This is a genomic window from Mycolicibacterium confluentis (assembly GCF_010729895.1).
GTDB lineage: Bacteria > Actinomycetota > Actinomycetes > Mycobacteriales > Mycobacteriaceae > Mycobacterium > Mycobacterium confluentis.
Genome location: NZ_AP022612.1, coordinates 1,714,934 through 2,174,437 on the forward strand (window position 1 = coordinate 1,714,934; position 459,504 = coordinate 2,174,437).

Consider the following 459,504-nt stretch of genomic DNA (forward strand, 5'->3'; position numbering starts at 1 on the left):
GGACGTTCCGGACCTGTTGCGGGCGTTCATTCCATACGCCCACGCGCAGAGCGGGATTCACGACGAATTCACCTCACAGGCAATCGCCGCCATCGACGAGCTTAGGTTGGGCTACCGGCGGAAGGTGTTGAGGCAGGCGAACAATTGGGAGTTCGGCGATGCGGTCTAGCGGCAGGCCGCCCAGCCCCGCGCCCACATCGTCGGCGGCTGCCCGTCCTGCGGCGCTGTGCACCCCGTCAGCCGCCGTGAGTGCAATGACCAACGACGTGTCCGCCCGAACCTCGCAACGATTCCCACCGCCGAACGCGCCGCAGAGCGGACTCGGCAGTGCCGATTGGCTGCATCGACGCGATTGGCGCACGCGCTCGGTGCATGCGTAGCCGACTGCCTGACGTCGAACCCGGGCTGTGCAGCGGTTCTGAGGTCAGTGGGGAGGCGAAGCAACGACGTCGATGCACTCGACTTGGCCTGCTGTCACGTAATTCTCCGGCTGAATCCGACTCTCACCGGACCAGCGGTAAGCCATCAGCTCTCCGCCCTTGACCGCGCTGAAGTCGACACATGCCGTGTATTCGGTCCAGTCATGTTGGTGCTCAGGCGTTCCCTGCCGCCAGTAGTGGCCGTAGAACACCGGAACGTCGCCGGTGTAGACGTAGGACTGCGTGTCGTGAGGCAGTTCCAGGTCGGGCAACGGCGGATAGGGCTCACCTGTGGCGGTGGTGAAACGACCACCCATTTCGGCGATGTCGCGCAGGGTGCGGCCGGTGCTGTTCCACCAGCGCATGCGGGCGCTGTCGCGAGGGTGGCCGTCCTTGTCGTGATAGGGGAGTTCGCCGTGGTCGACCAGGCTGATCTCGGGTCCCTTCAGCAGTGTCTCGACGGCCCGGAAGAGTGGATCGTGCTTCGTGCTGGCCGCCACCAGATGCTTGACGTCGGCGAACGGTGTGGCTGAATCGCACCGTGTTTCGACCGCGGCGATCGACTCGTCATGCCAGCACGCGTGCACCACGCGAAGGTTGTCGAGGTCCAGCCACAGCGGAATCGTCGTGAACCACTCGAGGTACCGCTGACGATCAGCGCCGGTGACCTGTGTGAGGAACGCCGAGTGCTGATCGGTGTTCTTCTCCGATCGGTCATCGTCCGGATCGTCGTGTGGGCGCAGGAACTTCCCACTGCCGCCCGGCCACTCGGTGTGATAGGCGAGGGCGTTGAATTCGTGGTTGCCCATGACGATTTGGGCGCTGCCGGCATCGACCATTGCCTTGACGATCTCCAGCACGCGAAGCTGTTCCGGCCCCCGGTCGATCAGGTCGCCGACGAAGATCGCCTGCCGGCGAGGGTGCCGGAAAACGCTGGACCCGTCGACCTGGTAGTCCAGCGCGGTCAGCAGCGCTTCGAGCTTGGTGGCGCATCCGTGGACATCGCCGATGATGTCGTACCCCTGTACCGCGTTGTTCAATGTGGCTTACCCCCTGGCCATTCTGCCCGTCCCTCTCTGTGGAACGGTCCTCCAGTTAGATGATCCCAGCAGCCACCGACAGCCGTCCGGCATGCGAGCGTCGCTCGGGGCGGCGCAGGACGGCCGCTCCGGGTGCCTGTCGGCGCGAATCCAGCCTCTCCAGTGCCGTGGCGGGCCGTCAGGCGAGCTCTTTGCCCCCGCCGCCGTAAGTCCCGTCGTGCCGGCGGCCCGCAGCGGGTGCACACTCGCAGAGCCCCCCGCGTAATACGCTCACACAAGCTGGTGAGCGCACCGGTCAGAGACAACGAGATGGCTGCGAAACCGGGAGCCTCCAGTGGATGCGCCTGGGCGCGACGACGACGGGGGAGAGACGCAGTGGACTCCGGTGATGGGGGGAGCGTGGTGGCGGGTGCGTTGACCCACAGGGAATCGATGCTCATCAACTTCGCCAACGGCAGCTATCAATGGGTGAGCGTCAAACTGTTCGACTTGCCCGCCGGCCTCGGCGATGAGGCGGCGTTGGCGGCGCTGCTGGCCGACGTGCACTACCGCGACAGCTACGACAGCCGGGAGGAACGCGACTCGGTGACGGTGCACGGCCCGTATCTGCTGGAGGGCATCAGCGTGGCATCGTTCACGCCGATCGCCGCGGCCGATGCGATCACCGAGTTGCGGGTGTGGGCCGGCTATTACGTGCAACCGGGTGCGGAGTTGGCCGCCGAGTTGGAGCGCGAGGTGTTCGCGCGGATCACCGTGGCCGATGCCCGCTACCGGCTGGCCGATCTGCGGGAGAGCGCGCCAGCGCCGTTCTCCCCGGTGGGCACCGAGAGTGGGGTCGTGGAGTTGGTGCTGCTGGATCGCGGCGCGGGCGAGCTGGCGCTGGTGGTGGCCAGCGACGACTGACCGTGCCGGTGGGTCAGTCCTGGCCCAGGGCGGCGACGAATCCGGCCTGCAGATCGTCGGCCAGCGCGGTCAACTCACCGACGTACAACTCGCGGCGGTCGGTCGCGGCGAACAGACCCTGCACGATGAGCCGACCGGCATGTGGTTCATCGGCGGCGGCCAGGTAGAAGCTGTGCTGAGCCCACACCGGCGTGCCGTCAGTGGCCACCACGCCGGTCGCGCGCACCGCGACCACGCCAGGGCGCGCCGGGGTGGTCAGCACGCGGCTGGAGATCTGCTGGGCCTGCGCGACGCGCAGCGCACGGTCGGCATGGAACCGCACCGCGTCGTAGGTCGGCAGATCGGTGAAGCCGTACACCTCGAGGGCGGCCGACGCGTCGAAGCCCCCGTCGCGGCGGGGACCGCGCACCGCCGCCCGTACCGATTCGCCCGCGTTGACCGCGCTCCAGCCTGCCGGCAACGCCACGGCGGTGAGCCATTCCGGGAACCGCGCAATGGGCAGCGTGGTGAAGTCGTCGGTCTCGGCCGCGACCGCGGCGGGCATCGAGTCGTAGAGCATCATCAGGGCGCCCCGGGGTCAGGAGACCACTCGCCAACTGATTCCCCCATGCCGACAGGCTAGCCACATAAGCTCTGCCGCACACTTCATCCCGCCGCCCGGGGACCTACAGGATGCCCGGCGGCTTCTGCAGGTGACGCGCCAACCCATCCCAGTTGTCGCGTTCGATGTAGCGCATGTACTCGGCGCCCTCGACGCCGTAGATGCCGCGCGAGTCGCCGTCGAGCACCCAGGCGTGCTGCTTATCGGCTTGGGCGATCAGGCGCGCCTGCTGGTGACGGCGCCGTTTCTCAGCCTCCTGGCTGCGCCGGACCGACTCTCGAACGATCACACTTCCGAGCCAGCAGGCGGCGACGATCGCCAGCACCCCGACGATCCACCAGAAGTACTTGATGATCAGCCCGATGATGATCAGCAGGCCAAACGCCGCGAAACCACCACCGCCGGAAGAACTTCCCCGACCACTCATGCCACCCTCCCGTCATCCCCACGAACATGGTCTCAGCAGCCACCGACATCGGGCGGCGGCGAGACGAGTTCAGCGCACTTCGCCGTCGGACTTCTCGTGCTCCCACGCCGCCAACAGAGGTGCGTGCCCACTTCGGTCGAACCACTGACATCCCAGGCATGCCGCGTACGCCATGACGGGCACCGCATCGAGCACCACCCCAGGATGCTGTGACGGCCACCGAGAAGCATCGGCTCCGTACACCGATTCATAGGTACGGCGCAGATGTTCGCGTTGATCCCATAGTCGCCGGGCGACGTTGACGCCGGTGGAACCGCGCTTCCAATCAACCCAATTCGTCACCAGCGCAGGCGGAAACAACGCATCCCAATACGCTCCCCACGTCCTGCCGCGCCCGCCGACCACAGCGTCGACGCCTTCGGCTCGCTCACCGCGCTTCCTCAGCCGCGTGCAGCCGCCGCAGCGCCGCCCGGAAGTCCGGATTCGGCTCTGCCAGGGGCAACACCGCGCACACCTCGCGCAGCGCCTGATCGATCGACAACCCCTGACGTCGAGCCCCATACAGCGCTGCTACCGTCGGCGTGCGGCTCTGTGCCGCAGCACAATGCACAAACACGGTGCGCCCCTCGGCGCGCAGCAGCTCGATGGCCCGCACCGTGTCAAGAAGGACGAAATCAAGATTCGCGTTCTCACCGACCTGGTCGATCAGCCGCACGTCGAGGTGGGTCGCCTCCGCCGGGACGTGCCCGTCGGCGACTCGGCACAGCGACACCACCGCGTCGACAGTGGCGTCGAGGCTGTGCAGTGAATGCGCAGCGCCGATCCACACCTTGTCGTCGTGCGGATGGGGAACCGGCATCGGCGTTCCACGCCCCACCGCGTAGGTGTGGTCGAACCGATCCGGCTCACCGTTGTTCACGATGCGGTCGGCCAACTGCGCCAGACCGCGGGTCCGCAGTCCGGGCCAGCCGTGCAGCATCAGTCGCCACTGCGACGGGACCGCCGACGCTCCGTGGACGGCACCGAGCAGGGCGCCCGCGATCGCGGCCACGGTGTCGGTGTCCCCGCCACCACGCACCGCGGCCTCCAATGCCAGGCGAAGATGATCCGCGCGGAAATTCCCCGCGCCGGGATCGTCCTCGGGCACCGGTGTGGTGCTGATCGCCGACCAGGCGCCCTGCAGGGCCGCGACGACCCAGCCGTTGTTGCCGGTGAACGCCGACGGGTGCGAGTTCTCAGCCTCGGCCAGGCGGGCCTCCCACAGCCGTCGCCGATCAGAGTCGATGTGCCCCAACCCGATCCGGACATCGATCTCGCCGGTCAGAACGGCGTGGCGGATCGCCGTGCACCACAGCACGCAGGCGTCACCGGCATCCGGGTCGAAATGGGTCAACTCGCTGACCGTGCGGGCGGCGTCTACGAGCCCGGATTCGTCGTCGAGGTAGGCCAACGCCACCGGAGCGGTCCGCATCAACGATCCGTTGCCAGCGGCGCGACCGGTCTGAAGGTGTCGCGCCTCTGACGCCTCGCGGGCGGTCTGCGCGCAGATGCCCCGTGCGGCCGCCGTGGACAGCACCGACCGGGTCTGCACCCCGACATCGGGCGCGGTGCGCGACCACCTTTCCCAGCGTTCGACCACATAATCGAGTGACTTCTCGACCCGCAGGTCAGCGCCGGTGGCGGCGATCTCGGCGATGGCGATCGCCATCGACGTGTCGTCGGTCCACTCACCGGGAGCAAACGGGCCGAGTCCGCCGCCGATCATGCCCACCGGATGATCGGCGGCAAGCGGACGGCCGAACTCATATCCCGCTCCGAGGGCATCGCCGGCAGCGGTGCCAAGCAACACGCCCACAGCTCGGTCACGCTGCGTTGCAGTCAGATCCATCAGAAACCTCCCGGTCCATCCGGGCCTCCACACGGAGGCGCTCTTACCGGCACCGGCTGGTGCGGGTCACTTCGTCATCCGAGCCACCCACGAGCGTGGGGTTGGCGCGCCATCCAGTCGGAGCTTGTCGACGGCGTCTCGTGAAGCTCAGTCAGGGTAACCCACGAGGCGGACAAGCGCCGGTTCTCCTCACACCGGACCGGTGTAGCCGATATCCCGCACCCACCCGACAACTTCGGGCTTGACGTCCAGGCACACGTTGTTCACCGCCGACAACAACACGATGCCCGCCTCGCCTGGTGCGAAGCCGGTGTTGACCAATTTGCCGACCACCAGCCCCGGCGAAACACCATGCCGCAGTTTATGACACAGCTCCTTGCCGATGTCGATCATGTCGATCACCGACTCGTACCACACGCCTGCGTTGTCTAGGTCGGAGATGAAGTCGTACTGGTCTGCCGCCGCCGGACCGGCCAACACCATCGACCCGCACGCCGCCGAAACAGCAGCCACCAGAACACGTCCGCGCATGATTCCCCCCTTGGATCGCGCTTACGTGTCAGAGGTTAGAACACGCCACCGACAAGAACTGCCCGGTCGGCAGCTACGTGCCAGCTGTCCCTCCGCGCTGCTGACGTTTGGTTGCACCGTGCCGCTTCGCCGGTCGGCCCACCTTCTTCTGTGTTCTCGCACTCTTCTTGACAGCTTTGGGCTCAGGCGTGCGGCGTGGCGGTGGCGCAGGCGATCGGCGTGCTACGCCGACGAGCTGCAGAGGAAGTTCCCTGCTGTGCACAACTACGAGCTCTTTGTTCGGCCGCGTCAGTGCCGTGTACAAAAGTCCATGCCGTCGGTGATCGTTCACGGGGAACTCGTCCGGTTCCACCACGATGACTGCGTCGAACTCCAGTCCCCGGGCATGGTTCGGAACGAGGACAACGACATTGGGGCGCGGGGTTCCCTCACGCAGCTGGGCGACGATAGGGCCGGGCAAGGTGGTGATGACCGCAACGCTGCCCCCGGGATGTGCTGTGATGAGCCGGTCAATCTGCCGGAACACGGTGGCCACGACATGCTCGCGGATTGGCCGAACGAACACAGGTTCGGGCCCATCTGCGCGCAGAGCCACCGGAGCGTCCGCGTCCTTGGGAAGCAGCCTGCTGGCGAACTCCAGGATCGGTGTGGTGGATCGGTATCCACGCTCCAGCAGTCGACGCGGGGTGTCGGGGGACAATCCCGTAGCGCGCAACACCGTGGTCCAGCTCTGTGGGGTCTTATCCGCTCTGCGCTGATGGAGATCGCCGAGGATCGTCCAACTCCCGCCATTGTTGATCTGGCGCAGCCAGAGCCACTGCTCAATCGTGACGTCCTGCGCCTCATCGACGATGACGTGACCGTATGTTCGGAGCGGGGTGGTCGGTTTGACGTCTGGGCTGGTGAGGTGCTTCTCGATAGCTCCACGCAATGTGGCGTGGCTGCCGTCAGACAACGCCGCCTGATAGGGCGGGAGCCCGGCGAGAAAGCTGATCCAGGCCCGTTCGTCAGTGAGGACTCGCCATCTGGTGCCGTTGCCACGCAGGTACTCGTAGACCTGCGCCATTGTCAGTCTGGTGTCACGACCGTTGGTCAATCGCGTGCACGTCTCGTGGATCAACTCATCAAGTGATGTCCTACTGTGCTTGACGCTCGCGAACGGATGATAGGCGACAACGGGATCCGGTACTTGGGGCGAAGGCATCCCCTTCCCGTCGAGGGCGATGACCTCTACCCGCGGCGAGTCCCCGGTCAGTTCCGCGATGACTCCGCTGATGTACTCGGTATATCTCGCGGTGGGGCCGACCACCAATACATCGCCGGTGAATCCGCGCGGGGCGTCTGCGCCGACAAAATAGGCCGCACGGTGTGAAGCGATGATCGACTTACCGGTGCCGGGTCCGCCTTCGATGATCATGCTTGCATGGAAAGGGGCCGTGATCATTCGGTACTGTTCCGGCTGCAGTGTAGATAGCACGGGCGCAAGCTTTTTCGGACGCGGTGCCTGCAGCTGGGCTCGTAGCAGCGGTTCAGCGCGCACATAGGTTTTCGGTGGCGGCACGACAGGGTCGTTCCGAGGGCTGCCGGGCTCGGGGTTGTGGGTCGCGGGCCTGGTGGAGGCAGCTCGGTCCTGAGGTCGCTGGGGCACGGGAGGCCTTGGCTTCGGATGAGGTCGCGCGGCGGCTTTCGGTCGACCGAACACCGGACTGGGCGGGGCGTCGCAGAGAAGGTTGTCGAAAAAGTCGGCGATGACACCCTTCTCACGATCGAATGTTCGCACTGCGGCGACGTTCGCGACCTCGCTGTTGCCCCGGCTAGTGGTGTGCTCGTTCGCTGTCGGATCGGGAGGTCCGCTGTCAAAGAAGAGACGAGCCAGTGGCGTTTTCCAGCTGAACACCTCTGCGTCGCCGATCTGGGCGTACTTGCGACCGATGTAGAACTCGGTGATCCCGCCCAAGTCGGGATCCGATTCACGCAGCGCGACTCTGCCCTCCAACTGGACGAACGGCACGGGCTTGGGCGTACGCACCCGGCTACCAGTCCAGTGTCCGTTGCGCGCCCCATCCGGTTGGATCAGACGGGCCGCGTCGTTGCGCACCTGCTGGCGGTACCGAGACTCCATGTCCCGCTCCTTCGCGACCTCGTCACGATGCGATGTCGTGTCTTCGCGTGCTGCAACACTCGCCCGGGTGTTGCCTCCCCGATCTACCATCGGGCCGATTCTAGAAGTGGCCACCGACACATGTGTGATCAGCACAACACCGCGGGCAGGCAACGTCCAACACCTACCCCGTCACCGCCTCCGCCAACGCCGCCAGCTTCTCATCCAACGCGGTCGCCGCCTCCAACAACGCCGGGTTGTCCGAAACCACCATCAAGGACGACGGCAGCACGTACGTCAGCGCACTGCCGGAAGCCTCGGACGTCAACAGCAGCTCCACCGGCGCGAACAAACCGGCCGTCACATCGTGGCGCAGCATCGTGATGGCGATCAGCGGGTTACCGATCACCACCCGCAGTACCTGCCGGTCGATCCCGGCCTTGTCGATCCACGCGCCGTGGTCGAACTCGGTGAACAACATGAATCCGTACGGTCCCACGTAGCGCCCGACGGAGCGCTCGAAGGCGTCCCAGTCGGAAGACCGAACGGCGATCTCACCGACCGGCGCGGGCTCGGACCCCACCGCGTCGTACAACGCCGACACCAGCGCCTCGAAACTCTTCGAGCTGCCGTACCGCAGCCGCACGCCAGAAAACTCCACAACGTTCATGGCCCCGCCCTCCACTCGGTGTTATCCCAAAGAGCGACGCAACCGCGAGGCTTATTCCTGGGTAAAGGAGACGAAACTCAGCCCGCGGCCCACTCCGCCGCCCGCCCCAGCTCGGCGAGACCGAAGATCGCGAACTCACCCGGCACCATCCAGGCCATCACGTGCAGCGTGTGCTTGATCCAGTCCGCGTCGGTCACCACGGCGATCCGCTTGAACGCCGAATGGTGTTTGAACAGCAGACCGAAGCCCAGCTTCATGTCCTCGGCCAGCCCGCCCGGCCCGAAGCCCGCATAGTCCGGGTCGATCACCTCGACGAACCTGATCTCACCCGTCCCCAACAGATCGTGCATCTGCGGTTCGAACGCCCGCAGATCGTCACCGCTGAGCCGACCGGAGACCCGGATCCCCGTCACACCCTCCGGCAGATCGGTCAGCACCTCGATCATGACCCCACCCCCAACCTTCGAGGTCCACGGTAGTGCCGGTTAGCCCGCAACGGTCATGGGTACGCGCCACTGATGGATGTTTCCACCCTGGCTTTCGAATGGACGGACACCAACCGGTACTGGCTGATCGAAGTTCCCATCAGAGTCGGTGCGTACGTCCTGGTGGTCCTACTCGCACGCTACGTGCTGCACCGCATGATCGACCGGGCCACCACCCGACGTGCCCGCACAACCGATGACGACGCGCAGACCGTGGAGAAGAAACCGGCGCTGCTGCGCAATCTGCGCGACCGAGTGCCTTCGCCGACGAGCGCCCTCCGTACCGCCGAGCGCCGTCAGCAACGCGCCCAGACCATCGGGTCGGTGCTCAAGTCGACGGTGTCGATCGTGCTGCTGGTCTGGTTCGTGCTGACCGTCCTCAACGTGCTGGGCGTCAACATCGCGCCGTTCATCGCCTCGGCGGGCGTGGTCGGCCTGGCCATCGGCTTCGGCGCGCAGAACCTGGTCCGCGACTTCGTCACGGGCGTGTTCATGCTGCTCGAGGATCAGTACGGGGTGGGCGACAACGTCGATCTGGGGGACGCGGTGGGCACGGTGGAGAGCGTCGGCCTGCGCATCACCACCGTGCGCGACATCGACGGCACGCTCTGGTACGTCCGCAACGGTGAGATCGCCCGCGTCGGGAACATGAGCCAGGACTACGCCGTCGCCCGCATCGAACTGCCGGTCTCGCTGACCGCCGACCTGAACCGGGCCGAAACGGTCGCTCTTGAGGCGGCGCAGCACGCCGTCAAGGATCCCGCGGTGGCGGAGAAGGTGCTGGGCGAGCCGGAAATGCTTGGCGTGCAGGACTTATCGCCCGACCGGGTGACCCTGCGGATGACGCTCAAGACCAAACCCAACGCGCAGTGGTCGGTGCAGCGCCGGCTTCGGCGCGACATTCTGGGCGCCTACGACGAACACGGCATCGACTTGCCGTACCCACTGCCGCGGCCGCCCGCCAACCTCAACGCCGAGTAGCCGGGTCCCGCCGGCAGCTGGCTCCCCCAGTCAGCTGCCGGCGGCTCTGTGGCCTGCTCGGCGGGCTCGGCCGATATGGGCCATCACGCGATCGAGCAGTGCCTCATAGACCGACCCGTTGTGATGATCAACGCTCGTGAGACGACGAATGCGGCGCAGATAGGCGTCCAGGCGACGCTCGATCGGCCAACCGGCGTAGGTCGGTTCGGCGAACTCGGAACCGAGAAACCCCACCGCTATCACGTCGAGTTCACCGACCACTTCGTCGGTACCCCCTGGTGCCATCATCAACAACCGTCCTCCCCGTGTCAGAACACCCCCACATGGTTTCCCGGGGCGAGAAGTCGCGACTAGGGAAGAAAGTCCCCACCTTGGTCACGCGCCCCAGCTCGGAGCTGCTGCTGACCAAATACCCTTGTGCTCGCCGCGCGCGGGCTCGACCATCGAACGATGAGTCCACCGGGGGGCGACGAGGCATCCGTGCTCGACCGCGCAGGCCTGCGCGGACTCGTCGCCGCACTCAAAGACCGCGGGTACCGCGTGGTCGGACCGGTCCGGCGCGACAACGCGATTGTGCTGGCTGAACTGGACTCCGCCGACGACCTGCCCTACGGCTGGGGCGTCGACACCGCGCCCGGCCACTACCGGCTGCGGGAGCGCGACGACAACGCGTGCTTCGGCCACTCGGCGGGGCCGCAGTCCTGGAAGCAGTTTCTGCACCCACCCCGGCAGCGCCTCTGGTCGGGCGCCCCGGACGGCACCCCCGACACCATCGACGGCGAACCCCTCGAGCCGGCCTACGCCTTCCTGGGAGTGCGGGGCTGCGACCTCGCCGCAATCGCCACCCTCGACCGGGTGCTGGGCGGGGCCGCGCACCCCGACACCTCGTTCCAGAACCGGCACCGGCGGGTGTTCGTCGTCGCCGTCAACTGCACCGAACCCGGCGGGCTGTGCTTCTGCGCCTCCATGGGCACCGGGCCCAGTGCGGGCCCCGGATACGACCTGGCGCTCACCGAACGCGTCGACGGCGCCGACTGCCACTACCTGGTCGACGTCGGCACCCCGGCCGGTGCCGACGTGCTGGCCGACGTGCCGCACCGGACAGCGCAGCCCACCGAAATCGAGTATGCCAGAGCCGAAGTCGACGCCGCCGCGCAGAAGATGGGGCGGCAGATGCCGGAGCGGGACCTGCGCAACCTGCTGGTGGAGTCCCGCGAATCCCCGCACTGGGAGGAGGTCGCCAGCCGCTGCCTGACGTGTGGGAACTGCACCATGGTCTGCCCGACGTGCTTCTGCACCAGCACCGAGGATGTCACCGACCTGACCGGGCAGCACGCCGAACGCTGGCTGAACTGGGCGTCCTGCTTCGAACTCGACTTCTCGCTGCTGCACGAGGGACCCGTGCGCCAGAGCGGAGCGGCGCGCTACCGCCAGTGGCTGACCCACAAACTGGGCACCTGGCACGACCAGTTCGGCACCTCGGGCTGCGTCGGCTGCGGCCGCTGCATTGCGTGGTGTCCCACCGGCATCGACATCACCGAGGAGATGGCCACTTTGGCCACTTTGGCCACTTTGGCCGACCTGGCCCCGGCTGACGAGACGCCGGACGGCCATGACTGACACCGTGACAATCCCCACTGCGGCAGCCACTTCCGCGATGGCCCCTGTCCCGCACCGGGTCGTCTCCAGGGTGCAGGAGAACCACGACACCGCGACGCTGGAACTCACCCCAGTGGGGGAACCGATCGCACCCCCGCAACCCGGACAGTTCATGATGCTCTACGCCTTCGGCGTCGGCGAGGTGGCGATCTCGGTCAGCGACTACCTGTCGAAGCCCGACGGGACCATCACCCACACCATCCGCGACGTGGGGGCTGTCAGCCACGCACTGCACGACGCCACCCCAGGCGACATCGTCGGTGTCCGCGGCCCGTTCGGGACCTCGTGGAATCTGCACCGCGGCTGCGGTGGTGACGTCGTCATCGTGGCGGGCGGTGTCGGCTTGGCGCCACTGCGGCCGGTGGTGCTGGAAGTGCTGGCCGACCGGGAGGGGTACGGACACGTCGTGCTGATCGCCGGCGCACGCGCCCGCAACGACTTCCTGTTCGCCGCCGAACTCGACGACTGGGCCAAGGCAGCCTCGATCGAGGTGGACCTGACCGTCGACGTGCCCGTGCAGGGCTGGGCGGGGGAGACCGGGCTGGTGACCCAGCCGCTGCGGCGATTGACGCTCGACCCGCAGCGGACCACCGCCTTCGTGTGCGGCCCAGAGCTGATGATGCGCAACAGCGCCCAGGTCCTGATCGACAAGGGAGTGGCGCCGAACGCCATCCGACTCTCGCTCGAACGCAACATGCAGTGCGGCGTCGGCTGGTGCGGACACTGCCAACTGGGCCCGCTGCTGCTGTGCCGCGACGGCCCGGTCGTGGGCTGGGACGTCGCCGCTCCGCTGCTGAGCGTGAGGGAGCTGTAGATGGGGAACCCGACCTTGGCCGTGTGGAAGTTCGCTTCCTGCGACGGCTGCCAGCTGACCCTGCTGGACTGCGAGGACGAGCTGCTGACGCTCGCCGGGCAGGTCGACATCGCCACGTTCGCTGAGGCGTCGAGCGCGATGGTCGGCGGGCCCTATGACGTGTCACTGGTGGAGGGGTCGGTCACCACCGCCGCCGACCAACGCCGCATCCACGAAATCCGCGACCAGTCAAAGACTCTGGTGGCCATCGGCGCCTGCGCGACCGCGGGCGGCATCCAGGCCCTGAGGAACTTCGCCGACGTCGCGGAGTTCGCCTCCATCGTCTATGCCCGGCCGGACTACATCGACACCCTGGCCACCTCCACACCGGCCTCGGCGCACGTCACCGTCGACTACCAACTGCAGGGCTGTCCCATCGACCGCCGGCAACTGCTCGACACCCTGGCCGCATTGCTGATCGGCCGCAAACCGCGACTGCCGGCCGCGACGGTGTGCACCGAATGCAAACGCCGCGGCCTGACGTGTGTGACTGTGGCGGAGGGCATTCCGTGCCTGGGGCCCGTCACCCACGCGGGCTGCGGCGCGCTGTGCCCGTCGGTGCACCGCGGCTGCTACGGATGCTTCGGCCCCACCGCGACGCCCAACATGCCCGCCTTCATCCCGTTGCTGCGCCGCGACGGCATGTCCGAGGCCGACGTCGACCGCACCTTCGCCACGTTCAATGTCACCCAGTTCGGCGTCACCCAGTTCGACGCCGAACGGACGGCCCAATGACACGCCGGAACCGCACACTGACCGTCAGCGCGCTCACCCGCGTCGAAGGCGAAGGTGCGCTGCACGTCCGGTTCGACGGGGCCGCCGTCGAGCGGGTCGAACTCAACATCTACGAACCGCCCCGGTTCTTCGAGGCCATGCTGCGCGGACGCGCCCACACCGAACCGCCGGACATCACCGCCCGGATCTGCGGCATCTGCCCAGTCGCCTACCAGGTCAGCGCCTGCAACGCCCTCGAAGACGCGTGCGGTGTCACGATCGATCCGCGCCTGCGGCAGCTGCGCCGGCTGCTCTACTGCGGGGAGTGGATCCACAGCCACGTGCTGCACATCTGCCTGCTGCACGCCCCGGACTTTCTCGGCCACCCCGACGTGATCAGCGTGGCCCGCGAACACCCGAAGGCCGTCGAACGCGGCCTGGCCCTGAAGAAGACGGGCAACCGGCTCATGGAACAGCTCGGGGGACGCGCCATCCACCCGGTCAACGTGCGGTTGGGCGGTTTCTACGCCGTGCCCGAGCGGGCCGACCTGTGGCCGCTGCGCGAACAGCTGGTCCGTGCCCTCGACGACGCGCTGGCCACGGTGCAGTGGGTGTCCGGATTCGACTTCCCCGCTCTGGAGGTCGACCACGAGTTCCTGGCGCTGAGCCACCCGGATCACTACGCGATCGAACAGGGGGTCATCGCCCGCAGTGCCGGAACCCCGTTCGCAGTGGCCGATTTCACCGAACACGTCGTCGAGGCGCAGGTGCCGCACTCGACCGCGCTGCAGGCCACTCTCGACGGCGGCCGTCATCTGACCGGACCGTTGGCCCGCTACTCACTGAACTCGGGCCTGTTGTCCCCGCTGGCCCGCCAGGCCGCCGCCGATGCCGGGCTCGGCACGACATGCCGAAACCCGTTCCGCAGTATCGTCGTTCGTGCGGTCGAGGTGGTGTACGCGGTCGAAGAGGCGATCCGCATCATCGACGACTACCAGCGACCCGCACGCCCGTTCCACGACGTGCCACCGCGGGCCGCGGTGGGGCATGGCGTCAGCGAGGCGCCCCGCGGGCTGCTCTACCACCGTTACGAGATCGGCGCCGACGGCCTGATCCGCACCGCCCAGATCATCCCGCCGACCTCGCAGAACCAGGCCGCGATCGAAGACGATCTGCGGCGGCTGATCGAAGGCAACATGGACCTCGACGACACGGCGTTGACGGCGTTGTGCGAGCGCGGTATCCGCAACCATGACCCGTGCATCTCGTGCGCGGCGCATTTCCTGACCCTCACGGTCGACCGCCGATGACCCCTCGTGTGGTGGTGATCGGCCTGGGCAACGCCTACCGCCGCGACGACGGCGTCGGACTCGCGGTCGCCGACGAGGTCGCCAGAACGGCACCCCCGGACGTCGGCGTCCACGCGGGAGTGCGGGATTCGTCGCAGCTGCTGGACCTGTGGGTGGGGGCCGAGGCGGCCATCCTCGTCGACGCGACTGTCGGCCCGTTGGGGGAGCCGGGCCGGATCCGGCGCATCACCCCCGACGCCGTCGCGACCACACGGACGACGAGTTCGCACGGACTCGACGTCGCCGCGGCCCTGGCACTGGGAGAGACGCTGCGCCGCAACCCCTCCCGCGTGGTGCTCTACACGGTGGACGTCGCGGACTGCGGGTACGGCATCGGACTGACCTCGGACGTGGCGGCGACGGTGCCCGCGGTGGCCGCCGCCGTCATCGCCGAGGCGCGGGCGGCCACGGCCGCCCCGTGCGGTACAGCGCGGCACCCGCGGTGACACCGGCACCCGCGGCGATCAGCAGCACGGGCCCGCCGACCACCAGCCGGTCGGACGCCTCGCGCAGCGCGGCCACCAGCGCCGCGGTGTGCATCCGCTGGTCGGCCGCGACCGTGACCCGCTCCTGGGTGACCCCCAACCGTGACGCGAGCGCGGCGCGGTAGCCGGTTCGCGCGGGCGCCGCGATGATCGCGTCGACGTCGGCCACGGTGAGTCCGGCGTCCCACAGGCAACGGTTGGCCACCTCGGCGCCGGCGTCGGCGTACCGGTCGTCCATCGCGGCCGCCGCGTCGAACCGAAGCATGTTGCGGTTGTCGTCGAGCCCCACTGTCGCGCAGAAGCTCTCGCCATCGTCGGGCAGGTTCACCCAGTGCACCGGGCCGAGTCCGGAGTCGTCGTCGCTCCACCCGCACAGCAGGGCCGCGCCGGCGGGGGAGAAGGGGAACTGCTCGCTGCTTCTGTGCCCCGGGTCGGCGTCGCTGGAGACCACGAGGGCGCAGTCGATGGTGTGGGACTTGAGGAATCCGTCGACGATCTGCAGCGCGGTGAGCACTCCGCAGGACCCGTTGGCCACGTCGAAGGAGAACGTGCCGTGACCGCCGTCGTGCGGATCCTCCGGGTTGGACCCGAGATCCTCCTGGATCAGCGCCGCGAGAGCGGGTTCGGCCAGGTTGTGGTCGCGGTAGATGCCGGCGTTGACCAGAAGATCCACGTCGTCGGGGTCCCGTCCGGCCTGTTGCAGGCAGTTGCGGGCCGACGCGACGGCCAGGTGCAGTGCACTGTGCCGGTTGCGCCACCCGCCTTCGGTGACGTCGAGGCGGTCAATCACGGTGCCCATAACGGCTCACCATCTCCTCGTCGAGGGTCAACAGGACGACACCGATCTCCAAGCCGGAGGCCAACGCGACGAGCGCGACGGTCTCACCGGGCCGAATGCGGCCCGCCTCAAGCTCTTCGACCAGCGCCACGGTGTGCGTCGTCGACGCGGTGTTGCCGTACCGGTCGACGGTGATCACCGCGTCGTGGGCGGGGCGGTCCCCGAAGGATTCGGTGAGTGCGGCCATACCCTTGCGGATGGCGCGGGCCGAGGTCTGATGGGTGATCACATGGTCGATGTCATGAATTGAAATGCCTGCGGTGTCGAGGATTTCGTGCAGAAGATAGGGGGTCGCGGCGATCGCCGCACGCTGGATGCCCCGTGAGTCGGTGAACATCCGGGCGCCCGGGTCGTGGCCCTTCGGGTAGGCCAGGCACAGCCGGCTGTGGTCGGCCACGGTGGTGAACCCGGCGATGCTGATCCCGGCGGAGTCCACCGGGGCGCGTTCGAGCAGCAGCGCCGCACCCGCATCACCGAGCGTCAGGCAGGCGAGTTCCTTACTCATGATGGTGCGGATGTGCCGCGCCGCGTTCTGCCCCAACTGCGAGATGTACTCGCCACTGACCACCAGCCCGCGCTGCACGGTGCCCTGCCGAATCCAGTTGTTGAGCACCGTGACTCCGGTCAGCATCCCCGCGCACGCATTGGACAGGTCGAAGGTCATCGCGCGCTCGGCCCCGATGGCTCGGGCGACGGCACCGCTCATCGTCGGCTCCACCCACTGCGTCAGGCCGTCGCGGAACTTCGTGATGCTGCAGTTGATCACCACATCCAGCGCTGCGGGGTCCTGGTCCGCCCTGCTCAGGCAGTCCCGCGCGGCCGCGATGGCCAGGCTGTAGGAGTCCTCGTCACCGGTGGACACCCGACGCTCGCGGATACCGGTCAGCCGCTCGAGGTCGATGTGCGTGCGGTGGCGGGTGGTCGCCATCAGGTCGTCGGTGCTCAGATGTGTTGGTGGCAGGTGCCGGCCCGCGCCAGCCAGCCGCGCGCGATACGGCGCCGGAGGTCCGGCACCGTCCGTCATCAGCCAGTGCGTGCGCATCCTCACAGCGTGAGCCGGTGGCGCGACGGTCAACAGAGCACTTTGGCCCTGTCTTCAGGCATGCCGCCGTCGATAGATTCGAATCCAGGAGGGCACATGAGCGACTTCATGCGCAGCAGCGACGCGTTCACCTGGGCGATGGAGACCGATCCACGCCTGCGGTCGACCGTGGTCACTGTTCTCGTACTCGACAAGTCGCCGAACTGGGACCGCGTGCGCGACAGGATGGATCTGATCAGCCGCAGGCTGCCGATGTTTCGGCAACGGGTGGTGGAGTCACCCCTTCCGGGGACCCCGCGGTGGGAGGACGCCCCGGACTTCGACCTCGACTTCCACATCAGGCACGTGGCGTCGCCGGACCCGGGCACCCTCGACGGGGTGCTGGAGCTGGCGCGGGTCGCCGCGATGGAGGACTTCGACCGGGCCCGCCCGCTGTGGGAGGTGACGTTGTTCGACGGTCTCGACGACGGCGGGGCGGCGGTGGTGTGCAAGTTTCACCATGCCCTCACCGACGGCGTGGGTGGTGTGCAGATCGGGATGATCCTGTTCGACCTCTCCGAGCAGCCCGCAGATGCCGAACCGATGCCGCCCGCGCAGCTGGTGCGTGCGTACCCGTGGTGGGGGGAGTACCGCAGCGTGCTCGGTCACGACGCGAAACTCGCCGCGACGACGGTGACCGGCGCGCTGACCGCGGCCCCGGGACTGGTGTTCAACAGTGTCCGCCGACCGAGGGCAACCCTCGAATCCGCAGTGGCCACGGCCGCGTCGATCTACCGCACCGTCCGCCCGGTGACCCGGACCGGATCACCCCTGATGACGGGCCGCACCCTGACCCGCCGACTCGGGGTGCACCAGGTGCCCAAAGACGGGCTCCGGGAGGCGGCGCACCGCAGCGGCGGCGCGCTCAACGACGCGTTCATCGCCGGACTGGCCGGCGGACTGCGGCTCTACCACGACAAGCACGGCGTCGAGGTGGGCGACCTGCACCTGACCATGCCGATCAGCCTGCGCGCCGAAGACGACGAGATGGGCGGCAACCGAATCACCCTGATGCGCTTCGACGTTCCGGTCGGGATAGCGGACCCGGCCGAGCGCATCGCGGCCATCCACAAGCGGACCGCGAGAATGCGCCATGAGAGGTCACTGCCCTACACCGAGTGGATCGCGGGCGCGCTGAACCTGATGCCGCGCTGGTACATCGGGTCGATCCTGCGCAACGTCGACTTCCTGGCCAGCGACGTTCCCGGCATTCCGGTGCCGGTGTTCCTCGGCGGCGCCAAGCTGGTGATGCAGTACGCGTTCGGTCCGACCATCGGCGCGGCTGTCAACGTCACGCTGCTCAGCTACGTCGACACATGCTCCCTGGGCATCGACGTCGACACCGGCGCGATCCCGGATTTCGAGGTTTTCCGCGAATGCCTCGTCGCGGGCTTCGATGAAGTGCTGGCCCTGGCGGCCTGACGGGTCACCACGGCCCGAAGTCGGCGCTGTTGGCCTGCCGCAGGGCAGTGACGTAACCGCTGCGCTCATGGGCGACCTCGTCGGTGCCGAACGGCACCGCGAGCAGCCCACGCACGTCGTCGATCGAGGTGTATCCCTTGGCCGTCATCCACTGCCGTAACCCGTCCAGCAGGTCGGCGGCGTAGGCCGGGCCGTGGCGCAGCAACGCCGACGCGGTCATCACCACATCCGCACCGGCCAGCAGAAACTTGACCACTTCCGTCGAGTCCACGACACCGCTCGTCGCGGCCAACGATGCACCAATCCGGCCGCGCAGCAGCGCGATCCACGTCAGCGGCAGCCGAGCGTCGGCTGCTCTCGACAGCGAAGCCCCGGGCGACACGGCCAGCGCCTCGATGTCAATGTCGGGCTGAAGGAAGCGGTTGAACAACACCAGGCCGTCCGCGCCGGCCAGATCGAGGCGCCGGGCCATATCCGCGGTCGCGCTGAAGTAGGGGCTGAGTTTGACGGCCACCGGGACGCTCACCGCGGCCTTGACCCGAGCCAGGATGTCGAGGTGGCGTTCTTCGACGTCGCGGCCCGAGATGTGGGAATCACCGGGCAGCGAATAGATGTTCAGCTCGATCGCCGCGGCACCGCAGTTCTGCATCGATCGGGCGTATCCGGCCCAACTGCCGGGTGCGCCGGCGTTGATGCTGCCGATCACCGGCACCGAGACGGCTTCGGCGGCGCGTTCGAGAATGCTCAGGTAGCGGCTGGGCCCATGATCGTCGGCGGCGTCCGGGAAATACGACAGCGACTCGGCGAAGCTCTCAGCACCTGCCGCGCGCAGCCCCGCATCCTCGTCGGCTTCGCGGCGCAGCTGTTCTTCGAACAGCGAGTACATCACCACCGCACCGACTCCGGCGTCGGCCAGGCGCCGGACGCCGTCGACGGTCTTCGACAGTGGCGACGCCGACGCGACCAGCGGGTTGGACAACTCCAGGCCCAGGTAGCGGGTTTTCAGTTCCATCAGCGATCCCTGCGAGCGTCGGGGTGGAAGTGCGCGGCGGTTCGGGCCGCCATCTCTTCGTAGACGGCCCAACGCTGATCGATCGCCTGCTCGGCCAACTCCAGCAGGCGTTCGCCCTCCACCGGATCGGTCTTTGCCAACGTACGGTAACGCAGCTCCCGGTAGGAGTAGTCGGCCAGTGGGATGCGCGGCCGGTGCGAATCGAGCAGGAACGGATTGGCCCCGGCGGCTCGCAGCACCGGGTCATACCGCAGCAGCGGCCAATGTCCGCTGGCCACGGCGCGGTACTGCTGATCCATCCCGAGGCGCATGTCGATGCCGTGGGCGATGCAGTGGCTGTACGCGATCACCATGGAGGGCCCGTCGTATGCCTCCGCCTCGCGGAAGGCCTGCAGGGTCTGCTGCGGGTCGGCCCCCATGGCGACCTTCGCGACGTAGACGTTGCCGTACGCGATCGCCTGCAGGGCAAGGTCCTTCTTCGGCACGGTCTTTCCCGCCGCGGCGAATTTGGCGACCGCACCCAGCGGCGTCGATTTGGACATCTGGCCCCCGGTGTTCGAGTACACCTCGGTGTCGAGCACCAGCACGTTGACATTGCGCCCGCTGGCGAGCACATGGTCGAGCCCACCGGAGCCGATGTCGTACGCCCAGCCGTCACCGCCGACGATCCACACGCTGCGCCGAACCAGCTGATCGGCCACGCTGAGCAGGTCGGCGGTTCGGGCGGGGTCGAGTTCGGCAAGGCGGGCCCGCAGCTGGGCCACCCGCTGCCGCTGGGCCGCGAGCTCCGACTCCCGGAGCTGCGGCGCCGTCAGGATCTCGTCCACCAGCTCCGCCCCGACGGTGTCGCGCAGCTCGGTCAGCCGCTGCCGGGCCAGCTGGACGTGGGTGTCGGCGGCCAATCGCATGCCGAGCCCGAACTCCGCGTTGTCCTCGAACAGCGAGTTCGACCAGGCCGGCCCTCGCCCGTCGGCGTCGGTGGTCCACGGCGTGGTGGGCAGATTGCCGCCATAGATCGACGAGCAGCCCGTGGCGTTGGCGATCATCAGCCGATCCCCGAACAACTGGGACAGCAGTCGCAGGTACGGCGTCTCGCCGCATCCCGCGCAGGCGCCCGAGAATTCGAACAGCGGATCGAGGAACTGGGTTCCGCGCACCGTGCCGAAGTCGACCTTGGACCGGTCATTGGTCGGAAGCGACTCGAAGAACTCGATATTCGTCCGCTCGGTGTGCACCCGCGGCTCGGCTGGGCCGAGGTTGATCGCCTTGGCCCTGTCCGGGCCGGGGATGACGACCGGGCAGGCCTCGACGCACAGGCCGCATCCGGTGCAGTCCTCGACGTATACCTGTAGCGAGAACCGGGCGTTGGGCAGGCCGACGGCGTTCAACGGTGCGGAGGCGAAATCCGCTGGTGTTCCGTCCAGTTCGGACTGATCGTAGAACTTGGACCGGATCACGCTGTGCGGGCAGACGAAACCACAGTTGCCGCATTGGATGCAGGTGTCCGGATCCCACACCGCGACGAGATCGGAGATGTTGCGCTTCTCGTAGGCCGTGGTGCCGCTCGGGTAGGTGCCGTCGACGGGAAGCGCGCTGACCGGCAACGCATCTCCGCGACCGGCCATCATTTCAGCGGTGACGGTGCGGACGAACTCCGGCGCCGACTCGGGCACCGGCGGTGCCGGTGCCCACAGCGAGGTGACCGACGCGGGCACCGCGATCTTCTGCAACCCGGCCACGGCGCCGTCGACGGCGGCCATTTCCTTGGCCAGCACCTCGGCGCCCCGGTTGCCGTAGGTGTGCTGCACCGACTCCTTGATCCGGGCGATGGCCAGGTCCCGGGGCAACACGTCGGAGATCGCGAAGAAGCAGGTCTGCAGGACGATGTTGATCCGTCCGGCCAGTCCGGCCTCGCGGGCGATCCGGTCGGCGTCGACGGTGTAGAGCGTGATCCGCTTGTCCAGGATCTGCTCCTGGACAGGGCGGGGCAGCGCGTCCCACACCTTGTCGGCGGCCAGTCGGCAATTCAACAGCAGCGTCGCGCCGGTGCCGGCCCGGCCGAGGACGTCGACCTGGTCGAGGAAGTGGAACTGATGGCAGCCAATGAAATTCGCACCGGTCACCAGGTAGGGCGCCCTGATGGGATGCGGCCCGAAGCGCAGGTGCGACTCGGTCCGTGAACCCGACTTCTTCGAGTCGTAGACGAAGTAGGCCTGGGCGTGCAGACCCGGCTCGGCTCCGAGGATCTTGATGGTGTTCTTGTTCGCGCCGACGGTCCCGTCCGAACCGAGGCCGAAGAACACCGCCCGGACCGTGTCGGGCGATTCGATGTCAAATGACGGGTCGTAGTCCACGCTGGTGAAGGAGACGTCGTCGTCGATGCCGATGGTGAACCGCCGGCGCGGGTGCTCGCGCGCCAGTTCGGCGAACACCCCGGCCACCATGGCGGGGGTGAACTCCTTCGACGACAACCCGTAGCGTCCCCCGGTGACGCGTGGCAGGACCAGACGTTGGCCGTCGGCGTGCGCCTCGGTCAGCGCCGCGACGACATCGAGGTGCAGCGGTTCGCCGACCGAACCGGGCTCCTTGGTGCGGTCCAGCACGCCGACCGTGCGCACCGTCGGTGGCAGCGCCGCCAACAGTGCCTCCGTGGGAAAGGGCCGGTACAGCCGGACCTGCACCACACCGACCCGCTCCCCGCGTTCGACGAGCGCAGCCACGGTCTGCGCCACGGTCTCGGCGCCGGAACCCATCAGCACCAGCACGCGCTCGGCCTGCGGGTGCCCGTGGTATTCCACGATGTGCATCGTGCGGCCGGTGCGCACACCGAGGCGGGCCATCAGGTCCTCGACGACCCCGGGGACCCGCACGTAGAACGGGTTGACCGTCTCGCGGGCCTGGAAGTACACGTCGGGGTTCTGCGCGGTGCCGCGGATGAACGGCCGCTCGGGGGACAGTGCGCGTTCGCGATGCGCCCAGATCGACTCCTCGGGCACCAGGTCCCGCAGGTCGTCGTTCGACAGCGTGTCAATGGTGTTGATCTCGTGGGAGGTTCGGAATCCGTCGAAGAAATGCACGAACGGTATCCGGGTCGCGAGAGTGGCCGCCTGTGCGACGAGCGCCAGGTCGTGGGCCTCCTGGACCGAGGCGGACCCGAGCAGGGCGAATCCGGTCTGCCGCGTGGCCATCACGTCGGAATGATCGCCGAAGATCGACAATCCTTGGGCGGCAATCGATCTGGCAGCAACATTGATGACGGCGGAGGTGAGTTCGCCAGCGATCTTGTACATGTTCGGGATCATCAGCAGCAGGCCCTGCGACGAGGTGAACGTCGTGGTCAGCGCGCCGCTCTGCAGGGCGCCGTGCAGGGCGCCCGCCGCGCCGCCCTCGCTCTGCATCTCCACCACCGTGGGTACGGTGCCCCACGCATTGGGGCGGTGCGCGCTGGACCAGGCGTCGGCCAGTTCGGCCATCGGGGACGACGGCGTGATCGGGTAGATGCAGCACACCTCGTTGAGCCGGTAGGCAACCGAGACCGCGGCCTCATTGCCGTCCATCGTGGCGCGAGTCATGTCGGCTCCGGGAACATTTCGATGGCGTGCACCGGGCACTGGTCGGCGCAGACAGCGCAGCCCGTGCACCTGTCGTAGTCGAACCGGTACCGGTGTCCGACACCGAGTTTGATCACCGCGTCCTCCGGGCACGCCCCCAGGCAACCGTCGCATTCGAAGCAGTTGCCGCAGGACAGACAACGTCGCGCCTCGTAGACCGCCTCATCGCTGGACAACCCGCCGACGACCTCCTCGAAACCCCGGACTCTCGTGGCCGGTTCGAGTTCGGGCTGCCGACGTTGTGCGGTGTCACCGAAATACCAGGGGTTCAGCGCGGTGAAGGTGGCGGTCGGGTGTTTGGGGGGCCGCTCGGACGCCGCCCCGCGCAGCCAGGCGTCGATGTGGCGGGCCGCCTTCTTACCGTGCCCGACACCGACGGTGACCGTGCGCTCCCCGGGCACCATGTCACCGCCAGCGAAAACCCCCGGACAGCCGGTCATCAGCGAATCCGAGACCCTTACGTTGCCGTCGGCGTCGACTTCCACTCCCGGCAGGGTGCGCATGAACGCCGATTCGGTCTCCTGTCCGAGCGCCATGATGAGAGTGTCCGCGGCCAGCGACTCGAAGAGTCCGGTGGGTTGGGGACGCCCGTCCGCATCGAGTTCCATGACCTCCACCTGCAGCTCGGGTCCGTCGAACGCGGTGACCGTGCGCAGCCAGTTGATCCGCACACCCTCGCGCTCGGCGTCCTCGGCCTCCTCGGCATGGGCGGGCATCTGATCGCGGGTGCGGCGGTAGACGATGACCGCGTCCTCGGCGCCCAGGCGGCGGGCCACGCGGGCCGCATCCATGGCGGTGTTGCCGCCGCCGTAGACGGCGACGCGCCGCCCGATCGCCGGCTTCTCGCCGGAGGCGACGCTGCGCAGGAACGACACCGCGTCCACCATCGTGCTGGCGTCGCGGGCCGGGATGTCGACCCGCTTCGCCAGGTGCGCGCCGACCGCGACGAACACCGCGTCGAAGTCGCCGTCGTCCCGCTCGGCCGCGAGGTCGTGCACTCGATGACCGATTGTCAGCCGCACACCCAGGGCCGCGATCCGGCCGAGTTCGTCATCGAGCACATCCCGGGGGAGTCGGTAGCTGGGGATGCCGTACCGCATCATTCCACCGGGTATCGCGCCCGCGTCGCGGATCTCGACCTCATGCCCCAGCCGTGCCAGCTGGTAGGCGGCCGACAGGCCGCTGGGTCCGGCCCCGACGATCAGCACCCGCTTGCCGGTCCGGGCGGGCGGTGCCTCGAACCTCCACCCGCGCTCCCGCGCGAGGTCGCCGAGAAACCGCTCCACCGAATGGATGGACACCGCGGTGTCCAGATATGCCCGATTGCAGACGGTTTCGCACGGGTGATAGCACACCCGACCGTGTATCGCGGCGAAGGGGTTGTCCGCGACGAGCTGACGCCACGCGGCTTCGAACCGGCCGGCGGTGGCGTGCGCGAGCCAGGCCTGGATGTTCTCCCCGGCCGGGCAACCGGCATTGCACGGTGGCAGAAGATCGACGTAGACGGGTCGGCGCCGCCGGACCGGGCCAGCCCGGGAGCGCCCGTGGGCCAGGTCCGCGAGCGGCGTGAGGTCGTCGAAACCTGTCACCCGGGAGTCAGACGTCCTTGAAGGCGCACACACAGCACGGGCATGCTCATGACCTGTCCTCCCTCAGCTCCCGACGAACGCCAGCCTCCCATGCCGGGTGGCCAGCCACACAGGGTCGAAGGTCATTTGATGAGCCGCCGGATCCGGTGCAGAGGGCCGCCAGGCGCATCCGTCGGTGGGCGGCGGTCGGCGTACGGCCAGGGCTGGTTGCGTTCGGGCACAGCCGACGCCCGCACCTGCTTGAGCTGCATCCGAAGGTGCTGACGCAGTTCATGAAGTTCCGCGTCGGGCCAACGATTGTGGGCCTCGATGGGGTCCGCCGTCAGGTCGTAGAGCTCCCACTGGTCATCGATGGGGTCGCTGCGGTACGCCTCGCCACCCAGACCGTCGGCCGCCAGATGTCGCACGCCGGGTTCGGTCCACGTCGCCGGATCGTCGAAGGTGCGCACCAGCTTCCACAGATGCCCGCCGCCGCCTGGGGCATCGGCGTCATCGACGCGCAGCACGAGTCCCTCGAAGTTGGCGGCGACGTGGGCGGGCACCTTGATCCGCAGCGGCGCAGGGGGATTGGCGTCCCGGCCGAGCTTGCGCGCCGCACCCGAGGCTCCGGTGTCACCTTCGAGCACGTTGTCGCGGGTCATCAGATAGATCGGCCGGTCGTGGTCGGCGGGCGCGCCGTCGACCACCGGCATCAGATCGCGGCCCGGCAGCGGATGCACCTCGCTGAACGATTCGGCCAGTGTCTCGGCCGTCGCGTCGACGTCGATTCCGGCGGCCCCCAGCAGCGTGGGCACCAGATCGACATGCGACGTCGGCGCCACGACCTGCCGCGCGCTGGTCGCCTGGGAACCGATGCGGGCGACGACGAACGGCACCCGGGTGGCCTCGTCGTAGAGGTTGAACCACTTCTGGTGCAGGCCGCCGTGCGCGCCGAGCAGGTCACCGTGATCGGAGGTGCGCACCAGCACCGCGTTCTCCGACCCGCCGTCGGTGACCGCGCGCCGCACCCGGTCCAAAGGCCCGTCGACCTCGGCGTGCAGTCGGTAGTAGAAGTCGCGGTACTGCTGGGCCTTGCTGCGGTAGGTGCGTTCGATGACCGGCGCCGGCCCGTAGCCCGAGTAGTAGGCCTCACGGAAGGCGATCTGCGCGGCCGGTTTACCGCGCAGGTCCTCGGCGGCGGTCGGGGCCTCCGGGACGTGCGGCGGGTCGAGTTCAGGTGAAGGTGTCAGCGGCATGCGGCGCACCCACGCCGGAAACAGCACGATGTCATGGGGATTGACGAAACTGGCCACCAACAGGAACGGCCGCAACGCGGCAGCGTCACCGGCGCGGCGTCGCGCGTATCGGTCCTTGAGCCAGGCGACGATCCGGTCGGCGAACAGCGGGTCGCGCCGAAAACCGCTGTTGGACATGGCCGCTCCGTGCGGCTCGGGACCCACCCAGCCGGAGAAGCCGAACGGCCCCAGGGGGTCGGCGTCCAGGTAGGCCTGCACCGCGACGGGGTCGACGACACCGTCGTCGTCATTGGTGGCCAACGGCTCACCAGTCCGAGGGTCCTCGAGGTCGGCGTGCGAGATGTGCCATTTGCCGTCGTAGTGGGTGTCATAGCCGGCGGCGCGGAACCAGTTGCCCAGCGTCGGCACCTCACCGCGGCGCAGCCACCGCAGCCGCGAGTCGTCGTAGCGCTTACCGATCCCGTCGGTCTGGGTGACGCCGTGCAGATCCGGGTACTGGCCGGTGAACAGCGTCGGGCGACTCGGCACGCACGCCAGCGAGCCCGTGTAGTGCCGGGTGAAGCTGACGCCGTGCTCGTCGAACCAGCGCCGGCCACTCAGCACGCGCTGCCGCCACGCCAGCACGTCATCCGACTCATACGGCGGGATGGCCCGCTCCTCGTCGGTCATCAGGATGATGATGTCGGGTCGATCCGTCATGTCGCTTCTCCCATCGCCCGGGCCAGGCCGTTCAGCATGGCATCGGATTGCTTGGCCATGACGCGGGCGATGACCCGCTCCGCAAGCGCGGCCACCGGCCCGGACCCGATGTCGACGCTGCTGGTGAGTGTCACGTGCGTCCCGTCGCCGACCGCCTGCAGGGTCCACCGGTTGGACAGGGCGCCCATCCGGCGCGGGAGGCCTTCGATGGCGTACGCGAGGGCGTCGGGCGGCGAGAACTCGGTGATGCGCTCGACCACGGTGTTGCGGCCCATCTGAATTCGGCGGGTGGTGCCGAGGACGTCGGGGCGGGCATTGAGTACGCAGGAGTGGTCGACGCCGTCGGCCCAGGCACTGATCGCCCCGAAGTCGGCCAGCACGTCCCAGATGGCCTGCGGCTTCGCGGGTATCGACCGGCTGCGGCTTGCATGTGACACACGGCCATCCAACACGATGGGCGACGCCGAGGCGACGAATCAGGCCCGCTGAGGTGGGCGTGTCCGTAGGCTGACCGCGGTGTTCTCGGTGAACGAGACGTGGGCGGGGGATTCGAACTGCGCAACTCCATGCGCAATTGACCTGCGTCCGATCAGGTCAGCACGTCACGAATCGCATCATCCAGGAATTCCGCGAACGCGGCATCATTGCCCGGGCTGGCCACGCAGTGCCCGAACGGCGAGTCATACGGCCGGAGTTCGGCGTTGGGCATCTGAGCGACTTCCAGCTCGTTGTCCTCGGGCGGAAAGTACAGGTCCTGGGTACAGGGGATGACGACTGCGCGGGCCGTTATCGCCCCGAGTGCCGCGTGAAAATCGCCGCCGTAGAGCGGGTTTGCGCTGATGTCGCCCTGCTGCCAGCTCCAGATCTTGGCCAGCAGGTCGTGGGCGTTCCAGTTGTCGACGTGGTCGTTCTCCCAGTCGACCAGCAGATCCTCGATCGAGTCGTAGCCGAGCGAGCGGTAGTGCCCGTCACGAAAGAACGTCTGCGAGTAGGCCCACCCCGCGTACACCCGCGCGAATGCCTTGAGTCCCCGAACCGGTGACCCGGCCTCCCAGAGGGGATCGGCCTGCAGGGCCGCTTTGACCCCCTCGAGGAACACGAAGTTGTGCGGTGACGTCTTGGCCGACGCGCAGAACGGGACGATCGCATCGACGACGTCGGGATACAGCGCACCCCAGTGATACGCCTGACAGCCCGCCATGGACCAGCCGGCCACCAGCGCGATCCGCTGCACGCCGAGCTTCTCGAACAGCAGCCGATGCTGGCACCGCACGTTGTCGTAGAGGGTCACCCTCGGGAACTTCGCACCCCGCTGAAGGGGTGCGGCGTTGCTCGGAGACGTGGACAACCCGTTGCCGAACATGTTGACCGACACCACGAAGTGATGTTCGGGGTCGATGGCCCGCCCGGGGCCGAAGAAGCCCTCGTTGCGGACATGGGTTCCGGTGTAGAACGTCGGCAGGACGACGACGTTGTCGCCTGCCGCGTTCAACCGACCGTAGGTTCTGTACGCCAACACCGCATTCGACAGCGTCTCGCCGCCGAGCAGGGGCACGTCACCGAGGTCGAAACTCTCCATGGTCAGTAGAGCCGCAGGTACTCTTCGACCTCCCAGTCGGTGACGGCCTGGTGATACCGCTCCCACTCGTCGAGCTTGTACGCGACATACGACTTGAGCATGGTCGGCCCCAACACCTCTGCGACCAACGCGTCGTTCTGCAGATGACCGACGGCGTCCAGCAGGTTGCGGGGGAGCCGGCGGATGCCCAGGGCCTCGGCCTCCTCGGGCGTCATGGAGTACAGGTCGCGGTCGGTGGGCGCACCCGGGTCGGTCTTGGCCGCGATGCCCTCCACGCTGGCCGCGAGCGTGCACGCCAGCGCGAGGTAGATGTTCATGCACATGTCCGCGGCGCGGTTCTCGATGCAGTAGCGACTCTGCGGCAGGCGGAACTGGGCGGCGCGGTTGTTGTGGCCATACGTGATGTTGGTGGGCGCCCACGTGACGGTGCCGCCCTCCAGTCCACCCACTCGCGGCACAAGTCCGTTGTAGGAGTTGACCGTTGGGCAGGCGATGGCGGTGATCGCCTCGGAGTGAGCGAGCAGGCCGCCGACGGCGTAGCGGGACTCATCGCTCCATCCGCCGTCGGGGTCTTCGAAGAGGTTCTCATTCGGTGCATCCAGGGAGCGCAGCGAGAAGTTGATGTGCGCACCCGAACGCCAGTCGCCCGTCGTGGGTTTCGGCATGAACGTGACGAACATGCCGTGCCGCTTGGCGACCTCCTTGAGCGCGAGGCGCAGGAAGACCAGCCGGTCGGCCATCTCCAGCAGATTCGTGTAGTGGAAGTCGAGTTCGAACTGGGAGTAGGCGCCCTCGGCGACGACGTCGTGCAGGTTCCAGCCCAGGCCCTCCAGCATGTCCATCATGTCCTTGAGGAAGGGCATGGCGTCCAGGGAGTGCTCGACGTCGTAGCCGTAGGCCTGCCGGCGCGGACGCAGGCCGCCGACCTGCTGGGGATCGCTGTCGAAGGCCTTCACCGGCTGGCCGTTCTCGTCCCAGCGCATCACGATGAACTCGGGCTCGATGCCGGCGTATCCGGCGTAACCCTGTTGCGCCGCTTCATGAATGGTGCGTTTGAGGGCCTGCCGCGGGCACACGTTGTACGGCTTGTCCTCCCAGAACGGGTCGGCGAAGATGATGGCCGTGCTGGTGTCCCACGGGCAGATGTACACCGCGTCGAGATCGGGGACGGGGATCTGATCGGAGTCGGCGGCGGTCAGTTCCGGGACGAAGGACACCGAGTGCACGGCGAACTGCGGGCCCTTGCCCTTGCACAGCGCCTCAAAGTCGCTCATCGGCACGGGCTTGGTCTTCGGAACGCCGAACAGGTCGATCCAGCACGACAACAGGTACTTGACACCGGCGGCCTCCAGCTCGGCGCGCACGGCGGCGATCTTCGCGTCGTCGGGCAATGCCTCGGCAAGGGTTTCGGCGTAGCGGGGCGCGGTGCTGGTGTCGGGGTCGAGCGTGCTGGTCATAGCTCTCTTTCCGTGCGGGGTTTCGTGACGAGAGGCAGAGTATCTCCACATGAAACACTCCGCATCTCGAAACGACACTCGACGGTGTGGTCACCGCTTGCCGGTCAGCCCCAATCGCCAACTCTGCGAACAGTGTTCGCAGCTCCAACGTTCGTCCATGACCACGCAACCCGCCAGCCCGATCCACGGCGGGATGTCGTCGAAACGGACGGACACGCCGTACATGAGTGCGCGACTGCGCCGCGCCCCGCAGCGCGGGCACGCGGCACCGTTCTCACCGCCCTGGACAGCTCTCGCTGCCCTTGCGCACCACACCGAACGTGACTGCGGTGCTCTCGGTGAACGTCGCCCCGGGCGCCGGAGTGGAACTGCACACCACCCACGCGCGATCGTTGATCTGCATCCGGTCCTGACCGGTCAGGTCGACCGAGTCGCTGAACCACACCTGGTCGTCGGTCAGCGACTGGATGGCGTCCTGCGCCCCCTGCAGATCCGAGCCGATCAGATTCGGCATGGTCCACGAATCGGCCGCCGCGACCGGCGCCAACGCAATCGCACCCCCGAAAGTCACCGCAGCGACAACGGCCATCGACAGAGCTCTCATGATTCCCCTCCACGTACCTGCGGGCCCCTTCGGCCCACGCGACGCATGATGGCACGACGCACCGACAAGCCCACGCGAATATTGTCGCCCCCATCAGTTAGCCTCCCCGGAAGCAGATCCGCTCACGGGGGAGCACACATGACCATCACGCCGATCGAACCGCCGCGCCTGGCCAACGCCGCCGAACGACGCACCTGGCAGGCGCTCGTCGACCAGCTTGAGCCCAACGACCTCGTCGTTCCCTCGAAGCGCGTGACCGACCACCTCAAGGATCACGAGGTCGACTTCGTCGTCGGGATCGAGGGTGCCGGCATCATCTGCCTGGAGGTCAAGGGTGGGGAGGTGTGGCACGACGGGGACGGCTGGCGGCAGATGCGCGGCGGGCGCCAGCACACCATTGAGCCGGTCCGCCAGGCCCGGGAAGCCTGCTACGCGCTGAGGGATTTCGTCGAGAAGGACCCGCGCTGGACGCAGGGCCGGCTGCGCTGGGATCACGTCGTCGTGCTGCCCAACACCGAGCTGCCCGACGACTTCGGCCTGCCCGAGTGCCCCCGCTGGAAGATCATCGACCGCAACGATCTGCCGACACTGGTCGACAAGCTGCGTGAGCTCATCGTCAAGCAGGAACTCGACCGGCCACTGCTGACCCGTGACGGCATCGACCAGCTCGGGACAGCGCTGAGCGGCCGGGGCCTGCCGCAACGCGACGTCGTCGCGCGCGCCCTGGCCAACGAGGATGCCGCCGATGCGCTCACCGAACATCAGGCCGTCATCCTCAACGCGGCGCGACTGCTCACCCGGATCGAAGTGCGCGGCGGCGCGGGCAGCGGCAAGACCTTCCTCGCGATGGAGCAGGCCCGCCGGCTGGCGCAGCGTGGCGAGCGCGTCGCGCTGGTCTGCTACTCGCACGGGCTGGCGTCCTACCTGGAACGCATCACCGCGACCTGGCCCCGCCGCCAACAGCCCGCCTACGTCGGAGAGTTCCACGCGCTCGGCGTGCAGTGGGGCGCACCGGAAGGCCCTGATGAGGCGCTGCGCAACGAGCAGACCGTCCAGTTCTGGGAGCATGATCTGCCCAGCCAGATGGCCGATCTGGCAGCGCAACTCGAGCCCGGACAGCGCTTCGACTCCGTCGTCGTCGATGAGGCTCAGGACTTCGCCGACGCGTGGTGGGATCCGCTGCTCGGCGCGCTGCGGGATCCCCTCGAGGGTGGGTTGTACGTGTTCAGCGATGAGGGGCAGCGGGTGTTCAACCGGCACGGCTCACCGCCGGTGCCGCTGGTGCCGCTGATCCTTGACCACAACCTGCGCAACACCCGCCAGATCGCCAACGCGTTCCAACCGCTCGTCGATCACCCGATGCGTTTCCTGGGTGGCGAGGGGCCCGCGGTGACGTTCGTCGAGTGCAGCCGGGACGCAGCGCTGGGTGTCGGCGACGATCAGGTGGAGTTGTTGTTCGACGAGGGTTGGCGGCCCGAGGACATCGCGCTGCTGACCACCGGCAGCCGCCACCCCGAACAGGCCGAACGCCAACGTGACGGCAACAAGGCCTACTGGGACACCTTCTGGGACACCGACCAGGTGTTCTACGGTCACGTGCTGGGATTCAAAGGGCTCGAACGGCGCTGCGTGGTGCTGGTGGTCAACGAGCAGAACCGATTCGACCGCTCCCGGGAACGGCTCTACGTCGGATTGTCCCGTGCCCGTGACCAACTCGTGGTCTGCGGCGATCCCGAGTTCATCCGTGAAGTCGGGGGAGCGGACCTGGCCCGCCGCCTCGGCATCGGGAGCTGAATGGTGGCCGCGGACGACGGAGGCACGCGCCCCCAGAGGCAGGCCGATCTGATCTTGGTCACCTGCGTGAAGTCGAAGTTGTCGCGCCCCTCACCGGCCAAGGATCTCTACACGTCATCGCTGTTCAAGAAGCAGCGCGCCTACGCTGAGCATTGCGGCATGCCGTGGTTCATCCTGTCCGCTGAGCACGGTCTGGTGGATCCTGACGAATGGCTGGCGCCCTACGAGCGCTACCTGCCAGACATGACGGTGGAGTACCGGGTTGCGTGGGGAGCGTGGGTGGCCGCCCGGCTAGAATTGCTCGCTGGTCCGTTGCGAGGTAAAGCGGTCGAGGTGCACGCCAGTTCCACGTACCTCAAAGCCGTTCGTCCGCACCTCGAAGACCTCGGCGCACTGGTACTCGATCCACTCCGTGGGCTGCCTATGGGACACCGTCTAGCGTGGTATCCGACGACGGCCCCCGCGGCCGCGACCGTAGCTGACCCGCACGAGGTCGCAGTGGAGTTCGTGACCGCCCTGCGCGATAGCGACCGTTCGGTGTCGCCGGCGGAGTTCCTCGCCCGCGGACGAAACGCCGCCGACGAGGCGGGCCTGTACAGCTGGTGGGTGGATGTCGTTGGTGCCGAGCAACTCAGCCGTGGCCTGGGATTTTCGATCGCGCCGGGGCTGATCTATGCCGGGTTGGCAGGTGCCACCCGCTGGCCCAGCGGCGGGCGGTCGAACAACACGCTATGGCTGCGCATTACAACCATGCACCTCGGCGGCAACCACGAGTTCTCGACGTTCCGCCGCACTCTCGGCTCGATTCTGGTCAGTGCCACTGGCGTCCGCACCATCGACGAGAGCGTGCTGACGGAGTGGATGCACCATCACCTACGCGTGGTAATCGTTCCCTTTCAAGACCGTGACACGTTGGGGCGACTGGAGAAGGATGTACTCGCCACCCTCGACCCACCGCTGAATCTCCAAGGCGTGGCAGGTACACCGCTGAGGCGCCGGATCAAGGAGCTCCGTCGTGCCGTGACCACGGCGGACGGCTCGGCCTAGTCCAGCTGGATGATCGTCACCGTCCCGCCGGCCGGGTTCGTCACTGCCAGTTGTCCATACGACAGGGACGTCACGTGACCGGGCCCGGTGTGGATGGTTTCCAGGACTTCCATGCCGTAGTAGTACCCCTGGATCTCGATGATGCTCATGGTGCCGGTCAGATCATCAACGACGAAGGCGCGGCTGCCGTCCTCGTTGATCGCCAAGCTGCTCACGGACCCGCTCAGTTCGACCTCGCTGGCGTACTCGAGCCCCCCGTAATAGTTGGTGTCGTACTTGATCAGCCGGGTGACGCTGTTCTCGGTGACCGTCACGTAGATCGAATCCCCGTGGGTGGCAAGCTTTCCGACTACACCATCACCGAAGTCGACGGTATCGACAACCTCCACACTGAAGTTCGACTGCGCTGCGTCGCTGCTCGCCGCTCGACCGCCAAGGTTGAAACTGACCATCAGACGTGACATGGCGTGCTTACTCGTCGTGACCACATTGCCGTTGTTCCCGATGATCTTGACCTCACCGAAGGTCATATCTTCGTCGCCAAAGAGTTCCATGCCACCGACCACCAGCGGCGTCTGCCCGGCGCCGTACACGCCCAGTTGGCTGCCGGATGATACGACCAATTGCCCGCTGACAGTCGAGCTGCCATTGACGACCACCATGCTGGTCGGTACCTGGCTCAGCACGATGTCGGTGGTGTTGATGACTAGGCCTGCACCGCTGATCGTCCCGACGTCGATCGTGAGGTTCGGGTTGACCACCACCACCTCGTTGGACCCTTGGATCGGCTGGTGCACAACGGTGCCGGGTGCCAGCTCGATCGTCTCAACGGTCAACGTGGTCGGGTTCGGGATGTAGAGGTTGTTGTTCCAGTTCACCACGATCTGACCGCTCGTGTCGATCACGGTGATGGGTGTGATCGTGATCGGGATGACGGTCGGAGGCAGATGAATCACGGTCGTGTCGACGACAATCCACGACTGCGCGGGGATCGTCACTTCCACCGACTCCGTAGTGGTGTTCTGGCCGTCATGGGCGGTGAGGGTGAACTCCACCGTCCTCTCCTCCTGTGAGGTGCCTGCCGGCGTCAAGGTCCACTCCCAGGTGTCGGCGCCGGTTTGGGCCACGGTGACGACACCCTGACCCACGGGGGGTTGGGTGACACTGACGACCACTGGGCCGTCGCCGTCATCGGTGACGCGGATGGTGCCGACCACGACGCCACTGTTGGAGGTTACGGTCGAGATCCGCTCGATCACAGGTGCTTCGTTGACGGGAGTGGCATCCAGGCTGACGGTCGCGACGGTCGCGTGTCCGCCGAAGGGTTTGAAGAATCCCAACAGCCCGTGCAGGTGGAATCCCCTGTCGATCACCGCGACTCGGAACGTGTCTGGTCCGCCCAGGGTTCCGTCGGCTTGGACGGTTGCGGTGTAGGTGAAGGTGCCGTCGGGGTGCAGTTCGACGGTTCCGTTGGCGGGTTGGGTGATCACCCGGTATTCGAGTCGGTCGCCGTCCTTGTCTTGCCCGACGACCTGCCCGGTGACGACACCGGTCGCCGACGGCTCCTCCAGCGTGACCGTGACGGTGGGTGTGGAGTTGAAGAAGAAACTGTTGACTCGGCGCAACGCCACCCAGGCGAGTTCGACCAGTTTGGTCACCGGCGAGACCGGTGCCCCCGGCGCGGCGCTGGGGGCCAGGCCAACCAACGCCAGCAGGCCGCCGACGATGCGAGCCGGCACCGCGATGAGCGCACCGATCGGCGACAGCGAGGGGCGGCTTGTCACGGTGATCGGATCGGGGGCGACCGGAATCTGGGCCGCTGTCAGCGGTTCCGCCGAAAGGACGGTCGGTGCGACGGTGTTCACCGTCAGGGTTGAGAACCGCTCGGCCAGCGTCCGAGTCGTGATGCCTGGATCGGTTCGTGTCACTCGGATGAGCTCGGCGCCTTGTGCCGTCAGGCTCGGCGACGTGACGATCGATCGGACAGCAGAGTCATCGATCTCAATCACTCTGCCAGGTGCAGAATCCGGACCGGAAGTGTCGATGAGCGCATCCGCGGGCCTAGAGGTGGGAACCTCGAGTTCGGGATCGGGCGTCGAGACCTCGGGCGACGGGGGATTCGCGCCACCGGCGTCACCGACCGGAGTCGTTGTGTCCGAGCGGGTGTCAGCGGCAGCCTGAGTGGGTTGCGCATCGACGGACACGGTCGCGCCGGTGCGCGCCTGGCGGAGGTCGTCCCGAAGTTTGAGTCTCCGCGGTGACAGTTCCCGAGGTGAAGGTCGTGTCGACTCGGTCGACTCCGCGGTGTCGGCATCGCGAGTGCGGATGCGGCTCTTGACGCGTCGCGTGGGTTCGTCGGCCTGCGTCGCGCGTGTCGGAGTTGATGATTCGGTGTCCGATGGCCGTGAGGATGCCGTCGGACCCGGCGATCCGGTATCGGTGGAGTCAGCGTCGGCGTGCGCCACGCCCTGTCCGCTTGACACCGCGATGCCCAGTCCGACAGCCAGCGTCAGACCGCCCAACCGCGATGCGTTCTTTGCACCTTCCATGAGCACATCTCCAGGTGGAGTAGGGGGACACTCCTGCGTCCGAAGGTCGACCCGGCCTTCGATCTGGAATATGTCAGATTCGTCAATATCTGACATGAGTTTGCTGGAACTGGTCCGCAAGTATGCCTGGGGAGTTACTGTGAATCGTCTGTGCGAGGTGAACCAATAGTTTGGGTATCTAATTCTCGACGACGGAGGTGCACGTCAGGACGGTCGATGGTCGACGACTCTATGCATCCTGGGGCGGATTCGCCGCCGATGGGGTGGCGTGAAGTCACGGCCGGGAGGCCGTTGGAGCGTCGGCGGACACCCGGCGCGGCGTTAGCCCGATAAGGGGGGATCGAGGCAGGCGGCACCGCGCACGAGGCCTTGACCTGTTCCCTCGTGTGGTGGGTCGGCCCCGGTTCGCACGGACTGCCCCGCGATGGCCGTATCGGAGTTGTCTGGTCCCAAAACCTTTGTGGGCACAGGAATTGTGTCGGACCCTGACCATAAAATGGTGTTGTTCAATCACACCGGGGGGTTGCTTGTCAGCATCACTGATCCAATGGCCGGTCTGCGGTAGGTGCCACGAGGTGGCCCACTTCCCGTGGATGGGCGGTCCGCATGACTGCGACGGAGCCGAGGACACCGCGAGGTGCGCGGTCACCTTTGTCGAGCCGGAGCCGGAGGGACGCTTCATCAGCGACGTGCTGATGGAGATCACCATTGGCGGCTGGGAGCTTGCACACCTGGAACGTTTCATGGAGCGGGTTCGTGACGACGATGAGGTGAACAGCATCGAGGTCCTCGTGCGTACCGGCGGAACCTTGGAATTCTTCGGTGGCCTGTGCATGTACAGCGCCGAGATCGGCCGCTACAGCTCCGGCTGGGACGACGAAGACTGAGCCGTGAGACGGCCACCCCTGCTTGACTGGGGTGATGGCAGAGCGGAACAGGCTGCGTATGCCGTTCACGGAACACCCCGGACGGCGGCTGCTGGTGGCCGCAGCGCTCGGGATTGCCGCCACCGCCGGTGCTGCGGCGCGGGCGTGGCACTGGTCCGTGATCCTGCTGGGCTGGGATGTTCTCGCGGTGACGTACATGGTGTTGACCTGGGGCTCGCTCTGGAGGATGACCCCAGAGGAGACCGCCGAGCACGCGGGTGGTGAGGAACCGCCCGTCGACCTGGTGTTCGCACTTGTCGCGACCGGAGCGGTGGCCAGCCTCGCCGGTGTCGGTCTGCTGCTGGCGAATTCCGGGCACGGGCACGCCAGGACCGCAGCGGAATGGGTGGCAGTGGCCAGCGTGGTGATCTCCTGGTTCGCCGTCCACACGCTGTATGCACTCACCTACGCCAAGATGTATTTCAACGGCGAGCCGGGCGGCATCGACTTCAACAGCGACACCAAACCCGACCGGCCGCAGTACAGCGACTTCGCTTACGTCGCTTACGCGGTGGGCATGAGCTTCGCCATCTCCGACACCGACCTGACCACCGCCGCGATGCGTAAGGCCGCGTTGACGCACGCCCTGCTGTCATACCTGTTCGGCGCGGTGATCATCGGCTCGGTGGTCAACTTGATCGTCTCGGGCTGAAGCCAGGTGGCCCCGACCAAAGTCGCTCGAAGGCGGGCAAATAGAACACCCCTCAGGCCGCCGGTCGCGCCGAGAAGAGTCTGCCGAACACAAAGTCCCAGGTGGGCTGTTCACGAGCCTCTTCTGAGCGCAGGAGAACTCGGGCGCAGGAGAACTTAGGCGCAGGAGAACTAGGGCGCAGGCGGGGGCGGTGCATCCGGTGCGGGCGGTGGCTCCGGGGGCGGTGGCGGCGGCAGGGCCGGCAGCGTGATCGGCGGCAGTCCAGGGATATTGATGACATTCGGTGGCGGCACCGGCGGCCCCGCATCCGGAGGCGGCGGCGGCGCGTCCGGCGGAGGCACATACACGGGCGCCGGCGCCACACCGCTGCTGGTGTAGATCGTGACGATCGACCCCGGGATGGTCTTGCCCTTCGGCGTGGTCCCCACCACCGAACCCTTGGACTCGTAGCTGTTGATCGGCGTGGGCTCATCCGCGACGCGGAACCCGGCCTCCTCCAGCTTCTTTCGCGCCGCATCCAGCTTCAGCCCGGTCACCGACGGCACCTCACCGCCCGGCCCACCCTCGACGTAGCGCGGGTCGGTGGGCGGCATCTTGATCTCGCCGAAGTCCTCGGCGATCGGCTTCATCGCCAGATACCACGTCTGGGCGGGCCCCTGACCGCCGAACAGGGTGCCCGAATCGCACTTTCGCAGCGGGTACGAGCACAGCCCTGAGGGCGCGGAGGAGTCGTCGAAGATGTAGTTGGCCGCCGCGTACTGGTTGGTGAACCCCAGGAACGCCGAGGATCGGTGCGACTCGGTGGTGCCGGTCTTACCCGACATCGGCAGGTTCCAGCCGACCGACCCCGCCGCAGCGGTCGCTGTGCCGATGGTGTGGTCCTTGCCCAGCGCGTTGGCCAGGGTGTTGGCCAACCCTTCGGGCACGGCCTGCTCGCACTTCGGCGTCTCCAACGTGACTTCGCGGCCGTTGCGGTCGAAAACCTTGTCGATCGGCGTCGGTGGGCACCACACGCCACCGGAGGCCAGCGTCGCCGCCACATTAGACAACTCGAGCGCGTTGAGCTCCAGCGGACCCAGCGTGAAGGAGCCGAGGTTCTGCTTCTTCGCGTAGTCGGCGATGCTGTCGTTGCTGTCGGGTTCGTAGGAGCGCGCGGTGCCCGGTTCGGCGTAGGACCGCAGCCCCAACCGCACCGCCATGTCCACCGCACGCGGCACCCCGACCTGCGCGATCAGATTCGCGAACGCCGTGTTGGGGGACTTCGCCAGCGCGTCGGTGACGTTCATCTTGCCGGCGAACCCAGCGCCCGCGTTCCTCACACACCACGTCGCAGGCGGGCAGCCGTCGCTGTCGCTGCTGCCCAGCCCCTTGCCGCGGAACGTCTGCGGCACGTCGAGTTGGGTGTTGATGCCCATGCCCATCTCCAGGGCAGCCGCGGTGGTGAAGATCTTGAAGATCGACCCGGCGCCGTCGCCGACGAGGGAGAACGGCTGCGGCTGCACGGTCTGGGAGGCGTCGAGGTCGAGGCCGAAGGTGCGGTTGTCGCCCATCGCGACGACGCGGTGCGCGTCCTTGCCGGGCGTGATGACACTCATGACGCTCGCGACGCCTTCCGCGGTCGGGTCGGCGACGGTGTCGATCGCCTCCTTCACACTGTCCTGCACCTTGGGGTCGAGCGTGGTGCGGATCAGGTAGCCGTTGCGGGCGACGTCCTCCTTGGACAGCCCGGCGCGTGCCAGGTACTGCAGCGCGTACTCGCAGAAAAACGCACGATCACCCGCGGCGATGCAGCCCTGCGGCAGCGGCTTGGCCCTGGGCAGCACCCCCAACGGCTGCTCCTTGGCAGCACGCAGCTCGTCGGCCTTCTCCGGAAGGTTCTCGATCAACGTGTCCAGGACGACGTTGCGTCGCGCCAGGGCGCCCTCGGGGTTGGTGTACGGATCGAGCGCACTGGTCGACTGCACGATGCCGGCCAGCAGCGCCGACTGCTGCCAGTTCAGGTCGGCGGCGTTGATCGCGAAGTACGTCTTGGCCGCGTCCTGCACGCCGAACGCGCCGTTGCCGAACGCCACCAGGTTCAGGTAGCGCGTCAGGATCTCGGGTTTGGACAACTCCTTGTCCAGCGTCAGGGCCATCCGGATCTCGCGCAGCTTGCGTGCCGGGCTGACCTCGATGGCCGCACGCCGTTCACCGTCGTTCTGCGCGGTGACCAGCAGGTTGTAGTTCTTGATGTACTGCTGCTCGATGGTCGAGCCGCCGCGGGTCTCGCGATTGCCCTTCAGGTAGCCGAACAGGCCGGTCAACGTCCCCTGCACGTCGACGCCGCTGTGTTCGGTGAACCGTTTGTCCTCGATGGACACGATCGCCAGCTTCATGGTGTCGGCGATCCGGTCGCCGGGCACCACCCAGCGGCGCTGCGCGTACAGCCATGCGATGGGCTTGCCGGAGGCGTCGACCATGGTTGTGACGATCGGCGCATCACCCTTGAGCAGCTGCGTCGCGTCATCCTCGGTGGTGTCGGAGACCCGCATGATGAGGACACCGGCCGCGCCCGCCGCGGGAAACATCAACGCTGCCGTGAGCACCCCGGCCAGCACGCAGTACAAGGCTAGTCTAGCTAACCTCACTCGTGTGCTCGGCGGCTCTTCGGCCATGCCCCTCAGCCTAGGGCCCTCGGATACGCCTTCGGCAGGGATCCCCCGTGATACGTTCGGGGCGTTGATATCTCGGGCGCGTGTGCGGTGGCCGACCTGCACAGACGCGGATTCGCAACAGGATCAGTCGGCTTATTGTCGCGCCGTGCGCGGCGAATGCCTGCGAGCCTCCTCCGCTGCCCGTCGCTCCCGCACGAGCGCCGCAACGCGCTCAGCGGCCAGGAGCGGGTCTTCGTGCTCCCACACCCGCACCACGGTCCAGCCCGCGGCGTCCATGAGCTCATCGGTGTTTCGGTCCCGCGCCCGGTTCCCCTCGACCTTGTTGCGCCAGAACTCGGAGTTTGCCCGGGGGGCGGTGTAGTGCTCGGGGCAGCCGTGCCAGAAGCAGCCGTCGACGTAGACCGCGATGCGCAGTGGCCGGAAGACGATGTCGGCGGTCCGGCGCAGACCCGGGATCGGCCGAGCCGCCACCCGGAAGCGCAGACCGCTGGCGTGCAGCGCCGAGCGCAGCGCCTTCTCCGGGCCGGTGTCACGGCTGCGGTTGGCGCGCATGGTCTCGCGCGCGATGTGCGACGAGGCCCACGACTCGCCCGTGCTCATAGAAGTCACGGTATCGGTCGGGTGCTCGCAGCGGCTCCGTGCTTCCGCTATGCGGCGAGCCTGCGGGCCAGGAAGTCATCGATCAATCCGGCCACCTCGTCGGCCGCGGTCTCCAGTAGGAAATGCCCGCCGTCGAGCAGATGCACTTCGGCGTCCTTCGCGTCGTCGGCGAATGCGCGAGCACCGTCGGGACCGAAGATGGGATCGTGTCGGCCCCACACCGCGAGCACTGGGACGCCACTCTCGCGCAGGTATTCGTGTAGAGCCGGGTAGAGCGGCGGGTTGGTCGCGTAATCGCGGAACAACGCGAGCTGGACCTCGTCGTTGCCGGGGCGTCCGAGTGCCGCGGCGTCGAGTGTCCAGGTGTCGGGGTTGACCAGGCTCTCGTCGGGAGCACCGGTGAGGTACTGCCATTTGATGGACTCCAGATCCAGTGCGCCGCGGATCGCCGCCTCGGTCTCCGGCGTCTCCTCGCGGTGGAACTCCCACACCGTCTTCCAGAAGTCCTCGAGAAAGCCGGCCTCGTAACCGTTGCCGTTCTGGGTGACGATCGCCGTGATGGCCTTTGGATGCCGCAGCGCCAGACGCCAGCCGATCGGGGCGCCGTAATCCTGCACGTAGATCGCGTAGTCGGTGATGCCGAGGTGGTTGATCAGCCCCTCGGTGAGATCGGTGAGTGCGTCGAAGGTATAGGCGAACTCTCGCGCCGACGGCGCATCGGACTGCCCGAAGCCCAGATGGTCGGGGGCGACGACGTGGTAGCGGCCAGCCAGCTGGGGGATCAGGTCCCGGAACATGAACGAGCTGGTGGGGTAGCCGTGCAGGAGCAGCAGCGTGGGCGAGGTCGGATCCCCGGCCTCGCGGTAGAAGAGCCGCTGGCCGTCGACGGTGGCGAAGCGGTGGTGAGTGCGGATGGCCATAGCTAACCTCTTTATTGCAGTTTATCGGTTAGTTACCAGTGAAACATCGCGGGTGTAACCTGTCAAGTATCGTTAGGAGGTTAGTCATGGACGTGCGTGCCGCTGGCTCTGCCGACGAGGAACTGCTGCTGGACCTGCTCAACACCACGCCTGTCATCGATGGCGTGCCCCATGACGGCCTCTCGGAGCTGAAGGTGGCCAATGCGTGGATGCGCGCGCGGGGTATCGAGCCTTCCGAGCGGGAGCGTGCGGCGCTGGTGTCGGCGCGCGAGGCGCTCCAGGCCGTGGTGCGCGGTGTGGCGGCGCCGAGTTCGCTGGCAGCTTTCGTCGGCGGTGTTGCCTTGCGCCCCGTCGCCACCGACGACGGTCTTGACTGGCACGTTGAGGTCGCGGGGCCTGTCGACGGTGCGGTGCGCGCGGTGCTGGCCTGGGACGCCCTGCGCATCACCAGCCCGGGTCGGCTGCGCCCCTGCGCGAACACCGAGTGTCAGCTGTTCCTCATCGACCGCAGCAAGCCCAACACCGCACGGTGGTGTTCGATGGCGATTTGCGGGAACCGGATGAAGGCGCGGCGGCATTATCGGCGCACGCACGCGTCTGAGTGAGTGTGTGCGCGGGGTGCCGGGAGTTCAGGGGGCACCCTTTGAAATGCCCGCCTATGAGCGAAATCTGCCGGGTGGCCGCGCCCAGCGCGCGCGTAGGTGCAGAGTTCGGCGCTGGAACTGTACGTAGTGGCGAGCTGGGCGGATCTGCGCTTTGCGCCCGTGGTTGCACGCCGCGCGGGTGGGGAGTTAGTTGCGCTGGCGCGTAGGGGGAAGTTCCACGCCGGCGGAAGGGGGGTAGCTGCGCGCCACGGGTGGGGAGTTAGTTGTGCGCCAGTGGGTGGGGGAGTTGCGGGCCGGCGGGTGCCTCTGCAGTTGCGGGCCGGTCGATGCCTCCGTCGTTGCGCGCACGTGGGTGGCCAGCGCAGATACCCGCCCGCGGCGGCCGAGCGTCCGCCGTTGTACGCAGATCGCGGCGTGTCGGCGTGCAGACACGGACGCTCGCGGCAATGAGAGGGCAGTTTTCATTCACCGCGATCCGTTACCTTCCAGCCAGAGGCCCGCGTCCGTACTGTGGATGTCCGATGCCCCGCAAGGCCCCTTCCGATTGGAATGTGCTGAGCGGCACAGCTTTCCGTTAGAAGCGGCAAGTGCGCATGAATTGGAGGCGGCCGGCTTGAGCGCGTTGAAGTTCCACTGGTTCCTACCGACCAACGGCGGCGACAGCCGCAACATCGTCGGCACTGGCCAGGGTGTCATGGATCCCGGCGTGACGGAGCGCCCGTCCAGCGTCGCCTACCTCGGACAGATCGCCCGCAGCGCCGAACAGCTTGGGTTCGAGGCCGCGCTGACGCCCACGGGCCAGGACTGCCCGGACGCGTGGGTGACCACCGCGATGATCAGCTCGGTCTCGGAGCGGCTGAAGTTCCTGGTGGCGTTCCGCCCAGGCCTGCTCTCACCGTTCCTGGCCGCGCAGATGGCCGCCACTTTCCAGAACCACTCGGGCGGGCGGTTGCTGCTCAACGTCGTCACCGGGGGAGAGGACGACGAACAGCGCAGGTTCGGCGATTTCACCACCAAAGAGGAGCGCTACGCGCGCACCGACGAGTTCCTCGAGATCGTCCGGCTGCTGTGGTCCGGCGAGACCATCAACTACCGCGGCGAGCATCTGTCTGTTGAGGATGCGACGCTGCGTCAGCTGCCGAACCCGGTGCCGCAGATCTACTTCGGCGGGTCGTCGGCGCCCGCGATTCAGGTCGCGGCCAAACGGGCCGATGTCTACCTGACCTGGGGTGAACCGCCCGAGCAGGTGGCCGAGAAGATCGACCGGGTGCGCGCCGTGGCGGCCGAGGTCGGCCGCACGCTGAGGTTCGGGGTCCGGTTGCACACCATCGCCCGCGACTCCTCGGCCGCCGCGTGGGCCGAGGCGCACAGGCTGCTGGACAGCATCAGCGACGAGCGGATCGCACAGAACCAGGCCGCGATGAAACGTTCGGCGTCCGAGGGGCAGCGTCGCATGCTGGCGCTGAACAACGGCTCCCGCGTCGACCTGGAGATCTACCCCAACCTGTGGGCCGGAATCGGTCTGGTGCGCGGCGGAGCGGGCACGGCGATGGTCGGATCCTTCAGCGAGATCGCCGACCTTGTTGAGGCCTACCAGGCCGTCGGTGTTGAGGAGTTCGTGCTCTCGGGGTATCCGCACCTCGAGGAGGCCTACTGGTTCGGCGAGGGCGTGCTGCCGGAACTGGCGCGCCGGGGGCTGTGGTCGCCGCCGTTCGCTGCGGGTCCGGTGTCGCCGTCGGCCGTGCGAATCGGGGTGCCGACGGCCGCGTCGTAGCCGGCCACCCTCATCCTGGGAATCGAACGGTGGTACCCGGCATCAGCTGGACCACCTCGCCGCGACACTCGACTTCCACCCCGGCCGCGTCGCGGGGGTCCACGCTGATGATCACGCCCTTGCCGCTGACGCGCAGGTGCAGGTGCAGGCCACGGTAGTGAATCGGGATCGCGAGAACGCCGAGTGATTCCGGCCAGTGCGGCGAGAGGATGAGTCGGCCCGATCGGGTCTCCAACCCGGTGAAGCAGCGCTGCATGAGGTCGACGGTCCCGGTCATTGCGGCCAGGTGGACACCCTCGGACGTGGTGCCGCCCTGGATGTCGGCGACGTCGGATTTCAGTGCCTGCTGGAAGAATTCCAGGGCGTGCTCGCGGTTCGCCCTGGCCAACACCCAGGTGTGCACCACACCGCTGAGCGTGGACCCGTGCGAGGTACGGGCCAGGTAGTAGTCGACCATCAGCGGGACCTGTTCGGGAAGGAAGCGGTACCCGAGACGGTCGAGCAGCTCCCGCAGTTCGGTGGCCGACATCAGGTAGAGCAGCATGAGCGCGTCCGCCTGTTTGGAGGCCTTGTAGCGGTTGACGTCGTCGTCCTCGGCTTCCAGGATGCGGTCCAGGCGTTGGATGTTGCCGTACTGCCGACGAAGACGGTCCCAATCCAGCTCTGCCAGGTCGCCATAACCTTCGAACTGGCTCATGACCCCGTCATGGAACGGGACGAACATCCGCCTGCTGACCTCATCCCAGTGCGTCAGTTCGGCGCTGCGCAGTCCGAGTGACTCCAGCAGGTCCAGGCGGTTGGGCAGCGGCAGCAGGCTCAGGGCGTCCAGCGCACGCATGATCACCCAGACCGCCATGACGTTGGTGTAGGCGTTGTTGTCGATACCGTCATACGGCGCATCCGGATAGCCGGAATGGAATTCGTCGGGTCCGATGACACCCTTGATTTCGAAGCGTCCGCGTTCGTCGTCATAGGTGGCCAGGCTGACGAAGAATCGGGCGACCTCGACGATGATCTCTGCACCGCAGTCGATCAGGTAGGCCAGATCGCCGGTCGACTGGTAGAACTTCCAGGCGCTGTACGCGACCGCGATCCCGATGTGGTGGGCGCGGGCGCTCGCATCCGGATTCCACCGCCCGCTGCGCGGGTTGAGGTGCAGACGCTGACTCTCCTCGCGGCCGTCACTTCCGGACTGCCACGGGAACATCGCGCCCGCGTAACCGGCCGCGCGCGCGGCCTCCCGCGCCTCGTCCAGGCGCCGGTAGCGGTAGCCCAGCAGGGACCGGGTGATCATCGGGAACCGCAGGTTCAGGACGGGGTAGATGAACAGTTCGTCCCAGAAGATGTGGCCGCGATACGCCTCACCGTGCAACCCGCGTGCGGGCACCCCGACGTCAAGGTCGATGGTGTTCGGCGACACCGTCTGCAACAGGTGCAGCAGATGCAGACGCAGGATCCGCACCTCGTCGGTGAAATCGTCGAATTCGATGGACATCCGTTCCCACAGATGCGTCCACTCGGTGAGGTGCCCGTCGAGCAGTTCCTCGAAGCGCCCGAGCCGGCCGATCAGGCGTTGCGCCGCCGTGCCGGGTTCTGACATGGCACTGTCGCGGCCCGTGTAGACCGTGACCAGCTTCTCGACAGTCGCCGTGTCACCGGCTGACAGCCGCACGGAGATGTCGTGACCGATCTCGGCGTCCTGCTCGAACAGGGCAAAGGCTGCGGCAACCGGCGCGTCGTTGCGCCACAACCTGTTCCGCGCGGCCATCGCGACGGGAATTCCGGACTGCGTGGTGCGCACGGTGAGCAGCACCGCATCGTCGGCGACCTCGCGCGTGCACACCGACCCGAGGTGTTCGCTGCCCAGATCCCGGTAGCGCTCGACCAGCGAATTCGTCACGTTGCCGTCCAGCGTCGAGCGGAATTCGATTGTCCCCGACCAGTCCTCGGCGCTGACCGTGGTCTCCAATGAGCCGACGTGTGGCAGATGCATCGACACGAACCGTCGTTGCCGCAGCGAACTCGTCCGTCCCGCACCGTCGCGGAATCGGACCTCGCGGGTAAGCACCGCGCCGCGCAGATCGAGGTTCTGCCGGTACGACAAGATGCTGACCTCATCGATGTCGAACCAGTCGCCGCCGTCGATGCGGAAGGTCAGTGCAAGCCAGTTGGGCAGATTGACCAGGCTCTCGTTGTCGATCTCGACTCCAGACACATTGTCGACGAGGCGGTTGTACACCCCGGCCGCGTAGGTGCCCGGATAGTGCACCTGCCCGGCCTTCGCCTCGGGTGCGGCACCGCGGGTGGCGAAGTAGCCGTTGCCGACTGTGCACAACGCCTCCCGCAGCTTCTCCTCGCGCGGGTCATACCCGCTGAAGGTGTAATCCCATGCCGTGCTGGCCATCTCCTGCTTGTATGCCAGCCAGTCGGACCCGCGCCGAATGAACTCACAGACGTGGTCTGGGCTCTGCAGGCGGAAGCGGGCCGCGGTCCTGCGGTCGCCGTCCTCCTCGTGCTCGACCACGATCCCGACGCCGCCGTACGCGATCGCATCGAAGGCGTCTTCGTCGGTGAGGTCGTCACCGATGTGGATCGGCAGCATCTGACCGGCGGGATCGATCCGGTCGCGGATCCAGTCCAGCGTGGTGCCCTTGTCCCAGTCGAGGTCGGGGCGCAGTTCGACCAGCATTCGCCCGCCGGTCACGCGCAGTCCGCGTTGCCCACCGAGATGATGGGTGACCGACACGGCCTCAGCGACGCGCGCAGGATCGGCGCCACGGTAGTGCACCGCGACGGCGAACCGCTTGTGCTCCACGTGCACTCCCGGAATCGCCGACAGGGCTTCGCGTAGCGCGGCGGCGGCCTCCGCGAGTACCGGGATGAACGCCGCAGCAGCGTCGTTCTGGTGATGGGTGCCGTCCGGGCCGCTCAGTTCGAAACCGTGGCTGCCCGCATACCAGAGGCCGGGGATACCGACCCGGCTGGTGATGTCGGCGAGGTCCCGTCCGCTCAGGATCGCCACCGGGCACACCTCGGAGACGAGTTTCAATGCCTCGGCGGCGCCGTCGACGAGCCTGGCGGCGTCGGGTTCGGAGACGATGGGGGACAGGGTGCCGTCATAGTCCAGGAACAGAATCGACTCACGGGCACTGGTGATTCCGACCCACTGCCCGTACGCCGTCAGCGCGTTGGGCAGTTCCGAGATTCGCTTGTCGCCGAGGCGCACGGCGATGTCGGCGAAATCGTCGAGGACGACGTCTGCGCCGTGGCGGATCAACTCGTCGGCACCCCCAGTACCGTCGATGCCGATGACGAGAGCGAACCCGGCGTCGCGGCCGGCGGCCACGCCGGCCGGGGAGTTCTCCACCACGACGCATCGCTGTGGCCGCACTCCGAGTTTCCGGGTGGCTTCGAGTAGGGCTGTGGGAGCGGGGTTCTCGACGGTTCCGCGCCCGCCTCGAGCGCCGTCGATGAAGACTTCAAACAGGCCGTCGATTCCGGCGGACCGGAGGGCCTGTCGATACTGCGGGTTCGACGAGTAGGCGGCCGCTGCGACCCCGGCGCTCTGCAGCTTGCGGGCCAATTCGACGGTGGCGTCGAAAGCTGTTGCGCCGACGGCCAACGCGCCATCGAGGTCGACCAGCACCGCGTCGTGACGACGGGGGTCGATCGTCACCGGAAGCTTCATGCCGGGGCCGGCGTCAGCTGTCGTTCGACTTCGAGCACCTGGCGGGTGGTCTTCACGGCGGTGTCGGGGTTGAGGCTCATCGAGTCGATGCCGACGCGGACCAGGAACTCGGCCATGTCCGGGTAGTCCGACGGCGCCTGACCACAGAGCCCCGAGTGAATTCCGTTGCGGCGACAGCCTTCGACGGCCAGCCGGATCATCTCCTTTACCCCGTCGTCGCGCTCGTCGTAGTCGAACGCGACGATCTCGCTGTCGCGATCGACGCCCAGGGTCAGCTGGGTCAGGTCGTTGGAGCCGATGGAGAAGCCGTCGAAGCGCTTGGCGAACTGGTCGATCAGGATCACGTTGTTCGGGATCTCGCACATCGCGTAGACCTTCAGCCCGTTCTCGCCCCGCCTCAGACCGAGGTCAGCCATGGTCTGCAGGACAAGGTCGGCCTCCTCCACCCGGCGGACGAACGGGAGCATCAGGATGACGTTCGTCAGGCCCATGTCGTCGCGCACGCGTCGCATGGCCCGGCATTCCAGCGCGAAACCCTCGGCGTAGGCGGGGTGCGCATAGCGCGAGGCCCCGCGGAAGCCGATCATCGGGTTGCTCTCGGCCGGCTCGAATCCAGCGCCGCCGAGCAGGCTGGCGTACTCGTTGGTCTTGAAGTCCGACATCCGCACGACGACGGGCTTGGGCCAGAAGGCTGCGGCAATGGTGCCGATCCCCTCAGAGAGTCGCTGCACGAAGTACTCGCCGCCGTCCGCATGGTCGCCGATGATTCCTTCGATGGTCCTGCGCGCCTCGGGGTCGTCGACCCGATCCGGATGCAGCAGGGCCAGTGGGTGGACCTTGATGTACTCGCTGATGATGAACTCCATCCGCGCGAGTCCGACTCCGTCGTTGGGCAGGAAGGAAGTCTTGAACGCGAGGTCGGGGTTACCCAGGTTGAGCATGATCTGCGTGCGTGGACGGGCCAAGTCGCCGACCTCGGTGCGATCCACGTGGAAAGCCACCGCGCCCTGGTACACCCGGCCGGTGTCGCCCTCGGCGCACGACACCGTCACTTCCGTGCCGTTGGGCACGCTGACGGTCGCGTCACCGGTGCCGACCACAGCGGGGATGCCGAGTTCACGCGCGATGATCGATGCGTGGCAGGTGCGTCCGCCGCGGTTGGTGACGATCGCCGCGGCGGTCTTCATGACCGGCTCCCAGTCGGGCGTGGTGGTGTCGGAGACCAGCACCTCACCCGGTTTGAAATCCGAGAGCTGCGTGAGGTTTTCGATCCGTCGCACGGTGCCGGAGGCGATCCGTTCACCGACCGCGCGACCCTCGGCCAGTGTCTCGCCGCGCCCCTCGAGCACATAGGACTCCAGTGCGGTCACGCTCTGCTGGGAGGCTACGGTCTCCGGGCGAGCCTGCACGATGTAGAGCTTGCCGTCGAGACCGTCCTTGGCCCACTCCATGTCCATCGGCCGCCCGTAGTGCGCCTCGATGGCGCACGCGTAGCCGGCGAGTTCCAGCACGTCGGAATCGGTGAGGCAGAAGCGCGCGCGGTCGGGCTTCGGGGTGGGGATGTTGCGCGTGGTGTTCTTCGTCTCGCCCTCGACCAGGATCATCTTGACGGCCTTGTCGCCGAGCCGGCGGCGCAGCACCGCCCGATGACCGGCCAGGTAGGTCGGCTTGTGCACATAGAACTCGTCGGGGTCGACCGCACCCTGCACGACATTCTCGCCCAGGCCGTAGGCGCCCGTGATGAAGACGGCGTCGCGGAAGCCCGATTCGGTGTCAATGGAGAACATCACGCCGGATGAGGCGATGTCCGAGCGCACCATCTTCATCACGCCGATCGACAGCGAGACCTTAAACTGGTCGAAGCCCTGGTCGATGCGGTAGTGGATGGCACGATCGGTGAACAGGCTGGCGAAACAGCGCTGGCAGGTGTCCAGCAGGCTCTCGTCGCCCTTGATGTTCAGGTACGAATCCTGCTGGCCGGCAAAGCTGGCGGTCGGCAGGTCCTCGGCGGTGGCCGAACTGCGGACCGCGAGGCTGACCTCCTCGCCGTATTCCTGCTGCAGCGCGCGGTAGCCCGCCAGGATCTCGGCGGACAGATCTGCCGGCAGTCCGGCACCGTAGACGATCTCCCTGGCGCGCTTGGCCTTGCGCGCCAGCGCGGCGACATCGGCGGGGTCGAGGTCGTCGAGTTCGGCGTGCAGGCGCTCCCAGGCGTCAGCCTCGTCGAGCATGTGCCGATAGGCGGCCGCGGTGATGGCGAACCCGTGCGGCACGCGCACACCATGCGCGGCGAGCTTCTGGAACATCTCGCCCAGCGAGGCGTTCTTACCGCCGACCAGAGCAACGTCGTCGATACCGAAGTCTTCGAAGAAGCGAACATAACTCGGTCGGCTCATGGCCTGTCCCCTCTCAGTGCCTCACCAGCGTCAACTTCCCACATTCGGCGAGCCGCCAGCCAGGGCCGAAGGTCCTCTCGGCGCCATTCGGGTGCGGCGCGGCGGCCTGCAGTAAGTGACTTGCGGCCCTGTTGCCGAGCCGCCAGCGGGTCCATCGTTTGACTATGGAGCATCTGTCGCCGCTGGACGCCGGTTTCCTGGAGGCCGAGGACTCCGACCCCCATATCAGCTTGGCGGTCGGCGTGGTGTCCATCATCGCGGGACCGGTTCCGGAGTTCTCCGAAATGCTCGCGGCACTCACCGACCGCGCGCAGGACATCCCTCGCTTCACCCAGCGGCTGCACACCCATCCGCTCGACATCGAATCACCCGAGTGGGTGCCGGATCCGCACTTCGACATCTCGCATCACGTCCACCGCGCCGCGCTGCCCGAACCGGGAGGCGACGCCGAGCTCTTCGCACTGGTCGCGGGCCTCATGGAGGGTCGGCTGGACCGAGAGCGACCGCTGTGGCAGAGCTGGGTCATCGAGGGCCTGTCCGACGACCGGTGGGCGGTGCTGGTCAAGGTTCACCACTGCATCGCCGACGGCATCGCCACCTCGGAGACGCTGGGCCGGCTCTTCGACGACGGCGGCCCGCACACGTCATTCGCCAGCGATATCCGCGCGTCCAAGGAACCCGATGCGCCGATGATGCCGAGGTTTCCTCGCCCGAGCCTCAACCCGCTGAAGTGGGCGGGCGAGTTGTGGCACGTGACCACTTCGGCTGCGGATGCCCTCGAACGCGCGGTGGTGGGGGCCGCCGAGTTGACCGTCGGTGTCCTCGCGGGCGCACCCAATTCCTCCCTCGTCGGCCCGGTCTCCCGGATGCGACGGTTCAGCGCGGCCAGGGTGGAGATCGCCGACCTCGAGAAGGTGTGCGGCGCTTACGGCGTGACGCTCAATGACGTGGCGCTCGCGGCCATCACCGGCAGCTACCGTTCGATGCTGCTCGATCGGGGGGAGGCGCCGAGCGCCGGCGCGTTGCGGACGCTGGTCCCGGTGTCGGTGCGGGCCATGGATGACCTCGGGGTGACCGACAACCGGGTGTCGGCCATGCTGCCGCTGCTGCCCGTCGACGAGCCCGACCCGGTCGCACGGTTGACCGTCGTGCACGAGCGGCTGGCGAGGGTGAAGGCCAGCGGCCAGCGGGAGGGGGCGAGCGCCTTGCTGGTGGCGGCACAGAGAATTCCGTTTGCGTTGTCGGCGTGGACGATTCGACTGCTGACCATGTTCCCTCAGCGTTCCGTCACCGCGTTGGCGACCAATGTCCCCGGCCCCCGCGAACGACAACGCGTGATGGGTCGCGAGGTGCTGGAGATCATCCCCGTCCCGCCGATCGCGCTGCAACTTCGCACGGGCATCGCGATGTTCAGCTACGCCGACCGGTTTTTCTTCGGCATCATCGCCGACTACGACAGCGCCCCCGACGTCGACGCGCTGGCGGCGGGAATCGAGTCCGAGGTGGCCACGCTCGCGGACCTGAGTGGCGGGCGTACGAAACGACGCGAGCGATCCGGCCACCCGCCGGCGAGTGCCAGTTGAGGACTGCGCCGCAGCCCTCCCTCAGAAGGAGTGACCGTCATGTCTGTCTCGACCGAACACGTTGTCCTCGTCGGTGTCGACGGCTCACCGTCGTCGAACGCGGCGGTCGAATGGGCCGCCAGAGATGCGGGTCTGCGCGGCGTTCCGCTGGTGCTGGTTCATGTCACCCCGGAACCTCGAGTGACGTTGGGCGTGGAGATCATCCGATCGGCCGAGGTGTGGCGCAGGCTCGAAGACGACGCACGGCAAATCCTGGCGCAGAGCCGTGCCATCGCCGAGCGGATTTCGGCGTCCGCCGAGCCGATTCGGATCGACGAGCTCGCGGTGTCCGACGGCGTGGTGTCGGGCTTGGTGGCACTGTCCGAGGACGCCGACATGCTCGTGGTCGGCTGTCGCGGCCTGGGTTCGATCAGTGGACGGCTGCTGGGTTCGGTCAGCTCCGGCCTGGTCCATCACGCCCTGTGCCCCGTCACGATCGTCCACGATGAGCGGCGGGGTTCGGCCGAGGATATGGCCAGGCTGCCGGTGGTGCTGGGCGTGGACGGCTCGCCGGCTTCGACGTCCGCCACGGCTGTGGCGTTCGACGAGGCGTCACGGCGCGGCGTCGAACTGATAGCCCTGCACGCGTGGGCCGACAACGTCAGTATCGAATTCGCCGGAACAGATTGGGATCTGCTGCATGAGCGGGCCGCGGCGGCCCTGGCCGAGCGGTTGGCCGGATGGCGCGAGCGGTATCCCGACGTCACGGTGCGTCGCATCGTGGTCCCGGACCGGGCGGCGCGTCACCTCATCACGCATTCCCATGACGCACAGCTGGTCGTCGTCGGCAGCCGCGGCCGTGGTGGCTTCGCCGGGATGCTGCTGGGATCTGTCAGCTCCGCCGTCGTGGAGGCGGCACACTCTCCGGTGATCGTGGTCCGACCCTCCTGACTGAGGGATCGGGTTCGACCGGCTCCGCGATTCCTGCGAACAGTCGTTGGACGTCGGCGGTTTCACACATCGCGGTGCCGGGGGTCAGCAGCATGGCGGCCCCGGCAGCGACACCCAGGCGTACCGCCTGGTCCAGCGGCCAACCACGGGCCAACCCGACCGTGACCCCGGCGACCATGGCGTCGCCCGCGCCGACTCCGCTGCCGCGGCCGATGTCCGGCGCTTCGAACCGCAGACTGCGTTCAGCTGAGGCGAGCATCGCTCCTCGGGCGCCCAGCGACACCAGGACGTGGCGGGCGACCCCGCAGTTGATGAGCTGATGGGCCGCCTCCCATCGCTCGGCTTCGCTCGACAGGTCGTGGTCCATGTACGCACGGAGTTCGCTGATGCTGGGCTTGAGCAGAAACACCCCGGAGCGGACGCGGCGCAAGCCGGCGCCCGAACCGTCCAGGATCAGCAGCGCGCCCAGATCACGGCACAGGTCAGCGACGCGCTGGTAGAAGTCGGGCGAGGCGCCGGGTGGCAGGCTGCCGCTGGCGACGACGAACCGGGCGCCTGTGGCCGCTGCGCGCAACCGGGTCAGGCACCGCTGTTGTTCGGCTTCGGACAGCACTGGTCCGGGCAGCACGAACCGGTACTGCAGGCCTGTCTCCTGTTCGTCCACGGTGAAGCTCTCGCGGGTCGATGCGGTGATCGGGATCTGGTCGTGGGGCACCCCGGTCGCGGTGAGGAGGTCGCCGATCAGCGCCCCGGTGGCACCGCCGGCGGGGAACACGGCGGTGGCTTCGGCCCCGAGCACGGTCGCGACCCGAGCCACGTTGATGCCACCGCCGCCGGGGTCATGGCGGGCGGCGCCGCAACGCAGCTTGTGGGTGGGGCGAACGCGTCCGATGCCGGTGGTGATGTCCAGCGCGGGATTCATCGTCAGTGTGACGATGCGGTCGTCGGCATCCGCCGCCGCCGCGTTCACGTAGTGACCGTCAGGACGTCAGCCAGGGGGCGCCGCCGTGTCTGTGGAGGTGGCTCCTCACCCGCGGGTGCGGAGCCGATCCGAACCAGGACCTGCGGGTATTCCCGGTCGGTCAGCTGCGAGACGATGTGGCGACCCGTGGCCATCTCGGTCAGGTGGGTCAGCGGGCAGCTGGCCAGCCCGGCGAGGGTCGCTTCCAGCAGCACTGTCGACAGGGCCGACCCGCACTCAAGGATGTCGCGCCGGGTGTCTTCGTGCGCCGAGAGCACCACGATGGCGGAGCGATCCTCGGGGATCTGCGCACGACGGTTCGAATGGGGCGCCACGGGGAACGTGCGTCCCACCCCGACACGGTCGTCCTCGGCGGCGGAGACGAGCGCGCTGTAGGGGATGCCCTCGTCCGCTTCATACGGCGTGGTCCACCACTGCAGCGTGCGGAAGTACTGCGAGTCGTACAGGCGCAGCGCATCGACGAATTCCGTTGCGGCAACGAGCTGAGGACGATCGGCGTCGCTGATGACGTCGAGCAGTGCGAACGAGGTGTCGATCCGACTGCGAAGCCGTTCCTCAAACCGTTCCCAGTCCGGCACCGGGCCGAACGGGAGCCGATCGGTGCGGCGACGGCTGATGGCCTCCGCAAGACGCCGGTGGCCGTCGGTGACCGCGACCAGTTCGGTGAATCCGAGCGTCGCGAGGTGATCGAGATTGTTGGGGTTGGGCAGCAGTTCGACATGGGCCTGCCAGCCCTGCGCGGCCATCGCGACCTGCACATGGTCCAGTGCCGCACCGCAACTGAGCAGCGCCTGACGCCCGCTGTGGTCGTTGGCGACCACATGGCTCCGGTCCAGGAACAACTGCAGCTTCGCACCGTCCGCAACCCAGCGCCATGGCTGGCTGTTGTGATACGAGGGTGCGCGACAGGCCAGGCCCACCGCGTCGCGCAGTACGTCAGCGGTCAGTGTCATCGCAGCCATGGTGCAGTCCTCCGCTCTCCCCGGAGGGTTCGTCAACGAACGATGCCGCACCGGCTGGCAGCAGGCCAGGGACCTTGGTCCCCAATCGCTGGCGGCAAGGGCTTTAGACCCTGAGCTAGAGGACTTCTGCGGTCAGAATGGGGTCTGCCGACCGGCTGTGTGAAACGTCCCGGTGGACCACTATGAAGGGACACGAGCGCGTGAATGGTGACGCTCCGTTGACTTCGGGAGTGAGATGTCCGACCGCACACGCCCCATCGTGGTGGGAATCGACGGCAGTGAGGGCGGTCTGGCTGCCGCGCGGTGGGCAGCAGCACTGGCCACGCGCATGGACGCACCGCTGAGGCTTCTGCACGCTCGGCCCGACACCGGTCACGCCTTGACCGACGCCGCCGCCGCACTGCGCGCGGCAGTGGGGAACTACCACGAGGAGCAGGTCGAGCGGTCTCTTGCTGAAGCTGCCGAGGCGGCCCAAGCAGAATCTCCCGGGTTGAGCATCACCACCGCGGCGCTTGAGTGTCCGGCCGCCGAAGGCCTGATCGACGCCAGTTGGTATGCCCGATTCGTGGTGCTGGGCACCAAGCCCGTCACACCTCTGGCGGCGCTGCTGTTGGGGTCGACCACCCTGGCAGTGGCCACGGGCGCAGGTTGTCCGGTGATCATCGTGCGTGGCGCCGACACCGCCGCGACGGACGCCCCCGTTGTGGTGGGCGTCGACTACTCCGAGACCGGGGGTGTCGCGCTTGAGCGCGCCTTCGAGATGGCCGACCGTCTGGGTGTGGGCCTGACGGCAGTGCATGCCTGGTCACATCTGGTGCCGGCGGGGGTGATGGCCCTGCCCCGCCTGACCGATTGGGCGGCACTGGAATCCGCCGAACTGGTCCAGTTGACTGAGGTCGTCGACGAGGTTGCGCAACGTTTTCCCAACGTCAAGGCGAAGTGCTTCCTGGAGTCCGACCGGCCCGCCGAGGCCTTGATCCAGCACAGTGACGGCGCGCGGATGGTGGTGGTCGGGTCCAGAGGGCGGGGTGCGCTGACCGGTGCGGTGTTTGGGTCAACCGGATTGAACATGCTGCAGCACTGCCGGATACCACTGATGATCTGCCACGAGGGGCACACCGTCCCCTGACCGACGACGCCAACGGGGAGACCACGTTTCTGGGTCTCGATGCGACTGCGGAGGTGGTGCGCGGGTAGGCTGGCGGGCACTTGCTTGTTGTCGACCGCAGGGACGTATTTATGGCCATCACTGACGTCCCGATGTACGCGCATCTGAGTCGTACTGACATTGACTCGCTCGGCGCTGAGCTCGACGGCATTCGCCAGGAGATCGAGGACTCGCTCGGCGTCCGCGATGCCGCCTACATCCGTCGGGTCATCCGATTCCAGCGGATTCTCGACGTGGCGTCGCGACTCGTGATCGTCGGCACCCGCTCAAGGCTCGGGTGGCTGGTGGGCACCGCGGGCCTGGCTGCCGCGAAGAGCGTCGAGAACATGGAACTCGGCCACAACATCGGCCACGGCCAATGGGATTGGATAAACGATCCCGAGATCCATTCGAACACCTGGGAATGGGATATGGCCGGGTTGTCCTCGCAGTGGCGGTATTCGCACAACTACCGGCACCACGTGTTCACCAACGTGCTCGGAGTCGACGACGACATCGGTTTCGGTGTCATGCGGGTGACCCGCGATGAGCCTTGGGAACGTAAACATCTGGTCCAGCCGCTGCGCAATCTGCTGCTGGCGGCGGTCTTCGAATGGGGCATTGCCCTGCACGGCCTGCATTCCGCACATGAGCGCGCCCGCGATGATCAGGAAAGATCCGTTCAGTCACAGGCTTTGGTCGCCAAGATCAAGCGACAGGTGCTCAAGGACTACGTGGTGACACCCGCACTCGGCGGTCGGAGATGGCGCCGCGTGCTGGCGGCGAATGCGGTCGCCAACCTTGCGCGCAACCTGTGGGCCTACGCGGTGATCTTCTGCGGACACTTTCCCGACGGCGCCGAGAAGTTCACAGAGGAGGCCCTGGCGGGCGAGACCAGATCCGACTGGTACCTGCGCCAGATGCTGGGGACGGCGAACTTCAAGGCTGGGCCCGTGCTGGCCTTCGCGAGCGGCAACCTGTGCTACCAGATCGAACACCACCTGTTCCCCGACCTGCCCAGCAACCGCTACGCGCAGATCGCCGAACGCGTGCACGCCCTGTGCGACAAATACGACCTGCCCTACACCACCGGATCACTGGCGCGGCAGTTCCTGTTGTCACAGCGCACGATCCTCAAGCTGGCTCTGCCCGACCGTTTCCTCACGGCCACCGCCGACGATGCCCCCGAAACCGCATCGGAACGGAAGTTCCTGGGCCGCGGTGTGGCGATCGCCAAACCTGTCTCCGGTTGATGTGGCCATCCGTGACCTTCTTCTCGAGGCCATCGACGGACGGCGCGCGGCGGTTGATGTCCGACCGCGGCGGCCCCCCACGCGCCGGTGGCCGAGTTGACCGCCTTGGCTGCGCAGGACCGCTGAACCGGTTCACCGGCGACGGGCACGGGCCCGCCGGACCGACTCCTCGACCAGGCGTTCGGCGACGACGGCGAGCCTGGTGTTCTCGCCCTGGCTGAGGCGGACCAGGCGTTGGAACGCCCCCGCGGCGTCCTCACCGGTGCGGCTGCGAATGATTCCGACCGCCTGATCGATCACCGCGCGGCTTTGCAGTGCGCGCTGCAGTTGCTGCGTGCGCTCATGCGCCTGGTCCAACAGGCGCGCATTGTGGACCGCCACCGCCGCGGCCTTGGAGAACCGCGATCCCGTCTGGACGGCGTGATCGCCGAACGCGTCGCGGGTGCGGGCGTACGCATTGATCGCGCCGACCACGTCATCGTGCACCAGCAGCGGGAGTGCCAGCACGGAATGCACGCCCATCCGTGCGACCCTGCCACCGAACCGCGGCCACCGGGCGTCGTTGCCCATCGATCCGCTCACGGTCGGTCGGTGTGACTCTATGCAGGTCAGGCACGGTCCCTCGCCGAACTGGTCGTACTGCACGGCGTCGATGTCGCGGACGAAGTCAGTGGTCACCGCCCAGGTTTCGACGCGGTGCTGCCCACCTGCCTGGAGCAGCGTGACTCCGGCACCGTCTACTCCAGGTATCGCCAGGACCGCGAATTCCGCTATCTCACTGAGGATTTCGTCTACTCGTCGGGTCCCCGCGACAATGCTGGCCACACCCGCCAGGCCCGCGTACAGGTCCAGCTCGTGGGCTTCGAGCTGGACTGGCGACGGTTGAGGTGCCGCGTCCGGTGCACGCCCGGGTTGGGCGTCGTAGTCAGCCATCTTCTCCGAATTTACTCCGGGAGCGAAGCTCGCGACATGTCGAACAGAGTCAGCCCACCAGTGACAGCGCGTGTGAACGGCGTAGCTTTCCCGATGGTGTCTTCGGGATGGCACCCGGTTCGAGCACCGTCACGTGGCGGGGTCGCACATCGACTTCGGCCACCACTTCGTGAGCGACCTGATGCTGGATGCGGCACACCTCGTCGTGATCGTTGTGGCACTTCGACTCGACCGCGACAGCGAACGCCTCGCGCGACAATCCGGCGTCCAACCGCACCGCCACCGCACAGCCGGGCCGCACACCGTCGACCCGGGCGGCGGCGCGTTCGATGTCGCTGGGATAGATGTTGCGGCCGCCCATGATGATGACGTCCTTGATCCGCCCGCACACGACCACTGCGCCGGTCTCGGTGAGATAGCCGAGGTCTCCGGTGTCATACCACCCCAGCGCGTTCTGCGCGGCGAGGAAACCAGCCGCCGTGGTGTAGCCGGCGGTGACCGGCGCGCCGCGAACCTCGATGATGCCGACGCCGCGCGGACCCAACACGACGCCGTCCTCGTCGACGATGCGGACGTCGAGTCCGGGAAGCGGCTTGCCGAGCGTGACCAGGCGGCGGGTGCGCCCCCTGGTGGCCGGAACCGCCAAATGCAGCGCGGCCAGCATGTCGGCGTCCACCTCGTCGACGACCATGCCGCCACCGCACTCGGAGAACGACACCGCCACCGTCGTTTCGGCCATGCCGTACGCCGGGATGATGGCCTCGGGCCGCAGGCCGAACGGCGCCCCGGCGGCGCAGAGCGCCTCGACATCGACAGGGTCGACCTGTTCGGATCCCGACAGCGCCCACCGCAGCGACGACAGATCGAAGTCGCCGGGATTGGCCTGGCGGCGAAGCCTGTTGGCGAACATGTTGTACGCGAAATTCGGGGCGGCCGTCATGGTGCCCTTGTACTTGTCGATCAGCTTGGCCCACAACAACGTATCGCGAAGAAAATCCATCGGCGTGATCTTGACCAGCTCGGCGCCGAAGTACATCGGCACCGTCAGATAGCCCGTCATCCCCATATCGTGGAAGCACGGCAGCCAGCTCACGATCACATCGGTGTCGACGTCGAAACTGCAGCCCACGATCATCGCCTCGGCGTTGGCGACGACGTTGGCGTGCGTGATCTGGACGGCCTTGGGGGACCCGGTGGAGCCAGAGGTCAACTGCAGCAACGCCAGGTCGTCATCGTCGGTGGGCAGCGGGTCCGTCGGCGGGCTGCGCAACAGGTCCGCGATGAACGACACCCGCATGTCCATCTGCTCCAGGATCGGCGCGGCGGGCAGGAACGGATCGGCGATGGCGATGACCTTGGCGTCGATCATCTTCACCACCGCCAAGCTCTCCTCGGCCCAGCGCGTCAAGTCGGTGCGCGGGGTGGGCTGGTGCAGCATCGTCAGGCTGGCTCCGCGCATCCAGATCGCCTGGGCGGTCGGCGCGATATCGACTGGGGCACCGGCCAATACGGCGACGGCATCGCCAGGCCCCACCCCGGCGGACGCCAACCCGCCTGCAATGCGGCGGGCGCGCTCGTGCACCTCACGCCAGCTGTGGCGCACCGGTGCCTCGGGTTCGCCGGTGTTGAAACCCCGGGAACTGCTGTGGGCGTTGGCGTACATGGTCTCGGTGAATCTGCTCATCAGCAGGTGCCCTTCTGGATCCGTGCACGGGATGTCGAAATATCGGCACAGCAACGTGAACGGGCCGGCACGGTCGGAGTCCTGAACTCCATCGGCAGGGCGAGACAGCGCGCCGCCGCAACCTATCCGGAAGGGCTGTGAGGTCAACCGCGTCCCACGGTACCGGGTGAATGCAGACATGGGCGGTATTCGCGGACCCATGGGGTGTTATGTGGATTGCTGGCCTTGCAGTGACTTCTGCGTCCTATCATCGGCGTATGGCCCGCTCAGTCCTGGTCTTGTCGGTGGCCTTCGTCGCGGCGCTCGCCGGTCTTTCCGCCGGCACCGCGCACGCCGGGCCGCCACCGCCGTGCACGTTCACGCTGTCGGCGCCGCAGGTGGTGCCGGACGGAAGTGGTTCGGTGGTCACCGCGACGGTCTCGCCCGATGCCTGTGGGCCGCCGGCTGAGCCGGCGATGAGCGTGGCGTGCCTGGAGGCGGGCGGCATGACCACGTGCGCACCCCACCGCGGACCAGGAGAGGCACACATCAGCACGCCGTACGTGGCGGGTTCCACCTACGTGGCGACGGGGCGGGGCTGTGGCGCGTGGATTGGACAGCTGGTGGCGCCGGACTGCCAACTGCTGGGCCCGCTGTCGCTCACGCCGTAGTCAGCGCCCGATCTTCTCCCGCACCTTGCCGACGAGCGTCTGTACCGCCGACACCGGCCGAAACGCCCGTGCGGCTGCGGTCAGGGATGCCTGAGCCTCCGGGGTCAGCTCGATATCGGCTGCGGCGACGTTGAATTCGAGCTGCTCGACACTGGACGCCCCGGGAATGGCGACCACGCCGGGCAGCGTGAGCAGCCATGCCAACGCGACCTGCGCCGGTTTGGCGCCGACGGTGGTCGCGACATCGCGCAGCACGTTCAGCAGCGGTTCGATGCGTCGCAGGTTCTCGGTGCCGAACAGCGGGTTGGCGGCGCGCACCCCGCCGGGCCGGTTGTGTACGCCGTACTTACCGCCGAGCAGGCCCTGCGCCAGCGGACTGTAGGCGATGACGATCCGCTTCTGCTGCTCGGCGAACGGCACCAGATCGTCGAGTGCCCGCGGCCGCGCCAGCGAGAACTCCACCTGATTGCTGATCACCGGTCGGCCCAGTGCGGCGTCGGCCTTGCGCCACCGCTCCAACGAGTAGTTCGACACGCCAGCCGCGCCGATCCGGCCGCTGTCGAGCAGGTCCCGCATGCCCGGCATGATCACCGAATCCGGCACCACCGGGTTGGGCTGATGGATCTGATACAGCGGAATGCGGTCGACACCCAAACGCTTCGCGCTGGCCTGCGCGCGCTGCTTGACCACGGCCGGGAACGGCGCGACGGGGAACACCTTGCTGGCCAGCACCACGTCCGCACGTTCGTCGCCGAGTGCTTCGCCGAGGATGCGCTCGCTCTTGCCGAGCCCGTAGACCTCCGCGGTGTCGAACAGTGTGACACCGAGTTCGCGGGCGCGTTTGACGATGTCACCCGCCGCGCCCGAAGCGTAGCTGTCGCCGTAGCCCCATTCCCGGGATCCGAACTGCCACGTGCCGAGGCCGATGCGGCTGACCTCACCCAATCCATCCACGTTGAGGAACTTCATCCTTCCCACCGTACGCGCGTCAGCCGCCTGCGAGTTCGGTGTGAACCAGATCGACTGCCCGGGAGGCACTTTGGGCCGCGCCCTCCATGGTGGTCGGCCAGTCGTTGTGGGTCCAGTCGCCGGCGAGCACCAGATTGGGCAGTGCGGTCCGGTTGCCGGGTCGAATGGTGGACATGCCCACGCGCGACGAGAACGTCGCCTTGGGCCAGGGCACCACCGTGAGGTCGACGACCTTCGCCTCGCGGGCCGCGGGGTAACTGGCGCGCAGGGCCGCGAGCAGGCGCTCGCCCGCCTCGGCGTTGCCGAGCGTCATCAGGTCATAGCTGGCGCACGTGGTCAGCGCGTACAGGTGATTGCCGTCGTCACGGGGTCCGTGCATCTGATCGCGATCGAACACCCATCCGATATCGCTGTCCAGCAACGACTCCCACGGGGCGGCCGTGCCGAGCGGGCGGTCCAGCAGCACGTAGGCGTTCATGATGGGGATCGGCTCCAGCTGCTTGGCGGCCAGGCGGGCGTCCTCGGATCCGGGGACATCGTCGAGCAGGGAGCGCAGGTTCCACGACGGCACCGCGAGCACCACGGCGTCGGCGTCGATCGTCGTCCCATCGGACAGTTCGATGCCCGACGCGCGGCCGTCGGTGACCGCGACCCGCGCGGCCCGGGTGCGCAGTCGCACGTCGACACCGCGCTCGGTCATGACGCGACGGGCACCCTCGAGGTAGAGCGCCTCGAGATCGACCGTGGGGTAGCCGATCCGCACCGCGGATGGCCCGTGCCGGCGTGCCCGGTCGGCGCCGGTGCGTAGCAGGGCGGCGAAGGCATGCGCGGAGGCCAGATGAGGCAGCTCGTTGAGCAGGCCGATCACCATGGAGTTCAGCAGGATTCGCCGGACCGGGGCGGGGAAGCCGAGGCGGTCGAACCACTCGTCGACGGTGATGTCGTCGAGCCTGTCGTCGAACCGGATGACGTCGCGGGCCAGGCGCGCCCACGCCGGTGCGGCCCGCAACTGCGTCGCGATGCTCAGACCCTCCACGCGGCCCGTGGCCATCTTGACCAGGTTGCGGGGATGCAGGCCGAAGGTCTCGACGTGGCCGCCGGGGTAGCGGACCCCAAACTGGTCGGGGAAGGACAGCAGATGGCGGGTGCCGATCGAGTCCAGGAACCGGAAGATGTTCTCGTAGGACCCGGCGAACACGTGCTGCCCGTTCTCGACGGCGTCGCCGTGTTTGGTGGTCAGGCCGATGGTGCGACCGCCGAGGGTGCCGTTGCTCTCCAGCAGTGTGACCCGGTAGCCCAGTTCGGCGAGCCAGACGGTGGCCGCCAGGCCCGCCAGTCCGCCGCCGACCACTGCCACGTGCTGTGCTTCACCCATGCAGGCGATGTTAACCGGGATTCCCGGGTGGGTCAGTAGCTGATGGTGCCGAGGCTCCGAGCTGTGCCGCGCAGCGACGCGTGCACACCGCCGTAGGCGCTGGCGGCGGGCAGCAGGCGCTTGTCGATCTTGGTGACGGCGCTGTAGTTGACGTCGACGACGTTGGCGATCGGATTCTGCGAGATCTGCGTCAGCAGCTGATAGGCGTCGAGCCGGTCGAGGCCGTACAACTCGCCGAGCCACGTGATCATCTCGACCTGGCCGGCGCGCCAGGCCTCCTCCAGCGGACGGCCCGAGCCGACCGCCATCAGGTGCGTGTCGGTCTCCAGTCGCGGCCAGGCGGGCCCGCCGCCCTTGATGAGTTCCACGATGGCGGTGACGTTCATGGCACCCTCGACCGCGGTGCCGCACGACTCGCCCTCGCCCTGCCGGTAATGGCCGTCGCCGAGGGAGAACAGCGCGCCCTCGACGTTGACACGCAGATAGCAGGTAGCACCGGCAGCCATCTCCGGGGTGTCCATGTTGCCGCCGAAGGAGTCCGGCACCAGCGATGTGCGCACCTCGCGGCGCGCGGGCGCCACACCGACGGTGCCGAGCATCGGGTTGGCCGGCAACGCGACCTCGAAGTCGCTGCCGCGCGCCGAGAAGCCGAGTGTGCGTGCCGCGGAGTCATACTCGTAGATCCAGGTGCGCTCCGGCAGTGGATCCTGCAGTGTGGGGCTGGCCGGGAAACTGGTCAGGCCGCCGAAGAACGGGATTAACGACGACGCACCCCAACTGCGGGCCGGTGTGAGATCCACCAGATGGATGGCCAGTGTGTCGCCGGGTTGTGCGCCCTCGATCCAGAACGGCCCGGTCTGCGGGTTGAGGTCCTCGGTGTCGAGCGCGCTGCTCGCGACGTCGTCGGTGCTGGTGATGCGCCCGCCGAAAGCGTCCTCGGCCCACAACGTCAACACTGTGCCCGGCTTGATCCGCATGACGGGGTCGGCGCCGCCGAAGGTGAACGCCATCTGCTCGACGGTGGGGATGAAGGTGATGTGGTCCATGTGGCCATCCTGGGTGGGGTTCGGCCCGCGGAAGTGGAGTCCTTCCGGGGCTGCGTTGGTCGGGAGGTGTGTTCGACATGCCCGACTCTGAGCGACTTTCGCCCCCATGGACGTAGGGGCGGTGCCGCCGAGAGGGGATAGTCGCTCATAGCCGGGCGATCGGAAGGATGTCCCCGCTCGGCGCGGGGCCCGAACCAACGCTCAGCCCTACGGTTTCAGGAAGCGGGACAGGCTGTCGTCCATCTCCTCCCACCACGGGGTGTGCGGTGCGGGCCCGACGGTTCCGGTACACGGGGAGGAGAACGACCGGTTGCGATAGCCGGTGATGCTCTCGTCCTTGTCGTGTTCCCAGGTGACGAAGTGCTGGCGCACCAGGTCCAGATCGAAGCTCGCATAGTCCGTGAGCGTCAACAGGTCCCGCACGTAATCAGTCTGGAAGTCGATCTGCTCCATCACCCCCGACACGGCGTCGAGCTTGGACCGCCACGCGGCGATGTCGGCGGCCATCTGGTCGGCATCCGGTAAAGCGGTGCGGCCCAACACGACGTCTCGGGCATAGAACGCCTGCGGATCGAACATGTTGAACGTGTAGTACTGGTCCTGCATACCCAGGTACAGCAGCTTCGGGTTGGCCGCCCACACCACTCCCTTGTAGAGGCCGTCCGGATACAGGTTGTTGCCGGTGGTCAGGCGCAGGTAAGGGTCGATGAAGGGGAAGTGATGCTGATATCCCGTGCACAGGATCACGGCGTCGATGTCGCGGGATGTGCCGTCGGCGAACACCGCGGTGCGGCCGTCGAGGTGTGTGAGGGCGGGCACCTCGGTGATGCCCTCGGGCCACCCGAACCCCATCGGGGCATGGCGGTAGGCGATGGTGACCGATTTCGCCCCGTACTTGAAGGTCTGCAGTGCGATGTCCTCGGCGGAATAGCTGCTGCCCAGGATCAGCAGGTCCTTACCGGCGAACTCCGCGGCGTCCCGGAAGTCGTGCGAATGCAGGATCCGGCCCGGAAATGACTGGAATCCAGGGTATTCCGGCATGTGGGGAGTGGAGAAGTGTCCGGACGCCACCACCACGTGATCGAAGGTGTCAGTGGACAGGCACCGATTCTCGAGGGACTCCGTCGTGACGGCGAAGGTCGCGCTCTCGGCGTCGAAGGTCACGCCACGCACTGCGGTGTCGAACCGGATCGACTCACGCACGCCGCTCTTCTTGGCGCGTCCGACGATGTAGTCGTAGAGGACTTCACGCGGCGGGAACGACGGGATCGGCGTGCCGAAGTGCTCGTCGAAGGTGTAGTCGGCGAACTCCAGGCACTCCTTGGGCCCGTTTGACCACAGATAGCGGTACATGCTGCCGTGCACCGGATCGCCATGGGCGTCGAGGCCTGTGCGCCAGGTGTAGTTCCACAGCCCACCCCAGTCGCTCTGTTTCTCGAAGCAGACCACCTCGCCGACGTCGATTCCGTCGAGACGAGCCTGTTCGAATGCGTGCAGAAGGGCGAGGCCGCACGGGCCGGCGCCGACGATCGCGGTACGGGGCATAGATTCCTCCTCAGGAACGCGGGCGGGTCTTCTCCGGGTCGTAGAACGGAATGGGGACGACGACGGCGGGCAGTCTCTTGCGGTGACCGTCGAGCTTGCCCACCTCGACGCCGGTCCCTATCGCACTGTGTTGAACAGCGATGCGGCACAACGCAATGCTGGCGCCGAGGATGGGGGAGCGCACCCCGCTGGTGATCACCCCGACCTGGGAGCGGCCGATGTGCACACAGTCGCCGTGGCCCGCCACGTCGTTGCCGTCGAGGCGCAGTCCGACCAGAACGCGTTGGGGATGTGCCTTCCGGTCGACGAGTGCCGCGCGTCCGACGAAGTCGTCGGGTTTGGTCTTCAGCGGCACCGTGAATCCGATGCCCGCCTCGAAGGGATCGGTCTGTTCATCGAATTCGTGTCCGGCCGCCACCAGTGCGGATTCGACACGCAGCATCTCAAGAGCTTCGAGCCCAAGCGGCGCCAGGCCGTAAGGCTCGCCGGCCGTCCACACCGCATCCCACAGGGTTTCCGCGTCAGCGGGATGCACCCATACCTCGTAGCCCAGTTCACCCGAATACCCTGTGCGCGACACCAGCAGTGGCGGCCCGTCCGGCCCGCCGAGGCGCCCGATCAGGAAGCGGAACCAGCCCAGCTCGCGCAACGCCGGCTGGCCCGCCGGCGACCAGATGAGTTCATCGAGCAGGTCGCGGCTGGACGGACCCTGCACGGCGATGTTGTGCAACTGGTCGGAGGAGTCCTTGATCCACACCTTCCCGAGTCCGAGTCGCTCGGCGTGGGCGCGCAGGTGCTCACCGTCATACGGATCACCGCCGATGAAGCGGAAGTTGTTGTCCCCGAGCCGGAACACCGTGCAGTCGTCGATCACGCCGCCGGTGTCGGTGCACATGGCGGTGTAGACCACCTGCCCGCGCGCCAGCCTGCGGATGTCGCGGGTCACGGTGGACTGGAGCAGGGCCTCGGCATCGGGTCCGAGCACCTCGAACTTCCGCAGTGCCGACAGGTCCATCACCGCCACGCGTTCTCGGCAGGCCCAGTACTCCTGGTGTGGACCGTAGTTGTCGAAGCTGGTGGGCAGCCAGTAGCCCTGGTACTCGGCAAAATTGCGAGTGAGTGCCGAGGTGCGCCCGGCGAACCCGGTCTGTTTGGTCAACACCGGTTCGGCGTCGGGAGTGAGCCGGTGTCCCACCGCCACGGAGAACCTCCTGGTCGAGTCATACACGCGCACATGGATATCGGTCGGTACCCAGCCGTTGGCCGGGTCGATGTCATCGGGACATGCCGACGAGGCACACACCAGGTCCGCCGCGGCCCGCAGCAGCACGTAGTCGCCTGGTCGGGACCAGGGCTCATCGGAGATCAGCTGGTGGTCGGCGTCGAAAGCGGTGTTGTAGAAGAGATTCAGCGCAGGCCAACCCACCCTCGGTGCGACGCCGTACTGATCGAACGCAGCATTGAAGTTGTCGGTGCAGTTCACGTGCCCGGGATAACCCATGTCGGCGTAGTACTTCGCGGTGCAGGCCAGCGCGAAGGTGTCGTGGCGGCCCACGGTGTCGCGCACCACCTCCAGCAGGGGGCGAGCCCGGCTGTCGTAGAACTTGCCCGTCAACCCTGGACGCGGGGTTGCGGCACCGATCAGGGTGCGCGTCATGGTTGCGTCCAGTCCGAACTCCTGGCCGTCGCCGAGGGCTCGGGCGTCGAACGCCAGCAGGTCCGAGCACTGCCGCCCCGCCACGTCGAGGATCTGGATGAACTGCCCGGCGCGCACCTCGTAGGAGGCTGCGGTGGAGGCGTCGATTCGCGCCTCCCACAGGGGTTCCGCCAACGGACTTGGCAGTTCGAGCTGCTCCCGCGGGGTGTTGGCGCCCCGCTCGACCTCGACGAACAGGTCTGATGGCGGGTTCTGGTGCACGGTGTGCACGAGCATCGGCGCCGCGGGCGCGGCGACCAGGACGACCGCGTCGGCGACGACGGTGAAACTCTCCCGCGCGCCGGCGGGGGAGTCGTCGCCGAACAGGCGGGCCGCCGTCGCCTCGTCCTGCCGCACCCCGTGCTCGGACAGCACGGCAAGGATCCGGGCGGCGGAGTACCCGTCCTCGTCCTTGCCGCCGACGAGTCCGCGCAACACGGTTGCCGCGGCGTCGGGTCGGGTATCGGCCACCGCTCGCGGATCCTCGGCCAGCACCGTGAGTTCGGCACCCTGGCGGCCGAAGTGGTCGATGACGTCGAAGCGATCACCACCGAACACCTTCACCGCGGTGACCCCGCCCGGGCGGACTCGGTAGCGTTCGACGTTGTCGCGCACCGGCATTATGGCGCGAACGACCGGTATCCGACGTAGAACGCCAGTGCATAGTCCGGTGTCGAGAACAGGATGCGGGAACCCTTCGGGAAGAAGATCGCATCCTTGGCGCGGGCGATCTCGACCTGTCCGGTGTCGACGTTCTCCAACCGGAACTCGCCTTCGAGCACGACCTTCATCTCGTCGTAGTCGTAGTAGTAGTCCAGGGGCGCTTCGGTGTTCTTCAACTCGAAGTAACCGGAACACATCGGCACCTGGTACGGATTGGCGTAGACGTCGTCGATGTAACCCTGCGTGCCCGGATACCTGTCCAGCGGCATCTGCGGAAGTCCCTGCCAGAAGCCGGAAGTCACCAAGAACGGGGGAACCGAAACTGTCGTCATTCAACCTCCACGGAAGACTCTTAAGGTGAAACAGAGTCTGCCGTGGGGAAACGGTCCGTGGGTTTCCTGGAGATTAATCTCGGTAGCGAGCAGGTATCAGAATGCGCGCCGGAGCGCGGAGCGGGGCGGCACTGAGGTGAGGCGCCTGGGCGAGGCGGCTGAGGTGACGCGATGCGGTGAGGCACTGAGGCGAGGGGAGTCAGGTGTGTGTCTCAAATGCCCGGCTACGAGCGACTAATCGGGCTGGATCCGCGGGGGTCGGTGGGCTGAGTGTGGAAAGTCGCTCCTAGCCGGGCATTTGAGAGGGGGTCGGCCCGCGGCTATGAGGGCCGGGGCCCTAGACCGAGTCGCGTTCCAGCACGCGGGCCACCACGCCCTGTGCCGGACGCTGGCGCACGAACTGCGGCCACCAGAACCACCGGCCCATCAGCGCGGCGATCGACGGCGTCATGAACGACCGGATGACCAGGGTGTCGAACAATAGACCAAGGCCGATCGTCGTACCGATCTGTGCCACCACGGTCATCTCACTGACCGCCATCGACATCATCGTGAACGCGAACACCAGGCCCGCGGCCGTCACCACCGATCCGGTGCCGCCCATCGCCCGGATGATGCCGGTGTTGATGCCGGCATGAACCTCTTCGCGGAGTCGCGCCACCAGCAGCAGGTTGTAGTCCGCGCCGACCGCCAGCAGGACGATCACCGCCATCGCCATCACCATGAAGTGCAGTTCGACGCCGATCAGGTGCTGCCACACCAACACTGAGAGCCCGAATGACGCGCCGAGTGACACCACGACGGTGCCGACGATCACCGCCGCGGCCACCAGGGCGCGGGTGATCAGCAGCATGATGATGAAGATCAGGCACAGCGCAGATATGCCGGCGATCAGGAGGTCCCAGTTGTTGCCCTCCTGCATGTCCTTGAACGCGGCCGCGGTGCCGGCCATGTAGATCCTCGAACCCTCCAGCGGAGTGCCCTTCATGGCCTCCTTGGCCGCGAGCTTGATCTGGTCGATCAGCTTGATGCCGTCGGGCGTCAGCGGGTCTCCGGCATGGGAGATGATGAACCGCACGGCCTTTCCGTCCGGCGAGATGAAGCTGTCCATGCCGCGCTTGAAGTCTTTGTTGTTGAAGATCTCCGGCGGCAGGTAGAACGTGTCGTCGTTCTTGGCGTCGTTGAACGCCTCGCCCATGGCGGTCTGACCGTCCTGCATCTCGGCCATTTGGTCGTAGAGACCCTTCTGGCTCTGATACATCGTCAGCATCATGGTGCGCATGTTCTGCATGGTTTCGATCTGACTGGGCAGCAGCGCGGCCATCTGCGGCATCAGTTCAGCGAGCCGATCCATGTCCGGCAGCACCTGCTGGAACTGGTCGGTCATGGTGTCGAGGCCGTCGAGGCTGTCGAAGATCGACCGCATCGACGAGCACATCGGGATGTTGTAGCAGTGCGGTTCCCAGTAGAGGTAGTTGCGCAGCGGACGCACGAAGTCGTCGAAGTTGGCGATGTGATCCCGCAACTCGACGATGTCGTCGGCCATCTGGTGGGTCTTGCCCACCATGCTCTGGGTGACGTCCGTCATCTCCGTCATCAACTCGACCATGCGGGTCATGGTGTTGATGGTCTTCTCCATGTCCGCCGACTGCTTGAGCATGTCGTCAGTGCGGTCCATGAGGTACTTGCGGTTCATCGTCTGCATGGTGCCGCTCATGCTCATCTGCGCGGGGATGGTGCTGAACTCCAGCGGCTCACCCTGCGGGCGGGTGATGGCCTGCACCTCGCCGACACCGGGCACGCGGAACACGGTCTTGGCGATCTTCTCGATGACCAGGAAGTCCGCCGAGTTCCGCAGATCCCGATCGGTCTCGATGAGCAGCAGTTCGGGGTTCATCCGGGCCGCGGAGAAGTGCCGTTCGGCCGCCGCGAACCCCTCCATCGCGGGAAGATCCGGTGGCAGGTAGTTGCGGTCGTTGTAGTTGGTCCGGTACCCGGGCAGGGTCAGCAGGCCGACCAGCGACAGCGCAATCGTCGCCAACAGCACCGGTCCGGGCCATCGCACGATGACCGTCCCGATCCGGCGCCAGCCCCGAATGCGCATGGCGCGTTTGGGTTCGAGGAGGTTGCGGTAGCGGCTCGCGATCGTGATGATCGCCGGCCCCAACGTCAGGGCCGTCAGGACCACCACAGTCATGCCGAACGCCATCGGGATGCCGAGTGTCTGGAAGTACGGCAACCGGGTGAAGTGCAGGCACAGCATGGCGCCGGCGATCGTCATGCCGGAGCCGAGCACGACGTGCGCGGTGCCGGCGAACATCGAGTAGTAGGCGGTCTCGCGGTCCTCGCCGAGAGTGCGGGCCTCCTGATATCGCCCGATCAGGAAGATCGCGTAGTCGGTCGCCGACGCCACCGCCAGCGTCACCAGAAGCTGTGTGGCGAAGGTCGAGAGACCGATCAGGTCGTGATAGCCGAGGAACGCGACGATCCCGCGCGCCGACGACAGCGAGAACACCACCATGACCAGCACGAGGATGGTGGTGATGATCGACCGGTACACGAGCAGCAGCATCGTGATGATGACGGCGAAGATGACGCCCTCGATCACCCGCACACTGCGATCACCGGCGATCTGCTGATCGGCCGCCAGAGCCGACAGGCCCGTCACATAGACCTTCAGGCCCGGTGGCGGGGTCAGGCCTTCGACCAGCGTCTGGACCGCCTCGACGGACTCGTTGGCCAGTGACTCGCCCATGTTGCCTGCGAGGTACACCTGCACATAGGTGGCCCGACCGTCCGGACTCTCGGCGCCGGCCTCGGTCAGAGGATCGCCCCAGAAGTCCTGAACATGCTCGACGTGCTGCTTGTCAGCCTCGAGCTTGTCGATCATGTCGTTGTAGAAGTAGTGCGCGGCGTCGTCGAGCGGTTCGTCGCTCTCGAGCACGATCATCGCCGAGGAGTCCGACTTGAATTCGTCGAAGACTTCGCCGACCCGTTTCATCGCGATCACCGACGGGGCGTCGCTGGGACTCATCGAGACCGACCGCATCGCGCCGACCTCTTCGAGTGGCGGCACGGTCGTGCTCGCCAGGCCGATGATCGCGATCCAGCCCAGGATCACCAGCCATGCGAACTTACGAATGAACCTCGCGATGAGACTGCGTTCGGGGGCGTGGGTGTTCGTCATACTCGATCCGCCCAGGTCGCAGCCGTGAACACGGCGCCGTCGGTCGGTCGGAAAAGCGCGTGGCGCGAGTCCGGCACTACTGCGACACCTCCCAGCTACTACGTGACGTCGTGATCAGTGAACCAGACGCTCGTGCCATTTGGGGACCCACGTCGGCGATTCGGTGTCAGGGCGTCTCGTCGGAGGAGTCCGGCTGGTGCGTCGAACGCCAGCTTCGGACACCGTGGCGGGCGACGAACACCCCGACGATCGCCGTCACGCACCACACGGCGATCGCGGTGTAGGCCAGCGGTGCCGACAGGTCACCGATCGAGGCGCCCAGAGCCGTGTAGACGAACGCGCGTGGCACCGACCCGATGAACGCGCCGACGGCCATCTGCCACAGCGGAACGCCGAACGCGCCGAAGGCGTAGGACGCCATGGCGTCGGAGATGCCCGGCACGAAGCGTTGGCCGACGACGGCCCACAGTCCGCCGCGCTCGATCAGGATGTCGAGGCGGTCGGCGCGCTGGGCGCCGAGCAGCGCGCGGGCGCTGTCGCGTCCCGCACGGCGCCCGGCGAGGCTCGCGACGACCGCGGTGCCGACCGTCGCCCCGAGGGTGACGAACGTGCCCAGCACGGGGCCGAACAGCAGACCGCTGCCCGCGGCCAGGATCGGTCCGGGTACGAACAGCGAGCCGAGGATCGCCGACACCACGATGTAGACCAGTGGTGCGGCCGGTCCGGTGGCCCGGATCGCGTCGCGCACGGGTTCCACGTCGATCACCCTGGCGATGGCCACCAGATAGAACATCAGCAGCAGGAACCCGACGAACAGCGCGAGGCGCAGGACGTGCGGGCGTCGAGAAGGTGCGGGGTCGGTCTCGTCGTCGGTCATGTTGAAGCCATACTGCCGAACTGCCAGCGACCCTCGCCGAGCAGTTCGAGATGTTTGCCGTGGTGGCGGTTGACCGTGCTGCGGTGCGTCACACTGACGAAGATCGTGTCGGGCAGTTCGCGCCGGACCAGTTGGTAGATCATGAACTCCAGTGGTTCGTCGAGCGCTGAGGTGGCCTCGTCGAGGAACACAGCCTTCGGTTTGGTGAGCAGCACGCGGGCGAATGCGATGCGCTGCTGCTCACCGGGGGAGAGCACCTTGGCCCAGTCTGCGACCTCGTCGAGACGGTCGGCGTACTTGGGCAGTGCCACTGAGACCAGCGCGTCCTGCAGTGTGTCGTCGGGGATCGCGCCGGGTGCGTGCGGATAGGACACCACCGCCCGCAGGTCTCCGAGCGGGACGTAGGGCAGCTGTGACAGGAACAGCGTTTCGTGCTCGCCCTGCGGAGAGCGCATGGTGCCGGAGGTGTAGGGCCACAGTTCGGCGAGGCTGCGCAGCAGCGTGGACTTGCCGGTGCCCGACTTGCCCGTGATGATCATCGCGTCACCCGGTCGCAGTTCCAGGTTGAGCGCGTCGATGAGCTGCTCGCCAGCCGGGCTGCGAACCTCGATGTCGTCGAAAACCACTCCGTCGGAGAAGGATTCGATGTCGAGCTTGGGCAGTTGGCGGCTCTGTTCGTTGGCGGCCACCAGACCGTGCAGACGGATGATCGACGCACGGTAACCGGCGAACCTGTCGTAGGCGTTGCGGAAGAACGACAGTGCCTCCTGGATCGCGCCGAACGCCGCGGCCGTCTGCGTGACCGCCCCGAGTTGGATCTGTCCGGCGAACATCCGCGGCGCCTGCAACAACCACGGCAGCGGGATGATGACGTGATTCATCGAGTAGTTCCAGCCGGTAAAAATCATGGTCTTGTTGATGAAGCGCCGGTAGTTGGACACCACGGGCGCGAATCGCTCGCGCAGGTGCAGGCGTTCGGGTTTCTCACCGCGGTAGAGCGCGACGGCTTCGGCCGCGTCGCGCAGGCGGACCAGGCCGTAGCGGAACGCGGCGTTGAACTTCTCGTTGTCGAACGACAACCGGATCAGTGGACGGCCCAGCCAGAACGCGACGACCGTCGCGAACGCGACATAGAGGAACACCGCCCAGAGCATCGCGTGGGGGATGGTCACTCCCAACACCGTCAGGTCGCCGGAGAGGGCCCACAGGATCTGGGTGAACGAGATGACGGTGATGATCGACGAGATGGCCCCGAACGGCAGTGTGCCGTTGCTGGTCTGGTGCGGGGTGTTGGGCTGCGGCCCCGACAGCGCGGTGAACACGTCGATGTCGGACTGGATGCGCTGATCGGGGTTGTCGATGGTGTCATCGATGAACCGGCCCCGGTAGTAGGCGCGGCCGTCCAGCCAGTCACCCGTGAGCCGGTCGGTCAGCCACTCGCGCCACCGCAGCATGAACCGCTGCGTGATGAACAGGTCCACCATGACGCGGGTGACCAGGAGCGCGGCCAGCACCGCGAACAGCACCAGCGACAGCCAGAACCCCCGGATGCCGGAGTCCTGGATCGCGTCGTCGCCCAGCGCCAGGCCCTGAACCGCCACTTGAGCCGAGGAGTACAGGTCGTTGCCCTGGTAGGTGAAGAGCACACTCAACCGCACACCGATGATCACCGACAGCAGCATCGTGCCCAGCGACAGCCACGGCCGGACGCTGTTCCTTCCGGTGAAGTAGACGCCTGTGACCTGCCAGAACTGGCGGCCCCACGTGGTGTAGCGCGCGATGATCGTCAGGACCAGCATGGTCACCGCGGCGGCGATGGCCCAGGTTCGGCCGACCCACAGCAACGAGTCGATGAGTGCCGTGTCCCAGTCGATCGACGGCTGGAACGGCTTGAGATCGTTCACCTGGTGAAATTACCGCAGGGCGGTGCGCGGCCCTGCGGAATACGTCGGCGCGGGGGAGCGGTTGTGCGCAGCATGCCGACAATGACGTCCGACGAGCGACAGCAGTTCCTGGCCGACGTGCACGTGGGGGTGATCGCCGTCGAGCGACCCGACCGTGCGCCGCTGACCGTGCCGATCTGGTACGGCTACGAACCCGGTGGCGAAGTGCTGCTGTGGACCGAGGCCTCCTCGATCAAGCACACGCTGATCAGGGCGGCGGGGCGGTTCGCGATCAGCGTGCAGCACGAGCAGCCGCCGTACAAGTACGTGACGGCCGAGGGTGACGTGGTGGGTGTCGACCCCGCGACCGACGACGTGGTGCGCGCGATCGCGGTGCGCTATCTCGGTGAGGAGGCCGGCAATCAGTTCACCGACGAGAACCTCACGTCGTCGTCCGTGGTGATCCGCATGAAGCCCAAGCGGTGGTTGAGCACGGACTACTCCAAGGAGGGGTAGGGGCTGCCGCGCTCGTCCGCCGGTGCGAGGGCGAGGCCCCTACTGGTGCTCGATGTCCAGCACCGGCGTGGGCCGGCGGAACCCGCGGGTCACGCTGAGCAGCCAGATGAAGCCGATGGCCAGCCAGCACAGCCCGATCACCAGGGTCAGCCCCGACAGGCTGGTCCACAGCCAGACCGTGAGCAGGAACCCGATCAACGGCAGCACCAGGTTCAACAGCACGTTGGAGCGCTCACGCAGGTCGAGGTAGAAGTGCTTGATCACCGTCAGGTTGACCACCGAGAAGGCCACCAGCGCACCGAAACTGATCAGCGACGCGAGAGTGGCCAGGTCGATCACGATCGCCAGCAGCGACACCACGCTGACCACGCCGATCGCGTACACCGGCGTGCTGAACCGCGGCGACACGTACCCGAACACCCGACGCGGCAGGACGCCGTCGCGGCCCATCGCGAACAGGATGCGGGCCACTGAGGCCTGCGAGGTCAGCGCCGAACCCAACGCGCCGGCGACATAGGCCGCGGTGAAGAAGTTGTTCAGGAACTGCCCTCCCGCGGCCACCATGACGTCCAGTGATCCGGAGTCCACGTCGTCGAAGTTGTTCGACGGGAACACCAGCTGCGACACGTAGGACAGCAGGATGAAGATCAGCCCGGAAACGATGGTCGCGATCATGATCGCCCGCGGCACACCACGCTTGGGGTCCTTGGCTTCCTCCGCCAGCGTCGACACGGCGTCGAAGCCCAGGAACGACAGGCACAGGATGGCCGCACCGGCCAGGACCGGATTCAGTCCGCCCGCAGACCCGTCGCCGCTGAACGGGGCCGCGAGATTGACATCACCACCGCCGAAGATCTTGCCGGCCGCGAGCACGATGAACACCACGATGAAGATCGTCTGCACCGCGATGATCAGGAAGTTGGTCCGCGCCACCGACACGATCCCGACGATGTTGAGCACGGTCACCACCGCGATCGCGATCACCACGACGGCCCACTGGGGCAGTGCGGGCACGGCGGCGTTGAGGTAGATGCCGATGACGAGGTAGTTGATCATCGGCAGGAACAGGTAGTCCAGCAGCAGTGACCACCCGGCCAGGAAACCCGTTGGGGCGCCGAACGTCTTCTGGGTGTATGTGTATGCCGAACCGGCGACGGGGAACGCGGCCGACATCCGCGCGTAGGACAGCGCGGTGAACACCATCGCGACGAGCGTCACGATGTAGGCCAACGGCAGGCGACCGCCCGAGGTCTCGGTGACGATGCCGTACGTGGTGAAGACCGTCAGCGGCACCATGTACACCAGGCCGAACAGCACGAGCGACGGAACGCCCAGCGCGCGTTTCAGATGGCCTTCATGCGGAGAGGTCTGCACAGTCAAGGGTCAGCCTTTCAGTTGTCGGCCTGGTGGGCGGTGGCACCGCCGAGGTAGGTGGCGCGCACCGTCACCTTCGGCAGCAGATCCGGGGCAGTGGTGCGGGGGTCGCGGTCGAGCCAGACCAGATCGGCGCTGGCACCGGCAACGGCACGTCCCCAATTGTGCTCGGCGAAAGCCTGATTCGCGACCCCGGAGGTGTAGGCGGTCAGGGCTGCGTCGATGGGCAGGATCTCGTGCGGGGTCCAGCCGCCCGCGGGTTCGCCGTCGACCGTGCAGCGCGACACCGCGACGGCGATCCCGTCCAGCGGTGCGCCGGAGGACACCGGCCAGTCCGATCCGAATCCCAATGGCGCACCGGATTTCTCGAGGGTGCGGATGGGGTACTGCTTGCCGGCGCGCTCGGCGCCCAGGCGAGGAATGGTCAGCACCGTCATCAGCGCGTCCATCTGCGCCCACAGCGGCTGCATGTTGGGGATGACGCCCAGGTCGGCGAACCGGCCCAGGTCGGCGTCGTCGATCAGTTGGCAGTGCGCGATCACCGGCCGCCGGTCCCGCGGCGGATTCACCCTTGTCACGTACTCGATGGCGTCGAGCGCCTGACGCACCGCGGCGTCGCCGATCGCGTGGATGTGGATCTGCAGGCCCAGTTCGTCGACGCGGCGGGCGGCCTCGGCCAGCGACTGGCCCTCCCAGTTCTGCTGGCCGTGGCTGTGCAGGCCCGTGCAGTAGGGCGCCAGCAGCGCACCGGTCTCGTTCTCCACGACTCCGTCGGCGAAGAACTTCACGGTGTTCGCGGTCAGCATCGGCGAACCGATCTCGTCGACGGCGCGGCGCTGGGCCGCGAACCGCTCGACCTGCGCGTCGAAGTGGCGCGGATCGGCATACAACGCGAGGTTGAACCGCATGCGCAGCACGCCGCGGCGAGCCGCCTCGATGTAGGTCGCGACGTCGGCGGGTTCCACCCAGGCGTCCTGCACCCACGTCACGCCGCGGGCCAGGTAGTAGTCGGCGGCGGTGCCGAGCGCGTCGATGCGCTCCTGCTCTTCGCGGGGCGGCATCACGTTCATCACCAGATCCGTTGCGCCCCACTCTCGCAGCGTGCCCAGCACGGAGCCGTCGGGGCGGTGCGGGATCTCGCCGAGCACGGGATCCGGGGTGTCGGGCGTGATCCCGGCGCGTTCGAGTGCCACCGAGTTGACCCACAGGGTGTGGTAGTCCCACGCGCGCAGCACGACGGGCCGATCCGGCACGGCGGCGTCGAGCCAGCGGGCGTCGAACAGTCCGCCCGGTGCGAGGCTGCCGTCATAGGAGGCCCCGACGATCCACTCCTGCTCGGGGTGCTCGTCGGCGTACTTTTTGACCGCGGCGACGATCTCGTCGACCGACTCGCAGGCGCGCACGGGCGGCCCGACGGCCTCGAGGCCGCCGTAGAGGGGGTGCGCGTGGCCGTCGCCGAAGGAGGCCATGAGGAACCCGCCGCCGAGGTCGACGCGCTCGGCCTCGGCGCCTCGGGCGCGGGCCTCGTCGCCGAGTGCGGCGATCACGCCGTCGACGACGAGCAGCGCGTCAGCGTCCTCGGTGCCCGTCCAGATGACGCCGTTGGTGAACAGGGTGGCGCTCATTTGACCACCGCCGTCGCAGCGTGTCCGACACCGTAAGGCCGTTGTGGATCAACGGGTTCGGTCAACCGCCGGTATGTGTCGGGGCGGCGGGTGAGCAGGAACGGGAACAGCTCGAGCCAGTCGCGGCGCTGGTCGAGGTCGAGATCGGCCACCAGCACAGCCTCCTCGTCGCGCGGGGCCTGCACCAGCACCCGGCCGTACGGGTCGGAGATGAACGACGACCCGTAGAAGCTCACGCTGCCCTCGTCGCCGACGCGGTTGGGCACCACCATGAACAGACCGCTGTTGATGCCGTTGGCCACGATGACCTGCTGCCACAGCGGGCGGGTGTCGAAGTCGGGGAACACCGGTTCGGAGCCGATCGCCGTCGGATAGACGAGGATCTCTGCACCGCCGAGCGAGTACTCGCGCGCGACCTCGGGAAACCACTCGTCCCAGCAGGTCGGCATCCCGATGCGCGCGTCCAGACCCTCGGGTTCATAGACGGGGTAGGGGTCGGTGGCCGGGCCGGGGCGGAAGTAGGTGTCCTCGTAGTAGCCGGCCGAGATGGGGATGTGCAGTTTGCGGGTGCGGCCCACCAGTTCACCGTCCGGGGACACCAGGATCGCGGTGTTGAACCCCAGTCCGTCATCGCCTGGTGCGCGCTCGTACAGCGAGGCGTGCACGAAGATGCCGTGCTCACGGGCCGCGGTGGCGGCCAGGGCGAACGTCGGGCCGCCCGTCAGATCCTCGGCCAGGGCCGCGGCGTCTGCGCCACCCGGCTGATCTGCGGGGTAGCGCAGCAGCGTGATCTCGGGCAGGAACACCGCCTGAGCGCCCTCTGCGGCCGCCGTGGCGATGCCTGAGCGCAGGGCCGTGACCAGCTCGTCGGCGTCGGGTCGCCACCGGTGCTGCACCAGCGCGACCCGCAGCGGCGGTCGCGTCGACGCGGTGGACCGTGCGGGTGGGGGCGCCGGGGGTGCGGTCAGGATGATCATCGAGCTCCTAAAACGAATGAAGTTCGTTTATTGTGTGGGCACACACTGGAGCGCGCAAGGGGAACGTTGAAAAATGGGTCGTCCGCGCACGCCGCTGCTGTCCGCCGAGCGCATCGCGGAGGCGGCACTGAGCCTCGTGCAGTCCACGGGCGGCTTCACCATGCCGGGGGTCGCGCAGAAGCTCAAGGTGCGGCCGTCTTCGCTGTACAACCACGTCAGCAGCCGCGACGAGATCGTCGAACTGCTGCGTGAGCGGGCCATGTCCGAGGTCGAACTGCCCGCCGACGATCCGGAGCGCCCGTGGCGCGAGGTGGTGGCCGACATCATGCGGTCCTACCGCCGCAGCTTCGCCCGCTACCCGCAGTTGATCCCGTTGTTGACCGAGCACGCCGTCAACAGCACGCACGCGATCACCATGTACAACGCGCTGGCCGTCACCCTGGCGCGCGCGGGCTTCGACGCGGCCGACACCCTGCGGGCGATCACTCTGATGGACTCGTTCGTGCTGGGCGCGGCGCTGGATGTGGCCGCTCCCGACGAGCCGTGGCAGTCCAGTGCGCAGGTGGGTCCGGAACTCGCGGCAGCGCTGGCCACCGGGGCGCCCAAACCCCAGCGCGCCGACGATGCGTTCGAATTCGGCCTCGCGGTACTGCTGCGGGGGTTGCGACCCGCGCTATGACCGCGCTTGCGCGGAGAACTCGACCGTGACGATGTCGGCGACCTTCATCGCGCCCATCGCCATCGAATACGGCTTGACCTTGAACGCTTTGTGCGACACCTCAACCCGGGTCCCGAGCTGCCAGACGCCGTCGACGTCGACCACGTCGACATCCACGTCGACGGTGTTGGTGACCCCATGGATGCTCAGCGGCCCGCGCAGGCGGTATCCGGCCGTGGCGGTGGTGATCTCCTCGGCGTGGAACTCGATGGTCGGAAAACGCTTGGCATTGAGGGCCTTGCACGCATTGGCGCGCACGATGGCCTTCTCAGGACCGGTCAACGGCGTGAGGCCGCCCTCGCCGCTGCGCACCCGCAGTGAGTCGACGTCGACGGTCAGGTGCGCCGAGACCGGTTGACCGTCGGATTCCTCGACACTGATCCGCCAGGACTCCATCGCGATGGTCAGTCGATGCCCCATCCGTGCCGCGGCCCCCGTCACGCCGGTCAGCAGGGTCAGGGTGCCGTCGGACTGATCGAGGTTCACGGGCTTCACTGTAAGGGGACGTCAGAAGTACACCACCATCAACTGTGCCAGGAACACCTTGATGATCATGGACATCGGGAACAGCACCGCGTACCCCAGGGCGACCCGCTGATCCGGCATCCGGGTCATGGCGTAGGCATACGGCGCCGGGTTGAGCTGAGATCCGGTGAGCCCGCCCAAGGCTCGCGCGGTGCCGTAGCGCAGCACGGTGCGCAGGCCGAGCACACAGATCACCGCGTGGACCGCCGAGATCGCCACGCCCAGCACCACGAGTTGCACGCCGTTCGCCGACAGTGCGGGCACCAGGTCGCCGCCGGCGCCTGTTCCCACGGCGACGAGAAACACCAACAGCGAGAACTGATTCAGGGTGTTGGCGACGTTGCCGGGAAGCGTCCACACCACCGGACCGGTGCGGCCCACCGCGCCCAGGATGACACCGACCACCAGGGGTGCGGTCGCCGTGCCGAGCACCAGTGTGCCGCCGCCGGGCAGCGGAATCTCGAGAAACGCCAATACCAGGCCCAGCGCCAGTCCCAGACCGAGTCCGATGGCGTTGATGTCACCGGCTGTGCGCTCGGAATCGCCGAGGGCCGTGGTGATCTCACCCAGCCTGTCCCGGGGCGCGGTCACGCGGAGCCGATCACCGCTCTGCAGCACGAGGTCCGGGCTGGCGATGATGTCGATGTCACCGCGGCGGACCCGGCTGACCACGGCGTCGAACCGCTCGTCCAGGCGCAGATCCTGCAACTGCCGACCCACGAACTCGGGGTTGGACAGCGTGATGCGGCGAAAGTCGATGGTGGAGCGGTCCATCCACGGCTCCTGGGTGGCGGGCCGGCCCAGGTCGGTGATCATGCGCGCGACCTCGTCCTCCCGCGCGGTGATCGTCAGCAGGTCCCCGGCGATCAGGCGTTCGGCGTCGTGGGCGACGACGGTGTGCCCGCCGCGGGTCAGCCGTGACACCACCGCTTCGTATCGGCTCTCCAGGCCGTGCACACTCAGGTTGGGATCGCCGACGAGTTCCAGGGTGCGCACCACGATCGGGGCAGGCTGCTCGCGGTCCTCCGCGGTGGGCCTGCGGCGTCCCGCGTTCACGAGGTACGCGCACGCGAGGATCGTCAGGAAGACCGTGATCGGATAGGCGACGGCGTAGCCGATGGCCGGTTCGGGCGGAATCGCGCCGCCCTCGGCGAGCTGCTGCTGCACCGCGCCCAGCGCCGCGGTGGCCGTGCCCGCACCGGAGAACGCCCCGGCGACGGTGCCGGTGTCGAGGCCGAACACGGCGCCCACGCCGAGGGCGGCGGCGGCCATGCCCACGATCGCGACAATGGAGACGACGACGGGCTGCCAACTGGTGCGCAGCGCGGTCACGAACGACGGCCCGGCGGCGATGCCGACGACGTAGCAGAACACGCACAGCGACAGGCTCGTCACGATCGGCGGCAGGCCGACCTCCGGTTCGACGGCCGCCAGGGCCAACGCGACGAACAGCGCGCCAGCCGGGCCAAAGGACACCGGGCCGAAGCGGATGCGGCCGAACATGCTGCCGACGCCGACGCAGAAGAACAGCGTCAGCAGGGGACTGTCGACAAACCACTGCATGTCGGCTCCTCGCGAAGCTGGGCGACATGTCGATCAGACCATAAATGGCGCGCGGCGATGCCGAAGTCCGGCAACTCACTGAAACTATCGTCGCCCGAGGTCAATAATTCGGGTCATGGCGACGCAGAAACTGTTGAGTTCCCTGAGTGAGGCCGATTTCGTGTTGGTGCGAGAGACCGCGCCCGAGGAGTTGGGCGGCCTCGACGAGGACGCCCTGCTCGACCTCCACGCCCGAGTCCGGCGCGCCCGTAACAAGCATGTCGGGGTGTACCGGCGCGATGCCGCGGTGCGCGTCTCGGCGAAAGGCGCTCGTGGTCAGGCCCGCCCGGCCAACGCGCGCAATGCAGCCCGCGCAGAGATCTTCGAGGAGTCCCTGGCCCGGGTGAGTCGGCAGGTGGCCGCCGCCGCGCGGCAGAGCGCCAAGGAACTCAAGGAGGAACGCCTGGCCCAGGCCCGACAGGAGGCGGCGCCGGCCGCGTCCGCGGCGAAACCGCCTCGGACCTCGGGCGTCAAGCCCCGAGTGCTGACGGACAAGACTCGTCAGTCACCCGGGCGCAAGAAACGCGAAGCCGGTTCGATCGCCGCAGGCGCGCGCCGGCAGGCCAAGCGCGACAGCCGCTGAACTACAACTCCACCGACATCGGCCCCACGTTCCAGATCTCGTCGCAGTACTCCGCGATCGCACGATCGGAGGAGAACTTGCCACTGCGCGCGGTGTTGAGGATCGACATGTGGCTCCACTTGTCGGGTTTGAGCCACGCGGCGTCGACCCGGGCCTGCGTGTCGACATAGGAGCGGTAGTCGGCCAGCGCGAGGAACGTGTCGTGGTGGATCAGGTTGTCCACCACCGGGCGCAGCACTTCGGTGTCACCGTGGGTGAACGTGCCGTCGGCGATCAGTTCCAGCACCGCTGCCAGTTCGGCGTCGCGCTCGATGAAGGTCGCAGGGGAGTAGCCGTCACGTTTGGCGGCCTCCACCTGATCCTCGGTCAGGCCGAACAGGAAGAAGTTCTCCGGGCCCGCCTCCTCGCGGATCTCGACGTTGGCGCCATCGAGCGTGCCGATGGTCAGGGCGCCGTTGATCATGAACTTCATGTTCCCGGTGCCCGAGGCCTCCTTGCCCGCGGTGGAGATCTGCTCGGACAGGTTGGCCGCCGGGTAGACCAGGTGCGCGTTCTTGACGTTGAAGTTGGGCAGGAACACGACCTTGAGGAAGCGGTTGACCTGGGGGTCGCTGTTCACGGTCTCGCCGACGGCGTTGATCAGCTTGATGATTCGCTTGGCCATGAAGTAGCCGGGCGCGGCCTTGCCGCCGAAGATGAACACCCGCGGTGGAATCGTCAGGCTGGGGTTCAGCTTCAGCCTGCGGTACAGCGCGATGATGTGCAGCACCATCAGGTGTTGGCGCTTGTACTCGTGGATGCGCTTGACCTGGACGTCGAACATCCACGACGGGTCGAGTTCGATCCCGGTCGTGGCGTGCACGTATTCGGCGAGCCGGGCCTTGTTGGCGCGCTTGACTTCTCGCCAGCGCTCGCGGAACGCGGGATCCTCGGCATAGGGTTCGAGCCCGCGGAGCATGCTCAGGTCGGTCAGCCATCCGTCGCCGATGGTCTCGTCCAACAGGCCGCGCAGGCCCGGGTTGGACAGCGCGAGGAACCGGCGCGGCGTCACACCGTTGGTGACGTTGCCGAAGCGCTCGGGCCACAGCTCATAGAAGTCCTTGAGCACACTGGCTTTCAGCAGTTCGGAGTGCAGGGCTGCGACGCCGTTGACGGCGTGGCTGCCGACCGTGGCCAGGTGCGCCATCCGCACGCACTTGCCGCCGTCCTCACCGATCAGCGACATCCGCCGAACCCGGTCCTCGTCGTCGGGGAAGCGGTCCCGGACCTCGTCGAGGAAGCGTTCGTTGATCTCGTAGATGATCTCGAGGTGACGCGGCAGCGCCTCACCGAACATCCCCAGCGGCCAGGTCTCCAGCGCCTCGGGCAGCAGGGTGTGGTTGGTGTAACCGAACGTCCGCACGGTGATGGACCACGCGTCGTCCCAACTCAACTGGTGCTCGTCGATCAGCAGACGCATCAATTCGGCGACCGCGATCGACGGATGGGTGTCGTTGAGCTGGATCGCCCACTTCTCGGGCAGGGCCTCCAACGGCAGCAGCACGCGGTTCAGGTGGATGCTCAGGATGTCCTGCAGCGAGCACGTGACGAAAAAGTACTGCTGCAGCAGGCGGAGTCGCTTGCCGGCCTCGGGTTCGTCGTTGGGGTAGAGGACCTTCGACACCGTCTCGGAGACGACCTCCTCGTCGACGGCCTTGTAGAAGTCACCGGTGTTGAAGGCCTCGAGCGCGAACGATTCGACGGCACGGGCGCTCCACAGCGTCAGGGTGTTACAGGTGTTGACGCCGTAGCCCTGCACCGGGGTGTCGTACGACGTGCCCTTGAGGACGCGGTGCGGCACCCAGCGCACCCGGAACTTGCCGGTGACGTCCTCGTACTCCTCGGTGTGCCCGCCCCAGTTGACGAAGTAGCTGGCGTCCGGTTTCTCGATCTCCCAAGGGTTTCCGTGGGCCAGCCAGTTGTCGGTCTTCTCGACCTGCCAGCCGTCCGCGATCTCCTGCTTGAAGATTCCGAACTCGTACCGGATGCCGTAGCCGATCGACGGGCGCTCCAGCGTGGCCAGCGAGTCCAGATAACAGGCCGCCAGGCGACCCAGGCCGCCGTTGCCCAGCCCGGGCTCCTCCTCGCACGCCAGGATCTCGTCGAGGTTCTGGCCCAGCGCCGCCAGCGCGTCGCGGGCCTGCTGTTCGATCTGCAGGTTGATCAGGTTGTTGCCCAACTGCGGGCCCATCAGGAACTCCGCGGACAGGTAGCAGGTGACCTTGTTCGACAGGTCCAGCCAGTCCTGAGTGGTGGACATCCAGCGCTTCTGCATGCGGTCGCGCACGGCCAGCGACAGCGCGCGGTAGTAGTGGTCCGGCGTCAGCGCGACGGACGGGCGAGCGATCGAGTACAGCAGGTGATCCGACACCGCCGCGCACAGGGCCTCAGCCGTCATCCCAGAACGGGTCTGCCCGGTCGGGGCGGGCGTCTGGGGCAGGCCGTCGTCGAGGTCCGCGGGTTCATCGATCGGTTGCCGACTCTGCACTTCGGTCACTGGCCCTCCGTAATTCAGCTGGGAAAGACGGGTTAGTTTGGCACTCCTGTGTTACGGGAGCCGCACGTGGGCGCAGGCGTATGTGAACTCCGCTTTACGGTAGTGCGGTTTGGGTGCAGGGGTCGGGCGCTCAGATGCCGAGCACGGAGTCGATCCAGCCCCGCGCGAAGAACAGCGCGAAACCGACCGCGACGATCCACAGCAGCGGGCTGATCTCGCGGGCCTTGCCGGACGCGGCGCGGATCACCACCCAGGAGATGAAGCCGACGCCGATGCCGTTGGCGATCGAGTAGCTCAGCGGCATCACGGCCACGGTCAGCACCACGGGCAGCGCGATCGAGAAGTCGGTGAAGTCGATCTCCCGCAGGTGCGAGGCCATCATCGCGCCGACGATCACCAGCGCGGCCGCCGCGACCTCCGACGGCACGATGGCTGCCAGGGGCGTCAGGAACATCGCCGCCAGGAACAGCGTGCCGGTGACGAGGCTGGCCAGGCCGGTCCGCGCACCCTCACCGATGCCCGCCCCGGACTCGATGAACACCGTGTTCGACGAGGCCGACGCGGCGCCACCGACCACGGCGCCGGCGCCCTCGACCACCAGCGCCGAGCGCAGGCGCGGGAAGTTGCCGTCGGCGTCGGCCAGACCGGCCTGCCGCGACAGGCCCGTGAAGGTGCCCATGGCGTCGAAGAAGTTGGTGAACACCAGCGTGAACACCCACATCACCGCGGCGAGGAGGCCGATGCGGGTGAAGCTGTTGAGGCTGAATTCGCCGACCAGGGACAGATCCGGGATCGCGAACGGGGACCCGGACAGCGTCGGCACCGACAGGCCCCAGCCACCGGGATTGTCCTGCGCCGAACCCAGATGCCAGATCGCCTCGATCGCCACCGCGACGACCGTGCCCGCAACGAGCCCGATCAGGATCGCGCCGCGCACCTTGCGGGCGACCAGGATGCCCGTCACCAGCAGCGTCAGCACGAACACCACGGTCGGCACGCTGTCGATGGAGCCGGCGCCGTCACGGCCCAGCCCCACCGGTGGGGACGGGAAACCCGTCGAGCCGATGAATCCCGCGTCGACCATGCCGATGAACAGGATGAACAGCCCGATACCGGCGGTGATGGCCAGCTTCAACTGCATGGGCACGGCGTCGAAGATCAGCTTGCGCAGACCGGTGACCGCCAGCGCCACGATGATTAGACCGTTGATCACCACCAGGCCCATGGCTTCGGGCCAGGTCAGCGAGCCGACCACCGAAGATGCCAGGAACGAGTTGATGCCCAGACCCGCTGCGAATGCGAACGGCAGGCGGGCGATCACACCGAACACGATGGTCATCACGCCCGCGGCCAGCGACGTCACCGCCGAGACCTGCGTGAACCCCAGCTCGTTGCCCGCGACGTCGGCCGTCCCTGACAGGATGATCGGGTTCAGCACGATGATGTAGGCCATCGCGATGAACGTGACGACACCGCCACGTAGTTCGGCGGCCACGGTCGATCCGCGTTCGGAGATCTCGAAGAACGAGTCCAGTCTGGTCACGGGACGACCTTAGGGGGCGCGGTCGTTGTCGGCCAGGGATGTCACGCCGACTGCTGGGCGAGCAGCGCCTGAACCTCCGCGTGCGTCATCTTCTCCGCGGTGATCTCGGGCTCACCGAGGGTCGGGTCGACGTCCTGGAACCGGATCGACAGCGTGCCCTGGTTCAGGCCGCCGGTGGACACCCAGTTGGCCACGCCGGGGTCGGTCGGGGAGATCACGACGAGGTAGGTGCCGTCCCCGTCCGGGTCCACCGCGTGCGCGCTGTTGAGGCTCGCGCCGGGGTCGTTGTCAGTGATGGTCCAGACGTTGGTGACCGGCACGTTGAAGTAACCGGCGCCGTTGGGTGTGACCCTGACGACCAGCGCCTCGTCATCGGCCAACTGGAAGTAGCCGGTGCTTTGGCGCTGCGTGGCCAGGAACTGCGCGTTGTGCGCGGGTGCCGACAGCGTATTCGGTTGGCGCAGTTGGCCGGTCGCGGGATCGCGGGTGGCCACCGCGATGTACTCATCCTGTTTGGTGATGCCGAGGATCAGCATCAGCAGGGACGTCTCGACGGCCTGCAGCACCAACGGGGGACGGGGCAGCGGCGGGATGAGCGAGACCAGCTTCACCAGCGTCGGGTTCTTGGTGATCGCCGGCCCGATACCGGGGATCAGGAACCCGCCGATCTGAGCGAACAGGCTGTTGGGCGGTCCGCTGGTCCGGGTGATCGTCAACCCCATGGCTTCTTCGGCGGCCTTGTCGGACAAGGTGTTCCGGGTGGTGATCAGCGTTGCTTGGGGCGTCAGGTAAAGGTAGTTGGGGTCGTCTTTGCGGGTCGGGTCGGACCCGACGTAGATCTTGAAGGTGCCGGTGATCTCATCCTTCTCGATCTCGTCCCAGCTTCGATTCACCGCGGTCTCACCGTTGAGTCCGGTGAGCACGCTGAAATTGGTGTCGACCGGCACGGCATCGGGGTTGTAGGTGCCCTCGATGACGTAGGTCGAGGCCGCGTTGACCCCGACGAACCGGTAGACGGTGTCGGGGTTGTCGTACCAGATTCGGGTGCCGCCCACCGACTGACCGCCCCAGGTGTGTGGGGGCATCACCTGCTGAATCAGTCGGGGTCTGTTCGGGTTGAGGAGTTGCACCTCCATGGCGGCCTGGTTGACGTACTCGTCGAGCGAGCGATCGAGCTGCGCCAGATTCTCCCGGTCCACCCCGCCGACCAGCGCGAAGTTCCGCTGTGCCGAGAGATACCAGCCGACCTTCAACACCAGCTTGGTCAACTGGACGATAGGCCGTTTGGCGATCTGGGCGGCGCGGCGTTCGGCCGCCAACTGATCCTCGGTGGCCAGGGGATCGGTGGCGGTGACGGTGGTCTGTTCGGTGGTCGGGCGTGCCAGACCGACGTTGCTCAGCAGTTCCACACTGCGCAATGGTGCCCGCGGGGCCCGGGGCAGCGGCCGATCCAATTGCCGGGCAGAGGGATTCGCCGAAGCGGAAAGCCTGTCGCCGGGGTCGCGCAGGGTGCGGGCCGGGCGGCGGGACTCTATCCGTTCCACGGCGCGGGTCACGCTGCGCTCGACGCGGTCCGTCAGTGTCTTCGCGCGGGCCTCGCGTTTCGGCGTGGTATCCGTCGACGAGGCCGACGGACCGCTGGGGCCCTCGGTCTCCGCGCCCGCTTCGGCGGCGCCCTGGGCGATCGCCACCCCGATTCCCATGGCGACGGCAAGGCCGCCGACGCGGCCGATATAACGCGCATATTCAGGGGATGTCGACGTCATTCGGGTGACAGTAGCGGGCGCGGCGTCGGCGCGACCGGGGTTTGGGCGACCGGTTCACTCGGTGACCGGCGCGAAGATCTGCACGGGCGTGGTCTTGCCCTTGAGGATGAGACCCGGGCGTTCCACGAATGCGCTGCGCTCGGCGTGCGCACCGGTGAGCAGTTCGCGGGTCTGGTCAGTCAGCAGCACCACGTCGCCGGTCTGGCGCGTCGCGGATTCGACGCGGGCCGCGATGTTGACGGCGTCGCCGATGACGGAGAATTCCAACCGCCCCGCGCCGCCGACGTTGCCCGCGATCACGGGCCCGGAGTTGAGCCCGACTCCCACCGACAGTTCACCGTCGAACTCATCGCGCACCGCGTCGGCGATCAGCAGTGCGGCCGCCAATGCCCGGTCCGCATGATCGTCGTGGCGGCGCGGGGCACCGAACACCGCCAGCAGGCCGTCACCGGCGTACTTGTCCACGTGGCCGCCATGTCGATGCACCAGCGGGACGATCCGTTCGAAGAGTCGATTCAGCACGGTGACCACGGCGACGGGATGCAGGTTTTCGGCGAACCCGGTGAACCCGCGCACGTCGACGAACATCAGCGTGACGTCGACCTCCAAGCCGTCGACTCCGTCGTCGGCGCCGAGGATGTGGTCGGCGACGTCCCGGTCGACGTAGGTGCCGAACGTGTCCCGGATCCGTTCACGCTCGGCCAAACCCGCCGCCATGGTGTTGAATCCGGCCTGCAGTCTGCCGATCTCGCTCGCGTCGTCGACGAGGACCTGGGCCGTGAAGTCGCCCGCCTGGACGCGGGCCAGAGCGCTGCGCAGCGCACTCACCCGGCCCGTGATCGAACGGACGGCGACCACCAGAGTGAACAGGCCGACCACCAGTGCAATGCCGACGAGCACCAGGATGGCTGCCAGCGTGCGTGGGGCTCGGAAGTCGTCGCTGGCCAGGTAACCGATGGTCAGCGTCGCAACGCCGAGCAGGGGCACACAGGTGGCGACCGTCCAGGCCATGACCAGACGTCGTTCGATGGTGGGCCCGTAGGACCGGTCCGGGGACTCGCCGTCGAGGGCGCGCGCCGCGATGGGGCGCATCACCCATTCGACCACCAGGTACCACACCGCGGTGGTGCTGACGCCGCCGAAGGCGACCGTGCCGAAGATGTAGAGCGCCGCGGGCACCGTCTCCAGCCCGCCGAGCAGTGCGAACGCCAGCGCGCAGGCGCCCCAGGTCGCGGCCGACACCCGGACCGCCTCCCGGGGCGCGGCCAGCGTCTGCTGTCGCTCTTGTTCGGTGGGCGACCGGAATTCGCGCAGCCACGCGGTACTCGTCGCGAAGCGCCGGCGGCGCAACCGCAGCAGGATGGGCACGCCGATCGCGACGAACACCAGAATGGTCGCGGTGCTGCGGATCAGAAGCCGGTGAGTCTCGTTGGGGGTCAGCAGGATCGGTGCGGCGAACGCCAGAAATGCGAAGACTATGCCGCCGCCTGCGACGCTGACCGCGACCGCGCCGAGGATCCAGCGGCGGAACACCTCTGCGCGCAGGGGGTCGACGGCACGCCGGGCCGCCCGCGGTTCCCTGGCCGGAACCCGGGCGCGCGGGGTCGTCGACTGCGCCGTGTGCACCCGTCCACTGTGCGGGTGCGCCGCGATGGTGACGCGGGTAGTGCGCTACCTGTCAGGGCAGGGCGGCCACGGGTGCCGTCGCAGCGGCGGGAACCGGAGCGGCAGCGGGAACCGGGGCGACGCCGCGCGCCGCGGGCGCGAGCGCGAGCGCAGGCACCGCAACTGGCGCGGGCACCCCTGCGGGCACGGGCACCGTGCCGGGCGCCACGGCGGCCGGGGCCGGCACCAGGCCCGGAAGCAGCGGCACCTGAGGCACCGGCGGCAGTGCGGGCGTGGTCAGGATGCGCACCAGGTCGGGCTTCATGGCCTGCAGCTGCGAACCCCAGTACCCCCAACTGTGCGTGCCGTTGACGGGGAAGTTGAAGACCGCATTGCGCCCGCCCGCGGCCAGGTAGCGCCGCTGGAACTCCTTGTTGGTGCTCGCGGTGATGTTCTCCAGGTACTGGGCGCTGAAGTTGGTGCCGAAGTCGGTGCCGCCGTCGGCGTCGGACGGGATGCCGTTGCCGCAGTAGATCCACAGCGCGGTCCGGTTGGCGACCAGGCGGTTGATGTTGACCATCGGATCGTTGCGCTTCCACGCGATGTCACTGGCCGGGCCCCACATGTTGACCGAGTTGTAGCCGCCGGCGTCCTTCATGGCCAACCCGATGAGCGTCGGCCACAGTCCCTGCGACGGGTTGAGGAACCCGGAGAGCGCACCGGCGAAGATGAACTGCTGCGGATGCCAGATCGCCAGCGTCAGCGCCGCGCCTCCGGCCATCGAAAGTCCCACGACCGCGTTGCCGTTGGGGTCCTGACCGCGATTGGCGGCCAGCCACGCCGGCAGCTCCTGGGTCAGGAAGGTCTCCCACTTGTAGGTCGTGGTGCCCGCGGTGCCCGTCGCGGGCTGATACCAGTCGGTGTAGAAGCTGGACTGCCCGCCGACGGGCATCACCACCGAGACCCCCGAGCCGTTGAACCAGTCGAAGGCCGCGGTGTTGATGTCCCAGCCGTTGAAGTCGTCCTGGGCGCGCAACCCGTCGAGCAGGTACACCGAATGCGGGCCGCCGCCCATGAAGGACACCCGGATGTTGCGGCCCATCGAGGGCGACGGGACGTCGAGTTGTTCGACGGGCGCGGTCGTGGAAAAGGCCGCGGCGCGAGGCGGTTGGCCCATAAGGGGCAGCATCGCGAGGACCAGCGCCGCCAGCAGCGCGGCGACGACCGTGCGGGTTTGCAGCAGGTGGGTGTCCGTCACATCGGCAAGTTAGCCGGGTTGCCGTGCCGCACCCGACACGCGGGGCCGCGTGTGATCGCGTTGTTATGAAGCCCTTTGGAGGTTGTGACCTTGGGGCGTCACTGCACGCCGGGCAGCTTGAGCACCAGGCGCGCTCCGCCGAGCGGGCTGTCCTCGAGCGTCGCGGTCCCGCCGTGCACCTGCGCCTGCTGGGCCACCAGCGCCAGACCCAGACCTGAACCCGACCGCGAGGCCGTCGACCCGCGGGAGAACCGCTCGAAGACCTCGATACGTTCGGCGTCGGGCACACCGGACCCGTTGTCGTCCACCGAGATCTGCACGCCCTCGGCCGAACTGACGGCGTCGAGGAGGACCTTGGTGGCCCCGCCGTGTTTCACCGCGTTGGCGATCGCGTTGTCCACCACCAGACGCAGCCCCGCGGGCAGGCCCACCATGAGCACCGATGTGGTCGCCGCGAGGCCCACCTCGAGGTCGGGATAGATGCGTTCGGCGTCGTGGGCAGCGCGGTCGAGGACCTCGGTGATGTCGACCGGCACGAAGTCGTCGGCCGTGGTCAGCTGGCCCTGCGCGAGCCGTTCGAGCGCCCACAGCGTGGTCTCGATGCGGGTCTGGGTGCGCATCACGTCGCCGATGAGTTCCTGACGAGACTCCGCGGGCATGTCGAGGGTGGCCAGCACCTCGAGGTTGGTGCGCATCGCCGTCATCGGGGTGCGCAGTTCATGCGAGGCCGCGGCGGCGAAGTCACGCGCCGATTCGAGGGCGGCTTTGGTGCGTTCCTGCTCCTTGCCGATCCGGTCGAGCATGCCCTCGACGGCCTCGCCGATCTCGACGGCCTCCCACACCCCGCGGACTTGGACCTCTTCGGGTTTGGACTGGGCGTTGATGACGCGGGCCTGCTGGGCCAGCAGGCGGAACGGCGTGATCATGACCAGCGAGATCACCCAGCCGACGACGATCGTCGTGACGATCAGGCTGCCGCAGATGATCAGTACGCGGGTGTGCAGCGCGTCGATGCGGCGCTGGGTCTCCTCGAGGGTGGACCCGAGTGCGATCGAGGCGGGTCCGGCCTGGAAGGTGCGGACGCGGTAGTCCACCCCGTCGATCGTGGTGGTGGTGTAGCCGTCTTCGAACTTCGGCAGCACGATATCGCTGGGCGTGGAGATCGTGACGGAACCGACGCGCGCGGTGCGGACCAGGCCGCTGTCGTCGTTTGTGTTGCCCGTGCCCGCTGGCGGCGCGTTGAGGATGCTGCTGAAATCGCCGAGGCTGCTGACCGAGTCCAGCCTGCGGTCCAGCTGGTTGTACTGGTCGTTGGTGATGCCGATCCACACCCAGGCGCCGATGACGAGGATCGTGCTGATCACCCCGACCATGCCGACGATGACGATCGTGCGCAGCGACAGGATGCGCCGAGGCAGTCGGAAGAGCCAGGCCAGGATGCCGTTCATGGGTTCATCTTGCCCGTCAGGGCGCGTGCTGCCAGAGGCAGGGGCCGCTGAGGGTGGCGCTGAACAGCGTGTCGGACGCGGTGAACGTGACCACCTCGCCGGGTGCTGCGGCGTGCTCGTCGACGGGCCCCAGTTGACCGGCATCGACGACGTCGACGAGGTCCGCGCTGCACTGCGCGTCGGCGGCCTGCGGTGTGCCGGTCCAGGCTCCGGCCCGGACCTCGGGATTGCGCCGGCCCTGGCCGTGCACGACGAGTGGATCCGTGCCCCACGACAGCCATCGATCACTGGCCGCGTACGGATCGGTGCTCAGATGCCACTGGCCGGCCGAACACTGCCACGTCACACCCGTCAGGCGGGTCAGCGCGCCGTCGAGGTGCGCCGAGCACGCCGCGTCGGGGGCCGGGTCGGCGGCGGCGGGACCGGCGGTGCTCAGCGCGGCCGCCGTCAGGGCGACCGCGAGCAGAGCTGCGCGGGTCATCTCAGACCGTGATGGTGTCGGTCGTGGCGTACTGCGCCTTCACGCCACTGAGGTCGGTCTGCATGAGGCTGACGTTGTAGGGGCCCCAGTAGGAGAGGTTGTAGTACAGGTTGCTGTCATCGGCCGTGCCGTCGGTGTTCTTGAGCTTGCCGGTGCCGGACCACGGATGGATCATCGGCCCGTACATCCCGGTGTTCGCCTGGCCGGTGCCCGCGTTCTTCTTGGTGGGGTTGTTGGCCACCAGGACCGCGGCGTCCGACCACGTGCCCTGCGGCGAGTCGCTGACCCGCATCACGACGTTGTTGCCGCCGTCGGTGTAGAGCACCACGTATTTGCCGAGGTACTCGTTGTACTGCACCGACATCTCGCTGACGTTGCCGCCCTCGTAGCCGCCGACGATGATGCCGCCGAGGAAGTTGTTGATGGCCTTGGTGATCCAGCCGATGAACCCGCCCGGACGTGACGAGCTGACCTTGCCGATCACCGGAACCGCGGCCGACGGGTCGTTGGCGACCCAGCTGCCCTGGCCGTCGACCTCACCGGCCCAGTACTCGTACTTCTTCAGGTTGGTGATCTCATCCTTGGGCACCCGGGCCAGGTACGCCGAGCCCTGCCGGCCCGACGGCGTGCCGTAGACGTAGACGTAGGGGTCGGATTCGTCGGGCGAGGTCACGAGGGCGTTCTGCTGAAAGTGGTTGTTGCCCGGGACATATGGCGTGCTGGAACGCAGCCACCCCGAGGAGCGCACGGTGTCGGGGTCGACGGTCCAGGTCTTGCCGTCGTCGTGGGACACCGCGATGGCCGACCAGTTGGTGGTCCAACTGCCGGGGTTGTCCCACGTGCGCACCGACATCACGGTCGCGTACTGCACACCGTCGACCTCGATCGCCGACGTCGGGATGATGGTCGTGGTCGAGCCGAACAGACCGTTGAAGCCGGGGTTGCGGATGGCCTGGGTGGCGCCCCACAGGTTCGACCAGTTGTTGGTGGTGGGGCCGTAGACGCCGCCGTCGCTGTACAGGCCGTCCTTGATGGTGAGCTTGCCGTCCGAGAGGACGTAGTCGGTGCTGCGCAGCAGAACGTTGTTGCGCCACACGCCCTTCATACCCGGCTGGTCGAAGGTGTCCCCGAACAGCATCATGACGTTGCCGTTGCCGTCGTCCCACATGATGCCGAGGTCGGTGCCGGCGATGCCGTAGCCGTTCGGCGTCGGTGCGTTGGGAGAGGCGGGCTCCACGTCTGTGAGGTTGCCGCCGGTGACCCATTCCATGCCGATCGTGTCGCCGGGGGTGAGGATCGGGGTGGCGGGCTTGGGGGTGAGTCCGGCGTTCGGGTCGACGACGGCCGCGGCGACCGGTTGCGCGTCGGCCACCGAAACGACCTTGCCCTGCGGGGTGAGCGTGCGTTCGTACTCCCGGCGCGCCCAGGCCACCAGCGCCCACAGGCCCGGGGTCTGCGCCGGTGCGGTCGGTGACCCACCGGCCAGCGGCGCCAGGCCCGCGGCCGCCAGGAACCCGGACACCAGGTTGGTCAGCTTCGGCGCGGTGTCGGTCACCGGAGTCTCCAGCGATGTCGCCGTCGACACCTCGACGGTGCGGGCGGCCACCCGGTCCGGGATCTGCGTGAGGGCCGCAATCGTGGCTGCGGGCGCGGCGGTCAGGCGCGGGGCAGGCGACGTGACGGCATCCGACAGGCTGACCGTCCGCGTCGTCGTCGGCGTGCGCCGCAACGGTGACGGGGCGGCAGTCCCGTCGGGGGTGGCCCGGGCCGGCTTCCGAGTGGACCCGGTGGGCGCAGTGGCCCCGGTGGGCGCGGGTGCCTCGGGTGCTGTGACACCCGGGACGGTGGCGGAGGCGTCCAGGTCACGAGGCTGCCGTTGCGGCAGCTTGACCTTGGTGGTCTTGGCGCTGTCCTCGAGGTTCTTCTGAGCCTTGGCGGCGCCGTCTTCGATGCCCTTACGGATCCGGTCGCCGGTGTCCTCGACGCTGCGGCGGACGCGGTCGGCAATCCTGGTCAGCCGGTCCGCCGGGGTGGACCGAGTTGTCGTGGAGTCGCCGGAACCACCGGGGGACGTCCCGGCCTGCGACGACTTGTCGCCGCCGGTCTCCGGGCCGTCGGCCCAGGCCACACCTGTGCCCGTGGTGACCGCGGCGCCGATGCCGAACGCCACAGCAAGGGCGCCGACGCGGCCGACATATCTCGATGAATCCATGACGCTCCGTATGTTCGCCGACCCCGACTGCAAAAGCAGTGTGCCGGGCGTGATCCGTGGGTGACCTCAAATCACGACATCGTCACACCTGCGTCCCGATGTTACAGCTCACCAGCAACATCAATCCCTTTATTCACTATCGTCACAGCAACGTTTCTTGGGGTCGGGGCTGCATCGGGGGCTCGCTCTGCAATGTCTGTGTCAGCGCGACTGCTGGCGGTGACGGCTGCCTGCGTCTCAGTCGCCGGCCTGATCGCGCCGCACGTCGTGCTGCGCACCGCCGACCAACCGCAGGGACCGTGGGGACTGCCCAAGACCCTGGTGACCACGGCTGCGATGCCGGGCGGCATCGACGGGTCCTACATCCATCCGTGGTCGAAGGGGCCGGACCTGTACTTCACGCTGTCACGCTGGTCGGACTACAGCGTCGCGCTGATGAAGACGACGTTGACCAAATAGGTCTCAGGCGTGCACGTTGCGCTGGCCGACGGCGTTGCGCAGGCCCGAGCAGTTGTAGCAGCCGACACACCCCACGCAGTCGACGCAGCGGGCGCATCCCAGGCACGCGAAACACCGCGCACACGCGAAGCACCCGATACATCCGATGCAGTGCACGATCGCGAAAGACAGTGCGGTGGCCACACTTCCGCCGACCGCGGCGCTGCTCGCGGTGCCCAGCGAACCCGCCACACCGGCACTGCTGACGGTGGCGATCGACCCGGCTACGCCAGCACTGGCGGCCGTGGCGATAGACCCCGCCACACCGGCACTGCCCGTAGTGGAGATGGAATTGACTATCCCGCGTGATTCCGCCATGGCCCGAGCGTACTGAGAGCGGTTCGCTCAGCCAGCACCTTTGCCGTTGTCGACGCGATACACCGCACCGTGAATCGCGACCGCGTCGTCGCTGGCCAGGAATGCGATCGTCTTGGCGACGTCCACGGGTTCCATGAACCCGCGTGGCGCGGCGATGCGCATGATGAGGTTCCAGTCGGCGTTCTCGGGTGCCGCGAACTCGGTGACCTGCGGGGTGCTCATGCCGCCCGGGCACACGACGTTGACCCGCACGCGTTCGGCGCTGTACTCCACGGCCAGGGCCTTGGTGAGGCCGACGATGCCGTGCTTGGCGGCGCAGTAGCCCGACGAGTACACCTCACCCTCGAGGCCCGCCACCGAGGACACGTTGACGATGTTGCCGCCGACGTCCAGCAGGTGCGGCAGCGCCGCGCGGCACAGGTGGAACGGCCCGGTCAGGTTGACCGCGAGGTCCTGGTCCCACTCGTCGTCGGTCATGGTCGCGGTGTGCCGCATCTGATGAAATCCCGCCGCGTTGACCAGTACGTCGAGACGCCCGAACTTCTCGACGCACGCCGCCACGGCGTCCCGGCATGCCTGCGGGCTCGCGATGTCCACCGACTTGTACGCCCCACCGGGCACATCGGCGAACACCGCGGCCATCCTGTCGGTGTCGCGGGCGATGCCGAAGACGGTCGCGCCGCGCTCGGCGAAGAGCTTGGCGGTGGCCGCCCCCAGTCCCGACGACGCTCCGGTCACCAGGGCCACTTTTCCGGTCAGATCAGTCATAGGGGCACCCTCTCACGGGCGCCGTCACACCCAGCTTCGAGGGCGCTCCGGCGGCACCGCCGCCAGCAGTTCGCGCGTGTAGTCCTGTTCGGGGGAGGCGAACAACTCGGCGGCGGGCCGGAACTCGACGGCCCGGCCAGCCTGCATGACCAGCACGTCGTGGCTCACGCGCTGCACCACCGCGAGGTCATGCGCGATGAACAGGAAGGTCAGCTTCAGTTCCTGCTGCAGGCGCGCCAGCAGATCCAGCACCCGGTCCTGCACCGAGACGTCCAGCGACGCCGTCGACTCGTCGAGGATCAGCAGTTCGGGTTCGACGGCCAGGGCGCGCGCGATGCACACCCGCTGACGCTGCCCGCCCGAGAGTTCGTGTGGATAACGCTTGGCGAAATCCGGTGTGAGGCCGACCAGTTCGAGCAGTTCGGCGACCCGCGCCGCGCGCGCGGCCCGGCCGTCGGCCAGGCGGTGCGTGCGCAGGGGTTCGGCGATGGCTGTCGCTACCGACAGGCGAGGATTGAGCGCGGAGAACGGATCCTGGAAGACCATGCTGATGCGGCGGCGCATCGACGCGTCCCCAACGGGTGTCCCGTCCAGAGTCGCCGTTCCCGCCGCGGGGCGCAGTTGGCCGGTCAGTGCCGCCGCCACGGTCGACTTGCCCGATCCCGACTCGCCGACCAGGCCGAGGGTGGTGCCGCGGCGGATGGTGAATGAAAGGTCCTGCACCGCGTGCACACTGGTGCGGCCGCCGGGAGTGTCGACGGAGAACGTCACGTCCAGTCCGGACACGTCGAGCAGCACGGGGGCGTCGGGGGCCGGTGGGGGACCGGCGTCGCCGAGGCGCGGGCGCGCCGCGAGAAGCTCACGTGTGTAGGGCTGCTGAGGGTTGTCGAACACGTCGGTGACCGCGGCCTGTTCGACGACGGCGCCGTCCCGCAGCACTGTCACGTCATCGGCGACCTGGCCGATGACCCCGAGGTCATGGCTGATCCACACCACGGCGGCACCGAAATCGCGCTGCAGATCCCGCACCAGTTCGATGATCTGCGCCTGCGTGGTGACGTCGAGTGCGGTCGTGGGTTCGTCGGCGATGAGCAGTTCGGGATCACAGGCCAGCGCGATCGCGATCATCACGCGCTGACGTTGGCCGCCCGACAACTGATGCGGGTAGGACCGCAACCGGGCCTCCGGGTCGGGCAGACCGACCGCTTCGAGGAGTTCCAGCGCGCGGGTCCTCGCTTCCCGCCGCGTCGAATGCCGATGGGCCTCCACTGATTCGGTGATCTGACGCTCAAGCGTGAGCAGCGGATTCAGGGATGTGCCCGGGTCCTGGAATACGAACCCGATCCGCCCGCCGTGCACGGCCCGCAGCGTGCGCGGCGAGGCGCCCACCAACTGCCGCACGGGTGCGCCCGCCAGGGTGCTGCTGCCGGTGACCACGGCGCCCGGCGCGTCGAGCAGGCCCGTGGCGGCCAGCACCGTCATCGACTTGCCGGAACCGGATTCGCCGACGATGCCGTGCGTCTGCTCGCGGGCCACCTCGAAGCCGATGCCGCTGACGATGTTTCGGTCGCCGATGCGCACCCCGAGGTCGGCCACCGTCAGGACCGGCGCGCTCATCGCTGTACCGCCGTCCGGCGGGCCTCGATCATGGTGCGCTGCTTGGGGTCCAGCACGTCCCGCAATCCGTCGCCAAACAGGTTGAATGCCAGCACGATCACGAAGATCGCGGCGCCGGGGAACACCGCCATCCACCACGCCAGCGTGACGAAGCCCTGCGAGTCGAAGATCATCCGCCCCAGGGACGGTTGCGGGGGCTGAATGCCCAGGCCGAGGAACGACAACGCGGCCTCCGACAGCGTCGCGAACGCCAGCGACAGCGAGGTCTGCACGATCAGCGGGCCCGAGATATTGGGCAGCACATGCCGGCTCAGGATGTACGCGTCGCCGGTGCCCATGGTCTTCGACACCGCCACATAGGGTTCGGTGCGCACGCTCAGTGTGCTCGCGCGGGCGACGCGGGCGAAGATCGGGGTGTAGACGATGCCGATGGCCAATGTCGTGGTCGTGACGCCGGGACCCAGGACGGCGACCACCGCCAGCGCGAGCAGCAGCACCGGGAACGCGAACATCACGTCCACGATGCGCATCAGCACGGTGTCGAGCCAACCCCCGCGGTAGCCCGCGAGCACGCCGACGGTGACGCCGACGGCCGCGGCGAACGCGACGCTGACCACCGCGACCCGCATCGAGGCTCCGATGGCGACCAGCACCCGGGAGGCCACGTCGCGGCCGAGTTCGTCGGTGCCGAACCAGTGTGCGCCACTGGGGGACTGCAGTGCATTGGGCACGTCGATGTCGTTGACGCCGTACGGGGCCAGCCACTGGGCGCCGACCGCGATGACGGCGACCGCGACCAGCACGGCCGCACTGATCACGGTGACGGGATTGCCGGCCAGCAGACGCCAGGACGAGACACGGTCGGTCATGACAGCCGAATCCTCGGGTCGACGATCGCGTACAGCACGTCCACGATCAGGTTGATCAGCAGGAACAGCGCGGCGATCAACAGCACCGCACCCTGGATCAGCGGATAGTCGCGGGCGGCAACGGCATTGAACACCAGTCGGCCCAGGCCGGGCCACGCGAACACCACCTCGACGACGATGACACCGCCGAGGATGGTCGCCAACTGGATGCCGGTGATGGTCAGGATGGGCACCAGTGCGTTGCGCATGATGTGCCGCGAGGTCACGGTGGTCGGTGCCAGGCCCTTCGACCGCGCCGTGCGCACGTAGCCCATCGACGCGACGTCGAGCACCGCCGACCGCACGTAGCGGGTCATGATCGCGCCGGCCACCAGGCCGACGGTCAGGCCGGGAAGCACGATGTGCCGCAGCCATCCCGTCGGGTCCTCGAACAGCGGGCGGTACCCGGACGTGGGCAGCCATCCCAGTGTCGTGGAGAACAGTCCGATGAGCAGGATGCCCATCCAGAAGTCGGGCACCGAGACACCGAATTGGCTGGTGACGCGGATGATTCCGTCGGACAGGCGGCCCTCGTGCAGGGCCGACCACAGCCCGGCGGGGATCGCGATGAGCAGCGCGATCACGATGCCCACCAGCGCGAGGGACATGGTCGCGGGCAGGCGTTCCATCAGGGTCAGCGTGACGGGTTCGCCGTTGCGGAAACTGACGCCGAGGTCGCCGCGCAACGCCGAGCCCAGATAGCCGAAGAACTGCTGCAGCAGTGGACGATCCAGTCCGCTGGCCGAACGCAGCGCGTCGTAGGCCTCCGGGGTGTACCGGGTGCCCAACGCGATGCGGACGGGGTCGCCGGGCACCACCTGCACCAGTGCGAACACCAGGATCAGGACGCCGAACATGACGATCAGCGAGTACAGCAGTCGCCGCAGCAGGAACCGGAGCAGTGGGCTCATGCGGCCCCGTCCTGGTCCACGTGCGCGTCGCGGAATCGGATGGCGCCGTCGCGACGGGCCTCGTAACCCTGCAGGGCGGGGTTCCAGGCCTGGATGACCGACGGGTTGTACAGGTAGATGTAGCTGACCTCGTCGGCGATCCGGGTCGCGGCCTGCGCGTAATCGCCTGCCCGGCGGGGGGTGTCGACCTCGACGCGCCCGGCGTCGAGCAGTCGGTCCACCTGTGGGTCGGAGAACTTCTGCGCGTTGCTCGAACCGTCGGTGTGGTGTTGGGCGTAGTAGAAGTCGTCGGGGTCGATGTTGCCCAGCCAGCCCATCATGAGCATGTCGAAGTTGCCGGAGTTCTGTTCGTCGAGCCAGGTGGCGAAGTCGACGGTGCGGATGTGGACCGTGATACCCAGCGGTGCAAGGTTGTCGGCGATGATCTGCGCAGCGGTCACCGTCTCGGGGTATTCGGTGGTGACCAGCATGTCGAGATCGCGTGGTGCCGCGCCCGCTTCGCGCAGCAGTTCACGGGCTCGATCGATGTCGAACCGGTACCGGTCATACGGCATGTACCACGGGTTGCCCACGGGGATCGCGAGTTGGTTGACGGTGGCGGTGCCGTAACTGGTGGCCGCGACGATGGCGTCCCGGTCGATGCCGTAGGCGATGGCCTGCCGGACCCGCACGTCGTCCCACGGTGGGCGGGCCTGATTCAGCGCCAGATACCAGTAGTCGTTGCTCGCGGTGACCTGCAGACGGATCGAGTCGTCGTCCTTCAGCTGCGTGACGCGTTGTGTGGGAACCGAATCCGTCCAGTCGATCTCACCGGCCTGCAGCGCCGACAGCGCCGTCGACGGTTCGGAGATGAACCGGTAGGTGACCCCGGAAATGCGCGGCGGGCCGCCCCAGAAGTCGGGATTGGCGCGCAGCGTGATCGAATCGCCGCTCGTCGCTTTCACGAACGCGAACGGCCCGGTGCCGACCGGATGCGTGGCGATCGCACCGCTCTCGACGTTCTCGCGCTGCACGATGGCCATGCCCTTGAAACCGCCGAGGTTGGTCAGCAGGTTCGGCGTGGGACGGCTCAACGTGAGGACGACGGTGCCCGGGTCCGGTGCGGTGACCGCGGTGACGGCGCTGAACTTGTCGGAGTTGGCCAGCTTCTCATCGATGATGCGGCGATAGGAGAAGACCACGTCCTCGGCGGTCAGGGGGCGCCCGTCGTGAAACGTCACGTCGGGGCGCAGGCGGAAGGTCCAGGTCAGCTGATCGGGACTGGTCTCCCAGGACTGCGCCAAAGCCGGGCGCATGTTCAGGTCGGCGTCCGGTTCGACGAGGGTGTCGAAGACGTTCTCGAGCACCTCGAACGAGAAGTAGGCGGTGGAGCGCTGCGGGTCGAGTTGGTCGGGCTCACCGGAGATCGCGGCGATCAGGTTGTCTGACGAGCCGTCGCCGAGATCAACCCGACTTCCCGGCGAGCAGGCCGTGAGCAGCAGCATGAGGGCGGCAGTCAACGCGGCGAATCGTCGCGCCATCCCCATCATCACCCGGCCTCATCGGGTCGAAGTCCACGTATGCCGTGAGGGCCTGTACCCGCTTTGGGCGCGGATTAATCCTGGGCGGAGGAGGTGGCCTCAGCCTTGGGCTTGGGCTTGGCTGCCTTGGGCGTCAGCGATTTGAGCGCGGTGCGGATCGCGGTGCCGGGATGCTCGGGCCTGCTGCGCGGGGAGGCATCCTTGTCAGCGAGGCTCTTGTCGGCGGCGTGCCTGGCGGCCTGCCGGGCGCTGATGCGTTCGCGCAGTTCGAGTCTGGACTGCTTGACGTCGGGCAACGTCAGTTTCGGCAGCGTGGGCGTGGCCACGGTGCGGGTCGGTGCCCCGTCGACGTCCGCGCCGCCGGCGCCCTGGGCGGACTGCTCCTTGAGTTCCTGCGCAACGCTCTTCGCGGTGGGGTCGGACAGGTCCTTGTCCAGTGTGAACGGCTTGAGCTTGGGGAACAGCTGGGCACCCGTGGGCTTGCTGTAATCGCTTCTGTCGTAACCAGCTTCGATGATCACTCGCAGCGGCTTGTCGACGGCGTTGAGGATGTTCTCCGGCACGATGCCGGTGAACGGCATCAGGATCGGCAGGCGATCGGTGGGGATCAGGTAGTACTCGGTGTTGCCGTGCTGCTGGTAGTAATCCCGGTTGTCCTTGTCAATGTTCGCGAGTTCGGCTTCGAGGTCTTCGAGGCGCTGCGTGCGGCCGTGCAGGTAGTAGATGCCCGCGATCGAGTTCACGGTGGCCAGCAGATTCAGCGGATACGTCGGGAAATCCGACCATCCGGAGTACTGCCGCGCGATGTCAATCGTCTTGTCGCCGTTGTCAGGGGTCGCGCCGCTGAAGGTGATGTCGAGGATCGGGATGGTGAGGCCCTTGAAGCGCTGCATCACACCGCCGTTGGGGCGGCTGGGATTTTCTACCAGGATGTAGGTGACACCGAGGTTGGGGTTCTCGGCCTTGAACTTCGACGCCGCGACCGCGCCCTGCGAGAACGCGAAGACCACATCGCCTGCACCCGGGTTCTTGTCGCCGAGGTTGTCCACGCCCTGCTGCACCGACGCGTTCCACTTCAGGTCGTCGAAACCGTTGCGGGAGAAGGGCCACAGGCCGGCGTTGTACTCAACCTTCTGGGTGACTGCCGGTTGGGTGGTGTCGGTGCCGTCGAAGACTCGGTCCATGAACTCGACGAACTGCTTGTCCGTCGGTTCGTCACCGATGTTGGTGCCACGCAGATACCAGGTGGTGCCCGCCAACTCGGGAGTGGCCGACAGCGTCGGCGTCATCCCCAGGACGGCGGCGACGCCAACGGCGACGCCCGCCACGCCGACCGCCCCCACCGCCGGTGCCTTCTTCGACTGTGTTCGCTGCGCGCGATGCCGCCCCTGCGATGTGCCCACCGATGTCCCGCCCTCTGCCAGTGCATCCAACCGGCCGAATCCTACGGCATGTCTTTGCTGGGCGGCGCCTGGTTCAGACGATCGCGGGAACCCCGCCGGGCACCGGAAGCACGGCCGCGGACCCCTGCCCGCAGGAGTTCTGATCGGAACACTCCGAAGGCGAGCACTCTGTGCTGACTGCGCCTTGTTGGCTGCAGGTTGGGGTGGGGGAGGCCGGCGCGGGGCCGGCCAGCAGGATGCCGAGCGAGATCACGGCCGCTGCGAAGAGCGTCGAACCGAACGCGGATCTGCGCATCTGATTTCTCCTGGCGTTGTAGCTATCTTACGGCGATAACCAGCCACGACGGCGATTTCTTCCGATGTCGGCCGCCAGCACGCCCACCGCCCTAGGGTGTGGGACGTCCACACGGCAGGAAGGCGGTCGATGAAGCTGAAGAGGATCGTGATCTGGGGGACCGGGTTCGTCGGGAAGATGGTGATCGCCGAGGTGGTCTCGCACCCGAACTTCGAACTGGTGGGTGTCGGGGTCAGCGACCCGCAGAAGGTGGGCCGCGACGTCGCCGACATCTGCGGTCTGCCCGCACCGACCGGCGTGATCGCGACCGACGACGTCGACGCGCTCATCGCACTGCAACCCGACGCGCTCGTCCACTACGGGCCCACCGCGGCGCACGCCGAGGACAACATCCGCCTGATCACCAGGTTCTTGAGGGCAGGCATCGACGTGTGCTCCACCGCGATGACGCCGTGGGTGTGGCCCGCCATGAAGAGCAACCCGCCGAACTGGATCAGGCCCGTCGAGGAGGCGTGCGCCGAAGGTGGTGCCTCGTGCTTCACCACGGGCATCGACCCGGGATTCGCCAACGACCTGTTCCCGATGACGCTGATGGGGCTGTGTTCGCAGGTCAAACGCGTGCGAGCCTCGGAACTGCTGGACTACACCAACTACGAGGGCGACTACGAGTTCGAGATGGGCATCGGCCGCGAACCCGAGTTTCGCCCGCTGTTGGAGAACCCGGAGATCCTGATCTTCGCGTGGGGTGCGACCGTGCCGATGATCGCGCACGCGGCCGGCATCGAGCTCGACGAGATCACCACGACCTGGGAAAAGTGGGTCACTCCGACCGAGCGCACGTCGGCCAAGGGTGTGATCCCGGCCGGGCATGTCGCGGCCGTCCGATTCACGATCAACGGCATCTACCGCGGTGAGACGCGGATCCAGTTGGAGCATGTCAACCGGATCGGCCGTGACGCCGCACCGGACTGGCCGTCGGGCAACGACGACGACGTCTACCGCGTCGACGTCGAGGGCACGCCCAGCATCTTCCAGGAGACCGCGTTCCGCTTCACCGACGGATCGGGTCGCGATGCGGCCGCCGCGGGCTGTCTGGCCACCGGCATGCGAGCGCTCAACGCCGTCCCGGCCGTCAACGATCTGCCGCCCGGGTGGGTCACCCCGCTGGACCTTCCACTGATAGCCGGGGCCGGCACGATCCGCTGACCGGATGTTCGCTGTCATCGCGAGGGCGTAACGAATCGCGCCGCTGTGCCGAGATTCCGGGTAGAGGACTCGGGGTGAGCACATGAGGGGCGGTACTTTGCGCGCGGTTGGACTGTCGGTCGGCACCACCACGCTGGCCGCCGTCACCTCGGACAATGCTGTGCGCAGACCCCCGTCGGTGACGGTGGCCGGGCGCCCCATCACCGATTTCGTCGACCGGGTCGGCGACCCCGTGGGCATCCTGGCCGCCGACGGATCCAGCCACCGCGCCGAACGCCTGCTCGCCGAAGCCCTGCGGGCTGCGGCCTACGACGCGACACGCGGCGCGCCCCTGCCCGACGTCGTCGCCGTCTCGACCCCCGCGCACTGGCGGCAGGCCTCGGTGGACGCCTTGACCCGTGCGTTGGCGCGGGTTCCGGAGTGGTCACGACGCCCACCCATGGTGCTGTCCGACGTCGACGCGGCGGCGACGGCCATGCAGACCGATCCCGGGTTGCCTCTGCGCGGCGTGCTGGCGGTGTGCGATTTCGGGGGCAGCGGGACAAGTCTGACGCTCGTCGACGCGGCCCACAGCGCTGCGCGCATCGGCGCGACCGTGCGCCACCCCGACCTGGCCGGCGACACCGTGGACCAGGCACTGCTGACCCACGTGATCGGCGAGTTGGCCGGCGCGGGGTCGGTGGACCTCAACAGCACCTCGGCGATCGGCTCGCTGTGGAATCTGCGGGCCCAATGCCGGGCGGCCAAGGAGCGTCTGTCGGCGAGCGCGGTGACCGCGCTGCCCGTCGAGCTGCCCGAGTTCCGTGGCGACATCCGCATCACCCGCGCCGAACTCGACGCGTTGGTGCGCGAACCCCTCGACGACTTCCTGCGCCTGCTCGATGACACGTTGCGCCGCAACGGCATCCACCCCGCAGACCTCAGCGCGGTGGTCACAGTCGGCGGCGGTGCGGCGATGTCCACCATCACCACGACGCTGTCGGAACATCTGCGCGTGCCCGTCATCACCAGGCCACGGCCCGATCTCGTCGCGGCCACTGGTGCGGCGCTGCGTGCCCTGCGCGGACCCGCCGACACGACCGCGACCGCGCTGGCCACGGCGGTGCCCGCCGCCGCGGCGCCGTCCGCGGCTGTGGCAGCTGCCGCGCCCGTCGTCCCGCCCTCGGCGGCATCGACGTCGGCGCAGTCACTGGCGTGGTCCGAGGTGCCCGCCGCCCCGGATGACGCCCTCGACCTCGACCTTGAGGACGACGCGGCACCGTTCACGGGCCTGACGGGTGCGCGGCCGATGATTGAGTTCGACACCCCTGACGAGGAACCCGGGCCCCAGGGGATCCGTTGGTATCGCCGTCCGACCACCGTGATGGTCGCCGCCGCCGCGGTGTTGATCGCGGCCGTCAGCGCCACCGCGGTGGTGTTGGTGAACGACGCCGGGGTGGTGCATCAGGTGTCCGATCCGACGCCCAGCATCAGCACGACCCCGCCCGCGCCCGCCCCGGTGGTCGCCGCGCCCCCAGCGCAGGCACCCGCGCCCGAGGCCGTCGCACCGCCGCCGCGCACCGTCGTCGTCGCACCGGCGCCGGTCACGCACCAGGTGCAGAACGCCCCGGCGCCCGCACCCGTCGAGGCGCCCCCACCGGCGCCCGCACCCGTCGAGGCGCCCCCACCGGCGCCCGAGCCCGAACCTGCTGCGCCCGTGACCTCGACCGTCACCGAGACGGTGACTCCCAGTCCGACGCCCACGCCGCCGCCGAGTCCTGAGCCCAAACCCGAGCCTGAGCCTGAGCCCGAACCCAGCTCACCGGCCCCGCAGCCCAGCGCGGATCCACCCGTCCAACAGTGGATTCCGACCATCCCGCCGATCCCGACCATTCCGGGACTGCCGCCGGCCCTGCAGCCGCCGGGCACGCAGCGCTGACGGACCTACTTCGGCCGGGTGTGCTTGAGCAGCACCAGCTTCACCATCGGCATGTGCATCTCCTGCGGCGCGGCCGCCATCTGCTCGGCGACGCTGCGTTCGAGGCGGTCGCTCAACTCTCCGGCCCGAGGGTCGGCACGGCCACCCTCCAGGCCCGCGATCAGGCAGCTGAACGTCGCTGCCCGGATGAACGAACCCCATTGTCTGCCAAAGGCTCGCGCGTCCTTGTCGGCCCGGAACTGCTGGAAGTACCGGTCTTGGCCGTCGAAGGTCTCCAGGTGCTCGATCGACAGCCCCTCGAACCGGTCCTTGGGTGCGAACGGCGCCACGAAGTCCTTCTCGCTGCGACCGACGATCGGAATGATCATGCCGTGCAGTTCCTGCGCGCTGATCAAGCCCGAACTCCACAGCTCCCGCAGGCCCGTGTACAGGCTGTCGACCAGAGGCTTCAGGCCCAGCTGACCGTCCTCGTCGAGACCCATCGTCAACACCACAAGTCGGCCGTGATGGGTCAGCTCGCGGCCCCGGAATGCGATGAACTCATGCCAGTCGTGGGCGGCCTGGCGCTCGCAGGCGGCCCGCACCTGCTCGTCGCGGCTGTAGGCGGGCAGCACATGGTCGGGGATGGCGGTCGGGATGCGGGACAACCAGTGGATCGCCCACGACGACCAGCCCAGCGAGACGCTGTACGACGGCAGGATCTGTTGGTAGAACGACCGCCCGATGGCCGAGGCGTACACCGCCCCGTCGCGGGTCAGGTAACTGTCCGGATCGTTCTCCAGCGTGTCGAACAGCGTGGAGAAGTCGTTGTCGAAGGCGTCGGTGTGCGCGACCAGCACGGGCTGTTCACGCGGTGTCCGGTCCCGCAGGGCCTGGATCGCGCGGGAGATCGGAAGCAGCGCATTGTGTCCCGTCCCCGCGCCGTAATCCGCGAGGAGAAGCGGCGTGGGGGGCTGCGGCAGGGGAACGGTCTTGGCGGCGTCGACGAACAGATCGACCGCGGGCAGCAGACCGGAGGCCTGCAGCCGCGAGGCCGCGGTGTAGGTCGGGCTGTCCGTGGGCTCCGGCCGAACGACGATGCTGGACTCGGGCATGGTCAACTCCGTCGACGGCGACGCAGCAGAAGACCGACCAGAATGCCGACCACGAGCAGGACCGTGAAGAACAGCCACATGGGCGCGGACACCGTGATCCAGAGAATGTGGATGCCCACCGGATCGCGGTTCTGCGCGATGAACACCGCCGCCAGGACCAGCAGGATGAGCGCCACCCAATAGCGCAGCGCGAACCGGCGAACTCGACCGCCGGTGGGCGCGTTCGGATCCGTGCTCTGCGAGGCCACTGCCGTCTCCTCACCTGGGTTGTTGTTCTGATCGCCACGGTAGTCGCCGGGGCGCGGCCGTGACACACTTCGGGCGTGAATCGCCGTGCTCCACGGGGCCTGTTGATTGCCGCGGTCGTGTCGATCGTGGTGTCGGTCATCGGGTTCGTCGCATCGCTGCTGCTGAACGCGTTCGTCTTCGACGACTACGACGCCTACGGGCAGGTGCCGATACCCGGCAGTGCCGAGCTGCACCTGCCCGCGGGGGACGTCACCATCTCATTCCACACCGTGACGATCGGCAGTCCGTCGGGCGCGCTGCCGATTCCCGATCTGCGGATGAACCTCAGCGGTCCGGGCGGCCGGGACCCCGAGGTCACCGAGAGCATCGGAACGACCACCACGGTCAACAACGACATGCGGCGTCGCGTGTGGGTGGCGCACATCCCCGCCGAAGGGGTCTACACGGTCGAGACCGACGGCGAGGTGGGCGCGTTCGTCCGCCCGACGTTGACGTTCGGCCGCGACGGCGGCCGCGCGTGGCTGCCGTGGGTGTTCGTCGCGATCTTCGCCAACGGCCTCATCGACCTGGTGGTCGGGGGAGTGTGGCTGTCCCGGATCAGGCGCCGCGAGCAGCAACCGGTGTTCGACGCGTCACCGATGCCGCCGATGTCGGTGACGCCTGCGCAGTCCTATACGCCCACCGACGACGGAGTCCGCATCGAGGCACTCAGAACCCTGTCGGCACTGCGTGATTCGGGTGCGCTGACCGAGGACGAGTTCCAGGCAGAGAAACGGCGCGTACTCGACGGAATGTGAGCCCGGGAGTCAGTGGCCCTGCTGATTGGCCACTTCCTCCTCACCGCTCGTCCGGGCAGTCGGGCCACCTCCTCCGCCCCGCTCGTTCCTCGCGGCGCTGCGTCGGTGCCCGGCTGGCGCATCGTCAGTGGCCCTGCTGATTGGCCACTTCCTCCTCACCGCTCGTTCCTCGCGGTGCATCGTCAGTGGCCGCGAGCCACCCACTCGTCGTAGTTCACGATCTCGTCGCCGATTCGGGTGGTGTCACCGTGCCCGGTGTAGACCACCGTGTCGGCGGGCAGCGCACCCAGCTTGTCCTTGATCGAGTCGAGGATGGTCGGGAAGTCGGAGAAGGACCGTCCGGTAGCGCCGGGTCCGCCCTGGAACAGGGTGTCGCCCGAGAACACCGCACCCAGGTCGGGCGCGTACCAGCACACCGACCCGGGCGAGTGACCCGGCGTGTGGATGGCGTGCAGTTCAACCCCGCCGGCCTGCAGCCGGACTCCGTCGTCCACGGTGTGGAAGTCCTTGTCCGGATGCGTCATTCGCCACAGCATGTCGTCGGCAGGGTGCAGCAGGATGGGCGCGTCCAGTGCGGTGGACAGTTCGGGGGCGACGGTGATGTGGTCGTTGTGGCCGTGGGTGCAGATGACGGCGACGACGTTGCGGCCGGCGACGGCCTCGATGATGGGGTCGGCGGTGTGGGCGGCGTCGAAGACGATGACGTCGTTGTCGTCACCGACGATCCAGATGTTGTTGTCGACGTCCCAGGTGCCGCCGTCGAGGCTGAAGGTGCCGCTGGTGACCACGCGGGTGATGCTCATTTGAGCACCACCACCGAGCGCAGCACCTCACCGGCGTGCATCTTGTGGAACGCGTCCTCGATGGCGTCCAGGCCGATGCGTTCGGAGACGAACTTCTCCAACGGAAGCCGGCCCTGCAGGTAGAGCGAGATCAGGGTGGGGAAGTCGCGTTCGGGCAGGCAGTCGCCGTACCAGGAGGACTTCAGCGAGCCGCCGCGGGAGAAGAAGTCCACCAGCGGCATCTCGAGCGTCATATCGGGGGTGGGCACGCCGACGAGCACCACGGTGCCGGCCAGGTCGCGCGCGTAGAAGGCCTGCTTCCAGGTCTCCGGTCGGCCGACGGCGTCGATGACCACGTCAGCACCGAACCCGTCGGTCAGGTCCTGGATGGTCGCGACCGGGTCGAGTTCCTTGGCGTTGATGGTGTGGGTGGCGCCGAACTCGCGGGCCCAGTGCAGTTTCCTGTTGTCGGTGTCGACGGCGATGATCTTCTTGGCGCCGACCAGGGCGGCGCCGGCGATCGCGGCATCACCCACACCGCCGCAGCCGATCACGGCCACCGTGTCATCGCGGGTCACCGCGCCGGTGTTGATCGCCGCGCCGATGCCGGCCATCACACCGCAGCCCAGCAGGCCCGCGACCGCCGGATCGGCGTCGGAATCGACCTTGGTGCACTGTCCTTCATGCACCAGGGTCTTGTCGGCGAACGCCCCGATCCCCAACGCAGGGGTCAGCTCGGTGCCGTCGGTCAGCGTCATCTTCTGGGTGGCGTTGAACGTGTCGAAGCACAGGTGCGGGCGGCCACGCTTACAGGCCCGGCACTGCCCACACACCGCACGCCAGTTCAAGATCACGAAGTCGCCCGGCTCGACGTTGGTCACGCCCTCACCGACCGACTCCACCGTGCCCGCGGCCTCATGACCAAGAAGGAACGGGTACTCGTCGTTGATCCCACCCTCGCGGTAGGTCAGATCGGTATGACACACCCCGCACGCGAGAATGTCGACGACCACCTCACCGGGACCCGGATCCGGGATCACGATGTCGACCAACTCCACGGGCTGCTTCTTGGACCGGGAAATCACCCCACGCACTGTCTGACTCATGGATGACAACCTAATGCCTGGTTCCTGAGCGGGGGTGGCGGAGCGGACGCTCGGTAGTGTCTGCGCCATGAGCGCGCTCGACGTCCTCGCCGACTGGCCCGTGCCCACCGCCGCTGCGGCCGTCGTGAGCACCTCGGGTGTGATGGCCACGTTCGGCGAGACGACCGCGCGGTTTCGGCTGGCGTCGGTGACCAAGCCACTGGTTGCCCGCGCGGTCCAGGTGGCGATCGAGGAGGGGGCGCTCGAACTCGACACGCCCGCCGGCCCCGAGGGGTCGACGGTGCGGCATCTGCTGGCGCACGCCTCCGGTCTGGCCATGCTCGACGATGCGGTGCTGGCCAAGCCCGGCACCCGACGCATCTACTCGAACTCCGGCTTCCGCGTGCTGGCCGAGACGCTTGAGGCGGCCACCGAGATGTCCTTCGGCGACTACCTGACCGAGGCGATCTTCCAACCTCTGGCGATGTCGGATTCGGCGCTGCCCGGCGGGGCCGCGGAGGCCGGGTTCGGCGCGGTGTCCACGGTCGCCGACCTCGCGTCGTTCGCTGGTGACCTGCTGGCGCCCGCGACCGTGTCCCCGCAGATGCACGCCGAAGCGGTGACCGTGCAGTTTCCAGGCCTGGGCGGCGTGCTGCCCGGGTACGGGTCACAACGCCCCAACGACTGGGGGCTGGGTTTCGAGCTTCGCGACGGCAAGAGCCCGCACTGGACGGGCGCGGACAACTCAGCGTCGACGTTCGGCCATTTCGGCCAGTCAGGCACCTTCATCTGGGCCGATCCGGACGCGGGACTGGCGGCCGTGGTGCTGACGGACCGGGACTTCGGGGAGTGGGCGCACACCCTGTGGCCATCAATTTCTGACGGCATTCTGAGAGAATTCGGCGCACACTAGCGCAACAGGCGCCTCACAGGGCACAATAGACACGCGCGACACACAATTTGTGATGCTGGTCAGTAGACCGAGGCCGTTGGGGAAGACGTCCCTCGTCTAACTGAAGGAGCAGCCAATGCGTGCGTCGAACCAATTTGCCGACGCGACTACAGGTGTGGTCTACATTCATGCCTCACCCGCGGCGGTGTGCCCACATGTGGAGTGGGCGCTTTCTTCGACCCTGAACGCCAGGGCGAAGCTGACCTGGACGCCCCAGCCGGCGATGCCAGGGCAGCTGCGCGCCGTCACCAACTGGGTGGGCCCGGTGGGCACCGGCGCGCAGTTGGCGAACGCGCTGCGGTCGTGGACGGTGCTGCGCTTCGAGGTCACCGAGGACCCGAGCGAGGGCGTCGACGGGCAGCGGTTCTGCCACACCCCGCAACTGGGCCTGTGGAGCGGAACGATGAGCGCCAACGGCGACACCATGGTGGGCGAGATGCGACTGCGTGCCCTGATGGCCGCCGGCGCCGACACCCTGGCCGCCGAACTGGACTCCGTGCTTGGCATCGCCTGGGACGACGCATTGGAGCCCTACCGCAACGGCGGTGACGGGGCCGAGGTTGCGTGGCTGAATCGGGGCGTCGGCTAACCGGCCTTCAGCTCACGCGGACCCAGCACCGGTTGGGCCACGCCGCCGCCGTCGAATCCCGGACCCCATGGCCACCGGCCACGGTCGTCGGCCCACACCACCTGCCGCGCGCGGATCATCGGGCCCTCGATTGCGACGGCGAAGTTCAGGTGTGCGTCCGGGTGCGGGATGTCGACGAACTCGACCTTGGTGCCCGACGGCAGCCGCAGTTGCACGCCGGCCTCGGGGATTCCCTGCATGCGAGCCTGCCGGGCCAGCCGGTTCAACAGCCAACCGGCCCGCTGCGGATCCAGCCCGCTGACCAACAGTTCCGGAAGGCCGAACGCGTCGAGTCCGACCGTGTACGCGTACGGCGCACGGTCACTTTCGATGTACTGGATCGCCCAACCGTGGACGCTGATCCTCATACGCACCTCGTCGAGGACGTCCTCGTTGCTGGCGTCGGGGTGGTCGCACATTCCACACATGGCAGCTGACCTTTCTGTCGTGGTTGCTGCCAGCATGCGCTTGGGGTCCGACAAGTCAGACAGGCACCAGAATCCGCAGTGCGTCGGGCACCGCCGTGATCTGAGCGGGCAGCGCACAGGCGTAGTCGCCGTCGGCATAGGCGTTGATGCCGGGGCACTCGACCCTGACGGTGGTCGCGCGCCGGGTCGTGACCGTGTCGAGATTGACGTGGGTGCCCTTGAACACGGTGGGGAACAACCGAATCAGCCGGGAGCGCGACGCCGAGGCGATCATCGTGACGTCGAGCAGACCGTCGGTCGGGTCCGCGCCGGGGCAGATCAACATGCCGCCGCCGTAACTGCGGGTGTTGCCGATCGCGGCCATCGTCAGCCGCATGTCGACGGGTTCGCCGTCGTCGAAGGTCATCCGAAACGGCAGCAGGCGCAGCTTCGACAGTTCCGCGACCATCGCGAGGTTGTATCGCATTCGGCCGTGCGGCCACCGCATGCGGTTGGCGCGATCGCTGACCAGCGAGTCGAATCCCGTCGCGGCCACGGTGCCGAACCACTTCCGGGTGCCGTCGGCCCCGTCGATGCGGCCGAGGTCGACGGTGCGCACATGTCCGTCGGCGACGACGTCGGCGGCCGCGACCGGATCCCCGGTGGGGATGCCGTACTCGCGGGCGTGGTCATTGCCGGTGCCCGCCGGGACGATGCCCAGCGGCACGTTGGTGCCCGCCAACTCCTGCAGCGCCAGGCCGATCACGCCGTCGCCGCCGACCACCGCCAGGGCGTCCGTGCCGCGGTTAAGTTGGTCACGGACAAGCTCACTGGCGTGGGCGGCGTCGCGGCCGACGATCGCGCAGACGTCGACGCCGCGATCCTGCAGACGGGTGATCGCGCGTTCGGCGGCATGCGGGGCGTTGCCGTGCCCCGATGCGGGGTTGGTCAGCACCGTGACATGCCCGACGGTCATGGAATCAGCTTGCCCGGGTTGAGGATTCCGGCAGGATCCAGCGACGCCTTGACCGCGCGCAGCACCTGCACACCGAGCTCACCGACCTCGTCGGTCATCCACGGCCGATGGTCGGCACCGACCGCGTGGTGGTGCGTGATGGTGCCGCCGGTGCGCACCATGGCTTCCGAGGCGGCCGTCTTCGCGGCACGCCACTGGTCGATCGGGTTGCCCCGCTGGCCGGCGACCACCGTGAAGTACAGCGAGGCACCGGTGGGATACACGTGCGAAATGTGGCACAGAACCAATGCCGGCGTGCCGGATTCGGCCAGTGATGAGGTCAGGGCCTCGGTGACGGCGGCCTTCAGAGTCTGCAGGTTGGACCATGAGGTGGCTGTCTCCAGCGTCTCGCACAGCGCACCGGCGGCCAGCAGCGAGTCACGCAGGTAGGGCGCTCCGTACCGGCCGTGCTCCCAGGCGCGTGCGGGTTCCTCGCCCAACGACACCCCTCCGTGCGCCTCAATCAGCGCGCGGGTCTCGGCGTGCCGGCTCTCGGTGTGAGCCGCCGTCCCCTCGAACAGCGTGATGCCCAGACATCCACCGGTGATCTGCTGCTCACCGATCTGCTCGGTGGTGGCCAGGTTGACGCCGGTCTCGGCCTCATCGGACAGTCGCAGCACGGTCGGGCCGGTGCCGGTCTGCACCACGGCGCGCAGTGCCGAAGCGCCCGTGGCGAAGTCGGGGAACGACCATGCCTCGTAGCGGGTGGTCTCCGGCGCGGGATGCACCCGCAGTCGGACGCGGGTGATGATCCCGAACACGCCCTCGGAGCCGATGATGAGCTGACGCAGATCGGGCCCGGCGGCCGAGGCGGGGGCGCGGCCGAGGTCGAGGACGCCGGCCGGGGTGACGGCGGTGAGGCCGCGGATCATGTCGTCGAACCGTCCGTAACCGCTCGAGTCCTGGCCCGACGACCGGGTGGCGGCGAATCCGCCGATGGTGGCGAACTGGAAGCTCTGCGGGAAGTGTCCGAGCGAGAAGCCCTGCGCGCCAAGCAGTCTCTCGGCGTCGGGTCCGGTGACGCCCGCGCCGAGTTCGGCCTCACCGGAGATCGGATCGAGACTCAGCAGTTGGTCGAACCGGCGCAGGTCGAGCGTGACGGCGCTGGTGAACGGTCCGCGGATGGGGTCGAGGCCGCCGACCACGCTGGTGCCTCCGCCGAAGGGCACGACCGCGATGCCGTGTTCGGCGCAGTGCCGCAGGATGGCCGCGATCTCGTCCTCGGTGCCCGGGGTCAGCACCGCATCCGGTGCGTCCTGTTCGCCGCGGTCGGCGCGACGCAGCAGGTCCAGTGTGGACTTGCCGCCGGCGTGCAACAGGCGCAGATGATCGTCGACCGTGAAGTTCTCGGTGCCGACGATGGCCGACAGTGCCCCGCGGTCGGCGTCCGACAGGGCGCAGGGGCGAACCCGAACCTCGTCGGGCGTCAACTCCGGGACGGCCTGTTCCGCGACGCCCAGGGCCTGGGTCAACAGCGCGCGGATCCCGGCGGAGAGGGGTTTGGCCGCCGCCGGGTCTCCCCAGGCGTTCCATTTCATCGGAGGCTCAAGCATGCGTTACAGTATTACAGATGCTGTCAATCAGTAACGAGCAGGATGTCGGCGACCGGATCCTCGCCGCGGCCGCCACCTGCGTGCGTGACTACGGGATCGACCGCGTGACGCTGGCCGAGATCGCCCGCCGCGCCAAGGTCAGCCGGCCCACGATCTATCGGCGCTGGCCCGATACGCAGGCGATTCTGGCGGCGCTGCTGACGCGCCGGATCACCGAAGCGGCCCGTGAGGTGCCCCTGGCGGGGCCGGGTCGCACCGCGATCGTCGACCGGATCGTGGCGGTGGCCGCGCGTCTGCGCCATGACGACCTGCTCTCGGCCGTCCTGCACTCCGCGCCCGAGTTCGCGATGGTCTACATCGCCGAACGCCTCGGCACCAGCCAGCGACTGCTGATCGACGTGCTGGCCGACGACCTCAGGGCCGCGCAGGCCGACGGGAGCGTGCGCGCGGGTGATCCGCGCAGGCTGGCCACGATGGTGCTGCTGGTCGTGCAGTCCACCATTCAGTCCGCGCAGATCGTCGAACCGATCCTGCCGCCTGAGGAACTGGCCACCGAACTCACGCACGCGTTGAACGGATACCTCGCCCATGGCTGATTCCAGTGCCCTCAATGCCACGCGTCGCAGCGTCGAACTCGCCGCCCTCGCCGACGGGGACGTGCCCGACGTCCTGGTCATCGGCGGCGGCATCACCGGAGTGGGCATCGCCCTGGACGCCGCGGCCCGCGGCCTCAACGTCGTGCTCGTCGAACGCCACGATCTGGCGTTCGGGACCAGCCGATGGAGTTCCAAACTGGTCCACGGCGGGCTGCGCTACCTGGCCACCGGCAACATCGGCATCGCGCGGCGCAGCGCCGCCGAACGCGGAATCCTGATGACCCGCAACGCTCCTCACCTGGTGCGCGCCATGCCGCAGTTGGTCCCGCTGCTCCCCGCCATGGGGCGCGCCGAACGGGCCCTGGTCCGGGTCGGATTCCTGGCCGGCGACGGCCTGCGCCGCATGGCCGGAACCCCCGCCTCCACGCTGCCACGCTCACGCCGTATCGACGCTGGCCGTGCGGCCGAGTTGGCGCCGACCGTGCGCCGCGACGGTCTCGAGGGCGCCCTGCTGGCCTATGACGGTCAGCTCATCGACGACGCCCGCCTGGTGGTGGCCGTGGCCCGCACCGCCGCCCAGCACGGCGCGCGGATCCTGACCCGCGTCTCGGCCGTCGAGGTCACCGGCACCTCCGCCCGGCTCAGCGATGAACTCACCGGCGAAACCCTGGAAGTGACGGCCCGCGCGGTCATCAACGCCACCGGGGTGTGGGCTGGCGAGCTGGACTCGTCGCTGAAGTTGCGGCCCAGTCGCGGCACTCACCTGGTGTTCGACGCCGAAACCTTCGGCAATCCTGTTGCCGCGTTGACCATTCCGATCCCCGGGGAGCTCAACCGGTTCGTGTTCGCGATGCCCGAACAGCTCGGCCGGGTGTACCTCGGATTGACCGACGAGGACGCCCCAGGACCCATTCCCGATGTGCCGCAGCCGACTCCGGCCGAGGTGGCGTTCCTGCTCGACACCGTCAACACCGCGCTGGGCGTGGCGGTGACGACCGACGACGTCATCGGCTCCTACGCCGGTCTGCGTCCGCTGATCGACGCGGGGGAGGGCCGCACGGCCGACATCTCCCGGGACCACGCCGTCATCGAGGCGCCCTCGGGGGCGGTGAACATCGTCGGCGGTAAGCTCACCGAGTACCGCCACATGGCCGAGGACGTGCTCGACCGCACCATCGCGTTGCGCGGCCTGACCGCCGGGCCGTGCCGCACCCGCAACCTGCCTCTGATCGGTGCTCCGGCGAATCCGGTCTCCACGCTGAGATCCGACCACGACCTGCCGTCCTCGCTCGTGGCCCGCTTCGGCGCCGAAGCGCCCAACGTGATCGCGCGCGCCACATGCGAGCGCCCCACCGACCAGGTCGCCGAGGGCATCGACGTGATCCGCGCCGAATTCGAGTACGCCGTCACGCATGAGGGCGCGTTGGACGCCGACGACATCCTGGACCGGCGCACCCGCATCGGCCTGGTGGCCGCGGATCGAGACCGTGCCGCCGCGGCGGCTGAGGAGTTCCTGGCGGCAACCTAGCCGCGCGGGCTGAACGCCCAGTGCCCGCAAGCCGGGGCCCCAACAAAATCGCCCGAATTCGAAGGAATTCGGGCGATTCTGTGTCTGCTCGCGATGAGAAGACGAGCGGTTACAGCGGGATGTTCTTGTGCCGGCCACGACGCGCGGGCGCCTCGGCCAGCGCCTGGGTCAGCACGCTGCGGGTCTGCGACGGATCGATCTTGGCGTCGACGACACCGATCTCGATCGCGCTGTCCACACCGCCGGCGATCCGCTCGTGCTCGAGCGCGAGTTCCTCGTGCAGGGCGTCGCGCTCGTCATCGGGGGCGGCGGCAAGCTTCTTCTTGTGCAGGATGCCGACGGCGGCCTTGGCGCCCATGACGGCGACCTCGGCCTCGGGCCAGGCGAACACCTTGGTGGCGTTCAGCGACCGCGAGTTCATCGCGATGTAGGCGCCGCCGTAGATCTTGCGGGTCACCAGCGTGACGCGGGGGACCGAGGACTCACCGAACGCGTGCAGCAGCTTCGCGCCGCGGCGCACGACGCCGCCCCATTCCTGGTCGACGCCGGGCAGGTAGCCGGGCACGTCCACGATGACCACCAGCGGGATGCCGAACGCGTCGCACAGGCGGACGAAACGTGCTGACTTCTCGGCACTTTCGGAGTTCAGGCAGCCGCCCAGGCGCAGTGGGTTGTTGGCGATCACACCGACGGTGCGCCCGGCGAGGCGGCCCAGGCCGACCACGATGGACGGGGCCCAGCGGGACTGGAACTCCTCGAACGGCACGCCCTCGTCGAGCAGAGCCTCGACCAGCGGGTGCACGTCGTAGGCGCGTCGCGCCGACGCGGGCAGCAGCGCCTTGAGGTCGGTGTCGCCGGCCTCGGCCTTGGAACGGTCGAAATGACCCTGCTGGCAGAACAGTCCGACCAGGCGACGGCCGCGCTCATAGGCGTCGAGTTCGTCGTTGGCGACGATGTGGCAGACACCGGACTTCTTGTGGTGCGCCTCAGGGCCGCCCAGCGACACCATGTCGACGTCCTCGCCGGTGACGCTGCGCACGACGTCGGGGCCCGTGACGAAGACCTTGCTCTCGGGGGCCATCACGATGACGTCGGTCAGCGCGGGCCCGTAGGCCGCGCCGCCGGCTGCGAAGCCGACGACCACCGAGATCTGCGGGATGTAGCCCGAGGCACGGATCATGGCCTCGAAGACCAGGCCCACGGCGTGCAGCGCCTTGACGCCTTCGGCCAGCCGCGCGCCGCCGGAGTGCCAGATACCGACGATGGGGCTCTGGTCCTCGATGGCGGTGTCGTAGGCGTCGACGATGTGCTTGCAGCCGTCGACACCCATGGCGCCGCCCATGACGGTGCCGTCGGTGCAGAACGCGACGGTGCGGACCCCGTTGACGGTGCCGGCGGCCGCCAGGACGCCGGAGCGATCCCGCTCGTGCAGCAGCTCGACGCTGCCGTCATCGAAGAACGTCGACAGCCGCAGCAGCGGGTCGCGGGGATCCAATGATTCATTCACCGATTCAGGGGCCATCGTCGTCATACCGTCTCCTACCGTTTCGCGTCTCTTAGTACTTACCGAAGGCGAGTGCGACGTTATGCCCGCCGAATCCGAACGAATTGTTGACCGCGTACCGGAAATCACCGGTGCGCGGAGTGCCCGCAACCACATCCAGATCGATCTCGGGGTCGAGATTCTCCAGATTCAGTGTGGGCGGGATGACACCGTCACGCAGCGCGAACACGGTGAGGATGGACTCCACGGCCCCCACGGCGCCGACGGAGTGACCCAGCGCCGACTTCGGCGCGTAGATCGCGGGGCGGTGGCTGCCCATGGCGTTGTTGATGGCCTTGCCCTCGGCCACGTCACCGACGCTGGTGCCCGTGGCGTGGGCGTTGATGTGGTCGATGTCGGACGGCTGCAGGCCGGCCAGCTCGACGGCCCGCGAGATGGCGTGACCGGCACGCTCTCCGTCGGGGTCGGGGGCGACCATGTGGAAGCCGTCGGATGTCACCGATGCGCCCATGATGCGCGCCAGGATGTTCGCACCGCGGGCCTTGGCGTGCTCCTCGGTCTCGATGACGAGCAGTGCGCCACCCTCGCCGAACACGAAGCCGTTGCGGTCGCGGTCGAACGGGCGGCAGGCGCCGGCCGGGTTGTCATTGGTGTTGGACAGCACGATGCGCATCTGGGCGAAGCCTGCGATCGGAACCGCTTCGATCTTGGTCTCGACACCGCCGCAGATGGCGATGTCGGCCTCGCCGTAGACGATGTTCCGCCAGGCGTTCGCGATGGCCTCCGAACCCGACGCGCAGGCCGAGATCGAGGTGCTGACCCCGGCCTTGGCGCCACGGTCGAGGCCGACCACTGCTGCGGCGCCGTTGGGCATGAACATCTGAACGACCAAGGGGGACACCGCCCTCAGTCCGCGCTCGCGCATGCCGTCATAGGCGAACACGAGTTCTTCCGCGGAACCGAGGCCGGTGCCGATCGAGACCATGAGGCGGCGAGTGTCGACCTCCGGGGAACCGGCGTTCTGCCAGGCCCGGCGGCCGATCACTGTCGCCATCTTCTGCAGATAGGACATCCGGCGGTTCTCGACCTTGGTCAGCTCACCTTCGAATTCCTCCAACAGGTGGCCGCCGATACGCACCGGCAGGTCGTACTGCTCGATGAACGGATCCTCAAGCTTGCGGATCCCAGACTGTCCGTCAAGCAGGTTCTTCCAGGTGTTCTCGGCGTCGGTGGCCAACGCGGTCGTCATGGCTACGCCAGTGACGACCACGTTGGGCAGACCGTTGCCAGTTGTCAGCGGTGCCATTTCTGCAGTTATCCTTCCCCCCGGACTCAGTACTTGCCAAACGCCAACGCCACGTTGTGTCCGCCGAAGCCGAACGAGTTGTTGATGGCGTATTGGTAATCCCCATAACGCGGTTCCCCTGCGACCACGTCCAAGTCGATCTCCGGATCCGGCGTCTCGTAGTTGAGCGTCGGCGGGATGACGCCGTCGCGCAGTGCGAGAACCGTCAGGATCGACTCCAGAGCACCCACGGCTCCGATCGAGTGGCCCAGCGCCGACTTCGGCGCGTAGACCGCGGCTTCACCCACACCGGCCACACGCAGCGCGTTGGCCTCGGCGGTGTCACCGATCGGAGTCGCGGTGGCGTGTGCGTTGACGTGGCTGATGTCCTTGGCGGACAGGCCCGCCGTCTCCATCGCCCGCAGCATCGCCTTGCCGGCACGCTGGCCGTCCGGCGCCGGCGCCACCATGTGGTAGGCGTCCGACGTGATGCCCGCACCCATGAGCCGGGCCAACGGCTTGGCGCCGCGAGCCAACGCATGCTCTTCGGTCTCGATGATCATCATCGCCCCGGCCTCACCGAACACGAAGCCGTCGCGGTCCTTGTCGAACGGACGCGAGGCACCGGTCGGGTCGTCGTTGCGGGTCGACATGGCGCGCATCATCGAGAACGCCGCGATGGGCAGTGCCTCGATGCCGCCTTCCACACCGCCGCAGACGGCGAAATCGGCGTCACCCATGACGATCTGGCGCCACGCGTGGGCGATGGCCTCCGAACCCGACGAACAGGCCGACACCGGGGTGATGACCCCGGCGCGCGCACCCAGTTCGAGGCCGGCGACCGCGGCAGCACCGTTGGGCATGATCATCTGAACAGCCAGCGGAGACACCTTGCGGGGCCCGCCCTCGTTCATCAGGTCATAGGTCTCGACGATCTTCTCGCCGCCACCGAGGCCGGTGCCGACGACCACCGCGAACCGGTCCGGATCGACCTCGGGCTTACCCGCGTTCTCCCAGAGCCGACCGGCGACCAGCTTCGACATGCGCTGCACGTAGGACATGCGACGCATGTCGATGCGGGTCATGTGGTCGTCGATGTCATCGACGAGATGACCACCGATACGCACCGGAAGGTCCCACTTGGTGACGAAGTCGTCCTCGAGGACGCGGATGCCGCTTTCGCCGGCCAGCAGGCCCTTCCACGTGCTCTCGATGTCCGCGGCGAGCGCGGTGGTGGCCTCGACGGCCGTCACCACGACGTTCGGGAATCCGCCGTTAGCAGTGGAAGGTCTGGTCATTCCGAGCCAAACTTCTCGCGCAGGGCGGCGGCAGCCTCGGGGTTCTCTTCTTCGAGCTTCTGGATGTAGGAGACGACGTCGCCGACGGTGCGCAGACCGGCGAGGTCCTCGTCGGGGATCTTCACGCCGTACTTGTCCTCGGTCTGCACGGCGATCTCAACCATCGACAGCGAGTCGATGTCGAGGTCGTCGACGAAGGACTTCTCGGGGGTGACCTCGGACGGCTCGATGCCGGTCACTTCTTCGATGATCTCGGCGAGACCGGCGATGATTTCCTGCTGGCTGGCGGCCACGGTGTGGCTCCCTTCATTTCTGCTGGCCCGAAAGCGTGTGCGATCCGGGGTCGTACTGTCTATGCGGTTGTGCTTTGGAGACGGACCGGAGCTCAGAGCTCGGCGAGTCCGTCCAGGTCAGCGGGCGCCTTGACCGCGTAGGTCGGCGTGCCCTTGAGCTCGCGCTTGGCGATGCCGACCAGGGTTCCCGCGGGCGGGAACTCGACGACGGCCTTGACCTGGGCGTCCCGCATCGAAGCGGTGCACAGATCCCATCGGACCGGACGGGTGAGCTGAGCGACCAGCTTCTCCATCGCGTCGGCCGCTGAGGTGACAGCCTGGCCGTCGGCGTTGGACAGCAGGGTCGCGGTCGGCTCACTCGTGGTGACGGCGTCTGCCGCGGCGGAGTAGCCGTCGGTGGCCGAGGCCATGAAGTGCGTGTGGAAGGCGCCCGCGGTGGCGAGTTGGCGCACCCGCGCCTTGGCCGGCGGGTTCTCGGCGAGCTTGGCCAGCGCGTCGAGGCGGCCCGCGGCCACAATCTGACCGGCGGCGTTGCGGTTGGCGGGCACCAGGTCGAGGTCGGACAGCGCCGACAGGACCTCAGCCTCGTCACCACCGAGCACGGCCGACATTCCGGTGGCCTCGACGTTGCACGCCTTGGCCATCTCAGCACCGCGTGTGGCGGCCAGCTTGACCGCGTCGTCGGCGCTGATGACGCCCGCGATCGCGTAGGCCGCGATCTCACCGACCGAGTGTCCGGCGACCATGAGGTTGGCGGACTGCAGCAGACCGCGCTTGGCGAGCTCCTGGTGGGCCAGCAGCGTCGCCGCGACCACGAGGGGCTGCGTCACCGCGGTGTCGGTGATCTCCTCCGCCGTGGCGGTGGTGCCCAGCGTGACGAGATCGAGGCCGCTGATCTGCGACCAGGTCGCGAGCTGATCGGCGGCGCCGGGGAGTTCCAGCCACGGGGACAACATCCCCGGGGTCTGAGAACCCTGCCCGGGAGCGAGCAGCGCAATCACAGGTGTCGGTTCAGGCACTCTTTAAGAGAACATTGTGAGAGCGGTTTTGAGGGGTGTAAGAGATTATGAACCTCGTCTTAGGTTTTTGTGGAGAGCCTACAAAAGCGCCTGTCATGCGACGCCATCGATACGCAAGTGCAACCTGTTACTTTTCGTGAACTATGTCGACCGGCCCGGACATGGGCCCGGTGAGGTACTTCACAGTGCCGTTTGACGTGCGGGGACGCTGCGCCTGATAGGGGAGTCGGCCCACTGTGGAGGCCACCCGAAGCACGTATGCGTCGCGCGGCAGGGTCGGATCGCGGCCCGTGAAATCGGCGATGCGCTTGAGTCGGTAGCGGACCGTATTTGGATGAACGAACAATGTGCGTGCGCATGCCTCAATTGCTCCGCCGGAGTCGAGGTACGCGTCGAGGGTCTCGGTCAGGGCGGGTCCGGCGTCAGCGAGGGGTCGCATGACATCGGAGTGCAGTGCCGCGATGGCCGACGGATCGCCCATCAGCGCCCGCTCGGGAAGAAGCTCGCGCGCCGACACCGGTCGCGGGGCGCCGGTCCAGCCCGCGACGGCGTTCATGCCGGAAATCGCTTCGCTGGCACTGTGATACGCGGCCGCCAGTGACGGCGCAGTCGGCCCGACGACCACCGGTCCGGCCGAGAATGCGCCCAGAAGTTCGGTGAGGAACTTGTCAGTCGGTGACAGCTGGCCCGACACGATCGCGACGAGCCAGGTGCCGTGCACGTCGACCAGGGCCGCGCGGCCGTGGCGGTTTGCGGCGTCCCGGACATCGTCGGCGGCCAGGTGCGCACGGTCGGTCGGAGGGGTGCCGACGACGACGGTCGCCGGGGCCGTGGTGTCCCAGTTGAGCGCCGCCGACCGCGACAGCAGTTCCGGGCCGGTGTCGCCGCGGACGACCGCGTCGACGACGGTGGCCTCCATGCGGGTGTCCCAGGCGCCGCGCGCCTCGGCGGCGTCGGCGTAGGCCTTGGCTGCGGCGAAGGCCAGGTTGCGGCTGTACCGCAGAATGCCGACCGTCAATGCGGTCATCTGCTCGTCGTTGCGGGCCAGCAGGGGCATCACCTGCTCGAAGTGCTCCATGGCCACCTGCACCATGTCGACCGTCTGGCGCAGCGCGATCCTGCGGGCCAGGTCCTGGGGCACCAGCGCGAAGGCCTCGGCGGTGTAACCGACGTCGCTGTCCGGGTCGTTGAGCCACTCGGCGAAGTTCACGACCGCGGTCTGCACCACCAACTGGACGCTGGCGCGCTGCGAGGCCTCGAGCTCAGTGAAGAACGGCAGGCGCTCCTGCATCACCTGGACCGCGTCGGTCGCCATCCGGCCCGAATACTGTTTGACGCGTCGGCGCAGCGACTCGGGGACGTTGTCGAGCACCTCAAGAGGAGCACGCGACATCTCGAACGGATTGTCGGGCATCCCTAAAACCTACGCGATTTTTCTGGCAGAAGCCCACAGTTCCCGCGTCGCGGGGCCGTCGGAATGCCCGCGAGACTGCGGTGAGTGCGAGAAATCCCGGGTCCGGGGCGCACTCACCGCAGTCGCGGCAAGACGAGGTGGACGCTAGGCGCTGCCGGTGTCCTTGAAGGACACGCCCGCGGCGTACACGTCGTCGATCTTGTACTCCTTGGCGGCCGCGACGGCCACCGACGGATCGATCTCGCCATCCCGCGCGAGCGCCTCGAGCACCGCAACCACCACCGACTCGGCGTCGGTGTTGAAGTAGCGGCGCGCCGCGGGGCGGGTGTCGGAGAAGCCGAACCCGTCGGTGCCCAGCGTGACATAGGTGTTGGGCACCCACGGCCGGATCTGCTCCGGGACCGCGCGCATCCAGTCGGACACGGCCACGGCCGGGCCGCGGGTGTCGCTGAGCACCTTGGTGACATACGCCTCGCCGGCGGGGCGGTCGGGGTGGCGCAGTCGTTCCTTCTCCAGCGCCACGCCGTCGCGGTTGAGTTCGCCCCAACTGGTCACCGACCAGACGTCGGCGGCCACATCCCAGCTCTGCTCGAGCAGGTCGGCGGCGCGCAGCGCCTCCGGCATGGCCACCCCGGACGCCAGGATCTGCGCGGTGTTGGTGCGCTTCTCCGTCGCCGTGCGGAATCGGTAGATGCCGCGCAGCAGGCCCTCGGGGTCGAAGTTCTCGGGCTCGGCCGGCTGGATGTAGGGCTCGTTGTAGATCGTCATGTAGAAGAAGACGTTCTCCGGATCCTCGCCGTACATCCGCTGCAGACCGCTCTCGACGATGTAGGCGATCTCGTAGGCGAACGCCGGGTCGTAGGCCACCACAGCCGGATTGGTCGAGGCCAGCAGCAGCGAATGCCCGTCGGCGTGCTGGAGGCCCTCGCCCGTCAGGGTGGTGCGGCCGGCGGTGGCGCCGAGCACGAAACCGCGGGCCATCTGATCGGCCGCGGCCCAGAACCCGTCGCCGGTGCGCTGGAACCCGAACATCGAATAGAAGATGTAGATCGGGATCATCGGCTCGTTGTGGGTGGCGTACGACGTTCCGACCGCGGTGAACGACGACGTCGACCCGGCCTCGTTGATGCCCTCGTGCAGGATCTGGCCGATTTCGCTCTCCTTGTAGGCGAGCATCAGTTCGGCGTCGACAGCGGTGTACAGCTGCCCGTTGCGGTTGTAGATCTTCAGGCTGGGGAACCACGAGTCCATGCCGAACGTGCGGGCCTCGTCGGGGATGATCGGCACCAGGCGGGGGCCGATGTTCTTGTCCCGCAACAGTTCCTTGAACGTGCGCACGGTCGCCATGGTGGTGGCGACCTCCTGGTTGCCGGACCCCTTCTTCAGCGGCTTGTAGACATCGCGGGGTGGCAGTGCCAGCGCCGTGGACTTGGTGCGGCGCTCCGGCAGGAATCCGCCGAGGGAATGCCGCCGGTCCAGCATGTAGCTGATCTCAGGGGCGTCCTGGCCGGGGTGGTAGTACGGCGGCAGGTACGGGTTCTCTTCGAGCTGCGCGTCGCTGATCGGGATCCGCTGGGCGTCGCGGAAGTCCTTGAGGTCTTGCAGCGCAAGCTTTTTCATCTGGTGCGTGGCGTTGCGGCCCTCGAAGTGCTTGCCCAGGGTGTAGCCCTTGATGGTCTTGGCCAGGATCACCGTGGGCTGTCCCTTGTGCTCCATGGCGGCCCGGTAGGCGGCGTACACCTTGCGGTAGTCGTGGCCGCCGCGCTTGAGGTTCCAGATCTCGGCGTCGGTCATGTTCTGCACGAGCGCCTTGGTGCGCGGGTCGCGGCCGAAGAAGTGGTCGCGGACGTAGGCGCCGTCGTTGGCCTTGTACGTCTGGTAGTCGCCGTCGGGCGTCGAGTTCATCAGGTTGACCAGGGCGCCGTCGCGGTCGGCGTGCAGCAGCGCATCCCATTCGCGGCCCCACACCACCTTGATGACGTTCCAGCCCGCGCCGCGGAAGAAGGACTCCAGTTCCTGGATGATCTTGCCGTTGCCGCGCACGGGGCCGTCGAGGCGCTGCAGGTTGCAGTTGACGACAAAGGTCAGGTTGTCCAGGCCCTCGTTGGCCGCGACCTGGATCAGGCCGCGCGACTCCGGTTCGTCCATCTCGCCGTCGCCCAGGAACGCCCACACGTGCTGATCGGAGGTGTCCTTGAGGCCGCGGTCATGCATGTAGTGGTTGAACCGGGCCTGGTAGATGGCGTTCATGGGCCCCAGGCCCATCGACACCGTCGGGAACTCCCAGAAGTCCGGCATCAGGCGTGGATGCGGGTAGGACGGAATCCCGCCACCCGGATGGCTGTGCTCCTGGCGGAAGCCGTCGAGTTGTTCGGCCGTCAGGCGGCCCTCGAGGAATGCGCGGGCGTAGATGCCGGGGGAGGCGTGGCCCTGGATGAAGATCTGGTCGCCGCCGCCGGAGTGGCCCTTGCCGCGGAAGAAGTGGTTGAACCCGACCTCGTAGAGCGCGGCCGACGACGCATAGGTCGAGATGTGGCCGCCGACGCCCACGCCGGGGCGCTGCGCCCGGTGGACCATGATCGCGGCGTTCCAGCGGATCCACGCGCGGTAGCGGCGTTCGACCTCCTCGTCACCGGGGAACCACGGTTCGAGTTCGGTGGGGATGGTGTTGACGTAGTCGGTGGACGTCAGCGACGGGATGGCCACCCGCTGCTCACCGGCGCGCTCCAAAAGGCGCAGCATCAGGTAGCGGGCCCGGGCCGGACCCGACCGTGCCAGCAGATCATCGAAGGACTCCAGCCATTCACCCGTCTCGTCGGGGTCGATATCCGGCAGATAGGACGCCACGCCCTCTCGGATCACACGTACCCGGTCAGGTTCTGCTGCGGTGCCTGAGTTTTGGGCCAGGTCATGGCGCACGAACTCGGTAGTCAACGCACTACTCCTTGATTGGTGTGGCGGGGATTTCCCGCGCTCAGTGCCTATCCTGCCTCGTCTGAGGCGTTCGCGGTGATCGGATCCCCCTGGTCCCCTCGAAGCGGTGTCCGGACCGGTAACGTCTTCGGCTGTGCTGACCCGAATCAGGCGTACGGCGCCGCTCGCGGCGGGGCTGGTCGCCGCCGTCGCGTTGGGAGTCGTCGGGTGCACCGCGCTGACCGCGGGGGACGCCACAGTCGACGCAGGCGACGTGCCTCAGTACCGGACCTCGGTGTCGGTGTCGCGCTCGGCGGCTTCGGTGACCTCGAGCGAGAAGGAGGCCGCGCGGCAGGCGTCGTTGACCACTCAGGCCGCGCACTCTGTGTGCGAGACGATGAGCACCAGCAGTGCGGAGGCCATCCAGACCGTCAACGCCTACGTCGCGGCGGTGAACACCGGGCGAGACATCGAAGGCACGCTGGGCCCGGCCCGCGACGCCTTGATCGGCAGCGCCGATCAGGTGTCGGCGCAGGTCAGCGACACTCTGCCGGTCGAACTGCGGGACGCGCTGACCGCCTGGGTGGACGCCTCACGCGCAGCAGGCGCCGTGCTGGCCGCCAACGGTCCGGCCTCGGAGTTCAACGCCGAGGTGGATAGGGTCAACACCGCCCGCGGGCGGGCGTTGGACCTGTGCGACTCGACCTACTGATCGGGACGATTTGCGAGATCCTGACGCGTTGGTCGTGAACAGCCGATTCCCCTGTGCGACGATAAGTGCAATCAGTCATCCATCCAGTTCATCTTCAGGAGGTCACACGGTGGTCGCGGCGGACGGCGCCTCGAACTACGCCCGAAAGCTGGGCATACAACGAGATCAGTCTGTGCAGGAGTTGGGCTGGGATGAGGACACCGACGACGACCTTCGTGCCGACGTCGAAGAGGCCTGTGGCGGTGAACTTCTCGACGAGGACGCCGACGAGGTCATCGACGTGGTCCTGCTGTGGTGGCGCGACGACGACGGCGATCTTGTCGACGCGTTGATGGACGCCATCACCCCATTGGCCGACGACGGCGTGGTGTGGGTGCTGACGCCCAAGACGGGCCGGACCGGCCACGTGGCGCCGGCCGACATCGCGGAGGCCGCGCCGACAGCGGGGTTGATGCAGACCTCGTCGGCCAATCTCGGTGACTGGACCGGCAGCCGCCTGGTGCAGCCCAAGTCGAAGGCCGCGGGACGGCACAGCTGATGCTCGCGGTCGGCGCCAAGGCGCCAGACTTCACCCTTAAGGATCAGAACGGGCAGCCGGTTTCACGTTCCAGCTACGAGGGTTCCAAGAACCTGCTGATCGTGTTCTTCCCGCTTGCCTTCACCGGCATCTGTCAGGGCGAACTCGACGAGATCCGCGACAACCTGCCGCGCTATGAGAGCGACGACGTCGCGACCGTGGCCGTTTCGGTCGGGCCGCCGCCCACGCACAAGGTGTGGGCCACGCAGAACGGATTCCTGTTCCCGGTGCTGTCCGACTTCTGGCCGCACGGTGCCGTCGCGCAGTCCTACGGCGTGTTCAACGACGTCGCCGGCGTGGCCAACCGCGGGACGTTTCTGGTCGACAAGACCGGTGTGATCCGGTTCGCCGAGTGCAAGCAGCCCGGCGAGGCGCGGGATCAGTCGGTGTGGACCGAGGCGCTGGCGGCGCTCTAGGCATCTGATCGCCGCTGGAATTGGCTTCCTTGCGAGAGTATTGGGTAGCCTGCCACGGCACGGGCGTGTAGCTCAGTGGTAGAGCTCTGGTTTTACACACCAGCGGTCGGGGGTTCGAAACCCTCCGCGCCCACTCATCAAGGTCCACGAATCAGTGGATGGCCGATCCATGTTCGGCCGGATAGGCGTGGATCAGGGCCGTCGCCAGCTTGGGCACCGCGTGCGTGAGGTCGTGCTCGGCTTCATGGGCGATGCGGTGAGCCTCAGCGAGGTTGAGGCCGGGATCGATGTCCAGCTCGGCATCGGCGTGCAGACGGTGGCCGATCCAGCGCATCCGCACGCTGCGAACCGCCTGCACGTCTGGCCGTGCGGACAGGGACTTCTCGGCGGCATCGACGAACTCCGGATCGACTCCGTCCAGCAGTCGGCGGAATACATCACGTGCCGCAGTTCGCAACACCGCCAGGATCGCCACCGTGATGACCAAGCCGATGACTGGGTCGGCCAGGGGATAGCCGAGTGCCGTCCCGCCTGCTGCGAGCAACACGGCCAGCGAGGTGAAACCGTCCGTGCGGGCGTGTAGACCGTCGGCGATCAGTGCGGCGGAGCCGATTCGGCGGCCGACGCGGATCCGATAGAGCGCAACCCACTCGTTGCCCACGAACCCGAGAAGGCCCGCCAGGGCGACCCAACCCAGCTGTTCGACGGGTTGGGGATGAATCAGGCGCATGACGGCCTCATAGCCGGCGACGATGGCCGACAGGGTGATCATGGCGACGACGAAGAGCCCTGCGAGGTCTTCGGCCCTTCCGAATCCGTAGGTGTACCGGCGGGTTGCCGCCTTGGTGCCCATCGCGAAGGCAATCCACAACGGCACTGCTGTCAGGGCGTCGGAGAAGTTGTGAATGGTGTCGGCCGCCAGCGCCACCGAGCCTGAGACGGCCACGATGGCGATCTGCGCGATCGCGGTGACGCCGAGCACCACCAGACTGATCTTGACTGCCCTGATGCCGGCGGCGCTTGACTCCAACGCGCTGTCGACGCTGTGCGCGGCGTCATGCGAGTGCGGCGCGAAGATCTCCTTGATCGTGGCCCCGATCCCCTTCGGGTGGGTGTGGCTGTGATCGTGGGAGTGGCCGTGTTCGATCGGCTCGTGGGAGCGGTGGGTCATCGGTGGCGGCCATTCGCCTGAGTCGGGATCACTTCGCCTGCGCGGGTTCGGGATGAAGCGCGGCGAGTTCGGCAGCGTTGCGATGATGGGCTGGCACACCGGGTCCGGCATGCTCGGCGTTGAAAACTGCGTCAAGGACAAGTTGCCCGACATGGTCGTTGTCCAGGCTGTAGAAGATTGTCGTGCCCTCGCGGCGAGTGTGGACAAGCCGCGCCATGCGCAGCTTCGCCAGATGCTGTGACACCGACGGTGCAGGTTTTCCGATGTGTGCAGCCAGGTCGTTCACCGACATCTCCCGCGCCTGCAGGGCCCACAGGATCTGCACGCGGGTCGCGTCGGCCAGCATCCGGAACACCTCGACCACCAAAGCCACCTGGTCGTCGGGGAGTCGTCGCGTGCATGCCCCGTTATCTGCATTCATATGCAGATAATAGCTCAGTGATCGATGCCGTCCGGCGACATGTCTGCGGCAACCGCTATGCGCGCGGGCGTCTGTCCAAACTGTGCAACCAACAGTTCGATGCGCGCCTCGGCGAGGTTTGGCCGGAGCCGCCCGCCGCGGCCGAGGGTGACGAGGCCGTGCAGTGCGGCCCAGAACACCTCGGTACGGGTGTCGGCCTCCGCTTCGCCTGACACTGCGGCGACAGCGTTCCGCAACTGGGCGAACGCTGCCTTGAGCGGGGCGGGCGTGTCCTCGGAGGCGAATCGCAACCCGGTGGCGCGCAGGAACATCGCGTCGTAGAGGGCCGGGTTGTCACCTGCGAACGACAGGTAGGCGTGCGCCGTCGGGATCAACGGATTCTCGCCGGCACCGGTGCGTGCGGCCCGCAGCACTTCGGCCAACTCGCCGAATCCGTCGACGGCAAGTGCCTCGGCGATGGCCTCCATGCCGGCGAAGTGCTTGTAGATCACGGGCTGGCTGTACTCGATCTCCGCGGCGAGGCGGCGCGTGGTGACCGCGTCCCAACCCTCCGACTCCGCCAGCGTGCGGGCGGTGTCGAGGATCAACCGGTGGCGTGCGGCACGGTCCCTGGCGCGGCGGTCTTCGAGGGCCATGGCTCGAGTATATCAACGCTAGAAAAACTAGCAATGCTATTGCCGCGGACGCGGCCAAGGGTTAGCGTTGCTAGCACCCGTCCGATTGGAGTTGGTGGACATGGGCACAGCGGCCAACCTGGCCTTCGTCATCGCGCTGCTGGGGGCGGCGGTGGTCTACGGGACCGACGTCTTCTGTGCCCTGGTGCTGCGGCCGGCCCTGGCCGCGGTCGATGACCGCGCCTTGGTGGCGGTGTCCGGCAACGTGCATCGCTACGGCGACCGGCGAATGCCCCTGCCCGGCGTCATCGGGATCGTGGCCGCCGTCCTGGGAGCCGTCCTGGCCGTGATCGCGGGACGGTGGTCCGCGGCCATCGCGGCGGCCATCGCCGTCGCGCTGCTGCTGATCTGGCTCGTCCTCTACCTGCGGATCAGCGCGCCGATCAACCGGCAACTCACCGCGGCCGCCGGCGCCGGTGACACGCCCGCGAACGCGCGTGAGCTTCAACGTCAGTGGGACCGAATCATCAGCGCCCGGGCCGTGATTCAGGGTGTGGCAGTCACCGCACTGTGCGTGGCGCTGGTGCTCTGAGCGAAGGAACTGGAAATGAACAACAACGCTGTCGTCCGACGGATCATGCAGGCCGCGCCGCTGTTCAACGCACCGGTCACGGCACTGTCGAACTCCCGGCTCTTCGGCCGGATCATCGGCCGCAACGTCGCCGTCATCACCTACACGGGACGTCGGTCCGGTCGCACGTTCAGCACGCCGGTGGCCTACCGCCGCACCGGCGACGGCCTGCAGATCGCGGCTAACCTGCCCGACGCCAAGACCTGGTGGCGCAACTTCCTCGACGACGGTGCGCCGATCTCCGTGAAGCTCGACGGAGTCGACCGCGCTGGACACGCTGTGGCGCACCGCGACGGGAGTGGACGCGTCACGGTCGACGTCCGTCTCGACGCGGATTAATCCAAGCCGGCGAGAGCCTTTCGGGCGGCCTCAAGTTCGGCTTCCAGCGCCGCGACTTTGGCGGCCTGCTGGGAGCGTGCCTCTTCGATGATCGCGTCGATCGGGGTGGAGAGGTCCTCATGCAGTTCCCTGGCCGCGCGCGAGACGGCGGCGGCCGCGACGGCGACGTCGCGGGCCAGGAAGGTGCTGCCCTGCTTGAGTTCGGCGCGCCATTCACCGTCGGCGGTACCGATGACGGTCAGGGTCAGTTCGAGCGTCTTGGCCTTCCGGCCGGCCGCCTTCTTCGCGGGGGCCTTCTGGGGCTGCACCTCCGCGGAGGGGGTGATGAACTCGGTGGACGGAGCTTCCGGTGCCAGGGTGTCTGCAGTCATCGTCACGTGGGTCAGTAGAACACACGTTCGACTGCGGGTAAAGTCAGGCCGAGAGCGTGTCGATGGCCGCGCGCAGTTTGGCCGCGGCCTCGTCGGCGACCTCACGCAGGCTCGGCTGATCGGACACCTGAACCATGATCTGGGGGTCCATCGCGTCGACGATCACGCCGTCGCCCTCCGGGTCGGCGCGGACGGCGACATTGCAGGGCAGCAGCAGTCCGATCTGACGGTCGGCGTTGACCGCGCGGTATGCCAGGGGCGGATTGCAGGCCCCGAGGATCAGGTAGTCCTCCATGTCCTCACCCAGCTTGGCCTTGAGCGTAGCCTTCATGTCGATCTCGGTGAGAATCCCGAAACCCTGATCCGCCAGGGCGTTTCGTGTCTTCTTCACCGCATCCTCGAACGTGGTGTGCAACGTCGTGGACAGTGCGTAGCTCATGACTTCTCCGATGTCTCGGCGGTCCGTTCTGGCGGCATCTGGCGGATCTCCCGGTCGGCCTTCGTGATGCGGTCTCTGATGCTCTGCATCGCGGTACGCACCTTGTCGGCGCGTGCCGCGGCGCGCTCCTGCCGGCGTTCCCTGGCCTGGGCGGTCTTGTCGGCCAACCGCTTCTGCCACGTCGATCGCGGGACATCCTGCAACACAGCAGCTTTGGCTTCTGTCTTGGCCCCAGACTGTCCGCCGAGCTTGGCCGTATTCGGCTCGGTGGGCGGCGTCGGATAGGGAATCGACACCGGGCGGTTGTAGGCCTTCTCGACGATCGGGCGCAGCGCGTTGTCGAGAGCCGGAGCGAACGGCCCGGTCCACGCAATCAAGGGCAGCGTGTCCGTGGGCACCCACACATAACGGACCTGCGCGCCGGACTCGTAGGTGTCGGTGTGGGTTGGGTAGCCGCCGTTGACGACTTTGGCGTAGTCGACGTCGCGGTAGTTGCTGTGCAGCGAGTGCTTGCCCATTTCGGCGTTCAGCACGGCCAACAGGTTGGACCGGTCGTCGGGGGCATCCGCCCAACCGTCGTACTGCCGGATCACCTCGTACCCGGAATAGCCCGGATCCTCCGGCAGGCCCTGACCGTTGGTGTAGCCGACGCCGCCCTGCCGTCCGCCGTAGCGGTTCTCCGGGTTGCCGAAGCTGAACCAGGTGACCCGGGAGGCCGGACTGGGAGCGACCTGTGCGCCGGTCGACCAGTCGCGGAGGGCCGAGTAGATGACCTGACCGCCCTGGCTGTGGCCCAGCAGGACCACGTCGCCGGAGGCGGGGATGGCGGCGGTCAGCATCCGCCCGCCCTCCTGCGTGTAGGTGCCCAACGGAATCGACGTGTACGGCACGCCCTGGCAGGTGCTGGGCGCGGCGCACAGCGCGCCACCCATGATCTGGTGGCTCGAGCGGTCACTGCCGGAGAACGCGCCTTCGAATGTCAACACCGAAGCGGCCGATGCGGTGCCGCCGCCAGCGCACAGTGCCGCCACCAACACTGGCGGGCCCAGCCACGTCGCAGTCCTGCGCATACGCATCCCCTCGCAAACCAGAACTGCAGACTATCGGGGGGCGCGTAGACCCCGATGACGAATCGTCAGACCGGTACCGCGACCTCGTTACGGCGGCGCCACGGGATGGTCCAGGGCGGATCGTAGAACCACGACACCGCCTCGCCGGTCGGCTTGATCCCCTTGTCCCGCAGGACGTCCAACAACTCTTCCACCCGTTCGGCGACCGCCGCCGGACTGCGGTCGCCGGTGAACCGCAGCACCGCGAACTTCTCGGCGGGCACCTCGACCAGGCGCACCTGGTCATCGTCGGGTGTCGGCAGCGTCTGCAGAGACCATTTGGCCGGCATGAAGAACCTGATCACCGATCCGCCCTGCGGGTCGCGGGCCTGGGCCACCGGCGCCGTCATGGCGATCTTCTCGCTCGACTGCGCCACCGGGGCGGTCATCGCGATCGAGGTCTGCCTGCTGTTGCCGCCGAAGATGTACCCGGCCAGTCGGCGGAAGCCGGTGTTGCGGGCCCGGTCCTCGTCCTCGAGCACCGTCGTCTCCGCCGCGATCCGGGGCCCGTACCGGCGGATCTCCACGCCGGACCCCAGGGGTTCGGCCACATACAGCGGTTCTTCGGTGCCGATCCGGATCCCGACGATGCCGCCGAGTCCTTCGGCGAATTGGACGGCGCCAGAAATGATGCGAGACAACATGGCAGCGGGGATACCCGAAGTGGCCGTCAGCAACACCCACCGGCGTGCTCGCGTTGCGCCAAGTGCGCGTGCTCGGTGTTGTCCGCGCCGTCGATCGCGGCCAGGAACTCCGCCAGATCGACCCGCCGCCCGCCGACCCAGGTGCCCAGCACCGCGACCTCATCGATCAGACGCTGCGGGTCGACGGTCCACGGGTCGGCGCTCAACTCCACGAAGTCGGCGAGCTTGCCCACGCTGATCGACCCCACCAGATGCTCGCGGCGCAGTGTGCGGGCGGCGTTGATCGTCTGCGCACGCCAGGCCTGATCCAGCGAGATGGCCTGCTCGGGGCCGTACACACCGCCCGCGCGGGTCCGGCGGGTGACGGCGGTGGCGATGTTGTCGACGGGCGTCGGCGGTGACACCGACCCGTCGTTATGCAGCGACACACACGCCCCCGAGGCGACGGCGTCGGCGAACGCGCCCCACTGCGCCCCGTGCGCCTCGTCGAACATCTGCCCCGCCAGCAGATCGCCCCAGTAGTAGTACTGGAACGGCGCCATCGAGACGTGGACGCCCAGGCGCGCGGCGCGGTCGAAGTGTGCGCGGGTGCCCGCGCCGGCGTGCTCGAGGCGCCACCGATGGTCGGCGCCGAGCAGGCCGTGCCGTGTCAGGGCGTCCTCGTAGGCGTCCAACGCCAGGTCCAGCGCGAGGTCACCGTTGGCGTGGAAGGACATCTGCCATCCAGCCGGGACCGCGCGGTCGAGGATGGCGTCGAGTTGCTCGCGGCTGTAGTTCATCGAGTCGACGCCACCGGAGGTCGCCGGGTCGATGCCCGCGGTCCGGGTGGCGGGGGTGTCGAGGTACGGGAACGAGATTGCGATGTTGCCGACCCAGGGCGAGCCGTCGGTCCACAGCTTGACCCCGGACTTGGTCAGCATCTCCTCGCCTGCGGCGAAACTGATGGGGTCGGCGTAGGTGTCGGTGACCGACATCTCCCACATGCTGACCCGCAGCGGGCACGACGGTGCCGCGGCCAACGCCTCGTAGCCGGCCGCGAACTTCGGGTCGAAGGTCATGTCTGAGGCCGATGTGTATCCGCCCCGGGACATCAGCGCGTAGTAGAGCGCGCCCGAGGTCAGCGGATCGCCCATCTCGGCCAGCAGTGGGCCCGTCACTGCGGTCAGGACCGGCAGTTCGAAACCCTGCCCGTTGAGGCTGCCGTCGGCGTTGCGGCCGAAGTGTGAGGCCACCGGATCCTCCGGCGGAGTGGTGTCCCACCCATAGCGGCGCATCAGCGCGGTGTTGAAATACACGCCGTGCCCGGAGTTGTCGGTCACGACAGCCACCCGGTCACCGAAGATGCCGTCCAACTCCTCGGCCTTGGGTGAGGGATGACCGTGCAGCAGCGCGTCATACCCGGCGAACCACAGCGGGGCGTCGGGGTCGGCGGTGGCCAGTGCGTCGGCGAAGACCGCCTGCACATCAGCCCATGTCGGACAGTCCCACGGTGCAATCGAGCGGGCCGGGGCCTGCGTCGCGACGCCACTGATCAATGGATGGCTGTGTGGCTCAACGAATCCCGGCGCCAGGGCGGCTGCGCCGGTGTCGACCACCTCGGCGTCGGGCAGTGCGGCCCGGCACTGCGCCAGCGTCCCGACGGCCACGATGCGGCCGTCCGACACCGCGACGGCCTCGGCCCGAGGAGTGTCGTCGTCCATGGTGATGACCGTTGCCGCGGTGAGTATTGAGTCGCCCATCGCGACAGTGTGTCATCCGGGTGGTGCGAAAAGCTCCAACGCAATGCCGTCGGGGTCACGGAAGCTCAGGCCGGATCCGTAGTGCGCGTCGACGATGCCGCCGTGGGAGACGCCCATGTTGTCGAGTCGTGTCGCCCACTCCTGCAGTTCGGCACGGCCGGTGACGGCGAAGCCGACGTGGTCGAGGCCGGTGCGGAACTCGCTGAACGTCTCCTGCGCCGGCGCCGCGGGGTGCTCGTGGATGCCGAACAGGGTGCCGTCCTTCAGCACCCACACGACATGGTGGAAACCGGCGTCGGCGTCCTCGTCGAGCACCGCGTCATACCCGAACAGTGCGCGATACCAGGGGGTGCTGACGCTCAGATCGCGGACGGTGACGGCGATGTGGCCCAGTCCGGGAAAGGTCATGGCTCCTCCAGGAGGCTCAGACGATGCGCCGACCACGGCGCGCGCGGGACCGCATGTCCCACAGGTACAGCTGATAGCCCAGCACCCACGTCTGGTGCGGGATGAGCCGGTCGGCCAACCGCAGGGCCGCCAGCAGCCATTCGAACCGCTGCTGCTGCGCGCTGCTCCACGGCAGTCGCATCTTGCTGCGGAACTCCTCGGGCAGGAACCCCGTCGTCGCGAACAGGTTGAACCGCCCCAGCGTCGCCGAGACGGGCTTGGGCAGGAACACCATGGTCGCCACACCCTTGAGGTGCTCACGGACCGGCGGGTCGATGTTCAGGTCCTCCAGCGAGCGCTTCCAATAGTCCTCGAACGCGACTCGGTCGGCGGGCCACATGTCCTCGCGCACCTGCAGGGTGGTGCCGAGCTTGCGGGCATCGCGATACACCGCGTCGGCGGCCGCGTCGTCGAGCGGGCCGTACAGGAACTCGTGCTGGTCGACGTAATAGCGGTACAGGCAGGCCGCCACCCACAACTGCAGCTTGGGGTCGAACGCGTTGTAGCGCACCGGACTTGACTTCGTGGAACGCACCTGGGCGTGTGCGGTGTCGACCGCGGTGCGGATCAGGGCGCGGTCGGATTCGGTGCCGATGGTCGCGGCCGCCAGGTAGGTGCCGGTGGTGCGGGCCCGTTTGAACGGATGCTTGTAGACATTGCCGGAGTCGACCGGACTCTCCAGGACGCCGTACCCCACGCCAGGCAGGGCGAGCTGCATGATGACGTTGGCGGCGGGCAGCAGCGTCGCGGCCGGATTCAGCAGGTCGGCGACCCGCGTCGGTTGCTTCACAGGTGCCATAAGGGGCAGTAGACCACTTGTGAGACGCTGCTGGTGATGATTCCGGCCAGAACCGCCCCACGCGCTGCGGGGGTGCTCATGGGTTACCTGACCGACGTCGCGCTCGGCGACCCACAACGTGGCCACCCGGTCGCGGGTTTCGGGAGTGTGGCGGCCCGTTGGGAACAGGTGGTCTACCGCGACGACCGCGTCGCTGGAGCGCTGCACGCCGCCGCGCTGCTCGGTGCGCTGGGCGGCGCCGCGACGCTGGTGTCCCGGGCGGCAGGCAGGCGCGCGGGCGCCCCAGGGACGGTCGCGACGGTGGCCGCCGCGACGTGGGCATGCCTGGGTGGTACGACGCTGGCGCGCACCGGAACCGCAATGGCCGACCTGCTGGACGCGGGCGACCTCGACGGGGCGCGTGAGCTGCTGCCGTCGCTGTGTGGCCGCGATCCCGCATACCTCGACGCCGACGGCCTGGCGCGCGCGGCACTCGAGTCGATCGCCGAGAACACCTCCGACGCGCAGGTGGCCCCGCTGGTGTGGGCCGCGGCCGGGGGAGCGCCCGCAGTGCTGGTGTACCGCGGAATCAACACGCTCGACGCCATGGTGGGCCACCGGTCACCGCGGTACGCGCGATTCGGGTGGGCCGCCGCGCGCATCGACGACGTCGCCAACTATCTGGGTGCGCGTCTGGCCGGCGCGCTGGTGGTGCTGTGCGCACCGCTGGTCGGCGGGTCGTCAGCGGCCGCGCTGCGCGCCTGGCGCCGCGATGCCGGCCGCCACCCGAGCCCCAACGCGGGCGTCGTCGAGGCGTCCTTCGCGGGAGCCCTCGGAGTCCGCCTGGGTGGGCCCACGCAGTACCACCACGAACTGCAGATCAGGCCGACGCTCGGCGACGGTCACGCGCCCACGGCCGCCGACCTGCGCCGGGCCGTGACGCTGTCGCGCTGCGTGCAGGGGGCGGCGGCCGTCGCGACGTGCCTGGGGGCGGTGGCGCTGGGCCGGATTCAGCGCCGACGGCCGTAACGGTCGGCCAGTTTCTGCTCGACGGTCTTCGGTTGGGTGCCGTCCTGGGCCTCGGCCTCCTCGCGTTCCCGGCGGCGGGCCTTGACCTCGGTGTAGACGAAATACCCCAACCCCACCGGGGCGAGGATGCCGAACGCGATCCACTGAATGCCGTAGGACAGGAATGGCCCGGCGTCCAGATGGGGCAGGCCTATCTCGCCGAGGCCACCCGGTTGGTTTCCGGTCAACTGCAGGTAGGAGCCCGCCAACGGCACGTCGAACAGTTCGGCCAACTGGCGGGTGTCGATCGCGTAGACCTGCGGGCTGCCGTTCTCGATGATCGGCGCCTTGTCCGGCGGGGCGGTCTCACTGTCGCGCAGGCGAGCGGTGATGGTCACCTCGCCGGTGGGTGCCGGTTCGATCGGCGGCATCTGCGTGCCCTGTTCGGGACGGACGTAACCGCGGTCGACCAGGACGATCGGCCCGTCCTGCACCGCGAACGGGGTGAGCACCTCGAACGCGGGCTCACCGTCGACGATCCGCAGCCGGGCCAGGATCTGCTTGTCGGCCAGGTAGCGCCCGGTGGCGGTGACGCGGTGCCACTGCTCATCGGGGGCGAACGAATCCTGGTGCGGCAGAACGCTGGTCAACGGCACCGGGTCCGCGGACAGGGACGCGGCGATCTGGTCATTCTCCCGTGAGGTCTTGGTGTTCTTGCCCAGCTGCCACGGCGCGAGCACCGTGAAGCACAGATAGGCGAACGCCGCGGCCACCACGGCCAACGCGAGCCACCCGGGTTTGAACCACTTCATGACACCTGCGCCTGTCCGTCGAGTTGGGAGTCGACCCAGTCGTGCAGACCGGGCAGCGCCGCGGCGATCACGGTGAACACGTCCTCGAAGTCGGCCAGGTCGCCGTAGTACGGGTCCTCGACGTCGAGCGCGTGGGCTCCGGAGCGCGGGTCGAAGGAGCGCAGCATCCGGACGCGGTCCGGTTCTACGCCGAGCTGGGTGAGAATGCGGACGTGGTTGCGGCCCAGCGCGATCACCAGGTCGGCCGACAGGTGGTCGTCGTCGACCTGCGCCGCGATGTGCTCATGGGGATAGCCGTGCGCGGCCAGCACCCGATTGGCGCGGTGATCGGCGCCGTCCCCGGCGTGCCAGCCGCCCGTCCCGGCGCTCGTGACGCGGACGTGCTCGGCCAGGCCGCGCTCGGCGATCTGATGGGCGAACATCTTCTCCGCCATCGGGGACCGGCAGATGTTGCCCGAGCACACGAACGTCACGTGCAACCGATCAGACACCCAGCACCTCCCGCAGGGCGGCCACGTCGGCGACGTGGGTGGGCGCCGGGGCGTCGTCGGTGACGTCACGGAAGTCGTCGCGGCCGTAACCCCACGCGACCACCACGGTGTCGATGCCGTGCGCGGCGGCGCCCTCGACGTCGTGGCGGCGGTCACCGACCATCAGGACGCGTTCGGGCAGGGGTTGCAGTTGTGCGAGCGCGTGCGCCACCACGTCGGCTTTGGCCGCGCGGGTGCCGTCGGGGCTGGCGCCGGCGATGACGTCGAAGTGGTCGGCCATCCCGAAATGCTCGAGGATGCGACGGGCCGTGGGTTCGGCCTTGGAGGTGGCCACCGCCAGGCGCACGCCGGAGGCCCGCAGATCGTTCAGCAGATCCTCGATCCCGTCGAACGGTGTGTTCATGGCCCACCCGCGGGTGGTGTAGTCGGCGCGATAGGCCGCAATCGCCTCGTCGACACGCTCACCGAGCCCCATCAGGGCCAGCGTGTGGTGAATGGGCGGCCCGACAATCCGTCCCACCAGGTCGCCCTCGGGGATTTCCGCTCCGACCTGGCCCAATGCGTGCCGGAAGCTGGCCACGATGCCCTCCGCGGAGTCCGTCAGGGTCCCGTCGAGGTCGAACAGGACGAGCTGCGGCGCGGCGGTGGGCGAGAGGATCGGGGACAGTTCGGTCACGCAGCCATTGTCCCTGATGATTCGGCCACTACTGTTTGCAGGCGTGAGTGTGCGCCTGGCCGACGTGATCGACGTCCTCGACGCCGCCTACCCGCCCCGGCTCGCGCAGTCGTGGGACTCGGTGGGCCTGGTGTGCGGCGATCCCGACGAGCGGATCGAGTCGGTGACGGTCGCCGTCGACGCGACCGCGGCCGTCGTCGACGAGGTCGGTGAACGCGGCCTGCTGCTGGCCCACCACCCGCTGCTGCTGCGCGGCGTGGACACCGTGGCCGCCAGCACCCCCAAGGGCGCGCTGCTGCACCGGCTGATCCGCAGGGGCGCGGCGCTGTTCACGGCCCACACCAACGCCGACGCGGCCGCGCCCGGGGTCTCGGACGCGTTGGCGTCAAGGCTCGGGTTGACCGTCGAGGACGTGCTCGAGCCGGGACGCGGCGGACCGGACTATGACAAGTGGGTGATCTTCGTCCCACCGGAGTTCGCCGAGGCCGTGCGCACCGCGGTGTTCGACGCGGGCGCCGGTTCGCTCGGCGACTACTCGTGCTGCAGTTGGTCGGTCACGGGCACCGGCCAGTTCCTGCCGCACGAGGGCGCGACTCCGGCCATCGGCACGGTGGGGACCGTGGAACGGCTGCCCGAGGACCGCGTCGAGGCGATCGCGCCTGCGTCCGCGCGGGCTCGGGTGCTGGCCGCGATGCGGGCCGCGCACCCGTACGAGGAACCGGCCTTCGACGTGCTGCCGCTGGCGCCGCTGCCGTCGGGCGTGGGCGTCGGGCGGATCGCGGCCCTGGCCGAGCCCGTGACCTTGCGCGAGTTCGTGGCGCGGGTGGGGGAGCGGCTGCCCGCCACGGTCTGGGGAGTGCGGGCCACCGGCGATCCCGACCGTGTGGTGTCACGGGTCGCGTTGTGCGGCGGCGCTGGGGACTCACTGCTTGACCGCGTCGCCCGCGCCGGGGTCGACGCCTACGTGACCGCGGACCTGCGGCACCATCCCGCTGACGAGCATCGACGTGCCAGTGACGTCGCGCTGATCGACGTCGCGCACTGGGCCAGTGAGCACCCCTGGTGCGCGCAGGCCGCCGGTGTGTTGCGGGCACAGTTCGGCGACGAGTTGCCGGTGCGGGTCAGCGAGACCCGCACCGATCCATGGAACCTGGGAGTGAATTGATGAAAGCCGACCTCTGGCAACAACGTTCGTTGCTCGAGATCTCCGCGCTGGACGCCGAGCTGAGCCGAATCGCGCACCGCGCGAAGAATCTCGCCGAGCAGCAGCGTGTGGATGAGTTGACCACCGAGCATCAGGCCGCGGTCGATCGGCTTGCGGTTCTGCGCATCGCCGCCGATGACATCGACGAGCAGGTGTCGCGGCTGGAGTCCGAGATCGACGGCGTCCGCCAGCGCGAGGATCGGGACCGGGCCCTGCTGGACTCCGCGACCACAAATGCCAAACAGCTCACCGAACTGCAGCACGAACTCGAGACGCTGCAGCGTCGCCAGTCCTCGCTGGAGGATACGCTGCTGGAGATCATGGAACGGCGTGAGGAGTTGGCGACGCAGCAGGCCGAGATCACCGCCGACATCGAGCGACTCGACGCGGACCGCGACGCGGCGGGGCGCGACCGCGACGCCGCACTGGCCGAGATCGAAGACCTCCGGACGCAGAAGAATGAACGTCGCGAAACGCTCACCGCCAGCATCGATTCCGAGCTTCTGGCGCTCTACGAACGGCAGCGCGCGACCGGCGGCATCGGTGCCGGAGCGCTGCAGGGCCGTCGGTGCGGCGCGTGCCGCATCGAGATCGACCGCGGCGAGTTGGCCCGCATCGCGGCAGCCGCGGACGACGCCGTGCTGCGCTGCCCGGAATGCGGGGCGATTCTGCTACGGGTGACTGTATGAGAGTTCTGGTCGAGGCCGACGGCGGTTCGCGCGGCAATCCCGGACCGGCCGGGTACGGCGCGGTGGTGTGGTCGTCCGACCGCGCCGCGGTGCTCGCCGAACGCAAGGAGGCCATCGGCTTCGCGACCAACAACGTCGCGGAGTACCACGGGCTGATCGCGGGACTGTCGGCGGCGGTGGACCTCGGTGCGGCCGAGGTGTCGGTGGCGTTGGACTCCAAGCTCGTCGTCGAACAGATGTCGGGGCGCTGGAAGGTCAAGCATCCCGACCTGCTCGGCCTCAACCGGCAGGCCAAACAGTTGGCCGCGCAGTTCGACCGGATCGACTACCGCTGGATTCCGCGCGCGCAGAACAGTCACGCCGACCGGTTGGCGAATGAGGCGATGGACGCGGCCGCGGCGGTGACCACGCCGGAGACGCCCGTCGAGGCCCCGGCGGCGGTCGAGAAGCCGTCGGCACCCGGGTGGACCGGCGCGCAAGGCGCCCCGACCCGGTTCCTGCTGCTGCGGCACGGACAGACCGAGCTGTCGGTCGAGCGCCGCTACTCCGGTCGCGGCAACCCCGAACTGACCGACCTCGGACGCCGGCAGGCTGAGGCCGCTGCGGCGTATCTGGCGGCGCGTGGCGGTATTTCAGCCGTGATCTCGTCGCCGCTGCAGCGGGCCTACGACACCGCCGCGGCCGCCGCGAAGGCGCTCGGTCTCGAGGTCGCCGTCGACGACGACCTCATCGAGACCGACTTCGGCAGCTGGGAGGGCAAGACCTTCTCCGAGGCGCACGAGGCCGATCCCGACGTGCACACCCGCTGGCTGCGCGACACCAGCGTCACCCCGCCGGGCGGGGAGAGCTTCGACGACGTGCACACCCGGGTGCGTCGCGCCCGGAACCGGATCATCGCCGAGCACGGCGAATCCACGGTGCTGGTGGTCTCCCACGTGACGCCGATCAAGACGCTGCTGCGGATGGCGCTCGATGCCGGTCCGGGCATCCTGTACCGGCTGCACCTGGACCTGGCGTCGCTGTCGATCGCCGAGTTCTACTCCGACGGCCTGGCGTCGGTGCGCCTAGTGAACGACACGTCGTATCACTGAGGAACAACGGATATCTACTGGTGTCCCTGGGGTGCCTACTGGTCCTGCAGGTGCATGCGCTCGCCGTGCGGGCCCAGGATCACCAGCGCCTCAACGGGTCCGTCGACCACGCCGAACCAGTGAGGGGTCCAGGTGCTGAACTCGACCGCCTCGCCGGGGTCGATGGTGAAGTCCCGGTCGCCGAGGATCAGGCGCATCCGCCCGGACAGCACGTAGAGCCAGTCGTGCCCGTCGTGCACGCGGAACTCGGCCGGCGGGGTGTTGCGCTCCGCACTGATCCGGATCTTGTACGCGTGCAGGCCCGCGGCGGGGCCGTGCCGGGTCAGCGGCCAGAAGGTGATCCCGTGCGCGGTGTGGGAGGCGCCGCGCACCCGAGGATCGGCCTGCTCGTCCTCCCGCAGGAGGTCGTCGGTGCTCACCCCGAGCGCGGTGGCCAGGCGCGGCAGATGATCCAGGGCCAGGCGGCGCTTGCCGGATTCGAGGCGACTCAGCGTCGAGACGTCGATTTGCGCGCGGGTCGCCACGTCCTCCAGCGTCATGTTCTGCCGCGTGCGCAGTTCGCGCAGGCGTCGGCGCACCCGCAGATCGACGTCGTCTTTTGCCGTCATGGCAAACCAGGTTGCCATTCCTGGCGCGCTGTCGGCAAGCTTGTGGCATGGAGCAATTGGACGCAAAGCAGCGCTGGGAAGAGCGCTACGCCGAATCGGACCGCATCTGGAGTGGTCGCCCCAACGCCCGCCTCGTGGAGGTGGCGCCGGGCCTGACGCCCGGGCGCGCACTGGATCTGGGATGCGGCGAGGGCGGAGACACGGTGTGGCTGGCCGAGCACGACTGGCATGTCGTGGCCGTCGACATCGCCGACGCGGCACTGGCGCGGGCCGCGGAACTGGCCGCGTCACGCAATGTGCTGGACCGCATCGAGTTTCAGCAGCACAACCTGACCGAGACGTTCCCGCAGGGGAGCTTCGACCTGGTGTCGGCGCACTTCCTGCATTCCCCGTGGGACTGGGACCGAGACGCGCTGCTGCGCCGTGCCGCGGACGCGGTGGCCCCCGGTGGCACGCTGCTGATCGTCGACCACGGTGAGGCGCCGCCGTGGGCGCAGGGCGTGCACGATCACCGGTTTCCCAGCGTCACTGAGGTTCTCGACGGGCTGGCGCTCGACGCCGCGCAGTGGGAGCGCGTGCGGGTCGAGCAGTCCGAGCGGGAGGCGCAGGGCCCCGACGGTCAGTCCGGCACCCTCATCGACAATGTGATCGTCCTGCGGCGTCGCTGACCGGTTCCAGCGCGGACAGGCTCTGCGGCAGCGGATCCCGGTGCAGCACACCCAGGCGTTGGGTGGCGCGGGTCAGGGCGACATAGAGTTCGGCGGCCCCGCGGGGACCGTCTGCCAGGATGCGCTCGGGTTCGACGACGAGCACCGCGTCGAACTCCAGACCCTTGGTCTCCGAGGCCGGCACCACACCGGGTACGCCCGGCGGGCCGATCACCACGCTGGTGCCCTCACGCTCGGCCTCGTCGGCGACGAAATCCGCGATGGCGGAACTGATCTCGTCCGAGGTGACCTGGCGGGACCAGGGGGCGACACCGCATGAGCGCACCGACTCGGGCGGCTGCACGTGGGGCGCGAACTCGGCCAGCACGCCCGCCGCGACGGCCATGATCTCGGCCGGCGTGCGGTAGTTCACCGACAGCGACCGGTAGACCCAGCGGCCCGGGACATACGGGTCGAGCATCTCGGCCCACGAGATGGCGCCGGCCATGGAACGGCGCTGAGCCAGGTCGCCGACGATGGTGAACGACTTGCCCGGGCAGCGTCGCATCAACACGCGCCAGTCCATCGCCGACAGTTCCTGCGCCTCGTCGACGACGACGTGACGGTACGTCCAGTCCCGGTCTGCTGCAGCCCGTTCGGCGAGTTCGCGGTTGTCGCGTTCGATGAACCGGTCCGCCAGATCCTCGGCGTAGAGCAGGTCCTGGGCGATGAGGTGATCCTCGTCGTCCATCAGATCCTCGCGGCTGATGAGGCCCTCGAGCACCTCGGCGGCGTAGTCGGCCTCGGCCTGGCGTTGCCGTTCGGCGGCGAGTTCGGCCTCGGTGTTGACCCCGCCGAGCAGGTCGACCAGTTCGTCGAGCAGGGCGACGTCCGACACGGTCCAGGCCTGGCCGTCTTCGCGTGCGAGCATCGGGTCCGCCCCGGCTGCGCGCAACCGCTTCGGCGAGGAATAGAGCTGGGCGAGAAGGTCTTCCGGAGTGAGCTTGGGCCACAGCTGGTCAAGCGCGGCCTTGAAGGCGTCGTTGTCGGCGAGCTCTTCGATGAGGTTGGTGCGCAGCTGTTCCCAGGCGTCCTTGTCGTCACGGGTCAGCCAGCCCCGACCGATGCGGGCGATGGCCCGTTCGGTGAGTACGTAGGTCACGATGTCGGTGAACACCGCTCGGGCCTCGTTGTGTGGGTGTCCGCTGGAGCGGGCCTCCTCGCGGGCCCACTGTGCGGTCTCGGCGTCGATGCGCACCGCGACGTCGGACAGTTCGATGAGCAACGGCTCGTCGGGGAGGGTCTGGCGGTCGGCGACGGCCGCCGCGAGGACGTCGAGCATCTGCAGGGACCCCTTGAGCCGGGCCACCTCCGGGGCGTCCTCGGCGGCCACGTGCAGGCCCGGCACCAGATCACCCGGAGTCATGAACACCACGTTGGATTCACCCAACGACGGCAGCACCCGGCCGATGTGGTCGAGGAACGCGGCGTTGGGTCCCACCACCAGGACGCCGTGGCTCTCCACGCGCTCGCGCTGCGTGTAGAGCAGGTAGGCGACGCGGTGCAGGGCGACGACGGTCTTGCCGGTGCCGGGTCCGCCTTCGATCACGAGTACGCCGGGGTGGTCGTGGCGGATGATCTCGTCCTGCTCGGACTGGATGGTGGCGACGATGTCGCGCATCCCTTCCCCGCGGGGAGCGTTGACCGCCGCGAGCAGTGCCTGGTCGGCCGACACGGCGCTGCTGTCGTCGCTGTCGGCCTCCGGGCGGCCGAGCACCTCGTCGGTGAACTCGCGCAGGGTGCGGCCTCGGCTGTGGAACTGGCGGCGGCGGCGCATGCCCTCGGGATGCGCCGCGGTGGCGGTGTAGAACGCCCGGGCCGCGGGGGCCCGCCAGTCCAGCAGTAGCGGCTCGTAGTCGTCGTCCTCGTCGAACACGCCGATGCGGCCGATGTAGCTGGGCTCACCGGTCACGGAATCCAGGCGCCCGAAGCACAGGCCGTTGTCGGCCACGTCGAGGCGGGCCGCCTGTTTGGCCAGAGCGCGCACCTCGGCGTCGCGGTCGACGAGTTCGCGGTCCTTGTCCCGCATTGCCGCGCGGTAGCGGTCCCGTACCCGGGCGCGTTCGGCGTCCAGGCGCGTGTAGAGGCCGTCGACGTAGTCCTGTTCGGACTGCAGTTCTTCTTCGTATCCGCGCACGTATGTATCCCTGATTCCCTACTTCGACATCCTCGGCCAGCGATTGTCCGGCATGACCCCCGCCTTGCCGCAAGTCCGGGATGGCGCGGTATGTTGGAGGAGGAAGGACCGCTGAGCGGGGCCTTCCATTTTTTGTCGGTGGCCCGGCCTAGGGTCGAAAGTATGTTCGAACTGCCGGTGGTGGGGCCCGACGCCGATGAGGCGGCGTTGGTGGCGCACATCGGTGCGTTGGAGACACTGAAGGCACAGGCAGCGGCGGCGCAGGCCCGGGCGACGGCGCAGTTGGTGCAGTCACGGCATGCCGCTGAAGCCGCGCGTGGAGTGTCTGCGACGCGGCGGGGTCGAGGGTTGGCCACCGAGGTCGCGCTGGCCCGGCGTGACGCACCTGCCCGCGGTGGCCGTCATGTCGGGTTCGCCACCGCGCTGGTGCAGGAGATGCCGCACACCCTGGCCGCGCTGGAGTCCGGGGTGCTGACGGAGTGGCGGGCAACCTTGATCGTGCGGGAGTCGGCCTGCCTGAGTGTCGAAGATCGCCGCGCCCTGGACGCCGAACTGTGCGCCGACCAGGGTGAGCTTGCGGGCTGGGGCGACGGGCGGGTGGCCGCCGAGGCCAAGTCGATCGCCTACCGCCTGGATCCGCACGCCGTCGTCGACCGAGCCGCGAATGCCCAGCAGGACCGGCGCGTGACCATCCGGCCCGCCCCAGACACCATGACGATTGTGACCGCGCTGCTGCCGGTGGATCAGGGCGTGTCGGTCTACGCTGCCCTCAAACGAGAAGCCGACACCACCGGTGATGGCCGGTCCCGAGGCCAGATCATGGCCGACACCCTCGTTGAACGCGTCACCGGAGGCTCGGCGGCCGCCCCGACTCCCATCGCCGTCAACCTGGTGTTGCCCGAGGATGCGCTCATCGGCGGAAACACGCCGGCGGTGATCTCCGACTACGGGCCGGTTCCGTCGGAGATCGCGTGCCGGTTGATCGACGCCGCGGCCGGCGACGCGGAGTCCACCGCGACGTTGCGGCGGTTGTACGCCAGCCCCGCCTCGGGCGCGCTGGTCGCCATGGAGTCACGCGCCCGGATCTTCCCCAAGGGCCTGGCCCGACTCATCCGGTTGCGGGACCAACGCTGCCGCACGCCCTTCTGCGATGCGCCCATCCGGCACATCGACCACGCCGAGGGGGCCTCGAGCACGGGCGCGACCTCGGCCCTCAACGGCGAGGGGCTGTGCGAGGCCTGCAACTACGCCAAACAGGCCGACGGCTGGCAGGTGCACACCTGGTTGGACCGCTGCGGGACGCACACGGCGGAGTTCGTCACGCCGACCGGCGCGCGCTACCGGTCGACGGCGCCCCCGGTCGTGCCCACGCCGCGGCCGGGCCGGGTCAGCATGGTCGAGGAACGACTTCGGTCAGAGCTCTACCCGCGGCATGCGGCCTGAGCTCAGGGGACCGGCAGTTCGGCCAGTTGGGTGAGTCGGATGCTGTTTCCGGACGGGTCCCGGAACCCGGCGTCGATGCCATACGGCGCATCGAACGGCGCCTCGGTGAACTCCACACCGCGGGCCGAGAGTTCGGCGTAGGACTTGTGGCAGTCATCGGTGGTCAGAAAGACCGTGCCGGCGAATCCCATGGCCACCAGGTCGAGAACCTGCCGCTGCACGCTGTCGTCCATCATGGGCGGGCCGGGCAGGGCCATCAGGACGATGCTCACGTCGTCCTGGCCAGGCGGGCCGACGGTCAGCCATCGGAAGCCCTCCATGTCGGGAAGTGAGATGTCTTGGCGCACTTCGAAACCGATCTTCTCGGTCCAGAACCTGCATGCGATTTCCTGGTCGTGCACCCACAGGGCGGCACTGGCGATTTTCATCATGGTGGTGAACCTACGACGCGCTCGCGCGCCTCGTCTTCTCCTGATGTGCTGTGTTTGGCCGGGTGTGCAGGCGCAGAACGCAGTTGGGGACGCGGGCATACATCGATGCCGGCGGCATGCTGGCCCGGTAGGCCGCCGGCGGTTTCCCGTACACCCGCGCGAAGGTGCTCGTGAAGGACCCGACGCTGGAGAACCCGACCATGGTGCAAATGTCGGCCACGGAACGGTCGGTGTAGCGCAGAAGTGCCGAGGCGCGCTCGAGGCGCCGGGACTGCAGATAGGCGCTGGGGGACTCGCCGAAGGTACGGGTGAACATGCGGCTGAAATGCGCCCGGGACAACCCGGCCGCGGCGGCGAGGTCGGTCACGGTGATGGGCTCGCTGTAGCGCGCGTCGACGAAGTCCTTGGCGCGCATCAGGTAGCGCGCTGGCGGCAGCATGCAGCAATTATGGCCTGGCGGGGGGTGACAGGGTAGCTTTAATCCTCGCGAACGAGTTGGCTGGGCGGCCGCGGAGAAATTCGAGGAAAGTCCGGACTTCACAGAGCAGGGTGATTGCTAACGGCAATCCGAGGTGACTCGCGGGAAAGTGCCACAGAGAACAGACCGCCAGAAATGGTAAGGGTGAAACGGTGCGGTAAGAGCGCACCAGCATTCCGGGTGACCGGAGTGGCTAGGTAAACCCCACCCGAAGCAAGGCCAAGAGGTCGTGCCCAGCACGACTGCGCAGGCGCTCGAGGGCTGCTCGCCCGAGCCTGCGGGTAGGCCGCTTGAGGTACCCGGCGACGGTGTGCCCAGATGGATGGTCGCCGCTGATGCTCTTCCGCAACGGAGAGCTCAGGACAGAATCCGGCTTACAGGCCAACTCGTTCGCCCCTACTTCATCGCCTTCCGCAGCGCCTTCAGCGCGGAGTCGAGTTGGTCGCGGCAGCGCTGCGCGAGTTCCTCCTCGCGCTGGTGCAGCACGCCGTAGGTGAAGGTGTCCTCGTCCGCGAGGTGCGCGGCCTCGGCCTGGGCCAGCAGGTGGGTGCGGCTCACGGTGGCGTCCTGGTGGTCGCCGAGCAGGCTCTGGATGGTCTTGGCGGCCTCCGACACCTTGCGCTCCCCGGTGGCGGCGGCGGTGTACCGCAACCGCTTGGCGCCCTTGCGGATCCGGTGCAGGGCCTCATCGCGATCGGGGGAGTCCGCCTGGGCCTTGGCGGTTTTGGCGGCCTTGCGTACGCGTTTGTACGCCGAGTCCAGGCTCGCGGCCTCGCCCCCGGACGGCGGTGTGGTGACGACCTGTTCCAGCGCGTCGAGAAGCCGGAAGTAGCGCGGTGTGCGCATCGCCGCAATGGCGCGTCGCAGCCCGGTCTCGTAGCGTTTCCGGGCACCGTCGACGAGGCGCTCCCGGACCGGGCCCCGGACGAGGTCGGCAGGCAGGTCGTTGAGCGCGTCGTCGTACTTCTGGGCGAGCACCTCGGCGTCGCGGGCCACCCCGAGAAGTGCGGCGAGCTGACGCAGTTCGTCGAGAATCCACTCGTCGGGGTCCGAGTCCTCCTTGAGCAGGCTGCGCAGTTTGCGCGTGGTGACCCGCATCTGGTGGACGGCGTCGTCGGTGTCCGAGCGCACCGCGCGATCCCAGGTGATCAGCTCACCGATCAGCTCGGTCACCGCGCGGTGGATGGGATCGTCGGACTCGACGGGCTCTGGTGGGGGACTGGCCGCGTCGAGCACCCGAGCCAGTTTCGAGCCGTGACCAGCCGGTGTCGCGCCCGCGTCGAGAAGCCGTCGGCTGAGCCGGTCCAGCAGTTCGCGGTCGTCGGACTCGACCAGTTCCAGCTCCCACTCCCGCCACCGCTGCTCGACGTCGCCGGCGGTCGCCACCACCTGGTCGTCGCAGAACTCCGCGAGCACCGCGCCGTCGGCGCTGCGGAGCAGTTGGACGCCGCGCGTGGTCGCGATCCGTGCAACCGGTCCCAGGGGCCGATCGCGGACCACCGCGAGCACCACATCGCGCAACTGCTCGGGCACCTCGGCCGACTCGTCGCCCAGTGGCAGACGCACCTCGGTGCGCGCGTCCGGTCCGGCGGGCAGCTTGAGGTGCCAGCCCGCGTCCTCGCCGCCGGTGCGCCTGCGCAACGTGATGCGGTGCCGCGCGAGGTCGTGGTCGGCGGTGTCGAAGTACACCGCGTCGAGGTGCTGCGTCGGCGCGAACTCCACATGGGTGACCGAACTCAACCCGTCGAAGGACGGTGCGACTTCGGCGTTCTCGGCGTCGAACTTGAGCTCGACCTCGATGTGCCTGGTGGGTTCCGACTTCCGCTTAGCCACGTCCCCAGCCTGCCACAGCTAGCTTGCCCGCTGTCCTCGGAACTCTCCCGCCTGCGCCCAGGCCTGCCGTTCGGCGTTGAACGCCGCGGCCTGGTGCGAGCCGAAGGCCGCGATCGATTCGGCGTTGTCGGCGAGGAACTGTTGATACTGCGCCAGCGAGAACTCCCCGTCCGTCATCTCGACCCGACCCCGCCCGGCGGCCATGTCGGCGCGCAGGTCGAGCAGTTCCTCGGCGCTGACGGGGTGAAAGCTGATCCGGTCGAAACAGCGCAGCAGCCACGGCGTGCCCGGTTCGAACGAGTCCGACGAGTGCGGATGGCGGTGGTTCCACACCTGTGTGGTGCGGCCGACGAACTGGTAGCCGCCGGGGCCCTCCATGCCGTAGATGCACAGGTAGGCGCCGCCGATGCCGACGGCGTTCTCGGGTGTCCAGGTCCGCGCCGGGTTGTACTTGGTGGTGACCAGGCGGTGGCGCGGATCCAGGGGAGTGGCCACCGGCGCGCCCAGGTACACATCGCCCAGGCCGAGCACCAGGTACTGCGCCGCGAACACCGTGTCGTAGACCTCGCCGGTGTCGGCCAGACCGTTGACGCGCCTGATGAACTCGATGTTGTCGGGGCACCACGGGGCATCGGCGCGCACGCCGTGCACGTAGCGCTGGATGGCCTCGTGCGTGGCGGGATCGTCCCACGACAGCGGCAATCGGACGGTGCGACTGGGGACGACGAGTTCCTCCGAGGGCGGCAGGTCCGCGTCGAGGCGGGCGACCACCTCCGTCACCTCGACGGCCGACACGGTCGCGGGGTCGAACTGCACCTGCAGGGATCGGACACCGGGCGTCCGCTCGGTGACCCCGGGCGCCCCCAGCGCGCTCAACCGCTCGTCGAGAACGTGCACGCGGGCCCGCATCGCCAGATCCAGTGCCATGGGCCCATATTCGACCAGCACAGCCGCATCACCACTGCGTCGCAGCGTGACCTCGGTGCCGTCAGCGGAGGTGAACCTTTCGAGCACACCGTCGTCGTTGTCCCCGGAACTCGACAGCACCAGAGGGAACGACGCCCGTCTGCCGACATCCAGGGTGCGCAGCGACGGGGCCCGCTCGGCGCGTACCGCGACGAACCGCACCGTGTCGCCCGGCGCCATCTGGCCCAGCTTCCACCGGTCGCCGCTGACGACGGTGACGGGGCAGACGAAACCGCCCAGGCTAGGCCCGTCGGGACCGAGCAGGATTGGGGTGTCGCCGGTGAAGTCCAGTGCGCCAACGCAGTAGGCGTTGTCGTGAATGTTCGACGGATGCAGGCCTGCTTCACCGCCGTCGGTGCGGGCCCACTGCGGGCTGGGGCCCTCGAGGCGGATCCCGGTGCGGTCGGAGTTGAAGTGCACGCGGTAGTCGGTGCCGAACAGTGTGTCGATGTCGGTTCGGGTGAAGAACTCGGGCGCACCGTGCGGGCCCTCGGTGACCGCCAGTTCCCAGCGATGGCCGATGCTGGGCTGCTCCTCGATCGCCGCGCGGGCCTCACGTCCGGGGCGCTCGATGTGTGGGCCCGGATCGGCGCCGGCAGTCAGCACATCTCCCGGCGCCAGCGCGCGGCCGTCATGACCACCGAAGGCGCCCAACGTGAATGTGGCTGTGCTGCCCAGGTACTCGGGCTCGACGAGCCCTCCGGCGATCAGCACATAGCAGCGCATGCCCGGACCGGACACCAGGCCGACCCGCAGGACGCCGCCGGCCGGCACGGTGACCGAACGCCACTGCGGGGTGGGAACGTCGTCGACGGTGACGGGCACCGGTGCGCCCGCGACGCAGACCCGGCCGCCGGTGGGGAAGCCCACGGCCAGGCCGCCTTTGGTGCATTCCAGGCCCGCGGCGCCCTCCGGATTGCCGAGCACCCGGTTGCCGATGCGGAAGGAGAGATCATCCATCGGCCCCGACGGGGGGACGCCGACGTGCCAGTACCCCGTGCGGCCCGGCCAGTCCTGGACCGTGGTGAGCAGTCCGGGCGCCACGATCTCGACCGTGGTCATGATTCTGTGATCACCATCTGCACCGGCGTGGGGTCAAAGCCGTTGCACGGGTTGTTGATCTGCGGGCAGTTGGAGACCAGCACGAGCGTGTCGATCTCGGCCTGCAGGGTGAGCGATTTGCCGGGTGCGGACAACCCGTCGACGATGCCGAGGGTGCCGTCGGGTTCGACCGGGACGTTCATGAAGAAGTTGACGTTGGACACCAGGTCCCGCTTGCTCATGCCCCACCGGATCGCCTCGGCCAGGAAGTTCTCGGCGCAGGCGTGCTGGTGCACGGTGTGGTGGCCGTACCGCAGCGTGTTGGACTCCTTGGAACACGCGCCCGCGATGGTGTCGTGATTGCCGACCTCGTCGGCCACGATGCGCACCAACGCCGTCCCGTCGCCCGCGCGCAGCACAGATCCGGTGGTCAGAAAGATGTTGCGCTGCGCGGCGACAGTGGCCTGAGCGCAGTACCTCAGCGCTGAATCGGGACGGTCACCCGCGCCGATGCCGTAGAACAGCGTGTCGACGGCCTGGTTGCCGTGCAGGTCGATGATCTGCAGGCGCTGTCCGGCCCGCAGGATCGCTGACCACGGCGCCCGTGCCGCCACGGTCTGGTCGAGTACGACGGTCATCATGCCCCCTCGATGGTGTTCTGGGCCGCGGCCCAGGTGCTTTCGGAGTTGAACAGCGCGCGAAGGTATTCGGGGTCGGTGCTGCTGGGCACCGAGAGTTCCTCGTCGGCGCGCCAGGCCAGGACGTCGAGCGCGGTCGGCGCGGGGGCGGGGTCCAGTGGGTGCGTGGTGTTGACGACAGCCACCACGACCGGCAGGTGGATCAGCAGTTCGACCGCCCCGCCGGGCCCGGACGATCCGGTGAAGTTCAGCGCGCCGTCGTCGTCCACCCGGACACCCTTGAAGAACGACACCGACGGCGCGAGGTCGCGGATGTCCAGGCCGTGCTTGTGTGCGGCCAGCAGCATCGCGTCGCGACCTTCGACGGTCATCCCGCACAGCGCGTCGTGATGGGCGGAGGTGTCGGACACGATGGTGGCCAACACGCGGCCCTGATCGGACAGCAGAGGGTGACCGGTGCTCAGGTACGCCTGCCACGGCACCTTCAGGGTGTCGGCGACGTTGAGCCGCTCCCACGGGGCGTCGCTGCGGAACAGCAGCAGGTGGGCGCAGGCGCCGCCGTCGGGGTCGGCCAGGCGTAACCGGGTGCCGCGGCCCACAACACGCGACGCGTAGGAGCCTGCGGGGATGGACTCGGCCCATCGCACGGCGGTGTCGGCGACACCGTCGGGCAGGGTGGGAATCGGCAGGTGGGCGTGGGCGGCTTGGGCCCGGGCGTGGGTCCGGGCGCCGTCGGTGGAGGCGGTGCTCATGTGGCATTCCTATCACCCGACAGGTAAACCTGCAGTGCGAGCGAGGCCCGGGGTGCAACAATGACGCCATGTCCGACGACGGCAGAGGGCGCCCACGGCTGGCGCCGTCCCGTCGCCCCGGCAAAACCGCACGTGAGGAGATCCTCGACGCGGCCGCCGAACTGTTCACCAACCGCGGCTACGCGGCCACCTCGACGCGTGCCGTCGCCGCTGCCGTGGGGATGCGTCAGGCCTCGCTGTATCACCACTTCTCGACCAAGGACGACATCCTCGACGCCCTGTTGGCCGGCACCATCGACGAACCGCTGAGATTCGCCGAGGAGCTGCTGTCCGATCCAGGCCCGGCGCCGCAGCGCCTGCACACCCTGACATTCGGCGACGCACGCCAACTGTCCACCAGCAGATGGAATCTGGGCGCACTGTACCTGCTGCCCGAACTGCGGGTCGAGCGGTTCGAGGAGTTCCGTGCTCGCCGCGAACGGCTGCGGGACGCCTATCGGCGCCTGGCCGGACTCGTCATCGCCGAATGGGACGGCCCTCCCGACGCCGCCGAATTGCCGTTCCGGCTGGTGGAATCCGTCATCAACCGACGCTCCGATGACGGCGAGTGCTCGCCTGAGGCGCCATGGGTGATCGCCGACGGCGCACTGCGCTGTGTGGGGTTCCAGGGCGATCTCGCTGCCCTGCGCAGGGGGACCACTGCGAGGTTGCGCATCGGTGACGATAACGTCACCGTATGACTTACGAGACCCTCCAGTTCGAGCAGTCCGGCCCCATCGCCCGCATCACGCTGAACCGGCCTGAGGCGGCCAACGGGATGAACGATGTCATGACGCGCGAACTCGCGCAGGTGGCCGCCGAGGTCGATGCACCCGGCACCAAGGTCGTCGTGCTGAGTGGCGCCGGTCGATTCTTCTGCGCCGGAGGGGATCTCAAGGCGATGGCGGCCTCGGCGCTGGGGCCGGGCCGCTTCGTCAGGGGCATCGCCAACGACCTGCACCGCGCGATCGCGACGTTCGCTCGCATGGACGCGGTGCTGATCACCGCGGTCAACGGCACCGCCGCGGGCGCCGGGTTCTCGCTGGGCATCAGCGGTGATCTGGTGGTGGCCGCGAAGTCGGCCTCGTTCACCATGGCCTACACCAAGGCCGGACTGAGCCCCGACGGCTCGGCGTCCTACTACCTGCCACGGCTTGTCGGCGCACGACGGGCGGCCGATCTGATGCTCACCAACCGGCGACTGTCGGCCGACGAGGCCCAGGATTGGGGACTGGTGAACTACGTGGTCGACGACGCCGACCTCGCCGCGCGGGTCGACGCCCTGGCCGGCGACATCGCCTCGGGCTCAGCGCAGTCGGCGGCTGCGGTCAAGAAACTGCTTGCGGTGTCGTTCGACAACGGCATCGAATCGCAGATGGAACTCGAGAGCCGGTTCATCGCGGCCAATGCCGAGGGTCCCGGTGGACGCGAAGGCATCGACGCGTTCCTGAACAAGCGCGCGCCGCAGTTCGACTGAGTCCGGCTAGAACGAGTGCTCGTCGGCGGGGAACACCCCGCTGGCGACCTCGTCGGCGTACTGCTTTGCCGCGCGGCCCAATTCAGCACCGACATCGCCGAATCGCTTGACGAACTTGGCGGTCCGGCCCGCCGTCATGCCGGCCATGTCCTGCCACACCAGAACCTGGGCGTCGCAGTTGGGGCCCGCGCCGATGCCGACGGTCGGGATCGTGAGCTTTCCGGTGATCTGGGTCGCGAGTTCGGCGGGCACCATCTCCAGCACGACGGCCACGGCACCGGCCTCGGCGACCGCGATGGCGTCGTGGATGGTCTGCTCACCGGAGTCGCCGCGGCCCTGGACCCGGAACCCGCCCAGGCCGTTGACGCTCTGCGGGGTGAATCCGATGTGCGCGATGACCGGGATGCCGGCCTGGGTCAGCGTGGCGATCTGATCGGCCACGCGTTCGCCGCCCTCGAGCTTGACCGCGTGCGCACCGGTCTCCTTGAGGAAACGGGTCGCGGTGGCGAGCGCCTGCGCGGGGCCGGCCTCGTAGCTGCCGAACGGGAGGTCGGCGATGACGAGGGCGTGCGGTGCGCCTCGGACCACGCCGCGGACGAGCGGGATCAATTCGTCGATCGAGATCGGGACGGTGGTGTCATAGCCGTAGACCACGTTGGCGGCCGAGTCGCCGACCAGAAGGACCGGGATCTCCGCGTCGTCGAAGACGCGGGCCGTCGAGTAGTCGTACGCGGTGAGCATGGCCCACTTGTGGCCTTCGCTCTTCCATTGCTGCAGGTGGTGGGTGCGCACCTTGGTGCGGGGCCTGCTGGATTCCTGGGCAGCGCCGTAGACAGACATCTTTGTCCTTAGATGTTGTTGTCGGGTCGATCCTCGAGGCCCATCCGGGTCCCCGGGTCGTCTGACCAACCCAGTCTGCCACTGCGGCGGCGCCAGGTGAAGCGGCAGTTGAGTGGACTTCCTCACAATGCCGGGACAACCGGCCTACCATCGGCTTCCATGCCGGGATACCAGAGGCTGAGCGGCCTCGATGCAAGCTTTCTGTACCTGGAGACGGCGAGTCAGCCGCTTCACGTGTGCTCACTGCTCGAACTCGACACGTCCTCCATCCCGGGCGGTTACACATTCGACCGGCTCAAGGACGCACTCGCGCTGCGGGTCACAGCCATGCCGGAGTTCCGGGAGAAGCTGACCGACTCGTTCCTCAACCTCGACCACCCAGTGTGGGTGGAGGACAAGGACTTCGACGTCGACCGTCATCTGCATCGAATCGGTCTGCCGTCGCCGGGCGGGCGGACCGAGCTGTCGCAGATCTGCGGTCACATCGCGTCGCTGCAGTTGGACCGCAGCCGTCCGCTGTGGGAGATGTGGGTCATCGAGAACATCGCCGGCACCGACGCGCACGATGGCGGGCGCCTGGCGGTGTTCACCAAGGTGCACCACGCCGCGGTCGACGGCGTGACCGGCGCCAACCTGATGTCGCAGTTGTGCACCACCGAACCCGACGCACCTCCGCCGGTTCCCGTCGAGGCCCCCGGAGGTGCCGGGCAGTTGGAGATCGCAGTGCGCGGCCTGGCACGTTTCGCCACAAGGCCGGTGAACCTGGCCACGCGGGTGGTGCCGAACACCGTCAGCACGGTCGTCGACACCGTCCGCCGCGCGGCCAAAGGTTCGGCCATGGCCAGCCCGTTCCGAGCCCCGCAGACGGCGTTCAACACCACCATCACCGGGCACCGCAACATCGCCTACGCGCAACTCGACCTCGAGGACGTCAAGAAGGTCAAGAACCACTTCAACGTCAAGGTCAACGACGTCGTGATGGCGCTGGTGTCAGGCGTGCTGCGGCAGTTCCTGACCGACCGCGGTGAGCTGCCCGAGAACTCGCTGGTGGCAATGGTTCCGGTGTCGGTGCACGGCCGATCCGACCGGCCCGGCCGCAACAAGGTGTCGGGCATGTTCGCGAGCCTGCACACCGAGATCGCCGACCCGGCCGAACGAATCAAGGCCATCGCGGAGGCGACTTCGGTTGCCAAGGAACACAGTTCGGCGATCGCAGCCACGCTGCTGCAGGACTGGACGCAGTTCGCCGCGCCCGCGGTGTTCGGCGTCGCGATGCGCGTGTATGCCGGCACGCGGCTGACCGAGGCCAGACCAGTGCACAACGTGGTGCTGTCCAACGTTCCGGGACCGCAGGAACCGCTCTACTTCCTGGGCGCCGAAGTCAAGGCGATGTACCCGCTGGGCCCGATCTTCCACGGGTCGGGGTTGAACATCACCGTGATGTCGTTGAGCGGCAAGCTCGACATCGGACTGATCTCGTGCCCAGAGCTTCTGCCGGACCTGTGGGACATGGCCGACGATTTCGCTGTGAGCATGGAGGAGCTGCTCGCGGCGGCGCGCTAACAGGAGTTGCGCGGGCTTCATGGCAGCATGGACTTCCATGAGCCTGATTCGCCATGTTTCGATCCCGCGTGGCCGTATGCTGCGCGCCGCAGCGATCGTGACGGCGGTGACGGCAGTCGCACTCGGTGGCGTCGGCTGCGCCCGGGTGGTGGACGGGCAGGCCGCCATGGCCGAACCCCGCATCGGCGAGCCCGTGCGGTGGGAGGAGTGCAAGTTCACCGGTGGCGACGTGAAGCTGCCGCCGGGTGCCGAATGCGGTCGGATCGCCGTGCCGGTGGACTACGCCAAGAAGGACGACCCCGACGCGCCGATCGCACAGTTGGCCATGATCCGGTTCCCCGCCACGGGGGAGAAGATCGGCTCGCTGGTGGTCAACCCGGGCGGGCCCGGTGAGTCCGGCATCGAGGCCGCGATCGGCATGGTCGAACTGCTGCCGCCCGCGGTGCGGGGGAAGTTCGACTTCGTGGGCTTCGACCCGCGCGGTGTCGCGTCGTCGACCCCGGCGCTGTGGTGCAACTCCGACGAGGACAACGACCGCCTGCGCGCCGAGCCTCAGGTGGAGTACACCCCCGAGGGTGTGGCCTGGCTCGAGGACGAGACCAAGCAGTTCATCCAGCGCTGCGTCGACAAGATGGGTGAGGAGTTCCTCGCCAACGTCGGCACCGACAACGTCGCCAAGGACCTCGACCAGATTCGGGAGGCGCTCGGCGACGACAAGCTGACCTACCTGGGCTACTCCTACGGCACGCGCATCGGGTCGGCCTACGCCGAGCAGTTCCCGCAGAACGTGCGCGCCATGATCCTCGACGGCGCCGTCGACCCCAACGCCGATCCGATCCAGGCGGACATCGACCAGGCCGCGGCGTTCCAGGAGGCGTTCAACGACTACGCGGCCGACTGCGCGAAGGACCCGACCTGCCCGTTGGGCACCGACCCGGCCAAGGCCGTCGACATCTACCGCGACATGGTCGGGGCGCTGGGCACCAAGTCGGCACCGACCAAGGATCCGCGCGGGCTGTCGTACAGCGACGCCGTGGTCGGCACCATCATGTCGCTCTACTCGCCGTCGCTGTGGCGGCACCTGACCCAGGGTCTGACCGAACTGCGTAACGGCAGGGGAGACACGCTGCTGGTGCTGTCGGACATGTACATGCGCCGCGACCGCGACGGGCATTACACCAACGCGACCGATGCGCGCATCGCGATCAACTGCGTCGATCAGCCCGCCATCATGGACCGCGACGTCGTGATCGAGCAGGACCGCAAAATGCGTGAGGTCGCGCCGTTCATGAACTACGGCGAGTTCACCGGCGATGCGCCCATGTCGACCTGCTCGTTCTGGCCGGTGCCCCCGACCAGTGAGCCGCACGAGGTGTCGGTGCCCGATCTGGCGCCCACCCTCATCGTGTCCACCACGGGTGATCCGGCCACGCCGTACCAGGCCGGTGTCGACCTGGCCAAGCAGCTTCGCGGGGGTCTGATCACGTACGAGGGCACGCAGCACACCGTGGTGTTCCAGGGCGAGTCCTGCGTCGACGACATGGCCGCGGCCTACCTGATCGACGGGACCATGCCGCCGCCCGACGCCAAGTGCTGACGCAGCAGTTCCGAGAGTTTGTCCGTACCGAGACCGGAGCGTGACCACCCGCGGTCCGCACCGTCGGCACCGGCATGCAACGATGGGCGGCATGCAGCGTTCAAGACGATGGGGCTGTGCGCTGCTCACCACCGTGCTCTGGTTTTCCGTGCCTGCTTCGGTGGCCACGGCAGAGCCGGAAATACCTGTGCCGCAAGCCAACTGGGGATCATGCGACCAGTTCTTCGGTGGTGATGTCGGCCTGCCTACAGCGCAGTGCACCATGCTCGGAGTTCCGCGAAGTTATGACGATCCCGGCGGCCCCCCGGTGGATCTCGCGGTCATCCGCGTGCCCGCCTCGGGCCAGCGGATCGGCGCGCTGTTCGTCAACCCCGGCGGACCCGGAGCGTCAGCGGTGGACACCGTCGCCGGCATGGCCGCTGCGTTGGTGGGCTCGCCGATCAACGAGCACTTCGACTTCGTCGGCTTCGATCCGCGCGGCGTCGGCTACTCGACCCCGGAACTGCGCTGCCGCACCGACGCGGAGTTCGACGCCTGGCGCCGCGAACCGATGGTCGACTTCAGTCCTGCGGGCGTGGCGCGCATCGAATCGCTGTACCAGCGGTTCGCCCAGCAGTGCGCCAACCGGATGGGCACCGACTTCCTCTCCGCGATGGGCACCCGGGAAGCCGCGCACGACATGGAGACCATCCGCCGGGTGCTCGGCGACGAGCAGATCAACTATCTGGGCTTCTCGTACGGCACGGAGATCGGCACGGCCTACGTGTCGCGGTACGGCCAGCACGTCCGCGCCATGGTCCTCGACGGCGCCATCGACCCCAGCATCGACCCCGTCACCAAGAGCATCAACCAGATGGGTGCGTTCCAGCGGGCGTTCACCGACTACGCCGCCGACTGCGCGCAGGCCGCGGGATGCCCGCTGGGCCAGGACCCGTCGCAGTGGGTCGACCGCTACCACCAACTGATCAATCCGCTGGTGGCCCGGCCCGCGCAGACGTCGGATCCTCGCGGTCTGAGCTACGCCGACGCCATCACCGGGACGTTCAACGCGCTCTACACCAAGCACCTCTGGAAGTACCTGACCAGCGGGCTATTGGGTCTGGCGCACGGCACCGGCCCGGACGATCTGCTGCTGCTGGCCGACGAATACCAGGGCCGCGACGGCAGCGGGCACTACCGCAACGTGCAGGACACGTTCCATGCGGTGCGCTGCGTGGACGCACCCGCGCCGACGGACCCGGCCGTGTGGGCCGCGGCCGACCAGCGGATCCGCGAGGTCGCCCCGTTCGCGGCCTACGGCGAGTTCACCGGTTACGCCCCGCGGGACATCTGCGCGTTCTGGCCGGTCCCCGCAACGTCCGTCCCGCACGAAGCCCCGCCCGCCCCGCCGGGGTCGGTCGTGGTGGTGTCGACGACGCACGACCCCGCCACTCCGTATGAGGCGGGCGTGGGTCTGGCGCGCCAACTGCAGGCACCGCTGATCTCGTTCGAGGGCACCCAGCACACCGTGGTGTTCAACGGCTTCGAATGCATCGACAGCGCGATCGTGGACTACCTCGTCGACGGTGTGGTGCCGGGCAACCTGCAGTGCGCCGCGTGATCATCGCCGATAGGCGACCATCTCCCGCGACAGCAGCCTGCGCTGTCGGTGTTCACGACTGCACGCCACGGCCAGAACCGTCAGCAGCAGCCAACTGACCAGCGCGCTGGCAAGCACCAGAATGAACGCGGCCCACGCCCCACCGGCGAGGTGCTGGGACGCAGTCTGCCGCGACCACAGGCGCCAGTAGATCATCAGGTTGACGGCGAGCCCGACGCCGTAGGACACCGCGAAGGACAACAGGTACGGCTTCCACGTGCCGTCCTTCAGGCGCGCCGAGATCGGTTCGTGCCGAAGCGGATACAGCACCGACAGCACGTTGCCCACACCCAGCCAGATGAACACCATGGTGAGCAGCTGGTCGACCATCGCGATCGCGTTGCCGTCACCGGCGACGGTGAGCAGGGCGATGACCGGCAGGCCCGCGAGCAGTACCAGGGCGGCCATCGCCAGGTTCTTCGACACCAGGATCCGCCACAGCGATTCCCCCGACGTCAGCGCATCACGCACCCGTTGCGCCTCGAAGCACAGTGCGTTGGTGCACACGACACTGCCGATCACCGCCGAGAACAGGTACAGCGTCAACCGGCCCGCGTCGTACCGCGTGAAGCCCGTGAGGTGGTAGAAGGCCACCAGGGACAGGGCGATGCCGAGGGTGATCACGATGCGCATCGCGATCGCACGGGGCCGGTCGGCGACGATGTGGCGCAGTTCGCCGACCACAAGCCGGCCCAGGCGGTTCAGCAGCGCGGGGAAGGCCCGTGCGGCCTGACGGCGCGCGGCGGTCTCGGGTTCGGCCTCGCCGAGCGCGACACCCTGGGCCTGGGCCGTGGTCCTGACGGCTTCGGCGACCGCCGCGCGGGCCAGCGCGACCGCGACGACGGCGTTGGCGGCGGCCTCCTGCGGTGTGGCGGTCAGGGTCCGCGCCGCGTCCGACGAGCGGACCAGCTCCTCGAGGCGAGCCCGCCACAGCGGCGAGGCAACGGAGGCCGCGATGTCGTCGGTCTGGCGCAGCGTCGCCAGGTCGGCGTCGGCCTGCGCGGCGAGCGTGGAGAGCTGTTCGTCGTCATCCCACTCGGCGGCCGCCGCGGCGGCGTCGACGGTCCGCACCGCATCGGCCAGGGTGCGCAGTTCCTGCACGGCGGCCAAGGACAGCGGCGCGCCTGTTGTGGCGTTGTGCGCGGGTCGGGACGGTGGCTCGGACTTCGGGATCACGGACACACTTCATACTCACAGGCTTCCGCCGCCAACGGCGACACGCCTGTAACACAGATTTAACAGCCGATGCATACGCTCGCGGACATGGATCGCCAGAAGGAGTTCGTGCTCCGCACGCTGGAAGAACGGGACATCCGCTTCGTCCGGCTGTGGTTCACCGATGTGCTTGGTTTCCTCAAGAGCGTGGCGATCGCGCCCGCCGAACTCGAGGGGGCCTTCGAGGAGGGGATCGGCTTCGACGGCTCTTCGATCGAGGGCTTCGCGCGCGTGTCGGAATCGGACACCGTCGCTCGACCCGATCCGTCCACCTTCCAGATCCTGCCGTGGACCACCAGTGGCGGAGACCATCACTCGGCCCGGATGTTCTGCGACATCACCATGCCCGACGGTTCGCCGTCGTGGGCCGACTCCCGGCACGTGCTGCGTCGCCAACTGGCCAAGGCGGGCGACCTCGGCTTCTCCTGCTACGTGCACCCCGAGATCGAGTTCTTCCTGCTCGAGCCCGGACCGTATGACGGCAGCGTGCCCGTGCCCGCCGACAACGGCGGCTACTTCGACCAGGCCGTGCACGATTCGGCGCCCAACTTCCGTCGGCACGCCATCGACGCGCTTGAGTCGATGGGCATCTCCGTCGAGTTCAGCCATCACGAGGGCGCCCCGGGCCAGCAGGAGATCGACCTCCGTTACGCCGATGCGCTGTCGATGGCCGACAACGTCATGACGTTCCGGTACGTGGTCAAAGAGGTCGCACTCGGCGAGGGCGTCCGCGCGTCGTTCATGCCCAAGCCGTACAGCGAGTACCCCGGTTCGGCCATGCACACCCACATGAGCCTGTTCGAGGGTGAGACCAACGCCTTCCACAGCCCCGACGATCCGCTGCAGCTCTCCGACGTCGGCAAGTCCTTCATTGCCGGCATCCTCGAACACGCCAGCGAGATCAGCGCCGTCACCAACCAGTGGGTGAACTCCTACAAGCGCCTGGTGCACGGTGGCGAGGCCCCGACGGCGGCGTCCTGGGGTGCGGCCAACCGGTCGGCCCTGGTCCGCGTCCCGATGTACACGCCGAACAAGTCTTCGTCGCGTCGCGTCGAGGTGCGCAGCCCCGATTCGGCATGCAACCCGTACCTGACCTTCGCGGTGCTGCTGGCCGCCGGCCTGCGCGGCGTCGAGAAGGGATACGTGCTGGGCCCCCAGGCCGAGGACGACGTCTGGAGCCTGACCAGCGAAGAGCGTCGGGCGATGGGCTACCGCGAGCTGCCCACCAGCCTCGGCAACGCGCTGGCCGCCATGGAGAACTCCGAACTGGTTGCGGAAGCGTTGGGGGAGCACGTCTTCGACTTCTTCCTGCGCAACAAGCGCGCCGAATGGGAGACCTACCGCAGCAGCGTCACCCCCTACGAGCTCAAGCAGTATCTGTCGCTTTAGCGGGGATTGCCGCTTGACGGCAGGGTTGCGTTACCGTTGCGTCCGTGTCCAGACCCGTGACGCAGCGTCCCAGGATCCCCGGTGTGGGCAGGCTGGGGCTCGTCGAGCGCACCGCCTCCGCTGATCTCGCGCGTCTGGGTTGGGACAACGAGGACCACATCGAACTGCTGTGGTCGCTGTCGCGGGCCGCCGACGCCGACGCCGCGCTGCGGGCCATGGTCCGACTCGCCGACGCACTGGAGTCCAGCTGGGGTGAACTGTCCGCCGCACTGATCAAGGACAAAGCCCTGCGCGGTCGGCTGTTCGGGGTGCTGGGCGCCTCGCTGGCGCTCGGTGACCACCTTGTCGCCAATCCGCAGTCCTGGCGGCTGCTCGAGGGTGCGCTGACTCTGCCCCCGGTCGACGAACTGAAGGCCGCCTTCAGTCAGGTCGTGACCGAGAACCCCGGCGCCACAGCTGTTCCCGCGCTGCGTGTGTTCTACCGGGACCGGCTCCTGGTCCTCGCGGCGCTTGATCTCGCGCCCACGGTCGAGAACGAGCCCGTGCTGGCCTTCACCACAGTCGGCGCGCACCTGTCCGATCTCGCCGACGCGGCGCTGGCCGCCTCGCTGCAGTACGCCGTGGGCACGGTGTGCCGAGAGGGCATTGAGCCACCCACCCTCGCGGTCATCGCGATGGGCAAGTGCGGCGCGCGGGAACTGAACTACGTCAGCGACGTCGACGTCATCTTCGTCGGCGCCAAAGCCGACTCCACCGAGACCCGGGTGGCCGGCGAGATGATGCGGATGGCCTCGGAGACGTTCTTCGAAGTCGACGCCGCGCTGCGACCCGAGGGCAAACGCGGACAGTTGGTGCGGACGCTGGATTCGCACATCGCCTACTACCAGCGGTGGGCCAAGACGTGGGAGTTCCAGGCGCTGCTCAAGGCGCGTCCCGCCGCCGGTGACGCCGAACTCGGCAGACAGTACGTCGAGGCGTTGATGCCGATGGTGTGGACGGCCAGCGAGCGCGAGGACTTCGTGGTCGACGTGCAGGCCATGCGCCGGCGGGTCGAGGAACTCGTCCCCGCCGACGTTCGCGGCCGGGAGCTCAAGCTCGGCACCGGCGGCCTGCGCGACGTCGAATTCGCCGTGCAACTGCTGCAGTTGGTGCACGGCCGCAACGATGAGGCGTTGCACGTGGCCTCCACCGTGGACGCGCTGGCGGCGCTCGGGACGGCCGGTTACATCGGTCGCGACGACGCGGCCAACATGACCGCGTCGTATGAGTTCCTGCGTCTGCTCGAACACCGGCTGCAGTTGCAGCGGCTCAAGCGCACCCACATGCTGCCCCCTCCCGACGACGACGAGGCGCTGCGCTGGCTGGCTCGCGCTGCCCACATCCGGCCCGACGGTCAGCACGACGCGCTCGGCGTGCTCCGCGAGGAGCTCAAGCGTCAGAGCGTGCGGGTGTCCCGCCTGCACGCGAAGCTCTTCTACCAACCGCTGCTGGAGTCCACCGGGGTGTCGGTCGACATCGGCGACGGCATGAGCGCCGCGGCCGCCGAACGTCAGCTCGCCGCGCTGGGCTACCAGTCACCGGGCAGTGCGCTGACTCACCTTGCCGCACTCGCGAATTCGAACACTCGGCGCGGCCGCGTGCAGTCAGTGCTGCTGCCGACGCTGTTGGACTGGCTCTCGGACACGCCCGATCCGGACGCGGGCCTGCTGCAGTACCGCAGGCTCTCGGAGGCCTTGGCCGAACAGCGCTGGTATCTGGGCACCCTGCGCGACGAGAGCGCGGTGGCCAAACGCCTGATGCATGTGCTGGGCACCTCGGCCTACGTGCCGGATCTGCTGATGCGCGCGCCCGAGGTGATCCAGGCCTACGCCGACGGTCCCACCGGACCCAAACTGCTCGACGTCGACCCGGACGGGGTGGCCCGCGCACTCGTGGCCGCCGCCGGTCGGCAGTCCGATCCCGTCAAGGCCATCGCGTCGGCGCGCACCCTGCGCCGCCGGGAACTGGCCCGCATCGCGTCGGCCGACCTGCTCGGCATGCTGGAGGTGCGCGACGTCTGCCACGCGCTCACCTCGGTGTGGGTCGCGGTGCTGCAGGCCGCGCTGGACGCCGTGATCCGGGCCAACACCCCCAAGGGCGGCGCCGCGCCTGCGTCGATCGCCGTGATCGGGATGGGTCGCCTTGGCGGCGGTGAACTCGGCTATGGCTCCGACGCCGACGTGATGTTCGTGTGCGACCCGGTGTCCGGGGTCGAGGAGGCCAAGGCCGTCAAGTGGGCGATGCTGGTGGCCGAGCAGGTCCGTGCTCTGCTCGGGACGCCCAGCGCTGATCCGCCACTGGAAGTGGATGCGAACCTGCGGCCCGAAGGGCGCAACGGCCCGCTGGTGCGGACCCTGGCCTCCTATGAGGCGTACTACCGGCAGTGGGCGCAGCCCTGGGAGATCCAGGCGCTGCTGCGCGCACACCGCGTGGCCGGCGACCTGGAACTGGGTCACCGGTTCCTGCTGATGGTCGACGAGACGCGGTACCCGCCCGGTGGGGTGTCCGCCGAGGCGGTGCAGGAGATCCGTCGGGTCAAGGCCCGCGTCGACGCCGAGCGACTGCCCCGAGGTGCTGATCCCAACACGCACACCAAGCTCGGCCGCGGCGGGCTGGCCGATGTCGAGTGGACCGTGCAACTGCTTCAGTTGCGGTTCGCGCACAAGATTCCCGCGCTGCACAACACCTCGACGCTCGAGAGCCTCGACGTGATCGGCGCCGCCGAACTCATCGCCGAGAGCGATGTCGAGCTGCTGCGTGAGGCCTGGCTGACCGCGACGCGGGCCCGCAATGCGCTGGTGCTGGTCAGGGGCAAGCCCACCGATCAGCTGCCCGGGCCCGGACGGCTGCTCAACGCGGTGGCCGTCGCCGCCGGGTGGCCCGAGGATGACGGCGGGGCGTTCCTGGACAACTACCTGCGGGTGACGCGCCGGGCGAAGGCAGTGGTGCGCAAAGTTTTCGGAGGCTGACTCTGCTATCAAGATTGGGTGCAGTTCAACTATGACCCGGTCGACGCCGACGAGGCCAACCGACAGCGGGCGATCTACGAGCCGTTCACCCACGCTGTCCGAGAACTGCTGGACGCCACGATCCGCACCCAGGCCGGGCCCGAGGACATCGCCGAGGCGACGCGCCTGATCGAGGCCGTGACGGCGGGTCTGCGGACCTCGCAGATCGACGGGCCGTTCGGGGTGCGGTTCACCACCGAGGGCGAGGGCATGTCGTGGGGCAACCCCGTGATCGGCGTGCGCAACCCGATGGCGCCGCCACTGGAGATCAAACGCGGCGAGGGGCGCTGCTGGACGGACTTCGATCTGGGTGCGGCCTATGAGGGGCCGCCCCGCCACGTGCACGGCGGCATCTCGGCGCTGATCCTCGACCACATCCTGGGGGAGGCGGCCAGCGACGGCGGGGACCGACCGCTGTTCACCGGCACGATCACGCTGAAGTACCTGCGCGGCACCCCATTGGGCGCATTGCGTTCCGAAGCCTGGGTCGAACGGGTGGAGGGCGTCAAAACCTATGCGCGCGGCTTCATCTCGGACGCCGACGGCCCGACGGTGGAGGCCGAGGGCGTGTTCATCACGCCCGCGTGGGCGCGGGACCCGCAGTGAAGTTCTATGTCAGCACTGCGTTCCTGGACACCCGCGAGGCTGTCGAGATCGCCAAGGCTGCCGATGATCTCGGCTACGACGGGATCGCGATACCTGACCACGTCGTCAACCTCGAGACGCTGGCAACGCCGTACCCCTACACCAAGGACGGCCGACGCCGGTGGGAGTCGTTCACCGACTGGCCCGACCCCTGGGTGATGATCGGCGCGATCGCGCTCGCCACGTCGAGGCTGCAGTTCGTCACCACGGTGTACCTGCCCGCGATGCGCGATCCGTACTCGGCCGCGAAAGCGATCGGCACCGCGGCGTATCTGGCCGAGGGCCGGTTGCAGCTGGGCGTCGGGGTGGGTTGGTGCCGCGAGGAGTTCGAACTGCTGGGGCAGCAGTTCGCACGCCGCGGCCGGCGCACCGACGAGATGCTGGAACTGATGAAGGCCCTGTGGGCGCCGGGCTGGACCGAGTTCTCGGGGGAGTTCTACACCGCGCCCAAGCTTGAGATGGAGCCCAGCCCACCGCCTATCCCGATTTATGTGGGCGGGCTGTCCGACATCGCACTGCGCCGCGCGGCCCGCCATGACGGGTGGATCGGCGACCTGATCAGCACCGACCAGGCTCTGGAGCGCGTCGCCAGGCTGCGGGAACTGCGGGCCGAGGAGGGCCTGGGCATGGACGACTTCGCCGTGTTGACACCGCTGACCGACGCCTTCACCCCCGAGCACTACGCCCGCGCCGAGGCCGGCGGGATCACCGGCATCGTCACGCAGCCGTGGATGTTCTTCGCGGGGCCGCGGGCGACCACCGCGGAGAAGATCGACGGTATGCGCCGATTCAGAGCGAACGCGCGATGATCTCCTTCATCACCTCGTTCGCACCGGCATAGATGCGCTGAACGCGGGCGTCCTCGTACATCCGGGCGATCAGGTACTCACGCATGTAGCCGTAGCCGCCGTGCAACTGCACGCAGCGGTCCACCACCTCGCACTGCTTGTCGGTGAGCCAGTACTTGGCCATCGCGGCCTCGGTGCCGTCGAGCCTGCCCTGCAGGTGCGATTCGATGCAGTGGTCCAGGAACACCCGGGAGGTGCGCGCGATGGTCATGCACTCGGCGAGCTCGAATGCCGTGTTCTGGAACTTGAACAGGCTGTGGCCGAAGGCTTCCCGGTCCTTGGTGTAGGCGACCGTGTCGTCGACCGCTCGCTCCATACCGCCCTGCGCCTGCGCGCTGACGATGAGGCGCTCCTGCGGCAGCTGGGCGATCATCTGCCCGAATCCCGCACCCTCGTCCGCGCCCAGCAGGTTGGTGACGGGGACGCGCACATTGGTGAACGAGATCTCGGCGGTGTCGGCGCCGTGCATGCCGACCTTGTCCAGCACCCTTGTGACCTGATAGCCGGGAGCGTCGCGCACGTCGACCAGGATCAGCGAGATACCGCGGGCGCCTGCCTTGGGGTCAGTCTTGGCCGCCAGCAGCACCAGGTCGGCGGAACTGCCGTTGGTGATGAACGTCTTGGAACCGTTGAGCACGTATTCGTCGCCGTCGCGGACCGCGGTGGCGCGGATGGCCTTGAGGTCGGATCCGGCGCCCGGTTCGGTCATGGCGATGGCGGCCAGCACCTCGCCGGTGGCCATGGGCGGCAACCAGGTCTTCTTCTGCTCCTCGCTGCCGTAGGCCAGGATGTAGTGCGGCACGATGCCGCTGTGCACACCGATGCCCAGCGAGAGGTCGCCGGAGTAGCCCTGGGCGTCGAACACCGCCAGGTCATGGGCGAATGTTCCACCGCCGCCGCCGTATTCGGTGGGGATCGAGCACAACAGCAGGCCCAGCTTGCCGGCCTCAAGCCACACCGAACGGTCGATTCGGCGTTGGCTGTCCCATTTCTCCACGTGTGCGACGACTTCACGTTCGAAGAAGCCCTTGGCCAGATCGAAGAGCGCGGAGACCTCATCGTCGTACCAGGACGGAACATGCTTGGTGACCATGCAGGTGAGGGTATTACCTGCGTGACACCGCCAACGATCCGGGACCGGTGAACACCAGCAGCAGCAGGGCGAAGCAGAACAGCACCGCGGGTTCACCGCCGTTGTTGATCGGCCAGAAGTCATCCGGGAAGTGCTGCCAGAAGTACGCCACGGCCATGTGGCCCGACCCGATGAACGCGGCCTCGCGGGTGAACAGGCCGATCGTGACGAGCACGCCGACCACCAGTTCGATGAGCCCCGCCCACCAGTACGGCCAGCTCAACACCTCCACCGAAGGCCCACCGGGCCAGCCGAACAGCTTGGAGGTGCCGTGGCACACGAGGAGCAGCCCGATCACGATTCGGAAGATGCTCAACATGGTCGCGGAGTAGGTCGTGACGCGATCAGCCAGGTTTGTCGCCATGCACTGAAGGTAGGCGGCCGCGGTGGAGTTCACGGGCACGGTCTGGTCACAATTCGAGCATCAGGGTCACCGGCCCATCGTTGACCAGTGCGACCTCCATGTGGGATCCGAAGCTGCCGGTCGCGACCTCGGCGCCCAACTGCCGCAGCGCATCCGCGAATGCGTCCACCAGCGGTTCGGCCACCGGCCTCGGTGCCGCGGCGTTCCACGATGGGCGGCGCCCCTTGACGGTGTTGGCGTACAGCGTGAACTGGCTGACCACCAGGACTGGCGCACCGATGTCGGCGGCGCTGCGTTCGTCGTCGAGAATGCGCAACTGCCAGAGCTTTTCGGCCATCCTGGCGGCCTTGGCGGCGTCGTCGTCATGTGTGACGCCGACCAGGGCCAGCAGACCCTGTGTGGCGGGCCGGATTTCGCCGATGACGACCCCGTCCACCGTCACGCTCGCCGACGTCACCCGCTGCACCAGAACCCGCATGGATGGCAGGATATCCGGCGCCAGATCGACATGAGGGTTGTGATCTGCGGGCCTGGGCAGCCCTGGTGTCGATTTCGGGGGCCGTGGAAAGGGCCGTGGCACACGAAAGGGCCGTGGCACACGAAAAAGCCGGGCGGCGCAGTGCGCCACCCGGCTTTCTCGTGGACAGACGATTTACACGTCGTAGTACAGCGCGAACTCGTACGGGTGAGGACGGATCTGGATCGGCATGATCTCGTTCTCCCGCTTGTAGGAGATCCACGTCTCGATCAGGTCCTCGGTGAACACGCCACCCTCGGTGAGGTACTCGTGGTCCTCTTCGAGGCGGTCGATCACCGCGGCCAGCGAGGTGGGCGCCTGCGGGATGTCGGCGGCCTCGTCCGGCGGCAGCTCGTAGAGGTCCTTGTCGACCGGGGCCAACGGCTCGATCTTGTTCTTGATGCCGTCGATGCCCGCCATCAACATGGCCGCGAAGGCCAGGTACGGGTTGCCCGAGCTGTCCGGGCAGCGGAACTCGAGGCGCTTGGCCTTCGGGTTGTTGCCGGTGATCGGGATGCGGACACAGGCCGAGCGGTTGCGCTGGCTGTAGACCAGGTTGATCGGCGCCTCGTAGCCCGGCACCAGACGCTTGTAGGAGTTCACCGTCGGGTTGGTGAACGCCAGCAGCGACGGCGCGTGGTGCAGGATGCCGCCGATGTAGTGGCGCGCGAGGTCCGACAGGCCGGCGTAGCCCGACTCGTCGTGGAACAGCGGCTTGCCGTCCTTCCACAGCGACTGGTGGGCGTGCATACCCGAACCGTTGTCACCGAACAGCGGCTTGGGCATGAAGGTGACGGTCTTGCCGTTGGCCCAGGCGGTGTTCTTGATGATGTATTTGAACAGCAGCACATCGTCGGCCGCGTGCAGCAGCGTGTTGAACTTGTAGTTGATCTCGGCCTGGCCGGCGGTGCCCACCTCGTGGTGGCCACGCTCGAGCGTGAAGCCCGCGTTGGTCAGGTTGGTCGACATCTCGTCGCGCAGGTCGACGTAGTGGTCGTACGGGGCGACGGGGAAGTACCCGCCCTTGGGACGCACCTTGTAACCGCGGTTGGCGCTGCCGTCGGCCTCGAAGGGCTCACCGGTGTTCCACCAGCCCGACTCGGAGTCGACCTCGTAGAAGGTGCCGTTGATCTTCGAGTCGAAGGCGACCGAGTCGAAGATGTAGAACTCGGCCTCGGCGCCGAAGAAGCAGGTGTCGGCGATGCCGGTGCTGGCCAGGTAGTTCTCGGCCTTGCGGGCCACGTTGCGCGGGTCGCGCGAGTAGGCCTCACGGGTGAACGGGTCGTGGACGAAGAAGTTCATGTTCAGCGTCTTGGCGGCGCGGAACGGGTCGATCCGGGCGGTCGCGGGATCCGGCAGCAGCATCATGTCGGATTCGTGAATCGACTGGAACCCGCGCACCGACGATCCGTCGAATGCCAGACCGTCCTCGAAGACGCTCTCGTCGAATGCCGACGCCGGAATCGAGAAGTGCTGGACCACACCCGGGAGATCGCAGAAACGGATGTCGACGTACTCGACGTTCTCGTCCTTGATCAGTTTGAAGATGTCGTCTTGGTTCGTTTCTGCCACTAGTACTCCTTCAGGCGCATGTCTGGGCACGGAGTTCCCGTCCCGGGTTAACCCGCGCTTGACGCTAAGGAGCCGATGTTGCGGGCCAGTCAACCAAATGTTGCGCCGACGTTACGCAATGGCGCAAACCCTATGCTGAATGTCATGGCGAGCGAGATCTCCTCCTGGTTGTCCAGTCCAGCGTCCGACTCCGGCGACGAGTATCCCGGCCAGCGCCTCGGGTTTCCCGAGGAGGGGCCCGGATCCATCGCGCGGTTCGGACGACGCCTCGGCGCGCTGCTCGTGGACTGGTTGATCAGCTACGGGCTCGCCGCGCTGGCCATGTCGTTCGGCCTCATCCCGCTGTCGGCGCTGTCGACCGCGGTGCTGGTCGTCTGGCTGATCCTGGGTGTGGTGTCAGTCCGGTTGTTCGGGTTCACCCCGGGCCAACTGGTCCTCGGACTCAAGGTCGTCTCGGTCGACGGCCGTGTCGGTGTCGGTGTCGGCCGCGCCCTGGGCCGCGGTGTGCTGGTCGCGCTGGTCATCCCGGCGTTGTTCACCGACTCCGACGTGCGCGGCCTGCAGGACCTGGCGACAAAGACCGCCGTGGTGCGCCGCTGAGGTGACTCAGGCCTCGTGCCGGACCTGACCGTTCATCATGGTCATGGTCACGGTCGTCGAATGGATGTCATGCGGGTCGATCGTGAAGATGTTGCGATCCAGGACGATGAGGTCGGCGCGCTTGCCCACCTCGACTGAGCCCACCTGGTCATCCAGCCGGAGCTGATAGGCCGCGCCCAGGGTGTTGGCGTGCACGGCCTCCTCGACGGACAAGCGCTGATCGGCTGGGGCCAGAACCGGGGCGGCGGGATCGCCGATGAGTTGGCGAGTCGCGCCGATCTGAATGGAATCCAGCGGTTTGTAGGTGGAGAAGTAACCGGCGGCGGGCCAGTCGGTGCCCAGCGAGATGCGTCCGCCGGACTTCAGCACCTCCTGCGGCCGGAAGAACATTTCCTTACGCGGGGATCCATAGCGGGCCGCCATGTTCTCCACGGTGTCAGGATCGGCCGACATCCAGTTGGCGGAGAACTGGGCCACGACCCCGAGCTCACCGAAGCGCGCACTGTCGGGATCTTCGACGTAGACGAGGTGTGCGACGGTGTGTCGACGTTCACGCGGCGGATTCTTGGCGATCGCCTGCTCGATGGAATCGAGCCCGACGCGTGCGGTGCGCTCTCCGCAGGCGTGGATGTGCACGTCGTATCCCGCGGCGTCCACCTGCTCGACGAGTTGGTGCCACTGTTCTTCGGTGAACGGCGACGCACCGATCGAGTCGGGCTTGTCCGCATAGGGCTCCAACAGCCAGGCGGTGTAGCCCTCCTGGGTGCCGTCGCCGATGATCTTCACCGCCCCGACCTGCACCAGATCGGTGGAGATCTGGTTGCGCAGTTGGGTCAGCTTCTGCACCGCGTCGTCCACCGGCGCCGACTTCACGCTGTAGGACGCGACCACCCGGAACGGCAACGCCCCCCGCTGCTCGATCTCGGTGTACTTGGCGATCAATGCGCCCTGATCGCTGCCTACGGGCGGAACACCGGCATCGAACACCGACGTGATGCCGGCTTCGGACGCTTTCGGCAACCACGCCTCCAGCAGCGTGGCCATTGTGTCGGCGGAGATCGGCTCGACGGCATTGACGACGCCGAGCAGCGCATCGACCTCGAGCACGTAACCGGTGGGGTCACCGTTCTCGTCGCGCATGTAATAGCTGAACCCCGGAATCGGGTCCGGGGTGTCCCGATGGACGCCGGCCATCTCCAGCGCCTTGCTGTTGGCCCACAGGCTGTGGCCGTCGATGGCGAAGAAGAATGCCGGCCGGTCCGGCAAGATGCGGTCGAGGTCGCCGCGGGTGGGCCCCTGGGGTCCGAACATGTCGACCCGCCAGCCGAATCCCCGGACCGGTCCGGTCGGGTTGTCCCTCGCGTAGCGAGCGATCGCGTCCAGTGCGTCGGCTCCCGTCGGCACCTGAAGGTCGACGCCCGTGCTGAGGAAACCGCCGAGGAAGGGATGGATGTGGCCCTCGACGAATCCCGGCATGAGGAGTTGGCCGTTGAGATCGATCACCCGGGTGCGAGGCCCGGCGAGTTCCATCGCGCCCGCCTCGTCGCCGACGTAGGTGATCGTGTTGCCCGTGACGGCGACCGCCTGGGCCCACGGGGTGTCGGGGGACACCGTGTAGACCTTGCCGTTGTGGAAGACGAAGTCAGCGTCGCCGCCGCCGTCTGAGGTGGGGGACACGTCGGTGCCCGAACCCGACGAACACGCACTGGCCACCATCGCGGCCGTCGTCACTGCGGCCGTCGTCACGGCGGTGCGCAGCACCGTCCGGCGCGTCACCTGATTGCGTCGTCCGAACGCCGCAAAGTGTGGTGCCCACTCGCACGCAGTGCACATCTGGCCTCCTCATGTCACGGCCAGTGGGTGCACCGATGTTGTCAACGCCTCCGAACGGTGCGGCCCACGCCGCGCATCTTGGCCTGCGCGGGCAGCGGACCCTTGGGCAGTGCGCCCGGGCCGACTTTGGTGCCCAACGCGACAAGCTTGGACTCCAGGGAGTCCATCTGCTTGACCGAGATGTTGGCGGGAAGCTTGTTCAGGTGCCGTTCCAGCTTGGACAGCGGCACTTCACCCTCACCGTTGCCGATCACAATGTCATAGATCGGAACATCGCCGACGAGGCGCGCCGTACGCTTCTTCTCCTGTGCCAGCAGCGGTTTGACCCGGTTCGGCGCTCCCTCGCCGACGAAGATCACACCGGGGCGGCCGATCACGCGGTGCACCGCGTCGAAGTTTCCGGTGGCTGCGACAGCCGGGGTGACCCGCCACTTGCCGCGCAGGTTGTCCAGCGCCCAGGCGGCCGCACCGGTCTGGCCCTCGGCCTTCTTGTACACCGACTTCTGCGCGCGCCGCCCGAAGATGATGAAGGCGACGAGCGCGCCCAGCACCACACCCAGCGGAATCAGCAGGTACATGGTGAATCCGCCGACCGCGACGCCGAAGGCCACCGACAGGCCCACGATCAGCACAAACGCCAAGATCATGTAGGGCAGAAGGCGCTTGTCCTCTTTGCGCTGCATCTGAAACGCCTGCCACAACTGAGTGCGGCGCTGCTTGGATGCAGCCTTACGGGCGGCCTTCGCCTCGGCCTTCAGGGCCTTGGTTTGGGCAGGGGTCCGGGATTTCGCCATGCAGTAAGGATAGGCGTCCCGCGCAGTGCTGCGACTACGACCCTGCGCCGGTGCGCGCCTGGATCGCCTGGGCGTACAACCGTCCGGCCCGATACGAGGACCGCACGAGCGGGCCTGCCAGCACGCCGGCGAAGCCGATGCCCTCGGCAAAGTCCTGGTGCTCGACGAACTCCTCGGGCTTGACCCAGCGCTCCACCGGATGGTGCCGGGCCGACGGCCGCAGGTACTGCGTGATGGTGACCAGGTCGCAGCCCGCGTCGTGCAGATCCTGCAGCGCGGTGCGGACCTCCTCGCCTGTCTCACCGAGTCCGAGAATCAGGTTGGACTTGGTCACGAGGCCGTAGTTGCGGGCGGCGGTGATCACGTCGAGGCTGCGCTGGTAGCGGAACGCGGGGCGGATCCGCTTGAAGATGCGCGGCACGGTCTCGACGTTGTGTGCGAACACCTCTGGCCGGGATTCGAAGACCTGCTCGAGCAGATCGGGGTCGCCGTTGAAGTCCGGGGCGAGCAGTTCGACACCTGTGCCGGGGTTCAGTCGCTTGATGTAGCGCACGGTCTCGGCGTAGAGCCACGCGCCGCCGTCGGGCAGATCGTCGCGGGCCACGCCCGTCACGGTGGAGTAGCGCAGGCCCATCGCCTGCACGCTCTCGGCCACCCGTCGCGGTTCGTCACGGTCGAGGTCGGCGGGCTTGCCGGTGTCGATCTGGCAGAAGTCGCAGCGCCGGGTGCACTGCTCGCCGCCGATCAGGAACGTGGCCTCGCGGTCTTCCCAGCATTCGTAGATGTTGGGGCACCCGGCCTCCTCGCACACCGTGTGCAGGCCTTCGCGCTTCACCAGCGACTTGAGTTCGGTGTACTCCGGGCCCATCTTGGCTCGGGTCTTGATCCACGGCGGCTTGCGCTCGATGGGGGTCTGCGCGTTGCGGACCTCCAGGCGCAGCAGCTTCCGGTTGCCGGGGTCGACGGTCACACCGACGATGTTACGTGAGCCGAGACGGGCAGGCGGCCATCGAGCGCGTCACACACCGCGTCGGCCACACGGTCCCGGACCTCGGCGACGGTGACGCGGCGACCGAGTTCGGCTGTCAGCGACGTCACCCCCGCATCGGAGATACCGCACGGCACGATCGCGCCGAATGCGTTCAGATCGCAGTCACAGTTGATTGCGAACCCATGCAGCGTCACCGCACGGGACACCCGGATGCCGATGGCCGCGATCTTGCGTGCCGGACGCAGGCCGTCGGCGGGCAGCCAGACGCCGGAGCGCCCATCGACGCGGCCCGCCTCCAGGCCCAGCGACGAGCACACGCTGATCAACGACTCCTCAAGGCGTCGAACGAAGTTCACCACATCCAGCGGTTCAGTCAGGCCGATGATGGGGTAGCCGACCAGCTGACCGGGGCCGTGCCAGGTGATCTTGCCGCCGCGGTCGGTGTCGATCACGGGCGTGCCGTCGACGGGGCGTTCGTGCGGTTCGGTGCGCTTGCCCGCGGTGTAGACGGCGGGATGCTGCAGCAGCAGCAGCGTGTCGGGTCCGCCTGCCACGCGCGCGTCGACGAGGTCACGCTGCATCTGCCAGGCGGCCCGATAGTCGAAGCTGCCCAGATCCCGGACTTCGATCGGGGTGTCGGCTGACCGGATCGACGGCGTCATGGGTCCGACGCTACTCGGTGCCACGCTGGTTCAGCGCATAGGCGATGGCCTCGCCGATGGTGCGATGCCGGAAGTCGAACCCGGCGCCCTCGAGCACCGCGGGGATGGCTCGTTGCCCGGCCAGTAGACCCTCGTCGGCGAAGTCGCCGAGTGCGATCCGGGCCGCGAACCCCGGTACCAGCAGGGGAGTGGGACGATGCAGCGCACGCCCGAGTGCGGTGGTGAACTCCGCGTTGGTGACGGGCGCCGGTCCGGTCAGGTTGACCGGGCCCGACACGTCGCCGGTAAGCGTGAAGAGCAGCGCGCGCACCTCGTCCTCGAGGGTGATCCACGGCATGTACTGCCGCCCGTTGCCCAGGCGCGCACCCAGCCCGAGCGAGAACACGGGCCGCAGCTTGGCCAACAGGCCGCCCTCCGGCGCGAGCACCAGGCCCGTACGCGCGAGCACCACCCGCGCACCCGCGTCGGCCGCGGGCACTGTGGCAGCCTCCCAGTCCACGCACAGTCGAGCCAGGAAACCTGCACCGGCAGAGGCGGTTTCATCCACCGTCTGGCTGTGGGTGTCGCCGTAGAAGCCGACCGCGCTGGCATTGATCAGCACCGGCACCCCGCTTGTGGCGACCGCGGTGGCCAGCACCTCGGTGGGCTCGATGCGGCTGTCGCGCAGGCTCTGCTTGAACGCCCCAGACCAGCGACCCCCGCCGACGTTCACGCCGCACAGGTTGACCACCGCGTCGACGCCCTCGAGGTCGGCGGGGTTCAGGTCGCCGGTCTCGGGGTTCCAGCGCCGCTCGTCGGGACTCGACGGCACGCGTCGGACCAGACGCCGCACCTGGTGGCCGGCCGCCCGCAGCGCCGCCGTGAGCGCCGAGCCGATCAGGCCCGATGATCCGGCGATGGCAACGGTGGTCACGTCGCCGTCAGCCACCGGGTCACAGTCCCAGGTCGGCCTCGAACGCACCCTCTTCGAGTCGCTTCTTGACTGTCGTGAGGAAGCGACCGGCGTCGGCGCCGTCGATGAGGCGGTGGTCGTAGGTCAGCGGCAGGTAGCAGATCGACCGGACGCCGATCGACTCGTTGCCGGTGTCGTCGACAACCACGCGGGGACGCTTCACGATGGCGCCGGTGCCCAGCATGGCCGCCTGCGGCGGGACCAGGATCGGGGTGTCGAACAGTGCGCCCTGGCTGCCGATGTTGGTGATCGTGAAGGTGCCGCCGGACAGTTCGTCGGGCTTGAGGTTGCCCGTTCGGGCGCGATCGGCGATGTCGTGGATCGCACGCGCCAACCCGGCCAGAGACAGGTCGCCGGCGTTGTGCACGACGGGGGACAGCAGGCCCTGCTCGGTGTCGACGGCGAACCCGAGGTGCTCGGCGTCGTAGTAGGTGATCTCCTTGCTCTCCTCGTTGTAGCTCGCGTTGATGTTCGGATGCGCTTTGAGGGCATCGATCACCGCGCGGGCGATGAAGGGCAGGTAGGTCAGGTTGACGCCCTCGCGCTCGGCGAAGCTGGCCTTGGCTCTGGCCCGCAGTGCGACGATCCGGGTCATGTCGACCTCGTGCGTCTGCGTCAGCTGAGCGGTGGCCTGCAACGACTCTCGCGTCTTCTTGGCCGTGATCTGCCGAATCCGGTTGGCCTTCTGCGTGGTTCCGCGCAGGTGCGCCAGCGGGCTCTCGGTGGGGGCTGAAGATGTCGCGGATGCCGCGGGGGTGCTCGCTGCCGCAGCGGGGGCCGCCGGTGCGGGCGCCTTCTTGGCCTCGGCCGCCGCCAGCACGTCCTGCTTGCGGATGCGGCCGCCGACGCCCGTGCCCTTCACCGACGCCAGGTCGACGTTGTTCTCGGTGGCGAGCTTGCGCACCAGCGGCGTGACGTATGGGCTTGCGTCCGAGCCGGACTCGGCCGCGGGGGCGGACGCAGGTTCGGGCGTGGGCTCCGGCTTGGGTTCCGGTTTCGGTTCCGGCTTGGGCTCGGGCTTGGACTCCGCGGCCGGCTTGGGTTCGGGCTTCGGCTCGGGCTTGGGTTCGGGCTTCGGCTCGGGCTCGGGCTTGGGCTCGGGCTTGGATTCGGCCGCCGCGCCGGCGTCACCGATCCTGGCCAGTTCGCCACCGACGGCGACGGTGTCGTCCTCTTCGGCGGTGATCGCCAGCAGCGTGCCCGCGACCGGAGACGGGATCTCGGTGTCGACCTTGTCGGTGGAGACCTCCACGAGCGGTTCGTCGACCTCGACGGACTCGCCGACCTTCTTGAGCCAGCGCGTCACAGTGCCCTCGGTGACCGACTCACCCAGTTCGGGCATCACGACCGAGGTGGCCTCGCCGCCACCTGAGGACTGCGCGGGCGCCGACTCGGGCTCGGGCTCAGACTCCTGCTCGGAGGCGGGCTCCGGTTCGGGCTCGGGTTCCGGCTCGGCCTCCGGTTCGGGCTGGGCGTCGGACGAGTCGGCCTCGCCGGCCTCGCCGATCACCGCGAGTTCGCCGCCGACCTCGACCGTGTCGTCCTCCTGCGCGACGATCTTGGTCAGGACACCCGCAGCCGGGGACGGGATCTCGGTGTCGACCTTGTCGGTCGACACCTCAAGCAGAGGCTCGTCGACTTCGACCGTGTCGCCTTCCTGCTTGAGCCAGCGGGTCACCGTTCCCTCGGTGACGCTCTCACCGAGTGCAGGCATCTGTACGGACACGGCCATGTCAGTTGACTCCTCGAAGATCATTCGTACGGGTCGAACTCTGGCTTACCACAGCCTTATGAGCCGAGGCGGCAAGCCAGATGCATTGTTCGCACAATCATCCTTTCACTGCGCGGCCTTCGCCACGAATCCGGGTGAGTCGTGACCTCTGGCACTATCGACGTCATGGGCTGGTTCGACAGATTCCGCGGCGGCGACCGGGGGTCCGCGGGAGACCTGAGGTACATGCGGGACTGGGTCGCGCAGCACGTCGGCGTCGAGGCCTTCGTGGAGCCCAAGACGACCGTCACCGACCTCACGGTGGTCCTGGTGGCGCACGACGGCGAGTGGACGCGGCGGAGGGTCGGCGGAGAGGCGGGCGCGCGCCGGCTGTCCTCCCAGCTGCAGATTCCGGTGTACGACGTGCAGAAGGTCGGGTATCCGCAGCGCATGCGGGATTTCGATGCACGCAGGCGCATCGAACGCAAGAGGGCTCTGCGGGAGGAACTCGAAGGATGACCACGCCGGGTCTTGACAACCCGGTACCGCCGGTATGAGGTACCTGCATGGGTGATGTGCGGTGGGTCGAGACCGGCGACGGAGTCCGGATCGCGACGTACCAGGAGGGCAACCCCGACGGGCCGCCCCTGGTGCTCGCGCACGGTTGGCCCGATTCGCACGTGCTCTGGGACGGCGCCGTGCCCCTGCTCGCCGAGCGGTTCCGCATCATCCGCTATGACAACCGCGGCGCGGGCGCCTCCAGCGTGCCCAAGCCGGTGCGGGCCTACGCCATGGAACGCTTCGCCGACGACTTCGCGGCCGTCGTCGCCGAACTGAGCCCCGACGAACCCGTGCACGTGCTGGCGCACGACTGGGGTTCGGTCGCCATCTGGGAATACCTGAGCCGACCGGGCGCCTGCGACCGCATCGCGTCGTTCACCTCGGTGTCGGGACCGAGCACCGACCACTACGGCGGGTTCATCCGCTCCGAACTGGCACGGCCGTACCGGCCGCTGCGGTTCGCAAGGGCCGTCGGTCTGTGCGCGCGGATGACGTACTGGTATCCGTTCTCGATCCCGGTGCTCACCCCGCTTGCCATGCGACGCGGCCTGGCCCGCCGGATGCAGAACCGGGACACCCCCGACGGCACCAGGTTTCGCGGTGAGACCTTTGACGCCGACGCGGCCAACTCGTTGAAGATCTACCGGGCCATCGCCTTCCGCAACCCCGCGAAGGTGCGCAGGGATCACTACGTGACCGTCCCGGTGCAGGTGGTCTGCGGCGACCACGACCCCGTGGTGCGCGCCTACGGTTTCCGCGAGCAGGCCAAGTGGTCGCCACGACTGTGGCACCGCAACCTCAAGGCCGGGCACTGGTCGCCCTTCTCGCATCCGCACGCGCTGGCGCAGATGGTGCACGAACTCGTCGACCATCTCGAGGGAAAGCCCGCCGCCCGCGCCCTGCTGCGCGCCGAAATCGGCCGTCCGCGCGACGACTTCGCATACACCCTGGTGTCGATCACGGGTGCGGGCAGTGGCATCGGCCGGGCCACCGCGCTGGCGTTCGCCGCCGCGGGGGCTGAGGTCGTGGTCAGCGACATCGACGAGGCCGCCGCCAAGCGGACCGCCGAGACCATCGCGACTCGGGGTGGCACCGCGCACCCGTACGCACTCGATGTCGCCGACGTCGAGGCGGTCCGGCGATTCGCCGACGACGTCTGCGCGGCCCACGGGGTGCCCGACGTCGTCGTCAACAACGCGGGCGTCGGCCAGGCCGGAGCGTTCCTGGACACCCCGCGCGACGAATGGGACCGCGTGCTCGACATCAACCTGGGGGGCGTGGTCAACGGATGTCGAGCCTTCGCGGCCAAGATGGCCGAGCGTGGCACCGGCGGGCACATCGTCAACGTCGCATCGATGGCCGCCTACATGCCACTGCAGTCGATGAACGCCTACTGCACGTCCAAAGCCGCGGTGTACATGTTCTCCGACTGCCTGCGTGCCGAACTGAGCGCCGCGGGCATCGGCGTCACCACGATCTGTCCCGGCGTGATCGACACCGACATCGTGCGCACCACGCGGTTCCATGTGGCGCCCGACGTCGCCGAACGCGCCCGGACCCAGGCCCAGCGCGCGTTCCGGCAGCGTCGGTACGGACCCGAGAAGGTCGCGTCGGCGATCCTGGCCGCGGTCAAGGGAGACAAGGCGATTCGCCCCGTCACACCCGAATCTTATGCGGTGTACGGAGTTTCCCGGGTGCTGCCGTCAGCGCTGCGCAGGGCCGCGCGCACCGACCCCTTCTAGCCCTTGTCGGCGATGTCCTCCAGGACAGCGAACATGGTGCGGGTCGGAACCCCAGTGCCGCCCTTGGGTGTGTAGCCCCACGGACCGCCGGTGTTGTAGGCCGGGCCCGCGACGTCGAGGTGCACCCACTGCACGCCGTCGGCGACGAACTCGCGCAGGTACACCCCGGCCACCAGCATCCCCGCGAACCGCTGGGCGCTGACGTTGGCCAGGTCCGCGACCGAAGACTTCAGGTCGTCCTTGAGCTCGTCGGGCAGCGGCATGGGCCAGCCGTTCTCGCCGACGGACTGCGACAGTGCCGCGACCCGGTCGCGGAACTCGTCGCTGCCCATCACGCCGGGGATGCGTGCGCCCAGCGCCACGGTCTGCGCGCCGGTCAGCGTCGAGGTCTCGATCAGGTAGTCCGGGTTGTCCTCGCAGGCCCGCACGATCGCGTCGGCCAGCACCAACCGGCCCTCGGCGTCGGTGTTGAGCACCTCGACCGTGGTGCCGCCGTACTGAGTCAGCACGTCACCGGGACGCTGAGCGGTGGCCGACGGCATGTTCTCGGCCATCGGCACCGTGGCGATGACGTTGATCGGCAGCTCAAGCTGCGCGGCCAGCACGACCGTCGCGATGACCGCTGCCGCACCGCCCATGTCGGAGGTCATGTGGTGCATCGACGCGGCCGGCTTGATCGAGATGCCGCCGGTGTCGAACGTGATGCCCTTGCCCACGAGGGCGACGGTCTTGGCGTCCTTGCGCCCCGATCGGTGGACGAGTCGCACCAGGCGCGGGGGACGCGACGAGCCCTTCCCGACGCCGACGATGCCGCCGTAGCCGGCCTCCTCGAGCGCCTTGCGGTTGAGCACCTCGACCTCGAGTCCGACCGAGGAGCCCAGCGCCTTGGCGCGCTTGGCGAACTCCGCGGGATACAGGTGGCTCGGCGGGGTGTTGACGAAATCACGCGCGGTGGCGACCGCCGTGGCCACGGCCGTGGCCCGCTGGGCGCGCTTCTTGGCGTCCTTGCCCGAGGCCAGCACCGTGATGGAGCTCAGGCCCTTGTCCTTGGGGGCGGTCTTGGCGCTGCGGTAGTCGACGAAGCGGTAGGAGCCCAGGATCAGGCCTTCGACCGTCGCCTCGAGGTCGACCTCGGACAGCGTGGTGAGCACGGCCTCGGTGCCGTTGAGCGAGCGCGCCGCGACCCCGGCGGCCTTGCGGATGACGTCGGCGGGCCACTCGTCGCGCGGCTTGCCCAACCCGACGGCCAGCACGCTGCCGACCCCGAGCGACGGTGCCACCAGGCGCGTGACCTGCTCGGCGCCGCCCTTGGCGCCCAGCGCCACGAGCGCCTTCTCGATCTCGGCGACGGCCTCGGCGGACAGGAACTCGGAGCCCAGCACCGTAGGCGTGGCCTCGGGGGAGTCCGGGTCCCCACTGACCACGCCGACGATCAGCACCGTGGAGTCCAGGCCGCTTTGGGGCAGCGTGGTCGCGATGGTGACGGCGGGGGACTGGTAGGCAGGTTCGGTGCTCACGGTGATCACCCTAATCACTAGGCTGGACACCCGTGACTGACGATCTGCTGCACGGACCTCTTGAAGACCGCCACCGTGAACTGGGCGCCAGCTTCGCCGAGTTCGGCGGATGGCTGATGCCGGTCTCGTACGCCGGCACCGTCTCCGAGCACAACGCCACCCGCAACGCGGTCGGTCTGTTCGACGTCAGCCACCTCGGGAAGGCGCTGGTCAAGGGTCCGGGTGCCGCCGAGTTCGTCAACTCCGCCTTCACCAACGACCTGACCCGCATCGCCCCGGGCAAGGCGCAGTACACGCTGTGCTGCACCGAATCCGGCGGTGTGATCGACGACCTGATCGCCTACTACGTCGCCGACGACGAGATTTTCCTGGTGCCCAACGCCGCCAACACCGCGGCCGTCATCGCCGCTTTGAAAGAGGTTGCGCCCGAGGGCATCACGGTCACCGACGAGCACCGCTCCCACGCCGTGCTCGCGGTCCAGGGGCCCAAGTCGGCCGAGGTGCTGACCGCGCTGGGCTTGCCCACCGAGATGGACTACATGGGCTTTGAGGATGGTGAGGTCGACGGCATTCCGGTGCGCGTGTGTCGCACCGGCTACACCGGCGAGCACGGCTACGAGCTGCTGCCGCCGTGGGATCAGGCCGGCGTGGTGTTCGATGCGCTGGTGGCCGCGGTGTCCGAGGCCGGGGGCGAACTCGCGGGCCTGGGCGCGCGCGACACCCTGCGGACCGAGATGGGCTACCCGCTGCACGGGCATGAGCTGTCGCTGGACATCTCACCGCTGCAGGCCCGCGCCGGGTGGGCGATCGGCTGGCGCAAGGACCTGTTCTGGGGCCGGGACGCGCTGCTGGCCGAGAAACAGGACGGACCGCGCAGGCTGCTGCGCGGCCTGCGCGCGACGGGACGCGGGGTGCTGCGACCCGACCTGCGCGTGCTCGCCGGTGACAACGAGGTCGGGGTGACCACCTCCGGCACGTTCTCGCCGACCCTGAAGGTCGGCATCGCGCTGGCGCTGATCGACACCGACGCGGGTATCGATGACGGTGCCGTCGTCACGGTCGACGTGCGGGGGCGCGCACTGGAATGTGAAGTGGTCAAGCCGCCGTTCGTCGACGTCCGCACGCGCTGAGTGCGCCGGAGAATTCGCTGGCGCACGGTTATACAATTCCCCTATGACTGAAGGCCCTCTTTCGTTCTCGCTTGCCCGCAATCCGCAACCGGCAAGCGACGACGTAAGGGCTTCGATCCTGCGTGACCCGGGCTTCGGCCGCTATCACACCGACCACATGGTGTCGATCACCTACAGCGACGGGGCCTGGCACGACGCCGAGGTCGTCCCCTACGGCCCGATCGAGCTGGATCCGTCGGCGGTCGTGCTGCACTACGCGCAGGAGATCTTCGAGGGGCTCAAGGCCTACCGGTGGGCCGACGGCTCGATCGTGTCGTTCCGGCCGGAGGCCAACGCCGCGCGTCTGCGCGCGTCGGCGCGCCGCATCGCGATCCCCGAACTGCCCGAGGACGTGTTCATCGAGTCGCTGCGGCAGCTCATCGCGGTGGACCACGACTGGGTGCCGCCCGCCGGCGGCGAGGAGTCGCTGTATCTGCGACCCTTCGTGTTCGCGACCGAACCGGGCCTGGGTGTGCGCCCAGCCACCGACTACCGCTACATGGTGATCGGCTCCCCGGCGGGCGCCTACTTCAAGGGCGGCGTCAAACCGGTCTCCGTGTGGCTGTCCACCGAATACGTCCGGGCCAGTCCGGGCGGCACGGGTGCGGCCAAGTTCGGCGGCAACTATGCGGCCTCGCTGCTCGCGCAGGCCCAGGCCGCCGAGCACGGCTGCGATCAGGTCGTGTGGCTCGACGCCATCGAACGCCGCTACATCGAGGAGATGGGCGGCATGAACCTGTTCTTCGTGTTCGGCAGCGGTGGCTCGGCGCGCCTGGTGACCCCGGAGCTGTCCGGCTCGCTGCTGCCCGGTATCACGCGGGATTCGTTGCTGCAGTTGGCCACTGACGCCGGCTTCGCGGTGGAGGAGCGCAAGATCGACGTCGAGGAATTGCGCAAGAGCGCGACCACCGGCGAGATCACCGAGGTGTTCGCCTGCGGGACCGCGGCCGTGATCACCCCGGTGTCGGTGGTCAAGAGCGCCGACGGCGAATTCACCATCGCCGACGGCGAACCCGGTGAGGTCACCATGGCACTGCGCGACACGCTGACCGGCATCCAGCGCGGCACGTTCGCCGACACGCACGGTTGGATGGCCCGACTCGGCTGACGCCTCGGCGTCCCCCTTCGCCCATTGTGTCGCTCGTCACACGAGGCGGATAATGAATGGTTCTCGAAACCGAGAACTTTCACCAAGGGGGAGCATCGTGGCGCAGATCAAGGGGTTCGATCCGGCCGTCAGTAATCAGCGGCCAGAAGACACCGGGGGCAATGTCGTTCCCGTCGGCGTGTGGGGTGACTCCGACGTCGGCGGCGGCGTGTTCGGCTCAAGCGGAAATCTGCCGCAGGGCAACGTGATTCCGATCGACCCACCCGCGGGCGTGGAGGGCCACGGAGTGGATGGGCCCGGAGTCGTGGGCCGCAGTCTCAACGACACCGGCACGGTCGGAGAGGCGCTGCAGTCACCCGGCGTGATGGGTCGCAGCACGTCGGCCTCGGGTGTGCTCGGTGTGACCTTCAGCCCCGACGACGGCGCGCACGGTGTATTCGGTTCGTCGACAACCGGCGGAAACGGGGTGACCGGATTCGTCGGCGGCGCAACGGGAACCATCGGCAGCAGCATCCGCGGCATCGGGGTGCGGGGCACCACGGGAACCGGCGCGGCCGGTGTGCTCGGCCAGAGCTTCGGCGGATCCTCTGGTGGCGCTGCGGGTCCGGCGGTGCGTGGCACCAGCGATGTGGCCGTGGGTGTCAGCGGGGTCAGTGGAGCCACCGACGCCACCCAGGCACTGTGCTTCGGGTCCGGGTATGGCCACTTCTCGCTGCACTTCTCCGCCGAACCCGGCGGGGGTGTGCTGGGTGTCAGCGTGCTCGGCAGCGGAGTGGAGGGCTCCACGTTCGCGTCGGTCCGCAACAACCCGGACGTCGCGGCCGTGCGGGGGCAGAGCGCCAACGGATGGGCCGGGCTGTTCGTGGGCCGGGTTCGCGTCACCGGCGCGCTGCAGAAGGCCGGCGGGGGATTCATCATCGACCATCCGACCGATCCCGAAAACCGGTATCTGTCGCACTCATTCGTCGAATCACCCGAGATGCTCAACGTGTACAGCGGGACCGTCACCACCAACCGCGACGGTCTGGCCACGGTCAAGCTTCCGGCGTACTTCGAATCGCTCAACACCGACTTCCGCTACCAGCTCACCGTGGTCGGCCAACTGGCGACGGCGGCCGTGGTCGAGGAGGTCAAGGACAACGCGTTCACCATCCAGACCGAGCCCGGGCGGGTCAAGGTCTGCTGGCAGGTCACAGGTGTGCGTGCCGACCGCTGGGCGCAGGCCAACCGGATTCCTGTTGAGGAGAGCAAGCCGCGCGCCGAACGCGGCACCTACCTGCATCCGGAACTGTTCGGCCGCAAGGCGTCCGCCAGTCACCCGGCACCGGCCGTGCGCACCCCCGACGGGTTGCCGCGTGACCTGCGCCGCGATGTTGCCAGCGGGCTCAGCGCCGCGGGCCGGGACGCCACAGTGCGCGATGTGCGCAAGCTGCTGACGCAGGCCCGCAAGAACTTCGATGCCGACACCGCGCGGGAGCGGACCCGGTTCGACGCGGAATGGGCTGCGGTGCAGGAGGCCATCGCCGCGGTCGCCGCCGCAGCGCCTAGCCGATCGCGAGGCCGAGGGCGGTCAAAGTCGTCGACACCTCCACGGCAGCGCCGAGCACGTCGCCGGTGACACCACCGAACCGCCGCACGCAGTGCGCCACCAACGCGACCACCACGGCCGCGACGACTAGCACCACCACAGGCCCCTGCCAGGGTCTGGGAGTGACGAACACCGCAGCGACGGCCAGGGCGACCACCCACGCACCGGCCACCCACCACGTCTGAGTTCCTGCCGCCAGCGCACCCAGGGTGCTGCCCTCGGCGGCAGGCACACCGCGGCGGCATGCCAGCACCACCGCGACCCGCCCCGCGGTGACCGCAACGACGATTCCGGCCGGGGTCAGGTCGGCGAAGGCCAGGCCGGTCAGCCCGATCGCCAGCACCACGGCCGCCACCCCGAACGGTCCCGCGGTGCCGTCGCGCATGACGGCCAGGGCCCGCTCGGGCGGGCCGTAACAGCCCAGGCCGTCGGTGGTGTCCGACAGTCCGTCGATGTGCAGACCGCGCGTGGTCAGCAGCAGCACCGCGACGGCCAGCAGACCCGACAGCGCGCTGCCTGCGCCGAACATCTCACCCGCACCCCAGGCCACCGCGGCCGCGAGCGCACCCAGCGCCACGCCCACCACCGGCAGGGCCGTCACCGCACCCCGGCCGAACGGTGTGTCCGACCGCAGCGGCAGGACTGTGAAGAACGTGAAAGCGGTTGTCAGCGAGCCGATCACGAGTCGGAGCGGCCGGACACGCCAGCCGAGTCGAAGGTGGCCATCTGCGCCAGCGTGGCGATCGCGGCCCGGACGACGGGCAGTGCGACCACCGCGCCGGAGCCCTCACCCAGGCGCATCCCGAGGTCGACGATGGGTTCGAGTTCCAACTGGGCCAACGCCAGGGTGTGGGCGGGTTCGGTGGACCGGTGCCCAGCCTGCCACCACGCGCGCGCCCCGGGGGCCAGGCGTTCCGCGACCAGGGCCGCCGAGGTGACCACCATGCCGTCGAGCAGCACCGGGGTCCGGCGCAGCGCGGCCTGCGCGAGGAATCCGGCCATCGCGGCCAGGTCCGCGCCGCCGCCGACCCGCAGCACGGCCACCGGGTCCGAGCGCACCGGATGCACCCGGTAGAGCGCATCCCGGACCGCCGCGGTCTTTCGGATCCAGCCCGCGTCGTCGATTCCGGTGCCGCGTCCGATCGCCGCCACCGGTTCGGTGTTGGTCAGTGCGCACACCAGAACCGTTGCCGCGGTGGTGTTTCCGATACCCATATCGCCGGCGATCAGCAGGTCGGCACCCGAATCCACCTCCTCGTCGGCGATGTCGCGGCCCGCGGCGACGGCCGCGGCGACCTCGTCCTCCGACAGCGCGTCGGCGACGGCGATGTTCTCGCTGGACCTGCGGACCTTGTGGGTGCCGGGCGCATCGGTGTCGACCGCGACGTCCACCAAGCGCACACCGGCACCCGCGAGTTCGGCGAGCACGTTGATCGCCGCGCCGCCGGCGTCGATGTTGGCCACCATCTGCGCGGTCACCTCGGGCGGGTACGCCGACACTCCCGCTCGCGCCACTCCATGGTCGGCCGCGAACACCACGACGCGGGCCCGCTCGAACTGCTTGGGCGGACACACCCCCTGACATGAGGACACCCACACCGAAAGGTCTTCGAGGCGGCCAAGTGCGCCGCGGGGTTTGGTCAGATTGTCCTGCCGGGCGCGGGCCGCCGCCGCGACCTCCGCATCGGGGGTCGGCACAGTGTCGAACGTGGGTGCCGTCATCACTGCCCCGCCGGTTTCACGGTCAGAGGAAGGCCGGCCACCACCAGCACCACGCGATCACACACCGCAGCCAGGCGTTGATTGAGCGTGCCCAGGGCGTCGGTGAACAGGCGGCCGGCCGGTGTCGCGGGCACGACCGTCAGCCCGACCTCGGGGCTGACCAGCACGAGGGGTTGGGTGAACTGTGCGACCGCGTCGACGAGGTCCTCGACGTCGGCGACCACAGATCCGCCCTGCCACGCCTCGCGCTGATCCATGGCCGTCGTCAGCCAGTTGCCCACGTCGTCGACCAGGGTGGGGGCGGGGGAGCGGCGCAGCACCTCGGCCACATCGGCGCTCTCCACGGTGCGCCACGCCGCCGGCCTGCGCTCACGATGGCCGGCGATGCGTGCCGCGAATTCGGGGTCCTCGCGCACCGGGGCGGTGGCGACATAGGTCACCGTGGAGGGCGCTTCCGCGGCGGCCTGGATCGCCTGCTCGGCCCAGCGGGACTTCCCAGACCGGATGCCGCCGAGCACCAGTGTGCGCATCGCGGCCGTCAGTCGATCTTGTCGCCGCGGTTCACGTTCGGCCGGGGCGCCCGCAGGCGTCGCATCTGCGAGGCCCGTCCGGCGGCGTAAAGACCCAGCCGCCAACGGCTTTCGGTGTTGTCCGGGAACTTCACGTCCACCTTGTTGTTGACCTTGCGGGCCAGCAGGATGGCGTCGACGGCCATCATCGCCATCAGGATCAGCATGCCGGGGGAGATGTAGTACTGGACCTGCGGCACCGCCAGCATGATGAAGATCAGCGCCAGCGCCAACGGCATGAACATGCCGAGCAGGTTGTAGCGCGAGTCGACCACGTCGCGGACGTAGCGGCGGATCGGGCCCTGGTCGCGGGGCAGCAGGTAGGCCTCTTCGCCGGCCATCATCTTCGCGCGGCGCTCGTTCATCCGGCTGCGGCGTTCGGCGCGCTCGGCCTTGCGCTCCTCCTTGCTGAGCTTGGGCCCGGCGATGGCTTTGCGGCGTGCGCGGGCCTCGGCGGTGGTCATCGGCGCGGGCGCCACCGGGCCGCGACGACGACCGTCGTCGCGCTTCGGTGTCGGGCGGCCCTTGGGCGCCGTGACCTTGGCCTGTGCGGCCTTCTGCTCGGCGGCGGTTGCAGCGGCGGCCGAGTCGGCTCCGTCATCGGCCGGATCGGCACCACCCTCTGACGCGCCACCATTCTTACGACCCAGCAGTTTCACGCCTGCCAGATTACTGCGGTGAGCGTCGCACCTCGTCATGCACCCACCGAAGACCCGTTCTACGCTGGCGCAATGATTGCGCAGGAGACCTCGGCCCTGCGGGTGCTCATCGCGCCGGACTGCTTCGGCGACACTCTGTCCGCGGTCCAGGCCGCCGAGGCGATCGCCGAAGGGTGGCGACGCAGTCGTCCCGGCGACCAGTTGCGGTTGGCCCCGCAGTCCGACGGCGGCCCAGGCTTCGTCGACGTGCTGGCCAGTCGGTTCGGCGGACTGCGCCAGAGTCGGGTGTCCGGCCCGCTCCAGGAGGAGGTCGACGCCGCGTGGGTGTTCGATGAGGCCCACGCCACCGCCTACATCGAATGCGCCGCGGCCTGCGGGCTGGCGCTGCTGGGCGGACCACCCACCGTGGAGAGTGCGCTCGCCGCGCACACCACCGGGGTGGGACAACTGGTCGACGCCGCGGTGGCGGCTGGGGCGCGCCGCATCGTCGTGGGCCTGGGCGGCAGCGGCAGCACCGACGGCGGGCGGGGACTGATCGACGCGCTCGGCGGTCTGGCCGCCGCCCGGGACAGGCTGGCCGGGCTCGAACTGATCGTCGCCTCCGACGTCGAGCACCCCCTGCTGGGCCCGATGGGCGCGGCCCGCGTCTTCGGCCCGCAGAAGGGCGCCGACCCCGCGACCGTCGAACTGCTCGAAGAGCGGCTGACGGAGTGGGCGCGGTGCCTCGATGGGTTCGCTGGGAGCGCCGTCAGTGAACAATCGGGAGCGGGCGCTGCGGGCGGACTCGGCGCGGCGCTTCTGGCAGTCGGTGGCCGGCGCGAGTCCGGGGCGGCGATCATCGCCGAGCACACCGGCCTGGCCGACGACATCGCCGCGGCTGGGCTGATCATCACCGGTGAGGGCCGGTTCGACGATCAGTCACTGCACGGCAAGGTGGTCAGCGCACTGGCCGACGGCGCCCGCGCCGCTGGCATCCCGGTGCTCGTCCTGGCTGGTCAGGTGGTGCTGGGCCGCGATGTGCTGGACGTGACCGGAATCACTGCCGCGTACGCGATCGCCGACTATGCGGGCTCTGTGCAGCGCGCGATCGACGACGCCGCCGCCCAGTTGACCGGCCTGGCTGCGAAGACGGCCGCAGAACTACGGGAATAGGCGCTGGCCTTGGTACCGTTGAAGGCGTGGGCGCACGGTTCGTGCAGCCCCGACACAGGCAACTCGGCAGGGAGAACGCAATGACTGTTCAGGACGAATCCGCCACCACCACCCATGGCGCGATCCTGACCGACGCCGCGGCCGCCAAGGCGAAGTCGCTGCTCGACCAGGAGGGCCGGGATGACCTGGCGCTTCGGATCGCCGTTCAGCCGGGGGGCTGCGCCGGTCTGCGGTACAACCTCTACTTCGACGACCGTTCCCTCGACGGCGACCTGACCACCGACTTCAACGGCGTCAAGCTGACGGTCGACCGGATGAGCGCGCCGTACATCCAGGGCGCTCAGATCGACTTCGTCGACACCATCGAGAAGCAGGGCTTCACGATCGACAACCCCAACGCCACGGGTTCGTGCGCGTGCGGAGACTCCTTCAACTGAGTCAGAACGCGCCCGCCGTGCGCATCACGTAGGAGCACACCAGGATCTGGTTGTTGTGCGTGAGGAGTTGCGCGACGCCCTGACGCTCCTCGGGACCACGCGTTCCGCGCGCGGCGGTGACGCGCATCGAGAACAGCACCTGCGCGCTGGCGGGCGACGCGAACACGATGGTGTCCACCGACGTCACCTCGGCACTGCTGAACTGCTTGTTGAACGCATCCGAGGACAGCTTGGCGAGCGCGTCGTCGGAGCGCCTGTCCCGCACACCGTCGTACAACCCGCACAGCGCGTTGCGTGAGATCGTCTGCAGATCCTTGTTCGACAGCGCGTCCAGGTAGTTCTGGATCGCGGTCTTGGCACTGCCCTCATTGATGACGCCGGTCGCCGTCGTCGCCGCGTCGTCGCGCGCCGCCCACACCACCGCGGCCACCAGGCCCACCACGGCGGCCAGCACGACCACCCAGGTGAGAAGCCTTCGCCCGCGGCGCGGCGCCGGATACGGGACCGGCGGAGGCAGCGGCCCGGGGTAGGCATTGGGCGGTCCGGGGTACCCCGGTCCATAGCCGGGGGGTACGGAGTGCGTCGAGGTGACGTCGGTACCCTGAGGCGGCGGATACGGGCCGGCCATGCTGTCTCTCCCAGATATCCGGTGATGCCATCGCGGCAGCTCGATCGGCGAACTGTGGCTCTGGTACGCAGGTTAGCGCACGTCGACAGTGGTGATCCGGCGTGTGACGGCCGCTAGGCTTCTCCTGACCGATTGAATTGAAGGGCGGACAAGTTCGTGACGATTGCTGTGACCGGATCCATCGCAACTGATCATCTGATGCGGTTTCCGGGCCGATTCTCCGAACAACTGCTCGCCGAACATCTGCAGAAGGTCTCGCTGAGCTTCCTGGTCGACGATCTCGTGGTGCGCCGCGGCGGCGTCGCGGGCAACATGGCCTACGCGATCGGTGTGCTGGGCGGCGACGCCGCGCTGATCGGCGCGGCCGGCCTGGACTTCGCCGAGTACCGCGCCTGGCTCGAGAACGCCGGCGTGAACTGCGACCACGTCCTGCAGTCGACCACGGCCCACACCGCCCGGTTCGTGTGCACCACCGACCAGGACATGGCTCAGATCGCGTCGTTCTACCCGGGCGCGATGTCGGAGGCCCGTGACATCTCCCTCGCCGACTACGTGAATGCCGACGGCGCACCGGAATTGGTGATCGTGGGCGCCAACGACCCGGAGGCGATGTTCATCCACACCGAGGAGTGCCGCAAGCTCGGCATCCCGTTCGCGGCCGACCCGTCGCAGCAGTTGGCGCGCCTGTCCGGCGATGAGATCCGCCGCCTGATCGACGGCGCGGAGATCCTGTTCACCAATGACTACGAGTGGGACCTGCTGCTGAGCAAGTCCGGCTGGACCGCCGACGAGGTGATGGCGCAGATCGGTCTGCGGATCACCACGCTGGGCGCCAAGGGCGTCGACATCGTGCACCCCGACGGGACGACGCTGCACGTCGACGTCGTGCCCGAAACTCACCAGTCCGACCCCACGGGCGTCGGCGATGCGTTCCGCGCCGGCTTCCTCACGGCCCGCAGCGCGGGTCTGGATCTTGAGCGCGCGGCGCAGCTGGGTTCCCTGGTCGCGGTCCTGGTGCTGGAGACCGAGGGCACCCAGGAGTGGACCTGGAACCGCGACGCGGGCCTGGCCAGGCTCAAGGACGCCTACGGCGCCGAGTCCGCCAGCGCCATCGCCGCCGCGCTGGTCTAGAACCCTCCGAACGGGGCTACAGCTCGACCGGGTAGGTCGGCTCGCTGATGGCCGGGGTGATCGAACCCTCGACGAAGATCGCGTGCCAGAGCATGAAAATCAGCACGGTCCAGAGCCGTCGGCTGTGATCGCTGGCTCCGGCCTGGTGCTCGTCGAGCATGCGGCGCACGCCGGCGCGATCGACCAGGTGGTCGGTCTGCGACTGCGCGACCATCTCATACGACCAGTCCAGCAGCTCACCCGAACGCAGCCAGTGTCGGATCGGCACGGGGAAACCCAGCTTCGCGCGGTGCAGCACATGCGCGGGCACGATCGGTTCCAGCGCGCGCCGCAGCGCGTACTTCGTGGTGGTTCGGGTGATCTTCTGCTCCAGCGGCAGCCGCGAGGCCACCTCGAACACCTCCGGGTCCAGGAAGGGCACCCGCAGTTCGAGCGAATTGGCCATCGTCATCTTGTCGGCCTTGACCAGGATGTCGCCGCGCAGCCACGTGAACAGGTCGATGTGCTGCATGCGGGCCACCGGGTCGGCGCCCTCGGACAGCGCATAGATGGGCGCCGTGACATCGGTGTGGGTCCACTCCGGCCGGAAGTCCGGCAGCACCGACCGCAACTGCGCGTCGTTGAAGCTGCGCGCGTTGCCGTAGTAGCGCTCCTGCAGGGTCAGCGAACCCCGGTGCAGCAGGCTCTTGCCGCGCATGCCCTCCGGAAGCGGCCGTGACATCCGACCGACCGACCGGCGCAGCGCGGCGGGCAGGTAGTCGAACGCCTTCAGGGACAGCGGTTCGCGGTAGATCGTGTACCCGCCGAACAGTTCGTCGGCGCCCTCGCCCGACAGCACAACCTTGACGTGCTTGCGGGCCTCGCGGGCGATGAAGAACAGCGGCACCAGTGCCGGATCGGCCACCGGTTCGTCGAGGTACCAGACGATCTCGGGCAGCGCCGCGACGAACTCGGCCTGCGAGACGACCTTGGCGAAGTGCCGCGCCCCGATGGCCTCGGCGGAGGCGACGGCGACGTCGATCTCCGAGAAGCCCTCGCGCTCGAACCCGGTGGTGAAGGTGATCAGGCGCGGGTTGTGCCGCATGGCCAGCGCGGCGATCGCCGTCGAGTCGATGCCGCCGGACAGGAAGGCGCCCACCGTGACGTCGGCGCGCATGTGCTTGGCCACCGAGTCCTCGAGGACCGCGGTGATCTCGTTGTAGCGGGCCTGCTCGCTGCCCGGGGTGAACTTCACGGCGTTGAACTGGGGCACGAAGTAGCGACTGACCTCGGGGGCCTGGCCCGGACGGATCCGCGCGTAGCAGCCCGACTCCAGGCGGCGCACCCCGCGGTGCAGCGTCTCCGGTTCGGGGACGTACTGCAGCACTGTGTAGTGCTGGACGGCCCGCGTGTCGATCTCGGTGTCCACACCGAGATCGTCGGCCAGATCGAGCAGGCACTTCTTCTCGCTGCCGACGACCGTGCCACCGGAACCGGTGGCCATGAACAGGGGCTTGATGCCGAACGGATCCCGGGCGCAGAACAGTTCGCCGGCCACCGTGTCCCAGAGCGCGAACGCGAACATCCCGCGCAGTCGCTTGAGCGCGTCCGGACCCCAATGGTGGTAGGCCGCGACGATCGCCTCGCCGTCGCCCTCAGTGGCGAAGACCACACCGTGCTGGTCGCGCAACTGCTCGCGGAGTTCGAGGTAGTTGTAGATCTCGCCGTTGAAGACCAGCACGTAGCGGCCGGGACTCTCCGGAGGTCCCCAGCGTAGGGGCTGGTGGCTGTGGGCGATGTCGATGATCGACAGTCGGTTGAAGCCCAGCACAGACCGGTCGTCAGACCAAGTGCCTGGTTCGTCCGGTCCGCGGTGTCGCATCAGATGCGACGCGCCCGCTACCGCTTCCACGATCTCGCTGGTGACGGACCGGGCTGGGTCGCGTACCAGGGCTAGCAGTCCGCACATCGGGAGCCAGTATGCCCCACGACCTGCGATGTGACGAAGCGGCGGGAAGGGTGAGAGACACGCACGGGCTCTGATGGGTAGGTGTGTTGAGCCTGTCGCGGGGGCGTGGTCTACGCTGCGTAGTATTCGATTCGCGCCGCTTCAGGCGTGCTTTGGGATGGACGAAAACTCATACAGGAGGCGCCGACGTGAAAACCCGCGGGCAGGCCTTGTCACAGGGCCGATCTCGGCGGTTCCGCATGCTAGGCCTGGCGCTGACGCTGGGGGCGGCTGCCGTCGTACTCAGCGGCTGCACGTGGCAGGACGTCATCGGACTGGGCTGGCCGAAGGGCATCACCCCGCAGGCGCATGCCAACTATGACTTGTGGATCGGTTCCGTGATCTCGGCGTTCGTCGTCGGCGGCATCGTTTACTTCCTGCTGTTCTGGACCTCGGTCTTCCACCGCAAGAAGGACTCCGACACGGAGTTCCCACGCCAGTTCGGCTACAACATGCCGCTCGAGCTGGTGCTGACGGTCATCCCGTTCCTCATCATCTCGGTGCTCTTCTACTTCACCGTCGTGGTGCAGGAGAAGATGATGGAGGTCACCGACGATCCTGAGGTCGTCATCGACGTCACCGCGTTCCAGTGGAACTGGAAGTTCGGCTACCAGAAGGTCGACTACGCCGACGGCACCTTCAGCTACGACGGCGCCGATCCGGAGCGTAAGGCCGCGATGGTCTCCAAGCCCGAGAGCCACGGCGACGAGGGCGGCCACGGCGGTCAGTACGGCGCGATCCGGGGGTTCCACCCCGAGGACAAGAGCTACCTGAACTTCGACAAGGTTGAGACCCTGGGCTCGAGCACCGAGATCCCGATCCTGGTGCTGCCCAAGGGGAAGCGCATCGAGTTCGAGATCGCCTCGGCCGACGTGATCCACGCGTTCTGGGTTCCGGAATTCCTCTTCAAGCGGGACGTCATGCCGAACCCCAAGGAGAACAACTCGCTGAACGTCTTCCAGGTCAGCGAGATCACCGAGACCGGTGCGTTCGTCGGCCGTTGCGCGGAGATGTGCGGCACGTACCACTCGATGATGAACTTCGAGGTCAGAGTCGTTGAGCCCAACGACTTCAAGGCGTACATGCAGCAGCGCATCGCCGGTAAGGGCAACGCTGAGGCATTGCAGGCGATCAACCTGCCGCCGACGTCCGTGACGACTAAGCCGTTCGACTCTCGCCGTGGCGAGCAGGTCGGCGCGACCAACTAATCAGAGGGCGCAGCATGCATATCGAGTCCAGGCTGTTCGAGATCCTCACGGCGTTCTTCGCGCTGGCAACCGTGGTGTACGCGGTGCTGACGTCGATGTTCGCCACGGGCGGCGTCGAATGGGCCGGCACCACCGCGTTGGCGTTGACCACGGGTCTCTCGCTGATCATCGGAACCTTCTTCCGGTTCGTCGCTCGTCGACTGGACACTCGTCCCGAGGACTATGAGGACGCCGAGATCAGCGACGGCGCAGGCGAACTCGGCTTCTTCAGCCCGCACAGCTGGTGGCCCATCGCGATCGCGCTCTCCGGTTCGGTGACCGCGGTCGGCATGGCGCTGTGGCTGCCCTGGCTGATCTTCGCCGGCGTCTGCTTCATCCTGACCACCGTGGCCGGTCTGGTCTTCGAGTACTACCTCGGTCCTGAGAAGCACTGAGTAGAGCCCGCACGCGCGGTTGGGGTCGGCTGAAGGTCACAATCACGGTGCGACTCGGCGCGCCACGAATCCGTCAGACTCGTTTGGCCCCCTTGGTTGGGTAGTGTTGCCGGGGCGCAACTAGTCGAGAAGGACAGGCGAAGATGAGCGGGCCGAATTCTCCGGAACCGGAGTCTGCGGACGAGCCGGGTGGCAAAGCCGGCGAGGACCAGCCGACAGCGGTTGATCGCATCGACGATGTCGGGGCTGGCGAATTCCCTTCGCAGGCGTATTCGGCCCCGGAGTCCGAGCAGTTCATGAGCGGGCCGTATGTGCCGGCCGATGCCAATCTGTACGACTACGACGGCTACGACGGCTATGACGGTGCGGTCGAACCGGGCGTCGGTGAACGCCCGCCGCGCTGGCCGTGGGTCGTCGGCGTCACCGCGATCATCGCGGCCATCGCGCTCGTCGTGTCGGTGTCACTGCTGGTGACCGACACCGACACGAACACCCTCGCGACACCGGCGACCTCGACGACGACGGCGCCCCCGGTTCAGGACGAGATCACCACGACCGAACCGCCGCCGCCTCCACCCCCGCCGCCGACCAGCGAGCCGCCGCCGCCGCCTCCGCCGCCACCTCCGCCGGAGACTGTCACGGTGACGCCCGAGGCGCCTCCGCCACCGGCGCCGGAACCGACCCAGGCGCCGCCGCCGGAGACCACGGAGGCACCGGCGCCGACGACCACCACGACGCCCACCGGGCCGCGTCAGGTGACCTACTCGGTGACCGGGACCAAGGCGCCGGGGGACATCATCTCGGTGACCTATGTGGACGCCTCGGGGCGTCGGCGCACGCAGCGCAACGTCTACATTCCGTGGTCGCTGACCGTCACGCCGATCTCGCAGTCGGAGGTCGGTTCAGTGCAGGCCTCCAGCCTGTTCCTGGTCAGCAAATTGAACTGTTCGATCACTACGAGCGATGGGACCGTGTTGTCGTCAAACAGCAGCAACGCAGCCCAGACGAGCTGCTGATGGTCAGCATCAGGGAACGCGCAAACGGGTGGTCACCCGAGGTGATCGACCGCGCCTTGATCGTCGCCTGCGCGGTGGCGTGGTTGCTGGCGCTGGGCTTCGCGGTGGCCGCGGGTGTCGCGCTCGCCGACCTCGGCGGGGGACGGACCAGCGGCACGCCGGACGACGGGGACAGTCCGTGGCTGTTGTACACCGTGATCGGGGTGTCGGCGTTGGTGATCGCGCTGGCCGTGCCACTTCTGCTGCGGGCCCGGAATGCGGCACCGAGCAGTGCGACTGCGGCTGCCCCGGCAGAGCCCGGCAGGGCCCGCGTCGCCGCCTCGCGTATCCATGCCGGTTACCCCGCGTCGACGGCGCGTTCGGCGACATCGCGGGTCTCCTCGGCCGCGGTGGATCGGCTGCTGCTGCGCTGTGGCCTCGGGATCCTCACTGCGATGGGCGCGGCCTATATCGCCGTCGCGATCGCCACGCATCTGATGGCCGTCGACTCCGACGGCGCGGCGTGGGCGTTGTACGCCGTGGCGGGCGTGCTGACGCTCGGCATGGTGGCGATTCCGGTGCTGTTGCTGCGGCAGTTGCCGTCGCAGCAGGCTGACTGACCCTCCCGCGCGACCGATCGGCGGGTGTATGACGCGCCCACCGGGATGCACGTGAGTGGCCGCTCGCCCGCCGAACATCGGATGCGTGAGTACGGTTTGTTCGGTGCAGCTCGGGGTCCTGGGCCCTCTGCGTTTCCGGCAGTTCGGGCTTCCGGTCGCGATCCCTTTCGCCAAGCCGCGTTCCATCCTGACGATGCCCGGGTTGTACGGCGGCGCCGTCGTTCCCGGTGACACACTCATCGATCCGCTGTGGGGCCGCGTATGCTCCGCGCACCGCTGCCAAGCCGCTCCAGACCCACGTCTCGCCCCTGCGACGCGCACTCGGCGACGGGGGTTCGTTCTTACGCACGGCACTGGCTGGACCCTCACCGACGCGGAGATCGACGCCGACTGCCGCCCGGGTGACCTGCGCCGGCCTGGTTTTGTGCGGAATTGCATGCTTCTGGCCGAAATCTGCTGCAATTCCGCACAAATGAGAGCCGCGTGAGCCACAGCGGGGGAGGGGAGTGCCACCAGCTCAACGCAGAAAGCGATCGGGCTCAATGCAGAAAGCGATCGGGGCCGCCACCTCAAAGGTGACGGCCCCGATCGCGTTCGGTGCTGAGTCGGCTAGTGCCCGTGCCCGTTTCCGTGCCCGTTGCCCGTGCCGTGCTCGTTGTCCTGGTATTCCTTCAGGGCCGTGAGCGCCTTGTGCTCGGCCGCGTGTGCGGCGTCGGTCAGCGCCCGGTCCTCGGAGACAGGATCGGCGAACAGGAAGCTGCCGGAACCCGGTGCACCACCGGAGCCGAGCTTGTTCATCTTCTTCGGCAGTGCCGCGCCCTGGTACTCGAGCGGAATCGGATGACCATGGTCATCGACCGGGCCGATCGGCTGATGCAGCTCGATGTAGGCACCGTGCGGCAGCCGCTTGATGATGCCCGTCTCGATGCCGTGCTCAAGCACATCGCGGTCGCTGCGCTGCAGCGCGATGGCCCAGCGGTAGGCGATGAAGTACACCAGCGGCGGGACGACCACCATGCCGATGCGGCCGATCCACGTGGTCGCGTTCAGCGAGATGTGGAACTTCAGCGCGATGACGTCGTTCATCGCGGAGAGGGTCAACACCATGTAGAGCGCGATGGCCATGGCGCCGATCGCCGTGCGGACCGGTGCATCACGCGGACGCTGCAGCAGGTTGTGGTGGGCGTAGTCGCCAGTGAACTTCTTCTCCAGGAACGGCCACGCGATCAGCAGGCCGAACACCAGACCCATGAGCAGCGCCACCCACGTCGAGGCGGGGATGGTGTGGCCGAACGGGTAGAGCTCCCACGGCGGGAAGATACGCGCCAGGCCTTCCGTCCACATCATGTAGAAGTCAGGCTGCGAACCCGCGGACACCTGCGAGGGCCGGTAGGGGCCCAGGTCCCAGATCGGGTTGATCTGGAGCAGACCGCCCATGAGGCCGAGGATGCCGGTGACCATCGCGAAGAACGCGCCGGACTTGACGGCGAACACCGGCATGACACGCACGCCGACGACGTTGGTCTCCGTGCGGCCGGGGCCGGGGAACTGCGTGTGCTTCTGGAACCACACCAGCGCCATGTGCGCACCGATCAGCGCCAGGATGATGCCCGGGATGATCAGGATGTGCAGCGCGTACATACGCGGGATGAAGATGCCGATCGAGCAGTCGTTGCCGACGCCGCCACAGGGGAAGTCGCCGCCGAACAGTGCCCAGTGCAACCAGGTGCCGATGACCGGCATGCCCAGGCTGATCGAGCTCATCGCGGCGCGCAGGCCGATGCCGGACAGCAGGTCGTCGGGCAGCGAGTAGCCGAAGTAACCCTCGAACATCGCCAGGATCAGCAGCAGCGAGCCGATGACCCAGTTGGCCTCACGCGGTCGGCGGAATGCGCCGGTGAAGAAGATGCGCGCGAGGTGCACCATGATCGACGCCGCGAACAGCAGGGCCGCCCAGTGGTGGATCTGCCGGACGAACAGACCGCCGCGGACTTCGAAGCTGATGTCCAGGGCCGAGGCGTAGGCCCGCGACATCTCGATGCCGCGCAGGGGCTGGTACACGCCCTGGTAGGTGACCTCAGCCATCGACGGGTCGAAGAACAGCGTCAGGTAGACGCCGGTGATCAACAGGACGATGAAGCTGTAGAGGGCGATCTCACCCAGCAGGAAGGACCAGTGGGTGGGGAAGACCTTGTTGAGCTGTCGCCGGACCGCCGCGGACGGGTGATACCGCGAGTCCATCGCGTCACCCTGCTTGGCCAGCCGCTCACCGATTGCCGAACTCATGATTTGCGCTCCCAGAAGGCCGGGCCGACAGGTTCGATGAAGTCACCGTTGGCCACCAGGTAGCCCTCGGTGTTGATCGTGATGGGCAGCTGTGCCAGGGCACGGGCCGCGGGTCCGAACGTGGGCTTTGCGAAATGAAGCGCGTCGAACTGCGACTGGTGGCACGGGCACAGGATGCGGTAGGTCTGCTGCTCGTACAGCGACGAGGGGCAGCCCAGGTGCGAGCACACCTTGGTGTAGGCGAAGAACTCACCGAAGTTGAAGCTCTCCTGACCCTGCCGCCGGACGACCTTGTGCATGTCCTGCGGCTTGATGCGGATGAGCATCACGGGGTTGCGCACGCCCATCTGGATCTTGGCCAGATTGTGGTGCGATTCGGGAGTGGTGCCGTCACCGTCGGCCTCACGCCACGGGAACACGGTCTCCATGCCGCCGGCGTCGAGGTCCTCCGGGCGCATCTTGACGAACGGGGCGTGGCCGTCACCGGTCGCGCGGGCGAGGTAGATGGTCTCGCCTGCGTAGCGCGGGGTCCACCCCGAGGTCCACAGCACGGCCTTCTTGCCCTCGGCGGTCGGCACGACGGGCTTCCACGGGTTCTTGATCAGACCGCCGGCGAACGCCACCAGGGTGCCGAGGCCGAACGCTCCGAGTCCGAGCCCGAGCGAAGCGCCGATCATCTTGCGACGCTTGATGGTTGAGCCCTCGAGCGCGTCGGAGAGGTTGGCCACCACGGTCTTGCGGTCGAACTCGCTCGACGCACCGTCATGGCGGTCCTGGACGGTGATCTCCTCAGGAATGAACTTCTTCTGGTAGAGCACCGCGCCGATGCCGATCGACAGGATCGACAGGCCGAAGGTCAGGCCGTACATCGGGGTCGCGAGGTTGTACCAGATGCTGTTCGGGTCCCACTGCCACGGCCAGAACAGGAAGACCACCAGCAGTGCGAGGCCGCTGAGGCCACCCAGGAGGAGCCAACCGGCGACGCTGCGCTCGGCGCGCTTCTCGGCGCGGGTGCCCTCGACGGGCCAGCGCTCCTCTTTGTAGATGATGTCCACGCCGTCCTTCTGGCCGCCCAGGGCCAGAAGTTCCTCGCGTGACATCGATGCCAACTGCTCGTCAGTCGGCTGCTGCGCGCCAGTCGCGTCGCTCATGCTCGTGCCCCGATCCACATCGCCACACCGATCATCGCCACCATGCCGACGATCCAGATCACCATTCCCTCAGAGGTGGGGCCCAAGGCGCCCAACCCGTAGCCACCGGGGCTGGGGGTCTCGGCGGCGTTCCGGACGTAGCTGACGATGTCCTTCTTCTCCTCCGGGCTCAGCTGCCGGTCGGAGAACTTGGGCATGTTCTGCGGGCCCGTGAGCATCGCGGTGTAGATCACCTGCGGGTTGGCCTGCCCAAGGGCCGGGGCGTACTTGCCCGAGGACAGGGCGCCGCCCTGACCGGTGAAGTTATGGCACGAGGCACAGTTCAGGCGGAACAGGTCGCCACCTCGGGCGAGGTTTCCGCCGGTCAGCGACTCCTGTGCGATCTGGCCGTTCTCATCACGAACCACCAGCGGTCCGCCGCCGTTGGCCTGGATGTAGGCACCCAACGCGTCGATCTGGTTCTCATCGAAGTTCGCCGGCTTCGACGGGGCCTGAGCGTTGAGGCTCATCGCGGGCATGCGGCCCGTCGACACCTGGAACCAGACTGCGGCTTCGCCGACGCCGATCAGGCTGGGGCCGCGATCGGCGACACCCTGCAGATTGGCGCCGTGGCAGCTGATGCACGACGTGTCGTACAGCTGCTTGCCGTTGCGGAGCAGAGCCGACTGCGATTCGTCGGCGACTGCAACCTGTGGCTTGGGGGTCAGCACTGCGGCCATTCCGCCGGCCAGACCCAGGGCCACCAGCAGCAGCATTCCGGCCGTCAACCGGCGGCGCAATCGCCGCCGGGACCGGTCACCGCTGGTCGATCCGATCAAACGCGAGATCATCAACCGAGCACTCCTGTTCATCACAGCGCTTGACTAACGGACGAAATAGATGACGGCGAACAGCGCGATCCACACGATGTCGACGAAGTGCCAGTAGTACGACACCACGATCGCAGCAGTGGCCTGCGCAGGCGTGAACTTGCTCATCCTCGTGCGTGCCAGCAGCAGCACGAAGGCGATGAGACCGCCGATGACGTGCAGGCCGTGGAAGCCGGTGGCCAGGTAGAACACCGTGCCGTACGCACTGCCCGGGATCGTCGTTCCGTGCTGCACGAGGTGGACGTACTCATACGCCTGGCCGAGCACGAAGAACGTGCCCATCGCCAGGGTGATGGTGTACCACCGGCGCAACCCGAAGACGTCGCCGCGCTCAGCGGCGAACACACCCATCTGGCAGGTGAACGACGACGCGATCAGCACCAGGGTCACCGGTACAGCCAGCGCGAGGTTCAACTCCGTGGGGGGTGGTGGCCAGTCGCCACCGGCTTGTGCGCGCGCAGTGAAGTACATCGCGAAGAGGCCGGCGAAGAACATGAGTTCACTCGAAAGCCACACGATGGTGCCGACAGAAACCATATTCGGCCTGTTCAGCGAATGTACGCGCGACGTGATTGCAGTCCCTGAGGTACCCACAGCGGTCGTCACACCAAGAAGTATGACGCTTTGTAGTTGTCGATCTCCACCCGGGGATGGTTTTAGCGATGAGTGTCGTGTTCGGGGGGCGCCTCCCGCTTGCCGCATGCGGGTCCCGACGTGGGAATATCGGTTCGTGACTGATACCGAAACCCGACCGGATCCCGCCGCCCCGACATGGCGCGGCATCCTGAGCCGCCTCACAGAACTGCAGCCGCTGGCGCCGGGTGAGGCAGCCTGGGCGATGGATCAGATCATGACCGGGGCGGCAACCCCGGCACAGATCGCTGCGTTCGGAGTCTCGATGAAGATGAAGCGTCCGACGCCGGCCGAAGTCAGCGAGCTCGCCGACACGATGTTGTCGCATGCGCGGAAGGTGCCCACCGATCGGATCGGCACCGAGACCGTGGACATCGTCGGCACCGGCGGTGACGGGGCCAACACCGTCAACCTGTCCACCATGGCGGCCATCGTGGTGGCCGCGGCCGGCGTGCCGGTGATCAAGCACGGTAACCGCGCCGCGTCGTCGCTGTCCGGTGGCGCCGACACCCTCGAAGCGCTCGGTGTGCGCATCGACCTCGGACCCGACGATGTCGCCCGCTGTGTCGAGGAGGTGGGTATCGGCTTCTGCTTCGCGCCGCAGTTCCATCCCTCGTTGCGGCACGCGAGTGCGGCGCGACGCGAGATCGCGGTGCCGACGGTCTTCAATCTGCTTGGGCCGCTCACGAACCCGGCGAGCCCGCGGGCGGGCCTGATCGGCTGTGCGTTCGCGGACTTGGCCGAGGTGATGGCCGGGGTGTTCGCCGCGCGGCGTTGCAGCGTGCTGGTCGTCCACGGTGACGACGGACTCGATGAATTGACCACCACCACGACGTCGACGATCTGGCGTGTGCAGGCTGGCACGATCGACCGGCTGACCTTCGACCCGGCCGGCTTCGGCTTCCCGCGCGCCCAGCTGTCGGAACTGCTCGGCGGTGACGCCGAGAGCAATGCGGCCGAGGCGCGGTCGGTGTTCTCCGGCGCGAAGGGCCCGGTGCGCGACGCCGTGGTGCTCAACGCGGCCGGGGCGATGGTGGCCCATGCGGGCCTGACCAGTTCCGCCGAATGGCTGCCGTCGTGGGAGTCGGGCCTGCAGCGCGCGGCCGACGCGATCGACTCCGGCGCCGCCGGTCAGCTTCTCGCGAAGTGGGTGAAGTTCACCCAACGGCTGTGATCGGCGTCCGTGCAACGGTTTTCGGCACGGGCGTGATCTCGGCGGCCGGTTCGACGTACTGCTCGGCGGCGAGCCGGGCCGAACGTGCCGCCGCCGCCCAGCGGGACCAGCGGCCTGCGCCGCCCGCGGGCGACGTCCAGCCCTGACTGCTGTGCACGATCCTGGTGCCGGGCGTGGTCAGCCAGCGCGCGACCAGTCCCACCTCCTCGACCAGCGCACCGCCCAGCGGGGCCGGTTCGGCCAGGATCGTCTGTGCCCCCGCGCACAACGCCTCGACCACGGGCATCGGGGGGACACCGCGTGGTGCTCTGCCCGCGGCGGCCAGTTGGCCGCGTCGGACCACCGCCAACTGCCAGCCGCCGGCCCCGTCGGGCGCCGCGGCGACAAGCTCGTCGACCGCCGTCAGCGCCGCCAGGCGTTGCCCGCGGACCGAGGTGTCGATCGCGGTCGCGGCCTGATCGCGTAACCGCGCCGCGCTTTCGTAGAGTCCGCGCTCGGCGAGCGCGTCGACGTGCGCGACGGCCGCGGCCAGCGGGGTGTCGTCGATGCCGGTGAGCACCGCGACGGCACGGCTGACCGCGGGCGCGTACTCCTGCGCGCTGACGTCTCGGGGTGCCGGGCACGCCGCCACCTCCCGTTCGGGGCAGGACGGACCGTGCCGGGCTGAGCGGCCGAGACGGTTGGTGCACGTGCGGACGCCGGTGAACCGCGCCAGCAGCGCCGCCGTCGCGGCGGCGTCGGCGCGGGCCCGGAAGGGGCCGAGGGTGTGGCGTTCGCCCGGTGTGCGGACGACGGTGAAGCGCGGAAATGCCTCGTCGGACAACGTGATCCACCACCATCGGTGCGGAAACTTGGAGCGCCGGTTGTAGGGCGGAGCATGTGCGGCGAGCAGGCGCAGTTCCCGCACGCCAGCCTCGAGACCGTGCGCGCATTCGACATGATCGACCGCCTCGGCCAGGGCCACCATCTCGCGCATCCGGCCGCGGGGATCCGAGCCGTTGAAGTATTGGGTGACGCGACGACGCAGGTCGACGGCCGTCCCGACGTAGAGCACTTCGCCCGAGGGGCCGCGGAACAGATAGACCCCGGGACGATTGGGCAGGGTGGACGCGAGACCGCGTTTGCGCCGTTGCGCGGGCGTGACGTCGGGGAGGAAGGCACGCAGATCGGGATAGGTGTGCACGCCCTGGTTGCCGACCCTGTCAATCAGGCCGTGCAGCACGTCGACGGTGGCCCGCGCATCGTCGAGGGCGCGGTGAGTGGGGGTCGTGCTGGTGCGGAACAGTCGCGCGAGTTCCCCTAGGCGGACGCTGGGCGCCTCCTCTCGGGTGAGCACTCTGCGGGCCAACCGCACCGTGCACAGGACCGGCGGCCGCGGCCACGGCAGCTCGCACTGCGCGGCGGCGGCCCGCAGGAAGCCCATGTCGAAGCCGGCGTTGTGGGCCACCAGCACCGCGCCGCGGCAGAACTCGAGGAACATCGGCAGCACGGCGTCGATGGTCGGTGCGTCCCGCACCATTGCGGTGGTGATGCCGGTCAGATGGACGATCTGCGGTGGAATCGCGCGCCCGGGATCGACAAGTGTGGCAAATTCTCCGAGCACCTCACCGCCACACACCTTGACCGCGCCGATCTCGGTGATGGCATCGCAGTGACCGCCCGGATCTTTGGCGGTGGCGCGCCCCCCGGTGGTCTCGAGGTCCACCACGACGAACGTGATGGCGCGCAGCGGCAGATCCGCCGCGGGGTCGAGGTCGGCGAAGCTCAGCTGTGCCGACTTGTCCGAACTCACGTTCGATCACGTTAGAGGCTGGGGGCGACAGAATCCGGGAGAACCGAAGTCGAGCGGGGCTCGTGTCGCGGATCCGGGCGGCTGTGGGCGGATAAGAATGTGACGGATGTTGTCGGTGCCCTCGGTTAGCGTGCGAAACGCAGCAGACCAACGGAGGAAGTGGGACAACACCAATGCGACAAAACGAGAACTCCTGGGGCCGTGACGATGCGCCCGAACCCGTCGTCATCGACTGTGACGACTGTGCTGTGCGCGGCCTCGGATGCCGAGAATGTGTGGTCAGCGTGCTTCTTGGAGTGCCTGAGACATTGCTGGCCGATGAGCGTGCGGCGCTCGAAGTGCTTGCCGAGGCCGGCCTCGCGCCCCGCTTGCGCCTGGTTCCGATCCACCGCGGCCAGCAGCCCGGCGTCGCGTGATTCACAGCAGGTGTTCAGCCGGGGCCGGGCGCGGCAGCGCGATTTCTGGCACTGAGTGCTGTTAAATTTAGGTCTCCTGATGGACAACGCCGATGCCGTTTCGTAACCTATTCGAGACCTAAGGCGTTTCGGCGGCGGTGCGGTTGGGCGAGATCCACGCATCGCTCACGCACTCAAAGGCAGTTTAAGGACGCAAATCTTGAGGTTTGACGGCAGGCGATGGGGCGATCGGAACATCAGGCGACCCCTCAAGAAAACCGCCATCGGCACACTCGCCGCACTCACCGTCCTCAGCGGAGCACTCGCCTCCAGCGCGCACGCTGACCCGCAAGACGATGCGCTGGCAAAGTTGAACGAACTTTCGCGGCAGGCCGAGCAGACCACCGAGGCGATGCACAGCGCCCAACTCGACCTGAACGCCAAACTCGAGGCCCAGGGCGCCGCGGACCGCAGACTCGCCGCCGACCGCGCCTCGATGGCCGCTGCGCAGACCGAGCTTGCGATCTTCCAGTCCGGCGTCAACAAGTTCGCCGCCGCCATGTACATGGGCGGGCGCACGTCGGGCTTCAACGCCATCCTCACCGCCGAGTCTCCGCAGGGCCTGATCGACAAGCTGTCCGTGCAGCGGGTCATGGCCGCCGAGGTCGGGGCACAGATGGGGAACTACCGCCGGGTCAGCGAGCAGGCCGTCGCCGCCGAGGCGGCCTCCGCCAAGTCCGCTGCCGAGGCCAAGACCGCGGCCGAGCAGGCCGCCGCAGTGCGCGCCGACCTGCAGTCGAAGCAGAGCGAACTGCAGTTGAAGATCGCGGTCGTCCGATCGCAGTACGAGGCGCTGACCCCCGAGCAGCGGGTTGCTCTCGCCGAGCCCGGTCCGGTCCCGCCGGCCCCCGAGGCACCGCCAGGGCCCGATGTGCTGGCCCAGGCACCCGAGGGTGTCCCGCCAGGTGATTTGGCGCCGGATGCGGCGCTGCCGGCGATGCCCGGTAACGGCCAGGGTGTGGTGGCCGTGCAGGCCGCGCTCACCCGCGTGGGATCGCCGTATTCGTGGGGCGGTTCGGGTCCCGGCGCATTTGACTGCTCGGGCCTGGTGATGTGGGCGTTCCAGCAGGCCGGTATCGCGCTGCCGCACTCCAGCCAGGCGCTGGCCCGCGGTGGTCAACCCGTCTCCCGTGGGGAACTGCAACCCGGCGACGTCGTGAACTTCTACTCGGATGCCTCCCACACCGGCATCTACGTCGGTGACGGAATGGTGGTCCACGCCTCCACCTACGGCGTCCCGGTCAAGGTGGTGCCGCTGGATGGTGCCGGACCGTTCTACAACGCCCGCCGCTACTGATCGTCTCCGGCGCCGATGGCCCGTGGCCGTCGGTGCCGTGGTGGCCGTTGTCGCCGCGCTGGCCCTTCTCCTGCTGACTCGAGCACCGCACGACACCGCACCGACACCCGTATCCGTGCCGTCGGCGCAGAAGGTGACCGTCGGGGATGGCCGCACCGTCACTTCGCTGAGCCTTGGTGGGGAGGCGACAGACGCCGTGCTGCGCCGCGCCGAAGCCGACCTCGTCCTGAGCGCCCCACGCGTGGAACGCTTCTGGGGCACCGACTGGTCCGATGAGATCGTCGTGGTTGCGACGGGCACCGACGCCGAGTTCGCAGCCGCGGCGCCGGGTGCGCCCTCCGGAATGGCCGCGGTCGCGGTGGCAGACGCCGTCGATCCCCTCCGGCGGACGGCCGAAGGTCAACGCATCGTCTTAAGCCCCGGTGCCGGCCGGATGACCGATGAGGCCCTGCGATTGGTCCTGACCCACGAGCTGTTCCACTACGCGGCCCGAACCGACACCGCGACCGACGCGCCGCGGTGGATCACCGAGGGCGTCGCGGACTACGTCGCCCGAACCGGTCCCGTTCCGCATCTGCCCCCGCCGACCCGGCTGCCGTCGGACGCCGACTTCGCCGCGCAGGGCCCGCAGCTTTCTGAGGCCTACGACCGCGCCTGGCTGTTCGCGCGCTTCATCGCCGACCGGTACGGCGAGCCCGCCCTGCGGGATCTCTACACCGCGGCCGCCGGTCAAGGCCACCGCGACACCGACACCGCGCTGCGCCAGGTCACCGGCACCGACCCCACAGGCCTGCTCGATCAGTGGCGTGGCTGGCTGGCCGCTGCTGCCGGGCCCCGTTAACATCGGCAGGCATATGACCCGAGTCCTGCTGGTGACCAACGACTTTCCACCGCGGCGCGGGGGCATTCAGTCCTATCTCGAAGAACTCGTGGTGCGGTTGGCCGCCACGGGTGAGCACGACCTGACGGTCTACGCGCCGCGCTGGAAGGACGCACCGGAGTTCGACGAACGGGCCGAAGCCGCGGGATACCGGGTGGTGCGGCATCCCGGGACGCTGATGCTCCCGGTTCCCACGGTCGAGTCCCGGATGAGTGATCTGATCGAACGCCACGAGGTCGAGACGGTGTGGTTCGGGGCCGCGGCGCCGCTGGCCCTGCTCGCCCCGCGGGCCCGCCGCGCGGGCGCGAGCACGGTCATCGCGAGCACACACGGCCACGAAGTGGGCTGGTCGATGCTTCCCGTCGCGCGCTCGGCGCTGCGCCGCATCGGAGACGGCGCCGACGTCATCACCTACGTCAGCAGGTACACGCGCGGGCGCTTCGCCTCGGCGTTCGGCGCGCACGCGGCCATGGAACACCTTCCGCCCGGCGTCGACGCGCAGCGGTTCGCCCCCGATCCGGCGGCGCGCGCTGAACTGCGCGCCCGCTACGGCCTCGGGGATCGCCCGACCGTGGTGTGCGTATCGCGCCTGGTGCCGCGGAAGGGGCAGGACATGCTGATTCGCGCGCTGCCGCGGATCCGGCAGCGCATCGACGGCGCGGTCCTGGTGATCGTGGGCGGCGGCCCCTACCGCGAAACGCTCGAGAAACTGGCCCACGAACACGGCGTGGCCGAGCACGTGGTGTTCACCGCGGGCGTGCCGTCGCGCGAACTGGCCGGGCACTATGCGCTGGGTGATGTCTTCGCGATGCCGTGCCGGACCAGGGGAGCGGGCCTGGACGTCGAGGGCCTGGGCATCGTGTTCCTGGAGGCGTCGGCGACCGGAGTGCCCGTCGTCGCGGGCACCTCGGGTGGTGCGCCGGAGACCGTGCTCGACGGCCAGACCGGGACCGTCGTCGACGGCCATTCCTTGGACGGGATCGTCGACGCGGTCGCCGACCTGCTGGCCGACCCCGACCGCGCCGCCGCGATGGGCGCGCGCGGTCGCGAGTGGGTGCTGGCCGAGTGGCAGTGGGACACCATGGCGGCCCGGATGTCGGGCCTGCTGGATCAGTCCTTGCGGTAGATCGCCTCGATCTCCTCGGCGAACTTCTCCGCCACCACCTTGCGCTTGACCTTCATGGTCGGGGTGAGCTCGCCGGTGTCCTCGGTGAAGTCGACCCGCAGGATCCGGAACTTGCGGATGGCCTCGGCCGCGGACACCGCCTGGTTGGCCTCCTTGACCGCGCGGTCCACCTCGGCGGTCAGATCCGGATCGTTCGCGAGGTCGGCCACCGACGCGGCGGGGTCCTTGCGGTGGTGATTCTTCCAGCCCACAAAGGCATCGGTATCGATCGTGATGAGCGCCGCGATGAACGGCTGGGCGTCGCCCACAGCCATCGCCTGGCTGATCAGCGGATGCGCCCGAAGCTGGTCCTCGAGCACGGCCGGTGCGACGTTCTTGCCGCCTGCGGTGACGATGATCTCCTTCTTGCGTCCGACGATCTTCAGGAAGCCGTCGGAGTCGACCTCACCGAGGTCGCCGGTGCGGAACCAACCGTCGACGATCGCCTCGGCCGTGGCCTCCTCGTTGCGCCAGTAGCCGTTGAACACCACACCGCCGGAGACCAGCAGCTCACCATCCTCGGCGAGCCGCATGCTGTTGCCGGGCAACAGCTTTCCGACGGTGCCGACTTTCATGTCGCCGACTCGGTTGACGGTGATCGCGGCGCTGGTCTCGGTCAGCCCGTAGCCCTCGTAGATGGTCAGGCCCACGCCGCGGTAGAAGTGGCACAGGCGGGCACCCAGCGGGGCGCCGCCGGAGATCGAGGCTCTGCAGTCGCCGCCGAGGGCGGCCTTGAGCTTGCCGTACACCAGTTTGTCGAACACCGCGTGCTTGAGCTTGAGCAGCAGCCCGGGCCCGCCCGGGGTGTCCAGTGCCTCGCTGTAGTCGATCGCGGTCTGCGCGGCGATCGCGAAGATCTTGCCCTTGCCGTCGTTGGTCGCGTTCTGCTCGGCGGTGTTGTACACCTTCTCGAACACCCGCGGCACCGACACGACGATGGTCGGCTTGAACACGCCGAACATCGGCACCAGGTTCTTGATGTCACTGGTGAAGCCGACGGTCACCTTGTTGTGGAACGCACCGATGGTGATGGCACGAGCCAGCACGTGGGCCAGTGGCAGGAACACCAGCAGGCGCTGCCCCTTCGCCAGCAGGTCAGGCAGGCTGTCCTTGGAGCCGCGGATCTCGTAGATCAGGTTGGAGTGCGTCAACTGGCAGCCCTTGGGCCTGCCGGTGGTGCCCGAGGTGTAGATCAGGGTCGCCGGATCGGTGGCGCGAATGTTCGCGATGCGGGCCGTGACCTCGGCCGGATCCACCTGGGCGCCCGCGGCGATGAGTTCGTCGAGGCCGCCACCGTCGAGGTGGAACACGCGGCGCAGGTCCGGCAGTTCGTCGATCAGTGCAGCAGCCGTCGCCGCGTGCGCGTCGGACTCGGCGAACAGCACCACCGCACCGGAGTCAGAGAGAACCCAGCGCACCTGCTCGGCCGAGGAGGTCTCGTAGATGGGCACCGTCAACGCGCCGACGGACAGAATGGCGAAATCGAGGATCGCCCATTCGAAACGGGTGGCCGACAGGATGGCCACCCGATCGCCGGGCACCACACCCTGGGCGATCAGGCCCTGGGCCGCGGACCGCACCAGGGCGGCCGCCTCGGCGGCGGTGACGTCACGCCACTCGCCATCGATGAGCCGCTGGTAGATCACATGGTCGGGGTCGTCACGCTCGTGCTCGAAAACGGCGCTGACGATGTTGTCGTGCTCGCCGACTTCGAACGACGCGGGAACACTTAACTCACGCAATGGTCGAGGCCTCTCCGGTTGACCGATATTTCGTTCAGCCTAGTCTGCGGCCCTCGGCCAGATGTGACAGTCCTCACCGTGACCTGCGGCCCCGGGGGGTGTCGTGGACCGGGCTGGGGCGTGTGTGAAGCTAGGGCCATGAACAGCATCCAGGTGGCCGACGAGACCTTCGTCGCGGCATCGCCACAGCGGGTGGGCAAGGTCATCGCCGATCCTGCGCAGTGGCGCCGCTGGTGGCCGGATCTGCAGTTGCAGGTGATCGAGGAACGCGGTGACGCCGGCATCCGCTGGACCGTGGCGGGCCCGCTGACCGGGTCGATGGAGATCTGGCTCGAACCTGTGCTCGACGGGGTGCTCCTGCACTATTTCCTTCACGCAGAACCCGCGGGCGCCTCGGCGCGCGATCTGGCCAGGCTGAACCTGCCCAAACTCGTCCATCGGCGCAGGGTGGCGGGTAAGAAGATGGCGTTCGAGATCAAGTCCAGGCTTGAAGCGGGACGACCTGTGGGAGCGGCGCCGCAGGCCGGTTGAGGGGCCGAGTCGGCGAGGGGCGGGGTACCGTTTTACCTCAAAGGCGGGGAAGTGCAGGGGACGAGGTTAGGCAGTTCACGTGGCGGACAAGACGACGCAGACCATCTACATCGACGCGGATCCCGGCACGGTGATGAACGCGATCGCCGACATCGCCACCTATCCCGAGTGGGTCAAGGAGTACAAGGAGACCGAAGTCCTCGAGGCTGACGACGAGGGGTATCCGAAGACGGCCCGCCTGGTGCTCGACGCCGCGGTGCTTCGCGACACCATGGTGCTGTCCTACGACTGGCCCGCCGACAAGAAGTCGGTCCGCTGGTCGCTGGTGTCCAGCACGCTCCTGAAAGCCCTCGACGGTGCATATCGGTTGGAACCCAAGGGTTCTGGAACGGATGTCACCTACGAACTCTCGGTGGATCTGCAGATCCCGATGATCGGACTGCTCAAACGCAAGGCCGAACGCAGGCTCACCGACACCGCCCTGAAGGACCTGAAGAAAAGAGTCGAGGGCTGAGCGAAGTCGCCGAGTCCGCAGTCGCTGGCCGCGCCCGGATCAGCCTGTTCGTCGGCAAGGGTGGGGTCGGTAAGTCGACGCTGGCCTGCGCCACCGCGGTGCGTGACGCGCGCGCCGGGGAGAGGGTGCTCGCGATCTCCACCGATCAGGCGCATTCGCTCGGCGACGTCCTCGGTGTGGCCGTGCCGCCCACAGGTGCGCGCAACCCGGTCCGGGTGTTCACCGACGATCTCGACGCAGGCGGCGGCCTGCTCGACGCGCTGGCGCTGGACACGTTGGCGCTGCTCGAGTCTCGGTGGCGTGAGATCGCCACCCCGCTGGCCGCCCAGTTCCCCGAATCGGAACTGGGTGACGTTGCACCCGAAGAGCTTTCGGCGTTGCCGGGCATCCAGGAGGTGCTCGGGCTCGCCGAGGTCGCCGAGCTGGCCGACTCCGGGCAGTGGGATCACCTCGTCGTCGACTGCGCGTCGACCGCGGATGCACTGCGCATGCTGACCCTGCCGTCGACCTTCGGGCTGTACGTCGAGCGGGCCTGGCCGCGGCACCGCAGGCTCTCCGTCGTCGGCGACGGTGGGGCCGCCGGCGCGGTCGTGTCGCTGCTGGAACGGATCAGCGCCGCCGTCGAGCGGCTGTCCTCGCTGTTGACGGACGAGTCGGCAGTCGGCGCGCATCTGGTGCTCACGCCCGAGCGCGTGGTGGCCGCCGAAGCCGCCCGCACCCTGGGGTCGTTGACGCTCATGGGCGTGCGGGTGTCCACGCTGATCGTCAATCAGGTTCTGCTGCAAGATGATTCCTACGAGTACCGCAACCTGCCCGACCACCCGGCGTTCGACTGGTATTCCGAGCGCATCGCCGAGCAGCAGGCCGTCCTCGACGAGCTGTCGACCACCATCGGTGCTTCTGCGCTGGTCCTGGCACCGCATCTGCCCGGCGAGCCCATCGGGCCGAAGGCCCTCGGTGATCTTCTCGACTCCGTGCGCCGACGCGACGGGTCCGCGCCGCCGGGACCGCTGCGTCCGGTCGTGGACCTGGAGTCGGGAACGGGACTCGGCTCGGTCTACCGCATGCGATTAGAGTTGCCTCACGTGGACTCGGGATCCCTGAGTTTGGGCCGAGTCGACGACGATCTGATCATCGGTGTGGGTGGTATGCGCCGGCGTGTGAAGCTGGCGTCGGTGCTTCGGCGTTGCATTGTGATTGGCGCTCAGCTCAAAGGAACCGAACTGACTGTGCGGTTCAGACCCAACCCGGAGGTGTGGCCTCAGTGAGCGGTGAGCACTCCGATCTCGGGCCGGAGCTGCGCCAACTGGCGCAGGCGATCCTCGACCGCATCGATCCCGCGGTGCGCAGTGCCGCGCTGCTGGCCGCGGCCCGCGCGGGCGCGGGACCGGGCCGGTGCCAGCAGGTGTGGTGCCCGGTGTGTGCGCTGGCGGCCCTGGTGACCGGCGAGGAGCATCCGCTGATCAGCGTCATCGCCGAGCACAGCGTCGGGCTGCTGGCCGTCATCCGCGCGCTCGTCGACCAGGCTGGGGACACCGCGCCGGAACCGCCCAGCCCGCCAGAACCCCCGTCCGGGTCCGGCCCGTCGCGCGGACGCTACGAACCGATCCCGGTCACGGTCGAGGAGTAGGTCCCTCGCGTTCACGCCCTGTGGTCGCATCAGGGTGCGATGGGTAGAGTTGGCGCGAAGCAGGGCCGGTGTGCGCCCGACCGGTGTGCGTCCGAAAATCAGCGGGAGGGTTCGAGTTCCATGTGGTACTGGCTGTTCAAGTACATCCTGCTGGGCCCCCTGCTCGCCCTGATCGGGCGCCCCAAAGTCGAAGGACTGGAGCACCTTCCGGCCGACGGCCCGGCGATCCTGGCGAGCAATCACCTGGCCGTGATGGACAGCTTCTATCTGCCGCTGGTCGTGCGTCGACGGATCACCTTCCTGGCCAAGCAGGAGTACTTCACGGGCACCGGCATCAAGGGTCGCGTCCTGGCATGGTTCTACACCGTCGTCGGCCAGGTTCCGATCGATCGCACCGACGCCGACTCGGCTCAAGCCGCTCTGGACACCGCGGCGCGCATCCTGGGCGAGCGCAAGCTGCTGGGCATGTACCCCGAGGGCACCCGCTCCCCGGACGGCCGGCTGTACAAGGGCAAGACCGGCTTGGCGCGCCTCGCGCTGCAGACCGGCGTCCCGGTGATTCCCGTGGCCATGATCGGCACCAATGTCGTCAACCCGCCGGGAAAGAAGGGCCTGCGGTTCGGCCAGGTGACCGTCCGGTTCGGTAAGCCGATGGACTTCAGCCGGTTCGAGGGCATGGCTGGAAATCGCTTCATCGAGCGCGCCGTGATCGACGAGGTCATCTACGAACTGATGGAGCTTTCGGGCCAGGAGTACGTCGACCTCTACGCGGCCAGCCTCAAGAACGCGGCAGGGCCTGCTCAGAATGGTCAGGCGACGGCGTCGTCGCGTCTTCCGGAGTCGGCCGCGGGCTGACCCGCGTCGTCACGGTCAGACCGACGACGAGGATGACCGCCAGCGCCCACCACACGTAGGAACCGCCCACGAGTTGGCGCCACCATGCGGCCGCGGCCTCCTGGTGTTCGGGCAGCAGGTCGATCGGCGTCCAGATCATCAGCGCGCAGCCGACGGCAGTCACCACGGCCAGCGCGGCGCTGCGGTGACGCCACGCCGCCACGGCGCACACGACGAGCGTCGGCAGCACCCACACCCAGTGGTGCGACCACGACACCGGCGAGACCACCAGCCCGAACATCGCCACACAGATCAGCGCCAGCACGGGTTCGTCGGCGACGAGCACGCGCCTGCCTGCCCACACCGTGAGCCCGAGCACCGCGAAGCACGCCAGCGTCCACAACACGAACCGGAAGTCCTCAGCCAGCCCCAGCCTGGCCAGTGCGCCCGAGATGTTCTGGTTGGTGTTCAGCGTCGCGGTGCCGATCCGGTCCGTGTTGCGCACGGTCCTGGTCCAGTACTCGATCGAGTCCTGCCAGGCCAGCACGAAACCGATCACGGTGGCACCCGCGAAGGACGCGAACGCCACAAGCACGGCCCGCACGTCGCGGCGCAGCACGAAGTACACCAGGAACACCGCCGGGGTGAGCTTGAGCGCGATCGCCAGGCCCAGCAGTAGTCCGCGCGGCCACGGCGTCCGCCGTGGCACGCAGTCCGCGATCACCAGCGTCATCAGCACGACGTTGATCTGGCCGAAGTCGAAGTTGGACCGCACCGGTTCCAGCCAGAGCGCGGCCGGCGCGACGAGCGCCATCGCCAGCACGATCACCTGCCAGCGCCGTCCCGGGTGGTCATCAACCCGCAGTCGGGTCAACACGATCGCCGTCGACACCACCAGAAGGATCAGCGTCGTCGCGGTGATCGCGACGCTGGCACCCGGCAGCGACAGCCATGCGAAGGGACTGAAGGAGATGGCCGCGAGCGGGGGATAGGTGAACGGCAGATCGATGCCGCCCACGGTGTGGAACACCGCGCCGTCGCTGTAGAGCGCGCGGTCATCCAGCCACGCCCGCCCGCCCATGCGGTAAACGTCGATGTCGATGCGGTAGGGCACGTCGCGGAACAGTCGCCACGCCGCATAGCCGAACGCTGCCAGCGCCGCGAGCGTGAACACCTGCCACGCGCCGCGTCGCCCGCGGGTGGACTGAACGCCCACACCGGGCCAGCGCCTGTTACTCATGTCTCGAACAGCCTATCGGGGGCCGACCGCCGACACGGACACCCACGCGGGGTGTGCACCGCGAACGGGGCTTCCGACGCGTAAGTTTCCGGGCGTGCCTGAGACGTTCCTGGACATCCAGTTCGCGTTCATCGCGCCCGGGCGTGAACCACTGGTCTGGTGCCTGATCTCGTTCATCATCACGTTCTTCATTACCCGGTGCATCGTGCGATATATCCGGGCGACCGCCGACAGCGACAAACCGAAGCGCTGGTGGCAGCCGAGGAATATGTCGGTCGGTGACGGCGGCGGGGGGTTTCACCTGCATCACGTCGTGATCGGCGTCGTGTTGGTGCTGGTCTCGGGCGTGACGATGGTGACGCTGGCGGTCGACGGCGGAACTCGGGAGTTCACCGCGGCCGCGGTGGTGTTCGGGATCGGCGCCGCGCTGGTGCTCGACGAGTTCGCGCTCATCCTGCACCTGCAGGACGTGTACTGGTCGGAGGACGGCCGGACCTCGGTCGATGCGGTGTTCGTGGCGATCGCGGTGGCGGGTCTGCTGGTCATGGGGTTCAACCCGCTGGCGTTCTTCGACGTCGACGTCTGGCGTGCCGACACGTCGTGGTGGGTTCGTGCGGTGGTGGTGGCCTGGGCCGTGGGCAGCCTCGCGCTCGCCGTCGTGGTGCTCTCCAAGGGCAAGGTGTGGACGGGCCTGGTCGGCATGGGTATTCCGCCGCTTCTCGTGGTGGGCGCGCTGCGCCTGTCACGTCCGCACGCGCCCTGGGCGCGGTGGCGCTACACCGACCATCCGCGCAAGATGCGGCGCGCGCTGGAGCGTGAGCGTCGACTCCGGCGGCCCGTCGTGCAGGCCAACCTGTGGCTGCAGAGCGTGATCGCCGGGATGCCGCGATTCCCCGACGACGACGCGGTCGACGCGCAGTTGGATCTCCAGATCCATGCGGCCGCGCCACCGCCGCAGGTTGTGGCTGGATAGGGTTTCACGACGTGCGGTTCTTCTACGACACCGAGTTCATCGACAACGGGCGCACCATCGAGCTGATCTCGATCGGGGTGGTGGCCGAGGACGGTCGTGAATATTACGGCGTGTCAAACGAATTCCCGGCTGAGCAGGCCGGGAAATGGGTCAAGACCAACGTGCTGCCGAAGCTGCCGCCGCCGTCGTCGCAGCTGTGGCGTTCGCGGCGCCGGATTCGGGAGGACCTCGAGGACTTCCTGGGCATCGACGGCGACGAGCCCATCGAGCTGTGGGCGTGGGTAGCGGCCTACGACCACGTCGCGCTGTGTCAGCTGTGGGGGCCGATGACCCATCTGCCGCCGCAGATTCCGCGGTTCACCCGCGAGTTGCGTCAAGTGTGGGAGGACCTCGGTTCGCCGCGGATGCCCCCGCGTCCTCATGACACGCACGACGCCCTGGTCGATGCGCGCCACAACCTGCGTCGATACCAGATCATGGCCGAACTCGAGGGTGGGTTTCAGCGCAGGTCGGGCTGGTAAGGACCGCTGTGCGGCCCGGTTACCATGGTCGGGTGAACTGGACCGTCGACGTACCCATCGACCAGTTGCCGTCGTTGCCGCCGCTGTCGGATGACCTGCGCAAACGACTGGACTCGGCGCTGGCGAAGCCCGCACTGCAGCAGCCGAGCTGGGACGCAGGCCAGGCCGCGGCCATGCGCACGGTGCTTGAGAGCGTGCCGCCGATCACGGTCCCGCGCGAGGTTCAGAAGCTGCAGGAGCAGCTGGGCGCCGTCGCCCGCGGTGAGGCCTTCCTGCTGCAGGGCGGCGACTGCGCCGAGACCTTCGCCGACAACACCGAACCCCACATCCGGGCCAACATCCGCGCGCTGCTGCAGATGGCCGTGGTGCTGACCTACGGCTCGAGCATGCCGGTGGTGAAGGTGGCCCGTATCGCGGGTCAGTACGCCAAGCCGCGATCCTCGGACACCGACGCGCTGGGGCTGAAGTCCTACCGCGGTGACATGGTCAACGGCTTCGCGCCCGACGCCGCGGTGCGCGAACACGATCCGTCGCGACTCGTGCGTGCCTACGCCAACGCCAGCGCCGCGATGAACCTGGTGCGCGCGCTCACCGCGTCGGGCCTGGCCTCGCTGAACCTGGTGCACGACTGGAACCGCGAGTTCGTCCGCACCTCGCCGGCCGGCGCGCGGTACGAGGCGCTGGCGGGGGAGATTGATCGCGCGCTGCGGTTCATGAGCGCCTGCGGCGTCAACGATCGCAACCTCGACACCGCCGAGATCTACGCGAGCCACGAGGCCCTGGTGCTCGACTACGAACGCGCCATGCTGCGCCTGGCCGACGATGCCGACGAGGGCGCGGTGGAGGGTGAGCCGGCCAAGTTGTTCGACCTGTCGGCCCACTACCTGTGGATCGGCGAGCGCACGCGGCAACTCGACGGCGCCCACATCGCCTTCGCCGAGGTCATCGCCAACCCGATCGGCGTGAAGATCGGCCCGACCACGACGCCGGAGTTGGCGCTCGAGTACGTCGAGCGACTCGACCCGCACAACGTGCCGGGCAGGCTCACGCTGATCAGCCGGATGGGCAACCACAAGGTGCGCGACGTGCTCCCGGCGATCATCGAGAAGGTGCAGACCTCGGGGCATCAGGTGATCTGGCAGTGCGATCCCATGCACGGCAACACCCATGAGGCGTCCACCGGATACAAGACTCGGCACTTCGACCGCATCGTCGACGAGGTGCAGGGCTTCTTCGAGGTGCACCGCGCCCTGGGAACCCACCCGGGCGGCATCCACGTCGAGATCACCGGGGAGAACGTCACCGAGTGCCTCGGCGGGGCCCAGGACATCTCCGACGCCGATCTGGCCGGTCGTTACGAGACGGCCTGCGACCCGCGCCTCAACACCCAGCAGAGCCTGGAGTTGGCGTTCCTGGTCGCGGAGATGCTGCGGGACTAGTTCCCCAGCAGCGTCGTCAGGTTGCTGCCCAGGGCCCACGCGCCCGCGGCGACCGACCCTGTCAGCACCAGCACGATCACCAACCAGATCGCGGTGTTGCGGCGGGCCCGTTGGCGCGCCCAGGCGAACTCATCCAGGCCGATGCCCGCGAACTGCTCGGCCGGGGCCGCGGCCAGCGGCTCATTCCAGTCGTCGGGTCCGCGGGTGAGCTCCCGAGTGGGGTTGCGCACCGGCAGGATTGGGGGATTGGCCGCCGGGCGGGGCTGTTTCGCGGTGGTTTGCGCGACCGACGCGTGCTGCGCGGAGTTGCGCGGCGATGGCACCTTGAACACCGGCAGGTGGAGGTCGGCCGCGATCGCGTCCAGGTGCGCGGCCATCGCCGCGGCGTCCGGATAGCGGTCGTCGGCCGTGCGGGCGGTCGCCCGCAGCACCAGTTCGTCGAACTCGGGTGGGACGCCCTCGATCTGGGAACTGGGCGCGGGGACGTCGTGGTCCATCCGCTGGTACGCCACGGCCAGCGCCGAGTCACCCGTGAATGGTGTTGCGCCGGTGAGTAGTTCGTAGGCCAGCACGCCGACGGAGTAGACGTCGCTGCGGGGGTCGGAGTTCCCGCTGGCGACCTGCTCGGGGGACAGGTAGGCCGCGGTGCCGAGAATCACGCTGGTTGAGGTGATTCCGGCCTCGGCCACGGCGCGGACCAGTCCGAAGTCGACGAGTTTGACGTCCCCGTCGTCAGAGATCAGCACGTTCTCGGGTTTGACGTCGCGATGCACCAGGCCAGCCTGATGGGCTGCCGCCAGTCCGCCCAGAACTGGCCGCAGCACCGCGGCGGCGGCGTGCGGTGGCATCGGTCCGCGCTCGCGCAGCAGTTCCCGAAGCGTGCCGCCCTCGACCAGTTCCATCACCAGGAACGGATGCCTGCCGTCGATGCCCTGGTCGTAGATGGCGACCAGACCGGGATCCTTGAGGCGCGCGACCGTGCGGGCCTCCCGCTGGAAGCGGGTGAGGAACTGCTGATCGCCCGCGTATCGGGGGTCCATGACCTTGCAGGCGACGGGCCGGTCCAGTCGGGTGTCCACCCCGCGGTACACGGTGGACATGCCACCTGAGGCGATCCTGGTCTCGACCAGATACCGGCCGTCCAACAGTGCGCCCTCGAGCGGGTCGTCAGAAGCGTTCGGCATCACTGGGTCATCGTAGGTGGACAGTGGAACCTGGCAGAAACCTTCTGGCGCACATGCCTACACTTGTGACCCGTGAGCACCATTCCGGCCGGCGACGACGTGCTCGACCCGGACGAACCTGTATTTGCCCTCAACCACGTCGCTGACATGCTCGGCGTCACGGTGACCAAGGTGCACCAGCAACTGCGCGACGGGCACCTGGTGGCGCTGCGTCGCAACGGCGCGGTGGTGATCCCGAAGGTGTTCTTCAGCGATTCGGGGCACGTGGTCAAGTTTCTGCCCGGTCTCCTGGCCGTGTTGCGCGACGGCGGTTACCGCGAAACCGAGATCCTGCGGTGGTTGTTCACCCCGGATCCGTCGCTGACGCTGACGTTCAACGGGTCCAAGGAGGTGCGGGAGAACGCCCGCCCTGTCGACGCCTTGCACTCCCATCAGGCGCGCGAAGTGCTGCGGCGCGCCCAAGCGCTCGCTTACTGAGCCGGCTGGGGCCTCACTGAGCCTGGTCCTGCTCGGCCCGCAGCCCCTGCCACCGGGCCAGTGAGTACCACGCGGCGACACCGCATGCCGTGGCCAGCAGCACGTGCACCCAGGAGTACATGCCGTGGGAGCCGTCGGGTTTGAAGATCACCATGATCCACGTCGAGAATCCGGCGATCGCCGCGATCCACGCCCGTGACTGCGTCAGCGCCGCCATCACCGCCAGCGGCCACGTGTAGTACCACGGCAGTGCCGCGGGCACGAACAGCACCACTACGCCCATGACCCAGGCGATCCCGGTCAGCGCTTCGCGGTCGGTGTGCCGGAATCGCCACCACAGCACCGGAAGTGACACCGCGATGATCGCGATGCCGATGATCCGGGTGACCTCGAGCACCGCGTAGAAGTTCACGTTGAAGACCAGACCGACCACGGCGTTCGACAGGTTGGCGATGGCCGTGGGCACGGTCAGCCAGTTGATGATCTTCACCGACCCGGCCAGCGCGGTCAGCCAGCCCAGACCAACGCCCGCCAGCCAGGACGTCACCGCGAACACCGCGACGAAGATTCCCACGGATCCGGCACCCGCGGCCACGAAGGCCGGAACGGGACGGCGCAGCGCGCCCGTCGGGCGTTCGCGCAGTTGCCGCATCCACACCCAGACCAGGAACGGCAGCGCCAATCCCGCGGTGGCCTTGACCGCGACGGCCCCGGCGGCCAGTGTGATGCCCGTGACCGGATGGCGGGCGAAGGTCAGTGCGATTCCGGCCATCATCAGCCCGACCATCAGCATCTCGTTGTGCACGCCGCCCATCAGATGGATGATCACCAGCGGATTGAGCACGCAGATCCACAGCGCCACCGCCGGATCGGCCTTCAGGTGCCGGGCGATGCGCGGCGTCGCCCAGATGAGCAGGGCCAGGCCGGGCAGCATGCACAGGCGCAACACCATGGTTCCGGCGATGACGTTGTCGCCGACGAGCATCGTGACGAACTTGGCGATCAGGATGAACGCTGGACCGTAGGGCGCGGTCGTGGTGGTCCAGATCGGACTCACGTTGTCCAACAGGGCATTCGGATTCTCGATCGGCCCCACCGCGTAGGGGTCCAGGCCATCGCGGAGCAGGGCGCCCTGCGCGAGATAGGAGTAGGTGTCGCGGCTGAACAGCGGCACCGACAGCAGCAGTGGCGCCAGCCAGAACCCCGTGGTGGCCACCATCGTGTAGACGGTCGTACCGCCTTCGCTGACCCGGCGTCCGAGCCACAGCCAGGCCACGAGCATGAGCGCGACGCCCGACCACAGCAGCAGCGACGACACCACCAGGCCGTGCCCGAACCGCAGCCACGACAGGTGCAGGCTCTCCAGGACGGGATCGTGCAGGCGGGTGCTGCCCGCGCCGAGGCCTCCCGCGGTGATCATCATGGCCCCGAGCAGGCCCAACAGAGCGGGCCGAGCCTCTTCTGCGGTGCTGAACTCGCGCAGTCGTGCGAATGCTGCGCTGCGGCCGTTGGGGGGCGCAGTCGGTGCGTCTGCCATGTCAGGCGGACCGGTTGGCGGCCAGTCTGGCGAGTTCGGAAAGGCCGACCTTGGCGGAGGAGTTGATCGCCGCGGCGTCGAGGGCGGTCAGCGCGCGCGCCGTGAGTTCCTCGATGCGGGTCTCGACCGCGGCCAGCGCGCCGACGGCCTCGATGATGCCGCACAGTTCGCGGACCTGGTCGTCGGACAGTTGGCTTCCGATCGACGTGCGCAGTTTCTTGGCGGCCAACGGATCGTGGGACTCCGCGCGGTCGACGGCCTCGGCCCACAGGACCGTGCGCTTGCCCGACCGCAGGTCGTCCCCGGACGGCTTGCCGGTGACGTCGGGGTCGCCGAACACGCCGAGCACGTCGTCGCGCAGTTGGAACGCGATGCCCAGATCGGTGCCGACGTCGTGGAAGACGGTTTGGATGTCGGGTCGGTCGGCGCCGGCCGCGGCACCCAACTGCAGCGGTCGGGTCACGGTGTAGCTCGCGGTCTTGTACGTGTTGACCGCCATCGCGGAGTCGATCGAGTCGGCCCCGCTGGATTCGGCGACGATGTCGAGGAACTGACCGCCGAGGACCTCGGTGCGGATGTCGGACCAGACGCGGCGCACCCGTCTGCGGGTGTGGTCGTCGACGTCCGCGGTGGCGATGATGTCGTCGGCCCACACCAGCGAGAGGTCGCCCGCCAGAATCGCCGACGAGATGCCGAACTGCTCGGGGGACCCGTGCCAGCCGCGACTGCGATGCTCGTCGGCGAAGTGCCGGTGCACGGTCGGCATGCCGCGCCGGGTGGCCGAGGCGTCGATGACGTCGTCGTGGATCAGGGCGCAGGCGTGCAGCAGTTCGAGCGCGCCGAACACCAGCAGCATGTCGTCGCTGACCTGATCCGCCTCGGGCGCCACGGCCCGCCATCCCCAATATGCGAAGGCCGGTCGCACGCGCTTTCCGCCGCGCAGCACGAAGTGCTCGAGTTCGGCGATCAGTTCGTTGTAGGCGGGCCCGATGTACTCGGCACCCTGGCGGCGCTCGCGCAGGTGAAGCCGCAGTTGCTCGGTGACGGCGTCAGCTACATCGACGGCCGACGGTGCCGCAGGTTTGACGCTCAGCGCGGGGCCCCTTTCTTGATGATCCACCCCAACTGACCAGAGTAGAGCCTACGGCCTGGTTTGCGCTTCCGACGGGTGCGGCGTGACCGCCTCGGCGGTTACTCCGAACCGACCGTGGGGGAGCGGTCCCGGGTCGACCAGGCCAGCGCTGCCACGGCCGCGGACGCCAGCAGCGCCGCGATGCCGAGCCACATGGCGCCGCCGGTGAACGAGCGGGTGCTGGGGTCGGTGTAGCGGGCCTGGGCACTCATGGTGTTGACGATGCCGGGTTTGAGCGTCCACTCGACGACATCGGTGTCGATGCGGTCGCCGTTGGTTGAGGTCACCTCGCCGGGGAACGACACGGTCAGTTCGACCTCGGACTCGGTGTCGGACAGGCTGGTCAGGTCGACGCGGCCCTCGAGGAGCACGAGGTTGCCCGCGCGGCGCAGGGCCAGGTCGACACCTGCCGCGTCGGCGTTGAGGTTCGCCAACTGGGGCAGCTCACCGAAGGTCAGGTTGGAGAACACGGCTTCGGATCCGACGTAACCGTCGGCCTCGTAGTCGGAGACGGCGACCTTCGGGGCGAACGGCAGGTCGTTGTCGAACTGCGGACCCTTGTCGTCGGAATTGCGGGGCTTGGCGGCGGCGATGATGTGGCCGGACACCGTGTCGTCGGGAGAGACGGTGATCGACGCGCGGACCCGCACACAGCCCACGGCAAGCGGGGCGACGACGAGCATCAGCACCACGAGAGCCAGCAGGCGGGTTCGGCGCCGACCGGGGCTTTTTTGGACACGCAGCACTGCGTCATCGTGCCAGACGTCCGTCCGATGTGGTTGCTGGATCAGTCAGAGCGGCAGTTGCCTGCCGAGGATCGCGAACGGTCGCGGGTCGCCGGCGAAGTGGTAGCCGCGGATCACATCGCTGAACCCGAGACGCCGGTACAGCCGCCAGGCGCGGTTGTCCTCACCGTTGATCTCCGGCGTCGACAGCAGCACGCTGCGCTCGGGCCGCCCGTGCAACAGCCTGCGGGCCAGCGCCTCGCCCAGGCCGTTGCCCTGCGCGCGGGGATGAATGTGGAGTTCGGTGAGTTCGAAGTAGTCGGAGACGAGGTGGTCGATCGCGTCTCCGGGCATGCCGGTGCGGCGCAGCCCCTGCAGCACCTGCTGCTGCCACCACTGGTCGGGCGACCCGCAGTAGCCGTAGGCCACGCCGAGCAGGGGAGCGTCTGTCAGGGCCGCGGTCGCGGGTGTGGCACCGCCTGGGACGTCGTCGAACTGCACTGCTGCCACTGCTTTCCACCCGTCGCGGCGCATGTGTTCGAGCCACATCGAAGCGCGCTGCTCCTCCGTGCCGCGCGGGTAGCGCATCGCGTCGACGTAGACGTGCAGGGCGTCGGAGAGTCGACGCTGCATATCGCTGGGCGACAGGTCGATGAGGTAGGTGGCCAAGGCCGGTCAGTCCTCCCGGAGGCGATGACGAGCGAGCAGGGAACGTGCGCGTGCGGTCTGCAGCCATTATGTCGGTGCGGGGGGTGAGCCAGTCACCGCCGTCGAGGGCATAGAATCAGGGGTGCGAACTAGGTGGTACCACGCACATACACCTCGTATCATCGAAGTTGGCAGTCCAGCACTGGACTCACACGACCCGATCGGTATTCCGATCCACACGACCGCCGCGGGCGCCGGCAAGGAGGGACTAATGCCACTCTCCGAGCATGAGCAGCGCATGCTTGACCAGATCGAGAGCGCGCTTTACGCCGAGGATCCGAAGTTTGCGTCGAGCGTGCGTGGAGGCACTCTGCGTGCCCCGTCGGCCCGCCGCCGCTTCTACGGAGCCGGGTTGTTCATCGTCGGTATCGCGTTGCTTGTCTCCGGCGTGGCCATCAAGGCCACGATGATCGGCGGCTTCCCCGTGCTGTCGGTCCTCGGATTCATCGTGATGTTCGCGGGCGTTGTGTTCGCGGTGACGGGTCCGCGCGGCATCGCCAAGGATGGGAAGGTCGGCGACGCCGGGGCGGCGCACCCGAAGAAGGCCAAGGGTTCGGGCGGATCGTTCTCCAGTCGCATGGAGGATCGCTTCCGTCGTCGCTTCGACGAGTGACAACCTGATTTCTGAGCACCGGGCCGGCCCTCACGAGGGGCCGGCCCTTTTGTTGAGTTGACGCCCCCCACAGGTGCCCACCGCGCCCATCTGCCCCCACTCGTCCCCACCCCGCGCCCCCTGGTACGCACATGCGCGTGACCAGGGATTTTTCGTGCGCACTCCGCGCTGTGAGCCCGGCCTAGATTCCCAGATGCTGCCCAAACGGGGCCGAAGTGGGGCCGACGCGACCTTCTGGGGGACAAAGTTGGAGAAAAGTGGGGGAGAGTGGGGTATGGTGGCGGAGTACGGAGCGAGGGGGTCCGGACAGGTAAGGCCCAAGGGCTGGGAGTGCGGAGGTGACGAGTGTTTCTCGGCACCTACACGCCCAAGCTCGACGACAAGGGGCGGCTCACGTTGCCCGCAAAGTTCCGCGACGCGCTGGCAGGAGGGTTGATGGTCACCAAAGGCCAAGATCACAGCCTCGCCGTGTATCCGCGGGCGGAGTTCGAGGAGCGTGCGCGCAAGGCTGTCGCCGACGCCAAGGCCAACCCGGACAAGCGGGCTGACCTTCGAGTGTTCGCGGCGGCCGCCGACGAGCAGCACCCCGACAGTCAGGGCCGGATCACCCTGTCCGGCGACCACCGGCGTTATGCGGGGCTGTCCAAGGAGTGCGTGGTCATCGGTTCGGTCGATTACCTCGAGATCTGGGACGCCCAAGCCTGGCAGACCTACCAGCAGACCCACGAAGAGAATTTCTCCGCAGCCGGCGATGAAGCACTTCCCGACAGCTTGTGAACCGGCAAGTGAACCGGCCCGTGCATCGTGGCCTCTGTCCGAATCGGCCCTGGCGTACTTCCCCAACGCCAGGTCCGCATCGGACAGGGACCTCGATGTGCGGGCGGCAAACCACCTGAGGGGCGGTGTCGCGGTGGCAGAAGATCAAGGCCCATATGGTCACCTGCCGGTCCTGCTGGAACGCTGCGTCAATCTGCTTGCGCCCGCGTTGACCAAGAATGGCCCGGACGGCGCGCAGGCCGTGCTCGTCGATGCGACGCTCGGCGCCGGCGGGCACTCGGAACAATTCCTCGAGCAGTTCCCAGCCCTGCGCGTGATCGGTCTCGACCGCGACCCGAGCGCGCTGCAGATCGCCGGCGACCGCCTGGCCCGATTCGGTGATCGTTTCACCGCGGTGCGCACGCGGTACGACGGCATCCCCGACGCGCTGGCCGAATGCGGTTTGAGCGCAACCCGATCCATCGACGGCGTGCTGTTCGACCTCGGGGTGTCCTCGATGCAGCTCGACCGCACCGAGCGCGGGTTCTCCTACTCGGCGGACGCGCCCCTGGACATGCGGATGGATCCGGACCTGCCGTTGAGCGCGGCCGACATCCTCAACACCTACGACAAGCGTGAACTCACGGCGATCCTGCGCGAGTACGGCGAAGAGCGCTTCGCCTCCCGGATCGCCGCCCAGGTGGTCCGGCGCAGGCAGGTCAAGCCGTTCAGCACGACGGCGGAACTGGTTGAACTGCTCTACGAGGCCATTCCGGCGCCCGCGCGGCGCACCGGTGGACATCCGGCCAAGCGCACCTTCCAGGCCCTGCGGGTCGCGGTCAACGCCGAACTGGACTCGCTGCGGGCCGCGCTGCCCGCGGCCCTCGACGCGGTGTCGGTGGGTGGGCGAGTGGTCGTCATGGCCTACCAGTCGCTGGAGGACCGCATCGTCAAGTCGGAGTTCGCCGAGGCCACCGCGAGCCGGACGCCGCCGGGCCTGCCCATCGAACTGCCGGGCCATGAACCGGAATTCGTGTCGGTGACCCGGGGCGCCGAACGGGCCGACGCCGACGAGATCGAACAGAACCCGCGCGCAGCGGCAGTGCGACTGCGGGCAGTGCAACGAGCGACAGAACGGGGTGGACTGTGAGAGGCAAGCGTGTCGCGACGCCGAAGGCGCCAAACGTGAAGGCCGCCGACTCGGCTCGGCGCCGCCCCGCCCCGACGGCCGTCAAGGGCGCCCGCCGGGAGGAGTCGCGCGAACGTCGTCGTCGCCCGGACACCGAAGCACGCAGGACCGCGCGTCGTCCCGTTGAACCGCCGCGGGACGGCCGGGGCCGGGGTCGCGACGCCCGCGCGCCCCAGCATGGCCCGGCCACCGCGCCGTCACGCCGCCCGGTTCGACCGAAGAGTGCGACGCAGGCGAAGGCCCGGGCCAAGGCCCGTAAGGCCAAGGCGCCCAAGGCTGTCCGCATACCGCTGCGGGAGCGGATGCTCACTCGCATTGCCAGCATCGACCTGAATCCCCGCACCCTGGCTGCACGGGTGCCCTTCGTGGTGCTCGTGATCGGTGCCCTCGGGGTGGGACTCGGTGTCACGCTGTGGCTTTCGACCGACGCCGCCGAGCGGTCTTATGAGTTGGGCAGTGCCCGCCAGGCCAATCGCGTACTCCTGCAGCAGAAGGAGGCGCTCGAGCGCGATGTGCTCGAGGCCCAGGCCGCCCCCGCGCTCGCCGAGGCGGCCCGCAACCTCGGGATGATCCCGTCCCGCGACACCGCGCATCTGGTGAAGGACCCGGCGGGCAACTGGATTGTGGTGGGCAACCCCAAGCCCGCCGAGGGCGTGCCGCCGCCACCGCTGAACACCCGGCTTCCCGACGAGCGCTCCGCGCCGCCGCCACCGCCGGCCAACCCCGAGCGTGCCGTGCGCCTTCCGGCGCCGCCCGTCGCTGAATCGGTCGTTCCGCCTGTGCAACCCCTGGTCGCCGCACCCGTCCCCGCAGGCCCCGAGGTGCTGGTCCGCCCGTCGGCGCCCGTGGCGCCGCTCGACCACGCACCGGCGGCGTCGCCGGCGGCACCGCTGCCGGGTCCGGCACCGGGCCCGCTTGAGGGACCCCCGCCCGTCGCCGTCGTGCCCGCACCCGTCGCCGTCGTGCCCGCACCCGGGGCGCCGGCATGAGTCGCAAGCCCGACGCGAGCGCACCAGGGCACTCGGCGCGCTCGCGGCGTACCCGTGAGATCGCTGAAACCGATTCCGGCACCGCGTCCTTCGCGTTCCGTCACCGGGTCGGAACGACGGCGATCTTCCTGGTGCTGATCGTCGTGTCGGCACAGCTGTTCAGCCTGCAGGTTCCGCGTGCGCCGGAACTGCGTGCGCAGGCGGCGGGCCAGCTGAAGGTCACCGACATCGAACAGGCCGTACGCGGAAGCATCGTCGACCGCAACTTCGACAAGCTCGCGTTCACGATCGAGGCCCGCGCGCTGACGTTCCAGCCGGTGCGGATCCGCGAGCAGCTGGCCGAGGCTCGGGAGAAGTCGGAGAAGGCGCCCGAACCCAAGCAGCGCCTGCGCGACATCGCGCGCGGGGTCGCCGAGAAACTCGACAACCGTCCCGACATGGCCACTCTGCTGCGCAAGCTCAACAGCAACGACACGTTCGTCTACCTGGCGCGCGCGGTGGATCCCGCCGTCGCCAGCGCCATCTCCGAGGACTTCCCCGAGGTCGGTTCCGAGCGCCAGGACCTGCGGCAGTACCCCGGAGGTGCACTGGCCGCCAACATCGTCGGTGGCATCGACTGGGACGGTCACGGCCTACTGGGCCTTGAGGATTCGCTGGATGCGGTGCTGGCGGGCACGGACGGTTCGATCACCTACGATCGCGGTTCCGACGGCGTCGTCATCCCGGGCAGCTACCGCAACCGGCACAGCGCGGTCGACGGTTCGACGGTGCAGTTGACCATCGACGACGACATCCAGTTCCATGTGCAGCAGCAGGTGCAGATGGCCAAGGACGCCTCGGGTGCGGCCAACGTCTCGGCCGTCGTCCTCGACGCCAAGACCGGTGAAGTGCTGGCGATGTCGAATGACAACACCTTCGACCCCTCGCAGGACATCGGCAGGCAGAGCGACCGACAGATGGGCAACCTGGCGGTGTCGTCGCCGTTCGAGCCCGGGTCGGTCAACAAGATCGTCACCGCGGCCGCCGCGATCGAGTACGGCCTGACCAATCCCGATGAGGTGCTGCAGGTTCCGGGCTCGATCGACATGGGTGGCGTCACGGTCGGTGACGCGTGGAAGCACGGCGTCATGCCGTACACCACCACCGGCGTGTTCGGGAAGTCCTCCAACGTCGGGACGCTGATGCTGGCGCAGCGCATCGGCGAGGAGCGTTGGTTCGAGATGCTGCGCAAGTTCGGCCTCGGGCAGCGCGCGAACGTCGGCCTGCCGGGCGAGAGCGCGGGCCTGGTGCCGCCCATGGCCCAGTGGTCGGGCAGCACCTTCGCCAACCTGCCCATCGGACAGGGTCTTTCGATGACCCTGCTGCAGATGGCCGGCATGTACCAGGCGATCGCCAACGACGGGATCCGGATTCCGCCGCGCATCATCAAGGCGACGATCGCGGCCGACGGCACCCGCACCGAGGAACCGCGCCCCGAAGGTGTCCGGGTGGTCTCGGCGCAGACCGCGCAGACCGTGCGCAACATGTTCCGCGCGGTCGTGCAGCGCGACCCGATGGGCTACCAGCAGGGCACCGGCCCGCAGGCCGCTGTCGAGGGCTACCAGGTCGCGGGCAAGACCGGCACCGCGCAGCAGATCAACCCGGCCTGCGGGTGCTACTACAGCGATGTCTACTGGATCACCTTCGCCGGCATGGCGACCGTGGACGACCCGCGGTACGTCATCGGCGTGATGATGGACGCACCGCACCGGGCCGCCGACGGCAGCCCCGGTTCGTCTGCCGCACCGCTGTTCCACAGCATCGCCGCGTGGCTCATGCAGCGGGAGAATGTGCCGCTCTCGCCCGATCCCGGCCCGCCGCTGACGCTTCAGGCCACCTGACGCGCAGGATCGTCGCCGCGCGCTCGGTAGGGTGTCAGGCTGGTCGGAACACCCGACGATGGCTGGGCGGACGGAGGTGCTGGAGTGTCGACCCTGCGTCCTGAGGGCGTTTCCGGGGTGTCGCTGGACCAGTTGGCCGCGGCCGTCGGCGCGACGCTGACCGGGCCGGCCGACCTGGTCGTGACGGGCGTGACCCTGCGCGGTCAGGAGGCCCGCCCGGGGGACCTGTTCGCGGCGCTGCCCGGGGCCTCGGCTCACGGCGCGGCCTACGCCGAGGACGCGCTGACCCGCGGCGCCGTCGCGGTGCTCACCGACGCCGCCGGTGCGGCCGAGCTGGCCCAGGCCGTGCCCGCGGCGCCTGTTCTGGTGCACGACGATCCGCGGTCGGTTCTGGGCAGGGCCGCCGCGCAGGTCTACGGCTGGCCGTCGGAGCACATGACCGTCGTAGGCGTCACCGGCACCTCCGGTAAGACCACCACGACCTACCTCATCGAGGCCGGTCTGCGCGCCGCAGGCCGCCGCCCGGGTCTGATCGGCACGGTCGGTGTCCGGATCGACGGCCAGGACGTCCCGAGCACGCTGACCACACCCGAGGCGCCCGCCCTGCAGGGCCTGCTGGCGGCCATGGCCCAGCGCGGCGTCGACACCGCCGTCATGGAGGTCTCCAGCCACGCGCTGTCCCTGGGCCGCGTCGATGGCATCGGGTTCGCCGTCGGCGGGTTCACCAACCTCTCGCGCGACCACCTGGACTTCCACCCGACCATGGCCGACTACTTCGAGGCCAAGGCCCGGTTGCTCGCCGCGGATTCGCCCGTGCACGCGCGCCTCGCCGTGATCTGCGTCGACGACGCCGCCGGACGCGCCATGGCCGACCGGGCCGAGCATGCGGTGACCGTCAGCACCACCGGGGCCGCCGACTGGACCGTGGAGGACGTCGTGGTGACCGGCGACGGCGCCCAGGAGTTCACGGCCGTCGACCCGGCCGGTGTGCATCACAGGATCGGGATCAGGCTGCCGGGCGGCTACAACATCGCCAACTGCCTTGTGGCGCTGGCGATCCTCGACGCCGTCGGTGTCGCCCCGGAACACGCCGCGCCGGGTCTGATGGCCGCGACCGTGCCGGGGCGGCTCGAACCGATCGAGCGCGGTCAGGACTTCCTGGCGCTGGTGGACTACGCGCACAAGCCGGGTGCGCTGCGCGCGGTGCTCGAGACGCTGCGCCGGCAGGGCAACGTCGGCCGGATCGCGGTGGTGTTCGGCGCCGGCGGCAACCGCGATGCGGGCAAGCGTGCGCCGATGGGCGCGGCTGCGGCCGAACTCGCCGACCTCGTGGTCGTCACCGACGACAACCCGCGCGACGAGGATCCGGCCGCGATCCGCGCCGAGGTCGTCACCGGCGCCGCAGCGGCGGCCGAGATCGTCGAGATCGGTGATCGGCGCGCCGCGATCGCGCATGCCGTCGCGTGGGCCCGCGCCGGGGACGTGGTGTTGATCGCGGGCAAGGGGCATGAGACTGGACAGACCGCGGGCGGCACGACGGTGCCGTTCGACGACCGCGTCGAATTGGCGGCGGCGCTCGACGCACGACAGGCGGCACGATGATCGAACTGACTCTCGCCGAGATCGCCGACATCGTCGGCGGCCGACTCGCCGACATCAGCGAGCAGGACGCCGCCCGCACGGTGGTCACCGGAACCGTCGAATTCGACTCCCGCGCGCTGCGACCCGGCGGGCTGTTCCTGGCGCTGCCCGGCGCGCGCGCCGACGGACATGACTTCGCGCCGGCCGCCATCGAGGCGGGTGCGGTCGCGGTGCTGGCCGCCCGTCCGGTGGGCGTGCCCGCGATCGTGGTCCCGCCCGTGGACCCCGATGACAGCGGCGCGAGCGTGCTCGAGCATGACCGCGACGGCGCGGGGGCCGCGGTGCTGGCCGCACTGGCCAGACTCGCGGGTGCGGTGGCGCGCCGCCTGGCCGCCGACGGACTGACCATCATCGGTGTCACCGGGTCGTCGGGGAAGACCTCGACCAAGGACCTCCTGGCCGCGGTGCTGGCCCCGCTGGGACAGGTCGTCGCCCCGCCCGGGTCGTTCAACAACGAACTCGGCCATCCGTGGACCGTGCTGCGCGCCACCCGCGACACCGACTTCCTGGTGCTCGAGATGTCGGCGCGGCACCGCGGCAACATCGCCGAACTGGCCGAGATCGCGCCGCCGCGCATCGCCGTGGTGCTCAACGTGGGCACGGCGCACCTGGGCGAATTCGGCTCTCGGCAGGCCATCGCAGATACGAAAGCCGAACTGGCACAGGCAGTCCCCGCCGACGGCGTGGTGGTGCTCAACGCCGACGACACCGCCGTCGCAGCGATGGCCGCCGTCACCGACGCCAAGGTGGTGCGGGTCAGTCGCAGCGCCTCCTCAGACAAAGCCGAGGTCTGGGCCGATCAGGTGTCCCTCGATGACCTCGCGCGTCCGCGTTTCGATCTGCACTGGGGGGATCAGCACGTTCCGGTGGCGCTCGCGGTGCACGGCGATCACCAGGTGTCCAACGCGCTGTGTGCCGCGGCCGTGGCGCTTGAGTGCGGCGCCACCGGAGAGCAGATCGCGGCCGCGCTGGCCACCGCCGGGCCCGCGTCGCCGCACCGCATGGCGGTGACGACCCGCGCCGACGGCGTCACCGTCGTCAACGACGCCTACAACGCCAATCCGGACTCCATGCGCGCTGGTCTGCAGGCACTGGCGTGGATGGCGCGCTCGGCTGCCGGAGCGGGAGGACCTCGGCGCAGTTTCGCGGTGTTGGGGGAGATGGCCGAACTCGGTGAGGACACGATTTCCGAGCACGACCGCGTCGGCCGTCTCGCGGTGCGCTTAGATGTGTCACGGTTGATCGTCGTGGGAACCGGGAGGGCAGTGGGCGCCATGCACCAGGGTGCGGTCATGGAGGGGTCGTGGGGATCCGAGGCGATTCGCGTCGACGATGTCGACGCGGCGCTGGCACTGCTGCGCGCCGAACTGGCGCCCGGCGACGTCGTGCTGGTCAAGGCGTCGAACTCGGTCGGCCTGGCCATGCTGGCGCAGACGCTCGTCGAGGACCCTGAGGGCGGCGCATGAGACTGATCCTGGTCGCCGTCGGCCTGGCGCTGGCGGTGTCGATCCTGCTGACCCCCGTGCTGATCAGGCTCTTCACCAAGCAGGGCTTCGGGCACGAGATCCGCGAGGACGGCCCACCGAGCCACAAGACCAAGCGCGGCACCCCGTCGATGGGCGGCGTCGCGATCCTGGCCGGCATCTGGGCCGGCTACCTGGGCACGCATCTGATCGGGCTCGCGCTCAACGGCACCGGACCATCGGCCACCGGGATGCTGGTGCTGGGACTGGCCACGGCGCTGGGCATCGTCGGGTTCCTCGACGACCTGATCAAGATCCGCAGGTCCCGAAACCTGGGCCTGAACAAGACCGCCAAGACCGTTGGCCAGGTGCTGGCGGCCGTGCTGTTCGGTGTGCTCGTGCTGCAGTTCCGCAACGCCGACGGACTGACCCCCGCCAGCACCGAACTGTCCTACGTGCGCGAGATCGCCACCATCACGCTGCCACCGCTGCTGTTCGTGCTGTTCGTCGTGCTCATCGTGTCGGCCTGGTCCAACGCGGTGAACTTCACCGACGGCCTCGACGGCCTGGCCGCGGGAAGCATGGGCATGGTCAGCGCGGCGTATGTGCTGATCACGTTCTGGCAGTACCGCAACGCGTGCGCGACGGCGCCGGGCCTGGGCTGCTACAACGTGCGCGATCCGCTGGACCTGGCGCTGATCGCCGCCGCGACCGCGGGCGCCTGTATCGGCTTCCTGTGGTGGAACGCGGCGCCGGCCAAGATCTTCATGGGTGACACGGGGTCGCTGGCGCTGGGTGGCGTCATCGCGGGCCTCTCGGTCACCAGCCGCACCGAGGTGCTCGCGGTCGTACTCGGCGCGCTGTTCGTCGCCGAGATCGTGTCGGTGGTCGTGCAGATCCTGGCGTTCCGCACCACGGGCCGACGGGTGTTTCGAATGGCGCCGTTCCATCATCATTTCGAACTCGTGGGCTGGGCCGAGACCACGGTCATCATTCGGTTCTGGTTGCTCACCGCCATCGCCTGCGGCCTGGGGGTGGCGTTGTTCTACGGCGAGTGGCTGACCGCGATCGGCGCCTGAGGTGACCGCACCGCTGGTTCCCGGCGCCCGCGTCCTGGTCGTGGGTGCGGGGGTGACGGGCCGGGCGCTGCTGGCGGCGCTGACGCCACTCGGTGTCCTGGCCGACCTGACCGACAACAATCCGATGGCGTTGGAGCCGTTCGCGTTCCAGGGTGTGCGGGTGATCGACGGCGACGCCGCAGTGGAGCGGGTGCGCGACTACGAGCTCGTGGCCGTCAGCCCGGGCCTGCCGCCCACATCGCCCATCGCGACGGCCGCGGCCGCCGCCGGGATTCCGGTGATCGGCGACGTCGAGCTGGCGTGGCGCCTCGATCAGGCAGGCACCTTCGGGCCCGCTCGGCGCTGGCTCGTGGTCACCGGCACCAACGGCAAGACCACGACGACCTCGATGCTGCACGCGATGCTCACCACGGCAGGGCGGGCCAGCCTGCTGTGCGGCAACATCGGCGACCCGGTGCTCGATGTGCTCTCTTCTCCGTCGGAGTTCCTGGCGGTCGAGTTGTCGAGTTTCCAGCTGCACTGGTCGTCCTCGCTGCGACCGGAGGCGGGCGCGGTGCTCAACATCGCCGAGGATCACCTGGACTGGCACGGCTCGCTCGAGCACTATGCGGGCGCCAAGGCGAAGGTGCTCGAAGGGCGGGTGGCCGTCGTCGGGCTCGACGACGAACTCGCGGCGGGTCTGCTGGACTCCGCGTCGGCCCCGGTGCGGGTCGGCTTCCGGCTGGGCCCGCCCGGGCCCGGGGAACTCGGCGTGCGCGACGGCATGCTCGTCGACCGCGCCTACGCGGACGGCGACGGCGTGGTGCTGGCGCCGGTCGACTCCATTCCGGTGGCCGGGCCCGTGGGCGTGCTCGATGCGCTGGCCGCGGCGGCCCTGGCCCGCGCGGTCGACGTGTCACCCGAGGCGATCGCCGAGGCCCTGGCGACGTTCCAGGTCGGACGGCACCGCGCCGAGGTGGTGGGGGAGGTCGACGGTGTCTCGTATGTCGACGACTCGAAGGCCACCAACCCGCACGCCGCCGAGGCCTCGATCAACGCCTTCCCACGTGTGGTGTGGATTGCCGGCGGGCTGCTCAAAGGTGCATCCGTCGATGACATGGTCGCGAGGTCGGCCGATCGCCTGGTTGCTGTGGTGCTGATCGGCCGCGACCGGGCGGTGATTGCCGACGCGTTATCGCGACACGCACCCGATGTCCCCGTCGTTCAGTTGGTGGCAGGGGAGGATGTTGGGGTGCTTGGGACAGATGAGTCAGTTGTGACTCGTGTGATTGACATCGCGCAGGGTGCGTTGGGGGACGCGGTGATGGCCCAGGCCGTCGGAACAGCGCGCGAATTCGCCGCCCCCGGCGACACCGTGCTGCTGGCTCCCGCGGGCGCCTCCTTCGATCAGTTCAGCGGCTACTCCGACCGTGGCGATCGATTCGCCGCCGCGGTACGCGCCCTGACCGTCACCGGCCGGTAGGAGCCCGGGGCGATGGGGGTTGACATCGTGAGCCGCTGGTGGGCCCGGGTCCGCCCGGGCGGAGCCGAACCGAAGGCGGCCCCGCAGGCCGCTCCGGCGAAGGCCGCGGGCGCGGGCGCGCCGCGCACCCGGTTCGGCACATGGCTGGGCAAGCCGATGACGTCGTTCCATCTGATCGTCGCGATCGCCGCTCTGCTGGTGACGCTCGGACTCATCATGGTGCTGTCGGCCTCGGGCGTGCACTCCTACGACGAGGACGGCTCGCCGTGGACGATCTTCGCCAAGCAGGTGCTGTGGACCGTGATCGGCCTCGTGGCGTTCTACATCGCGCTGCGCACCCCGGTCTCGATGATGCGCCGGCTCGCGTTCCCAGGCTTCGCGCTGACCATCGTGCTGTTGGTGCTGGTGCTCATCCCCGGCATCGGCACCATCGCCAACGGTTCCCGGGGTTGGTTCGTCGTCGCGGGATTCTCCATGCAGCCCTCGGAACTGGCCAAGATCGCGTTCGCGATCTGGGGTGCCCAGCTGCTGGCGGCCCGCCGCATGGAACGCGCATCCCTGCGCGAGATGCTCGTCCCGCTGGTACCCGCGGCTCTCGTCGCTCTCCTGCTGATCGTGCTGCAGCCCGACCTGGGGCAGACGGTGTCGCTGGGCATCATCCTGCTGGCGCTGCTGTGGTACGCGGGTCTGCCGCTGAAGGTGTTTCTGACCTCGGTGCTCGGCATCTTCGTGGCCGGCGCCATTCTCGCCGTGTCCGAGGGCTACCGGTCGGCACGCGTGCAGTCCTGGCTGGATCCGTCCGCGGACGCGCAGGGCTCGGGGTATCAGGCCCGTCAGGCCAAGTTCGCGCTCGCCAACGGCGGAATCTTCGGCGACGGCCTGGGCCAGGGCACCGCGAAGTACAACTATCTGCCCAACGCCCACAACGACTTCATCTTCGCGATCATCGGCGAGGAACTCGGCTTCATCGGCGCGGTCGGCCTGCTGTGCCTGTTCGCGCTGTTCACCTACACCGGCATGCGTATCGCGCGACGCTCGGCCGACCCCTTCCTGCGCCTGCTCACCGCGACCACCACGATGTGGATTTTGGGCCAGGTCTTCATCAATGTCGGCTACGTCGTGGGTCTGCTGCCCGTGACCGGACTGCAGCTGCCGCTCATCTCGGCGGGTGGAACGTCGACGGCCACCACACTTTTCATGATCGGCGTGATGGCGAATGCGGCCCGGCATGAACCGGACGCGGTGGCGGCGTTGCGTGCAGGCGCCGACGACCGGATGAACCGACTGCTGCGCCTCCCGTTGCCGGAACCGTATGTGCCCTCGCGTGTCGAAATGCTGCGTGATCGGATGCGCACGAAGCCCAAGGCGAAGTCCGCCAAACCGGCCAAGGCGAAGTCCGCCAAACCGGCCATGGCGAAGTCCGCCAAACCGGCCATGGCGAAGTCCGCCAAACCGGTCAAGGCCGCCCGGCCCGCCCCGCGGCGAACCGCCAAGTCCCATGCTGATGATGGTCGTGCGCGGCGGTCAGGGCATCATGGAGACGGCCAGCGGGGCCAGGATGCCCCGCGAGGTCGTAGACAACCGGCTGCTGCCAGCGGGAGAAACTCCCGGTCACGCGGCGCCAGAGCAGTGGAAGGTCAGCGTTACGGGTGAACGACTCGGTCCAGGTGCCCGCCGGCGGGCAGGAGCACAGCGACTCGGGACGCCAGCGCCATGACGACGTGTTCTCCGTGGTCCTCGCAGGGGGCGGGACGGCCGGGCATGTCGAGCCCGCGATGGCCGTCGCCGACGCTCTGACAGCTCTCGATCCGCGTGTGCGGATCACCGCGCTGGGCACCGCACGTGGTCTGGAGACCCGACTGGTGCCCGAGCGCGGGTACCACCTCGAACTCATCACGCCGGTTCCGCTGCCGCGGAAGCCGAGTGCGGATCTGCTGCGCCTGCCCGCGCGCGTGCGCACCGCGGTGCGCGAGGTCCGCGATGTGTTCGACGACGTGCACGCCGACGTCGTGATCGGGTTCGGCGGTTACGTCGCGCTGCCGGCCTACCTGGCCGCGCGCGGTGGGCTGACGGGACGTCACCGCGTGCCGGTGGTGATCCATGAGGCCAACGCCAGCGCGGGCATCGCCAACAAGGTCGGCGCCCGGTCGGCGGCCCGGGTGCTCGCCGCGGTGCCCGATTCCGGTCTGAAGAACGCCGAGGTCGTCGGCATCCCGGTGCGTTCGACGATCACCGGACTCGATCGTGCGGCCCTGCGTGCGCAGGCCCGTGCGCATTTCGGCTTCGCCGAGGACGCCCGGGTGCTGTTGGTGTTCGGCGGTTCGCAGGGCGCGGCCTCGATCAACCGCGCGGTGTCGGGGGCGGCCGACGCACTGGCCGCCGAGGGGATCGCGGTGCTGCACGCGCACGGCCCCAAGAACACCCTGGATCTGCGCACACCCGCGCCGGGTGATCCGCCGTACGTCGCGGTGCCCTATCTGGACCGGATGGACCTGGCGTACGCGGCCGCGGACCTCGCGATCTGCCGTTCGGGTGCCATGACGGTGGCCGAGGTGTCGGCCGTCGGGCTTCCCGCGGTGTATGTGCCGTTGCCGATCGGCAACGGTGAGCAGCGCCTCAACGCACTCCCGGTCGTCGAGGCCGGTGGCGGCCTCCTGGTCGACGACGCCGATCTGTCGCCCCAGTTCGTGGCCGACGTGGTTGCAGGCCTGCTGCGTGATGACGCCCGGCTCGCGGCAATGGGCACCGCGACCGCGCAGGTCGGTCACCGCGACGCGGCGCAGAAGGTGGCCGCCGTCGCGATGGAGGTCGCGCGCGCGGCCCGGACCGGGGGACGACGATGAGCGCACCCCTTCCCGAGGAACTGCGGCGCGTGCACATGGTCGGCATCGGTGGGGCGGGCATGTCCGGCATCGCCCGGATCCTGCTGGACCGCGGTGCACTCGTGAGCGGTTCGGACGCCAAGGAGTCACGCGGCGTGGTGGCGTTGCGGGCCCGCGGCGCACTGATCAACATCGGACATGACGCTGCCGCGTTGGATCTGCTGCCGGGTGGCCCGACCGCGGTCATCACGACCCACGCCGCGATCCCCAAGACCAATCCCGAACTCGTCGAGGCGCGCCGCCGGGCCATCCCTGTGGTGCTGCGGCCCGCGGTGCTGGCCAAGCTGATGGCCGGGCACACGACGTTGTTGGTCACCGGGACGCACGGCAAGACCACGACCACCTCGATGTTGATCGTGGCGCTGCAGCATGCGGGCATGGACCCGTCCTTCGCGGTGGGCGGGGACCTCGGCGAGGCGGGCACCAATGCGCACCACGGCAGCGGCGGATGCTTTGTCGCCGAAGCCGACGAGAGCGACGGGTCCCTGCTGGAGTACACGCCGAATGTGGCGGTGGTGACCAACATTGAGGCCGATCACCTCGACTTCTTCGGCAGCGCCGAGGCCTACAGCGAGGTCTTCGACAAGTTCGTCGACCGGTTGGCGCCAGGCGGTGCCCTGGTGGTGTGTGCCGACGATCCGGGTGCGGCCGCGCTGGCCGACCGCGCGACCGCGCAGGGCATGCGGGTTCTCGCCTACGGAACGGCGGGGGAGCGACCGCTGGCGGGCACGCTGCTGTCCTGGCAGCAACAGGGCACCGGCGCGGTGGCCGAGGTCGCGCTGGCCGGCGAACCCCATCCGCGTGCGATGCGGTTGTCGGTGCCGGGCAGGCACATGGCGCTCAACGCACTGGCCGCCCTGCTGGCCGCCGTCGAGGCCGGGGCGCCGGTGGACATGGTGTTGGACGGGCTGAGCGGGTTCGAGGGAGTGCGACGCCGTTTCGAGTTGGTCGGGGTGGCCAACGGTGTGCGGATCTTCGACGATTACGCACATCACCCGACCGAGGTCCGCGCGGTGCTCTCGGCGCTGCGCACCGTGGCCGAGCAGAGCGGCGGCGGCCGCACGCTCGCGGTGTTCCAGCCGCATCTGTATTCGCGCACAAAGACTTTCGCCGCCGACTTTGCGGACGCGCTGAGCGCCGCGGACCGGGTGTTCGTGCTCGACGTCTATGCCGCGCGCGAGCAGCCGCTCGCGGGGATCAGTGGCGCGACCATCGCGGAGAAGGTCTCGGTGCCGGTGCGCTACCTGCCGGACTTCTCGTCGGTGGCCCAGACCGTGGCCGAGATCGCGCGTCCCGGTGACGTCGTGGTCACGATGGGCGCCGGCGACGTGACGATGCTGGGCCCCGAGATCGTGACGGCAGTTCAGGTGCAGGCCAACCGCAGTGCGCCGGGGCGACCCGGAGTCGACTGGTGACCGAGTCGGACGATCCCGCCCCGCAGGCGGCCGACGCAGAACCCGAACCGCCGCACGCTGGAGCGCCTCAGACCGACGCGCCCGCGGAGGAGCCGGAGGATTTCGAGGGGCCGCGGCGGCGCGCGCGGCGCGAACGCGAGGAGCGCCGGGCCGCCCAGCAGCGGGCCATCGCGATCGAAGAGGCTCGTCGCGAGGCCAAGCGCAAGGCCCGCTCCGATGCCCTGGCTTCGGCCAAACCCGTTGCGCGCGGGTCGGTCCGGGGGCTGCGGGCGGTCGCGATGGGTGTGCTCGTCGCGGTGCTGGCGGTGGCCCTGGGACTGATCGTGTACTTCACGCCGCTGATGTCGGCGCGAGATGTCGTGGTGATGGGGACCGGCGAGGTGACGGCCGAGGAGGTGCTCGGTGCCGCGCAGGTGCGGATCGGCACACCGCTCCTGCAGATCAACACCAGTGACGTGGCCGACCGAGTCGCGACCATCCGCCGGGTCGCGAGTGCGCGCGTGCAGCGCGAGTACCCCTCGACGCTGCGGATCACGATCGTGGAACGGGTTCCGGTGGCGGTCAAGGACTATCCCGACGGACCGCATCTGTTCGACCGCGACGGCGTGGACTTCGCGACCGCGCCGCCGCCGCCCTCGCTGCCGTACCTCGACGTCGAGGCGCCGGGCCCCAACGACCCGACGACCGAGGCGGCCCTGGCGGTGTTGACCACGCTGGCACCCGACGTCGCGGGTCAGGTCGGCCGCGTCGCCGCACCGTCGGTGGCCTCGATCACGCTGACGCTGTCCGACGGCAGGGAAGTGGTGTGGGGCACCAACGAACGCACCGCGGAGAAGGCCGAGAAACTCGCGGCGCTGCTGACCCAACCCGGGCGGGTCTATGACGTCTCCAGCCCGGACCTGCCGACTGTGAAGTGAATCCGCGCAAAATTGCCCGCGGGTTTCGGCGCGCCTGCACGTCTGAACGCGGTAGCGGCCATACCGTCTGTGTTACACAGAACTACTTGACATAACTCTAAGCCTATGGTTGAGGTTGAGGGTTTGCCGGTCAGGAGTTCGGTGTACGACAGACAACCGATCTTGGGAGGAAGGCGACCCCATGACCCCCCCGCACAACTACCTGGCCGTCATCAAGGTGGTCGGCATCGGCGGCGGCGGCGTCAATGCCGTCAACCGAATGATCGAACAGGGCCTCAAGGGCGTTGAGTTCATCGCCATCAACACCGACGCCCAGGCGCTGTTGATGAGCGATGCCGACGTCAAACTCGATGTCGGGCGTGACTCGACGCGCGGCCTCGGCGCCGGCGCCGATCCCGAGGTGGGCCGCAAGGCGGCCGACGACGCCAAGGACGAGATCGAAGAACTCCTGCGCGGCGCCGACATGGTGTTCGTCACCGCAGGTGAGGGCGGCGGCACCGGAACCGGTGGCGCTCCCGTCGTGGCCACCATCGCGCGCAAGCTCGGTGCGCTGACCGTCGGCGTGGTCACCCGGCCGTTCTCGTTCGAGGGCAAGCGTCGGTCGAACCAGGCCGAGGCCGGTATCACCTCGCTGCGCGAAAGCTGCGACACGCTGATCGTGATCCCCAACGACCGACTTCTGCAGATGGGTGACGCCGCGGTGTCGCTCATGGACGCGTTCCGCAGCGCCGACGAGGTGCTGCTCAACGGCGTGCAGGGCATCACCGACCTGATCACCACCCCCGGCCTGATCAACGTCGACTTCGCGGACGTCAAGGGCGTCATGAGCGGAGCGGGTACGGCCCTGATGGGCATCGGCGCCGCCCGAGGCGACGGTCGCGCGCTCAAGGCCGCCGAGATCGCGATCAACTCGCCGCTGCTCGAAGCGTCGATGGACGGTGCGCAGGGCGTGCTGCTGTCGGTCGCGGGTGGCAGTGACCTGGGCCTGTTCGAGATCAACGAGGCCGCCTCGCTGGTGCAGGACGCGGCGCACCCCGAGGCCAACATCATCTTCGGCACCGTGATCGACGATTCGCTCGGCGACGAGGTCCGTGTCACGGTGATCGCGGCGGGCTTCGAGGCCGGCTCCGCCGGTCGCAAGCCCGTGGTGGCCGCCTCCGGAACCGGTCAAGCCGTTGCGCCGGGCCGTGCTGGCACCGTCACCACCTCACTGTTCGAACCGGCCGATCCGGCTTCCGTGCCCGCCCACACCAACGGGGCCACGGTGCGCGTCGGCGGTGGCGACGACGACGGCATCGCTGACGATGACGTCGACGTGCCGCCCTTCATGCGCCACTGACGGTGACCTACCGGGTCCGGCGCGTCACCACCACGCGCGCTGGCGGCGTCTCCGCGCCGCCGTACGACACCTTCAACCTGGGTGATCACGTCGGTGATGACCCCAAGGCCGTCGCGGCCAACCGGCGTCGGCTCGCCGAGGCCACCGGCCTCGGTGCCGACCGCGTCGTCTGGATGAACCAGGTGCACAGCGCACACGTCGAGGTCGTCGACGGTCCGCGCAGCAAGGCGTTCGACAAGACCGACGCCCTGGTCACCGCCCAGCCCCGGTTGGCGCTGGCGGTCGTGACCGCCGACTGCGTTCCGGTGCTGATGGCCGACGCCCGCGCCGGCGTTGTCGGGGCCGCGCACGCGGGTCGGGTGGGCGCGCAGAATGGGATCGTGCTGCGCACGCTCGAGGCCATGCTTGAGCTCGGCGCCCGGGCGGCCGACATCTCGGTGCTGCTCGGTCCGGCCGTGAGCGGGCGCAACTATGAGGTGCCCCGCGAGATGGCCGCCGACGTCGAGGTCGCGCTGCCGGGCAGTGTCACCGTGACCGCGAAGGGCACCCCGGGTCTGGACCTGCGGGCCGGAATCGCGCGCCAGCTCAAGGAATTCGGTGTCCGCGCGATCGACATCGATCCGCGCTGCACGGTCGACGACGCGGCCCTGTTCAGTCATCGCCGCGGCGCGCCGACGGGACGCCTGGCCTCACTGATCTGGCTGGAGCCCCAGCGATGAGCCGCCACGACGACCTGGCCCGTGCGTGGGCTGGCCTGCGCACCCGCCTGGCGGATGCCGCGGCGGCGGCCGGGCGCAGCGCCGAGGAGATCGAACTGCTGCCCGTCACCAAGTTCTTCCCCGCCTCGGACGTGCAGATTCTGGTCGACCTCGGCTGCCGCTCGTTTGGGGAGTCGCGCGATCAGGAGGCGCGCGACAAGATCGCGTCCCTGGCCCAGAGTCCGGATTTTCCGGATGACGTGAGCTGGCACATGATCGGCCAGATCCAGCGCAACAAGGCACGTTCGATCGCCGGGTGGGCCACCGCCGTGCATTCAGTGAGCAGCGTGAAGGTGGCGGCCGCGCTCGACCGGGGATCGGTGGACGCGCGCGCCGAGGGTCGGCGGCAGTCACCCGTCGGCGTCTACATCCAGATCAGCCTCGACGGCGACGTCAGCAGGGGTGGCGTCGACATCAACGATCCGGCCGCGGTCGACGCCTTGTGCGCGCAGGTGGATGCCGCGCAGGGACTCGAATTCGTTGGGCTGATGGCCATCCCGCCCGTCGGCGCCGACGCGGACCGCGCGTTCGCCGCGTTAGCGGCTGAACGGGACCGGGTACAGGCCGATTATCAGCAGTGCCTCGGTCTGTCCGCGGGGATGACGGGTGACCTCGAGGCGGCGGTCAAACATGGATCCACCTGTGTGCGTGTCGGAACCGCGCTTATGGGCCCTCGACCGCTAACGTCACCGTGAGTAGTCACTCCAGTCACATCTTCATCACAAGCACCATCGAGAGGGTCACGCGATGAGCGCACTGCACAAGGTCAAGGCCTACTTCGGGATGGCACCGTTGGAGGACTACGACGACGAGTATTACGACGACGACGACCGTGGCGCCGCGCGCGGCGGATACCCGCGCCGCGAGCGTTTTGAGGGCGCCGGATTCGACGGCGGCTACGAGCGTGGCGGCCGCTACCCGGAGCGCGAGTACGAGGAGGAGCCCGAGTACGCCGGCGCCTACCGTGGCGGCTACGCCGAGGATCCCCGCGACACCCGCTTCCGTCCGCGCGAGTTCGACCGCCCGGCAGCCGCGGCGCCGCGCCTGGGTGCCCTGCGGGGTTCGACCCGCGGCGCGCTGGCGATGGATCCGCGGCGCATGCAGATGCTGTTCGACGAGGGCAGCCCGCTGTCGAAGATCACGACGCTGCGCCCCAAGGACTACAGCGAGGCCCGCACCATCGGTGAGCGCTTCCGTGACGGCACGCCCGTGATCATGGACCTGGTGTCGATGGACAACGCGGACGCCAAGCGGCTCGTCGACTTCGCCGCCGGTCTGGCGTTCGCCCTTCGCGGGTCCTTCGACAAGGTGGCCACCAAGGTGTTCCTGCTGTCCCCGGCGGACGTCGAGGTCACTCCCGAGGAGCGTCGCCGGATGGCCGAGGCCGGGTTCTACGCCTACCAGTAAGCCCGCCGTTCACCACCGGTAGGCTGACGAGGGCCGATCACTCGTATCGGCGTCGTCACAACCTCGTCAGTAAGGTCGCTCAAGGTTGAAGATCTTCTTCGAAATCCTGGGTTTCGCGCTGTTTTTGTTCTGGGTGCTGCTCATCGCCCGGGTCGTCGTGGAGTTCATCCGGTCATTCAGCCGGGACTGGCATCCGCGCGGCCTGACCGTCGTGATCCTGGAAGCCATCATGACTGTCACCGATCCGCCGGTGAAGCTTCTGCGGCGGCTCATTCCCCAGTTGACCATCGGTGCGGTCCGGTTGGACCTGTCCATCATGGTGCTGCTGCTGCTGACGTTCATCGGCATGCGTCTGGCGTTTGCGGCCTCTATATAGGTCGCTCGGGTGGGCTGGCAAATCGCTCGCCTGAGATTGAAATTCGTTCTTAATTATCGCCCCCCAGGGCTACCGGCGGTTCTGGTGTGACAGGATGGACGCCAGTTACAGTCCGGCTACCAACTTGGTGGTCCGATCTAAACTTGTCAGACCGGTTCGACCGAACAGACCTCGAGGGGGCAGAGAATGCCGCTTACACCAGCCGACGTCCACAACGTCGCGTTCAGCAAGCCGCCGATTGGCAAACGCGGATACAACGAGGACGAAGTCGACGCCTTCCTCGACTTGGTCGAGAACGAGCTCACGCGCCTCATCGAAGAGAACGCCGACCTGCGCCAGCGGGTCAGCGAGCTCGATCAGGAACTGGCCAGCGCGCGGGCGGGCGGCGGCGTGCAGTCCGCGCAGGCCATCCCGCTGTACGAGCCTGAGCCCGAGCCCGCGCCGCAGCCCGTCTACGAGGCTCCGGCCCCGGCGGCGCCGCCCAGCGAGGAAGCCCACATCAAGGCCGCCAAGGTGCTGGCCCTGGCGCAGGACACCGCGGACCGCTTGACCGGCACGGCCAAGGCCGAGGCCGACAAGCTGCTCTACGACGCCCGCACCAACGCCGAGGCCATGGTCAGCGAGGCCAAGCGCACCGCTGAGACCACCGTGTCGGAGGCCAAGGCGCGCGCAGACGCGCTGCTCGCCGATGCGCAGACGCGCTCGGAGACCCAGCTGCGTCAGGCGCAGGAGAAGGCGGACGCCCTGCAGGCCGACGCCGAGCGCAAGCACTCCGAGATCATGGGCACCATCAACCAGCAGCGCACGGTGCTGGAGGGCCGGCTCGAGCAGCTGCGCACCTTCGAGCGCGAGTACCGCACCCGGCTCAAGACCTACCTGGAATCGCAGCTGGAGGAGCTCGGTCAGCGCGGGTCTGCGGCTCCGGTCGACTCGAGCGCCGGCGACGGCGGGTTCAACCAGTTCAATCGCGGAACCAACTAACTAGCGCCGGGGAGGCGTTGCGATGCTGATCGTTGCCCTGGTGCTGGCCGTCATCGGCCTGATCGCCCTCGTCACAGCAGTGGTGACGAGCAATGAGATTGTGGCGTGGGTGTGTATCGCGGCCAGCGTGGTGGGCGTGATCCTGCTCATCGTGGACGCCATCCGCGAACGCCAGCGTGTCGGCGTGGCCGCCGACGTGTCCGAGGACGGCGAGGATTCGGTTCTGCCACAGGACGACTCGACCGAGGCGACCTACCAGAACTTCGACGCCGATTACCCCGAGGAGTCCTCGGCCGCGGCGCCGTCGGACCTCGACACTGCCGAAGAGCCCAGGGGAAACCAGCCCTAGGCAAGCAGCGCGCGCACCTCGTCGTCGCCGGTCTGATCGAAGTCGTCGTAGGACATCCCGACCGCGGTGAACGGTCGTGGCGTGTGCGGGCAGAGGAACTCGTCGGCGACGTCGGCGAAGGCGTCGGCCGCCGAATCCGGCGCTGTCGGCACCGCGATCACGACGCGGCGGGCGCCCTGTGCTCGCGCGTCCAGTGCGACCGCCCGCATGCTCGCGCCGGTCGCGATGCCGTCGTCGACCAGGATCACGGTGCGATCGGTGAGGGGATGGGGATCTCGACCACCCCGGTAGGCCGACTCGCGGCGGATGAGCTCGCGACGCTCGCGGGCCACCACGTCGTCGATGTCCTTCTGCGACACCCCCAATGAGCGGATGAGCTTGTCGTTGAGCACGATCCGCTCACGAGTGATCGCGCCGAGCGCCAACTCCTCGTGGCCGGGCACACCAAGCTTGCGCACGACGGCGACGTCGAGGACCGCCCCGAGCCGACGGGCCACCTCGGCGGCCACCGGGACCCCGCCGCGGGCCAAGCCGAGCACGACGATCTGCGACGGGTCTTCGTCCCTAGCTGTGCTGTCGTCGGCCACGACCGCCGACAGCGCACGACCCGCCGCGGCGCGGTTGCGGTAGCGATGCATCGGTGTACTCCTGTGCGTCCCAGTCTGGCCAAACGGGTACCCGCGCCGCGTGAGTATCGAATTTTCGAGTGTGCTCGGCCATCCCCGTCCCACGGTGTACGCGTGGCACACCCGGCCCGGAGCGCTGCAGCGGTTGCTTCCACCGTGGCAGCCGCTCACCCCGGTGCGGGAGGCGCCGTCGCTGGCCGACGGCCACGCAGTGCTCGGTCTGCCGGGTGGCCTGCGCTGGGTGGCCCGGCACGACCCGACCGGATTCCGCCCGCCGCAGCAGTTCGTCGACACATGGGCGTTCGGCGCCCTGCAACCCTGGCGGCACGTGCACGAGTTCCTCGAGCACGACGGCGACACCACGCTGATGCGGGACCGGGTCACCGCACCCGTGCCGGCCGCACTGCTGCGGCCGATGTTCACCTATCGGCATCGCCAACTCGCCGACGACCTCGCGATCCACCGCGACGCCGCGCAGCGACTCGAACGTCCGCTGACGATCGCCGTGACCGGATCCTCGGGGCTGGTCGGGACCGCCCTATGTGCCCTGCTCAGCACGGGCGGACACCGTGTCGTGCGACTGATCCGCGGCGGCGAACCCGGCGCCGACGAACGCATCTGGGATCCCGACGATCCCAGCCCCGACCTGCTCGACGGCGTCGACGGCCTCGTGCACCTTGCCGGCGCCTCGATCGCGGGGCGGTTCACCGAAGCACACAAGGCCGCGATCCGCGACAGCCGGATCGGCCCCACACGTCGGTTGGCCGAGGTCGCGGCCCGCGCGTCGGATGGGCCCTCGGTGTTCGTGAGCGCCTCGGCCGTCGGGTTCTACGGGGCCGACCGCGGTGACGAGGTCCTGACGGAGGACAGCGCCGCGGGTTCGGGATTCCTGGCCGAGGTGGTGCGGGACTGGGAGGCCGCGACGGGTCCGGCCGCCGACGCAGGGGTGCGGGTGGTGCGCGTGCGCACCGGGATCGTGCAGGCCGCGCGGGGCGGCACCCTGCGTCTGCTGCGCCCGTTGTTCAGTGCGGGTCTGGGGGGACGCCTCGGCGACGGCGAGCAGTGGTTGTCGTGGATCGGCATCGACGACCTGACCGACATCCACTACCGTGCGCTGTTCGACGACCGGCTCAGTGGTCCGGTGAATGCCGTTGCGCCGCAACCGGTCCGCAACTCCGACTACACCGCCGCGCTGGCCCGCACGCTGCATCGGCCGGCCGTCCTGCCGGTGCCGTCGTTCGGCCCGCGGACACTTCTGGGCGCCGAGGGCGTCACGGAGTTGGCCGAGGCCTCACAACGGGTGCAGCCCACCGCGCTGTCGAACCTCGGGCACCGGTTCCGGCACCCCACGATCGCCGCGGCGCTCGCGCATCAACTCGGTCGGGCGTGAGCGACCGGTTGCCCGACCCGGTCCAGGAATCCGGAAACCAGCGTGCGCACCCGATCCGCCGTCGCGTCGCGCTGTGCCGCGGTGTCCGCGCGGAGCTTCTCCACGTCAGCGCCCGCGCGTTCGACCTCGTTGTCGCGGTCCTCTTCGATCCACAGTTCGAGCAGCGCGGCGTTGAGTTCGGGATGGAACTGCAGGGCCAGGGTGCGGCCCATGGTGAACGCCTGAGAGGCCGCGCTGCTGCGGGCCACCTCGACCGCGCCCGGGGGCACTGTCCACCGGTCGAAGTGCCACTCGAACCACGGTCCGCTGGAGATGAAATCCGGTGTGGTGCTGGATACTTCGTACCAGCCGACTTCCGGGGAGGGGGAGCGGGACACCGATCCGCCCAACGCCTGCGCGATCAACTGCCCGCCGAAGCACACGCCGAGCACCCCGACCCCGGCGGCCTGCGCGTCGCGAAGGAACTGCATCTCGGCACCCACCCACGTCGACAGCAGCGCCTCGTCGTGCACCGACCAGCGTGAACCGAGTGGCACCACGACGTCGTAGTCGGTCGGGTCGGGGAACACGACGTCGACCGCCGGATCATCCAACCGGTCCGCAGGGACCACGTTGAGGATGTCGATGTCGAACCCCTGCTCGGTGAACACCTCGCCGAGCAGGGCCTCGGGAGCCGACGGGTCGTTGTAGATGAAGAGAAGACGACGTGCCACGGGGGAGAACTTTACTGGCGCCTCCGTCACCGCGTGGGGTGGGTGGGTGGCGCGTGCTCGGGTGCGACGGCCGCGCCGATCCTGCGGAACAGCGTGTCGGCGGCGTTGGAGTAGTTCCCCTCGGGGTCGAAGGCTCGCTCATCGAAGGTGGCTGCCGTGGCGATCGAGATCCGGCGTTGAGGCAGGTAGGCCCCTACTGCGGCATACCCGAAGAACATCGGGTTCTGCAGCAGCCAGTCACCGGAGAGCACGATGCCCAGGCCGTACGTGTACTGCTCGGTCTGCGGGGCGCAGGTCGGGCATCCGGGCGCGCTGTGAGTCCTGCCACGCAGATCCTTCGACGCGAAGATTCGGTAGCTGTCGGCCGAAAGGAGTTCGCCCGATCCGATGCCGGCCGACGAGGTCGCGAGGTCTTCGATGGTCGTGGTCTGGATCGCGCCGTGTGTGATGGTCCACGACGGATTCCAGTAGGTGGAATCCTCCAAAAACGGCACCGTCGCCGGGATGTCCAGGGCGGCCCGCCGTTCGGCGGTGAACGCGTGCAGGGCGGGTTCGGGAATGGCTGGGGTGAAGGAGTTGGCGGTGTTCCGCAGCCCCAGCGGATCAAGGACCTTCTCCGACAACAGTTTCGGCATGGGCTCACCTGTCGCCCGCTCCAGCGCCAGGCCCAGCAGCACATAGTTGGTGTGGGCGTAGCTCCAGTTGGTGCCCGGTTCGTACTGCAGCGGCTTGGTGACCGCGAACTGCAGCAGCTCCTCAGGCGTCCACTGCCGGAAGGGATTCTCGTAGAGCTCGTCGCCGAAGGCGTCGTTGCCCAGGACGTAATCGTGGTAGCCCGAAGTCATCTGGGCCAACTGGCGCAGCGTGACGCGGTCGGCGTGAGCGATGTCGGGCAGGTAGTCGGACAGTGGGTCGTCGAGGCCGACCCTGTTCTCCTCGGCCAGGATCAGCAGAAGCGTGGACACATACGAGATCGCCACGGCGCCGTTGCGGAAGTGCATGTCCGTGCTGGCGGGCACGCCGGTCATGGACTCACCGAACGCCTCGCTGATGACCTCCTTGCCGTCGATCGTGACCCGCACCAGCGCGGACTCCAGGTGTTCGGAGGCCATCACATTGGTCACGATGGCCCGGATGTCGTCGGCCTGCGCGGTGCGCGTGGTGGGCGCGACTGTCGGCGGATTCTCGGGTGACACGCACCCGGTCAGGCATAGCGCGGCGACGAGCACGGCGGCACTTCTTCGGATCATGGTGCGAGCTTGCCTCCTCGGCGCTCCGTTTGGGGTTCCAGGTGGACGCGACGCGCCGTGCGGGCTCCCGGGCCGCGCGTAACATCGGGTGATCGAGGTCGTCGCGACAGCACTTGTGATCGGCACGGTTGCCGTACATTTCGCGTTCATCGGTTATCTGGTGATCGGCGGTTTCCTCGCGCTGCGATGGCGGCGCACTCTGGCCCTGCACATCCTGGTGGTCGCGTGGGGGATCGGCAGCACGGTGTGTGCGCTGCCGTGCCCGCTGACGTCGGTGGAGCGGTGGGCGCGCGCCCATGCGGGCATGGCGCCACTGCCCCCGGACGGGTTCATCGCCCACTACCTCACGGGTGTGCTCTATCCCGAGAACGCGGTCGGTGTGGTCCGCGCCCTGGTGGTCGGTGTGGTGCTGCTGTCCTGGCTACTGGTCCACAGGCACGAGTTCCGCGCCACACGTACATCGGTATGAACCGCCGCCGTCGGGGCAGTGACATTCGGACTCGATGCGTACACGACACCCGCAGCCCTCGTGCGAACACGTGAGCAGGGTTCCCTGTTCGTTTCCCATCCTTCGATGGTGCCCCTCACGCGGCCTCGGCGTGGGCGAACTCGACCGGCAGACTGGTCGGTCCCGTGATCCCGCTCAGGGGCTTCCAGGGATGACGCGCGATCACCCGCGGTTCGGGGATCCGCGCGGTGATCGTGACCAGTGCCTCTGACAGTTCGAGCTTGGCCAGATGAACACCCAGGCAGTAGTGGATTCCGCTGCCGAATGTCAGGATCGGCGCGGCGCCCTCGCGCGTGATGTCGAGGTGGTCTGGATCGTCGTGGACGGCCGGGTCGCGGTTGGCCGATGCGGTGTTGGCCAGCACCGTGGTGCCCGCCGGGACCCGGTGGCCGGCGAGCTCGACGTCCTCGGTCGTCACTCGCAGCGTGGAGAACACGATCGGGCGGTGCCGGATCAACTCCTCAACGGCGCGGGGTGCCAGTTCGGGGTTCTCGTGCAGCAGGCGCCACTGGTCCGGGTGGTCGCACAGGTCCTCGATCGCCGCGCCCAACTGGTTCCGGGTGGTGTCGGTCCCAGCCATCAGGAGCCCACCGGCCAACATCAGCAGTTCGTCGTGACTCAGTCGGTCCCCGCCGTCCTCGCAGCGGATCAGGTCGGAGAGCAGATCGTCGGTCAGGTGCTCCCGGCGGTCGGCGATCATTCCGTCGACGTGCGCGTCCAACTCGCTCCATGCGGTGAGGATGGCGTCCTGGTTCGCCGCGGCATCCCAGCTGAACAGGCGCAGCACGTCTTCGGCCCAGGCGGAGAAGCGCTGCCAGTCCTGACGCGGTGCCCCGAGCAGGGCGCAGATGATCGGCACCGGATACGGGCGGGCGATGTCGGTGACCATGTCGCAGGCCCCGGGCTGATCGTCCAGGAGTCCCGAGATGACGTCGATGCACGCGGCGCGCATCCGGGCCGCCGACTTCGGGGTGAACGCCTGGGCGACCAGCCTGCGCAGCCGGTGGTGTTCGGCGCCGTCCAGGCACAGCAGGCTGTTGGCCGCGCGGTCCCACAGCGGCCCTGAGGTGACGCCCTGCGGCGCCAGGGCGAAGCCCTTGGGCACCATGAACCGGTCATCGCGCATCACCGCGCGCACCAGGTCGTGGCTCAGCACCTCCAAACCATGCGGTCCCATCGCGATCGGACCGCGTTCCCGGGCCGTGCGGATCTCCCGGTGCGCGGCCTCGGGGTCGTCGAGGTGGTCGTAGGCCAGATCGGAAATCGCTGCAGTGCTCATGAGGCGATCGTCGGCGCGCAGGCGCCCGCGGGGGAGAGTAGTCGGCTACCTGTTTGCGCAGCACTGACACGGGTCACTCTGCACCTGTGACAGCACTGGGACGGCGCCTCGCCGGCGTGGTGGCCTTGCTCATCTGTGCGGCCCTGCTGGTGACGTCCTGCGGCGTGACCCGCGGCGATGACCCCGCTGGAATGCATCGTCTGCGGATGATGGTCCCGAACAGTCCGGGCGGCGGCTACGACCTGACCGCGCGCACCGCCGTGAAGATCCTGGAGGACGAGGACATCACGGGCCGGATCGAGGTCTTCAACGTCATCGGTGCGGGCGGCACGGTGGCGATGGCCCGGTTGATGAACGAACGCGGCAACGGCGATCTGATGATGATGATGGGCCTCGGCGTGGTCGGCGCGACGTTCACCAACGGGTCGAAGGCCAGGGCCTCGGAGGCCACGGCACTGGCCCGCGTGGTCGAGGAACAGGAGGGCATCCTGGTGCCCGCCGACTCACCGTTTAGGACGGTGCAGGACTTCGTCGCGGCGTGGAAGGCCGATCCGGCGAAGGTCACCATCGGCGGTGGGTCCAATCCCGGCGGGCCGGACCATCTGTTCCCGATGGAGACCGCCAAGGCAGTCGGCGTGGATCCGACGAGGGTCAACTTCGTCTCCTATGACGGCGGCGGAGATCTTCTGACGGCCCTATTGGGCAACAAGATCGCCGCGGGCACATCGGGTCTGGGGGAGTATGTCGATCAGATCGAGGCCGGGCAGGTTCGGGTGCTCGCGGTCTCGGGCGAGAAACGGGTCGAAGGCATCGACGCTCCCACACTGCAGGAGTCGGGTATCGACCTGACGTTCACCAACTGGCGCGGCGTGATCGCCCCGCCCGGGATCGCCGCCGAGGACCGGGCCTCGATGGTGCGGGTGCTCGAGGACCTGCACAAGACCCAGGCGTGGAAGGACGCGCTGGTCAAGAACGGCTGGAGTGACGCGTTCCTGACCGGTCCGGCGTTCGAGCAGTTCCTGCGGGACCAGGACAACCGCGTCGAGTCGACGCTGACAGATCTGGGGTTGGTATGAGCAGTCCCGAACAACGGGAGAAGGCTCCCCCGGACCGGGCGCAGTACATCGTCTGCGTCGTCCTGGTGGCGGTCGGCGGATTCCTGATTTATGACGCCGTGACGATGGCGGGTGGCTTCGCGGAGGTGGATCCCGTTGGGCCGCGGTTGTTTCCGCTCGCAATCGGGGTGGGCCTGCTGCTGCTGGCGGCCGTGCTGGCCGTAGCGATCCCACGGGGATACCGCGGTGAGGCGGATGCCGGTGAGGACGTCGACCCGGACATGCCCAGTGACTGGCGCACCGTCGCTCTGCTGATCGGGCTGTTCGTCGGACTGATCGTGCTGGTGGAGCCGCTGGGGTGGGCAGTCGCCGGTGCGCTGTTCTTCGCCGGATGCGCCACGGTGCTGGGCAGTCGGCACTACATCCGCAACCTCGTCATCGGTGCGGTACTGGCGGTGGGAACGTTCTACGCATTCTACTCGGGGCTCGGAATCCCGCTTCCCGCAGGCATTTTGGACGGGATTCTGTAGATGGAGAACTTCGACTGGCTGCTGCAGGGGTTCGCCGAGGCCGCGACCCCGATGAATCTGCTGTACGCCGTGATCGGCGTGCTTCTCGGTACCGCGGTAGGCGTGCTTCCCGGCATCGGGCCGGCCATGACGGTGGCTCTGCTGCTGCCGGTCACCTACAACGTCAGCCCGAGTGCGGCGTTCATCATGTTCGCCGGAATCTTCTACGGCGGCATGTACGGCGGATCCACCACGTCGATCCTGCTGAACACGCCGGGGGAGTCGTCTTCGGTGATCACCGCGATCGAGGGCAATCGGATGGCCAAGACGGGACGAGCCGCCCAGGCGCTGGCGACCGCGGCCATCGGATCGTTCGTCGCGGGGGCGATCGGCACCGCTCTGCTGGCGGGTTTCGCGCCCGCGGTGTCGCGGTTCGCGGTCACCCTGGGCGCGCCGTCGTACCTGGCGATCATGCTGTTCGCGCTGGTCGCGGTCACCGCGGTGCTCGGCTCGTCGAAGATGCGCGGCCTGATTTCGCTGCTGCTGGGGTTGGCCATCGGTGTGGTCGGCATCGACTCGCTCACGGGTCAGCCCAGGGCCACCTTCGGGATTCCACTGCTGTCCGACGGCATCGACATCGTGGTGATCGCCGTCGCGGTCTTCGCGGTCGGGGAGGCGCTGTGGGTGGCCGCGCACCTGAGACGCCGACCGGCAGAGGTGATTCCGGTCGGCCGGCCGTGGATGGGACGGCAGGACTGGGCGCGGTCGTGGAAGCCCTGGTTGCGTGGCACCGCTTACGGTTTCCCGTTCGGCGCGCTGCCAGCGGGCGGGGCAGAGTTGCCGACGTTCCTGTCGTACATCACCGAGAAGAGGCTGTCCAAGCACCCCGAGGAGTTCGGCAAGGGCGCCATCGAGGGTGTGGCGGGGCCGGAGGCGGCCAACAACGCCTCGGCCGCGGGCACGCTGGTCCCGATGCTGTCGCTGGGCTTGCCGACAAACGCGACCGCGGCCGTGATGCTGACGGCATTCGTCTCCTACGGCATCCAACCGGGGCCCACGCTGTTCGAGAAGGAGCCGTTGCTGATCTGGACTTTGATTGCCAGCCTCTTCATCGGCAATCTTCTACTGCTCGTGATCAACCTCCCGTTGGCCCCGCTGTGGGCGAAACTGCTCCGCACGCCGCGGCCGTACCTGTATGCCGGAATCCTGTTCTTCGCGGCACTGGGTGCCTTCGCGGTCAACCTGCAGCCCCTCGATTTGGTGCTGCTGTTGGTGTTCGGGCTGATGGGGCTGATGATGCGACGGTTCGGATTGCCGGTGCTGCCCTTGATCATTGGGGTCATCCTCGGTCCGCGCATCGAGCGCCAGCTTCGGCAGAGCCTGCAACTCGGCGGCGGCGAGTGGAACAGCCTGTTCACCGAACCGGTCGCGATCGTGACCTATGTGCTGATCGTCCTGCTGCTGGCGGCGCCGTTGGTGCTGCGCCTGATGCACCGCAGCGAGGAGACCCTGCTGATCGTCGAGGACGACGAGGACCAGAAAGCGAAGGCCAGGCACACATGATCGTGATCGGATACAGCGCCGACCGATACGGCGCCGCTGCCCTCGAGGCCGGCATCGCCGAGGCCCGCTGGCGCCAGACCGCGATTCGGGTCATCAACGCGACGTCGGGCCAGGCGTACGTGGACCCGCGGTTCGCGCGGTCCGGTCAGATCGTCGACCTCGCGACCCACCTGGCCGAGACGGGTGTGCCGTTCGAAGTGCATCAACCAGTGGGAGTCGACGTCGTCGAGGAACTGCTCGAAGCCATGGACCATCCGGGCGCCGAACTGCTGGTGATTGGCATCCGGCACCGCAACCCAGTCGGAAAACTGCTGATGGGAAGCGCCGCGCAGCAGCTCATCCTGGAGTGTCCCAAGCCGGTGTTGGCGGTGAAACCCGACGAGGACTGAGGCAGGTCAACCCGCTGTGGCGACGCGGCGGTGGCTCAGGGCCAGGCGCTCGAGGCGGGCCGAGGCGCTGTCGATGTCGGCACACATCGGCAGTTCGTGCGAGGTGTCGCAGATCCGAAGCATGCGCCGTACCGGTGGTCCGCCGACGAGCATCCAGTCGACGTCGCGGCGGGTGCAGTGCACGCTGATGTAGTAGAGCGCCGTGAAGCCAGCCGTGCCGAAGAAGTCGACGGCTCGGAGGTCGAGGACCATCTGCCGCGAGGTGCCGGTGTGGCGCTCGACGTACTGACCGAGCGAACGTCCGTTGACGGCGTCGACGTCACCGCACACCGCGATGTGAATGCGGGTCGAGGTCGCGGGGTACACCGAGTACGTGGCTCGGCCGTATCGCTTCGACTCGGTCAGGGTGGTGGGGTCTGGCCGATAAAGTCTGATGGTGCCGGTGGAAGCGTGCATCGCACTCCCTACACAACGTTGTGGATTTGGAGGGCCCCACAACGGGGGCGCGGCTGGAAGCTCAACCTGGTTGCAGACTTTACTACGGAATTCGTCGTGTGGGACCTGTTCAGCGGATTTGCCGAAAGTTACCCGCGTTTGACCAGGTACGGGAGGTCGAAAATTGCCGCTTGGAAACCGGAATCTTATTTTCAACACGAAATCAGTTGTTTGAGGTGGCTCAAACCACTCATACCGTGATCTGGATGTCTCCGTCGACCTCGGTCGCCGGGTAGCAGCGCACCGACAGCCCACTGCCGGACACCTCGGCGCCGGAGCACATTTCAAAGGAGTAGCTGTGCAGCGGACACACCACCACATCGTCGTCGGCGAGTCCGTCCGCCAAGGGCCCGCCGCGGTGTGGGCAGACGGCGTCCAGAGCGCGCAGTGAACCGTCCCGCAGGCGATACACCGCGATCTGCTCTGCGCCGACGGCGAAGCTGCGTCCCTCACCGACGGGGATCTCCTCGACGCGACCCACTCTGACCTCGCTCATCGGACCGGCACCTGCGGCAACGGCAGCAACGGCAGCGCCGTGCGGAACTGCCCCTCGGCCACCGGATCGCGCCCCTGAAGCCACGGATCACGATAGGCGGCAACGGATTTGGCCATCCTCCTGTCGAGTCCGGTGACCACGTCCTCGGTGCCGTCCACTACGACGGCGCGGATGTGCTCGATCCCGCGCCGCGGCACCCACGCATACGTGCGCTCCAGCCAGTTGGCATCCTCGCGGTAATACTGCAGGAACCGTCCGGTCAGCGTGATCACCTCCTCGGGGGTGTCCACCGTGGCCAGCAGGTCGCCCTTGCGGATGTGCGCGCCCGCGGCGCCGCCCACGTAGATCTCCCAGCGACCCCCGTCGACGGCGACCACACCGAGGTCCTTGCACAGCGCCTCGGCGCAGTTGCGGGGGCATCCGGTGACGGCGAGCTTCATCTTGGCCGGGCTGGCCAACCCCTGATAACGCTCCTCGATCGCGATGCCCAGGGCGGTCGAGTCGCCCAGTCCGAATCGACAGAAGTCACTTCCCACACAGGTTTTCACGGTGCGGAAGCTCTTGCCGTAGGCGTACCCCGAGGGCATATCCAGGTCGGCCCACACCGCGGGCAGGTCCTCTTTGCGCACGCCCAGCAGGTCGATGCGCTGTCCGCCGGTGCACTTGATCATCGGGATGTCGTACTTCTCGGCCACGTCGGCGATGCGGCGCAGTTGGCCCGGTGTGGTGACGCCGCCCTTCATCTGCGGGACGACCGAGAACGTGCCGTCGCGCTGGATGTTGGCGTGCACGCGGTCGTTGATGAACCGAGCCGAGGTGTCATCGACGAACTCGTCGGCCCACATCATCTCCAACAGGGACGACAACGCCATTTTGGAGTTGGCATCCGGCTTGCCGTCGGGGGCCAGTGCCGCGAACACCGAAGAGACGGAATGCAGTTCGAACTCGCGGATCATCCGCATGAGCGTCGGCTTGTCGTACGGGATGCTCGGGACGTACCACGACGCGGAGGGGTCCTCGGTGGCCGCGCCGCCCGCGGCCCACTCGACGACCTGGGTCACCAGTTGGCGGCACGCGCCACAACCCTTACCGGCTTTGGTCTTCGCCATGACGCCGGGCACCGACGTGGTGCCCTGGGCCACGCAGTCCACGATCGCGCACTTGGGCACGCCGTTGCAGTTGCAGATCTGCGCGTCGTCGGCCAGTTCGGCCACCCCGACCTCGACGTCGGGCGTGCCGAGGTCGAACATCAGCGACACCCGTTCGTCGGGCAGGGGCAGGCCATTGTCGAACGCCTGGGTCAGGAACGACACCTTGCTGACGTCTCCCACCAGGGTCGCGCCGACCAGCTTGCCGTCGCGGATCACCACGGTCTTGTAGACGCCGTGCCGCGGTTCGCTGTACTGGACGAACTCGTCGTCGGGGTGTTCGGGGTGTTTGAGGCCCATCGCGGCGACGTCCACGCCGGCGACCTTGAGCTTGGTGGCCACCCGCGAACCGTGATACGCGGCGCTGCGGTCGGTTTCGGTGATGTGGTCGGCAAGCACCTTGGCCTGCTCCCACAGTGGCGCGACCAGGCCGTAGACCTGTCCACGGTGTTGGGCGCACTCGCCGACGACGTAGACGTCGTCGTCGTCGACCGAACGCATGTGGTCGTCGGTGACGATCGCACGCTCGACGGTCAGGCCCGCGCGCTGCGCCAGGCCGACGTTGGGTCGGATCCCCGCGGCGATCACGAGCATGTCGCAGTCCAGCATCCCGCCGTCGGCGAACCGAACGCCGGTCAGGACCCCGTCTTCGACGACGACCTCGGTGGTGCGCTTGTCGACATGCACACCGATGCCGAGATCCTCGACGGACCTGCGCAGGATCGCACCCGCGGCATCGTCGAGTTGGGCGTTCATCAGCGTCGAGCCCGCGTGCACCACATCGACTGTCAGGCCGCGGTTCTGCAGGCCGCGGGCTGCCTCCAGACCCAGCAGGCCGCCGCCGATCACCACCGCCCCGCTGTGGTCGGCCGCCGCGGCGATCATCGCCGAGGTGTCATCCAGGGTGCGGAATCCGAAGACACCGTCGACCAGGTTCTTGTCGTCGGCCCACAGCCCGGCCATCGGCGGGAAGAACGAGCGGCTCCCGGTGGCCAGGATCAGCTTGTCGTAGCGCATCCGGGTGCCGTCGTCGGCGTGCACCATATGCGCGAAGGTGTCCAGGCGCACCACGCGCACCCCGGCCCGCAGGGCGATGCCGTTGTCGCGGTACCAGTCCAGGCCGTTGAGGTAGATCTCATCCGGATCATCCTTGCCGGCAAGGACATTCGACAGCAGGATGCGATTGTAGTTTCCGTAGGGTTCGTCGCCGAAGACCGTGATGTCGAACGCCGCACCACCGCCGCGGCTCAGGATCTCCTCGATGGCCCGGATACCGGCCATCCCGTTGCCCACGACCACCAATTGTGGCCTGCGCCCGCTCATCAGACCTCCACCAGACCCAGGTCGACGACGACGCTTCCCGACACACCCCTTGGCGCACTGACATACAACTCCAGCACGGTGTCGGCCAGCAGATCCTCGACCACGCGCAGCGCGACGTGGGTGGCGCCCTTGGCGGCAATGGGGAACCAGCGCATGGGTTTTCCGTCGCGGAACAACACCACGCTGACCATCTGCTTGGTCGAGTTCCCCCCGCGGAAGTACACCGGTTGGCTCACGGTGCCCGCGGGCACCACGTAGCGCAGTGACTCATCGAGCAGGACTGGATCGGAGTACCCGTTGCCCTCGAACTCGAAGGCGCCCTGCAGAAAGTGTGGTGTGCTGCCGTCCGACATGGGTCGAAGCTAGGTCCGATGTGTTTCCATCGGGTTGCGCAGGTGAGTCACCGACGAATACCCCTGCGCACCGCGCCCGAGTGCTCACCGTGAGGCCGAAAGCCCTGTGAGCCGCAATTGACCTTTCGGTCATGAACGTGCAACGGATGCGGAATCCGCAGGCCGTAGACCTGGAGACGACGCGAGAACCACCCCTGCATTCACGATCTTCGAAAGGCTGCCGATGCCCACCCTGTCCGCCACGGTCCCGGCCCGATGGAAACGCTCCCGTGACATCGAGCATTGGGACGCCGAAGATGTCGTGGCCTGGGAGAATGGCAACTCCAAGATCGCCAGGCGCAACCTGATCTGGTCGATCGTCGCCGAGCACGTCGGCTTCTCAATCTGGTCGATCTGGTCGGTCATGGTGCTGTTCATGCCGCAGGACGTCTACCACATCGACGCGGCGGGCAAGTTCTTCCTGGTCGCGATGCCCACCCTGGTGGGCGCGTTCATGCGGATTCCGTACACCATCGCCCCGGCGAGGTTCGGCGGCCGCAACTGGACCGTCGTCAGCGCCCTGCTGCTTCTCATCCCCACCGTGCTGACCTGGTATGTCATGAGCAACCCGGGCACGTCCTACACGACGTTCATGATCGTCGCGGCGGTCGCGGGTTTCGGCGGCGGCAACTTCGCGTCGTCGATGACCAACATCAACGCGTTCTACCCCCAGCGACTCAAGGGCTGGGCGCTGGGCCTCAACGCCGGCGGCGGCAACATCGGCGTCCCGGTGATCCAACTGATCGGCCTGTTGGTGATCGCCACGGTCTCCAACACCGCGCCGCACGTGGTCTGTGCCATCTACCTGGTGCTCATCGCGTTGGCCGCCCTGGGCGCCGCGCTGTTCATGGACAACCTGCGCAATCAGCGCTCCAATCTGGGCGCGCTGGCCGAGGCCCTGCGATTCCGGCACTCCTGGGTCATGAGCTTCCTGTACATCGGCACGTTCGGATCCTTCATCGGCTTCTCGTTCGCGTTCGGCCAGGTGCTGCAGATCAACTTCCTCGCCGGCGGGGACACCGCGGCGCAGGCGTCGCTGCACGCGGCACAGATCTCGTTCGTCGGCCCGCTGCTGGGCTCGATCTCGCGCCCCTTCGGCGGCCGTCTGGCCGACCGCATCGGAGGCGGGCGGATCACGCTCTACACGTTCGTGGCGATGATGTTCGCCGCGGGCATCCTCGTGGTCAGCGGCGTGCTCGACGACGCCATGGCGGGCGCGCCGACCAGTGCGCAGATGGTCGCCTACGTCGTCGGGTTCATCCTGCTGTTCATCCTTTCGGGCATCGGTAACGGGTCGACCTACAAGATGATCCCGTCGATCTTCGAGGCCAAGGCGCAGGGTCACGATGAGTGGAGTCCGTCCGAGAAAGCCGCGTGGTCGCGCGCGATGTCGGGGGCGCTGATCGGCTTCGCCGGTGCCGTCGGTGCGTTGGGCGGCGTGTTCATCAACATCGTGCTGCGTGCGTCCTACGTCAGCGACGCCAAGTCCGCCACCAACGCGTTCTGGGTGTTCCTCGGCTTCTACGTGGTGTGCGCGATCGTGACGTGGTTCGTGTTCCTGCGGATGAAGTCCGCGGCACCCACCGGCGAGCGCCTGCGCTCCTCGGTGTCGGCACCCGTGGCGGCCGGATGATCCGAAGCGCCCAGGCGACAAGAACAGCCTGCTCGTACTGCGGGGTGGGGTGCGGGATCTCAGTCGAGACCCGGCCCGACCCCGACACGGGCGCGCCGGTGATCGCTCGGGTCAGTGGTGACAAGCTGCACCCGGCCAACCACGGCCGGTTGTGCACCAAGGGCGCCACACACGCCGAGTTGATGGCCGCGGCCGACGGACGGTTGACGACGGCACTGCTGAGGCTCGACCGTGGTGCGGACCCCGTCGCGGTGCCGGTCGACGATGCCGTGGCCGAGGCCGCGGCCAGGCTGCGGGCCCTCATCGACGAGCACGGACCCGACGCCGTCGCGCTGTACGTGTCCGGGCAGATGTCCATCGAGGCCCAATATCTGGCGACCAAGCTGGCCAAGGGTTTTCTGCGGACCGTGCACATCGAGTCCAACTCGCGCCTCTGCATGGCCAGCGCCGGAACGGGATTCAAACAATCGCTGGGCGCCGACGGCCCGCCGGGCTCCTACGCCGACTTCGACCGCGCCGACCTGTTCTTCGTGATCGGCTCGAACATGGCCGACTGCCACCCGATCCTGTATCTGCGGATGGCCGAGCGCCTGAAAGCCGGCGCGACGTTGATCGTCGTGGACCCACGGCGCACCACCACCGCCGAGAAGGCCGATCTGTTCCTGCAGATCAGCCCGGGCACCGACCTCGCACTGCTGAACGGAATCCTGCACCTGCTGGTGGAGAACGGCGACATCGACCACGATTTCATCGCCGAACACACCGAGGGCTGGGCGGGCATGCCCGAGTTCCTGGCCGACTACTCGCCGGACCGGGTGGCCGAGATCACCGGACTCTCCGAGGCCGACATCCGCGAAGCGGCCGCAATGATCGCTGCGGCCGGGGACTGGATGTCGTGCTGGACCATGGGGCTCAACCAGAGCACGCACGGCACGTGGAACACCAACGCGATCTGCAACCTGCACCTGGCGACCGGCGCGATCTGTCGTGAGGGCAGCGGGCCGATGTCGCTGACCGGTCAGCCCAACGCCATGGGCGGCCGCGAAATGGGTTACATGGGAGCGGGTCTGCCCGGCCAGCGCAGTGTCCTGGTCGACGACGACCGGACGTTCGTCGAGGCGCTGTGGGACCTCGAGCCGGGCACCATCCGCCGCGACGTCGGGCCCGGCACCGTCGCGATGTTCGAGCAGATGGCGGCCGGCGAGGTCAAGGCCTGCTGGATCATCTGCACCAATCCCGTTGCGTCGGTGGCCAACCGGGCGACTGTGATCGAGGGACTGCGCAAGGCCGACCTGGTGATCACGCAGGACGCGTACAGCGACACCGCGACCAACGCCTATGCCGACATCGTGCTGCCCGCGGCGCTGTGGGCCGAATCCGACGCCGTGATGGTCAACTCCGAACGAAACCTGACGCTGCTGCAGCAGTCCATCCCGGCCGTGGGGGAGGCGCGGCCGGACTGGGAACTGATCTGCGATGTCGCCCAACACCTCGGTTTCGGTGAGCATTTCGCGTTCAAGTCCAGCGAGCAGGTGTTCGACGAGATCCGGCGATTCCACAACCCCCAGACCGGTTACGACCTGCGTGGTGCCAGTTATGAGCGGCTGCGCCGCACCCCGCTGCAGTGGCCGTGCCCGCCCGAGGACGCCCCGGGAGGCGGCGATGACCGGCATCCGGTCCGCTACCTCAACGACGGCGTGAGCCAGTACCTGTTCGTCGACGCCGACGGTCGTCAACCCCGCCTGGCGTTCGCCACCCCGTCGCGGCGCGCGAAGTTCTACGCCCGGCCCCACCTGAATCCGGCCGAGATGCCTGATGAGGCGTATCCGTTGACGCTCAACACCGGCCGCCTCCAGCATCAGTGGCACACCATGACCAAGACCGGTCGCGTCGAGAAGCTCAACCGACTCAACCCTGCGCCGTTCGTTGAAGTCCATCCCGACGATGCCGCCGCGCACCTCATCGCCGACGGCCAACCGGTGGAGTTGACGACGCGGCGGGGCCGGGCCGTCCTGCCCGCCGTCGTCACCGACCGCGTGCGCCGGGGCAGCATCTGGGCGCCGTTCCACTGGAACGACACCCACGGCGCCGACCTGACCGTCAACGCCCTGACCAACGACGCCGTCGACCCCGATTCACTGCAGCCGGAGTTCAAGGTCTGCGCCGTGCACGTGCGCCCAGTGGCGGCCGACCACCCGCTGATCGCAGCGTTCGGCCTGCAACATCAGCAGCCGCCCGTCCTGACCGAGGACGAGAAGATTTATCTGGCAGCGCTTCTGGGTGCCGTCGCGGCCGGGTCCCCGGGAGTCCCGGTGCTGCCCGAGACGGCGCCGGTGCGCGCGCAGGTCCGCCTGTGGGTCAACGGCCGACTCGCCGGTGCGCATTCGCGCCTGACTCCTGAGATGGCCGCACCGGAGGAGGCCGCGGTCTCGGGTCCGTTGGTGGTGTGGGCCTCCCAGACCGGCACCGCCGAGGAGTTCGCGGCCCGGGTCGCCCAGCAGTTGGGCGCCGGCGCGCGCCTGGTGGCCATGAACGACTGCACCGTGGCGGACCTGGTCGCGGCGCGCGAGGTTGTCGTGGTCACCTCGACATTCGGCGATGGCGGACCGCCCGACAACGCCGCCGACTTCTGGGACCGCCTGCGCGCACCCGATGCGCCCACCCTGACCGGACTGCGGTACGCCGTGCTTGGTGTCGGCGACCGCGCCTATGACGAGTTCTGCGGCTACGCCAAGGCCCTCGATGCGCGGCTGTCCGACCTGGGCGCAACCAGGATGTTCGAGCGCGCCGAGTGCGAGGCCTACGACGACGACCCCATGACGGCCTGGGCCGAGCAGGTCACCTCTGCACTCGCCCGGACCCCGTCGACCGCGCGCCCCAAGGCCGCCGCCGAACCGTTCACCCGCGCGTGGCCGTTGCCCGCACCCCTGGTCCGTAACGTGCGGCTCACCCCGGGCGGCGCGGCAAAAGAGGTGCGCCAGTTCGGATTCGACATCTCCGCACACGTCGCCGAGCACGGCGTCGGTTACGCCGCGGGCGACTCGCTCGGCGTGTTCGCCGTCAACAGTGACTACGCGGTGAACGCCTGGCTGTCCGCGACCGGGATGTCCGGCACCGAGGTCGTGGTGGTCGACGGAGCGGAGACCAGCCTGCGTGAGGCGCTCACCACGTCCTATGACATCTGCCGCGTCACTCCCGGGCTGCTGAGCTTCGTCGCCGAACAGTGCGGAGACAAGTCGGCCGCCAAGACGCTGCGTAAGGGCGGTTGGTTGTCCAACCGCAATGCGCTGGACGTGCTGCGTGAGATGCCCGTGCGCGCCGATCCCGAACGCTGGCAGGAGGTGCTGGTGCGCCTCACGCCGCGGCAGTACTCGATCTCGTCGAGTCCGTTGGTGAGCCCGCACGAGATCCAGTTGACGGTGTCGGTGGTGCGCTACCGCGGCAGTGACGGCGGTGCGCGGGGCGGGGTCGCGTCCACGTTCCTGGCCGATCGGGCCGACGGTGCGGGCGTGCCGGTCTTCCTGCAGAGGTCCCCGCACTTCCGTCCGCCCGCCGACGCGCAGACCCCGATGATCATGGTGGGGCCCGGCACCGGGGTCGCGCCCTTCCGGGCGTTCCTGCAGGAGCGCCGCGCGCTCGGCCATCCCGGGCGCAACTGGCTGTTCTTCGGAGACCAGCACCGGGCCGAGAACTTCTACTACCGCAGTGATCTCGAGGACATGGTGGCCGACGGCCTGCTGAGTCAGTTGGACCTGGCGTTCTCGCGCGATCAGAAGAAGCGCGTGTACGTACAGCACCGGATGCGTGAGGCCGGCGAGCAGTTGTGGCGCTGGCTCGAGGACGGCGCGCACTTCTACGTGTGCGGGGACGCGACGCGGATGGCCAAGGACGTCGACGACACCCTGACCGAGATCATCAGGGCACACAGTGGGATGTCGAATGAGGCTGCGCACGAATACAAGCGGATGCTGATCGCCGACAAGCGTTACGTGCGCGACGTCTACTGAGCCGCCACCGACCTGAGTTCGGCGAGTGACTCGCGGCCGATTCGGACGCCACGACGGCGCAGCCGGCTGGGCTGGCGGCCACAACACCCGACGCTGCTCGACGACCTCAAGGCCGGGCACGACTTCGAGCAGTGAGTTACTCGGGCACCTCGCGCACCGCACCCTTGTCGGCCGACAACGCCATCGCGGCGTAGGCGCGCAGGGCCGGCGACACGACACGCTCGCGGTTCTTGGGCCGGTAGCCGCCGGAGGCCAGCAGTGCCGCGCGGCGGCGTTCGAGTTCGGCGTCGTCGACGTCCACCACGATGGTGCGGTCCGGGATGTCGATCGTGATGAGGTCGCCGTCCTGCACCAGGGCGATGGTGCCGCCGGCGGCCGCCTCGGGGGAGACGTGCCCGATCGACAGGCCCGACGTGCCACCTGAGAACCGGCCGTCGGTGATCAGGGCGCACTGCGCGCCGAGTCCGCGACCCTTCAAGAACGCTGTGGGATAGAGCATCTCCTGCATGCCGGGGCCGCCCTTGGGGCCCTCGTACCGGACCACGACCACATCGCCGGCCTTCACGCGCTTCGACAGGATCGCGTCCACGGCGTCCTCCTGGGACTCGACCACGACGGCCGGCCCCGAGAACTTCCAGATGGACTCGTCCACACCGGCGGTCTTGACGATGCACCCGTCGACCGACAGGTTGCCGCGCAGCACGGCCAGGCCGCCGTCCTCGGAGTAGGCGTGCTTGACGTCGCGGATGCAACCCTGCTCGGCGTCGGTGTCGAGGGTGTCCCAGCGCTCGGACTGTGAGAACGCCGATGCCGACCGCACGCAGCCCGGGGCGGCGTGGAACAGTTCGACGGCTTCGGCGCTCGGGGAGCCGCTGCGAATGTCCCACTCGCGCAGCCACTGCGCCATCGACCCGGAGTGCACGGTGTGCACGGTCTCGTGCAGGTGGCCACCCCGCCACAGCTCACCGAGGATCGCGGGGATGCCGCCGGCGCGGTGCACGTCCTCCATCAGGTAGTGCCCGTTGGGCGCCACCTTGCACAGGCACGGGATCACCCGACTGCGCTTCTCGATGTCCTCGAGCGTGTAGTCCAGTTCGGCTTCGCGCGCGGCGGCCAGCAGGTGCAGCACGGTGTTGGTGCTTCCACCCATCGCGATGTCCAGCGCCATGGCGTTGTCGAAGGCGTCCCGGGTCGCGATGGCGCGCGGCAGGACGCTTGCGTCGTCCTGCTCGTAGTAGCGGCGGCACAGGTCCATCACGGTGCTGCCCGCGTTCTCGTAGAGCGCGCGCCGTGCGGTGTGCGTGGCCAGCGTGGATCCGTTGCCCGGCAACGCCAGCCCCAGCGCCTCGGTCAGGCAGTTCATCGAGTTCGCGGTGAACATGCCCGAACACGACCCGCAGGTCGGGCACGCCGCCTCCTCGATGCGGCTGATGTCGTCGTCGGACACCTCGGAGTTGACCGCGTCGGCGATCGCCGTCACCAGGTTCAGGCGCGTGCGCACCGTGCCGTCGACCAGCACGGCCGTGCCGCCCTCCATGGGCCCGCCGGAGACGAACACCGTCGGGATGTTGAGCCGCAGCGCGGCCATCAGCATGCCGGGCGTGATCTTGTCGCAGTTGGAGATGCACACCATGGCGTCAGCGCAGTGCGCGTTGACCATGTACTCGACCGAGTCGGCGATCAGTTCGCGGCTGGGCAGCGAGTAGAGCATGCCGCCGTGGCCCATCGCGATGCCGTCGTCGACGGCGATGGTGTTGAACTCGCGGGGGACACCGCCGGCGGCCGTGATCGCCTCGGAGACGATCCGGCCGACGGGCTGCAGATGCGTGTGGCCCGGCACGAATTCGGTGAAGCTGTTGGCCACCGCGATGATCGGCTTGCCGATGTCGGCGTTGGCCACACCCGCCGCGCGCAGCAGAGACCGCGCTCCCGCCATGTTCCGACCGTGCGTGACCGTACGCGACCTCAATTCAGGCATGACGACTACTCTCTCAGGTGCTGCCCGCCATCCGGAAGTCGGCGCTGATGCTAGTAGTGGCAGTAATACCCTTAAGCGGTTATGGACAAGCGGACGCAGCAGCGAGTGGTGCTCGGGGAGTTCCTCCGCGTGCGCCGCGAGGCCGCGCCGCGCGCGGAGCTCGGGATGCCGGAGGTTCCGCGCCGCCGCACCAGTGGGCTGCGCCGCGAAGAGGTCGCCGTCCTGTCCGGAGTGAGCGTGACCTGGTACACCTGGCTCGAACAGGGCCGTGACATCAACCCGTCCAAGCAAGTGCTCGACGCGGTGGCCCGCGCGCTGCGACTCTCACCCGCCGAACACGACTACGTGCTGGCCCTCGGCGGCCACCGCGGGGAGGGGGCGAGTCACGCGGGTCAGGCCGGCGGACCGCCGCCGCCACACATCCAGCGCTTCCTGGACGCCCTGCACGGTTACCCCGCCTTCGCGCTCGGGCCGGACTGGAGCATCGCGGCCTGGAACACCGCGTACGCCGCGCTGTACCCCAACATCGAGATCACCGCACCGGCCGACCGCAACCTGCTCTGGCTGGTGTTCATGGATCCGGCGATCCGGGACCTGTTGCCCGACTGGGACATCGACAGCGGCCGCTTCCTCGCCGAGTTCCGCGCCGAAGCCGGGCCACGGGTCGGTGAGCGGTCCTACACCGAACTCATCGACCGACTGCTGTCGTCCAGTGCGCATTTCCGGGCCGGCTGGGAAGCGGGCAGTGTGGAGCGCTTTGTATCGCGGGAGCGCCGGTTTTTCCACGAGGCCGTCGGGGAACTCCTGCTTGAGCACCATCAACTCGAACCCGCCGACGTACCGGAGATTCAGATCGTGGCCTACCTCCCCGTGCCCGGCAGCGGCGCCGCCGAACGCCTCGCGGAGTTGATCGCGCGCGCCCGAAGCGACTCCGGATGACCGAGGCGCACGAGGAGATCGACGCGCACGTCCGCGTTTACGGCTCGCGGGTGCACAACCTGCGAGGTGTCGACGTCTCGGCGCCGCGCAACGCGTTCGTGGTGTTCACCGGGGTGTCGGGGTCGGGGAAGTCCTCGCTGGCGTTCGGCACCATCTACGCCGAAGCCCAGCGGCGCTACTTCGAGTCCGTCGCGCCGTACGCCCGCAGGCTGCTGCTGCCCGACGACGCGCCCAAGGTCGACGACATCACGGGCCTGCCGCCCGCCGTCGCGCTGCAGCAACGCCGCGGCACCGCGACGTCGCGGTCCACGGTCGGCACCGTCACCACGCTGTCGAACCTGCTGCGGATGCTGTTCTCGCGCGCAGGCACCTATCCGGCCGGCGCGACCGTGCGCCTGGACTCCGACGCGTTCTCGTCGAACACCAGCGTCGGCGCGTGCCCAGAATGTCACGGGCTGGGCCGCATCCACCGGGTCACCGAGGACACCCTGGTGCCAGATCCGTCGCTGACCATCCGGGAGGGGGCCGTCGCGGCCTGGCCCGGCGCGTGGCAGGGGCAGAACCTGCGCGACATCCTCATCACGCTGGGCTACGACATCGACAAGCCGTGGCACAAAATGCCCAAGCGGCAGAGGAATTGGATCCTGTTCACCGACGAGCAGCCCACCGTCGAGATCGACCCGTCCCAGCACCCGGTGACCGCCGACTACTACTACAACGGCACGTTCTCCAGCGCCGAACGTCACGTCCGGCACACGCTGGCCAACTCGCAGAGCGCGACGATGCGCCGCCGGGTCCTGCAGTACGTCGACAGCGTCGACTGCCCCGAATGCCGCGGTTCCGGATTGCGACCGGAGGCGCTCGCGGTCACCTTCGCGGGCCACACGATCGCCGACATGGTCGCCATGCCGCTGACGGAACTGTCCGAGACCCTGGGCCCGGCGGCCACCCGCACCGAGTTCGAGGCCGCCTACGAGTCCCTGGAGTCCGGTGAGCACACCGAGGTGGCCACCATGATCGCGGCCGACCTGGTGGCCCGGATCGGCGTGCTGATCGACCTGGGCCTGGGCTACCTGAGCCTGCACCGGCGCACGCCGACGGTGTCCCCGGGTGAACTGCAGCGGCTTCGGCTCGCTACCCAGTTGCGGGCCGGGCTGTTCGGCGTCCTCTACGTGCTCGACGAGCCCTCGGCGGGGCTGCACCCGGCCGACGCCGAACCGCTGCTGGCGGTCCTGGACAAGCTGCGCGGCGCCGGCAACTCGCTGTTCGTGGTCGAACACGACATGGACGTCGTGCGCCGCGCCGACTGGGTGGTCGACGTCGGGCCCGGTGCCGGCGAACTCGGCGGTGAGGTGCTCTACAGCGGGCCCGTGGCCGGGCTCGCCGGTGTTGAGGCGTCCATCACCCGCCGGCATCTGTTCGCCGACGGCGCGGCTGCCACCCGGTCCCCGCGGGCATCGACCGAAATGCTTCGGCTGCAGCACATCTCATTCCACAATCTGCGCGATGTCAGCGTCGAGCTGCCGTTGGGGACGTTCATCGCGGTCACCGGCGTCTCAGGTTCGGGGAAGTCGACGCTGGTCTGCAAGGTGCTCGGTGACGTGGTGGCCCGGCACCTCGGTGGCCGCGCCGCCGACACCGCCGATGCCGACGCCGAACCCGACGGCGAACTGCTCGACATCGACGCTGACGCCAGCGTGGGTGTGACGGTCGAGGGCGTCGAGACCATCAGCCGCCTGGTGATCGTGGATCAGAAACCGATCGGCCGCACCCCGCGGTCGAACCTGGCGACCTACACGGGCCTGTTCGACGCGGTGCGCAAGGCGTTCGCCGACACCCCCGCGGCGCGTCGACGCGGTTGGAGCGCAGGACGATTCTCGTTCAACGTCGCCGAGGGCCGCTGTGAGACCTGTGCGGGTGAAGGCTTCGTGGCCGTCGAGTTGTTGTTCCTGCCCGGCACCTACGCGACTTGTCCGACCTGCGCCGGCGCCCGGTACTCCGAGGAGACGCTGAAGGTGCGCTATCGCGACCACACGATCGCCGACGTGCTGGCGATGACGGTCGAGGAGGCCCACGGCTTTCTGGCTGACATCCCCAGCGCGGCACGGAGTCTGACGACGCTGCGGGAGGTGGGCCTGGGGTATCTGCGTCTCGGGCAGCCCGCCACCGAACTGTCCGGTGGAGAAGCGCAGCGCATCAAACTGGCCACCGAACTGCAGCGAGCCCGGCGGGGGCACACCCTCTACGTGCTCGACGAACCGACCACCGGACTGCACCCGGCCGATGTCGAGCAGTTGGAACGACAGCTGCACCGCCTGGTCGACGCCGGAAACACCGTCGTGGTGGCCGAACACGATATGGGTGTGGTGGCTGGGGCTGATCTCGTGATCGATCTCGGCCCGGGAGGCGGAGATGCCGGCGGCCGGGTGGTGGCCACCGGCACGCCGGGGGAGGTGGCCGCAGCCAAGGGGAGCCGCACTGCGCCCTACTTGGCTGCGTGCCTGGGACATCAGGCCTCACGCCATCAGGCGTAACCCAGCGCGGTGTTCTCGGCGCGGATCCGGATGTTGAGCACCAGGGCATTGCCGATCGTGAAGACGATCGCGGTCAGCCATGCCGAGTGCACCAACGGCAGTGCGATCACCTCCGCGGTGACGGCGGTGTAGTTGGGATGGTGCAGCCAGCGGTACGGACCGCGTTGCACCAGTTGCGCATTCGGGATCACGATGAGCCGCGGATTCCAGTGCTTGCCCAGCGTGGCCACACACCACCAGCGCAGGACCGTGCTCGCCGCGACCACGGCCAGCATCGGCCAACCCAGCCACGGGACGAAGGGGCGGTGCAGCACCGCGACCTCCAGCACGCAGGCCACCAGCAGCAGGGTGTGCATGGCCACCATCACCGGATAGTGGCCCTGCCCGAACTCCCGGCCGCCGTGGTCGAACGACCAACGGCTGTTGCGCCGCGAGACCGCGAGTTCGACCAGTCGTTCGGCTCCGACGGCCAGGATGAACAGGTAGTAGAACATGTCGCCCCCTACCAGCTCAGCAGCAGCAGTTCGAAGCTGAACCCGGGCCCCATCGCCAGCATCACGCCGAGGCTGCCCGGGGGCGGCGGATCGGCGATGGTCCGGCGCAGCACGTCGAGCACCGAGGCCGACGAGATGTTGCCGTTCTCCCGCATGGACTCCGTGCTGTGCGCCAGGGCGTCCAGCGGGAGACCGACCGCCGAGGCGATCGAGTCGATCACCTTCGGGCCGCCGGGATGACACACCCACGTCGCGATGTCGTCGGTGGTCAGCCCGTGCTCGGCCAGGAAGCTGTCAACCTCGTCGCCGAGGAACTTGTCGGCCATCTTCGGGACGTCGCGCGTCATCACGAGCTGGAATCCGGACGAACTGACGTTCCAACCCATGACGTCGACGGTGTCGGGGAACAGCCGGCTTCGCGTGGCCAGCACGCGCGGATCGGCCTGCACACCAGGGTGCGACGGCACGCGGTCGGCGCCGGTGGCGACCACCGCGGCGGCGCCGTCACCGAACAGGCACACCCCGATGAGCGCGGGGATCGAGGTGTCGTCGCGCTGCAGCGTCAGCGAGCACAGCTCCACCGACAGCAGCAGGGCCACGTGGTTGGGGTAACCGCGCAGGTAGTCGTGCATGCGCGACATCCCGGCCGCGCCGGCGACACAGCCGAGCCCGAACAGCGGGATGCGCTTGACGTCCGGTCGCAGCCCGACCCGGGACGCGACCCTCGCGTCGATGGTCGGGACGGCCACGCCGGTGCTCGACACCGTGATGATGGCGTCGACTTCGTCGGCCCCGAGGTGGGCGGCGTCCAGGGCCCTGCGGATGGCCTGTTCACCGAGGTCGGTGGCGACTTCGAGGTAGGCGGTGTTGGCCTCGGTGAACCCGGACAGCTTGGGATAGCGGCTCAGCGGCAGCGCCAGACTGCGGGTGTCGACCCCGGCGGTCTGGGCGAAGCGCATGAATTCCGGGCCACCCATGGTGGTGAGTTCTTGGGCGACCTCGTCCTGCTTGTAGCGGTGCGACGTGAAGGCCACCGCGGTGCCCGCGATGCGGGGTGCGCCACTGCGGTGGTGGGCGATTGGATCGGTCAGCGGGAAATGCGTTGTATCGGTCATAGCGCTCAAACGTACGGAGTAAATACGCCATTTCAAGTGCTGGAATGGGTGACAAACTCCATTGTGAAAAAGTGCATTCGCCGGAATAAACAGACATTCTGTGAATCTGTGAATCGCCTGTTCAGGATGCCTAAATAAGTCCAGTTCGAGGTGCGCTAAACGCATAAATACTGTGGCCGTTCCCGGGAACTTCCTGTGCAGGCGCTGTGCAATAATCGCCGCGTTTAAACGGCGCGATTGTACGATCGGAAAAAGTCTGAGACTGGGAATTCGATCCCGACTGCCTGCCGATCGGCTGGCAACCGGCGGTGAAGAGAATGAGGTGAAGAGAGTGTCCGAGGGGGGACTTGAACCCCCACGCCCGTTAATAGGGCACTAGCACCTCAAGCTAGCGCGTCTGCCATTCCGCCACTCGGACCTGCTCGCCCTGCCGCGTCTCCGCGGTGGGGCGCCTAAGGCTAACGGATCATGCCTCGTTGGCCCAAACCCGACCCCCGGGGGTGCGACGCACGCTGGTAGTAATGGGAACTGTGACCCACTCCGTGCGCGCCGTCGACGAGGTGGTCGGCCTCGTCAGCAGCCTGATCCGGTTCGACACCTCCAACACCGGGGAACTCGAAACCACCAAGGGGGAGGCCGATTGCGCGCGGTGGGTGATGGCCCAGCTTGAAGAGGTCGGGTACTCCTGCGAGTACGTCGAATCGGGCGCACCGGGGCGGGCCAACGTGTTCGCCCGCCTTGCGGGCGCCGATCGCGACCGTGGCGCACTGCTGGTGCACGGACACCTCGATGTCGTGCCGGCCGAGGCCGCCGACTGGAGCGTGCACCCGTTCTCGGGCGCGGTCGAAGGCGGCTACGTGTGGGGCCGCGGCGCGATCGACATGAAGAACATGGTCGGAATGATGATCGCGGTCGCCCGGCAGTTCAAACGAGCCGGAATCGTGCCATCCCGAGACATCGTGTTCGCCTTCGTCGCCGACGAGGAGGCGGGCGGCAAGTACGGCTGCCGGTGGCTGGTGGAACACCGGCCCGACCTCTTCGAGGGCGTCACCGAGGCGATCGGGGAGGTCGGCGGTTACTCGCTGACCGTCCCGCGGCGCGACGGCGGCGAGCGCAGGCTGTACCTCATCGAGACCGCCGAGAAGGGCATGATGTGGATGCGGCTGACCGCGCGGGCCCGGGCCGGGCACGGCTCGATGGTGCACCAGGACAACGCCGTCACCGTTCTGGCCGAGGCCGTGGCGAAGCTCGGGCGGCACCGCTTCCCGATCGTCCTGAGCCCCGCCGTCGAGGAGTTCCTGACCGCGGTCGCTGAGGAGACCGGATACACCTTCGATCCCGATTCACCCGACATCGACGGCGCCATCGCCAAACTCGGGTCGATCTCCCGGATCATCGGCGCCACCCTGCGGGACACGGCCAACCCGACCATGCTCAAGGCCGGCTACAAGGCCAACGTCATCCCTGCCACCGCCGAGGCCGTGTTCGACTGCCGGGTGCTGCCGGGCAGGCAGGCGGCGTTCGAGCGTGAGGTCGACGAGATCATCGGGCCCGACGTCACGCGCGAGTGGATCACCGAGTTGCCCTCGTATGAGACCAGTTTCGACGGTGACCTGGTGGACGCCATGAACGCCGCGCTGTTGGCCGTCGACCCCGAGGCGCGCACCGTGCCCTACATGCTGTCGGCGGGCACCGACGCAAAGCACTTTGCGCGCTTGGGAATTCGCTGCTTCGGTTTCATCCCGCTGCGGTTGCCGCCCGAACTCGACTTCACCGCGCTTTTCCATGGCGTCGACGAGCGGGTCCCCGTCGAGGCCCTGGAGTTCGGCGCGCAAGTTCTCGAGCACTTCCTGACCCACTGCTAGACCGATCGCACCTCCCCCGAAAGGAACACCAGCATGGCCTTCGACTACAACCCCTACGACTTCCTGCCGAAGCTGCCCAGCTTCACCCTCACCTCGACGTCGTTCTCCGACGGGCAGCCCTGGGGCAACGACCAGGTCAGCGGTCTGATGGGGGCCGGGGGATCCGACGTCTCCCCGCAGCTCAGCTGGTCGGGCTTCCCCGAGGAGACCCGCAGCTTCGCCGTCACGGTCTACGACCCGGACGCCCCGACCGGATCGGGCTTCTGGCACTGGGCGGTGGCCAACCTGCCCGGGACGGTCACCGAACTTCCGGCCGGCATCGGCGACGGCAGCGAACTGCCCGGCGATGCCCTGACCCTGGCCAACGACGCGGGCCTGCGGCGCTTCGTGGGTGCGGCCCCGCCGGCCGGCCACGGATTCCACCGCTACTTCGTCGCGGTGCACGCGCTGCAGGTCGAGAAGCTCGAGATCGACGGGACGGCGACGCCGGCCTACCTCGGCTTCAACCTGTTCATGAACGCGATCGCGCGCGCCGTCATCCACGGCACCTACGAACAGCACTGATTTCTCGCGAGCGCCCTGGGGTCCCCCGCGTGCAGGGGCGTCTGTACGCGACCCGCCGAGGTTCTGCGTACAAACCCGGGCGCTCGCCGTCTCCTGGCACCGCTGAAGGACAGGTGTGCCGTGGCGACGAGCTGCGCGCAGTGCGCGACTGCCCTGCGCATAGCCACGCGGTTCTGCGACAAGCCCGCGTGACACCGTAGGGCTACGCCGGACACATCGCGCAGGCGCGACCGATGGGGTGACGCGGGCGTCAAATCAACGTCGGCCCAGTGTGTTCCGTTCACACCATGACCACTGGGGCGCATGACCAGGACACCGAGCGGCCGCCTTCGTACGTCCGGCGGCGGCGTGTTTTGTACAAACACGGGCGGTCGCCGGGATGGGGCGATACCGTAGCCGGGATGGTCGATGAGGTCTTGCGGGAACGGCGGCTGGCGGTGATTCGCGAGCACATGGAGACCGAGGTCACCAAGGAGTTCGACCGCACGCTGGCGACCTTCAACGGCCACCCGCGCTACGAGATCATGGCCACCGGGCAGGTCTTCGACGGCGACGACGAGGTCATGGGCTACTACCTGACCACCCGCACCGCGTTCCCCGACCAGCGCCACGAGAACGCGCGCTTCCACGTCGCCGACGACGCCGTGATCGTCGAATTCGACCTGCTGGGCACCAACCTGGGCGAGTTCTACGGTTTGCCCCCGACAGGGAAGTCGTTTCGGGTGCCGATCATCGCGGTGTTCTTCTTCGAGGGGGAGGGAATCATCAACGAGCGCATCTACTTCGACTCGGCGAGCCTGGTCTCCCAGATCGGCCGCGCCGAACTGCTGTCCTCCGCGGCGGGGGACTCCGGGGGATGAAGGTCCACCACCTCAACTGCGGCACCATGCACGCCCCCGGAAGTATGTTCGTGTGTCATGTGCTCCTGATCGAAGCCGGCACCGGCCTGGTTCTGGTCGACACCGGGTACGGCCTGCTCGACTGCGCCGATCCGCGCCGCATCGGCCCACTGCGGCACCTGCTTCGCCCGGCGCTGCGCGTCGAGGAGACCGCGGCCCACCAGATCGAACAGCTGGGTTTCCACCGCGAGGACGTGCGGCACATCGTCACAACGCATTTCGACTTCGACCACATCGGCGGGCTCGCGGACTTCCCGCACGCGCAGGTGCATGTGACGGCGGCCGAAGTGCAGGGCGCCGTGTCGGCGCCCACGCGGTCCGAAAGGTTCCGGTATCGCAGCTGCCAGTGGGCGCACGACCCGAAGCTCGTCGAATACTCACCCGACGGCGTAGCCTGGCGTGGATTCACCGCGGCCCGCGAACTGACCGACATCGCACCCGGCATCGTGTTGATCTCATTGCCCGGTCACACCCGCGGGCACGCGGGCATCGCGGTCGATGCGGGGGAGCGCTGGATCCTGCACTGCGGCGACGCTTTCTACCTGCGCGGCGCCGTCGACGGGCGGACCCCCGTGCCCACTAGCGTGACCGCCTCGGCGATGGTGAGCGCATTCAATTACCGGCAGATGCGGGCCAACCGGGAACGCCTGGCCGAACTGCATCAGCGCGGTGAACCCGACCTGCTGATGGTCAGCGCACACGATCCGGTGCTGCTGACCCGTGCGCAGCGTGGCCAGGCAACCGACAGCTAGGACCGGGAGGCCGAACCCACGGCGTCGCTCAGCGAGGCGAACCCGCCATCACGCAACCGCGCTGCGATGCCGTCGTGAATGTGCTTGGCCCACATGCCGCCGCCGTAGATGAAGCCGGTGTAGCCCTGCAGAAGCGTCGCACCCGCCGTGATGCGCTCCCAGGCGTCGTCGGCCGTCTCGATGCCGCCGACACTGATCAGCACCAGCTTGTCGCCCACCCGGCCATACAGTCGGCGCAGGATCTCCAAAGACCGTTGCGCGACAGGTGGGCCCGAGACTCCGCCCGCACCCAACGCGGTGACGTCGGGGGTGCGCAGACCCTCGCGGGAGATCGTGGTGTTGGTCGCCACGATGCCGGCCAACCCCAATTCGACCGCCAGATCCGCGATGTCGTCGACGTCGGAGTCCGAGAGGTCCGGTGCGATCTTGACCAGGACGGGCGTGGTGGTCTCGTCGAGCACCGCGGCCAGGATGGGACGTAGCGATTCGACGGCCTGCAGATCACGCAGCCCCGGCGTGTTGGGCGAACTGACGTTCACCACCACGTAGCTGGCCAGCGGCCCCAGAAGCCGTGCGCTGGTGCGGTAGTCGTCGGCCGCTCGTTCGGGGGGCGTGACCTTGGTCTTGCCGATGTTCACGCCGATCGGGACGTCCGCTTGATGCCGGGCCAACTGCAGCGCGAGTTCACCGGCGCCGTGGTTGTTGAAGCCCATGCGGTTGAGCAGGCCCCGGTCCTGCGGCAGCCGGAACAGTCGCGGCGCAGGGTTGCCCGGTTGAGCCTGCGCGGTGACGGTGCCCACCTCGGCGTAGCCGAATCCCAGCGCGCCCCAGGCGTTCAGCCCGTGCCCGTCCTTGTCGAAGCCGGCGGCCAATCCCAGCGGGCCGGGAAATCGCACGCCGAAGACCGTGCTGGCCAGGATCGGGTCGCTGGGGGCCAGCAGTCGGCGAAGTCGGCGGCGGGCCGGGCCCGCGGCCGTCGCGGCGCGCAGGGCCGCGAACGCGACGGTGTGGATGCGCTCGGCGGGAATGAGGAACAGTCCGCGGCGCAGCGTGTTGTACATCACAGCTCCGGTAGGTCGCCCGCATACGGATTCAGTACACGGGATTTCTTGCGTCGCAGCAGCACTCGCCGCGACCCGTCGGTGTAGAGCCGCACCTTGGTCAGCTCCCAGCCCCGGTACTCCGCCTCGATGGACAGCCGGGTGGACGCCGTCAGCCGCGTGACATCGGGGGGCAGCCGCAGCGGAATCCATTCGTACTCGTCGGCCAGGTCATGGTCCCAACCGAGAGGCATACGGCTGCGCGAGGCCCGCGCACCGCCTGCCGCACTCATCGGGTGCCTGACGCCCGCGCGATGATCTGCACCCCGGCACCGGAACCCGACACCACGTACAGGGTGTCGGTGTCGGCGTCGTAGCCGAGGTTGTTCGGTTGCTGCACGGTGGGGTGACGCACCTTCTCCACGGGGATTCCAGTCGACAGATCGTAACCAATCACCGTGTTGGACGCGGTCTGTGACACCCAGGCGAGCCCGTCGGACCCCGCGAGGCCGTACGGCGCCGCCGACACCGGGAACCGCTGACGCATGATCAGCGGGTCGGCGCTGAACACGAGCAGTTCGTCGCCGCGCGTGTCGGTCACCAGCACCCGCCCCGCGTCGTCGACGACGATCGTCGTGGCACCCTCACCGGCGCGCAGCGACTGGGCGGCGTTGCCCTCGGCATCCATCGCGGTGACAGAGGTCTGCCCGCGATCCAGGACCACCGTCGTATTGTCTTTGCTGACAAGGGAATCCACGCGCGCAAAAATCTTCGACCGGTGGCTCACGGTGGCAGGACTGTTCGCGGCATCGGCGTCGGCCAGAATGACCACCGCGCCGTCGGCCGTCCCCAGCACGATCCGCCCGTCGCCGCGCCGCGTGATCGCGGTGAAATCGGTGTCCGCCTCGTCGCTCACTTCGACCCGCGTCGTGTTGCCCGAGTCGATCTCGACGACCAGGTACCCGCCCCGGGTCGACAGGTACGCCAAACCCGCGCCGTCGGTCGTCAACGCGGTGGCCGGTGCCGGCAGGCCCATGGTGCGCGGGGCACCGCCGCCTGCGGGCACCACCACGAGGCTTGCGGCGTCCTCGGGTCGCGGGCCCGGGACCAACACCAGCAGCGCCGCCGACGCGGTGTCGAACGTCGCCGCGGTCGGGGTGCCTGCGAGGGGACGGATCACGCCGGCCGGGGCGGTCACCGCGGGCGGCGACTGGGCGGGCGTGGCGGCCGGGATGGTCGGCGGTGTCGAGTCGATGACGTCCGAGGAGCACGCCGTGCCGCTGACAAGCAGCAGCGCGGCGCTCGCGGTGGCCAGCGTGTGGCGCACCCATCGGGGGGACTGGAGAGCATTCACTGCCTGAGACTGTATCGGGAAGTGCAGCCCGGCCTGCCGAGCCTGGCGGTATCTTCGCCCCCATGGCACTGGCCGACAATCGCAACGCCGCGGAGGCCGAACTGGTCTTCGAGGACATCTCGACCGGAATCCATGCCAGTGGATTCGGTTCGCTGCCGGGCGGACGGACCTTCGCGTTCGGCGTCGTCGACCGTCAACACCTGGTCATCGAGGTGTATCGGCGGTCCATGGTGGGCCCGGTCCCGGACGCCGACGACGTCGTGGCCACCGCGGTCCGCAGCTGCCGCGGCATCGACCTCGCCGACGAACGCAGCCTCACCGCCACGGTGCGTGACGCGATCGCCACCGCCGCGCCCGGCACGCGCCTGCCCACCGTGGGGTGAGGAGGCAAACACAGGTACGGTCATCGGCGTGGATGTGGCGGCGATGTCCTGGCTGCAGGTCGTGGTGCTGTCCGTGGTGCAGGGGCTGACGGAGTTTCTCCCGATCTCCTCGTCGGGTCATCTGGCGATCACCTCGCGACTGTTCTTCTCCGAGGATGCCGGAGCGTCGTTCACTGCGGTGTCGCAGTTGGGCACCGAGGCGGCTGTTCTGGTGTTCTTCGCCAAGGACATCGTGCGGATCGTGCGTGCATGGTTCGCGGGCCTGTTCGACCGCGAACGCCGCGACGTCGACTACCGCATGGGGTGGTTCGTGATCATCGGCACGATCCCCATCTGCGTGCTGGGCCTGCTGTTCAAGGACGTGATCCGCTCGGGCGCCCGCAATCTGTGGATCGTCGCGACCGCGTTGATCGTGTTCGCGCTGGTGATCGCCGCGGCCGAGTACTTCGGCAGGCAGACCCGGCATGCCGAGCAGTTGACGTTCCGCGACGCCGTCATCGTCGGTTTCGCGCAGTGCCTGGCCCTGATCCCGGGGGTGTCCCGGTCCGGGGCGACCATCAGCGCGGGCCTGTTCCTGGGCATCGACCGTGAACTGGCGGCCCGGTTCGGGTTCCTGCTGGCGATTCCGGCCGTGCTCGCCTCGGGACTGTTCTCACTGCCGGATGCGTTCGAACCGGTCAAAGAGGGTATGAGCGCCACCGGCCCGCAGCTGCTGGTGTCGGTCGTGATCGCGTTCGCCGTCGGGCTGGCCGCGATCGCATGGCTGCTGCGATTCCTGGTCAGCCACAGCATGTACTGGTTCGTCGGGTACCGCATCGCGCTCGGTGTGATCGTGATGATCCTGTTGGGGACTGGAGTGATGAGCGCAACATGACGGTGATCCTGGTCCGGCACGGCCGGTCCACCTCCAACACCGCCCACACCCTGGCGGGTCGGTCCGCGGGCGTCGACCTCGACGACAAGGGCCGCGCACAGGCCCAAGAACTCGTCGACAGGCTGGCCGGGCTGCCGATCAAGGCCCTGGTGCGCTCACCGCTGCTGCGCTGCGAACGCACCCTGGAACCGTTGGCCGCCGCGCTCGGCCTGACACCGGTGGTGGACGAGCGCATCGTCGAGGTCGACTACGGAGCCTGGACCGGGCGGCCGCTGGGCGAACTGTTCAAGGAACCGCTGTGGTCGGTGGTGCAGCAGCAGCCCAGCGCGGCGATCTTCCCGGACGGCGAGGGGCTGGCCGACGTGCAGGCCCGTGCGGTCGCCGCGGTGCGCGAACACGATCGCAGGCTGGCCGAACAGAACGACGGCGCCGACGTGCTGTGGGTCGCGTGCAGCCACGGAGACGTGATCAAGGCCATCGTGGCCGATGCGCTGGGCCTGCACCTCGACGGATTCCAGCGCATCACCGCCGATCCCGCCTCGTGCAGCGTGATCAAGTACACCGCGATGCGGCCCTTTGTCGTCCACGTCAACCACACCGGTCCCGCGCTGGCCAGTGCACTGAGCGCGCCACCCACCCCCGACCACGACGGGTCCGCGCCATCGGCCGGTGACGCCGTCGTCGGCGGTTCGACGGACTGAAACCACCGGCGGCTCGGCAGCCGTCCGGGGTTTCCCGGTATTTTGGAGGGGCCATGGCCCGCGCAATTCATGTCTTCCGCACGCCCGACCGCTTCGTGGCCGGGACTGTCGGCCAGCCCGGAAACCGAACCTTCTATCTGCAGGCCGTGCACGACTCGCGCGTGGTGTCGGTGGTGTTGGAGAAGCAGCAGGTGGCCGTGCTCGCCGAGCGCATCGGCGCACTCCTGGTCGAGGTGAACCGCAGATTCGGCACCCCGCTGCCGCCCGAGACCACCGACGTCGAGGATCTCAGCCCGTTGATCACGCCGGTCGACGCCGAGTTCCGGGTCGGCACCATGGGCCTGGGCTGGGACTCCGAGGCGCAGACCGTGGTGGTCGAACTGCTCGCGGTGTCCGAAACCGAGTTCGACGCGTCGGTCGTGCTCGATGACGCCGAGGACGGCCCCGACGCGGTGCGGGTGTTCCTGACTCCGGAGTCGGCCCGGCAGTTCGCCAACCGGTCGAACCGCGTCATCTCGGCGGGGCGTCCGCCGTGCCCGCTGTGCGAGGAGCCCCTGGATCCCGAGGGGCACATCTGTGTGCGCACCAACGGTTACCTGCGTACCGAGGTGTTCGGTTCCGACGATGACGCGGCGGAATGACGCCGTGCGCTGACGCCGCCGCGGCAGAACAGGTCCTGCGCAGCGGTGAGCTGACGGTGCTGGGTCGGATTCGCTCGGCGAGCAACGCCACGTTCCTGTGTGAGGCCGAACTCGACTCCGTCACCGTGCACTGCGTGTACAAACCGGTGGCGGGGGAGCAGCCGCTGTGGGACTTCCCGGACGGCACCCTGGCCGGCCGCGAGTACGCCACCCACCTGATCTCGGCGGCATTGGGATGGGACATCGTGCCGCACACCATCATTCGCGAGGGCCCCGCCGGGTCCGGCATGGTGCAGCGCTGGATCGACCAGCCCGACCCCGACGCCGCGCTGGGGCCGGATCTGGTCGACCTGTGCCCGGCCGGCACCGTGCCCGGCGGTTATCTGCCCGTGCTGCGCGCCTACGACTACGCCGGCGACGAGGTCATGCTCATCCACGCCGACGATCCGCGGCTGGTCCGAATGGCGGTCTTCGACATCCTGGTGAACAACGCCGACCGCAAGGGCGGGCACATCCTGCACGGTGTCGACGGCCGTGTCTACGGGGTGGATCACGGGCTGTGCCTGCACCGCGAGGACAAGCTGCGCACAGTGCTGTGGGGCTGGGCGGGTAAACCCGTCGACGACGAACTGCTCGGCGCCGTGGGGGTCCTGCTCGACGCGCTGGACGGTGAACTCGGTGACCAGCTCGCCGAACACGTGACGCGCGGCGAGGTCCGCGCACTCTCCGAGCGGGTCCAGGGGATGCTCGACGATCCGGTGATGCCCAGCCCCGATCGGCGCCGGCCGATTCCCTGGCCGGCGTTCTAGGGAGCCGGCTTCCAGGTCAGGATGCCGCCGTCGGCCTTGAGTGACAGGTGCAGGCGGTCGTCCTGGAACAGATACCCCGCGACATTCGAGAGGGCCGTGGCGACCTCCTGGTCCAGCGAGGGCTGCGGACACAGCATCATCGTGGTGGCGATGGGACCGAAGCTGACCGACCCGGAGCCGTCCGCGCTGGGCTCGACCGTGTAGCCGCCGTTGCCGCGGTTGCAGTCGAGCTGGAAGAAGGCCTTGTCGTCGGTGCCGAATTCGACCGTGAACTTGGTGGGGTCCGGCACCGCGGTGCTGCCCTGTTCGTCGTCGGAGGATTCGATCGTCACGAGCTGCCAGGAAGTGCCGGCCAGGGTGCGCTCCTCATGGGCCGACGAACAACCCGCCAGAATCGCGGCCAAAGAAAGGAAGACTGCGGCGCCGCGGCGCGTTGTACGCATGTGCCGAATTTAGCGTCAGCCGCGCGTCTCTCTCAGCCCCACCCGCTGCCGACCGAGCCCATCGCGGATACTGGCACAGTGAGTGCGGCCGCCGACAGCATGGAACAGACTGATGCCGCACTGGCCGCTGACCTGGCTGTCGAGGCCGGAAAGCTGCTCGTGGCGATGCGCGACGAGGTCGGCTACGACTACCCCTGGATGCTCGGCGACGAGGGGGATGCGCGGGCCAATCGGCTGCTGTTGCAGCGCCTGGCCACCCACCGTCCCGACGACGCGGTGCTCTCCGAGGAGTCACCCGACAACCTGGCGCGGCTGAAGTCGGACCGGGTCTGGATCATCGACCCCGTCGACGGCACGCATGAGTACGCGACGCCGTACCGCAAGGACTGGGCCGTGCACATCGCGCTGTGGCAGCGCGTCGGAGGACCCGACGGCCGGATCACCGACGCCGCGGTGTCGCTGCCAGCCCACGGTGAGGTGTACCGCTCCGACACCGTGGTGGCGGGGTCCCGCCGCGACCCGAACGCGCCCATCCGCATCACCGCGAGCTCCAACCGGCCGCCGCGGGTCCTGTACCGCATGGCCGAGACGCTCGACTTCGAACTCGTGCGGATCGGCTCGGCAGGTGCCAAGGCGATGGCTGTGGTGCGCGGTGACGTCGACGCCTACATCCACGCCGGAGGGCAGTGGGAATGGGACTCTGCCGCACCCGCGGGTGTGGTGCTGGCGGCCGGCATGCACGCCTCCCGGCTGGACGGGTCCCCGATGATCTACAACCGTCCGGATCCCTATCTGCCGGACCTGCTGATGTGTCGCCCGGAACTCGCCGACGTACTGCTCGAGGCGATCAGGTCGGCCAGTTGATGACGCACAACTCGCCCCGCCTAGAGTCTTCCTCCATGCAGTCGTGGAGTGCCGCAGCCGTTCCGGAGTTGCCCGGGCGGTCCCCGCAGTTGCGTCTGTACGACAGCGCCGATCGACAGGTGCGTCCGGTCGCGGCGGGAGACGTCGCCAAGATGTACGTGTGCGGCATCACACCCTATGACGCAACCCATCTCGGCCATGCCGCCACCTATCTGACGTTCGATCTGGTCTACCGGGTGTGGCTGGATTCCGGTCATCAGGTGCACTACGTGCAGAACATCACCGACGTCGACGACCCGCTGTTCGAACGCGCGGCGCGCGACGGCGTGGACTGGCGCGACCTGGGGGCGCGCGAGATCCAGCTGTTCCGTGAGGATATGAGCGCGCTGCGGGTGCTGCCGCCGCACGACTACGTGGCCGCCACCGACGCCATCGGCGAGGTCATCGAACTCGTGGAGAAGATGCTGGTCTCCGGCGCGGCCTACGTCGTCGACGATCCGCAGTATCCGGACGTCTATTTCCGGGCTGACGCCACAACCCAATTCGGCTACGAGTCGGGCTATGACCACAACCTGATGCGGGAACTGTTCGCCGAGCGCGGGGGAGACCCCGACCGCCCCGGCAAGGCCGATCCGCTGGATGCGCTGGTCTGGCGCGCCGAACGCCCGGACGAGCCGAGTTGGCCGTCGCCGTTCGGCCCGGGCCGGCCCGGTTGGCACGTGGAGTGCGCCGCGATCGCGCTGACCCGCCTGGGCATGGGGCTCGACGTGCAGGGCGGCGGCAGCGACCTGATCTTCCCGCACCACGAGTTCTCCGCGGCGCACGCCGAATCCGTCACCGCGCAACGCCGTTTTGCCCGGCACTACGTGCACGCCGGAATGATCGGCTGGGACGGCCACAAGATGTCCAAGAGTCGCGGCAATCTGGTGCTGGTGTCCAAGCTGCGTGCCGAGGGCGTCGAACCCGCCGCGATCCGCCTCGGTCTGTTCGCCGGGCACTACCGCAGTGACCGGCATTGGAGCCCGCAGGTGCTCGCCGACGCGCAGGCGCGGTTGGAGCGCTGGCGCGCCGCGACGTCGCTGGCCGCCGCGCCCGATGCCACCGATCTGCTTGCGCGGGCGCGCGCTTACCTGGCCGACGATCTGGACACTCCGAAAGTCCTTGCGGCCCTTGATGGATGGTCGGCGGATGCCCTCGAGTACGGCGGTCACGACGAGGATGCGCCCGCCCTGGTGCGCACTGCCGTCGACGCGTTGTTGGGGGTCGCACTCTGACCTTCGCGTAGGTTCGGGTCATGAGGAGACTCGCCGTCGCGTTGGTCGCGTTGTTGCTCACGTCCTGTGCCACGACCGACAGGCCCACTGAGACCTCGAGCGCGCCGCCGCCCCCTGCCGAGGCCTCGGTCAGCCCGGAGCAGGCGCGTGAGATCGCCAAGGACGCCTACGTCTACGGCTTTCCGATGGTGGACAACTACCGCGTCCAGTACGCGTACTTCGTCGACAAGGACAACCCGGAGTACAAGGGCGGCTGGAACCAGATCCACAACGCCGCCCGGGTCTACACGCCCGAGGACACCGCGATTCAGACCCCCAACTCCGATACGCCGTATTCGATGCTCGGGGCGGACTTGCGCACCGAACCGCTGGTGCTGACCGTGCCGCCGATCGATCAGGACCGGTACTACTCCCTGCAGTTCATCGACGGCTACACCTACAACTTCGCCTACGTCGGAAGCCGCACCACGGGCAACGGCGGTGGCCGGTACCTGCTCGTGGGGCCCAACTGGCAGGGCGAGAAACCGGACGGCATCAACGAGATCATCCGCAGCGACACCGAGTTGGCCTTCGTGCTGTACCGCACTCAGCTGTTCGGGCCCGACGATCTGGACAACGTCAAGCGGATCCAGGCCGGCTACCAGGTGACACCGCTGTCGGTGCACCTCAACCAGCCGTCACCGCCCGCCGCGCCGCCCATCGACTTCGTCCCGCCGCTGTCGCGCGAGCAGCAGCGCACCTCGCCGCAGTTCTTCGACATCCTCAACTTCACAATGAAATTCGCTCCGACGCTGCCCGACGAGGCCGCGGTGCGGGAGCGGTTCGAGGACATCGGGGTGGGCGCCGGTCGCACCTTCGACGCCGAATCGCTGAGCCCCGAGACACGGACGGCGATCGAGGCGGGGATGGCCGACGCGTGGGCCGAACTCGACGCGCTGAAGAAGGACAAGATCGACACCGGGGAAGTCGGGTCGGCGGACTTCTTCGGCACGCGGAAAGACCTCAAGGACAATTACCTGTATCGCATGGCGGGCGCGGCGCTGGGCATCTACGGCAACACCGCGGCCGAGGCCGTCTATCCGAACTTCGCCAACGACTCCACGGGCGCGCCGCTGACCGGGGCCAACAAGTACGTCTACCGGTTCGCGCCGGGGCAGCTGCCGCCGGTCAACGCGTTCTGGTCGCTGACCCTCTACGAGATGCCGCAGAGCCTGCTCTCGGACAACCCGATCGACCGCTACTTGATCAACTCGGCGATGCTGCCCGACCTGGTCAAGGACCCCGACGGGGGCTACACGCTGTACGTGCAGCACGACCCGCCCGGGCAGGACAGGATGGCCAACTGGCTGCCCGCGCCGGAGGGGCCGTTCGCGCTGGTCATGAGGCTGTACTGGCCTAAGCCGGACGCTCTCGACGGACAGTGGCAGGCGCCCCAACCAGAGAAGGTCTAGCCATGGCACCGACCACGCGCGCGGACCTCGTGCTCTCCGGGGGTGGGGTCAAGGGAATTGGGCTGGTCGGTGCCGTCGCGGCACTTGTGGACGGCGGTCACCTGCCGCAACGCATCTCCGGCACGTCGGCTGGCGCCCTCGTCGGTGCGGTGCTGGCCGCCGCGGTGCACGCCAAACGGGTCGACGCGGACGAACTCAAGAGCATCGCGATGCGGATCGACTACCGCGCACTGCTCGACCCCGGGTTGGTGGAGCGGATCCCCATCCTGGGTCCGGTCTGGGGTGTTGCCTCGGGCGGCGGGGTCTACCGGGGTGAGGCCCTGCGTGACTGGGTCGCCGAGCAACTGGCCGACTATCGCGTGACGACCTTCGCCGATCTGCGGATCGCCGACCGCAGCCTGCCGCCCGAGCAGCGGTACCGGTTGGTCGTCACGGTCGCCGATGTGACGCTGGGCCAGTTGGTCCGGCTGCCATGGGACTACCAGCGGGTCTACGGGCTGGACCCCGATCGTCAGTTGGTGGCCGACGCCGTCCGCGCCTCGACGGCCATCCCGTTCTTCTATCGGCCGGTGACGCTGACGCACGCCGACGGGACGACGTCGACCCTGGTCGACGGCGGATTGTTGTCGAACTTCCCGATCGACTCGCTGGATCGGGTCGACGGGAAGGTGCCGCGCTGGCCGACGTTCGGGGTGACGCTGCTGCCGAACCTGCCCGCCGAGAATGCCCAGGTCATCCCCGCACTTCGGCCACTGCGCGCCCTCGGTGCGCCGACGCTGCTGGAGCAGGTGGTGACCACGATGCTCGTCGGGCGTGATCAGGCGCATCTCAACCAGCCGTGGGTGAGTGCGCGGACCATCCGGGTCGACACCACCGACGTCGGCGTCCTCGACTTCGATCTGTCCGACGCCGACAAGCTCGCGCTGTACGACAAGGGTGTCGCCGCGGGCCGCGACTTCCTGGCGACGTGGGATTTCGACGCCTACACCAGCAGGTTCCGTCAGCCCCTGAACCCAGGCCCGCGGCGGCGCAGGTAGCGCTCGAACTCCGCGGCCAGCGCGTCACCGTCGATCTTGCCCAGCGCCTCGTTCATGTCGACCTCGGCGTCGCCGCGCTGCTCCAGGGACGCCACGTACTCGGCGATCTCCTCGTCGTCGGCCGTCATCTCGGTGACCGCCTGCTCCCACTCCTCGGCCTGCAGGGGCAGGTCGGCCAGCGGCACCTCGATGTCGAGGACGTCCTCCACGCGGCGCAGCAGCGCCACGGTGGCCTTCGGGTTGGGCGGCTGGGACACGTAGTGCGGGACGGCGGCCCAGAACGTCACCGCGGGGATGCCCGCGGCCACACAGGCGTCCTGGAAGACGCCCGCGATGCCGGTCGGCCCCTCGTAACGGGTCTCCTCGAGGCCGAAGTACTTGGCTGAATCCGACGAATAGGCGGCCCCGGACACCGGCACGGGGCGGGTGTGCGGCGTGTCGGCCAGCAGCGCACCGAGGATCACCACGGTGTCGACGTCGAGTTTCTCGGCGATCGACAGCAGTTCGGCGCAGAAACTGCGCCACCGCATGTTGGGTTCCACCCCGTGCATCAGCACGATGTCGCGGTCGCCGCCGGGCGGACGGCAGTGCGAGATCCGCATGGACGGCCACACCAGTTCGCGGGTGACACCGTCAACCTGCCGGATCACCGGCCGATTCACCTGGTAGTCGTAGTAGCTCTCATCATCGATCTCGACGATCGTCGAGGCCTCCCAGATGGCATCCAGGTGCTCCAACGCGTCACTGGCCGCATCACCGGCGTCGTTCCAGCCCTCGAACGCGGCCACGATGATCGTGTTGTGGAGTTCGGGCAGATCTGCTCTGCGGGAATCCGACGGGGTCACTGATCCAGCGTACGGCCTGTCCGGCGCGGAAGTGGCAACGGGCGCAACGGAGAGAATTGCGTCGTGTGACTACCCTGAATGTGGTCGATCGTGGTGACCGGTTGGGCGTCCATGCGTCGATGCGTGACAACGTAGACTCGCGGGGTCGAGAGGCGTTGCAACGGATCCCGGATTCTGCCGGTTCCGCCACGCTCGGCGAAGTCAAGGACGCCTTCCGTTATGGAAGGAGTGCTCGTGCAGGACACTTTCGCGCCCAACATCCGCCCCGACTGCACTGACGAATTGTCGGCTGCACTGCGCGAGCGGATCCTGGTGATCGACGGCGCGATGGGCACGGCGATCCAGCGAGACCGGCCGGACGAGGCGGGCTACCGCGGCGAGCGGTTCAAGGACTGGGCGAGCCCCCTTCAGGGCAACAACGACCTGCTGACCCTCACGCAGCCGCACATCATCTCCGGCATCCACCGCGAGTACCTCGCGGCCGGCGCCGACATCCTCGAGACCAACACGTTCAATGCGAACGCCGTCTCGCTCTCCGACTACGACATGGCGGAGCTGAGCTACGAGCTGAACTACGCCGGAGCCGCTCTGGCCCGCACAGCCTGCGACGAGTTCAGCACCCCCGACAAGCCCCGCTACGTCGCCGGCGCGCTGGGGCCGACGACGCGGACCGCGTCGATCTCGCCGGACGTCAACGATCCCGGCGCCCGCAACGTCTCGTACGACCAGCTGGTCGCCGCCTACAGCGACGCCGCCCGCGGCCTGGTCGACGGGGGTGCCGACCTCCTCATCGTCGAGACGATCTTCGACACGCTGAACGCCAAGGCCGCGGTGTTCGCCATCGAGACGCTGTTCGAGGAGCGCGGACGCCGCTGGCCGGTGATCATCTCGGGCACCATCACCGACGCGTCCGGGCGGACCCTGTCCGGTCAGGTCACCGAGGCGTTCTGGAACTCGATCCGGCACGCCAGGCCGCTGGCGGTCGGCCTCAACTGCGCCCTGGGCGCGCCCGAGATGAGGCCGTACCTCGCCGAGATGTCGCGGATCGCCGACACCTTCGTCTCCTGCTACCCGAATGCGGGCCTGCCCAACGCGTTCGGCGAGTACGACGAGTCCCCGAAGCGTCAGGCGGGCTACGTCGCGGACTTCGTCGAGGCCGGACTGGTCAACATGGTCGGCGGCTGCTGCGGAACGGCGCCGGCGCACATCGCCGAGATCGCCAAGGTCGTCGAGGGCAAGCCGCCGCGTGAGGTGCCCAAGATTCCGGTGGCCACCCGGCTGGCCGGCCTGGAGCCACTGAACATCACCGACGAGTCCCTGTTCGTCAACATCGGTGAGCGCACCAACATCACCGGCTCGGCCCGGTTCCGCAACCTGATCAAGGCCGAGGACTACGACACCGCCCTGTCAGTGGCCCTGCAGCAGGTCGAGGTCGGTGCGCAGGTCATCGACATCAACATGGACGAGGGCATGATCGACGGCGTCGCCGCGATGGACCGGTTCACCAAGCTGATCGCGGCCGAACCGGACATCAGCCGCGTCCCGGTGATGATCGACTCCTCCAAGTGGGAGGTCATCGAGGCGGGCCTGAAGAACGTGCAGGGCAAGCCGATCGTGAACTCGATCTCGCTGAAAGAGGGCGAGGAGAAGTTCGTCCGCGAAGCCCGGCTGTGCCGCAAGTACGGCGCCGCCGTCGTGGTGATGGCCTTCGACGAGCAGGGGCAGGCCGACAACCTGGAGCGCCGCAAGGAGATCTGCGGGCGCGCGTACCGGATCCTGACCGAAGAGGTCGGCTTCCCGGCCGAGGACATCATCTTCGACCCGAACTGCTTCGCGTTGGCCACCGGCATCGAGGAGCATGCGACCTACGGCATCGACTTCATCAACGCCTGCGCGTGGATCAAGGCGAACCTGCCGGGCGTGCACATCTCCGGCGGCATCTCCAACGTGTCGTTCTCGTTCCGGGGTAACAACCCGGTCCGCGAGGCCATCCACGCGGTGTTCCTTTTCCACGCCATCAGGGCCGGCCTGGACATGGGCATCGTGAATGCCGGTGCGCTGGTGCCCTACGACTCGATCGATCCCGAACTGCGGGACCGCATCGAGGACGTCGTGCTGAACCGGCGCGAGGATGCCGCCGAGCGTCTCCTGGAGATCGCCGAACGCTTCAACAAGACGGAGAAGGGCGAGGATCCCGCCGCGGCTGAATGGCGCAGCCTTCCGGTCCGCGAGCGGATCACGCACGCGCTGGTGAAGGGGATGGACGCCCACGTCGACGCCGACACCGAGGAACTGCGAGCCGAGATCGCCGCCGCCGGAGGGCGGCCGATCGAGGTGATCGAGGGCCCGCTGATGGACGGCATGAACGTCGTCGGCGACCTGTTCGGCGCGGGCAAGATGTTCCTGCCGCAGGTGGTGAAGTCGGCCCGCGTGATGAAGAAGGCCGTGGCCTACCTGCTGCCGTTCATCGAGGCGGAGAAGGAAGCCTCCGGTGTCGCGGCGACCAAGGACACCAACGGCACGATCATCATGGCGACTGTCAAGGGCGACGTCCATGACATCGGCAAGAACATCGTCGGAGTCGTTCTGCAGTGCAACAACTTCGAGGTCATCGACCTCGGTGTGATGGTGCCTGCGCAGAAGATCCTGGACGCGGTCAAGGAGCACAACGCCGACATCGTCGGCCTGTCCGGCCTGATCACCCCGTCGCTGGACGAGATGGTCAACTTCGCCGTCGAGATGGAACGCCAGGGGCTCGAGATCCCGCTGCTGATCGGTGGCGCGACCACGTCGCGCGCCCACACGGCGGTGAAGGTGGCGCCGCGTCGCAGCGGTCCCGTGGTCTGGGTCAAAGATGCCTCGCGTTCCGTTCCCGTGGCCGCGGCGCTGCTGGACGACCGGCAGCGGCCGGCCCTGCTGGAGGCGACGGAGAAGGACTACGCATCCCTGCGGGAACGGCATGCCGAGAAGAACGAGCGGCCGATGCTCACGCTGGAGAAGGCCCGGGCGAACCGGACGCCGGTCGAGTGGGAGGGCTACACGCCCCCGGTGCCCGCGGTCGGCACGGGAGTCCGGGAGTTTCTGGACTACGACCTCGCCGAACTGCGCGAGTACATCGACTGGCAGCCGTTCTTCAACGCCTGGGAGATGAAGGGCCGCTTCCCGGACATCCTCAACAACCCGGCCTCGGGTGAGGCGGCGCGCAAGCTCTACGACGACGCGCAGGAGATGCTCGACACCGCGATCAAGGAGAAATGGCTGACGGCCAACGGGGTGATCGGATTCTTCTGTGCCAACGCCGTCGGCGACGACATCGAGGTCTACACCGACGAGACCCGGTCCGAGGTGCTGACGACGCTGCACAACCTGCGCCAGCAGGGCGAGCACCGCGACGGCATTCCGAACCGCTCGCTGGGTGACTTCATCGCGCCCAAGGAGACCGGCCTGGCCGACTACGTGGGCGCGTTCGCCGTCACCGCGGGGCTCGGCAGCCAGGACAAGATCATGGAGTTCAAGGCGGCGCACGACGACTACAGCGCGATCCTGCTGGAGTCGCTTGCCGACCGGTTGGCCGAGGCGTTCGCCGAACGGATGCATCAGCGGGTGCGCCAGGAGTTCTGGGGATACCAGCCCGAGGAGCAGCTGGACAACGAGGAACTCATCAGGGAGCGCTACGTCGGGATCCGCCCGGCCCCCGGCTATCCGGCCTGCCCGGAGCACACCGAGAAGGCGACGCTGTTCGACCTGTTGGACGTGACGAAACGGACCGGTATCGAGCTGACCGAGTCGATGGCGATGTGGCCGGGGGCCGCCGTCAGCGGCTGGTACTTCTCGCACCCGCAGTCGCAGTACTTCGTCGTCGGCCGGCTGGCACAGGACCAGGTCGCCGACTACGCACGGCGCAAGGGCTGGACCCTGCAGGAGGCCGAGCGTTGGCTGGCGCCGAACCTGGGCTACAACCCCGAGGACTGAGACTTCGCGAGCTGCTGTGGCGCCCGTTGCCGCGGCGTGAGAAGTGACCCAGGCCACAGGATTTCGGCTCAGTCCCAGATTTTGAGAGAATGGCACCATGCGTGCGGTGTTGTGGGACATGGATGGCACGCTCGTCGACTCCGAAAAGCTGTGGGATCTCGGCATTCAGGAGCTCTACCGGCGCCATGACCGCGAGTTGCCTGCCGAGGTTCGCACCGCGACCGTCGGCGGGTCTGCGGAGACGGTCATGGACATCGTCTACGCCGACCTCGGGTTGAACCCCGACCCGGACCACATGGCCCAGACCGCCGACTGGCTGCACGAGTACGTCGGTGAGCTGTTCGCGACCGGCCTGCCGTGGTGCGCGGGGGCCAAGGAGATGCTGGACCAGTTGCTGGCGGCGGACATCCCGATGGGGTTGGTGACCAACACCCGCCGCGACCTCACCGAGAAGGCGCTCGACAGCATTGGCCGCCACTACTTTTCGGTGTCGGTGTGCGCCGACGAGGTGCCCAGCGGCAAGCCCGCCCCCGACCCGTACCTGCGCGCCGCCCAACTGCTCGGGCTGAACCCAGCCGACTGCCTGGCCATCGAGGACTCGCTGATCGGGTCCGAGGCGGCCGTGCTCGCGGGCTGCGCAGTCCTGGTCATCCCCAACGACATCGAGGTGCCGACGAGCGCGCGGCGCCGTCGTGTCGACACACTGGATCAGCTCACACCCGCAGACCTGCGCGCGGTGCACACCGAGATCGGCGACCTGACCGAGCGCAGCGCCTGACCGCCGTCAAGATCAAGCTGAGTTTTTCCCTCGTCTAGACGGGCGCTGTCTTCGTACTGTTGCCCGTCGTGACCGGAGAATCCCCGCTGACTCGCCCACTGACTCGGCGACGCGCCCTGCAACTGCTCGGCCTCGCGGGCGGCGCGGCCGCGCTCGCACCTGCGCTCGCCGCCTGCGGATCGTCAGGCAGCGCCAACACATTGGCCGCCGACGCCCCAGTGGCGGGCAGATTCGAGGGCGTCACCCTCAAACTGCTCGTCAACCAGCCCCACGTGACATCGTTCCGCGACATCCTCGCGCCCGCCTGGAACAAGGAGACCGGCGGCACCCTCGAGGTCACCGCCGCACCCTACGATCAGCTCACCAGCAAGCAGATCCTCGATGTCCAAAGCGGCACAGGTGAATTCGACGTCTTCGACTACTTCTACTTCGGCCTCGGCGATCTCGTGGACGCTGGCGCGCTGGTCGACGTCACCGATTGGATCGACACCAACACATCCGCGATCGGCGTCGACGGCTACCTGCCGTCGATCTACGACCCGTACACGCTGCTGGACGGCAAGCGCTGGGGACTGCCGTACGACGGCGACATCCACATCCTGTTCTACAACGCCGAACTGCTGGAACGGCACCGCCTCCAACCGCCCACCACATGGGACGAGTACGACGAGATCGCGGCCAAGATCACCAAGGACTCGCGCGGGGCGGCCTACGGGGCGATCGTCTCCGGACAGCAGGTGCCGATGATCCTGGGCTGCTCGTACATCAACCGGCTGACCGGTTACGGAGGCAACCTCGTGGACGCGAACGGCAGGCCGGAGTTGACGTCGGACGCCTCGATTGCTGCCCTGCGCCACCTCGTGGACGTCGCGCCGGTGGCTCTGCCCACACCGCTGCAGATCGGCTTCGACCAGGCCAACCAGTCGTTCCTGAGCGGTCAGGGGGCACTGCTGGACACGTGGACCGATATGGCCCTGCGTGCCGAGGACCCGACGGCGTCGAAGATCGCCGGACGGTGGGGCGCGGTGTCGCTGCCGGTCGGGGGCACCAACAAGACGCCACGCACCGCGTTGGATGCGGGCTTCGGCCTGGGCATCTCGACGGCATCGAAGAACACCGAGGCCGCCGCGGCGTTCCTGAACTGGGCCACGGCCGCACCGCAGAACCTGGCTGTGTCGTCGACCGCGGGCGCCGGCATCGACCCCGTGCGCGGTGAGGTGCTGGACTCCGACGGTTACGCCAAGGTCGTCACCTTGGCCATCGAGCCCATTCGCGAAGGCCTGCACGGTGATCCGCTGGTGTGGCCCAAGGCCAACGGCGCGCCGAAGCTGCTGCAGGATCTGGTCGATCAGCTCGCGCTGGCGATCGCCGGGAGTCAGACTGTCGAACAGTCGCTCGAGAATGCGCAGACCAGCTGGGAGAACGCCGCGACATGACGCGTCGCGTCCCGCTGTGGCTGGCTCTGCCCGCCGTCGCAGGACTGGTGCTGTTTCTGGTCTATCCCACCGGTTACCTGGTGGCGTTGGCACTGACCGACTCATCGCTGGCCCACCCCCTGCGTGCGTTCAGCGGCGGGGACAACTTCCAGACCGCGTTCGCCGCGCCCGCCTTCGTGCCGTCGCTGTGGCGGTCGACGCTGTTCGCCGTGGTCGCCGCGGCGGCCACCACGGGCCTCGGCCTGACCCTGGCCCTGCTGCTGCGGGCCCGCGGGGCCCGATTCGGCGCCGTGGGGGCACTGCTGCTGTTGCCGCTGGTCACCGCGCCCGTGCTCATTGGGGTCGCGTGGAAACTGCTGCTGGCGCCGGTCGGCGGCGGGTTGGCCGATGTGTTCTCGGCGGTGGGCCTGCCCGGCTTCAACCCGTTGGGTTCGGGCGTCGGCGCGTTCGCGGGGGTGCTGCTCATCCACATCTGGCAATGGACGCCGTTCGCGACGCTGATCCTGTTCGCGGCCCTGGGTGTGGTGCGGCCCGAACTGCAGGAGTCGGCACGCATCGACGGTGCGGGACCGTGGCGCACGTTCACCACGGTGACCTGGCCTGCGATCGCGCCGACCGCGTGGGCGGTCCTGGTGCTGGAACTGGTGATTGGGTTCAAGGTGTTCGACCTGATCGTCGTGATCACCTCGGGCGGACCGGGATTCGCAACGACGCTGTCGCCGTACCTGATCTATCAGACCGGTCTGCGGGGCAGCTTCGACATGGGCGCTGCCGCCGCGCAGACCCTGGTGTTCGCCCTGGTGGTCGGGGCGGTCGCCACGGTGCTCACCGCGGCGCGGGCGCGGTCGGTCAAGGGGGAGCGGTCATGACGCGCCGCAGTCTGATCCGCGTCACGTTGGCGGCTGTCGTGCTGATCGTGCTGCTGCCGATCGGCTACCTGGTGTCGCTGTCGGTGCGTCCGCCCGGCGACGTGCTCAATTCGAGCCTGTGGCCGCAGGAGTGGACCACGTCGAACTTCACCTCGGTGTTCGACACCATCGCGCTGGGCACGATGCTGCGGAACTCGTGGGTGTCGGCGGTGGGGGCCGCGCTGCTCGCGGTCGCGATCGCGACGCCCGCAGCGTATTTCACCGCACGCCGATTCAACGGCGAACGGTTGTTGACCGCGCTGCTGGCCAGTTACTGCGCCCCGCCCATCGTGGCGATCATCCCGCTGTTCTTCCTGTTGCGAAACCTGGGACTGACCAACAACGTCGGGGGTCTGATCCTGGTCAACGGCATCGCCAGCGTCCCCGTCGCGGCGTGGCTGCTCGACGGTTTCGTCCGCCGCATCCCCGTCGAGATCGATGAGGCCGCCGTGATCGACGGCCTGTCGGTGGCCGCGGCGTTCCGGCGGGCCGTGCTGCCGTTGCTGTGGCCCGGCATCGTGGCCGCGCTGCTGGTGGTGTTCTTCCTGTCCTACAACGATTTCCTGTTCGCCGTGTACCTCGCCGTGACGAAAGAGAGCCAGACCTTGACCGTCGGACTGTCGCTGTTCCAGGGCGACCGCAATGTGCAGTTCGGTCAGCAGGCCGCCGCCGGACTGCTCGGCATCCTGCCGGTCTACGTGCTGGCGCTTGCGGCGCAACGCTTCCTGGTGGGCGGACTGACCACGGGGGCCACGAAGTGACCGCGGTCGAACTCGAGGGAATCAGCAAGAGTTTCGGCGGTGCGCCGGTGGTCGACGATCTGAGCCTGACGCTGCCGGACGGTTCGCTGACCGTGCTCGTCGGCCCGTCTGGCTGCGGAAAGTCCACCACGCTTCGGATTCTCGCGGGCCTCGAGGATGCCGACGCGGGAACGGTGCGCATCGGGGACCGCGATGTCACCCGTGCGACCCCGCGTGAGCGCGACATCGCGATGGTCTTTCAGAACTACGCGCTGTACCCACATCTGAGCGTCCAGCGCAACATCGAGTTCCCGCTGCGTAACGCGGGCGTGGGACGGTCCGACGCCGCCGAACGGGCCCGTAGAGCGGCCGAACGGGTCGGCATCACCGCACTGCTCGACCGCAAGCCCCGCCAACTTTCGGGCGGGCAGCAGCAGCGCGTCGCCATCGCCCGCGCGCTGGTGCGCACACCGTCGGTGTTCCTGTTCGACGAGCCCCTGAGCAACCTCGACGCCAAACTGCGGGTCGAACTGCGTTCCGAGATTCGGCGCCTGCAGCAGGAATTGGGCATCACCGCTCTGTACGTCACGCACGATCAGGAGGAGGCGATGACGATCGCCGACCAACTCGTGGTGCTCGACGCCGGCCGGATCGCGCAACGCGGCACCCCGGAGGAGTTGTACCGGCGCCCCTCGAATACGTTCGTCGCGGGCTTCATCGGGTCACCGAGCGCCAACCTGATCGAGGGACAGGTGCGCGCCGGCCGGTTCGCTGCCGACGGGCTGGACTGGCCGGTCGCCGCACAGGACGGCACCGTGACATTCGGTGTGCGCCCCGAAGATCTGGTGATCGAACCCGCCGAGGACGGCAACGGCCGGATCGAACTCGTCGAACTGCTCGGGCCGCGTTATGTCGTGATCGTCGAGATCGGGCCCCGGCGGCTGACCGCGGTGGTGGAGGCCGCGGTGGTGGCGGGGTGGAGCGCCCCGGCCGAACCGGGGACTTCCGTCCGGGTCACGGTACGCCCCAGCCGTGAGCACCTGTTCGACACCGCGGGCGAACGGCTCACCACCCCATGACGATTGAAGAGGAGAGACCGATGACACGCACCCCATGGACTACGCTGCCCGCACCCGACGAGCACCTGCACTGGGACGGGGTCGCCGCCGAGGTGGGTGCCGCGCTCGAGCGCGATGCCCTGGCCCGCGACCGGGCCAACCTGCAGCCTGACGCGGAACTGAAGCTGCTCAAGGAGTCCGGCCTGGCCACCCTGCTGATCCCCGCGCAGTACGGGGGCGGCGGTGGACAGTGGTCGAGTGCGCTGCGCGCTGTGCGCATCCTGGCCCGCTCCGACGCTTCGATCGCCCAGATCCTGAGCTACCACTACTGCAACCACGCCAGCATCGTGTTCTTCGGCGCCGGCGCGCAGTGGGAGCGATGGTTCACCGCGTCAGCGGAAGGCCGTTGGCTGTGGGGCGATTCCGTCAACCCAGTCGATCCCGATCTGGAACTCACCGCCGACGGCACCGGCTATCGACTCAACGGTCTCAAGCGGTTCTCCACGGGAGCATCCACCGGTGACGTCACGCTCGTGATGGCCGCCGAACAGGGCGCCGACCGGGTGCTGGCGGCGGTGGTTGAGCACGACCGCGCCGGCGTGGTCTTCCTCGACGACTGGGACGCCCTCGGGCAACGCCTGTCGGCCAGTGGCAGCGTGCGTTTCGACGATGTGGCGATCGCGGCAGGCGACGTGCTCGGCGAGGTCGCCGACGAACCGTACTCGACCCTGGTGACTCCCGGCGTGCAGCTCGGCTTCGCCAACCTGTACCTGGGCATCGCGGAGGGCGCGCTTGTCCGCGCACGGGAGCTGACCCTGGGCCGGCGCGGCGCATGGCTGCTCAGCGATGTCGAGCACTACTCGCGGGACCCGTTCGTGCAGAGGGTCTTCGGTGAACTGCTGGCCCGCACGGCCGCCGCCGAAGCGATCACGGATCGGTGGAATGCCGAGTTCGACCGCGCGATCGCCCGCGGCGCGGACGTCACCGCGGCCGACCGCGCCGACGTCGAGATCGGCATCGCGAAGGCCAAAATCGTCACGACCGAAACCGCGCTGGAGGTGGCGCACCGGGTGTTCGAGGTGACCGGATCCAGTTCCGCGCGCACCGAGGTGGGGCTGGACCTGTTCTGGCGCAACATCCGCACCCACACCCTGCACGACCCGGTCGACTACAAGAAGCTCGAGGTCGGTGCCAACTACCTGACGGGCGACGTCCAGCCGATCACGCTCTACACCTGAGCGTCAGCGACCGGAGACGGGCTGGCTCGCCACCGATGCCGACGACGACGGCGCGGTGGTGGGCCGCTCGATGATCGTCGAGTTCGGCCCGCCCACGCGGTAGCTCGCGCCACGGTGCTCAGCGGGCAGCCGGTCACCCTTCTCGAACAGCTTGTTGCGCAACGTGCCCGGGGTGTACTCGCCCTGGTGCGCGCCACGTGCGGTCAGCACCGGCACCACATGCTCGATGAAGTCGGCGAACGATCCCGGGGTGATGGCGTAGGCCAGGTTGAAGCCGTCGACGTCGGTCTCTTCGACCCACTCCTGCAGGGTGTCTGCGACGGACTCACCCGAGCCCACGACCAGCGGGCCCATGCCGCCGATCTTGCCCCACTTGGCGATGTCGGCCACGGCCCATTCGCCGCCGTCGGGGTCGGCCGACTGGAACGCCTTGACCGCGGAGAGGATCGCGTTGGAGTCGACGTTGCCGATCGGTTCGTCCAACCCGAACCGCGACAGGTCCACGCCCATCCATCCGGACATGAACGTCAGTGCGCCCTCGGAGTCGCCGTAGGACAGGTACTCGGCGTACTTGGCCGCTGCCTGCTCGTCGGTGGCCGCGGTGATGACGGTCGACAGGTTGTAGATGCGCGCAGAGTACGGATCCCGGCCGGCGAGTTCGAGTTCGCGACGGATGGTGCTGACGGTTTCGGCCAGCAGCGCCTTGGTCGGGGCCGCGGTGAAGATCGCCTCGGCGTTCTCGGCGGCGAACCGGACGCCGCGCGGCGACGAACCGGCCTGGAAGATCACCGGGGTGCGCTGCGGCGAAGGCTCCGACAGGTGGATGCCGGGCACGCTGAAATGCGTCCCCTGATGCCCGATGTGGTGCACCTTGTCGGGATTGGTGAAGACGCCGCCCTCGGCGTCACGGATCACCGCGTCGTCCTCCCAGGAGCCCTCCCACAGCTTGTAGAGCACCTCGAGGTACTCGTCGGCGTGGTCGTAGCGCGCGTCGTGGGCGGGTTGATCGGTCTGCCCCATGTTGCGCGCCGCGGCGGGCAGATACCCCGTGACGATGTTCCACCCGACGCGGCCATTGGTCAGGTGGTCCAGCGTCGAGATCCGGCGGGCGAACGGATAGGGGTGTTCGAAACCCGTTCCGGTGGTGACACCGAAGCCGAGGTGCTCGGTGACCAGCGCCATCGCCGACACCAGCAGCAGCGGATCGTTGACCGGGATCTGCGCGGCCTGGCGGATGGCGGCCTCGTCGCTGGCGCCGTAGATGTCATAGGTGCCCAGGACGTCGGCGATGAACAGCCCGTCGAACCGACCCCGCTCGAGCAGTTTCGCCAACTCGGTCCAGTACGTCAGGTCCTTGTAGCGGGCCGACTGGTCCTCGGGGTGGCGCCACAGTCCGGGGGACTGGTGGGCGACACAGTTCATGTCGAAGGCGTTGAAGCGGATCGTCCGGGTCACTGTGGGGATGGTTGTCCATGTATTTGGCCCGGTCACCGGTTTGGGTCCTCACGATTCGAAATCAATGTGATCGGGTGCACTGGTGTGCCAAGGTGGAACGTGACTCACCTCACGTCGCGCGGTGGAAAGGACGGCTGATGTCCCACGGTCCGATAGGCGGCTCCAGCGATCACGATCCGTTCGTCGGCGCGGAGCAGTACTCGTCCGGCCGCAGCGCCGTGCGCATCGCCTCGGCCGCCGCGTTGGGCGGCCTGTTGTTCGGCTACGACAGTGCGGTGATCAACGGTGCGGTGTCGGCGATCCAGAAGCATTTCGACATCAGCAACTTCATGCTCGGGGTGGCAGTCGCCTCGGCCCTGCTCGGCGCCGCGGCCGGTGCGCTCACCGCGGGCCGGTTGGCCGACCGGATCGGCCGCCTCGCGGTGATGAAGTTGGCCGCGGTGCTGTTCCTGCTCAGCGCGATCGGTGCAGGGTTGGCGGTCAACGTCTGGCTGATCATCCTGTTCCGCGTCATCGGTGGCATCGGTGTCGGCGTGGCGTCGGTGATCGCGCCGACCTACATCGCCGAGACCTCACCCGCCCACATTCGCGGCAGGCTGGGTTCACTGCAGCAGTTGGCGATCGTGTCGGGCATCTTCATCTCGCTGGCCATCGACTGGCTGCTGGCCCACTTGGCGGGTGGGTCCGACAAAGAACTGTGGCTGGGCCTGGAGGCCTGGCGGTGGATGTTCCTGGTGATGGCCGTACCCGCGATCGTCTACGGCCTGCTGTCCTTCACCATTCCCGAATCGCCGCGTTATCTCGTTGCCACACACCGTGTTCCGGAAGCCAGGCGCGTGCTGACCATGCTGCTCGGAGAGAAGAACCTCGAGATCACCATCAACCGCATCCAGCAGACGCTGCAGTCGGAGAAACCCCCGTCGTGGCGTGATCTCGGGAGACCGGGTGGCGGTCTCTACGGGATCGTCTGGGTCGGCCTCGGGTTGTCGATCTTCCAGCAGTTCGTCGGCATCAACGTGATCTTCTACTACAGCAACGTGTTGTGGGAGGCCGTCGGCTTCGACGAGAGTTCGTCGTTCACGATCACGGTGATCACGTCGGTGGTCAACATCGCCACGACGCTGATCGCGATCGCGCTGATCGACAAGGTCGGTCGCAGGCCCCTGCTGCTGGTCGGTTCGGCCGGCATGGCCGTGACCCTGGCGACGATGGCGATCATCTTCGGCACGGCTCCCCAGGTGGACGGTCAGCCGCAGCTCGACGGGGCCGCCGGACCCATCGCGCTGGTCGCCGCGAACCTGTTCGTCGTCGCCTTCGGCATGTCGTGGGGCCCGGTGGTGTGGGTGCTGCTGGGTGAGATGTTCCCGAACCGGATCCGCGCGGCGGCGCTCGGCCTGGCGGCCGCCGGCCAGTGGGTGGCGAACTTCCTGATCACCGTCACCTTCCCGGGTCTGCGCGAAGTGCTCGGCGTCGCGTACGGCTTCTACGCGCTGTGCGCCATCCTGTCGCTGGTGTTCGTGTGGCGTTTCGTGCGTGAGACCAAGGGGGTCGCGCTGGAGGACATGCACGCCGAACTGCTGCACGACGACGGCCACGACACGAGCCGGGAGGAGCCCACCGTCACCTGACGCGGGCCTGATCGACGGGCATGAAAGAATGAACGCCCGTGAAGACCTTCGAGGAGCTGTTTGCCGAACTGGGCGAACGCGCCCGCACCCGGCCCGCAGGCAGTGGCACCGTGGCCGCGCTGGACGCCGGGGTGCACACGATCGGCAAGAAGATCCTCGAGGAGGCCGGCGAAGTCTGGCTGGCCGCCGAGCACGAGTCCGACGACGCGTTGGCCGAGGAGGTCAGCCAGCTGCTGTACTGGGCACAGGTGCTGCTGCTGGCGCGTGGTCTGACCCTCGATGATGTGTACCGGAAGCTGTGAGCGACATGTTGCGCGTTGCCGTCCCGAACAAGGGCGCCCTGAGTGAGTCGGCCGCCGAGATCCTGGCCGAGGCCGGATACCGGCGTCGGACCGACCCCAAGGACCTGACGGTCATCGACCCGGTCAACCAGGTTGAGTTCTTCTTCCTGCGGCCCAAGGACATCGCGATCTACGTGGGGTCGGGTCAGCTCGACTGCGGAATCACGGGCCGGGATCTGGCCGCGGAGTCCAACGCCCCGGTGTCGGAGCGCTTGGCTCTCGGCTTCGGCTCGTCGACGTTCCGGTACGCCGCCCCGGCGGGGCGCGAGTGGACTGTCGCCGACCTGGCGGGCAAGCGGATCGCCACGGCCTATCCGAACCTGGTGCGGAAGGATCTCGCGGCCAAAGGCATCGAGGCGGCGGTCATCCGGTTGGACGGCGCGGTCGAGATCTCGATCCAGCTCGGCGTCGCGGACGCCATCGCCGACGTCGTCGGTTCGGGACGCACTCTGCGCCAGCATGATCTGGTGGCCTTCGGTGAAGTCCTGTGCGACTCCGAGGCCGTGCTGATCGAGGCCGAGGGCAGGCCCGCGGACCCGGCCCGGGATCAACTGGCCGCCCGCGTGCAGGGCGTGGTCTTCGGGCAGCAGTACCTGATGCTCGACTATGACTGTCCGCGTTCGGTTCTGGATCGCGCCACCGAGGTGACCCCGGGCCTGGAGTCTCCGACGATCGCGCCGCTGGCCGATCCGGACTGGGTTGCGGTGCGCGCGCTGGTGCCGCGCAAGTCCGTCAACGCCATCATGGACGAGCTCGCCGCGATTGGCGCCAAGGCGATTTTGGCCTCTGACATCAGGTTTTGCCGCTTCTGACGTGTTAGCGTCCGGATGTGACGCACTTCCTGGTACTGCTGCTGGCCCTGCTCATCGGCGTGGTCGCCGGTCTGAGGGCGTTCAGCGCTCCGGCCGCCATCGCATGGGCCGCAGCGCTGCAATGGATCAACCTGGACGGCACCTGGGCCTCGTGGATGGGCAACTGGTTCGTCGTCATCCTGCTGACCGTGCTCGCGGTCGTCGAACTCGTCACCGACCAGCTTCCCAAGACCCCGAGTCGCAAGACCCCCGTGCAGTTCGGTGCGCGTCTGGTCACCGGTGGCTTGGCCGGTGCCGCGCTCGGCACGGCGTGGGGCTACACATTCGGCGGTCTGGGCGCCGGAATGGTGGGTGCGGTGATCGGCACCCTCGTCGGCTACGAACTGCGGCGCAAGCTGTCTGACAAGGTGGGCGTCGACCTTCCCGTCGCGCTGACCGAGGATGCGATCGCGGTCCTCGGCGCATTCGGCATCGCCGCGTTGTCAGCAGTGCTGTGACACAACGCTTCGACGCCATCGTCGTCGGTGCCGGTCAGGCCGGGCCGCCCCTTGCGGGCCGGCTCACCGCGGCCGGTCGGACCGTCGCGGTCGTCGAACGCAGTCTCGTCGGGGGCACGTGCGTGAACTACGGGTGCATCCCGACCAAGACCCTGGTCGCCAGTGCGCACGCCGCGCACGTCGCCCGGCGCGGCGCCGAGTACGGCGTCGGGACCGCCGACGTCACCGTCGACATGGCAAAGGTCAAGGCGCGCAAGGACCGAATCATGCTGGGCGACCGGCACAGCGTCGAGGACTGGATCAACGGGATGCCGGGCTGCACGCTGATCCGGGGCCACGCCCGGTTCGTCGGTCCGAAGACGCTGCGTATCGACGACGACCAGACCATCGAGGCCGAGGAGATCTTCCTCAACGTGGGCGGCCGCGCCGTGGTGCCCGACATCCCGGGGTTAGCCGACGTAGACTTTCTGACCAATGTCGGGATCCTCGAACTCGACACCGTCCCTGAGCATCTCGTGATCATCGGCGGCTCCTATATCGCGCTTGAGTTCGCCCAGATGTACCGGCGCTTCGGCGCTGCGGTCACCGTCGTCGAGAAGGGGCACCGCCTGACCTCGCGTGAAGACGAGGACGTCTCGGCGGCCATCAAGGACATCCTCGAAGGCGAGGGCATCACCGTCGTGCTCGGCGCCGACGCGATGCGAATCACCCGCACAGACAGCGGTTTCGCGCTGACGCCGCGCGAGGGGGCCACGCCGATCGCGGGCAGCCACCTGCTGGTGGCCACCGGACGCCGGCCCAACACCGACGACCTGGGCCTGGCCGCCGCGGGGGTGCAGACCGACGAGCGAGGGCACGTCCTGGTTGACGACCAACTGCGCACCACCGTCGAGGGCATCTGGGCGATGGGGGACTGCAACGGCCGGGGCGCCTTCACCCACACGTCGTACAACGACTTCGAAATCGTGGCCGCCAACCTGCTCGACAACGAACCCCGCAGGGTCAGCGACCGCATCCCGACGTATGCGCTGTACATCGACCCGCCGCTCGGGCGCGCAGGGCTGACGGAGGCGCAGGTGCGGGAGTCGGGGCGAAAAGCCCTGGTGGGCAAGCGTCCCATGACCCGCGTCGGGCGGGCCGTGGAGAAGGGCGAGACGCAGGGGTTCATGAAAGTGGTCGTCGACGCCGAGACCGAGGAGATCCTCGGCGCGGCGATACTCGGAGTCGGCGGCGACGAGGTGATCCACGGCATCCTCGACACCATGTCGGCCCGGGCTCCGTACACGACGCTGACCCACACGGTGCACATCCACCCGACGGTCAGTGAGTTGGTGCCGACGATGCTCGAGGAGCTCACGCCGCTTCAGTGACCGCCCGCCCGGCGCGCAGTTGCGCGGTCACCTCCGCGACCCGGGTGCCCAGGTGCCGGCACGTGTCGAGGTCTGCTGGGTGGACGTCGGCGGCGCCGCGGTCCACGTCGGTGGCCGCACCCGCACCCAGCCAGAAGCCCAGCCGATTGAGGTCGTTCTCGCTGCCCCTGCTGCTGTTCCAGCCCGGCGGCAGTCCCAGGTTCACCCAATGCATGTGGTGCTGCGCGGCGAACACCGCCAGGCTGATCAGGGTCGACTGCTTGTCGCCGGCCTTGGCGCCGGAGTTGGTGAAGCCCGCGGCCACCTTGTCGCGCCAGGTTCCCTCGATGCAGCGGCGTCCGGTCTGCTCGGCGAACGCCTGGAACGCCGCCGCGACATTGCCCATGTAGGTGGCGCTGCCGAAGATGATCGCGTCGGCGGCGTCGAGGGCCTGCCACTCGTCGTCGGTGATGGTCTCGACGGGGATGGTCTGTATGTGCGCGCCCGTCGAGCGTGCACCCGCCGCCGCCGCGTCGGCCAGGCGGGCGGTGTGCCCGAACCCGGAGTGCACGGCGATGCAGATCTTCAGGGGATGGTCGGACATGGTTACTCCTCAGTGTGTGACTCGGCGACGATCGATTCGGCGACCTCGCGGTAACGAATGTCCCAGTCGGGCAGGGGTTCTCCGCCCAGGTGTGCCTCGAGGCGGTCCAGATAGGCGTGGGTGCCGGGCCGGAATCCTCCTGCGTTGCGGACGCCGAGGCCGCGGTGGCTGAAGGTCAGTCGGGTGCCGCCGTTTTCCGGACGCAGTTCGTAGCGCACGACGCCGGGTTCGACGACGCGCTGATTCCATTCGTGTTCGAACACATGCGGCGGATCCCACACCGTGATTCGACCGGTCACATGTTTGGCGTCGGCCGGGATGTCGGGTGAGGACGGGTCGATCTCGATGCGGCCACCAGGGCGTGCGTCGACCGTGGTGTGCCCGAACCACTGTGCGCGTTCGGCCGGGTCGGTGATCGCCGTCCACACCTTGGTCACGGGGTGGGGGAGCCACCGGTCGAACGTCAGGACCGCGCGGTCGCCCTCGATGGTCAGTCGTCCGTCACGCGGGCTCATCGCTGTCCTTCGCTTTCGCGTCAAGATGGCGTTCCAAGGCATCCAGGTGTGCGGTCCAGAAGCGGCGGTACTGCGCGATCCAGTCGTCGATCTCCACCAGACCGTCGGCGCGGAGGGCGTAGATGCGGCGCTGGGCGTCGGCGCGCACCTCCACCAGCCCCACCTCCCGCAGCACCCGCAGGTGCCGCGACACCGTCGGCTGCGTCAGGGCCGGCAGGGTGGCGACGAGTTCGCCCGCGGTGCGCTCCCCGGCGGCCAGTGCGTCCAGCAGGGCCCGCCGATTCGGTTCGGCGACGGCTTCAAAGACATCCACAACGCCAGTATGCACAATCATCTATATAGACGCAAGAGAATATATGGAGCACGTGTAGAACGCAACGATCGACTGGTCGGCAGTGCTCATGCCTGTGCGTCGACGGCACAGCCGGAACAGCCTGTTTGACTGTCCGTAATGGTTTGGATGTCAGAGCGTTTCGCAGCTCTGCCTTCCTCACAGCAGCCCGCCCCACGGGCACGCTGCCGGCCAGGCCTGAACCGCGTCAGCGCTTCTGCACCAGCAACGTCTGGGCAGACGTACCCACAAACCCCGTGCGGTCGAAGATCTCCGCGGTGGTCACGCCGATGCCGTCCGGGCCGATGGATCCGCGGGCCCGCACCGCGAACTCGTCACCTGTGGGCAGCCTGTGCAGGTGCAGGGCCGTGTCAGTGTTCATGAAGATGTACTCGTCGGGATTCAGTGCCGAGCCGATGCCGTTGGCCGAGTCCACCACCATGGTGAGGCGCTGCAGGCCCGTCGTCGGCTCGTCGTCCACCAGCCCGACCCGCGGACGCAGCCAGAACACCCGGGCCCCGGCGTCGTCCTGTTGGCGGCGCCAGTCGACCGACTCGAGGTATCCCGGCGCGTTCCACCAGTAGTCCGGGAGCGGTTCGTCGTCGGTGTCGGCCAGCGGCGGGAAGCGGTCACTGGCACCGGCTGCGGTGTCGCTGGTGGCCAGGGCCCACGCCGTGACCCGCGCCACCGGTCGATCCGGGGCGTCCAGCGTCGCCATCTCGGCGGCCACCAGGGCGATGCGCTTGCCGGGCCGGGGCACCGACGTCTGCACCCGCACCGGTGCCACCGGAATGGCACCCAGGATGTCGAGGGTCAACCGACCGACGCGCAGCCCGGAGCCGTCGAGGTGTTCCTCGATCGATTTGGTCAACAGCGCCAGCGGGGGAGACCCATGCTGGATCTCGGGTGTCCAGTTGCTGCGCGTGAAATCGGTTGACTCGTAGGTGTTCTCCGAGGTGCGCCGGAAATAGCACTCACTCACGCTGCAGACGCCTCCTGTGGCCAACCCGGGTATGGGGGCGGTGTTCCGCCGAACGCCGGGCAGTGCGCCTGATGTGCGCACCACCCGCACAACCGCGACGGATTGGGACGGAAATCCCCAGTGGCCCCGGCTGATTGGATGGCCCGCCAGATCGCGATCAGGGTCTTCTCGAAGCGCTCCAGCTCCTCGAGGTCGGGCGTGTAGTCCAGCACCTGCCCGTCGGCCAGGTACACCAACCGCAGCCGGGCCGGCAGCACGCCGCGCGAGCGCAGCAGCGCCACGGCGTAGAACTTCATCTGGAACATGGCCTTGGCCTCGGCGAAGCCACGGGCCTCGGGCGGCGCCTTGCCGGTCTTGTAGTCGACCACCCGGAGCTCTCCGGTGCCCGCGACGTCGATGCGGTCGATGAACCCGCGCAGCAGCGTGCCGTCTTCGAGTTCGACCTCGATGCGCTGTTCGCAGCTCTCCGGATCGAAGCGGGTCGGGTCCTCGAGCCGGTAGTAGCCCGACAGCAGTGCCTGTGCCTCGGCCAGCAGCCGGTCCCGCTGCTCTGGGGTGAAGGCCTCCGCAAACTCGGGTTCCTCGGCGGTCAGCAGGTCCCACGCCGGTGCGACGAGGCTCAGCGCGGTCTCGGGGCCCCGCTCGGCTGCGGGCAGCGCGTACAGGTGCTCGAGCGCCGCGTGCACTACGGAGCCGCGGACCTGCGCGGGCGAGGGCGGCTCCGGCAGCCGGTCGATGGCCCGGAACCGGTAGAGCAGCGGACACTGTTTGAAGTCGGCGGCCCGCGACGGCGACAGAGCGGGACGGTGCATACGTCGAGCCTATGCGGGGCCTCCGACAGAGCATGAGAGGCTGTTGTGCTGTGTCGCAAACCGGACCTTTCACCATCGGCGATCGTGTACAACTGACCGACGCCAAGGGCAGGCACTACACGATGGTGCTGAAGCCGGGCGACGAGTTCCACACGCATCGCGGCGCGATCGCGCATGACAACGTCATCGGCCAGCCCGAGGGCAGTGTCGTGAAGTCGACCAACGGCGATCAGTTCCTGGTGCTGCGGCCCCTGCTGATCGACTACGTGCTGTCGATGCCGCGCGGCGCCCAGGTCATCTACCCCAAGGACGCCGCCCAGATCGTGCACGACGGCGACATCTTCCCCGGCGCCCGCGTGCTCGAGGCCGGGGCCGGTTCGGGTGCCCTGACCTGCTCACTGCTGCGTGCCGTCGGCCCCACCGGCCAGGTCATCTCCTACGAGGTGCGCGAAGACCACGCGGTGCACGCGGAACGCAACGTCGAGACGTTCTTCGGAGAGCGGCCGGCCAACTGGGACTTGGTGATCGCCGACCTCGCCGACTACGACGGCCCGCAGGTCGACCGCGCGGTGCTGGACATGCTGGCGCCCTGGGATGTGCTCGACGCGGTGTCGCGGGCGCTGGTGCCCGGCGGTGTGCTGATCGTGTACGTCGCGACCGTCACCCAGTTGTCCAAGACCGTCGAGGCGCTGCGCGAGCAGCAGTGCTGGACCGAACCGCGCGCCTGGGAGACCCTGCAACGCGCCTGGGACGCCGTCGGCCTGGCCGTGCGGCCACAGCACAACATGCGCGGCCACACCGCGTTCCTGATCTCGGCCCGCAGGCTGGCCGAGGGCACCGTCACTCCGACACCGCTGCGTCGCAAACGGCTCACCTGAGCGGTCGGCCCTCAGTCGTCGCTGTGCACCAGGCCGCGCCGCGCGGACAGCAGCATGATCTCCGGGCGCGCCGCCACAAGGCGCTCGGCCGCGTCGAGCACCTCGACGACGTGGGCGCGGTCACCTGAGACCACCGACATGCCGATTCCCGCTCTGCGATGCAGGTCCCGCGACCCCGTCTCAGCGGCGGACACCGTGAACCGGCGCTGCAGTTCGGCCACGAGGGGTCGCACCACCGACCGCTTCTCCTTGAGCGAGTGCACGTCACCCAGCAGGACGTCGAACTCCAGCCAGCCGATCCACATGGCGGCGGGGCTCAGCGCGGTCCGTCACCGAGGGCCAGCAGCAGGTCGGCCGTCGTGCGGGACAGCTGCCAGCCGGTCGGGATCTGCTTGAACTCCATGGGGTAGCTGAACGGCGCGGTGTTCGGCTTACTCGTGGTCAACGTCACGGTCGCCTGAACCGTGCCCGGCGCGGACCCCGACCATGCCAGTTCGGTAGCGGTGAACGTCATGGGCAGCATGTGGTTGTCGGTCAGTGCCTGGGCGAAGTTGTCCAGGGTCGTGGCGTCGGCTGGTGTGGCCCCCTCGATCAGGGGCAGCTTGTCCTTTCCGGGCACCGCCGGATCTGTGAGCTTCATCACCACATCGGTCAGTGCCGCCGGGTCCGGCAGTGGTGCGGACGGCACGGTGGGGGCGACGGTGCTCGACGTGGGCGCCGGCGGCGGGGCCGGCTCGCGGGCCTCCGAACCGCACCCAGACAGCCCGAACGCCGCCACGAATATCGTGGCGGCGCTCAGTGCTGTGGTCAGGTGACGGTTCAACTCACGACGAGAAGAGCGAGAGCACCTGGGATGCGGAACCGCGGGAGAGCTTCCAGCCGCCCTGGTTCACGAACGTGATGGTCTGCGTGGTGGGTGCCATACCCGGTCCGGAGGCGGTCACGTTGGCGCTGGCCACGCCCGGTCCGTTCGGGGCGATGTCGGCCACCGAGAAGTTCAGCGGCAGCAGACCCTTGGCGACGGCGTTCTTCATCAGTCGGTCGGCGGTCTTGCCTTCGAAGATGCCGATGCCGTTCTCGACCAGATAGCTCTTGCTGGCGAAGGGGACTCCAGGGTTGGCCAGGCCGTTCAGCACGCCGTAGAGATCCTCAGCCGTGGGCACGTCGGCCACCGGGTTCAGGGGCATCGGGGTGCCGAACACCGCGAGCTGCGCCTGCGGCTGGGCCGGGGCGGCTGCAATGGAAGTCACACCTGCCGCTGCCGCGCCCGCGATCACCGCGGCACCGGCAATGGCTGCCACACCTGTGGCTAGGAATTTCATGTTCAAGGCGTCCTTTCGTTGGGCCGTCTCGCGTTCGAGGCTAACAGTGTCGCTGGTGTGTCGAATTCCTACAGCGCACACAATGACTGAATCGCCGGTAGCGTTGAAGGTGTTACTGCACCAATCTTTCGGTGCGGGAGAGGAGCGCAACATGAGTGAGTCGGAGCGTTCTGGAGCCTACTCAGATGGCTTCAACCCCTCGATGTCCAGCGAGGATGCTGCCGAGTTGGAGCAGCTACGACGTGAGGCGGCGGCACTGCGTGAGCAGATCGCCGAGATCGCCGCGGACGCCGAAGGGGGCCCCGGAGGTGCCTCAAATGCCCGCGAGGTGCATCAACTCGAGGCCCGGATCGACTCCCTTGCCGCGCGAAACGCCAAGCTGATGGACACGCTCAAAGAGGCGCGCCAGCAACTTCTCGCCCTGCGGGAGGAGGTCGACCGCCTCGGTCAGCCGCCCAGCGGGTACGGAGTGCTACTTGGCGTTGCCGACGACGACACCGTCGACGTGTTCACCTCCGGTCGCAAGATGCGCCTGACCGTCTCGCCCAACATCGACGTCAAGGTCCTCCGGAAGGGCCAGACGGTCCGCCTCAACGAGGCCCTGACCGTCGTCGAGGCGGGCACCTTCGAAGCTGTCGGCGAGATCAGCACGCTGCGCGAGATCCTGGCCGACGGCCAGCGCGCCCTTGTGGTCGGTCACGCCGACGAGGAGCGCATCGTGTGGCTGGCCGAACCTCTGGTCTCGGCCACCGACCTGCCGCCGGAGATCGCCGCGACCCTGACCGCCGACGAGTTGGAGCAGCGGCCCCGCAAGCTGCGGCCCGGTGACTCGCTGCTGGTCGACACCAAGGCCGGCTACGCCTTCGAGCGCGTGCCCAAGGCCGAGGTGGAGGACCTGGTCCTCGAAGAGGTTCCCGACGTCAGCTACCACGACATCGGCGGCCTGACTCGTCAGATCGAGCAGATCCGCGACGCCGTGGAGCTGCCGTTCCTGCACAAGGATCTCTACAAGGAGTACGCGCTGCGCCCGCCCAAGGGTGTGCTGCTGTACGGCCCTCCGGGCTGCGGTAAGACGCTGATCGCCAAGGCCGTCGCCAATTCGCTGGCCAAGAAGATGGCCGAGCTCCGCGGTGAGGAGTCACGCGAGGCCAAGTCGTACTTCCTGAACATCAAGGGCCCCGAACTGCTCAACAAGTTCGTCGGCGAGACCGAGCGGCACATCCGCCTGATCTTCCAGCGGGCCCGCGAGAAGGCCTCCGAGGGCACCCCGGTGATCGTGTTCTTCGACGAGATGGACTCGATCTTCCGCACCCGTGGCACGGGTGTGAGCTCGGACGTCGAGACCACGGTCGTGCCCCAGCTGCTCAGCGAGATCGACGGCGTCGAGGGGCTGGAGAACGTCATCGTCATCGGTGCCTCCAACCGCGAGGACATGATCGACCCGGCGATCCTGCGGCCCGGCCGCCTGGACGTCAAGATCAAGATCGAGCGGCCCGACGCCGAGTCGGCTCAGGACATCTTCAGCAAGTACCTGACCGAGAAACTGCCGGTGCACGCCGACGACCTCGCCGAGTTCGGCGGCGACCGCTCGCTGTGCATCAAGGCGATGATCGAGAAGGTCGTCGACCGGATGTACGCCGAGATCGACGACAACCGGTTCCTGGAGGTCACCTACGCCAACGGTGACAAGGAAGTCATGTACTTCAAGGACTTCAACTCCGGCGCCATGATCCAGAACGTCGTGGACCGCGCGAAGAAGAACGCGATCAAGTCGGTGCTCGAGACGGGTCAGCCGGGTCTGCGGATCCAGCACCTGCTCGACTCGATCGTCGACGAGTTCGCCGAGAACGAGGACCTGCCCAACACCACCAATCCCGATGACTGGGCGCGGATCTCGGGCAAGAAGGGCGAGCGGATCGTGTACATCCGCACGCTGGTCACGGGCAAGAGTTCGTCGGCCAGCAGGGCCATCGACACCGAGAGCAACCTGGGGCAGTACCTCTAGGTCGCCTCCGGCAGGTCTCTTCCGGGTCCGCGATTCCGTGGTCGCGCCGAGTCAACTCGGCGCACCATGGAGTCATGCCGTCGCTCTCCTGGGATGTGGTGCCCGTCGACAAGCCCGAGGACGTCAACGTCGTCATCGGACAGTCGCACTTCATCAAGACCGTCGAGGATCTGCACGAGGCGCTGGTCGGCGTCGGCGGGCCACTGCGGTTCGGGCTGGCGTTCTGCGAGGCGTCCGGCCCGCGCCTCGTACGGCGAAGCGGCAACGATCCTGAGCTGACCGATCTGGCGACCAGCGCCGCGCTGGCGATCGGTGCCGGGCACGGCTTCGTGATCTTCCTGCGCGACGGATTTCCGGTCAGCGTCCTCAACCAGATCAAGGTCGTTCCTGAGGTCTGCACGGTGTTCTGTGCCACCGCCAACCCAGTCGACGTTCTGGTGGCGGTCACCGAGCGTGGTCGCGGCATCGTCGGGGTGATCGACGGCGAACCGCCACTGGGTGTCGAGACCGACGACGACGTGGCCGCGCGCCGCGAGCTGCTGCGTGTGATCGGCTACAAGCTCTGAGTTTCTACCACTCCAGCGAGTAGCTGTTGGCGAAGTTGTCCTGGGTGACGTGGGCCTCGCGGGTGGTGGTGTCCACGCTCAACCGTTCGGTGAGCGTGCGGGTTTCGTAGCTCCAGCCCTCGGGCAGGGTCAGCCGTGACGCCAGTCGCGTCAGGCCGTCCAGATTCATCTCGGCATCCACAGCCTGGCTGTAGGTCTGCATGACCCAGCGTTGGCCCTGCGGGTCGATGAGTTCGAAGATCGGTCGGCCGGCATCGAAGTGGAACACCGTCCTCCGGTCCACTCGGTTGACGCTGTAGGGCGCGGGGTTCATCGACGACAGCTTCACTCGTGCTTGGCGGGCCATGGCGATTCCACCGAATGCCCTGGTGTCGGGGGCGGTGTCGCGCACCTTCTCGATGCTGCTCATCAACCAATGCCGTGGGCCGTTGAGCAGGGCCGCCACCGCGCCGTACTCCTTGGCGATCGCCTCCGCATCGAGCCTGTCCCACAGGTGCGCGGGGCAGTCATTGAGCGGAAAGCTGCAGTACACAGTGGCTTCCGGACCGTCTTCGCCAGCCGTGATGAGCAGCACCTCGCCGTAGCGCTTGTCGAACACGTCATCGTTGACCATGTCGTCGTTGAACACGTCACTGTCGGCCATGGCCGTCCTCCATCTCAAGGTAGGCGTCGCGGCCCGCCAGGCTGACCGCGACGTCGGCGATCAGCGGTTCGAAGAAGCGCTGCCGATACAGCGGGTCGACGCTGGTGCTGACGGTGAAGTACAGGCCGGACAGCACCGCGACGAACAGCGACGTGTGCACCACGGTCTGCGGGATCGGGATGTGAATACCGAACCACGTTCCCGCACAGGGCGGCTCGCCCGTCGTGCAGGTCTGCTCGGATGACCACAGCACCGTGACGTCGTCGGGGATCGCGATGATCCCGAGCGCCAGGAAGAACGCGAACAGGCCCGTGGTGAACAGCACCACCTGGATGGCCTGCGAAACCACCATTACCGCAACCACATTGGCCTGCTCGCCGAGTGACAGGGGGGTGCGGGTCGGCTGCTTCCCGGGCGCCAGAGCCAGGGGTGTGGCCCGCAGCAGCGAGGCCGGATCGGACTGGCCCGAGCGATCGTCGCGCAGCGCCAGCACCTCGTCGCGGATCGTGGCGATCATGAACACCAGCGCCACGAGCGCCAGGAATCCGATGGTCTGCCAGAGGCGTTCGCGGGTCATCCGGGCCGCCAGTTGCCACAGTTCACCGGTGAAGTAGACGACCACCGTGAGCATCAGCAGCGGCAGCGCCCGGCTCATCAGCGTGCCGAGCGCACCCAACTGGATCCACGCGAACCGGAACGCCCACAACAGGATCGAGCCGAACCCCAGATAGGTGAACCAGATGGTCAGCAGTGACACCAGGAGGAAGATCGGCACTTCGGCCAGGGCCGCCGAAGACCACCCCGACACTGCCACAGGCATGATCAGCACAAAGATCGCCATCACCAGCAGCGCCGCGGTGCGCCGGCCCGCCTCGGATGCCGTGGTGCCCGTGCGATGCAGCATGTGCAGCGCGAACGGTGCCGCGATGAGGACGGCTGCGAGCACCACCAACCGCGCGATGTAGCCGTAATCCGGTGCGTCGCCGGTCCAGTCCGCGAGCAGCATCGTGACCGCGGTCAGTGCGCCGACACTCGCGACGGCGGGCGCTGACCGGGGGATCAGCGCGCGTGAACGCACCCTCCGGGTGAGCACCAGGGGGAGACCACGGGCCAGGAACCAGTCGTGCACTCGGCGCCTCTCGGCGTGCGTGAGGGCCACGTCACTCGCCGACGGTCGCGGTGCGATAGCGGTCGCGGGCCACCAGGGTCAACCGCAGGTCGTCGATCACCGGATCCAGGAAACGGGTCGAGTACTCCTTGTCGGTGACGGCCCGGGCCGCCAGGTACATGAACGTCAGAGCCCCGAGGAACAGCGTGATCTGGATCAGGGCCTGCGGCACCGGGAAAGTCATGCCCAGGATCTGGCCGTCGCTCGGGCCGCCGCGGGTCCAGGCGTCCAGCACCTCGGGACTCAGCAGGATCAAGCCGAGCACGAAGAAGATCGCGGCCGTCACAATCGCCACGGTCAGCACCTGCAGGAGCTGTGAAACCCCAAGCACGAAGGCGACATTGGCCTGCTCTATCCGAGACAGCGGCTTGCGCACGGGCCGGTCGGGCAGATGCTCGAACGGAGTGCCGGCGAGGCGGGCATCGTCGTCGGGGGACTTGTCCGTCGAACGCAGCATGGGCCTGACTCGGTCCAGTGTGCTGGACAACAGGAACGCGGCGGCGATCAGGAACAGGAATCCCAGTGCGAGCCACAGTCGGGATCTGGTGATCAGGCTGACCATCGTCCACACCGCGGCGTTGAAGAACACCAGGACCGTCAACAGCACCACCGGCAGCGCCCGCACGAAGAGATCGCCGATCGAGGCGAGGTTGGCCACCGTGGTGCGCGCGCTCCAGCCCATGATGGAGCCGATTCCGCATGCCGTGCAGCCGAATATGACCGCCACGACCACCAGCTCGATGAGCAGGTCGACGACATGGAAGGGTGTCGGGCCGCCGAAGATCCCGCCGAGAGCGGCCACCACCAGAGCCACGCCCGACGCGACGGAGCGGGACGCCATGGACAGCCGGGACACCAGCCAGCCGACGAGTGCGCCCACCGGAAGGCCGAATACGAAGACCGCCAACACGAACCACTCGTTGCGGGTGGGGGTGCCGTCGATGTCGATGGTGTGTTTGCCGGTCAGCGCGACGATCAGGATGGACCCCGCCATCAGCACCGCGAACGCCGCCAGTGCCGGTGCGGATCTGGGCCACACCCGTCGCACCAATGCGCCAGGACGCAGCACCGCGGGCAATCCGTGTGCCAGGAACCAGGATTCGGCGGCAATGCGCTCAGGGGACTGCGAAGCCGCCACGATTGGATACCGTAGCGCCTTCTTTGACCACCAGCAGGATGTTTGCGGGTTCGCCGACTGAGTCGATGTCGGTCAGGGGATTACCGCGGACGACCACCAGATCGGCGATCTTGCCCACTTCAACGCTGCCCAGGCGATCGTCGACCCCGCACAACTGCGCCGACGTCAGCGTCCCCGCCACGATCGCCTGCATGGGGGTGAGGCCACCGAAGCGCACCAGCAGGCCCAGTTCGGCCAGGTTGGTGCCGTGGTCGGGGGACAGGCCAGCGTCGGTGCCGACGGCGATCTTGATGCCCGCTGCGGCTGAGGCCGCGATCGATTCGTGCGCCAACTCGTGCCAGTGCGCGCTCTTGCGTGCCCCCGCGGCCGACGCCGTCACCGGGCTCATGGTCTCCAGAAGTGTGGGCACCAGGAAGGTGCCCTGCTCGACCATCTGGGCGCGCAGGTCCTCGTCGAGGTCGTAGCCGTGTTCGACGCTGTGCACCCCGGCATCCACCGCGGCACGGATGCCCGCGCGGCCGATGGCGTGCGCGGCCACCGGTCGGCCGCCGTAGGCCTGACCCTCTTCGACCATCGCGGCGATCATCTCGGTGCGCATGCCCAGCCACGTCGGGTCGTCGTTGGGCGACGAGACCCCGCCACTGGAGGCCACCTTGATGACGTCGGCTCCGGCCGCGATCAGTTCCCGGGTACGCCGGCGCGCGTCGTCGACGGTGTCCACGAGTGCGCCGCCGACGTACGGCGTCAGATCGATCCCGGACGGCAGGTGGAAGTCGGCGTGCCCGGCGGTCTGGCTGAGCATGTTGATGGCGACCAGCAGGCGCGGACCGGGGATCAGGCCGTCGGCGACGGCGTCGCGCACGCCCGGGTCGATGCCCATCAGGTCACGGGCTGTGGTGACGCCGTTGTGCAGCGTGACGCGCAGGCGTTCGAGCAGTTCGAAGTAGAGGTAGGACGCGGGACGCATGGCGCGTTCCAGTGGGGTGCCCTTCTTGCCGGGCAGGCTGAAGTGCACGTGGCAGTCGAAGAACCCCGGGCAGACGCTGTTTCCCCCGAGGTCGACGCGCGTGGCGTCGGGGGTGTCAGGGGCGTCAGCGGACGGCCCGGCCCAGGTGATCCGGTCCTTGTCGACGATGACGGTGGCGTCGGGCACCGGGTCGCCGCCCGTGCCGTCGATGAGGGTCGCATTGTGCAGCAGCAGAGTTGTCATGGCGCCGCCCACTTCACCAAGCGGGCACGGCATACGCAAGCATCGACACGGCCCCTGGGCACTTGCCCTGCTTTGACCTCTAGGCTGGGCGCATGCAACGGATCATCGGTACCGAGGTCGAGTACGGCATCTCGTCACCGTCTGACCCGACCGCAAATCCGATCCTGACCTCCACTCAGGCGGTGCTCGCCTACGCGGCGGCGGCTGGGATTCAGCGGGCCAAGCGGACACGCTGGGACTACGAGGTCGAATCACCGCTGCGGGATGCGCGCGGCTTTGACCTCAGCCGGTCCTCGGGGCCGCCCCCGATCGTCGACGCCGACGAGGTCGGTGCGGCCAACATGATCCTGACCAATGGGGCCCGCCTCTACGTCGACCATGCCCATCCCGAGTACTCCGCGCCCGAGGTCACCGACCCGATGGACGCCGTGATCTGGGACAAGGCCGGCGAACGTGTCATGGAGGCCGCGGCGCGCCACGTCGCGTCGGTGCCGGGTGCGGTCAAGCTGCAGCTGTACAAGAACAACGTCGACGGCAAGGGCGCGTCGTACGGGACGCACGAGAACTACCTGATGAGCCGGCAGACGCCGTTCTCCGCGGTGATCTCGGGACTCACGCCGTTCCTGGTGTCGCGGCAGGTGGTCAGCGGATCCGGGCGCGTAGGCATCGGACCCTCGGGCGACGAACCGGGGTTCCAGCTGTCCCAGCGCGCCGACTACATCGAGGTCGAGGTCGGCCTGGAGACCACGCTCAAGCGCGGCATCATCAACACCCGCGACGAACCGCATGCCGACGCCGACAAATACCGGCGCCTGCACGTGATCATCGGTGACGCGAACCTGGCTGAGACGTCGACCTACCTCAAGGTGGGCACGATGTCGCTGGTGCTCGACCTGATCGAGGAGGGGCCGCAGCACGGCCTCGACCTGTCCGATCTGGCGCTGGCCCGCCCCGTACACGCCGTGCACGTGATCAGCCGTGACCCGTCGCTGCGGGCCACTGTGGCGCTGGCCGACGGTCGCGAACTGACCGCCCTTGCGCTGCAACGCATCTACCTCGACCGGGTGGCCAAGCTCGTCGACGCACGTGATCCTGACCCGCGCGCATCGCACGTCGTGGAGACCTGGGCGCACGTGTTGGATCTGCTCGAGCGCGATCCCATGGAGTGCGCCGAGATCCTGGACTGGCCCGCCAAACTGCGTCTGCTCGAAGGGTTCCGCAATCGGGAGAACTTGAGCTGGTCGGCGCCGCGACTGCATCTGGTGGACCTGCAGTACTCCGATGTGCGGCTCGACAAGGGCCTGTACAACCGGTTGGTGGCGCGCGGTTCGATGAAGCGACTGGTGACCGAGCAGCAGGTGCTCGACGCGGTCGACAATCCGCCCACCGACACCCGGGCCTACTTCCGCGGTGAATGCCTGCGCCGGTTCGGCGCCGACATCGCCGCCGCGAGCTGGGATTCGGTGATCTTCGACCTCGGCGGCGACTCGCTGGTGCGGATTCCGACCCTTGAGCCGCTGCGTGGCAGCAAAGCCCATGTCGGGGCGCTGCTGGACTCTGTCGACAGCGCCGTCGAACTGGTCGAGCAGCTCACGAACTGACGCTATGCCCGGCAATCCGGGCTCCGAACGGTAATGTGGAGTCACCGAGTACACAGGAGGCAGCGATGGCTCAGGAGCAGACCAAGCGCGGTGGTGGCGGCGGCGAAGACGACGATGTCACCCCCAGCACGGCCGCCGGCCAGGAGCGTCGCGAGAAGCTCGCCGAAGACACCGACGATCTGCTGGACGAGATCGATGACGTCCTCGAAGAGAACGCTGAGGACTTTGTGCGCGCGTACGTCCAAAAGGGCGGACAGTGACCTGGCCGAACGATCGTCTGCCCGGCCCTTCCTTCAACTCCCTCTCCGACCTCTCGTCGTTCTCCGACTTTCTGCGGCGGCAGGCTCCTGACCTGCTGCCCAACGTGCGGGACGGCGTCGGATCGGGCGCGGATCTGCCGCACGGCACCACGATCGTCGCCCTGAAGTACCCCGGCGGCGTCCTCATTGCGGGGGACCGGCGCTCGACCCAGGGCAACATGATCGCCGGGCGCGACGTGCAGAAGGTCTACATCACTGATGACTACACCGCGACGGGCATCGCGGGCACGGCCGCCATCGCGGTCGAGTTCGCCCGGTTGTATGCCGTGGAACTCGAGCATTACGAGAAGCTCGAAGGTGTCGCGCTGACGTTCCCGGGCAAGGTCAATCGCCTGGCGACCATGGTGCGCGGCAACCTCGGTGCGGCCCTGCAGGGGTTCATCGCGCTGCCGCTGCTGGTGGGATACGACCTCGATGATCCGAACCCCCAGGGCGCGGGCCGCATCGTGTCGTTCGACGCCGCGGGTGGTTGGCACATCGAGGTCGAGGGTTTCCAGTCGGTGGGCTCCGGTTCACTGTTTGCGAAGTCGTCGATGAAGAAGATGTATTCGCGCGTCCGCGATGCTGATTCGGCGCTCGCCGTGGCGATTGAGGCGCTGTACGACGCTGCCGACGACGACTCGGCCACCGGTGGCCCGGATCTGGTGCGCGGCATCTTTCCGACCGCCGTGACCATCGGCGCCGAGGGAGCCGAGGACGTGCCTGAGGACCGGATCGAGCAGTTGGCCCGTGAGGTGATCGCAGGCCGGTCGCGGGCCGACACGTTCGGTCCGGACGACAGCTCCAACATCAACGCAGCGCCGCGGGGTGACGCATGAGCTTTCCGTATTTCATTTCGCCCGAACAGGCGATGCGGGAGCGCAGCGAACTCGCCCGTAAGGGCATCGCCCGTGGCCGCAGCGTGGTGGTACTGGTCTATGACCAGGGTGTGCTGTTCGTCGCGGAGAACCCGTCGCGGTCCCTGCAGAAGGTCAGCGAGTTGTACGACCGCATCGGTTTCGCCGCGGTCGGCCGATTCAACGAGTTCGACAACCTGCGCCGCGGTGGCATCCAGTTCGCCGACACCAAGGGTTACGCCTACGACCGACGTGACGTCACGGGCCGGCAGTTGGCCAACGTGTACGCGAACACCCTCGGCTCGATCTTCACCGAGCAGGCCAAGCCCTACGAGGTCGAACTCTGCGTGGCCGAGGTGGCGCACCACGGCGAGACCCGGGCGCCCGAGCTGTACCGGATCACCTACGACGGGTCCATCGCCGATGAACCGCAGTTCGTCGTGATGGGTGGCACCACCGAGCCGATCGCCGTCGCGCTCAAGGACACCTACACCGAGAACCCGACGCTGGCCGACGCCGTGACCATCGCGGTCAACGCCCTGCAGTCCGCGGGCAACGGCGAGCCACGCGTGTTGGGCCCGGCCACTCTGGAGGTGGCGGTCCTCGACGCGAATCGGCCTCGTCGCGCGTTCCGCCGGATCACCGGTGCGGCGCTGGAGGAACTCCTGCCCGTGGCGGAACCGCCGGCAGAGTCCAAAGAGTGACCGCAACGGCCATTCGGCCCGCTCGCCGTAAAGACGCGGAGTAGTTTCACCGCTACGTTCTGACGTTCGGGGGCCCAGATGACATCGGCGGTCGACAGCTCAGGATCCGCCGACGCCGCCGATGCGGGTCATGAGGTGCCACGGCAGCCGGCCGGGCAACGGGCGGGCTGGCAGCCGCGGGTGCCCCTCTCGACGGTGACCCTCAAGCTGGTGATGGCGTTCACCGGGATCGTCTTCGCGCTGTTCGTGCTGGTGCACATGATCGGCAACCTCAAGGCGTACACCGGTGCCGCGCACTTCGACGATTACGCGCACTGGCTGCGCACCCTGGGGGAGCCGCTGCTGCCGTACGAGGGTGCGCTGTGGATCTTCCGGGTGGTGCTGCTGGCCTGCCTGCTCGCCCACGTCGGTGCCGCGGTGGTGCTCACCGTGCGGGGACGTCGGGCCCGCGGTGCGTTCCGGCGCACCGGGATGCGGTCGCTGCGGTCGTTCACCGGCCGCACGATGCTGGTGGGCGGCGTCGTGCTGCTGCTGTTCATCGTCTTTCACATCCTCGATCTGACGGTGGGTGCCGCGCCCGCGGCCTCCGGTTCCTTCGCCTCGGGGCAGGCCTACGACAATCTCGTCGCGAGCTTCGACCGCCCCGCGGTCGCTCTGTTCTATTTCCTGGCGATGGCCGTCCTCGGCGCCCACTTGGCGCACGGACTGTGGACGGTTGTCAACGATCTGGGTGTCACCGGGCGCCGCACCCGGCAGGTCGGTGTGGCGGTGGGAGGTCTGCTGGCGCTGGCGGTCATGGTGGGGAATATGACCATTCCGGTGGCCGTGCAGTTGGGCGCGGTGCGATGACCTCGCTCGAGTCGCGGTGGGGGGTGGGTGCCCCCTTGGCCGGCGGGGTTCCCCCGGGTGATCCGGCCACGGCCTGGGAACGACGCCTCCTGGACTACCGCCTTGTGAGTCCGTTGAACCGGCGGAAGTTCACGGTCATCGTGGTGGGTACCGGGCTGGCGGGTGCGGGGTGTGCGGCCGCGCTCGGTGAACTCGGCTATCACGTCGAATGCTTCACGTTCCACGACGCTCCGCGGCGCGCGCACAGTGTCGCAGCGCAGGGCGGCATCAACGCGGCACGTGGACGCAAGGTCGACAACGACAGCGTCGGGCGGTTCGTGAAGGACACCGTCAAGGGTGGCGACTTCCGCGGTCGCGAAGCCGACTGCTTCCGGTTGGCCCAGGAGTCGGCGCGCGTCATCGACCACATGAATGCGATCGGTGCGCCGTTCGCCCGCGAGTACGGTGGCAGCCTGTCCACCCGCTCGTTCGGTGGCGTCCAGGTGTCACGGACTTACTACACCCGAGGCCAGACTGGACAGCAGCTCCAGATCGCCGCGAGTCAGGCGCTGCTGCGCCAGGTGCATGCGGGCAGCGTGAACCTGCACACGCGCACCGAGATGCTCGATCTGATCGTCGATCACGGGGTGGCACGCGGAATCGTCACGCGCCACCTGGTGACCGGTGAGGTGCGCGCCTGGACCGGCCATGCCGTGGTGCTGGCCACCGGCGGCTACGGCAACGTCTTCTATCGCTCGACGCTGGCCAAGAACTCCAATGCCAGCGCGACCTGGCGGGCCCACCTGCGTGGTGCGGTGTTCGCGTCACCGGCGTTCATCCAGTTCCATCCCACGGCGTTGCCGGTGAACTCGGAGTGGCAGTCGAAGACCATTCTGATGAGCGAGTCGCTGCGCAACGACGGCCGGATCTGGGTGCCGAAGAAGGCGGGGGATGAGCGGGCGCCCAACGACATTCCCGAGTCCGACCGGGACTACTACCTGGAACGGATGTATCCGTCCTACGGAAATCTGTCCCCGCGTGATGTGTCCTCGCGGGCCGCGCGCACGCAGATTGAGGCCGGCCGTGGGGTGGGCCTCTTGAAGAACAGCGTCTACCTCGACTTCCGGGATGCGTTGGCGCGGTTGGGTCGAGACAAGATCGCGGAACGTTACGGCAACCTGTTCTCGATGTATCGCGATGCGACCGGCGAGGACCCGTATTCGGTGCCCATGCGGATCGCCCCGGGAGCGCACTTCGCGATGGGTGGGTTGTGGACAGACTTCGACCAGATGTCCTCGGTACCTGGTCTTTTCGTGGCGGGGGAGGCCAGCTGGGCCTATCACGGCGCGAACCGGCTCGGCGCCAACTCGCTCCTGTCGGCGTGTGTCGACGGATGGTTCACACTGCCGTACTCGATTCCGAACTACCTTGCCGGGCAGTTGGGGACCGCACCGCTGGCCCTCGACGCCCCGGCCGTGACGGCGGCGCTCACCGAAACGACCGTGCGGGTGCAGACGCTGCTGGACATCGGCGGCAGCCAGGGCCCGGACCGTTTCCACCGCAGGCTCGGGGAGATCCTCTACCGCGGATGTGGGGTGTCCCGGTCGGCCGCCGGGCTGACGGCGGCGATCGCTGAGATCGATGACCTGACTGCGGACTTCTGGGCCGACCTGCGGGTCGCCGGAACCGGTGCACAGTTCAACCAGGAACTCGAAAAGGCGGGCCGGGTGGCCGATTACCTCGGACTGGCGCGCTTGATGTGCATCGACGCCTTGGATCGCGACGAGTCGTGCGGTGCGCACTTCCGGGTGGAGCATCAGACCTCCGACGGGGAGGCACAGCGAGACGACGAGCACTGGTGTTTCGTCTCGGGGTGGCAGCACAGTGCCGACGGGCCGGTTCGTCGTGCTGAACCGCTGACGTTCTCGGCAGTGCCGCTGCAGACGAGGAATTACGCATGAGGTTGACGCTGGAGATCTGGCGACAGGCCGACGCCTCGTCTGCCGGCCGCTACGAGTCGTACACGGTCGACGACGCGACTCCGGAGATGTCGCTGCTCGAACTGCTCGACCGACTCAACGATGCCCTGGTGGCCGACGGCCGGGATCCGGTGGCCTTCGATTCCGACTGCCGCGAAGGAGTGTGCGGATCCTGCGGGATCACGGTCGATGGTCGCCCGCATGGGCCACTCCTCAACACGCCGTCGTGCCGTCAGCACGTTCGATCCTTTTCCGATGGCGCTCGAGTCCGGCTCGAGCCCTTCCGCTCGGCGGCCTATCCGGTAATCCGTGACCTGGTGGTCGACCGTTCGGCGTTGGATCGCATGATCACCAGTGGCGGCTATGTGGCGGTGGACGCCGGCACTGCCGGGGATGCCGACGCCGAACCCCTGCCCCACGAGGACGCCGAGTACGCGTTGGACTTCGCGGCGTGTATCGGGTGCGGCGCCTGCGTCGCGGCATGCCCGAACGGGGCCGCCCATCTGTACGCGGGTGCCAAGCTCCTGCACTTGGGGACGGTGACACGCGGTCGTCAGGAGCGCGGACGTCGCGCGGCAGCGCTGATCGCCCAGATGGACCAGGATTTCGGCCCCTGTTCCAGCTACGGCGAATGCTCCGCGGTGTGCCCGGAGAGCATTCCGTTGACCGCGGTGGCTGCGGTGAACCGTGAGGTTGTTCGGGCGCGCCTCCGAGGCAAACCCGACTGAGGCATGGGGCGGGGGATGTGAACAGGCCGTGGCTGCCGTACCTGTGGAAGGCCGGCGTGCCCATCGCGGTCGCGGTCCTGGTCTACGTCCTCCCGGTGCCCGACGGCGTGGAACCCACGGGCATGCGCATGCTCGGCATCTTCCTGGGCACGATCTTGGCGCTGATCCTGCAGCCCCTGCCGACCGGTTCGGTGGCGTTGATCGGCATGGCTGTGGCGATGCTGACGAAGACCGAGTCCGCGGCCAAAGCCTTGGCGGGCTTCGCCAATACAACGGTGTGGCTGATCGTCGCCGCGTTCTTCATCGCGGAGGGGTTTCTGCTGACTGGGCTGGGCCGGCGGATCGCGCTGCTGTTCGTGACGCGCCTGGGGCGATCGACACTGGGGTTGTCGTACGGCATGGCGCTGACTGATCTGATCCTGGCACCGGCGACTCCGTCGAACACCGCGCGGTGCGGGGGTGTGGTGTTTCCCGTCGTGGCCTCGCTGAGCCAGCTCGAGGACTCCCATCCCGAGCCGGAGGAGTCGCGTAAACGGCTGGGAGCGTTTCTCACCCTGACCGCGCTGCAGGTCAACGTCGTCACCTCGGCGATGTTCCTGACCGCGATGGCGGGAAATCCGGTGGCCCAGGAGGCGGCCCGGAAGCTGGGCGTCGAGATTTCCTGGGGGAGATGGGCATTGGCCGCGATCGTGCCCGGCATCGTCAGTCTGGTGGCGGTGCCGTGGGTGATGTCGAAGATCTATCCGCCGACGATCAAGAAGACGCCCGATGCACCGCAGCAGGCGCGTGATCAGTTGCGGGAAGCGGGGCCGATGTCCCGCGGGGAATGGATCATGGCCGGGACGTTCGTACTGCTGCTGATCCTCTGGTGCCTGGGCAGCGTGGTGAAGATAGACGCCACGACGGCCGCTTTCGTCGGGATCGCGATCCTGTTGATCACCGGGGTGCTCAGCTGGAAGAACCTCGCGGACAACGCCTCGGCCTGGAGCACACTGGTGTTCTTCGGCGTACTGGTCGGAATGGCTTCAGAACTCAACGATTTGGGTGTCATCGACTGGATTGGCAACTCGGTGGCCGGATCGGTCGACGCACTGCCGTGGCTGGTCGCATTCGCGATCCTGACGCTGGTCTATTTCTATTCGCACTATCTGTTCGCCTCCAACACCGCACACATCGTCGCGATGTACGCGGTGTTTGTCGGTGCCGCTATCGCGACCGGTGCTCCGCCGTTGTTTTCGGCGTTAGTGTTCGGATTCATCGGCAACCTCTTCGGTGGGTTGGCCCACTACTCCTCCGGCCCGGCGGGTGTGGTCTACGGCTCCGGGTACGTGAAGACCGCCGAGCTGTTCCGCATCGGTTTCGCCATCAGCATCGTCAACATCCTGATCTGGACGTTGATCGGCGGCGGCTGGATGAAGCTGATCGGAATTTGGTGATCGGCTCGTATCCTGTTGCGCGCGTGCGCGTCTCATGAGCGCGGCCTCTTCGGAGGTGCGCGTGCGCTTCCGTGTCGGCATCTGCAGACCCCGGTTGCCCACGGGTGCGGGTGTCTGCGTCGGCTGGACCGCTTCGGGCAGGGTTGCGGTGGTGGTGTCCCAGTGTGGGAACACGATGCGGCTGCCGGGGTGGGTGGTGTAGGTGTGGCCGGTCGGTGCAGTCCAGACGATGGTGCCGTCGGGATGCTGAACGTCCGACCAGCCCTGCTCATCGGTCCAGAATGTCTTGAGCAGGTGGTTCTTTCGGCACAGGCAGCGAAGGTTCGACGGGTGTGTCGGACCGGTTGGGTAGGCGATCGCATGGTCGATGTCGCAGAACTGCGCCGGGGTGGTGCAGCCGGGAAATCGGCAGAACATGTCCCGGTTGCGGACGAACGCCGCCAACGCCGCTGAGGGGCGGTAGCCGGGTTCGGGGTCTGTGGGTGGGGGTCTCATCGGTTTGACGGGGGCACCGTTGATCAACAGCTCTTCCAGTAACGGCTGGGGCACGATGCCGCCGCCCTGCAACACCGCCGCAGGCCGCCGGGACGGCGCGGACGGCGCTATGGGGATTTCGGGTGGTGCCGGCGGCGTTGCGGAGGTGTCGGCTGCCGGGGAACCAGCCTGGCCGCCGGCTGGTGACTCGACCTCGGTGCCGGCAGTCGAGCCTGTGGGCGTCTTGGTGGCCGTCTTGGCCGCGGCAATGTTGTTGCGGGCAGCGGTGATCGCCCGTTCATCGGCCAGCACATAAATCACCGCCGCACTGCGGCTCGGCGTCACCTTGGCGCCGACGCACTCCGGATTGCCGCAGCGGCACGTCAGGGGTCCGGACTCGGCAGCTATCGCCCCTATGGCATCGGAACGGCGTTCGCCGGCGTTTCGCGGGTCATCGGCACACAGGTGGCGGGTGAGCTCGGCGAAACGTTTCTTGATCAGCGCAGCGTCGGTCTTGAGGAGCCGTCCCCACATCGAGCAGGTCCCGGTTTCGTCCTCGGGCTTGCCGAACTGCACATCCCGACCCCGGGCGGCGGCTTCGAAGGCGTCCAGGGCATCGGGATCGTATTCGGCGAGCACTTTGTCGATCGCCTGATCCAACTGGGCATCCGACATCACGCCCCACCGCCTGGCCGCAAGGGCGAGCTCACCGTCGATGGCCGCCATCGGTTCGTCGTCGATCACCATGCGGGTGCGCCAGCAGATGGTCGAGGCGGTGCGCGCGGTGATCGTCCCGGCCTGCAGCAGCGTGAAGACCCGAGGCAGGCGGGTGTGCAGGGCTTGGGCCATGTGCATCTGACCGGAGGCTTTGCGGCCGCTGATGTTCAACGCGGCGCCGATTTCGGCCGCGCAGGCATCCCAGGTGTCACAAGCCCACAGGGCGCGCTCGTCCTCATCAGCGACCCGCAACTCCATCAACGCATGGATCGCAGCCAACCGACCCGCCGCGGCAGTCGCCTCCGCCCGTGCGAAACCACTGATCGCGGAGACGACAGCCACATCGTCCTCCGCATCAAACATCAGTTCGCACATACGTTCGATTGTTGTCGTTCGGCAACCCCGCCGCCACGCCGATCACCCCGCCTGTGGATGAAGTCGCAACTGTGAATAACTTCCGCCGGGACACCCCCGCGAGATGCCCGAAGATCAAAGGATGGACATCGCCAAGCGGGCCAACATCTACGCGGCCGTGGCGCTCGTGGTTCTCCTGAGCGCGGCGGCACTGCTGTACCCGTGGCCAGCAGCAGTGTGTTGACGGCAAATCTGATGGATGGGCAGTACCCCTCGGGGGCTGACGCGGTCATGCCGCAGACACTGATCGTCGTCAGCATCGTGGCCGCTCTCCTCGGCTGCGTGACCCTGGGCAAAGCGGCGGCCACACAGAGGACCGGGCTTGTGCTGGCGGCGACTGCGCTGGCGATGTGCCTGCTTCTGTTCTACGGCCCGGCGGCGGTGTTCCTGTGCGTCGTCGCCTTCGGATGACGGACGCGAACCGCAGCGCGAGACGCCTACGGCAGCGCGACAGCCCTGCAGTCCCACGGCGCTAGCCTGGAAAAGGGTCGGTCTGGGAGGTCGACAATGTCGCAGATTGCCATCAGCGGGGCCGGCGTCGCGGGGGCGACACTTGCGCACTGGCTGCACAGGACGGGCCATCACGTCACGCTGATCGAACAGGCGCCCGCCTTCCGCACCGGCGGGTACATGACCGATTTCTGGGGTGTCGGGTACCGCGTGGCCAAACGGATGGGTATCGAGGCGCAGATCCGATCCGCCGGTTACGACGTTCGGTACGTCCGGACAGTCGGAACACGCGGTGGCGCACAAGCAGAATTGAACGTCGACGTCATTCGTCGCATGATCGGGGAGGACTTCACGAGTCTGCCGCGCGGCGATCTCGCGTCCGCCATCTACTCCGACATCGCCCAGCAGGTCGACACCATCTTCGGCGATAGCATCGTGACGATCGACGAGCACCCCGACGGAGTCGGCGTCACCTTCGAGAACTCGGCTCCCCAACAGTTCGATCTGGTCGTCGGCGCGGACGGACTCCATTCCAATGTGCGTCGCCTGGTCTTCGGTCCGGAACAGAATTTCGAGCGTTACCTGGGCTGCAAGGTGGCGGCCTGCGTGGTGGACGGCTACCGCCCGCGTGACGATCTCGTCTATGTCACCTTCGCCGTGCCGGGCGGGCAGGTCGCCCGGTTCGCCCTGCGTGACGACCGCACGATGTTTCTGTTCGTGTTCCGCGATGCGCACGGTAGCGCGGGGCTTTCCCCAAAAGGCCAGCTGTGGAACATGTTCGGTGACGCCGGGTGGGAATGCCCCCAGATCCTGACAGCGCTCAACGAGGTCGACGATCTCTACTTCGATGTGGTCAGTCAGATCCAGATGGACCACTGGTCGCAGGGACGAGTGGCTTTGATCGGCGACGCGGCCGGTTGCATATCGCTGCTCGGCGGTGAGGGCACCGGGCTGGCGATGACCGCGGCCTACATCCTGGCGGGCGAGATCGAGCGCGCCGGCGACGACTATCGCCGAGCCTTCGAAGCCTATGAAGGGCTCATGCATCCGTTCATCGAGGGCAAGCAGGCCGGTGCCGAACGGATGATCGGTTTCTTCGCCACCCGGACGAAATTCGGGCTGTGGCTGCGCAACATGGCCATTCGCGTGATGAACTTCCGGCCACTGGCCCGGCTGTTGGCCGGCAGACAGCTCGACGATATCGAGTTGCCTGACTACCGGATCTAGTACGGCGCATTGTCAACGCGCGGTGCGGTTCTTCTGGTGCCCTCGGTGAGACTCGAACTCACACTGGACGGGTTTTGAATCCGTTTCCTCTGCCAATTGGGATACGAGGGCGTGCACCGGTCGGTGCGAGTACCCACCATAGTCGATGCCGATTCGGGCTCCCGCGCTCGCCCATTCGCGCGCCTCACGCGACAATGGTTCCCATGACGGGAACCACCGACGAGGTCAAACCCCATCGCGTGCTGATCGCCGAGGACGAGGCGCTCATTCGCTTGGACTTGGCAGAGATGCTGCGCGAGGAGGGATATGAGGTCGTCGGCGAGGCCGGCGACGGGCAGGAGGCGGTGGAACTCGCCGAGAAGCTCACGCCCGATCTGGTGATCATGGACGTCAAGATGCCGCGTCGCGACGGCATCGACGCGGCCGCTGAGATCGCCAGCAAGCGCATCGCCCCCATCGTGGTGCTGACCGCGTTCAGCCAGCGGGATCTGGTCGAACGGGCCCGTGACGCCGGGGCCATGGCCTACCTGGTGAAGCCGTTCTCGATCACCGACCTCATCCCGGCCATCGAACTCGCGGTGAGCAGGTTCAGTGAGGTCAGCGCGCTCGAGAACGAAGTCGCGACGCTGTCGGACCGCCTGGAGACGCGAAAACTCGTCGAACGCGCGAAGGGTTTGCTGCAGGCCAAGCAGGGGATGAGCGAACCCGAGGCGTTCAAATGGATCCAGCGCGCCGCAATGGACCGGCGCACGACCATGAAGCGCGTCGCCGAAGTGGTGTTGGAGACGCTCGACACGCCGCAGACCGAGCCTCCCACCGCCTGAATTCCGACCGCCACGCGTAAACAATGCGTTTCCTGACGTGCGGTTCTGCCTCGGGGGACGGCGCTGACCGTTCGGTTTAGGTGCGCATATCGAACGCCGGGCAGCACGCGTTCATCAACCACCACGCGATTCCGCGGTGTGACCGCTATGTTCTTTCGGAAGCGTTGATGGTCTTGGCCACACCCGGCCGGATCGCCAAAGCCGTCATCAACATCGACCCGGAGGTGAAACGTGCGCGGTCGTGCGACACGCAGTGCATTCGCTCTTGGCTCGGCCGCCCTGCTCGTATTCGGGGTCGCCGGCTGTAACCAGTCGAGTCCGGAGGAGGGGCAGTCCCAAACGAGCCTGAAGATCGTCGAGCAGATCCAGATCGACGAGAACGGCACCGAGGTCACCGCGGACGCCAGCCAGGCCCCGGCCGATCCTCGCGGCGACGGCAACGCGGCATGCTCGCCCCTGAGCCTCGCGATGGCCGGTGCGCTCACCGGCCCTGACGCGGCCCTGGGCATCAACATCCGCAACGGCGTGCAGTTGGCCGTCGACCAGCACAACGAGGCGAACCCGGGTTGCCAGGTCCAGTTGAAGACCTTCGACACCGAGGGTGACCCGCAGAAGGCGACCCAGGTCGCACCGCAGATCGTCTCCGACGCCTACACCATCGGGCTGATCGGCCCCGCGTTCTCGGGTGAGACCAAGGCCACCGGTCAGGTCTTCGACCAGGCGGGTCTGGTGGCGACGACGGCGTCGGCCACCAACGTCACGCTGTCGGAGAACGGCTGGAAGACGTTCTTCCGCGGTCTGGCCAACGACGGTGTGCAGGGTCCCTCGGTGGCGAACTACCTGAAGAACAACCTCGGTAACACCAAGGTCTGCGTCGTCGACGACAGCACCGACTACGGACTGGGTCTGGCCCAGGCCGTGCGCGACACCCTCGGCCCCGTCGCCGACGGCGCCTGCAACATCTCGGTCAAGAAGGGCGACAAGGACTTCTCGGCCGCGGTGAACCAGATCAAGGGCGTCGCGCCGGAATCGGTGTTCTTCAGCGGCTACTACGCCGAGGCTGCGCCGTTCGTGCAGCAGTTGCGTGACGGAGGCGTGACGGCCAACTTCGTCAGCGCCGACGGCAGCAAGGATCCCGAGTTCGTCAAGCAGGCCGGAGAGGCGTCCAAGGACGCGATCCTGTCCTGCCCCTGCGGTCCGGCCACCGGCAAGTTCGCCGAGGAGTACACGGCGAAATGGAACATGGAGCCCGGCACCTACAGCACTGAGGGCTATGACCTCGGCACGATCCTGCTCAAGGGCATCGACGCCGGAAAGCACACACGTGCCGAACTGCTGGACTTCGTGCGGACCTACAGCGGCCAGGGTGTGGCTCGCAAGTACGAGTGGACCCCGACCGGCGAGCTCACCAACACCTTGATCTGGGTGTACAAGGTGCAGTAGTTGTGACGACGGGACGCGTCCGAGACCGCAAGGCTCGGGCGCGTCCCGCTTTACAGCGCAGACGTTCCTCACCGCGTTAGGAGCCCGCCCCCGGATGATCCAGGACTGCCTCGACCGGCACGCGTGCTTGGCTGCCAACATCAACTTCAACGTGAGCGGCCTGCTGGACAGCTTCTGGCAGTTGACGATCGACGGGTTGTCCTGGGGTGCGATCTACGCCCTCGTCGCGGTTGGCTACACGCTGGTCTTCGGTGTGCTTCGGCTGATCAACTTCGCGCACTCCGAGATCTTCATGTTCGGAATGTTCGGCGCCTACTTCTGCCTGGACATGATCCTGGGCTTCACTCCCAGCGGCAACGCCTACAACAAGGGCGTCGCGCTGACCATCCTCTATCTGGGCATCGCCATGCTGTTCGCGATGCTGGTGTCGGGCAGCGCGGCCGTGGGTCTGGAGTTCGTGGCGTACCGTCCGCTGCGAAAACGCAATGCACGACCGTTGACCTTCCTGATCACTGCCATCGGAATGTCCTTCGTGCTACAGGAATTCGTGCATTTCATCCTGCCGAAGATCATCAAGGGATACGGCGGCAACAACGCTCAACAGCCGATCGTGCTGGTGCAGCCCAAAGTCCAGTTCACGATCTTCGGTGCGACGGTCACCAACGTCACGCTGGTGATCATCGGTGCGGCACTGGTGTTCGCGCTGATCACCGACATCGTGATCAATCGGACCAAGTTCGGCCGCGGTATCCGGGCGGTGGCCCAGGACCCGACCACCGCGACCCTGATGGGTGTCTCTCGCGAGCGGGTCATCATGACCACCTTCCTGATCGGTGGCCTGCTGGCCGGTGCGGCGGCGCTGCTCTACACGCTCAAGGTGCCGCAGGGGATCATCTACTCGGGCGGATTCCTGTTGGGCATCAAGGCATTCTCGGCTGCCGTGCTCGGCGGAATCGGCAACCTGCGCGGCGCCCTTCTCGGCGGTCTGCTCCTCGGCGTCATGGAGAACTACGGGCAGATCCTGTTCGGCACGCAGTGGCGGGACGTCGTCGCCTTCGTGCTGCTGGTTCTGGTGCTGCTGATCCGGCCCACGGGCATACTCGGGGAGAGCCTCGGAAAGGCGCGGGTATGACGGACTCCAAGCACTCGCTCGCGCGCACCGTCGGCGCACCGGGGGACCGGTTGCGCGACTGGTGGGCGGGTTTGGGACGTCCGCAGAAGTGGATCTTCGGTGCGGCAGGGTTTGCAGTCATGGCACTGCTGCCGATCTGGACGCCGGGCTTCCTCGACACCCCTGGTGTGAGTTTCGACGGGGTCATGGCCCAGTTCGCGATGATCGCCCTGGTGGCCATCGGGCTCAACGTGGTGGTCGGACAGGCTGGCCTGCTGGATCTGGGCTACGTGGGCTTCTACGCGGTTGGTGCCTACACAGTGGCACTGCTGACCAGCCCGGAGAGCCCGTGGAATCAGATGGGCCTCAGCGGGTTCTTCAGCTCCGACTGGGCGTGGTTGTCGGCGGTGCCATTGGCCATCGCGTTCACCGCGCTGGCCGGGCTGATCCTGGGTTTCCCGACGCTGCGCCTGCGCGGCGACTACCTGGCGATCGTCACCCTCGGGTTCGGCGAGATCATCCGACTGCTGGCCGACAACCTCAACGACATCACCAACGGTTCCCGTGGCCTGCACGGGATCGCTTTTCCGCGGATCGGTGAGGACAGCGTTCCCGGCGGATACTTCTCGGGCGCGAACGCGATGGACGAGGCCACCAATGGAACCTGGTGGTACTGGCTCGGTCTGGTGCTCGTCGCGATCGTTCTTCTGATCGTCGGCAACCTGGAACGCAGCCGCGTGGGCCGTGCCTGGGTGGCCATCCGCGAGGACGAGGACGCCGCGGAGGTCATGGGTGTCAACGCCTTCAAGTTCAAGCTGTGGGCCTTCACGCTCGGCGCCGCGATCGGCGGTCTGTCGGGCGCGCTGTACGCCGGCCAGGTGCAGTACGTCGCGCCCACGAACTTCAACATCATCAACTCGATGCTGTTCCTGGCCGCGGTGGTTCTGGGCGGGCAGGGCAACAAGCTGGGCGTGATCTTCGGCGCCTTCGTCATCGTCTACCTGCCGAACCGGCTGCTCGGCGTGCACCTGTTCGGCATCAACCTCGGTGACCTGAAGTACCTGTTCTTCGGTCTGGCGCTCGTGCTGCTGATGATCTTCCGGCCGCAGGGCCTGTTCCCGGTACGGCAACAGCTGCTGACGTACGGCAAGCGCGCGAAGGAACTTCTGCGCAGCGCTGACGAATCGAAGGCGGCCGCATGACCGAACCCGAGCCCTTGATCGACGAGGAGCTGGCCGCACTCCACCGGGAGGTTCATGCGGCCGAGGGCGAGACCCTCTTGGAGACTGTCGATCTGACCGTGAAATTCGGCGGTCTGACCGCATTGGATGCCGTCAACTTCCGGATCAAGCGCGGCGAGATCCTCGGCCTGATCGGTCCCAACGGTGCCGGCAAGACGACCTGCTTCAACGCCATGACGGGGGTGTACCGCCCCACGTCGGGCACCGTGATCTTCGACGGTGAACCGTTGGGTCGCATCAAACGTCACCAGATCACCCGCCGCGGCATCGCCCGCACATTCCAGAACATCCGGCTCTGGGGTGAGATGACGGCGCTGGAGAACGTGGTGGTGGCGACCGACGCCCGACATCGAACCTCGGTGCCCGGCGCCATCTTCCGCACTCCGCGCCACCGCCGCGAGGAGAACACCGCGATCGAGAAGGCCGCGGCGCTGCTGCAGTTCGTCGGCATCGCGCAGCGGGGTGAGGAGAAGGCCAAGAACCTCTCCTACGGCGACCAGCGGCGACTCGAGATCGCCCGCGCGCTGGCCACCGAGCCCAAGCTGCTGTGCCTCGACGAACCCGCGGCGGGCTTCAACCCGAGCGAGAAGGCCGCGCTGATCGACCTGATCCACGCGATCCGCGAGGACGGCTACACCGTGCTGCTGATCGAACACGACATGCGACTGGTCATGGGCGTCACCGACCGGATCGTGGTGCTCGAGTTCGGCCGAAAGATCGCCGACGGTCTGCCTGCCGAGATCCGAGAGGATCCGAAGGTGATCGCCGCCTACCTGGGAGTGCCCGATGACGAACTCGAGTGACCGTCCGGTGCTCCTGGAGGTGCGCGACGCCGTCGTGCACTACGGCAGGATCGAAGCGCTGCACGGTGTTTCGCTTGTCGTGCACGAAGGCGAGCTGGTCACGCTGCTGGGTGCCAACGGTGCGGGCAAGACGACCATGATGCGGGCGATCTCGGGTCTGCGACCGTTGACGTCGGGGTCGGTGTGGTTCGACGGCGTGGACGTCTCGAACGTCAAGGCGCACAAGCGAGTGATCGATGGGCTCATCCAGTCTCCCGAGGGCCGTGGTGTGTTCCCGGGCATGACGGTCGTGGAGAACCTCGAAATGGGCTGCTACGGGCGCAAGTTCCCGACCCGCGAGGAGCACAGGGAACGCCTGGACTGGATCTTCGAGACGTTCCCGCGGTTGGCCGAGCGCCGCGATCAGGTGGGTGGCACGCTGTCCGGCGGGGAGCAGCAGATGCTGGCCATCGGACGCGCGCTGATGGCCCGGCCCAAGGTGCTGCTGCTCGACGAACCGTCGATGGGCCTGGCGCCCATGGTGATCTCGCAGATTTTCAAGATCATCTCCGAGATCAACCGGCAGGGCACCACGGTGCTGCTGGTCGAGCAGAACGCGCAGCAGGCGCTGAGTCGCTCTGATCGTGCCTACATTCTCGAGACCGGCACCATCACGCGCGAAGGTGTCGCGCGGGAGTTGTTGGCCGACGATAGTATTCGCGCGGCCTACCTCGGGGTCGCCTGACCGTCGCCTGAGCGCCTAGTTCTCGATCCGGAATCGCTTGAGGCGGGACGCGGGACCCGACACCAGTTCCACCCGGCTGGGTGCGACATCGAAATGTGCGGCGAGCAGTCGGATCACGGCCGCGTTGGCCTTGCCGTCGACGGCACGCTCGCGCACGTAGACGATCAGCTCGCCCTCGGGTCCGGACTCGATCAGCGGACCCTTTCGGCTGCCCGGCTTCACGCGGGCGACGACGAACTCCGGCATGACTCAGGGTGATCCGGCGGCGGGAATTTCGACACGGGCCTGCATGATCCAACCCCGCGACACGCCTTTCAGCAGAGCGGCATGATCGGTGTCGTCGATCACGAGGTAGAGCGTGCGTCCGTCAGGCCCGCCGAGGGCGGGTGCCACGGCCCATCCCTCGTCGAGGGGGATGCGATGGGTCACGGTGCCCCCGGCTGTGACTCGGAGGAACTCGGCGGTGTCGTAGCAACCGACCCACACCCCGCCCTCGACGTCGACGCACAACCCGTCGGGGTGCCGGTCGGGGCCCAGGTCGGCGAAGACCTCAGCCTCGCCCAGGGTGCCGTCGGGTTCGACGGGATAGGAGAGAATTCGCGAACCTCTGGTCTCGCTGACGACCAGGGACGAACCGCCGGGCAGGAATCCCAGTCCATTGGGCAGGGCGAGGCCAGTGGCGACGATCTGTACGGCGCGGTCGGAGTCGAGCAGCGCGATATCGCCCACGAGGCCGTCATCGGTGACCCGGTAGAGGTCGACATAGGTTCTGCCGTCGGTCGTCACCACCATGTCGTTGGTCGACCAGGCGAGGTCACCCATGTCGGAGACGGTCACCGATCCGTCCGGGTCGACATAGTGCAGTGACGGCTCGAAAAGGGTTGACACCACCAGTGTTCGGTCCGGGAGCCAACCCAGCCCGGATGCGCGCGGAATCGTCGCTTCCACCACCACATCGCCGGCCACACCCGCCGAGCACACCTGGCCGGCGAGCCCGTCGGTGAACCACAGGCGGCCGTCGTGCCACCGTGGTCCCTCGCCGTAGACGAGTCCGTCGATGAACGGAGCCGGCGCGATGGAACCCACGCCGATAAGGCTAGCGGGCGACGATCACCGAGGAGCCGTGTCCGAACAAACCCTGGTTGGCGGTGACGCCCACCTTGGCGCCCTCGACCTGGCGTCCGGTGGCCTGACCCTTGAGCTGCCAGGTCAACTCGCAGACCTGGGCGATCGCCTGGGCGGGGATGGCTTCACCGAAGCACGCGAGGCCGCCCGACGGGTTGACCGGGACGCGTCCGCCCAAAGTGGTGGCGCCGCTGCGCAACAGCGCTTCGGCTTCACCCTTGGCGCACAGGCCGAGGTGCTCATACCAGTCCAGTTCCAAGGCGGTGGACAGGTCGTAGACCTCGGCGACGCTGACGTCTTCCGGCCCGATCCCCGCCTCGGCGTAGGCGGCGTCGAGGATCTGATCCTTGAACGCCCGCTCCGGCGCGGGCACCACGGCGGTGGAATCCGTTGCGATATCCGGCAATTCGGGGAGGTGCTGTGGGTAGCGCGGGGTGACGGTGCTGACGGCGCGCACCGACGGCACACCCTCGACCGATCCCAGGTGCTTCTCGGCGAACGACTTGCTGGCCACGATCAACGCGGCCGCACCGTCCGAGGTGGCGCAGATGTCGAGCAGGCGAAGGGGATCGGCCACGACGGGGCTCGCCAGGACGTCCTCGACGGTGGACTCCTTGCGGAATCGGGCGTTGGGGTTGTTCAGACCATGCCGGGAGTTCTTGACCTTGACCTGCGCGAAGTCCTCCAGGGTGGCGCCGTAGAGGTCCATCCGGCGGCGCGCGAGAAGCGCAAAGTAGACGGGGTTGGTGGCGCCGATGAGGTGGAACCGCTGCCAGTCGGGGTCGTTGCGGCGTTCGCCGCCGACGGGGGCGAAGAAGCCCTTGGGCGTGGTGTCGGCGCCGATCACGAGTGCGACGTCGCAGAAGCCGGCCAGAATGTGGGCGCGCGCGCTCTGCAGCGCCTGTGATCCGCTGGCGCAGGCCGCATAGCTCGACGACACCGGGACGCCGTTCCAGCCGAGCTTCTGGGCGAAGGTCGAACCGGCGATGAAGCCGGGGTAGCCGTTGCGAATGGTGTCCGCACCGGCGACCAGTTGGATTTGGCGCCAGTCGATTCCGGCCTCGGCCAGGGCCGCGCGGGCGGCCACCACGCCGTACTCGGTGAAGTCGTGGCCCCACTTGCCCCACGGGTGCATGCCGGCACCCAGGATGTACACCGGATCGGCACTCACGGGATCCTCCAGGCGTAGGTGAGGCGCTCGATGCCCTCGTCGTCGGTGTACAGGACTTCGGTGCTCAGTTCGACTTCCATGCCGACCTTGAGGTCGGTGGCCAGGGTGCCCTCGACGACCTTGCCGAGCACGATCAAGCCCTCGTCGGCCAATTCGACCGCGGCGACAGCGAACGGTTCGAACGGGTCAGGGGACGGGTACGGCGGCGGCGGTGCGTAACGGTTCTCGGTGTAGCTCCACACCTTCCCGCGGCGTGACAACGCGACGGCCTCCAGTGCGTCACTGTCACACGCCGGATTGGGGCAGTTGTTGGCGCGCGGCGGGAACACGTACGTTCCGCATTCCGTGCACTTCCCACCGATGAGGTGCGGTGATCCGGTCTCGTCGTGTGACCACCATCCGTCGATCGCGGGCTGGCTGGCGGCGTCCGTAGCTCCTGGCACCGACTCAGCGTAACGGAGCGCAGCAGCTGAACTGAAACGTGTTGCAGTTTTGTCCTACCCAGTGGGAGGCCGCGACATGGCCCGCGTCGTGCCCGCTGTCGGAGTGGGTGCCTAGAGTTGACCGCGTGAGTCCCGCCAAGACAGCAGAGTCCAAGAAGGCCTCCGAGCAGGCCGATGCCAAACCCACACTGATGCTGCTGGACGGCAACTCGTTGGCGTTCCGCGCGTTCTACGCGTTGCCTGCCGAGAACTTCAAGACCCAGGGTGGGCTGACCACCAACGCGGTCTACGGCTTCACGGCCATGCTGATCAACCTGCTGCGCGACGAGGGGCCCACGCACATCGCCGCCGCGTTCGACGTCTCGCGGCAGACGTTCCGATCGGAGCGGTACCCGGAGTACAAGGCCAACCGCGCCTCGACGCCGGATGAGTTCCGCGGTCAGATCGACATCACCAAGGAGGTGCTCGGCGCGCTGGGCATCACGGTGTTGGCCGAGGCCGGCTTCGAGGCCGACGACATCATCGCGACCCTGGCCACCCAGGCCGAGAACGAGGGCTACCGGGTTCTGGTGGTCACGGGTGACCGCGACTCGCTGCAGTTGGTCAGTGACGACGTGACGGTGCTCTACCCGCGCAAGGGCGTCAGCGAGCTCACTCGCTTCACTCCCGAGGCGGTCGTCGAGAAGTACGGGCTGACCCCGACGCAGTACCCCGATTTCGCGGCGCTGCGTGGTGACCCGAGCGACAACCTGCCCGGCATCCCCGGCGTCGGGGAGAAGACCGCCACCAAGTGGATCGCCGAATACGGTTCGCTGCAGGCCCTGGTGGACAACGTCGACGCCGTGAAGGGCAAGGTGGGCGACTCGCTGCGGGCCAACCTCGCGTCGGTGGTGCTCAACCGGGAACTGACCGACCTGGTCAAGGACGTGCCGCTGGCGCAGACCCCGGACACGCTGCGTATGCAGCCCTGGGACCGCGACCACATCCACCGGCTTTTCGACGACCTGGAGTTCCGCGTCCTGCGCGACCGGCTGTTCGACACCTTGGCCTCGGCCGATCCCGAGGTCGAGGAGGGGTTCGACGTCCGCGGTGACGCGCTGGCCCCGGGCGCTGTTGGGGCGTGGCTGGCCGAGCATGTCAGCGACGGGCGGCGCGCCGGCATCGCCGTGGTCGGCACGCACCTGGCCTTCGATGCCGACGCGACGGCGCTGGCGATCGCCGCGGCCGACGGCGAGGGCTGCTACATCGACACCGCGACGCTCACCCCAGAAGACGACGCCGCCCTCGGGCAGTGGCTGGCCGACCCGGCGCACCCCAAGGCCCTGCACGAGGCCAAGTTGGCGATCCATGATCTCGAGGGCCGCGGCTGGTCGCTGGCCGGCGTCACCTCGGACACCGCGCTGGCCGCCTACCTGGTGCGGCCGGGCCAGCGCAGCTTCACCCTCGACGATCTCTCGCTGCGGTACCTGCGGCGCGAGCTGCGCGCGGACACCCCTGAGCAGCAGCAGCTTTCGCTTCTCGACGACGACGAGGGCGTCGACACTCAGGCCGTGCAGACCCTGATTCTGCGGGCCCGGGCCGTCATCGACCTCGCCGACGCGTTGGACGCCGAACTGGCGCGGATCGACTCCTCGGCGCTGCTGGGCGACATGGAACTGCCCGTCCAGACGGCTCTGGCCGCCATGGAGTCCCGCGGCATCGCCGTCGACCTGGACCGGCTGACTCAGCTGCAGAGCACGTTCGGCGACCAGATCCGCGACGCGGCCGAGGCCGCCTACGGAGTGATCGGCAAGCAGATCAACCTCGGGTCGCCCAAGCAGTTGCAGGTCGTGCTGTTCGACGAACTGGAGATGCCCAAGACCAAGCGCACCAAGACCGGCTACACCACAGACGCCGACGCGCTGCAGTCCCTGTTCGACAAGACCGGCCATCCGTTCCTGCAGCACCTGCTGACTCACCGCGACGTCACGCGGCTCAAGGTCACGGTCGACGGTCTGCTGAACTCGGTGGCCTCGGACGGCCGGATCCACACGACGTTCAACCAGACCATCGCCGCGACCGGGCGCCTGTCGTCCACCGAACCCAACCTGCAGAACATCCCGATCCGGACCGACGCGGGCCGCGAGATCCGTGACGCATTCGTCGTCGGCGACGGCTATGCGGAGTTGATGACGGCGGACTACAGCCAGATCGAGATGCGCATCATGGCCCACCTCTCGGGCGACGAGGGGCTGATCGAGGCGTTCAACACGGGGGAGGACCTGCACTCGTTCGTCGCCTCGCGCGCGTTCGGCGTCGACATCGCCGACGTCACCCCGGAACTGCGCCGCCGTGTCAAGGCCATGTCGTACGGCTTGGCCTACGGGCTCTCGGCGTACGGGTTGGCCTCGCAGCTCAAGATCTCCACCGAAGAGGCCAAGGGCCAGATGGACCAGTACTTCGCCCGGTTCGGCGGGGTCCGTGACTACCTGCAGTCGGTGGTCGAGCAGGCCCGCAAGGACGGCTACACCTCGACGGTGTTGGGCCGGCGCCGCTACCTGCCCGAACTGGACAGCAGCAACCGGCAGGTCCGCGAGGCCGCCGAACGCGCCGCGCTCAACGCCCCGATCCAGGGCAGTGCGGCCGACATCATCAAGGTCGCAATGATCGAGGTGGAGAAGGCGCTGACGGAGGCGAACCTCACGTCGCGCATGCTGCTTCAGGTTCACGACGAACTGCTGCTCGAGGTCGCCGACGGCGAGCGCGAGCAGGTCGAGGCGCTGGTGCGCGACAAGATGGGCAGCGCCTATCCGCTGGACGTGCCGCTCGAGGTGTCGGTGGGATTCGGCCGCAGCTGGGACGCCGCGGCGCACTGATCTACCGCGGCGCGCGGTAGTTCGCCAGCCAACTCAGCGTCGGCGCGGCGTACGCGCGTGCGGCGTAGAGACGGTAGGTCTCATCGTTGCGGTAGGCCACCACGCGTTCGTCGCCGAAGCCGCGGTCGATCCGGTCCTGCGCGAAGGCCAACTCGACGACCTGCGCGGCGAAGTGCCGGACGCCTCGCGCTGCGGGTCGTCCGCCGTGGTTGGCCACGGCCGCGATCGCGGCCCTGCGGTCGCGCAGCGAACCCAGCCACGTCGCTTCGTTGGGGCTGAGAAGCCCGGCTGCGACCATGCCGGGCAGTTTCGCGGCGACGATGGTCTGTTCGCGACGGCGACTGCGGACGGCCAGCACGATCGCCAGGGTGAACACCGGCACCATCCACAGCAGGTAGACGCCGAAGTAGGCGCCCGGACCCAGCAGTGCCGATCCGTTCCACAGGCCGTGCAGGGCCACCGCGCCGAGGTAACCGGCCAGGATGTAGGCAACCTGCACAACGCGATGCCGGTGCTGCAGGGCGAAGTACACGCCGATCGCCGTCAGGGTCGTGAACAGCGAGTGTGCGAACGGCGCCATGACCAGGCGCAGCGCCGCGGTGGCCAGCGATGCGCCCAGCGTCTCGCCGCTGGCGATGTAGAAGATGTCCTCGATCCAGGCGAATCCCGCGCCGACCAGGCCCGCGAAGACCAGGCAGTCGGTCAGCGAGTTGAGCTCATGCCTGCGGCGTCCCGTCATCATCAGCAGCAGGAACAGCCCCTTGGCCGCCTCCTCGATGAGGGGCGCGCCGATCGCCACGGTGAAGAAGCTGGTGTGGGACTCGGTGGTGGACTCGGGATTCACCGCGGCCTCGAACACCACCTCGAGAACGATCGACAGCACGATCGCGATCGATGCGCCCCACAGGAAAGCCAGGATCAGGAGCCGGGGCGGTTCGGGTTCCCAGCGGTCCAGCCACAGGTAGGCGCCCACCACGACCGTCATCGCGATGCTGGTCAGGATCAGTCCGATCACCGCGCCTGCGGGGTTCGTCGCGGTGATCAGGATGAGGATCAACGCCACGAGCGTGCCGAGCGCGATGATCACGGCCAGAGGCGCCCCGACCTTGCGCACCTTCGTGGGCAGGGCGGGGGACAGCGGGGGTGGCGGCTGCGCGGGCTTCGCAGGATAGTGCACGCCAAGCAGATTAGAGGAGGTCAGCGGTAGAATCCGCTGAAACAGGCGGGGCGCACTGGCATTGTTGTGGCCCGAGTTTGTCCAGCGTGTGCCCAGTCGCGTAGTCTCATGTAGTACTCGTGTGCGATTTATCACCCGAGTTCGACGTGGGGGTTCGACACCGAATCAGTTCGACATCGAACCCGTGCGTCACAAGCCAAGAGAACTGTCCCTACGATTAAACCTGTCCGGAGCAACCCACCACATGCCAAGTCCCTCCATCACCTCGCCGCAAGTAGCCATCAACGACATCGGCTCGGCTGAGGATTTTCTCGCAGCGATCGACAAGACCATCAAGTACTTCAACGATGGCGACATCGTTGAGGGGACCATCGTCAAGGTCGACCGCGACGAGGTTCTGCTCGATATCGGTTACAAGACCGAAGGCGTCATCCCCTCCCGCGAACTCTCCATCAAGCACGATGTCGACCCCAATGAGGTCGTTTCCGTGGGCGATGAGGTCGAGGCCCTCGTTCTCACCAAGGAGGACAAGGAAGGCCGCCTGATCCTGTCCAAGAAGCGCGCTCAGTACGAGCGGGCCTGGGGCACCATCGAAGAGCTCAAGGAAAAGGACGAGGCCGTCAAGGGCACCGTCATCGAGGTCGTCAAGGGCGGCCTGATCCTCGACATCGGCCTGCGCGGCTTCCTGCCGGCGTCGCTGGTGGAGATGCGTCGCGTCCGCGATCTGCAGCCGTACATCGGCAAGGAGATCGAGGCCAAGATCATCGAGCTCGACAAGAACCGCAACAACGTTGTGCTCTCGCGTCGTGCCTGGCTGGAGCAGACCCAGTCCGAGGTCCGCAGCGAGTTCCTCAACCAGCTCACCAAGGGTGCCGTCCGCAAGGGCGTCGTGTCCTCGATCGTCAACTTCGGCGCCTTCGTCGATCTCGGCGGCGTCGACGGCCTGGTGCACGTCTCCGAGCTGTCCTGGAAGCACATCGACCATCCGTCCGAGGTTGTCCAGGTGGGCGACGAGGTCACCGTCGAGGTGCTCGACGTCGACATGGACCGCGAGCGGGTTTCGCTGTCGCTCAAGGCCACTCAGGAAGATCCGTGGCGCCACTTCGCCCGCACGCATGCCATCGGGCAGATCGTTCCGGGCAAGGTCACCAAGCTCGTTCCGTTCGGCGCGTTCGTCCGCGTCGAGGAGGGCATCGAGGGCCTGGTGCACATCTCCGAGCTGGCTGAGCGCCATGTCGAGGTCCCGGACCAGGTTGTCGCCGTCGGCGACGACGCCATGGTCAAGGTCATCGACATCGACCTCGAGCGTCGCCGGATCTCGCTGAGCCTCAAGCAGGCCAACGAGGACTACACCGACGAGTTCGACCCGTCGAAGTACGGCATGGCCGACAGCTACGACGAGCAGGGGAACTACATCTTCCCCGAGGGCTTCGACGCCGAGACCAACGAATGGCTCGAAGGCTTCGACGCGCAGCGCAACGAGTGGGAGGCCCGCTACGCCGAGGCCGAGCGCCGGCACAAGATGCACACCGCGCAGATGGAGAAGTTCGCCGCCGCCGAGGCCGAAGAGGCCGCGCGTCCGTCGAGCAGTTCATCTCGCTCGGAGGAGTCGACCGGTGGATCGCTCGCCAGCGATGCACAGTTGGCTGCTCTGCGGGAGAAGCTCGCGGGCAACGCCTAGAGCTTTCAGCGCCAACAGAACTCCCCGGTCCGTCAGGGCCGGGGAGTTCTGCGTTTGACCAGCCTGCAAGACTGTCGAAATGTTTCGTATCGGGTTGTCGGGCGGCATCGGCGCCGGAAAGTCCACGGTTTCGGCGACTTTCAGCAAGTGCGGGGGCATCGTCGTCGACGGTGACGTGATCGCCCGCGAAGTCGTCGAACCGGGCACCGAGGGACTGGCCAAACTCGTCGACGCGTTCGGGCACGACATCCTCCACGACAGCGGCCCTTTGGCCGGCGCGCTGAACCGGCCCGCCCTGGCGGCGATCGCCTTCAGCGACGAGGAGAAGCGGGCCACCCTCAACGGCATCGTCCATCCGTTGGTGGGCCGGCGACGGTCGGAACTCATCGCCGCGGCCGCCGATGACGCTGTCATCGTCGAGGACATCCCGCTGTTGGTGGAATCGCAGATGGCGCCGATGTTCCCGTTGGTGGTGATCGTGCACGCCGACGAGGAGACCCGGGTCAAGCGGCTCATCGAGCACCGCGGATTCAGCGAGGCCGACGCGCGTGCCCGCATCGCCGCACAGGCCACCGAGGAACAGCGCCGCGCGGTGGCCGATGTGTGGCTGGACAACTCGGGGTCGGCCGGGGATCTGACCGAACGCGCCCGAGGCCTCTGGTACGAGCGCATCCTGCCCTTCGCGCACAACGTCGCGATGCGGCGGGCCGCCGACGAATCGACCCAACTGGTGCCGTACGACGACACCTGGCCCGACCAGGCGAAGCGGATCCTGGCGCGGTTGAAGACCGCGTGCGGTCACCGCGCCGTCCGCATCGACCACATCGGGTCGACCGCAGTTCCCGGAACCGACGCCAAGGACGTCATCGACGTCCAGATCACCGTCGACTCGTTGGCGACCGCCGACGACCTGACGGGTGCGCTGCTCGACGCGGGATACCCGCGCGTCGACACCGTCACCTCCGACGTCCCGAAGGTCAACGGCCGCAGTACCGTCGGCGAGTTCGACGGCACCCGCAGCGGCGAACTGTGGCACAAGCGGTACTTCACATCCGCGGACCCCGGGCGCCCCACCCACGTCCACGTCCGCGTCGACGGGTGGCCCAATCAGCAGTTCGCGCTGCTGTTCACCGACTGGCTCGCGGCCAATCCCGGCGCACGCGACGACTATGTGGTGGCCAAACGTGCCGCGGCGACGGTCGGCGCCCACAGTCGCGGCGCGTACGCCGAGGCCAAGGAGCCCTGGTTCCTCGACGCCTACCGGCGCGCCTGGGAGTGGGCCGACAGCACCGGTTGGCGTCCGCGCTGATGGCGGCCGATCTGGCCTGGTTCGCCGCCGGTCTGGGCGCGTTGATCATTGGGTCGGAATGGCTGGTCAAGGGCGGCGCCCGACTGGCCGCGATGCTGGGCATCCCACCGATCCTGGTGGGCCTGACCGTGGTGTCGATCGGCACCAGCATGCCCGAACTCGCGGTCGGGATCCGGGCCGCCTCCGAAGGCAACGCCTCGCTGGCCGTGGGCAACATCGCCGGCACCAACATCGTCAACCTGCTGCTGATCCTCGGGTTGTCGGCTCTGATCGCACCGATCGTCCTGGAGATGCGGACGCTGCGGTTGGACCTGCCCATGATGACCGCCGCCGCGGTCCTGCTGTGGGCACTGGCCGCCAACGGCACGCTGTCGCCCATCGAGGGCGTCGTGCTGGTGCTGGGCGCCGTCGTCTACACGCTCATCCTGATCTTCAGTGCACGCCGGGAGAGCAGTGCGATCCAGGATGAGTTCGCGGGCGAATTCGCCGTGCCCAAGGATGAACCTCCCGGGGCGACGCGGCGGGACCTCATCGGGAACCTGGGACTGCTGATCGTCGGCATCCTCGTCGTGGTCATCGGCGCCGACTGGCTGGTCAACGGTGCCGTCGGCGTCGCGAAGGCGTTCGGGGTGTCCGATGCGTTCATCGGACTGACGATCGTGGCCATCGGCACGTCGGCCCCCGAACTCGTCACGACTGTGGTCTCCACGATCCGCGGCGAACGGGACATCGCGATCGGCAACCTGTTGGGCAGCAGCGTCTACAACATCCTGCTGATCCTCGGTGTCGCGGTGGTGGCCACCGGGCACGCCCTCGAACTCGAACCCGATCTGGTGCGCATCGACATCCCGGTGATGGCGCTGGTGGCGCTGGCGTGCATCCCGATCTTCGTCTCGGGCCGCCGGGTGGGCCGCGGAGAGGGTGGCGGCATGGTGGTCGCCTACCTGGCGTACCTGACGTTCCTGGTGCTCACGCAGACGTGAGGCTCAGGTCGCGGGCGGCGCCTCGGGTGCGGGCTCCGCGGCCGGATCCGGGGCTGGGGCGTCGCCCGTGCCGAAGTCGGTGGGGCTGACGAGCGGCGCGCCGCAGATGAGCTTGCCGTAGTCAGGATCATCGTTGGCGGGCGTGAGCCGCGGTTTGATCCACTGGTCGGCCTGCGCGACGATCTGGTCGTCGACCAGGATCTCGCAGTGCAGGTTGGCCGAATACGGCCACTGGATCGAGATCTGCATGCCCGCGAGGTTCGCGTCGGACAGCACGGTCTGGGCCTCGAACACGCGACCCGGCACCATCGTCGGGTCGACGCTCTGCACCTGGGTGTCGTTGATCTTGTAGGTGATGAGCGCGCCGCGCGAGACGCCGTCGACACGGGCGCGATACGTCACGTTGCGCAATGAATCCTCGGGCGTCGTCTGTCCGACGGGCACAGGCTCAGTGGTGGGTTCCGATCCGGGATCTGCCCACGCCGCCGGTGCCAGAGCTGCGCACACTAAACCCGCCGCCACAGTGGCGGCGACTCCTGCGGTGAACTTCACAGTTAGCCACACTACGCGTTATCGCCAGGACAGCTCCATGCCGTTACTGCCGAGCCAGGCGTGCAGGTCATGGCCGTGCCGCGCAAGCCCGTCGATGGCCGACACCGCGGTGTGCAGTGCCCGTTCGGCGGTCTCCGGCGACAGCAGGCCGATCCGATAGGCCTCGAGCAGTTCATCGACGTCGACGAGCTCCGTGCGGTCGCCGGTGTGCACCACCATGTCGAGGTAGTGGTCTTCGGTGCGCCACGTGTCACCGTGCACCGCGATGGATGCGACGTCGAGGTAGAAGTCCTGCTCACGCTCGTGGCCGGGATTCCAGTGGAACACCGTCGCCCGCAGGCTGAGGCTCGGCAACAGCCAGGACTCGAGGTAGTGGAACTGAGGCCGGCCAGGCGCAGGTCGGGCCATGTACAGGCCGCCCCACGGAGCCAGGGTGTAGACGTCCACCGTGCGGACGATGCCTTTTGGATCGGTGTTGGTCCGCGCGGCCAGATCGAATGTCTCGTTCTTGGGAGGGTGGATGCCGCTCAGTCTAGGACCCGAACTTCCGCGATATGCGCCGCAGATCGATGGTGCGTGGGGCCCTCCCGGCGGGACGCGTGGCGATCCGCAGCACCGCGCCCAACACCAGGGACAGCCAGACGCCGGTCCACAGCAGATCAGCCGCATCGAGCCATGAGCACTGGTACGTCGAACCGTGGCGATCGTTCGCGCACGTCTGCCCGAGGGCTTCGGCGACTCTGGTCGGGCCGGGGTAGAAGATGAGCACAAGGCAGGTCAGGCTGAGCACCAGCAGCGCAAGACCGAGCACCCGGAGTGCGGTGCGCGCGGGTTCGGGCACCGCGTCAGCCTAGTGCGCGCGAGGACATCCGGTGAACTTGTCGGCACCCCCGCCTACGCTGGACTTCATGGCTTTCGCTACCGAACATCCCGTACTTGCGCATTCGGAGTACCGCGCGGTCGAGGACGTCGTGCGCGTCGGCGGTCAGTTCGAGGTCGTCAGCGAGTACCAGCCCGCGGGTGACCAACCCGCGGCGATCGAGGACCTTGAGCGGCGCATCAGGGCGGGGGAGCGCGACGTCGTGCTGTTGGGTGCCACCGGCACCGGCAAGTCGGCCACCACGGCGTGGCTCATCGAACGACTGCAGCGTCCCACCCTGGTCATGGCGCCCAACAAGACCTTGGCGGCTCAGCTGGCCAACGAGCTGCGAGAGATGCTGCCGCACAACGCCGTCGAATACTTCGTCTCGTACTACGACTACTACCAGCCTGAGGCGTACATCGCGCAGACCGACACCTACATCGAGAAGGACAGCTCGATCAACGACGACGTCGAACGCCTGCGGCATTCGGCCACGTCCAGCCTGCTGTCGCGCCGCGACGTCGTCGTGGTGGCCTCGGTGTCGTGCATCTACGGCCTGGGCACGCCGCAGTCCTACCTGGATCGATCGGTGGAACTCAACGTCGGCGACGAGGTGCCCCGCGACGGTCTGCTGCGCCTGCTGGTCGACGTGCAGTACACCCGCAACGACATGTCCTTCACCCGCGGGACGTTCCGGGTCCGCGGCGACACCGTCGAGATCATCCCGTCATACGAGGAACTCGCGGTGCGCATCGAGTACTTCGGCGACGAGATCGAGGCGCTGTACTACATGCACCCGCTGACCGGCGACGTGATCCGTCAGGTGGACTCACTGCGGGTCTTCCCGGCCACGCACTATGTCGCCGGACCCGAGCGCATGGCGCAGGCCATCTCGACCATCGAGGCCGAACTCGAGGCGCGGTTGGCCGAGCTTGAGGGGCAGGGCAAGCTGCTGGAGGCGCAGCGGTTGCGGATGCGCACCAACTACGACCTCGAGATGATGAAACAGGTCGGGTTCTGCTCCGGCATCGAGAACTACTCGCGGCACATCGACGGCAGGCCCGCCGGTTCTGCACCCGCGACGCTGCTGGACTACTTCCCCGAGGACTTCCTGCTCGTCATCGACGAGTCGCACGTGACCGTGCCCCAGATCGGCGGCATGTACGAGGGGGATATGTCGCGTAAGCGCAACCTCGTCGACTTCGGCTTCCGGTTGCCCTCAGCCGTGGACAACCGCCCGCTGACGTGGGAGGAGTTCGCCGACCGCATTGGGCAGACGGTGTATCTGTCGGCCACGCCGGGCAACTACGAGCTCAGCCAGACCGGCGGTGAGTTCGTCGAACAGGTCATTCGGCCCACCGGCCTGGTGGATCCGCTGGTGGTGGTGAAACCGACCAAGGGGCAGATCGACGACCTGATCGGCGAGATCCGGTTGCGTGCCGAGCGCGACGAGCGGGTCCTGGTCACCACGTTGACGAAGAAGATGGCCGAGGACCTGACCGACTATCTGCTCGAGATGGGCATCCGAGTGCGCTATCTGCACTCCGAGGTCGACACCCTGCGCCGCGTCGAACTGCTGCGTCAACTGCGTCTCGGTGAATACGACGTGCTGATCGGCATCAACCTGCTTCGCGAGGGCCTGGACCTGCCCGAGGTGTCACTGGTGGCGATCCTCGACGCCGACAAAGAGGGCTTCCTGCGGTCGCCGCGAAGCCTGATCCAGACCATCGGCCGTGCGGCGCGCAACGTGTCCGGCGAGGTCCACATGTACGCCGACAAGATCACCGACTCGATGAAGGAGGCCATCGACGAGACCGATCGGCGCCGCGCCAAGCAGGTCGCCTACAACGAAGAACACGGCATCGACCCGCAGCCTCTGCGCAAGAAGATCGCCGACATCCTCGATCAGGTGTACCGCGAGGCTGACGACTCCGAGACCGTCGAGGTCGGCGGTTCGGGCCGCAACCGGTCGCGTGGGCGCCGGGCCCAGGGCGAACCGGGCCGCGCCGTCAGCGCCGGAATCGTCGAGGGCCGCGACACCAAGAGCATGCCGAGGGCCGAACTGGCGGACCTGATCAAGGACCTGACCGAGCAGATGATGACCGCCGCCAGGGATCTGCAGTTCGAGTTGGCGGCACGTTTCCGCGACGAGATCGCCGACTTGAAGAAGGAACTGCGCGGCATGGACGCCGCGGGATTGAAGTGATTCGTTGAGCGAGTCCGCGACCGTCCGCGTCGGTCGGTGGCGTGACCTCCTGGGACCGCGCCACCTCGGTGCCTCGGTGGTGATGGCCGGCGGGGTCGGCCTGTACGCGATCAACGAGTTCCTGACCATCAGCCTGCTGCCCAGTGCGGTGGCCGACATCGGTGGGCAGCGGTTCTACGCGTGGGTGACGGCGGTCTACCTGGTGGCCTCGGTCGCGGCGGCCACGACCGTCAGCGCGTTGGTGGCGCGGTTCGGGCCCCGGTGGACGTACCTGCCGGCGTTGGCGGTGTTCGGTCTGGGCAGCGTGGTGTGCGCGCTGGCGCCCAGCATGGAACTGCTGTTGGTGGGACGCGTGGTCCAGGGTGCGGCCGGTGGTCTGTTGGCCGGTCTCGGTTATGCGATGATCAATGCCCTACTGCCGCAATGGTTGTGGACCAGGGCGTCGGCACTGGTGTCGGTGATGTGGGGAGTCGGCACCATCGTGGGCCCGGCCGCAGGCGGGCTGTTCGCGCAGTTCGGGTTGTGGCGGTGGGCATTCGGTGCGCTGGCCATCATCACCGTGCTGATGGCCGTCCTGGTTCCCGTCGTGCTGCCCGGCCGGTCCGCCGAGAGCAGGCCGACCGCGTGGAACATTCCCGTGTGGTCGCTGCTGCTGCTGGGAGCCGCGGCGCTGCTGGTCAGCGTCGCGGGCATACCGCGGAACATCGCCGTCACCGCGGCACTGCTCGCCGCGAGCGTTGCCCTGGTCACGGTGTTTCTGCTGGTCGATCGGCGTTGTGCGGCAAGCGTTCTGCCGGCAACCGCGTTCCGGCCTGGGCCGTTGAAGTGGATCTACCTCACGTTGGGTCTGATGATGGCCGCGACCATGGCCGACATGTATGTGCCGCTGTTCGGGCAGCGGCTCGCGGGCCTGGTCCCGGTCGCCGCCGGCTTTCTCGGTGTGGCGCTGTCGGTGGGCTGGTCGGTCAGCGAGATTGTGTCGGCCTCGGTGAACCGCACCCGCGTCATCGCGCGGATCGTCGTCGTGGCGCCCATGGTGATGACCGCGGGTCTGGTGGTCGCGGCGCTCACCCAGCGCGACGGGGCGTCCCTCTGGGTGGTGGCGGCGTGGGTCTGCGCGCTGACGGCGACGGGCGTCGGCATCGGCATGGCGTGGCCACACCTGTCCGCCTGGGCCATGGGCGGTGTTGCCGACGCGGCCGAGGGCGGCACCGCGGCCGCGGCCATCAACACCGTGCAGTTGATGTGTGGCGCGTTCGGGGCCGGCGTGGCCGGAGTCGTGGTGAACCAGTCCGACCGCGGCGACGCGGCGGCGGCGCGGTGGATGTTCACGACGTTCGCGCTGCTGGCGGTCGTGGCCTGCTTCGCCTCGTACCGCGCCAGTCGCGGTCATGAGGAGCTGCGATCAGCGTGAGGTAAACCGTGGGCTCGGCGACGGGCCTACGGCAGAGTCGGTGTCAGTGCGGGTGTGGCTGAGTGGCTAGGCACCGGCCTGCAAAGCCGTTTACACGGGTTCGAATCCCGTCACTCGCTCGCATTCGGCCCACCCGGTGCCCGCCTCTCCAGGCGGGTGCCGGGTATGGCCGTGAAAGCCAGGATGTCGCCGTCGGCTAGCTTCGAGTCCCCACCGGCGTGTCGCGGATCAGCACCGACAGCGCCCAACTGACCAGCGACAGCACGATGGCTGCCCAGATGGCCGTCCACCAGAACTGGTCGATGTCCAGGCCCCAGTGGGTGGTGTTGCGGGTGATCCATGAGGTGATCCACAGCATCAGCGCATTGATCGCAACGTGCACCAGGCCCAGCGTGAGGATGTAGAGCGGAATCGCCACGATCTGCACGATGGGTTTGATGATGGCGTTGACCACGCCGAAGATCACCGCGACCACGAGGACGATGCCGACCTTCTGCCAGGTCTCCTGGCCGCCGACGAAGTACACGCCGGGCACGATCAGCGTCACCACCCAGAGCGCGAGTCCGGTCAGTACGGTGCGGAGGAGGAATCCCATGCCGTTGATCTTGACATGAGGATCGGCGTTCATCGCAGAGATCGGGTGACCTGGGCGAGGCTGAACTGCCAGCGCTCCACGACGTGGAACCCGAACTGTGCGGGTACGCGGTAGGCGGGTGCGCGCTCAAGCCGAGGACCGGGTACCAGTCGCGGTCCGGTTTCGTGGGCCGGGCGGGTGGGATCGCGTTCGGACACCGTCCACAACACTGGGCACGACGGAATCCGGTCGCGCCACGACCAGATGGACCTGTGCCTGTCCCACAGCATGTTTCGATCCAGCGCGGTGCGTCCCCGGCCGGGGTCCGTCAGCTTCGCGTACACGGAGGGTCGTGCGGCCGTGAGTGGGCGAATGGGGCCGGGTTCCCACCGCACGGTGTTGTCCAGGACCAGGCAGTCACCCGGCGAGGCGTGGCTGGCGATGATGTCGGCGACCTGGCTGTAGTCCATCTGCCCCTTGGCGTACGGGCCTCTCTGCGCCAGAAGGAGGTTCGGTGTCGCCGCAACCAGGCACAGCACGAGCACCGCAACCGTGCGCGACGGGGTGCGGGCGACCGCGACGATGCAGACCCCGAGCAGCAGCGAGACGGCGGGCGCGGTGAACGTCAGATAGCGCGGCCAGTAGACCGGCGCCGCAAGTGCCGAGTACCCCAGCAGCACTGCGGTGGGAAACAGAATCCATGCGAGAGTCACCGCGACCGTCACGCGCGCGCCGCCTTCGGGCAGCGCCGGGGACGGTCGGCGAAGGAACGCGGCCGTGACGATCAACAGTGCCGCCAGCACGGCGGCGGCAACACTGTGGTCGAAGTACTGATCCACCAACACTTCGCCGAAGGTGCGCTGCCGCAGCGGCGGTATCCAACCCACCTGGCGCATCTGGGATCTGCTGTAGGACAGGAACGGTACGACGGCGATGACCGCCACGCTCGCCGCGGCGCACCAGTGCGCGAAACCGCGGCGCCCGGAGAGCATCAGGGCCAACAGTCCGTGCGCCCCGGCGATCAACAACACGTACACGTTCAGCGCCGTCGACGCCGCCAACGCGGCGCTGTACGCGGCCCACAGCCACACCCCGCCGCGCCGAACCGCCCGCACCAGAAGCACTGTCAACCAGACGGCGGCCGCCATCGACAACGCATACGACCGTGCTTCGATCGCGGCGCACGTGACTCGGGGGAGGATCGCGAAAACCGCTGCGGCAGTGAGTGCCACGGCCCGCGTCGAAAGCTGTTTGCCGAGAACGACAACACCGGCGGCCGCGAGACCGACGGCGACGACACTGGACAGCCGCAGAAACGTCTCCGAGGGTGCGGCCAACAGCAGCCAGCCGTGCATCAGCAGGTAGTACAACCCGTGCACCGCATCGATGTTCTGCACCAGCGCCCACAGTTCGGGCAACGGACGGCTGGCCGCCGAAATGGTGGCCGCCTCGTCGTACCAGAGTGAGGGTCGGTTGATCCAGATCGCGCTGACGGCCATGGCCCCGACCGCCGCGAGCATCGGGTCGGTGACTGCGCCTGGGCGTCGAGTCCGGTCTGGGCCGACCTCGATGTCTTCCGAGATCGGATCGGGCAGTGAGGTCAGGACCACGCGGTGTTCCGTTGTGCGCTGGGGCGGGGAGCCACACAGTAACTTCCGCGCCGCCTGATCGCGCGGCGAGAACTCGTGAGGCCCAGACCCTTCCACGCGGGCGACGTGTGAAGTGAGTCATAGGACGGCCCCGCGTGAGGGCGGCGGCGGGTGCGGCGCGCCGGTGTCAGGAACCTCACCCTTACGCCGGAACAGGTGAAATCCTGCAGATAGCGGGGCAAACTAGCACGGACGCGCGGCAACGGTGTCGCCAATCGCGCCCATCGCAACAACGTGACGGGTTAGTGTTCCGGTTGGCGTTCTGTGACGCTTGAGACATTGGACCTTTTGGGAGGGTTTGGATGAGCGGCTATAAGACCGTGGTGGTCGGTACCGACGGCTCGGATTCGTCGTTGCGTGCAGTCGACCGGGCCGGCGCCCTCGCCTCGGGTCCAGACGCGAAGGTCATTGTCGCGACCGCATATTTCCCCTCGCATGACGACTCGCGCGCCGCCGACGTCCTCAAGGACGAGGGTTACAAGATGTCGGGCAACGCCCCGATCTACGCGATCCTGCGCGAGGCACGCGACCGCGCCAAGGCCGCCGGGGCCACCAACATCGAGGAGAAGGCCATCGTGGGCGCTCCCGTTGACGCCCTCGTCGACCTGGCCGTCGAGGTCAACGCCGATCTGCTGGTCGTCGGCAACGTGGGCCTGAGCACCATCGCGGGCCGCCTGCTGGGCTCGGTGCCCGCCAACGTGGCGCGCCGGTCCAAGGTCGACGTGCTCATCGTCCACACCACGTAGTCACCGCACCCCACATAAACGCGTAGCCAACTACGCGCCGACCTGAGCGTCGGCGGATTTAACGTGCCGACATGCAGGTCAAACTGGAGGTCGGCGCGGGCAATGGCTCAGTCGAGGGCCGGCCCAGTGTCGCGCCGGTCGCCGACTCCGAGTTCGGCATCGGTGATCTGAGCCGCCCACTGCGGGGGATGCTCATCGTCTGGGTGGGCCTGTGCACGGCGGTGGTGCTCTGGCTCGCATTCGAGAATGCGACGTTGACCACCGAGGTGTGGGATCTGATCGGCACAGTACTGCTGTTCGGAATCGGCATCACGTGCGCGCTCGCACTGGTGGCGATCCTTCGGCGCTCCACCAGCGCACTGATCGTGACGCTGGTGAGTCAGCTGTTCATCATCACGTTGGCGGGTTACGTGTGGTTGGTTGACCATCGCAGCCCGGTGAGCCAACTGCTGGGCGTGACAGGGGTGGCGCTGGCCGCCGGCGCGATCTCGGTGCTCTGGGTGTGTCACCTGGGTCGCCACGCGGGCAGTGCGGTCACCAAGGGTGCGGCGTTGGTGGCGGCGCTGTTCCCGCTTGTTGGTCTTGCCCAGTTCTGGATGCAGACGGACTACCTGCCCCGGAGTTCACGGCCGCTTGTCAATGTGCAGGCCGAGTTGACGCCGATGGGCTCCAGCGGGCCCATCGTGCACGCTCTCGCGAAGGTCACCCTGCACAACCGCGGTACGGTGCAGGCCGACATGCGCGGTGGCGTCATGGGGGTCGTGTCGTTCCCGCGGGACACCCCCACGCGGGAGCCCACTCGGGACGCGGTGGCCGCGGGTGTGAACCCGTTCTTGGGTTTTGCGGGCGTTGACTTCCGCCTGCAGCCCAGTGGGTACGACGAATCCCGGCTCCTCTACGCCGAGAACTTCGCCTCGCTCGGCACATTCCTGGCTCCCGGAGGCACCGAGGTGTATCAGGCGATCGTCGACATTGATACGCGGGTCGACCGGCTTGCCAGGTTGTCTGTGTACGGCGTGCTGGTGACACAGCGCGCCGTCGAGGACACGATGACGTGCTACGACCCGCAGTACTCGTACACCTACGATTCGATTGAGTTCCAACTCAATGCGCGACAGTCCCACGAATGGATGCCAGGCACCCACGTCCTGTGCTCAGACACACAGATCGCCTCCACGGGCGTCGTCCACGACCTGGTGTCCGACCATCCCGTCCTGCGCGTGCTTCACGTGATCGACAGCCCATTCCTGGACGCGCCGGTCATACTTCCGTTCTTCGGGACGAGGGACGCGATCGAGGATCCGCTGTCGCACATCGACTCGTTGGACAAGGGCGAGAAGGCCAACCCTTCGACCATGATCTGGGCCTCCGCCGAGTACGCGCCCAGCGACGCCGACGTGTCCGGCGGCGCGGTGTCCGGCGGGAAGCCCTGACTCACCAGCCGCGTTCGCGCCACTCCGCGAGATGAGGCCGCTCAGCACCCAGCGTGGTGTCGTCGCCGTGGCCCGGATACACCACCGTGGAGTCGTCGTAGACGTCGAACACCTTGGCGCTCACATCGTCGAGAAGCCGCTCGAAGTCGCCGGGCTGCCAGGTCTTGCCGACCCCGCCCGGGAACAGGCAGTCGCCGGTGAACAGGTGGGTGACCCCGCCGGTGGCGTCGCCGGACAGGGCCAGGGCGACCGATCCGGGCGTGTGGCCCTGCAGGTGGATGACGCCGAACGTGAGTTCGCCGACCGTGACGGTGTCGCCGTCGGCCAGGATCCGGTCCGGGGTCACCGGCAGCGGTTCGGCGTCGAGTTCGTGCGCCGCGGTCGGGGCCCCCGTCGCGGCGGCCACCGCCTCGAGGGCCTGCCAGTGATCGAAGTGCTGGTGGCTGGTCACGATCAGCGCGACATCGGGGGCATGTTCGCGGATGACCTCCAGCAGGGTGTCGGCGTCGTTGGCGGCGTCGATCAGCAGCGTCTTTCCCGTCGCGGAACACGTGATCAGGTACGCGTTGTTGTCCATGGGGCCGACCGAGACCTTCAGGATGGTCGCTCCGGGCAGCGCGCGTCGCGCCCCGGCGCCCGTTTCGACGTGACCGGTGTAGGTGTCCGCGATGGTGGTCATGGAAATCACGCTACTGGCCGCTGAAGGCTTGTCGGTAGGGGCACCTAGCATGGACGAGGGTCGGGGAAGGCCGATGGGCATGTCCGTCGGGGAAGTACTGAGAAAGGGTCCGGGTGGCTGACCGCCTCATCGTCAAGGGCGCGCGCGAACACAATCTGCGCAGCGTCGATCTTGACCTGCCTCGTGATGCCCTGATCGTCTTCACCGGCCTGTCCGGGTCGGGCAAGTCGTCACTGGCCTTCGACACGATCTTCGCCGAGGGCCAGCGCCGCTACGTCGAGTCGCTGTCGGCCTACGCGCGCCAGTTCCTCGGCCAGATGGACAAGCCGGACGTCGACTTCATCGAGGGTCTGTCCCCGGCGGTGTCCATCGACCAGAAGTCCACCAACCGCAACCCGCGGTCGACGGTCGGCACCATCACCGAGGTGTACGACTACCTGCGACTGCTGTACGCGCGGGCGGGCACGCCGCACTGCCCGGTCTGTGGTGAGAAGATCGCCCGCCAGACGCCGCAGCAGATCGTCGACCAGGTCCTGGCCATGGATGAGGGCCTGCGATTCCAGGTGCTCGCGCCCGTGGTCCGCACCCGTAAGGGTGAGTTCGTCGACCTGTTCGACAAGCTCAACAGCCAGGGCTACAGCCGTGTGCGCGTCGACGGCGTGGTGCACTCACTGACCGATCCACCGAAGCTCAAGAAGCAGGAGAAGCACGACATCGAGGTCGTGGTGGACCGCCTGACGGTGAAGGCCTCCGCCAAGCAGCGCCTCACCGACTCGGTGGAGACCGCGCTGGGCCTCGCCGACGGCATCGTCGTCCTGGAGTTCGTCGACCGCGAGGATGACCATCCCCATCGCGAGCAGCGGTTCTCCGAGAAGCTCGCCTGCCCCAACGCTCACCCGCTGGCGGTGGACGACCTCGAACCGCGATCCTTCTCCTTCAACTCGCCCTACGGTGCGTGCCCGGAGTGCATCGGCCTCGGCATCCGCAAGGAGGTCGACCCGGAACTCGTGGTGCCCGATCCAGACATGACGCTGGCCGAGGGCGCCATCGCGCCGTGGTCGATCGGGCAGAGCGCCGAGTACTTCACCCGCATGATGGCGGGCCTCGGCGAGGCCATGGGATTCGACGTCGACACCCCGTGGAAGAAGCTGCCGGCCAAGGCGCGCAAGGCCATCCTCGAGGGCTCCGATCACCAGGTGCACGTCAAGTACAAAAACCGGTACGGACGTACCAGGTCGTACTACGCCGACTTCGAAGGCGTCATGGCCTACCTGCAGCGCCGCATGGAGCAGACCGACTCCGAGCAGATGAAGGAGCGGTTGGAAGGCTTCATGCGGGACATCCCGTGCCCGGAGTGCCAGGGCACGCGCCTCAAGCCTGAGATCCTCGCGGTCACGCTGGCCGCGGGGGACCGGGGCGCGAAGTCCATCGCCGAGGTCTGCGCGCTCTCGATCGCCGACTGCTCGGACTTCCTCAACGCGCTGACCCTGGGCCCGCGTGAGCAGGCCATCGCGGGTCAGGTGCTCAAGGAGGTGCAGTCCCGGCTCGGGTTCCTGCTCGACGTCGGCCTGGAGTATCTGTCGCTTGAGCGTGCGGCGGGCACCCTCTCCGGTGGTGAAGCGCAGCGCATCCGGTTGGCCACCCAGATCGGGTCCGGCCTGGTCGGGGTGCTCTACGTGCTCGACGAACCGTCGATCGGCCTGCACCAGCGGGACAACCGCCGGCTCATCGAAACCCTCACGCGGCTAAGGGATCTGGGCAACACGCTGATCGTCGTCGAGCACGACGAGGACACCATCGCGCACTCGGACTGGGTGGTCGACATCGGACCGGCGGCCGGTGAGCACGGCGGCACCGTCGTGCACAGCGGCACGTACGCGGATCTGCTGAAGAACCCGGCGTCGATCACGGGCGCCTACCTGTCGGGCCGGGAGAGCATCGCGGTCCCCGAGATTCGCCGCCCCATCGACAAGCGCCGGCAGTTGACGGTCGTCGGTGCCCGCGAGCACAACCTCAAGGACATCGACGTCTCGTTCCCGCTCGGGGTGCTGACGTCGGTCACCGGCGTGTCCGGTTCCGGCAAGTCCACGCTGGTCAACGACATCCTGGCGACCGTGCTGGCCAACAAGCTCAACGGTGCCCGGCAGGTGCCGGGCCGGCACACCCGGATCAACGGCCTGGACAACCTCGACAAGCTGGTGCGTGTCGACCAGTCACCGATCGGGCGCACGCCGCGGTCCAACCCGGCCACCTACACCGGCGTCTTCGACAAGATCCGCACGCTGTTCGCGGCCACCACCGAGGCCAAGGTGCGCGGCTACCAGCCCGGACGATTCTCGTTCAACGTCAAGGGCGGTCGCTGTGAGGCCTGCTCGGGTGACGGCACCATCAAGATCGAGATGAACTTCCTGCCCGACGTGTACGTGCCGTGCGAGGTGTGCCACGGTGCGCGCTACAACCGCGAGACGCTCGAGGTGCACTACAAGGGCAAGACCATCTCCGAGGTCCTCGACATGTCGATCGAGGAGGCCGCCGAGTTCTTCGCGCCGATCACCGGCATTCATCGCTACCTCAAGACCCTGGTGGACGTCGGCCTCGGCTACGTCCGCCTCGGGCAGCCCGCACCGACGCTGTCGGGCGGTGAGGCGCAGCGCGTGAAACTCGCGGCCGAACTGCAGAAGCGCTCCACTGGGCGGACGGTCTACATCCTCGACGAGCCGACCACGGGCCTGCACTTCGAGGACATCCGAAAACTGCTCAAGGTCATCAACGGCCTTGTCGACAAGGGCAATTCGGTGATCGTCATCGAGCACAACCTCGATGTCATCAAGACGTCGGACTGGATCGTCGACATGGGACCCGAGGGCGGCGCCGGTGGCGGCACCGTCGTCGCAGAGGGCACGCCAGAAGATGTGGCCGCCGTGCCGGAGAGCTACACCGGCAAGTTCCTCACCGAGGTGTTGGAGGCCAAACCACCGCAGCCCGCACCCAAGAAGGCCACCCGCAAACGCAAGGTCAGCGCGTAGGCGGTCAGCCGGTCTGCTGAAGGTCCTCGCGTTCGAGGCAGATCTCGGCGAGTTCGTCGAGTGACAGGCCCAGTGCGCGCGCCAGGGCCGCCACCGCCGTGAAGGACGGGGTTGCCAACCGGCCGGTCTCAATCTTGCGCAGCGTCTCGGGGGAGATCCCGGCTGCCTCGGCCACGTCGGCGAGCGTGCGCTCGCCCCGCGCGTCGCGCAACTGCTTGCCGATCCGCTTACCGGCGGCGAGCTGTTCTGCGGTCAGGGGGAGTCGCACCATGGGAGCCACCCTACCTCGATCCGGTATGAAAATACCGATCTGATCGGTTAGGCTGGTATTTTCATACCGCTCTTGGCCCCAGGGTCGTGATTGCAGAGGAGGCCGCCCCGGTGTTGGAACTGAAGACACCTCAAGAGATCGCGGCGATGGACGTCACCGGAAGTTTCATCGCCGAACTGCTCGACGATCTCGCGCAGCGCGCCCGCCCGGGGGTCAACCTGCTCGACCTCGAACACCGCGCCAGGGACCTGATCGCCGAACGCGGCGCCGAATCCTGCTACTGGGACTACGCTCCCTCGTTCGGCAGCGGACCGTTCCGCAACGTCATCTGCCTGTCGGTCAACGACGCTGTCCTGCACGGACTTCCGCACGACTACGTCCTGGCCGACGGCGATCTGCTGACGATGGACATCGCGGTCTCCATCCACGGCTGGGTCGCGGACAGCGCCCGCAGCATCATCGTCGGCACGCCAAGGCCTCAGGATCAGCGTCTGATCAGGGCCACCGAGGAGGCCCTCGCGGCCGGCATCTCGGCGGCCCAGCCGGACAACCGCCTCGGCGACATCTCCGCGGCGATCGGCGCCGTGGCCGCCGACTACGGATACCGGGTCAACACCGACTTCGGTGGCCACGGACTCGGGCGCACCATGCACGAGGATCCGCACGTCCCGAACGTCGGGCGCGCGGGGCGGGGGCTGCGACTGCGGCCGGGGCTGACGCTCGCGCTCGAACCGTGGTTCGCCGCAGGCACCGACAGAATCGTCTACGACCCCGACGGGTGGACTCTCCGCTCGGCGGACGGATCCCGCACCGCCCACAGCGAACACACCATCGCGATCACCGACGGCGCACCGTTGGTGCTGACTCGCCGCGAGCGGGTCACCGAGCAGACTTCGACAGCGGCGACGGGAACCGCGGGCTGATCCGGGTGCCGTCCAGCCAGGCGGTCAGCTCGTCAGCCTTGCGGGACAACGCCTCACGGCCCTGTCGGCCGATGTCCTCGAGCAGTGTCACCTCGACGCGCGCATCCTGGTTCTGATGCCAGCCGCCGACGATGCGGCCGTTCCACCACGCGGTCGGTCCGGCGTTGCCGTTGGTGTCGAACACATGCGGCTTGTGGTCGCCCAGATACCAGTCCCGCTGCGCCCAACCCATGGTCGCCACGTCCAGTCCGGGCAGCAGTGCGGCCCACGGCTTGGGCTGCGGATCGTCGTCGAGGTCGGTGGGCAGCACGTATCCCGGCGTCCCATCCAGGTCGACTTCGACGGCCTCGACCGCGGCGAGGGCCTGGCGCGTGGCCGTCAGTGTCGTGCCGAACCACCACTTGATGTCGGCTTCGGTGGCTGGGCCGAAGGCATGCAGCCAGCGTCGCACCAGGTCGTCGCGCGCCGCGAGGTGGTCGGCTGGTTCGGCGGGCCGGCCCAGCCAGCCGCCGGTGCTGACCCACCGGGGACGCGAGTTGGTCCACGTACTGTCGTTCGGGCCGCGGACAAGCTCACCGTTCGCCGACAGGAACGTGAGAATCCGTGGCGCCAAATGAGTTTGACCACCCCACCGTTTGCCGGGCGCGGGGTCGTAGGTGCCCGCCAACTCGGGCAGTGCGGCGCGCAACTCGGCACTGCTGGCGTGCTCGTGCACACCGAGGTGACGGTGAACGGCACGCGCCGCGGTCTCCAGCCACGCCGCGCCGTCGTTGGCCACCCCGGCCTTCTCGACGTCGGCGATCAGTTTGCGCCGTTCGTTGTCGGCGACCCGGTCACTGGCCGCGGACTGCACCACCTCCAGCTGGTCGCTGGGCAGCACCCACAGCGTGCGTCGCATGGCGAGGTGCTTGACCACCGATCGTCGTTCGTAGAGTTCGGCGTCGAGGTGCTCGACCCGGAACTCCGGCACCCGGGCCCACAGCGAGAGGTACGGCGTCGCCGGGTCGGTGGCGTGCAGGCCCACCACCGACCGCGTGAGGTCGGTGATGCCGGGCGCGGGGCCACCGGTCAGAAAGTGGCGCTGCGCCAGTCGAGCACGTCGCTGCTCGGGGGAGAAGGTGCGCACCGCTCAGGCGCGTCCCTCGTCGGAGTCGTTCTGCTTCATCGACTTCCGGATCTGCTCGAGGCGTTCGGCGGCCGCCTTCTGGCGCGCCTCGTACTGCTCCTCGACCCGGCGCGCCTCGGCGGTCTCGGAGGCCAACTCGTGTGCCCCGAGGGAGGTGCCGTACCGAGTCTCGATCTTCTCGCGGACCGATTCGAAGGTGGGAACGCCGCGGTCGGTGTAACCGGGATCGGGGAGCGGCGCGGGTGCTGCACCGGGCGGCGTCTGCGCCGGCGGATCATCGGCGGCCTGAAAGCTTTCCGGCGCGTCCCGGGGTGTGGGCTCCTCATCGGGCATGGCTCAACAGTAGCGCCGATCAGATGCCGGTTCCGGTCACTTCCCGGCGGCGGCGAGAGGCTCCCGGTCCACGACGGCCTCCGTGGCCGGCGTCGCGGTGGTCACGCTGTGCCCGGGCAGCGCCACAGCCGGGGCGCCAGGGGTGCCGACGGCTCCTGCGAGCCACGGCAGGGCCGCGGTGAACGCGCGGGAGGCGAACGGCCAGTCGTGCTTGCCGGGCTGGGCCACCACCGCGCACGCGATGCCGTTCGCGCTGCCCAGCGCGCACAGCGAATTGGCTGCCGTGGTCTGATCGCCCGGGTCGCCCGTCGCGTCACGGCCCCCGACTCCGACGGCGTCCCCGGCCGCGGCAGCGCCCATGCCGGAGCGAGGTTTTTGCGGGTTGCCGGAGATCGCGAACCACCCGGACACCGCCTGATACGGGCCGTGCCTGGTGATGACGGAGGTGGGGTCGTAGGAGGCCCAGGCGGCCGCGTCACCGCCGAAGAGCCGCTGAATGGTCTGCGCCTTGGTACCGGAGTTCGGCGCGAGGTCACCGGCGATGTCGACGAACGAACTGAACATGTCGGGATGCATCGTGGCCAGGTCCACCGCACACGTGCCGCCCATGGACCATCCGACGACGCCCCAGCTGGCTCGGTCCGCGCTGACACCGAACCTGGACTCCACAAACGGCGCAACGTCTTTCGTGAGGTGATCGGCCGCGTTGCCGCGCGGGCCGTCGACGCACTCCGTGTCGTTGTTGAACGCGCCTCCGGAGTCGACGAAGACGAACACCGGCGCGTTGCCGCCGTGCGCCGCGGCGAACGTGTCGATCGTGGTGATCGCGTTGCCCGCGCGCAGCCAGTCCGCCGGGGTGTTGAACTCGCCGCCGATCATCATCACGGTCGGCAGCTTCGGCGGCGGGGTGCTGGCGAACCACGCCGGCGGCAGGTACACCAGTTCACCGCGATGCTTGAACCCGGACGCCGTCGAGGGGATGCTCACGGGCACCACGCTGCCCCTGCTCGGCAACGTGTGGCGCTCTTGGGACTGCTCGGCGGTCGTGACGATCGAGGCCTGATCGGTCTGGTCGGGCAATGGCCCTGCGGTCAACTGGTTCCACGCGGTCTGCACGGTGGGGAAGTAGCCCACCCAGAAGTTGAGCGCCAGGCCGGTGCTGAGCAGGCACAGTGGCACCGACAGCAACGCCATACCCCGGCGCCACCACTGCGTGCGATGCCAGCCGAGCACCAGCACGACGACCGCGGCCGCGCTCACGGCGATCCACACCCAGAGGCGGTGGGGTGCGGGGTCGCTCGTCAACCCGTCGGAGGCGATGCGCCAGTAGGACCATGCCGCCGCACCCACCCCCGCCAGCGCCGCCGCAGGCAGGCACAGCAGCCGCCACCTGCGACTGCGCCACCCGATGGCCAGCAGCAGCACCGCCACCGTGAGCGCCTGGACGGTGAACGGCACCCAGCCGTGCATCAGGGAGATGTGATGCTGCAACGGTGTCACGAGAATCATCGTGAACCGCGATGCTTACCGCCCGCTGTGAACTGCCTGCCTGCCTCGGCGGTCGACTGCCAGCTACCGCGGTTTGGCCAACGGGAACGGCAGGGTCTCGCGGATGCTGCGGCCGGTGATCATCATGACGACGCGGTCGACACCCATCCCGAGACCGCCGGTGGGTGGCATCGCGTACTCCATGGCCTGCAGGAAATCCTCGTCGAGCTCCATGGCCTCGGGATCGCCGTCGGCCGCCAGCAGCGACTGCGCCTGCAGCCGACGCCGTTGTTCGACTGGATCGGTCAATTCGCTGTAGGCCGTGCCCAATTCGACGCCCCAGGCCACCAGATCCCAGCGCTCGGCGACACCGGGCCGGGACCGGTGCGGTCGGGTCAGCGGCGACACCGACGTCGGGAAGTCGGTGTAGAACGTCGGAGCTTCGGTGCGGTCTTCGACCAGGTGCTCGTACATCTCGAGAACGACGGCCCCTTCGTCCCAATGGGTCTGATAAGGGATCTGCGCCTGATCGCACAGTCGGCGCAGCGTCGCGAGGTCGGTGTCCACGCCGACGGCCTCGCCGAGCGCCTCGGACACCGCCTCGTGCACGGTCTTGACCTGCCACGCGCCCGAGATGTCGACCGGTTCCAGGGTGCCGTCGTCGCGGGGACGCATCACCACGTGCGCGCCGTTGGCGGCCAACGCGGCGTTCTGGATCAACTCCCGGCAGCCGTCGATCCACACCAGGTAGTCCGCGTGCGCCTGATAGGCCTCCAGCAGCGTGAACTCGGGGTTGTGGCTGAAATCCACCCCCTCATTGCGGAACGCCCGCCCGAGTTCGAAGACCCGTTCCACGCCGCCCACGCAGAGCCTCTTGAGGTACAGCTCCGGCGCGATGCGCAGGTACAGGTCGAGGTCGTAGGCGTTGATGTGGGTGACGAACGGCCGCGCGTTGGCGCCACCGTGGATCTGCTGCAGGATGGGCGTCTCGACCTCGAGGAAACCCTTGCCGAACAACGTCTCTCGGATCGCGTGCAGCACCTGACTGCGCGCCCTGATCAGGTCACGGGACTCGGTGTTGATCGCGAGGTCGACATAGCGCGTCCGCACGCGGGCCTCGGAGTCGGTGAGTCCCTTCCATTTGTCGGGCAGAGGACGCAGACACTTACCCGTCAGCCGCCACTTCCGCACGAGCACCGAGCGGGTACCCGAGCGGCTGACTCCCATCGTGCCGCTGACCTCGACCAGATCGCCGAGGTCGATCGCCGCGGTGAAGTCCGCGGTCCCGGACGCGGTGTCCATGATCGAACTGTCCAGCAGCAGCTGAACGTCACCGGACCAGTCCCGCAGTGACGCGAACAGCACGCCGCCGTAGTCGCGCAGGCGCAGGATCCGGCCCGCGACCGTGACCTCGGCGCCGTCGGCCTCGTCGAGTGCCTGGGCGATCGTGTGGCTGGGTGCGCTGCCGACGGGGTACGCGTCGACGCCGGCGGCCTGCAGCGTCCTGAGCTTGTCCATCCGGACCCGGACCTGTTCGGGCAGGCGGCCTCCGAGATCCTCGGCCGCGGACTCGGGCGCCGGCAGCGTGGCCGGATCGACCAGCGCCTGCGGCGCCGACGTGTGGTGGCCGGTGTGCTGGCGGTTGCGCCTGCCGAACGGCAGCACCAGGAATCCCTCGGCGATCACCGAGGCCACCCCGACGCGCGGGACCAGGCGGGCGTCCTCGTAACAGGCGTAGCGCGGCACCCACTCCGGTAGATACTTCATGTTCGACCGGTACAGCGTCTCGAGCTGCCACCAGCGCGAGAAGAACACCAGCAGGCCGCGCCACAGCCGGGCCACCGGGCCCGCGCCCAGTTGGGCGCCCTCCTCGAACGCCGACCGGAACATCGCGAAGTTCAACGAGATTCGGCTGATCCCGAGATTCTCACCCTGTAGGCACAACTCACTGACCATCAGTTCGATGGTTCCGTTGGGTGATCCGGGGGAGCGCCGCATCAGGTCCAGCGACACTCCGTTGGTGCCCCACGGCACCAGCGACAGCATGGCCACGACCTCTGCGTCGTCGCCGCGGACGGCCTCGACCAGAAGGCAGTCGCCGTCGGCGGGGTCACCGAGACGGCCCAGCGCCATCGAGAATCCGCGCTCGGTCTCGGTGTCGCGCCAGGCGTCCGCCCGCGTGACGACCTGACTCATCTCCTCGGTGGACAACTCCCGGTGCCGACGGATACGCACCGTGAGTCCGGCGCGACGGGCGCGGGTCACGGCCTGACGCACGGGTTTCATGTCGGGGCCGGACAGCTTGAAGAGGTCGGGGTGCAGGATGGCTTCGTCGCCGAGTTCCAACGCCGACAGGCCTGCATTTCGGAAGGCCTGTGCCGCAGTGGAACTGGCACCCATGACGCCCGGTGCCCACCCGTAGGTCTGGCACAGCCGAAGCCACGCCGCAATCGCCTGCGGCCACGCGCGCGGGTCGCCGATCGGATCACCGCTGGCCAGACACACCCCGACCTCGACCCGATAGGTGATGGCAGCGCGCCCGTCGGGCGCGAAGACCACCGACTTGTCGCGGCGGGTGGCGAAGTAACCCAGCGAGTCGTTCTTCCCGTACGCGTCGAGCAGTCGTCGGATGGCGGTCTCGTCGTCACTGGTCAGCGCGTTGTCGGCGCGTTGGGACTGGAACAACACGATGGCCGCGGCCATCAACGCGAGCGCGCCGAAGAGGCCGAGCATCGCGTTGACGAAGACGTGCGGGTGGTGCCCGTTGAAGAGGTCGGCGTCGACGCCTGCGAAGAAGAACACCCGGTTGGCCGCATATCCCAACCGCTCGCCGCGTTCGAGGTTGCCGGGGAACAGCTCCAGCAGGCCCCAGCCGACCAGGATGCCGATGGCCATCCCCGTGAGCAGGACCGCAGCGGCCTTGAGCAGCGCGCCGCGGCGCACCCGTGCCCAGAACTCATTGCGGGCCAGCACCAGCAGCACGATCGCGGCCACGTGCACCACGAGGCCGATGACCTCACCTATCTCAGCCAGGAACGATTCGTCGCCGGTGAGCAGGTCGCCGAGGTTCACCCCGATGGCCGCCACCATGTACAGCAGCAGAATCCACCACGCGATTCGCTTGCGGGCGGCCAGTGCCGCGGCCAGCAGGGCCAGCACGAAAGCCCACGCGAAACTTGTGTCCGGGAAGTTGAAGAGGTAGTCGTTGACGAACTCTCGGGGGACCCGGATGAGCCCCCGAACGGATGACGACACACTGGCGATCAGGGAGAGTGTCGCGATGACGCCCACCGTCCAACCGGTGGCAGCGGGCACCCAGTGGAATCTCGAGGCGGCCTGTGTCACAGGACGCGCGGTGACAGTCATAGGCCGCAACGATATTCGCAGTGGGGGCCGATGTGGCGTTGGACGCGACTACCAGACTGGGCCGGTGTACTTCTCGCCCGGTCCATGGCCGGGCTCCTCGGGTGCGGCGCTGGCCTCGCGGAAGGCCAACTGCAGGCTGCGCAGGCCGTCGCGGACCGGGCCGGCGTGCGGACCGAGGAACTCCGCCGAGGCCGTGACCAACCCGGCGAGTGCCGTGATGAGACGGCGCGCCTCATCGAGATCCCGGTGCGGGCTGGCTTCGGGGTCGTCGTGCGAGAGGCCGATCTTCTCGGCGGCCGCGCTCATCAGCATCACGGCCGATCGGGTGATGACTTCGACCGCGGGAATCTCGGCGAGCTCCCGGACCGGGGCCTCGGACGGATCTGCGTCGCCGGACGGTTCGGGCGCGATTCTGGAATCATCGGTCATGCCTGCTAGACTTCCATGCGCGACCGTCCCGGGTGTAAGCCGGGGACACGACAAGTGGAGTCCCACTCCCACCGCTGACCTTACGGGTACAGCGGTCCGGTCACCGATATCAATGATGTCGGTTCTGTCGCGGGTTCGCCCGCAACAGGCAGCGTCTGCTGTGATCGGTCGGCATCTGGGCCCTGCTTCGGCAGGGTTTTTTGCTGATATTGCCTGTTGGCGGGTGGTGGCGGGACTCCTGAAATGATTGAACCAGGGAGGCCCCATCAGCACTGAGACCCGCGTCAACGAGCGCATTCGTGTGCCTGAAGTCCGACTGATCGGCCCGGGCGGTGAGCAGGTAGGCATCGTGCGCATCGAAGACGCCCTCCGCGTCGCCGCGGATGCCGATCTCGACCTTGTCGAAGTTGCCCCCGAGGCCAAGCCGCCGGTGTGCAAGATCATGGACTACGGCAAGTTCAAGTACGAGACGGCACAGAAGGCGCGCGAGTCTCGCAAGAACCAGCAGCAGACCGTCGTCAAGGAACAGAAGCTGCGTCCCAAGATCGACCCCCACGATTACGAGACCAAGAAGGGTCACGTCATCCGCTTCCTCGAGGCGGGGTCCAAGGTCAAGGTGACGATCATGTTCCGCGGTCGCGAGCAGTCGCGGCCCGAACTGGGCTTCCGACTCCTGCAGCGTCTGGGCGCCGATGTCGCCGAATACGGCTTCATCGAGACGTCCGCCAAGCAGGACGGCCGCAACATGACGATGGTGCTGGCACCGCACCGCGGCGCGAAGACTCGCGCCAAGGCCGCGCACGACGCCGACGCACCGACCCCGCGCCCAGGTGGCGCGGCAGGCGGAGCGGACGCGCAGCCCACCGACACACCAGAGCAACCACAGAACTGAGGACCAATGCCTAAGGCCAAGACCCACAGCGGTGCATCGAAGCGGTTCCGTCGTACCGGAACCGGCAAGATCGTGCGCCAGAAGGCCAACCGCCGGCACCTGCTCGAGCACAAGGCCACCAAGCGCACGCGTCGCCTCGACGGTCGCGCAGTCGTGTCGGCCAACGACACCAAGCGCGTCAACGCGATGCTGAACGGCTGATTGCCGACCAGCCCGACAATCTCGACTTTCTAGACCGACGATAGGAACACTCCATGGCACGCGTGAAACGGGCAGTCAATGCCCAGAAGAAGCGCCGCACAGTACTGAAGGCATCGAAGGGCTACCGCGGCCAGCGCTCGCGGCTGTACCGCAAGGCCAAAGAGCAGCAGCTGCATTCGCTGACCTACGCCTACCGGGACCGCCGGGCCCGCAAGGGTGATTTCCGCAAGCTGTGGATCTCGCGTATCAACGCCGCAGCCCGCGCGAACGGCGTCACCTACAACCGCCTGATCCAGGGCCTCAAGCTCGCTGGTGTCGAGGTGGACCGCAAGAACCTCGCCGAGATCGCGGTCAGCGACGCTGCCGCGTTCACCGCCCTGGTCGAGGTGGCCAAGGCCGCCCTGCCGGAGGACGTCAACGCTCCTTCCGGAGAGGCCGCCTGAGCGCGCTCACTGAACGATCGGCCCGCGTGGTCGCAGCAGCCAAGCTGCTGCGGCTCGCGGGCCGTCGTCGTGCCGGGCGCTTTCTGGCCGAGGGGCCCAATCTGGTCGAAGCCGCGGTGCGCGCCGGTGTGGTGGTGGAGCTCTTCGCCACCGAGGCCGCAGCCGAGCGGCACGCCGATCTGCTGACGGGCCAGCACGTGCACGCGATCACCGAACGCGCCGCGAAAGCCCTGTCCGACACCGTGACCCCCACGGGTCTGGTGGCGGTCTGCGAGACGCCCGAGCCTGCGTTGTCGACGGTGCTGACCGGCGCCCGACTGGTCGCAGTGGCCGTCGGGATGTCCGAACCCGGCAATGCCGGCACCCTCATCAGGCTCGCGCACGCGATGGGTGCGGCCGGCGTGGTGCTCGCAGGCCACAGCGTGGACCCCTACAACGGCAAGTGCCTACGGTCGTCGACGGGAAGCATCTTCGCGGTGCCCGTCGTGGTCGAGCCGGACACCGAGGCTGTGCTCGCCGCGCTCAAGGGGGCCGGATTGCAGGTGCTGGCCACGACATTGGACGGCGAGACCGAACTGGGCGACGCCGACCTGACCGGGCCGACCGCGTGGCTGTTCGGCCCCGAGGCGCACGGTCTGCCCGCCGAGGTCGCCGCCGCGGCCGATCACCGGGTCCGCATTGAGATGCCCGGCGACGCCGAGAGCCTCAACGTGGCCGCCGCGGCCGCCATCTGCCTGTATCAGAGCGCCCGCGCCGGGCGCTGACGCCCGGCGCGCGCAGCCCTCAGTCGGAGAGCAGCCCCCGCGCCACGTGGGTGATCTGCACCTCGTTGCTGCCGGCGTAGATCATCAGCGACTTGGCGTCACGCGCCAACTGCTCGACGCGGTACTCGGTCATGTAGCCGTTGCCGCCGAACAGCTGCACGGCCTCCATCGCCACGTCGGTGGCTGCCTGCGAGCAGTAGTACTTGATCGCCGAGGCCTCCGCCAGCGAGATCGGGGCGCCGGTCTGCTGGGACTCGATGACGCGGAACAGCATGTTCCGCACGTTCATCCGAGCCACCTCCATGTTGGCCAGCTTGAGCTGGATCAGCTGGAACTGGGCGATCTCCTTGCCCCACAGCGTGCGGCTCTTGGCGTAGTCCACCGACAGTCGCAGGCATTCCTCGATGACGCCGAGCGCCATGGCGGCCACGCCGATGCGCTCGGTCGAGAAGCTGGAGCGTGCGCTCTCGCGGCCGTCGCCCGCGCTGTTGTCCTCGGTCTCGCCGAGCAGCCGGTCGCGGCCCAGCCGGACGTTGTTGAAGAACAGCTCGCCGGTGCGGGACGAGTGAATGCCCATCTTGCGGAACGGTTTCGACTGCTCGAAACCTTCCATGCCGCGGTCCAGGACGAAGGTCAGCACCTTGCGGTCACGCTTGTCCGCGGGGGAGTCGCCCGCCCCGTCCTCCTGGAGCTTGGCGTAGACCACCACGACATCGGCGTCGGGTCCGTTGGTGATGAAGGTCTTCTGGCCGTTGAGGATGTAGTCGTCGCCGTCGCGGACCACATAGGACTTCATGCCGCCGAAGGCATCCGAACCGGAGTCGGGTTCGGTGATGGCCCACGCGCCGATCTTCTCGTACGTGACCAGGCCGGGCAGCCAACGCTCCTGCTGGGCCAGGGTGCCGCGGCTCTGGATCGTGGGCACGGTCAGGCCCAGGCTGACGCCCATGCCGGTGACCAGGCCCATGGAGACCCGGCACAGTTCGCTGATCACGACGAAGCCCATGCCGCCCGACGCGTTGCCGAACATCCCGCCTCCGCCGCGGGACTTCGATTCGCCGCCGTCGCGGAGCTTGGCCAGCCGCTTGTCCAGCGACTCCGTGGCCATCGCGTCGATTCCGAACGCCGCGAACAGCTTCCGGATCAGGGGATAGGGCTCCATGTCGCCGCTCTCGAGTTCGTCGAGATGCGGGCGAATCTCCTTGTCGATGAACTGGCGGACAGCATCACGGACGGCAAGGTCGACGTCAGACCACTCAATCATGGACAGCAGACTACGCGGCGCGCCGACGGCCCCTTGCGGGGCGCAGTGCCGCCAGCGAGAACGTGGTGTGCACAAGGGAACCGGCGCGCCCCACGAGCGCCTTCGGGCTGGGCGGCGCCGGGATCGGCGGCCGGAACGGCGACCGGCGCTGCGGCACGTAGTGCATGGGCATGCCCCGGCGGTCCCGCGGCGGGTCCATGAAGAACGGCGCCTCGACCAGAGGGGCGTCGGCGGCCAGGCGACCCTCGGCGCGGCGGTAGGCGGTCAGCGCGCGGGGATGCAGGCGGATGTCGTCGGGGACGGCCCAGAACGCGATCTCAACGGCCTTGCCGAACAGTCGCAGCAGTGCCTCGTCTCCGGGGGTCCAGCGCAGGCCGGCGCGCTCCCGGACCATCGGGTCGAACACTCCCGCGGCGATCCACCGCTGGGCCGCCACCATGGGCCGAAACATCTGGTCCCACACCGGCGTCGGCATGAGCACGAACTTCGGTTTGGGGATCTTCATCTCGAAGATGTCCAGGGTGGCCTGGTTGATCTCGAGTTCCTCGCGGCAGGTGCGCTCCCAGTACTCGCAGAAGTCCTCCCACGTCTCGGGCACCGGACGCATGCTCATGCCGTACATCCGGTACCACTGCACGTGTTCGTCGAACAGTTGCCGTTTCTCGGCCTCGGTCAGGCCGCCGCAGAAGTACTCGGCGACGTTGATGATCAGCATGAAGAACGTGGCGTGTGCCCAGTAGAACGTCTCCGGGTTCAGTGCGTGATAGTGCCGGCCCTGCGCGTCGGTGCCTTTGATGGTGTTGTGGAAGCCGCGCACCTGGGCGCCGGTCTGCGACGCCCGGTCCCCGTCGTAGACCACCCCCATGATCGGGTAGACGGACCGCGCGACGCGCTGCAGCGGTTCGCGCTTGAGGATCGAGTGGTCCTCGACGCCGGCCCCCAGTTGCGGGTACATGTTCTGGATCGCGCCGATCCAGACGCCCAGCATCCCGGTGCGCAGGTCGCCGAAGTACTTCCACGTCAACGAATCGGGGCCCAGCGGGTTCGCCAGCTCGGCATCGGCGACGTGCGGCGCGATCGTGGTCATCGGTCCTCCTGCTCGGTGGCCGGACAGCTTGAACATAGGACTGACAACTGGGGTTGTCAACGAGATCCGGCGTGGCGCGCCGGACCGTTATCGACCGGCGATCCGCCCGTCGCACCGGCGTGACCAGCGGGGATGTAAATGTACGCAGCGTCTCGGGCGCGCTGTCGTTGCCCGGTGCCCGCGGTACCACCTAACCTGACGCGGTGGAGTCCAACCCGCATTCCGACGCCGAGGAATCGGGATCTGCGCCACCGGAAGATCCGGCCGACGTCGCCCAGCGCCGGGCCGCCAACTGGATTCGCCAGACCAACCGCAATCCGGATCTGGTCGCGTTCGTCAGGCGTGCCCGCCGGATGCTTCCCGGTGACCCCGAGTTCGGTGATCCGCTGTCGGTGGCCGGCGACGGTGCACCCCGCGCCGCGGCCCGAACCGCCGACCGCCTGCTGCCCGACCGTGACGCCGCCTCCCGCGAGGTCGGCTTGGCGGGCCTGCAGATGTGGCAGGCGCTCACCGAACGGGTGTCGCGTCGCCCGGCGAACTCGGAGGTGACGATCGTCTTCACGGACCTGGTCGGGTTCTCGACGTGGTCCTTGGAACACGGCGACGAGGCGACGCTGCTGCTGCTGCGCCGCGTCGCCGCCGCGGTCGAACCGCCCCTGCTCGAACGCGGCGGTCACATCGTCAAGCGCATGGGCGACGGCATCATGGCGGTGTTCGCCCGTCCCGCGGTCGCCGTCGGCGCCGCGCTGACCGCCCGCGATGCACTCAAAGGCGTTGAGGTGCAGGGCTATACGCCGAGGATGCGGATGGGCATCCACACCGGACGGCCGCAGCGGATCGGCTCGGACTGGCTCGGTGTCGACGTCAACATCGCGGCCCGGGTAATGGGCCGTGCCACCCGCGGAGGCATCGTTGTCTCGGATGCCACGCTCGCGCTCATCACCGCCGAGGAACTCGACGATCTCGGGGTCACGGCCCGACGGGTCCGGCGCCAGATGTTCGGCCGGCCGGCCAGCGGCGTCCCCGCCGACCTGACGATGTACTGGCTGCGGTCCCGGCGCGACGCCGGAGACGACGAGTCCGACGACTGACGTCGCGGGCTACCGGAACTCTTCGGCGGAGGCCTCGATCCAGTCCGTGCGCCACGACACCGGCACCGGGTCTTCGAGCAGTTCACCGGGCAGCAGCCACTCGTAGAGTTCGGCGTAGGTGACGCTGCGCTGGCCCTCGATGCGGCGGTTGAGCATCGAGGGGTCAAGTTCGTCGAAGCTGTCGAGACCCATCGAGGCGACGATCTGCGCGGCGCTGGCGACCGTCGCGCGCTGGAAGTTGGTGACCCGCAGGGTCTTGTCGGGCACATGCAGCGCGCGGGCGCGCGCCTTGTCCTGCGTGGCGACACCGGTGGGGCAGTGATTGGTGTTGCATTTGAGCGCCTGGATGCAGCCGACCGCGAACATCATCGCCCGCGCCGACAGCGTGAAGTCGGCGCCCTGGCAGATCCGGGACACGATGTCGACGCCGCTGGCGACCTTGCCCGACGCCCCGACTCGGATCCGGTCTCGCAGTCCCACGCCGACCAGGGCGTTGTGCACCAGCATCAGGCCCTCGGTGAGCGGCATCCCGACGTGGTCCTCGAACTCCTGCGGTGCGGCCCCGGTGCCGCCCTCGGAGCCGTCGACGATGATGAAGTCCGGCGTGATCCCGGTCGCCAGCATGGCCTTGCAGATCGACAGGAACTCGGTGCGGGCGCCGACGCAGAGTTTGAAGCCGACGGGCTTACCGCCCGACAGGCGGCGCAGGGTCGCGATGAACTCGACGAGTTCCAGCGGCGTGGTGAAGGCGCCGTGCGCGGGCGGTGACACCACCGTCCGGCCTTCGGGGACACCGCGGGTCGCGGCGATCTCGGCGCTGACCTTGGGGCCGGGCAGCACGCCGCCCAGTCCGGGCTTGGCGCCCTGCGAAAGTTTGATCGAGACGGCCTTGACCGCATCGAGGGCGGCTTTCTCGGCGAAGGACGCAGGGTCGAACTCGCCCGCGGCGTCCCGGCAGCCGAAGTAGCCCGAGCCGATCTCCCAGATCAGGTCGCCGCCGGGGCTCAGGTGATAGGGGCTGATGCCGCCTTCGCCGGTGTCGTGGGCGAACCCGCCGCCAGCCGCGCCGCCGTTGAGGGCCAGGATCGCGTTCGCCGACAACGCTCCGAAGCTCATCGCGGAGACGTTGAGCAGCGCGATGTCGTAGGGCTGAGTGCAGTCGGGGCCGCCGAGGCGCACCGTGGGCGCGATGTCGGGGGCGAACTTGGCTCGCAGGGAGTGCCGCAGGAACTCGTAACCCAGCGCGTTGACGTCGCGTTCGGTGCCGAACGGTTCATCGCTCTTGGTGCCTTTGGCGCGTTCGTAGACCATGTCGCGGATCTCACGATCGAACGGTCTGCCGTCGGTGCTGGACTCGATGAAGTACTGCTGGATCTCCGGTCGGATGAACTCCATGAGGAATCGGACGTGCCCCAGAATCGGGTAGGCCCGCAGGATCGCGTGCCGGGTTTGCAGCAGATCCCACGTCCCGAGGGCCGCGAGCAGGGCGACCGGCACGGCGAGCAGCCACCATCCGGCGTTGACGGTGAGGCCGAGCAGGGCCAGCACGACCGCTGACGCCCCGACTGCGGCAACGATCGATGCGCGCACCACGGCGCGAGGGTATCAACGCCGGTCACCTATGATCGGCACTTGCGTCACAGGCGTGCCGCACGAAGTTTTCAGGAGGCTCTCACCCCGTGGGTGACGAAGTGAATCTGTCCGGCGAAACGCTGGACCAGGCGGTGGCAGCAGCCGAACAGGCCTTCGCGGCCGCGGCCGACCTTGACGAGTTGGCTCGCGCCAAGACCGAGCATCTCGGTGACCGGGCGCCGCTCGCGCTGGCCCGGCAGGCGCTCGGCAGCCTGCCCAAAACCGAGCGTGCCGACGCCGGCAAACGGGTCAACGTCGCGCGCACCGCAGCGCAGCAGCTTTTCGACGCCCGCCTGGAGGTCTTGCGCGCCGAGCGTGATGCCGCGGTGCTGGTGGCCGAACGCATCGACGTCACGCTGCCGTCCACCCGCGCGGCCCTCGGCGCCCGGCACCCGATCACGATCCTGGCTGAGCACGTGGCCGACACGTTCGTGGCGATGGGCTGGGAACTGGCCGAAGGCCCCGAGGTCGAGACCGAGCAGTTCAACTTCGACGCGCTGAACTTCCCGCCCGACCATCCGGCGCGCAGCGAATCGGACACGTTCCACGTCGCACCGGAGGGGTCGCGGCAGCTTCTGCGCACCCACACCTCACCCGTGCAGGTGCGGGCTCTGCTCGAACGTGAGCTGCCGGTGTACATCATCTCGATCGGCCGCACCTTCCGCACCGACGAGTTGGACTCGACCCACACGCCGGTCTTCCATCAGGTGGAGGGCTTGGCCGTGGACCGCGGGCTGACCATGGCGCACCTGAAGGGCACGCTCGACGCGTTCGCGCGTTCGGAGTTCGGCCCCGAAGCCAAGACCAGGATCCGTCCGCACTTCTTCCCGTTCACCGAACCGTCGGCCGAGGTCGATGTGTGGTTTGCCGGCAAGAAGGGCGGCGCGGGCTGGGTCGAGTGGGGAGGTTGCGGCATGGTCAACCCCAACGTGCTGCGTGCCGCGGGCATCGACCCGAACGAGTACTCGGGCTTCGCGTTCGGCATGGGTCTGGAGCGCACCCTGCAGTTCCGCAACGGCATTCCCGATATGCGCGACATGGTCGAGGGCGACGTGCGCTTCTCGCTTCCGTTCGGAGTGGGTGCCTGATGAAGCTTCCCTACAGCTGGCTGCGTGAGGTCGTGCGCGTGGGCGCCCCGGACTGGGACGTCGAACCCGCCGACCTCGAACAGGCGCTCATCCGAGTCGGTCACGAGGTCGAGGGCGTCATCACGCTGGGCCCGGTGAGTGGACCACTGACGATCGGTCGGGTCGTCGAGATCGAGGAGCTCACCGAGTTCAAGAAGCCCATCAGGGCCTGCAAGGTCGATGTCGGGGAGGCGCAACCTCGCGACATCGTCTGCGGTGCAACCAACTTCGTCGTCGGTGACCTGATCGTCGCGGCGCTGCCCGGCACCACGCTGCCCGGGGACTTCACAATCGCGACGCGGAAGACCTACGGTCGCACGTCCGACGGCATGATCTGCTCGGCCGCCGAGTTGGGCCTGGGCAGTGATCAGTCCGGCATTCTGGTGCTGCCCGAGGGCACCGCCGAACCCGGTGCGGACGCCCATGAGGTCATGGGTCTCGACGACGTGGTGTTCGACCTGGCCATCACCCCCGACCGCGGATACGGACTGTCGGTGCGGGGTATCGCGCGCGAGATCGCCTGCGCTTACGACCTGCCGTTCGTCGACCCTGCCGAGGTCGTGCCGGTCCTGCCCGCCGAGGGTGAGGCCTGGCCGCTGACGGTCGACCCCGCGACCGGCGTGAGTCGGTTCGCGCTGCGCCCGGTCACCGGCATCGACCAGCACGCCGCGTCGCCGTGGTGGCTGCGTCGACGGCTCATGTTGTCCGGCATCCGGCCCATCTCGCCCGCGGTCGACGTGACCAACTACGTGATGCTCGAACTGGGCCACCCCATGCACGCGCACGACCGCAACCGGATCAACGGTGGCTTCGCGGTGCGGTTCGCGAACCCGGGGGAGACCGTGGTCACCCTCGACGACATCGAGCGCAAACTCGATCCGGGCGACGTGCTGATCGTCGACGACGTCAACACCGCCGCGATCGGTGGCGTGATGGGCGCGGGCAGCACCGAGATCAACGACGACTCCACGGATGTGCTCCTCGAAGCCGCGATCTGGGACCCCGCCGCCGTGTCGCGCACACAGCGTCGCCTGCACCTGGTGAGCGAGGCGAGTCGTCGTTACGAGCGGTCGGTGGACCCGGCCATCTCGGTGGCCGCAGTCGATCGCTGCGCGGCACTGCTGGCCGAGATCGCCGGCGGCACCGTCGAACCGGTGCTGACGGACTGGCGCGGCGACCCGCCGCGCGAGGACTGGTCGCAGCCGCCGGTGCGGATGCGCTTCGACCTGCCCGATCAGGTCGCCGGCGTGCAGTACCGCGAGGGCGCGGCCTTCAGACGGCTGACGCAGATCGGCGCCGACGTCGTCGAGGACGACGCCGACCCGGCCGTCCTTGTCGTCACACCGCCGAGTTGGCGGCCCGACCTGGTTCAGACCGCCGACCTGGTCGAGGAGGTGCTCCGGCTCGAGGGCCTCGACGCCATCCCGTCGGTGCTGCCCACGGCCCCGGCCGGCCGCGGCCTGACGGCGGCGCAGCAGCGCCGTCGTGCGATCGGCAAGTCGCTGGCGCTGTCGGGGTTCGTCGAGATCCTGCCGACCCCGTTCCTGCCCGCCGGTGTCTTCGACACCTGGGGCCTGCCCGCCGACGACCCGCGGCGCAACACCACGTCGGTGCTCAACCCGTTGGAGTCCGACCGCCCGCACCTGGCCACCACGCTTCTGCCCGGCCTGCTCGAGGCACTGAGCCGCAACGTGGCCCGCGGCACGGTCGACGTCGCGCTGTTCGCGATCGCGCAGGTCGTCGAACCCACCTCCGAAACCAGGGCCGTCGAGTTGATCCCGACCGACCGGCGCCCCACCGACGAGGAGATCGCGGCGCTCGACGCGTCGCTGCCCAAGCAGCCCCAGCATGTCGGTGCGGTGCTGACCGGACTGCGCGAGCCGCGCGGCCCCTGGGGACCGGGCCGGCCTGTCGAGGCCGCCGACGCGTTCGAGGCCGTGCGCATCGTGGCCCGCGCCAGCGGGGTGGAGGTCAGCCTCCGGCCCGCGCAGCAGTTGCCGTGGCATCCGGGCCGATGCGCCGAGGTGTTCGTCGGCGATGTCGCCGTGGGCTTCGCGGGTCAGCTGCACCCGGCCGTCATCGAGCGCGCGGGCCTGCCCAAGGGCACCTGCGCGATGGAACTCGACCTTGACGCGATCGACCTGCGCCAGCTGCTCCCCGCGCCGCGGGTGTCGCCGTTCCCGGCGGTGTTCCAGGACGTCAGCCTCGTGGTTGACGGCGACGTTCCCGCCGCCGCGGTCATCGACGCGGTCCGCGAGGGTGCCGGTGAACTGCTCGAGGGCGTGAGCCTGTTCGACGTCTACACGGGTCCGCAGATCGGTGCGGGCCGCAAGTCGCTGACTCTGGCGCTGCGGTTCCGGGCGACGGATCGCACGCTCACCGAGGACGAGGCCAGCGCGTCGCGCGATGCGGCCGTGGCCCGGGTCGGCGAACTGCTGGGCGCCGAGCAGCGCCGCTGAATCACCCCCTCTCCGCCGAGACTGCGGGGACTGCGATTCTCCGGCGTGATGGTCGTAGTCACCGCAGTCTCGGCGGAGAAGAGTGGAGTCCGGCGGAGGCGCGGGCGTGTGAGGTCAGCCGCCAACCCAGAATAGATTTGCATATTTATGCACACGGGTGAAAAGATTTAGAACATGGTTTCGGTGGCGCTGGCGGGCGCAAGTGGATACGCGGGCGGCGAGATCCTTCGACTGCTGCTGGGGCATCCGGCATACGGCGACGGCCGCCTTCAGATCGGTGCGCTGACAGCCGCCGCGAGTGCGGGCACCGCCATCGGCGAGCATCACCCGCATCTGCTGCCGCTGGCCCAGCGTGTGCTGGACCCGACCGACATCGACACGCTGCGCGGGCATGACGTGGTGTTCCTGGCGCTGCCGCACGGGCACTCCGCCGAGATCGCCGAACAACTCGGCCCCGACACGCTCGTGATCGACTGTGGTGCCGACTTCCGGCTCACCGACGCCGCGGCCTGGGAGCGGTTCTACGGTTCCCCGCACGCCGGCAGTTGGCCCTACGGGCTGCCCGAACTGCCCGGCGGGCGTGAGGCGCTGCAGGGCACCAAGCGGGTCGCGGTGCCGGGCTGCTATCCCACCTCCGCTCTGCTCGCGCTGCTGCCCGCCGTCGCGTCCGGACTGGTCGAACCCGCCGTCACGGTCGTCGCGGTCAGCGGCACCTCGGGCGCGGGCAAGTCGGCCAAGGTCGACCTCCTTGGAGCCGAGATCATCGGTTCGGCGCGGGCCTACAACATCGGCGGCGTGCACCGGCACACCCCGGAGATCGCGCAGGGCCTGCGGCGCGTGACCGATCGCGATGTCACGGTGTCGTTCACACCCGTGCTGATCCCGACCTCGCGCGGCATCCTGGCCACCTGCACCGCGCCCACCACCGCGACCGTGTCGCAGCTGCGTGAGGTCTACGAGAAGGCCTATGCCGACGAGCCTTTCATTCATCTGCTGCCCGAGGGGCAGCTGCCGCGCACCGGATCGGTGCTCGGGAGCAACGCCGCCCAGATCGCGATCGCCGTCGACGAGGACGCCCGGACCTTCGTCGCGGTGTGCGCCATCGACAACCTGACCAAGGGCACCGGCGGCGCCGCCGTGCAGTCGATGAACCTTGCGTTGGGTTGGCCCGAGACCGAAGGACTGTCGACTGTGGGAGTGGCACCGTGACCGAACTGTCCAGCACATCGGCCGATGAGACCCGGTTGGTGCGGACCCAGGGCGTGACCGCGCCCGCGGGTTTCCGTGCGGCCGGAGTGGCCGCCGGGATCAAGAAGTCCGGAGCCCTGGACCTCGCTCTGGTGCTCAACGAGGGGCCCGATCACGTCGCGGCCGGCGTGTTCACCCGCAATCAGGTGAAAGCCGCCCCGGTGCTGTGGAGCCAGCAGGTGCTCACCACCGGACGCCTTCGCGCGGTGATCCTGAACTCCGGCGGCGCCAACGCGTGCACCGGCCCGGGTGGCTTCCAGGACACCCACGCCACCGCCGAGGCGCTGGCCGAGGCCCTGTCGCACTGGGGCACCGAGACCGGTGCGGTCGAGGTCGCCGTCTGCTCGACGGGCCTGATCGGGGATCGGCTGCCGATGGACAGGCTGCGTGCCGGTGTGACCGAGATCGTGCACGAGATGGCCGGTGGCCTGTCCGGTGGCGACGAGGCCGCGCGGGCCATCATGACCACCGACACCACGCCCAAACAGACTGCGCTGCACCACAGGGACAAGTGGACAGTCGGCGGCATGGCCAAGGGGGCGGGCATGCTCGCACCGTCGTTGGCCACCATGTTGGTGGTGCTCACCACCGACGCCGTCGCCGACGCCGAGGCACTCAACCTCGCACTGCGCTCGGCCGCTGCCAAGACCTTCGACCGCCTCGACATCGACGGCAGCTGCTCCACCAACGACACCGTGCTGCTGCTGTCCTCGGGTGCCAGCGGTGTCCGGCCCAGCCAGGACGAACTCGACGCGGCGGTGCGGCAGGTCTGTGATGACCTGTGCGCGCAGATGCAGGCCGACGCCGAGGGCGTGACCAAGCGGGTCCTGATCACCGTCGCGGGAGCGCACAGCGAGGACGACGCCGTGACCGCGGCCCGCGTCATCGCGCGCGACAGCCTGGTCAAGACCGCGCTGTTCGGGTCCGACCCCAACTGGGGCCGTGTCCTGGCCGCCGTCGGCATGGTGCCGTTCCCGATCGAACACAACCGGATCACGGTGTCGTTCAACGGTTCCCCGGTGTGCATCGATGGTGCCGGCGCCCCGGGCGCGCGCGACGTCGACCTGTCCGGACCCGATATCGCGGTGGAGGTCGACCTCGGCCTCGGTGAGGCCAGCGCCACGATCCGCACCACCGACCTGTCCCACGCGTACGTCGAAGAGAACTCGGCGTACAGCTCATGAGCGCCTCCACCCAGACCAAGGCGCAGGTGCTGGCCGCGGCGCTGCCGTGGCTCAAGCAGTTGCACGGCAAGATCGTCGTGGTCAAGTACGGCGGCAACGCCATGACCGACGACACCCTGAAGGCCGCGTTCGCCGCCGACATGGTGTTCCTGCGCAACTGCGGCATCCACCCCGTCGTCGTGCACGGCGGCGGCCCCCAGATCAGCGCGATGCTCAAGAGACTGGGCATCGAAGGCGATTTCAAGGGCGGCTTCCGGGTCACCACCCCCGAGGTGCTCGACGTCGCCCGCATGGTCCTGTTCGGTCAGGTTGGGCGCGAACTGGTGAACCTGATCAACGCTCACGGCCCGTACGCGGTCGGCATCACCGGTGAGGACGCCCACCTGTTCACCGCCGTGCGGCGCAGCGTCATGGTCGACGGCGTGTCCACCGACATCGGCCTGGTGGGTGACGTCGACAAGGTCGAGACCGGCGCGGTCCTGGATCTCATTGCCGCGGGCCGGATCCCGGTGATCTCCACGATCGCCCCCGACGCCGACGGCGTGGTGCACAACATCAACGCCGACACCGCTGCCGCTGCTGTGGCGGAGGCGCTGGGCGCCGAGAAGCTGCTGATGCTCACCGACGTCGAAGGCCTCTACACCGACTGGCCCAACCGGGATTCGCTGGTCACCGAGATCGACACCGCCGCGCTGACGCAACTGCTGCCGAAACTCGAGACCGGGATGGTGCCCAAGATCGAGGCGTGCCTGCGGGCCGTCACCGGCGGCGTGCCGAGTGCACATGTCATCGACGGTCGGGTCGAGCACTGCGTGCTCGTGGAGCTGTTCACCGATGAGGGAACGGGTACCAAAGTGGTCGCCGAGGGGGCACAGTCATGACGGAAAACAAGACGCTGCAACAACGTTGGTCGGCCGTGATGATGGACAACTACGGCACCCCGCCGCTGGCGCTGGCCAGCGGTGACGGTGCGGTCGTCACCGACCCGGACGGCAAGACCTACCTGGACCTGCTCGGCGGCATCGCGGTCAACCTGCTCGGCCACCGGCACCCCGCCGTGATCGAGGCCGTCACCAGCCAACTGAACACGCTGGGGCACACGTCCAACCTGTACGCCACGGAACCCGGCATCGCGCTGGCCGAGGCCCTGGTCGGCCACCTTGATGGCGAGCAGCAGGCGCGGGTGTTCTTCTGCAACTCCGGCACCGAGGCCAACGAGGTCGCCTTCAAGATCACCCGGTTGACCGGCCGCACCGACCTCGTGGCCGCCCAGGGCGGATTCCACGGCCGCACCATGGGCTCGCTCGCGCTCACCGGTCAGCCCAGCAAGAGGCAACCGTTCGAACCGCTGCCCGGCAACGTCACCCATGTGCCCTACGGCGATGCCGCCGCCCTGGCCGCCGCGGTCACCGACACGACGGCCGCGGTGTTCCTCGAACCGATCATGGGGGAGGGCGGCGTCGTCGTCCCACCCGCGGGCTACCTCGCGGCGGCCCGAGAGATCACGGCCAAGCACGGTGCCCTGCTGGTGCTGGACGAGGTGCAGACCGGAATCGGGCGCACCGGCGCGTTTTTCGCGCATCAGCATGACGGCATCACGCCCGACGTCATCACCCTGGCCAAGGGCCTGGGCGGCGGCCTGCCGATCGGTGCCTGCATCGGCATCGGCGCGGCGGCCGACCTGATGACCCCCGGGCTGCACGGCAGCACCTTCGGCGGCAACCCGGTGTGCACGGCGGCCGCGCTGGCAGTGCTGCGCACCCTGGCCGCCGACGACCTCATCACGCGGACCGACGTGCTGGGCAAGACGTTGAGCCACGGCATCGAGTCGTTGAATCATCCACTGGTGAGCCATGTTCGGGGCCGCGGCCTGCTGCTCGGCGTGGTACTGACCGACGCCAAGGCCAAGGCTGTGGAGACCGCGGCCCGCGAGGCCGGCTTCCTGGTCAACGCCGCGGCGCCCGACGTCGTGCGGCTGGCCCCGCCCCTGATCATCAGCGACAACCAGATCGACCAGTTCGTCGGCGCACTGCCCGGCGTGCTCGACAGCGCAGTGGAGGCGTCATGACGGGAACTCTTGTGAAGACCGGTGTTCGGCACTTCCTGCGGGACGACGACCTGACGCCCGACGAGCAGGCCGAAGTCCTCAAGCTGGCCGCCGATCTCAAGGCCGCGCCGTTCAGCCGTCGCCCACTGGAGGGGCCGCGCGGGGTTGCGGTGATCTTCGAGAAGAACTCCACGCGCACCCGGTTCTCGTTCGAGATGGGCATCGCGCAGCTGGGTGGGCACGCGATCGTTGTCGACGGACGCAGCACCCAGCTGGGTCGCGAGGAGACGCTCGAGGACACCGGCCAGGTGCTGTCGCGCTACGTCGACGCCATCGTATGGCGCACCTTCGCGCAGGAACGCCTGACCGCGATGGCCTCGGGATCGACCGTGCCGATCGTCAACGCGCTGTCCGACGAGTTCCACCCGTGCCAGGTGCTGGCCGATCTGCAGACCCTGGCCGAGCGCCGCGGCAGGCTCGCGGGCCTGAAGATGACCTACCTCGGTGATGGCGCCAACAACATGGCCCACTCGCTGATGCTCGGCGGGGTCACCGCGGGACTGCACGTCACGATCGCCGCACCCGTCGGCTTCGACCCGGACCCGCAGTTCGTCGACGCGGCGCAGCGACGCGCCTCGGAGACCGGGGGATCGGTGGCGCTGACCACCGACGCGCGCGCGGGCGCCGACGGGGCCGATGTGCTGGTCACCGACACCTGGACCTCGATGGGCCAGGAGAACGACGGCCTGGACCGCGTGCGGCCTTTCCGCCCGTTCCAGATCAACGACACGCTGCTCGGCTACGCCGACCCGGAGGCCATCGTGCTGCACTGCCTCCCGGCGCACCGCGGGCATGAGATCACCGACGACGTGATCGACGGTCCGCAGAGCGCGGTGTGGGACGAGGCCGAGAACCGACTGCACGCCCAGAAGGCGCTCCTGGTGTGGCTCCTGGAGCACTCACAATGACAGCCGGCCCCAAGTCCGCACCCGAGGTGGCCGCCACCCGGGCGGGGCGGCAGTCGCGGATCGTCGCGCTGCTGTCCGCACAGGCGGTGCGCAGCCAGGGCGAACTGGCCGCGCTGCTGGCCGCCGAAGGCATCGAGGTCACCCAGGCGACGCTGTCGCGTGACCTCGAGGAACTCGGCGCGGTGAAACTCCGCGGCGCCGACGGCGGCAGCGGCGCCTACGTCGTCCCCGAGGACGGCAGCCCCGTGCGTGGCGTGTCCGGCGGCACCGAACGCGTCGTTCGGCTGCTCAACGACCTGCTGGTGTCCACGGACTCCAGCGGCAACCTGGCGGTGCTGCGCACACCGCCGGGTGCTGCGCACTATCTGGCCAGCGCAATCGATCGTGCGTCGTTGCCGTACGTTGTGGGCACGGTGGCCGGAGACGACACGATCCTGGTGGTCGCGCGAGAGCCCATGACTGGTGCCGAGCTCGCCGACACCTTCGAGAACCTGCAGTAGACCCGTAGAAATAAAGGAGATCAACCCATGTCCGAGCGCGTCATCCTCGCGTATTCCGGCGGTCTGGACACGTCCGTGGCGATCAGCTGGATCGGCAAGGAGACCGGCCGCGAAGTGGTTGCTGTCGCGATAGACCTCGGCCAGGGCGGCGAGGACATGGAGATCGTGCGTCAGCGTGCGCTGGACTGCGGCGCCGTGGAGGCCGTCGTGGTCGACGCGCGCGATGAGTTCGCCAACGACTACTGCCTGCCGACCATTCAGTCCAACGCCCTCTACATGGACCGCTACCCGCTGGTCTCGGCGATCAGCCGCCCGCTGATCGTCAAGCATCTGGTCAAGGCGGCCCGTGAGCACGGCGGCGGCATCGTCGCGCACGGCTGCACCGGCAAGGGCAACGACCAGGTCCGCTTCGAGGTCGGCTTCGCCTCGCTGGCTCCCGACCTCGAGGTGCTGGCCCCGGTCCGCGACTACGCCTGGACCCGTGAGAAGGCCATCGCGTTCGCCGAGGAGAACGCCATCCCGATCAACGTCACCAAGCGCTCACCGTTCTCGATCGACCAGAACGTCTGGGGCCGTGCCGTCGAAACCGGCTTCCTCGAGCACCTGTGGAACGCGCCCACCAAGGACGTCTACGACTACACCGAGGACCCGACGATCAACTGGAGCACCCCCGACGAGGTGATCGTGGGCTTCGAGAAGGGTGTGCCGGTCTCGATCGACGGCCGACCCGTCACGGTGCTCGAGGCCATCATCGAACTCAACCGGCGCGCCGGTGCGCAGGGCGTCGGCCGCCTCGACGTCGTCGAGGATCGTCTGGTCGGCATCAAGAGCCGCGAGATCTACGAGGCGCCGGGCGCGATGGTGCTGATCACCGCGCACACCGAACTCGAGCACGTCACCCTGGAGCGCGAGCTGGGCCGCTTCAAGCGGAACACCGACCAGAAGTGGGGCGAGCTGGTGTACGACGGCCTGTGGTTCTCGCCGCTGAAGCGGGCGCTGGAGAGCTTCGTCGCGCACACGCAGGAGCACGTGACCGGTGAGATCCGGCTGGTGCTGCACGGCGGGCACATCGCCGTCAACGGCCGGCGCAGCCCGACCTCGCTGTACGACTTCAACCTGGCCACCTACGACGAGGGCGACTCCTTCGACCAGTCGTCGGCCAAGGGATTCGTGCACGTGCACGGGTTGAGCAGCAAGATCTCGGCCAAGCGCGACCTGGGCCTGTCATGACCCCCGACTTTTCCCCGCGAGCGGGCGTGTCTGTACTCAGGCACGCCGGGAAGACTGTGCAAAAGCGGACTGTCGGGGAGAAGTTGTGAGCACCAACGAGGGCGCGCTGTGGGGCGGCCGCTTTGCCGACGGCCCCTCGGCGGCGCTGGCCGCACTCAGCAAGTCGACGCATTTCGACTGGGCGCTGGCGCCGTACGACATCACGGCGTCCAAGGCGCACGCCAAGGTGCTGCACGCGGCCGGACTGCTGACCGATGAGCAGCGCGACGGCCTGCTCGCGGGCCTCGACAGCCTGGGTCAGGACCTCGCCGACGGCAGCTTCGGGCCCATCCCGACCGACGAGGACGTGCACGGCGCGCTCGAGCGCGGCCTGATCGACCGGGTCGGGCCCGACCTCGGCGGCCGCCTGCGGGCCGGACGGTCCCGCAACGACCAGGTGGCCACGCTGTTCCGGATGTGGCTGCGTGACGCCGTGCGTCGCGTCGCCGACGGTGTCCTCGAGGTGGTGGGTGCCCTGGCCACGCAGGCCGCCGCGCACCCCACCGCGATCATGCCGGGCAAGACGCACCTGCAGTCGGCGCAGCCGATCCTGCTCGCGCATCATCTGCTCGCGCACGCCCACCCGCTGCTGCGCGACGTCGACCGCATCGCCGACTTCGACGATCGCACCGCGGTGTCGCCGTACGGGTCCGGCGCGCTGGCCGGCTCCTCGCTGGGGCTGGACCCCGACGCGATCGCGGCCGACCTCGGCTTCGCGTCTGCGGCGGACAACTCCGTCGATGCCACCGCGGCACGGGATTTCGCCGCCGAGGCCGCGTTCGTCTTCGCGCAGATCGGCGTGGACCTGTCCCGGCTGGCCGAGGACATCATCCTGTGGAGCTCCACCGAATTCGGGTACGTCACGCTTCACGATTCGTGGTCGACCGGCAGTTCGATCATGCCGCAGAAGAAGAATCCCGACATCGCCGAGCTGGCGCGCGGTAAGTCCGGCCGGCTGATCGGCAACCTCACCGGCCTGCTGGCAACCCTCAAGGCGCAGCCCCTGGCCTACAACCGGGACCTGCAGGAGGACAAGGAGCCGCTGTTCGACTCCGTGGCCCAGCTTGAGCTGCTGCTGCCCGCGATGGCCGGCCTGGTGGCCACCTTGACCTTCGACGAGGCCCGGATGGCCGAACTGGCCCCGGCCGGCTTCACGCTGGCCACCGATATCGCCGAATGGCTGGTGCGCCAAGGTGTTCCGTTCCGCGTCGCGCATGAAGCGGCCGGCGCGGCGGTGAAGGTCGCCGAAGAACGCCTCGTGGGACTCGACGAGCTCACCGACGACGAGTTCGCGGCCATCAATCCCGCACTCACCCCGCAGGTGCGCGAAGTCCTGACCGTCGAGGGGTCGGTGAACTCGCGCAACGCGCGCGGTGGCACTGCGCCCGTGCAGGTGGCCAGGCAGCTCGGTGTGGTGCGCGCCGCGACGGAGGAACTTCGCATCCGGCTGAGTCGCTGACCCCGACACGGCCGTTGCGGCCTTAGGCTTCTCCGCATGCCACCCCGCAGTCGGGCCGCGGTCTACGCCCGACGCCGAAAACGCCGTATGGCCAAGGTCGACCACGACCTGACGCCGCAGCAGTGGGCCGCGCTCAAGCAGGCCTGGGGCGGTTGCGCCTACTGCGGTGCGGCCGATGCGGACCTGCAGAAGGACTGCATGCTCGCGATCTCCCGCGGCGGCCGATACACGCTCGACAACGTCGTGCCCGCGTGCGGTTCCTGCAATGCCAGCAAGTGCAACGCCGAGGTGACGGGCTGGCTGCGTCGAAAGAAGCTCGACGAGCGCGGATTCCTGGTGCGCCAGGCCGTGATCCTGCGGACGGTGTCCGCCGCGGAGTTCGACGACGCGTAGCGTGGCCGTATGGCCGAAGCGGTCACCTTCGACTCGGGCGGCGTGCGCTGCGTCGGCCATCTCCACCGTGCGGCGCGCGAGCCAGGACCCTGTGTCGTCCTGTGCCCCGGATTCGGTGGCACGCAGGACACCCCGGCGTTGATGGCCGCGGCGCACGGCTTCGCGGTCGCCGGCTATCACGCGTTGACATTCGACTACCGCAGCTTCGGCCTCAGCGACGGCACGCCGCGGCAGGTCGTGGATCTCAGCGGGCAACGCGCCGACATTGCGGCGGCGGTGGCGTTCGCCCGTGAACTCGACACCGTCGATCCGGCGGCAATCATCCTGTGGGGCACCTCACTTGGTGGTGCGCACGTGATCTTCTCGGCGGCCGGGGACCCGGGGATCATCGCGGTCATCGCCCAGGTGCCGTTCAACGGCTTCCCGCGTCGGGTCGAAGGCCGGTCCGCCCTCGGGACACTGCGAATGCTGGCGGTCCTGTCAGACGACTGGCTCCGCGGCAGGCTCCACCTTCCACCGCACCGCATCCCGCTGGTGGGCGCGACGGGGGAGTTGGCGGTCATGACCGGCGACGACGCGCAGGACGTGATCGCCGGTATGGCGAGTCCGACCTGGCGCAACGAGGCCGCGCCGCGAGCGCTGCTGGACATGATGCGCTACCGACCCGACACCGTGGCGTCGCACGTCGCGTGCCCAGTGCTGGTGTGTGCCGGCACCGACGACGTCCAGGCGACGTCGGAGAGTACAGACGTGTTGGCCGAGCGCGCGCCCCACGGACAGCTGAGGCGATACGACGCCACACATTTCGACTTCTACCGTGAGGAACTGCGGGCCGTGGTGCTCGCCGAGCAGATCGCGTTCCTGGATCGAGTGTTGGCCTAAGCCTGCTCAAGCTGTTCGGACAACTCCATCCACCGGGACTCCAGCTCGGTGACCTGATCCTCGAGTTCGCGCAGTTCTGCCGTGAGCTTGCCCAGCCCGACATGGTCGGACTGGTCGTAATCGGCCAACTGCTGATGTTTGGCCGCGATCCGATCCGACAGCTTCGCCAGCGACCGGTCGATCGAGGTGATCTCCTTTTCGACCGCACGTTGCTGAGCCCCCGAAAGGCCCTGTGCAGCAACTGGTTCGGTGCGTGAGGTCAGTGCCTCGGGTCGCCGGCCGGCCAGCGTCAGGTACTCGTCAACGCCGCCCGGCAGATGCCGCAGGTGTCCGTCGAGGATCGCGTACTGCTGATCGGTGACGCGTTCGAGCAGATACCGGTCGTGGGAGACGACGATCAACGTGCCGGGCCAGGAGTCCAGCAGGTCCTCGGTCGCGGTCAGCATGTCGGTGTCGACATCGTTGGTGGGCTCGTCGAGAACCAGAACGTTCGGTTCGGCCAGCAGCGTCAGCATCAACTGCAGCCGGCGTCGCTGACCACCGGAGAGGTCGGACACCCTGGTCGACAACTGGTCGCGGGCAAAACCCAGCCGTTCCAGAAGCTGGGTGGGCGTCATCTCCCGGCCATCCACCATGTAGCTGGTCTGCAGCCGGCCGACCACCTCGCGGACCAGGTCACCCTCGAACTCGGCGAGGATCCCGGCCTGCTGGTCCAGCATGGCCAACTGCACGGTCTTGCCGCGCTTGACGCGTCCGGAGTCCGGCGTCACGGTCCCGGCGATCAGACCCAGCAGGGTCGACTTGCCCGCCCCGTTGGCCCCCACGATGCCGGTCCGCTCACCGGGCCCGATGCGCCACTCCACATCCTGGAGAATCGGGCGCCCGTCGAACGACACCGAGACGTCGAGCAGGTCGATGACGTCCTTGCCCAGCCGTGCCGTGGCGAGCTTCGCGAGTTCGACGTTGTTGCGGATCGGCGGGACATCGGAGATCAGCGCGTTGGCGGCGTCGATGCGGAATTTGGGCTTGGACGTGCGCGCGGGTGCCCCGCGGCGCAGCCAGGCGAGTTCCTTGCGCATCAGGTTCTGCCGCTTGACCTCGGTCGCGGCGGCGATCCGATCGCGTTCGACGCGCTGCAGCACATAGGCCGCGTAGCCGCCGTCGAAGGGCTCGACGATGCCGTCGTGGACCTCCCACGTGACGGTCGCGACCTCGTCGAGGAACCAGCGGTCGTGCGTCACGAGCAGCAGTCCGCCGGTGTTGCGGGCCCACCGGGTCTGCAGATGGGCGGCCAGCCAGGTGATGCCCTCGACGTCGAGGTGGTTGGTGGGCTCATCGAGCGCGATGACGTCCCAGTCGTTGATCAGCAGCGCGGCCAATTGGACACGACGGCGCTGCCCGCCCGACAGCGTCGAGACCTTGGCCGTCCAGTCGATGTCGGCGACCAACCCCGCGGTGACGTCTCGGACGCGAGGGTTTCCGGCCCACTCGTGTTCTGGGGTGTCGCCGACGAGCACGTGGCCGACGGCGTCGTCGTCACCGAGGATGTCGGCCTGTTCCAGCGCGCCCACGCGCAGCCCGGACCGGCGCGTCACGCGGCCACCGTGCGGGGTCACCGCGCCGGTGAGCATGCCCATGAGGCTGGACTTGCCGTCGCCGTTGCGGCCGACGATGCCGATCCGGTCGCCGTCGTCGATTCCCAGTGAGACGGAGTCGAAGACGACCTTGTTTGGATACTGCAGATGCAGGCCTTCGGCGCCGAGTAGATGTGCCATCGCCGCCGACGTTAGCCGGTGGCACCCTGTCGTCGCGATTCGCTGGACCTGACAACGCGGTGTGCCAGAATGTGCAGGCCTGTCGGGGCATACGACCAAGTGCAGGGGAGCAGCGGGTGGAATTGAATCTGTCAGCGGTGACCAAACCGGTCGAGCGCCTGATCGCGACCGCCCAGAACGGGCTGGAGGTGCTTCGCCTCGGAGGGCTCGAAACGGGCAGCCAGCCGTCGCCGTACCAGATCGTCGAGAGCGTCCCGATGTACAAGCTGCGTCGGTACTTTCCGCCGGACAGCCGTCCCGGCCACAGTCACGTCGGTGAACCGGTGCTGATGGTGCACCCCATGATGATGTCGGCGGACATGTGGGACGTCACCCGTGAGGACGGCGCCGTGGGCATCCTGCACGTCGCGGGTCTGGATCCGTGGGTGATCGACTTCGGGGAGCCCGACAAGGTCGAGGGCGGCATGCGGCGCACGCTGGCCGACCATCTCGAGGCCCTCAACGAGGCGATCGACACCGTCAAGAAGATCACCGGCAAGGACGTGCACGTCGCCGGCTACTCGCAGGGCGGCATGTTCTGCTACCAGACGGTGGCCTACCGCCGGTCCAAGGACGTCGCCAGCATCATCGCGTTCGGTTCCCCCGTCGACACCCTCGCCGCGCTGCCGATGGGCATCCCGCCCAACCTCGGAGCGCTGGCCGCGGACTTCATGGCCGACCACGTCTTCAACCGACTCGACATCCAGGGCTGGATGGCGCGTACCGGGTTCCAGATGATGGATCCGCTCAAGACCGCGAAGGCTCGACTGGACTTCCTGCGCCAACTGCACGACCGCGAGGCACTGCTGCCGCGTGAGCAGCAGCGCCGGTTCCTGGACTCGGAGGGCTGGATCGCGTGGTCCGGGCCGGCTATCTCCGAACTGCTCAAACAGTTCATCGCGCACAACCGCATGATGAGCGGCGGGTTCGCGATCAACGGACAGCTGGTGACGCTGACCGACATCACCTGCCCGGTACTGGCATTCGTGGGTGAGGTCGACGACATCGGGCAGCCCGCCTCGGTGCGCGGCATCCGCAAGGCCGCACCCAACGCCGACGTGTACGAGACCATGCTTCGCGCCGGTCATTTCGGTCTGGTGGTCGGCTCGAAGGCCTCGGAGATCACCTGGCCGACCGTGGCCGACTGGGTGCTGTGGCACGCGGGTCAGGGCCCCCGTCCGGCGAACGTCGTCCCGATGGAGGATCAGCCCGCGGTGCGCAGCGAGACCGACACCGGTGTCGCGCTGGCCTCCCGCGTCGCACACGGCGTGGGGGAGGCCTCCGAGGTGGCGCTGTCGCTCGCGCGCGGCGCCGCCGGAGCGGTGGGTGCTGCCGGAAAGTCAATGCGCACGTTGGCTGTTGAGACCGCCCGGACCCTTCCCCGTCTGGCCCGATTGGGGCAGATCAACGACCACACGCGAATCTCGTTGGGACGCATCATCTCCGAGCAGGCGCTCGGCGCGCCCGATGGCGAGTTCCTGCTGTTCGACGGCCGCGTGCACACGTACGAGGCCGTCGACCGCCGCATCAACAACGTGGTGCGCGGTCTGATCAACGTCGGCGTGCGCCAGGGCGACCACGTCGGTGTGCTGATGGAGACCCGGCCCAGTGCGCTGGTCGCGATCGCGGCGCTGTCCCGTCTGGGTGCCGTCGCGGTGCTGATGCCGCCCGACGGTGACCTCGAGGAGGCCGCGCGCCTGGGTGGTGTGGCCGAGATCCTCACCGATCCGACCTATCTGGAGGCCGCCAGCAGGCTGTCGCTGCAGGTGCTCGTGCTCGGCGGCGGTGAATCGCGCGATCTGCAGTTCGCCGAGGACGCCGACGTCATCGACATGGAGCAGATCGACCCGGACATGGTCGAGCTGCCCGGCTGGTACCGGCCGAACCCCGGTCTGGCCCGCGACCATGCGTTCATCGCGTTCAGCACGTCGAGCGGCAAGCTCGTCGCCAAGCAGATCACCAACTTCAGGTGGGCGCTGTCGGCGTTCGGCACGGCCTCGACCGCGTCGATCGGCCGCAACGACACCGTCTACTGCCTCACCCCGCTGCACCATCAGTCGGGACTGCTGGTGTCCCTGGGCGGCGCGGTGGTCGGTGGTGCGCGGATCGCGTTGTCGCGTGGCCTGCAACCGGAGCGCTTCGTGCAGGACGTGCGGCGCTACGGCGTGACCGTGGTGTCGTACACGTGGACCATGCTGCGCGAGGTCATCGACGATCCCGGTTTCGCGCTGCACGGCAACCATCCGGTGCGCGTGTTCATCGGCTCGGGTATGCCCACGGGCCTGTGGCAGCGCGTGACGGAGGCGTTCGCGCCGGCCCGCGTCGTGGAGTTCTACGCCACCACGGATGGGCAGGCCGTGCTCGCGAACGTCTCGGGTGCGAAGGTCGGCAGCAAGGGCCGCCCACTGCCGGGCGGCGGCCAGATCGAGCTGGCGGCCTACGACGCCGACAGAGACCTGATCCTGGAGGACGAGCGCGGCTTCGTCCAGGTGGCGGGCACCGACGAGGTGGGCGTGCTGCTGGCTCGCCCGCGCGGCCCGGTGGATCCGACGGCCTCGGTCAAACGGGGCGTCTTCGCACCCGCCGACACCTGGGTGTCCACTGAGTCGCTGTTCCGGCGCGACGCCGACGGCGACTTCTGGCTGGTCGGCGGCCGCGGCAGCGTGATCCGCACCGAACGCGGCGTGGTGTTCGCAGAACCCATCACGGACGCCGTGAGCCTGATCGGCGCGGTCGATCTGGCTGTCACCTACGGCGCGTCGGTGGGCGACGGCGACACCCAGGTTGCGGTCACGGCCGTGACCCTGCGTCCCGGGGCCACAGTGACCACCGCCGACCTCACCAATGCGCTCACGAACCTGCCCGTCGGCCTCGCCCCGGACATCGTCCACGTCGTTGCGGATCTGCCGCTGTCGGTGACGTACCGGCCCGTGGTGGACGACCTGAAGGCCGCGGGCGTGCCGAAGGCTGGCCGGCAGGCCTGGTACCTCGATGCCGAGCGCGGGGAATTCAAGCGGTTGACCGCTTCGGTCCGCTCGCAGTTGGCGAGTGGCCAGTAACGAGACCGTGCCGGGCGCCGACAGCGCTGTTAGGCTCCCCACATCACCCTTCGGAGGAATCGCATGACTGAGAAGTTGACGTCACACCTGCGCCGCGCGGCGGTCGCCGGAGTGGCCAGCGCCGGAATGGCGGTGACCCTCGCGCTGGGTTCGCTGGGATTCGGCACCGCAACGGCCAACGCGGACGTCCTCGACGATCTCGCCCAGCAGTACAGCACGGGAGCAGGCGCCGGACAGGTCGCCAACCTGCTGCGCACCTCCTTGCAACTGCGCGCTCAGGGGTACAGGCCCAAGCCGGCCGACTACCAGGCCATCAAGTCCGCGATGGACCGCAACGCCAACCAGGCGCCCCTGATCGAGGCCCTGCAGGGTGCGGTCAACAGCCAGCTCAAACAGCAGCGGCAGATGTCGGGCGCCGGCGGTCAGTCGCCGATCCAGCTCGGCGTCACCTCCAACCCGAACTGGGCTCCGGGCAACCCCATGCAGCAGGACGATCCGATCTTCCCGATCCCGGGTCGCTGAGTTGTCGCTCGACGACCGACTCCTGCAGATCCTGGTCTGCCCCGAGGATCGTGGTCCGCTCGTGCACGCCGGGGACGTGCTCTACAACCCCCGACTGCACCGCGCCTACCGCATCGAGGACGACATCCCGGTGTTGTTGATCGACGAGGCACGTGATGTCGACGACGAGGAGCACGCCCGGTTGGTGGCTGGCACCTAGGTCGTGACGGCGGCGATGTCCCCCGTGAGGTACCGCTGCAGGGTTGGCGCGATGGTCTCGATGACCTGGTCGATCGGCACGCGGGCAAAGGGCTGCAACTCGAAGATGTACCGCGCCATCACCACACCCAACATCTGGGTGGCGGCGAACTCCGCGCGGACGATGCCTGATCCTGGCGGTTCGTCGATGCGTGGCGCGATCCCGGTGAGGACCACCTCCCGGAGAAAACCGGCAAAGATCGACTGCTGATCGCCAGCCAGCGCCGCGCGCAGGGTCGCCTTGAGATGAGCGCCCAGGTCGGATTCCCACAGCGGCAGGATCAGCGCGGGCACGGCGTGCCCGAGACTCTCGACCGGGGTGGCGCGCAGCACCGTCAGAACCCGTTCCGGGTCGATCGGAATGTCGATGGCCGTGGCGATCAGCTGAGCCTTCGTGCCGAAGTAGTGATGCACGAGGGCCGGGTCGACCCCGGCCTCGGCCGCGATGGCGCGGATCGAGGTGTTGGTGGTGCCGTCGCGCGCGAACAGGTCCCGAGCGCTGCGCAGGATGCGGTCGCGGGTGTCTGACGTGCCCGCGGGACGTCCGCGCCGTCTGTGACTGTCGATCTGCGTCACGCCGGTCAGGCCGTCCGTCGTCGCAGGGTCGCGGCGGCCAGTGCCATCGCCACCGCGGCGAACCCGACCACGATCACCATGTCTCGGATCGCGGTGGCGGTCAGCGCCGGATGTCGGGCGACCTCCTGCAGCGCTTCCAGTGCATAGGTTGCGGGAAGCAGGTCGCTGACCCACTGCAGCCAACCGGGCATCGTGTCGCGCGGCACGATGATGCCGCACAGCAGCAGTTGCGGGACGATCACCAGCGGCATGAACTGCACGGCCTGGAATTCGGTGCGGGCGAAGGCGCTGCACAACAGGCCCAGGCCGACGCCGAGGGTGGCGTTGATGATGGCGATCAGGAACACCCAGCCGGGGCTGCCCGCGGTACTCAGGCCCAACGCCCAGAACGCGACCAGGCAGGCGACGGTCGCCTGGGCCGCAGCCGCGAGCGAGAACGCTGTGCCGTAGCCGCCGAGCAGGTCGATCCGGCGCAGCGGCGTGGTCAGGATGCGTTCGAGGGTGCCCGACACGCGCTCGCGCTGCATCGAGATCGACGTGATGAGGAACATCACCACCAGCGGCAGCAGTCCCAGCAGGATCAGGCACGCATTGTTGAACGGCGACAGACCGCCCGGCGGCCCGGGTGCGTCCTGAAACATGAAGTACATCAACGTGATCACCGCGCCCGGGACGATGAGGATCATCGCGACACTGCGATGGTCGTTGGCCAGTTGGCGCAGGATCCGCGCTGTCGTGGCGAAGTAGGGGCGCAGAGTCAGCCCGCCGCGTTCTGGCCGTCGTCGGTGCTGTGCCGGATGATCGACAGGAACGCCTGCTCCAATGAGTCGCATCGAGTCTCCTCTCGGAGTCGGGTGGGGGTGGTCTGGGTCAGCACGCGGCCCTCCCGCATGAGCAGCAGATCGGCACAGTGGTCGGCTTCATCCATGACGTGGCTGGAGACCAGCAGGGTGGTGCCCTGCCCAACGAGTGCGTCGAACTGTTCCCACAGGTCGACGCGCAGCACAGGATCGAGGCCCACCGTCGGTTCGTCGAGCACGAGCAGTTCGGGATCGCCGACAAGCGCGCAGGCCAGCGAGACGCGACTAAGTTGGCCGCTCGACAGGGTGGCGCAGATGTCGTCGGCGTGGCTGCGCAGGCCGACCACGTCGATGACTTCGCCGGCGCGCGCTGCCGGCCGGCCATACAGCGCCGCGAAGTACCTGACATTGTCGAGAACCCGCAGGTCGGAGTAGACCGTCGGATTCTGGGTGACGTAGCCGACTCGATGCCGCAGGGCTGGCGACCCAGCGGGCAGTCCGAGCACGGTGACCGCGCCGGATGCGGTGATCTGGGTGCCGACGATGCAGCGCATAAGCGTCGTCTTGCCGCACCCTGACGGGCCGAGGAGGCCTGTGATGGTGCCGCAGGCGATGTCGACGGAGACATCACGCAGGGCCGGTCGACGGCCTCGGATCACGGTGAGACGGTCGGTCGTGATGGCCGGTGCGGATAATTCACCAGGCGGTGAACCCATGTGATGATGCTTCGCCGCCGCATGGCTGAGGTCAAGGGGCAGAATGTCGGCCGTGAACGTCCAGGCCCTGGCCAGCGATCCGCAGACGGCTGCACGACTGCTGGTGGGCGCCACCCTCTGGGGGCGTGACGCGGCGGCGCTGATCGTCGAAGTCGAGGCCTACGGCGGCACGCCCGACGGCCCCTGGCCTGATCCGGCGGCGCACTCCTACCGCGGTCCCACGGTGCGCAACGACGTCATGTTCGGCCCCGCCGGACGGCTCTACACCTACCGCAGCCATGGCATCCACGTGTGTGCCAACGTCTCGTGCGGGCCCGACGGCACCGCCGCGGCGGTGCTGCTGCGGGCCGGCCTGATCACCGAGGGAGTCGAGGTCGCGCGTACCCGCCGGGGACCGGTTGCGGACCGGGCGCTGGGCCGCGGCCCCGGAAATCTGTGTTCTGCGCTGGGAATCCTATTGTCCGACAACGGGATCGATCTTCTTGACCCTTCCAGTCCGGTCCGGCTGGAACTCGGGTCGGCGCCGGAGGTCGTCGCTGGACCCCGCGTCGGGGTGAGTTCGGCCGCCGACCGGCCGTGGCGGTACTGGCTGGCCGGACACCCGGAGGTTTCGGCCTATCGGCGCAGCCCGCGCGCGCCCACGCATGGCCTCAGCGACTGACCCCGCGACGAGTGCGGAAAGATCGAGGCATGGCCTCCATCCTCGATGAGCTGGACTGGCGCGGTCTCATCGCGCAGTCCACCGAGCGTGACACCCTTGCCCACCAGCTGGCCGCTGGGCCGGTCACGGTCTATTCCGGTTTCGATCCGACCGCGCCGAGCCTGCACGCTGGGCACCTGGTCCCGCTGCTGACGCTGCGCCGGTTCCAGCAGGCCGGACATCGGCCCATCGTGCTGGCCGGTGGCGCGACCGGCATGATCGGCGATCCCCGAGACAGTGGTGAACGCACCATGCAGACCGCCGACACCGTCGCGGACTGGGCAGGCCGGATCCGCGGTCAGCTGGAGCGCTTCGTGGAGTTCGACGACTCGCCCACCGGTGCCGTCGTCGAGAACAACCTGTCCTGGACAGGGGAGTTGTCGGCGATCGAGTTTCTGCGCGACATCGGCAAGCACTTCTCGGTGAACGTGATGCTCGACCGCGACACCGTGCGGCGACGACTCGAGGGGGAGGGGATCTCCTACACCGAGTTCAGCTACATGCTGCTGCAGGCCAACGACTACGTGGAACTGCACCGCAGGCACGGCTGCTCACTGCAGGTCGGCGGCTCCGACCAGTGGGGCAACATCATCGCCGGCGTCCGACTGGTGCGCCAGAAGCTGGGTGCGACGGTGCACGCGCTCACCACGCCGCTGGTCACGGACTCCGAGGGCAAGAAGTTCGGCAAGTCCACCGGCGGCGGCAATCTGTGGCTGGACCCGGAGCTGACCAGCCCCTATTCCTGGTACCAGTACTTCGTCAACACCGCGGACGCCGACGTCATCGGGTACCTGCGCTGGTTCACGTTCCTGACGGGCGACGAGATCGCTGAACTGGAGACTGCGACCGCCGAACGTGCGCATGAACGTGCCGCGCAGCGGCGTCTGGCCCAGGAGTTGACGACGCTTGTGCACGGCGAGGCCGCGACCCGCTCGGTCGAACTGGCCAGCCAGGCCCTGTTCGGCCGGGGCGAACTGACCGAACTGGACGAACCCACGCTCGCGGCGGCGTTGACCGAGGCCTCGGTGGCGGAGCTGCGCCCGGGTGGTCCGGACGGAATCGTCGACCTCCTCGTGGCGACGGGACTGTCCGCCAGTAAGGGCGCCGCACGCCGGACCATCGCCGAGGGCGGGGTGTCGGTGAACAACGTTCGGATCTCCAGCGAGGAATGGGTGCCGGCCAATTCGGACTTTCTGTTCGGCCGTTGGCTCGTGGTGCGCCGCGGGAAGCGGAATGTCGCCGGCGTGCAGCGGGTCGGCTGAGGTTCGGCGTTGATCTTGAAGCTCCGGAAACCGCCTCTGACCAGGCGATTTGACTCCGAGTTTCCAAGCACGTAACTTATTCCAGGTCAGAGCGACACGGCCTAGCCGGGAAGCGAAGACAAAGTCCGAGAGAGAAACCCATTAAGGTGGGGCTCCTCACTGCCCGCAGGAACGACAGCGGCTTTTAGCCGCTTAATTTTTGCGCGGTGAGATCTGGTCTGTTGTTTGAGAACTCAATAGTGTGTTTGGTGGTTTTTGTTTGTTGTTTTTTGCCACATCTTGCACTCCCCGTGTGTGGGGTGTGGTGTTGTTTTTTTGATGCCAGTTTTTGGTGTCTTTTTGTTAGGTCAGATTTTCTCTGATTGTGAATTCACCTGTCTTTGGATGGGTTGTTTTTGTTTGGAGAGTTTGATCCTGGCTCAGGACGAACGCTGGCGGCGTGCTTAACACATGCAAGTCGAACGGAAAGGCCCCTTCGGGGGTACTCGAGTGGCGAACGGGTGAGTAACACGTGGGTGATCTGCCCTGCACTTTGGGATAAGCCTGGGAAACTGGGTCTAATACCGAATACACCCTTCTGATCGCATGGTCTGGGAGGGGAAAGCTTTTGCGGTGTGGGATGGGCCCGCGGCCTATCAGCTTGTTGGTGGGGTGATGGCCTACCAAGGCGACGACGGGTAGCCGGCCTGAGAGGGTGTCCGGCCACACTGGGACTGAGATACGGCCCAGACTCCTACGGGAGGCAGCAGTGGGGAATATTGCACAATGGGCGCAAGCCTGATGCAGCGACGCCGCGTGGGGGATGACGGCCTTCGGGTTGTAAACCTCTTTCAGCATCGACGAAGCGCAAGTGACGGTAGATGCAGAAGAAGCACCGGCCAACTACGTGCCAGCAGCCGCGGTAATACGTAGGGTGCGAGCGTTGTCCGGAATTACTGGGCGTAAAGAGCTCGTAGGTGGTTTGTCACGTTGTTCGTGAAAACTCACAGCTTAACTGTGGGCGTGCGGGCGATACGGGCAGACTAGAGTACTGCAGGGGAGACTGGAATTCCTGGTGTAGCGGTGGAATGCGCAGATATCAGGAGGAACACCGGTGGCGAAGGCGGGTCTCTGGGCAGTAACTGACGCTGAGGAGCGAAAGCGTGGGGAGCGAACAGGATTAGATACCCTGGTAGTCCACGCCGTAAACGGTGGGTACTAGGTGTGGGTTTCCTTCCTTGGGATCCGTGCCGTAGCTAACGCATTAAGTACCCCGCCTGGGGAGTACGGCCGCAAGGCTAAAACTCAAAGGAATTGACGGGGGCCCGCACAAGCGGCGGAGCATGTGGATTAATTCGATGCAACGCGAAGAACCTTACCTGGGTTTGACATGCACAGGACGCTGGTAGAGATATCAGTTCCCTTGTGGCCTGTGTGCAGGTGGTGCATGGCTGTCGTCAGCTCGTGTCGTGAGATGTTGGGTTAAGTCCCGCAACGAGCGCAACCCTTGTCTCATGTTGCCAGCACGTAATGGTGGGGACTCGTGAGAGACTGCCGGGGTCAACTCGGAGGAAGGTGGGGATGACGTCAAGTCATCATGCCCCTTATGTCCAGGGCTTCACACATGCTACAATGGCCGGTACAAAGGGCTGCGATGCCGTGAGGTGGAGCGAATCCTTTCAAAGCCGGTCTCAGTTCGGATCGGGGTCTGCAACTCGACCCCGTGAAGTCGGAGTCGCTAGTAATCGCAGATCAGCAACGCTGCGGTGAATACGTTCCCGGGCCTTGTACACACCGCCCGTCACGTCATGAAAGTCGGTAACACCCGAAGCCAGTGGCCTAACCCCTTGTGGGAGGGAGCTGTCGAAGGTGGGATCGGCGATTGGGACGAAGTCGTAACAAGGTAGCCGTACCGGAAGGTGCGGCTGGATCACCTCCTTTCTAAGGAGCACCGATACCGAAATGGTTTCCCCCACCCCCACACCTGTGGGCTTGAGTGTGGTTGGGATATTTCAGCCGGGGGTCTGTAGTGGACGCTCGGTGGGTGCACGACAAACAGACTTGTCCAGTTCGGCGGGGAGCCGGCTGGTGCCACCAGACACACTGTTGGGTCCTGAGGCAACAGGCCCAGGGTCTGCCCGGAGCGCTCGTTGGAGTGCGATGGGGGATCGCCATCGACTTTGGTTGGTGGTTGCGTGTTGTCGCTCCATCTTGGTGGTGGAGTGTGGTGTTTGACTTGTGGATAGTGGTTGCGAGCATCAAGCCGCATGGATTTCTCGGTTCTCTTCGGAGCGCCGGGTGATCAGCCGCGGGTGAGCTGTTTGGTTCATCGTCGGTGTGTGGTTTGTTGTGGTGTAATTTCTTTTTTTCTGTATCTGGTTTTTTGTGTTGTAAGTGTTTAAGAGCGCATGGTGGATGCCTTGGCACTGGGAGCCGATGAAGGACGTTGGAGGCTGCGATAAGCCTCGGGGAGCTGTCAACCGAGCTTTGATCCGAGGATGTCCGAATGGGGAAACCCAGCACGAGTGATGTCGTGTTACCCGTCACTGAATACATAGGTGGCGGGGGGGAACGCGGGGAAGTGAAACATCTCAGTACCCGTAGGAAGAGAAAACAAAAGTGATTCCGTGAGTAGTGGCGAGCGAAAGCGGAGGATGGCTAAACCGCGTGCATGTGATACCCGGCGGGTTGTGTGTGCGGTGTTGTGGGCGTTTCTTCTCAGGTCCGCCGACCTGGGCAGGAGTGAGAAACCGTTGTGTTAGTCGAAGTGGTCTGGGATGGCCTGTCGTAGAGGGTGAGAGCCCCGTAGACGAAAACTCAACGGCTCCTGTGGAATGTTCCCCGAGTAGCAGCGGGCCCGTGGAATCTGCTGTGAATCTGCCGGGACCACCCGGTAAGCCTGAATACTTCCCAGTGACCGATAGCGGACAGTACCGTGAGGGAATGGTGAAAAGTACCCCGGGAGGGGAGTGAAATAGTACCTGAAACCGTGCGCTTACAATCCGTCAGAGCCTTCGACTTGTTCGTGGGGTGATGGCGTGCCTTTTGAAGAATGAGCCTGCGAGTCAGGGACATGTCGCGAGGTTAACCCGTGAGGGGTAGCCGCAGCGAAAGCGAGTCTGAATAGGGCGTATCCCCGTGAGGGGTGTAGTGGCGTGTTCTGGACCCGAAGCGGAGTGATCTACCCATGGCCAGGGTGAAGCAGCAGTAAGATGTTGTGGAGGCCCGAACCCACTTAGGTTGAAGACTGAGGGGATGAGTTGTGGGTAGGGGTGAAAGGCCAATCAAACTCCGTGATAGCTGGTTCTCCCCGAAATGCATTTAGGTGCAGCGTTGCGTGTTTCACACCGGAGGTAGAGCTACTGGATGGCCGATGGGCCCCACAGGGTTACTGACGTCAGCCAAACTCCGAATGCCGGTGTGGCAGAGCGTGGCAGTGAGACGGCGGGGGATAAGCTCCGTGCGTCGAGAGGGAAACAGCCCAGATCGCCGGCTAAGGCCCCTAAGCGTGTGCTAAGTGGAAAAGGATGTGCAGTCGCAGAGACAACCAGGAGGTTGGCTTAGAAGCAGCCACCCTTGAAAGAGTGCGTAATAGCTCACTGGTCAAGTGATTGTGCGCCGATAATGTAGCGGGGCTCAAGCACACCGCCGAAGCCGCGGCAATCAGCGTTAGCTGGTTGGGTAGGGGAGCGTCCTGCATCCGGTGAAGCAGCCTAGTGATGGAGCTGTGGAGGGTGTGGGAGTGAGAATGCAGGCATGAGTAGCGATTAGGCAAGTGAGAACCTTGCCCGCCGAAAGACCAAGGGTTCCTGGGCCAGGCCAGTCCTCCCAGGGTGAGTCGGGACCTAAGGCGAGGCCGACAGGCGTAGTCGATGGACAACGGGTTGATATTCCCGTACCCGTGTATGAGCGCCCATGATGAATCATCGGTACTAACCACCCAAATGGTGGTCCACCAATCCCTTCGGGGTGCGGGGATCGCCGGCTGCGTGGGACCTTCGGTGGTAGTAGTCAAGCGATGGGGTGACGCAGGAAGGTAGCCGTACCAGTCAGTGGTAATACTGGGGTAAACCTGTAGGGAGAAACCTAGGCAAATCCGGGTTTCACATATCCTGAGAGGTGATGCATAGCCGTTGAGGCGAATTCGGTGATCCTATGCTGTCGAGAAAACCTCTAGCGAGCACATTCACGGCCCGTACCCCAAACCAACACAGGTGGTCAGGTAGAGAATACTAAGGCGTACGAGTGAACTATGGTTAAGGAACTCGGCAAAATACCCCCGTAACTTCGGGAGAAGGGGGACCCACATGGCGTGACGGATCTTCGCGGTCCTGAGCGTGAGTGGGTGGCACAAACCAGTGAGAAGCGACTGTTTACTAAAACACAGGTCCGTGCGAAGTCGCAAGACGATGTATACGGACTGACGCCTGCCCGGTGCTGGAAGGTTAAGAGGACCGGTTAACCCTTCGGGGTGAAGCTGAGAATTTAAGCCCCAGTAAACGGCGGTGGTAACTATAACCATCCTAAGGTAGCGAAATTCCTTGTCGGGTAAGTTCCGACCTGCACGAATGGCGTAACGACTTCTCAACTGTCTCAACCATAGACTCGGCGAAATTGCACTACGAGTAAAGATGCTCGTTACGCGCGGCAGGACGAAAAGACCCCGGGACCTTCACTACAGCTTGGTATTGGTGTTTGGTTCGGTTTGTGTAGGATAGGTGGGAGACTGTGAAGCTCAGACGCCAGTCTGGGTGGAGTCGTTGTTGAAATACCACTCTGATCGTATTGAACCTCTAACCTCGGACCGTATATCCGGTCCAGGGACAGTGCCTGGTGGGTAGTTTAACTGGGGCGGTTGCCTCCTAAAATGTAACGGAGGCGCCCAAAGGTTCCCTCAACCTGGACGGCAATCAGGTGTTGAGTGCAAGTGCACAAGGGAGCTTGACTGTGAGACTGACACGTCGAGCAGGGACGAAAGTCGGGACTAGTGATCCGGCACCCCCGAGTGGAAGGGGTGTCGCTCAACGGATAAAAGGTACCCCGGGGATAACAGGCTGATCTTCCCCAAGAGTCCATATCGACGGGATGGTTTGGCACCTCGATGTCGGCTCGTCGCATCCTGGGGCTGGAGCAGGTCCCAAGGGTTGGGCTGTTCGCCCATTAAAGCGGCACGCGAGCTGGGTTTAGAACGTCGTGAGACAGTTCGGTCTCTATCCGCCGCGCGCGTCAGAAGCTTGAGGAAACCTGTCCCTAGTACGAGAGGACCGGGACGGACGAACCTCTGGTCCACCAGTTGTCCCACCAGGGGCACCGCTGGATAGCCACGTTCGGACAGGATAACCGCTGAAAGCATCTAAGCGGGAAACCTTCTCCAAGACCAGGCTTCTCACCCATTAAGTGGGATAAGGCCCCCCGCAGACCACGGGATTGATAGGCCAGACCTGGAAGCACAGCAATGTGTGCAGGGAACTGGCACTAACCGGCCGAAAACTTACAACAACCAACAACAAATCAGAAGTTGGCAGAAAGTAAGAGACGCACCGCCTCGCAACCACGAAACCACAGTGATCACATCACACTCCACCACCAAAAACACCCATCCATAAATGGAGTGAAACCTTGGGGACACCGCACCCAGTGCGACCCCCAGGGCCCCACAAAAAAATAGAGTTACGGCGGTCATAGCGACAGGGAAACGCCCGGTCCCATCCCGAACCCGGAAGCTAAGCCTGTCAGCGCCGATGATACTACCCAATCGGGTGGAAAAGTAGGACACCGCCGAACACACACATAGAAACACCCCCCACACACGTGGGGGGCGTTTCTATTTCCAGACCAGAATTGCGAATTCTTTCGCCGATTCGTCCGTTTATGAAATGGCGAATTGTCGCTCAATCGGTGTACCCCGTATCCTGAACACGAGGTTTTCCGGGAAACGGGCAGGAACAGACGTGGTCGACAACAGACAGGGCGGCGAACGACGGCCGGCACGAGATCCTCGTGGAGGCGGCCCGCGCGGTGAGCAACGGCGCGGACAACGCAGTCAGATGCCGCAGCGGGGCGGTCCCGACCGCGTCCGTCGTGCGCAACCGCGGCCGGCAGGCGATGGCCGGCACGACGACGATCGGCGGATCGGTCCCGCGATTCCCCAGGAGATCGAAGCCAAGCAGTTGGATCCTGAGGTTCGCCGTGAGTTGAGCACGCTCGACAAGAGCACCGCCGACACCATCGCGCGGCATCTGGTGATGGTCGGCGAACTGCTGGACGACGATCCCGAGGCGGCACTCGCGCATGCGCAGGCCGCCCGCACTCGCTCGGGTCGCATCGCGGCCATTCGCGAAGCCGTCGGCATCGCGGCCTATCGCTGCGGCGACTGGGCCCAGGCGCTGGCCGAACTCCGTGCCGCTCGCCGCATGGGGAGCAAGTCCACCCTGCTGCCGCTGATCGCGGACTGCGAACGCGGTGTCGGACGCCCCGAACGTGCCATCGAACTTGCCCGCAGCCCTGAGGCTGAGGCCCTCACCGGCGATGACGCCGATGAGCTGCGCATCGTGGTGGCCGGCGCCCGCGCCGACCTCGGTCAGTTGGAGCAGGCCTTGGCGCTGCTGTCCTCACCGGCGCCGGACCCGTCGAAGTCCGGCCAGACCGCGGCCCGGCTGTTCTACGTGTACGCCGAGACGCTGCTCGCGCTCGGCCGCAAAGACGAAGCCCTGCAGTGGTTCCTGCACTCGGCCAGGGCGGACATCGACGGTGTCACCGACGCCGAAGAACGAATCGGCGAGCTCGCCTGACGTGACGACGCTGGCGCAACTTCACGACTGTCTGCTGCTCGACCTCGACGGCACGGTCTTCCGGGGGCACGAGCCCACAGAGGGCGCGGTCGGGGCCCTGGCGGACACGTCGTCTCGAACCCTGTTCGTCACCAACAACGCTTCGCGCCGCGCCGAGGAGGTCGCCGGCCACCTGCGGGACCTGGGCTTCACAGCCAGCGCCGAGGACGTCGTCACCAGCGCGCAGAGCGCGGCCCATCTGCTGGCGCAACAACTTGCGCCGAAAAGCCGGGTGCTGGTGGTGGGCACCGACGCGCTGGCCGAGGAGATCAGCACGGTCGGTCTGACCCCGGTGCGACTGTTCGCCGACGAACCCGTCGCCGTCGTGCAGGGGCATTCGGTCGAGACGGGCTGGCCACAGTTGGCCGAGGCCGCATTGGCCATTCGGGCCGGTGCGCTGTGGGTGGCCGCGAACGTCGACAAGACCCTGCCGTCCGAACGCGGCCTGCTGCCCGGTAACGGCTCGATGGTGGCGGCGCTGCGGACCGCGACCGACGCCGTCCCGCAGGTGGCGGGCAAGCCGGCACCCGCGCTCATGAACGACGCGCTGTCCCGCGGCACCTTCACGACCCCGTTGGTGGTCGGGGATCGGCTGGACACCGACATCGCCGGTGCCAACGCCGCCGGCCTGCCCAGCCTGATGGTGCTCACCGGCGTCAACACCGCTCGGGACGCGGTCTTCGCCGTTCCGGAGCAGCGTCCGACGCACCTCTCGGAGACGCTGACCGGCCTGCACGCACCCGCCGGCGACCTCGAGGTCGCGGAGAACGCCGCGTGGCGGGTCACGGTCTCCGACGGTGTCGCGACTGTCACCAGCGCCGGTGCAGCCGTCGACGACCTCGCGGTGGTGCGGGCCGTGGCCCGCGCGGTCTGGGACGCCCAGGACGGTCAGGTGGTCTCGGTCCGAGGCGACGACGACGACGCGGCGGCAGCACTGGCCCGGTGGGCCCTTTCTGACTGAGCAATCGACTAGCGTAGGCGTCGAGATGACCACCGACCCGAACCAGATCCGCTCCTTGATCAGCGCGATCCTTGCTGAACTGCCCGACACCGATTCGGAGTCCGGGCCGACCACGGCTGGCGAAGTAGACATCGACACGATCGCTCAACGACTCGAAGAGGCGCACGACGTGTTGGTGATTGCGCTGGAGTCGGTCGAGAAGGGCTGAGCAGACCATGGCACGGCGTACGCGGGTGGACGCCGAGTTGGTCCGCCGTGGACTGGCGCGGTCGCGCCAGCAGGCGGCCGAACTCATCAGCGCGGGTCGGGTCAGTATCGACGGCCTGCCTGCCGCGAAACCGGCGACCTCCATCTCGATTGATGCCTCCCTCAAGGTCGCCGACGACGGCGAGCGGTCGTGGGTGTCGCGAGGCGCCCACAAACTGATCGGCGCCCTGGACGCCTTCGGGATCGACGTGTCGGGTCGGCGCTGCCTGGACGCCGGCGCCTCCACTGGTGGCTTCACCGAAGTGCTGTTGGATCGCGGCGCTCGCGAGGTCGTCGCGGTGGACGTCGGCTACGGCCAGTTGGCCTGGTCATTGCGCTCGGACGAGAGGGTCGTCGTCATCGAACGCACCAACGTCCGCGACCTGACACCCGAGACCATCTCCGGGCCCGTCGACCTGGTCGTGGCCGATCTGTCGTTCATCTCGCTGGCCACGGTATTGCCCGCGCTGACCGCGTGCTGCGGGCCCGACGCCGATATCGTTCCTATGGTGAAGCCGCAGTTCGAGGTCGGTAAGGGCCTGGTGGGCGCGGGAGGTGTGGTGCATGAACCGGACCTGCGCGCCGACGCGGTGCTGCGGGTCGCGCAGCGTGCCGCCGAATTGAACTGGCACACCATGGGTGCGGTCGCCAGTCCGCTGCCGGGTCCGTCGGGCAACGTGGAGTACTTCCTCTGGCTGCGCGGCCACGCCGAGCAGGCGCTGTCCGATGAGGATCTGGAACCGGCGATCCGACGCGCCGTCGACGAAGGGCCCCGATGACCGCCGAACGCACTGTGCTGATGGTTGTCCACACCGGCCGTGACGAGGCCACCGAGGTCGCACGTCGCGTGGAGAAGGTGTTGAGTGACAACGGAATCGGGCTTCGGCTGCTGACCGCTGCGGCGGTCGACCGCGGCTCGCTGAAGTTGGCGCCCGACGATGTGCGCACCCTGGGCGTCGAGATCAACGTCATCGACCCCGAGGAACAGGGCGCGCACGGCTGCGAACTCGTGCTGGTCCTCGGTGGCGACGGGACCTTCCTGCGGGCCGCGGAACTGGCCCGCGACGCCGACATCCCGGTGCTGGGGGTCAATCTCGGCCGCATCGGTTTCCTTGCCGAGGCGGAGGCCGACGCGATCGACAGCGTGCTGGAACACGTCGTCAAACGCGACTATCTGGTCGAGACCCGGATGACGCTCGACGTCGCGATCAGCGTCGACGGCGTGGTGCTCAGTCGTGGCTGGGCCCTCAACGAGGCCAGCCTGGAGAAGGGCCCGCGGTTGGGTGTGCTGGGCGCATTGGTCGAGATCGACGGTCGCCCGGTGTCGTCGTTCGGTTGTGACGGCGTGCTGGTGTCGACGCCGACGGGGTCGACGGCGTACGCGTTCTCATCCGGCGGTCCGGTGCTGTGGCCGGATCTGGAGGCCATCCTGGTGGTGCCGAACAACGCGCACGCACTGTTCGCGCGGCCCATGGTCACCAGTCCCGCGGCGGTGATCGCCGTGGAGAGCGACGCCGACAGCCATGACTCCCTGGTGTTCTGCGATGGCCGTCGCGAGATGGTGCTGCCAGCGGGCGGCCGGATGGAAGTCACCCGGTCGGCCAAACCAGTCAAGTGGATTCGTCTCGACAGCGCCCCGTTCACCGACCGCCTGGTGCGCAAGTTCCGGCTGCCGGTCACCGGGTGGCGCGGAAGGTAGACCGTGCTCTCCGAAATTCGCATTGAGTCTCTGGGCGCGATCAGTGCCGCCAACGCCGAGTTCGACCGTGGCTTGACCGTGCTGACCGGCGAGACCGGCACCGGCAAGACGATGGTGGTCACCGGCCTGCACCTGCTCGGCGGCGCCCGCGCGGACGCCAACCGGGTGCGCTCGGGTGCGCAGCGGGCCGTGGTGGAGGGTCGGTTCACCACGACCGACATCGACGGCGACCTGGTCTCGCAGGTCGACGAGATCCTGGACGCCTCGGGCGCCGAACGCGACGAGGACGGCAGCGTCATCGCGTTGCGCTCGGTCAGCCGCGAGGGCCCCTCGCGCGCCTACCTCGGTGGGCGCAGCGTGCCGGCGAAGTCGTTGAGCACCTTCACGACCCAGCTGCTGACGCTGCACGGCCAGAACGACCAGTTGCGGTTGATGCGCCCCGATGAGCAGCGCGCGGCGCTCGACCGGTTCGCTGATGTCACCGACAAGCTGCAGCGCTACCGCGCGCTGCGCGACGAGTGGCTGCAGGCGCGGCGTGATCTGGTCGAGCGCACCAACAGCGCCCGTGAACTCGTGCAGGAGGCGGACCGGCTGACGTTCGCGCTGGAGGAGATCAACGCGGTCGATCCCACTCCCGGCGAGGACGAGGCGCTGGTCGCCGAGATCCGGCGGCTCTCGGAGTTGGACGCCCTGCGGGAGGCCGCAGCGTCAGCACGGATGTCGCTCAGCGGTGGCGACGAGGCCGACGGGGCGACGGACACGTCGTCGGCCGCGCAGGCCCTGGCGCAGGCCTCGGCCGCGCTCGAGCACACCGACGACGCGACGCTGCAGGGCCTCGGTCAGCAGCTCGCCGAGGCGCTGACCGTCGTCGCCGACGTGTCCCGTGAAGTCGGCGCCTATCTCAACGACCTGCCCAGCGACGCCAGCACGCTCGAAGCCAAGCTCGCGCGCCAGGCCGAACTGCGGACCCTGACTCGCAAGTACGCCGCGGACGTCGACGGGGTTCTGGCCTGGGCCGCGCAGAGTCGCGAGCGGTTGGCCCAACTCGACGTGTCCGAGGAGGCGCTCGCGGGCCTGCAGAAGCGCGTCGACGAACTGGCGGCCCGGGTGGCCGAGGCCGCCGGGGGATTGACCCGGGCCCGCACCAAGGCCGCGAAGTCACTGGCGAAGGCCGTCACCGCGGAGTTGGGTGGCCTGGCGATGGCGCAGGCCGACTTCACGATCGGCGTCGCGCCGATCCCGGCGGCGGTCGACGACTCCGCGCCGTTGACGCTGCCGACGGGTGAGGTCGTGCATGCCGGGTCGGCCGGTGTCGACGCGGTCGAGTTCGGGTTCACCGCGCACCGCGGTGCGACGGTGCTGCCGCTGGCCAAGAGCGCCTCGGGCGGTGAACTGTCGCGCGTGATGCTCGCACTCGAGGTCGTGCTCGCGGCCTCGGTGGAGGGCACCACGATGGTGTTCGACGAGGTGGACGCCGGCGTGGGTGGCCGTGCCGCGGTGCAGATCGGGCGCAGGCTTGCGCGGTTGGCGCGCACGCATCAGGTGATCGTCGTGACGCACCTGCCGCAGGTCGCGGCCTACGCCGACACACACCTGATGGTCGACGCCGTCGGCGGGAACGGTTCGAGCAGGGTGCGTCGACTCGACGACGACGAACGGGTCGCCGAACTGGCACGCATGCTCGCCGGGTTGGGCGAGTCGGACACCGGACGAGCGCATGCGCGGGAGTTGCTGGCCGCTGCACAGGAAGATCGCGTTTCCGCTTCATAGCTGTTGCGGATGTGACGCAATGTGACTTCTGAGGCAGATGTTACGGCGCGCCTCCCGGGGTGAACCGAGATCGCCCGACAGAATCGGCGCCATGAGGATGGCAGCGCTTCTGACACGTAATGGCACCTCTCGGCCCGGCGTGGTCGGTACGGCACGGGTGGATCGAGACATCGACCGCCTGCTGCGCCGGATCGAGCCTGGCGACATCGTCGTCATCGACGTGTTGGACCTCGACCGCGTCACCGCCGATGCCCTGGTCGACGCGCAGATCGCGGGTGTCGTCAACGCCTCGCCGTCGATCTCCGGCCGCTATCCGAACCTGGGCCCCGAGGTTCTGGTCAACAACGGCATCGTGCTCATCGATGAGACCGGCCCCGAGGTGTTCAAGAAGGTCAAGGACGGGGCCAAGGTGCGCCTGCACAACGGCGGCATCTACTCCGGTGACCGGCGGCTCATCCTGGGCACCGAGCGCACCGACGAAGAGGTCATCGAGAAGATGCACGAGGCCAAGAGTGGCCTGGTCAGTCACCTCGAGGCGTTCGCGGGCAACACCATCGAATTCATCCGCAGTGAGAGCCCCCTGCTGATCGACGGCATCGGCATCCCCGACATCGACGTCGACCTGCGTCGCCGCCATGTCGTCGTGGTCGCCGAGGAGCCCACCGCGGCCGAGGACCTCAAGAGCCTCAAACCCTTCATCAAGGAGTACCAACCCGTTCTGGTCGGGGTCGGCACGGGCGCCGACGTCCTGCGCAAGGCCGGTTACCGACCCGCGCTGATCGTGGGCGACCCCGAGCAGATGAGCGCCGAGGTGCTCAAGTCCGGCGCCCAGGTCGTGCTGCCCGCCGACGCCGACGGGCATGCCCGCGGCCTGGAGCGCATCCAGGACCTCGGTGTCGGGGCCATGACCTTCCCGGCGGCTGGGTCGGCCGCGGATCTGGCCCTGCTGCTGGCCGATCACCACGGCGCGGCCCTGATCGTGACCGTGGGCCACACCGCCACGATCGAGGAGTTCTTCGACCGCACGCGGCAGCAGAGCAATCCCTCGACGTTCCTGACACGGCTCAAGGTGGGCGAGAAACTCGTCGACGCCAAGGCCGTCGCGACGCTGTACCGCAGTCGGATCTCCGGCGGGGCCGTCGCGCTGCTGGTGCTTGCGATGCTGGTCGCGGTGATCGTCGCGCTGTGGGTCTCGCGCACCGACACCGTTGTCATCGAGTGGGCGACGCACTACTGGAACCGCCTCACACTGCTGGTCCACGGCTGGATCACCTAGGCCGCGCGGGCACTTCTTCGGCAGAAAGGAATCGCCGTGATATCCCTACGCTCGCATGCCATTTCGCTGGCCGCGGTCTTCTTGGCGCTGGCGGTCGGCGTGGTGCTGGGGTCGGGTCTGCTCTCCGACACGCTGCTCTCGAGTCTGCGGGAGGAGAAGCGCGACCTGCACGGACAGATCAATGCGCTGACCAACGACAAGAACGCACTCAACGAGCGCCTGCGGGCCGCGGACGACTTCGACACCCAGGTGGCGCCGCGGATCGTGCGCGACGCGCTGGCAGGCAGATCGGTCGTGCTGTTCAGGACGCCGGACTCGAATGACGACGACGTCGACGCCCTGGATCGGTTGATCCGCGACGCGGGCGGCACCGTCGGCGGGACGGTCAATCTGACACAGGAATTCGTCGATGCGAACTCGGCTGAGAAGCTGCGGACCGTGGTGAACTCGCCGATCCTGCCCGCAGGCACGCAGTTGAGCACCACGTTGGTGGACCAGGGCTCGCAGGCCGGCGACCTGCTGGGCATTTCGATGCTGATCGACCGGGACCCGAAGGCGCCGCGCGTCGATGACCTGCAGCGCCAGACCGTGCTCACCGCCCTGCGCGACACCGGGTTCATCACCTACTCCGGTGACAACGTGGGCGCGGGGGACACCGCGATCGTCATCAGCGGTGGACCGCTGGGAGACGAGGGCGGCAATCAGGGCGCCACCGTCGCGCGCTTCGCGGCGGGCCTGGCCCCGCACGGTTCGGGCACCGTGCTGGTCGGCCGGACGGGGTCCGCGACCGGTACGGGAGCGGTCGCGGTGCTGCGTTCGGACGCCGGTCTGACCGCGGCGGTCAGTTCGGTCGACGACATCGACGCCGAGTCGGGTCGCATCACCGCCGTCCTGGGCCTGCAGGACCTGATCAAGGGCGCAAAGCCCGGTCAGTACGGCGTGGGTCAGGGCACCACCGCCCTCACCGTCGCCCAGTAACCGCCCAAGCGGACACGTGGGCGAATTTGTGCGTGCGAGTGGCCGCCGCCATATCGTCGATCTCGGTGTGAAACGGACAACCCCCGGCGCGTCAGCAACGACCTGTCGGGGTCGGTGTTAAGGTGGACTTCCGTGGGTCAGCAGGCCCAATTCCTGCTCCATCTCCACGGAGGTTGCACTTGCCATCGCTACGCAAGCATCCACAGACCGCGACTAAACACCTGTTCGTCAGCGGCGGTGTGGTGTCCTCGCTCGGCAAGGGTTTGACCGCCAGCAGTCTCGGACAATTGCTCACCGCGCGTGGGCTTCAGGTCACGATGCAGAAGCTCGATCCCTATCTCAACGTGGATCCGGGCACCATGAACCCGTTCCAGCACGGTGAGGTGTTCGTCACAGAGGACGGCGCCGAGACCGACCTGGACGTCGGGCACTACGAGCGGTTCCTGGACCGCAACCTCTCCGGTTCGGCGAATGTGACCACGGGACAGGTGTATTCGTCCGTCATCGCCAAGGAGCGCCGCGGCGAATACCTCGGTGACACCGTGCAGGTCATCCCGCACATCACCGACGAGATCAAGCGCCGCATCGTGGCGATGGCCGAACCCGACAGCGACGGCAACCGTCCCGACGTGGTCATCACCGAGATCGGCGGCACGGTCGGCGACATCGAGTCGCTGCCGTTCCTCGAGGCCGCACGGCAGGTGCGACACGAGGTGGGGCGCGACAACTGCTTCTTCCTGCACGTGTCGCTGGTGCCGTTCCTCAAGCCCTCGGGTGAGTTGAAGACCAAGCCGACGCAGCACTCGGTGGCGGCACTGCGCAGCATCGGCATCTCGCCGGATGCGCTGATCCTGCGCTGCGATCGTGACGTGCCCGAACCGCTCAAGAACAAGATCGCGCTGATGTGCGACGTCGACATCGACGGTGTCATCTCGACTCCCGACGCGCCGTCCATCTACGACATCCCCAAGGTGCTGCACCGCGAGGAACTCGACGCCTACGTCGTCCGTCGGCTCAATCTGCCGTTCCGCGATGTGGACTGGACGCAGTGGAACGATCTGCTCGAGCGCGTGCACGAGCCCAACGAAACCGTGCGAATCGCTCTGGTGGGCAAGTACATCGACCTCTCGGATGCCTACCTGTCGGTCGCCGAGGCGCTGCGCGCGGGCGGCTTCAAGCACCGCACCCGTGTCGAGATGCGCTGGGTGGCCTCCGATGACTGCGAGACCGAGGCGGGCGCCGCGGCGGCCCTCAGCGAGGTCGACGGCGTGCTGATCCCCGGCGGATTCGGCATCCGCGGCATCGAGGGCAAGCTCGGCGCCATCCGCTACGCCAGGACACGGGGCATCCCGTTGCTGGGCCTGTGCCTGGGACTGCAGTGCATCGTGATCGAGGCGGCCCGGTCCGTCGGGCTCACCGAGGCCAGTTCGGCCGAGTTCGACCCTGACACGCCGGACCCCGTCATCGCGACGATGGCCGATCAGGAGCGCATCGTCGCCGGCGAGGAGGATCTCGGCGGCACCATGCGCCTGGGTGCCTATCCCGCTGTGCTGCAGAAGAAGTCGATCGTCGCGGAGGCGTACGAGGCGACCGAGGTCTCGGAGCGGCACCGGCACCGCTATGAGGTCAACAATGCCTACCGGGACAAGATCGCCGAAAGCGGACTGCGGTTCTCCGGGACGTCTCCGGACGGTCACCTGGTCGAGTTCGTCGAGTATCCGCCCGAGGTGCACCCGTTCCTCGTCGGCACTCAGGCACATCCCGAACTGAAGAGCCGGCCCACGCGGCCGCACCCGCTGTTCGCGGCGTTCGTCAAGGCGGCGATGGAATACAAGGCGGCCGAACGTCTTCCGCTGGACCCCTCGGAGCTGAAACACCGCCACGACGGCGGCGACAGCGATCACGCCGCTGAGGACGAGCTGATCTCCGAGTCCGCGGCGCGTGGCTGAGCACGGGTTCGACACGGTCTCCAGCGAGACCGTGTACACCGGCAAGATCTTCGCGCTGCGCGCCGACGACGTCCTCATGCCCGGCGGCAACGTCGCTCGCCGAGAGGTGATCGAGCACTACGGTGCCGTGGCCGTCGCGGCGATCGATGAGGACGACAACGTCGTGCTGGTCTACCAGTACCGGCACGCGCTGGGCCGACGCCTGTGGGAACTGCCAGCGGGCCTGCTTGACCTCGACGGTGAGCCGCCTCAGGACACCGCCGCGCGCGAACTGGCCGAGGAGACCGGCCTGGCGGCGCAGGACTGGTCGGTGCTGGTCGACCTCGACTCCACACCGGGCTTCACCGATGAGAGCGTGCGGGTGTTCCTGGCCACCGGCCTGAGCGAGGTGCAGCGCCCGGAGGCCGACGACGAGGAGGCCGACATGCGCGTCGAGCGCGTCCCGTTGGCCGACGCGGTGCAGAAGGTGTTCACCGGCGAGATCGTGAACTCCACTGCGGTGGCGGGCATCCTGGCCGCCCACGCGGTGCGCACCGGGGTGGCTCAGGCGCGGCCTGTCGGCGCCGACTGGCCCGACCGTCCGCATCGGTTCGCGGCACGGAAGCGGTCGGCCACGACGTGACCACGTTCCGGCCCGCGCTCGACGCACAGTTGCAGGGGTACCTCGACCACCTGGCGATCGAGCGTGGCGTGGCCGCGAACACCCTGAGTTCCTATCGGCGCGACCTGCGCCGCTATCAGGACCACCTGACGCTGCGCGGAGTCGACGACTTGGCCAAGGTCAGTGAGGCCGACGTCAGCGAGTTCCTGGTCGCGTTGCGGCGCGGGGACCCGGATGCCGGGACCACACCCCTGTCGGCGGTGTCGGCCGCGCGGGCGCTGATCGCGGTCCGCGGCCTGCACCGGTTCGCGGCCGCCGAGGGACTCACCGACGTCGACGTCGCGCGGGCCGTGAAACCGCCCACCCCGTCGCGTCGGCTGCCGAAGGCGCTGTCAGTGGACGAGGTGCTCGCACTGCTCGAGGGCGCCGGCGGCGACAGCCCGTCGGACGGGCCGCTGACCCTGCGCAATCGGGCGCTGCTGGAACTGCTCTACTCGACGGGTGCGCGCATCTCCGAGGCCGTCGGCCTGGACGTCGACGACGTCGACACCCAGTCCCGTGCGGTCCTGCTGCACGGCAAGGGGGGCAAGGAGCGCCTGGTCCCGATCGGCCGACCCGCGGTCGCGGCGCTGGACGCCTACCTGGTGCGGGGCCGTCCCGACCTGGCTGGCCGGGGTCGAGGCACTCCGGCGATCTTCCTCAACGCCCGCGGCGGGCGTCTGTCCCGGCAGAGCGCCTGGCAGGTGCTGCAGGACGCCGCCGAACGCGCCGGGATCAGTGCCGGGGTGTCACCGCACACCCTGCGGCATTCGTTCGCGACGCACCTCCTCGAAGGTGGCGCCGACGTCCGCGTCGTGCAGGAACTGCTCGGTCACGCATCGGTGACCACGACGCAGATCTACACCATGGTGACGGTGCACGCGTTGCGCGAGGTGTGGGCCGGAGCCCACCCACGAGCCCGTTAGGCGACTCCCGACGCGAGCGCGGAGAGCACCGCGTGGCTCGACTGCCGGGTGCCGATGGTGATCCGCACTCCGCCGCCCGCGTAGCCGCGCACCCGCACCCCGGTCTCGGCGTACATCCGTTCGGGGCTCGCGAGACCGTCCGGTACATACAGGTAGTTCGCGTGGGACTCGGTGCAACCGACACCGAGGGCGCGCAGGCGCGCATGCAGATAACCGCGTTCGTCGACAACGGCCCGGATGCGCTGGTCGAGTTGCCGTTCCGACCGGTACGACGCGACGACCGCGGCAAGGCTGGTGACGGTGCTGCCGAACGGCAACTGCATGGTCCACAGCGTGCGGGCGATGTGCGGCGCACAGCACCCGTACCCGGTGCGGATGCCTGCCAGCCCGTAGGCCTTGGAAAAGGTCCGCACCGCAAAGACATTCGGGAAGTCATCGATGAGCTTCGTGATGTCGATCCGGTGCCTGGGCTCGACGAACTCGATATAGGCCTCATCGAGCAGGACGACGGTGTCGCGGGAGAGGCGCATCAGGAATCTGCGCAGCTTCGCCTCGGACTCCAGCGTGCCGGTCGGGTTGTGCGGCCGACAGAGCACCACGACTCGGGCGCCGACGGCGGCCTCGGCCATGGCGTCGAGATCGTGGTGACCGTCGTCGTCCAACGGCACCGGAACGCAGACCAGCGACGCGATCTGGGCGAAGATCGGATACCCGTCGAACGTCGGATAGGGCAACACGATCCGATCGCCCGGTGACGTCAGCGCCCGCAGGGCCTGCATGATCACACCGGTGGCCCCTGCACCGATGACGATGCGCTCATGGGCTACGCCCAAGTGGTCGGCGATCACGGCGCGCAGTTCGACGGGCAGGAACTCGGGGTAGCGGTTGGCCGCGCGCGCGGCCCGCGCCATCGCGGCCTGTACCGAGGGCAGTGGTGGGAACGGATTCTCGTTGAGCGACAGGGCCATCGGATCGCTGCCGTCGGGCAGCGCGACGCGGTCGAGTGGGCTCAGGCTGCGCAGAGGCTTCACGGCGGGCTACCCCCGTCCGCCCCATCGGATCGCGGCCGCCCCGGCGAAGTCTCCGGCGTGCGCGAATCCTGCCATCAGTGCGATGTCACCAGGTTTGACCTGACCGTCGTCGATCGCGGTCGCGAAGTTCACCGGAATGCCGACGGCGAAGAGGTTGCCGCATTCGTGGAACGTGTCGCGGTGGCGTTCGCGCGGAAGTTCCAGTGCCTCATTCCAGTTGCGCAGGAACACCCGGTTGGGCTGGTTGGTGACCAGCAGGTCGATGTCCTTGGACTTGACGCCGATGCGGTCGCAGACCGTCAGTGCGACCTCGGGTACCACGCGGTTGCCGCGGGCCAGCACTTTGCTGATCTTGGCCTCGTTGAAGCTGACGTAGCCTTCGCCGGATCCGGCCTGCCACCACAGTCGGGCGGGGTCGGACGTCAGTGTCATGTCACCGGCGAACTCGCCGTAGTAGCGGCACTCGATGTCGAGGATCGGCGACTGGTCGGACACCGTCAGCAGTCCGACGGCGGCCCCGTCTCCCGGAACGGACGACTGCGCCTTCTTGCGCACCTGCTCCTGCACGAACACCTTGCCCGCGCACGTCTGGGACACCGCGATCAGGGCCGTGCGCCCGGACCCGGAGGCCAGCATCTGCCGCGCCATCTTCATCATCAGGATGAATGCCGCACATCCGCCGTTGTGCACGTCGATGATCCATTCCGGGTTCATGCCCAGACGATCCGCGACCTCGCCGCCGCAGCCGACGATCGGCAGGTCCGGCAGTTGCGAATGGGTCAGCAGCACGTCGACGTCGGCGAGCATCTCCTCGCCGTGTCGCTCGACCAGACCTTCGACGGCGCGTTCGATCATGTCGACGTTGCTGACCTCCAGACCGGCGTGGTGGCGGTACTCCGGCGCCCGGAACATCAGGCTGTCCTTGAGGTCGTCGGTGCCTGCGAACTGTGCGAAATACTCTGCCGGCACGCGATTCTCGGGGAGGTGGGTGGAAACGTCGAGCAGACTCACCGGGTAGCCCATGAAAGGTCTCCTGTCATCCAAGCCGGCTTGATGGGCAGACCGTTGCGGTGCCGGTACTCCGCGATGGCCTTGAGGTTCTGCAGTTCCAGGAAGTGCCCGGCGCCGAACATGTCCCAGAAGTCGCCGACCCACACGGGTCGCTCGGGTGGTGCGGTCTCCGGGTACGGGTTGTGGTCGTAGAACGGGTGGCGGCAGTTGGTCCACAGCACCACCGAACCGGGCCTGTCGAGGACGATCTGCGCGTCGACGACCCGCATCAGGTAGATCATCCAGAGGTGGCGACCCTGGTCCCACGCGCAGTGATAGTCGACAGTGCGGGCCTCCCGGTTGGCGACCGTCCGAGTGAAGATCTGGGTCTCCGATCCGAGCCGGTCATAGGCCAGCCACAGCTCCGGCTCCTCGGTCTTCTCGAATCCGCGCAGGCTGTAGGTCCACTCCTCGAGGCTGCGGGTGTCGGCGAGGTAGTCGAACAGCTCATCCGGCGGACAGTCGACGTAGTCGTTGACCGTGCAGTACGCGCCGAACACCTGGTCGTGCGGGTACACCGACCGCATCATCTCCATGATGATCGGGGTGGCCTTCTCCCTCGGACTGGTTTCGATGCGGTGCACGCCGTCGATCGGGTCGGCATTGCCGGCGTGCGCGACGATGTCCTCAAGCGCGGGCAGCGACATGATTCGTGACCTCTCTCTCGTGTGAATTCGTCTGGGGTCGCGGGGGTGCCGCACCGAGGAACGGTGCGAACGGGGGGATCTCATCGGCGGAGCAGTCGACGCTGATCACCGAGGGACCGCGCATGAGACGCGCGAACTCCAGCGCCTCATCCAGTGCGGGCAGGTCGGATACCTCGGTCGCCGTCAGGGTCGGAAACATCGCGGCCAGACCGGCCGCCAAACGACTGGGCCGGAACCGGTTGTAGGTGTAGTCGCCGCCGTAGAACAACTGCTCGCGCGTGACGCACATGGCGTGCGCGTTGTTGTTGAGCAGGACGAACGTGATGGGCAATCGGTGCTCAACCGCGGTGTGGATCTCCATGCCGTGCATGAAGAAGGACCCGTCCCCGGCGATCACCACCGTGGGCCGTCGTCGCCAGCACGCGACGCCGATCGAGGCGCCGAAGCTGTATCCCATGCCGCCCATGCCGAGGGCCACGAGGAACCTGCCGTCCCGGCGCACGGGCAGGTCGTGGATCGCGGCGGCACCGGTGTTCCCCGCGTCGGCGACGATGTCCACGCCATCAGGCAGATGCTGGTCAAGGGCCGTGATGACGTCGGCGTAGCGGATGCCGGGTCCGTCATGCGGTGGCGGACGCAGCCTGGCCAGCGGCTGGGCCGGCGCCGTGCCGTGCCTGCGGCGTCCGAGGAGCTCCGACAGTTCGGTCAGCGTGATCCTCAGGTCGTCGGAGTGGAAGTGCACCGCATCGACGAAGGGCCGCGCCGAACCGATCGACACCGTGCGGGTCCGGCTCAGGGCCTGCTGGAGTCCGGCGCTGGCGGTCGCGGGCAGCCTGGTTCCGATCAGCAGGCACATCGCAGCAGCGTCGATGGCGTCGGCGACGCCGGGATGGCCCATCACGCCGGTGACACCGACCCAGTCGGCGCCGCGGTGCTCGACGCAGTCCTTGGCGTCGGGTGCGGCCGCGATCCGTGCGCCGAGCGCGGCCCGGAGTCGCTCGACCGCGGGTCGCGCGTCGTCGCGGGCGACCTGATCGCCGACGATGATGGTCACCGGGCCGGAGTCCACGGCGTGCGCGATCAGTCGTGGGTCGACGTGGCCGTTGGGCCGCTGGGATGTGCGGGGTCGATGCGGTTCGCGGTGGGTCTTGGCCTGCTGAATGTCCTTGGGGAGCAGCAGCACTGCGGGCCCGCCGGTGCGCGCGGCGGCGATCGCGTCGCTCACGGCGGTGTGGACCTGTGCGGGCGACTCGATTCGGCGGCAGTACACCGAGATCTGCCCGAAGAGCGCCTCGGCGTTCAACGACCCGCCGCGGCCGCTGGTGTCCTGGAAGCTGCCCCGGCCGTCCATGGCCAGAGGGGCCTGTCCGACGAGGGCCAGGACGGGAACGCGGCTGGTGAACGATTCGCCAAGTGCGGGAACGAGGTTCAGGGTGCCGCCGCCGGAGGTGGCCAGGACGACGCCGAACGGGGCGCCTGCGCGTGCGTATCCGTCCGCCATGTTCGCCGCGGACGCCTCGTGTTTGGCCAGCACGGCGGTGATCTCAGGCCTGGACTGCAGGGCGTCGTAGACATCTTCGATATTGGCTCCGCCGACGCCGAACACATGGGTTATTCCGCTGTGCACCAACGCTTCCACGATCTCGTCGACCACGCGCGGGAACTCGTCGCCGGCGTTCGTCGGCTCGTCGTGTGAAGTCATCAGGCGAACGCCTTCATGGTGGGTCTCACAACCGGTTCACGATGTGGTTTGTCATCTGGTTCATGGATCTGGCCTGAGATGTCGCTGAGAGATCGCCGTGCCGGTGACGGCCGAATCCGGCCCCGAGTTGCCCGCGGAAGCGCACCGGTCCCTGGACAGCGCGGTTATCCGGATCGGACCGTTGCCCGCGGGTCGGCCTTCGCGCGTCGACGTGCGCGTTAGACTTCCCTGCAATGTCCGCCACACGACCGACTGAGGGGGGCGACCGGCCGTGACCGACGAGGCTGCCGATAACACGGAAGTCGGTCTGACGGGGCGCCCGCCGCGTCCGATCCCCGAGCCCCAACCGGTGTCCAGTCATGGGCCCGCCAAGGTCATCGCGATGTGCAACCAGAAGGGCGGCGTCGGCAAGACCACGTCGACCATCAACCTCGGGGCTGCGCTGGCCGAATACGGGCGGCGAGTCCTGCTGGTGGACCTCGATCCCCAGGGCGCGCTGTCGGCGGGGCTGGGCGTGCCGCACTACGAACTCGAGCGCACCGTGCACAACCTGCTGGTCGAACCACGCGTGTCGATCGACGAGGTGCTGGTCAAGACCCGGGTCAGCGGCATGGACCTGGTGCCCAGCAACATCGACCTGTCGGCCGCCGAGATCCAGCTGGTCAACGAGGTGGGCCGGGAACAGTCGCTGGCGCGCGCCCTCCACCCCGTGCTGGACCGCTATGACTACGTGCTGATCGACTGCCAGCCGTCGCTGGGCCTGCTCACCGTCAACGGTCTGGCCTGCTCGGACGGCGTCATCATTCCCACCGAGTGCGAATACTTCTCGCTGCGCGGACTGGCGCTGCTCACCGACACCGTCGAAAAGGTGCACGATCGGCTCAATCCGCGACTGTCGATCAGCGGAATCCTGATCACCCGGTACGACAGCCGCACCGTCAACGCCCGTGAGGTGATGGCGCGCGTCGTCGAGCGGTTCGGTGACCTGGTGTTCGACACCGTCATCACCCGCACCGTGCGTTTCCCGGAGACCAGCGTCGTCGGTGAACCCATCACCAGTTGGGCGCCCAAGTCCTCGGGTGCACTTGCCTACCGAGCGTTGGCCCGCGAGGTCATCGATCGATTCGGAACGTGACGGACAGCCAGCCGCCGAACGGAGCCGATGAGGCAGGGCAGCCGCAGACCGGATTCCAGGTTCGGCTGAGCAACTTCGAGGGACCCTTTGATCTGCTGCTGCAGCTGATCTTCGCGCATCGCCTCGACGTCACCGAGGTGGCCCTGCACCAGGTCACCGACGACTTCATCGCCTACACCAAGGAGATCGGCTCCCAGCTCGAGCTTGAGGAGACCACGACCTTCCTGGTGGTGGCGGCGACGCTGCTGGACCTCAAGGCCGCCCGCCTGCTGCCCGCGGGGCGGGTGGACGACGAGGAGGACCTGGCGCTGCTCGAGGTCCGCGACCTGCTGTTCGCGCGCCTGCTGCAGTACCGCGCGTTCAAGCACGTCGCGCAGATGTTCGCCGAACTGGAGGCCGCGGCGCTGCGCAGCTATCCGCGCGCGGTGGCGTTGGAGGACCGGTTCGCCGATCTGCTGCCCGAAGTGATGTTGGGCGTCGACGCGAAGGCGTTCGCCGAGATCGCGGCGGCCGCGTTCACGCCGCGACCGGTGCCCACCGTGGGCACCGACCACCTGCACCATCCGAAGGTGTCGGTGCCAGAGCAGGCCGAACTGGTGTTGCGGATGCTGGAAAGCCGCGGGCCCGGCGAGTGGGCGTCGTTCACCGAACTGGTCGCCGACTGCGAGATGCCGATTCAGATTGTGGGGCGCTTCCTGGCGCTGCTCGAGTTGTATCGAGCCCGGGCGGTAGCATTTGAGCAAACAGAACCGCTTGGTGTGCTCCAGGTTACGTGGACCGGAGACCGTCTCACGGACCAACAATTGCGCGATGAGCTGGTGGAAGAACAAGAATGACCGACGAGGTGGCAGGTCCTGATGCCGTCGACACCGTGACGATGGCTGACCCGACAGACCCCGGTGACGTCGAATCCGAGGCCGACGCGCTCAGCGCTTCGGAGTCCGAACCCGACGTGGCGATCGAGGACGAACTCGACGACGACGAACTCGGCCGCGTCCTGGAGGCGCTGCTTTTGGTGGTCGACACGCCGATCAGCGTGGATGCCCTGGCGAACGCCACCGGGCAGCCCGCGTACCGCATCATGGCGAAGCTCGCACTGATGGCCGAGGAGCTGATCGCCCGCGACAGTGGCATCGACCTGCGGGAAGCCGCCGGTGGGTGGCGGCTGTACACGCGGTCCCGGTTCGCCCCGTACGTCGAGCGTCTGCTGCTCGACGGCTCGCGGTCGAAGCTGACCCGGGCCGCGTTGGAGACCCTGGCCGTGGTGGCCTACCGGCAGCCCGTGACGCGGGCGCGGGTCAGCGCGGTGCGCGGAGTCAACGTCGATGCCGTCATTCGCACGCTGTTGGCGCGCGGTCTGATCACTGAGGCGGGCACCGACGCCGACAGCGGCGCCGTGACGTTCGCCACCACCGAATTGTTCCTGGAGCGGTTGGGGTTGGCGTCGCTGACCGACTTGCCCGACATCGCTCCGCTGTTGCCCGATGTCGACGTGATCGACGACATCTCCGAGACGCTGGACTCAGAACCGCGTTTCATGAAGCTCGATGGTGGGCCCGCGCCTGAGGTGGCGCCGGCCCTCGATGTGGATGAGGACCAGTGATGTCGGATTCGTCGGTTGAGGGTGTGCGACTGCAGAAGGTGTTGTCGCAGGCTGGAATTGCGTCGCGGCGCGTTGCCGAGAGGATGATCATCGACGGCCGTGTCGAGGTCGACGGCCGGATTGTCACCGAGTTGGGCACCCGGGTGGACCCGGACAACTCGGTCATCCGTGTCGACGGTGCCCGGGTGATGCACGACGACACGCTGGTGCATCTGGCGTTGAACAAGCCGGTCGGCATGCAGTCGACGATGTCCGACGATCGCGGTCGGCCGTGCATCGGCGATCTCGTCGAACACCGGGTTCGCGGCAACAAGAAGCTGTTTCACGTCGGTCGCCTCGACGCCGAGACCGAGGGCCTGATCCTGCTGACCAACGACGGCGAACTGGCGCACCGGTTGATGCACCCGTCGTACGAGGTCCCCAAGACCTATCTGGCGACCGTGGCCGGCAAGGTGCCCAAGGGGTTGGGCAAGAAACTCAAGGCCGGGATTGAACTCGAGGACGGACCCGTGCAGGTCGACGACTTCGCGATGGTCGACTCCATCCCGGGTCGCTCGCTGGTCAAGGTGACCCTGCACGAGGGTCGCAAGCACATCGTGCGCCGACTGCTGGACTCGGTGGGTTTCCCCGTGGAGGCGTTGGTGCGCACCGACATCGGTGCGGTGTCACTGGGGGAGCAGCGTCCGGGAAGTCTGCGGGCGTTGACGAGTAAGGAGATCGGGGAGCTTTACAAGGCGGTTGGGCTGTGAGTGGAGCGAGCGGATGGAGCGCAGCGACTGACGGTGCCCCGCGTGTGGTTGTCGCGATTGACGGACCGGCGGGCACGGGGAAGTCGAGCGTGGCGCGCGGTCTGGCCACCGCGTTGGGCGCCAAGTACCTGGACACCGGCGCGATGTACCGCATCGTGACGTTGGCCGTGCTGCGCGCCGGGGTCTCGCTGGACGACCCCGCGGCGATCGCGGCCCTCGACGCCGACCTGTCGGTGGGCTACGACCCCGCCGACTCGCGCGCTTACCTTGCGGGAGAGGACGTCTCGGCCGAGATTCGCGGTGACGCCGTCACCCGTGCGGTGTCGGCGGTCTCGGCGGTGCCTGCGGTGCGCGCGCGACTGGTGGACCTGCAGCGCGTGCTGGCCGGCGGTTCGGAGAGCGTCGTCGTCGAAGGGCGCGACATCGGCACGGTGGTGCTGCCCGACGCCGATGTGAAGATCTTCCTCACCGCGTCCGCCGAGGTCCGCGCCAAGCGCCGCAACGATCAGAACATCGCTGCGGGACTCGGCGACGACTACGACGCGGTGCTCGCCGACGTCCGTCGCCGCGACCATCTGGACTCGACCCGTGCGGTCTCACCGTTGCGGGCCGCCGAGGACGCGATCGTCGTCGACACCGGTGACATGACACAGCTTGAGGTCATTTCGCATCTGACAGATCTGGTTCAACAACGCAGTGGGGCGGTTCGATGACCGACGAGGACGGCACCTGGTCAGACGAGGGTGACTGGGAGATCGATGCTTCGGACTACGCCGAGGAACTTGAGGAGTTCACCGCACCACCGCCGGTGATCGCGGTGGTGGGCCGGCCCAACGTGGGCAAGTCCACCCTGGTGAACCGCATCCTGGGCCGCCGAGAGGCTGTGGTGCAGGATCTTCCCGGCGTGACCCGCGACCGCGTGTCCTATGACGCGCTGTGGTCCGGGCGGCGAATTGTGGTGCAGGACACCGGCGGTTGGGAACCCGACGCGCAGGGCCTGCAGCAGTTGGTGGCCGAGCAGGCGTCGGTGGCCATGCGCACGGCCGACGCCATCATCTTCGTCGTCGACTCGATCGTCGGGGCCACCCAGGGTGACGAGGCCGCTGCGCGCATTCTGCGCCGGTCCGGCAAGCCGGTGTTCCTGGCGGCCAACAAGGTTGACGGTGAGAAGCAGGAACCCGAGGCCGCCGCGTTGTGGTCGTTGGGCCTGGGGGAGCCGCACCCGATCAGCGCCATCCACGGTCGCGGCGTCGCCGACCTGCTGGACGCTGTGGTCGCCGATCTGCCCGAGGTCTCAGAGGTTGCCGCCAAGTCCGGCGGTCCGCGCCGCGTGGCGCTCGTCGGCAAGCCGAACGTCGGCAAGAGTTCGCTGCTCAACCGGCTGGCCGGTGACGAGCGGTCCGTGGTGCACGATATGGCTGGCACCACCGTCGACCCCGTCGACTCGCTCATCGAACTGGGCGGCAAGACATGGCGTTTCGTCGACACCGCGGGCCTGCGTCGCAAGGTGGGCCAGTCCAGTGGCCATGAGTTCTACGCCTCGGTGCGCACCCATGGTGCCATCGACTCCGCCGAGGTCGTGATTGTGCTGATCGACGCCTCGCAGCCGCTGACCGAACAGGATCAGCGGGTGTTGTCGATGGTGATCGAGGCCGGTCGCGCGCTGGTGCTGGCGTTCAACAAGTGGGATCTGGTCGACGAGGATCGCCGGTATCTGCTGGAGCGTGAGATCGATCGCGAGTTGGCGCAGGTGAAGTGGGCGCCGCGGGTGAACATCTCGGCGATGACGGGCCGGGCCGTGCAGAAGCTGGTGCCGGCGTTGGAGACGTCGCTGGCCTCCTGGGACGCCCGGATCACCACCGGCCAGTTGAACAACTTCCTCAAGGAGGTCGTGGCGGCCACGCCGCCGCCAGTGCGTGGCGGCAAGCAGCCCAGGATCCTGTTCGCGACCCAGGCCACCGCGCGTCCGCCCACATTCGTGCTCTTCACCACGGGCTTCCTGGAGGCCGGGTATCGCCGCTTCCTGGAGCGTCGACTGCGGGAGACCTTCGGCTTCGAGGGCAGCCCGATCCGCGTCAACGTGCGGGTGCGCGAGAAGCGCGGCAAGCCCCGCAAGTAGGCCCACCGTCGTTGGCATGCTTCGGGAGCCGCGATATTGCCTTCAGGGTCGTTGCGGGCGCGCGTTCTACGACCCTGCGTGCATTTTCGGCGGCGTGATTCGTCTCGAGGGCCGCGGGTAGGGTCTGGCGGGTGTCTGTCGCCCACATGATCTTGATCGCGCTCGCCGGAGTCGGCGCCGGCGCGATCAACGCCATCGTCGGATCCGGCACGCTGATCACCTTCCCGACGCTGGTCACGCTCGGCTTCCCGCCGGTCACCGCCACGATGTCGAATGCCGTCGGCCTGGTCGCGGGTGGGGTCTCCGGCACCTGGGGATACCGCCGCGAACTGCGAGGGCAGTGGCACCGACTGCGCTGGCAGATCCCGGCGTCCCTGGTCGGCGCGGGCCTGGGCGCGTGGCTGCTGCTGCACCTGCCGGAGAAGGTGTTCATCCAGATCGTCCCGGTGCTGCTGGTGGCCGCCCTGGTGCTCGTCGTGATCGGACCCCGCGTCCAGTCCTGGGCGCGTGAGCGCGCCGAGCAGGCCGGGCGCTCCGCCGAGCACGTCACCCCGGGACGGATGGCGGCTCTGGTCGCGGGGACGTTCGCGGTCGGGGTGTACGGCGGCTACTTCACCGCGGCGCAGGGCATCCTGCTGATCGCGGTCATGGGCCTGCTGCTGCCCGAGTCGATGCAGCGCATGAACGCCGCCAAGAACCTGCTGTCGTTGCTGGTCAACATCGTCGCGGCGCTCGCCTACACGGTTGTGGCGTTCGACCGGATCAGTTGGTTGGCCGCGGGCCTGATCGCGGTCGGTTCGCTGATCGGCGGCTTCCTGGGCGCCCACTACGGACGGCGGCTGTCCCCGAACGCCCTGCGCGCAGTGATCGTCGTCGTCGGCCTCATCGGGCTGTATCGGCTGTTGTCGGTGTAGGCTGACCGGAATTTGCTGACGTAGGGAGGGACCGGTGGCTCACCAGCCCATGCGCACCGCGCCGTCAGCCCTTGCTGCCCTAGAGCCGTTCTGGCCGTCGCGCCGACTGCTCGCTTTCGACGAAATGTGTTGTACGCGCTGAACTTCGCGCGTCCACATTTCCTTTGGGCCTGTTACGGCGGGCCACTGAACGAAAGCATTCCAGCTTATGCGCTCGTTGTTGATCTTCACCCTGGTGGGAGTCGGGGCCCAACTGGTCGACGGAGCGCTCGGAATGGCCTTCGGTGTCACGGCGTCCACATTGTTGGTTCTCAGCGGCGTGGCCGCCGCACAGGCCAGTGCCGCAGTGCATCTCGCCGAGGTCGGCACCACCCTGGCGTCGGGGTTGTCGCACTGGCGGTTCAAGAACATCGACTGGAGCATCGTCGCCAAGCTCGGTGTCCCGGGCGCCGTCGGCGCATTTCTCGGTGCGACGGTGCTCTCGTCGCTGTCCACCGAGGACGCGGCCCCACTGATGGCCGCGATCCTGGTCGCAATCGGCATCTACGTGCTGGTCAGATTCTCCCTGGGCAGACCTCCGGGAATCGCCACGACCCACACGCCGCACACCTCCAAATTCCTTGCCCCGCTGGGACTGTTCGGCGGCTTCATCGACGCCTCCGGCGGCGGCGGATGGGGTCCTGTGACCACGAGCACACTGCTGTCCCGCGGAAAGACCGCGCCACGCACCGTGATCGGGTCCGTCAGCGCCTCGGAGTTCCTGGTCGCGGTCTCGGCGTCACTGGGTTTTCTGGTGGGTCTGCGTGAAGAGTTCCTGCACAACATCCCGATCGTGCTCGGACTGGCGCTCGGCGGAATCCTGGCCGCGCCACTGGCCGCATGGCTGGTCAGCAGGGTCAGCCCAGCGCTTTTGGGCACCGCGGTGGGCGGCGTGATCATCCTGACCAACAGCCAGAAACTGGTGAAGTACTTCGGAATTGCCGGTCCATGGTCGACGGGCATCTACGCCACGATCGTGGTGGGATGGGCCGGTTTGGTGTTCTACGCATGGCGCACTTCGCAGGCGCCGGCGTACGTGCCGGAGGAACTGGAGGCCGAGGTGGCGGCCGGAGAACCGGTGCGCGACGAGACCGCGGGCTGAGTCACGTTGCCGGTGCGGTAGACTCGTATCAGCGTTGGCGCATGAGAATTGCTGCCAACTACGTCGTGGAGCCAGTGATCACCCCGCAGGATCGGCCATAAAGGCCACTGGTGATCAGTGCGTCAGCACCGGATTTCTTACGGCGATCGAAATTGCCGACCGGCAATCTCGCCCCAGTGTTGACGGCCCTCCGGGCCCCATCACGTCTGTTTGCCTGAAAGGCGATATGAGCACCGCTGTGACTTTCTCTGACCTTGGCGTGCGCCCATCGATGGTGCAGGCCTTGGCCGACATCGACCGCACCCAGCCGTTCCCGATCCAAGCTGCCACGCTGCCCGACACCCTCGCTGGACGCGACGTCCTGGGCCGCGGCAAGACCGGCAGCGGCAAGACGCTCGCATTCTCGATCCCGCTGGTCAGCCGCCTCGTCGGCCGCTCGCGCACCCCGTCGCGCCCGACCGGTCTGGTGCTGGCACCGACCCGTGAACTGGCCACCCAGATCACCGCGACGCTGGAACCGCTGGCCGCCGCGCACGGGCTGAAGGTCACCACCATCTTCGGCGGCGTGGCGCAGAGTCGCCAGGTCACCGCGCTGCGGGCCGGCGTTGACATCGTCGTCGCGTGCCCGGGCCGCCTCGAGGATCTGATGGGCCAGCGTCTCATCAGCCTTGACGCCGTCGAGATCACCGTGATCGACGAGGCCGACCACATGGCCGACCTGGGCTTCCTGCCCGGCGTCACCCGCATCCTGGCCGCGACGCCCGCCGATGGGCAGCGCCTGCTGTTCTCCGCGACGCTGGACAACGGTGTCGACAAGCTGGTGAAGAAGTTCCTTCGCAACGAGGTGCTGCACTCGGTCGACGAGGCGAACTCGCCCGTCGCCGCGATGACGCATCACGTGTTCCACGTGGCCGGAGCCGACGCCAAGAAGCAGTTGGTGAATCGCCTGGCTTCCGGCACCGGACGCCGAATCCTGTTCATGCGCACCAAACATCACGCGCGCAAGCTCGCCAAGCAGCTGACCGACGCCGGCATCCCGGCAGTCGATCTGCACGGCAACCTGTCGCAGCCCGCACGTGACCGCAACTTGGCCGCGTTCTCCTCGGGCGACATCCGGGTGCTGGTGGCCACCGACATCGCGGCGCGCGGCGTGCACGTCGACGAGGTCGAGTTGGTCGTGCACATCGATCCGCCCGCCGAGCACAAGGCGTACCTGCACCGCTCGGGTCGCACCGCGCGTGCCGGCAGCGCCGGTGACGTCGTGACCGTGGTCCTGCCGGAGCAGCGCAGGGACACTCAGGTGTTGCTGCGACGTGCCGGCATCTCGGTGAAGCCGCAGAACGTCGACGCCGACTCCGAGGCTGTGCACGCCTTGGTGGGGGAGATCGCGCCCTACCAGGCGCCGGCCCCCAAGGCGGCACCGCAGGCCGCGCCTGCGCGGTCCTCGCGCGGTTCCGAGGGCGGTCGATCCGGTTCGGGCGCGCCGCGGCGTCGCGGCGGTTCCGGCCAGGGTGCGGGTGCGCATCGTGGCTCGGGCCAGGGCGGCGGCGCACATCGCGGTGACGCGCATGCCGGTGGCGGCGCGGGTGCTTCACGGGCCTCGCGGGGCGGCCGCGCGCGCCGTCCTGCAGGTTCGCGGAACGCAGGCTGACCCGAAGCGCCGCGCGGGCACCCGGATTGGGATTCGCGCGGCGCTCTGAGGTAGGCTTTCGTCTCGCTGCCGGAGTTCACTTCGGCACACGGGCTGTGGCGCAGCTTGGTAGCGCACTTGACTGGGGGTCAAGTGGTCGCAGGTTCAAATCCTGTCAGCCCGACCAAGTTCTTTGCAGGTCAAGGCACTTTCCGGAGTATCCGGGAGGTGCCTTTTCCGTTCGTACCCGCACTGTCGATCGAGGCTCGAAAGCGGACAGAGGAAAGCACCTCACACGCGCGGGACGCCAAAGACCTACGCGGAACCCGCCACTACAGGGTCGCGTAAGTTCTCAAGAACAAAGTACGCAGCAGTCAACGGAAGCGATCATGTCCCAGGATCAGAACACCGACGTTCCACCGAATCACCTCTCCATCGATCCGCGCAGCGACTTCTACAGCGAAGAGGCGCTCGTCCGCGGTGTGGGTATTCGCTTCAACGGCGCCGAGAAGACCAATGTGCACGAATACGACGTGGCCGAGGGTTGGGTGCGTGTGGAAGTCCCCACCGCCAAGGACCGCCGCGGAAACCCGATGGTCGTCAAGCTCAGCGGCACGGTTGAACCTTATTTCCGCGACGCGGAATAGCGGACGGCTCGGGTTACCGCGTCGGGATCTGTCTGACCGGGGCAATCGTCACCCGAAGAGAGCCGTACGGCTGGCCAGCACCAACTGACGTTGATGTAGCGGCGGCCCTTGGGATGGCCGGTGGTGTCCAGCTACGTGAGCGCTGTCAGGTCGTTGTCGACCCAGTTTCCACCGGCGGCGATGTATAGCTCGTGGACGTGGTTGTCGGCGCTGATGTAGAAGACGTGTTGGCTGTTGTCGCTGAGCGGGTAGCCGGTCAGGGCGGTGGCTGGGGTTGGTGGTACGGCGCCTGCCAGGGTTGTCAGGTCGTTGTCGTTCCAGCCTGCTCCGGCGATGAAGAGTTCGTGGACGTGGTTGTCGGTGCCGATGTAGAAGACGTGTTGGCTGTTGTCGCTGAGCGGGTAGCCGGTCAGGGCGGTGGCTGGGGTTGGTGGTACGGCGCCTGCCAGGGTCGTCAGGTCGTTGTCGTTCCAGCCTGCTCCGGCGATGAAGAGTTCGTGGACGTGGTTGTCGGTGCCGATGTAGAAGACGTGTTGGCTGTTGTCGCTGAGTCGGTAGCCGGTCAGGGCGGTGGCTGGGGTTGGTGGTACGGCGCCTGCCAGGGTCGTCAGGTCGTTGTCGTTCCAGCCTGCTCCGGCGATGAAGAGTTCGTGGACGTGGTTGTCGGTGCCGATGTAGAAGACGTGTTGGCTGTTGTCGCTGAGTCGGTAGCCGGTCAGGGCGGTGGCTGGGGTTGGTGGTACGGCGCCTGCCAGGGTCGTCAGGTCGTTGTCGTCCCATCGCCCGCCACCGGTGATGAACAGTTCATGGACGTGGTTGTCGGTGCCGATGTAGAAGACGTGCTTGCTGTCGTCGCTGAGTCGGAAGCCCTCCAGCGCGGTGGCTGGGGTTGGTGGCACGGCCCCGGCCACGGCGGTCAGGTCGTTGCAGACCCAGCCCTCAGTGGCGGTGAAGTAGAGCTCATAGAGGTCGTTGTCGGTACCGACGAAGAAGACATGCTTGCTGTTGGTGCCGAGCCGGAAACCGGCCAGGGTGCTGGTGGGGATCGGTGGCACGGCCTCGGCCAGCGTGGTCAGGTCATTGTCGTCCCACCCTGAACCGGCTGTGATGTCGAGTTCGTGGACGAACTTGTCGGTGCCGATGAAGAAGACATGCTGGCTGTCGTTGCTGAGCGGGTAACCCTCGAGGGCGCTGCCTGCCACCGGCAAGGGCGGCCACGCAGTACCGCTGACGTTGACCACAACTGGGCCGTTCGGATCGTTGCTGACGATCGTCAGCGTGGCAGACGCCGCCCCTCGGTGGATGGGCTCAAATCGGATCGGGACCGTGATGGAGTCGCCGCCATCGACGGTGAGGGGGAAGCTGACGACCTGGGGTGCGACGAAGACCGGCGCCGACGACACGATGCCGGTGACGCTCAGTTGGCATGACCCACGGTTGTTGATGACGAGATCGCGGTCGACGAACCTGCCCAAGCGGACCTCACCGAAGTCACCGTGGTCGGGGACGACCAGCGTCAGCCTTGGCGCTGGTGCTGTTCCTGACACGACAACGGTTTTGGGGCCCGTCGGGTCGTTGCTCAGCACCGAGATCATTGCTGATTTCGCACCAATACTCGTTGGCTGGAAGCGAATTGGTGCTTCCAAGACATTTCCGGGCGCGATGACGAGTGGGTACGACAACACGCTGGGAACCAGGAATTCCCCGGAGGATGACGTGATGTCCGTGATCGTGACCGGATTGAAGCCGCTGTTGCTCAGATAGAGCACGATGTCTTTGGACGATCCGACGCACACGTTGCCGACGTCCCCGCTATCGGCGATCACCAACGCCAGCCTCACCAGAACGACGTTCCGCAGCGCGATGTTGTTGTCGTTGGGCACAAGGCGCCAATCCTCGACGGCCTCCCCGATGGTGAAGTTGTCGATGTTGCTCGGGTCGCCGGCAGCCGATACGACCATCAGCATGCTGTCATGGCCCGACGCGTTTGTCGCCGGCGTCCACGCGAACGGTCCGACCGTCTTCTCTTCGGAATTGTTGGGCTGCAGCGTTCCGGCTGCCAACTGTGCCGTGGTCATCGGTTGCAGATCGTTTGGCCAGACCAGGCCTGCCGAGGGTTGGCAGTGGTAGCCCCTCACAATGACGTCGTTCGCGATCGATGTCCCTCGGTTCTTGATTTTCACGTACGCGTAGTTCGTGGTCCCGGCCGGTTCCTGGTGGCCCGGTAAACCGTCGGGGTTCAGGCGGTTCCACACCGTTGGCGTCTCCCAGTGAACAGGCAGATATTCGTATTCACCGCCTCGGCCATCATCGATGTACACGTCGACCGCCGGCGCCGCGCCGCCATTGAGGTTCTGCTCCTCGAAGGACCATTCGAGCACCTTGCCGTAGGCCCCGCCGAACACACCCTCGGACGTCCAGTCGCCCGCATCTGCAGTGCGGAGCGCGGTGAGGAAGAGCGCGGGCGCACCGGGGTTGCTCATCGGGCTGAGAGTGCCGACCGCCCGCAACATCAAATAGGCCATATAGCGTGCGGCAAACTCGCGCCGGCTCACGTCCGTCGAATCGCCACCGATGGACCGGTAGACACGGAACATCGTGGTCGACAGGATCTCCTCGCTCGGATAACCCCCTACGTCCTGGGTACCACCCCAACCCCAACCGTCGGTGACGGCGCGATCCGACCTTCGAGCGACGCTTGGCACAAATGGGGCCAGAACGAAACGGTCGATCGCCGCACCGGTGTGCCAGGTGGAGAGGTAGTCATTCAATATCATCGCGAAGCTGTCGCCGGCGCTGTGTGCGAAACCGAAATTGGCGGTGCCCACGTGGTCGTAGAGGATGCCGTGTCCACCGAGCTCGTGGAGGATGACGCGCCAGTCGGTGGCGATTCCGATCGGATTGGCGGTGTTCCCAGTGTCTGCGAGCGCATAGCACGCGTGGTCAATACCGTCACCGTCACCGATGCAGTGTGCGTTGACGTTGTCGCCCCCGTCGCCTCGGTAGTCGATATCGACCGGGAAGGTGGTGCCGTCGAAGTACGTTGCGAGGGGGAATCCGAGGGCGGCTACCAACTCGAAAAATCGATTGTTGTGGTAGTAAGCGTTGACCGCCGCGAATTCGTTGGTGCGAACCTGATAGTCGAAGTCCGAACCCGTCGGTTGCGTGGGCGCGGCGACGGTCAAGGGCTCCAGATCTTGCAGGGTGACGAGGCTGCCCTGCAGCGATTGGACACCACCCACGGGCGCGTTGAGATTTGGCAGCACGACGTCATCTCGCAGCGGGTCGAGGACTGCGTTGCCTTGGTCGGGCGTGTTGGTCGCGGTACCGGTGCTCGTGATTGGGTCGTAGGTGAAAACCAGCCCGTTGACACCGGAGGCCAGGGCGCGTGCGTACAAGATGGTGTTCGTCTGCACGTCGACCAGCAGGCGCCAGTTCATCCGACTCCCGGCGTAGGGCAATCGGACTATGAGCTCGGCAACGAGGTACCAGGCGTCGTCCTGGATGGTGTCGGGCACCGGCGGCAATGGCAGTTCCGGCGGCGTTTCGCAAAGCTGCGCACCATGTTTCGCGCCGTCTCGGTCTTGTTGGGGTTGATCCGTCACGCGCTTCGAGTCATCAAACCGATAGATGAAGAAGCGTCCGCGGATCAGTCGGGGCGTGATGTCTTCGTCGAGCTGATCCGATGCCCTCACTGGCTCAGCGAGGATGTCATCCAGCAGAGTCGAGCCGTCGCCGCCTGCAGGCTCCGGCGCCGTGTTTCTGCCGCGTCGAGGAATGCTGGGCGTTCTTTCACCAGTCTGAAACAGCCTCTGGTAGCGCGCCACAGCGGCTCTCGTTGGCAGCTGAGCGTCGATACCCGACTCGCTGCTGTTCGTCATTGCGACGACGCGCGTCGGTTCCTGCTTGACCGTGACGGTGACACCTGCCGACCACACAGGTGTGTTGAGATACGTTTGGTAGAAGGTGTACGTAGCAGTGTCGAAGAATGATTTCTCCTCGCTGAAGTGATACTCGACGTCCTGCTGGCGAGGGTCGAAGTACGACACCGGTTCATTGAGGCTTCTGAGTGCCGTCTCGGCGATGTCGAGCTTGGACGCGATCTCGCCGAAATATGCCGATGCCGCCTCATCGCCTCGCGCTTCCACTACCGGCCAGTGCTCGTCGTGATTGAGCGCTCTGATCCGGTCGGCATCGTCCACGGTGACGGTGGCTCGAAGGTCGGCATCGTAAGTGGTTCGCATCGGGCCAGGTGCCACCTGCTTTGTGGCCGCGGAGGACTTCTTCGGCGGCGCAGCTTTTTTGGCCGGTGCCGGTGCCTTGCGGGCGACGGGAGTCTTCTTGGCAGGAGTCTTCTTAGCTGCGGCCTTCTTAGCCGGCGTCTTCTTGCCGGGAATCTTCTTGGCGGCCATGGCGGCTGCCCCTTTCGCCTATGACAGCGCTTCGCTGACGATTGAGCATGGTGCGCTCAAGTGCCCGCGTTGGAATGCCTCAAAAGCCACCCGCGCCATGCGATCACCCGCCAAAGCTCGGTGCGTTCGCAGAACTGTGTTGCAATCCCAAGGTCACTTGGACAACCTTGACTTTCCCAGGCTGCCGGGCGCGGGTAACGAGTAGTGCGCTACCTGAAAGCGGTCAGTCTGGCGATTCGCCTAGTCGGCGGAGTGGGACTGTCACTTCACCCGTGAGTGGCCTGACCGCCCTCGGCGTGGAGATCGCTGAGTCGACGCGCCATAGCTCCGGCGCCGGAACTCGCCTGACGAACCAAGGTGCGGGCCGGAAGGTGGGGGCCGAATCTTGTTGAGCCGCCGAGGCGCCGGTGCCAGAATTGGATCATGGAACCGGCTCCACCGAGCCGCAGAACGGCGCGCCACCCCGCGAGCGAAAAGTCAGCCTAGACAGCTCGCGTCGGTCCTCGCGGCGACGTCGAGCGGAAGTGGAGACATCATGATCACCATGTCCGTGCTGGCGGTTGTCGCCGGTCTGGTCGCACTCCTGGTCGGACAGAACGTTCGCGTCGTGAAGCAATTTGAACGGGGCGTCGTCTACCGGTTCGGCCGGGTACAGCCACAGGTGCGGGGACCGGGACTCACCATGCTGATCCCCATCGCCGACCGCCTTCAGAAGGTGAACATGCAGATCATCACGCTGCCGGTGCCCGCCCAGGACGGCATCACCCGTGACAACGTCACCGTCCGGGTGGACGCCGTCATCTACTTCAAGGTCTCCGACCCGGTGCGGGCGGCGGTCGACGTGCAGGACTACCGGTCGGCGATCGGCCAGGTGGCGCAGACTTCGCTGCGGTCGATCATCGGCAAGAGCAATCTCGATGACCTGCTGTCCAGCCGGGAGCACCTGAATGAGGGCCTGGAGTTGATGATCGACAGCCCGGCGCTGGGCTGGGGCATCCAGATCGACCGCGTCGAGATCAAGGACGTGGTGTTGCCGGACTCGATGAAACGCTCGATTGCCCGCCAGGCCGAGGCCGAGCGGGAGCGGCGGGCCCGGGTGATCACCGCCGACGGTGAACTGCAGGCCTCGGAGAAGCTGGCGCAGGCGGCTGAGGTGATGGCCGACCATCCCGCAGCGCTGCAGCTGCGGCTGCTGGAGACCGTGGTCGAGGTCGCTGCGGAGAAGAACTCGACCCTGGTGCTGCCGTTCCCTGTCGAGCTGCTCCGGTTCCTGGAACGGTCGACACCCGAATCCGAGCACACCGAGGAATCCACCAACCCCGCGTCAGATACGCCGCAGCTGACCGCGCCGAAGGTGCCCGACGATCTGGGTTCGTTGCGGCTGGACGAACGGTTGGTACCCCGGCACGCCCGGCTGAATTCGTAGAGCGCCATCGGCTCGGTTGCGATCAGCGGACGGTTCCACCGGCGCGACCGCACAGAATCTTTCCCCGCGGAGGGGTTCAACCGGTAGGGCCGGTTGTGCACTCCCTGCGCCCCATCCCGCGGACGCTACTGCGCCAAATAGCCCCCGTCGACGGGCAGCACGGCGCCGGTGATGAAAGAGGCGTCATCGGAAGCGAGGAAGAGGATCGCGCTGGCGACTTCGGCCGGCTCGCCGATGCGGTTCATCGGGTGCGCGGCCTCGACGGTTGCGAGGTATTCCGCGCCACCCGGCTCCTCCCGCATCTGGCTGACCCGCTCAGTGCTGATCGTTCCGGGGGCGACGGCGTTGACTCTGATGCCCCGGTCGGCCCACTCGACCGCGAGGTGCTTGGTCAAGCCGGTGGCGACGAACTTGGCCGGCCCGTAAGCCGCCTGCCGCTTCTGCCCGGCCACCCCGGAGATCGACGACAGGCAGACGATGGAGCCGCCGCCGGTTGGCAGCATTGCCTCGATCCCAAATTTGCATGTGAGGAACATGCCGCGCCCGTCGACAGCCATCACGCCGTCCCAGTCGGCGGTCGTCATCTCCTGCACATCGCCAAGCGGAATGATGCCGGCGTTGGCGACCAGAACATCGAGGCGGCCGAAGCGCTCGGCTGCCGCCGCGATCATCCGGCGCGCATCGTCCTCGACTGAGACGTCGCCGGTGACTGTCTCGACCTCCGCCCCGGTCTCGCGCAGTTCATCGGCGAGCGCCAACAGCGGCTCGCCCTGGATGTCGGTCACGACCATCCGCGCGCCCTCGCGCGCGAAGAGCACAGCGGTCGCCCGACCTATGCCGAAGGCGGCCCCGGTGATCACTGCCGATTTTCCGAAGAGTCGTCCTGGTGCTTGGGTCACGGGCGTCCGTTCTGTTGTCGTGGCGGTACGTCTCGATGGGGGTGAATTCAGAACGCCGACGATCGTCGGTCGCACGGGTGGAGTTTCGCAGAGCGGGTGGAGCTTTGAGTCTCATTTGGACTGGTCTGCCGTACTCGGAGGGCTGGATGAGAACGCATCGCGCAGATCGGCGCCGCTGTTCGCTACGCCCGGCAGCGATGCGGGGACCCGCTCCTGTCGATGGTCCTCATCGTGTCAGTGGGTCCAGCTAGCATTCGGAAACGCACCACCAAGTCGCAGCAAGCGGGGGTCGGTCGCTGGGGAGGATCGGGGGATTTCGATGGCAGGCACTGGATGAGCGGTAAGAGTTCTTCCGACGGAGCAGGCGCGGTGGGCCTCATCGTCTTCGTCATTGTGCTGATCTCGCTGGTCCCCAAGCCCGTGTGGATAGCGCTTGGCGTCATGGTTGCCCTGTCGGTGATCGGTTGGGTCGTCTACCGCCTCGTAGATGCCGCCGAGAAGCGTCATGCGGAAGCAGAGGAGCGGGCGCGGGTCGAGCGGGCCAAGCAGGCCGCCGCAGCCAAACGTGAACGCGAAGAACGGGTCCGAAAGGACAAGCAGCGACGCGTCGACACCCTTGGCAAGGACAATGCCGCGCTGGTCGAGTCCGCTTTGACCGCCGTCAAGCAGGTGGCCGGATCTGAAGCCGCGCGCGAGGGATGGCTGGGTGATGTCGATTTCAGCGCGGACATCAAAGGCATCACCGACAACTTTGAAAAGGCGCATGCGCTCCGCGGCGTGACGAGCAAGCTGTCGGCGTTGGATAAACCCAGTGCTGACGACCGCAAGATTCTCGCGGAGGCGAAGAGCACCATCGCGAGTCTGGAACGCGCTGCGATCGAGCGGGTGGGCTTGATCGGGAAATGCGCCAAGGAAGCACAACTGATCGACAAATCGCTGCGCACCGAACGCGAGGACGCCCGCGTTGCAGAGCAGCGCGCTGAATTGCACGGAAAGCTGGCCGCGATGCTCTACGGCATCGAGTCCAGTCCTCCGTCCACGCCCATCGATTCGGCGGTGGAAGCGGTGATGGCCCGCGTGCAGGCCTATCGGGAGATCAAGAACCAGATCCAACAAGCTCGCTGAACGCAAGAGATCTGTCGACGCGGAGGCGAGAATGGGCGTATCGGTTGATTCGCCTCTGTCTCCAATTCCGGCGGCGGAGTTGCTCGACGCTTCCTCTACATGTGGAAATTCGACCGCGCAGCGCTCGAATACGAGGCCGGCGACCCGGACGTGTTCGTCGAGAACACTCCGTGACAGGTGCGCGCCCGACCATTGCTGCCTGACACCCGACGGAGGAGAATCAGGCCCGACGGCGGCGCCGTCGCGACGCTGCCTCGTTGTGAGGAGGCAGATTGTGTACGCACGAACAACGACCGTCTGGGGGCGGCCGGGATCGATTGACGACGGAATAGCCAGCATCCGGGGGGCGGTGATGCCCGAGTTGCAGAAGATGCACGGTTTCGTAGGTCTGTCGCTGCTCGCAGACCGCGAGTCAGGGCGGTGCATCGCCACCAGCGCGTGGCAGTCCGAGGACGACATGCGCGCCAGCGGACCATTGATCCGAGAGGTGCGTGACCGCGCGGCGCAGACCCTCGGCGGTGCCCCGGAGATTGCCGAATGGGAGATCGCGGTGATGCACCGCGATCACGACAGTGCCGAGGGCACGTGCGTGCGGGTTGGCTGGGCCAAGGTTGACCCAGCCCGGATGGATGCGGGTATAGACCTCTTCAAGGATTCGGTGCTGCCGGCATTCGAGGAACTGGAAGGCCATTGCAGCGCGAGCCTGATGGTGAATCGGCACACCGGTCTGGTGGTGGTGTCGACAGCGTTTGACAGCGCCGACGCCCTACACAGGACGATGGGGAAGCTGGACACGCTCAGGGACGACACCGTCGCGGAGGCCGGAGCCGAAATGCTGGAGGAATGCGACTTCGAGTTGGCGATCGCGCACCTGAGGGTTCCTGAACTGGTGTAGGCAGCTGACACCGAGACTGCGCCCCGCCGTGACGGCGCCGGACGGAGTATCCGCGCGCTTTCAGTGGCTTGACCATCACTCAGGGAGCACACTGGTCCCGTATCACCGCGGTCGGTGACAGGGGGACGCGGATGCTGCCCAGGCTCATCTCGGTCAACGTCGGAATGCCCAGAGACGTGCAGTGGCGCGACAAGACTGTGCACACCGGGATATGGAAATCGCCGGTCCGTGGACCAGTCATGGTGCGACGACACAACATTGACGGTGATGGCCAGGGCGATCTGGCGGGCCACGGGGGTGAACAACGCGCCGTCATGGTCTACCAGCAGGAGTCTTATCAATTCTGGAGGCGTTTCCTGAACCGGGACGATCTGGCACCCGGCAGCTTCGGCGAGAACTTCACGATCACCGGCCTGGCAGACGACGAGGTCTGCGTTGGCGACCGGTTCCGCATCGGCGACGCGGAATTCGAAGTGACGCAACCGCGAGTCACCTGCTTTCGGGTCGGCCTCCGACTGGACGAACCACGAATGCCCCAGCTGCTGGTGTCACAGCGTCGTCCCGGCTTTTACCTCCGAGTGACAGTGGAGGGGGAGGTCCAAACCGGAGATGAGATCGTGCGCACCCGCGATGGGCGGCATCACATGTCTGTGGCCGACGTCGACGCACTGCTCTATCTGCCGGAGCGCAACATCGAGCAGCTGCGCAAGATCGTCGATGTGCCCGCTCTGAGCCCCGGCTGGCAGCAGTCGTTCCGCGAGCTCCTCGCGGCTCATGACGGTGGTGCGGCTTCGGCAGGGCCCTCGATCGGTGCTGAGCCGGGATGGAACGGTTTCCAACGGTTGCGAGTCTGTGAGGTGCGGCCGGAATCAACTGTAGTGCTTTCGATTTCGCTGGATTCTGGCGACGGCGGTGCACTGCCCAGCGCCCGTCCCGGCCAGTACCTGACGGTGCGTATTCCAGATGCGGGTAGTCCCGTACCGATGCGGAGCTACTCGCTCTCGAGCGATTCTCGGGCTGGTCGCTACCGGATCAGCGTGAAACGCGAGGACCGCGGATTGGTGAGCCGCTGGCTTCACGACCACGCCGAAGTCGGAACGGTGATCGAGGCTGCCGCACCGCGGGGCGATTTCTACCTCACCGATGGTGCGGGCCCGGTGGTGCTCCTGTCGGCCGGCATCGGCATCACTCCAGTCTTGGCGATGCTCAATTCGCTGGCCTCCGACCGCAGCACTCGGACCGTCTGGTGGCTGCATACGGTTCGAAGCCGCGCATCGGAGGCGTTCGCACCTGAGGTGAAGTCGTTGATCGAGACGCTTCCGCAGGCGCACTGCCGGGTGTTCTACACCGACACGGACGGACGGTTGGACGAGCCGAAGATCGCCGCGCTCGAACTTCCGGTCGAGGCGACTGTTTACCTCTGTGGACCGGTGCAGTACATGACGGATATGCGCGAGGCGCTCCTCGCGACAGGATTCGACGATGCACGCATTCACACCGAGCTGTTCGGTGCGCTGCCGCCGATCCACCCGGGGATGAAGGATCCGTCGAAGGCCCCGAGCCCGCACCCACCGCCCGGCCCACCGGGTGTCGGGCCTGCGGTGACGTTCGCCCGCAGTGGGCTGGCGGTTCCCTGGCACAGGGACTGTGCGAACATCCTCGACTTCGCCGAAGCCTGCGACGTTCCCACCCGCTTCTCGTGCCGAAGCGGTGTGTGCCACGTCTGCGCGACGGGAGTCATCTCGGGGTCCGTCGAGTACACGCAGCAACCGCTCGAACTGCCCGGTGCCGGAACGGCACTGATCTGCTCGGCTGTGCCGGGCGGTGATGTGGTGCTGGACCTCTGACGGCCGCTGCGGCTCCGACACCGTCGCTTGCGCCGGTGATCACGTTCGCTGAGACAATCGGTGCCCTCCACATGGGTTGCGCATCGAGCGGAACAGTTACTGGTAACCCTTACTGGATTTATCTACAGTAAGGCGCATCCACCGTGTCGGTGACCACTGCGAGAGCAGCGCCTGTGATTTCAACCCCTGACACTGCAGCCAAGCGTCGCGTGGTTCACGTCGGCACCGGGATGACCGGAAGCGTCGCGCTTCGCGCGATCATCGACGACCCCGCACTGGACCTGGTCGGGCTCAAAGTGTCCTCGCCGGCGAAGGTCGGCACTGACGCCGGAAAACTGTGCGGACGCCCCATCGCCCGCCAAACCAGGCGCGGCACAAAGGCTTAGGCCGGCAGCCCGGTCTCGGTGAACAGCGACGTCAGAAGAAGTTCGAACGCACGGTCATCCTGCGACAGTGCGGCGGCCGAAGCACCGTGCTTCTGCTCCAACCTTGCGAGCAGCACCGATCCTCGTACGAGAGCTGAGACCGCCGAGTAGACGTCTGCGGCCCGGTTCCGGTCCAATCCGGCCTCGACCATGCTAGTGATCGCCTTGTCCATCTCCTGCGCACCGAGTCGTCGTGCCAGCGGGCTGAGCGCTCCGCGAATCAGGATCAGATCCGTCAACACCGGGTCGTCGAGAAAGGCGCGCCGCACCCCGCGCGCGTGTGTCATCAACGACTCACGCCAATCGGCCGATCCGACGAAGGCGGGCAACTCGCTGCGCCGCAACGCGCGATCAGTCATGGCGTCGAGAAGTTCGGTCTTGTTGCGGACGTGCCAGTAGATGCTCGTCACGCCGACCCCGAGCGACTCCGCGACCAACGGAATCGTCAGATCCTCGACGGAGGATTCTGCAGCCAGAGCGAAGGCGGCCGCCACAATCGTGTCCGTGTTCAACGTGCCTCGCGCACGGCGGCCCGACTGCGGTTGCGAGGTCGAACGCGGTCCTCCCACCTTCACCTCCCGCCGGTCAGCACTCGCCCAGAATCTTAGGTCGAAACTGGATGACCGCGGCCGCAGCTACCTGCAGCAGTTCGGATCCAACACCGCACACAGCGCGCCCACCGCGTCGTGGCTGGGCCGGTGGTAGACGTTCATACCCCGGCGGTCCGACTCGACGAACCCCGCGCGCCGAAGCTGGGCGAGGTGATGGCTGACCGTGGACTCGGTCAACCCGAGGCGTGCGGCGAGTTCACCGCTGTTCTCCTCGCCGGTCTCGGCACTGAACAACAGTGACATGATCCTCACCCGCGCCGGGTCGGCCAGCGCCTTGAGGCGCAGCGCCACCTCGAGGGCGGCGTCGTCGCTCATGGGCCCAGCCGCGACGGGCGCGCAGCACACGGGGGCGGTGATGTCGATAGTCGGCAGTGCCTTGGGCATGACACCAAGTATGCGAAGTACTTTGACATAAGTCAAAGAGGTATGCATGATGGAGGAGTTCGACATAAGTCGCACAGGTAAGGAGATCCAGCCATGTCCCGCATGCAACTCGCACTCAACGTCGACGACCTCGACGAGGCGATCGCCTTCTACTCCACGCTGTTCAACACCTCACCGGCCAAGGTCAAGCCGGGTTACGCGAACTTCGCCGTCACCGAACCGCCGCTGAAGCTGGTCCTGCTGGAGAACCCCGGCAAGGGCGGCACCATCAACCACCTGGGCGTCGAGGTCGAGTCCAGCGAGACCGTGCACGCCGAGATCGCGCGTCTCACTGAGGCGGGTCTGTTCACCGACGAGGAGATCGGCACCACCTGCTGCTTCGCCACCCAGGACAAGGTCTGGGTCACCGGACCGGCCGGCGAGAAGTGGGAGGTCTACACCGTGCTCGCCGACTCCGAGACCTTCGGCACCAGCCCCCAGCATGCTGACGGTGGTACCGCAGAGGGCGGGGTCTGCTGCGGTGGCACCGCCGCCGACGCGGAGAAGGTCCCGGCCACCACCACCAGCTGCTGCTGATCCGTGACCGACACAGCAGAGGCGCACCCCGCCGTCATCGCCAAGCTCTCGCGGCTCGACCAGTTCCTGCCCGTGTGGATCGGCCTCGCGATGGCGGCGGGTCTGCTGCTGGGCCGGTTCCTACCCGGCGTCAACAGCGCACTGAATCACATTCAGGTGGACGGTATCTCGCTGCCGATCGCGCTGGGTCTGCTCATCATGATGTACCCGGTGCTGGCCAAGGTCCGCTACGACCGCCTCGACACCGTCACCGGCGATCGCCGACTGCTGTTCAGCTCGCTCCTGCTGAACTGGGTGCTCGGCCCGGCGTTGATGTTCGCCCTGGCCTGGCTGCTCCTGCCCGACCTGCCGGAATACCGCACGGGCCTGATCATCGTCGGCCTGGCCCGCTGCATCGCCATGGTGATCATCTGGAACGACCTCGCGTGCGGTGACCGGGAGGCCGCGGCGGTTCTGGTCGCGCTCAACTCGCTGTTTCAAGTCGTCATGTTCGCCGTGCTGGGCTGGTTCTACCTGTCGGTGCTGCCGGGCTGGCTCGGGCTCGCGCAGACCACCATCAGCACCTCACCGTGGCAGATCGCGAAGTCCGTGCTGATCTTCCTCGGCGTCCCACTGCTGGCCGGGTACCTGTCGCGACGGTTGGGGGAGAAGGCCAAGGGCCGCACCTGGTACGAGTCGACCTTCCTGCCCCGCGTCGGACCCTGGGCGCTGTACGGTCTGCTGTTCACGATCGTCGTCCTCTTCGCCCTGCAGGGAGAACAGATCACCAGCCGCCCAACCGATGTCGTGCGCATCGCACTGCCGCTGCTGGCGTACTTCGCGATCATGTGGGGCGGCGGCTACCTAGTGGGCGCTCTGCTTGGGCTGGGGTATCAGCGCACCACCACGCTGGCGTTCACCGCGGCGGGCAACAACTTCGAACTCGCCATCGCCGTCGCGATCGCCACCTACGGCGCGACCTCGGGTCAGGCGCTGGCCGGAGTGGTCGGCCCGCTCATCGAGGTGCCCGTGCTCGTCGCGCTCGTCTACGTCTCGCTGGCCCTGCGCCAACGCTTCACCGATCGCACACCCGAGGGGAGCACGCGATGACAACCAAACCCACGGTGCTGTTCCTATGCACCCACAACGCGGGCCGCTCGCAGATGGCGATGAGCTTCTTCAGTCACCTCGTGGGTGAGCAGGCCGATGTCTACTCAGGCGGGTCCGAGCCGGCCGAGAACGTCAATCCGTCGGCGGTCGAGGCCATGGCCGAGGTCGGCATCGACATCACTGGCCAGACACCCAAGCTCTGGACCCACGAGATGGTCCACGCCGCCGACGTCGTCGTCACGATGGGCTGCAGCGACACCGATAGTGCCCCTTGGGGTGGTGGACTTCGGATCGGCGTGGGTTCACGCGTAGTGATCAACGAGTCATGGTGAATGCTAGGCGATTTGACGTGGTTCGGCGACGGGTTGGGCTGCTTGCTGTTTGGTGGCGATGACTTTGCGCAGTTCGGCCATGGAGACCTCTGACAGGTAGCGGCGGGTGACCTGCCATTCGTCGTGGGCTTCGATGACCACAGCGGTGGCCAGGCGCAGGAACGCCGCGGGGTTGGGGAAGATCTCCACGACATCGGCGCGGCGTTTGATCTCCTTGTTGAGCCGCTCGATCGGATTGTTCGACCAGATCTTCTGCCAATGGGTGCGCGGGAACGCGGTGAACGCCAGCACGTCGGTCTTGGCCTCATCCATCATCGCCGCCACTTTCGGAGCTCGACGACAGCGTGTCAGCGACCTGGTCCCACTGGGCGGCAACGTCGGCGGGGTCGGTGTGAGCGAAGATCGTCTTGACCGCCGCGGTCACCGCGGGGGCGTGTTTGGCGGCCACCACGCCGTGCAGATTGCGCATGAAGTGCACCCGGCACCGCTGCCACGACGATCCGGCGAACTGCTGGACCACGGCAGCCTTGAGACCGGCGTGGGCATCGGAGATCACCAGATGCACGCCGCTCAGGCCGCGGGCTTTGAGCGAGGCGAGGAACTCGCGCCAGAACTCAAAGGATTCGCTGTCACCGACGGCGGTGCCCAGCACCTCGCGGGTGCCCTCGATGGAGACCCCGGTGGCCACCACCAGGGCTTGGGAGACCACATGCGCCCCGACACGCACCTTGCAGAATGTGGCGTCACAGAACACGTAGGGAAACGACGTGTGGGTCAGACTGCGGGTACGGAAAGCTTCGATCTCGCGGTCCAGGCCGGCGCAGATGCGCGAGACCTCCGACTTCGAGACACCCGAACCGACACCCATCGCGGTAACGAGGTCATCGACGCTGCGGGTGGAGACGCCGTGCACGTAGGCCTCCATGATCACCGCGTGCAGGGCTTTGTCGATGCGGCGGCGCCGTTCCAGCAGCGACGGGAAGAACGAGCCGGCCCGCAGCTTGGGGATCTGGATCTCGATGTCGCCAGCGGTGGTCGACACCGTCTTGGGTCGATGCCCGTTGCGGTGAGTGCTGCGTCCATCGGTGCGTTGGTAGCGGCCGGCGCCGATCGCCTCGGTGGCCTCGGCCTCGATCAACGCCTGCAGGCCGGCGCGGATCAACTCGGCGAATACCGCCCCGACATCAGCGGAGCGGAGCGCATCGAGCTGGGCCAGCAGGGCAGAATGGTCCTGGGTCATCGCGTGGTGTGTCCTTTGCTTGAGTCACTTTGGTCGGTAACTCAATGACCACTACGCGATGGCCCACCCCGAAGCCCTAATGACACACCGGACATGGTCCAGCCTGGTCGGCTTCAGCCCCGAAACCCCACCACACCAAGGGACTTACCCGCGACACCTGCCCGTACATCCCTGGAAAGCGTTACGAGAACTGGGAACTCGATGACCCCGCGGGTCAGTCCATCGGTGTGGTCAGGTGCATTCGCGACGATATCGAGAGGCGTGTCCGTCTCCTCCTGAGCGAGCTGGGCATCACCGCCAGGTACTGACAGTTGCGCGTACTCGATGCCGCGGGTGCTCAGACCCACCTGATCGTCGCGGTGGCGACATCGCTGAATGCTTCGCCGTCACTGACCTGGTAGGTGAAGGTCCAGGTGACCGGGGTGATGAGGCCAATCAGGGATCCGAGTACGAGTCCAGTTATCTCGAACGAACCGTCGTCGCGTAACTCGAAGTGCTCGATGCCGTCCAGATCGAGTCCCAGAACCTGGCTGGATGTCGGTTGGCCCACGAGGACTGCGGTCAGCGCCGAACGCGGTGTGTCCACGTCGCTGTCGTTGTTGAGGACGTTGCCGGTGAACGTCACCGAGTGCATGCCGATCAACACCGGGGGACTTGCGGGTGTGTACACATCATCAAAGGCGACGGGCGCGTCGTTGACGGGCTGAATGTGGAACGTGATGGTCGAGGTTGACCGGTTGCCAGCCACGTCGATCACTTCGTACGTGAGGGCGTCAGTCTCGGTTGAGTTCGCATTCGGCGTGTAGGTGAAATGGCCGTCGGAGCTCACCGTGAGCACCCCGTGTTGCGTGGTGATCGTCGTCAACCCCGTCGAAGCGACTGCGTGACCGTCGATCGAGTGGAGCATGACGTGCTCACCGTCCGCATCGACCTTGATGGGCACCAGATCGCCGGTCGCCGTGCCGTCCTCCAGGAGAACGACAGTGGTGGTGGACGTCGGCGGCGGGTCGTCGACCGGGTGGATGGTGACGGAGACAATCACGGTGGTGCTTTCGCCCGCACTGTCAGTGACGGACACCCCGAATGAGTCGACGCCGTTGTGGTCCAGGTTGGGGATGTAGGTGAATGCGCCCGTGACGCCGTCGATGACGACGACACCGTGTTGCGGCGGGCTGCCGATCGAGTAGGTCAGTGTGTCGTCGACGTCGGCATCAACTGCGGTGACGATGCCACTGGCAACCCCGTCCTCGTCCATGGTGACTGTCGGAGCCGAAATCACCACCGGTGCGTCGTTCACCGGGGTGATGGTGAGACTGACGGTGGCGGTGGAGGTGTTACCGGCGGCGTCGATCACGGTGTACGAGAACGAGTCTTCGCCGTTGTAGTCTGCCGCTGGCTGGTAAGTGAGGGTGTTGTCGGCATTCAGGGTCACAGTCCCGTTGGCGGGCGAGGTGACAGCGACGATGTGCACACCCCCGGTGTCCCCTTCGGTGTCGTTCGCCAGCACCTCGATGGTGGTGGTGCTGTCCTCCTCGAGGGTGACCTCATCGTCCTCGGCCTGCAGGTGGATCTGGCCCCTGATCACGGTGAACGTGGACTTCGTGGCCGCGGCGAGACCGTACTCGTCGCTGATGGTGTAGGTGAATTCGTCCTCACCGTAGAAGTCGACATTCGGGGTGTAGGTGAAGGTGCCGTCACCGTGGTGGAAGAGGGTGCCGTGAGCGGGGTCGGTGTATGAGATCACCGTCAGCGGGTCGCCGTCGGGGTCGGAGTCGTTGTCGGTCACGGAGAACGTGACCGGGGTGTTCCAGTCGGTCGTGACGGAGTCGGGGACCGCGATCGGTGCGTGGTTGGAGGTGGTGATGTTCAGCGTGATGACGGCACTGCTGCTGTGGTTGGTCACGTAGCCGTGAAGGCCATGCAGGTGCGGGCCGGCGTCGCTGATGGTGACGGTGAACTGATCGGTTCCTGTGTAACCGGGATCGGTGAGTGTGTAGGTGAATTGGCCGGTCTGCTGGTCGACGGTGAGCACGCCGTGCGCTGGCGTGCTCACGGTGTAGGTCACCGGATTGCCGTCGGGATCGAATCCCCCGAAGCTGATCGGGCCGCTCACCTGCCCCGCGTCAAGGGACAGGTCGATGGTCTGGGCGACCACCTGCGGGCGCCGGTTGAAGAACGTGTTCTGGATCTCCCGGACGGCCCACGTCAGCACATTCCAAAGAAAGGGGGGTGCGGCCGGAGTGCCCGGGGCGAGCAGTGGCGACATGATTGCCGAGATCACCTTGGAGATGACCGCGGGGACGGCGACCACGGCCGCGACGGGGATGGCGATGAGTCCGGCGATCGGATTGCTCCGGTGGACCCGAGGCGGGGGCGGCGGGCTGACCGGTTGGTGTGCCTGTTCGATCTCCGGTGCGATGGGGGAGTCCTCGGCCACCTCCGAGGTGGAGGGCTCGGGCGACTCAGGGGTGGACGCCTCCGGAGTGGTCGTCGTCGTGGACGGTGAGCCGCTCGTGGTGTGGGCGAGCGGCCGGGTCTCGATGTCGGGTTTCGTGCCGGGGGCGACCACCAAGTCGGTGGGTGGCGTCGAGATGTCAGTGCCGTCAGGCTCTTTCGGCGTCTCGCCATCGACGGGGACGAGGGTGGGTTCCTCTGCGACGATTTCCGTTGTGGGCGAGGGGGTCTGAGGCGAGGATTCAGCTGTGGTGTCCGTCTGCAGTTCCGCGGTGGCCGCAGCGACATCGCGCGGATCGAGAGCCGACGCGTCCCTGGTGTCGGCGGTCGCCGACCCGGAGGTCCTGGTGCCGGTGACGGTGTCGCTCGACGTTTCGGTGTCCACCCTCACCGTCCCGAGGGTGACTCCGTCGAGTGACTTCTCGGGGGTTGCGCTCGTCTCGCCAGAGGTGGTGGCCGAGGTCCTGCTGCGCGTCTTGGGCCATGTCGGACGAGTGCCGTTCTCAGTGGATCTCCTGATCCTGGGGGACTTGGTCTCGGTCCTGTCGCCGTTGTCGCGCGACGACGAGGAGGATGGTGCTGCACCGGAGCCCGATTCGCTGGAGCCCCCTTCGGTGTCGGCGTAGGCGATGCCGATTCCATACGCGGTGCTGGAGGCAAGGCCTACGCCCAACGCGACGGCGAGTGCCCCCACCCGGCCGATATACCGGGAGTAGCCGCCCGTGGACTGGTTGCGGAAGGTGGATGCGCGCACGGAGGCTCCTCGCAGCAGGGGAAAGGGCATGACCGGTCGGTACCCAGCGGTGCCCGAGACAGCGGACCCGAAAAGCCCTGCAAGAGAGGGGCGGTGACTCTGTCGGCACAACCCCTGGAGCTCTGTGCGATGCGACTGCGCGGACCGGGCGGTGCGCGCAGGCTCAATTTACCCACGCGTCGGCAAATTTGCGGGTCGAAACTGTGAAATTGCTGCGTATTGGTCGTGAGTCTCTGCCGGCGGCGCAGGGCAGGGACCTCCCACGCGGCGCCTGACGGCAACGGTCGGAAAGCCTCACCTGCGGGCGACGAGCACCGAACACTCGCCGTGGTCGATCAGCGCATGCGAGTGGGGGCCGACGATTCCCAGGACCTGATCGACGTCCGCTTCTCCGATCACCACCAGTTGAATCGGCTCGGTGTAGTCAGCGAGGAACTCGGCGATGGTGGCCCGGCCGGAGACTGCGCGGATGGTGACATCGGGACAGCGCTGTCTCCAGCCGGTCACACGCTCGTCCAATTCGTCGTAGAACAACTCTCCGAGGTCTTTTCGCCACACTCCCACCGCCAACACCGGCGATCCGGTGTGGCGTGCGATCTGCATCGCGGTGTCGATCACCAGCTTGTCCTCCTGGGCGGCCGTCACGGGAACGACGACTGAGGCGCGGTCGGCGGGCCCTCCACGGCGGCCGCCCCTGCGGAGGATGGCGACGGGGCAGTGAGCCTTCCTCGCGACCTCTTCCGCTGTGCTTCCCAACAGCGTGGCGGCCAGACGCCCGATCCCCACCGAGCCCAGACAGATCAGGTCGGCGTCTCGGGACGCGTCGATCAAGACCGTACTGGGATCGCCCGAGACGAGTGCCGTCTCCAGCGCGACGTCAAAGTTCAGAGCGTTCACGGCGGCACTCGCAGAGCGCAGTGACTGTTCGCCGTACTCGACACCCATGTCGAGACCGCCGGGTTCGCAAGGAGCATCTGTGGCGTGGACGAGGCGCAGTGGCACCCCGCGTATCGATGCTTCGTGGGCGGCCCACCGCGCAGCACCGATCGCAGCGTCCGAACCGTCGATGCCGACCACGACCGCCCCGAACTGCTCAGAACCTTCCATCGGCCTGCTCCAATCGGGAGAGGTTGACTCGGAGAGTAGGTCACGGGTCGCGACTGCGGAGGAGTCGAAAGTCCCTCAACCTTCGCCGACCCTCGCAACAACGCGCAGGCCTGAGCCGGGGAGGATGTCCAGGGCGGACTGAGGACTTGTGCCTCTGGTGCGAGACGGTCCGCCGACGCACCGTGGAATCGGGTTTCCGTGTCGATTGTGAGTTGGTGCTGATGTCGAACAACAACTTCTCCGACGACGACACCGTGCTGGCTGCCCTTGCGCTGGCCGCGCGCGCGCCGTCGGTGCACAACTCCCAGCCGTGGCGCTTCTGTGTCGGGCCGCACAGCATCCATCTCCACGCCGACACCTCGCGGCTGCTGCCCTATACGGATCCGGACGGCCGCGATCTCATCGTCAGTTGCGGGGTGGCGTTGCATCACTGCACCGTTGCTCTGGCGGCACTGGGTTGGCGGGCACACGTCCATCGCTTTCCCGACCCCGCGCGACCGGGCCAGCTCGCGGCTCTGGAACTGCACCGGGGCCCGCCGGATGCGGTCGACATCGCCATGGCCGCGGCGATTCCGCGGCGTCGGACCGACCGGCGCCCGTACAGCAGTTGGCCGGTCGAGCTTGGTGACATCGCGCTGATCGGAGCCCGCGCGGCGCGGCTCGGGGTGGTGGTTCGTCGCTGTGAAATCGACAGCCAACTGCGGTCCCTGTTCGCCGACGCAGCGTGGTCACGCGTCGCCGATGACCGATACCTCGCGGAGTTGGCCTCATGGAGCGGTCGCTACGCGGCGACCAGTGGGGTGCCCGCGCGCAACACCCCGGCGCCGGAGAGGGCCGCCCCGCTGCCGGGCCGTCTGTTTGCCGGGCCCGCGCTCGCGCGTTCTGCTCAAACCTCGGCTGCTGACGACAATGGCGTGTTGGTGGTGCTGGGCACCCTGGGTGACGACGACGTGGCTCGGCTTCGAGCTGGCGAGGCCACCAGCGCTGCGCTGCTGACGGCAACCTCCAGGGGCTTGGCGACATGCCTGGTGTCCGAGGTGTTGGAGGTGCCCGAGACCCGTATGGCGCTGCGGGAGACAGTCTTTGACCACACCCATATCCCGCAGATGCTCGTGCGGATCGGATGGCCTTCGGTGAACGCCGATCCGCTGCCGGCCACGCCGCGACGGCCATTGACCGAGATGGTGTCCAGGTTGGACGGTGCTCGGTTCAGTTAGCCGAATCGCTGTCGGGGTTCGCAGAATCAGAGTAGGGGTGCCCACCAACGAAGCTCGGTGCCTCCGGAATCGATTGCCGCAACGGATAATTCACCACTGCAGTCGCGTGCGCGTTTCCGTAGATTCGCCAGACCGCTCTCAGTCCCGGTGTCGCCGATGCCGGAACCGTTGTCAATGACCGCAATGCACAGATCGTCGTTGACGCTGACGCGGATGGTGATCTCTGTGGCGTGACCGTGGCGGACGGCATTGCTGATGCCCTCTCGGACCACCGCCTCGGCGTGGTCGGCCAGATCAGCTTCGATCACGGACAACGGACCGCTGTAATGCGCCACGGTGCGCACACCGGCGGTGTCGAACTGGGCCAGGACGTCGTCGAGTCGCTGCCGGAGACGGGTGACGGTGCCGCCCTGCAGGTCGAACACTGTGGTCCGGATGTCGGAGATGACGTCCTGCAGATCATCGACGCACTGAGCGATCCGGCGCTGCACGTCGGCGGACCGCGCGCGGGGGATGGTGCCCTGCAGGGCCAATCCGACGGCGAAGAGTCGCTGAATGACCTGGTCGTGCAGGTCGCGAGCGATGCGATCACGGTCGGTCAGGACATCGAGATCGTGCATCCTGTGCTGGGTGACCGCCAGTTCCCACGCCACGGCTGCCTGATCGGCGAAGGCCGACACCATGTCGAGTTGTTCCTCTGTGAACGGTGGGCTCCCGGGTTCGCGCAGCGCGAAAAGCACGCCGGCAATGTTGTCCGTGGTCCGCAACGGAAGCACCAGGGCTGGGCCGACCCAACCCTGAACGCCGGTCGGCGCATCGAGGGCATCCGCACGGAACGGTCGGCCGTCCGAGAGCGCCTGCCCCACAGTCGTTCCCGCCACCGAGATGGGCGCACCGGCGACAGCGTCGCGGCCAGCGGAACCGGCGACCGCCGCGATCAGCAGGTCGTCGACTTCGCTGACGGGAGCGTCCTCGTCGGCGGGCACGGCCACCAGCGTGGCCTCGGCATCGGTCAGTTTCAGCGTCTCGTCGGCGATGAGCTGGAACACCCGGCCCGGGTCGGGCCCGGACAGCAATTCGGTGGCGATGTCGCGAGTGGCGGCAATCCATGCCTGCCGGGTCCGGGCCTGTTGGTACAGGCGGGCGTTCTCGATCGCGATGCCTGCGGCGGCGGCCAGCGCCTGCACGAGCACCTCGTCGTCTTCACTGAACGGCTGTCCGGTCCGTTTCTCGGTGAGGTACAGATTTCCGTACACGGTGTCGCGGATGAGTATGGGAACCCCGAGGAAGGACTGCATCGGGGGATGATTGCGGGGGAAACCGACCGAACTGGGATGATCCTGGATGTTGTCCAACCGGATCGGTGCGGGGCGGTCGATGAGCAGACCCAGTACGCCGCGGCCCGACGGCAGGGGGCCGATCGCCTCACGGGTGAGCTCGTCGATGCCCTCGTAGATGAATTCGGCCAGTTCGTGTCCCGAGCCACGCACCCCCAGGGCGCAGTATTCGGCGTCGAGCAGTTCGCGGGCGGTGCGGACGATGGTGCGCAGGGTGTCGTCCAACTCCAGCCGGGCAGTGACCATCAGCATGGCCTCCACCAGACCGTCGAGGCGGTCACGGCCGTCCATGATCTGCGGGATCCGGTCCTGCACCTCGCAGAGCAGCTCGCGCAGTCGCAGGTGCGACAACGCGTCACGCAGTGTCTGGTCGCCACTTTCCCCGGGCGACGTCCCCGTCCCCACTACTCGATTGTGTCACCGGCGGCCGGGATGGGCAGCCGGTTGCTGTTCTCAATCGTCCTCGATCAGCCGCTGCTGGTCCTGATGGATTCTGGAGACGAACACCGCCGCCTGCGTCCGGCGCTGCATGCCGAGTTTGGCGAGCAGCCGTGACACGTAGTTCTTGACCGTCTTCTCCGCCAAGAACATGCGGTCGGCGATCTGCCTGTTGGTGAGGCCCTCTCCCAGCAGGTCCAACAGCACTCGTTCCTGGGGCGTCAGCCTGGCCGTGGGATCGGTGGGTTTGTCCAGGCCGCGCCGCAGCTTGGCCATCAGCACGGCGGCCGCCCGGTTGTCCAGCAGTGATCGCCCCGCCCCGACATCCTTGATGGCTTGGGCCAGCTCCATGCCCTTGATGTCCTTGATGACATACCCGCTGGCCCCGGCCAGAATCGCGTCCAACAGCGCCTCGTCAGAGGTGAACGACGTCAGCATCAGGCAGTGCAGGTCGGAGAGCTGGGAGAGCAGGTCACGGCAGAGTTCGATGCCGCTGCCATCGGGCAGGCGGACGTCGAGGACCGCGACGTCTGGCCGTGCCGCTGGGATCCGGGCGTGCGCTTCGGCCACCGAACCGGCTTCCCCGACGACGGTCAGATCCGGATCCGTGCTCAGCAGTTCGATCAGGCCGCGACGAACGACCTCATGGTCGTCGACAAGAAAGACAGTGACCATCGGTCTGCTCCTTCGACGACGCCGACTTGGGCGGCGCCTCCGTCGCCATTGTGAACCCGGTGGCCCTCAGCGCGCCGCTGACCGGAACAATCCGTGGGGGAGAGGGCTTGGGATGCGGGTCACGTCACGGCCACCCCGACGAGATGACCGATCCCGTAGGTGATGGCCAGGGCGAGTCCGCCGCCGACGACATTCCGCACGATCGCACGCTTCGCGGGCGCCCCACCGAGTGCCGCCGACACGGCGCCCGTGCACAACAGGGCCACCAGTACTGCGACGACGGTGACGGGAATTCGCGACGAGAGTGGCGGTATCGAGATGGCCAGGAGAGGAAGCAGCGCACCGACGGTGAACGCCAGCGCCGACGACAGCGCAGCCTGCCAGGGGTTCGTCAATTCGTCTGGGCTCAGGCCAAGTTCGATCTCCGCGTGTGCGGCGAACGCGTCGTGTTCGGTGAGCTCCTCGGCCACCAGGCGTGCGGTGTCCGCGTTGAGTCCCTTGGCCTCGTACAGTGCGGCCAGTTCATCCAACTCTGCGGCCGGGTCTTCCCGGAGTTCCCGGCGTTCTTTCGTCAGAAGCGCTTTCTCCGTGTCACGTTGAGTGCTGACGGACACGTACTCGCCCAACGCCATCGACACCGCACCCGCCGCCAGGCCCGCGATTCCGGCCGTGAGGACCGGTCCGCGCTCGACCGCGGCGGCCGCCACGCCAACGACGATGCCCGCCGTCGACACGATTCCGTCATTGGCGCCGAGGACTCCTGCGCGCAGCCAGTTCAGTTTCGACGACACGGAGCCCACGTGGGGCTCTGCCGGATGGGCGGGGGAATTCACCATGCAATGACGCTAGCCAGCGGCGCCATCGTCTGCCAGCAAAGGTAGGCTGCCATAACCCAGCTTCGGTGTGACGCAGCAACTTCGCGCACGGTGAGGGCCTATCCTGGCGGCACGAGATGTCCCCGCGCCGGAAGGAGAGTCAGTGCGCCGCGAACCGGGTGCTCTGGAGAGCGCCGTCGTCGGCGTCCTGAGCGATCAGGCGCCCATGACGGTGGAGCAGGTGCGTGCTGCGCTCGGCGAGGAACTTGCGTACACGACTGTGATGACTGCGCTCGTGCGTCTCACACAGAAGGGGCTCGTCGAGCGGGTCCGCGCAGGCCGTGCTCATCGCTACTCGCTGGTGGTGGCCGCAGATGAGTTACCGGCGTTTCAGGCTGCGCTGCGGATGCGCAGAGAGCTTGACAGCCGCGCCGGGCGCGCAGATGTGCTGGCCAACTTCGTCGCCGGCCTTGGCCCTGAGGACGAGGCAGTTCTGCGTCAGCTCCTGGACGATTCCGCGTCCGACGACAGTCGGAGCCACTAGATGCTGTCGGCCGCGCTGGCCGTGGCGTGGGTGCTTGCCGCGCTGGTGGCGCCTGTCCTGAGCCGGGTGCATTCCCTGTTCTCACCGGGATGGAGCGTGCGGGTGCTCGGGCTCGGAGCGCTGGCGCTGGCGGTGGCGACGCTGAGCTCGGTGGTCGCCGCCGTCTGCGCAATGGGTGTCTCGGTTGGTCTGCCGGTGGGCTGGCTCTGGGCGGTAATGAGCTTCGTTGTGGCGCTTGGTGTGTCGCGAGTGGTGGTGCATGTGTCTCGCATGCGGGCGCTCAGTCGTTCTGCCGACGTCTTTCGCCGAGGCGTTTCCGATGACCACGGGGTGCTTCTCGTCGACGATCCGGTCCCGGCGGCATTCGCCGTCCCAGGCGGGCGCGGCGCGGTGGTGGCAACGACTGGCCTTCGAGATGCGTTGTCCGCAGCCGAATTCGATGCGGTGCTCAGGCATGAGCGAGCCCATCTTCGACATCACCATCAGGTTTATGTCCAGATGGCCGAATTGGCGGCCTGCGTCAATCCGATTCTGCGCCAGTGGTGCCGTGAGGTTCGGTTCGCCGCGGAGCGGCACGCCGACGAGTGCGCCGCGAGGGCCGGCCGGGCGGTGACTGCCCAGGCGCTTGCCAAGGTGGCTCTGCTGACGTCGGCCACGGCGAGAGCGGCTCCTGACCGGCTCGGTATCAGTGACGGTGCGCACGCGATCGTCCAGCGGGTGTGCGCGCTGCGCAGACCCGCACCGCGCAGGCAGCGGATCATGCCACTTGTGGCCGCGGTCCTGCTCCTCGTGGCCGTCGGCGCAGATTCGACGGTCACCATCGACTGGATGCAGGATCGCCTGGTGGCCGAGCGGGCCGAATCCGTTGCAGACCTGCTGCGCTGACGCTACTCGCCCGACACGGCATCGGCCCAGGCCGATTGAGCGCCCGAGTCGCCGATTCGGTACACCTGGACCACCGCGCCGGCCCCGATGAGCAGCACTAGGACCGTGATGACCGCGACGACGGACTGGGGCAGTGCCGCGCTTCGCGCAGTCCGGACGTGCTTGAGCAACAGCAGCAGTGCGGCTACAACGAGTGCGGCGGTCACGTAGATCATGGTGTCGCCGAGTGCGGCATGAGTGGTCACCAGTGGTGAGGGGTCGACTCGACCCTCGAGCCATTCGCCGGCTTCCGTGGTGAACGGAGTGAGGGCCAGGCACGTCACCGCGAGAGCGAGGACGAGCCAGATGAGATGGCGCAACGCGGCGGGCCACAGTGCGCACAGGATCGCCAGGACCGCTGTCAGCGGTGTCAGGACGACCAGGAAATGCACCAGCAGGACATGCCCGGGCAGTCCGTTCACAGTTGACATCCAAGCTCCTCGGCGGGGTGAAGCGATGTACTACAAACTTGGTAGTAGACGACTGTACCTCGCCTGACTGCGGGCCGTCTTTGTGCAGGGCGACCCGCAGAAACTTGAGCGGACACGGCGCTCGCCGAGCGAAGCGCTGGTTCAATTGATGCGCGGGGGGATTAGGGGTGGTCGGTGCGATGACAGGGGAGCATTCGAACCGGATGGTCGAACGGTTGCGGCCGCTCATGGAGCCCGCACTCGTCGCGTTGACGGTGGGAGCGTTGGCCGGCGGCGGAGTGGCGTGGCTGGTCGGCGCAGATGCAGTCGCGGACAGATGGTGGATCGCCGGGACGCTCATCGCGGTGGTGCCCGCGGTCGTGTGGGTGCTCATGGCACTGCGCAGAGGCAGTCTCGGGGTGGACCTCATCGCCGTGCTCTCGTTGGTCGGCACCCTGCTTGTGGGGGAGTACCTCGCAGGGGCGCTCATCGCGGTGATGCTCGCCGGTGGTCGAGCCCTGGACGCCGCCGCCACGCGGCGGGCGTCCCGGGATCTGCGGGCCCTGCTGGAACGCTCACCGCGATTCGCCCGTCGGCGAGTCGGCGCCGAGGTCAGCGTGATCCCGGTGGCCGAGGTCGCCGTGGACGACGTACTCGTCGTGGCATCCGGTGACGTCGTGCCGGTGGACGGCAGAGTCCTCGACGACCTCGTGGTGTTGGATGAATCGGCGCTGACTGGTGAATCGCTCAGTGTCGAGCGCGAACGCGGGGAAGCGGTTCGCAGCGGTGTGGTCAACGCCGGCGCCGCATTCGAGTTGCGGGCCACCGCAAGCGCCGAGGACAGCACCTACGCGGGAATCGTGCGTCTGGCGCAGCAGGCCGGGGCGGAGAACGCGCCCGTGGTGCGACTCGCCGACCGGTACGCGGCGTGGTTCCTGCCACTGGCACTTCTGATCGCGGGCGGTGCGTGGCTGGTGAGCGGGTCCGCGACTCGTGCGGTCGCGGTGCTGGTGGTCGCCACACCCTGCCCGCTGCTGCTGGCCGCGCCCGTGGCGATCGTGTCGGGCCTGTCCCGGGCATCTCGTGCCGGTGTGGTCATCCGTGGCGGCGGCGCATTGGAGAACCTCGGGCACGCGACAACTCTCGTGATGGACAAGACAGGCACCCTCACGATGGGCCAGCCGACGGTCATCGAAGTGCTCGCAGCGCCACAGTGCGGAGCCGATGAAGTGCTGGGCCTGGCGGCCTCCGTCGATCAGGTGTCACCGCACGTGCTCGCCGAGGCGATCGTCACCGAGGCGCTGGCGCGTGGACTGCATCTGACGCTTCCAACAGACGCCGTCGAGGAGGCCGGTCGGGGAGTGACTGCGACGGTGGAGGGGAAGCGGGTTGCCGTCGGCAAACTGGTTGAGGGCAGCCCCGCGAGCTCATGGGCGCAGACCGCGGTCAACCGTGCGCGCTTGGACAGTGCCGCGTTGACGTGGGTGAGCGTCGATGGCGACCCGATCGGGGCGATTCTGCTCCGGGACCCGCTGCGCCGCCAGGCGCCCCGCACGATGCGGCGACTGCGCCAGGCTGGCTTCAACCGTCTCGTCATGCTCACCGGAGATCGGATGGAACCCGCGCGCGAAGTGGCCACGGTGCTTGGCCTCGATGAGGTCTACGCACACCAGACGCCATCCGACAAGGTCGCCGCGGTGCGCGCCGAACGGGAACAGGCCGTCACCGTGATGGTGGGCGACGGCATCAACGACGCGCCGGCGTTGGCGGCGGCGACCGTGGGTGTGGCGATGGGTGCACGAGGTGCGACGGCGTCCTCGGAAGCCGCGGACATCGTGCTCACCACCGATCGTCTGGACCGGCTCGCCGACGCGATGGACATCGCCCGACGGTCGCGGCGAATCGCCGTGCAGAGCGCGGTGGTGGGCATGAGTCTGTCACTGCTGGCGATGGCGGTTGCCGCTGTGGGCTATTTGCCACCGGCGGCGGGTGCGCTCCTGCAGGAGGGGATCGATGTCGCAGTCATCCTGAATGCGATTCGCGCAGTGCGCGGCGATCCGGCCGCTCAGCTGACCATGCCGTCGGACACCGAGGCACTCCTGCACCGCTTCTCGGCTGAACATGATGAGCTGCGTGACGTCATCGCACTGACCCGGGCCAGCGCTGACCGGTTGGTCGAGGCGCCCGACGCCACAGCACTCGAAGCGATCAGGGATGTCGAAAAGCAGCTGCAGGAAAGGATTCTGCCGCACGAGCAGGCCGAAGAGAACCAACTGTATCCAGCGTTGGCCACGCCGCTGCGAAGCAGCGAGGCGACCGCGACGATGAGCCGCACGCACGCCGAGATCCGTCGCCTCTCCGAGCGCATCGGCACCCATGTGCAGCTGGCCGAATCCGCCGGCGGCATCCAGCCCGACCAGGTTAACGACCTGCTGGCATGCCTCTATGGCCTGGCCACGCTGCTGCGCCTGCACTTCGTGCAGGAGGAGGAGAACTACTTCACGCTCGCCGCCGACGACGGGCAGGAGCTGAGCCGAGGAACTTGACGCGTCGGTTCACCGCACGCTCGCGAATGCCCTGCATCATCCTCCGCTCCATCACGAAATGCGGTATGTCGAACCAGAAGTGGCCCGCCAAGCCACCGCATCCGCGCGCCACGAGTCGCACACCACCGTCGGCCGGAAGGAGCACAAAGCTCCACGTGCCCCGGGCCTTCCGGCCTTCCTGCAGGCACGCGAAGTCGGGCCGGGAAACCATCACCAGATGCGAGCCGGGCTCCACCTCGGCGACGATCTGGCACGCCCACTCACCGTATCGACGCGCCAGCCACACCGTGTCGCCGACGTGCAGGCGTTGCCACTCCAGATGGACGAGGTCGGTGTTGTGGATGTCGGCACCCACGGCGCGCTCGAGCCACGAGTAGCTGTAGAACCCGCCGCGGTCTTCACCGATCTGCGCCAACCAGGGCCACACCGCGTGGGGCGACGCGGGGATCCAGATGGCCCGAGTGGTGCGGGGAAAGGGGGAAACGGTCAACTCGTCACCGGGCAGGGTGCCCACAATCTCCTCGGGAGTGGCGCCCCACGTGTACATCCATGGCCGCAGTGAACCTCGGTAGACGGCCGCCACCCACACCGCGGCCACGGCTGCCGCAATTCCGTACCGCTGCTTTCCCATACTTCGCAGACCGGAGGCCAGAACCCGGTCGGATAGGTGGCCGATGTGTGGACGGCGGCCCACCCGCCTGTCACGTCGAGCGGCCAAGGGCGCGAGTCCGGTCAATACGGCTGGTGGTCGGCGCGACCAGAAATCCCGGTGATTCCGGGCGCGCGTCATCGCCGTTTCGCGCCGTGGGTTTCCGGTCGTATCACTTCGCCGATTCGATGGCGACGTGCTTCTCCGATGCTGCGGGCTCCTTCAACGGAACCGTGACGGTGAGGATGCCCTTGTCGTAGCTGGCCTTGATGCTGTCGTCGTCGGCACCAGGCGGCAGGGTGATCGCGCGGGCGAACGAGCCGTAGGAGAATTCCGAGCGCCCGTTGGACTCCTTGGTCTCGCTGCGCTCGGACCGAATCGTGAGGACGCCGTCGCGCACCGTGATGTCGACATCCTTCTCCGGGTCGACGCCGGGAATCTCGGCCTTCAGCCGGTACTCGCCGTCCTTCACCTCGTCTTCGACCTTGATGATGTGGCCCCCGAGCGTCGGACGCAGATTCGCCCACGCTGGCAGTCCGGCGAAGAAGTCGCTGATCTCCGGCCACATCGGGCGGCGTTGCACAGCGGGAGTGCTCATGGCGATGTCCTTTCGTCGCAGTGATTCTGCTTACAGAATCCGACCACTCGGCGGCGCGATCGACTAGGGAAGGAAGTCCCCTAGTTGGGCCGCTCCGTGGCAACATGCTTCTCCCACCACGAGTGGGACGGGCTGCGACTCCCGGACTCGAACTCGCGCTACAGCGGGCTTGGTGTGCGGTCGAAGACGAATCGGCGCCCGCTGACGCGCACGGGACGGATTCGGACGTAATGCTCCTTGTCGGTCGACACCCACGGGCGCAACCCAGTCTCTTTCGCCACGTCGATCTCTTCGTCTGAGTGCAGGATCCGGGCGACTCCTCTGACGATGACGCTCCAACCCTGCGCAGCGTCGTGGTCGTCGACCTCGAACAGCACATTGCGGTTGATGGCAGAGCTCACCAGTTTCGTGCCCTCGGCGGTACGGAAGACCACGCCGCGGTCCTGAACGGCGAAGTTCACCGGGAACACCTCGGGTTGACCGTCTGCGGCGGTGATCAGCCGTCCCAGCGACATGCTGGACATCAGATTCCAGCACTCACTCTCCGGCAGAATGTTGGCGAGTCGGTTCCCGTCGGTCATGGGGGTCAGATTACGCGGTCCCGGCAGTCGTGATGACGGCCGAGCACCCCAATGCCGTGAAGAGTGCCCAAACATTGTGTGCGCCCCAACGAAGGGACCAAAGACCGTCGTCAGCCGGGCGTTTCTCCGAGAGGCTGTGATCTGTGACGCCACCCAGTGGGCGCTTCAGTCGACAGGAGATCAGCGGCGCCTCGGTCTCGGACGTGCTCACATCGCTCGCCTCGTCGGCGTCGGGTCTGTCGACTGAGCAGGCCGCCGACCGTCGGGCCGAGGTGGGGCCGAATTCGATGCGCACCCACGGCGTCAGCGTGGTCGGGGTGCTCGGACGCCAGCTCAACAACGCCGTGCTCGGGCTGCTGGCGGCGACCGCGGTGGTGTCGTTCTTTCTCGGTGACAGCACCCAGGCGATCATCATCGGGGTCATCCTGGCGATCAGCATCGGTCTGGGGTTCGTCAACGAGTATCGGGCCGAGCGTGCGACCGCGGCGCTGCATTCCCGCATCCGCCACACCGCAACGGTCCTGCGCGACAACCGGATGACCAAGATCGACGTCATCGATCTTGTGCCCGGAGACGTGATACGCCTGGAGCTGGGTGAGCTGGTACCCGCTGATGTGCGCCTGCTCGAGGTCAACGGCCTGGAGTGCAACGAGAGCATTCTCACTGGGGAGTCGACCGCTACAGAGAAGACTGCGGCCGCCCCGGCCGGCACCGACCTGGCCGGCGCATCGAACATCGCCTTCATGG

The 459,504-nt window shown here is 67.8% G+C and carries 415 protein-coding genes, 5 tRNA genes, 3 rRNA genes, 1 other RNA gene, 3 pseudogenes and 1 riboswitch (2 of these 428 only partly in view); of the genes and pseudogenes, 226 read left to right on the top strand and 201 right to left on the bottom strand.

What is annotated here, in order from left to right:
* Window positions 1-169, top strand: the 3' end of a protein-coding gene (locus G6N34_RS07920) for a hypothetical protein (RefSeq protein ID WP_085152410.1). Its footprint begins 977 nt before the window's first position; only the last 169 of its 1,146 coding nucleotides appear in the window; the start codon falls outside the window, past its left edge; the stop codon is at window positions 167-169.
* A 255-nt stretch (window positions 170-424) separates the two neighbouring features.
* On the opposite strand, the gene G6N34_RS07925 is transcribed toward G6N34_RS07920, so the two are convergent.
* Window positions 425-1,459: a metallophosphoesterase gene (locus G6N34_RS07925; protein WP_085152411.1), complete on the bottom strand. Its 1,035-nt coding sequence runs from the start codon at window positions 1,457-1,459 to the stop codon at window positions 425-427.
* A 375-nt stretch (window positions 1,460-1,834) separates the two neighbouring features.
* Here G6N34_RS07925 and G6N34_RS07930 point away from each other — a divergent pair, with 375 nt between their 5' ends.
* Entirely contained in the window at window positions 1,835-2,362 is a 528-nt protein-coding gene (locus G6N34_RS07930) for a hypothetical protein (protein WP_133057769.1), read from the top strand.
* Window positions 2,363-2,375: 13 nt separating this feature from the next.
* Here the strand turns inward: G6N34_RS07930 and G6N34_RS07935 are convergent, their stop codons facing one another.
* From G6N34_RS07935 to G6N34_RS07970, 8 genes are all read right to left on the bottom strand, one after another.
* Entirely contained in the window at window positions 2,376-2,924 is a 549-nt protein-coding gene (locus G6N34_RS07935; RefSeq protein ID WP_085152413.1) for a hypothetical protein, read from the bottom strand.
* A gap of 103 nt (window positions 2,925-3,027) precedes the next feature.
* The gene (locus G6N34_RS07940) at window positions 3,028-3,390 is read right to left on the bottom strand and encodes a hypothetical protein (protein ID WP_234812925.1); all 363 of its coding nucleotides are present in this window, start codon (window positions 3,388-3,390) and stop codon (window positions 3,028-3,030) included.
* Between the two features lie 69 nt (window positions 3,391-3,459).
* Window positions 3,460-3,732, bottom strand: a complete 273-nt coding sequence (locus tag G6N34_RS07945) for a hypothetical protein (protein ID WP_234812926.1) — start codon at window positions 3,730-3,732, stop codon at window positions 3,460-3,462.
* Window positions 3,733-3,817: 85 nt separating this feature from the next.
* Complete coding sequence (locus G6N34_RS07950; RefSeq protein WP_085152415.1) at window positions 3,818-5,278, bottom strand: ADP-ribosylglycohydrolase family protein; 1,461 nt, start codon at window positions 5,276-5,278, stop codon at window positions 3,818-3,820.
* A gap of 34 nt (window positions 5,279-5,312) precedes the next feature.
* A riboswitch (SAM riboswitch) is annotated at window positions 5,313-5,424 on the bottom strand.
* 43 nt (window positions 5,425-5,467) lie between these two features.
* Entirely contained in the window at window positions 5,468-5,809 is a 342-nt protein-coding gene (locus G6N34_RS07955) for a DUF732 domain-containing protein (RefSeq protein WP_085152416.1), read from the bottom strand.
* Window positions 5,810-5,882: 73 nt separating this feature from the next.
* A complete protein-coding gene (locus G6N34_RS07960) occupies window positions 5,883-8,066 on the bottom strand; it encodes an AAA family ATPase (RefSeq protein WP_133057770.1) in 2,184 nt (727 codons plus the stop codon).
* A 28-nt stretch (window positions 8,067-8,094) separates the two neighbouring features.
* A complete protein-coding gene (locus G6N34_RS07965) occupies window positions 8,095-8,580 on the bottom strand; it encodes a DUF302 domain-containing protein (RefSeq protein WP_085152418.1) in 486 nt (161 codons plus the stop codon).
* Between the two features lie 77 nt (window positions 8,581-8,657).
* Window positions 8,658-9,026, bottom strand: coding sequence for a SpoIIAA family protein (locus G6N34_RS07970; protein ID WP_085152419.1), 369 nt, complete (start codon window positions 9,024-9,026; stop codon window positions 8,658-8,660).
* A gap of 72 nt (window positions 9,027-9,098) precedes the next feature.
* On the opposite strand from G6N34_RS07970, the gene G6N34_RS07975 reads away from it, so the two are divergent.
* Complete coding sequence (locus G6N34_RS07975) at window positions 9,099-10,046, top strand: mechanosensitive ion channel family protein (protein WP_085152420.1); 948 nt, start codon at window positions 9,099-9,101, stop codon at window positions 10,044-10,046.
* A 30-nt stretch (window positions 10,047-10,076) separates the two neighbouring features.
* Here the strand turns inward: G6N34_RS07975 and G6N34_RS07980 are convergent, their stop codons facing one another.
* Window positions 10,077-10,334 carry a hypothetical protein gene (locus G6N34_RS07980; RefSeq protein ID WP_085152421.1) on the bottom strand — a complete coding sequence of 86 codons (258 nt, stop codon included), beginning with the start codon at window positions 10,332-10,334 and terminating at the stop codon, window positions 10,077-10,079.
* A gap of 162 nt (window positions 10,335-10,496) precedes the next feature.
* On the opposite strand from G6N34_RS07980, the gene G6N34_RS07985 reads away from it, so the two are divergent.
* From G6N34_RS07985 to G6N34_RS08005, 5 genes are read left to right on the top strand one after another with little or no spacing between them, the layout of a single operon-like run.
* Window positions 10,497-11,666 (top strand): 4Fe-4S dicluster domain-containing protein, encoded by a 1,170-nt coding sequence (locus tag G6N34_RS07985; protein WP_085152493.1) that lies wholly within the window; start codon window positions 10,497-10,499, stop codon window positions 11,664-11,666.
* On the top strand, window positions 11,659-12,519 hold the full coding sequence (locus tag G6N34_RS07990) for an FAD/NAD(P)-binding protein (RefSeq protein WP_085152422.1): 861 nt from the start codon (window positions 11,659-11,661) through the stop codon (window positions 12,517-12,519). Before G6N34_RS07985 ends, G6N34_RS07990 begins: the two co-directional genes overlap by 8 nt.
* Window positions 12,520-13,293 (top strand): NADH-quinone oxidoreductase subunit B family protein, encoded by a 774-nt coding sequence (locus G6N34_RS07995; RefSeq protein WP_085152423.1) that lies wholly within the window; start codon window positions 12,520-12,522, stop codon window positions 13,291-13,293.
* Window positions 13,290-14,582, top strand: a complete 1,293-nt coding sequence (locus G6N34_RS08000; protein WP_085152424.1) for a Ni/Fe hydrogenase subunit alpha — start codon at window positions 13,290-13,292, stop codon at window positions 14,580-14,582. The genes G6N34_RS07995 and G6N34_RS08000 overlap by 4 nt, the downstream gene beginning before the upstream one ends.
* Window positions 14,579-15,067 (top strand): hydrogenase maturation protease, encoded by a 489-nt coding sequence (locus G6N34_RS08005; protein ID WP_085152425.1) that lies wholly within the window; start codon window positions 14,579-14,581, stop codon window positions 15,065-15,067. Before G6N34_RS08000 ends, G6N34_RS08005 begins: the two co-directional genes overlap by 4 nt.
* Here G6N34_RS08005 and G6N34_RS08010 read toward each other — a convergent pair.
* Both G6N34_RS08010 and G6N34_RS08015 read right to left on the bottom strand, forming a co-directional pair.
* Window positions 15,006-15,905, bottom strand: a complete 900-nt coding sequence (locus G6N34_RS08010) for a 3-oxoacyl-[acyl-carrier-protein] synthase III C-terminal domain-containing protein (RefSeq protein WP_085152426.1) — start codon at window positions 15,903-15,905, stop codon at window positions 15,006-15,008. The genes G6N34_RS08005 and G6N34_RS08010 overlap by 62 nt on opposite strands.
* The gene (locus G6N34_RS08015; protein ID WP_085152427.1) at window positions 15,889-16,986 is read right to left on the bottom strand and encodes a 3-oxoacyl-ACP synthase III family protein; all 1,098 of its coding nucleotides are present in this window, start codon (window positions 16,984-16,986) and stop codon (window positions 15,889-15,891) included. Before G6N34_RS08015 ends, G6N34_RS08010 begins: the two co-directional genes overlap by 17 nt.
* Window positions 16,987-17,082: 96 nt before the next feature.
* On the opposite strand from G6N34_RS08015, the gene G6N34_RS08020 reads away from it, so the two are divergent.
* Window positions 17,083-18,447, top strand: a complete 1,365-nt coding sequence (locus G6N34_RS08020; RefSeq protein WP_085152428.1) for a wax ester/triacylglycerol synthase domain-containing protein — start codon at window positions 17,083-17,085, stop codon at window positions 18,445-18,447.
* Window positions 18,448-18,451: 4 nt separating this feature from the next.
* Here G6N34_RS08020 and G6N34_RS08025 read toward each other — a convergent pair whose 3' ends face one another.
* From G6N34_RS08025 to G6N34_RS08060, 8 genes are all read right to left on the bottom strand, one after another.
* Complete coding sequence (locus G6N34_RS08025) at window positions 18,452-19,459, bottom strand: dihydroorotate dehydrogenase-like protein (protein WP_085152429.1); 1,008 nt, start codon at window positions 19,457-19,459, stop codon at window positions 18,452-18,454.
* On the bottom strand, window positions 19,459-23,031 hold the full coding sequence (gene nifJ, locus G6N34_RS08030) for a pyruvate:ferredoxin (flavodoxin) oxidoreductase (RefSeq protein WP_085152430.1): 3,573 nt from the start codon (window positions 23,029-23,031) through the stop codon (window positions 19,459-19,461). The genes G6N34_RS08025 and nifJ overlap by 1 nt, the downstream gene beginning before the upstream one ends.
* On the bottom strand, window positions 23,028-24,659 hold the full coding sequence (locus tag G6N34_RS08035; protein WP_179965733.1) for an NAD(P)-binding protein: 1,632 nt from the start codon (window positions 24,657-24,659) through the stop codon (window positions 23,028-23,030). The genes nifJ and G6N34_RS08035 overlap by 4 nt, the downstream gene beginning before the upstream one ends.
* A 122-nt stretch (window positions 24,660-24,781) precedes the next feature.
* On the bottom strand, window positions 24,782-26,593 hold the full coding sequence (locus G6N34_RS08040) for a sulfatase-like hydrolase/transferase (protein WP_085152432.1): 1,812 nt from the start codon (window positions 26,591-26,593) through the stop codon (window positions 24,782-24,784).
* On the bottom strand, window positions 26,590-27,048 hold the full coding sequence (locus G6N34_RS08045) for an SRPBCC family protein (protein WP_109788521.1): 459 nt from the start codon (window positions 27,046-27,048) through the stop codon (window positions 26,590-26,592). The genes G6N34_RS08040 and G6N34_RS08045 overlap by 4 nt, the downstream gene beginning before the upstream one ends.
* A gap of 134 nt (window positions 27,049-27,182) precedes the next feature.
* Entirely contained in the window at window positions 27,183-28,172 is a 990-nt protein-coding gene (locus G6N34_RS08050; protein WP_085152434.1) for an alpha/beta fold hydrolase, read from the bottom strand.
* A 2-nt stretch (window positions 28,173-28,174) separates the two neighbouring features.
* Complete coding sequence (locus G6N34_RS08055) at window positions 28,175-29,629, bottom strand: glutamine synthetase family protein (protein WP_085152435.1); 1,455 nt, start codon at window positions 29,627-29,629, stop codon at window positions 28,175-28,177.
* A 274-nt stretch (window positions 29,630-29,903) separates the two neighbouring features.
* Window positions 29,904-30,233: a hypothetical protein gene (locus G6N34_RS08060; protein WP_085152436.1), complete on the bottom strand. Its 330-nt coding sequence runs from the start codon at window positions 30,231-30,233 to the stop codon at window positions 29,904-29,906.
* A gap of 138 nt (window positions 30,234-30,371) precedes the next feature.
* Here G6N34_RS08060 and G6N34_RS08065 point away from each other — a divergent pair, with 138 nt between their 5' ends.
* Window positions 30,372-32,027: a nuclease-related domain-containing DEAD/DEAH box helicase gene (locus G6N34_RS08065; RefSeq protein WP_085152437.1), complete on the top strand. Its 1,656-nt coding sequence runs from the start codon at window positions 30,372-30,374 to the stop codon at window positions 32,025-32,027.
* Window positions 32,028-33,074 (top strand): DUF6884 domain-containing protein, encoded by a 1,047-nt coding sequence (locus G6N34_RS08070; RefSeq protein ID WP_085152438.1) that lies wholly within the window; start codon window positions 32,028-32,030, stop codon window positions 33,072-33,074.
* On the opposite strand, the gene G6N34_RS08075 is transcribed toward G6N34_RS08070, so the two are convergent.
* Window positions 33,071-35,623 (bottom strand): Ig-like domain-containing protein, encoded by a 2,553-nt coding sequence (locus G6N34_RS08075; protein WP_085152439.1) that lies wholly within the window; start codon window positions 35,621-35,623, stop codon window positions 33,071-33,073. The genes G6N34_RS08070 and G6N34_RS08075 overlap by 4 nt on opposite strands.
* 575 nt (window positions 35,624-36,198) lie before the next feature.
* Between G6N34_RS08075 and G6N34_RS08080 the strand changes: the two genes are divergently transcribed.
* Together G6N34_RS08080 and G6N34_RS08085 are read left to right on the top strand one after the other, a co-directional pair.
* Window positions 36,199-36,510: a hypothetical protein gene (locus G6N34_RS08080; protein WP_085152440.1), complete on the top strand. Its 312-nt coding sequence runs from the start codon at window positions 36,199-36,201 to the stop codon at window positions 36,508-36,510.
* Between the two features lie 34 nt (window positions 36,511-36,544).
* The gene (locus tag G6N34_RS08085) at window positions 36,545-37,201 is read left to right on the top strand and encodes a DUF1345 domain-containing protein (RefSeq protein WP_234812927.1); all 657 of its coding nucleotides are present in this window, start codon (window positions 36,545-36,547) and stop codon (window positions 37,199-37,201) included.
* A 170-nt stretch (window positions 37,202-37,371) separates the two neighbouring features.
* Here the strand turns inward: G6N34_RS08085 and ponA2 are convergent, their stop codons facing one another.
* The 3 genes from ponA2 to G6N34_RS08100 form a co-directional block, all read right to left on the bottom strand.
* Complete coding sequence (ponA2, locus tag G6N34_RS08090; RefSeq protein WP_085152442.1) at window positions 37,372-39,855, bottom strand: transglycosylase/D,D-transpeptidase PonA2; 2,484 nt, start codon at window positions 39,853-39,855, stop codon at window positions 37,372-37,374.
* Window positions 39,856-39,987: 132 nt separating this feature from the next.
* Window positions 39,988-40,455 (bottom strand): very short patch repair endonuclease, encoded by a 468-nt coding sequence (locus G6N34_RS08095; protein WP_085152443.1) that lies wholly within the window; start codon window positions 40,453-40,455, stop codon window positions 39,988-39,990.
* A gap of 47 nt (window positions 40,456-40,502) precedes the next feature.
* Window positions 40,503-41,375, bottom strand: a complete 873-nt coding sequence (locus tag G6N34_RS08100; RefSeq protein WP_085152444.1) for an alpha/beta fold hydrolase — start codon at window positions 41,373-41,375, stop codon at window positions 40,503-40,505.
* A gap of 86 nt (window positions 41,376-41,461) precedes the next feature.
* Here G6N34_RS08100 and G6N34_RS08105 point away from each other — a divergent pair, with 86 nt between their 5' ends.
* Both G6N34_RS08105 and G6N34_RS08110 read left to right on the top strand, forming a co-directional pair.
* The gene (locus G6N34_RS08105) at window positions 41,462-41,980 is read left to right on the top strand and encodes a CGNR zinc finger domain-containing protein (RefSeq protein WP_085152445.1); all 519 of its coding nucleotides are present in this window, start codon (window positions 41,462-41,464) and stop codon (window positions 41,978-41,980) included.
* Between the two features lie 613 nt (window positions 41,981-42,593).
* On the top strand, window positions 42,594-43,754 hold the full coding sequence (locus G6N34_RS08110; RefSeq protein WP_109788524.1) for an LLM class flavin-dependent oxidoreductase: 1,161 nt from the start codon (window positions 42,594-42,596) through the stop codon (window positions 43,752-43,754).
* 10 nt (window positions 43,755-43,764) lie between these two features.
* Here the strand turns inward: G6N34_RS08110 and otsB are convergent, their stop codons facing one another.
* Together otsB and ppsA are read right to left on the bottom strand one after the other, a co-directional pair.
* A complete protein-coding gene (otsB, locus tag G6N34_RS08115; RefSeq protein ID WP_085152447.1) occupies window positions 43,765-47,442 on the bottom strand; it encodes a trehalose-phosphatase in 3,678 nt (1,225 codons plus the stop codon).
* A complete protein-coding gene (ppsA, locus tag G6N34_RS08120; protein WP_085152448.1) occupies window positions 47,439-49,838 on the bottom strand; it encodes a phosphoenolpyruvate synthase in 2,400 nt (799 codons plus the stop codon). The genes otsB and ppsA overlap by 4 nt, the downstream gene beginning before the upstream one ends.
* Window positions 49,839-50,002: 164 nt before the next feature.
* Here ppsA and G6N34_RS08125 point away from each other — a divergent pair, with 164 nt between their 5' ends.
* Entirely contained in the window at window positions 50,003-51,421 is a 1,419-nt protein-coding gene (locus tag G6N34_RS08125; protein WP_085152449.1) for a WS/DGAT/MGAT family O-acyltransferase, read from the top strand.
* Between the two features lie 39 nt (window positions 51,422-51,460).
* Window positions 51,461-52,351 (top strand): universal stress protein, encoded by an 891-nt coding sequence (locus G6N34_RS08130; RefSeq protein ID WP_085152450.1) that lies wholly within the window; start codon window positions 51,461-51,463, stop codon window positions 52,349-52,351.
* Here the strand turns inward: G6N34_RS08130 and G6N34_RS08135 are convergent.
* Together G6N34_RS08135 and G6N34_RS08140 are read right to left on the bottom strand one after the other, a co-directional pair.
* Window positions 52,293-53,321: a 1-phosphofructokinase family hexose kinase gene (locus tag G6N34_RS08135; protein WP_264017064.1), complete on the bottom strand. Its 1,029-nt coding sequence runs from the start codon at window positions 53,319-53,321 to the stop codon at window positions 52,293-52,295. The genes G6N34_RS08130 and G6N34_RS08135 overlap by 59 nt on opposite strands.
* Entirely contained in the window at window positions 53,318-54,295 is a 978-nt protein-coding gene (locus G6N34_RS08140; RefSeq protein WP_085152451.1) for an Acg family FMN-binding oxidoreductase, read from the bottom strand. The genes G6N34_RS08135 and G6N34_RS08140 overlap by 4 nt, the downstream gene beginning before the upstream one ends.
* 235 nt (window positions 54,296-54,530) lie before the next feature.
* Between G6N34_RS08140 and G6N34_RS08145 the strand changes: the two genes are divergently transcribed.
* Together G6N34_RS08145 and G6N34_RS08150 are read left to right on the top strand one after the other, a co-directional pair.
* A complete protein-coding gene (locus G6N34_RS08145) occupies window positions 54,531-55,424 on the top strand; it encodes a universal stress protein (RefSeq protein ID WP_085152452.1) in 894 nt (297 codons plus the stop codon).
* A 110-nt stretch (window positions 55,425-55,534) separates the two neighbouring features.
* Window positions 55,535-56,695 (top strand): fatty acid desaturase family protein, encoded by a 1,161-nt coding sequence (locus tag G6N34_RS08150; RefSeq protein WP_085152453.1) that lies wholly within the window; start codon window positions 55,535-55,537, stop codon window positions 56,693-56,695.
* A gap of 132 nt (window positions 56,696-56,827) precedes the next feature.
* Here the strand turns inward: G6N34_RS08150 and G6N34_RS08155 are convergent, their stop codons facing one another.
* Together G6N34_RS08155 and G6N34_RS08160 are read right to left on the bottom strand one after the other, a co-directional pair.
* Complete coding sequence (locus tag G6N34_RS08155) at window positions 56,828-57,628, bottom strand: GAF and ANTAR domain-containing protein (RefSeq protein ID WP_085152454.1); 801 nt, start codon at window positions 57,626-57,628, stop codon at window positions 56,828-56,830.
* 49 nt (window positions 57,629-57,677) lie between these two features.
* Window positions 57,678-59,312 carry a fatty acyl-AMP ligase gene (locus G6N34_RS08160; RefSeq protein WP_085152455.1) on the bottom strand — a complete coding sequence of 545 codons (1,635 nt, stop codon included), beginning with the start codon at window positions 59,310-59,312 and terminating at the stop codon, window positions 57,678-57,680.
* Between the two features lie 257 nt (window positions 59,313-59,569).
* Here G6N34_RS08160 and G6N34_RS08165 point away from each other — a divergent pair, with 257 nt between their 5' ends.
* Window positions 59,570-59,962 carry a hypothetical protein gene (locus G6N34_RS08165; protein WP_085152456.1) on the top strand — a complete coding sequence of 131 codons (393 nt, stop codon included), beginning with the start codon at window positions 59,570-59,572 and terminating at the stop codon, window positions 59,960-59,962.
* On the opposite strand, the gene G6N34_RS08170 is transcribed toward G6N34_RS08165, so the two are convergent.
* The 9 genes from G6N34_RS08170 to G6N34_RS08210 form a co-directional block, all read right to left on the bottom strand.
* Window positions 59,963-60,931, bottom strand: a complete 969-nt coding sequence (locus G6N34_RS08170) for an aldo/keto reductase (RefSeq protein WP_085152457.1) — start codon at window positions 60,929-60,931, stop codon at window positions 59,963-59,965.
* 19 nt (window positions 60,932-60,950) lie between these two features.
* Window positions 60,951-62,306, bottom strand: coding sequence for a hydroxysqualene dehydroxylase HpnE (hpnE, locus tag G6N34_RS08175; protein ID WP_085152458.1), 1,356 nt, complete (start codon window positions 62,304-62,306; stop codon window positions 60,951-60,953).
* 32 nt (window positions 62,307-62,338) lie between these two features.
* Window positions 62,339-63,352: an acetamidase/formamidase family protein gene (locus tag G6N34_RS08180; RefSeq protein WP_085152459.1), complete on the bottom strand. Its 1,014-nt coding sequence runs from the start codon at window positions 63,350-63,352 to the stop codon at window positions 62,339-62,341.
* A 207-nt stretch (window positions 63,353-63,559) separates the two neighbouring features.
* On the bottom strand, window positions 63,560-64,897 hold the full coding sequence (locus G6N34_RS08185; RefSeq protein ID WP_085152460.1) for a trimethylamine monooxygenase: 1,338 nt from the start codon (window positions 64,895-64,897) through the stop codon (window positions 63,560-63,562).
* Window positions 64,898-64,907: 10 nt separating this feature from the next.
* Window positions 64,908-67,214: a trimethylamine N-oxide demethylase gene (locus tag G6N34_RS08190; protein ID WP_085152461.1), complete on the bottom strand. Its 2,307-nt coding sequence runs from the start codon at window positions 67,212-67,214 to the stop codon at window positions 64,908-64,910.
* Window positions 67,214-67,588: a cupin domain-containing protein gene (locus tag G6N34_RS08195; RefSeq protein ID WP_085152462.1), complete on the bottom strand. Its 375-nt coding sequence runs from the start codon at window positions 67,586-67,588 to the stop codon at window positions 67,214-67,216. The genes G6N34_RS08190 and G6N34_RS08195 overlap by 1 nt, the downstream gene beginning before the upstream one ends.
* A 337-nt stretch (window positions 67,589-67,925) precedes the next feature.
* Window positions 67,926-70,775: an MMPL/RND family transporter gene (locus tag G6N34_RS08200; protein WP_085152463.1), complete on the bottom strand. Its 2,850-nt coding sequence runs from the start codon at window positions 70,773-70,775 to the stop codon at window positions 67,926-67,928.
* A 166-nt stretch (window positions 70,776-70,941) separates the two neighbouring features.
* On the bottom strand, window positions 70,942-71,652 hold the full coding sequence (locus G6N34_RS08205) for a TVP38/TMEM64 family protein (RefSeq protein ID WP_085152464.1): 711 nt from the start codon (window positions 71,650-71,652) through the stop codon (window positions 70,942-70,944).
* Window positions 71,649-73,556 carry an ABC transporter ATP-binding protein/permease gene (locus tag G6N34_RS08210; RefSeq protein ID WP_085152465.1) on the bottom strand — a complete coding sequence of 636 codons (1,908 nt, stop codon included), beginning with the start codon at window positions 73,554-73,556 and terminating at the stop codon, window positions 71,649-71,651. Before G6N34_RS08210 ends, G6N34_RS08205 begins: the two co-directional genes overlap by 4 nt.
* 72 nt (window positions 73,557-73,628) lie before the next feature.
* Between G6N34_RS08210 and G6N34_RS08215 the strand changes: the two genes are divergently transcribed.
* Entirely contained in the window at window positions 73,629-74,051 is a 423-nt protein-coding gene (locus G6N34_RS08215; protein ID WP_179965734.1) for a pyridoxamine 5'-phosphate oxidase family protein, read from the top strand.
* 39 nt (window positions 74,052-74,090) lie between these two features.
* On the opposite strand, the gene G6N34_RS08220 is transcribed toward G6N34_RS08215, so the two are convergent.
* Genes G6N34_RS08220 through G6N34_RS08230 form a run of 3 tightly spaced genes read right to left on the bottom strand, consistent with a single transcriptional unit; the run spans window position 74,091 to window position 78,027 of the window.
* Complete coding sequence (locus G6N34_RS08220; protein ID WP_085152467.1) at window positions 74,091-75,431, bottom strand: APC family permease; 1,341 nt, start codon at window positions 75,429-75,431, stop codon at window positions 74,091-74,093.
* 11 nt (window positions 75,432-75,442) lie between these two features.
* Window positions 75,443-77,050, bottom strand: coding sequence for an amidohydrolase (locus G6N34_RS08225; RefSeq protein ID WP_085152468.1), 1,608 nt, complete (start codon window positions 77,048-77,050; stop codon window positions 75,443-75,445).
* The gene (locus tag G6N34_RS08230; protein ID WP_085152469.1) at window positions 77,047-78,027 is read right to left on the bottom strand and encodes a nitrilase-related carbon-nitrogen hydrolase; all 981 of its coding nucleotides are present in this window, start codon (window positions 78,025-78,027) and stop codon (window positions 77,047-77,049) included. Before G6N34_RS08230 ends, G6N34_RS08225 begins: the two co-directional genes overlap by 4 nt.
* A 73-nt stretch (window positions 78,028-78,100) precedes the next feature.
* Between G6N34_RS08230 and G6N34_RS08235 the strand changes: the two genes are divergently transcribed.
* On the top strand, window positions 78,101-78,706 hold the full coding sequence (locus G6N34_RS08235) for a TetR/AcrR family transcriptional regulator C-terminal domain-containing protein (RefSeq protein WP_085152470.1): 606 nt from the start codon (window positions 78,101-78,103) through the stop codon (window positions 78,704-78,706).
* Here G6N34_RS08235 and G6N34_RS08240 read toward each other — a convergent pair.
* Together G6N34_RS08240 and G6N34_RS08245 are read right to left on the bottom strand one after the other, a co-directional pair.
* On the bottom strand, window positions 78,701-79,240 hold the full coding sequence (locus tag G6N34_RS08240; protein WP_407663216.1) for a YceI family protein: 540 nt from the start codon (window positions 79,238-79,240) through the stop codon (window positions 78,701-78,703). The genes G6N34_RS08235 and G6N34_RS08240 overlap by 6 nt on opposite strands.
* 12 nt (window positions 79,241-79,252) lie before the next feature.
* Window positions 79,253-80,833, bottom strand: a complete 1,581-nt coding sequence (locus tag G6N34_RS08245) for an aspartate-alanine antiporter-like transporter (RefSeq protein WP_085152471.1) — start codon at window positions 80,831-80,833, stop codon at window positions 79,253-79,255.
* Window positions 80,834-80,948: 115 nt separating this feature from the next.
* On the opposite strand from G6N34_RS08245, the gene G6N34_RS08250 reads away from it, so the two are divergent.
* Entirely contained in the window at window positions 80,949-81,455 is a 507-nt protein-coding gene (locus G6N34_RS08250) for a hypothetical protein (RefSeq protein WP_085152472.1), read from the top strand.
* A gap of 1 nt (window position 81,456) precedes the next feature.
* On the opposite strand, the gene G6N34_RS08255 is transcribed toward G6N34_RS08250, so the two are convergent.
* The 8 genes from G6N34_RS08255 to G6N34_RS08290 form a co-directional block, all read right to left on the bottom strand.
* Window positions 81,457-83,892 carry a glycogen/starch/alpha-glucan phosphorylase gene (locus tag G6N34_RS08255; RefSeq protein WP_234812929.1) on the bottom strand — a complete coding sequence of 812 codons (2,436 nt, stop codon included), beginning with the start codon at window positions 83,890-83,892 and terminating at the stop codon, window positions 81,457-81,459.
* A gap of 229 nt (window positions 83,893-84,121) precedes the next feature.
* Window positions 84,122-85,534, bottom strand: coding sequence for an NCS2 family permease (locus G6N34_RS08260; protein ID WP_085152474.1), 1,413 nt, complete (start codon window positions 85,532-85,534; stop codon window positions 84,122-84,124).
* Between the two features lie 41 nt (window positions 85,535-85,575).
* Window positions 85,576-87,300, bottom strand: coding sequence for a hypothetical protein (locus G6N34_RS08265; RefSeq protein ID WP_085152475.1), 1,725 nt, complete (start codon window positions 87,298-87,300; stop codon window positions 85,576-85,578).
* 54 nt (window positions 87,301-87,354) lie between these two features.
* Window positions 87,355-88,926 carry an adenylate/guanylate cyclase domain-containing protein gene (locus G6N34_RS08270; protein ID WP_085152476.1) on the bottom strand — a complete coding sequence of 524 codons (1,572 nt, stop codon included), beginning with the start codon at window positions 88,924-88,926 and terminating at the stop codon, window positions 87,355-87,357.
* Between the two features lie 52 nt (window positions 88,927-88,978).
* Complete coding sequence (locus G6N34_RS08275) at window positions 88,979-90,094, bottom strand: esterase family protein (protein ID WP_085152496.1); 1,116 nt, start codon at window positions 90,092-90,094, stop codon at window positions 88,979-88,981.
* A 167-nt stretch (window positions 90,095-90,261) separates the two neighbouring features.
* Entirely contained in the window at window positions 90,262-91,611 is a 1,350-nt protein-coding gene (locus G6N34_RS08280) for a sensor histidine kinase (RefSeq protein WP_085152477.1), read from the bottom strand.
* A gap of 16 nt (window positions 91,612-91,627) precedes the next feature.
* Entirely contained in the window at window positions 91,628-92,092 is a 465-nt protein-coding gene (locus G6N34_RS08285; RefSeq protein WP_085152478.1) for a hypothetical protein, read from the bottom strand.
* A gap of 1 nt (window position 92,093) precedes the next feature.
* On the bottom strand, window positions 92,094-94,304 hold the full coding sequence (locus tag G6N34_RS08290; protein WP_085152479.1) for a glycoside hydrolase family 183 protein: 2,211 nt from the start codon (window positions 94,302-94,304) through the stop codon (window positions 92,094-92,096).
* A gap of 192 nt (window positions 94,305-94,496) precedes the next feature.
* On the opposite strand from G6N34_RS08290, the gene G6N34_RS08295 reads away from it, so the two are divergent.
* Complete coding sequence (locus G6N34_RS08295; RefSeq protein ID WP_085152480.1) at window positions 94,497-94,763, top strand: DUF4185 domain-containing protein; 267 nt, start codon at window positions 94,497-94,499, stop codon at window positions 94,761-94,763.
* 3 nt (window positions 94,764-94,766) lie between these two features.
* On the opposite strand, the gene G6N34_RS08300 is transcribed toward G6N34_RS08295, so the two are convergent.
* From G6N34_RS08300 to G6N34_RS08335, 8 genes are all read right to left on the bottom strand, one after another.
* Window positions 94,767-95,120, bottom strand: a complete 354-nt coding sequence (locus G6N34_RS08300) for a hypothetical protein (RefSeq protein ID WP_085152481.1) — start codon at window positions 95,118-95,120, stop codon at window positions 94,767-94,769.
* 27 nt (window positions 95,121-95,147) lie between these two features.
* On the bottom strand, window positions 95,148-95,888 hold the full coding sequence (locus G6N34_RS08305; protein WP_085152482.1) for an SDR family NAD(P)-dependent oxidoreductase: 741 nt from the start codon (window positions 95,886-95,888) through the stop codon (window positions 95,148-95,150).
* A gap of 24 nt (window positions 95,889-95,912) precedes the next feature.
* A complete protein-coding gene (locus G6N34_RS08310) occupies window positions 95,913-97,505 on the bottom strand; it encodes a dipeptide ABC transporter ATP-binding protein (protein ID WP_085152483.1) in 1,593 nt (530 codons plus the stop codon).
* The gene (locus G6N34_RS08315; protein WP_085152484.1) at window positions 97,502-98,374 is read right to left on the bottom strand and encodes an ABC transporter permease; all 873 of its coding nucleotides are present in this window, start codon (window positions 98,372-98,374) and stop codon (window positions 97,502-97,504) included. Before G6N34_RS08315 ends, G6N34_RS08310 begins: the two co-directional genes overlap by 4 nt.
* Window positions 98,371-99,324: an ABC transporter permease gene (locus G6N34_RS08320; protein WP_085152485.1), complete on the bottom strand. Its 954-nt coding sequence runs from the start codon at window positions 99,322-99,324 to the stop codon at window positions 98,371-98,373. Before G6N34_RS08320 ends, G6N34_RS08315 begins: the two co-directional genes overlap by 4 nt.
* A complete protein-coding gene (locus G6N34_RS08325) occupies window positions 99,321-100,844 on the bottom strand; it encodes an ABC transporter substrate-binding protein (protein WP_085152497.1) in 1,524 nt (507 codons plus the stop codon). The genes G6N34_RS08320 and G6N34_RS08325 overlap by 4 nt, the downstream gene beginning before the upstream one ends.
* Before the next feature lie 74 nt (window positions 100,845-100,918).
* Window positions 100,919-102,277: a PE-PPE domain-containing protein gene (locus G6N34_RS08330; RefSeq protein WP_133057771.1), complete on the bottom strand. Its 1,359-nt coding sequence runs from the start codon at window positions 102,275-102,277 to the stop codon at window positions 100,919-100,921.
* 43 nt (window positions 102,278-102,320) lie between these two features.
* Window positions 102,321-102,542 carry a hypothetical protein gene (locus G6N34_RS08335; RefSeq protein ID WP_133057772.1) on the bottom strand — a complete coding sequence of 74 codons (222 nt, stop codon included), beginning with the start codon at window positions 102,540-102,542 and terminating at the stop codon, window positions 102,321-102,323.
* A gap of 129 nt (window positions 102,543-102,671) precedes the next feature.
* On the opposite strand from G6N34_RS08335, the gene G6N34_RS08340 reads away from it, so the two are divergent.
* Both G6N34_RS08340 and G6N34_RS08345 read left to right on the top strand, forming a co-directional pair.
* Window positions 102,672-103,748, top strand: coding sequence for an NAD(P)H-dependent amine dehydrogenase family protein (locus G6N34_RS08340; protein WP_085152487.1), 1,077 nt, complete (start codon window positions 102,672-102,674; stop codon window positions 103,746-103,748).
* A gap of 82 nt (window positions 103,749-103,830) precedes the next feature.
* A complete protein-coding gene (locus tag G6N34_RS08345) occupies window positions 103,831-105,666 on the top strand; it encodes an Hsp70 family protein (RefSeq protein ID WP_085152488.1) in 1,836 nt (611 codons plus the stop codon).
* Window positions 105,667-105,671: 5 nt separating this feature from the next.
* Here the strand turns inward: G6N34_RS08345 and G6N34_RS08350 are convergent, their stop codons facing one another.
* Window positions 105,672-106,760, bottom strand: coding sequence for a class I SAM-dependent methyltransferase (locus G6N34_RS08350; RefSeq protein ID WP_085152489.1), 1,089 nt, complete (start codon window positions 106,758-106,760; stop codon window positions 105,672-105,674).
* Between the two features lie 2 nt (window positions 106,761-106,762).
* On the bottom strand, window positions 106,763-107,008 hold the full coding sequence (locus tag G6N34_RS08355; RefSeq protein ID WP_085152498.1) for a LapA family protein: 246 nt from the start codon (window positions 107,006-107,008) through the stop codon (window positions 106,763-106,765).
* Window positions 107,009-107,083: 75 nt separating this feature from the next.
* On the opposite strand from G6N34_RS08355, the gene G6N34_RS08360 reads away from it, so the two are divergent.
* Window positions 107,084-107,806 (top strand): SHOCT domain-containing protein, encoded by a 723-nt coding sequence (locus G6N34_RS08360; RefSeq protein ID WP_085152490.1) that lies wholly within the window; start codon window positions 107,084-107,086, stop codon window positions 107,804-107,806.
* Window positions 107,807-107,988: 182 nt separating this feature from the next.
* Here G6N34_RS08360 and G6N34_RS08365 read toward each other — a convergent pair whose 3' ends face one another.
* Entirely contained in the window at window positions 107,989-108,609 is a 621-nt protein-coding gene (locus tag G6N34_RS08365; protein WP_163645356.1) for an MBL fold metallo-hydrolase, read from the bottom strand.
* On the bottom strand, window positions 108,606-109,694 hold the full coding sequence (locus G6N34_RS08370) for an S-(hydroxymethyl)mycothiol dehydrogenase (RefSeq protein WP_163645358.1): 1,089 nt from the start codon (window positions 109,692-109,694) through the stop codon (window positions 108,606-108,608). The genes G6N34_RS08365 and G6N34_RS08370 overlap by 4 nt, the downstream gene beginning before the upstream one ends.
* Window positions 109,695-109,761: 67 nt before the next feature.
* Between G6N34_RS08370 and G6N34_RS08375 the strand changes: the two genes are divergently transcribed.
* Together G6N34_RS08375 and G6N34_RS08380 are read left to right on the top strand one after the other, a co-directional pair.
* On the top strand, window positions 109,762-110,586 hold the full coding sequence (locus G6N34_RS08375) for a serine hydrolase domain-containing protein (RefSeq protein ID WP_085150670.1): 825 nt from the start codon (window positions 109,762-109,764) through the stop codon (window positions 110,584-110,586).
* Between the two features lie 115 nt (window positions 110,587-110,701).
* The gene (locus G6N34_RS08380) at window positions 110,702-111,214 is read left to right on the top strand and encodes a DUF3145 domain-containing protein (RefSeq protein ID WP_085150672.1); all 513 of its coding nucleotides are present in this window, start codon (window positions 110,702-110,704) and stop codon (window positions 111,212-111,214) included.
* Here the strand turns inward: G6N34_RS08380 and G6N34_RS08385 are convergent.
* The 3 genes from G6N34_RS08385 to G6N34_RS08395 form a co-directional block, all read right to left on the bottom strand.
* Window positions 111,211-111,672 (bottom strand): DUF4262 domain-containing protein, encoded by a 462-nt coding sequence (locus G6N34_RS08385; RefSeq protein ID WP_109788375.1) that lies wholly within the window; start codon window positions 111,670-111,672, stop codon window positions 111,211-111,213. The genes G6N34_RS08380 and G6N34_RS08385 overlap by 4 nt on opposite strands.
* Before the next feature lie 64 nt (window positions 111,673-111,736).
* On the bottom strand, window positions 111,737-112,636 hold the full coding sequence (locus G6N34_RS08390) for a diacylglycerol kinase (RefSeq protein ID WP_085150676.1): 900 nt from the start codon (window positions 112,634-112,636) through the stop codon (window positions 111,737-111,739).
* Window positions 112,633-114,213 carry an FAD-binding oxidoreductase gene (locus G6N34_RS08395; RefSeq protein ID WP_085150812.1) on the bottom strand — a complete coding sequence of 527 codons (1,581 nt, stop codon included), beginning with the start codon at window positions 114,211-114,213 and terminating at the stop codon, window positions 112,633-112,635. The genes G6N34_RS08390 and G6N34_RS08395 overlap by 4 nt, the downstream gene beginning before the upstream one ends.
* A 32-nt stretch (window positions 114,214-114,245) precedes the next feature.
* On the opposite strand from G6N34_RS08395, the gene G6N34_RS08400 reads away from it, so the two are divergent.
* Window positions 114,246-114,824 (top strand): TetR/AcrR family transcriptional regulator, encoded by a 579-nt coding sequence (locus tag G6N34_RS08400; RefSeq protein ID WP_085150678.1) that lies wholly within the window; start codon window positions 114,246-114,248, stop codon window positions 114,822-114,824.
* Window positions 114,817-116,352, top strand: coding sequence for a glycerol-3-phosphate dehydrogenase/oxidase (locus G6N34_RS08405; protein WP_085150680.1), 1,536 nt, complete (start codon window positions 114,817-114,819; stop codon window positions 116,350-116,352). Before G6N34_RS08400 ends, G6N34_RS08405 begins: the two co-directional genes overlap by 8 nt.
* 109 nt (window positions 116,353-116,461) lie before the next feature.
* Here G6N34_RS08405 and G6N34_RS08410 read toward each other — a convergent pair whose 3' ends face one another.
* The 7 genes from G6N34_RS08410 to aceE all read right to left on the bottom strand — a co-directional run bounded on the left by G6N34_RS08410 (window position 116,462) and on the right by aceE (window position 126,099).
* Window positions 116,462-117,883, bottom strand: a complete 1,422-nt coding sequence (locus G6N34_RS08410) for an acyl-CoA carboxylase subunit beta (protein ID WP_085150682.1) — start codon at window positions 117,881-117,883, stop codon at window positions 116,462-116,464.
* Window positions 117,884-117,908: 25 nt separating this feature from the next.
* Complete coding sequence (kasB, locus tag G6N34_RS08415; protein ID WP_085150684.1) at window positions 117,909-119,162, bottom strand: 3-oxoacyl-ACP synthase KasB; 1,254 nt, start codon at window positions 119,160-119,162, stop codon at window positions 117,909-117,911.
* Between the two features lie 26 nt (window positions 119,163-119,188).
* The gene (gene kasA / locus G6N34_RS08420; protein ID WP_085150686.1) at window positions 119,189-120,439 is read right to left on the bottom strand and encodes a 3-oxoacyl-ACP synthase KasA; all 1,251 of its coding nucleotides are present in this window, start codon (window positions 120,437-120,439) and stop codon (window positions 119,189-119,191) included.
* Window positions 120,436-120,732 (bottom strand): meromycolate extension acyl carrier protein AcpM, encoded by a 297-nt coding sequence (acpM, locus tag G6N34_RS08425; protein ID WP_085150688.1) that lies wholly within the window; start codon window positions 120,730-120,732, stop codon window positions 120,436-120,438. Before acpM ends, kasA begins: the two co-directional genes overlap by 4 nt.
* A gap of 92 nt (window positions 120,733-120,824) precedes the next feature.
* Window positions 120,825-121,733 carry an ACP S-malonyltransferase gene (locus tag G6N34_RS08430; RefSeq protein ID WP_109788376.1) on the bottom strand — a complete coding sequence of 303 codons (909 nt, stop codon included), beginning with the start codon at window positions 121,731-121,733 and terminating at the stop codon, window positions 120,825-120,827.
* 145 nt (window positions 121,734-121,878) lie between these two features.
* Window positions 121,879-123,165, bottom strand: a complete 1,287-nt coding sequence (locus tag G6N34_RS08435; RefSeq protein ID WP_085150691.1) for a PucR family transcriptional regulator — start codon at window positions 123,163-123,165, stop codon at window positions 121,879-121,881.
* Between the two features lie 144 nt (window positions 123,166-123,309).
* A complete protein-coding gene (gene aceE, locus G6N34_RS08440; RefSeq protein WP_085150693.1) occupies window positions 123,310-126,099 on the bottom strand; it encodes a pyruvate dehydrogenase (acetyl-transferring), homodimeric type in 2,790 nt (929 codons plus the stop codon).
* A gap of 133 nt (window positions 126,100-126,232) precedes the next feature.
* On the opposite strand from aceE, the gene G6N34_RS08445 reads away from it, so the two are divergent.
* The 4 genes from G6N34_RS08445 (at window position 126,233) to G6N34_RS08460 (ending at window position 127,916) form a co-directional block, all read left to right on the top strand.
* Window positions 126,233-126,790: an Rv2240c family protein gene (locus G6N34_RS08445; protein WP_234812810.1), complete on the top strand. Its 558-nt coding sequence runs from the start codon at window positions 126,233-126,235 to the stop codon at window positions 126,788-126,790.
* A 109-nt stretch (window positions 126,791-126,899) separates the two neighbouring features.
* Window positions 126,900-127,328: a DUF3052 domain-containing protein gene (locus G6N34_RS08450; RefSeq protein WP_085150695.1), complete on the top strand. Its 429-nt coding sequence runs from the start codon at window positions 126,900-126,902 to the stop codon at window positions 127,326-127,328.
* Entirely contained in the window at window positions 127,328-127,783 is a 456-nt protein-coding gene (locus G6N34_RS08455; protein WP_085150697.1) for a peroxiredoxin, read from the top strand. The genes G6N34_RS08450 and G6N34_RS08455 overlap by 1 nt, the downstream gene beginning before the upstream one ends.
* A gap of 61 nt (window positions 127,784-127,844) precedes the next feature.
* Window positions 127,845-127,916, top strand: a tRNA-Val gene (locus G6N34_RS08460).
* 18 nt (window positions 127,917-127,934) lie between these two features.
* On the opposite strand, the gene G6N34_RS08465 is transcribed toward G6N34_RS08460, so the two are convergent.
* From G6N34_RS08465 to G6N34_RS08475, 3 genes are read right to left on the bottom strand one after another with little or no spacing between them, the layout of a single operon-like run.
* Window positions 127,935-128,954, bottom strand: coding sequence for a cation diffusion facilitator family transporter (locus G6N34_RS08465; protein ID WP_085150699.1), 1,020 nt, complete (start codon window positions 128,952-128,954; stop codon window positions 127,935-127,937).
* 28 nt (window positions 128,955-128,982) lie between these two features.
* Window positions 128,983-129,375 (bottom strand): ArsR/SmtB family transcription factor, encoded by a 393-nt coding sequence (locus tag G6N34_RS08470; RefSeq protein ID WP_085150701.1) that lies wholly within the window; start codon window positions 129,373-129,375, stop codon window positions 128,983-128,985.
* Window positions 129,376-129,389: 14 nt separating this feature from the next.
* Complete coding sequence (locus G6N34_RS08475; protein ID WP_085150703.1) at window positions 129,390-130,010, bottom strand: TetR/AcrR family transcriptional regulator; 621 nt, start codon at window positions 130,008-130,010, stop codon at window positions 129,390-129,392.
* A 100-nt stretch (window positions 130,011-130,110) separates the two neighbouring features.
* On the opposite strand from G6N34_RS08475, the gene G6N34_RS08480 reads away from it, so the two are divergent.
* Entirely contained in the window at window positions 130,111-130,581 is a 471-nt protein-coding gene (locus G6N34_RS08480; RefSeq protein WP_085150705.1) for a DUF1772 domain-containing protein, read from the top strand.
* Between the two features lie 9 nt (window positions 130,582-130,590).
* Window positions 130,591-130,959 (top strand): nitroreductase/quinone reductase family protein, encoded by a 369-nt coding sequence (locus G6N34_RS08485; RefSeq protein ID WP_109788377.1) that lies wholly within the window; start codon window positions 130,591-130,593, stop codon window positions 130,957-130,959.
* Here the strand turns inward: G6N34_RS08485 and G6N34_RS08490 are convergent.
* The 7 genes from G6N34_RS08490 to G6N34_RS08520 form a co-directional block, all read right to left on the bottom strand.
* Entirely contained in the window at window positions 130,956-131,336 is a 381-nt protein-coding gene (locus G6N34_RS08490; protein WP_407663217.1) for a DUF6319 family protein, read from the bottom strand. The genes G6N34_RS08485 and G6N34_RS08490 overlap by 4 nt on opposite strands.
* Before the next feature lie 37 nt (window positions 131,337-131,373).
* Window positions 131,374-131,769 (bottom strand): DUF302 domain-containing protein, encoded by a 396-nt coding sequence (locus tag G6N34_RS08495; protein ID WP_085150709.1) that lies wholly within the window; start codon window positions 131,767-131,769, stop codon window positions 131,374-131,376.
* Entirely contained in the window at window positions 131,766-132,839 is a 1,074-nt protein-coding gene (locus G6N34_RS08500) for a PE-PPE domain-containing protein (protein ID WP_163645360.1), read from the bottom strand. The genes G6N34_RS08495 and G6N34_RS08500 overlap by 4 nt, the downstream gene beginning before the upstream one ends.
* 65 nt (window positions 132,840-132,904) lie before the next feature.
* Window positions 132,905-133,522, bottom strand: a complete 618-nt coding sequence (locus tag G6N34_RS08505; protein ID WP_085150713.1) for an SOUL family heme-binding protein — start codon at window positions 133,520-133,522, stop codon at window positions 132,905-132,907.
* A 26-nt stretch (window positions 133,523-133,548) separates the two neighbouring features.
* On the bottom strand, window positions 133,549-135,261 hold the full coding sequence (locus G6N34_RS08510; protein WP_085150715.1) for an amidohydrolase: 1,713 nt from the start codon (window positions 135,259-135,261) through the stop codon (window positions 133,549-133,551).
* Window positions 135,262-135,273: 12 nt separating this feature from the next.
* The gene (locus G6N34_RS08515) at window positions 135,274-135,669 is read right to left on the bottom strand and encodes a VOC family protein (RefSeq protein WP_085150716.1); all 396 of its coding nucleotides are present in this window, start codon (window positions 135,667-135,669) and stop codon (window positions 135,274-135,276) included.
* A 16-nt stretch (window positions 135,670-135,685) separates the two neighbouring features.
* On the bottom strand, window positions 135,686-136,498 hold the full coding sequence (locus G6N34_RS08520) for an oxygenase MpaB family protein (RefSeq protein WP_085150815.1): 813 nt from the start codon (window positions 136,496-136,498) through the stop codon (window positions 135,686-135,688).
* Between the two features lie 45 nt (window positions 136,499-136,543).
* On the opposite strand from G6N34_RS08520, the gene G6N34_RS08525 reads away from it, so the two are divergent.
* Window positions 136,544-137,515: a cobalamin biosynthesis protein gene (locus G6N34_RS08525; RefSeq protein WP_085150718.1), complete on the top strand. Its 972-nt coding sequence runs from the start codon at window positions 136,544-136,546 to the stop codon at window positions 137,513-137,515.
* On the opposite strand, the gene G6N34_RS08530 is transcribed toward G6N34_RS08525, so the two are convergent.
* From G6N34_RS08530 to G6N34_RS08540, 3 genes are read right to left on the bottom strand one after another with little or no spacing between them, the layout of a single operon-like run.
* Window positions 137,497-138,306: an SURF1 family cytochrome oxidase biogenesis protein gene (locus tag G6N34_RS08530; RefSeq protein ID WP_085150720.1), complete on the bottom strand. Its 810-nt coding sequence runs from the start codon at window positions 138,304-138,306 to the stop codon at window positions 137,497-137,499. The genes G6N34_RS08525 and G6N34_RS08530 overlap by 19 nt on opposite strands.
* Entirely contained in the window at window positions 138,303-138,740 is a 438-nt protein-coding gene (locus G6N34_RS08535; RefSeq protein WP_456320155.1) for an arsenate reductase/protein-tyrosine-phosphatase family protein, read from the bottom strand. Before G6N34_RS08535 ends, G6N34_RS08530 begins: the two co-directional genes overlap by 4 nt.
* A gap of 49 nt (window positions 138,741-138,789) precedes the next feature.
* A complete protein-coding gene (locus G6N34_RS08540; RefSeq protein ID WP_407663218.1) occupies window positions 138,790-139,473 on the bottom strand; it encodes an HAD-IA family hydrolase in 684 nt (227 codons plus the stop codon).
* A 43-nt stretch (window positions 139,474-139,516) separates the two neighbouring features.
* Here G6N34_RS08540 and G6N34_RS08545 point away from each other — a divergent pair, with 43 nt between their 5' ends.
* From G6N34_RS08545 to G6N34_RS08555, 3 genes are read left to right on the top strand one after another with little or no spacing between them, the layout of a single operon-like run.
* Window positions 139,517-140,638, top strand: coding sequence for a Nif3-like dinuclear metal center hexameric protein (locus G6N34_RS08545; protein ID WP_085150724.1), 1,122 nt, complete (start codon window positions 139,517-139,519; stop codon window positions 140,636-140,638).
* The gene (locus tag G6N34_RS08550; RefSeq protein WP_085150726.1) at window positions 140,638-141,366 is read left to right on the top strand and encodes a zinc ribbon domain-containing protein; all 729 of its coding nucleotides are present in this window, start codon (window positions 140,638-140,640) and stop codon (window positions 141,364-141,366) included. Before G6N34_RS08545 ends, G6N34_RS08550 begins: the two co-directional genes overlap by 1 nt.
* The gene (locus tag G6N34_RS08555; RefSeq protein WP_085150728.1) at window positions 141,363-142,457 is read left to right on the top strand and encodes a bifunctional RNase H/acid phosphatase; all 1,095 of its coding nucleotides are present in this window, start codon (window positions 141,363-141,365) and stop codon (window positions 142,455-142,457) included. The genes G6N34_RS08550 and G6N34_RS08555 overlap by 4 nt, the downstream gene beginning before the upstream one ends.
* A 35-nt stretch (window positions 142,458-142,492) precedes the next feature.
* Here G6N34_RS08555 and G6N34_RS08560 read toward each other — a convergent pair whose 3' ends face one another.
* Complete coding sequence (locus tag G6N34_RS08560; protein ID WP_085150730.1) at window positions 142,493-143,065, bottom strand: type II toxin-antitoxin system RelB family anti-toxin; 573 nt, start codon at window positions 143,063-143,065, stop codon at window positions 142,493-142,495.
* A 47-nt stretch (window positions 143,066-143,112) separates the two neighbouring features.
* Between G6N34_RS08560 and G6N34_RS08565 the strand changes: the two genes are divergently transcribed.
* Entirely contained in the window at window positions 143,113-143,733 is a 621-nt protein-coding gene (locus G6N34_RS08565; RefSeq protein WP_085150732.1) for a class I SAM-dependent methyltransferase, read from the top strand.
* Here the strand turns inward: G6N34_RS08565 and helR are convergent.
* On the bottom strand, window positions 143,699-145,909 hold the full coding sequence (helR, locus tag G6N34_RS08570) for an RNA polymerase recycling motor ATPase HelR (protein ID WP_085150734.1): 2,211 nt from the start codon (window positions 145,907-145,909) through the stop codon (window positions 143,699-143,701). The genes G6N34_RS08565 and helR overlap by 35 nt on opposite strands.
* Before the next feature lie 162 nt (window positions 145,910-146,071).
* On the opposite strand from helR, the gene G6N34_RS08575 reads away from it, so the two are divergent.
* On the top strand, window positions 146,072-147,352 hold the full coding sequence (locus G6N34_RS08575) for an HNH endonuclease (protein WP_085150736.1): 1,281 nt from the start codon (window positions 146,072-146,074) through the stop codon (window positions 147,350-147,352).
* A gap of 2 nt (window positions 147,353-147,354) precedes the next feature.
* Here G6N34_RS08575 and G6N34_RS08580 read toward each other — a convergent pair whose 3' ends face one another.
* Window positions 147,355-147,783 carry a VOC family protein gene (locus tag G6N34_RS08580; protein WP_085150738.1) on the bottom strand — a complete coding sequence of 143 codons (429 nt, stop codon included), beginning with the start codon at window positions 147,781-147,783 and terminating at the stop codon, window positions 147,355-147,357.
* A gap of 10 nt (window positions 147,784-147,793) precedes the next feature.
* Window positions 147,794-148,222, bottom strand: a complete 429-nt coding sequence (locus G6N34_RS08585; RefSeq protein WP_085150740.1) for a helix-turn-helix transcriptional regulator — start codon at window positions 148,220-148,222, stop codon at window positions 147,794-147,796.
* 52 nt (window positions 148,223-148,274) lie between these two features.
* Between G6N34_RS08585 and rnpB the strand changes: the two genes are divergently transcribed.
* Window positions 148,275-148,654: RNase P RNA component class A (gene rnpB / locus G6N34_RS08590), an RNA gene on the top strand.
* Between the two features lie 3 nt (window positions 148,655-148,657).
* Here rnpB and G6N34_RS08595 read toward each other — a convergent pair.
* Genes G6N34_RS08595 through G6N34_RS08610 form a run of 4 tightly spaced genes read right to left on the bottom strand, consistent with a single transcriptional unit; the run spans window position 148,658 to window position 153,491 of the window.
* Window positions 148,658-150,094, bottom strand: a complete 1,437-nt coding sequence (locus G6N34_RS08595) for a CYTH and CHAD domain-containing protein (RefSeq protein ID WP_085150742.1) — start codon at window positions 150,092-150,094, stop codon at window positions 148,658-148,660.
* A gap of 18 nt (window positions 150,095-150,112) precedes the next feature.
* Complete coding sequence (locus tag G6N34_RS08600) at window positions 150,113-152,122, bottom strand: 5-oxoprolinase/urea amidolyase family protein (protein WP_085150744.1); 2,010 nt, start codon at window positions 152,120-152,122, stop codon at window positions 150,113-150,115.
* Entirely contained in the window at window positions 152,119-152,742 is a 624-nt protein-coding gene (locus G6N34_RS08605; protein WP_085150746.1) for an urea amidolyase associated protein UAAP2, read from the bottom strand. Before G6N34_RS08605 ends, G6N34_RS08600 begins: the two co-directional genes overlap by 4 nt.
* The gene (locus G6N34_RS08610) at window positions 152,739-153,491 is read right to left on the bottom strand and encodes a DUF1989 domain-containing protein (protein WP_085150748.1); all 753 of its coding nucleotides are present in this window, start codon (window positions 153,489-153,491) and stop codon (window positions 152,739-152,741) included. The genes G6N34_RS08605 and G6N34_RS08610 overlap by 4 nt, the downstream gene beginning before the upstream one ends.
* A gap of 68 nt (window positions 153,492-153,559) precedes the next feature.
* Here G6N34_RS08610 and G6N34_RS08615 point away from each other — a divergent pair, with 68 nt between their 5' ends.
* Window positions 153,560-154,231 carry a TetR/AcrR family transcriptional regulator gene (locus G6N34_RS08615; RefSeq protein WP_085150750.1) on the top strand — a complete coding sequence of 224 codons (672 nt, stop codon included), beginning with the start codon at window positions 153,560-153,562 and terminating at the stop codon, window positions 154,229-154,231.
* A complete protein-coding gene (locus G6N34_RS08620; protein ID WP_085150752.1) occupies window positions 154,228-155,007 on the top strand; it encodes an enoyl-CoA hydratase/isomerase family protein in 780 nt (259 codons plus the stop codon). The genes G6N34_RS08615 and G6N34_RS08620 overlap by 4 nt, the downstream gene beginning before the upstream one ends.
* A 6-nt stretch (window positions 155,008-155,013) precedes the next feature.
* On the opposite strand, the gene panB is transcribed toward G6N34_RS08620, so the two are convergent.
* A complete protein-coding gene (panB, locus tag G6N34_RS08625; RefSeq protein ID WP_085150754.1) occupies window positions 155,014-155,847 on the bottom strand; it encodes a 3-methyl-2-oxobutanoate hydroxymethyltransferase in 834 nt (277 codons plus the stop codon).
* A 159-nt stretch (window positions 155,848-156,006) separates the two neighbouring features.
* Between panB and G6N34_RS08630 the strand changes: the two genes are divergently transcribed.
* The 3 genes from G6N34_RS08630 to G6N34_RS08640 all read left to right on the top strand — a co-directional run bounded on the left by G6N34_RS08630 (window position 156,007) and on the right by G6N34_RS08640 (window position 160,607).
* Window positions 156,007-157,410 carry a WS/DGAT/MGAT family O-acyltransferase gene (locus G6N34_RS08630; protein WP_085150756.1) on the top strand — a complete coding sequence of 468 codons (1,404 nt, stop codon included), beginning with the start codon at window positions 156,007-156,009 and terminating at the stop codon, window positions 157,408-157,410.
* Window positions 157,411-157,447: 37 nt separating this feature from the next.
* Window positions 157,448-159,007: an alpha/beta hydrolase gene (locus tag G6N34_RS08635; protein WP_085150758.1), complete on the top strand. Its 1,560-nt coding sequence runs from the start codon at window positions 157,448-157,450 to the stop codon at window positions 159,005-159,007.
* A gap of 91 nt (window positions 159,008-159,098) precedes the next feature.
* A complete protein-coding gene (locus tag G6N34_RS08640) occupies window positions 159,099-160,607 on the top strand; it encodes an alpha/beta hydrolase (RefSeq protein WP_085150817.1) in 1,509 nt (502 codons plus the stop codon).
* Here G6N34_RS08640 and G6N34_RS08645 read toward each other — a convergent pair whose 3' ends face one another.
* A complete protein-coding gene (locus tag G6N34_RS08645; RefSeq protein WP_234812811.1) occupies window positions 160,608-161,822 on the bottom strand; it encodes an ABC transporter permease in 1,215 nt (404 codons plus the stop codon).
* Between the two features lie 87 nt (window positions 161,823-161,909).
* Between G6N34_RS08645 and glnA (G6N34_RS08650) the strand changes: the two genes are divergently transcribed.
* The 4 genes from glnA (G6N34_RS08650) to G6N34_RS08665 are packed head-to-tail and all read left to right on the top strand — an operon-like array spanning window position 161,910 to window position 167,751.
* Complete coding sequence (glnA, locus tag G6N34_RS08650) at window positions 161,910-163,250, top strand: type I glutamate--ammonia ligase (protein WP_085150760.1); 1,341 nt, start codon at window positions 161,910-161,912, stop codon at window positions 163,248-163,250.
* A gap of 44 nt (window positions 163,251-163,294) precedes the next feature.
* The gene (locus tag G6N34_RS08655; RefSeq protein ID WP_085150762.1) at window positions 163,295-166,258 is read left to right on the top strand and encodes a bifunctional [glutamine synthetase] adenylyltransferase/[glutamine synthetase]-adenylyl-L-tyrosine phosphorylase; all 2,964 of its coding nucleotides are present in this window, start codon (window positions 163,295-163,297) and stop codon (window positions 166,256-166,258) included.
* Between the two features lie 18 nt (window positions 166,259-166,276).
* A complete protein-coding gene (locus G6N34_RS08660; protein ID WP_085150764.1) occupies window positions 166,277-166,903 on the top strand; it encodes a PaaI family thioesterase in 627 nt (208 codons plus the stop codon).
* Window positions 166,900-167,751: a TIGR03619 family F420-dependent LLM class oxidoreductase gene (locus tag G6N34_RS08665; RefSeq protein WP_085150819.1), complete on the top strand. Its 852-nt coding sequence runs from the start codon at window positions 166,900-166,902 to the stop codon at window positions 167,749-167,751. Before G6N34_RS08660 ends, G6N34_RS08665 begins: the two co-directional genes overlap by 4 nt.
* On the opposite strand, the gene G6N34_RS08670 is transcribed toward G6N34_RS08665, so the two are convergent.
* From G6N34_RS08670 to glnA (G6N34_RS08685), 4 genes are all read right to left on the bottom strand, one after another.
* Window positions 167,732-168,883: an acyl-CoA dehydrogenase family protein gene (locus G6N34_RS08670; RefSeq protein ID WP_085150766.1), complete on the bottom strand. Its 1,152-nt coding sequence runs from the start codon at window positions 168,881-168,883 to the stop codon at window positions 167,732-167,734. The two genes, G6N34_RS08665 and G6N34_RS08670, sit on opposite strands and share 20 nt — an antisense overlap.
* Window positions 168,884-168,896: 13 nt before the next feature.
* Window positions 168,897-169,286 (bottom strand): DoxX family protein, encoded by a 390-nt coding sequence (locus tag G6N34_RS08675; RefSeq protein ID WP_085150820.1) that lies wholly within the window; start codon window positions 169,284-169,286, stop codon window positions 168,897-168,899.
* 46 nt (window positions 169,287-169,332) lie between these two features.
* Window positions 169,333-169,764 carry a D-aminoacyl-tRNA deacylase gene (gene dtd, locus G6N34_RS08680; RefSeq protein ID WP_085150767.1) on the bottom strand — a complete coding sequence of 144 codons (432 nt, stop codon included), beginning with the start codon at window positions 169,762-169,764 and terminating at the stop codon, window positions 169,333-169,335.
* A 174-nt stretch (window positions 169,765-169,938) separates the two neighbouring features.
* The gene (gene glnA, locus G6N34_RS08685; RefSeq protein WP_085150769.1) at window positions 169,939-171,375 is read right to left on the bottom strand and encodes a type I glutamate--ammonia ligase; all 1,437 of its coding nucleotides are present in this window, start codon (window positions 171,373-171,375) and stop codon (window positions 169,939-169,941) included.
* Window positions 171,376-171,519: 144 nt separating this feature from the next.
* Here glnA (G6N34_RS08685) and G6N34_RS08690 point away from each other — a divergent pair, with 144 nt between their 5' ends.
* Window positions 171,520-171,975, top strand: a complete 456-nt coding sequence (locus tag G6N34_RS08690) for an RDD family protein (RefSeq protein WP_085150821.1) — start codon at window positions 171,520-171,522, stop codon at window positions 171,973-171,975.
* Between the two features lie 6 nt (window positions 171,976-171,981).
* Here G6N34_RS08690 and G6N34_RS08695 read toward each other — a convergent pair whose 3' ends face one another.
* Genes G6N34_RS08695 through sucB form a run of 6 tightly spaced genes read right to left on the bottom strand, consistent with a single transcriptional unit; the run spans window position 171,982 to window position 178,939 of the window.
* A complete protein-coding gene (locus G6N34_RS08695) occupies window positions 171,982-173,808 on the bottom strand; it encodes an amidohydrolase (RefSeq protein WP_085150773.1) in 1,827 nt (608 codons plus the stop codon).
* 41 nt (window positions 173,809-173,849) lie between these two features.
* A complete protein-coding gene (locus G6N34_RS08700) occupies window positions 173,850-174,602 on the bottom strand; it encodes a DUF4191 domain-containing protein (protein ID WP_085150775.1) in 753 nt (250 codons plus the stop codon).
* A 34-nt stretch (window positions 174,603-174,636) separates the two neighbouring features.
* Window positions 174,637-175,572 carry a lipoyl synthase gene (gene lipA / locus G6N34_RS08705; protein ID WP_085150776.1) on the bottom strand — a complete coding sequence of 312 codons (936 nt, stop codon included), beginning with the start codon at window positions 175,570-175,572 and terminating at the stop codon, window positions 174,637-174,639.
* On the bottom strand, window positions 175,569-176,255 hold the full coding sequence (gene lipB, locus G6N34_RS08710; RefSeq protein ID WP_085150779.1) for a lipoyl(octanoyl) transferase LipB: 687 nt from the start codon (window positions 176,253-176,255) through the stop codon (window positions 175,569-175,571). The genes lipA and lipB overlap by 4 nt, the downstream gene beginning before the upstream one ends.
* 10 nt (window positions 176,256-176,265) lie before the next feature.
* Window positions 176,266-177,183 carry a TIGR01777 family oxidoreductase gene (locus G6N34_RS08715; RefSeq protein ID WP_085150781.1) on the bottom strand — a complete coding sequence of 306 codons (918 nt, stop codon included), beginning with the start codon at window positions 177,181-177,183 and terminating at the stop codon, window positions 176,266-176,268.
* A 4-nt stretch (window positions 177,184-177,187) separates the two neighbouring features.
* Entirely contained in the window at window positions 177,188-178,939 is a 1,752-nt protein-coding gene (gene sucB / locus G6N34_RS08720; protein WP_085150822.1) for a 2-oxoglutarate dehydrogenase, E2 component, dihydrolipoamide succinyltransferase, read from the bottom strand.
* A gap of 165 nt (window positions 178,940-179,104) precedes the next feature.
* Here sucB and G6N34_RS08725 point away from each other — a divergent pair, with 165 nt between their 5' ends.
* Both G6N34_RS08725 and G6N34_RS08730 read left to right on the top strand, forming a co-directional pair.
* A complete protein-coding gene (locus G6N34_RS08725) occupies window positions 179,105-179,437 on the top strand; it encodes an oxidoreductase (protein WP_085150783.1) in 333 nt (110 codons plus the stop codon).
* 47 nt (window positions 179,438-179,484) lie between these two features.
* A complete protein-coding gene (locus G6N34_RS08730; RefSeq protein WP_085150785.1) occupies window positions 179,485-181,221 on the top strand; it encodes an SDR family oxidoreductase in 1,737 nt (578 codons plus the stop codon).
* Here the strand turns inward: G6N34_RS08730 and G6N34_RS08735 are convergent.
* Window positions 181,218-182,747, bottom strand: coding sequence for a leucyl aminopeptidase (locus tag G6N34_RS08735; RefSeq protein ID WP_085150787.1), 1,530 nt, complete (start codon window positions 182,745-182,747; stop codon window positions 181,218-181,220). The genes G6N34_RS08730 and G6N34_RS08735 overlap by 4 nt on opposite strands.
* Before the next feature lie 23 nt (window positions 182,748-182,770).
* Here G6N34_RS08735 and gcvT point away from each other — a divergent pair, with 23 nt between their 5' ends.
* The 3 genes from gcvT to G6N34_RS08750 all read left to right on the top strand — a co-directional run bounded on the left by gcvT (window position 182,771) and on the right by G6N34_RS08750 (window position 186,633).
* The gene (gcvT, locus tag G6N34_RS08740; RefSeq protein WP_085150789.1) at window positions 182,771-183,868 is read left to right on the top strand and encodes a glycine cleavage system aminomethyltransferase GcvT; all 1,098 of its coding nucleotides are present in this window, start codon (window positions 182,771-182,773) and stop codon (window positions 183,866-183,868) included.
* A gap of 43 nt (window positions 183,869-183,911) precedes the next feature.
* Window positions 183,912-185,015, top strand: a complete 1,104-nt coding sequence (locus tag G6N34_RS08745; RefSeq protein ID WP_085150791.1) for a branched-chain amino acid aminotransferase — start codon at window positions 183,912-183,914, stop codon at window positions 185,013-185,015.
* 97 nt (window positions 185,016-185,112) lie between these two features.
* Window positions 185,113-186,633: an autotransporter outer membrane beta-barrel domain-containing protein gene (locus G6N34_RS08750; protein WP_085150793.1), complete on the top strand. Its 1,521-nt coding sequence runs from the start codon at window positions 185,113-185,115 to the stop codon at window positions 186,631-186,633.
* Here the strand turns inward: G6N34_RS08750 and G6N34_RS08755 are convergent.
* The 4 genes from G6N34_RS08755 to G6N34_RS08770 are packed head-to-tail and all read right to left on the bottom strand — an operon-like array spanning window position 186,560 to window position 189,553.
* Window positions 186,560-187,285: an adenosylcobinamide-GDP ribazoletransferase gene (locus tag G6N34_RS08755; protein ID WP_085150795.1), complete on the bottom strand. Its 726-nt coding sequence runs from the start codon at window positions 187,283-187,285 to the stop codon at window positions 186,560-186,562. The genes G6N34_RS08750 and G6N34_RS08755 overlap by 74 nt on opposite strands.
* Window positions 187,282-188,325 (bottom strand): nicotinate-nucleotide--dimethylbenzimidazole phosphoribosyltransferase, encoded by a 1,044-nt coding sequence (cobT, locus tag G6N34_RS08760; protein ID WP_085150797.1) that lies wholly within the window; start codon window positions 188,323-188,325, stop codon window positions 187,282-187,284. The genes G6N34_RS08755 and cobT overlap by 4 nt, the downstream gene beginning before the upstream one ends.
* Window positions 188,325-188,855 (bottom strand): bifunctional adenosylcobinamide kinase/adenosylcobinamide-phosphate guanylyltransferase, encoded by a 531-nt coding sequence (locus G6N34_RS08765; RefSeq protein WP_085150799.1) that lies wholly within the window; start codon window positions 188,853-188,855, stop codon window positions 188,325-188,327. The genes cobT and G6N34_RS08765 overlap by 1 nt, the downstream gene beginning before the upstream one ends.
* An 8-nt stretch (window positions 188,856-188,863) precedes the next feature.
* Entirely contained in the window at window positions 188,864-189,553 is a 690-nt protein-coding gene (locus tag G6N34_RS08770; protein ID WP_085150801.1) for a DUF3043 domain-containing protein, read from the bottom strand.
* Window positions 189,554-189,625: 72 nt separating this feature from the next.
* On the opposite strand from G6N34_RS08770, the gene G6N34_RS08775 reads away from it, so the two are divergent.
* Both G6N34_RS08775 and G6N34_RS08780 read left to right on the top strand, forming a co-directional pair.
* Entirely contained in the window at window positions 189,626-190,705 is a 1,080-nt protein-coding gene (locus G6N34_RS08775) for a glycerate kinase family protein (RefSeq protein WP_085150803.1), read from the top strand.
* Window positions 190,706-190,785: 80 nt separating this feature from the next.
* Window positions 190,786-191,142 (top strand): HesB/IscA family protein, encoded by a 357-nt coding sequence (locus G6N34_RS08780; RefSeq protein ID WP_085150823.1) that lies wholly within the window; start codon window positions 190,786-190,788, stop codon window positions 191,140-191,142.
* Between the two features lies 1 nt (window position 191,143).
* Here the strand turns inward: G6N34_RS08780 and G6N34_RS08785 are convergent, their stop codons facing one another.
* Window positions 191,144-191,770, bottom strand: a complete 627-nt coding sequence (locus G6N34_RS08785) for an Rv0361 family membrane protein (RefSeq protein ID WP_085150805.1) — start codon at window positions 191,768-191,770, stop codon at window positions 191,144-191,146.
* Between the two features lie 156 nt (window positions 191,771-191,926).
* Between G6N34_RS08785 and G6N34_RS08790 the strand changes: the two genes are divergently transcribed.
* Window positions 191,927-192,901, top strand: a complete 975-nt coding sequence (locus tag G6N34_RS08790) for a carbohydrate kinase family protein (RefSeq protein WP_085150807.1) — start codon at window positions 191,927-191,929, stop codon at window positions 192,899-192,901.
* Between the two features lie 16 nt (window positions 192,902-192,917).
* Here the strand turns inward: G6N34_RS08790 and asnB are convergent, their stop codons facing one another.
* Window positions 192,918-194,849 (bottom strand): asparagine synthase (glutamine-hydrolyzing), encoded by a 1,932-nt coding sequence (gene asnB / locus G6N34_RS08795; protein WP_085150809.1) that lies wholly within the window; start codon window positions 194,847-194,849, stop codon window positions 192,918-192,920.
* A gap of 239 nt (window positions 194,850-195,088) precedes the next feature.
* Here asnB and ctaC point away from each other — a divergent pair, with 239 nt between their 5' ends.
* The 4 genes from ctaC to G6N34_RS08815 all read left to right on the top strand — a co-directional run bounded on the left by ctaC (window position 195,089) and on the right by G6N34_RS08815 (window position 198,145).
* Complete coding sequence (ctaC, locus tag G6N34_RS08800; RefSeq protein WP_085150810.1) at window positions 195,089-196,096, top strand: aa3-type cytochrome oxidase subunit II; 1,008 nt, start codon at window positions 195,089-195,091, stop codon at window positions 196,094-196,096.
* Window positions 196,097-196,110: 14 nt separating this feature from the next.
* Entirely contained in the window at window positions 196,111-196,530 is a 420-nt protein-coding gene (locus G6N34_RS08805) for a cytochrome c oxidase subunit 4 (RefSeq protein WP_085150811.1), read from the top strand.
* A gap of 143 nt (window positions 196,531-196,673) precedes the next feature.
* Entirely contained in the window at window positions 196,674-197,546 is an 873-nt protein-coding gene (locus G6N34_RS08810; RefSeq protein ID WP_163645361.1) for an MmpS family transport accessory protein, read from the top strand.
* Window positions 197,546-198,145 (top strand): DUF2561 family protein, encoded by a 600-nt coding sequence (locus tag G6N34_RS08815; protein WP_085154876.1) that lies wholly within the window; start codon window positions 197,546-197,548, stop codon window positions 198,143-198,145. Before G6N34_RS08810 ends, G6N34_RS08815 begins: the two co-directional genes overlap by 1 nt.
* 609 nt (window positions 198,146-198,754) lie before the next feature.
* Here the strand turns inward: G6N34_RS08815 and qcrB are convergent.
* The 4 genes from qcrB to ctaE are packed head-to-tail and all read right to left on the bottom strand — an operon-like array spanning window position 198,755 to window position 203,057.
* Entirely contained in the window at window positions 198,755-200,431 is a 1,677-nt protein-coding gene (gene qcrB / locus G6N34_RS08820; protein WP_085154878.1) for a cytochrome bc1 complex cytochrome b subunit, read from the bottom strand.
* Window positions 200,428-201,582: a cytochrome bc1 complex Rieske iron-sulfur subunit gene (gene qcrA / locus G6N34_RS08825; RefSeq protein WP_085154880.1), complete on the bottom strand. Its 1,155-nt coding sequence runs from the start codon at window positions 201,580-201,582 to the stop codon at window positions 200,428-200,430. Before qcrA ends, qcrB begins: the two co-directional genes overlap by 4 nt.
* On the bottom strand, window positions 201,579-202,412 hold the full coding sequence (gene qcrC, locus G6N34_RS08830; RefSeq protein WP_085154882.1) for a cytochrome bc1 complex diheme cytochrome c subunit: 834 nt from the start codon (window positions 202,410-202,412) through the stop codon (window positions 201,579-201,581). Before qcrC ends, qcrA begins: the two co-directional genes overlap by 4 nt.
* 33 nt (window positions 202,413-202,445) lie before the next feature.
* The gene (gene ctaE / locus G6N34_RS08835; protein ID WP_085154884.1) at window positions 202,446-203,057 is read right to left on the bottom strand and encodes an aa3-type cytochrome oxidase subunit III; all 612 of its coding nucleotides are present in this window, start codon (window positions 203,055-203,057) and stop codon (window positions 202,446-202,448) included.
* Between the two features lie 94 nt (window positions 203,058-203,151).
* On the opposite strand from ctaE, the gene trpD reads away from it, so the two are divergent.
* Window positions 203,152-204,258, top strand: a complete 1,107-nt coding sequence (gene trpD / locus G6N34_RS27950; protein WP_109788631.1) for an anthranilate phosphoribosyltransferase — start codon at window positions 203,152-203,154, stop codon at window positions 204,256-204,258.
* Here the strand turns inward: trpD and G6N34_RS27955 are convergent.
* Complete coding sequence (locus G6N34_RS27955) at window positions 204,242-206,050, bottom strand: DEDD exonuclease domain-containing protein (RefSeq protein ID WP_276061099.1); 1,809 nt, start codon at window positions 206,048-206,050, stop codon at window positions 204,242-204,244. The genes trpD and G6N34_RS27955 overlap by 17 nt on opposite strands.
* A gap of 173 nt (window positions 206,051-206,223) precedes the next feature.
* Between G6N34_RS27955 and G6N34_RS08850 the strand changes: the two genes are divergently transcribed.
* From G6N34_RS08850 to G6N34_RS08865, 4 genes are all read left to right on the top strand, one after another.
* Complete coding sequence (locus G6N34_RS08850; protein WP_085154886.1) at window positions 206,224-206,466, top strand: hypothetical protein; 243 nt, start codon at window positions 206,224-206,226, stop codon at window positions 206,464-206,466.
* A 199-nt stretch (window positions 206,467-206,665) separates the two neighbouring features.
* Complete coding sequence (ripC, locus tag G6N34_RS08855) at window positions 206,666-207,802, top strand: peptidoglycan hydrolase RipC (protein WP_085154888.1); 1,137 nt, start codon at window positions 206,666-206,668, stop codon at window positions 207,800-207,802.
* On the top strand, window positions 207,765-208,643 hold the full coding sequence (locus G6N34_RS08860) for a hypothetical protein (protein WP_085154891.1): 879 nt from the start codon (window positions 207,765-207,767) through the stop codon (window positions 208,641-208,643). The genes ripC and G6N34_RS08860 overlap by 38 nt, the downstream gene beginning before the upstream one ends.
* Window positions 208,644-208,656: 13 nt before the next feature.
* Window positions 208,657-209,808: a glycosyltransferase family 4 protein gene (locus G6N34_RS08865; RefSeq protein WP_085154893.1), complete on the top strand. Its 1,152-nt coding sequence runs from the start codon at window positions 208,657-208,659 to the stop codon at window positions 209,806-209,808.
* Here the strand turns inward: G6N34_RS08865 and G6N34_RS08870 are convergent.
* Complete coding sequence (locus G6N34_RS08870; protein ID WP_085154895.1) at window positions 209,793-211,589, bottom strand: AMP-dependent synthetase/ligase; 1,797 nt, start codon at window positions 211,587-211,589, stop codon at window positions 209,793-209,795. The genes G6N34_RS08865 and G6N34_RS08870 overlap by 16 nt on opposite strands.
* A 138-nt stretch (window positions 211,590-211,727) precedes the next feature.
* Here G6N34_RS08870 and G6N34_RS08875 point away from each other — a divergent pair, with 138 nt between their 5' ends.
* The 5 genes from G6N34_RS08875 (at window position 211,728) to G6N34_RS08895 (ending at window position 215,119) form a co-directional block, all read left to right on the top strand.
* Window positions 211,728-212,120 carry an SRPBCC family protein gene (locus tag G6N34_RS08875; RefSeq protein WP_085154897.1) on the top strand — a complete coding sequence of 131 codons (393 nt, stop codon included), beginning with the start codon at window positions 211,728-211,730 and terminating at the stop codon, window positions 212,118-212,120.
* 79 nt (window positions 212,121-212,199) lie between these two features.
* On the top strand, window positions 212,200-212,634 hold the full coding sequence (locus G6N34_RS08880) for an SRPBCC family protein (protein ID WP_085154899.1): 435 nt from the start codon (window positions 212,200-212,202) through the stop codon (window positions 212,632-212,634).
* Entirely contained in the window at window positions 212,631-213,902 is a 1,272-nt protein-coding gene (locus tag G6N34_RS08885; RefSeq protein WP_085154901.1) for an ArsA family ATPase, read from the top strand. The genes G6N34_RS08880 and G6N34_RS08885 overlap by 4 nt, the downstream gene beginning before the upstream one ends.
* A complete protein-coding gene (locus G6N34_RS08890; protein WP_085154922.1) occupies window positions 213,899-214,264 on the top strand; it encodes a hypothetical protein in 366 nt (121 codons plus the stop codon). Before G6N34_RS08885 ends, G6N34_RS08890 begins: the two co-directional genes overlap by 4 nt.
* Window positions 214,265-214,384: 120 nt before the next feature.
* Entirely contained in the window at window positions 214,385-215,119 is a 735-nt protein-coding gene (locus tag G6N34_RS08895) for a lysophospholipid acyltransferase family protein (protein WP_085154903.1), read from the top strand.
* Here the strand turns inward: G6N34_RS08895 and G6N34_RS08900 are convergent.
* Window positions 215,043-216,338 carry a glycosyltransferase 87 family protein gene (locus G6N34_RS08900; RefSeq protein ID WP_085154905.1) on the bottom strand — a complete coding sequence of 432 codons (1,296 nt, stop codon included), beginning with the start codon at window positions 216,336-216,338 and terminating at the stop codon, window positions 215,043-215,045. The genes G6N34_RS08895 and G6N34_RS08900 overlap by 77 nt on opposite strands.
* Window positions 216,339-216,432: 94 nt before the next feature.
* Between G6N34_RS08900 and G6N34_RS08905 the strand changes: the two genes are divergently transcribed.
* The 3 genes from G6N34_RS08905 to G6N34_RS08915 are packed head-to-tail and all read left to right on the top strand — an operon-like array spanning window position 216,433 to window position 219,271.
* Entirely contained in the window at window positions 216,433-217,311 is an 879-nt protein-coding gene (locus G6N34_RS08905) for a hypothetical protein (RefSeq protein ID WP_234813049.1), read from the top strand.
* Window positions 217,312-217,322: 11 nt separating this feature from the next.
* Window positions 217,323-217,832, top strand: a complete 510-nt coding sequence (locus G6N34_RS08910) for a polyadenylate-specific 3'-exoribonuclease AS (RefSeq protein WP_085154908.1) — start codon at window positions 217,323-217,325, stop codon at window positions 217,830-217,832.
* A 32-nt stretch (window positions 217,833-217,864) separates the two neighbouring features.
* Window positions 217,865-219,271, top strand: a complete 1,407-nt coding sequence (locus G6N34_RS08915) for a class II 3-deoxy-7-phosphoheptulonate synthase (RefSeq protein ID WP_085154910.1) — start codon at window positions 217,865-217,867, stop codon at window positions 219,269-219,271.
* On the opposite strand, the gene G6N34_RS08920 is transcribed toward G6N34_RS08915, so the two are convergent.
* Window positions 219,268-220,455, bottom strand: a complete 1,188-nt coding sequence (locus G6N34_RS08920; protein ID WP_085154926.1) for a protein kinase domain-containing protein — start codon at window positions 220,453-220,455, stop codon at window positions 219,268-219,270. The two genes, G6N34_RS08915 and G6N34_RS08920, sit on opposite strands and share 4 nt — an antisense overlap.
* Window positions 220,456-220,527: 72 nt before the next feature.
* Between G6N34_RS08920 and G6N34_RS08925 the strand changes: the two genes are divergently transcribed.
* A complete protein-coding gene (locus G6N34_RS08925; protein ID WP_085154912.1) occupies window positions 220,528-220,932 on the top strand; it encodes an Rv2175c family DNA-binding protein in 405 nt (134 codons plus the stop codon).
* A gap of 13 nt (window positions 220,933-220,945) precedes the next feature.
* Here G6N34_RS08925 and G6N34_RS08930 read toward each other — a convergent pair whose 3' ends face one another.
* The 4 genes from G6N34_RS08930 to G6N34_RS08945 form a co-directional block, all read right to left on the bottom strand.
* The gene (locus G6N34_RS08930) at window positions 220,946-222,469 is read right to left on the bottom strand and encodes an alpha-(1->6)-mannopyranosyltransferase A (RefSeq protein WP_085154914.1); all 1,524 of its coding nucleotides are present in this window, start codon (window positions 222,467-222,469) and stop codon (window positions 220,946-220,948) included.
* Between the two features lies 1 nt (window position 222,470).
* The gene (gene idsA2, locus G6N34_RS08935) at window positions 222,471-223,589 is read right to left on the bottom strand and encodes a bifunctional (2E,6E)-farnesyl/geranyl diphosphate synthase (protein ID WP_234813050.1); all 1,119 of its coding nucleotides are present in this window, start codon (window positions 223,587-223,589) and stop codon (window positions 222,471-222,473) included.
* Window positions 223,590-223,660: 71 nt separating this feature from the next.
* Window positions 223,661-224,284 (bottom strand): DUF3153 domain-containing protein, encoded by a 624-nt coding sequence (locus G6N34_RS08940; protein ID WP_085154930.1) that lies wholly within the window; start codon window positions 224,282-224,284, stop codon window positions 223,661-223,663.
* Between the two features lie 108 nt (window positions 224,285-224,392).
* Entirely contained in the window at window positions 224,393-224,995 is a 603-nt protein-coding gene (locus tag G6N34_RS08945; protein WP_085154916.1) for a GNAT family N-acetyltransferase, read from the bottom strand.
* 250 nt (window positions 224,996-225,245) lie between these two features.
* Here G6N34_RS08945 and G6N34_RS08950 point away from each other — a divergent pair, with 250 nt between their 5' ends.
* From G6N34_RS08950 to G6N34_RS09045, 20 genes are all read left to right on the top strand, one after another.
* Window positions 225,246-225,647: an SCO2097 family morphological protein gene (locus G6N34_RS08950; RefSeq protein ID WP_085154918.1), complete on the top strand. Its 402-nt coding sequence runs from the start codon at window positions 225,246-225,248 to the stop codon at window positions 225,645-225,647.
* A 345-nt stretch (window positions 225,648-225,992) separates the two neighbouring features.
* On the top strand, window positions 225,993-226,424 hold the full coding sequence (gene mraZ, locus G6N34_RS08955; protein WP_085155623.1) for a division/cell wall cluster transcriptional repressor MraZ: 432 nt from the start codon (window positions 225,993-225,995) through the stop codon (window positions 226,422-226,424).
* Window positions 226,399-227,553, top strand: coding sequence for a 16S rRNA (cytosine(1402)-N(4))-methyltransferase RsmH (gene rsmH, locus G6N34_RS08960; RefSeq protein WP_085155621.1), 1,155 nt, complete (start codon window positions 226,399-226,401; stop codon window positions 227,551-227,553). The genes mraZ and rsmH overlap by 26 nt, the downstream gene beginning before the upstream one ends.
* A 35-nt stretch (window positions 227,554-227,588) precedes the next feature.
* Window positions 227,589-228,581: a cell division protein FtsL gene (locus G6N34_RS27960; protein WP_085155619.1), complete on the top strand. Its 993-nt coding sequence runs from the start codon at window positions 227,589-227,591 to the stop codon at window positions 228,579-228,581.
* Window positions 228,578-230,461, top strand: coding sequence for a peptidoglycan D,D-transpeptidase FtsI family protein (locus G6N34_RS08970; RefSeq protein WP_085155617.1), 1,884 nt, complete (start codon window positions 228,578-228,580; stop codon window positions 230,459-230,461). Before G6N34_RS27960 ends, G6N34_RS08970 begins: the two co-directional genes overlap by 4 nt.
* An 84-nt stretch (window positions 230,462-230,545) precedes the next feature.
* Window positions 230,546-232,063, top strand: a complete 1,518-nt coding sequence (locus G6N34_RS08975; protein WP_085155615.1) for a UDP-N-acetylmuramoyl-L-alanyl-D-glutamate--2,6-diaminopimelate ligase — start codon at window positions 230,546-230,548, stop codon at window positions 232,061-232,063.
* Complete coding sequence (locus tag G6N34_RS08980) at window positions 232,060-233,568, top strand: UDP-N-acetylmuramoyl-tripeptide--D-alanyl-D-alanine ligase (protein ID WP_085155613.1); 1,509 nt, start codon at window positions 232,060-232,062, stop codon at window positions 233,566-233,568. Before G6N34_RS08975 ends, G6N34_RS08980 begins: the two co-directional genes overlap by 4 nt.
* Complete coding sequence (gene mraY / locus G6N34_RS08985) at window positions 233,565-234,644, top strand: phospho-N-acetylmuramoyl-pentapeptide-transferase (RefSeq protein ID WP_085155611.1); 1,080 nt, start codon at window positions 233,565-233,567, stop codon at window positions 234,642-234,644. Before G6N34_RS08980 ends, mraY begins: the two co-directional genes overlap by 4 nt.
* A 13-nt stretch (window positions 234,645-234,657) precedes the next feature.
* Window positions 234,658-236,106, top strand: a complete 1,449-nt coding sequence (gene murD / locus G6N34_RS08990; protein ID WP_179965823.1) for a UDP-N-acetylmuramoyl-L-alanine--D-glutamate ligase — start codon at window positions 234,658-234,660, stop codon at window positions 236,104-236,106.
* Window positions 236,107-236,118: 12 nt separating this feature from the next.
* Complete coding sequence (gene ftsW / locus G6N34_RS08995; RefSeq protein ID WP_085155607.1) at window positions 236,119-237,759, top strand: putative lipid II flippase FtsW; 1,641 nt, start codon at window positions 236,119-236,121, stop codon at window positions 237,757-237,759.
* Window positions 237,756-238,949, top strand: a complete 1,194-nt coding sequence (gene murG / locus G6N34_RS09000; RefSeq protein WP_407663219.1) for an undecaprenyldiphospho-muramoylpentapeptide beta-N-acetylglucosaminyltransferase — start codon at window positions 237,756-237,758, stop codon at window positions 238,947-238,949. The genes ftsW and murG overlap by 4 nt, the downstream gene beginning before the upstream one ends.
* Window positions 238,946-240,403: a UDP-N-acetylmuramate--L-alanine ligase gene (gene murC, locus G6N34_RS09005; protein ID WP_085155605.1), complete on the top strand. Its 1,458-nt coding sequence runs from the start codon at window positions 238,946-238,948 to the stop codon at window positions 240,401-240,403. Before murG ends, murC begins: the two co-directional genes overlap by 4 nt.
* Window positions 240,397-241,320: a cell division protein FtsQ/DivIB gene (locus G6N34_RS09010; protein ID WP_085155603.1), complete on the top strand. Its 924-nt coding sequence runs from the start codon at window positions 240,397-240,399 to the stop codon at window positions 241,318-241,320. The genes murC and G6N34_RS09010 overlap by 7 nt, the downstream gene beginning before the upstream one ends.
* 181 nt (window positions 241,321-241,501) lie before the next feature.
* Window positions 241,502-242,659, top strand: a complete 1,158-nt coding sequence (gene ftsZ, locus G6N34_RS09015) for a cell division protein FtsZ (protein ID WP_085155601.1) — start codon at window positions 241,502-241,504, stop codon at window positions 242,657-242,659.
* Between the two features lie 2 nt (window positions 242,660-242,661).
* Entirely contained in the window at window positions 242,662-243,378 is a 717-nt protein-coding gene (gene pgeF, locus G6N34_RS09020; RefSeq protein ID WP_085155599.1) for a peptidoglycan editing factor PgeF, read from the top strand.
* Window positions 243,375-244,112, top strand: a complete 738-nt coding sequence (locus G6N34_RS09025) for a YggS family pyridoxal phosphate-dependent enzyme (RefSeq protein WP_085155598.1) — start codon at window positions 243,375-243,377, stop codon at window positions 244,110-244,112. The genes pgeF and G6N34_RS09025 overlap by 4 nt, the downstream gene beginning before the upstream one ends.
* A 52-nt stretch (window positions 244,113-244,164) precedes the next feature.
* Entirely contained in the window at window positions 244,165-244,824 is a 660-nt protein-coding gene (locus tag G6N34_RS09030; protein WP_085155597.1) for a cell division protein SepF, read from the top strand.
* An 85-nt stretch (window positions 244,825-244,909) separates the two neighbouring features.
* Entirely contained in the window at window positions 244,910-245,200 is a 291-nt protein-coding gene (locus tag G6N34_RS09035) for a YggT family protein (protein WP_085155596.1), read from the top strand.
* A 186-nt stretch (window positions 245,201-245,386) separates the two neighbouring features.
* Window positions 245,387-246,181, top strand: coding sequence for a DivIVA-like cell division protein Wag31 (gene wag31, locus G6N34_RS09040; RefSeq protein ID WP_085155595.1), 795 nt, complete (start codon window positions 245,387-245,389; stop codon window positions 246,179-246,181).
* 22 nt (window positions 246,182-246,203) lie between these two features.
* Window positions 246,204-246,530, top strand: coding sequence for a phage holin family protein (locus G6N34_RS09045; RefSeq protein ID WP_085155594.1), 327 nt, complete (start codon window positions 246,204-246,206; stop codon window positions 246,528-246,530).
* On the opposite strand, the gene G6N34_RS09050 is transcribed toward G6N34_RS09045, so the two are convergent.
* Window positions 246,527-247,168 (bottom strand): phosphoribosyltransferase, encoded by a 642-nt coding sequence (locus G6N34_RS09050; RefSeq protein WP_085155593.1) that lies wholly within the window; start codon window positions 247,166-247,168, stop codon window positions 246,527-246,529. The two genes, G6N34_RS09045 and G6N34_RS09050, sit on opposite strands and share 4 nt — an antisense overlap.
* Before the next feature lie 49 nt (window positions 247,169-247,217).
* Between G6N34_RS09050 and G6N34_RS09055 the strand changes: the two genes are divergently transcribed.
* Complete coding sequence (locus tag G6N34_RS09055; RefSeq protein ID WP_085155592.1) at window positions 247,218-248,546, top strand: TIGR01777 family oxidoreductase; 1,329 nt, start codon at window positions 247,218-247,220, stop codon at window positions 248,544-248,546.
* On the opposite strand, the gene G6N34_RS09060 is transcribed toward G6N34_RS09055, so the two are convergent.
* Both G6N34_RS09060 and G6N34_RS09065 read right to left on the bottom strand, forming a co-directional pair.
* Window positions 248,528-249,259, bottom strand: coding sequence for a type 1 glutamine amidotransferase (locus G6N34_RS09060; RefSeq protein ID WP_085155591.1), 732 nt, complete (start codon window positions 249,257-249,259; stop codon window positions 248,528-248,530). The two genes, G6N34_RS09055 and G6N34_RS09060, sit on opposite strands and share 19 nt — an antisense overlap.
* Before the next feature lie 26 nt (window positions 249,260-249,285).
* The gene (locus G6N34_RS09065) at window positions 249,286-250,509 is read right to left on the bottom strand and encodes a serine hydrolase domain-containing protein (protein WP_085155590.1); all 1,224 of its coding nucleotides are present in this window, start codon (window positions 250,507-250,509) and stop codon (window positions 249,286-249,288) included.
* Window positions 250,510-250,597: 88 nt separating this feature from the next.
* Here G6N34_RS09065 and G6N34_RS09070 point away from each other — a divergent pair, with 88 nt between their 5' ends.
* The gene (locus tag G6N34_RS09070; protein ID WP_234813074.1) at window positions 250,598-250,978 is read left to right on the top strand and encodes a DUF2784 domain-containing protein; all 381 of its coding nucleotides are present in this window, start codon (window positions 250,598-250,600) and stop codon (window positions 250,976-250,978) included.
* Here G6N34_RS09070 and mymT read toward each other — a convergent pair.
* Both mymT and G6N34_RS09080 read right to left on the bottom strand, forming a co-directional pair.
* Window positions 250,931-251,077 (bottom strand): copper-binding metallothionein MymT, encoded by a 147-nt coding sequence (gene mymT, locus G6N34_RS09075; protein WP_085155589.1) that lies wholly within the window; start codon window positions 251,075-251,077, stop codon window positions 250,931-250,933. The genes G6N34_RS09070 and mymT overlap by 48 nt on opposite strands.
* Before the next feature lie 16 nt (window positions 251,078-251,093).
* Window positions 251,094-252,296 (bottom strand): cytochrome P450, encoded by a 1,203-nt coding sequence (locus tag G6N34_RS09080; protein ID WP_085155588.1) that lies wholly within the window; start codon window positions 252,294-252,296, stop codon window positions 251,094-251,096.
* Window positions 252,297-252,391: 95 nt separating this feature from the next.
* Here G6N34_RS09080 and G6N34_RS09085 point away from each other — a divergent pair, with 95 nt between their 5' ends.
* From G6N34_RS09085 to G6N34_RS09100, 4 genes are read left to right on the top strand one after another with little or no spacing between them, the layout of a single operon-like run.
* Window positions 252,392-253,372 (top strand): Bug family tripartite tricarboxylate transporter substrate binding protein, encoded by a 981-nt coding sequence (locus G6N34_RS09085; RefSeq protein ID WP_276061077.1) that lies wholly within the window; start codon window positions 252,392-252,394, stop codon window positions 253,370-253,372.
* Window positions 253,369-253,881: a tripartite tricarboxylate transporter TctB family protein gene (locus tag G6N34_RS09090; RefSeq protein WP_085155585.1), complete on the top strand. Its 513-nt coding sequence runs from the start codon at window positions 253,369-253,371 to the stop codon at window positions 253,879-253,881. The genes G6N34_RS09085 and G6N34_RS09090 overlap by 4 nt, the downstream gene beginning before the upstream one ends.
* Window positions 253,882-255,423 (top strand): tripartite tricarboxylate transporter permease, encoded by a 1,542-nt coding sequence (locus tag G6N34_RS09095; RefSeq protein WP_085155583.1) that lies wholly within the window; start codon window positions 253,882-253,884, stop codon window positions 255,421-255,423. It abuts the gene before it with no gap.
* Window positions 255,420-255,812 (top strand): universal stress protein, encoded by a 393-nt coding sequence (locus G6N34_RS09100; RefSeq protein ID WP_085155581.1) that lies wholly within the window; start codon window positions 255,420-255,422, stop codon window positions 255,810-255,812. The genes G6N34_RS09095 and G6N34_RS09100 overlap by 4 nt, the downstream gene beginning before the upstream one ends.
* Window positions 255,813-255,818: 6 nt before the next feature.
* Here G6N34_RS09100 and G6N34_RS09105 read toward each other — a convergent pair whose 3' ends face one another.
* From G6N34_RS09105 to G6N34_RS09120, 4 genes are all read right to left on the bottom strand, one after another.
* On the bottom strand, window positions 255,819-256,268 hold the full coding sequence (locus tag G6N34_RS09105; protein WP_085155579.1) for an STAS domain-containing protein: 450 nt from the start codon (window positions 256,266-256,268) through the stop codon (window positions 255,819-255,821).
* 229 nt (window positions 256,269-256,497) lie between these two features.
* A complete protein-coding gene (locus tag G6N34_RS09110) occupies window positions 256,498-256,803 on the bottom strand; it encodes a Rieske (2Fe-2S) protein (RefSeq protein WP_085155577.1) in 306 nt (101 codons plus the stop codon).
* Entirely contained in the window at window positions 256,800-259,274 is a 2,475-nt protein-coding gene (nirB, locus tag G6N34_RS09115; protein ID WP_085155575.1) for a nitrite reductase large subunit NirB, read from the bottom strand. Before nirB ends, G6N34_RS09110 begins: the two co-directional genes overlap by 4 nt.
* Window positions 259,274-259,627, bottom strand: a complete 354-nt coding sequence (locus tag G6N34_RS09120) for a molybdopterin oxidoreductase (RefSeq protein ID WP_085155573.1) — start codon at window positions 259,625-259,627, stop codon at window positions 259,274-259,276. The genes nirB and G6N34_RS09120 overlap by 1 nt, the downstream gene beginning before the upstream one ends.
* Before the next feature lie 223 nt (window positions 259,628-259,850).
* On the opposite strand from G6N34_RS09120, the gene G6N34_RS09125 reads away from it, so the two are divergent.
* Both G6N34_RS09125 and G6N34_RS09130 read left to right on the top strand, forming a co-directional pair.
* The gene (locus G6N34_RS09125; protein ID WP_085155571.1) at window positions 259,851-261,299 is read left to right on the top strand and encodes a nitrate/nitrite transporter; all 1,449 of its coding nucleotides are present in this window, start codon (window positions 259,851-259,853) and stop codon (window positions 261,297-261,299) included.
* Window positions 261,296-265,306 (top strand): bifunctional nitrate reductase/sulfite reductase flavoprotein subunit alpha, encoded by a 4,011-nt coding sequence (locus tag G6N34_RS09130; protein WP_085155569.1) that lies wholly within the window; start codon window positions 261,296-261,298, stop codon window positions 265,304-265,306. Before G6N34_RS09125 ends, G6N34_RS09130 begins: the two co-directional genes overlap by 4 nt.
* A gap of 136 nt (window positions 265,307-265,442) precedes the next feature.
* Here the strand turns inward: G6N34_RS09130 and ilvD are convergent, their stop codons facing one another.
* Window positions 265,443-267,284, bottom strand: coding sequence for a dihydroxy-acid dehydratase (gene ilvD / locus G6N34_RS09135; RefSeq protein WP_085155567.1), 1,842 nt, complete (start codon window positions 267,282-267,284; stop codon window positions 265,443-265,445).
* 81 nt (window positions 267,285-267,365) lie between these two features.
* On the opposite strand from ilvD, the gene G6N34_RS09140 reads away from it, so the two are divergent.
* Both G6N34_RS09140 and G6N34_RS09145 read left to right on the top strand, forming a co-directional pair.
* Window positions 267,366-268,223: a helix-turn-helix transcriptional regulator gene (locus tag G6N34_RS09140; protein WP_085155565.1), complete on the top strand. Its 858-nt coding sequence runs from the start codon at window positions 267,366-267,368 to the stop codon at window positions 268,221-268,223.
* Window positions 268,220-270,757, top strand: a complete 2,538-nt coding sequence (locus G6N34_RS09145) for an excinuclease ABC subunit UvrA (RefSeq protein WP_085155563.1) — start codon at window positions 268,220-268,222, stop codon at window positions 270,755-270,757. Before G6N34_RS09140 ends, G6N34_RS09145 begins: the two co-directional genes overlap by 4 nt.
* Here G6N34_RS09145 and G6N34_RS09150 read toward each other — a convergent pair.
* From G6N34_RS09150 to G6N34_RS09160, 3 genes are all read right to left on the bottom strand, one after another.
* Window positions 270,748-271,251, bottom strand: a complete 504-nt coding sequence (locus G6N34_RS09150) for an isoprenylcysteine carboxyl methyltransferase family protein (protein WP_085155561.1) — start codon at window positions 271,249-271,251, stop codon at window positions 270,748-270,750. The genes G6N34_RS09145 and G6N34_RS09150 overlap by 10 nt on opposite strands.
* Window positions 271,252-271,259: 8 nt before the next feature.
* Window positions 271,260-272,366 (bottom strand): type III polyketide synthase, encoded by a 1,107-nt coding sequence (locus G6N34_RS09155; protein WP_085155559.1) that lies wholly within the window; start codon window positions 272,364-272,366, stop codon window positions 271,260-271,262.
* A gap of 332 nt (window positions 272,367-272,698) precedes the next feature.
* Window positions 272,699-272,784 (bottom strand) — tRNA-Leu (locus G6N34_RS09160).
* A gap of 103 nt (window positions 272,785-272,887) precedes the next feature.
* Here G6N34_RS09160 and G6N34_RS09165 point away from each other — a divergent pair.
* From G6N34_RS09165 to G6N34_RS09180, 4 genes are all read left to right on the top strand, one after another.
* Window positions 272,888-274,231, top strand: a complete 1,344-nt coding sequence (locus G6N34_RS09165; protein WP_085155557.1) for a M20/M25/M40 family metallo-hydrolase — start codon at window positions 272,888-272,890, stop codon at window positions 274,229-274,231.
* A 33-nt stretch (window positions 274,232-274,264) separates the two neighbouring features.
* Window positions 274,265-274,795, top strand: coding sequence for a YbhB/YbcL family Raf kinase inhibitor-like protein (locus G6N34_RS09170; protein ID WP_085155555.1), 531 nt, complete (start codon window positions 274,265-274,267; stop codon window positions 274,793-274,795).
* Between the two features lie 401 nt (window positions 274,796-275,196).
* Entirely contained in the window at window positions 275,197-275,655 is a 459-nt protein-coding gene (locus G6N34_RS09175; protein WP_085155553.1) for an ester cyclase, read from the top strand.
* Window positions 275,652-276,446, top strand: coding sequence for an MBL fold metallo-hydrolase (locus G6N34_RS09180; RefSeq protein WP_085155551.1), 795 nt, complete (start codon window positions 275,652-275,654; stop codon window positions 276,444-276,446). Before G6N34_RS09175 ends, G6N34_RS09180 begins: the two co-directional genes overlap by 4 nt.
* Here the strand turns inward: G6N34_RS09180 and G6N34_RS09185 are convergent.
* Genes G6N34_RS09185 through G6N34_RS09195 form a run of 3 tightly spaced genes read right to left on the bottom strand, consistent with a single transcriptional unit; the run spans window position 276,443 to window position 278,780 of the window.
* Window positions 276,443-277,507: a quinone-dependent dihydroorotate dehydrogenase gene (locus G6N34_RS09185; protein ID WP_085155549.1), complete on the bottom strand. Its 1,065-nt coding sequence runs from the start codon at window positions 277,505-277,507 to the stop codon at window positions 276,443-276,445. The genes G6N34_RS09180 and G6N34_RS09185 overlap by 4 nt on opposite strands.
* The gene (locus G6N34_RS09190; RefSeq protein WP_085155547.1) at window positions 277,507-277,779 is read right to left on the bottom strand and encodes a DUF5703 family protein; all 273 of its coding nucleotides are present in this window, start codon (window positions 277,777-277,779) and stop codon (window positions 277,507-277,509) included. Before G6N34_RS09190 ends, G6N34_RS09185 begins: the two co-directional genes overlap by 1 nt.
* On the bottom strand, window positions 277,776-278,780 hold the full coding sequence (locus G6N34_RS09195) for a YncE family protein (RefSeq protein ID WP_234813075.1): 1,005 nt from the start codon (window positions 278,778-278,780) through the stop codon (window positions 277,776-277,778). Before G6N34_RS09195 ends, G6N34_RS09190 begins: the two co-directional genes overlap by 4 nt.
* A gap of 122 nt (window positions 278,781-278,902) precedes the next feature.
* On the opposite strand from G6N34_RS09195, the gene G6N34_RS09200 reads away from it, so the two are divergent.
* The 5 genes from G6N34_RS09200 to G6N34_RS09220 are packed head-to-tail and all read left to right on the top strand — an operon-like array spanning window position 278,903 to window position 282,248.
* Window positions 278,903-279,223 carry a hypothetical protein gene (locus G6N34_RS09200; RefSeq protein WP_085155543.1) on the top strand — a complete coding sequence of 107 codons (321 nt, stop codon included), beginning with the start codon at window positions 278,903-278,905 and terminating at the stop codon, window positions 279,221-279,223.
* A 43-nt stretch (window positions 279,224-279,266) separates the two neighbouring features.
* On the top strand, window positions 279,267-280,097 hold the full coding sequence (locus tag G6N34_RS09205; protein ID WP_085155640.1) for an undecaprenyl-diphosphate phosphatase: 831 nt from the start codon (window positions 279,267-279,269) through the stop codon (window positions 280,095-280,097).
* Window positions 280,094-280,798 (top strand): histidine phosphatase family protein, encoded by a 705-nt coding sequence (locus G6N34_RS09210; RefSeq protein ID WP_085155541.1) that lies wholly within the window; start codon window positions 280,094-280,096, stop codon window positions 280,796-280,798. Before G6N34_RS09205 ends, G6N34_RS09210 begins: the two co-directional genes overlap by 4 nt.
* Before the next feature lie 53 nt (window positions 280,799-280,851).
* Complete coding sequence (locus tag G6N34_RS09215) at window positions 280,852-281,439, top strand: Rv2134c family protein (RefSeq protein WP_085155539.1); 588 nt, start codon at window positions 280,852-280,854, stop codon at window positions 281,437-281,439.
* Window positions 281,436-282,248, top strand: coding sequence for an Rv2133c family protein (locus G6N34_RS09220; RefSeq protein ID WP_085155537.1), 813 nt, complete (start codon window positions 281,436-281,438; stop codon window positions 282,246-282,248). Before G6N34_RS09215 ends, G6N34_RS09220 begins: the two co-directional genes overlap by 4 nt.
* Here the strand turns inward: G6N34_RS09220 and G6N34_RS09225 are convergent.
* Window positions 282,245-282,691, bottom strand: coding sequence for an META domain-containing protein (locus G6N34_RS09225; protein ID WP_085155535.1), 447 nt, complete (start codon window positions 282,689-282,691; stop codon window positions 282,245-282,247). The two genes, G6N34_RS09220 and G6N34_RS09225, sit on opposite strands and share 4 nt — an antisense overlap.
* Before the next feature lie 99 nt (window positions 282,692-282,790).
* Here G6N34_RS09225 and G6N34_RS09230 point away from each other — a divergent pair, with 99 nt between their 5' ends.
* From G6N34_RS09230 to G6N34_RS09245, 4 genes are read left to right on the top strand one after another with little or no spacing between them, the layout of a single operon-like run.
* Window positions 282,791-283,555 carry a 3'(2'),5'-bisphosphate nucleotidase CysQ gene (locus G6N34_RS09230; RefSeq protein WP_085155638.1) on the top strand — a complete coding sequence of 255 codons (765 nt, stop codon included), beginning with the start codon at window positions 282,791-282,793 and terminating at the stop codon, window positions 283,553-283,555.
* Between the two features lie 35 nt (window positions 283,556-283,590).
* A complete protein-coding gene (gene mshC, locus G6N34_RS09235) occupies window positions 283,591-284,829 on the top strand; it encodes a cysteine--1-D-myo-inosityl 2-amino-2-deoxy-alpha-D-glucopyranoside ligase (protein WP_085155533.1) in 1,239 nt (412 codons plus the stop codon).
* A 20-nt stretch (window positions 284,830-284,849) separates the two neighbouring features.
* Complete coding sequence (locus G6N34_RS09240) at window positions 284,850-286,280, top strand: DUF1254 domain-containing protein (RefSeq protein ID WP_085155531.1); 1,431 nt, start codon at window positions 284,850-284,852, stop codon at window positions 286,278-286,280.
* Window positions 286,281-286,282: 2 nt separating this feature from the next.
* The gene (locus G6N34_RS09245; protein WP_085155529.1) at window positions 286,283-287,317 is read left to right on the top strand and encodes a patatin-like phospholipase family protein; all 1,035 of its coding nucleotides are present in this window, start codon (window positions 286,283-286,285) and stop codon (window positions 287,315-287,317) included.
* On the opposite strand, the gene G6N34_RS09250 is transcribed toward G6N34_RS09245, so the two are convergent.
* On the bottom strand, window positions 287,281-288,162 hold the full coding sequence (locus tag G6N34_RS09250; RefSeq protein ID WP_085155527.1) for a PAC2 family protein: 882 nt from the start codon (window positions 288,160-288,162) through the stop codon (window positions 287,281-287,283). The two genes, G6N34_RS09245 and G6N34_RS09250, sit on opposite strands and share 37 nt — an antisense overlap.
* 219 nt (window positions 288,163-288,381) lie before the next feature.
* Between G6N34_RS09250 and metH the strand changes: the two genes are divergently transcribed.
* The 7 genes from metH (at window position 288,382) to G6N34_RS09285 (ending at window position 298,292) form a co-directional block, all read left to right on the top strand.
* Complete coding sequence (metH, locus tag G6N34_RS09255; protein WP_085155525.1) at window positions 288,382-292,134, top strand: methionine synthase; 3,753 nt, start codon at window positions 288,382-288,384, stop codon at window positions 292,132-292,134.
* A gap of 97 nt (window positions 292,135-292,231) precedes the next feature.
* The gene (locus G6N34_RS09260) at window positions 292,232-292,912 is read left to right on the top strand and encodes an HAD family hydrolase (protein WP_085155523.1); all 681 of its coding nucleotides are present in this window, start codon (window positions 292,232-292,234) and stop codon (window positions 292,910-292,912) included.
* A 68-nt stretch (window positions 292,913-292,980) separates the two neighbouring features.
* On the top strand, window positions 292,981-294,348 hold the full coding sequence (locus tag G6N34_RS09265) for an ABC transporter substrate-binding protein (RefSeq protein ID WP_234813073.1): 1,368 nt from the start codon (window positions 292,981-292,983) through the stop codon (window positions 294,346-294,348).
* The gene (locus tag G6N34_RS09270; protein WP_085155521.1) at window positions 294,345-295,217 is read left to right on the top strand and encodes a carbohydrate ABC transporter permease; all 873 of its coding nucleotides are present in this window, start codon (window positions 294,345-294,347) and stop codon (window positions 295,215-295,217) included. The genes G6N34_RS09265 and G6N34_RS09270 overlap by 4 nt, the downstream gene beginning before the upstream one ends.
* A complete protein-coding gene (locus G6N34_RS09275) occupies window positions 295,214-296,017 on the top strand; it encodes a carbohydrate ABC transporter permease (protein ID WP_085155519.1) in 804 nt (267 codons plus the stop codon). The genes G6N34_RS09270 and G6N34_RS09275 overlap by 4 nt, the downstream gene beginning before the upstream one ends.
* The gene (locus G6N34_RS09280; protein ID WP_085155517.1) at window positions 296,014-297,075 is read left to right on the top strand and encodes an ABC transporter ATP-binding protein; all 1,062 of its coding nucleotides are present in this window, start codon (window positions 296,014-296,016) and stop codon (window positions 297,073-297,075) included. Before G6N34_RS09275 ends, G6N34_RS09280 begins: the two co-directional genes overlap by 4 nt.
* 20 nt (window positions 297,076-297,095) lie before the next feature.
* On the top strand, window positions 297,096-298,292 hold the full coding sequence (locus tag G6N34_RS09285; RefSeq protein WP_085155515.1) for an acyl-CoA dehydrogenase family protein: 1,197 nt from the start codon (window positions 297,096-297,098) through the stop codon (window positions 298,290-298,292).
* Between the two features lie 3 nt (window positions 298,293-298,295).
* On the opposite strand, the gene G6N34_RS09290 is transcribed toward G6N34_RS09285, so the two are convergent.
* Window positions 298,296-299,747: an LLM class flavin-dependent oxidoreductase gene (locus G6N34_RS09290; protein WP_085155513.1), complete on the bottom strand. Its 1,452-nt coding sequence runs from the start codon at window positions 299,745-299,747 to the stop codon at window positions 298,296-298,298.
* A gap of 137 nt (window positions 299,748-299,884) precedes the next feature.
* On the opposite strand from G6N34_RS09290, the gene G6N34_RS09295 reads away from it, so the two are divergent.
* Genes G6N34_RS09295 through G6N34_RS09315 form a run of 5 tightly spaced genes read left to right on the top strand, consistent with a single transcriptional unit; the run spans window position 299,885 to window position 304,395 of the window.
* Window positions 299,885-301,375 carry a sugar porter family MFS transporter gene (locus tag G6N34_RS09295; RefSeq protein ID WP_085155634.1) on the top strand — a complete coding sequence of 497 codons (1,491 nt, stop codon included), beginning with the start codon at window positions 299,885-299,887 and terminating at the stop codon, window positions 301,373-301,375.
* A 38-nt stretch (window positions 301,376-301,413) separates the two neighbouring features.
* Window positions 301,414-301,677, top strand: a complete 264-nt coding sequence (locus tag G6N34_RS09300) for a phosphoribosyl-ATP diphosphatase (RefSeq protein ID WP_068247280.1) — start codon at window positions 301,414-301,416, stop codon at window positions 301,675-301,677.
* Between the two features lie 5 nt (window positions 301,678-301,682).
* A complete protein-coding gene (hisG, locus tag G6N34_RS09305) occupies window positions 301,683-302,528 on the top strand; it encodes an ATP phosphoribosyltransferase (protein ID WP_085155632.1) in 846 nt (281 codons plus the stop codon).
* Between the two features lie 17 nt (window positions 302,529-302,545).
* Window positions 302,546-303,025: a DUF4126 family protein gene (locus G6N34_RS09310; RefSeq protein ID WP_085155511.1), complete on the top strand. Its 480-nt coding sequence runs from the start codon at window positions 302,546-302,548 to the stop codon at window positions 303,023-303,025.
* Window positions 303,022-304,395 (top strand): FAD-containing oxidoreductase, encoded by a 1,374-nt coding sequence (locus tag G6N34_RS09315; RefSeq protein ID WP_085155509.1) that lies wholly within the window; start codon window positions 303,022-303,024, stop codon window positions 304,393-304,395. The genes G6N34_RS09310 and G6N34_RS09315 overlap by 4 nt, the downstream gene beginning before the upstream one ends.
* Here the strand turns inward: G6N34_RS09315 and G6N34_RS09320 are convergent.
* From G6N34_RS09320 to G6N34_RS09340, 5 genes are all read right to left on the bottom strand, one after another.
* The gene (locus tag G6N34_RS09320) at window positions 304,379-304,978 is read right to left on the bottom strand and encodes a flavodoxin family protein (RefSeq protein ID WP_085155507.1); all 600 of its coding nucleotides are present in this window, start codon (window positions 304,976-304,978) and stop codon (window positions 304,379-304,381) included. The genes G6N34_RS09315 and G6N34_RS09320 overlap by 17 nt on opposite strands.
* A gap of 2 nt (window positions 304,979-304,980) precedes the next feature.
* Window positions 304,981-305,493: an SRPBCC family protein gene (locus G6N34_RS09325; protein ID WP_085155505.1), complete on the bottom strand. Its 513-nt coding sequence runs from the start codon at window positions 305,491-305,493 to the stop codon at window positions 304,981-304,983.
* Window positions 305,480-305,806 (bottom strand): ArsR/SmtB family transcription factor, encoded by a 327-nt coding sequence (locus G6N34_RS09330; RefSeq protein ID WP_085155503.1) that lies wholly within the window; start codon window positions 305,804-305,806, stop codon window positions 305,480-305,482. Before G6N34_RS09330 ends, G6N34_RS09325 begins: the two co-directional genes overlap by 14 nt.
* 226 nt (window positions 305,807-306,032) lie before the next feature.
* Window positions 306,033-306,806, bottom strand: a complete 774-nt coding sequence (locus tag G6N34_RS09335; RefSeq protein WP_085155501.1) for a thioesterase family protein — start codon at window positions 306,804-306,806, stop codon at window positions 306,033-306,035.
* Complete coding sequence (locus G6N34_RS09340; protein ID WP_085155499.1) at window positions 306,803-307,618, bottom strand: RecB family exonuclease; 816 nt, start codon at window positions 307,616-307,618, stop codon at window positions 306,803-306,805. The genes G6N34_RS09335 and G6N34_RS09340 overlap by 4 nt, the downstream gene beginning before the upstream one ends.
* A gap of 50 nt (window positions 307,619-307,668) precedes the next feature.
* Between G6N34_RS09340 and G6N34_RS09345 the strand changes: the two genes are divergently transcribed.
* Window positions 307,669-308,496, top strand: coding sequence for a tRNA (adenine-N1)-methyltransferase (locus G6N34_RS09345; protein ID WP_085155497.1), 828 nt, complete (start codon window positions 307,669-307,671; stop codon window positions 308,494-308,496).
* 11 nt (window positions 308,497-308,507) lie between these two features.
* Here G6N34_RS09345 and G6N34_RS09350 read toward each other — a convergent pair whose 3' ends face one another.
* The 3 genes from G6N34_RS09350 to G6N34_RS09360 are packed head-to-tail and all read right to left on the bottom strand — an operon-like array spanning window position 308,508 to window position 309,818.
* A complete protein-coding gene (locus G6N34_RS09350) occupies window positions 308,508-308,801 on the bottom strand; it encodes a DUF503 domain-containing protein (protein WP_085155495.1) in 294 nt (97 codons plus the stop codon).
* An 11-nt stretch (window positions 308,802-308,812) separates the two neighbouring features.
* Window positions 308,813-309,319, bottom strand: a complete 507-nt coding sequence (locus tag G6N34_RS09355; RefSeq protein ID WP_085155493.1) for a lipoprotein LppK — start codon at window positions 309,317-309,319, stop codon at window positions 308,813-308,815.
* Between the two features lies 1 nt (window position 309,320).
* Window positions 309,321-309,818 carry an MTB12 family secreted protein gene (locus G6N34_RS09360; protein ID WP_085155491.1) on the bottom strand — a complete coding sequence of 166 codons (498 nt, stop codon included), beginning with the start codon at window positions 309,816-309,818 and terminating at the stop codon, window positions 309,321-309,323.
* Between the two features lie 151 nt (window positions 309,819-309,969).
* Here G6N34_RS09360 and arc point away from each other — a divergent pair, with 151 nt between their 5' ends.
* Both arc and G6N34_RS09370 read left to right on the top strand, forming a co-directional pair.
* Window positions 309,970-311,823 (top strand): proteasome ATPase, encoded by a 1,854-nt coding sequence (gene arc, locus G6N34_RS09365; RefSeq protein WP_085155630.1) that lies wholly within the window; start codon window positions 309,970-309,972, stop codon window positions 311,821-311,823.
* 74 nt (window positions 311,824-311,897) lie between these two features.
* On the top strand, window positions 311,898-312,389 hold the full coding sequence (locus G6N34_RS09370; protein ID WP_085155489.1) for an adenosine-specific kinase: 492 nt from the start codon (window positions 311,898-311,900) through the stop codon (window positions 312,387-312,389).
* Between the two features lie 4 nt (window positions 312,390-312,393).
* Here G6N34_RS09370 and G6N34_RS09375 read toward each other — a convergent pair whose 3' ends face one another.
* Genes G6N34_RS09375 through G6N34_RS09390 form a run of 4 tightly spaced genes read right to left on the bottom strand, consistent with a single transcriptional unit; the run spans window position 312,394 to window position 316,548 of the window.
* Window positions 312,394-313,032: a hypothetical protein gene (locus G6N34_RS09375; RefSeq protein ID WP_234813072.1), complete on the bottom strand. Its 639-nt coding sequence runs from the start codon at window positions 313,030-313,032 to the stop codon at window positions 312,394-312,396.
* On the bottom strand, window positions 313,019-314,191 hold the full coding sequence (locus G6N34_RS09380) for a hypothetical protein (RefSeq protein WP_085155487.1): 1,173 nt from the start codon (window positions 314,189-314,191) through the stop codon (window positions 313,019-313,021). Before G6N34_RS09380 ends, G6N34_RS09375 begins: the two co-directional genes overlap by 14 nt.
* Window position 314,192: 1 nt before the next feature.
* Complete coding sequence (locus G6N34_RS09385) at window positions 314,193-315,338, bottom strand: hypothetical protein (protein ID WP_085155485.1); 1,146 nt, start codon at window positions 315,336-315,338, stop codon at window positions 314,193-314,195.
* On the bottom strand, window positions 315,316-316,548 hold the full coding sequence (locus G6N34_RS09390) for a metal-dependent hydrolase family protein (RefSeq protein ID WP_085155627.1): 1,233 nt from the start codon (window positions 316,546-316,548) through the stop codon (window positions 315,316-315,318). The genes G6N34_RS09385 and G6N34_RS09390 overlap by 23 nt, the downstream gene beginning before the upstream one ends.
* Before the next feature lie 92 nt (window positions 316,549-316,640).
* Between G6N34_RS09390 and dop the strand changes: the two genes are divergently transcribed.
* The 8 genes from dop to G6N34_RS09430 all read left to right on the top strand — a co-directional run bounded on the left by dop (window position 316,641) and on the right by G6N34_RS09430 (window position 324,980).
* Complete coding sequence (gene dop, locus G6N34_RS09395) at window positions 316,641-318,149, top strand: depupylase/deamidase Dop (protein ID WP_085155483.1); 1,509 nt, start codon at window positions 316,641-316,643, stop codon at window positions 318,147-318,149.
* 65 nt (window positions 318,150-318,214) lie between these two features.
* Window positions 318,215-318,409 (top strand): ubiquitin-like protein Pup, encoded by a 195-nt coding sequence (locus G6N34_RS09400; RefSeq protein WP_085155481.1) that lies wholly within the window; start codon window positions 318,215-318,217, stop codon window positions 318,407-318,409.
* On the top strand, window positions 318,406-319,287 hold the full coding sequence (gene prcB, locus G6N34_RS09405; RefSeq protein ID WP_085155479.1) for a proteasome subunit beta: 882 nt from the start codon (window positions 318,406-318,408) through the stop codon (window positions 319,285-319,287). The genes G6N34_RS09400 and prcB overlap by 4 nt, the downstream gene beginning before the upstream one ends.
* Window positions 319,284-320,009 carry a proteasome subunit alpha gene (gene prcA / locus G6N34_RS09410; RefSeq protein ID WP_085155477.1) on the top strand — a complete coding sequence of 242 codons (726 nt, stop codon included), beginning with the start codon at window positions 319,284-319,286 and terminating at the stop codon, window positions 320,007-320,009. Before prcB ends, prcA begins: the two co-directional genes overlap by 4 nt.
* 78 nt (window positions 320,010-320,087) lie before the next feature.
* A complete protein-coding gene (locus G6N34_RS09415) occupies window positions 320,088-320,858 on the top strand; it encodes a succinate dehydrogenase cytochrome b subunit (protein WP_085155475.1) in 771 nt (256 codons plus the stop codon).
* A complete protein-coding gene (locus tag G6N34_RS09420) occupies window positions 320,855-322,798 on the top strand; it encodes a fumarate reductase/succinate dehydrogenase flavoprotein subunit (protein WP_085155473.1) in 1,944 nt (647 codons plus the stop codon). The genes G6N34_RS09415 and G6N34_RS09420 overlap by 4 nt, the downstream gene beginning before the upstream one ends.
* On the top strand, window positions 322,795-323,544 hold the full coding sequence (locus tag G6N34_RS09425) for a succinate dehydrogenase/fumarate reductase iron-sulfur subunit (RefSeq protein WP_085155471.1): 750 nt from the start codon (window positions 322,795-322,797) through the stop codon (window positions 323,542-323,544). Before G6N34_RS09420 ends, G6N34_RS09425 begins: the two co-directional genes overlap by 4 nt.
* 32 nt (window positions 323,545-323,576) lie before the next feature.
* Window positions 323,577-324,980 (top strand): anion permease, encoded by a 1,404-nt coding sequence (locus tag G6N34_RS09430; protein WP_085155625.1) that lies wholly within the window; start codon window positions 323,577-323,579, stop codon window positions 324,978-324,980.
* Window positions 324,981-325,724: 744 nt separating this feature from the next.
* On the opposite strand, the pseudogene G6N34_RS27965 reads toward G6N34_RS09430, so the two are convergent.
* Window positions 325,725-326,546 (bottom strand): annotated as a pseudogene (locus G6N34_RS27965) (DUF222 domain-containing protein); the annotation flags it as partial.
* A gap of 270 nt (window positions 326,547-326,816) precedes the next feature.
* Between G6N34_RS27965 and G6N34_RS09440 the strand changes: the two are divergent.
* Window positions 326,817-326,996, top strand: a complete 180-nt coding sequence (locus G6N34_RS09440) for a hypothetical protein (RefSeq protein ID WP_133057729.1) — start codon at window positions 326,817-326,819, stop codon at window positions 326,994-326,996.
* Between the two features lie 96 nt (window positions 326,997-327,092).
* Window positions 327,093-328,262, top strand: a complete 1,170-nt coding sequence (locus G6N34_RS09445; protein ID WP_085150547.1) for an FAD-binding domain — start codon at window positions 327,093-327,095, stop codon at window positions 328,260-328,262.
* 34 nt (window positions 328,263-328,296) lie between these two features.
* Here the strand turns inward: G6N34_RS09445 and G6N34_RS09450 are convergent.
* Window positions 328,297-328,373: transfer RNA gene (locus G6N34_RS09450), tRNA-Leu, on the bottom strand.
* A gap of 92 nt (window positions 328,374-328,465) precedes the next feature.
* Here G6N34_RS09450 and G6N34_RS09455 point away from each other — a divergent pair.
* From G6N34_RS09455 to G6N34_RS09480, 6 genes are all read left to right on the top strand, one after another.
* Entirely contained in the window at window positions 328,466-329,086 is a 621-nt protein-coding gene (locus tag G6N34_RS09455) for a two-component system response regulator PdtaR (RefSeq protein ID WP_179965735.1), read from the top strand.
* Window positions 329,087-329,317: 231 nt separating this feature from the next.
* Window positions 329,318-330,529, top strand: a complete 1,212-nt coding sequence (locus G6N34_RS09460) for a branched-chain amino acid ABC transporter substrate-binding protein (RefSeq protein ID WP_085150551.1) — start codon at window positions 329,318-329,320, stop codon at window positions 330,527-330,529.
* A gap of 94 nt (window positions 330,530-330,623) precedes the next feature.
* A complete protein-coding gene (locus tag G6N34_RS09465; RefSeq protein ID WP_085150553.1) occupies window positions 330,624-331,661 on the top strand; it encodes a branched-chain amino acid ABC transporter permease in 1,038 nt (345 codons plus the stop codon).
* Window positions 331,658-332,842 (top strand): branched-chain amino acid ABC transporter permease, encoded by a 1,185-nt coding sequence (locus G6N34_RS09470; protein ID WP_085150555.1) that lies wholly within the window; start codon window positions 331,658-331,660, stop codon window positions 332,840-332,842. The genes G6N34_RS09465 and G6N34_RS09470 overlap by 4 nt, the downstream gene beginning before the upstream one ends.
* Window positions 332,839-333,684, top strand: a complete 846-nt coding sequence (locus tag G6N34_RS09475) for an ABC transporter ATP-binding protein (RefSeq protein WP_085150557.1) — start codon at window positions 332,839-332,841, stop codon at window positions 333,682-333,684. Before G6N34_RS09470 ends, G6N34_RS09475 begins: the two co-directional genes overlap by 4 nt.
* Entirely contained in the window at window positions 333,668-334,408 is a 741-nt protein-coding gene (locus G6N34_RS09480) for an ABC transporter ATP-binding protein (protein WP_085150559.1), read from the top strand. The genes G6N34_RS09475 and G6N34_RS09480 overlap by 17 nt, the downstream gene beginning before the upstream one ends.
* Before the next feature lie 15 nt (window positions 334,409-334,423).
* Here the strand turns inward: G6N34_RS09480 and G6N34_RS09485 are convergent, their stop codons facing one another.
* Genes G6N34_RS09485 through G6N34_RS09500 form a run of 4 tightly spaced genes read right to left on the bottom strand, consistent with a single transcriptional unit; the run spans window position 334,424 to window position 337,147 of the window.
* A complete protein-coding gene (locus G6N34_RS09485) occupies window positions 334,424-334,654 on the bottom strand; it encodes a DUF167 domain-containing protein (protein WP_085150561.1) in 231 nt (76 codons plus the stop codon).
* A 3-nt stretch (window positions 334,655-334,657) separates the two neighbouring features.
* On the bottom strand, window positions 334,658-335,494 hold the full coding sequence (locus tag G6N34_RS09490) for an SMP-30/gluconolactonase/LRE family protein (protein ID WP_085150563.1): 837 nt from the start codon (window positions 335,492-335,494) through the stop codon (window positions 334,658-334,660).
* Window positions 335,495-335,504: 10 nt separating this feature from the next.
* Window positions 335,505-336,668: a lipid-transfer protein gene (locus G6N34_RS09495; RefSeq protein WP_234812806.1), complete on the bottom strand. Its 1,164-nt coding sequence runs from the start codon at window positions 336,666-336,668 to the stop codon at window positions 335,505-335,507.
* Window positions 336,669-336,700: 32 nt separating this feature from the next.
* Window positions 336,701-337,147 carry a Zn-ribbon domain-containing OB-fold protein gene (locus G6N34_RS09500; protein WP_085150567.1) on the bottom strand — a complete coding sequence of 149 codons (447 nt, stop codon included), beginning with the start codon at window positions 337,145-337,147 and terminating at the stop codon, window positions 336,701-336,703.
* Window positions 337,148-337,338: 191 nt separating this feature from the next.
* Here G6N34_RS09500 and polA point away from each other — a divergent pair, with 191 nt between their 5' ends.
* Window positions 337,339-340,002, top strand: a complete 2,664-nt coding sequence (polA, locus tag G6N34_RS09505; protein WP_109788372.1) for a DNA polymerase I — start codon at window positions 337,339-337,341, stop codon at window positions 340,000-340,002.
* 1 nt (window position 340,003) lies between these two features.
* On the opposite strand, the gene G6N34_RS09510 is transcribed toward polA, so the two are convergent.
* Window positions 340,004-341,179 carry a PrsW family intramembrane metalloprotease gene (locus G6N34_RS09510; protein WP_085150571.1) on the bottom strand — a complete coding sequence of 392 codons (1,176 nt, stop codon included), beginning with the start codon at window positions 341,177-341,179 and terminating at the stop codon, window positions 340,004-340,006.
* Window positions 341,180-341,423: 244 nt separating this feature from the next.
* Here G6N34_RS09510 and rpsA point away from each other — a divergent pair, with 244 nt between their 5' ends.
* From rpsA to G6N34_RS09525, 3 genes are all read left to right on the top strand, one after another.
* Entirely contained in the window at window positions 341,424-342,860 is a 1,437-nt protein-coding gene (gene rpsA, locus G6N34_RS09515) for a 30S ribosomal protein S1 (RefSeq protein WP_085150573.1), read from the top strand.
* Window positions 342,861-342,939: 79 nt separating this feature from the next.
* Window positions 342,940-344,169 (top strand): dephospho-CoA kinase, encoded by a 1,230-nt coding sequence (coaE, locus tag G6N34_RS09520; protein WP_085150575.1) that lies wholly within the window; start codon window positions 342,940-342,942, stop codon window positions 344,167-344,169.
* The gene (locus G6N34_RS09525; RefSeq protein WP_085150648.1) at window positions 344,169-345,152 is read left to right on the top strand and encodes a calcium/sodium antiporter; all 984 of its coding nucleotides are present in this window, start codon (window positions 344,169-344,171) and stop codon (window positions 345,150-345,152) included. Before coaE ends, G6N34_RS09525 begins: the two co-directional genes overlap by 1 nt.
* A gap of 3 nt (window positions 345,153-345,155) precedes the next feature.
* Here G6N34_RS09525 and G6N34_RS09530 read toward each other — a convergent pair whose 3' ends face one another.
* The 3 genes from G6N34_RS09530 to G6N34_RS09540 are packed head-to-tail and all read right to left on the bottom strand — an operon-like array spanning window position 345,156 to window position 346,545.
* Entirely contained in the window at window positions 345,156-345,704 is a 549-nt protein-coding gene (locus G6N34_RS09530) for a hypothetical protein (protein ID WP_109788369.1), read from the bottom strand.
* Window positions 345,705-345,722: 18 nt separating this feature from the next.
* Window positions 345,723-346,226, bottom strand: a complete 504-nt coding sequence (locus tag G6N34_RS09535) for a ribonuclease FAU-1 family protein (RefSeq protein WP_085150650.1) — start codon at window positions 346,224-346,226, stop codon at window positions 345,723-345,725.
* 10 nt (window positions 346,227-346,236) lie between these two features.
* A complete protein-coding gene (locus G6N34_RS09540) occupies window positions 346,237-346,545 on the bottom strand; it encodes a hypothetical protein (protein WP_085150577.1) in 309 nt (102 codons plus the stop codon).
* A gap of 67 nt (window positions 346,546-346,612) precedes the next feature.
* On the opposite strand from G6N34_RS09540, the gene uvrB reads away from it, so the two are divergent.
* From uvrB to G6N34_RS09555, 3 genes are all read left to right on the top strand, one after another.
* The gene (uvrB, locus tag G6N34_RS09545; RefSeq protein ID WP_085150579.1) at window positions 346,613-348,772 is read left to right on the top strand and encodes an excinuclease ABC subunit UvrB; all 2,160 of its coding nucleotides are present in this window, start codon (window positions 346,613-346,615) and stop codon (window positions 348,770-348,772) included.
* A gap of 4 nt (window positions 348,773-348,776) precedes the next feature.
* Window positions 348,777-350,186 carry an MFS transporter gene (locus G6N34_RS09550; RefSeq protein WP_085150581.1) on the top strand — a complete coding sequence of 470 codons (1,410 nt, stop codon included), beginning with the start codon at window positions 348,777-348,779 and terminating at the stop codon, window positions 350,184-350,186.
* Between the two features lie 48 nt (window positions 350,187-350,234).
* A tRNA-Cys gene (locus G6N34_RS09555) sits at window positions 350,235-350,305 on the top strand.
* Window positions 350,306-350,382: 77 nt separating this feature from the next.
* Here G6N34_RS09555 and G6N34_RS09560 read toward each other — a convergent pair.
* Together G6N34_RS09560 and G6N34_RS09565 are read right to left on the bottom strand one after the other, a co-directional pair.
* Window positions 350,383-350,814 carry a phage holin family protein gene (locus tag G6N34_RS09560; protein ID WP_407663220.1) on the bottom strand — a complete coding sequence of 144 codons (432 nt, stop codon included), beginning with the start codon at window positions 350,812-350,814 and terminating at the stop codon, window positions 350,383-350,385.
* Entirely contained in the window at window positions 350,811-352,370 is a 1,560-nt protein-coding gene (locus tag G6N34_RS09565) for a glycosyltransferase family 39 protein (RefSeq protein WP_179965736.1), read from the bottom strand. Before G6N34_RS09565 ends, G6N34_RS09560 begins: the two co-directional genes overlap by 4 nt.
* 341 nt (window positions 352,371-352,711) lie before the next feature.
* On the opposite strand from G6N34_RS09565, the gene G6N34_RS09570 reads away from it, so the two are divergent.
* Window positions 352,712-353,155 (top strand): universal stress protein, encoded by a 444-nt coding sequence (locus tag G6N34_RS09570; RefSeq protein WP_085150583.1) that lies wholly within the window; start codon window positions 352,712-352,714, stop codon window positions 353,153-353,155.
* Window positions 353,156-353,226: 71 nt separating this feature from the next.
* A complete protein-coding gene (locus tag G6N34_RS09575; RefSeq protein WP_085150585.1) occupies window positions 353,227-354,588 on the top strand; it encodes a hypothetical protein in 1,362 nt (453 codons plus the stop codon).
* Window position 354,589: 1 nt separating this feature from the next.
* Here G6N34_RS09575 and G6N34_RS09580 read toward each other — a convergent pair whose 3' ends face one another.
* Window positions 354,590-355,267, bottom strand: a complete 678-nt coding sequence (locus G6N34_RS09580; protein WP_085150587.1) for an MBL fold metallo-hydrolase — start codon at window positions 355,265-355,267, stop codon at window positions 354,590-354,592.
* 113 nt (window positions 355,268-355,380) lie between these two features.
* On the opposite strand from G6N34_RS09580, the gene uvrA reads away from it, so the two are divergent.
* Window positions 355,381-358,293 carry an excinuclease ABC subunit UvrA gene (uvrA, locus tag G6N34_RS09585; protein WP_085150589.1) on the top strand — a complete coding sequence of 971 codons (2,913 nt, stop codon included), beginning with the start codon at window positions 355,381-355,383 and terminating at the stop codon, window positions 358,291-358,293.
* Window positions 358,294-358,297: 4 nt separating this feature from the next.
* Here uvrA and G6N34_RS09590 read toward each other — a convergent pair whose 3' ends face one another.
* Complete coding sequence (locus G6N34_RS09590) at window positions 358,298-358,564, bottom strand: helix-turn-helix domain-containing protein (protein ID WP_085150591.1); 267 nt, start codon at window positions 358,562-358,564, stop codon at window positions 358,298-358,300.
* Window positions 358,565-358,674: 110 nt separating this feature from the next.
* Here G6N34_RS09590 and map point away from each other — a divergent pair, with 110 nt between their 5' ends.
* Window positions 358,675-359,487 (top strand): type I methionyl aminopeptidase, encoded by an 813-nt coding sequence (map, locus tag G6N34_RS09595; protein WP_085150658.1) that lies wholly within the window; start codon window positions 358,675-358,677, stop codon window positions 359,485-359,487.
* Here the strand turns inward: map and G6N34_RS09600 are convergent.
* The 5 genes from G6N34_RS09600 to G6N34_RS09620 all read right to left on the bottom strand — a co-directional run bounded on the left by G6N34_RS09600 (window position 359,444) and on the right by G6N34_RS09620 (window position 366,229).
* Complete coding sequence (locus G6N34_RS09600) at window positions 359,444-360,613, bottom strand: winged helix DNA-binding domain-containing protein (protein WP_085150593.1); 1,170 nt, start codon at window positions 360,611-360,613, stop codon at window positions 359,444-359,446. The genes map and G6N34_RS09600 overlap by 44 nt on opposite strands.
* Before the next feature lie 3 nt (window positions 360,614-360,616).
* Window positions 360,617-360,946, bottom strand: a complete 330-nt coding sequence (locus G6N34_RS09605) for a hypothetical protein (RefSeq protein WP_085150595.1) — start codon at window positions 360,944-360,946, stop codon at window positions 360,617-360,619.
* Between the two features lie 36 nt (window positions 360,947-360,982).
* Complete coding sequence (locus tag G6N34_RS09610) at window positions 360,983-362,455, bottom strand: alpha/beta hydrolase (protein ID WP_179965737.1); 1,473 nt, start codon at window positions 362,453-362,455, stop codon at window positions 360,983-360,985.
* A 63-nt stretch (window positions 362,456-362,518) separates the two neighbouring features.
* Window positions 362,519-365,800: a bifunctional lysylphosphatidylglycerol synthetase/lysine--tRNA ligase LysX gene (gene lysX, locus G6N34_RS09615; protein ID WP_085150597.1), complete on the bottom strand. Its 3,282-nt coding sequence runs from the start codon at window positions 365,798-365,800 to the stop codon at window positions 362,519-362,521.
* 48 nt (window positions 365,801-365,848) lie between these two features.
* Entirely contained in the window at window positions 365,849-366,229 is a 381-nt protein-coding gene (locus G6N34_RS09620) for a DUF1844 domain-containing protein (protein WP_085150599.1), read from the bottom strand.
* A 247-nt stretch (window positions 366,230-366,476) separates the two neighbouring features.
* Between G6N34_RS09620 and infC the strand changes: the two genes are divergently transcribed.
* Genes infC through G6N34_RS09640 form a run of 4 tightly spaced genes read left to right on the top strand, consistent with a single transcriptional unit; the run spans window position 366,477 to window position 368,529 of the window.
* Entirely contained in the window at window positions 366,477-367,121 is a 645-nt protein-coding gene (gene infC, locus G6N34_RS09625) for a translation initiation factor IF-3 (RefSeq protein ID WP_109788370.1), read from the top strand.
* A 6-nt stretch (window positions 367,122-367,127) separates the two neighbouring features.
* The gene (rpmI, locus tag G6N34_RS09630) at window positions 367,128-367,322 is read left to right on the top strand and encodes a 50S ribosomal protein L35 (protein WP_068248751.1); all 195 of its coding nucleotides are present in this window, start codon (window positions 367,128-367,130) and stop codon (window positions 367,320-367,322) included.
* Between the two features lie 53 nt (window positions 367,323-367,375).
* Window positions 367,376-367,765, top strand: a complete 390-nt coding sequence (gene rplT / locus G6N34_RS09635; RefSeq protein ID WP_085150601.1) for a 50S ribosomal protein L20 — start codon at window positions 367,376-367,378, stop codon at window positions 367,763-367,765.
* Window positions 367,762-368,529, top strand: a complete 768-nt coding sequence (locus G6N34_RS09640; protein ID WP_234812807.1) for a TrmH family RNA methyltransferase — start codon at window positions 367,762-367,764, stop codon at window positions 368,527-368,529. Before rplT ends, G6N34_RS09640 begins: the two co-directional genes overlap by 4 nt.
* A 19-nt stretch (window positions 368,530-368,548) precedes the next feature.
* On the opposite strand, the gene G6N34_RS09645 is transcribed toward G6N34_RS09640, so the two are convergent.
* Together G6N34_RS09645 and G6N34_RS09650 are read right to left on the bottom strand one after the other, a co-directional pair.
* A complete protein-coding gene (locus G6N34_RS09645) occupies window positions 368,549-369,793 on the bottom strand; it encodes an acyl-CoA dehydrogenase family protein (protein ID WP_085150604.1) in 1,245 nt (414 codons plus the stop codon).
* Between the two features lie 10 nt (window positions 369,794-369,803).
* Window positions 369,804-370,880, bottom strand: a complete 1,077-nt coding sequence (locus G6N34_RS09650) for an oxygenase MpaB family protein (RefSeq protein WP_085150664.1) — start codon at window positions 370,878-370,880, stop codon at window positions 369,804-369,806.
* A 203-nt stretch (window positions 370,881-371,083) separates the two neighbouring features.
* On the opposite strand from G6N34_RS09650, the gene G6N34_RS09655 reads away from it, so the two are divergent.
* Window positions 371,084-371,971, top strand: a complete 888-nt coding sequence (locus G6N34_RS09655; protein ID WP_085150606.1) for an adenylate/guanylate cyclase domain-containing protein — start codon at window positions 371,084-371,086, stop codon at window positions 371,969-371,971.
* 9 nt (window positions 371,972-371,980) lie between these two features.
* Here the strand turns inward: G6N34_RS09655 and G6N34_RS09660 are convergent, their stop codons facing one another.
* Complete coding sequence (locus G6N34_RS09660) at window positions 371,981-373,564, bottom strand: FMN-binding glutamate synthase family protein (RefSeq protein ID WP_085150608.1); 1,584 nt, start codon at window positions 373,562-373,564, stop codon at window positions 371,981-371,983.
* Between the two features lie 86 nt (window positions 373,565-373,650).
* On the opposite strand from G6N34_RS09660, the gene pheS reads away from it, so the two are divergent.
* From pheS to G6N34_RS09720, 12 genes are all read left to right on the top strand, one after another.
* Window positions 373,651-374,691 carry a phenylalanine--tRNA ligase subunit alpha gene (gene pheS / locus G6N34_RS09665; protein WP_085150610.1) on the top strand — a complete coding sequence of 347 codons (1,041 nt, stop codon included), beginning with the start codon at window positions 373,651-373,653 and terminating at the stop codon, window positions 374,689-374,691.
* Window positions 374,691-377,189 carry a phenylalanine--tRNA ligase subunit beta gene (gene pheT / locus G6N34_RS09670; RefSeq protein ID WP_085150612.1) on the top strand — a complete coding sequence of 833 codons (2,499 nt, stop codon included), beginning with the start codon at window positions 374,691-374,693 and terminating at the stop codon, window positions 377,187-377,189. The genes pheS and pheT overlap by 1 nt, the downstream gene beginning before the upstream one ends.
* A gap of 174 nt (window positions 377,190-377,363) precedes the next feature.
* Window positions 377,364-378,398, top strand: coding sequence for an N-acetyl-gamma-glutamyl-phosphate reductase (gene argC, locus G6N34_RS09675; protein ID WP_085150613.1), 1,035 nt, complete (start codon window positions 377,364-377,366; stop codon window positions 378,396-378,398).
* Entirely contained in the window at window positions 378,395-379,621 is a 1,227-nt protein-coding gene (argJ, locus tag G6N34_RS09680) for a bifunctional glutamate N-acetyltransferase/amino-acid acetyltransferase ArgJ (RefSeq protein WP_085150615.1), read from the top strand. The genes argC and argJ overlap by 4 nt, the downstream gene beginning before the upstream one ends.
* Window positions 379,618-380,502, top strand: coding sequence for an acetylglutamate kinase (gene argB / locus G6N34_RS09685; RefSeq protein WP_085150617.1), 885 nt, complete (start codon window positions 379,618-379,620; stop codon window positions 380,500-380,502). The genes argJ and argB overlap by 4 nt, the downstream gene beginning before the upstream one ends.
* Window positions 380,499-381,689 carry an acetylornithine transaminase gene (locus G6N34_RS09690; RefSeq protein WP_085150619.1) on the top strand — a complete coding sequence of 397 codons (1,191 nt, stop codon included), beginning with the start codon at window positions 380,499-380,501 and terminating at the stop codon, window positions 381,687-381,689. The genes argB and G6N34_RS09690 overlap by 4 nt, the downstream gene beginning before the upstream one ends.
* Complete coding sequence (gene argF / locus G6N34_RS09695) at window positions 381,686-382,636, top strand: ornithine carbamoyltransferase (RefSeq protein WP_085150621.1); 951 nt, start codon at window positions 381,686-381,688, stop codon at window positions 382,634-382,636. The genes G6N34_RS09690 and argF overlap by 4 nt, the downstream gene beginning before the upstream one ends.
* Window positions 382,633-383,136, top strand: a complete 504-nt coding sequence (locus G6N34_RS09700; protein WP_085150623.1) for an arginine repressor — start codon at window positions 382,633-382,635, stop codon at window positions 383,134-383,136. Before argF ends, G6N34_RS09700 begins: the two co-directional genes overlap by 4 nt.
* A 27-nt stretch (window positions 383,137-383,163) precedes the next feature.
* On the top strand, window positions 383,164-384,366 hold the full coding sequence (locus G6N34_RS09705; protein WP_085150625.1) for an argininosuccinate synthase: 1,203 nt from the start codon (window positions 383,164-383,166) through the stop codon (window positions 384,364-384,366).
* An 85-nt stretch (window positions 384,367-384,451) separates the two neighbouring features.
* The gene (argH, locus tag G6N34_RS09710; RefSeq protein WP_085150627.1) at window positions 384,452-385,864 is read left to right on the top strand and encodes an argininosuccinate lyase; all 1,413 of its coding nucleotides are present in this window, start codon (window positions 384,452-384,454) and stop codon (window positions 385,862-385,864) included.
* Window positions 385,865-385,900: 36 nt separating this feature from the next.
* Window positions 385,901-386,257 (top strand): HNH endonuclease, encoded by a 357-nt coding sequence (locus G6N34_RS09715; protein ID WP_085150629.1) that lies wholly within the window; start codon window positions 385,901-385,903, stop codon window positions 386,255-386,257.
* A 9-nt stretch (window positions 386,258-386,266) separates the two neighbouring features.
* Complete coding sequence (locus tag G6N34_RS09720) at window positions 386,267-387,139, top strand: alpha/beta hydrolase (protein ID WP_085150631.1); 873 nt, start codon at window positions 386,267-386,269, stop codon at window positions 387,137-387,139.
* Here the strand turns inward: G6N34_RS09720 and G6N34_RS09725 are convergent.
* Window positions 387,136-388,914 (bottom strand): ABC-F family ATP-binding cassette domain-containing protein, encoded by a 1,779-nt coding sequence (locus G6N34_RS09725; RefSeq protein WP_085150633.1) that lies wholly within the window; start codon window positions 388,912-388,914, stop codon window positions 387,136-387,138. The genes G6N34_RS09720 and G6N34_RS09725 overlap by 4 nt on opposite strands.
* 116 nt (window positions 388,915-389,030) lie before the next feature.
* Here G6N34_RS09725 and G6N34_RS09730 point away from each other — a divergent pair, with 116 nt between their 5' ends.
* The 3 genes from G6N34_RS09730 (at window position 389,031) to G6N34_RS09740 (ending at window position 392,733) form a co-directional block, all read left to right on the top strand.
* Window positions 389,031-392,012, top strand: coding sequence for an acyl-CoA synthetase (locus G6N34_RS09730; protein ID WP_085150634.1), 2,982 nt, complete (start codon window positions 389,031-389,033; stop codon window positions 392,010-392,012).
* Between the two features lie 63 nt (window positions 392,013-392,075).
* Complete coding sequence (locus G6N34_RS09735; RefSeq protein WP_085150636.1) at window positions 392,076-392,534, top strand: hypothetical protein; 459 nt, start codon at window positions 392,076-392,078, stop codon at window positions 392,532-392,534.
* A 1-nt stretch (window position 392,535) separates the two neighbouring features.
* Window positions 392,536-392,733, top strand: a complete 198-nt coding sequence (locus G6N34_RS09740) for a Trm112 family protein (protein WP_085150638.1) — start codon at window positions 392,536-392,538, stop codon at window positions 392,731-392,733.
* Here the strand turns inward: G6N34_RS09740 and G6N34_RS09745 are convergent.
* Genes G6N34_RS09745 through G6N34_RS09755 form a run of 3 tightly spaced genes read right to left on the bottom strand, consistent with a single transcriptional unit; the run spans window position 392,730 to window position 394,863 of the window.
* Window positions 392,730-393,347 (bottom strand): TetR/AcrR family transcriptional regulator, encoded by a 618-nt coding sequence (locus G6N34_RS09745; protein ID WP_085150640.1) that lies wholly within the window; start codon window positions 393,345-393,347, stop codon window positions 392,730-392,732. The two genes, G6N34_RS09740 and G6N34_RS09745, sit on opposite strands and share 4 nt — an antisense overlap.
* A gap of 5 nt (window positions 393,348-393,352) precedes the next feature.
* Window positions 393,353-394,102 carry an ABC transporter permease gene (locus G6N34_RS09750; RefSeq protein WP_407663265.1) on the bottom strand — a complete coding sequence of 250 codons (750 nt, stop codon included), beginning with the start codon at window positions 394,100-394,102 and terminating at the stop codon, window positions 393,353-393,355.
* 2 nt (window positions 394,103-394,104) lie between these two features.
* Window positions 394,105-394,863: an ABC transporter ATP-binding protein gene (locus tag G6N34_RS09755; protein ID WP_085150644.1), complete on the bottom strand. Its 759-nt coding sequence runs from the start codon at window positions 394,861-394,863 to the stop codon at window positions 394,105-394,107.
* 52 nt (window positions 394,864-394,915) lie between these two features.
* Between G6N34_RS09755 and G6N34_RS09760 the strand changes: the two genes are divergently transcribed.
* From G6N34_RS09760 to xerD, 16 genes are all read left to right on the top strand, one after another.
* Window positions 394,916-395,524, top strand: a complete 609-nt coding sequence (locus tag G6N34_RS09760; RefSeq protein WP_085150666.1) for a DNA-3-methyladenine glycosylase — start codon at window positions 394,916-394,918, stop codon at window positions 395,522-395,524.
* Window positions 395,525-395,553: 29 nt separating this feature from the next.
* Window positions 395,554-396,825 carry a tyrosine--tRNA ligase gene (gene tyrS / locus G6N34_RS09765; protein WP_085150646.1) on the top strand — a complete coding sequence of 424 codons (1,272 nt, stop codon included), beginning with the start codon at window positions 395,554-395,556 and terminating at the stop codon, window positions 396,823-396,825.
* A 396-nt stretch (window positions 396,826-397,221) separates the two neighbouring features.
* A 16S ribosomal RNA gene (locus tag G6N34_RS09770) occupies window positions 397,222-398,745 on the top strand.
* Window positions 398,746-399,192: 447 nt separating this feature from the next.
* Window positions 399,193-402,303 (top strand): 23S ribosomal RNA (locus G6N34_RS09775).
* A gap of 172 nt (window positions 402,304-402,475) precedes the next feature.
* A 5S ribosomal RNA gene (rrf, locus tag G6N34_RS09780) occupies window positions 402,476-402,588 on the top strand.
* The 16S, 23S and 5S rRNA genes sit together here, the layout of an rRNA operon.
* A 263-nt stretch (window positions 402,589-402,851) precedes the next feature.
* Window positions 402,852-403,595 carry a tetratricopeptide repeat protein gene (locus G6N34_RS09785; RefSeq protein WP_234812800.1) on the top strand — a complete coding sequence of 248 codons (744 nt, stop codon included), beginning with the start codon at window positions 402,852-402,854 and terminating at the stop codon, window positions 403,593-403,595.
* A gap of 1 nt (window position 403,596) precedes the next feature.
* Complete coding sequence (locus tag G6N34_RS09790; protein WP_109788358.1) at window positions 403,597-404,595, top strand: HAD-IIA family hydrolase; 999 nt, start codon at window positions 403,597-403,599, stop codon at window positions 404,593-404,595.
* 25 nt (window positions 404,596-404,620) lie between these two features.
* The gene (locus G6N34_RS09795; RefSeq protein WP_085150335.1) at window positions 404,621-404,803 is read left to right on the top strand and encodes a hypothetical protein; all 183 of its coding nucleotides are present in this window, start codon (window positions 404,621-404,623) and stop codon (window positions 404,801-404,803) included.
* Window positions 404,804-404,810: 7 nt separating this feature from the next.
* The gene (locus G6N34_RS09800) at window positions 404,811-405,620 is read left to right on the top strand and encodes a TlyA family RNA methyltransferase (protein WP_085150337.1); all 810 of its coding nucleotides are present in this window, start codon (window positions 404,811-404,813) and stop codon (window positions 405,618-405,620) included.
* Entirely contained in the window at window positions 405,617-406,540 is a 924-nt protein-coding gene (locus G6N34_RS09805; RefSeq protein ID WP_085150339.1) for an NAD kinase, read from the top strand. Before G6N34_RS09800 ends, G6N34_RS09805 begins: the two co-directional genes overlap by 4 nt.
* A gap of 3 nt (window positions 406,541-406,543) precedes the next feature.
* On the top strand, window positions 406,544-408,310 hold the full coding sequence (gene recN / locus G6N34_RS09810; RefSeq protein ID WP_085150341.1) for a DNA repair protein RecN: 1,767 nt from the start codon (window positions 406,544-406,546) through the stop codon (window positions 408,308-408,310).
* 91 nt (window positions 408,311-408,401) lie between these two features.
* The gene (steA, locus tag G6N34_RS09815; protein ID WP_085150343.1) at window positions 408,402-409,586 is read left to right on the top strand and encodes a putative cytokinetic ring protein SteA; all 1,185 of its coding nucleotides are present in this window, start codon (window positions 408,402-408,404) and stop codon (window positions 409,584-409,586) included.
* 36 nt (window positions 409,587-409,622) lie between these two features.
* Window positions 409,623-410,564, top strand: coding sequence for a copper transporter (locus tag G6N34_RS09820; protein WP_085150344.1), 942 nt, complete (start codon window positions 409,623-409,625; stop codon window positions 410,562-410,564).
* Between the two features lie 179 nt (window positions 410,565-410,743).
* On the top strand, window positions 410,744-412,513 hold the full coding sequence (locus tag G6N34_RS09825) for a CTP synthase (RefSeq protein WP_085150346.1): 1,770 nt from the start codon (window positions 410,744-410,746) through the stop codon (window positions 412,511-412,513).
* The gene (locus G6N34_RS09830; RefSeq protein WP_085150348.1) at window positions 412,506-413,135 is read left to right on the top strand and encodes an NUDIX domain-containing protein; all 630 of its coding nucleotides are present in this window, start codon (window positions 412,506-412,508) and stop codon (window positions 413,133-413,135) included. The genes G6N34_RS09825 and G6N34_RS09830 overlap by 8 nt, the downstream gene beginning before the upstream one ends.
* Window positions 413,132-414,079 (top strand): site-specific tyrosine recombinase XerD, encoded by a 948-nt coding sequence (gene xerD, locus G6N34_RS09835; RefSeq protein ID WP_085150350.1) that lies wholly within the window; start codon window positions 413,132-413,134, stop codon window positions 414,077-414,079. The genes G6N34_RS09830 and xerD overlap by 4 nt, the downstream gene beginning before the upstream one ends.
* On the opposite strand, the gene G6N34_RS09840 is transcribed toward xerD, so the two are convergent.
* The 4 genes from G6N34_RS09840 to G6N34_RS09855 form a co-directional block, all read right to left on the bottom strand.
* On the bottom strand, window positions 414,076-415,047 hold the full coding sequence (locus tag G6N34_RS09840; RefSeq protein ID WP_085150395.1) for a pyridoxal phosphate-dependent aminotransferase: 972 nt from the start codon (window positions 415,045-415,047) through the stop codon (window positions 414,076-414,078). The genes xerD and G6N34_RS09840 overlap by 4 nt on opposite strands.
* A gap of 69 nt (window positions 415,048-415,116) precedes the next feature.
* The gene (locus G6N34_RS09845; RefSeq protein ID WP_085150352.1) at window positions 415,117-416,133 is read right to left on the bottom strand and encodes a 3-oxoacyl-ACP synthase III family protein; all 1,017 of its coding nucleotides are present in this window, start codon (window positions 416,131-416,133) and stop codon (window positions 415,117-415,119) included.
* Window positions 416,118-416,807 (bottom strand): DUF8713 domain-containing protein, encoded by a 690-nt coding sequence (locus G6N34_RS09850; protein ID WP_085150354.1) that lies wholly within the window; start codon window positions 416,805-416,807, stop codon window positions 416,118-416,120. The genes G6N34_RS09845 and G6N34_RS09850 overlap by 16 nt, the downstream gene beginning before the upstream one ends.
* Window positions 416,788-418,509 carry a thiamine pyrophosphate-binding protein gene (locus tag G6N34_RS09855; RefSeq protein ID WP_085150356.1) on the bottom strand — a complete coding sequence of 574 codons (1,722 nt, stop codon included), beginning with the start codon at window positions 418,507-418,509 and terminating at the stop codon, window positions 416,788-416,790. The genes G6N34_RS09850 and G6N34_RS09855 overlap by 20 nt, the downstream gene beginning before the upstream one ends.
* A 271-nt stretch (window positions 418,510-418,780) precedes the next feature.
* On the opposite strand from G6N34_RS09855, the gene G6N34_RS09860 reads away from it, so the two are divergent.
* From G6N34_RS09860 to G6N34_RS09910, 11 genes are all read left to right on the top strand, one after another.
* Window positions 418,781-419,644: a ParA family protein gene (locus tag G6N34_RS09860; protein WP_085150358.1), complete on the top strand. Its 864-nt coding sequence runs from the start codon at window positions 418,781-418,783 to the stop codon at window positions 419,642-419,644.
* Window positions 419,641-420,480 carry a segregation/condensation protein A gene (locus G6N34_RS09865; protein ID WP_179965738.1) on the top strand — a complete coding sequence of 280 codons (840 nt, stop codon included), beginning with the start codon at window positions 419,641-419,643 and terminating at the stop codon, window positions 420,478-420,480. The genes G6N34_RS09860 and G6N34_RS09865 overlap by 4 nt, the downstream gene beginning before the upstream one ends.
* On the top strand, window positions 420,477-421,247 hold the full coding sequence (gene scpB / locus G6N34_RS09870; RefSeq protein ID WP_085150360.1) for an SMC-Scp complex subunit ScpB: 771 nt from the start codon (window positions 420,477-420,479) through the stop codon (window positions 421,245-421,247). The genes G6N34_RS09865 and scpB overlap by 4 nt, the downstream gene beginning before the upstream one ends.
* Window positions 421,247-421,996: a pseudouridine synthase gene (locus tag G6N34_RS09875; RefSeq protein ID WP_085150362.1), complete on the top strand. Its 750-nt coding sequence runs from the start codon at window positions 421,247-421,249 to the stop codon at window positions 421,994-421,996. The genes scpB and G6N34_RS09875 overlap by 1 nt, the downstream gene beginning before the upstream one ends.
* Before the next feature lie 44 nt (window positions 421,997-422,040).
* The gene (gene cmk, locus G6N34_RS09880) at window positions 422,041-422,709 is read left to right on the top strand and encodes a (d)CMP kinase (RefSeq protein ID WP_109788360.1); all 669 of its coding nucleotides are present in this window, start codon (window positions 422,041-422,043) and stop codon (window positions 422,707-422,709) included.
* Window positions 422,706-424,115 carry a ribosome biogenesis GTPase Der gene (gene der, locus G6N34_RS09885; RefSeq protein WP_085150367.1) on the top strand — a complete coding sequence of 470 codons (1,410 nt, stop codon included), beginning with the start codon at window positions 422,706-422,708 and terminating at the stop codon, window positions 424,113-424,115. The genes cmk and der overlap by 4 nt, the downstream gene beginning before the upstream one ends.
* Before the next feature lie 146 nt (window positions 424,116-424,261).
* Window positions 424,262-425,029, top strand: a complete 768-nt coding sequence (locus tag G6N34_RS09890; RefSeq protein ID WP_085150370.1) for a sulfite exporter TauE/SafE family protein — start codon at window positions 424,262-424,264, stop codon at window positions 425,027-425,029.
* A 208-nt stretch (window positions 425,030-425,237) separates the two neighbouring features.
* Window positions 425,238-426,170 carry a sulfite exporter TauE/SafE family protein gene (locus G6N34_RS09895; RefSeq protein WP_085150372.1) on the top strand — a complete coding sequence of 311 codons (933 nt, stop codon included), beginning with the start codon at window positions 425,238-425,240 and terminating at the stop codon, window positions 426,168-426,170.
* 226 nt (window positions 426,171-426,396) lie between these two features.
* Window positions 426,397-427,821 (top strand): DEAD/DEAH box helicase, encoded by a 1,425-nt coding sequence (locus G6N34_RS09900; RefSeq protein ID WP_085150374.1) that lies wholly within the window; start codon window positions 426,397-426,399, stop codon window positions 427,819-427,821.
* 89 nt (window positions 427,822-427,910) lie between these two features.
* A tRNA-Pro gene (locus G6N34_RS09905) sits at window positions 427,911-427,987 on the top strand.
* 202 nt (window positions 427,988-428,189) lie between these two features.
* Entirely contained in the window at window positions 428,190-428,447 is a 258-nt protein-coding gene (locus tag G6N34_RS09910) for a DUF3297 family protein (RefSeq protein WP_085150376.1), read from the top strand.
* A 131-nt stretch (window positions 428,448-428,578) separates the two neighbouring features.
* Here G6N34_RS09910 and G6N34_RS09915 read toward each other — a convergent pair whose 3' ends face one another.
* On the bottom strand, window positions 428,579-432,859 hold the full coding sequence (locus G6N34_RS09915; RefSeq protein WP_163645362.1) for a choice-of-anchor D domain-containing protein: 4,281 nt from the start codon (window positions 432,857-432,859) through the stop codon (window positions 428,579-428,581).
* 544 nt (window positions 432,860-433,403) lie between these two features.
* Between G6N34_RS09915 and G6N34_RS09920 the strand changes: the two genes are divergently transcribed.
* The gene (locus G6N34_RS09920; RefSeq protein ID WP_407663266.1) at window positions 433,404-434,285 is read left to right on the top strand and encodes an SPFH domain-containing protein; all 882 of its coding nucleotides are present in this window, start codon (window positions 433,404-433,406) and stop codon (window positions 434,283-434,285) included.
* Between the two features lie 125 nt (window positions 434,286-434,410).
* On the opposite strand, the gene G6N34_RS09925 is transcribed toward G6N34_RS09920, so the two are convergent.
* On the bottom strand, window positions 434,411-435,184 hold the full coding sequence (locus tag G6N34_RS09925) for an SDR family NAD(P)-dependent oxidoreductase (protein WP_085150381.1): 774 nt from the start codon (window positions 435,182-435,184) through the stop codon (window positions 434,411-434,413).
* A 369-nt stretch (window positions 435,185-435,553) separates the two neighbouring features.
* Between G6N34_RS09925 and G6N34_RS09930 the strand changes: the two genes are divergently transcribed.
* The 4 genes from G6N34_RS09930 (at window position 435,554) to G6N34_RS28375 (ending at window position 439,437) form a co-directional block, all read left to right on the top strand.
* Window positions 435,554-436,309 (top strand): hypothetical protein, encoded by a 756-nt coding sequence (locus G6N34_RS09930; RefSeq protein ID WP_234812801.1) that lies wholly within the window; start codon window positions 435,554-435,556, stop codon window positions 436,307-436,309.
* A 274-nt stretch (window positions 436,310-436,583) separates the two neighbouring features.
* Complete coding sequence (locus tag G6N34_RS09935) at window positions 436,584-437,204, top strand: hypothetical protein (RefSeq protein ID WP_085150399.1); 621 nt, start codon at window positions 436,584-436,586, stop codon at window positions 437,202-437,204.
* A gap of 134 nt (window positions 437,205-437,338) precedes the next feature.
* Entirely contained in the window at window positions 437,339-439,051 is a 1,713-nt protein-coding gene (locus G6N34_RS09940; protein ID WP_085150401.1) for an MOSC and FAD-binding oxidoreductase domain-containing protein, read from the top strand.
* 173 nt (window positions 439,052-439,224) lie between these two features.
* On the top strand, window positions 439,225-439,437 hold the full coding sequence (locus G6N34_RS28375) for a hypothetical protein (RefSeq protein WP_308213256.1): 213 nt from the start codon (window positions 439,225-439,227) through the stop codon (window positions 439,435-439,437).
* On the opposite strand, the gene G6N34_RS09950 is transcribed toward G6N34_RS28375, so the two are convergent.
* Both G6N34_RS09950 and G6N34_RS09955 read right to left on the bottom strand, forming a co-directional pair.
* Window positions 439,434-439,970 carry a TetR family transcriptional regulator gene (locus G6N34_RS09950; protein ID WP_133057720.1) on the bottom strand — a complete coding sequence of 179 codons (537 nt, stop codon included), beginning with the start codon at window positions 439,968-439,970 and terminating at the stop codon, window positions 439,434-439,436. The genes G6N34_RS28375 and G6N34_RS09950 overlap by 4 nt on opposite strands.
* A 141-nt stretch (window positions 439,971-440,111) precedes the next feature.
* On the bottom strand, window positions 440,112-440,471 hold the full coding sequence (locus G6N34_RS09955; protein ID WP_085150387.1) for an Rv2640c family ArsR-like transcriptional regulator: 360 nt from the start codon (window positions 440,469-440,471) through the stop codon (window positions 440,112-440,114).
* 93 nt (window positions 440,472-440,564) lie between these two features.
* Here G6N34_RS09955 and G6N34_RS09960 point away from each other — a divergent pair, with 93 nt between their 5' ends.
* From G6N34_RS09960 to G6N34_RS09970, 3 genes are read left to right on the top strand one after another with little or no spacing between them, the layout of a single operon-like run.
* Window positions 440,565-441,047, top strand: a complete 483-nt coding sequence (locus G6N34_RS09960) for an ArsI/CadI family heavy metal resistance metalloenzyme (RefSeq protein WP_085150389.1) — start codon at window positions 440,565-440,567, stop codon at window positions 441,045-441,047.
* A gap of 3 nt (window positions 441,048-441,050) precedes the next feature.
* On the top strand, window positions 441,051-442,136 hold the full coding sequence (arsB, locus tag G6N34_RS09965) for an ACR3 family arsenite efflux transporter (RefSeq protein WP_085150391.1): 1,086 nt from the start codon (window positions 441,051-441,053) through the stop codon (window positions 442,134-442,136).
* Window positions 442,133-442,468 carry an arsenate reductase/protein-tyrosine-phosphatase family protein gene (locus G6N34_RS09970; protein ID WP_085150393.1) on the top strand — a complete coding sequence of 112 codons (336 nt, stop codon included), beginning with the start codon at window positions 442,133-442,135 and terminating at the stop codon, window positions 442,466-442,468. The genes arsB and G6N34_RS09970 overlap by 4 nt, the downstream gene beginning before the upstream one ends.
* A 3-nt stretch (window positions 442,469-442,471) precedes the next feature.
* Here the strand turns inward: G6N34_RS09970 and G6N34_RS09975 are convergent.
* Window positions 442,472-443,708: pseudogene (locus G6N34_RS09975) on the bottom strand (IS256 family transposase).
* A gap of 152 nt (window positions 443,709-443,860) precedes the next feature.
* On the opposite strand from G6N34_RS09975, the pseudogene G6N34_RS09980 reads away from it, so the two are divergent.
* Window positions 443,861-444,016 (top strand): annotated as a pseudogene (locus G6N34_RS09980) (phosphotyrosine protein phosphatase); the annotation flags it as partial.
* Between the two features lie 29 nt (window positions 444,017-444,045).
* On the opposite strand, the gene G6N34_RS09985 reads toward G6N34_RS09980, so the two are convergent.
* Window positions 444,046-446,916: a cadherin-like domain-containing protein gene (locus tag G6N34_RS09985; RefSeq protein ID WP_133057792.1), complete on the bottom strand. Its 2,871-nt coding sequence runs from the start codon at window positions 446,914-446,916 to the stop codon at window positions 444,046-444,048.
* A 294-nt stretch (window positions 446,917-447,210) separates the two neighbouring features.
* Window positions 447,211-448,023 (bottom strand): universal stress protein, encoded by an 813-nt coding sequence (locus tag G6N34_RS09990; protein ID WP_085153404.1) that lies wholly within the window; start codon window positions 448,021-448,023, stop codon window positions 447,211-447,213.
* Between the two features lie 221 nt (window positions 448,024-448,244).
* On the opposite strand from G6N34_RS09990, the gene G6N34_RS09995 reads away from it, so the two are divergent.
* Window positions 448,245-449,240: an Acg family FMN-binding oxidoreductase gene (locus G6N34_RS09995; protein ID WP_085153412.1), complete on the top strand. Its 996-nt coding sequence runs from the start codon at window positions 448,245-448,247 to the stop codon at window positions 449,238-449,240.
* Window positions 449,241-449,266: 26 nt separating this feature from the next.
* On the opposite strand, the gene G6N34_RS10000 is transcribed toward G6N34_RS09995, so the two are convergent.
* From G6N34_RS10000 to G6N34_RS10010, 3 genes are all read right to left on the bottom strand, one after another.
* A complete protein-coding gene (locus G6N34_RS10000; RefSeq protein ID WP_234812974.1) occupies window positions 449,267-450,982 on the bottom strand; it encodes a sensor histidine kinase in 1,716 nt (571 codons plus the stop codon).
* A 48-nt stretch (window positions 450,983-451,030) separates the two neighbouring features.
* Window positions 451,031-451,690 carry a response regulator gene (locus G6N34_RS10005; protein ID WP_085153402.1) on the bottom strand — a complete coding sequence of 220 codons (660 nt, stop codon included), beginning with the start codon at window positions 451,688-451,690 and terminating at the stop codon, window positions 451,031-451,033.
* 119 nt (window positions 451,691-451,809) lie between these two features.
* Window positions 451,810-452,526, bottom strand: a complete 717-nt coding sequence (locus G6N34_RS10010) for a VIT1/CCC1 transporter family protein (protein ID WP_085153400.1) — start codon at window positions 452,524-452,526, stop codon at window positions 451,810-451,812.
* A gap of 142 nt (window positions 452,527-452,668) precedes the next feature.
* Between G6N34_RS10010 and G6N34_RS10015 the strand changes: the two genes are divergently transcribed.
* Window positions 452,669-453,049, top strand: a complete 381-nt coding sequence (locus G6N34_RS10015; protein WP_085153398.1) for a BlaI/MecI/CopY family transcriptional regulator — start codon at window positions 452,669-452,671, stop codon at window positions 453,047-453,049.
* Window positions 453,050-453,934, top strand: coding sequence for a M56 family metallopeptidase (locus G6N34_RS10020; protein WP_085153396.1), 885 nt, complete (start codon window positions 453,050-453,052; stop codon window positions 453,932-453,934). It begins immediately after the preceding gene.
* 2 nt (window positions 453,935-453,936) lie between these two features.
* Here G6N34_RS10020 and G6N34_RS10025 read toward each other — a convergent pair whose 3' ends face one another.
* Window positions 453,937-454,404 carry a DUF2231 domain-containing protein gene (locus G6N34_RS10025; protein WP_085153394.1) on the bottom strand — a complete coding sequence of 156 codons (468 nt, stop codon included), beginning with the start codon at window positions 454,402-454,404 and terminating at the stop codon, window positions 453,937-453,939.
* Window positions 454,405-454,583: 179 nt separating this feature from the next.
* Between G6N34_RS10025 and G6N34_RS10030 the strand changes: the two genes are divergently transcribed.
* Window positions 454,584-456,929, top strand: a complete 2,346-nt coding sequence (locus tag G6N34_RS10030) for a heavy metal translocating P-type ATPase (protein WP_085153408.1) — start codon at window positions 454,584-454,586, stop codon at window positions 456,927-456,929.
* On the opposite strand, the gene G6N34_RS10035 is transcribed toward G6N34_RS10030, so the two are convergent.
* The 3 genes from G6N34_RS10035 to G6N34_RS10045 form a co-directional block, all read right to left on the bottom strand.
* Window positions 456,883-457,560 (bottom strand): hypothetical protein, encoded by a 678-nt coding sequence (locus G6N34_RS10035; RefSeq protein ID WP_085153392.1) that lies wholly within the window; start codon window positions 457,558-457,560, stop codon window positions 456,883-456,885. The genes G6N34_RS10030 and G6N34_RS10035 overlap by 47 nt on opposite strands.
* Before the next feature lie 190 nt (window positions 457,561-457,750).
* Window positions 457,751-458,176, bottom strand: coding sequence for an Hsp20/alpha crystallin family protein (locus tag G6N34_RS10040; protein WP_085153390.1), 426 nt, complete (start codon window positions 458,174-458,176; stop codon window positions 457,751-457,753).
* 158 nt (window positions 458,177-458,334) lie between these two features.
* A complete protein-coding gene (locus G6N34_RS10045) occupies window positions 458,335-458,757 on the bottom strand; it encodes a pyridoxamine 5'-phosphate oxidase family protein (RefSeq protein WP_085153388.1) in 423 nt (140 codons plus the stop codon).
* 143 nt (window positions 458,758-458,900) lie between these two features.
* Here G6N34_RS10045 and mgtA point away from each other — a divergent pair, with 143 nt between their 5' ends.
* On the top strand, window positions 458,901-459,504 hold the 5' end (the start) of the coding sequence (gene mgtA / locus G6N34_RS10050; protein ID WP_085153386.1) for a magnesium-translocating P-type ATPase. Its footprint extends 1,991 nt past the window's final position; only the first 604 of its 2,595 coding nucleotides appear in the window; its start codon is at window positions 458,901-458,903; the stop codon falls past the right edge of the window.

Excerpts from the sequence above, each read along its gene's own strand:
- G6N34_RS07935 (WP_085152413.1), bottom strand. The coding sequence starts at position 2,924 with ATGATGCTCTACGACTCGATGCCCGCCGCGGTCGCGGCCGAGACCGAC.
- G6N34_RS07940 (WP_234812925.1), bottom strand. The coding sequence starts at position 3,390 with ATGAGTGGTCGGGGAAGTTCTTCCGGCGGTGGTGGTTTCGCGGCGTTT.
- G6N34_RS07950 (WP_085152415.1), bottom strand. The coding sequence starts at position 5,278 with ATGGATCTGACTGCAACGCAGCGTGACCGAGCTGTGGGCGTGTTGCTT.
- G6N34_RS07955 (WP_085152416.1), bottom strand. The coding sequence starts at position 5,809 with ATGCGCGGACGTGTTCTGGTGGCTGCTGTTTCGGCGGCGTGCGGGTCG.
- G6N34_RS07965 (WP_085152418.1), bottom strand. The coding sequence starts at position 8,580 with ATGAACGTTGTGGAGTTTTCTGGCGTGCGGCTGCGGTACGGCAGCTCG.
- G6N34_RS07970 (WP_085152419.1), bottom strand. The coding sequence starts at position 9,026 with ATGATCGAGGTGCTGACCGATCTGCCGGAGGGTGTGACGGGGATCCGG.
- G6N34_RS07975 (WP_085152420.1), top strand. The coding sequence starts at position 9,099 with ATGGATGTTTCCACCCTGGCTTTCGAATGGACGGACACCAACCGGTAC.
- G6N34_RS07980 (WP_085152421.1), bottom strand. The coding sequence starts at position 10,334 with ATGATGGCACCAGGGGGTACCGACGAAGTGGTCGGTGAACTCGACGTG.
- G6N34_RS07985 (WP_085152493.1), top strand. The coding sequence starts at position 10,497 with ATGAGTCCACCGGGGGGCGACGAGGCATCCGTGCTCGACCGCGCAGGC.
- G6N34_RS07990 (WP_085152422.1), top strand. The coding sequence starts at position 11,659 with ATGACTGACACCGTGACAATCCCCACTGCGGCAGCCACTTCCGCGATG.
- G6N34_RS07995 (WP_085152423.1), top strand. The coding sequence starts at position 12,520 with ATGGGGAACCCGACCTTGGCCGTGTGGAAGTTCGCTTCCTGCGACGGC.
- G6N34_RS08000 (WP_085152424.1), top strand. The coding sequence starts at position 13,290 with ATGACACGCCGGAACCGCACACTGACCGTCAGCGCGCTCACCCGCGTC.
- G6N34_RS08005 (WP_085152425.1), top strand. The coding sequence starts at position 14,579 with ATGACCCCTCGTGTGGTGGTGATCGGCCTGGGCAACGCCTACCGCCGC.
- G6N34_RS08010 (WP_085152426.1), bottom strand. The coding sequence starts at position 15,905 with ATGGGCACCGTGATTGACCGCCTCGACGTCACCGAAGGCGGGTGGCGC.
- G6N34_RS08015 (WP_085152427.1), bottom strand. The coding sequence starts at position 16,986 with ATGCGCACGCACTGGCTGATGACGGACGGTGCCGGACCTCCGGCGCCG.
- G6N34_RS08020 (WP_085152428.1), top strand. The coding sequence starts at position 17,083 with ATGAGCGACTTCATGCGCAGCAGCGACGCGTTCACCTGGGCGATGGAG.
- G6N34_RS08025 (WP_085152429.1), bottom strand. The coding sequence starts at position 19,459 with ATGGAACTGAAAACCCGCTACCTGGGCCTGGAGTTGTCCAACCCGCTG.
- nifJ (WP_085152430.1), bottom strand. The coding sequence starts at position 23,031 with ATGACTCGCGCCACGATGGACGGCAATGAGGCCGCGGTCTCGGTTGCC.
- G6N34_RS08040 (WP_085152432.1), bottom strand. The coding sequence starts at position 26,593 with ATGACGGATCGACCCGACATCATCATCCTGATGACCGACGAGGAGCGG.
- G6N34_RS08050 (WP_085152434.1), bottom strand. The coding sequence starts at position 28,172 with ATGGAGAGTTTCGACCTCGGTGACGTGCCCCTGCTCGGCGGCGAGACG.
- G6N34_RS08055 (WP_085152435.1), bottom strand. The coding sequence starts at position 29,629 with ATGACCAGCACGCTCGACCCCGACACCAGCACCGCGCCCCGCTACGCC.
- G6N34_RS08060 (WP_085152436.1), bottom strand. The coding sequence starts at position 30,233 with ATGAGAGCTCTGTCGATGGCCGTTGTCGCTGCGGTGACTTTCGGGGGT.
- G6N34_RS08065 (WP_085152437.1), top strand. The coding sequence starts at position 30,372 with ATGACCATCACGCCGATCGAACCGCCGCGCCTGGCCAACGCCGCCGAA.
- G6N34_RS08070 (WP_085152438.1), top strand. The coding sequence starts at position 32,028 with ATGGTGGCCGCGGACGACGGAGGCACGCGCCCCCAGAGGCAGGCCGAT.
- G6N34_RS08075 (WP_085152439.1), bottom strand. The coding sequence starts at position 35,623 with ATGGAAGGTGCAAAGAACGCATCGCGGTTGGGCGGTCTGACGCTGGCT.
- G6N34_RS08085 (WP_234812927.1), top strand. The coding sequence starts at position 36,545 with ATGGCAGAGCGGAACAGGCTGCGTATGCCGTTCACGGAACACCCCGGA.
- ponA2 (WP_085152442.1), bottom strand. The coding sequence starts at position 39,855 with ATGGCCGAAGAGCCGCCGAGCACACGAGTGAGGTTAGCTAGACTAGCC.
- G6N34_RS08095 (WP_085152443.1), bottom strand. The coding sequence starts at position 40,455 with ATGAGCACGGGCGAGTCGTGGGCCTCGTCGCACATCGCGCGCGAGACC.
- G6N34_RS08100 (WP_085152444.1), bottom strand. The coding sequence starts at position 41,375 with ATGGCCATCCGCACTCACCACCGCTTCGCCACCGTCGACGGCCAGCGG.
- G6N34_RS08105 (WP_085152445.1), top strand. The coding sequence starts at position 41,462 with ATGGACGTGCGTGCCGCTGGCTCTGCCGACGAGGAACTGCTGCTGGAC.
- otsB (WP_085152447.1), bottom strand. The coding sequence starts at position 47,442 with ATGAAGCTTCCGGTGACGATCGACCCCCGTCGTCACGACGCGGTGCTG.
- ppsA (WP_085152448.1), bottom strand. The coding sequence starts at position 49,838 with ATGAGCCGACCGAGTTATGTTCGCTTCTTCGAAGACTTCGGTATCGAC.
- G6N34_RS08125 (WP_085152449.1), top strand. The coding sequence starts at position 50,003 with ATGGAGCATCTGTCGCCGCTGGACGCCGGTTTCCTGGAGGCCGAGGAC.
- G6N34_RS08130 (WP_085152450.1), top strand. The coding sequence starts at position 51,461 with ATGTCTGTCTCGACCGAACACGTTGTCCTCGTCGGTGTCGACGGCTCA.
- G6N34_RS08140 (WP_085152451.1), bottom strand. The coding sequence starts at position 54,295 with ATGGCTGCGATGACACTGACCGCTGACGTACTGCGCGACGCGGTGGGC.
- G6N34_RS08145 (WP_085152452.1), top strand. The coding sequence starts at position 54,531 with ATGTCCGACCGCACACGCCCCATCGTGGTGGGAATCGACGGCAGTGAG.
- G6N34_RS08150 (WP_085152453.1), top strand. The coding sequence starts at position 55,535 with ATGGCCATCACTGACGTCCCGATGTACGCGCATCTGAGTCGTACTGAC.
- G6N34_RS08155 (WP_085152454.1), bottom strand. The coding sequence starts at position 57,628 with ATGGCTGACTACGACGCCCAACCCGGGCGTGCACCGGACGCGGCACCT.
- G6N34_RS08160 (WP_085152455.1), bottom strand. The coding sequence starts at position 59,312 with ATGAGCAGATTCACCGAGACCATGTACGCCAACGCCCACAGCAGTTCC.
- G6N34_RS08165 (WP_085152456.1), top strand. The coding sequence starts at position 59,570 with ATGGCCCGCTCAGTCCTGGTCTTGTCGGTGGCCTTCGTCGCGGCGCTC.
- G6N34_RS08170 (WP_085152457.1), bottom strand. The coding sequence starts at position 60,931 with ATGAAGTTCCTCAACGTGGATGGATTGGGTGAGGTCAGCCGCATCGGC.
- hpnE (WP_085152458.1), bottom strand. The coding sequence starts at position 62,306 with ATGGGTGAAGCACAGCACGTGGCAGTGGTCGGCGGCGGACTGGCGGGC.
- G6N34_RS08180 (WP_085152459.1), bottom strand. The coding sequence starts at position 63,352 with ATGGACCACATCACCTTCATCCCCACCGTCGAGCAGATGGCGTTCACC.
- G6N34_RS08185 (WP_085152460.1), bottom strand. The coding sequence starts at position 64,897 with ATGCCCCGTACCGCGATCGTCGGCGCCGGCCCGTGCGGCCTCGCCCTT.
- G6N34_RS08190 (WP_085152461.1), bottom strand. The coding sequence starts at position 67,214 with ATGCCGGTGCGCGACAACGTCGAACGCTACCGAGTCCGCCCGGGCGGG.
- G6N34_RS08195 (WP_085152462.1), bottom strand. The coding sequence starts at position 67,588 with ATGACGACAGTTTCGGTTCCCCCGTTCTTGGTGACTTCCGGCTTCTGG.
- G6N34_RS08200 (WP_085152463.1), bottom strand. The coding sequence starts at position 70,775 with ATGACGAACACCCACGCCCCCGAACGCAGTCTCATCGCGAGGTTCATT.
- G6N34_RS08205 (WP_085152464.1), bottom strand. The coding sequence starts at position 71,652 with ATGACCGACGACGAGACCGACCCCGCACCTTCTCGACGCCCGCACGTC.
- G6N34_RS08215 (WP_179965734.1), top strand. The coding sequence starts at position 73,629 with ATGCCGACAATGACGTCCGACGAGCGACAGCAGTTCCTGGCCGACGTG.
- G6N34_RS08225 (WP_085152468.1), bottom strand. The coding sequence starts at position 77,050 with ATGAGCGCCACCCTGTTCACCAACGGCGTCATCTGGACGGGCACCGAG.
- G6N34_RS08230 (WP_085152469.1), bottom strand. The coding sequence starts at position 78,027 with ATGATCATCCTGACCGCACCCCCGGCGCCCCCACCCGCACGGTCCACC.
- G6N34_RS08235 (WP_085152470.1), top strand. The coding sequence starts at position 78,101 with ATGGGTCGTCCGCGCACGCCGCTGCTGTCCGCCGAGCGCATCGCGGAG.
- G6N34_RS08245 (WP_085152471.1), bottom strand. The coding sequence starts at position 80,833 with ATGCAGTGGTTTGTCGACAGTCCCCTGCTGACGCTGTTCTTCTGCGTC.
- G6N34_RS08250 (WP_085152472.1), top strand. The coding sequence starts at position 80,949 with ATGGCGACGCAGAAACTGTTGAGTTCCCTGAGTGAGGCCGATTTCGTG.
- G6N34_RS08255 (WP_234812929.1), bottom strand. The coding sequence starts at position 83,892 with ATGACGGCTGAGGCCCTGTGCGCGGCGGTGTCGGATCACCTGCTGTAC.
- G6N34_RS08265 (WP_085152475.1), bottom strand. The coding sequence starts at position 87,300 with ATGACGTCGACATCCCCTGAATATGCGCGTTATATCGGCCGCGTCGGC.
- G6N34_RS08275 (WP_085152496.1), bottom strand. The coding sequence starts at position 90,094 with ATGCTGCCCCTTATGGGCCAACCGCCTCGCGCCGCGGCCTTTTCCACG.
- G6N34_RS08280 (WP_085152477.1), bottom strand. The coding sequence starts at position 91,611 with ATGAACGGCATCCTGGCCTGGCTCTTCCGACTGCCTCGGCGCATCCTG.
- G6N34_RS08285 (WP_085152478.1), bottom strand. The coding sequence starts at position 92,092 with ATGACCCGCGCAGCTCTGCTCGCGGTCGCCCTGACGGCGGCCGCGCTG.
- G6N34_RS08290 (WP_085152479.1), bottom strand. The coding sequence starts at position 94,304 with ATGGATTCATCGAGATATGTCGGCCGCGTCGGCGCCCTTGCTGTGGCG.
- G6N34_RS08295 (WP_085152480.1), top strand. The coding sequence starts at position 94,497 with ATGTCTGTGTCAGCGCGACTGCTGGCGGTGACGGCTGCCTGCGTCTCA.
- G6N34_RS08300 (WP_085152481.1), bottom strand. The coding sequence starts at position 95,120 with ATGGCGGAATCACGCGGGATAGTCAATTCCATCTCCACTACGGGCAGT.
- G6N34_RS08305 (WP_085152482.1), bottom strand. The coding sequence starts at position 95,888 with ATGACTGATCTGACCGGAAAAGTGGCCCTGGTGACCGGAGCGTCGTCG.
- G6N34_RS08310 (WP_085152483.1), bottom strand. The coding sequence starts at position 97,505 with ATGAGCGCGCCGGTCCTGACGGTGGCCGACCTCGGGGTGCGCATCGGC.
- G6N34_RS08315 (WP_085152484.1), bottom strand. The coding sequence starts at position 98,374 with ATGACCGACCGTGTCTCGTCCTGGCGTCTGCTGGCCGGCAATCCCGTC.
- G6N34_RS08320 (WP_085152485.1), bottom strand. The coding sequence starts at position 99,324 with ATGAGCCCACTGCTCCGGTTCCTGCTGCGGCGACTGCTGTACTCGCTG.
- G6N34_RS08325 (WP_085152497.1), bottom strand. The coding sequence starts at position 100,844 with ATGGCGCGACGATTCGCCGCGTTGACTGCCGCCCTCATGCTGCTGCTC.
- G6N34_RS08335 (WP_133057772.1), bottom strand. The coding sequence starts at position 102,542 with ATGCGCAGATCCGCGTTCGGTTCGACGCTCTTCGCAGCGGCCGTGATC.
- G6N34_RS08340 (WP_085152487.1), top strand. The coding sequence starts at position 102,672 with ATGAAGCTGAAGAGGATCGTGATCTGGGGGACCGGGTTCGTCGGGAAG.
- G6N34_RS08345 (WP_085152488.1), top strand. The coding sequence starts at position 103,831 with ATGAGGGGCGGTACTTTGCGCGCGGTTGGACTGTCGGTCGGCACCACC.
- G6N34_RS08350 (WP_085152489.1), bottom strand. The coding sequence starts at position 106,760 with ATGCCCGAGTCCAGCATCGTCGTTCGGCCGGAGCCCACGGACAGCCCG.
- G6N34_RS08365 (WP_163645356.1), bottom strand. The coding sequence starts at position 108,609 with ATGAGCATCACCCGCGTGGTCACCAGCGGCACCTTCAGCCTCGACGGC.
- G6N34_RS08370 (WP_163645358.1), bottom strand. The coding sequence starts at position 109,694 with ATGAGTCAGACAGTGCGTGGGGTGATTTCCCGGTCCAAGAAGCAGCCC.
- G6N34_RS08375 (WP_085150670.1), top strand. The coding sequence starts at position 109,762 with ATGAGCGCGCTCGACGTCCTCGCCGACTGGCCCGTGCCCACCGCCGCT.
- G6N34_RS08380 (WP_085150672.1), top strand. The coding sequence starts at position 110,702 with ATGCGTGCGTCGAACCAATTTGCCGACGCGACTACAGGTGTGGTCTAC.
- G6N34_RS08385 (WP_109788375.1), bottom strand. The coding sequence starts at position 111,672 with ATGTGCGACCACCCCGACGCCAGCAACGAGGACGTCCTCGACGAGGTG.
- G6N34_RS08390 (WP_085150676.1), bottom strand. The coding sequence starts at position 112,636 with ATGACCGTCGGGCATGTCACGGTGCTGACCAACCCCGCATCGGGGCAC.
- G6N34_RS08395 (WP_085150812.1), bottom strand. The coding sequence starts at position 114,213 with ATGAAATGGAACGCCTGGGGAGACCCGGCGGCGGCCAAACCCCTCTCC.
- G6N34_RS08400 (WP_085150678.1), top strand. The coding sequence starts at position 114,246 with ATGCTGTCAATCAGTAACGAGCAGGATGTCGGCGACCGGATCCTCGCC.
- G6N34_RS08405 (WP_085150680.1), top strand. The coding sequence starts at position 114,817 with ATGGCTGATTCCAGTGCCCTCAATGCCACGCGTCGCAGCGTCGAACTC.
- G6N34_RS08410 (WP_085150682.1), bottom strand. The coding sequence starts at position 117,883 with ATGACGACGATGGCCCCTGAATCGGTGAATGAATCATTGGATCCCCGC.
- kasB (WP_085150684.1), bottom strand. The coding sequence starts at position 119,162 with ATGGCACCGCTGACAACTGGCAACGGTCTGCCCAACGTGGTCGTCACT.
- kasA (WP_085150686.1), bottom strand. The coding sequence starts at position 120,439 with ATGACCAGACCTTCCACTGCTAACGGCGGATTCCCGAACGTCGTGGTG.
- G6N34_RS08435 (WP_085150691.1), bottom strand. The coding sequence starts at position 123,165 with ATGCCCGACAATCCGTTCGAGATGTCGCGTGCTCCTCTTGAGGTGCTC.
- G6N34_RS08455 (WP_085150697.1), top strand. The coding sequence starts at position 127,328 with ATGCTCGCGGTCGGCGCCAAGGCGCCAGACTTCACCCTTAAGGATCAG.
- G6N34_RS08465 (WP_085150699.1), bottom strand. The coding sequence starts at position 128,954 with ATGACCCACCGCTCCCACGAGCCGATCGAACACGGCCACTCCCACGAT.
- G6N34_RS08470 (WP_085150701.1), bottom strand. The coding sequence starts at position 129,375 with ATGAATGCAGATAACGGGGCATGCACGCGACGACTCCCCGACGACCAG.
- G6N34_RS08475 (WP_085150703.1), bottom strand. The coding sequence starts at position 130,010 with ATGGCCCTCGAAGACCGCCGCGCCAGGGACCGTGCCGCACGCCACCGG.
- G6N34_RS08480 (WP_085150705.1), top strand. The coding sequence starts at position 130,111 with ATGGGCACAGCGGCCAACCTGGCCTTCGTCATCGCGCTGCTGGGGGCG.
- G6N34_RS08495 (WP_085150709.1), bottom strand. The coding sequence starts at position 131,769 with ATGAGCTACGCACTGTCCACGACGTTGCACACCACGTTCGAGGATGCG.
- G6N34_RS08500 (WP_163645360.1), bottom strand. The coding sequence starts at position 132,839 with ATGCGCAGGACTGCGACGTGGCTGGGCCCGCCAGTGTTGGTGGCGGCA.
- G6N34_RS08505 (WP_085150713.1), bottom strand. The coding sequence starts at position 133,522 with ATGTTGTCTCGCATCATTTCTGGCGCCGTCCAATTCGCCGAAGGACTC.
- G6N34_RS08510 (WP_085150715.1), bottom strand. The coding sequence starts at position 135,261 with ATGGGCGACTCAATACTCACCGCGGCAACGGTCATCACCATGGACGAC.
- G6N34_RS08515 (WP_085150716.1), bottom strand. The coding sequence starts at position 135,669 with ATGACCTTTCCCGGACTGGGCCACATCGCCGTCACCGTCCGCGATCTG.
- G6N34_RS08525 (WP_085150718.1), top strand. The coding sequence starts at position 136,544 with ATGATTCCGGCCAGAACCGCCCCACGCGCTGCGGGGGTGCTCATGGGT.
- G6N34_RS08530 (WP_085150720.1), bottom strand. The coding sequence starts at position 138,306 with ATGAAGTGGTTCAAACCCGGGTGGCTCGCGTTGGCCGTGGTGGCCGCG.
- G6N34_RS08535 (WP_456320155.1), bottom strand. The coding sequence starts at position 138,740 with ATGGCGGAGAAGATGTTCGCCCATCAGATCGCCGAGCGCGGCCTGGCC.
- G6N34_RS08550 (WP_085150726.1), top strand. The coding sequence starts at position 140,638 with ATGAAAGCCGACCTCTGGCAACAACGTTCGTTGCTCGAGATCTCCGCG.
- G6N34_RS08555 (WP_085150728.1), top strand. The coding sequence starts at position 141,363 with ATGAGAGTTCTGGTCGAGGCCGACGGCGGTTCGCGCGGCAATCCCGGA.
- G6N34_RS08560 (WP_085150730.1), bottom strand. The coding sequence starts at position 143,065 with ATGACGGCAAAAGACGACGTCGATCTGCGGGTGCGCCGACGCCTGCGC.
- G6N34_RS08565 (WP_085150732.1), top strand. The coding sequence starts at position 143,113 with ATGGAGCAATTGGACGCAAAGCAGCGCTGGGAAGAGCGCTACGCCGAA.
- G6N34_RS08575 (WP_085150736.1), top strand. The coding sequence starts at position 146,072 with ATGTTCGAACTGCCGGTGGTGGGGCCCGACGCCGATGAGGCGGCGTTG.
- G6N34_RS08580 (WP_085150738.1), bottom strand. The coding sequence starts at position 147,783 with ATGATGAAAATCGCCAGTGCCGCCCTGTGGGTGCACGACCAGGAAATC.
- G6N34_RS08585 (WP_085150740.1), bottom strand. The coding sequence starts at position 148,222 with ATGCTGCCGCCAGCGCGCTACCTGATGCGCGCCAAGGACTTCGTCGAC.
- G6N34_RS08600 (WP_085150744.1), bottom strand. The coding sequence starts at position 152,122 with ATGACCACGGTCGAGATCGTGGCGCCCGGACTGCTCACCACGGTCCAG.
- G6N34_RS08605 (WP_085150746.1), bottom strand. The coding sequence starts at position 152,742 with ATGATGACCGTCGTACTCGACCAGACCGTGGCGGCACGGGCGCCGTGG.
- G6N34_RS08610 (WP_085150748.1), bottom strand. The coding sequence starts at position 153,491 with ATGAGCACCGCCTCCACCGACGGCGCCCGGACCCACGCCCGGGCCCAA.
- G6N34_RS08615 (WP_085150750.1), top strand. The coding sequence starts at position 153,560 with ATGTCCGACGACGGCAGAGGGCGCCCACGGCTGGCGCCGTCCCGTCGC.
- G6N34_RS08620 (WP_085150752.1), top strand. The coding sequence starts at position 154,228 with ATGACTTACGAGACCCTCCAGTTCGAGCAGTCCGGCCCCATCGCCCGC.
- panB (WP_085150754.1), bottom strand. The coding sequence starts at position 155,847 with ATGTCTGTCTACGGCGCTGCCCAGGAATCCAGCAGGCCCCGCACCAAG.
- G6N34_RS08630 (WP_085150756.1), top strand. The coding sequence starts at position 156,007 with ATGCCGGGATACCAGAGGCTGAGCGGCCTCGATGCAAGCTTTCTGTAC.
- G6N34_RS08635 (WP_085150758.1), top strand. The coding sequence starts at position 157,448 with ATGAGCCTGATTCGCCATGTTTCGATCCCGCGTGGCCGTATGCTGCGC.
- G6N34_RS08640 (WP_085150817.1), top strand. The coding sequence starts at position 159,099 with ATGCAGCGTTCAAGACGATGGGGCTGTGCGCTGCTCACCACCGTGCTC.
- glnA (WP_085150760.1), top strand. The coding sequence starts at position 161,910 with ATGGATCGCCAGAAGGAGTTCGTGCTCCGCACGCTGGAAGAACGGGAC.
- G6N34_RS08670 (WP_085150766.1), bottom strand. The coding sequence starts at position 168,883 with ATGGTCACCAAGCATGTTCCGTCCTGGTACGACGATGAGGTCTCCGCG.
- G6N34_RS08675 (WP_085150820.1), bottom strand. The coding sequence starts at position 169,286 with ATGGCGACAAACCTGGCTGATCGCGTCACGACCTACTCCGCGACCATG.
- dtd (WP_085150767.1), bottom strand. The coding sequence starts at position 169,764 with ATGCGGGTTCTGGTGCAGCGGGTGACGTCGGCGAGCGTGACGGTGGAC.
- G6N34_RS08690 (WP_085150821.1), top strand. The coding sequence starts at position 171,520 with ATGGCGAGCGAGATCTCCTCCTGGTTGTCCAGTCCAGCGTCCGACTCC.
- G6N34_RS08695 (WP_085150773.1), bottom strand. The coding sequence starts at position 173,808 with ATGTGCACTGCGTGCGAGTGGGCACCACACTTTGCGGCGTTCGGACGA.
- G6N34_RS08700 (WP_085150775.1), bottom strand. The coding sequence starts at position 174,602 with ATGGCGAAATCCCGGACCCCTGCCCAAACCAAGGCCCTGAAGGCCGAG.
- lipB (WP_085150779.1), bottom strand. The coding sequence starts at position 176,255 with ATGACGCCGTCGATCCGGTCAGCCGACACCCCGATCGAAGTCCGGGAT.
- sucB (WP_085150822.1), bottom strand. The coding sequence starts at position 178,939 with ATGGCCGTGTCCGTACAGATGCCTGCACTCGGTGAGAGCGTCACCGAG.
- G6N34_RS08725 (WP_085150783.1), top strand. The coding sequence starts at position 179,105 with ATGGGCTGGTTCGACAGATTCCGCGGCGGCGACCGGGGGTCCGCGGGA.
- G6N34_RS08730 (WP_085150785.1), top strand. The coding sequence starts at position 179,485 with ATGGGTGATGTGCGGTGGGTCGAGACCGGCGACGGAGTCCGGATCGCG.
- G6N34_RS08745 (WP_085150791.1), top strand. The coding sequence starts at position 183,912 with ATGACTGAAGGCCCTCTTTCGTTCTCGCTTGCCCGCAATCCGCAACCG.
- cobT (WP_085150797.1), bottom strand. The coding sequence starts at position 188,325 with ATGACGGCACCCACGTTCGACACTGTGCCGACCCCCGATGCGGAGGTC.
- G6N34_RS08765 (WP_085150799.1), bottom strand. The coding sequence starts at position 188,855 with ATGCGCACACTGGTGCTCGGCGGCATCCGGTCTGGGAAGTCCCGCTGG.
- G6N34_RS08775 (WP_085150803.1), top strand. The coding sequence starts at position 189,626 with ATGATTGCGCAGGAGACCTCGGCCCTGCGGGTGCTCATCGCGCCGGAC.
- G6N34_RS08780 (WP_085150823.1), top strand. The coding sequence starts at position 190,786 with ATGACTGTTCAGGACGAATCCGCCACCACCACCCATGGCGCGATCCTG.
- G6N34_RS08785 (WP_085150805.1), bottom strand. The coding sequence starts at position 191,770 with ATGGCCGGCCCGTATCCGCCGCCTCAGGGTACCGACGTCACCTCGACG.
- asnB (WP_085150809.1), bottom strand. The coding sequence starts at position 194,849 with ATGTGCGGACTGCTAGCCCTGGTACGCGACCCAGCCCGGTCCGTCACC.
- ctaC (WP_085150810.1), top strand. The coding sequence starts at position 195,089 with ATGCTAGGCCTGGCGCTGACGCTGGGGGCGGCTGCCGTCGTACTCAGC.
- G6N34_RS08805 (WP_085150811.1), top strand. The coding sequence starts at position 196,111 with ATGCATATCGAGTCCAGGCTGTTCGAGATCCTCACGGCGTTCTTCGCG.
- G6N34_RS08810 (WP_163645361.1), top strand. The coding sequence starts at position 196,674 with ATGAGCGGGCCGAATTCTCCGGAACCGGAGTCTGCGGACGAGCCGGGT.
- G6N34_RS08815 (WP_085154876.1), top strand. The coding sequence starts at position 197,546 with ATGGTCAGCATCAGGGAACGCGCAAACGGGTGGTCACCCGAGGTGATC.
- qcrB (WP_085154878.1), bottom strand. The coding sequence starts at position 200,431 with ATGAGTTCGGCAATCGGTGAGCGGCTGGCCAAGCAGGGTGACGCGATG.
- qcrA (WP_085154880.1), bottom strand. The coding sequence starts at position 201,582 with ATGAGCGACGCGACTGGCGCGCAGCAGCCGACTGACGAGCAGTTGGCA.
- qcrC (WP_085154882.1), bottom strand. The coding sequence starts at position 202,412 with ATGATCTCGCGTTTGATCGGATCGACCAGCGGTGACCGGTCCCGGCGG.
- trpD (WP_109788631.1), top strand. The coding sequence starts at position 203,152 with ATGCGGGTCCCGACGTGGGAATATCGGTTCGTGACTGATACCGAAACC.
- G6N34_RS08850 (WP_085154886.1), top strand. The coding sequence starts at position 206,224 with ATGCGACAAAACGAGAACTCCTGGGGCCGTGACGATGCGCCCGAACCC.
- G6N34_RS08860 (WP_085154891.1), top strand. The coding sequence starts at position 207,765 with ATGGTGCCGGACCGTTCTACAACGCCCGCCGCTACTGATCGTCTCCGG.
- G6N34_RS08865 (WP_085154893.1), top strand. The coding sequence starts at position 208,657 with ATGACCCGAGTCCTGCTGGTGACCAACGACTTTCCACCGCGGCGCGGG.
- G6N34_RS08875 (WP_085154897.1), top strand. The coding sequence starts at position 211,728 with ATGAACAGCATCCAGGTGGCCGACGAGACCTTCGTCGCGGCATCGCCA.
- G6N34_RS08895 (WP_085154903.1), top strand. The coding sequence starts at position 214,385 with ATGTGGTACTGGCTGTTCAAGTACATCCTGCTGGGCCCCCTGCTCGCC.
- G6N34_RS08900 (WP_085154905.1), bottom strand. The coding sequence starts at position 216,338 with ATGAGTAACAGGCGCTGGCCCGGTGTGGGCGTTCAGTCCACCCGCGGG.
- G6N34_RS08920 (WP_085154926.1), bottom strand. The coding sequence starts at position 220,455 with ATGCCGAACGCTTCTGACGACCCGCTCGAGGGCGCACTGTTGGACGGC.
- G6N34_RS08930 (WP_085154914.1), bottom strand. The coding sequence starts at position 222,469 with ATGGCAGACGCACCGACTGCGCCCCCCAACGGCCGCAGCGCAGCATTC.
- G6N34_RS08940 (WP_085154930.1), bottom strand. The coding sequence starts at position 224,284 with ATGCTCGTCGTCGCCCCGCTTGCCGTGGGCTGTGTGCGGGTCCGCGCG.
- G6N34_RS08950 (WP_085154918.1), top strand. The coding sequence starts at position 225,246 with ATGCCACTCTCCGAGCATGAGCAGCGCATGCTTGACCAGATCGAGAGC.
- rsmH (WP_085155621.1), top strand. The coding sequence starts at position 226,399 with ATGAAGCACTTCCCGACAGCTTGTGAACCGGCAAGTGAACCGGCCCGT.
- G6N34_RS08970 (WP_085155617.1), top strand. The coding sequence starts at position 228,578 with ATGAGTCGCAAGCCCGACGCGAGCGCACCAGGGCACTCGGCGCGCTCG.
- G6N34_RS08980 (WP_085155613.1), top strand. The coding sequence starts at position 232,060 with ATGATCGAACTGACTCTCGCCGAGATCGCCGACATCGTCGGCGGCCGA.
- mraY (WP_085155611.1), top strand. The coding sequence starts at position 233,565 with ATGAGACTGATCCTGGTCGCCGTCGGCCTGGCGCTGGCGGTGTCGATC.
- ftsW (WP_085155607.1), top strand. The coding sequence starts at position 236,119 with ATGGGGGTTGACATCGTGAGCCGCTGGTGGGCCCGGGTCCGCCCGGGC.
- murC (WP_085155605.1), top strand. The coding sequence starts at position 238,946 with ATGAGCGCACCCCTTCCCGAGGAACTGCGGCGCGTGCACATGGTCGGC.
- ftsZ (WP_085155601.1), top strand. The coding sequence starts at position 241,502 with ATGACCCCCCCGCACAACTACCTGGCCGTCATCAAGGTGGTCGGCATC.
- G6N34_RS09025 (WP_085155598.1), top strand. The coding sequence starts at position 243,375 with ATGAGCCGCCACGACGACCTGGCCCGTGCGTGGGCTGGCCTGCGCACC.
- G6N34_RS09030 (WP_085155597.1), top strand. The coding sequence starts at position 244,165 with ATGAGCGCACTGCACAAGGTCAAGGCCTACTTCGGGATGGCACCGTTG.
- wag31 (WP_085155595.1), top strand. The coding sequence starts at position 245,387 with ATGCCGCTTACACCAGCCGACGTCCACAACGTCGCGTTCAGCAAGCCG.
- G6N34_RS09045 (WP_085155594.1), top strand. The coding sequence starts at position 246,204 with ATGCTGATCGTTGCCCTGGTGCTGGCCGTCATCGGCCTGATCGCCCTC.
- G6N34_RS09050 (WP_085155593.1), bottom strand. The coding sequence starts at position 247,168 with ATGCATCGCTACCGCAACCGCGCCGCGGCGGGTCGTGCGCTGTCGGCG.
- G6N34_RS09065 (WP_085155590.1), bottom strand. The coding sequence starts at position 250,509 with ATGATCCGAAGAAGTGCCGCCGTGCTCGTCGCCGCGCTATGCCTGACC.
- mymT (WP_085155589.1), bottom strand. The coding sequence starts at position 251,077 with ATGGGAAACGAACAGGGAACCCTGCTCACGTGTTCGCACGAGGGCTGC.
- G6N34_RS09080 (WP_085155588.1), bottom strand. The coding sequence starts at position 252,296 with ATGAGCACTGCAGCGATTTCCGATCTGGCCTACGACCACCTCGACGAC.
- G6N34_RS09090 (WP_085155585.1), top strand. The coding sequence starts at position 253,369 with ATGAGCAGTCCCGAACAACGGGAGAAGGCTCCCCCGGACCGGGCGCAG.
- G6N34_RS09095 (WP_085155583.1), top strand. The coding sequence starts at position 253,882 with ATGGAGAACTTCGACTGGCTGCTGCAGGGGTTCGCCGAGGCCGCGACC.
- G6N34_RS09100 (WP_085155581.1), top strand. The coding sequence starts at position 255,420 with ATGATCGTGATCGGATACAGCGCCGACCGATACGGCGCCGCTGCCCTC.
- G6N34_RS09105 (WP_085155579.1), bottom strand. The coding sequence starts at position 256,268 with ATGCACGCTTCCACCGGCACCATCAGACTTTATCGGCCAGACCCCACC.
- G6N34_RS09110 (WP_085155577.1), bottom strand. The coding sequence starts at position 256,803 with ATGAGCGAGGTCAGAGTGGGTCGCGTCGAGGAGATCCCCGTCGGTGAG.
- nirB (WP_085155575.1), bottom strand. The coding sequence starts at position 259,274 with ATGAGCGGGCGCAGGCCACAATTGGTGGTCGTGGGCAACGGGATGGCC.
- G6N34_RS09120 (WP_085155573.1), bottom strand. The coding sequence starts at position 259,627 with ATGTCGGACGGCAGCACACCACACTTTCTGCAGGGCGCCTTCGAGTTC.
- G6N34_RS09125 (WP_085155571.1), top strand. The coding sequence starts at position 259,851 with ATGCCCACCCTGTCCGCCACGGTCCCGGCCCGATGGAAACGCTCCCGT.
- G6N34_RS09130 (WP_085155569.1), top strand. The coding sequence starts at position 261,296 with ATGATCCGAAGCGCCCAGGCGACAAGAACAGCCTGCTCGTACTGCGGG.
- ilvD (WP_085155567.1), bottom strand. The coding sequence starts at position 267,284 with ATGCCTGAATTGAGGTCGCGTACGGTCACGCACGGTCGGAACATGGCG.
- G6N34_RS09140 (WP_085155565.1), top strand. The coding sequence starts at position 267,366 with ATGGACAAGCGGACGCAGCAGCGAGTGGTGCTCGGGGAGTTCCTCCGC.
- G6N34_RS09145 (WP_085155563.1), top strand. The coding sequence starts at position 268,220 with ATGACCGAGGCGCACGAGGAGATCGACGCGCACGTCCGCGTTTACGGC.
- G6N34_RS09150 (WP_085155561.1), bottom strand. The coding sequence starts at position 271,251 with ATGTTCTACTACCTGTTCATCCTGGCCGTCGGAGCCGAACGACTGGTC.
- G6N34_RS09155 (WP_085155559.1), bottom strand. The coding sequence starts at position 272,366 with ATGACCGATACAACGCATTTCCCGCTGACCGATCCAATCGCCCACCAC.
- G6N34_RS09165 (WP_085155557.1), top strand. The coding sequence starts at position 272,888 with ATGGGAACTGTGACCCACTCCGTGCGCGCCGTCGACGAGGTGGTCGGC.
- G6N34_RS09170 (WP_085155555.1), top strand. The coding sequence starts at position 274,265 with ATGGCCTTCGACTACAACCCCTACGACTTCCTGCCGAAGCTGCCCAGC.
- G6N34_RS09175 (WP_085155553.1), top strand. The coding sequence starts at position 275,197 with ATGGTCGATGAGGTCTTGCGGGAACGGCGGCTGGCGGTGATTCGCGAG.
- G6N34_RS09180 (WP_085155551.1), top strand. The coding sequence starts at position 275,652 with ATGAAGGTCCACCACCTCAACTGCGGCACCATGCACGCCCCCGGAAGT.
- G6N34_RS09185 (WP_085155549.1), bottom strand. The coding sequence starts at position 277,507 with ATGTACAACACGCTGCGCCGCGGACTGTTCCTCATTCCCGCCGAGCGC.
- G6N34_RS09190 (WP_085155547.1), bottom strand. The coding sequence starts at position 277,779 with ATGAGTGCGGCAGGCGGTGCGCGGGCCTCGCGCAGCCGTATGCCTCTC.
- G6N34_RS09200 (WP_085155543.1), top strand. The coding sequence starts at position 278,903 with ATGGCACTGGCCGACAATCGCAACGCCGCGGAGGCCGAACTGGTCTTC.
- G6N34_RS09205 (WP_085155640.1), top strand. The coding sequence starts at position 279,267 with ATGTCCTGGCTGCAGGTCGTGGTGCTGTCCGTGGTGCAGGGGCTGACG.
- G6N34_RS09210 (WP_085155541.1), top strand. The coding sequence starts at position 280,094 with ATGACGGTGATCCTGGTCCGGCACGGCCGGTCCACCTCCAACACCGCC.
- G6N34_RS09215 (WP_085155539.1), top strand. The coding sequence starts at position 280,852 with ATGGCCCGCGCAATTCATGTCTTCCGCACGCCCGACCGCTTCGTGGCC.
- G6N34_RS09220 (WP_085155537.1), top strand. The coding sequence starts at position 281,436 with ATGACGCCGTGCGCTGACGCCGCCGCGGCAGAACAGGTCCTGCGCAGC.
- G6N34_RS09225 (WP_085155535.1), bottom strand. The coding sequence starts at position 282,691 with ATGCGTACAACGCGCCGCGGCGCCGCAGTCTTCCTTTCTTTGGCCGCG.
- G6N34_RS09230 (WP_085155638.1), top strand. The coding sequence starts at position 282,791 with ATGGAACAGACTGATGCCGCACTGGCCGCTGACCTGGCTGTCGAGGCC.
- mshC (WP_085155533.1), top strand. The coding sequence starts at position 283,591 with ATGCAGTCGTGGAGTGCCGCAGCCGTTCCGGAGTTGCCCGGGCGGTCC.
- G6N34_RS09240 (WP_085155531.1), top strand. The coding sequence starts at position 284,850 with ATGAGGAGACTCGCCGTCGCGTTGGTCGCGTTGTTGCTCACGTCCTGT.
- G6N34_RS09245 (WP_085155529.1), top strand. The coding sequence starts at position 286,283 with ATGGCACCGACCACGCGCGCGGACCTCGTGCTCTCCGGGGGTGGGGTC.
- metH (WP_085155525.1), top strand. The coding sequence starts at position 288,382 with ATGGAAGGAGTGCTCGTGCAGGACACTTTCGCGCCCAACATCCGCCCC.
- G6N34_RS09260 (WP_085155523.1), top strand. The coding sequence starts at position 292,232 with ATGCGTGCGGTGTTGTGGGACATGGATGGCACGCTCGTCGACTCCGAA.
- G6N34_RS09270 (WP_085155521.1), top strand. The coding sequence starts at position 294,345 with ATGACGCGTCGCGTCCCGCTGTGGCTGGCTCTGCCCGCCGTCGCAGGA.
- G6N34_RS09275 (WP_085155519.1), top strand. The coding sequence starts at position 295,214 with ATGACGCGCCGCAGTCTGATCCGCGTCACGTTGGCGGCTGTCGTGCTG.
- G6N34_RS09285 (WP_085155515.1), top strand. The coding sequence starts at position 297,096 with ATGACACGCACCCCATGGACTACGCTGCCCGCACCCGACGAGCACCTG.
- G6N34_RS09295 (WP_085155634.1), top strand. The coding sequence starts at position 299,885 with ATGTCCCACGGTCCGATAGGCGGCTCCAGCGATCACGATCCGTTCGTC.
- hisG (WP_085155632.1), top strand. The coding sequence starts at position 301,683 with ATGTTGCGCGTTGCCGTCCCGAACAAGGGCGCCCTGAGTGAGTCGGCC.
- G6N34_RS09320 (WP_085155507.1), bottom strand. The coding sequence starts at position 304,978 with ATGTCCGACCATCCCCTGAAGATCTGCATCGCCGTGCACTCCGGGTTC.
- G6N34_RS09325 (WP_085155505.1), bottom strand. The coding sequence starts at position 305,493 with ATGAGCCCGCGTGACGGACGACTGACCATCGAGGGCGACCGCGCGGTC.
- G6N34_RS09340 (WP_085155499.1), bottom strand. The coding sequence starts at position 307,618 with ATGCACCGTCCCGCTCTGTCGCCGTCGCGGGCCGCCGACTTCAAACAG.
- G6N34_RS09350 (WP_085155495.1), bottom strand. The coding sequence starts at position 308,801 with ATGTGGATCGGCTGGCTGGAGTTCGACGTCCTGCTGGGTGACGTGCAC.
- G6N34_RS09360 (WP_085155491.1), bottom strand. The coding sequence starts at position 309,818 with ATGAAATTCCTAGCCACAGGTGTGGCAGCCATTGCCGGTGCCGCGGTG.
- arc (WP_085155630.1), top strand. The coding sequence starts at position 309,970 with ATGAGTGAGTCGGAGCGTTCTGGAGCCTACTCAGATGGCTTCAACCCC.
- G6N34_RS09370 (WP_085155489.1), top strand. The coding sequence starts at position 311,898 with ATGCCGTCGCTCTCCTGGGATGTGGTGCCCGTCGACAAGCCCGAGGAC.
- G6N34_RS09375 (WP_234813072.1), bottom strand. The coding sequence starts at position 313,032 with ATGGCCGACAGTGACGTGTTCAACGACGACATGGTCAACGATGACGTG.
- G6N34_RS09390 (WP_085155627.1), bottom strand. The coding sequence starts at position 316,548 with ATGACAACTCTGCTGCTGCACAATGCGACCCTCATCGACGGCACGGGC.
- dop (WP_085155483.1), top strand. The coding sequence starts at position 316,641 with ATGCAACGGATCATCGGTACCGAGGTCGAGTACGGCATCTCGTCACCG.
- G6N34_RS09400 (WP_085155481.1), top strand. The coding sequence starts at position 318,215 with ATGGCTCAGGAGCAGACCAAGCGCGGTGGTGGCGGCGGCGAAGACGAC.
- prcA (WP_085155477.1), top strand. The coding sequence starts at position 319,284 with ATGAGCTTTCCGTATTTCATTTCGCCCGAACAGGCGATGCGGGAGCGC.
- G6N34_RS09415 (WP_085155475.1), top strand. The coding sequence starts at position 320,088 with ATGACATCGGCGGTCGACAGCTCAGGATCCGCCGACGCCGCCGATGCG.
- G6N34_RS09420 (WP_085155473.1), top strand. The coding sequence starts at position 320,855 with ATGACCTCGCTCGAGTCGCGGTGGGGGGTGGGTGCCCCCTTGGCCGGC.
- G6N34_RS09425 (WP_085155471.1), top strand. The coding sequence starts at position 322,795 with ATGAGGTTGACGCTGGAGATCTGGCGACAGGCCGACGCCTCGTCTGCC.
- G6N34_RS09440 (WP_133057729.1), top strand. The coding sequence starts at position 326,817 with ATGCCGCAGACACTGATCGTCGTCAGCATCGTGGCCGCTCTCCTCGGC.
- G6N34_RS09445 (WP_085150547.1), top strand. The coding sequence starts at position 327,093 with ATGTCGCAGATTGCCATCAGCGGGGCCGGCGTCGCGGGGGCGACACTT.
- G6N34_RS09455 (WP_179965735.1), top strand. The coding sequence starts at position 328,466 with ATGACGGGAACCACCGACGAGGTCAAACCCCATCGCGTGCTGATCGCC.
- G6N34_RS09465 (WP_085150553.1), top strand. The coding sequence starts at position 330,624 with ATGATCCAGGACTGCCTCGACCGGCACGCGTGCTTGGCTGCCAACATC.
- G6N34_RS09470 (WP_085150555.1), top strand. The coding sequence starts at position 331,658 with ATGACGGACTCCAAGCACTCGCTCGCGCGCACCGTCGGCGCACCGGGG.
- G6N34_RS09475 (WP_085150557.1), top strand. The coding sequence starts at position 332,839 with ATGACCGAACCCGAGCCCTTGATCGACGAGGAGCTGGCCGCACTCCAC.
- G6N34_RS09480 (WP_085150559.1), top strand. The coding sequence starts at position 333,668 with ATGACGAACTCGAGTGACCGTCCGGTGCTCCTGGAGGTGCGCGACGCC.
- G6N34_RS09485 (WP_085150561.1), bottom strand. The coding sequence starts at position 334,654 with ATGCCGGAGTTCGTCGTCGCCCGCGTGAAGCCGGGCAGCCGAAAGGGT.
- G6N34_RS09495 (WP_234812806.1), bottom strand. The coding sequence starts at position 336,668 with ATGCACCCGTGGGGCAAGTGGGGCCACGACTTCACCGAGTACGGCGTG.
- polA (WP_109788372.1), top strand. The coding sequence starts at position 337,339 with ATGCTGCTGGACGGCAACTCGTTGGCGTTCCGCGCGTTCTACGCGTTG.
- rpsA (WP_085150573.1), top strand. The coding sequence starts at position 341,424 with ATGCCAAGTCCCTCCATCACCTCGCCGCAAGTAGCCATCAACGACATC.
- coaE (WP_085150575.1), top strand. The coding sequence starts at position 342,940 with ATGTTTCGTATCGGGTTGTCGGGCGGCATCGGCGCCGGAAAGTCCACG.
- G6N34_RS09525 (WP_085150648.1), top strand. The coding sequence starts at position 344,169 with ATGGCGGCCGATCTGGCCTGGTTCGCCGCCGGTCTGGGCGCGTTGATC.
- uvrB (WP_085150579.1), top strand. The coding sequence starts at position 346,613 with ATGGCTTTCGCTACCGAACATCCCGTACTTGCGCATTCGGAGTACCGC.
- G6N34_RS09560 (WP_407663220.1), bottom strand. The coding sequence starts at position 350,814 with ATGAACGCCGATCCTCATGTCAAGATCAACGGCATGGGATTCCTCCTC.
- G6N34_RS09570 (WP_085150583.1), top strand. The coding sequence starts at position 352,712 with ATGAGCGGCTATAAGACCGTGGTGGTCGGTACCGACGGCTCGGATTCG.
- G6N34_RS09575 (WP_085150585.1), top strand. The coding sequence starts at position 353,227 with ATGCAGGTCAAACTGGAGGTCGGCGCGGGCAATGGCTCAGTCGAGGGC.
- G6N34_RS09580 (WP_085150587.1), bottom strand. The coding sequence starts at position 355,267 with ATGACCACCATCGCGGACACCTACACCGGTCACGTCGAAACGGGCGCC.
- G6N34_RS09590 (WP_085150591.1), bottom strand. The coding sequence starts at position 358,564 with ATGGTGCGACTCCCCCTGACCGCAGAACAGCTCGCCGCCGGTAAGCGG.
- G6N34_RS09605 (WP_085150595.1), bottom strand. The coding sequence starts at position 360,946 with ATGCCCGATGAGGAGCCCACACCCCGGGACGCGCCGGAAAGCTTTCAG.
- G6N34_RS09610 (WP_179965737.1), bottom strand. The coding sequence starts at position 362,455 with ATGATTCTCGTGACACCGTTGCAGCATCACATCTCCCTGATGCACGGC.
- lysX (WP_085150597.1), bottom strand. The coding sequence starts at position 365,800 with ATGACTGTCACCGCGCGTCCTGTGACACAGGCCGCCTCGAGATTCCAC.
- G6N34_RS09620 (WP_085150599.1), bottom strand. The coding sequence starts at position 366,229 with ATGACCGATGATTCCAGAATCGCGCCCGAACCGTCCGGCGACGCAGAT.
- rpmI (WP_068248751.1), top strand. The coding sequence starts at position 367,128 with ATGCCTAAGGCCAAGACCCACAGCGGTGCATCGAAGCGGTTCCGTCGT.
- rplT (WP_085150601.1), top strand. The coding sequence starts at position 367,376 with ATGGCACGCGTGAAACGGGCAGTCAATGCCCAGAAGAAGCGCCGCACA.
- G6N34_RS09645 (WP_085150604.1), bottom strand. The coding sequence starts at position 369,793 with ATGATTGAGTGGTCTGACGTCGACCTTGCCGTCCGTGATGCTGTCCGC.
- G6N34_RS09650 (WP_085150664.1), bottom strand. The coding sequence starts at position 370,880 with ATGACCACGATCGCGCCGCACGTCGCCGATGCCGAGCTGGCGAACCCG.
- pheT (WP_085150612.1), top strand. The coding sequence starts at position 374,691 with ATGAAGCTTCCCTACAGCTGGCTGCGTGAGGTCGTGCGCGTGGGCGCC.
- argC (WP_085150613.1), top strand. The coding sequence starts at position 377,364 with ATGGTTTCGGTGGCGCTGGCGGGCGCAAGTGGATACGCGGGCGGCGAG.
- argB (WP_085150617.1), top strand. The coding sequence starts at position 379,618 with ATGAGCGCCTCCACCCAGACCAAGGCGCAGGTGCTGGCCGCGGCGCTG.
- G6N34_RS09690 (WP_085150619.1), top strand. The coding sequence starts at position 380,499 with ATGACGGAAAACAAGACGCTGCAACAACGTTGGTCGGCCGTGATGATG.
- argF (WP_085150621.1), top strand. The coding sequence starts at position 381,686 with ATGACGGGAACTCTTGTGAAGACCGGTGTTCGGCACTTCCTGCGGGAC.
- G6N34_RS09700 (WP_085150623.1), top strand. The coding sequence starts at position 382,633 with ATGACAGCCGGCCCCAAGTCCGCACCCGAGGTGGCCGCCACCCGGGCG.
- G6N34_RS09705 (WP_085150625.1), top strand. The coding sequence starts at position 383,164 with ATGTCCGAGCGCGTCATCCTCGCGTATTCCGGCGGTCTGGACACGTCC.
- G6N34_RS09715 (WP_085150629.1), top strand. The coding sequence starts at position 385,901 with ATGCCACCCCGCAGTCGGGCCGCGGTCTACGCCCGACGCCGAAAACGC.
- G6N34_RS09720 (WP_085150631.1), top strand. The coding sequence starts at position 386,267 with ATGGCCGAAGCGGTCACCTTCGACTCGGGCGGCGTGCGCTGCGTCGGC.
- G6N34_RS09725 (WP_085150633.1), bottom strand. The coding sequence starts at position 388,914 with ATGGCACATCTACTCGGCGCCGAAGGCCTGCATCTGCAGTATCCAAAC.
- G6N34_RS09735 (WP_085150636.1), top strand. The coding sequence starts at position 392,076 with ATGACTGAGAAGTTGACGTCACACCTGCGCCGCGCGGCGGTCGCCGGA.
- G6N34_RS09755 (WP_085150644.1), bottom strand. The coding sequence starts at position 394,863 with ATGGGTTCACCGCCTGGTGAATTATCCGCACCGGCCATCACGACCGAC.
- tyrS (WP_085150646.1), top strand. The coding sequence starts at position 395,554 with ATGGCCTCCATCCTCGATGAGCTGGACTGGCGCGGTCTCATCGCGCAG.
- G6N34_RS09785 (WP_234812800.1), top strand. The coding sequence starts at position 402,852 with ATGCCGCAGCGGGGCGGTCCCGACCGCGTCCGTCGTGCGCAACCGCGG.
- G6N34_RS09795 (WP_085150335.1), top strand. The coding sequence starts at position 404,621 with ATGACCACCGACCCGAACCAGATCCGCTCCTTGATCAGCGCGATCCTT.
- G6N34_RS09800 (WP_085150337.1), top strand. The coding sequence starts at position 404,811 with ATGGCACGGCGTACGCGGGTGGACGCCGAGTTGGTCCGCCGTGGACTG.
- G6N34_RS09805 (WP_085150339.1), top strand. The coding sequence starts at position 405,617 with ATGACCGCCGAACGCACTGTGCTGATGGTTGTCCACACCGGCCGTGAC.
- steA (WP_085150343.1), top strand. The coding sequence starts at position 408,402 with ATGAGGATGGCAGCGCTTCTGACACGTAATGGCACCTCTCGGCCCGGC.
- G6N34_RS09840 (WP_085150395.1), bottom strand. The coding sequence starts at position 415,047 with ATGGCCCTGTCGCTCAACGAGAATCCGTTCCCACCACTGCCCTCGGTA.
- G6N34_RS09845 (WP_085150352.1), bottom strand. The coding sequence starts at position 416,133 with ATGGGCTACCCGGTGAGTCTGCTCGACGTTTCCACCCACCTCCCCGAG.
- G6N34_RS09850 (WP_085150354.1), bottom strand. The coding sequence starts at position 416,807 with ATGTCGCTGCCCGCGCTTGAGGACATCGTCGCGCACGCCGGCAATGCC.
- G6N34_RS09855 (WP_085150356.1), bottom strand. The coding sequence starts at position 418,509 with ATGACTTCACACGACGAGCCGACGAACGCCGGCGACGAGTTCCCGCGC.
- scpB (WP_085150360.1), top strand. The coding sequence starts at position 420,477 with ATGACCGACGAGGTGGCAGGTCCTGATGCCGTCGACACCGTGACGATG.
- G6N34_RS09875 (WP_085150362.1), top strand. The coding sequence starts at position 421,247 with ATGTCGGATTCGTCGGTTGAGGGTGTGCGACTGCAGAAGGTGTTGTCG.
- der (WP_085150367.1), top strand. The coding sequence starts at position 422,706 with ATGACCGACGAGGACGGCACCTGGTCAGACGAGGGTGACTGGGAGATC.
- G6N34_RS09890 (WP_085150370.1), top strand. The coding sequence starts at position 424,262 with ATGATCTTGATCGCGCTCGCCGGAGTCGGCGCCGGCGCGATCAACGCC.
- G6N34_RS09895 (WP_085150372.1), top strand. The coding sequence starts at position 425,238 with ATGCGCTCGTTGTTGATCTTCACCCTGGTGGGAGTCGGGGCCCAACTG.
- G6N34_RS09900 (WP_085150374.1), top strand. The coding sequence starts at position 426,397 with ATGAGCACCGCTGTGACTTTCTCTGACCTTGGCGTGCGCCCATCGATG.
- G6N34_RS09910 (WP_085150376.1), top strand. The coding sequence starts at position 428,190 with ATGTCCCAGGATCAGAACACCGACGTTCCACCGAATCACCTCTCCATC.
- G6N34_RS09915 (WP_163645362.1), bottom strand. The coding sequence starts at position 432,859 with ATGGCCGCCAAGAAGATTCCCGGCAAGAAGACGCCGGCTAAGAAGGCC.
- G6N34_RS09920 (WP_407663266.1), top strand. The coding sequence starts at position 433,404 with ATGTCCGTGCTGGCGGTTGTCGCCGGTCTGGTCGCACTCCTGGTCGGA.
- G6N34_RS09955 (WP_085150387.1), bottom strand. The coding sequence starts at position 440,471 with ATGCCCAAGGCACTGCCGACTATCGACATCACCGCCCCCGTGTGCTGC.
- G6N34_RS09960 (WP_085150389.1), top strand. The coding sequence starts at position 440,565 with ATGTCCCGCATGCAACTCGCACTCAACGTCGACGACCTCGACGAGGCG.
- G6N34_RS09970 (WP_085150393.1), top strand. The coding sequence starts at position 442,133 with ATGACAACCAAACCCACGGTGCTGTTCCTATGCACCCACAACGCGGGC.
- G6N34_RS09990 (WP_085153404.1), bottom strand. The coding sequence starts at position 448,023 with ATGGAAGGTTCTGAGCAGTTCGGGGCGGTCGTGGTCGGCATCGACGGT.
- G6N34_RS09995 (WP_085153412.1), top strand. The coding sequence starts at position 448,245 with ATGTCGAACAACAACTTCTCCGACGACGACACCGTGCTGGCTGCCCTT.
- G6N34_RS10005 (WP_085153402.1), bottom strand. The coding sequence starts at position 451,690 with ATGGTCACTGTCTTTCTTGTCGACGACCATGAGGTCGTTCGTCGCGGC.
- G6N34_RS10010 (WP_085153400.1), bottom strand. The coding sequence starts at position 452,526 with ATGGTGAATTCCCCCGCCCATCCGGCAGAGCCCCACGTGGGCTCCGTG.
- G6N34_RS10020 (WP_085153396.1), top strand. The coding sequence starts at position 453,050 with ATGCTGTCGGCCGCGCTGGCCGTGGCGTGGGTGCTTGCCGCGCTGGTG.
- G6N34_RS10025 (WP_085153394.1), bottom strand. The coding sequence starts at position 454,404 with ATGTCAACTGTGAACGGACTGCCCGGGCATGTCCTGCTGGTGCATTTC.
- G6N34_RS10030 (WP_085153408.1), top strand. The coding sequence starts at position 454,584 with ATGACAGGGGAGCATTCGAACCGGATGGTCGAACGGTTGCGGCCGCTC.
- G6N34_RS10035 (WP_085153392.1), bottom strand. The coding sequence starts at position 457,560 with ATGGGAAAGCAGCGGTACGGAATTGCGGCAGCCGTGGCCGCGGTGTGG.
- G6N34_RS10040 (WP_085153390.1), bottom strand. The coding sequence starts at position 458,176 with ATGAGCACTCCCGCTGTGCAACGCCGCCCGATGTGGCCGGAGATCAGC.
- G6N34_RS10045 (WP_085153388.1), bottom strand. The coding sequence starts at position 458,757 with ATGACCGACGGGAACCGACTCGCCAACATTCTGCCGGAGAGTGAGTGC.